Origin of the sequence: Planococcus sp. ANT_H30, from assembly GCF_008369335.1 — a bacterium.
In the GTDB taxonomy this organism is placed as follows: domain Bacteria; phylum Bacillota; class Bacilli; order Bacillales_A; family Planococcaceae; genus Planococcus; species Planococcus kocurii.
Genome location: NZ_VOBJ01000001.1, coordinates 115005 through 576377, shown reverse-complemented (window position 1 = coordinate 576377; position 461373 = coordinate 115005). Strand labels below are relative to the sequence as shown.

General features: G+C 40.7%; 445 protein-coding genes, 1 tRNA gene, 1 riboswitch and 2 other annotated features (2 of these 449 running past the window's edge). Of the genes, 350 read left to right on the top strand and 96 right to left on the bottom strand.

Annotation, left to right across the window (positions count from 1 at the left end):
- The 6 genes from manA to FQ085_RS02785 form a co-directional block, all read left to right on the top strand.
- Window positions 1-360, top strand: the 3' portion of a protein-coding gene (manA, locus tag FQ085_RS02810) for a mannose-6-phosphate isomerase, class I (RefSeq protein WP_149455852.1). Its footprint begins 594 nt before the window's first position; the window shows 360 of its 954 coding nt (coding positions 595-954); the start codon falls outside the window, past its left edge; its stop codon occupies window positions 358-360.
- A gap of 233 nt (window positions 361-593) precedes the next feature.
- Entirely contained in the window at window positions 594-1484 is an 891-nt protein-coding gene (gene galU, locus FQ085_RS02805; protein WP_149455851.1) for a UTP--glucose-1-phosphate uridylyltransferase GalU, read from the top strand.
- Between the two features lie 15 nt (window positions 1485-1499).
- Window positions 1500-2825, top strand: coding sequence for a UDP-glucose dehydrogenase family protein (locus tag FQ085_RS02800; RefSeq protein ID WP_149455850.1), 1326 nt, complete (start codon window positions 1500-1502; stop codon window positions 2823-2825).
- Between the two features lie 19 nt (window positions 2826-2844).
- A complete protein-coding gene (locus FQ085_RS02795) occupies window positions 2845-3558 on the top strand; it encodes a sugar transferase (RefSeq protein WP_149455849.1) in 714 nt (237 codons plus the stop codon).
- 233 nt (window positions 3559-3791) lie between these two features.
- Window positions 3792-4517 carry a YveK family protein gene (locus FQ085_RS02790; protein ID WP_149455848.1) on the top strand — a complete coding sequence of 242 codons (726 nt, stop codon included), beginning with the start codon at window positions 3792-3794 and terminating at the stop codon, window positions 4515-4517.
- A gap of 2 nt (window positions 4518-4519) precedes the next feature.
- On the top strand, window positions 4520-5224 hold the full coding sequence (locus FQ085_RS02785; RefSeq protein ID WP_149455847.1) for a CpsD/CapB family tyrosine-protein kinase: 705 nt from the start codon (window positions 4520-4522) through the stop codon (window positions 5222-5224).
- A gap of 131 nt (window positions 5225-5355) precedes the next feature.
- On the opposite strand, the gene FQ085_RS02780 is transcribed toward FQ085_RS02785, so the two are convergent.
- The 3 genes from FQ085_RS02780 to FQ085_RS02770 all read right to left on the bottom strand — a co-directional run bounded on the left by FQ085_RS02780 (window position 5356) and on the right by FQ085_RS02770 (window position 7932).
- A complete protein-coding gene (locus tag FQ085_RS02780) occupies window positions 5356-5802 on the bottom strand; it encodes a GDYXXLXY domain-containing protein (RefSeq protein WP_058384617.1) in 447 nt (148 codons plus the stop codon).
- Window positions 5799-6974 (bottom strand): DUF2157 domain-containing protein, encoded by a 1176-nt coding sequence (locus FQ085_RS02775; RefSeq protein WP_149455846.1) that lies wholly within the window; start codon window positions 6972-6974, stop codon window positions 5799-5801. Before FQ085_RS02775 ends, FQ085_RS02780 begins: the two co-directional genes overlap by 4 nt.
- 280 nt (window positions 6975-7254) lie before the next feature.
- Window positions 7255-7932, bottom strand: coding sequence for an MBL fold metallo-hydrolase (locus tag FQ085_RS02770; RefSeq protein ID WP_262499740.1), 678 nt, complete (start codon window positions 7930-7932; stop codon window positions 7255-7257).
- Window positions 7933-8231: 299 nt separating this feature from the next.
- Between FQ085_RS02770 and FQ085_RS02765 the strand changes: the two genes are divergently transcribed.
- The 8 genes from FQ085_RS02765 to FQ085_RS02730 all read left to right on the top strand — a co-directional run bounded on the left by FQ085_RS02765 (window position 8232) and on the right by FQ085_RS02730 (window position 16331).
- Window positions 8232-8507, top strand: coding sequence for a YciI family protein (locus FQ085_RS02765; RefSeq protein ID WP_058384620.1), 276 nt, complete (start codon window positions 8232-8234; stop codon window positions 8505-8507).
- Between the two features lie 31 nt (window positions 8508-8538).
- Window positions 8539-9084, top strand: a complete 546-nt coding sequence (locus FQ085_RS02760) for a glycerol-3-phosphate responsive antiterminator (protein ID WP_058384621.1) — start codon at window positions 8539-8541, stop codon at window positions 9082-9084.
- Between the two features lie 177 nt (window positions 9085-9261).
- The gene (locus tag FQ085_RS02755) at window positions 9262-10092 is read left to right on the top strand and encodes an MIP/aquaporin family protein (RefSeq protein WP_078080625.1); all 831 of its coding nucleotides are present in this window, start codon (window positions 9262-9264) and stop codon (window positions 10090-10092) included.
- Window positions 10093-10114: 22 nt separating this feature from the next.
- The gene (gene glpK / locus FQ085_RS02750; protein ID WP_149455845.1) at window positions 10115-11617 is read left to right on the top strand and encodes a glycerol kinase GlpK; all 1503 of its coding nucleotides are present in this window, start codon (window positions 10115-10117) and stop codon (window positions 11615-11617) included.
- 232 nt (window positions 11618-11849) lie between these two features.
- The gene (locus FQ085_RS02745) at window positions 11850-13526 is read left to right on the top strand and encodes a glycerol-3-phosphate dehydrogenase/oxidase (protein WP_078080624.1); all 1677 of its coding nucleotides are present in this window, start codon (window positions 11850-11852) and stop codon (window positions 13524-13526) included.
- 131 nt (window positions 13527-13657) lie between these two features.
- Entirely contained in the window at window positions 13658-14758 is a 1101-nt protein-coding gene (locus FQ085_RS02740; RefSeq protein WP_149455844.1) for a threonine aldolase family protein, read from the top strand.
- 106 nt (window positions 14759-14864) lie between these two features.
- The gene (locus tag FQ085_RS02735; RefSeq protein WP_149455843.1) at window positions 14865-15560 is read left to right on the top strand and encodes a DUF998 domain-containing protein; all 696 of its coding nucleotides are present in this window, start codon (window positions 14865-14867) and stop codon (window positions 15558-15560) included.
- Between the two features lie 222 nt (window positions 15561-15782).
- Window positions 15783-16331: a divergent PAP2 family protein gene (locus FQ085_RS02730; protein WP_058384627.1), complete on the top strand. Its 549-nt coding sequence runs from the start codon at window positions 15783-15785 to the stop codon at window positions 16329-16331.
- A gap of 248 nt (window positions 16332-16579) precedes the next feature.
- Here the strand turns inward: FQ085_RS02730 and FQ085_RS02720 are convergent, their stop codons facing one another.
- Window positions 16580-17476, bottom strand: coding sequence for an accessory Sec system S-layer assembly protein (locus tag FQ085_RS02720; RefSeq protein WP_149455842.1), 897 nt, complete (start codon window positions 17474-17476; stop codon window positions 16580-16582).
- Window positions 17477-17481: 5 nt separating this feature from the next.
- A complete protein-coding gene (gene secA2, locus FQ085_RS02715) occupies window positions 17482-19839 on the bottom strand; it encodes an accessory Sec system translocase SecA2 (protein WP_149455841.1) in 2358 nt (785 codons plus the stop codon).
- A 369-nt stretch (window positions 19840-20208) separates the two neighbouring features.
- On the opposite strand from secA2, the gene FQ085_RS02710 reads away from it, so the two are divergent.
- Window positions 20209-20607: a hypothetical protein gene (locus FQ085_RS02710; RefSeq protein ID WP_149455840.1), complete on the top strand. Its 399-nt coding sequence runs from the start codon at window positions 20209-20211 to the stop codon at window positions 20605-20607.
- A 628-nt stretch (window positions 20608-21235) separates the two neighbouring features.
- Window positions 21236-22669: a trypsin-like peptidase domain-containing protein gene (locus tag FQ085_RS02705; RefSeq protein ID WP_149455839.1), complete on the top strand. Its 1434-nt coding sequence runs from the start codon at window positions 21236-21238 to the stop codon at window positions 22667-22669.
- Between the two features lie 54 nt (window positions 22670-22723).
- Here FQ085_RS02705 and FQ085_RS02700 read toward each other — a convergent pair whose 3' ends face one another.
- The 5 genes from FQ085_RS02700 to FQ085_RS02680 all read right to left on the bottom strand — a co-directional run bounded on the left by FQ085_RS02700 (window position 22724) and on the right by FQ085_RS02680 (window position 30120).
- The gene (locus FQ085_RS02700) at window positions 22724-23374 is read right to left on the bottom strand and encodes a class D sortase (protein ID WP_410477394.1); all 651 of its coding nucleotides are present in this window, start codon (window positions 23372-23374) and stop codon (window positions 22724-22726) included.
- A complete protein-coding gene (locus FQ085_RS02695) occupies window positions 23374-24558 on the bottom strand; it encodes a processed acidic surface protein (RefSeq protein WP_149455837.1) in 1185 nt (394 codons plus the stop codon). Before FQ085_RS02695 ends, FQ085_RS02700 begins: the two co-directional genes overlap by 1 nt.
- 169 nt (window positions 24559-24727) lie before the next feature.
- Entirely contained in the window at window positions 24728-25753 is a 1026-nt protein-coding gene (locus FQ085_RS02690) for a LysM peptidoglycan-binding domain-containing protein (protein ID WP_149455836.1), read from the bottom strand.
- Between the two features lie 367 nt (window positions 25754-26120).
- Complete coding sequence (locus FQ085_RS02685; RefSeq protein ID WP_149455835.1) at window positions 26121-29285, bottom strand: efflux RND transporter permease subunit; 3165 nt, start codon at window positions 29283-29285, stop codon at window positions 26121-26123.
- Window positions 29286-29301: 16 nt separating this feature from the next.
- The gene (locus FQ085_RS02680) at window positions 29302-30120 is read right to left on the bottom strand and encodes a TetR/AcrR family transcriptional regulator (protein ID WP_149455834.1); all 819 of its coding nucleotides are present in this window, start codon (window positions 30118-30120) and stop codon (window positions 29302-29304) included.
- A gap of 226 nt (window positions 30121-30346) precedes the next feature.
- Here FQ085_RS02680 and FQ085_RS02675 point away from each other — a divergent pair, with 226 nt between their 5' ends.
- From FQ085_RS02675 to FQ085_RS02660, 3 genes are all read left to right on the top strand, one after another.
- Window positions 30347-30868, top strand: a complete 522-nt coding sequence (locus tag FQ085_RS02675) for a GyrI-like domain-containing protein (RefSeq protein ID WP_071153870.1) — start codon at window positions 30347-30349, stop codon at window positions 30866-30868.
- Between the two features lie 706 nt (window positions 30869-31574).
- Window positions 31575-32057, top strand: a complete 483-nt coding sequence (locus tag FQ085_RS02665; protein ID WP_071153869.1) for a sigma-70 family RNA polymerase sigma factor — start codon at window positions 31575-31577, stop codon at window positions 32055-32057.
- Window positions 32058-32180: 123 nt separating this feature from the next.
- Window positions 32181-33449, top strand: coding sequence for an ATP-binding protein (locus FQ085_RS02660; RefSeq protein WP_262499760.1), 1269 nt, complete (start codon window positions 32181-32183; stop codon window positions 33447-33449).
- A 457-nt stretch (window positions 33450-33906) separates the two neighbouring features.
- Here FQ085_RS02660 and uvsE read toward each other — a convergent pair whose 3' ends face one another.
- Entirely contained in the window at window positions 33907-34779 is an 873-nt protein-coding gene (uvsE, locus tag FQ085_RS02650) for a UV DNA damage repair endonuclease UvsE (protein ID WP_149455832.1), read from the bottom strand.
- Between the two features lie 173 nt (window positions 34780-34952).
- Between uvsE and FQ085_RS02645 the strand changes: the two genes are divergently transcribed.
- A complete protein-coding gene (locus FQ085_RS02645; RefSeq protein WP_058384642.1) occupies window positions 34953-35372 on the top strand; it encodes a GNAT family N-acetyltransferase in 420 nt (139 codons plus the stop codon).
- A gap of 99 nt (window positions 35373-35471) precedes the next feature.
- Here FQ085_RS02645 and FQ085_RS02640 read toward each other — a convergent pair whose 3' ends face one another.
- Window positions 35472-36230 (bottom strand): NRDE family protein, encoded by a 759-nt coding sequence (locus FQ085_RS02640; protein ID WP_149455831.1) that lies wholly within the window; start codon window positions 36228-36230, stop codon window positions 35472-35474.
- A 307-nt stretch (window positions 36231-36537) separates the two neighbouring features.
- On the opposite strand from FQ085_RS02640, the gene FQ085_RS02635 reads away from it, so the two are divergent.
- The 15 genes from FQ085_RS02635 to ystJ all read left to right on the top strand — a co-directional run bounded on the left by FQ085_RS02635 (window position 36538) and on the right by ystJ (window position 55428).
- On the top strand, window positions 36538-38211 hold the full coding sequence (locus FQ085_RS02635; RefSeq protein ID WP_149455830.1) for a sensor domain-containing protein: 1674 nt from the start codon (window positions 36538-36540) through the stop codon (window positions 38209-38211).
- Window positions 38212-38583: 372 nt separating this feature from the next.
- The gene (locus tag FQ085_RS02630; protein WP_262499739.1) at window positions 38584-41805 is read left to right on the top strand and encodes an ATP-binding protein; all 3222 of its coding nucleotides are present in this window, start codon (window positions 38584-38586) and stop codon (window positions 41803-41805) included.
- 17 nt (window positions 41806-41822) lie between these two features.
- The gene (locus tag FQ085_RS02625; RefSeq protein WP_149455828.1) at window positions 41823-42518 is read left to right on the top strand and encodes a response regulator transcription factor; all 696 of its coding nucleotides are present in this window, start codon (window positions 41823-41825) and stop codon (window positions 42516-42518) included.
- A gap of 369 nt (window positions 42519-42887) precedes the next feature.
- A complete protein-coding gene (locus FQ085_RS02620; protein ID WP_149455827.1) occupies window positions 42888-43676 on the top strand; it encodes a YveK family protein in 789 nt (262 codons plus the stop codon).
- Window positions 43618-44313 carry a CpsD/CapB family tyrosine-protein kinase gene (locus FQ085_RS02615; protein ID WP_058384648.1) on the top strand — a complete coding sequence of 232 codons (696 nt, stop codon included), beginning with the start codon at window positions 43618-43620 and terminating at the stop codon, window positions 44311-44313. The genes FQ085_RS02620 and FQ085_RS02615 overlap by 59 nt, the downstream gene beginning before the upstream one ends.
- A gap of 32 nt (window positions 44314-44345) precedes the next feature.
- A complete protein-coding gene (locus FQ085_RS02610; RefSeq protein WP_149455826.1) occupies window positions 44346-45293 on the top strand; it encodes a polysaccharide biosynthesis protein in 948 nt (315 codons plus the stop codon).
- A 97-nt stretch (window positions 45294-45390) separates the two neighbouring features.
- Window positions 45391-45894, top strand: a complete 504-nt coding sequence (locus FQ085_RS02605) for a sugar-transfer associated ATP-grasp domain-containing protein (RefSeq protein ID WP_149455825.1) — start codon at window positions 45391-45393, stop codon at window positions 45892-45894.
- A 135-nt stretch (window positions 45895-46029) separates the two neighbouring features.
- Complete coding sequence (locus FQ085_RS02600) at window positions 46030-47316, top strand: nucleotide sugar dehydrogenase (RefSeq protein WP_149455824.1); 1287 nt, start codon at window positions 46030-46032, stop codon at window positions 47314-47316.
- Between the two features lie 169 nt (window positions 47317-47485).
- Window positions 47486-47815 carry a hypothetical protein gene (locus FQ085_RS02595; protein ID WP_058384652.1) on the top strand — a complete coding sequence of 110 codons (330 nt, stop codon included), beginning with the start codon at window positions 47486-47488 and terminating at the stop codon, window positions 47813-47815.
- A 215-nt stretch (window positions 47816-48030) separates the two neighbouring features.
- A complete protein-coding gene (locus tag FQ085_RS02590; protein ID WP_149455823.1) occupies window positions 48031-49017 on the top strand; it encodes a LacI family DNA-binding transcriptional regulator in 987 nt (328 codons plus the stop codon).
- 91 nt (window positions 49018-49108) lie between these two features.
- Window positions 49109-50386, top strand: a complete 1278-nt coding sequence (gene hisD / locus FQ085_RS02585; RefSeq protein WP_149455822.1) for a histidinol dehydrogenase — start codon at window positions 49109-49111, stop codon at window positions 50384-50386.
- 30 nt (window positions 50387-50416) lie between these two features.
- Window positions 50417-51733, top strand: coding sequence for a GntP family permease (locus FQ085_RS02580; protein ID WP_149455821.1), 1317 nt, complete (start codon window positions 50417-50419; stop codon window positions 51731-51733).
- 83 nt (window positions 51734-51816) lie between these two features.
- Window positions 51817-52761 carry a 3-hydroxyacyl-CoA dehydrogenase family protein gene (locus FQ085_RS02575; RefSeq protein WP_149455820.1) on the top strand — a complete coding sequence of 315 codons (945 nt, stop codon included), beginning with the start codon at window positions 51817-51819 and terminating at the stop codon, window positions 52759-52761.
- Window positions 52758-53522: an SDR family NAD(P)-dependent oxidoreductase gene (locus tag FQ085_RS02570; protein ID WP_149455819.1), complete on the top strand. Its 765-nt coding sequence runs from the start codon at window positions 52758-52760 to the stop codon at window positions 53520-53522. Before FQ085_RS02575 ends, FQ085_RS02570 begins: the two co-directional genes overlap by 4 nt.
- Window positions 53523-54180: 658 nt before the next feature.
- Window positions 54181-55428, top strand: coding sequence for an NADP-dependent malic enzyme (gene ystJ, locus FQ085_RS02565; RefSeq protein WP_058384658.1), 1248 nt, complete (start codon window positions 54181-54183; stop codon window positions 55426-55428).
- A 76-nt stretch (window positions 55429-55504) separates the two neighbouring features.
- Here ystJ and FQ085_RS02560 read toward each other — a convergent pair whose 3' ends face one another.
- The 5 genes from FQ085_RS02560 to FQ085_RS02540 form a co-directional block, all read right to left on the bottom strand.
- A complete protein-coding gene (locus FQ085_RS02560) occupies window positions 55505-56248 on the bottom strand; it encodes an ABC transporter ATP-binding protein (protein ID WP_058384659.1) in 744 nt (247 codons plus the stop codon).
- Window position 56249: 1 nt separating this feature from the next.
- On the bottom strand, window positions 56250-57881 hold the full coding sequence (locus tag FQ085_RS02555; protein WP_149455818.1) for an ABC transporter permease: 1632 nt from the start codon (window positions 57879-57881) through the stop codon (window positions 56250-56252).
- Between the two features lie 70 nt (window positions 57882-57951).
- Window positions 57952-59016, bottom strand: coding sequence for a Fe(3+) ABC transporter substrate-binding protein (locus FQ085_RS02550; protein ID WP_058384660.1), 1065 nt, complete (start codon window positions 59014-59016; stop codon window positions 57952-57954).
- Between the two features lie 342 nt (window positions 59017-59358).
- A complete protein-coding gene (gene metC / locus FQ085_RS02545; RefSeq protein WP_058384661.1) occupies window positions 59359-60531 on the bottom strand; it encodes a cystathionine beta-lyase in 1173 nt (390 codons plus the stop codon).
- The gene (locus tag FQ085_RS02540) at window positions 60515-61648 is read right to left on the bottom strand and encodes a methionine biosynthesis PLP-dependent protein (protein ID WP_149455817.1); all 1134 of its coding nucleotides are present in this window, start codon (window positions 61646-61648) and stop codon (window positions 60515-60517) included. The genes metC and FQ085_RS02540 overlap by 17 nt, the downstream gene beginning before the upstream one ends.
- A 75-nt stretch (window positions 61649-61723) precedes the next feature.
- A riboswitch (SAM riboswitch) is annotated at window positions 61724-61829 on the bottom strand.
- 1123 nt (window positions 61830-62952) lie between these two features.
- Between FQ085_RS02540 and FQ085_RS02535 the strand changes: the two genes are divergently transcribed.
- Window positions 62953-63960, top strand: coding sequence for an LLM class flavin-dependent oxidoreductase (locus tag FQ085_RS02535; protein WP_058384663.1), 1008 nt, complete (start codon window positions 62953-62955; stop codon window positions 63958-63960).
- 124 nt (window positions 63961-64084) lie between these two features.
- Here the strand turns inward: FQ085_RS02535 and FQ085_RS17975 are convergent, their stop codons facing one another.
- The 5 genes from FQ085_RS17975 to FQ085_RS02515 all read right to left on the bottom strand — a co-directional run bounded on the left by FQ085_RS17975 (window position 64085) and on the right by FQ085_RS02515 (window position 67634).
- Window positions 64085-64249, bottom strand: coding sequence for a hypothetical protein (locus tag FQ085_RS17975; RefSeq protein ID WP_188074697.1), 165 nt, complete (start codon window positions 64247-64249; stop codon window positions 64085-64087).
- A gap of 178 nt (window positions 64250-64427) precedes the next feature.
- Complete coding sequence (locus FQ085_RS02530; RefSeq protein ID WP_058384664.1) at window positions 64428-65309, bottom strand: hypothetical protein; 882 nt, start codon at window positions 65307-65309, stop codon at window positions 64428-64430.
- Window positions 65310-65445: 136 nt separating this feature from the next.
- On the bottom strand, window positions 65446-66168 hold the full coding sequence (locus FQ085_RS02525; protein ID WP_058384665.1) for an amino acid ABC transporter ATP-binding protein: 723 nt from the start codon (window positions 66166-66168) through the stop codon (window positions 65446-65448).
- Window positions 66161-66820: an amino acid ABC transporter permease gene (locus FQ085_RS02520; protein ID WP_058384666.1), complete on the bottom strand. Its 660-nt coding sequence runs from the start codon at window positions 66818-66820 to the stop codon at window positions 66161-66163. Before FQ085_RS02520 ends, FQ085_RS02525 begins: the two co-directional genes overlap by 8 nt.
- A 28-nt stretch (window positions 66821-66848) precedes the next feature.
- Window positions 66849-67634, bottom strand: coding sequence for an ABC transporter substrate-binding protein (locus FQ085_RS02515; RefSeq protein WP_058384667.1), 786 nt, complete (start codon window positions 67632-67634; stop codon window positions 66849-66851).
- Window positions 67635-67955: 321 nt separating this feature from the next.
- Between FQ085_RS02515 and pcp the strand changes: the two genes are divergently transcribed.
- Window positions 67956-68564, top strand: coding sequence for a pyroglutamyl-peptidase I (gene pcp / locus FQ085_RS02510; RefSeq protein ID WP_149455816.1), 609 nt, complete (start codon window positions 67956-67958; stop codon window positions 68562-68564).
- A 36-nt stretch (window positions 68565-68600) separates the two neighbouring features.
- Here pcp and FQ085_RS02505 read toward each other — a convergent pair whose 3' ends face one another.
- Entirely contained in the window at window positions 68601-69305 is a 705-nt protein-coding gene (locus FQ085_RS02505) for an HAD-IB family hydrolase (protein ID WP_082707548.1), read from the bottom strand.
- 108 nt (window positions 69306-69413) lie between these two features.
- Between FQ085_RS02505 and FQ085_RS02500 the strand changes: the two genes are divergently transcribed.
- Window positions 69414-69707, top strand: coding sequence for a hypothetical protein (locus FQ085_RS02500; RefSeq protein ID WP_149455815.1), 294 nt, complete (start codon window positions 69414-69416; stop codon window positions 69705-69707).
- 226 nt (window positions 69708-69933) lie between these two features.
- Window positions 69934-70539 (top strand): hypothetical protein, encoded by a 606-nt coding sequence (locus tag FQ085_RS02495; protein WP_149455814.1) that lies wholly within the window; start codon window positions 69934-69936, stop codon window positions 70537-70539.
- Window positions 70540-70585: 46 nt separating this feature from the next.
- Here the strand turns inward: FQ085_RS02495 and FQ085_RS18195 are convergent, their stop codons facing one another.
- Both FQ085_RS18195 and aceB read right to left on the bottom strand, forming a co-directional pair.
- Window positions 70586-70714, bottom strand: a complete 129-nt coding sequence (locus tag FQ085_RS18195; protein WP_211272186.1) for a YhfH family protein — start codon at window positions 70712-70714, stop codon at window positions 70586-70588.
- A gap of 19 nt (window positions 70715-70733) precedes the next feature.
- Window positions 70734-72326, bottom strand: coding sequence for a malate synthase A (aceB, locus tag FQ085_RS02490; protein WP_058384671.1), 1593 nt, complete (start codon window positions 72324-72326; stop codon window positions 70734-70736).
- 173 nt (window positions 72327-72499) lie between these two features.
- Between aceB and FQ085_RS02485 the strand changes: the two genes are divergently transcribed.
- Entirely contained in the window at window positions 72500-73150 is a 651-nt protein-coding gene (locus tag FQ085_RS02485; protein WP_058384672.1) for a LytTR family DNA-binding domain-containing protein, read from the top strand.
- 96 nt (window positions 73151-73246) lie between these two features.
- A complete protein-coding gene (locus FQ085_RS02480; protein ID WP_149455813.1) occupies window positions 73247-74404 on the top strand; it encodes an aminotransferase class I/II-fold pyridoxal phosphate-dependent enzyme in 1158 nt (385 codons plus the stop codon).
- Window positions 74405-74558: 154 nt separating this feature from the next.
- Here the strand turns inward: FQ085_RS02480 and ahlS are convergent, their stop codons facing one another.
- Both ahlS and FQ085_RS02470 read right to left on the bottom strand, forming a co-directional pair.
- Window positions 74559-75407, bottom strand: coding sequence for an AhlS family quorum-quenching N-acyl homoserine lactonase (ahlS, locus tag FQ085_RS02475; protein ID WP_071153843.1), 849 nt, complete (start codon window positions 75405-75407; stop codon window positions 74559-74561).
- Window positions 75408-75523: 116 nt separating this feature from the next.
- Window positions 75524-76888, bottom strand: a complete 1365-nt coding sequence (locus tag FQ085_RS02470; protein WP_149455812.1) for an aspartate kinase — start codon at window positions 76886-76888, stop codon at window positions 75524-75526.
- 127 nt (window positions 76889-77015) lie between these two features.
- On the opposite strand from FQ085_RS02470, the gene FQ085_RS02465 reads away from it, so the two are divergent.
- From FQ085_RS02465 to thrB, 3 genes are read left to right on the top strand one after another with little or no spacing between them, the layout of a single operon-like run.
- Entirely contained in the window at window positions 77016-78308 is a 1293-nt protein-coding gene (locus FQ085_RS02465) for a homoserine dehydrogenase (RefSeq protein WP_058384676.1), read from the top strand.
- Window positions 78305-79366 (top strand): threonine synthase, encoded by a 1062-nt coding sequence (thrC, locus tag FQ085_RS02460; RefSeq protein ID WP_149455811.1) that lies wholly within the window; start codon window positions 78305-78307, stop codon window positions 79364-79366. Before FQ085_RS02465 ends, thrC begins: the two co-directional genes overlap by 4 nt.
- Window positions 79363-80268: a homoserine kinase gene (gene thrB, locus FQ085_RS02455; protein WP_058384678.1), complete on the top strand. Its 906-nt coding sequence runs from the start codon at window positions 79363-79365 to the stop codon at window positions 80266-80268. Before thrC ends, thrB begins: the two co-directional genes overlap by 4 nt.
- Before the next feature lie 55 nt (window positions 80269-80323).
- Here the strand turns inward: thrB and FQ085_RS02450 are convergent, their stop codons facing one another.
- Window positions 80324-81748, bottom strand: coding sequence for an NAD-dependent succinate-semialdehyde dehydrogenase (locus tag FQ085_RS02450; protein WP_149455810.1), 1425 nt, complete (start codon window positions 81746-81748; stop codon window positions 80324-80326).
- A gap of 327 nt (window positions 81749-82075) precedes the next feature.
- On the opposite strand from FQ085_RS02450, the gene FQ085_RS02445 reads away from it, so the two are divergent.
- The 9 genes from FQ085_RS02445 (at window position 82076) to FQ085_RS02405 (ending at window position 90732) form a co-directional block, all read left to right on the top strand.
- Window positions 82076-83272 carry a hypothetical protein gene (locus tag FQ085_RS02445; RefSeq protein ID WP_149455809.1) on the top strand — a complete coding sequence of 399 codons (1197 nt, stop codon included), beginning with the start codon at window positions 82076-82078 and terminating at the stop codon, window positions 83270-83272.
- Between the two features lie 67 nt (window positions 83273-83339).
- Window positions 83340-84515, top strand: a complete 1176-nt coding sequence (locus FQ085_RS02440) for an amidohydrolase (protein WP_149455808.1) — start codon at window positions 83340-83342, stop codon at window positions 84513-84515.
- A 36-nt stretch (window positions 84516-84551) separates the two neighbouring features.
- Window positions 84552-85853: a Zn-dependent hydrolase gene (locus FQ085_RS02435; RefSeq protein WP_058384682.1), complete on the top strand. Its 1302-nt coding sequence runs from the start codon at window positions 84552-84554 to the stop codon at window positions 85851-85853.
- Between the two features lie 229 nt (window positions 85854-86082).
- Window positions 86083-86382, top strand: coding sequence for a replication/maintenance protein RepL (locus FQ085_RS02430; RefSeq protein WP_058384683.1), 300 nt, complete (start codon window positions 86083-86085; stop codon window positions 86380-86382).
- An 843-nt stretch (window positions 86383-87225) separates the two neighbouring features.
- Window positions 87226-87894, top strand: a complete 669-nt coding sequence (locus FQ085_RS02425) for a YveK family protein (RefSeq protein WP_149455807.1) — start codon at window positions 87226-87228, stop codon at window positions 87892-87894.
- Window positions 87895-87922: 28 nt separating this feature from the next.
- Window positions 87923-88936 carry a GNAT family N-acetyltransferase gene (locus FQ085_RS02420; RefSeq protein WP_058384686.1) on the top strand — a complete coding sequence of 338 codons (1014 nt, stop codon included), beginning with the start codon at window positions 87923-87925 and terminating at the stop codon, window positions 88934-88936.
- 52 nt (window positions 88937-88988) lie between these two features.
- Window positions 88989-89471 carry a hypothetical protein gene (locus FQ085_RS02415; RefSeq protein ID WP_262499738.1) on the top strand — a complete coding sequence of 161 codons (483 nt, stop codon included), beginning with the start codon at window positions 88989-88991 and terminating at the stop codon, window positions 89469-89471.
- Window positions 89472-89497: 26 nt separating this feature from the next.
- Window positions 89498-89845, top strand: coding sequence for an MGMT family protein (locus FQ085_RS02410; RefSeq protein ID WP_058386862.1), 348 nt, complete (start codon window positions 89498-89500; stop codon window positions 89843-89845).
- A gap of 149 nt (window positions 89846-89994) precedes the next feature.
- On the top strand, window positions 89995-90732 hold the full coding sequence (locus tag FQ085_RS02405) for a gamma-glutamyl-gamma-aminobutyrate hydrolase family protein (RefSeq protein ID WP_237150126.1): 738 nt from the start codon (window positions 89995-89997) through the stop codon (window positions 90730-90732).
- 173 nt (window positions 90733-90905) lie between these two features.
- On the opposite strand, the gene FQ085_RS02400 is transcribed toward FQ085_RS02405, so the two are convergent.
- Together FQ085_RS02400 and FQ085_RS02395 are read right to left on the bottom strand one after the other, a co-directional pair.
- The gene (locus FQ085_RS02400; RefSeq protein ID WP_149455806.1) at window positions 90906-91481 is read right to left on the bottom strand and encodes a hypothetical protein; all 576 of its coding nucleotides are present in this window, start codon (window positions 91479-91481) and stop codon (window positions 90906-90908) included.
- Between the two features lie 5 nt (window positions 91482-91486).
- Window positions 91487-92782 (bottom strand): helix-turn-helix domain-containing protein, encoded by a 1296-nt coding sequence (locus FQ085_RS02395; RefSeq protein ID WP_058384689.1) that lies wholly within the window; start codon window positions 92780-92782, stop codon window positions 91487-91489.
- A 506-nt stretch (window positions 92783-93288) separates the two neighbouring features.
- On the opposite strand from FQ085_RS02395, the gene FQ085_RS02390 reads away from it, so the two are divergent.
- Window positions 93289-93882: a general stress protein gene (locus FQ085_RS02390; RefSeq protein WP_058384690.1), complete on the top strand. Its 594-nt coding sequence runs from the start codon at window positions 93289-93291 to the stop codon at window positions 93880-93882.
- Between the two features lie 112 nt (window positions 93883-93994).
- Window positions 93995-94864, top strand: a complete 870-nt coding sequence (locus FQ085_RS02385; protein ID WP_058384691.1) for a general stress protein — start codon at window positions 93995-93997, stop codon at window positions 94862-94864.
- 40 nt (window positions 94865-94904) lie between these two features.
- On the opposite strand, the gene brnQ is transcribed toward FQ085_RS02385, so the two are convergent.
- From brnQ to FQ085_RS02370, 3 genes are all read right to left on the bottom strand, one after another.
- Window positions 94905-96230: a branched-chain amino acid transport system II carrier protein gene (brnQ, locus tag FQ085_RS02380; RefSeq protein ID WP_149455805.1), complete on the bottom strand. Its 1326-nt coding sequence runs from the start codon at window positions 96228-96230 to the stop codon at window positions 94905-94907.
- A gap of 117 nt (window positions 96231-96347) precedes the next feature.
- Window positions 96348-96533, bottom strand: a complete 186-nt coding sequence (locus FQ085_RS02375) for a CsbD family protein (RefSeq protein ID WP_058384693.1) — start codon at window positions 96531-96533, stop codon at window positions 96348-96350.
- Window positions 96534-96598: 65 nt separating this feature from the next.
- The gene (locus tag FQ085_RS02370; protein ID WP_058384694.1) at window positions 96599-96901 is read right to left on the bottom strand and encodes a hypothetical protein; all 303 of its coding nucleotides are present in this window, start codon (window positions 96899-96901) and stop codon (window positions 96599-96601) included.
- Between the two features lie 106 nt (window positions 96902-97007).
- On the opposite strand from FQ085_RS02370, the gene FQ085_RS18245 reads away from it, so the two are divergent.
- Both FQ085_RS18245 and FQ085_RS02365 read left to right on the top strand, forming a co-directional pair.
- Window positions 97008-97136 carry an NAD-dependent epimerase/dehydratase family protein gene (locus tag FQ085_RS18245; protein ID WP_262499737.1) on the top strand — a complete coding sequence of 43 codons (129 nt, stop codon included), beginning with the start codon at window positions 97008-97010 and terminating at the stop codon, window positions 97134-97136.
- A gap of 375 nt (window positions 97137-97511) precedes the next feature.
- Window positions 97512-98588 carry a glycosyltransferase family 4 protein gene (locus tag FQ085_RS02365; RefSeq protein ID WP_149455804.1) on the top strand — a complete coding sequence of 359 codons (1077 nt, stop codon included), beginning with the start codon at window positions 97512-97514 and terminating at the stop codon, window positions 98586-98588.
- A 104-nt stretch (window positions 98589-98692) separates the two neighbouring features.
- Here the strand turns inward: FQ085_RS02365 and FQ085_RS02360 are convergent, their stop codons facing one another.
- Together FQ085_RS02360 and FQ085_RS02355 are read right to left on the bottom strand one after the other, a co-directional pair.
- Window positions 98693-99730 carry an LCP family protein gene (locus FQ085_RS02360; RefSeq protein WP_058384696.1) on the bottom strand — a complete coding sequence of 346 codons (1038 nt, stop codon included), beginning with the start codon at window positions 99728-99730 and terminating at the stop codon, window positions 98693-98695.
- 158 nt (window positions 99731-99888) lie between these two features.
- Window positions 99889-100524 (bottom strand): YigZ family protein, encoded by a 636-nt coding sequence (locus FQ085_RS02355; protein ID WP_149455803.1) that lies wholly within the window; start codon window positions 100522-100524, stop codon window positions 99889-99891.
- A gap of 155 nt (window positions 100525-100679) precedes the next feature.
- Here FQ085_RS02355 and FQ085_RS02350 point away from each other — a divergent pair, with 155 nt between their 5' ends.
- Both FQ085_RS02350 and FQ085_RS02345 read left to right on the top strand, forming a co-directional pair.
- Window positions 100680-101825, top strand: coding sequence for a sensor histidine kinase (locus tag FQ085_RS02350; protein ID WP_149455802.1), 1146 nt, complete (start codon window positions 100680-100682; stop codon window positions 101823-101825).
- Between the two features lie 27 nt (window positions 101826-101852).
- Entirely contained in the window at window positions 101853-102527 is a 675-nt protein-coding gene (locus FQ085_RS02345) for a response regulator transcription factor (protein WP_058384699.1), read from the top strand.
- 94 nt (window positions 102528-102621) lie between these two features.
- Here FQ085_RS02345 and FQ085_RS02340 read toward each other — a convergent pair whose 3' ends face one another.
- Window positions 102622-103230 (bottom strand): 3'-5' exonuclease, encoded by a 609-nt coding sequence (locus FQ085_RS02340; RefSeq protein WP_058384700.1) that lies wholly within the window; start codon window positions 103228-103230, stop codon window positions 102622-102624.
- A 133-nt stretch (window positions 103231-103363) separates the two neighbouring features.
- On the opposite strand from FQ085_RS02340, the gene FQ085_RS02335 reads away from it, so the two are divergent.
- From FQ085_RS02335 to FQ085_RS02315, 5 genes are all read left to right on the top strand, one after another.
- A complete protein-coding gene (locus tag FQ085_RS02335) occupies window positions 103364-103933 on the top strand; it encodes a DUF4440 domain-containing protein (protein ID WP_058384701.1) in 570 nt (189 codons plus the stop codon).
- Between the two features lie 90 nt (window positions 103934-104023).
- A complete protein-coding gene (locus tag FQ085_RS02330) occupies window positions 104024-104857 on the top strand; it encodes a DegV family protein (RefSeq protein WP_058384702.1) in 834 nt (277 codons plus the stop codon).
- Window positions 104858-104896: 39 nt separating this feature from the next.
- Entirely contained in the window at window positions 104897-106219 is a 1323-nt protein-coding gene (locus tag FQ085_RS02325; RefSeq protein WP_058384703.1) for an ATP-dependent helicase ComFA, read from the top strand.
- On the top strand, window positions 106219-106875 hold the full coding sequence (locus FQ085_RS18240; protein WP_262499736.1) for a ComF family protein: 657 nt from the start codon (window positions 106219-106221) through the stop codon (window positions 106873-106875). Before FQ085_RS02325 ends, FQ085_RS18240 begins: the two co-directional genes overlap by 1 nt.
- Window positions 106876-106911: 36 nt before the next feature.
- Entirely contained in the window at window positions 106912-107271 is a 360-nt protein-coding gene (locus tag FQ085_RS02315; protein WP_149455801.1) for a PilZ domain-containing protein, read from the top strand.
- Window positions 107272-107853: 582 nt separating this feature from the next.
- Here the strand turns inward: FQ085_RS02315 and FQ085_RS02310 are convergent.
- A complete protein-coding gene (locus FQ085_RS02310; RefSeq protein WP_058384705.1) occupies window positions 107854-108561 on the bottom strand; it encodes an SDR family NAD(P)-dependent oxidoreductase in 708 nt (235 codons plus the stop codon).
- Between the two features lie 126 nt (window positions 108562-108687).
- On the opposite strand from FQ085_RS02310, the gene hpf reads away from it, so the two are divergent.
- The 11 genes from hpf (at window position 108688) to FQ085_RS02255 (ending at window position 119867) form a co-directional block, all read left to right on the top strand.
- Entirely contained in the window at window positions 108688-109257 is a 570-nt protein-coding gene (hpf, locus tag FQ085_RS02305; protein ID WP_058384706.1) for a ribosome hibernation-promoting factor, HPF/YfiA family, read from the top strand.
- A 306-nt stretch (window positions 109258-109563) separates the two neighbouring features.
- On the top strand, window positions 109564-112080 hold the full coding sequence (secA, locus tag FQ085_RS02300) for a preprotein translocase subunit SecA (protein ID WP_149455800.1): 2517 nt from the start codon (window positions 109564-109566) through the stop codon (window positions 112078-112080).
- A 62-nt stretch (window positions 112081-112142) separates the two neighbouring features.
- A protein-coding gene (prfB, locus tag FQ085_RS02295; RefSeq protein WP_143039566.1) for a peptide chain release factor 2 occupies window positions 112143-113244 on the top strand; the annotation gives its coding sequence in 2 pieces (ribosomal slippage) (window positions 112143-112214 and window positions 112216-113244; 1101 coding nt in all).
- A 220-nt stretch (window positions 113245-113464) separates the two neighbouring features.
- Window positions 113465-114295 (top strand): YitT family protein, encoded by an 831-nt coding sequence (locus FQ085_RS02290; protein ID WP_410477393.1) that lies wholly within the window; start codon window positions 113465-113467, stop codon window positions 114293-114295.
- A 51-nt stretch (window positions 114296-114346) separates the two neighbouring features.
- Window positions 114347-114685, top strand: a complete 339-nt coding sequence (gene cccB / locus FQ085_RS02285) for a cytochrome c551 (RefSeq protein ID WP_058384709.1) — start codon at window positions 114347-114349, stop codon at window positions 114683-114685.
- 267 nt (window positions 114686-114952) lie between these two features.
- On the top strand, window positions 114953-115639 hold the full coding sequence (ftsE, locus tag FQ085_RS02280) for a cell division ATP-binding protein FtsE (RefSeq protein ID WP_058384710.1): 687 nt from the start codon (window positions 114953-114955) through the stop codon (window positions 115637-115639).
- The gene (gene ftsX, locus FQ085_RS02275; RefSeq protein WP_058384711.1) at window positions 115629-116513 is read left to right on the top strand and encodes a permease-like cell division protein FtsX; all 885 of its coding nucleotides are present in this window, start codon (window positions 115629-115631) and stop codon (window positions 116511-116513) included. Before ftsE ends, ftsX begins: the two co-directional genes overlap by 11 nt.
- 144 nt (window positions 116514-116657) lie before the next feature.
- Window positions 116658-117236: a TlpA family protein disulfide reductase gene (locus FQ085_RS02270; protein ID WP_058384712.1), complete on the top strand. Its 579-nt coding sequence runs from the start codon at window positions 116658-116660 to the stop codon at window positions 117234-117236.
- A gap of 11 nt (window positions 117237-117247) precedes the next feature.
- Window positions 117248-118354, top strand: a complete 1107-nt coding sequence (locus FQ085_RS02265) for a trans-sulfuration enzyme family protein (protein ID WP_071154710.1) — start codon at window positions 117248-117250, stop codon at window positions 118352-118354.
- 91 nt (window positions 118355-118445) lie between these two features.
- Window positions 118446-119597: a PDZ domain-containing protein gene (locus tag FQ085_RS02260; protein ID WP_058384714.1), complete on the top strand. Its 1152-nt coding sequence runs from the start codon at window positions 118446-118448 to the stop codon at window positions 119595-119597.
- 12 nt (window positions 119598-119609) lie between these two features.
- A complete protein-coding gene (locus FQ085_RS02255) occupies window positions 119610-119867 on the top strand; it encodes a CsbA family protein (RefSeq protein WP_058384715.1) in 258 nt (85 codons plus the stop codon).
- 58 nt (window positions 119868-119925) lie between these two features.
- Here FQ085_RS02255 and FQ085_RS02250 read toward each other — a convergent pair whose 3' ends face one another.
- Together FQ085_RS02250 and FQ085_RS02245 are read right to left on the bottom strand one after the other, a co-directional pair.
- Window positions 119926-120231, bottom strand: coding sequence for an AzlD domain-containing protein (locus tag FQ085_RS02250; RefSeq protein ID WP_058384716.1), 306 nt, complete (start codon window positions 120229-120231; stop codon window positions 119926-119928).
- Window positions 120228-120923, bottom strand: a complete 696-nt coding sequence (locus tag FQ085_RS02245; protein ID WP_078080606.1) for an AzlC family ABC transporter permease — start codon at window positions 120921-120923, stop codon at window positions 120228-120230. Before FQ085_RS02245 ends, FQ085_RS02250 begins: the two co-directional genes overlap by 4 nt.
- A 139-nt stretch (window positions 120924-121062) precedes the next feature.
- Here FQ085_RS02245 and FQ085_RS02240 point away from each other — a divergent pair, with 139 nt between their 5' ends.
- The 7 genes from FQ085_RS02240 to FQ085_RS02210 all read left to right on the top strand — a co-directional run bounded on the left by FQ085_RS02240 (window position 121063) and on the right by FQ085_RS02210 (window position 133043).
- Complete coding sequence (locus FQ085_RS02240; RefSeq protein WP_058384718.1) at window positions 121063-121692, top strand: TVP38/TMEM64 family protein; 630 nt, start codon at window positions 121063-121065, stop codon at window positions 121690-121692.
- Between the two features lie 73 nt (window positions 121693-121765).
- On the top strand, window positions 121766-125242 hold the full coding sequence (addB, locus tag FQ085_RS02235; protein ID WP_149455799.1) for a helicase-exonuclease AddAB subunit AddB: 3477 nt from the start codon (window positions 121766-121768) through the stop codon (window positions 125240-125242).
- Window positions 125220-128828, top strand: coding sequence for a helicase-exonuclease AddAB subunit AddA (gene addA / locus FQ085_RS02230; RefSeq protein ID WP_149455798.1), 3609 nt, complete (start codon window positions 125220-125222; stop codon window positions 128826-128828). The genes addB and addA overlap by 23 nt, the downstream gene beginning before the upstream one ends.
- Before the next feature lie 10 nt (window positions 128829-128838).
- Window positions 128839-129981 (top strand): DUF418 domain-containing protein, encoded by a 1143-nt coding sequence (locus FQ085_RS02225; protein ID WP_149455797.1) that lies wholly within the window; start codon window positions 128839-128841, stop codon window positions 129979-129981.
- A 79-nt stretch (window positions 129982-130060) separates the two neighbouring features.
- Window positions 130061-130960: a fumarylacetoacetate hydrolase family protein gene (locus tag FQ085_RS02220; RefSeq protein WP_149455796.1), complete on the top strand. Its 900-nt coding sequence runs from the start codon at window positions 130061-130063 to the stop codon at window positions 130958-130960.
- Between the two features lie 68 nt (window positions 130961-131028).
- Window positions 131029-131400, top strand: a complete 372-nt coding sequence (locus tag FQ085_RS02215) for a YisL family protein (protein ID WP_058384723.1) — start codon at window positions 131029-131031, stop codon at window positions 131398-131400.
- 176 nt (window positions 131401-131576) lie between these two features.
- The gene (locus FQ085_RS02210; protein WP_149455795.1) at window positions 131577-133043 is read left to right on the top strand and encodes an alpha-amylase family glycosyl hydrolase; all 1467 of its coding nucleotides are present in this window, start codon (window positions 131577-131579) and stop codon (window positions 133041-133043) included.
- A 63-nt stretch (window positions 133044-133106) separates the two neighbouring features.
- Here the strand turns inward: FQ085_RS02210 and FQ085_RS02205 are convergent, their stop codons facing one another.
- The 3 genes from FQ085_RS02205 to FQ085_RS02195 are packed head-to-tail and all read right to left on the bottom strand — an operon-like array spanning window position 133107 to window position 136133.
- Complete coding sequence (locus FQ085_RS02205) at window positions 133107-134441, bottom strand: CoA-disulfide reductase (RefSeq protein WP_149455794.1); 1335 nt, start codon at window positions 134439-134441, stop codon at window positions 133107-133109.
- A 13-nt stretch (window positions 134442-134454) separates the two neighbouring features.
- A complete protein-coding gene (locus FQ085_RS02200; RefSeq protein ID WP_058384726.1) occupies window positions 134455-135306 on the bottom strand; it encodes a DegV family protein in 852 nt (283 codons plus the stop codon).
- Window positions 135307-135326: 20 nt separating this feature from the next.
- Window positions 135327-136133, bottom strand: a complete 807-nt coding sequence (locus FQ085_RS02195) for a Cof-type HAD-IIB family hydrolase (RefSeq protein WP_058384727.1) — start codon at window positions 136131-136133, stop codon at window positions 135327-135329.
- 159 nt (window positions 136134-136292) lie between these two features.
- Here FQ085_RS02195 and FQ085_RS02190 point away from each other — a divergent pair, with 159 nt between their 5' ends.
- From FQ085_RS02190 to FQ085_RS02180, 3 genes are all read left to right on the top strand, one after another.
- Window positions 136293-137060, top strand: coding sequence for a prolyl oligopeptidase family serine peptidase (locus FQ085_RS02190; RefSeq protein ID WP_058384728.1), 768 nt, complete (start codon window positions 136293-136295; stop codon window positions 137058-137060).
- 65 nt (window positions 137061-137125) lie between these two features.
- The gene (locus tag FQ085_RS02185) at window positions 137126-137434 is read left to right on the top strand and encodes a metal-sulfur cluster assembly factor (RefSeq protein WP_058384729.1); all 309 of its coding nucleotides are present in this window, start codon (window positions 137126-137128) and stop codon (window positions 137432-137434) included.
- Between the two features lie 154 nt (window positions 137435-137588).
- Window positions 137589-139730: an ATP-dependent Clp protease ATP-binding subunit gene (locus tag FQ085_RS02180; RefSeq protein WP_078080599.1), complete on the top strand. Its 2142-nt coding sequence runs from the start codon at window positions 137589-137591 to the stop codon at window positions 139728-139730.
- A gap of 31 nt (window positions 139731-139761) precedes the next feature.
- On the opposite strand, the gene FQ085_RS02175 is transcribed toward FQ085_RS02180, so the two are convergent.
- A complete protein-coding gene (locus tag FQ085_RS02175) occupies window positions 139762-139947 on the bottom strand; it encodes a YjzD family protein (protein WP_058384730.1) in 186 nt (61 codons plus the stop codon).
- Between the two features lie 187 nt (window positions 139948-140134).
- On the opposite strand from FQ085_RS02175, the gene FQ085_RS02170 reads away from it, so the two are divergent.
- From FQ085_RS02170 to opp4A, 7 genes are all read left to right on the top strand, one after another.
- Complete coding sequence (locus FQ085_RS02170; protein ID WP_058384731.1) at window positions 140135-141067, top strand: beta-ketoacyl-ACP synthase III; 933 nt, start codon at window positions 140135-140137, stop codon at window positions 141065-141067.
- A gap of 27 nt (window positions 141068-141094) precedes the next feature.
- Window positions 141095-142330: a beta-ketoacyl-ACP synthase II gene (fabF, locus tag FQ085_RS02165; RefSeq protein ID WP_058384732.1), complete on the top strand. Its 1236-nt coding sequence runs from the start codon at window positions 141095-141097 to the stop codon at window positions 142328-142330.
- Between the two features lie 304 nt (window positions 142331-142634).
- Window positions 142635-143651 (top strand): ABC transporter ATP-binding protein, encoded by a 1017-nt coding sequence (locus FQ085_RS02160; protein ID WP_058384733.1) that lies wholly within the window; start codon window positions 142635-142637, stop codon window positions 143649-143651.
- Window positions 143638-144573, top strand: a complete 936-nt coding sequence (locus FQ085_RS02155; protein ID WP_058384734.1) for an ABC transporter ATP-binding protein — start codon at window positions 143638-143640, stop codon at window positions 144571-144573. The genes FQ085_RS02160 and FQ085_RS02155 overlap by 14 nt, the downstream gene beginning before the upstream one ends.
- Window positions 144574-144578: 5 nt before the next feature.
- On the top strand, window positions 144579-145541 hold the full coding sequence (gene opp4B, locus FQ085_RS02150; RefSeq protein ID WP_058384735.1) for an oligopeptide ABC transporter permease: 963 nt from the start codon (window positions 144579-144581) through the stop codon (window positions 145539-145541).
- A gap of 25 nt (window positions 145542-145566) precedes the next feature.
- Complete coding sequence (locus FQ085_RS02145) at window positions 145567-146478, top strand: ABC transporter permease (protein ID WP_058384736.1); 912 nt, start codon at window positions 145567-145569, stop codon at window positions 146476-146478.
- A gap of 95 nt (window positions 146479-146573) precedes the next feature.
- Window positions 146574-148388 (top strand): oligopeptide ABC transporter substrate-binding protein, encoded by a 1815-nt coding sequence (opp4A, locus tag FQ085_RS02140; protein ID WP_058384737.1) that lies wholly within the window; start codon window positions 146574-146576, stop codon window positions 148386-148388.
- 40 nt (window positions 148389-148428) lie between these two features.
- Here the strand turns inward: opp4A and trpS are convergent, their stop codons facing one another.
- Both trpS and FQ085_RS02130 read right to left on the bottom strand, forming a co-directional pair.
- Window positions 148429-149424 (bottom strand): tryptophan--tRNA ligase, encoded by a 996-nt coding sequence (trpS, locus tag FQ085_RS02135; RefSeq protein WP_058384738.1) that lies wholly within the window; start codon window positions 149422-149424, stop codon window positions 148429-148431.
- A 44-nt stretch (window positions 149425-149468) separates the two neighbouring features.
- Window positions 149469-149679: a binding site (T-box leader), on the bottom strand.
- Between the two features lie 43 nt (window positions 149680-149722).
- Window positions 149723-150073 carry a DUF3899 domain-containing protein gene (locus tag FQ085_RS02130; RefSeq protein ID WP_245830173.1) on the bottom strand — a complete coding sequence of 117 codons (351 nt, stop codon included), beginning with the start codon at window positions 150071-150073 and terminating at the stop codon, window positions 149723-149725.
- A 233-nt stretch (window positions 150074-150306) separates the two neighbouring features.
- On the opposite strand from FQ085_RS02130, the gene FQ085_RS02125 reads away from it, so the two are divergent.
- From FQ085_RS02125 to pepF, 10 genes are all read left to right on the top strand, one after another.
- Window positions 150307-151998, top strand: a complete 1692-nt coding sequence (locus FQ085_RS02125) for a peptide ABC transporter substrate-binding protein (RefSeq protein ID WP_058384740.1) — start codon at window positions 150307-150309, stop codon at window positions 151996-151998.
- A 186-nt stretch (window positions 151999-152184) separates the two neighbouring features.
- Window positions 152185-153120, top strand: coding sequence for an oligopeptide ABC transporter permease (gene opp3b, locus FQ085_RS02120; protein WP_058384741.1), 936 nt, complete (start codon window positions 152185-152187; stop codon window positions 153118-153120).
- Window positions 153120-154148, top strand: coding sequence for an oligopeptide ABC transporter permease (opp3C, locus tag FQ085_RS02115; RefSeq protein WP_058384742.1), 1029 nt, complete (start codon window positions 153120-153122; stop codon window positions 154146-154148). The genes opp3b and opp3C overlap by 1 nt, the downstream gene beginning before the upstream one ends.
- A gap of 15 nt (window positions 154149-154163) precedes the next feature.
- Window positions 154164-155219 carry an ABC transporter ATP-binding protein gene (locus FQ085_RS02110; protein WP_058384743.1) on the top strand — a complete coding sequence of 352 codons (1056 nt, stop codon included), beginning with the start codon at window positions 154164-154166 and terminating at the stop codon, window positions 155217-155219.
- Window positions 155219-156154 carry an ABC transporter ATP-binding protein gene (locus FQ085_RS02105; protein WP_149455793.1) on the top strand — a complete coding sequence of 312 codons (936 nt, stop codon included), beginning with the start codon at window positions 155219-155221 and terminating at the stop codon, window positions 156152-156154. Before FQ085_RS02110 ends, FQ085_RS02105 begins: the two co-directional genes overlap by 1 nt.
- 219 nt (window positions 156155-156373) lie before the next feature.
- Window positions 156374-157582: a putative glycoside hydrolase gene (locus tag FQ085_RS02100; protein ID WP_149455792.1), complete on the top strand. Its 1209-nt coding sequence runs from the start codon at window positions 156374-156376 to the stop codon at window positions 157580-157582.
- A 369-nt stretch (window positions 157583-157951) separates the two neighbouring features.
- Window positions 157952-158347, top strand: coding sequence for a transcriptional regulator SpxA (spxA, locus tag FQ085_RS02095; RefSeq protein WP_008429739.1), 396 nt, complete (start codon window positions 157952-157954; stop codon window positions 158345-158347).
- 244 nt (window positions 158348-158591) lie between these two features.
- Window positions 158592-159248 (top strand): adaptor protein MecA, encoded by a 657-nt coding sequence (gene mecA, locus FQ085_RS02090; protein WP_058384745.1) that lies wholly within the window; start codon window positions 158592-158594, stop codon window positions 159246-159248.
- Between the two features lie 72 nt (window positions 159249-159320).
- Complete coding sequence (locus FQ085_RS02085; RefSeq protein WP_262499734.1) at window positions 159321-160427, top strand: competence protein CoiA; 1107 nt, start codon at window positions 159321-159323, stop codon at window positions 160425-160427.
- Between the two features lie 45 nt (window positions 160428-160472).
- Window positions 160473-162281, top strand: coding sequence for an oligoendopeptidase F (gene pepF / locus FQ085_RS02080; RefSeq protein WP_149455791.1), 1809 nt, complete (start codon window positions 160473-160475; stop codon window positions 162279-162281).
- A 453-nt stretch (window positions 162282-162734) separates the two neighbouring features.
- Here pepF and FQ085_RS02075 read toward each other — a convergent pair whose 3' ends face one another.
- From FQ085_RS02075 to FQ085_RS02065, 3 genes are all read right to left on the bottom strand, one after another.
- Window positions 162735-163532: a ClpXP adapter SpxH family protein gene (locus FQ085_RS02075; RefSeq protein ID WP_058384749.1), complete on the bottom strand. Its 798-nt coding sequence runs from the start codon at window positions 163530-163532 to the stop codon at window positions 162735-162737.
- Window positions 163529-163927 carry a globin domain-containing protein gene (locus FQ085_RS02070; RefSeq protein WP_149455790.1) on the bottom strand — a complete coding sequence of 133 codons (399 nt, stop codon included), beginning with the start codon at window positions 163925-163927 and terminating at the stop codon, window positions 163529-163531. The genes FQ085_RS02075 and FQ085_RS02070 overlap by 4 nt, the downstream gene beginning before the upstream one ends.
- A 101-nt stretch (window positions 163928-164028) precedes the next feature.
- Window positions 164029-164619: a CYTH domain-containing protein gene (locus FQ085_RS02065; RefSeq protein ID WP_149455789.1), complete on the bottom strand. Its 591-nt coding sequence runs from the start codon at window positions 164617-164619 to the stop codon at window positions 164029-164031.
- A gap of 111 nt (window positions 164620-164730) precedes the next feature.
- Here FQ085_RS02065 and FQ085_RS02060 point away from each other — a divergent pair, with 111 nt between their 5' ends.
- From FQ085_RS02060 to FQ085_RS02045, 4 genes are read left to right on the top strand one after another with little or no spacing between them, the layout of a single operon-like run.
- Window positions 164731-165120, top strand: a complete 390-nt coding sequence (locus tag FQ085_RS02060) for a UPF0738 family protein (protein ID WP_149455788.1) — start codon at window positions 164731-164733, stop codon at window positions 165118-165120.
- A gap of 21 nt (window positions 165121-165141) precedes the next feature.
- Entirely contained in the window at window positions 165142-165819 is a 678-nt protein-coding gene (gene yjbM / locus FQ085_RS02055) for a GTP diphosphokinase (RefSeq protein ID WP_058384753.1), read from the top strand.
- The gene (locus FQ085_RS02050; RefSeq protein ID WP_058384754.1) at window positions 165816-166622 is read left to right on the top strand and encodes an NAD kinase; all 807 of its coding nucleotides are present in this window, start codon (window positions 165816-165818) and stop codon (window positions 166620-166622) included. The genes yjbM and FQ085_RS02050 overlap by 4 nt, the downstream gene beginning before the upstream one ends.
- A gap of 5 nt (window positions 166623-166627) precedes the next feature.
- Window positions 166628-167503: an RluA family pseudouridine synthase gene (locus FQ085_RS02045; RefSeq protein ID WP_149456132.1), complete on the top strand. Its 876-nt coding sequence runs from the start codon at window positions 166628-166630 to the stop codon at window positions 167501-167503.
- Here FQ085_RS02045 and prpE read toward each other — a convergent pair.
- Window positions 167500-168237, bottom strand: a complete 738-nt coding sequence (prpE, locus tag FQ085_RS02040) for a bis(5'-nucleosyl)-tetraphosphatase PrpE (RefSeq protein WP_058384755.1) — start codon at window positions 168235-168237, stop codon at window positions 167500-167502. The genes FQ085_RS02045 and prpE overlap by 4 nt on opposite strands.
- A gap of 99 nt (window positions 168238-168336) precedes the next feature.
- On the opposite strand from prpE, the gene mgtE reads away from it, so the two are divergent.
- The gene (mgtE, locus tag FQ085_RS02035; protein WP_149455787.1) at window positions 168337-169707 is read left to right on the top strand and encodes a magnesium transporter; all 1371 of its coding nucleotides are present in this window, start codon (window positions 168337-168339) and stop codon (window positions 169705-169707) included.
- Between the two features lie 79 nt (window positions 169708-169786).
- Window positions 169787-170557, top strand: coding sequence for an enoyl-ACP reductase FabI (gene fabI / locus FQ085_RS02030; protein WP_058384757.1), 771 nt, complete (start codon window positions 169787-169789; stop codon window positions 170555-170557).
- Window positions 170558-170609: 52 nt separating this feature from the next.
- On the opposite strand, the gene FQ085_RS02025 is transcribed toward fabI, so the two are convergent.
- The 3 genes from FQ085_RS02025 to FQ085_RS02015 all read right to left on the bottom strand — a co-directional run bounded on the left by FQ085_RS02025 (window position 170610) and on the right by FQ085_RS02015 (window position 172357).
- Window positions 170610-171041, bottom strand: coding sequence for a GNAT family N-acetyltransferase (locus FQ085_RS02025; protein WP_058384758.1), 432 nt, complete (start codon window positions 171039-171041; stop codon window positions 170610-170612).
- Complete coding sequence (locus FQ085_RS02020; protein ID WP_058384759.1) at window positions 171042-171560, bottom strand: YjcG family protein; 519 nt, start codon at window positions 171558-171560, stop codon at window positions 171042-171044.
- A gap of 74 nt (window positions 171561-171634) precedes the next feature.
- A complete protein-coding gene (locus tag FQ085_RS02015; protein WP_058384760.1) occupies window positions 171635-172357 on the bottom strand; it encodes an alpha/beta hydrolase in 723 nt (240 codons plus the stop codon).
- 104 nt (window positions 172358-172461) lie between these two features.
- Between FQ085_RS02015 and FQ085_RS02010 the strand changes: the two genes are divergently transcribed.
- The 7 genes from FQ085_RS02010 (at window position 172462) to FQ085_RS01980 (ending at window position 180072) form a co-directional block, all read left to right on the top strand.
- A complete protein-coding gene (locus FQ085_RS02010) occupies window positions 172462-173046 on the top strand; it encodes a phosphatidylglycerophosphatase A family protein (protein WP_058384761.1) in 585 nt (194 codons plus the stop codon).
- Between the two features lie 125 nt (window positions 173047-173171).
- Entirely contained in the window at window positions 173172-174152 is a 981-nt protein-coding gene (locus FQ085_RS02005) for a TAXI family TRAP transporter solute-binding subunit (RefSeq protein WP_071153555.1), read from the top strand.
- Window positions 174153-174226: 74 nt separating this feature from the next.
- Window positions 174227-174751 carry a DUF1850 domain-containing protein gene (locus FQ085_RS02000; protein ID WP_058384763.1) on the top strand — a complete coding sequence of 175 codons (525 nt, stop codon included), beginning with the start codon at window positions 174227-174229 and terminating at the stop codon, window positions 174749-174751.
- On the top strand, window positions 174741-176774 hold the full coding sequence (locus FQ085_RS01995) for a TRAP transporter permease (protein ID WP_058384764.1): 2034 nt from the start codon (window positions 174741-174743) through the stop codon (window positions 176772-176774). The genes FQ085_RS02000 and FQ085_RS01995 overlap by 11 nt, the downstream gene beginning before the upstream one ends.
- Window positions 176775-177230: 456 nt before the next feature.
- Window positions 177231-178490 (top strand): Y-family DNA polymerase, encoded by a 1260-nt coding sequence (locus FQ085_RS01990; RefSeq protein WP_082707550.1) that lies wholly within the window; start codon window positions 177231-177233, stop codon window positions 178488-178490.
- Between the two features lie 13 nt (window positions 178491-178503).
- On the top strand, window positions 178504-178866 hold the full coding sequence (locus FQ085_RS01985; RefSeq protein WP_149455786.1) for a YolD-like family protein: 363 nt from the start codon (window positions 178504-178506) through the stop codon (window positions 178864-178866).
- A gap of 150 nt (window positions 178867-179016) precedes the next feature.
- On the top strand, window positions 179017-180072 hold the full coding sequence (locus FQ085_RS01980) for an S-layer homology domain-containing protein (protein WP_149455785.1): 1056 nt from the start codon (window positions 179017-179019) through the stop codon (window positions 180070-180072).
- A 460-nt stretch (window positions 180073-180532) separates the two neighbouring features.
- Here FQ085_RS01980 and FQ085_RS01975 read toward each other — a convergent pair.
- The 3 genes from FQ085_RS01975 to FQ085_RS17970 form a co-directional block, all read right to left on the bottom strand.
- Window positions 180533-180605: transfer RNA gene (locus FQ085_RS01975), tRNA-Val, on the bottom strand.
- A 132-nt stretch (window positions 180606-180737) separates the two neighbouring features.
- Window positions 180738-181466, bottom strand: a complete 729-nt coding sequence (locus tag FQ085_RS01970; RefSeq protein ID WP_149455784.1) for a thermonuclease family protein — start codon at window positions 181464-181466, stop codon at window positions 180738-180740.
- A 188-nt stretch (window positions 181467-181654) separates the two neighbouring features.
- Window positions 181655-181798 carry a hypothetical protein gene (locus FQ085_RS17970; RefSeq protein WP_169793183.1) on the bottom strand — a complete coding sequence of 48 codons (144 nt, stop codon included), beginning with the start codon at window positions 181796-181798 and terminating at the stop codon, window positions 181655-181657.
- Between the two features lie 115 nt (window positions 181799-181913).
- On the opposite strand from FQ085_RS17970, the gene FQ085_RS01965 reads away from it, so the two are divergent.
- The 6 genes from FQ085_RS01965 (at window position 181914) to FQ085_RS01940 (ending at window position 188476) form a co-directional block, all read left to right on the top strand.
- Window positions 181914-182837, top strand: coding sequence for a Gfo/Idh/MocA family protein (locus FQ085_RS01965; RefSeq protein ID WP_149455783.1), 924 nt, complete (start codon window positions 181914-181916; stop codon window positions 182835-182837).
- Between the two features lie 107 nt (window positions 182838-182944).
- Window positions 182945-184333, top strand: a complete 1389-nt coding sequence (locus FQ085_RS01960; RefSeq protein ID WP_058384768.1) for an aldehyde dehydrogenase — start codon at window positions 182945-182947, stop codon at window positions 184331-184333.
- Between the two features lie 716 nt (window positions 184334-185049).
- Window positions 185050-185748 (top strand): response regulator transcription factor, encoded by a 699-nt coding sequence (locus FQ085_RS01955; RefSeq protein WP_058384769.1) that lies wholly within the window; start codon window positions 185050-185052, stop codon window positions 185746-185748.
- Window positions 185732-187099 carry a HAMP domain-containing sensor histidine kinase gene (locus FQ085_RS01950; RefSeq protein ID WP_149455782.1) on the top strand — a complete coding sequence of 456 codons (1368 nt, stop codon included), beginning with the start codon at window positions 185732-185734 and terminating at the stop codon, window positions 187097-187099. Before FQ085_RS01955 ends, FQ085_RS01950 begins: the two co-directional genes overlap by 17 nt.
- Before the next feature lie 2 nt (window positions 187100-187101).
- Window positions 187102-187794 carry a PepSY domain-containing protein gene (locus FQ085_RS01945; RefSeq protein WP_188074696.1) on the top strand — a complete coding sequence of 231 codons (693 nt, stop codon included), beginning with the start codon at window positions 187102-187104 and terminating at the stop codon, window positions 187792-187794.
- Between the two features lie 109 nt (window positions 187795-187903).
- The gene (locus tag FQ085_RS01940; protein WP_188074695.1) at window positions 187904-188476 is read left to right on the top strand and encodes a PepSY domain-containing protein; all 573 of its coding nucleotides are present in this window, start codon (window positions 187904-187906) and stop codon (window positions 188474-188476) included.
- Between the two features lie 139 nt (window positions 188477-188615).
- On the opposite strand, the gene FQ085_RS01935 is transcribed toward FQ085_RS01940, so the two are convergent.
- Window positions 188616-190181, bottom strand: a complete 1566-nt coding sequence (locus FQ085_RS01935) for an ATP-binding protein (protein WP_149455779.1) — start codon at window positions 190179-190181, stop codon at window positions 188616-188618.
- A 205-nt stretch (window positions 190182-190386) separates the two neighbouring features.
- Here FQ085_RS01935 and FQ085_RS01930 point away from each other — a divergent pair, with 205 nt between their 5' ends.
- The 10 genes from FQ085_RS01930 to FQ085_RS01885 all read left to right on the top strand — a co-directional run bounded on the left by FQ085_RS01930 (window position 190387) and on the right by FQ085_RS01885 (window position 204483).
- On the top strand, window positions 190387-191439 hold the full coding sequence (locus FQ085_RS01930; RefSeq protein WP_149455778.1) for a M42 family metallopeptidase: 1053 nt from the start codon (window positions 190387-190389) through the stop codon (window positions 191437-191439).
- A gap of 19 nt (window positions 191440-191458) precedes the next feature.
- A complete protein-coding gene (locus FQ085_RS01925; RefSeq protein ID WP_149455777.1) occupies window positions 191459-192916 on the top strand; it encodes a UDP-N-acetylmuramoyl-L-alanyl-D-glutamate--2,6-diaminopimelate ligase in 1458 nt (485 codons plus the stop codon).
- 109 nt (window positions 192917-193025) lie between these two features.
- Window positions 193026-194594, top strand: a complete 1569-nt coding sequence (locus tag FQ085_RS01920) for a peptide chain release factor 3 (RefSeq protein WP_058384776.1) — start codon at window positions 193026-193028, stop codon at window positions 194592-194594.
- 154 nt (window positions 194595-194748) lie between these two features.
- On the top strand, window positions 194749-197808 hold the full coding sequence (locus tag FQ085_RS01915) for an efflux RND transporter permease subunit (protein WP_149455776.1): 3060 nt from the start codon (window positions 194749-194751) through the stop codon (window positions 197806-197808).
- 142 nt (window positions 197809-197950) lie between these two features.
- Window positions 197951-199030: an SDR family oxidoreductase gene (locus tag FQ085_RS01910; protein ID WP_058384778.1), complete on the top strand. Its 1080-nt coding sequence runs from the start codon at window positions 197951-197953 to the stop codon at window positions 199028-199030.
- A gap of 221 nt (window positions 199031-199251) precedes the next feature.
- Complete coding sequence (locus FQ085_RS01905) at window positions 199252-200049, top strand: TerC family protein (protein WP_058384779.1); 798 nt, start codon at window positions 199252-199254, stop codon at window positions 200047-200049.
- 448 nt (window positions 200050-200497) lie between these two features.
- Window positions 200498-201244, top strand: coding sequence for an RNA polymerase sigma-I factor (gene sigI, locus FQ085_RS01900; protein WP_071153563.1), 747 nt, complete (start codon window positions 200498-200500; stop codon window positions 201242-201244).
- Complete coding sequence (locus FQ085_RS17965; protein WP_188074694.1) at window positions 201244-202440, top strand: anti-sigma-I factor RsgI family protein; 1197 nt, start codon at window positions 201244-201246, stop codon at window positions 202438-202440. Before sigI ends, FQ085_RS17965 begins: the two co-directional genes overlap by 1 nt.
- 171 nt (window positions 202441-202611) lie before the next feature.
- Entirely contained in the window at window positions 202612-203961 is a 1350-nt protein-coding gene (locus tag FQ085_RS01890; RefSeq protein WP_149455774.1) for a TrkH family potassium uptake protein, read from the top strand.
- Between the two features lie 78 nt (window positions 203962-204039).
- A complete protein-coding gene (locus FQ085_RS01885; RefSeq protein WP_058384783.1) occupies window positions 204040-204483 on the top strand; it encodes a MarR family winged helix-turn-helix transcriptional regulator in 444 nt (147 codons plus the stop codon).
- Between the two features lie 70 nt (window positions 204484-204553).
- Here the strand turns inward: FQ085_RS01885 and FQ085_RS01880 are convergent, their stop codons facing one another.
- Both FQ085_RS01880 and FQ085_RS01875 read right to left on the bottom strand, forming a co-directional pair.
- A complete protein-coding gene (locus FQ085_RS01880) occupies window positions 204554-205174 on the bottom strand; it encodes a hypothetical protein (protein ID WP_149455773.1) in 621 nt (206 codons plus the stop codon).
- A gap of 60 nt (window positions 205175-205234) precedes the next feature.
- On the bottom strand, window positions 205235-205849 hold the full coding sequence (locus FQ085_RS01875) for a CPBP family intramembrane glutamic endopeptidase (RefSeq protein WP_058384785.1): 615 nt from the start codon (window positions 205847-205849) through the stop codon (window positions 205235-205237).
- A gap of 218 nt (window positions 205850-206067) precedes the next feature.
- Between FQ085_RS01875 and FQ085_RS01870 the strand changes: the two genes are divergently transcribed.
- From FQ085_RS01870 to FQ085_RS01850, 5 genes are all read left to right on the top strand, one after another.
- Complete coding sequence (locus FQ085_RS01870; RefSeq protein WP_149455772.1) at window positions 206068-206256, top strand: hypothetical protein; 189 nt, start codon at window positions 206068-206070, stop codon at window positions 206254-206256.
- Between the two features lie 30 nt (window positions 206257-206286).
- Window positions 206287-207222 carry an AAA family ATPase gene (locus tag FQ085_RS01865; RefSeq protein WP_058384787.1) on the top strand — a complete coding sequence of 312 codons (936 nt, stop codon included), beginning with the start codon at window positions 206287-206289 and terminating at the stop codon, window positions 207220-207222.
- Window positions 207223-208377 carry a DUF58 domain-containing protein gene (locus FQ085_RS01860; RefSeq protein WP_058384788.1) on the top strand — a complete coding sequence of 385 codons (1155 nt, stop codon included), beginning with the start codon at window positions 207223-207225 and terminating at the stop codon, window positions 208375-208377.
- A complete protein-coding gene (locus tag FQ085_RS01855) occupies window positions 208374-209594 on the top strand; it encodes a hypothetical protein (RefSeq protein WP_149455771.1) in 1221 nt (406 codons plus the stop codon). The genes FQ085_RS01860 and FQ085_RS01855 overlap by 4 nt, the downstream gene beginning before the upstream one ends.
- A 193-nt stretch (window positions 209595-209787) precedes the next feature.
- Window positions 209788-210648, top strand: coding sequence for an NAD(P)-dependent oxidoreductase (locus FQ085_RS01850; RefSeq protein ID WP_149455770.1), 861 nt, complete (start codon window positions 209788-209790; stop codon window positions 210646-210648).
- 39 nt (window positions 210649-210687) lie between these two features.
- Here the strand turns inward: FQ085_RS01850 and FQ085_RS01845 are convergent, their stop codons facing one another.
- Window positions 210688-211149 carry a YkyB family protein gene (locus tag FQ085_RS01845; protein WP_149455769.1) on the bottom strand — a complete coding sequence of 154 codons (462 nt, stop codon included), beginning with the start codon at window positions 211147-211149 and terminating at the stop codon, window positions 210688-210690.
- A gap of 225 nt (window positions 211150-211374) precedes the next feature.
- Here FQ085_RS01845 and fadH point away from each other — a divergent pair, with 225 nt between their 5' ends.
- The 14 genes from fadH to FQ085_RS01775 all read left to right on the top strand — a co-directional run bounded on the left by fadH (window position 211375) and on the right by FQ085_RS01775 (window position 229209).
- Entirely contained in the window at window positions 211375-212142 is a 768-nt protein-coding gene (gene fadH / locus FQ085_RS01840; protein ID WP_058384792.1) for a 2,4-dienoyl-CoA reductase, read from the top strand.
- Between the two features lie 102 nt (window positions 212143-212244).
- Entirely contained in the window at window positions 212245-212688 is a 444-nt protein-coding gene (cbpB, locus tag FQ085_RS01835; protein ID WP_058384793.1) for a cyclic-di-AMP-binding protein CbpB, read from the top strand.
- 153 nt (window positions 212689-212841) lie between these two features.
- Window positions 212842-214320, top strand: a complete 1479-nt coding sequence (locus tag FQ085_RS01830) for an MFS transporter (protein WP_149455768.1) — start codon at window positions 212842-212844, stop codon at window positions 214318-214320.
- Window positions 214310-215185, top strand: coding sequence for a transcriptional regulator CcpC (gene ccpC / locus FQ085_RS01825; RefSeq protein WP_058384795.1), 876 nt, complete (start codon window positions 214310-214312; stop codon window positions 215183-215185). Before FQ085_RS01830 ends, ccpC begins: the two co-directional genes overlap by 11 nt.
- Window positions 215186-215252: 67 nt before the next feature.
- On the top strand, window positions 215253-215966 hold the full coding sequence (dapD, locus tag FQ085_RS01820; RefSeq protein WP_058384796.1) for a 2,3,4,5-tetrahydropyridine-2,6-dicarboxylate N-acetyltransferase: 714 nt from the start codon (window positions 215253-215255) through the stop codon (window positions 215964-215966).
- Window positions 215967-215978: 12 nt separating this feature from the next.
- Window positions 215979-217094 (top strand): N-acetyldiaminopimelate deacetylase, encoded by a 1116-nt coding sequence (locus FQ085_RS01815; protein WP_058384797.1) that lies wholly within the window; start codon window positions 215979-215981, stop codon window positions 217092-217094.
- 385 nt (window positions 217095-217479) lie between these two features.
- The gene (locus FQ085_RS01810) at window positions 217480-219837 is read left to right on the top strand and encodes a hypothetical protein (RefSeq protein ID WP_149455767.1); all 2358 of its coding nucleotides are present in this window, start codon (window positions 217480-217482) and stop codon (window positions 219835-219837) included.
- Complete coding sequence (locus FQ085_RS01805; RefSeq protein ID WP_149455766.1) at window positions 219834-220769, top strand: ABC transporter ATP-binding protein; 936 nt, start codon at window positions 219834-219836, stop codon at window positions 220767-220769. Before FQ085_RS01810 ends, FQ085_RS01805 begins: the two co-directional genes overlap by 4 nt.
- Window positions 220766-221608: an ABC transporter permease gene (locus FQ085_RS01800; RefSeq protein WP_058384800.1), complete on the top strand. Its 843-nt coding sequence runs from the start codon at window positions 220766-220768 to the stop codon at window positions 221606-221608. Before FQ085_RS01805 ends, FQ085_RS01800 begins: the two co-directional genes overlap by 4 nt.
- 12 nt (window positions 221609-221620) lie before the next feature.
- Complete coding sequence (locus FQ085_RS01795; RefSeq protein WP_058384801.1) at window positions 221621-223045, top strand: hypothetical protein; 1425 nt, start codon at window positions 221621-221623, stop codon at window positions 223043-223045.
- Window positions 223046-223060: 15 nt separating this feature from the next.
- Window positions 223061-224053 (top strand): AAA family ATPase, encoded by a 993-nt coding sequence (locus FQ085_RS01790; protein ID WP_058384802.1) that lies wholly within the window; start codon window positions 223061-223063, stop codon window positions 224051-224053.
- On the top strand, window positions 224050-224910 hold the full coding sequence (locus tag FQ085_RS01785) for a DUF58 domain-containing protein (RefSeq protein WP_058384803.1): 861 nt from the start codon (window positions 224050-224052) through the stop codon (window positions 224908-224910). Before FQ085_RS01790 ends, FQ085_RS01785 begins: the two co-directional genes overlap by 4 nt.
- 11 nt (window positions 224911-224921) lie before the next feature.
- On the top strand, window positions 224922-226655 hold the full coding sequence (locus tag FQ085_RS01780; RefSeq protein WP_058384804.1) for a vWA domain-containing protein: 1734 nt from the start codon (window positions 224922-224924) through the stop codon (window positions 226653-226655).
- Window positions 226636-229209: a VWA domain-containing protein gene (locus FQ085_RS01775; RefSeq protein WP_058384805.1), complete on the top strand. Its 2574-nt coding sequence runs from the start codon at window positions 226636-226638 to the stop codon at window positions 229207-229209. Before FQ085_RS01780 ends, FQ085_RS01775 begins: the two co-directional genes overlap by 20 nt.
- Window positions 229210-229272: 63 nt before the next feature.
- On the opposite strand, the gene FQ085_RS01770 is transcribed toward FQ085_RS01775, so the two are convergent.
- From FQ085_RS01770 to FQ085_RS01745, 6 genes are all read right to left on the bottom strand, one after another.
- Entirely contained in the window at window positions 229273-230463 is a 1191-nt protein-coding gene (locus FQ085_RS01770; RefSeq protein ID WP_058384806.1) for an MFS transporter, read from the bottom strand.
- Window positions 230464-230569: 106 nt separating this feature from the next.
- Complete coding sequence (locus tag FQ085_RS01765; RefSeq protein ID WP_058384807.1) at window positions 230570-231646, bottom strand: ABC transporter substrate-binding protein; 1077 nt, start codon at window positions 231644-231646, stop codon at window positions 230570-230572.
- Window positions 231643-232449, bottom strand: coding sequence for an ABC transporter permease (locus FQ085_RS01760; protein ID WP_058384808.1), 807 nt, complete (start codon window positions 232447-232449; stop codon window positions 231643-231645). Before FQ085_RS01760 ends, FQ085_RS01765 begins: the two co-directional genes overlap by 4 nt.
- On the bottom strand, window positions 232433-233257 hold the full coding sequence (locus FQ085_RS01755; RefSeq protein ID WP_058384809.1) for an ABC transporter permease: 825 nt from the start codon (window positions 233255-233257) through the stop codon (window positions 232433-232435). Before FQ085_RS01755 ends, FQ085_RS01760 begins: the two co-directional genes overlap by 17 nt.
- The gene (locus tag FQ085_RS01750) at window positions 233247-234353 is read right to left on the bottom strand and encodes an ABC transporter ATP-binding protein (RefSeq protein ID WP_058384810.1); all 1107 of its coding nucleotides are present in this window, start codon (window positions 234351-234353) and stop codon (window positions 233247-233249) included. The genes FQ085_RS01755 and FQ085_RS01750 overlap by 11 nt, the downstream gene beginning before the upstream one ends.
- A gap of 15 nt (window positions 234354-234368) precedes the next feature.
- Window positions 234369-234908, bottom strand: a complete 540-nt coding sequence (locus FQ085_RS01745; RefSeq protein ID WP_058384811.1) for a helix-turn-helix domain-containing protein — start codon at window positions 234906-234908, stop codon at window positions 234369-234371.
- 402 nt (window positions 234909-235310) lie between these two features.
- Here FQ085_RS01745 and FQ085_RS01740 point away from each other — a divergent pair, with 402 nt between their 5' ends.
- Window positions 235311-235607, top strand: a complete 297-nt coding sequence (locus FQ085_RS01740) for a hypothetical protein (RefSeq protein WP_058384812.1) — start codon at window positions 235311-235313, stop codon at window positions 235605-235607.
- 160 nt (window positions 235608-235767) lie between these two features.
- Window positions 235768-236427: a potassium channel family protein gene (locus FQ085_RS01735; RefSeq protein ID WP_058384813.1), complete on the top strand. Its 660-nt coding sequence runs from the start codon at window positions 235768-235770 to the stop codon at window positions 236425-236427.
- A gap of 110 nt (window positions 236428-236537) precedes the next feature.
- Here the strand turns inward: FQ085_RS01735 and rnjA are convergent, their stop codons facing one another.
- A complete protein-coding gene (gene rnjA / locus FQ085_RS01730; protein WP_058384814.1) occupies window positions 236538-238205 on the bottom strand; it encodes a ribonuclease J1 in 1668 nt (555 codons plus the stop codon).
- Between the two features lie 2 nt (window positions 238206-238207).
- Entirely contained in the window at window positions 238208-238420 is a 213-nt protein-coding gene (locus FQ085_RS01725) for a DNA-dependent RNA polymerase subunit epsilon (RefSeq protein ID WP_058386868.1), read from the bottom strand.
- A 286-nt stretch (window positions 238421-238706) separates the two neighbouring features.
- Here FQ085_RS01725 and FQ085_RS01720 point away from each other — a divergent pair, with 286 nt between their 5' ends.
- Window positions 238707-239477, top strand: a complete 771-nt coding sequence (locus FQ085_RS01720; protein ID WP_149455765.1) for a Cof-type HAD-IIB family hydrolase — start codon at window positions 238707-238709, stop codon at window positions 239475-239477.
- A gap of 67 nt (window positions 239478-239544) precedes the next feature.
- On the opposite strand, the gene def (FQ085_RS01715) is transcribed toward FQ085_RS01720, so the two are convergent.
- Window positions 239545-240111 carry a peptide deformylase gene (gene def, locus FQ085_RS01715; protein WP_149455764.1) on the bottom strand — a complete coding sequence of 189 codons (567 nt, stop codon included), beginning with the start codon at window positions 240109-240111 and terminating at the stop codon, window positions 239545-239547.
- Window positions 240112-240257: 146 nt separating this feature from the next.
- Between def (FQ085_RS01715) and FQ085_RS01710 the strand changes: the two genes are divergently transcribed.
- The 6 genes from FQ085_RS01710 to FQ085_RS01685 all read left to right on the top strand — a co-directional run bounded on the left by FQ085_RS01710 (window position 240258) and on the right by FQ085_RS01685 (window position 247011).
- On the top strand, window positions 240258-240902 hold the full coding sequence (locus FQ085_RS01710) for a YkyA family protein (RefSeq protein ID WP_058384817.1): 645 nt from the start codon (window positions 240258-240260) through the stop codon (window positions 240900-240902).
- A gap of 252 nt (window positions 240903-241154) precedes the next feature.
- The gene (gene pdhA, locus FQ085_RS01705; RefSeq protein ID WP_058384818.1) at window positions 241155-242267 is read left to right on the top strand and encodes a pyruvate dehydrogenase (acetyl-transferring) E1 component subunit alpha; all 1113 of its coding nucleotides are present in this window, start codon (window positions 241155-241157) and stop codon (window positions 242265-242267) included.
- A 3-nt stretch (window positions 242268-242270) separates the two neighbouring features.
- The gene (locus tag FQ085_RS01700) at window positions 242271-243248 is read left to right on the top strand and encodes an alpha-ketoacid dehydrogenase subunit beta (RefSeq protein WP_058384819.1); all 978 of its coding nucleotides are present in this window, start codon (window positions 242271-242273) and stop codon (window positions 243246-243248) included.
- 28 nt (window positions 243249-243276) lie between these two features.
- Entirely contained in the window at window positions 243277-244668 is a 1392-nt protein-coding gene (locus FQ085_RS01695) for a dihydrolipoamide acetyltransferase family protein (protein WP_149455763.1), read from the top strand.
- Window positions 244669-244673: 5 nt separating this feature from the next.
- Window positions 244674-246083, top strand: coding sequence for a dihydrolipoyl dehydrogenase (gene lpdA / locus FQ085_RS01690; RefSeq protein ID WP_058384821.1), 1410 nt, complete (start codon window positions 244674-244676; stop codon window positions 246081-246083).
- 88 nt (window positions 246084-246171) lie between these two features.
- On the top strand, window positions 246172-247011 hold the full coding sequence (locus FQ085_RS01685; RefSeq protein WP_149455762.1) for a polysaccharide deacetylase family protein: 840 nt from the start codon (window positions 246172-246174) through the stop codon (window positions 247009-247011).
- 343 nt (window positions 247012-247354) lie between these two features.
- Here the strand turns inward: FQ085_RS01685 and FQ085_RS01680 are convergent, their stop codons facing one another.
- Window positions 247355-248824, bottom strand: a complete 1470-nt coding sequence (locus FQ085_RS01680; RefSeq protein WP_058384823.1) for an aminotransferase class I/II-fold pyridoxal phosphate-dependent enzyme — start codon at window positions 248822-248824, stop codon at window positions 247355-247357.
- Window positions 248825-248960: 136 nt separating this feature from the next.
- On the opposite strand from FQ085_RS01680, the gene FQ085_RS01675 reads away from it, so the two are divergent.
- Window positions 248961-249926: an NAD(P)H-dependent flavin oxidoreductase gene (locus FQ085_RS01675; protein WP_058384824.1), complete on the top strand. Its 966-nt coding sequence runs from the start codon at window positions 248961-248963 to the stop codon at window positions 249924-249926.
- A 15-nt stretch (window positions 249927-249941) separates the two neighbouring features.
- Window positions 249942-250220: a UPF0223 family protein gene (locus FQ085_RS01670; protein ID WP_058384825.1), complete on the top strand. Its 279-nt coding sequence runs from the start codon at window positions 249942-249944 to the stop codon at window positions 250218-250220.
- A 19-nt stretch (window positions 250221-250239) separates the two neighbouring features.
- Here the strand turns inward: FQ085_RS01670 and FQ085_RS01665 are convergent, their stop codons facing one another.
- A complete protein-coding gene (locus FQ085_RS01665) occupies window positions 250240-250881 on the bottom strand; it encodes a YktB family protein (protein ID WP_149455761.1) in 642 nt (213 codons plus the stop codon).
- A 170-nt stretch (window positions 250882-251051) separates the two neighbouring features.
- On the opposite strand from FQ085_RS01665, the gene FQ085_RS01660 reads away from it, so the two are divergent.
- A complete protein-coding gene (locus FQ085_RS01660) occupies window positions 251052-251246 on the top strand; it encodes a hypothetical protein (RefSeq protein WP_038704363.1) in 195 nt (64 codons plus the stop codon).
- Window positions 251247-251332: 86 nt separating this feature from the next.
- On the top strand, window positions 251333-252124 hold the full coding sequence (locus FQ085_RS01655; RefSeq protein WP_149455760.1) for an inositol monophosphatase family protein: 792 nt from the start codon (window positions 251333-251335) through the stop codon (window positions 252122-252124).
- 34 nt (window positions 252125-252158) lie between these two features.
- Here FQ085_RS01655 and FQ085_RS01650 read toward each other — a convergent pair whose 3' ends face one another.
- Window positions 252159-252344: a YlaF family protein gene (locus FQ085_RS01650; protein ID WP_058386869.1), complete on the bottom strand. Its 186-nt coding sequence runs from the start codon at window positions 252342-252344 to the stop codon at window positions 252159-252161.
- Between the two features lie 123 nt (window positions 252345-252467).
- Here FQ085_RS01650 and typA point away from each other — a divergent pair, with 123 nt between their 5' ends.
- Window positions 252468-254315, top strand: coding sequence for a translational GTPase TypA (gene typA / locus FQ085_RS01645; RefSeq protein ID WP_058384828.1), 1848 nt, complete (start codon window positions 252468-252470; stop codon window positions 254313-254315).
- 23 nt (window positions 254316-254338) lie between these two features.
- Window positions 254339-254668, top strand: a complete 330-nt coding sequence (locus FQ085_RS01640; protein WP_058384829.1) for a YlaH-like family protein — start codon at window positions 254339-254341, stop codon at window positions 254666-254668.
- On the opposite strand, the gene FQ085_RS01635 is transcribed toward FQ085_RS01640, so the two are convergent.
- From FQ085_RS01635 to FQ085_RS01625, 3 genes are read right to left on the bottom strand one after another with little or no spacing between them, the layout of a single operon-like run.
- Window positions 254662-255111, bottom strand: coding sequence for a hypothetical protein (locus FQ085_RS01635; RefSeq protein WP_058384830.1), 450 nt, complete (start codon window positions 255109-255111; stop codon window positions 254662-254664). The genes FQ085_RS01640 and FQ085_RS01635 overlap by 7 nt on opposite strands.
- On the bottom strand, window positions 255111-255314 hold the full coding sequence (locus FQ085_RS01630; protein ID WP_058384831.1) for a YlaI family protein: 204 nt from the start codon (window positions 255312-255314) through the stop codon (window positions 255111-255113). Before FQ085_RS01630 ends, FQ085_RS01635 begins: the two co-directional genes overlap by 1 nt.
- 12 nt (window positions 255315-255326) lie before the next feature.
- Window positions 255327-255833, bottom strand: coding sequence for a hypothetical protein (locus tag FQ085_RS01625; protein WP_058384832.1), 507 nt, complete (start codon window positions 255831-255833; stop codon window positions 255327-255329).
- Window positions 255834-256003: 170 nt separating this feature from the next.
- On the opposite strand from FQ085_RS01625, the gene FQ085_RS01620 reads away from it, so the two are divergent.
- The 3 genes from FQ085_RS01620 (at window position 256004) to pyc (ending at window position 261149) form a co-directional block, all read left to right on the top strand.
- Window positions 256004-256285 (top strand): Fpa/YlaN family protein, encoded by a 282-nt coding sequence (locus tag FQ085_RS01620; protein ID WP_058384833.1) that lies wholly within the window; start codon window positions 256004-256006, stop codon window positions 256283-256285.
- 241 nt (window positions 256286-256526) lie between these two features.
- Window positions 256527-257693 carry an FtsW/RodA/SpoVE family cell cycle protein gene (locus tag FQ085_RS01615; RefSeq protein ID WP_058384834.1) on the top strand — a complete coding sequence of 389 codons (1167 nt, stop codon included), beginning with the start codon at window positions 256527-256529 and terminating at the stop codon, window positions 257691-257693.
- A 15-nt stretch (window positions 257694-257708) separates the two neighbouring features.
- Window positions 257709-261149, top strand: coding sequence for a pyruvate carboxylase (gene pyc / locus FQ085_RS01610; protein WP_149455759.1), 3441 nt, complete (start codon window positions 257709-257711; stop codon window positions 261147-261149).
- 36 nt (window positions 261150-261185) lie between these two features.
- Here pyc and FQ085_RS01605 read toward each other — a convergent pair whose 3' ends face one another.
- Complete coding sequence (locus FQ085_RS01605; protein WP_058384836.1) at window positions 261186-262103, bottom strand: COX15/CtaA family protein; 918 nt, start codon at window positions 262101-262103, stop codon at window positions 261186-261188.
- Between the two features lie 347 nt (window positions 262104-262450).
- Between FQ085_RS01605 and cyoE the strand changes: the two genes are divergently transcribed.
- From cyoE to FQ085_RS01570, 7 genes are all read left to right on the top strand, one after another.
- The gene (gene cyoE, locus FQ085_RS01600; protein ID WP_058384837.1) at window positions 262451-263368 is read left to right on the top strand and encodes a heme o synthase; all 918 of its coding nucleotides are present in this window, start codon (window positions 262451-262453) and stop codon (window positions 263366-263368) included.
- Window positions 263369-263420: 52 nt separating this feature from the next.
- The gene (coxB, locus tag FQ085_RS01595; protein WP_058384838.1) at window positions 263421-264515 is read left to right on the top strand and encodes a cytochrome c oxidase subunit II; all 1095 of its coding nucleotides are present in this window, start codon (window positions 263421-263423) and stop codon (window positions 264513-264515) included.
- A gap of 30 nt (window positions 264516-264545) precedes the next feature.
- On the top strand, window positions 264546-266429 hold the full coding sequence (gene ctaD / locus FQ085_RS01590; protein WP_058384839.1) for a cytochrome c oxidase subunit I: 1884 nt from the start codon (window positions 264546-264548) through the stop codon (window positions 266427-266429).
- Complete coding sequence (locus tag FQ085_RS01585) at window positions 266419-267045, top strand: cytochrome (ubi)quinol oxidase subunit III (protein ID WP_058384840.1); 627 nt, start codon at window positions 266419-266421, stop codon at window positions 267043-267045. Before ctaD ends, FQ085_RS01585 begins: the two co-directional genes overlap by 11 nt.
- Window positions 267045-267377 carry a cytochrome c oxidase subunit IVB gene (gene ctaF, locus FQ085_RS01580; RefSeq protein WP_058384841.1) on the top strand — a complete coding sequence of 111 codons (333 nt, stop codon included), beginning with the start codon at window positions 267045-267047 and terminating at the stop codon, window positions 267375-267377. Before FQ085_RS01585 ends, ctaF begins: the two co-directional genes overlap by 1 nt.
- Before the next feature lie 616 nt (window positions 267378-267993).
- Entirely contained in the window at window positions 267994-268917 is a 924-nt protein-coding gene (ctaG, locus tag FQ085_RS01575) for a cytochrome c oxidase assembly factor CtaG (protein ID WP_149455758.1), read from the top strand.
- Between the two features lie 22 nt (window positions 268918-268939).
- Window positions 268940-269401 carry a DUF420 domain-containing protein gene (locus tag FQ085_RS01570; RefSeq protein ID WP_058384844.1) on the top strand — a complete coding sequence of 154 codons (462 nt, stop codon included), beginning with the start codon at window positions 268940-268942 and terminating at the stop codon, window positions 269399-269401.
- Between the two features lie 526 nt (window positions 269402-269927).
- Here FQ085_RS01570 and ytvI read toward each other — a convergent pair.
- Both ytvI and FQ085_RS01560 read right to left on the bottom strand, forming a co-directional pair.
- Entirely contained in the window at window positions 269928-270983 is a 1056-nt protein-coding gene (gene ytvI / locus FQ085_RS01565; RefSeq protein ID WP_058384845.1) for a sporulation integral membrane protein YtvI, read from the bottom strand.
- Window positions 270984-271064: 81 nt separating this feature from the next.
- Entirely contained in the window at window positions 271065-271430 is a 366-nt protein-coding gene (locus FQ085_RS01560) for a YugN family protein (RefSeq protein WP_058384846.1), read from the bottom strand.
- Between the two features lie 144 nt (window positions 271431-271574).
- Here FQ085_RS01560 and FQ085_RS01555 point away from each other — a divergent pair, with 144 nt between their 5' ends.
- Window positions 271575-272639: a CAP domain-containing protein gene (locus FQ085_RS01555; protein WP_058384847.1), complete on the top strand. Its 1065-nt coding sequence runs from the start codon at window positions 271575-271577 to the stop codon at window positions 272637-272639.
- Here FQ085_RS01555 and FQ085_RS01550 read toward each other — a convergent pair.
- A complete protein-coding gene (locus tag FQ085_RS01550; protein ID WP_058384848.1) occupies window positions 272620-273129 on the bottom strand; it encodes a PaaI family thioesterase in 510 nt (169 codons plus the stop codon). The genes FQ085_RS01555 and FQ085_RS01550 overlap by 20 nt on opposite strands.
- A gap of 75 nt (window positions 273130-273204) precedes the next feature.
- On the opposite strand from FQ085_RS01550, the gene FQ085_RS01545 reads away from it, so the two are divergent.
- On the top strand, window positions 273205-273651 hold the full coding sequence (locus FQ085_RS01545; protein ID WP_058384849.1) for a YlbF/YmcA family competence regulator: 447 nt from the start codon (window positions 273205-273207) through the stop codon (window positions 273649-273651).
- Between the two features lie 65 nt (window positions 273652-273716).
- On the opposite strand, the gene FQ085_RS01540 is transcribed toward FQ085_RS01545, so the two are convergent.
- A complete protein-coding gene (locus FQ085_RS01540; protein ID WP_058384850.1) occupies window positions 273717-274625 on the bottom strand; it encodes a glycerophosphodiester phosphodiesterase family protein in 909 nt (302 codons plus the stop codon).
- Between the two features lie 131 nt (window positions 274626-274756).
- Here FQ085_RS01540 and FQ085_RS01535 point away from each other — a divergent pair, with 131 nt between their 5' ends.
- On the top strand, window positions 274757-275029 hold the full coding sequence (locus FQ085_RS01535; RefSeq protein WP_058384851.1) for a YlbG family protein: 273 nt from the start codon (window positions 274757-274759) through the stop codon (window positions 275027-275029).
- On the opposite strand, the gene FQ085_RS01530 is transcribed toward FQ085_RS01535, so the two are convergent.
- On the bottom strand, window positions 275030-275410 hold the full coding sequence (locus tag FQ085_RS01530) for a DUF7147 family protein (protein ID WP_058384852.1): 381 nt from the start codon (window positions 275408-275410) through the stop codon (window positions 275030-275032). It lies immediately after the preceding gene.
- Between the two features lie 84 nt (window positions 275411-275494).
- On the opposite strand from FQ085_RS01530, the gene rsmD reads away from it, so the two are divergent.
- The 3 genes from rsmD to FQ085_RS01515 all read left to right on the top strand — a co-directional run bounded on the left by rsmD (window position 275495) and on the right by FQ085_RS01515 (window position 277640).
- Entirely contained in the window at window positions 275495-276070 is a 576-nt protein-coding gene (gene rsmD / locus FQ085_RS01525) for a 16S rRNA (guanine(966)-N(2))-methyltransferase RsmD (RefSeq protein WP_058384853.1), read from the top strand.
- A complete protein-coding gene (coaD, locus tag FQ085_RS01520) occupies window positions 276063-276542 on the top strand; it encodes a pantetheine-phosphate adenylyltransferase (protein WP_058384854.1) in 480 nt (159 codons plus the stop codon). The genes rsmD and coaD overlap by 8 nt, the downstream gene beginning before the upstream one ends.
- Window positions 276543-276614: 72 nt before the next feature.
- Window positions 276615-277640: a SepM family pheromone-processing serine protease gene (locus tag FQ085_RS01515; RefSeq protein WP_149455757.1), complete on the top strand. Its 1026-nt coding sequence runs from the start codon at window positions 276615-276617 to the stop codon at window positions 277638-277640.
- Here FQ085_RS01515 and FQ085_RS01510 read toward each other — a convergent pair.
- Window positions 277628-278827, bottom strand: coding sequence for a nucleotidyltransferase (locus tag FQ085_RS01510; RefSeq protein ID WP_149455756.1), 1200 nt, complete (start codon window positions 278825-278827; stop codon window positions 277628-277630). The two genes, FQ085_RS01515 and FQ085_RS01510, sit on opposite strands and share 13 nt — an antisense overlap.
- A 126-nt stretch (window positions 278828-278953) precedes the next feature.
- On the opposite strand from FQ085_RS01510, the gene FQ085_RS01505 reads away from it, so the two are divergent.
- From FQ085_RS01505 to FQ085_RS01290, 44 genes are all read left to right on the top strand, one after another.
- Window positions 278954-279487: a YceD family protein gene (locus FQ085_RS01505; RefSeq protein WP_058384857.1), complete on the top strand. Its 534-nt coding sequence runs from the start codon at window positions 278954-278956 to the stop codon at window positions 279485-279487.
- A gap of 24 nt (window positions 279488-279511) precedes the next feature.
- Entirely contained in the window at window positions 279512-279688 is a 177-nt protein-coding gene (gene rpmF, locus FQ085_RS01500; protein WP_006828847.1) for a 50S ribosomal protein L32, read from the top strand.
- Between the two features lie 116 nt (window positions 279689-279804).
- A complete protein-coding gene (locus tag FQ085_RS01495; protein ID WP_082707554.1) occupies window positions 279805-280557 on the top strand; it encodes an enoyl-CoA hydratase/isomerase family protein in 753 nt (250 codons plus the stop codon).
- Between the two features lie 154 nt (window positions 280558-280711).
- Window positions 280712-282061: an acetyl-CoA carboxylase biotin carboxylase subunit gene (locus FQ085_RS01490; protein WP_058384859.1), complete on the top strand. Its 1350-nt coding sequence runs from the start codon at window positions 280712-280714 to the stop codon at window positions 282059-282061.
- Window positions 282058-282273, top strand: coding sequence for a biotin/lipoyl-containing protein (locus FQ085_RS01485; protein ID WP_058384860.1), 216 nt, complete (start codon window positions 282058-282060; stop codon window positions 282271-282273). The genes FQ085_RS01490 and FQ085_RS01485 overlap by 4 nt, the downstream gene beginning before the upstream one ends.
- A 25-nt stretch (window positions 282274-282298) precedes the next feature.
- A complete protein-coding gene (locus FQ085_RS01480; protein WP_078080573.1) occupies window positions 282299-283849 on the top strand; it encodes an acyl-CoA carboxylase subunit beta in 1551 nt (516 codons plus the stop codon).
- A gap of 81 nt (window positions 283850-283930) precedes the next feature.
- On the top strand, window positions 283931-284794 hold the full coding sequence (locus tag FQ085_RS01475; RefSeq protein ID WP_149455755.1) for a ketopantoate reductase family protein: 864 nt from the start codon (window positions 283931-283933) through the stop codon (window positions 284792-284794).
- Window positions 284791-285168: a DUF3397 family protein gene (locus FQ085_RS01470; RefSeq protein ID WP_058384863.1), complete on the top strand. Its 378-nt coding sequence runs from the start codon at window positions 284791-284793 to the stop codon at window positions 285166-285168. Before FQ085_RS01475 ends, FQ085_RS01470 begins: the two co-directional genes overlap by 4 nt.
- A gap of 77 nt (window positions 285169-285245) precedes the next feature.
- Window positions 285246-286865, top strand: coding sequence for a bacillithiol biosynthesis cysteine-adding enzyme BshC (gene bshC, locus FQ085_RS01465; RefSeq protein ID WP_149455754.1), 1620 nt, complete (start codon window positions 285246-285248; stop codon window positions 286863-286865).
- Window positions 286866-287011: 146 nt separating this feature from the next.
- Entirely contained in the window at window positions 287012-287443 is a 432-nt protein-coding gene (mraZ, locus tag FQ085_RS01460) for a division/cell wall cluster transcriptional repressor MraZ (protein ID WP_058384865.1), read from the top strand.
- Window positions 287444-287464: 21 nt separating this feature from the next.
- On the top strand, window positions 287465-288403 hold the full coding sequence (rsmH, locus tag FQ085_RS01455) for a 16S rRNA (cytosine(1402)-N(4))-methyltransferase RsmH (protein ID WP_058384866.1): 939 nt from the start codon (window positions 287465-287467) through the stop codon (window positions 288401-288403).
- Window positions 288404-288415: 12 nt separating this feature from the next.
- Window positions 288416-288775: a cell division protein FtsL gene (gene ftsL / locus FQ085_RS01450; RefSeq protein WP_058384867.1), complete on the top strand. Its 360-nt coding sequence runs from the start codon at window positions 288416-288418 to the stop codon at window positions 288773-288775.
- Window positions 288772-291045 (top strand): penicillin-binding transpeptidase domain-containing protein, encoded by a 2274-nt coding sequence (locus FQ085_RS01445; protein WP_058384868.1) that lies wholly within the window; start codon window positions 288772-288774, stop codon window positions 291043-291045. Before ftsL ends, FQ085_RS01445 begins: the two co-directional genes overlap by 4 nt.
- A 24-nt stretch (window positions 291046-291069) precedes the next feature.
- Window positions 291070-292038 carry a phospho-N-acetylmuramoyl-pentapeptide-transferase gene (gene mraY, locus FQ085_RS01440; RefSeq protein ID WP_149455753.1) on the top strand — a complete coding sequence of 323 codons (969 nt, stop codon included), beginning with the start codon at window positions 291070-291072 and terminating at the stop codon, window positions 292036-292038.
- Window positions 292039-293403, top strand: coding sequence for a UDP-N-acetylmuramoyl-L-alanine--D-glutamate ligase (gene murD / locus FQ085_RS01435; RefSeq protein ID WP_149455752.1), 1365 nt, complete (start codon window positions 292039-292041; stop codon window positions 293401-293403).
- 19 nt (window positions 293404-293422) lie between these two features.
- A complete protein-coding gene (locus tag FQ085_RS01430; protein ID WP_058384871.1) occupies window positions 293423-294214 on the top strand; it encodes a cell division protein FtsQ/DivIB in 792 nt (263 codons plus the stop codon).
- Window positions 294186-294911: a DUF881 domain-containing protein gene (locus FQ085_RS01425; protein WP_058384872.1), complete on the top strand. Its 726-nt coding sequence runs from the start codon at window positions 294186-294188 to the stop codon at window positions 294909-294911. The genes FQ085_RS01430 and FQ085_RS01425 overlap by 29 nt, the downstream gene beginning before the upstream one ends.
- A gap of 16 nt (window positions 294912-294927) precedes the next feature.
- Window positions 294928-295644: a DUF881 domain-containing protein gene (locus FQ085_RS01420; RefSeq protein ID WP_149455751.1), complete on the top strand. Its 717-nt coding sequence runs from the start codon at window positions 294928-294930 to the stop codon at window positions 295642-295644.
- Between the two features lie 2 nt (window positions 295645-295646).
- Window positions 295647-296009, top strand: a complete 363-nt coding sequence (locus FQ085_RS01415; RefSeq protein WP_149455750.1) for a small basic family protein — start codon at window positions 295647-295649, stop codon at window positions 296007-296009.
- Between the two features lie 102 nt (window positions 296010-296111).
- Window positions 296112-297395: a cell division protein FtsA gene (gene ftsA / locus FQ085_RS01410; RefSeq protein WP_058384875.1), complete on the top strand. Its 1284-nt coding sequence runs from the start codon at window positions 296112-296114 to the stop codon at window positions 297393-297395.
- A 59-nt stretch (window positions 297396-297454) separates the two neighbouring features.
- Window positions 297455-298648 (top strand): cell division protein FtsZ, encoded by a 1194-nt coding sequence (gene ftsZ / locus FQ085_RS01405; RefSeq protein WP_071153620.1) that lies wholly within the window; start codon window positions 297455-297457, stop codon window positions 298646-298648.
- 109 nt (window positions 298649-298757) lie between these two features.
- Window positions 298758-299429: a YggS family pyridoxal phosphate-dependent enzyme gene (locus tag FQ085_RS01400; protein ID WP_058384877.1), complete on the top strand. Its 672-nt coding sequence runs from the start codon at window positions 298758-298760 to the stop codon at window positions 299427-299429.
- Entirely contained in the window at window positions 299426-299905 is a 480-nt protein-coding gene (locus FQ085_RS01395; RefSeq protein WP_058384878.1) for a cell division protein SepF, read from the top strand. The genes FQ085_RS01400 and FQ085_RS01395 overlap by 4 nt, the downstream gene beginning before the upstream one ends.
- Before the next feature lie 20 nt (window positions 299906-299925).
- Window positions 299926-300189 (top strand): YggT family protein, encoded by a 264-nt coding sequence (locus FQ085_RS01390; RefSeq protein WP_058384879.1) that lies wholly within the window; start codon window positions 299926-299928, stop codon window positions 300187-300189.
- Window positions 300190-300254: 65 nt separating this feature from the next.
- Window positions 300255-301040 carry a YlmH family RNA-binding protein gene (locus FQ085_RS01385; protein WP_149455749.1) on the top strand — a complete coding sequence of 262 codons (786 nt, stop codon included), beginning with the start codon at window positions 300255-300257 and terminating at the stop codon, window positions 301038-301040.
- A gap of 94 nt (window positions 301041-301134) precedes the next feature.
- Window positions 301135-301656 (top strand): DivIVA domain-containing protein, encoded by a 522-nt coding sequence (locus FQ085_RS01380; RefSeq protein WP_058384881.1) that lies wholly within the window; start codon window positions 301135-301137, stop codon window positions 301654-301656.
- Between the two features lie 37 nt (window positions 301657-301693).
- Window positions 301694-301908: a binding site (T-box leader), on the top strand.
- 44 nt (window positions 301909-301952) lie between these two features.
- Window positions 301953-304715, top strand: coding sequence for an isoleucine--tRNA ligase (gene ileS / locus FQ085_RS01375; protein ID WP_149455748.1), 2763 nt, complete (start codon window positions 301953-301955; stop codon window positions 304713-304715).
- Window positions 304716-304837: 122 nt separating this feature from the next.
- Window positions 304838-305314 (top strand): signal peptidase II, encoded by a 477-nt coding sequence (gene lspA / locus FQ085_RS01370; protein WP_078080572.1) that lies wholly within the window; start codon window positions 304838-304840, stop codon window positions 305312-305314.
- A complete protein-coding gene (locus tag FQ085_RS01365) occupies window positions 305314-306225 on the top strand; it encodes an RluA family pseudouridine synthase (protein ID WP_058384884.1) in 912 nt (303 codons plus the stop codon). Before lspA ends, FQ085_RS01365 begins: the two co-directional genes overlap by 1 nt.
- Before the next feature lie 194 nt (window positions 306226-306419).
- A complete protein-coding gene (pyrR, locus tag FQ085_RS01360) occupies window positions 306420-306956 on the top strand; it encodes a bifunctional pyr operon transcriptional regulator/uracil phosphoribosyltransferase PyrR (protein ID WP_269465415.1) in 537 nt (178 codons plus the stop codon).
- Between the two features lie 27 nt (window positions 306957-306983).
- The gene (locus FQ085_RS01355; RefSeq protein WP_058384886.1) at window positions 306984-308270 is read left to right on the top strand and encodes a solute carrier family 23 protein; all 1287 of its coding nucleotides are present in this window, start codon (window positions 306984-306986) and stop codon (window positions 308268-308270) included.
- A 132-nt stretch (window positions 308271-308402) separates the two neighbouring features.
- A complete protein-coding gene (locus FQ085_RS01350; RefSeq protein ID WP_149455747.1) occupies window positions 308403-309272 on the top strand; it encodes an aspartate carbamoyltransferase catalytic subunit in 870 nt (289 codons plus the stop codon).
- Window position 309273: 1 nt separating this feature from the next.
- Complete coding sequence (locus FQ085_RS01345; protein ID WP_149455746.1) at window positions 309274-310551, top strand: dihydroorotase; 1278 nt, start codon at window positions 309274-309276, stop codon at window positions 310549-310551.
- A complete protein-coding gene (locus FQ085_RS01340; RefSeq protein ID WP_316833286.1) occupies window positions 310551-311645 on the top strand; it encodes a carbamoyl phosphate synthase small subunit in 1095 nt (364 codons plus the stop codon). Before FQ085_RS01345 ends, FQ085_RS01340 begins: the two co-directional genes overlap by 1 nt.
- On the top strand, window positions 311638-314826 hold the full coding sequence (gene carB / locus FQ085_RS01335; protein WP_149455745.1) for a carbamoyl-phosphate synthase large subunit: 3189 nt from the start codon (window positions 311638-311640) through the stop codon (window positions 314824-314826). The genes FQ085_RS01340 and carB overlap by 8 nt, the downstream gene beginning before the upstream one ends.
- Window positions 314823-315590 carry a dihydroorotate dehydrogenase electron transfer subunit gene (locus tag FQ085_RS01330; RefSeq protein WP_058384890.1) on the top strand — a complete coding sequence of 256 codons (768 nt, stop codon included), beginning with the start codon at window positions 314823-314825 and terminating at the stop codon, window positions 315588-315590. Before carB ends, FQ085_RS01330 begins: the two co-directional genes overlap by 4 nt.
- Window positions 315587-316501: a dihydroorotate dehydrogenase gene (locus FQ085_RS01325; protein ID WP_058384891.1), complete on the top strand. Its 915-nt coding sequence runs from the start codon at window positions 315587-315589 to the stop codon at window positions 316499-316501. Before FQ085_RS01330 ends, FQ085_RS01325 begins: the two co-directional genes overlap by 4 nt.
- A complete protein-coding gene (pyrF, locus tag FQ085_RS01320) occupies window positions 316498-317187 on the top strand; it encodes an orotidine-5'-phosphate decarboxylase (RefSeq protein ID WP_149455744.1) in 690 nt (229 codons plus the stop codon). Before FQ085_RS01325 ends, pyrF begins: the two co-directional genes overlap by 4 nt.
- A complete protein-coding gene (gene pyrE / locus FQ085_RS01315) occupies window positions 317184-317807 on the top strand; it encodes an orotate phosphoribosyltransferase (RefSeq protein WP_058384893.1) in 624 nt (207 codons plus the stop codon). Before pyrF ends, pyrE begins: the two co-directional genes overlap by 4 nt.
- Window positions 317808-317958: 151 nt before the next feature.
- Window positions 317959-318303 carry a PadR family transcriptional regulator gene (locus FQ085_RS01310; RefSeq protein ID WP_058384894.1) on the top strand — a complete coding sequence of 115 codons (345 nt, stop codon included), beginning with the start codon at window positions 317959-317961 and terminating at the stop codon, window positions 318301-318303.
- Window positions 318287-318964, top strand: coding sequence for a DUF1129 family protein (locus tag FQ085_RS01305; protein WP_058384895.1), 678 nt, complete (start codon window positions 318287-318289; stop codon window positions 318962-318964). The genes FQ085_RS01310 and FQ085_RS01305 overlap by 17 nt, the downstream gene beginning before the upstream one ends.
- 86 nt (window positions 318965-319050) lie before the next feature.
- Entirely contained in the window at window positions 319051-320379 is a 1329-nt protein-coding gene (gene dsdA, locus FQ085_RS01300; protein WP_082707556.1) for a D-serine ammonia-lyase, read from the top strand.
- Between the two features lie 2 nt (window positions 320380-320381).
- Window positions 320382-320678 carry a hypothetical protein gene (locus FQ085_RS01295; protein ID WP_058384897.1) on the top strand — a complete coding sequence of 99 codons (297 nt, stop codon included), beginning with the start codon at window positions 320382-320384 and terminating at the stop codon, window positions 320676-320678.
- Window positions 320679-321051: 373 nt separating this feature from the next.
- On the top strand, window positions 321052-321453 hold the full coding sequence (locus tag FQ085_RS01290) for a VOC family protein (protein WP_058384898.1): 402 nt from the start codon (window positions 321052-321054) through the stop codon (window positions 321451-321453).
- Between the two features lie 49 nt (window positions 321454-321502).
- Here FQ085_RS01290 and FQ085_RS01285 read toward each other — a convergent pair whose 3' ends face one another.
- From FQ085_RS01285 to FQ085_RS01275, 3 genes are all read right to left on the bottom strand, one after another.
- Window positions 321503-322183 carry an amino acid ABC transporter permease gene (locus FQ085_RS01285; RefSeq protein WP_058384899.1) on the bottom strand — a complete coding sequence of 227 codons (681 nt, stop codon included), beginning with the start codon at window positions 322181-322183 and terminating at the stop codon, window positions 321503-321505.
- Between the two features lie 12 nt (window positions 322184-322195).
- Window positions 322196-323044, bottom strand: coding sequence for a transporter substrate-binding domain-containing protein (locus FQ085_RS01280; RefSeq protein ID WP_058384900.1), 849 nt, complete (start codon window positions 323042-323044; stop codon window positions 322196-322198).
- Window positions 323045-323315: 271 nt separating this feature from the next.
- Window positions 323316-324980 carry an Rqc2 family fibronectin-binding protein gene (locus FQ085_RS01275; RefSeq protein ID WP_058384901.1) on the bottom strand — a complete coding sequence of 555 codons (1665 nt, stop codon included), beginning with the start codon at window positions 324978-324980 and terminating at the stop codon, window positions 323316-323318.
- A 335-nt stretch (window positions 324981-325315) separates the two neighbouring features.
- On the opposite strand from FQ085_RS01275, the gene gmk reads away from it, so the two are divergent.
- From gmk to FQ085_RS01215, 12 genes are all read left to right on the top strand, one after another.
- Window positions 325316-325936: a guanylate kinase gene (gene gmk, locus FQ085_RS01270; protein WP_058384902.1), complete on the top strand. Its 621-nt coding sequence runs from the start codon at window positions 325316-325318 to the stop codon at window positions 325934-325936.
- A complete protein-coding gene (gene rpoZ / locus FQ085_RS01265) occupies window positions 325936-326160 on the top strand; it encodes a DNA-directed RNA polymerase subunit omega (protein WP_058384903.1) in 225 nt (74 codons plus the stop codon). The genes gmk and rpoZ overlap by 1 nt, the downstream gene beginning before the upstream one ends.
- Window positions 326161-326234: 74 nt before the next feature.
- Window positions 326235-327440 carry a bifunctional phosphopantothenoylcysteine decarboxylase/phosphopantothenate--cysteine ligase CoaBC gene (gene coaBC / locus FQ085_RS01260; RefSeq protein ID WP_058384904.1) on the top strand — a complete coding sequence of 402 codons (1206 nt, stop codon included), beginning with the start codon at window positions 326235-326237 and terminating at the stop codon, window positions 327438-327440.
- Window positions 327430-329826: a primosomal protein N' gene (gene priA, locus FQ085_RS01255; protein WP_058384905.1), complete on the top strand. Its 2397-nt coding sequence runs from the start codon at window positions 327430-327432 to the stop codon at window positions 329824-329826. The genes coaBC and priA overlap by 11 nt, the downstream gene beginning before the upstream one ends.
- A 19-nt stretch (window positions 329827-329845) precedes the next feature.
- The gene (gene def / locus FQ085_RS01250; protein ID WP_058384906.1) at window positions 329846-330355 is read left to right on the top strand and encodes a peptide deformylase; all 510 of its coding nucleotides are present in this window, start codon (window positions 329846-329848) and stop codon (window positions 330353-330355) included.
- Entirely contained in the window at window positions 330352-331284 is a 933-nt protein-coding gene (gene fmt / locus FQ085_RS01245; protein ID WP_058384907.1) for a methionyl-tRNA formyltransferase, read from the top strand. Before def (FQ085_RS01250) ends, fmt begins: the two co-directional genes overlap by 4 nt.
- Complete coding sequence (gene rsmB / locus FQ085_RS01240; RefSeq protein WP_149455743.1) at window positions 331281-332633, top strand: 16S rRNA (cytosine(967)-C(5))-methyltransferase RsmB; 1353 nt, start codon at window positions 331281-331283, stop codon at window positions 332631-332633. Before fmt ends, rsmB begins: the two co-directional genes overlap by 4 nt.
- Window positions 332634-332654: 21 nt before the next feature.
- On the top strand, window positions 332655-333404 hold the full coding sequence (locus FQ085_RS01235) for a Stp1/IreP family PP2C-type Ser/Thr phosphatase (protein WP_058384909.1): 750 nt from the start codon (window positions 332655-332657) through the stop codon (window positions 333402-333404).
- Between the two features lie 2 nt (window positions 333405-333406).
- Complete coding sequence (gene pknB, locus FQ085_RS01230; protein WP_149455742.1) at window positions 333407-335380, top strand: Stk1 family PASTA domain-containing Ser/Thr kinase; 1974 nt, start codon at window positions 333407-333409, stop codon at window positions 335378-335380.
- 20 nt (window positions 335381-335400) lie between these two features.
- On the top strand, window positions 335401-336297 hold the full coding sequence (rsgA, locus tag FQ085_RS01225) for a ribosome small subunit-dependent GTPase A (RefSeq protein ID WP_058384911.1): 897 nt from the start codon (window positions 335401-335403) through the stop codon (window positions 336295-336297).
- Entirely contained in the window at window positions 336290-336955 is a 666-nt protein-coding gene (gene rpe / locus FQ085_RS01220; RefSeq protein WP_071153638.1) for a ribulose-phosphate 3-epimerase, read from the top strand. The genes rsgA and rpe overlap by 8 nt, the downstream gene beginning before the upstream one ends.
- On the top strand, window positions 336952-337593 hold the full coding sequence (locus FQ085_RS01215; RefSeq protein WP_071153639.1) for a thiamine diphosphokinase: 642 nt from the start codon (window positions 336952-336954) through the stop codon (window positions 337591-337593). Before rpe ends, FQ085_RS01215 begins: the two co-directional genes overlap by 4 nt.
- A gap of 175 nt (window positions 337594-337768) precedes the next feature.
- Here FQ085_RS01215 and rpmB read toward each other — a convergent pair whose 3' ends face one another.
- A complete protein-coding gene (rpmB, locus tag FQ085_RS01210) occupies window positions 337769-337957 on the bottom strand; it encodes a 50S ribosomal protein L28 (RefSeq protein ID WP_058384914.1) in 189 nt (62 codons plus the stop codon).
- A gap of 219 nt (window positions 337958-338176) precedes the next feature.
- Here rpmB and FQ085_RS01205 point away from each other — a divergent pair, with 219 nt between their 5' ends.
- The 80 genes from FQ085_RS01205 (at window position 338177) to FQ085_RS00810 (ending at window position 428209) form a co-directional block, all read left to right on the top strand.
- Window positions 338177-338539 carry an Asp23/Gls24 family envelope stress response protein gene (locus FQ085_RS01205; protein WP_058384915.1) on the top strand — a complete coding sequence of 121 codons (363 nt, stop codon included), beginning with the start codon at window positions 338177-338179 and terminating at the stop codon, window positions 338537-338539.
- A gap of 18 nt (window positions 338540-338557) precedes the next feature.
- Window positions 338558-340210, top strand: coding sequence for a DAK2 domain-containing protein (locus FQ085_RS01200; RefSeq protein ID WP_149455741.1), 1653 nt, complete (start codon window positions 338558-338560; stop codon window positions 340208-340210).
- Window positions 340211-340344: 134 nt separating this feature from the next.
- On the top strand, window positions 340345-341007 hold the full coding sequence (sdaAB, locus tag FQ085_RS01195) for an L-serine ammonia-lyase, iron-sulfur-dependent subunit beta (protein ID WP_058384917.1): 663 nt from the start codon (window positions 340345-340347) through the stop codon (window positions 341005-341007).
- A 16-nt stretch (window positions 341008-341023) separates the two neighbouring features.
- Window positions 341024-341923, top strand: coding sequence for an L-serine ammonia-lyase, iron-sulfur-dependent, subunit alpha (gene sdaAA / locus FQ085_RS01190; RefSeq protein ID WP_058384918.1), 900 nt, complete (start codon window positions 341024-341026; stop codon window positions 341921-341923).
- On the top strand, window positions 341913-343955 hold the full coding sequence (recG, locus tag FQ085_RS01185) for an ATP-dependent DNA helicase RecG (RefSeq protein ID WP_149455740.1): 2043 nt from the start codon (window positions 341913-341915) through the stop codon (window positions 343953-343955). Before sdaAA ends, recG begins: the two co-directional genes overlap by 11 nt.
- A gap of 90 nt (window positions 343956-344045) precedes the next feature.
- On the top strand, window positions 344046-344630 hold the full coding sequence (gene fapR, locus FQ085_RS01180) for a transcription factor FapR (protein WP_058384919.1): 585 nt from the start codon (window positions 344046-344048) through the stop codon (window positions 344628-344630).
- Window positions 344627-345625, top strand: a complete 999-nt coding sequence (gene plsX, locus FQ085_RS01175) for a phosphate acyltransferase PlsX (protein WP_149455739.1) — start codon at window positions 344627-344629, stop codon at window positions 345623-345625. Before fapR ends, plsX begins: the two co-directional genes overlap by 4 nt.
- Complete coding sequence (fabD, locus tag FQ085_RS01170) at window positions 345615-346553, top strand: ACP S-malonyltransferase (RefSeq protein WP_058384921.1); 939 nt, start codon at window positions 345615-345617, stop codon at window positions 346551-346553. The genes plsX and fabD overlap by 11 nt, the downstream gene beginning before the upstream one ends.
- Window positions 346550-347296 carry a 3-oxoacyl-[acyl-carrier-protein] reductase gene (fabG, locus tag FQ085_RS01165; protein ID WP_058384922.1) on the top strand — a complete coding sequence of 249 codons (747 nt, stop codon included), beginning with the start codon at window positions 346550-346552 and terminating at the stop codon, window positions 347294-347296. Before fabD ends, fabG begins: the two co-directional genes overlap by 4 nt.
- 40 nt (window positions 347297-347336) lie before the next feature.
- Window positions 347337-347573, top strand: coding sequence for an acyl carrier protein (locus FQ085_RS01160; RefSeq protein WP_058384923.1), 237 nt, complete (start codon window positions 347337-347339; stop codon window positions 347571-347573).
- 253 nt (window positions 347574-347826) lie between these two features.
- On the top strand, window positions 347827-348582 hold the full coding sequence (rnc, locus tag FQ085_RS01155; RefSeq protein ID WP_058384924.1) for a ribonuclease III: 756 nt from the start codon (window positions 347827-347829) through the stop codon (window positions 348580-348582).
- A 5-nt stretch (window positions 348583-348587) separates the two neighbouring features.
- Window positions 348588-352136 carry a chromosome segregation protein SMC gene (smc, locus tag FQ085_RS01150; RefSeq protein WP_149455738.1) on the top strand — a complete coding sequence of 1183 codons (3549 nt, stop codon included), beginning with the start codon at window positions 348588-348590 and terminating at the stop codon, window positions 352134-352136.
- A 17-nt stretch (window positions 352137-352153) separates the two neighbouring features.
- On the top strand, window positions 352154-353170 hold the full coding sequence (gene ftsY, locus FQ085_RS01145; protein ID WP_058384926.1) for a signal recognition particle-docking protein FtsY: 1017 nt from the start codon (window positions 352154-352156) through the stop codon (window positions 353168-353170).
- Between the two features lie 67 nt (window positions 353171-353237).
- On the top strand, window positions 353238-353561 hold the full coding sequence (locus FQ085_RS01140) for a putative DNA-binding protein (RefSeq protein WP_058386872.1): 324 nt from the start codon (window positions 353238-353240) through the stop codon (window positions 353559-353561).
- Window positions 353562-353573: 12 nt separating this feature from the next.
- Window positions 353574-354932 carry a signal recognition particle protein gene (gene ffh / locus FQ085_RS01135; RefSeq protein ID WP_058384927.1) on the top strand — a complete coding sequence of 453 codons (1359 nt, stop codon included), beginning with the start codon at window positions 353574-353576 and terminating at the stop codon, window positions 354930-354932.
- Window positions 354933-355026: 94 nt separating this feature from the next.
- Entirely contained in the window at window positions 355027-355299 is a 273-nt protein-coding gene (gene rpsP, locus FQ085_RS01130) for a 30S ribosomal protein S16 (RefSeq protein WP_008497962.1), read from the top strand.
- A gap of 13 nt (window positions 355300-355312) precedes the next feature.
- Window positions 355313-355546 (top strand): KH domain-containing protein, encoded by a 234-nt coding sequence (locus tag FQ085_RS01125; protein ID WP_058384928.1) that lies wholly within the window; start codon window positions 355313-355315, stop codon window positions 355544-355546.
- A gap of 63 nt (window positions 355547-355609) precedes the next feature.
- A complete protein-coding gene (rimM, locus tag FQ085_RS01120; RefSeq protein ID WP_058384929.1) occupies window positions 355610-356125 on the top strand; it encodes a ribosome maturation factor RimM in 516 nt (171 codons plus the stop codon).
- The gene (gene trmD / locus FQ085_RS01115) at window positions 356125-356844 is read left to right on the top strand and encodes a tRNA (guanosine(37)-N1)-methyltransferase TrmD (protein ID WP_149456131.1); all 720 of its coding nucleotides are present in this window, start codon (window positions 356125-356127) and stop codon (window positions 356842-356844) included. Before rimM ends, trmD begins: the two co-directional genes overlap by 1 nt.
- 142 nt (window positions 356845-356986) lie before the next feature.
- Entirely contained in the window at window positions 356987-357331 is a 345-nt protein-coding gene (rplS, locus tag FQ085_RS01110) for a 50S ribosomal protein L19 (RefSeq protein ID WP_058384930.1), read from the top strand.
- Between the two features lie 99 nt (window positions 357332-357430).
- Window positions 357431-357991: a signal peptidase I gene (lepB, locus tag FQ085_RS01105; protein ID WP_058384931.1), complete on the top strand. Its 561-nt coding sequence runs from the start codon at window positions 357431-357433 to the stop codon at window positions 357989-357991.
- A gap of 11 nt (window positions 357992-358002) precedes the next feature.
- Complete coding sequence (gene ylqF / locus FQ085_RS01100) at window positions 358003-358866, top strand: ribosome biogenesis GTPase YlqF (RefSeq protein ID WP_058384932.1); 864 nt, start codon at window positions 358003-358005, stop codon at window positions 358864-358866.
- 171 nt (window positions 358867-359037) lie between these two features.
- Window positions 359038-359817: a ribonuclease HII gene (locus FQ085_RS01095; RefSeq protein WP_149455737.1), complete on the top strand. Its 780-nt coding sequence runs from the start codon at window positions 359038-359040 to the stop codon at window positions 359815-359817.
- Window positions 359818-359929: 112 nt separating this feature from the next.
- Window positions 359930-361090, top strand: a complete 1161-nt coding sequence (gene sucC / locus FQ085_RS01090; protein ID WP_149455736.1) for an ADP-forming succinate--CoA ligase subunit beta — start codon at window positions 359930-359932, stop codon at window positions 361088-361090.
- Window positions 361091-361108: 18 nt separating this feature from the next.
- On the top strand, window positions 361109-362011 hold the full coding sequence (sucD, locus tag FQ085_RS01085; protein ID WP_008430844.1) for a succinate--CoA ligase subunit alpha: 903 nt from the start codon (window positions 361109-361111) through the stop codon (window positions 362009-362011).
- 320 nt (window positions 362012-362331) lie between these two features.
- The gene (gene dprA, locus FQ085_RS01080; RefSeq protein WP_149455735.1) at window positions 362332-363228 is read left to right on the top strand and encodes a DNA-processing protein DprA; all 897 of its coding nucleotides are present in this window, start codon (window positions 362332-362334) and stop codon (window positions 363226-363228) included.
- Window positions 363229-363329: 101 nt separating this feature from the next.
- The gene (topA, locus tag FQ085_RS01075) at window positions 363330-365399 is read left to right on the top strand and encodes a type I DNA topoisomerase (protein ID WP_071153648.1); all 2070 of its coding nucleotides are present in this window, start codon (window positions 363330-363332) and stop codon (window positions 365397-365399) included.
- A gap of 20 nt (window positions 365400-365419) precedes the next feature.
- The gene (trmFO, locus tag FQ085_RS01070; RefSeq protein ID WP_149455734.1) at window positions 365420-366730 is read left to right on the top strand and encodes an FADH(2)-oxidizing methylenetetrahydrofolate--tRNA-(uracil(54)-C(5))-methyltransferase TrmFO; all 1311 of its coding nucleotides are present in this window, start codon (window positions 365420-365422) and stop codon (window positions 366728-366730) included.
- Window positions 366731-366797: 67 nt separating this feature from the next.
- Window positions 366798-367691, top strand: a complete 894-nt coding sequence (gene xerC / locus FQ085_RS01065) for a tyrosine recombinase XerC (RefSeq protein ID WP_149455733.1) — start codon at window positions 366798-366800, stop codon at window positions 367689-367691.
- A gap of 16 nt (window positions 367692-367707) precedes the next feature.
- Window positions 367708-368256, top strand: coding sequence for an ATP-dependent protease subunit HslV (gene hslV, locus FQ085_RS01060; RefSeq protein ID WP_058384939.1), 549 nt, complete (start codon window positions 367708-367710; stop codon window positions 368254-368256).
- Window positions 368253-369653, top strand: coding sequence for an ATP-dependent protease ATPase subunit HslU (gene hslU, locus FQ085_RS01055; protein WP_058384940.1), 1401 nt, complete (start codon window positions 368253-368255; stop codon window positions 369651-369653). The genes hslV and hslU overlap by 4 nt, the downstream gene beginning before the upstream one ends.
- Window positions 369654-369740: 87 nt before the next feature.
- Window positions 369741-370520, top strand: a complete 780-nt coding sequence (gene codY / locus FQ085_RS01050; protein WP_058384941.1) for a GTP-sensing pleiotropic transcriptional regulator CodY — start codon at window positions 369741-369743, stop codon at window positions 370518-370520.
- 223 nt (window positions 370521-370743) lie between these two features.
- Window positions 370744-371460: a 30S ribosomal protein S2 gene (gene rpsB / locus FQ085_RS01045; protein ID WP_038704256.1), complete on the top strand. Its 717-nt coding sequence runs from the start codon at window positions 370744-370746 to the stop codon at window positions 371458-371460.
- An 89-nt stretch (window positions 371461-371549) separates the two neighbouring features.
- The gene (gene tsf / locus FQ085_RS01040; RefSeq protein WP_058384942.1) at window positions 371550-372434 is read left to right on the top strand and encodes a translation elongation factor Ts; all 885 of its coding nucleotides are present in this window, start codon (window positions 371550-371552) and stop codon (window positions 372432-372434) included.
- Between the two features lie 81 nt (window positions 372435-372515).
- Window positions 372516-373241, top strand: coding sequence for a UMP kinase (gene pyrH, locus FQ085_RS01035; RefSeq protein WP_058384943.1), 726 nt, complete (start codon window positions 372516-372518; stop codon window positions 373239-373241).
- Window positions 373241-373798 carry a ribosome recycling factor gene (gene frr / locus FQ085_RS01030; RefSeq protein WP_058384944.1) on the top strand — a complete coding sequence of 186 codons (558 nt, stop codon included), beginning with the start codon at window positions 373241-373243 and terminating at the stop codon, window positions 373796-373798. Before pyrH ends, frr begins: the two co-directional genes overlap by 1 nt.
- Window positions 373799-373950: 152 nt before the next feature.
- Window positions 373951-374742: an undecaprenyl pyrophosphate synthase gene (gene uppS, locus FQ085_RS01025; RefSeq protein WP_149455732.1), complete on the top strand. Its 792-nt coding sequence runs from the start codon at window positions 373951-373953 to the stop codon at window positions 374740-374742.
- Window positions 374739-375530 (top strand): phosphatidate cytidylyltransferase, encoded by a 792-nt coding sequence (locus FQ085_RS01020; RefSeq protein ID WP_058384946.1) that lies wholly within the window; start codon window positions 374739-374741, stop codon window positions 375528-375530. The genes uppS and FQ085_RS01020 overlap by 4 nt, the downstream gene beginning before the upstream one ends.
- 16 nt (window positions 375531-375546) lie before the next feature.
- A complete protein-coding gene (gene dxr, locus FQ085_RS01015) occupies window positions 375547-376692 on the top strand; it encodes a 1-deoxy-D-xylulose-5-phosphate reductoisomerase (RefSeq protein WP_058384947.1) in 1146 nt (381 codons plus the stop codon).
- Window positions 376693-376734: 42 nt separating this feature from the next.
- Window positions 376735-377994 (top strand): RIP metalloprotease RseP, encoded by a 1260-nt coding sequence (gene rseP / locus FQ085_RS01010; protein WP_149455731.1) that lies wholly within the window; start codon window positions 376735-376737, stop codon window positions 377992-377994.
- 95 nt (window positions 377995-378089) lie between these two features.
- Window positions 378090-379793 carry a proline--tRNA ligase gene (locus FQ085_RS01005; protein WP_058384949.1) on the top strand — a complete coding sequence of 568 codons (1704 nt, stop codon included), beginning with the start codon at window positions 378090-378092 and terminating at the stop codon, window positions 379791-379793.
- 294 nt (window positions 379794-380087) lie between these two features.
- Window positions 380088-384395 (top strand): PolC-type DNA polymerase III, encoded by a 4308-nt coding sequence (locus FQ085_RS01000; RefSeq protein ID WP_058384950.1) that lies wholly within the window; start codon window positions 380088-380090, stop codon window positions 384393-384395.
- A 124-nt stretch (window positions 384396-384519) separates the two neighbouring features.
- The gene (rimP, locus tag FQ085_RS00995) at window positions 384520-385005 is read left to right on the top strand and encodes a ribosome maturation factor RimP (RefSeq protein WP_058384951.1); all 486 of its coding nucleotides are present in this window, start codon (window positions 384520-384522) and stop codon (window positions 385003-385005) included.
- A 20-nt stretch (window positions 385006-385025) separates the two neighbouring features.
- Window positions 385026-386153 carry a transcription termination factor NusA gene (nusA, locus tag FQ085_RS00990; RefSeq protein ID WP_058384952.1) on the top strand — a complete coding sequence of 376 codons (1128 nt, stop codon included), beginning with the start codon at window positions 385026-385028 and terminating at the stop codon, window positions 386151-386153.
- 20 nt (window positions 386154-386173) lie between these two features.
- Window positions 386174-386452 carry an RNase P modulator RnpM gene (gene rnpM / locus FQ085_RS00985; RefSeq protein WP_008430874.1) on the top strand — a complete coding sequence of 93 codons (279 nt, stop codon included), beginning with the start codon at window positions 386174-386176 and terminating at the stop codon, window positions 386450-386452.
- Entirely contained in the window at window positions 386452-386796 is a 345-nt protein-coding gene (locus tag FQ085_RS00980) for a YlxQ family RNA-binding protein (RefSeq protein ID WP_058384953.1), read from the top strand. Before rnpM ends, FQ085_RS00980 begins: the two co-directional genes overlap by 1 nt.
- Window positions 386774-389143, top strand: coding sequence for a translation initiation factor IF-2 (gene infB, locus FQ085_RS00975; protein ID WP_149455730.1), 2370 nt, complete (start codon window positions 386774-386776; stop codon window positions 389141-389143). Before FQ085_RS00980 ends, infB begins: the two co-directional genes overlap by 23 nt.
- Complete coding sequence (locus FQ085_RS00970) at window positions 389140-389418, top strand: DUF503 domain-containing protein (protein WP_058384955.1); 279 nt, start codon at window positions 389140-389142, stop codon at window positions 389416-389418. The genes infB and FQ085_RS00970 overlap by 4 nt, the downstream gene beginning before the upstream one ends.
- 18 nt (window positions 389419-389436) lie before the next feature.
- Window positions 389437-389787: a 30S ribosome-binding factor RbfA gene (gene rbfA, locus FQ085_RS00965; protein ID WP_006828239.1), complete on the top strand. Its 351-nt coding sequence runs from the start codon at window positions 389437-389439 to the stop codon at window positions 389785-389787.
- Window positions 389788-389854: 67 nt separating this feature from the next.
- Window positions 389855-390784 carry a tRNA pseudouridine(55) synthase TruB gene (truB, locus tag FQ085_RS00960; protein WP_058384956.1) on the top strand — a complete coding sequence of 310 codons (930 nt, stop codon included), beginning with the start codon at window positions 389855-389857 and terminating at the stop codon, window positions 390782-390784.
- 1 nt (window position 390785) lies between these two features.
- A complete protein-coding gene (ribF, locus tag FQ085_RS00955; RefSeq protein ID WP_058384957.1) occupies window positions 390786-391736 on the top strand; it encodes a riboflavin biosynthesis protein RibF in 951 nt (316 codons plus the stop codon).
- A 135-nt stretch (window positions 391737-391871) separates the two neighbouring features.
- Window positions 391872-392141: a 30S ribosomal protein S15 gene (gene rpsO / locus FQ085_RS00950; protein WP_038704238.1), complete on the top strand. Its 270-nt coding sequence runs from the start codon at window positions 391872-391874 to the stop codon at window positions 392139-392141.
- A 149-nt stretch (window positions 392142-392290) separates the two neighbouring features.
- A complete protein-coding gene (gene pnp, locus FQ085_RS00945) occupies window positions 392291-394408 on the top strand; it encodes a polyribonucleotide nucleotidyltransferase (protein ID WP_058384958.1) in 2118 nt (705 codons plus the stop codon).
- 63 nt (window positions 394409-394471) lie between these two features.
- The gene (locus FQ085_RS00940) at window positions 394472-395698 is read left to right on the top strand and encodes a M16 family metallopeptidase (RefSeq protein WP_149455729.1); all 1227 of its coding nucleotides are present in this window, start codon (window positions 394472-394474) and stop codon (window positions 395696-395698) included.
- 606 nt (window positions 395699-396304) lie between these two features.
- Window positions 396305-397342, top strand: coding sequence for an aspartate-semialdehyde dehydrogenase (locus FQ085_RS00935; protein WP_082707557.1), 1038 nt, complete (start codon window positions 396305-396307; stop codon window positions 397340-397342).
- A 126-nt stretch (window positions 397343-397468) separates the two neighbouring features.
- Window positions 397469-399136: a ribonuclease J gene (locus FQ085_RS00930; protein WP_058384960.1), complete on the top strand. Its 1668-nt coding sequence runs from the start codon at window positions 397469-397471 to the stop codon at window positions 399134-399136.
- A gap of 78 nt (window positions 399137-399214) precedes the next feature.
- A complete protein-coding gene (locus tag FQ085_RS00925) occupies window positions 399215-401551 on the top strand; it encodes an FtsK/SpoIIIE family DNA translocase (RefSeq protein WP_058384961.1) in 2337 nt (778 codons plus the stop codon).
- A 175-nt stretch (window positions 401552-401726) separates the two neighbouring features.
- Window positions 401727-402455, top strand: a complete 729-nt coding sequence (locus FQ085_RS00920; RefSeq protein WP_058384962.1) for a GntR family transcriptional regulator — start codon at window positions 401727-401729, stop codon at window positions 402453-402455.
- Window positions 402456-402502: 47 nt separating this feature from the next.
- On the top strand, window positions 402503-403576 hold the full coding sequence (locus FQ085_RS00915) for a BMP family lipoprotein (protein ID WP_058384963.1): 1074 nt from the start codon (window positions 402503-402505) through the stop codon (window positions 403574-403576).
- Between the two features lie 172 nt (window positions 403577-403748).
- The gene (locus tag FQ085_RS00910) at window positions 403749-405308 is read left to right on the top strand and encodes an ABC transporter ATP-binding protein (protein WP_058386875.1); all 1560 of its coding nucleotides are present in this window, start codon (window positions 403749-403751) and stop codon (window positions 405306-405308) included.
- Window positions 405298-406347 (top strand): ABC transporter permease, encoded by a 1050-nt coding sequence (locus tag FQ085_RS00905; protein ID WP_058384964.1) that lies wholly within the window; start codon window positions 405298-405300, stop codon window positions 406345-406347. The genes FQ085_RS00910 and FQ085_RS00905 overlap by 11 nt, the downstream gene beginning before the upstream one ends.
- Before the next feature lies 1 nt (window position 406348).
- Window positions 406349-407308, top strand: coding sequence for an ABC transporter permease (locus FQ085_RS00900; protein WP_071154156.1), 960 nt, complete (start codon window positions 406349-406351; stop codon window positions 407306-407308).
- A gap of 146 nt (window positions 407309-407454) precedes the next feature.
- Window positions 407455-408729 (top strand): EF-P 5-aminopentanol modification-associated protein YfmF, encoded by a 1275-nt coding sequence (gene yfmF / locus FQ085_RS00895; RefSeq protein ID WP_058384966.1) that lies wholly within the window; start codon window positions 407455-407457, stop codon window positions 408727-408729.
- Entirely contained in the window at window positions 408722-410023 is a 1302-nt protein-coding gene (gene yfmH, locus FQ085_RS00890) for an EF-P 5-aminopentanol modification-associated protein YfmH (protein ID WP_149455728.1), read from the top strand. The genes yfmF and yfmH overlap by 8 nt, the downstream gene beginning before the upstream one ends.
- Window positions 410020-410739: an elongation factor P 5-aminopentanone reductase gene (gene ymfI / locus FQ085_RS00885; RefSeq protein ID WP_058384968.1), complete on the top strand. Its 720-nt coding sequence runs from the start codon at window positions 410020-410022 to the stop codon at window positions 410737-410739. Before yfmH ends, ymfI begins: the two co-directional genes overlap by 4 nt.
- Window positions 410740-411228: 489 nt before the next feature.
- On the top strand, window positions 411229-412029 hold the full coding sequence (locus FQ085_RS00880; RefSeq protein WP_058384969.1) for a YmfK family protein: 801 nt from the start codon (window positions 411229-411231) through the stop codon (window positions 412027-412029).
- 17 nt (window positions 412030-412046) lie between these two features.
- On the top strand, window positions 412047-412904 hold the full coding sequence (locus tag FQ085_RS00875) for a helix-turn-helix domain-containing protein (protein WP_058384970.1): 858 nt from the start codon (window positions 412047-412049) through the stop codon (window positions 412902-412904).
- Between the two features lie 50 nt (window positions 412905-412954).
- Window positions 412955-413533, top strand: a complete 579-nt coding sequence (gene pgsA / locus FQ085_RS00870; protein WP_058384971.1) for a CDP-diacylglycerol--glycerol-3-phosphate 3-phosphatidyltransferase — start codon at window positions 412955-412957, stop codon at window positions 413531-413533.
- A gap of 24 nt (window positions 413534-413557) precedes the next feature.
- Window positions 413558-414811, top strand: coding sequence for a competence/damage-inducible protein A (locus tag FQ085_RS00865; RefSeq protein WP_149455727.1), 1254 nt, complete (start codon window positions 413558-413560; stop codon window positions 414809-414811).
- Window positions 414812-414985: 174 nt separating this feature from the next.
- The gene (recA, locus tag FQ085_RS00860; protein ID WP_058384973.1) at window positions 414986-416056 is read left to right on the top strand and encodes a recombinase RecA; all 1071 of its coding nucleotides are present in this window, start codon (window positions 414986-414988) and stop codon (window positions 416054-416056) included.
- 360 nt (window positions 416057-416416) lie between these two features.
- Window positions 416417-417973: a ribonuclease Y gene (gene rny, locus FQ085_RS00855; RefSeq protein WP_058384974.1), complete on the top strand. Its 1557-nt coding sequence runs from the start codon at window positions 416417-416419 to the stop codon at window positions 417971-417973.
- 65 nt (window positions 417974-418038) lie between these two features.
- Window positions 418039-418836, top strand: a complete 798-nt coding sequence (locus FQ085_RS00850) for a TIGR00282 family metallophosphoesterase (RefSeq protein ID WP_058386876.1) — start codon at window positions 418039-418041, stop codon at window positions 418834-418836.
- A gap of 289 nt (window positions 418837-419125) precedes the next feature.
- Window positions 419126-419554, top strand: a complete 429-nt coding sequence (locus FQ085_RS00845) for a YlbF/YmcA family competence regulator (RefSeq protein WP_058384975.1) — start codon at window positions 419126-419128, stop codon at window positions 419552-419554.
- 435 nt (window positions 419555-419989) lie between these two features.
- Entirely contained in the window at window positions 419990-422515 is a 2526-nt protein-coding gene (gene mutS, locus FQ085_RS00840; protein WP_058384976.1) for a DNA mismatch repair protein MutS, read from the top strand.
- A gap of 4 nt (window positions 422516-422519) precedes the next feature.
- Entirely contained in the window at window positions 422520-424334 is a 1815-nt protein-coding gene (gene mutL / locus FQ085_RS00835) for a DNA mismatch repair endonuclease MutL (RefSeq protein ID WP_058384977.1), read from the top strand.
- Between the two features lie 71 nt (window positions 424335-424405).
- Window positions 424406-425326 (top strand): alpha/beta hydrolase, encoded by a 921-nt coding sequence (locus FQ085_RS00830; RefSeq protein ID WP_058384978.1) that lies wholly within the window; start codon window positions 424406-424408, stop codon window positions 425324-425326.
- Window positions 425319-426275, top strand: coding sequence for a tRNA (adenosine(37)-N6)-dimethylallyltransferase MiaA (miaA, locus tag FQ085_RS00825; RefSeq protein WP_058384979.1), 957 nt, complete (start codon window positions 425319-425321; stop codon window positions 426273-426275). Before FQ085_RS00830 ends, miaA begins: the two co-directional genes overlap by 8 nt.
- 10 nt (window positions 426276-426285) lie before the next feature.
- Window positions 426286-426510 carry an RNA chaperone Hfq gene (hfq, locus tag FQ085_RS00820; RefSeq protein ID WP_058384980.1) on the top strand — a complete coding sequence of 75 codons (225 nt, stop codon included), beginning with the start codon at window positions 426286-426288 and terminating at the stop codon, window positions 426508-426510.
- A gap of 388 nt (window positions 426511-426898) precedes the next feature.
- Window positions 426899-427198, top strand: coding sequence for a rhodanese-like domain-containing protein (locus FQ085_RS00815; protein ID WP_058384981.1), 300 nt, complete (start codon window positions 426899-426901; stop codon window positions 427196-427198).
- A 309-nt stretch (window positions 427199-427507) separates the two neighbouring features.
- Window positions 427508-428209, top strand: coding sequence for a potassium channel family protein (locus FQ085_RS00810; protein ID WP_058384982.1), 702 nt, complete (start codon window positions 427508-427510; stop codon window positions 428207-428209).
- A 350-nt stretch (window positions 428210-428559) separates the two neighbouring features.
- Here FQ085_RS00810 and FQ085_RS00805 read toward each other — a convergent pair whose 3' ends face one another.
- Window positions 428560-429165 carry a trimeric intracellular cation channel family protein gene (locus FQ085_RS00805; RefSeq protein WP_058384983.1) on the bottom strand — a complete coding sequence of 202 codons (606 nt, stop codon included), beginning with the start codon at window positions 429163-429165 and terminating at the stop codon, window positions 428560-428562.
- 109 nt (window positions 429166-429274) lie between these two features.
- Here FQ085_RS00805 and FQ085_RS00800 point away from each other — a divergent pair, with 109 nt between their 5' ends.
- The 3 genes from FQ085_RS00800 (at window position 429275) to glnA (ending at window position 432394) form a co-directional block, all read left to right on the top strand.
- Window positions 429275-430507 carry a methionine gamma-lyase family protein gene (locus FQ085_RS00800; RefSeq protein WP_149455726.1) on the top strand — a complete coding sequence of 411 codons (1233 nt, stop codon included), beginning with the start codon at window positions 429275-429277 and terminating at the stop codon, window positions 430505-430507.
- A gap of 121 nt (window positions 430508-430628) precedes the next feature.
- Window positions 430629-431015, top strand: coding sequence for a MerR family transcriptional regulator (locus FQ085_RS00795; RefSeq protein WP_058384985.1), 387 nt, complete (start codon window positions 430629-430631; stop codon window positions 431013-431015).
- 44 nt (window positions 431016-431059) lie between these two features.
- Window positions 431060-432394 (top strand): type I glutamate--ammonia ligase, encoded by a 1335-nt coding sequence (glnA, locus tag FQ085_RS00790; protein ID WP_058384986.1) that lies wholly within the window; start codon window positions 431060-431062, stop codon window positions 432392-432394.
- A gap of 105 nt (window positions 432395-432499) precedes the next feature.
- Here the strand turns inward: glnA and FQ085_RS00785 are convergent, their stop codons facing one another.
- The 4 genes from FQ085_RS00785 to FQ085_RS00775 form a co-directional block, all read right to left on the bottom strand.
- Window positions 432500-432985, bottom strand: coding sequence for a tyrosine-type recombinase/integrase (locus tag FQ085_RS00785; RefSeq protein ID WP_188074693.1), 486 nt, complete (start codon window positions 432983-432985; stop codon window positions 432500-432502).
- On the bottom strand, window positions 432982-433437 hold the full coding sequence (locus tag FQ085_RS00780; RefSeq protein WP_149455724.1) for a tyrosine-type recombinase/integrase: 456 nt from the start codon (window positions 433435-433437) through the stop codon (window positions 432982-432984). Before FQ085_RS00780 ends, FQ085_RS00785 begins: the two co-directional genes overlap by 4 nt.
- Window positions 433438-433467: 30 nt before the next feature.
- Entirely contained in the window at window positions 433468-433629 is a 162-nt protein-coding gene (locus FQ085_RS18415; RefSeq protein ID WP_410477392.1) for an Arm DNA-binding domain-containing protein, read from the bottom strand.
- Window positions 433630-433690: 61 nt separating this feature from the next.
- On the bottom strand, window positions 433691-433987 hold the full coding sequence (locus tag FQ085_RS00775; protein ID WP_262499732.1) for an ImmA/IrrE family metallo-endopeptidase: 297 nt from the start codon (window positions 433985-433987) through the stop codon (window positions 433691-433693).
- A gap of 102 nt (window positions 433988-434089) precedes the next feature.
- Here FQ085_RS00775 and FQ085_RS00770 point away from each other — a divergent pair, with 102 nt between their 5' ends.
- Genes FQ085_RS00770 through FQ085_RS00755 form a run of 6 tightly spaced genes read left to right on the top strand, consistent with a single transcriptional unit; the run spans window position 434090 to window position 436719 of the window.
- Window positions 434090-434548: a peptidase G2 autoproteolytic cleavage domain-containing protein gene (locus tag FQ085_RS00770; protein WP_149455723.1), complete on the top strand. Its 459-nt coding sequence runs from the start codon at window positions 434090-434092 to the stop codon at window positions 434546-434548.
- Window positions 434549-434562: 14 nt separating this feature from the next.
- Complete coding sequence (locus FQ085_RS17960; protein ID WP_188074692.1) at window positions 434563-434718, top strand: hypothetical protein; 156 nt, start codon at window positions 434563-434565, stop codon at window positions 434716-434718.
- A 25-nt stretch (window positions 434719-434743) separates the two neighbouring features.
- Window positions 434744-435469 (top strand): hypothetical protein, encoded by a 726-nt coding sequence (locus FQ085_RS00765; protein ID WP_149455722.1) that lies wholly within the window; start codon window positions 434744-434746, stop codon window positions 435467-435469.
- A gap of 10 nt (window positions 435470-435479) precedes the next feature.
- The gene (locus FQ085_RS00760) at window positions 435480-435782 is read left to right on the top strand and encodes a hypothetical protein (RefSeq protein WP_149455721.1); all 303 of its coding nucleotides are present in this window, start codon (window positions 435480-435482) and stop codon (window positions 435780-435782) included.
- Window positions 435783-435820: 38 nt separating this feature from the next.
- A complete protein-coding gene (locus tag FQ085_RS18235; protein ID WP_262499731.1) occupies window positions 435821-435949 on the top strand; it encodes a hypothetical protein in 129 nt (42 codons plus the stop codon).
- Window positions 435950-436002: 53 nt separating this feature from the next.
- Window positions 436003-436719 (top strand): DUF4145 domain-containing protein, encoded by a 717-nt coding sequence (locus tag FQ085_RS00755; RefSeq protein WP_149455720.1) that lies wholly within the window; start codon window positions 436003-436005, stop codon window positions 436717-436719.
- 251 nt (window positions 436720-436970) lie between these two features.
- Here FQ085_RS00755 and FQ085_RS00750 read toward each other — a convergent pair whose 3' ends face one another.
- Window positions 436971-437762, bottom strand: a complete 792-nt coding sequence (locus FQ085_RS00750) for a DUF4393 domain-containing protein (RefSeq protein WP_149455719.1) — start codon at window positions 437760-437762, stop codon at window positions 436971-436973.
- A 536-nt stretch (window positions 437763-438298) separates the two neighbouring features.
- On the opposite strand from FQ085_RS00750, the gene FQ085_RS00745 reads away from it, so the two are divergent.
- From FQ085_RS00745 to FQ085_RS00695, 11 genes are all read left to right on the top strand, one after another.
- Window positions 438299-438577 carry a hypothetical protein gene (locus FQ085_RS00745; protein WP_149455718.1) on the top strand — a complete coding sequence of 93 codons (279 nt, stop codon included), beginning with the start codon at window positions 438299-438301 and terminating at the stop codon, window positions 438575-438577.
- Between the two features lie 117 nt (window positions 438578-438694).
- Window positions 438695-438964, top strand: a complete 270-nt coding sequence (locus FQ085_RS00740) for a holin (protein WP_149455717.1) — start codon at window positions 438695-438697, stop codon at window positions 438962-438964.
- Between the two features lies 1 nt (window position 438965).
- A complete protein-coding gene (locus FQ085_RS00735; protein WP_149455716.1) occupies window positions 438966-439976 on the top strand; it encodes a M15 family metallopeptidase in 1011 nt (336 codons plus the stop codon).
- A 170-nt stretch (window positions 439977-440146) separates the two neighbouring features.
- A complete protein-coding gene (locus FQ085_RS00730; RefSeq protein ID WP_149455715.1) occupies window positions 440147-440509 on the top strand; it encodes a YolD-like family protein in 363 nt (120 codons plus the stop codon).
- Between the two features lie 242 nt (window positions 440510-440751).
- Complete coding sequence (locus FQ085_RS00725) at window positions 440752-441294, top strand: hypothetical protein (protein WP_149455714.1); 543 nt, start codon at window positions 440752-440754, stop codon at window positions 441292-441294.
- 14 nt (window positions 441295-441308) lie between these two features.
- Window positions 441309-441758 carry a hypothetical protein gene (locus FQ085_RS00720; RefSeq protein WP_149455713.1) on the top strand — a complete coding sequence of 150 codons (450 nt, stop codon included), beginning with the start codon at window positions 441309-441311 and terminating at the stop codon, window positions 441756-441758.
- On the top strand, window positions 441742-442560 hold the full coding sequence (locus tag FQ085_RS00715; RefSeq protein ID WP_149455712.1) for a hypothetical protein: 819 nt from the start codon (window positions 441742-441744) through the stop codon (window positions 442558-442560). The genes FQ085_RS00720 and FQ085_RS00715 overlap by 17 nt, the downstream gene beginning before the upstream one ends.
- Window positions 442561-443107: 547 nt before the next feature.
- Window positions 443108-443296 carry a hypothetical protein gene (locus FQ085_RS00710; protein WP_058384987.1) on the top strand — a complete coding sequence of 63 codons (189 nt, stop codon included), beginning with the start codon at window positions 443108-443110 and terminating at the stop codon, window positions 443294-443296.
- A 145-nt stretch (window positions 443297-443441) separates the two neighbouring features.
- Complete coding sequence (locus FQ085_RS00705; RefSeq protein WP_078080523.1) at window positions 443442-443873, top strand: hypothetical protein; 432 nt, start codon at window positions 443442-443444, stop codon at window positions 443871-443873.
- Window positions 443874-443933: 60 nt separating this feature from the next.
- Entirely contained in the window at window positions 443934-444128 is a 195-nt protein-coding gene (locus tag FQ085_RS00700) for a hypothetical protein (RefSeq protein WP_058384989.1), read from the top strand.
- A gap of 88 nt (window positions 444129-444216) precedes the next feature.
- Window positions 444217-444951, top strand: a complete 735-nt coding sequence (locus FQ085_RS00695) for a class I SAM-dependent methyltransferase (RefSeq protein WP_058384990.1) — start codon at window positions 444217-444219, stop codon at window positions 444949-444951.
- 60 nt (window positions 444952-445011) lie between these two features.
- Here the strand turns inward: FQ085_RS00695 and lexA are convergent, their stop codons facing one another.
- Window positions 445012-445632, bottom strand: a complete 621-nt coding sequence (gene lexA / locus FQ085_RS00690; RefSeq protein ID WP_058384991.1) for a transcriptional repressor LexA — start codon at window positions 445630-445632, stop codon at window positions 445012-445014.
- 165 nt (window positions 445633-445797) lie between these two features.
- Between lexA and yneA the strand changes: the two genes are divergently transcribed.
- The 6 genes from yneA (at window position 445798) to FQ085_RS00660 (ending at window position 449933) form a co-directional block, all read left to right on the top strand.
- Entirely contained in the window at window positions 445798-446115 is a 318-nt protein-coding gene (gene yneA / locus FQ085_RS00685) for a cell division suppressor protein YneA (protein ID WP_058384992.1), read from the top strand.
- Window positions 446112-446765, top strand: coding sequence for a YneB family resolvase-like protein (locus tag FQ085_RS00680; protein WP_058384993.1), 654 nt, complete (start codon window positions 446112-446114; stop codon window positions 446763-446765). Before yneA ends, FQ085_RS00680 begins: the two co-directional genes overlap by 4 nt.
- 58 nt (window positions 446766-446823) lie before the next feature.
- The gene (locus FQ085_RS00675) at window positions 446824-447057 is read left to right on the top strand and encodes a DUF896 domain-containing protein (protein ID WP_058384994.1); all 234 of its coding nucleotides are present in this window, start codon (window positions 446824-446826) and stop codon (window positions 447055-447057) included.
- An 87-nt stretch (window positions 447058-447144) separates the two neighbouring features.
- Window positions 447145-449148, top strand: coding sequence for a transketolase (gene tkt / locus FQ085_RS00670; RefSeq protein WP_058384995.1), 2004 nt, complete (start codon window positions 447145-447147; stop codon window positions 449146-449148).
- A 130-nt stretch (window positions 449149-449278) separates the two neighbouring features.
- Window positions 449279-449521 (top strand): YneF family protein, encoded by a 243-nt coding sequence (locus FQ085_RS00665; RefSeq protein ID WP_058384996.1) that lies wholly within the window; start codon window positions 449279-449281, stop codon window positions 449519-449521.
- A gap of 130 nt (window positions 449522-449651) precedes the next feature.
- The gene (locus tag FQ085_RS00660) at window positions 449652-449933 is read left to right on the top strand and encodes a hypothetical protein (protein ID WP_058384997.1); all 282 of its coding nucleotides are present in this window, start codon (window positions 449652-449654) and stop codon (window positions 449931-449933) included.
- A gap of 67 nt (window positions 449934-450000) precedes the next feature.
- Here the strand turns inward: FQ085_RS00660 and FQ085_RS00655 are convergent, their stop codons facing one another.
- Together FQ085_RS00655 and FQ085_RS00650 are read right to left on the bottom strand one after the other, a co-directional pair.
- Complete coding sequence (locus FQ085_RS00655; protein ID WP_149455711.1) at window positions 450001-450942, bottom strand: alpha/beta hydrolase; 942 nt, start codon at window positions 450940-450942, stop codon at window positions 450001-450003.
- A 12-nt stretch (window positions 450943-450954) separates the two neighbouring features.
- Entirely contained in the window at window positions 450955-451854 is a 900-nt protein-coding gene (locus FQ085_RS00650; RefSeq protein ID WP_149455710.1) for a hydroxymethylglutaryl-CoA lyase, read from the bottom strand.
- A gap of 81 nt (window positions 451855-451935) precedes the next feature.
- Here FQ085_RS00650 and FQ085_RS00645 point away from each other — a divergent pair, with 81 nt between their 5' ends.
- Entirely contained in the window at window positions 451936-453120 is a 1185-nt protein-coding gene (locus tag FQ085_RS00645) for an acetyl-CoA C-acetyltransferase (RefSeq protein ID WP_149455709.1), read from the top strand.
- A 13-nt stretch (window positions 453121-453133) separates the two neighbouring features.
- Window positions 453134-453343, top strand: a complete 210-nt coding sequence (locus FQ085_RS00640) for a DUF3886 domain-containing protein (RefSeq protein WP_058385001.1) — start codon at window positions 453134-453136, stop codon at window positions 453341-453343.
- A 215-nt stretch (window positions 453344-453558) separates the two neighbouring features.
- On the opposite strand, the gene FQ085_RS00635 is transcribed toward FQ085_RS00640, so the two are convergent.
- The gene (locus tag FQ085_RS00635; protein ID WP_149455708.1) at window positions 453559-455964 is read right to left on the bottom strand and encodes an S-layer homology domain-containing protein; all 2406 of its coding nucleotides are present in this window, start codon (window positions 455962-455964) and stop codon (window positions 453559-453561) included.
- 493 nt (window positions 455965-456457) lie between these two features.
- On the bottom strand, window positions 456458-457360 hold the full coding sequence (locus FQ085_RS00630; RefSeq protein ID WP_149455707.1) for an aldo/keto reductase: 903 nt from the start codon (window positions 457358-457360) through the stop codon (window positions 456458-456460).
- Between the two features lie 79 nt (window positions 457361-457439).
- Here FQ085_RS00630 and FQ085_RS00625 point away from each other — a divergent pair, with 79 nt between their 5' ends.
- From FQ085_RS00625 to FQ085_RS00605, 5 genes are all read left to right on the top strand, one after another.
- Window positions 457440-457991, top strand: coding sequence for an NUDIX hydrolase (locus tag FQ085_RS00625; protein ID WP_058385004.1), 552 nt, complete (start codon window positions 457440-457442; stop codon window positions 457989-457991).
- Window positions 457992-458095: 104 nt separating this feature from the next.
- Entirely contained in the window at window positions 458096-458557 is a 462-nt protein-coding gene (fur, locus tag FQ085_RS00620) for a ferric iron uptake transcriptional regulator (protein ID WP_008430965.1), read from the top strand.
- Between the two features lie 94 nt (window positions 458558-458651).
- Complete coding sequence (gene xerD / locus FQ085_RS00615) at window positions 458652-459554, top strand: site-specific tyrosine recombinase XerD (protein WP_149455706.1); 903 nt, start codon at window positions 458652-458654, stop codon at window positions 459552-459554.
- Window positions 459555-459621: 67 nt separating this feature from the next.
- Entirely contained in the window at window positions 459622-460809 is a 1188-nt protein-coding gene (gene deoB / locus FQ085_RS00610; RefSeq protein WP_058385006.1) for a phosphopentomutase, read from the top strand.
- Between the two features lie 48 nt (window positions 460810-460857).
- Window positions 460858-461373, top strand: the 5' end (the start) of a protein-coding gene (locus FQ085_RS00605; protein ID WP_149455705.1) for a pyrimidine-nucleoside phosphorylase. It continues 789 nt past the right edge of the window; the window shows 516 of its 1305 coding nt (coding positions 1-516); it begins with the start codon at window positions 460858-460860; the stop codon falls past the right edge of the window.

Here is a 461373-nt window from a genome sequence, read left to right as displayed (position 1 = left end):
GACCGTATCGATCAACAAGGAAAAAAACGGGAATTACATTTGGAACAAGCATTGGCTGTGATGACTTGTCCACATATGCAAGTCATACAGGACAATTTAAAAGAACAACTAACGGATCTAGAGTCTACTCGCTTAATTGAAGGAGAATTCTTCACGGTTTATCATTGGAAGCTTGGTGGAAAGGTCGAAGTCCCGTTAACGACTCGTTTTTTACTAGTCAGTGTTATCAATGGTACAGGTCAAATTGTAACTGAAGAAAGTGTTTCCACAGTAAAAAAAGGTGATAACTTTATTGTGCCATCGACTATCGGTAATTATTTTATTGATGGAAATCTAGAGATGATCGTATCTCATACTTAAACATAGTTGAAATTACCTTAATATTTAAAATTAACTGAAAATAATTTGCGCTTTACAAGAACTTTTGCTGAGTATCGTAAATTATTCAAACTACAATTCAGGAATTATCGATGCTGAACGAGACACTGGTTAGCGCTACACGCAAAAGAACCTGTTTTTTGATAACAGTAAGGTTCGCGTCGAGTAGAAAAAAGAAATCGATGTCCTGAAAAATCGAAAGGCGGGTGAATACTATGGCAAAAAAAGTGACAAAGGCAATTATTCCAGCAGCAGGTCTTGGTACTCGATTTCTTCCAGTAACGAAAGCGATGCCAAAAGAAATGCTGCCAATCGTAGACAAGCCAACTATTCAATATATTGTCGAAGAAGCGATTGCATCAGGAATTGAAGACATCATTATTGTTACGGGTAAAGGAAAGCGTGCCATTGAAGATCATTTTGATAAAAATTTTGAACTCGAAGATAATTTGTTTAAAAAAGGTAAATTTGAACTTCTTGAAAAAGTTCAACATACCTCAAATGTAGAAATTCATTACATTCGTCAAAAAGAACCAAAAGGTCTTGGACATGCGGTTTGGAGTGCGCGTAAGTTTATTGGAAATGAACCTTTTGCGGTGCTGCTGGGGGACGACATTGTAAAAGCTGAAAAACCATGCTTAAAGCAGCTAATTGATCAGTACGATAAAATGCAATCATCTATTATTGGGGTCCAGCAAGTTCCAGAACATGAAACGCATCGATATGGAATCATTGATCCAAGCGGAATCGATGGACGCTGCTACGAGGTTAGCAATTTTGTGGAAAAGCCAACTTTGGGAACTGCCCCTTCAAACTTGGCGATTATGGGACGCTACATTCTTGAACCTGAAATTTTTGATTTTCTTGGTAAACAAAGTGCTGGAGCCGGTGGAGAAATTCAATTAACCGATGCTATCCAAAAACTTAACGAAGTGCAGAATGTCTACGCTTACGACTTTGAAGGCAAGCGTTATGATGTGGGTGAAATGCTCGGCTTTTTGCGGACAACCATTGAATTCGCTTTAGATAGCCCCGAATTTGGAGAAGACGTAGAAAACATTATCAAAGAATTAATGGCGGGAAAATCAGCTGCACCACTACTTTAGTTCGGGGGGAACGGTATGAAAATAGCTGTCATAGGAACTGGATACGTCGGGTTGGTAACCGGCGTAAGTTTAGCTGAAATTGGGCATCGAGTTAGTTGTATAGATGTCAACGAAGAGAAGGTTGCAAAAATGCAACAAGGGATATCACCTATCTATGAACCGGGACTTAGTGAATTAATGACAAAAAATATCAATGAACGGCGGTTGAGTTTTACTAGCAACCATCGCGAAGGGATCGAGCAAGCGGATGTGATTTACATCGCTGTTGGAACTCCTGAAAAAAGTGATGGCTCTGCTGACTTATCCTTTGTGGTTCAGGCGGCGCACAATATTGTTGACTGTATCAATCACAATGTCATCGTCGTCATTAAAAGCACCGTGCCAGTCGGGACAAATGACATGATTAAAGACATTATGCACTGTCATTTAACCGATGAAATAAAGGTTGAGGTCGTCTCGAATCCTGAGTTTTTAAAAGAAGGATCGGCCATCTATGACTCATTTCATGGAGACCGCATTGTTATTGGCGCAAACAGTGAATACGCAGCTAGCCTAATTGAGCAGATTAATCAGCCGTTCCAGGTACCTGTTTTTAAAACCGATATAAAAAGTGCTGAAATGATCAAGTATGCGTCCAATGCATTTTTAGCAACTAAAATCAGTTTTATCAATGAAATCTCTAATATTTGCGAATTGTTAGGGGCAGATATCGAAAATGTATCAAACGGCATGGGGATGGACCAACGAATTGGGAGTCAGTTTCTAAAAGCTGGAATTGGTTACGGAGGATCCTGTTTCCCGAAAGATACAAAAGCATTGATTCAAATCGCGGGAAATGTCGAGTATGAATTCGAGTTGCTAAAAGGCGTAGTTAATGTCAACAAAAAACAGCAGGGAATCTTGATTGGAAAGTTAAACGATTGTCTTCCAACTATTTTGGGTAAAAAAATTGCTGTATTGGGACTTTCCTTTAAACCAAATACAGACGATTTGCGAGAATCAGCTTCGATTTTTGTGACGACAGAATTAATCAAGCAAGGTGCAGAAGTTGTGGCCTACGATCCTATCGCAATGACTAATGCGAAATCCATTTTAAATCCGCTCGTTCAATATGCGGTATCAATTGAAGAAGCTATTGAAAATAGTGATGCTGCATTAATATTGACTGATTGGGATGAATTTAAAAATGTAGATTTAGCAGTATTCAAAAAGATGAAAAAGCCACTCGTTATTGATGGAAGAAATTGTTTCTCTGTAAAGGAAATGAAGAGAAGCGGAATTGACTATCATTCAATTGGTAGACCTGTTCCAGCAAAAATAGCTGAAGTGGTGCCCATCTGAATAATAACGAGAATTCATAATGAAAGTGGTGATTCAAATGTCAGTGTCCGCACCTGAAAAAGAAAAAATAAATCTAAATATAAGGTATAGCGAAGCGGTATTTGAAAGCGTAAAAACAAATACGAGCAATGGTTATTTGTACACGAAGCGCTTTCTTGATATTGCCGGTTCGCTAGTGGGGCTGATTATGTTGATGCCTTTGTTTCTCCTTATCGGTCTGCTGATTAAAATGGAAGATCCTCGAGGTCCTGTATTTTTCAAGCAGAAAAGAGTAGGAAAGCATGGAGAAACCTTTGATATGTATAAATTCCGATCAATGGTCTGCAATGCAGAAGACTTGAAAGCTTCTTTGCAGCAGCAAAATGAAGCTTCAGGGCCTGTATTTAAAATCAAGAGCGACCCACGAATTACTAAAATCGGGAAATTCATTAGAAAAACGAGTATTGATGAATTGCCTCAACTAGTTAACGTACTCAATGGAGATATGACGGTTGTCGGTCCAAGACCCGCGTTACCAGATGAAGTGGCACAATACACAAATTATGAAAAGCAACGCATAAGCGTAACTCCAGGATTGACTTGTTTTTGGCAAGTTAACGGGAGGAGTAATATTAGTTTTCAGGAGTGGGTTGAAATGGATTTGGAATATATTCGCACTCGAAATACAACGATGGATATCAAACTGATTTTTAAAACTATTTTAGTACTATTCGGCTCGAAAGATGCGTATTGATACATGAACTCACGTTTCAAGCGAATTCCTTAGTTGAATTAGAGACAACCGACGCATGGAATCTACATAAGGTCCTTGCAGAAGAAGATAAGCGATACATCTTAACTCGGGGACATCAATAATTGAGTTGATGTCCCATAGCTGGGTCTACACGAAAAGGGTTGAGGAAGTGAATATTGGAGCGGTAACATCTTTGCGCTTCCCTATTTCTAAATGAAAGGAGGTTTGGCGAAATGATAGAAACGATCAGCTTGCGTGAAATTTATGGGATATTAAAAAATAGAATTCGCTTGATTTTGACTGTCACAATCGTAGCTATGATTATCACGGCATTGGTATCGTATTATTTAGTTACACCCATCTATCAAACATCTACTCAGTTGCTTATTAGTCAACAGCGCGGTGAAGTAGTAGTAGATAGTCAAAGCATCGAAGCCGATCTGCAATTGGTCGCTACATACAGTGAAATTATTAAGAGTCCGGTGATACTCGAGCAAGTGATTAGTCAATTGGGATTAGAAATGTCATACGAAGAGTTACAAGGAAAAGTGAATGTAGAAATCGCGGAAAGTTCGCAGCTGCTCAATATAACGGTGATGGATGCAGATCCTGCTGTAGCTGTCGGTATCGCAAATAAAACTGCTGAAATTTTTGAAGCTGAAATTATCGAACTAATGAATGTCGATAATGTTTCGATTTTATCACCGGCCGTAGTCACAGAAAGTCAGGCACCCGTATCGCCAAATCCTCCATTAAACATATTGCTTAGCGCAATTGTCGGACTTCTAATTGGTATGGCCATGGCCATGATCTTACGCTATTTGGATACGACACTCAGAAGTGAAGAAGATGTTCAGAACGTTTTAGGAATACCGGTCCTCGGCGCAATTTCACCGATGAATGAAGAAGAGGACATCCCGGCTAATGAGCCGATTGCCTTTAAGCGTAGGGAGGCATAAAAATGGTCGGACAACAGAAGAAACCAGAAGTGAAAAACAGAAAATTGATTACCTTCACTAATCCTAAATCACGCGTGTCAGAGCAGTTCAGAACATTGCGAACGAATATTCATTTTACTTCTCCTGATGGAGATATCCGTTCGTTGGTCGTCACATCGGCTTCTCATTCAGAAGGAAAGTCGACTACGGCTTCGAATTTAGCGATTGTTTTTGCTCAAGAAGGCAAGCGTGTTTTATTCATCGATGCTGATATGAGAAAACCGACTATGCACCATACATTTAATATTGCCAATACAAGAGGGCTTTCAACGGTATTGAGTCGTCAAATTGCATTGAAAATGGCAATTCAGCCTGCTGAAATCAAAAACCTAGACCTTTTGCCATCTGGTCCAATTCCACCGAATCCTGCAGAATTGCTGAGTTCGAATCATATGGATTTTCTTCTTGAACACGCCTTAGACACCTACGATTTACTAATCTTTGATACACCGCCCGTATTATCTGTCACAGATAGTGTGATTTTAGCGAATAAATGCGAAGGTACAATTTTAGTGGTGAACTCAGGAAAGACCGAAAAGGCCTATGCGCTTAAAGCAAAAGAAGCCATTACTACTGCGACAAAAGCTCGCTTGCTCGGTGCCGTGCTGAATAATGTCAAAGTTCAACAGGAAAGTGATTATGGGCAGTATTACGGAGTTGAAGGATAGTAAATTCCGAGTAGTTGAACGGTGAAATTCTATTCTGTTGACTCTGTACCAAGGCACTAAGCTTTAAAAGTAACTTTTCTATATATACAGTAAAAAAGTTCAATCAGTTATTGATTGAACTTTTTTGTATTTTATTTTGTCCGTTGTTGTAAACTGATTGGACGAAGCGTCCCCCAACGAGAAACGTCTATAGTCACTTGCAAGTCACGCGCTGCTTCAAGTTGAGGGCCCATCCCTTGTTCGACGTAAAATTGTTCTAATTGTGGTGCAGTGACGTTACCATTGTAAACAGAACCTTTAATGGCTCCGAAGAAAGCTTCATTTTCAATACGATCGATAACCGCATAGCCATCATCTGCCGATTTTAAAGTAAAATAAACAGAATCGTCATTGTTGATAGAAGCTGACTGCAAATCGGGGTATTGCAGCGCAACATATTCACCGTAAAATGGATCAACTGGATCAAAAGGTTCAGCTCTTAACACATACTGCTCGCCGAACCATGACGCTGCGTAATAACTAACCAGTAGAATTAAGACGACGGCTGTTTGGACGATTGGGAAGAGCCAGGTTTTCATGACGTGATACCTTCTTTCCGGCGATTGATCCACCAGGCTACAGCTGATAACAGGAACAACAGCAAAGCGCCAAGCAAGAAGAACAGCGACATGTCGAGGCGTTCCCATGCATAGATGATATAAATAACAAACTGTACAACGATGAAATAGACAAATCCTAGTCCAAGAGGTTGATTTTGACGCTGGGCCATAATTAAGTAGGCAAGGCCCCCTAATTCCGCAACAACTGCAAGGCCAATCGCTGTTTCGTCATAGAGCAATAACCCAATGGTGCCAGGAAGTGCGATCCACATGAGAGAACGGAATTTGAAAAAACTGAAAAGCAGAACGGCGATACCAGCAAAAGCTAGAGCGACGGCTTCTGCGAAATGACTTTTATCAATCAAACCAATGAACGTTTGTCCGCGAATCGCTAAGTATACGACGATTAGCATACCTGCTGTAATTAGATAAAGCGGTCGCACCATTCGCTGCTTGTTTTCAGGAATAATGGCGAACAACAAGACGAGCGCAAACAAAGTCCAAATTGGCCATAGTGTACTGTTGTAATCTACTAGAATCCATAGCATAAAACCAGAAGCGAATAGCAACATCCAACTGAATGCCAAAGGGGCAAAGGTTCGACTAAAGTAAAACCAAGCTGCTGCAATAACAATGAAGACGCTCCATTCTAGCCAACCGATTTCAGGCACGAATGAGATTAAAACAGCTGCTCCAAAGAAAAATCCGAGAACAGAATAAATAACATGTCGCCAGTAAAAGTAGTGAGCGATTGTGGCCAAAAACAGCGCCCAAGGCAAAAAGGAATTTGCCAGTGGAAAATGGAAAGTTTGTGCCACTGTCAGCAAAGTAGCACCAAACATGGCGAGACCAATGACCCTAAACAGCAGAGGATAACCAAAAGCTTTTTTCTCTGAAAAATAAGCAACACTATAAAATAGCCACATTAATGACAGCATCAGCCCGACTTTAGCTCCATCAGGTATCAACTGCCAGTTTGCTGCGATAAAGCTAAAGACGGCAAGAGAGAAGAAAATGAACCCAATCATCAAAAGCAACGGTAATTTTTTAGGCGCAGGTTGACGTTTTTCAAATGCTAAAAGTCTGTCTACCGTGTCTTGATCTATTAACGAAGCTTGTTGCCATTGCTTTATTTTTTTCTCCATATCCATAGCTAATCCCTCCCATACTCTTACTATGATTATAGTCCTGAAATAGTAGGAATGACAGTTGTGAGAGAGGAATAAGATACATTTACCCCAAAAAATAATGGGATGTTCAGCAAAATTAAGTTTAAGAAATTGCCTCAAATAGATTTCGAGAAAAGGACATTTTTTTAGAGTTGGCTAAGTTGAAAAGAGGGCTTGGTAACCAAATTAAGAGTCAGTGCCTTTTCAAAAAATGACAAAGTGGTTATGCGAAAAAGTGTTCAGCCGAATACTTAACGTGACACTAAGTCTCTTTATAGTAAAGATTTTTCTCGCTTTCTAAAATTGCTAAGTTAATAGCTTCAAGGGGTTTTTCGATCATTTGCCCATGTCCAACTGCTAGCAACTGAGGGGTTAGCTGGCGAATTTTATGAGCACTTTCAAGAGCTACTTGTTTGTCCCAAGTCGCAAAAGCAGGAAATGGAAATAATATTTTGACTGTACCGGAAACGGCGATACCGCCGCGTGTTTGGAAAGCGTCACCGGCAACGAGAAATCGGTTGCGCGTATCAATTAATGAAATGGAACCAGGTGTGTGACCGGGTGTACTTACGACTTCGAGTGAACCAATTCTGTCACCTTCTTCGAGAAGGCGATCAGGCGGCGTTTTGATCGTTTTCGGAATGCCACCTTTTATCGGTGAATTGGGCTCACTAGAGAGCAGGCTAGTGTCACCAGCAAGCAGGCGAGCGTCGCGCGAAGACATACTAACGACAACGTCAGGCCATTCTTGCTTGATAGCATCAAGTGCACCCAAGTGATCGATATGTGCACGGGTAATGACAATCTGGGTTAACGGTTTTTTCATGACCTTGATTGATAATAAAATCTGTTTGGCAGTAAATCCTAAGGCAGCATCAATTAAAGTTAACTCTTTTCCTTCATCTACGACATAGCAATTTATAGGGAAAAATCGGGGCATAAACGTTAATTGCTAAATAGGTCTTTTTTTGGTCATCTGCATTTTCGATTCGCTCCTCCTGAATCAAGTGTAGGTCACTCTATTTTATCCTATTGATAGGGTTTGGACAGTAAATGACAGGAGTTGGACAGTATTCTATCTGAACTGGACAGTATTTCGCCAGTTTGGACAGTATTTTAAGAGAATCGGATAGTATATCCATAAAATGGTAATAATAGCGCGCCGCACAATGTGATTCGTGAAGAAAAACTGACTTTTCTTATTTTTCTCATTATAATGAAGGGAAAGGAGATGTTCTTATGAGATATTTCGCGGTATTATTGCCCATGAAAGACGCTGACAAAAGTCAGGAGTTTCGAGCACAGCACTTGGCATTTCTAGCAGCCCAGCGCAACAGTGGACAAGTAGTAGTCAATGGGAAATTTGTAGATGGCTCTGGCGGACTTGTTATTTACCGAGCTGAGTCATTTGCAAACTGTGAAGCATTGGTGAAGGCAGATCCGTACATCGTAGAAGGTGCTAGAAAATACGAAATCTTTGAATGGGAAGCGGTTTGGGCGGATAATGGTACGTAAAGGGATGGCAACAATTTGAGGAGGAAACCTGGTGCATGAGTTAAAAGGCGTTTTGCCTGTTTTGCGCAATATGAAAGAATTTGAACGCTTACTAAATAGCGATCATGAGTACATCATTTTTTTGGAAATACGGTTGGCGCAGTTAAAGCAATTGGTACAAGTCGCCAAAGCAGCGAATAAAAAAGTGATTTTGCATGTGGATTTGATTCAAGGACTGAAAACAGATGCTTATGGATTCGAGTATCTGGTTAGAGAAGTGAAACCAGATGGTGTCGTTTCAACACGAAGCAATGTTATCTCCTTGGCGAAGAAGAATAAGCTGCTGACGATTCAACGTTTGTTTTTGCTAGACAGTCAGGCGCTTGAGCACAACATCAAGTTAATCAATCAAGTGAAACCCGATTACATCGAAATTTTGCCGGGAATCATTCCTTCTGTTATCAAGGAAGTTTTCGATAAAACGGGGATCCCGGTTATTGCGGGTGGACTGATTCGGACAAAAGAGGACATTCAACTTGCTTACGATGGCGGAGCAAAAGCCATTTCCACATCACAACCAGAATTATGGAAAATATAACGGTTGACAGCGTTTTCATTAACTGATAACTTTATACTTACAAGTTAAGAACTGTGTTGGAGAAATGGAGACCCGCACTGAAGCAAGCACCTTTAAAAAAAGAGTGTCTGGTTCAGTGTGGGTCTTTTTGTTTTCTTCTAATCTGTTCTGAAGCTAAAAACAAAGGGGTGTAAAACGATGACGGAATTTTTAGCAGAAGTAATTGGTACGATGATTTTGATTATCTTTGGTGGTGGCGTTGTGGCAGGTGCAGTTTTAAAAGATTCGAAAGCGGAAAATGGTGGTTGGGTTTTGATCACGCTTGCTTGGGGTCTAGCGGTTACAATGGGTGTCTATGCAGTAGGGAATTTTTCAGGAGCGCATTTAAATCCGGCAGTAACACTTGGTCTTGCGTCTGTTGGTGACTTTCCTTGGGCAAAAGTACCCGTTTACATTGCAGCACAAATGCTCGGTGCCATTTTCGGTGCAGTTATTGTTTTCTTAAATTATTTACCGCACTGGAGACGGACTGAAGACAAAGCTGCGAAACTAGCGGTTTTTGCTACAGGTCCAGCGATTCGTCGACCATTCTCTAACTTAGTTAGTGAAATTATTGGTACAGCTGTATTAGTAATGGGCTTATTGTTCATTGGTGCTAATGACTTTACTGAAGGCTTAAATCCGTTAATCGTTGGTGCATTGATCGTTGCAATCGGGATGTCGCTAGGGGGCACAACAGGATATGCGATTAACCCGGCGCGTGACTTAGGTCCACGTATTGCACACGCTTTGCTGCCAATTCCAGGCAAAGGAAGCTCTGACTGGTCATATGCGTGGGTACCAGTTGTCGGTCCTGTTTTTGGTGGTATTTACGGAGCATTGTTTTATAAAGCTATGTTTACCGGTGCATACGATTTACCATTTTGGGTTATGAGCGCCGTCTTATTGCTAGTATTATTTGGAGCAGCAAGTGTAGAATTAAAAAAAGAGCATACAACTGCAGATACAATCGAAGAAAAACTTTCATAACTTATAATAGGAGGAGATCATTTTGAGCAAAGATTATATTTTATCCATAGACCAAGGAACGACGAGTTCGCGTGCAGTATTATTCAATCATAAAGGTGAAATCGTTGAATCAAGCCAGCAAGAATTTCAGCAATTCTTTCCGAAACCAGGCTGGGTAGAGCATGATGCCAATGAAATTTGGACTTCCGTACTGGCATGTATGGCGGAAGTACTACGCAAATCAGACATTAGCCCAAGCCAAATTGCCGGCATTGGGATTACCAACCAACGTGAAACGACAGTCGTCTGGGATCGTCATACAGGCAAACCAATTTATAAGGCGATCGTTTGGCAGTCACGTCAAACAGATGGTATTTGCACCGAATTAAAAGAACAAGGGTTAAACGAAGTGTTCCGTAAGAAAACCGGTCTGTTGATTGATGCTTACTTCTCAGGAACGAAAGTAAAATGGATTCTTGATAATGTTGAGGGCGCACGTGAAAAAGCGGATAATGGCCACTTAATGTTTGGAACCATTGATACGTGGCTGGTCTATAAACTGTCAGGCGGTAAAGCGCACGTCACGGATTACAGTAACGCGTCGCGTACATTGATGTACAATATTTATGACTTGGAATGGGATCAGGAATTATTGGATATTTTGACAGTGCCAAAGAGCATGCTACCAGAAGTGCGTCAATCATCTGAAGTTTATGCCAATACGATCGATTACCATTTCTTCGGTCATGAAGTACCGATTGCCGGTATGGCTGGAGATCAGCAAGCTGCGCTATTCGGTCAAGCTTGCTTTGAAAAAGGCATGGCGAAAAACACATACGGCACAGGCTGTTTCATGTTGATGAACACCGGTGAAAAAGGTGTCGATTCGGAACACGGACTATTGACAACATTGGCATGGGGTGTTGACGGGAAAGTTGAATATGCGCTTGAAGGCAGTATTTTTGTAGCAGGTTCAGCAATTCAATGGTTGCGTGATGGTTTGCAAATCATTGAAAATGCACCAGAAAGTGAAAACTACGCGATGCAAGTTGATTCGACAGACGGCGTTTATATGGTACCAGCATTTGTCGGACTTGGAACGCCTTACTGGGATACCGATGCACGCGGTGCAGTTTTCGGTTTAACACGCGGAACAACAAAGGCTCATTTCATTCGTGCAACACTTGAGGCGCTCGCATACCAGACAAAAGACGTTGTAGATGTTATGATAGAAGATGCAGGGATTGAGTTAAAGACTTTGCGTGTGGATGGTGGCGCAGTTGCTAACGATTTGCTTATGCAGTTCCAAAGTGATATTCTAGATGTTCCTGTAGAACGTCCAGTCGTTCAGGAAACGACAGCTCTAGGCGCAGCTTATTTAGCGGGTCTTGCAGTAGGATTCTGGAAAGACAAAGAAGAAATCGCACAGCAATGGAAGATCGACAAGAGCTTTACATGTGATATGCCAGTTGAAACAAGCGAAAAGCTTTACGAAGGCTGGAAAAACGCAGTAGCGGCAACACGATCATTTAAACCAGCAAAATAACTTACAAGTTAATTATGAGAGATATATGGCCGGAGACTTTGAGAGACCAAGCCAGTTTAGCAGAAAAATTCTGCAACTGTGCCTGGATCTCTCTTTTTATATGGAAAAACGGGTATACAAGTTTGACAGGGAATAGATTGAACACACTACGTCGATTGGTAGGCCCGCAAGAACACAATTTTGGGGAATCGTAGCAGTAAAAACTCATCTAAAAAAAGGAGCAGATTAACTTATGAAATTTTCAAGCTTAAACAGAAATGAACGTTATAACCAGATGAAACAGTCACAATTAGATGTACTAGTCATTGGTGGAGGAATCACAGGTGCTGGGATCGCACTGGATGCGTCCGTACGTGGCATGAATGTAGCAGTTGTAGAGATGCAGGATTTTGCAGCAGGTACAAGTAGTCGTTCTACCAAATTGGTTCACGGAGGGTTGCGCTACCTAAAGCAATTTGAAGTGAAAATGGTTGCGGAAGTCGGCAAGGAACGCGAAATCGTTTATGAAAATGGACCACATGTGACTACCCCCGAATGGATGCTTTTGCCATTTTACAAAGGCGGAACGTTTGGACCGCTCAGCACAAATGTCGGCTTGCGTGTGTATGATTTTTTGGCAGGTGTTAAAAAAGATGAACGTCGTAAAATGTTAAGCAAAGAAGAAACATTGCGCCGCGAGCCTTTATTAAAGAAAAAAGACCTTAAAGGCGGAGGGTATTACGTCGAATACAAAACCGATGACGCACGCCTAACGATGGAAGTTATGAAAAAAGCGATTGAAAAAGGCGCAATGGCAATGAATTACGCAAAAGTCAAAAGCTTTATCTACGATAACGGCAAAGTAGTCGGTATTGAAGTAGAAGATCAAATCAACGGCACAATTCATGAATTATTTGCGAAAAAAATCGTCAATGCGGCTGGTCCATGGGTTGATACATTGCGCGACGAAGATCACTCGAAATTTGGCAAAACTCTTCAGCTAACAAAAGGCATTCACTTAGTTTTTGATGGTCGTAGATTCCCGTTAAAACAAGCCATTTATTTTGATATGCCAGATGGCCGGATGGCATTTGCGATTCCGCGTCAAGGCAAAGTTTATGTAGGAACAACGGATACGGTTTACAAGCAAGATATTGCACATCCAACGATGACGTTAGAAGACCGGAATTATGTCTTGAAAGCGGTCGACTTTATGTTCCCAGAAGTCGCGATTACGGAACAAGACGTTGAATCTAGCTGGGCTGGTTTACGTCCATTGGTTCATGAAGAAGGCAAGGACCCCTCTGAAATTTCACGAAAAGATGAAATTTTCGTTTCGGATTCTGGTTTGATTTCGATTGCGGGTGGTAAATTGACCGGCTACCGTAAAATGGGCGAAAGCATCGTCAATCTAGTAGCAGAGCAATTGCAAAAAGAAGATGGAGTCAAATATCCAAAAAGTTCAACTAAACGATTGCCGATTGCAGGCGGAGAAGTGGGCGGTTCAAAAGGTTTTGAAACCTTTATGGCTGACCGCGTCCAACAAGCAGGCAGCATGGGCTTAACAGCTGATGCAATGCGTATGCTCGTAAGTCGCTACGGTGCGAATGTCGATAAAGTGTTGCATTTCTATACAGCTGGCCTCGACGAAGCGACAGACGCGGGTCTTGATCCATTAGTGTACGCGATGTTGCGTTATTCAGTAGAATACGAATCCGCCTATAAGCCAATTGACTTCTTTATCCGTCGTACTGGAGCGTTGTTCTTCGATATCCACTGGGTTCATGCACATAAAGAATCAGTCACTGCTTATATGAGCAAAACCTTTAATTGGACCGAAGAACAAACTACGGATTACCGTGATGAATTGGAAGGCTTGCTTTATGAAGCAACGCATCCAGTTGAAGTATCTTCTCAAAGCTTAAGCTAAAAAACAATCCCGCCTGAAATCCGTAAATGGATTGCAGGCGGGATTTTTATGTAGAAAAACACCTTTTTTCTAACTCATGTTATAGTAAAATTAAAAGAAGGACTATTCTGAATTCTGGAGGAGCGATGAATATGAGCAACGCTGAATTAATGGAAACCTACGAAACGTCTTTACATCAATTAGCGGGACACGGACCGAGAAACGTAGCAGTTTTAAAGGATGTCTTTGAGTCAATCGATGGCCATTTAAAGAGTGATAATTATGGAAGTGGTCCAGTTATTGAAGGTTTCCAAGAACAAATGGCGGAATTTTTAGGAAAACAATCAGCGGTGTTTTTTCCAAGTGGCACAATGGCACAGCAAATCGCTTTGCGAATTTGGTGTGATCAACAAGGCATCAAAAAAGTTGCTTATCATCCACTGAGTCATTTGGAAATTCATGAAGAAGACGGATTAAAGGAATTGCATGGCATTGAAACGATTCTTTTGGCTGATAAAGGCCGTGTGATTGAATTATCAGATGTGTTGTCTATGGATGAAAAAATTGCTTGTTTGTTACTGGAATTGCCGCAACGCGAAATTGGTGGTCAGCTGCCCAGTTTTGAAACACTTGAGGCAATTTCAGCATACTGTCGCGAACAAGGCATTAAGCTGCATTTAGACGGTGCACGTATTTTGGAGTGCTTGCCTTATTATCAGAAAACTATTAAAGAAGTATGTGATTTATTTGGTTCTGTATATTTATCTATGTATAAGGGCATTGGTGGAATCGCTGGAGCCATTTTGGCGGGGGATCAAGACTTTATGGCCCTATCAAAGATCTGGAAAAAGCGTCACGGTGGCGATTTAATTTCATTGTACCCGTATATTTTGAGTGCAGAAACGTATTTTGCGCAACGCAAAGATCGCATGGCTGTATATTATGAGAACGCTGTTGAATTGGCTTCGTTTTTTAATCGGTGTACTGGGATTTCCACGATTCCAACCGTGCCAGTTACGAATATGTTTCATGTGCATTTTCAAGACACGGCAGAGCAAATCGCGCCTCTATTGAGTCAAGTTCAGCAGATGATGAATATTGGACTGACAAGGTATTTAAGGGCTGAAAATACAGGTTGTTCATTTGAACTAAGTATCGGAGATCAATACGAAAAAATTCCAAAAGGTAAAGTCATTGTCACATTCGAGTGGTTAGCCGAGAAAATGCGGAATGAATTTAACCAAAAGCTTTAAAGAAAGCTCTTCAAAGCTTTTTCTACTAATTAAACAGTAGGTGAAGTAGGACGTTTAGAAACCCTCTACAGATTAAAAATTTAGAAAAAATGGCGGTGATCGGGTAATGTGGATTCAGCAGAAAAGTGGATGGCAAATAGCGACGTTAAGCGGAGCTTTAAGTGTCCTCATTTACATGGCTCACGTCATTATGGGCAGTGTGTTATGGGACGGTTACAGTCACGTCAGACAGACGATTAGTGAACTGACCGGCAACGGAGCACCAGACGCCGAAATGCTGAGGGTCTTTACCATTGGCTACGGACTGCTTGCGCTGCTTTTTTCAGTTACTGTCTATGTGTTATTCCGCAAATACCAAGTTCAAAAAACTGCGCAGTTGGGAGCTATACTTTTGATTGTGATGTACATAGCTTCGTTGATTGGCTTTGGGTTATTTCTATTAGAGCAAGGAGGCGATGTCCTGACTTTTGGCAACTTTATGCATTTGGCAATAACTGCGATCGTTTTGATTGCAACAGTGGGTGCTTTGTTTATGATGGGTCATGGTCTGTTGCTGACCAAAAACTTTCGCGGCATCGGACAGTTTACGCTAGCTTGTGCCATTGTAATTGTCTTAGCAGGCATCGCAACTCCATTCGTTTTAAACAGCGATTTTCCCTATCCAGGGCTGCTCGAACGTCTATTAATCTTCACTTTTCAACTATGGATGTTCGTCTTATCTATCTATCTCTTCAGATTGCCTAAAATTATGGATATGGAATTAAAGCGTGTCGGCCTTGTGGAAATTTACAAAGAGCGATGAAAGACTTTAGTGCAGCAGTAAAAGCAATTGCGTCCGAACGTTACAACTAGCGTTCACAACGATTTTGTAATCCATATCATTGCTACTATTTCATGCACTCGGTCCTATTCGGAAAATTTACAAAAAGTTAAACAAATTTCACATAATGTCCTGCGATAATGGGTAAAGAAGTATATTGAATGGCAACGACAGTTTGCCAAGTTGAAACTAGGGGATGAGCAGATGAGAAAGATGAACCGAGGAATGATTACTTCATTAAGTGCGATTGCTGCGGCACAAGCATTAAAAATCGTCACTCACAAAACCGTGACAGGTCAATGGGATTGGAGACAGGCCTTTACAACAGGTGGCATGCCAAGCTCCCACTCAGCTGGTGTTTCAGCACTCGCCTCGTACGTAGCTGCCAATAAAGGAGCGCGTCATACAGAGACAGCCCTTGCAATCGTATTTGGTGTCATCGTGATGTACGATGCACAAGGAATACGTCGCCATACTGGAGAAATTGCTCGACTAGTGAATGAATTAGAAGACAGCTTTGTGAAATTCTCAGGCGAATTTCCAAGCTTTGAATTTGTGGAGCGTGAAAAAGACTTGAAAGAGTTACTTGGTCACCAGCCGGTTGAGGTAGTAGCTGGAGCTGCTTTTGGAACAATTCTTGGCTTGGTGTCAGCCGCAATCGAGAACCGTGTACGTGAAATCGAAGAAAAAGAAAAACGTTCAAAATCTCAACTGGCATACGATGGTCGTGGCCGCAGATCGACAAGAGCATAGAAAAAAATACAGCCATTCCAGTGGAATGGCTGTATTTTTCTGTCTAAATTGTGTGACCGCACCTCGGAAGGAGAGAAGCGCACCTCGGAAGGAGAGAAGCGCACCTCGGAGGGAGAGAACCGCACCTCGGAAGGAGAGAACCGCACCTCGGAAAGAGAGAACCGCACCTCGGAAGGAGAGAACCGCACCTCGGAGGGAGAGAAGCGCACCTCGCCAAAAAACAAGAATAGGCGCGTAGCCTATTCTTGTTAGTTTGGAATCCGCGCTGTCCACCGTGACAAATCAGGATTGCTGACTTGAAGTGTATTTTTCGGGAAAATGAAAGTCCAAGGTTTTGTTGTATTAGCTTTGACAGTGAGCGGTGCTAGTTTAAAGGAGCCTTTTACTACGGAGGAGCCCGTTGCATCTATGATTTCCAAAGGCAAATTTTCTAATTCGATCTGTTTTGAATAACCGTTACGAATAAAAACGGAAACCGCTAAATTTCCATCTTCCGAAAAGCTTGTCTGAAATCCTGTAAGATTCAATTCCTGAGAATTTAACTTAGGGAGTTTTTGGACTAAATCTCTCAATACGGATTTTTTTTCAGCTGATAATGCCTCTTCCCAGGAAATGTCTAAATCCAACACATGTGGCACAAGAGATTGAACATTAAAAGCTAATGACCAATCGGCAGTTGGAACTTGTGCCGTTTGAATCGAATCTTTTTTGAATTTGAAAATCCAAGGGCGATTGGACAGAGCGGGAATTGATCCCAATTCCGATAAATCGAATTCTTGTGACGCAATGGTTTCTTTGTTGCCATCTTGCAATACCAACTCGGCTTTTTCCATCGTAAATGGACGTTCGAGCGATGAGCGAAAAAAGGCTTGGACGTTCCAATCGCCTGTGTATGGATCTGCTTCGATATCAATTCCTGCCAACGACAATTGGTTTGCTTGCAAAGGTGGGAGGTCATTTGATAGGAATTTTAGGACGTATTCTTGTTCTTTGCTAATCTCCCACTCTTGAGAAATGGATAAAGTAGGTGTCACTTCTTGTGTTTCTAAAGATGCTGTTTCGGAACCGGCTCCTAGTTCTGTAGAAGACACAATGGAATCTTTTCCAGTTTTCCCGGTTTTGTTGAAGAAAGAAAAAATACTCAATTTTTTTACCCCTTTTCGTGGCGATTCAAGTTGCGCAGAAATCCAAGTATCTCTGAAGCAACAGAATAACGCAGATTCTGGAAATTCAAAGCGAATAGCTCAAGGCCTTCTTTTTGATAAATTCGCATAGGATCTTCTTGTTGATAAGAACGAAGTCCGATGCCTTCTTTCAGGTGAGCCATCGACTCCAAGTGTTTGATCCACATGGCATCAATTTGTGATTGCATAACGAGTTGAACAGTTCTAGCGACTTTAAGATCGTCTTGATTGGAGCCAATAAACTCGGAAATGCGGTGCAAATAAGGTTCGATTTCCGCGTCGATGGCTTTTCGTTTGCTTAAATTTTCGGAAAGTGTGATGGATTCTCCTAATAGTTGTTGCAAGTCCTGTTTGATAGCAGCAAGATGAATCAATTGAATGTCGTCGTTTTCAGGAAGTGTTTCAGAGATGACATAATCAGCGGCGTCTCGAACCATGCCTTGCACGATTGAGAAATTTTCTTGTCCGCTGAGCACGCGATTTCTAAGGTCATAAACGATTTTACGTTGCTCGTTAATGACATCATCAAGTTTCAGGTTATACTCGCGCATGGAAAAGTGAGAACCTTCTACAATTCGTTGCGTACGATCAGTTAGTTCATGGATGTCTTTATTGGTGATTTCTCCAATTTTCGACGTTTTCATTTTTTTCTCGAATTTTTCAACGTCTTCTTTTGCAAAACGTTTGAACATATCGTCTTCAAGAGAAATGATGAATTGAGATGAACCTGGATCGCCTTGACGACCAGATCGCCCACGCAATTGATTATCAATTCTCCGATTTTCATGCTTTTCGGTACCAATCACATGTAAGCCGCCAAGTTCTGCCACTCCATCGCCTAGAACGATATCGGTGCCGCGACCCGCCATATTGGTGGCAACTGTAATTTGGTTTAACTGACCTGCTTGCGAAATCAACTCAACTTCTTGTTCCATGCTTTTCGCGTTAAGTAATTGAAAAGTCAAATCGTGCTTTTTCAAATAAGCAGCAACGGCTTCTGATTGCAGGATGGATGTAGTACCAATAAGAACAGGCTGACCAGTTTGATGAAGCTTGCCAACTTCCTCAGCAACGATTTTGTATTTATGGTCCGCAGTTTGAAACACGCGATCAAGCAAATCGACCCGAATTTTCGGATGATTAGTTGGTACTGTTATGACATCCATGCCGTAAACTTCACGGAATTCTTTTTGCTGAGTTTTTGCTGTGCCCGTCATGCCGGAAAGATGCGGATACATCCGGAAAAAATTCTGTATCGTAATTTGAGCCTGTGCTTTGTTTTCTTCGGTGATTTCTACTTTTTCTTTTGCTTCGATTGCTTGATGCAGACCATCAGAAAGAGTTCTACCGTCTAAAGTACGACCCGTGAACATATCTACCAGAAGAATTTTGTCGTCTTTGACAATATAGTCGACATCTCGTATAAACATGACGCGCGCACGAAGTGCCATAATCACATAATGATAAAGCGTCTGGTGTTCGAGCTCATATAGATTGTCGACTCCAAATGCTTTCTCCACTTTTTCGATGCCTTTATCCGTCAAGGAAGTGGCTTTTGTTTCATCATCGTATTCGTAATCTTCATCTTCAATAAAACGCAGAGCCAGCAAGGACGCAATTTGATGAAGCTCAGCGCTGACTTTCATCTTTCCAGCGACGATAAGAGGTGTTTTTGCTTCATCAATCAAGACACTATCGACTTCATCGATAATTGCATAATGATAAGGACGCTGTACTTTTTCTTGCAAGCTGGGTGCCATATTGTCTCGTAAATAATCAAAGCCAAATTCGGTGCCGACACCATACGTTATATCTGCTTGATAAGCTTGTTGTTTTTCATCGCTAAGCATCATTGGAAGGTTTAACCCAACCGTCAATCCTAAAAAGCGATGGATTTGGCCTATTTGGTCATAGTCTCGTTTTGCTAAATAGTCATTGACTGTTATAATATGTACGCCTTTTCCTTCTAGCGCTCTAACATATGCAGAAAGGGAAGATACTAGTGTTTTTCCTTCGCCGGTTGGCATTTCAGCGATATTTCCTTCAGCTAGTACTAATCCACCTAGTAACTGAACATCGAAATGGCGCATATTTAGTACACGCTTTGAAGCTTCGCGAACGACAGCAAAAGCGTCTGGAATAATTTTTTCTATAGTCGTTCCTTTTAGTAGTTGTTCTTTAAAGATGGCCGTCATTTGCTGAAGTTCCTCATCGGACATGCCCTGGTATTTTGCTTCTAGTGCATTAATGGCTGCTACAATCCGATTGTACTTTTTCAACGGTCTTGTAATCGATTTAGTTGATCGCTTGAATAACGTTACCATGAATACTAATCTCCTTCTTCTCTCCAATTGCTACCTGCTTATTTTATCAAACTTTCCCAGTAAACTCCACATTACTTTGTATCGATAACCGTCTCTGCAACAAGATTGCCGCTTAAATTCAGCTTTTTTTAAAATGAATAAAACAAACTGTATCAGTGATAATATTTTGATTATATAAGAATTTTTCAGCTGAGGATAGTATAGCAATAAAACAGCTAGGAGGCTCTGTAAACTTGTACTCAAGTCTATCCTAAATTGATGTAAAGCGTATATTAAGAAATTCTAAAGTCTTAGGAAAAGGTGTTGCCTCTATGAAAAGATAGGATAAGCTGACTGTAATATCTAATTAGTTTAAAGGAGGAAACACATTTGAGAACCTTGTTTTTGAAAATGTTCATTCCCATTCTTTTTATTGGATTGTTCTTGACCATGAATGTTGATAGCCATTACATGGCAGCAGAAGCTCCGGCAATAGACAAACAACAAACACTCAATGAACTAGAGGCTGAAATTACAGAAAAATTAGTTCCTTACGAGAAACAATTAGCTGATGTAGAAGAAGCACTACACCGTTTGATTGCAAAGCTAGAAAGACAAGAAACGATTAGTTTTGAACAATACCAGCAATATCAGTCGACTTTAGATGAGTTAATACGAAGACTAAATACTATATCTCAAGAAATAGCGGCCGAATCGACTCTTTTAAGCAATAAGTTTGAAGATTTATTGCGAGTACAAAAGAAAATAGACGAGATGGATGTGAAATAAAAATGGTAACTAAAGGGAACTATCTCAAAAGGAGTCGCCATCTGCATTGCCATCAGCCCTTGAGGATAGATCGATGAGGAATATCTATGGCAGACGCCAAATTATGGAAGATAGTTTGTTCTGTCCTACAAAAGGCAATCGATCGTTCCGGTGAATTTACCTCGGAGATTTCGAAAAAGTGCACAACGACTTCAATAATGTGGACATCAACTCAAAAAACAGACAAAGAAAAGATTTCCTTTTTCTTAGTCCGTTTTAGGTTAGAGAGGTAGAAACAGTCTCTTAGGTGTTCCTAACATGTTTAGGCTTTTAACTAAGTCTCTAAATTTTCCATATTTATCAGCACACGAAATTTTGTCACGCAAAAGATGTTTGGAAAAGTAGTTTGCGAAGCTGAGCTTATTTTTTCATGTGAATTAATTTACATATTCTAAAAAAATGAAATTTTATTTCATTATTTAAATATAAATATGATTTTCATGGTAACATTATGTTCTGAATAGATAGAATTATTACAAATACGAAGAGTTCATTACATCTTGCAACCCTGAGTAGTTGTTTGACGTTATAAGGTTTATAATGGAAGAAAATAAAGAAATTTATGCTAGTTCATCAAGGGGGTTCAGCTATGACGTGCAATAAATGTGGAAAAGAAAATGAAGAAGGCTCAAAATTCTGTAAGCATTGTGGGCATTCACTTATACAGAAAAGAAGTAAAAAGCAAAAAAAACGTAATTTTATTTATGCAATCGTACTAGTTTTGACATTACTCGGAGTTGGGGTTGGATCGGCCCAATTAATGGCAGATAAATCAGCTCAAGAAGATCAAACAGAACCACCAAAACAAGAAAAACCGGCTGAAAAAGAGCCAGAAGCAACAGAAGAACCAAAAACAGAAGAACCGGGTGTAGTAGAGAAAATTGAAGAACCTGAAGAAACAGTTCCAGCGGAAGAACAAGTCGCAGGTACTGTAACGAAAGTGGAAAATGTTGTGCCACCTTCTGAGCAAACAGAAAAAGTGGAACCGAAGAAAAAAGAGAAAACGGCAATCATTAAAGAATCACAGCAAAAAGTTTACACCATAATGACTGAAGGGGGACAAGGGTCGGGATTCTTGTTTTCTGACACAGGGATGGTTGTGACAAATGCCCATGCAGTAGCAGGTTTTACAGATGTCGTAGTTCGCAACATTAACGGACAAGATCATCCAGGCACAGTCGTTGGCATTTCCGCTGAATCTGATATTGCGTTGATCCATGTAGAAGCGTTTGAAGGCATCACACCATTGCCAGTTGAAATGGAAGCAACTGATGTAGGCACTGAAGTCATTGCACTCGGGAGTCCTGCGGGTATGGAAAATACCGCTTCAATTGGTTACTTAACAGGCATTGATCGCGACTTTTATCAAGAATTTACGTACGAGGATATTTACCAAATGGATGCGAAAATTGCGCCTGGTAGCAGCGGGGGACCATTAGTAGACGCAACGACCGGGAAAGTGATTGGCATTAACTCATTAGTAATCGAAGAAGGCGATTCAATTGGCTTTTCGATTCCTATGTATTCGATGCATGATCAATTGAGTCAGTGGGTTACTACGCCGATGTCCGCAGAAGAAGTAGCCGCTTTATTCAAAGTGTACGACGATTTTAGCGGGTACGAAGATGAAGATTATGAATACGATGTTGATTTAGAAATGAAATTCGATGAAACTAATTTAAGCGAGTTTATCGGTGATTTCCGTTATTATTATGAAACAGCTTTAAAAGAAGAAGACTTCTTTTATGTTCAAAATCTATTGGTTTATCAAAGTGATATTTACAATGGTATTTCTGAATACATTGCAGACATTGCTGGGCAAGGAATGGAATTTAACTTTACGAAGCTGGAAATTTCAAGTATCGAAATTTTAGACGATCATGCTGTTGTTCAAACGGAAGAGGCCTTTGACTTTAAAGATGCAAGCGGCAAATGGTCTGTTCAAGAACGCAGCAAAACCTATACGATTGTCATGGATGAATATGGCTTTTACTATATTTCGGATATTGTCAATAAGGAGTAATTGTTAAAGCAAAAGACAAAAAAAGAAATTCCCTAAATTTGGGAATTTCTTTTTTTAATTGCTGGAAACGAGATCTGCTACTAGGATATATCGATCTGGAGCATACCCCACGTAATCGAATGGATAGCAGGTGGAAACAATTAAAGTGGCTCTTGGTTTTGGAACAATGACGGTTCTGTCGTCTTCATCCACAATTCGAACTTGACGTACTTTGTAGGTAAAGGTGCCTGAATAGGTTTCAACAATCAGCAAGTCTCCTTTGCCAACATCGCCAAGTTCTCGAAAGACCGTATCGCGATGTCCAGACAATACGGAATTATCATTTTCACCTGGCATCACGCTTTGCGCAAAATGCCCAACGCCCTGTTCAAGTTCGTCTTCATCGGTGCCATGTATAATCGGTAGCGTGGCTTCGAGCTTCGGAATAATCAATTCTCCCATTAAGTCTCCGATTTTGGGCGTTTCTGGATATTCAGAATGGGTTGTTTCTTTTGATGTGTGTTTGTCGCTATGTGCAACAAAAAGAGACTCAGGTTTACTGCTAAAGTCCGTTGCTTCAACGTTACCTGTTTTATAAAGCAGGTAGCCTTTTACGAAAGTGGCAGTGCTTGTCGTACTAAACCATAGACCCGAAACGATAAGGACGACAGAGAAAGTAAGAAAGAACCGTTGTATGTTCTTCTTTTTTTTCGGTTGGTTGATCATCATTCATTTTTCCCTACTTTAAAGCGACGGAATAATGCTAAACCGCTTAAAAGTAGTACGAATCCAAAAATTGCTTGGGCTGCAAAATCAGAAGCTGTTGCGGGTAATTTTGCACCTTTTAAAGTTTGAGTAGCAGGAACTTCTACTGGCTTTTGTACGACAGATGGTGTTGCGATGATTGTTTCAACAGCACCCAAGTCTTTCCCTGTATCTACGATTAAATCAGATCCGAACATGTCGGCAGTCAAAAGAACGTCAGCCAAAAATACATCTTTTAAATTATAAATTTCAATTAATAAATCAGCGCCTTCAGTTGATTCAAGCGTCATTAAAGTCGCTAATGAAACAGCTGTTTTTTGACCATCTTTTACAAAGAAATAAGCGGTTCTTAACTCAAATAAGTCAATCATGTCGCTGTAAATATCCAGAACTTCAGCAATTTGTTCAGCAGTTAACTCATCTGCCGATTCAAATTCTTCCATTGCCATCATGCGATCACTTAATTGTGTTAGTTTTTGCTCGAAAGCAGGATCTTCGAAATCCAATGTTTCAAGGTGAGCAACCAGCCGTTCTACTTCTTCGTCTGTCAAACCTAGTTCAGTAAAAAGTCCATCAAGTTCTAGTTCGTAATCATCCATTTCTGTATAAAAAACAATAGAAGACTCCAAGTCTTCGATAAAATCATAGTTTGAAAGAGAATCCGAATAGTTTTGCAAAAATTCTTCAAGTTCTTTTTCAGAGGTGAATCCGAATCTATCCATTAACTCTTGAAGATTGATCGCATCAATCGGAGTTCCTGCACCGTCATTTAGATAAAATTCAATGGAGTATTCAACATCCTCTATAAAAATTAAGTAAACGCCATCAAGAACATCTTGTCCATACTCGAGGTCACCGTATTCATAAAGAATTTCATTCAATTCTGCGCGAGTTAAGTCTAGTGTTGCAGTCAACAATTGAACGCCTTCTTCAGTTAAAGGGGTGCCTAATTCGTCAACTGTATCAAATTCGTCTAAAGACCAATTTTTGCTTTTTAAATACGCTAAATAATCTTGCTTCTCCCAATTGATGCCAGCTAAAAATTGTTCAAATTCAGCATCGTTTGATTTGATAGCAGATGCAGAAAGTGGCATTGTACTAAATGCAAATACTAACAGTAATAAAAATACAGCTAAACGTTTCACTTTTTTTCCTCCTGTATTAAAAAATGGAATATCCATATTATTATAGAGTCGCACTCATTCTATTAGAATAGGTATATATAACTTGTTATTTTAGACAAAAAAAGAAGCCGGAAAACAAATTCCAGCTTCTTTCTATCGTTGTGCCGTAACATTCTAAGTTTTGACTCTGCTAGTTTGGTATCATTAGCACTTGTCCTACACGAATGGAGTTGACGTTCGTTATGTTATTGGCTGTTGCGATTTTTGCGACAGTCGTTTTATAGCTACGAGCAATACTGTAAAGCGTATCCCCAGCTTTGACTGTGTATTTAATAGAAGTAGCAGGTGGAGGCGTAGATTTTCCAGGAATCATTAATACTTGACCAACTTTGATCAAATTATAGTTGGTGATGTTATTAGCTTTAGCCAATGCGGAGACCGTTACTTTGTATGTTCTTGCAATACTGTAAAGCGTATCCCCAGCTTTGACTGTGTATTTAGTTCCACTGACAGGTGCTGTAGGCAACTTCAGTAATTCAGAAATAGTAACAAATTTATAGCCTTTCGCTTTCAATTTGCTGATCATGCCGGGTAAAGCACTCGGAGTTCCAGATGCTCCTGCGCCCGTATGCATCAAAACGATGGATCCTGGTACGATGTTATTCATAACTTTATTGGTAATTTGTGTTGAAGAAACACCTTTCCAATCGACAGTATCAATGTTCCACTGGAGTGTATGGGTGTATCCTGCATTACCGACTGTTTTCAGGACGGAGGCATTGGATGCACCAAAGGGAGCTCTGAAAATGGGTTTGGTCGATTTTCCGGTAATGTCCTTAATGGTTTTTTCTGTTGTGCTAAGCTCGCTTGTTATTTTTGAGGCCGACAGTTTGGTAAAATCAGCGTGAGAATAAGAGTGATTGCCAAGCTGATGATTTTTTGCTGAAATATTTTTAATCCAAGACGGGTGATTTTTTGCTCCGGAACCTGTTAAAAAGAACGTCGCTGTGACCTTATTGGCAGACAGAATGTCTAGGATTTTATTGATGTTCGTGCCATCTGAACCGTCATCAAAAGTCAAAGCGACCACTTTTTCGGTCGTGTTGCCTTTAGTGATGTAGGTGGAACTCGCTGCTTGTGACTGACTAGAGAAAGACAAGACAGTAAACAGGATTAATACGAAGGCTGCTGAGACTTTAAGCCATTTAGAAAGCACCTTTCTCACCCCTTTAGTTGGTGCGCTGACTAGAGTCAACGTATGTATAGGGATCCGGGTGATAGAAGATTTTTCCGACAATACTATACACCTAATATACCATGAATAGAAATAATTTTCCTTGATTATAACTGAATATTAAGAAATTTTTATTGGGGAGCTGAAATAGAATTTAGTGGGAGTGAGGTGCGGTCTTTGCTGTTTGAGGTGCGGTTAGGAGCCTGCGAGGTGCGGTGTTGCCCGTTCGAGGTGCGGTTATCGGTAAATGAGGTGCGCTTTTCACCGAATAAGGTGCGGTCAGCCAAAACTCCGTAAAAAAACAGGCAGCTCATAACACGAGCTGCCTGTTTTGCTATTAATGTACCACTTAGTCGACGCGTTTTTTACGGAATTTCGATACCACTTCATAAACGATCGGCACGATAACCAATGTCAGTAAAGTCGAGCTGATCAATCCGCCGATAACTGTGATTCCAAGGCCTTGGGAGATCAATCCGCCACCGCCGCCTTCTACACCAAGAGCAAGTGGAATAAGCGCACCAATTGTAGCTAAGGCTGTCATCAGAATCGGACGCAAACGTGTAACGCCGCCTTCTAGTAGAGCCTCACGTGTAGTCAATCCGGCTTTTTCCATATGGATAACGCGATCAATCAAGACGATAGCATTCGTAACCACGATACCGATCAACATCAATACACCGATCAATGCGTTGACACTCAATGCTTCTCCAGTGATCCATAATGCCACTAAAACGCCAATCACTGTGAATGGCAGTGAGAACAGAATAGCGAATGGAGCAAGCGCGCCGCCGAATGTGACGACTAGAACAAAGTAAACAATCGCGATAGCTGCAAGCATAGCCAAGCCAAGCTGAGTGAACGATTCGTTGATTTGTTCAGTGATACCACCATGATCGGTTGTGACACCCGCTGGCAAGTCAAGCTCTGCTACTTGCTCATCAATTTTTGTCGTGATTTCAGCGGCATTATTACCGCGTACATCTGCAGTTAGAGAAGCAAACATTTGACCGTCTCTACGGTTAATTGTATCGGGTGATTTGCCTTCTTCTACTTCCATGACTTCGCCAACTGTGACAGTCGTGCCAAGTGCTGTTGGAATTTCTACAGCTGTTACATCTTCAATGCCAGCGTATTGTGTTTCTTCTGTTTCGATGTAAACATTTATGTCTTTTTCTTCATGAGTCACTGTCGTTAATACAGGTGCTTCAGCAACACTGCTTAGTGCCATGCCGACTTGTGCTGCAGTCAATCCATTTTTGCTTAAGCTTTGTTGACTTGCGACTAATGTGAATTGATCATAAGCTTCGGTTAAACTCGATTCTGTATTTTCCAGCCCTTGGTTGTCTTCCATAAATGGCTGAATTTGATCAATCGCCGATTGGATATCTTCTAGGTTGTCACCGTAGATGAACATTTCTAGACCACTTGCTCCTGTAGCAGCAAAGTCGAGACTCGCCCATTCACCGGATTCAGTAGAGCCGTTTAATTCGTCAATTAAATTAGTGCTTTCCTCACCGAAAGCTTCGAATTCATCCTCATACTCAATATAAAACAGTGCGGAATTATCTCCTCCGCCAGCCATTGCTGTCAGTGGGTTGCCACCGCCGAGTGAATATTGGTAAGATGTAACACCTTCACGTCCATCAATGGCACTTTCTGCATCTAATGCGATAGCTTCTACATCTTCACGAGTTTGACCTGGTTCAGGACTATAAGTTGCCATCACCATTTTTTGTTCTTCTTCAGGCAAGAAGCTGACACCAATAACAGGAATCAAGAACAAACTCGCCACAAGAACCGCTGAAGCACCACCAAATGTAATGATTTTATGGTTTAATGACCATTGTAAAATACGTTTATAGCTTGCTGCCATGTTACTTGGCTTATGTGCTTTTTTCGTGGATTTATTGGCATCCAAGTTTTGCAATTGTTTGCGGTACATCAAATGCGCCATCATTGGTACGATGGTAACAGCAACAAGCAGCGACGCAGATAACGCAAAGACAACGGCTAAAGCGAACGGCAAGAACAATTCGCCAATCTGTCCGCTAACAAGTGCAAGTGGTAGGAATACCGCGATGGTAACGACAGTAGATGAGAAAATGGGTACGAACATTTCGCGTGTTGCTTCACGAATCAATTCTTTGCCACGTAATTTCTCACCAGGCAAAGCCATCCGGCGGTAAATGTTTTCAATTACTACAATCGAGTCATCAATAACGCGTCCTATCGCAACAGTCAGAGCACCGAGCGTCATAATATTCAAAGTGATATCCAATTGGTTCAGTAGGAAAATCGCCATTAATAACGACAAAGGAATAGAGATAATTGAGATTAGCGTTGTTTTGAAACTACGAAGAAATAGCAAAATGATGACGACAGCAAACAAAATACCGAATAACGCTTTGCTGAGCATCGTTTCAACTGATTTCTCGATGGGTTCACCTTGGTCAAATGTAGAAGCCACGGTCAAACCGTATTCATCTTCAACCTCAGCAACGATGTCTTTTACGCCATTAACGACTTCAACGGTATTGGCATCTGGTGATTTGACAATTGAAATCCCAATCGATTCTTCTCCGTTCGTGCGCGAAATCGACTCTGCCTCACTAACAATTTCAATGTCAGCTAGTTCGCTTAAGGCTACAGTTGGAATCGCAGACGGGGTAGCTGGCGTTTCAACAACAGGTGTTTCGGCACCTGGTGCTTCAGTTCCAGGCGTACCAGGTGTTGCCGGTGTTTCACTTGGTGCAACCGGTGCAATTTGAGGGACAGCTGGGATTTGCAGGTTTTTCAAATCATCAACGGACGTAACGTCGCCGTCAATCACTAGATTTTTCAACTCGCCATCAAACTCAGTCAAGCCTAACGGGAACGTCAGATTGGATCCTTGAATTAGTTGTTGAATGGTTTCTTCAGTCAAGCCGTATGTTGCTAAAGCTTGCTGATCAAAGGACATGGTCACTTTTTGTACACGCTGACCAGAAACTTGAGCATCGGATAAGCCGGCTACTCCTTCAAGTTCAGGTAGCACGTTTTCTTCAACAGTTGCTGTTAGTTCTTCTAGTGAACTGCCAGAATCGCTGATGCTCAGTGACAAGACCGGGAAGGCATCTAAACTAAGACGCGAAACTTGAGGGTCATTCGCCGATTCCGGAATGGCTACTTGCGATAGCGCATCTTCTAACTCACGTGTTGCTTCATCCATGTCGACTTCAAAATCGTATTGAACTTGAATGGTTGACGCATTTGCTAGTGATGAAGAAGTCATTAGCTCAACGCCGTTCATGTTTTGGATGCGCTGTTCCATCGGAATCGTAATCTCTTCCATAACTTCATCGGGTGCAGCTCCCGGATAAGTTGTTACGACAGTAACTGCAGGTAAGGTAATACTTGGAATTGACTCTTGTTTCATCGTTAAGCCTGCGTATAAGCCTGCCACGACGACCATAATAGTCAAAATCCAAATCGCAAATTTGTTATTTAATGAAAAGTCGATAATTTTCTTCAAGTTGTAGACTCCTTTTTTATATAAAGTTTTCTAAATACGATACTTCGTTCTTAATAGAAGAATGTTGCTTCAAATAAACGAGTAGGGCTTCAATTAAAAATTCTTTTGACTCTTTATTGGCAACTTGTTCTTTCAACATATCCAGTGAGGCTAATAATTTATCAGGATATTCTTCGGACGCTCTAATTTTATAAGCGACTTGCTGAAAAGCTTCTTCAAGCGTTGCAGCGGGAGAACGTGCCTCAGTTAAAACTGGCTCCATGGTTTCTAAATTGTCCACTATGGCATCGATCGCACTCGTGATAAAAGTAACGAGCTTTGGAATTGGCACTTGTTTCTTTTCGAATACGAGTACGAAAATGTATTGCTGCATCAATCCTTCAAGCAGTGCTACTAAGTCAGGCAAAAAGGGTTCGATTTCTACACCATACGTGTCTATTAAAATGGTTTTGTGTAAAATCATCGTCGACTGCCTTAACTCCATGAACACCGATTTTAATTGTCCGCTTTCTGTCAGTGTGAAATCTTTGAAAATCATCATGAAAAATTCCTGATTAGAAAGTGTACGTTCAATTTCAATGGCTAATTTCTTCTTGAAAACGTCTTTGTTATTAGACCCTGGAGCATGCTGTGATTCGGAAATTTCTGTCGTGATTTCTTCGTGGTATTGCTTTAAAATTTCAATAAACATATTTTCTTTCGAATCAAAATGCTTATAAAAGGCTCCTTTAGAAATACCAACAGCTTCTGCTACTTCCTGTACAGAGGTCTGATGAAAGCCTTTCAATGAAAATAAATGCACAGCTTGATTCATTATTTCTGTTCTTTTATTCATTTGGACCCTCCCGAACTACCTAGTCACTTTTAGTGACCGCTCAGTCACTCTTTTTAGATTATCTTTTAGTTTACCTAAAGTCAATTTGGAGAGATGTTGATTTTGTGACAATCAAGTGGCTTCTTTAATTTACCTAACACCTTTTCAAACAGATTTTAAAAGAGCTTGCGGGGGTATAGAACATATAGGAGTAGTTGTGTAAATTGTTCATAAAGGAGATGGTTGGATGGTGCAGAAGTATATCAGTGAACCATTTGTAGAAGAACGTACAGAACAGCCGTATGTGGGAATTTCTGTTCTTGCTGGTTCATCGGAATGGGAAGCAATTAACAGGCTTGTGGGGGAGTTGTTTGACTGGCTAAAGGTGAATAATAGTAAACCGGCAGGAGCTCCATTTTTTCGCTATTGGTGCATGGCTGATTCGAATGGCAACTACAAGATGGAAGTAGGTGTGCCAGTCAAACGAATGGTAACGGGAGATCATCATGTAGTTGTGGGATATATTCCGGGAGGGTCCTATGCGACGGCTTTGCATAAGGGACATCCCGATCATTTGGAAAAGTCGCTGATCGCACTAGAAGAATGGGCTGTGAAAGAAGGGTTGGATATCGACAAACGTTGGGAAGGTAGAGATGAAATTTGGAACGGTCGTTTTGAATTTTACGTAACAGATGCGGATAGACAAACTGATCTAAACAATTGGGCAATCGAAATCGCCTTTTTACTCGTTCGCGATGATGCAGCTTAAGGTTATAATTCCAAGGAATTGTAAAGATGAAAAAAGACATCTCTCTCTGCACTAGCATTCTAGCTAGTGCAGAGAGAGGTGTCTTTTTATAATTAGGACTTGTTTCTTTCGCGAACGTAAGTATAAAAAATGCAGGTGACTTCGTTGCTTTTGGAGGATACGAGTAGAGACATCAATTTCTACCAAGATCTTTTATTCATCAAACAGCATACGCAATCTGGATTACTAGATGATTTTGGGGGATATGCGGCCAATCGGTCTTTAGAGATGAGAAGTGTTATTTTTTGTATGAAGTCTTGTTGCTTTTACACGACCCTCATGCATAACTATCAATCAAGATCTGAACCGAATGATTGGAATAGAATAGACCATTTTTAGGCACAATTCCAGCCTTTTTTCCTTCCTTATTAAAATAATTTGATTCAAACAATACTGCTCAACCAATCAAATGATTATCATACGTCTCCATTATTTCAAGCTCTCCTTTCACAATACATGAAAATTCTACCACTTATAACTTTTAAAATAAATATTTTTTGAAAATATATACTATTTTTACAATTAGATAAAATGAATAATTTATTTGTGATGTGTAAAGAGGGAATTTAAGTGAAGGAAACCGTTTGGTGGCCAACTGGCTACAATTATTTTTTTATTTTATTCTGAACAGACCCGGGAATTAACGAACGTTCAGAAGGACAAAACAATGAAAAACTTTGAAGAAGTTGCTGTACAGTATGCCCCTATGATTTCTGCGATGATTCGCAAACTTCATATTCATCGTGACTACGATACCTTTAAACAACTTGGCAATATCGCATTGTGGCAAGCATGGCAACGCTTTGAAGAGGGAAAAGGACATTTCACTCCTTTTGCTTATCGTAGTATTAGAGGAGCAATGCTTGATGAATTAAAAAGAGAAACGAAGAGAACAAATCAACTCTCTCTACTAGAAAGTATTTTAATAGAAGAAGGCATAGAAGAAGAGATGGAAACTTTGCCGGAATGGTTAATACTAAACAAATTAGACGCAAAAGAAAAATGGTTGCTAGAGGCACTTTTTGTGAGAGGATACAGTCTTTCTTATTTAGCTGATCAACAAGGTATTTCACTTGCTGGGATGAAAAAGAGACGCGAACGACTATTGAAAAAGGTGAGAGATGCAATAGACCATCCATTTAAGACATAAAAAGTGGTAACATTAATGGAAATGACCCTATGAAAGAAGTGACAGAAAAGGATTAAACCTTACAAAAATGAGTGGCGCGGTGAATAGCGCAGGACTAAAAAAGGGGTGACTTTCTTGGAAGCAATGATGACGGGTATGATTAATAATATCTTTTTTATTGTGTTTCCACTCATCGTTTATCAAATGTTGGCGACAGCAGGCCAACGAAATTTCTTTGTTAGTCATCGCTTTATAATGACTGTCCTTTTTTCAGTATCGCTTGTACTGTGTATGCTGTTTCCTTATCAGTTTATAACCGATGGCTATATTTTTGACTTGCGCCAAGTTCCAATGATCGTTGGAGCCCTATACGGAGGTCCATTGGTTTCAGCCATTTTGTTCCTTGTGGCTTCGATCAGTCGGATTATTATTGGTGGAGACGGAATGTACATCGCTCTTTTGAATCAATTTGTCATTGCGGTAGGAGTACCATTTTTGCGACCGCTCTATATGCGCATCAATCGTTCTCGAAAAATTATGTTGATATTTAGCATTTCAATTACTTCACTCCTTTTCAATTTGTTCGCAGGTGCTTTTTTCTTTGGAAATCCGATTCACGATATTGTGGGTATTTGGATTATGTTAATGATCAATCAAAGTACCATTATTGCGTTAACGGCTTTAATGATTGAACATATGCAGCGACAAGAATACATGTATGAAGCTTTTCTGAAACACGAAAAAATGGAAACAGTTAGCCATTTTGCAGCAGCCGTCTCGCACGAATTGAGAAATCCTTTGCAAAGTATTAAAGGGTTTGTTCAGTTAATGAAGGAATATGAGTACAGTCGCGAAAGACAGATAGAATTTCATCAAACGATTTTGAGAGAAATCGATGCAGCGGAAGAGTTAATCGAGGATTATTTAGTATACGCTAAGCCTACGTATGGTCAGCTTGAACCAATCATTGTCGCTTCAGAAGTCAGTCATGTGCTGAAAATTATGGTGCCTTATGCAAATGGAAAAGATGTAGAAATGCATACAGATGAACTGGACGAAAGTGCTGAAATTCTAATCGATCGTTATAAATTCCAACAAGCACTAGTCAACATTATCCGAAACGGTATTGAAGCGATGCCAGAAGGCGGCAAGCTAGTCCTTACCGTCAAATCGTCTCCAACAAAAGTATGGATTCGGGTAACCGATACAGGAGTGGGTATGACAAAAGAACAAGTCAGACGTTTAGGGGAACCTTACTTCTCTAGTAAACTTAAAGGAACCGGACTCGGAATGATGGTGACTTATAGCATCATCAGTCAAATGGAGGGTCAAATTTTAGTAGACTCTGAAAAAGGAAAAGGTACCGAATTTACTTTGGAATTTGCAAATCTTGCTACAACGAAAAGTAAATAAAACAGCAGCCTGTATATAGGCTGCTGTTCAGATTGTAGACAAAGTCTTATTAAACTGAATAGTGATGTACAATCTCCAACTGGGCTGGCCACTTCGCTTTCCATGGGCTCAGCTTCAGTTTCCTCGTTACTAACGGGACTTGCAGCCTTCGTCGCTTTGCTGCTTCCACAGGAGTCTGCGTGGCCATACGGGTTGTCAGCAGGTGGCTCAAATCAGCAAAAGTACCCAACAAATCTACTTTTCATCAGTACTCTCTCAAGGATTCGGAGCGCAATGCGGCGACTCCTGCGGAAGAACGAAGTGATGAGACCCCGCAGGAGTTTGCGACGAGGAGGCTCAGCGCTTCGCGGAAAGCGTCCGCATGGAGTGCAGAATCCTGTATACCTAAGATGAAACGACTACTTATTCTTTAAGTTTGTCTACAGTGTAAACAGCAGCCTGTAAATAAGCTGCTGTTTTAGTTGTTCATTAATTGACGCACGAATGGCAGAACAGACTGCTCTTTCAGTTTAGCTTCGAACATGATATCAGCATCGATGCCGTTTAATTGCCTTATTAATTGTTGGAAATCGGATTCAGAAACCAATTCGTGATGGCGTAAATCTGTAAATCCTTCTTTGCCTGTACTAATATGAACTTTCGGTGTGCCAAAACCTTGCCACGTTTTTAGAATTTCAGAAAAATCAACGGGCTCACCGTCGTTATTGCAATTATGATGATGGATATCAAAGCATACAGGAACGCCACACATGCTGTGGACGTCTAAAACGTCTCTAACGGTAAAGGTTTTATCATCATTTTCCAAGCGTAACCACTTCCGAATGCTAGGAGACAGCGACAAATAGACAGCAGCGAAACGCTGTTTAGCTACGTCTTTATCTCCATAAGCACCACCGGTATGAAGGATGATATCAGATCCACCGAGCAATTGAATCAATTGGTCATGATACTCAAGATCTTCTATCGATTTGCGAACAACTTCAGGTTTAGGTGAATTGATGACGGTATATTGACCAGGGTGTACAGAGACTCTCATGTTATGTGTGTTAACAAACAAGCGGATTTCATCTGTAATGGCCAGCACTTCTGGATCTTCCCACCAGTTCCAATCATTTATAGGGTGAGTGGACAGCGGAACGATCGAACTAGAAGCTCGGTAAAAGTAAATATCGTTTTTTAAATTCCAGCGAAGAATTTCCAGTGTTGTCTCGAAATTTTTTATCGTCAATTCCTTTATTTTGCCCGTGCCTTCTGCCTCTGCAGTCGCGACACGTAAAGTTCTAAATACGGTTTTCAATTCAGTGTTCATACAGGCATAACCTAATCTCATGTTGTTCAGCTCCTTGCTATACGTATACCCTTCCAGCATAGCGCACATGCCTCGAAATTGAAAAAGCTGTGTGCGAATTTTGAGGGAGTAACTCGACTTCGTAACGGCGTTGTAAAACCAGAATTTTCTATAGTATAATAATACCAAGGAAATCTAAAGAAGAGGTGACTCAAATGACTCATTTAACGCTACATACAGGCTATCAAGAAGAAGATACGTATTTTATGAAATACAAATTAATTACGCACAATAAGAATTTAATTGATTACACGGAAGAAGAGAAAGTCAATTTTATGTTAAAAGATGAAGAAGAAAACATTCTGGGTGGACTCGTTGGACATATAGATTGGGAATGCTTTTTCGTTGATATATTGTGGGTCGACGAGTCACTGCGTGGTTTAGGAAAAGGGCAACAACTAATTCAAGAAGCTGAGGATTATGCACGCAAAAAAGATTGTCGTCTTATTCGGTTAGAAACATTCAGTTTCCAAGCACCAGCATTCTACAAAAGATTAGGATTTAAAGAGATGGGGAAACTCGAAGATTTCCCTAAAGGGTATACTCACTATTATCTATACAAAGAATTGACGTAAAATGCCGCAAGTTTCAACAGAATGTAAATTGATTTTGAATAGATGCTACAAAAAAGAGAGGGAGCACCCAAATGGATTCAGAGGGCGCTTTTTCTCTTTTTACTTTATCTTGAAATTGAAAAGACGATCCTCTTTAAACTGGCCATTTTCATAATTTCGTTCAGCAAATGTAAGGGTGTTGTCATGCGTTATTAAGACGATTGTTGAAGAACGAGTGCCGTATTCAGGAGTTTTAATAAATATCGGAGACAGCATTCGTTCTAAGTCCAAGCTAACACCGGTAGTGGGAAGATGAGCGTCGTGTGCTTGTTCAGCATCTGAAAGTATCGCAAAAATTTCTTCCAAGTCAACTGTAGAAGTACGCGCCATATAAGAAGTGAGACTTTCTTTTCCTTTCGACACTTTTGGCCAAGGCGTGTTCAAAAAGTGATTGCTGAGTCCATGAGTACCCAGGGGAACTTCGTAAGATTTATTTTGAATATTGTTATAGTACATCAATTGTTCAACATCTCCTACAATCAGATTAAAACCCGCATAGTCTTTCGGATTGATTGATCGTAAATAGTCTTTAGGGGAAGTTGAAGCTGCTAAAAAATTTTTGACGACGGCTCCTCTAGAAAAAGTAGCTGCTTCTATATTAGTGGGATCGCGAAAATTTGTTAATGCAGCAATGCGTCCTTGCTTTGTGACACCTAACCACGTACCCATTTGTGTCAAGTCACGACCGGCTAGTATATGGGGCTCATCTTCCCAAAAATGAGCAGCTGCAGTAGGACGACTATAAAATTCATCTCGATTAGCAGCAATAATTAATTTGTAAGTTGGATGATTTCGAAATTGGAGGTTGATCAGGCACATAGTATTCTCCTTTTAGATTTAGTATATACAATAGTTGAAGTCAATGGTAAAAATAGTTGCGACACGATGCTTTTGCTATTTTTTAGCCAATAATAGACGGGCTTGTAAGCAAAAAAGTACGTAAGAATAGCAAGAAATTCGAAGCTTTGTTTGTAAAAAAGGATTATTTGTATCAATTAAATAAAACTTTTGTAGGAAAAGTATTTTTTTATTTAGGTATAAAGCTTCAATCTAATTTCATCTCTGATACACTATAAAAAGAGTTTTGAAAAGAACATATGTATTCTCAAGGAGTGGGGGAGCAGAGATGGAAAGCAAAGTAGCTTCATTGTCTTTTGCGCGCGTATTAATGGAGGGAATTAAAGAAATGGTGTTTGTTGTAAGAGTTGATGGAGCGAATTCTTTTACGTATGATTTCCTTAATAATGCAGTAATAGAGAGGACTTCACTAGTTTCTGCTTCAGTTGGCAAGAAGTTAAACGAAGTCCATTCCACATCAATGACAACATTTTTAACTGAAAGATACAATGAAGTCGTTCAAACAACTCAAAGTATAAGCTATGAAGATTCATTTTATTGTAACCGAAATAAGTTGCTGTATTCAAAAACTGTTATGACACCTTTTTTAGATGAAAAAGGTATATGTACCCATATTGTTAGCTTAGTCAAAGATATAACGAATGAGAAAATAGCCAAACTAGAAAGTGAAGGAATTCGTGAACGCCTAGAAGAAAGCAACGCACGATATCGGTCCCTCTTTGATAATAACGCAGATGCTATTTTCACCGTTGATTTTAACGGACATATTACAGGAGGCAATTCCTCAGGCAGCATACTCAGTGGATGCGCTATGAAAGAATTAGCAGGTAAAAGCTTTTTTGACTTTGTTATTACGGAGGATGTAGAACGGGCAAAAAACTATTTTCACTTGTCCATTTTAGGTGACAATAAAGATTGGCGTTTTAGCATCTCCAATAAGTCAGGTAAATCGATTGCTTGCTTAGTGAAGTTTATTCCAATAAGTGTGAAAAACAACATCCCGGGATTTTATATGATTGTCAAAGATATGACAGAGTTGGACAAAATTTCAGGTCTCTATGAAGCTGGAGAAGAGAATTTCCGAATCATTGCGGAAAATGTCCACGATGTCATTATATTAATGGACCAAGACAAACAATACCTCTATATGTCGCCGTCATGTGAAAATATTTTTGGCTTTAGAGCAGAAGGTATTATTGGAAAAAAACCATTTTATAATGTTCATCCTGAAGATACGTCAGTTGCTGAACAAGCCTTTAATCAAGCAGCAAAAGAAGGTTCTACGTTTCAATTACAAATTCGTCTTTTGCATAAAAGTAGAGGCTGGATTTGGACAGAAGTCAGTGGAATGCCGGTTTTTGGAGAAGATCAAAAATTTAACCGGATGGTTATGGTTGCAAGAGATATTTCGATTCAAAAAGAATATGAAAGTCAACTTCATCATTTTGCTTATTTTGATTCGTTAACCGAGTTACCAAACCGACGTTATTTTCAAGCGTATGCAACTGAAAAGTTGGAACAGAATGACACAAGCCAAAGAAACTTAGCTATTCTACTTATTGATATTGATGATTTTAAGGACATTAATGATCAGTGGGGACATGAAATTGGTGATGCGGTTATTCAAGAGTTCGGTTATCGCTTGAACCGTTGTATGGTTGGAGAAAATATGGCTGCCCGTTTAGGGGGAGACGAATTTATCGTCTTACTGACGGATGCAGCCGATAAGGAAAAAGTATCAGAAGTTACAGATGCTATTTACCGTATCACGAAAGAACCAATCAATGTGCAAGAGTTATCATTGTACATCACGATTAGTATGGGTGTTGCATTAGCACCAACTGAGAAAACTTCCATTTCTACTATTATGAAGCGTGCAGATATGGCGATGTACAAAGCCAAGCAACTGGAAAAAAATTCGTTTTTCGTAAGTCCAACATGAGCAAATGCAGCTCGTGTTTTTTTGTGTTCAGAAACAAACCGACGATTTATCGTAATAAATCGTATATGTGGTATTTGAATTTTCAGAAATAAAATAAGTATGCTTTCAATTTAAAAAATGGTATGCTTTTGTCAAACCATAAATCCTGATTAAAATACAAAAAATGGTTCTCTAAGTAATTATATAGACCTTTAATGGTTATATTTTTTGGAAGTATTTAATAATAATATGTACTCTAGACTATCGCTATATTTTAATATTCTCTTATAATTCCCTACTTATTTGATCAGTTGAGGTGAGAAAATGAACAATTTCTACCAAAAAACTTCTATTAGTGTGAAAGTGTGTTGCATTTTCTTGGCGTTCTTTTTTTTGAGCAATACTGAAAAAATTGCTAGTACGAATGACAGCGAAAAAGTAGTGTTGTTAAGTGAAGAGGATAAGAAAAAGACGCTTTCAAAAAATCTTCAGATTCTTGAAGATGTAGAAGGTACGCTTAAAATTAGTGACCTGCAGTCTCCACCATACAGTTGGAAATTTAGTTTAAATGAAAATGGAATTCCGAATATGGGATTTTCATCTGATGTTTATTGGGTAAAGTTTACGATTGAAAATCATGCAGAAACTGAAGAATGGCTTCTTGAACTTGCAAATCCTTTTCTCGATCATGTCATTCTTTATTCACCAGAACCTTCTGGGGGATTTTCGATTACGGAATTTGGAGAAACAATGTCAGATTCGAAAAAACTTTATTCAAGCCGCTCTCCGGTTTTCAAGTTGCCTCTTCTAAATAAAGGTGAGAATACATTCTTTATGAAAATTGAGTCACAAGGAGTCCTATACTTTCCTGTGACTGTTTGGGAACACGCAGCATATGATGCTAAATCCCAGCAAATGACGGCGATGATTGGACTAGTAAGTGGAATAAGCCTGTTGTTTTTTGGCTGGTGCATCTACTCATTTTTTAAGTATCGTCAGAAAAATTTTCTTTATTTATTAATTTTGGCGGTTTCGTTACTGTTTACCGCTGCTGAATGGACAGGTTTAAATTTCACTTATATTTGGCCGGATTTTAAATGGGGAAGTAATCAAACGATACTAGTAGCTTGTGGTGCAGCGAGTTTAATGACGTTCTTTATCCTTAAAGAATTGTTGTCAGGTGTTCTCAACATACACTGGCTTTCTATGGTTATTAAGTGGATGGTAGCGTGTGTCTTGTTTTCAGTGATGGTTTCTTTCTTTTCTTATTCACTAACAAGCCTGTTCAGCTTTGCATCTTCTGCTCTAACAATCGTCTTAACGTGTGTTCTTGCTTTTTCCGCTTGGCAAAAAGGAATTTCTTATGCTGCTCCATACACTGCCGCCTTGTTCGTATCGATAGCCATCCTCACCATTTCCTTTTTAACGGCTACGGGGGTTTTACCCTATATCGAAACTGTTCAATACGCCGTGTACGTTATCAGTTGGAGCATACTCTTACTTGCTGCTAAAGCGTTGCTGAAAAAAGAAAAAATGAAGCTTGAAAAAACACAACAGTTGGAACGTCAAGCGAATGACCGTCAACTGCTGAAAGTCACAACGCTAAAAAATGACAACAAAAGAAAAGATGAGTTACTGGCGTTTGCATCAAATGGCTTGCGAACACCACTTTATGGTGTGATTGGCATTGCAGAATCACTTCAACAATCTGCTAGTGGTAAAATGTCTCCTCAGATGATAACCCAATTGGATGAACTGGTGACCAGTAGCAAAAATATGGCACATTTGATCAATGATGTTGTCGATTTTTCAAAACAGAAGCCGTCTTCTTTACAGCGCCATACGACAGCGATTGCGCTTGATGAACTTTGCACGAATGTGATCGCAATTTATAAGCCACTTTTAAAAAATGAAGCCGTCAAGCTTTATCACACAGTACCAGCCTCGTTGCCAAAACCATGTGCAGATCCTGATCGACTGCGACAAATTTTGAGTAACCTTGTCAACAATTCTATTGAGCATACCCGTGTAGGTGAAATCGTGCTATCGGCGAGGATTTTTGAAGGAGATTTAGAAATTTCAGTAAAAGATACAGGAAATAGTATAGAGGAAAAGAAAATCCCAATTTTTTTTGAATGGAATATTCCGCAAGAAAAACCGTTGAGAAATCATGGGATGGATTTGAAAATCACTAAAAATCTAATTGAACTTCAAGGGGGGACGTTGAAACTTGAGTCTTTAAAAGAAAGTGGCTCTCTTTTCATTGTTACTTTACCCATTTGCACGGATGCATCTAATGCTCCGTTGCTAGGAGACTCTAGAAATCAGACGAAAGAATTGACCGCTTCGCAGTTAGCAGATTCCTTGTTAAAGCAGCGTCCTACTAAAAAAAATCTGCACGTTCTGGTGATTGAAACAGACGAAATCAATCGGCTTGTTTTATTGCGGCAACTGATATCAGCAAACTATCAAGCAGTCGGTGTAGAGGATGGCAAAGCAGCGCTGCATTTGTTGTCGCATCAATCAATAGATTTGATTGTGATGGATGGTAGTTTAACGGACATGACAAGCGATGAATTATGCAAACTTATACGCTTGGAGTATACATTAACAGAAATGCCGATTTTGATGTTATCGGATGCAGACAGTCTTCAAGAGAAAAAAGATGCTTTTACAGCAGGGGTCAATGACTATTTGCTAAAGCCTTGTGATAAAGAAGAGTTTTTATTGCGTGTTAAGACCTTGGCAAATATGCGCAGCTTGACTCAAGAAATTACGAATCTGAACTACTTTCTTGAACGCAATGTGAATGAACGAACAATGGCACTTGAAATTACCAATATGAATCTACTGACAGTGAACGATGAAATTCAAGAAATTGAAAAGTCTCGAAATGAAATGTTGTCAGCAATTTCACATGAGTTAGGTACACCAATCACGCTAATCCATAGTTATATACAAGCAGTGAAAGAAAGTTTAATCGAAGAAAACAACCCACGCTATCTGGATATGATTCATAAAAAACTACTACTGCTGGAACGACTCACAGAAGATCTTGTAGAGTTGACTAAATACAAGTCTGGACATATGACTCTGCGTTTCTTGGAAAAAGATTCGCTCGTGTGGATCGCAAGGCTTGCAGAATCAATGGCTTCTGATGTTACTCAAAGTGGCCGTGTTTTCGAATTTTTCGGTACAAAAAATCCCGATAATATTAGTCACTCGCTGTTAGTAATTGATTTAGATCGTCTTGATCAAGTAATTTCCAATATTTTATGGAATTCTGTTAAGCATACTTCTCCAGAAGAAGGCAAAATTACGTTATCTATGGAAATCGTCGCCAATAACAACGACAATGCATTATTAGACGAGGAGTCTGATGGAGAACTGGTGGTTCGCATTGCTGATAATGGAAGTGGGATCAAGAAAGAGGCCTTGCCCTATATTTTCGACCGTTTTTACAAAATCAATCGTTCTGCTAGCTACAAAGGAAGTGGACTTGGATTGGCAATCGCCAAAGAAATTGTATTAGCGCATAAAGGACAAATATGGGCGGATAGTATAGAAGGACAAGGAAGCGTTTTCGTCATTGTATTGCCGCTAACTTTTCAGTAAGGATGGGAGGAAAACAGATGAATGTTGCGACTGTGTTAATTGTTGAGGATGATGAAGGCATCCGCGAACTGATGCGGTTGTTTCTGCTAAAAAAAGGATATGGTGTTATCCAAGCTGAAGATGGCTATCAAGCTTTAACATTATTAGAAAAAGAAAAGCCAAATCTCATTTTGTTGGACGTAGAAATGCCTGGTATGAATGGACTGGAAGTATGCAAAAAAATCCGATTAAAAACCACTTTGCCAATTTTGTTCGTTAGTTACCGAAAAGAGTTGGTTTATAAAATTCAAGGACTTGAAGTAGGGGGCGATGATTACATTACCAAACCCTTTGATTTTAATGAGTTAGAAGCTCGGATTCGTGCAATTCTTCGACGAAACGGTTGGAGGAGCGGTGAACAAGAACAGTTAACGATTTTGAAGTATAACGACCTGCATATTCATGTGGATGCCCGAGAACTGTACGTTGCAGGAACGCAGGTCAAACTGTATCATAAAGAATTTCAATTATTGTTGTTGCTCGCGCAGACTCCCAACCGAGTTTGGACCGCTGAACAACTATACGATCAAGTGTGGGGCTATTATTCTGAAGGAGATGTCCAAACAGTCAAAGTACACATTAGTAAATTACGGAAAAAAATTGAGCAAGACCCAGCCAATCCAATTTATATCCAAACCGTACGAGGTTTTGGCTATAAATTTATACTAGCGTAAGCGGGTCTGTCCCATAAGCCTCTAACAGAAAACAGACGGAGAAAAAGAAACTCTTTTTCTCCGTCTGTTTTCTTAAAATCGCGGGCGAGAATACAGAACTTGTCAAGACTCTGGAGGTAAAGTTTTGGAATGACCAGTTGCTTTTGATAGAAATAGAACATCTTTGTATTTTTCAAATTCAACAAGGTTGTAGCCGAAAAGTCATTGTTTATGATTTTTTGACTGCATCCTTTTTTTATTGAAAAAATAAAATAAGTAGTAAGAACTACGAATAATTTGTTTTCTAAATTTTTAGATTATTTAACGTCTATTTAACCTAGTCACTTCAAAATAAGAAGCACAAAGGATAGACCATAGGAGGATTTAATTATGGAGAGTACATTCAATCTGAATAAATTCCTGAAAGCGATGCAAAAGAGAAAGGCGTTAATCATTTTTGTTACGCTTGCGTTCGTTGTCTTTAGTGCAGTAGCAAGTTATACCCTTATAAAGCCGGTTTATAAGGCGACAACTCAAATTTTGATCAATCAAAATACCGCCATTAATCAGGACTTTACTAGTTTGGATATTGATACGAACTTGCAATTAATCGGGACGTATAACGTCATTATTAAAAGTCCTGCGATTTTAACAACTGTAATTGAAAAATTACAGTTGGACGAAACGGTTCAATCATTGACCAATCGGATAACTGTCAACAATATTGAAAGCTCACAAGTAGTAACTTTATCGGTTGAAGATTCTTCTATGAAAGGAGCGGTACTGGTTGCTAATACGACTGCACAGGTTTTCCAAGAGGAAATTCAGCGAATGATGAAAGTGGATAATGTCAGCATCTTAGCTGCAGCTGAAACTACTGCAAATCCTAATCCAATTCGTCCCGATCCGATTTTCAATATGGTGATTGGTGCAATTGTTGGTTTGGCTTTTGGCGTCGGCATCACACTAATTTTGGAGCAGTTAAACACGACAGTGCGCTCGGAAGAAGACATCGAAGAAATGGCTGGACTTCAGATTTTGGGGGTCGTTAGTCAAGTAGACAGTAATTTAAAGATGGAAAAGCCGTTAAATCTAACAACTAGATTGGAGAAGGATCATTATGCGGACAGCGAACAAGACAAAAAGGTTAATGCCGCGAAAATTGGTGGCTCGTACTAATCCACATTCCATCGCAGCGGAACAATACCGAACAATAAGAACAAATATTAACTTCTCGACGCCTGATTTGCATTCGAGAGTCATTTTATTTACGTCTGCTGCAAAAGAAGAAGGAAAGTCGACAACGGCTGCAAATATGGCCATCGTTTTTGCCGAAACTGGAAAAAAAGTACTATTGATCGACGCAGACATGCGGCGTCCAACTTTATATCGAACATTTCAACTCGGCAATAATACAGGCTTATCCAATTTATTGTTGAGAAAAGGAAGCCTGAAGCAATCAGTCAAAGTGAGTGGCATAGCAAATTTAGACCTACTTATGAGTGGACAAATCCCACCAAATCCGGCCGAGTTACTCGAAGCGGATGCTTTGGATGAATTGATCGCAGAGATGCGTGAAACCTACGATTATATTCTTTTCGATTCACCGCCAATCCTTTCTGTAACCGATTCTAAAATTTTAGCCAATCGATGCGACGGCACGGTACTGGTCGTTAATACCGGCAAATCAGAAAAAATAAGCGTTGAAAAAGCACGTGATTCTTTAGCAACCGCAAAAGCCTTAATTTTGGGAGTGGTGTTGAATAATTACCCGATGAACAAGGAAAATTACTATTACCATAATTATAATGAATGACCAAATGGAACTGTAGGAAAGGAAGAAAGTGAATGAAGATTAGCAAACAGCAACTACTTGGAAATCTTCATCGTTGTCTCGTTCCTGTTCTTGTCCTCTTTCGCCATTTCCATACATTTGTGCTCGTAGGATTTGAAAACCTGGAAGAAAAAATGGAACACGTAGTCTTACCCCAAGCACCTCATCTTACTGACAAAATAGTGATGGTAATCGGAGCGGGAGGAATGATTGGTTCAGAAATTAGCCGTCAGCTCATTCACTATCAACCCGCTCGAATTTTACTGCTCGGACATGGACCGCAATCGATTTATTCGGTTGAGTACGAAGTAAGAAAACTGATGAAAAGACAGACAGAAATTATCCCCATTATCTTAAATATTCAAGACAAAAAACGTCTTTTTGAAGCAGTCGAACGATACAAGCCCGATATAATCTACCATACAGACGGTCAACAGCAAATTGATGTCACTGAAGAAAGGCCATTAAAAGCAGTATACATCTCAGCGTTTGGAACAAAAAATAGTGCAGAAGCAGCCACTCGCTATCACGTTGATGCGTTTGTGTTAGTATCTTCTGAGCACGCAGCAAAGCCGTTAAACCTCAAAGAAGCGAATAAAAGATTGGCTGAAATAATCATAAATACTATTTCAACAACTAGTTTGACACGGTACGTCATCATTCGATTACCAGCACATGTTTTTAAAGAACAACTACCGGGAAACTTCTTTCCGCTGTTCGAGCAAAAAACAAAAACTGGTTACGCAGTTCAGCACATTCTTCATGGTGGAGGACTAAAAACAGCTATAGGTAAAAGTAGCTTGTTTCAACTACAAGGGAAGTCTATCTACAAGGTACTCCAAAAATCACAAGGGCTTAGTCAACTAGACATGGCCCGTTTGTTGAAACAGTTGAAAACAGCATCTGAAGATGAGGCGCGTAAACTGGTTATTTCAATTATCGAACAACAAAAGAATTTCTAACCGGTACCTGAATGATTGCGTTTGAAGATTTTGCTTTTTAAGCAGCGAATTTTTTGTTGCTCAGTAGAATAATAAAACAGGAAAAGGGTGAATTCGGATGGGTGTAGAAAAATATCGAGATGAATTTAGTTTTGAAGAACTAGTGAGAAGCAACATACCTTTTCAAGATAGAGACATGATAGAACAGCATCCTTTCTTAAATAAAATCTATCCGTATGCTTTAAATACGATTCATCTTGTAACGTATTGCGAAAACAATACGGTATCGTTATTATCTGGCAGTTTGGAAATTGGGGCGGTTGAAAGCGATAATGGATTTGTGGAAAAGCTCGGTGAGATTTCATGTGGTTTGGATCAACAAGGAAATTTAAAATCGCATGCATATAAGTTGAATACGCTTGAGAAAATTGATAAACATCCACAGACACGTTTTGTTTTTGGCGGAAGCCAAATTCCACATTTTGATCGGCTTAAAGCTTTTGTCATCAGTTTGCATATTCAAAACAAAGTTGAAGATGTTGTGTCATGGAAACTAGCGTTAACTTCAAAAGGACAAGTCATCTTACTTACCTCACTAACGGAAAAAGAGAATTTACTTTAACAAATTTCAAGTGTCTTATACTAGCTGTTTTATTTTTTCGACATTCTACTATAAGAACTGTGCAAGATTTGACAAATTGGCACGGGCAATCCGAGAGCACATGGTAGAGGCAGGAGAAAGGGGATATCCGTCATCATGTTACAAAATTTAAAAATAGCAGTTGTTGGATTGGGGTATGTCGGATTGCCCGTAGCAATTGCGTTTAATCATAAATACCCAGTTACCGGCTACGATACGAATACCGCTAGAATTCAGGCTTTGATGCTTGGACTAGATAAGACAAACGAAGTAAGCCGTGAGGAATTTGAAAAAGCAACGATTGTTTTTACGGCGACCCCTTCAGATTTAAAAGATGCAGGGTTTATTATCATAGCCGTACCATCAGCGATGGATAAAGACCATCTGCCAGATTTATCCGCTTTAAAAAAGGCTAGTAAATGTGTCGGGGAACATATGAAAAAAGGCGCGGTTATCGTCTACGAATCCATTGTGGCACCCGGTGTGACTGAAGACTTGTGTATTCCATTACTCGAGAAGTATTCTGGGTACGAAAGCGGCAAAGAATTTTTTGTCGGGTATTCCCCTGCAAGAATTTTTCCAGGAGATAAAAAAAACAACTTTAAAAAAATGAAAAAAGTAGTTGCAGGACAAAATGAAGAAGTCACAGAATATCTGGCGATGGTTTATGGCAGTATCGTTACTGGGGGTATACATAAAGCCTCTTCCATTCGTGTTGCTGAAACAGCAAAGTTGATTGAAAATATTCAACAAGATGTTAATATAGCATTGATCAACGAATTGGCGAAGATCTGCGAGCAGTTGGGCATCGATACACAGGAAGTGCTAGAAACGGCAGGAAGTAAACGCGGTTTTTTAAAAACAATGCCAAATTTAGTTGGTGGACAGGGAATCGGACTAGCTTCACATTATTTAGCGGACAAAGCAAGAAGTTTGGGGCAGCGTTCGGAAGTGATTGTGTCAGGACGTAAAATTAATGACGGAATGGGTCGTTTTATTGCGCAGTCGTTAATCAAAAAAATGAATCAGGAGAATACTAATGTCGCAACCAGTCGTGTGACGATCTTGGGACTTTCTTTTCAAGAAGAAGTTCCCGATTTACGCAATTCTAAAGTAGTCGATATCGTCAAGGAACTAAAAGAACACGGCATCGATGTACAATTAGCAGATCCTTATGCTTCCGCTGAAGACACCACTCTCTACTACGAGTCTCATCTTTCACCTCACCACCAACTAAAACCAGCGCATGCAGTTATTTTGGCTGTTCCGCACAAGCCTTATAGAGAAAGTGGTTGGCAGCAGTTTGACAGTTTATTGATTGAGCAACAAGGAATAGTCTTTGATCTAAAAGGGGCGCTTGATGTAAAGAAAAAACCTGAAAAGATTCAGTTATGGCGGCTATAGTTATAAAAAAAGGATGAATGTCAGTTCACCGAATTGCACTAGTTGACCTATTTGCTTCTTGCAAATGGGTCTTTTTTTGTCAATGAAAAACAAGGGATTTACGCACTTACAGTTTTTTCGAGTGACTTGACGGGTATGGAACAGTATAGAACTGGAGGAGGGCGAAGTTATGGAAATTATTCCGAAAAGAGATTTGTTGAAAGATCGTTACGGAAATTTTTATAGGGTGTCTTATGCTTCTAAAAAATCGTTAACAATCGTCAATGCAGCTATGTATCATGCTTTCAACCAAACACTCGATGAAGAGCTGGTAGCTAAAGTAAAGGCAAAATATCCGAATGATGTCGCCTGCGGAAAATATTTCGCCGATTTGGTTCATGAACAAGTAGAACAGATGAGTACGGCTGAACATGCTGGCACTATTTACGACATTGAAGACGTAAAAAAAGAATACGATTTGCACATGAAACCGCTATACGATGATTCGTTTCACTTGTAACAGTTTATAAGTTTGTACCAATGAAAATTGCCAAGTTAGCACAAAAGGATTCATGCTAGTTTCAGTTTTAGAAAATCGTAAAACGGAGCAAATGAAAGAGTAAAATTCCTGCTGTTGCCTGCAGGAATTTTTACTGCGACTAAACACAAGGGATGCTAGAAAAGCAGTTATAGTGTAAGCTAGAGTTCGATATTAGTGGAAAAGGGTTGAAAAGAATGAAGTCTACAATCAATGCAAAAGATGTTGCAAAGCTTGCAGGTGTCTCGCAATCGTCTGTTTCTAGAGTCTATTTTGAAGGTGCAAAAGTTTCTAAAAAAACACGTCAAAAAGTATTGGCTGCAGCAGAAGAACTGGGCTATCGGCCAAATGAGTTTGCCAGAAGTTTAATCACCAACCGAACAAAAATTATAGGCTTAGTGATGAAAGGCGTACAAAATCCTTTTTATCCTCAAGTCTTAACACAGTTTACAGCTTCATTTAAAAAATTCGGCTATAGCATTCTATTCGTCCATACGAATAGCGATGAAATTCAAACTGAAGATATTGAGACCTTATTGAATTACAATGTTGCTGGAGTGGTCATCACAGATGCAACGATGTCGCTAAATGTTGCAGAAAGCTTCAGGGTAAATCAGATTCCGTTGGTGTTTTTTAACCGGAAATTGAGCCGTTCTAATTTCTATTCGGTCTGCTGCAATAACTTGAGTGCAGGTCGTGCAATAGCAGAATATCTGATCGCTAAAGGCTCGAAAGATATGGCTTACATTTCGGGCAATGAAAATACATCGACTAGTCAAGAACGTGAAGAAGGATTTAGCGAAGTAGTGACTCAACACAATTTGAATTTCAAAAAGTATTCATCAGATTATACATATGAAGGTGGCTATAAAACAACCCTTGCAATCATGGAAGAAGAGGCACTGCCATCCGCTTTTTTTGTAGCGAATGATATTATGGCGCTAGGTGTTATGGATGCTTTACGGAAAAAAGAAATTCAAGTTCCAGAACAAGTTAAAGTGATTGGCTTTGATAACATTGGCATGTCTTCTTGGCCTGCTTATGAACTGACAACTTGGGAACAACCGATTGAAAAAATGGTAGAAGAAACGGTGACTTATTTATTAGCTGAAATGATTGACTATACAGGCACAGCAGAGGCTGTAGAAGTGGATGGGGTATTTATTGAACGGAAAACGACATAATAAGTGTTGACATTTATCGAAAATGCGCATATTCTCTAAATAGTTTCATTTTTGCATACGTATTCAAAAATAAAGGTTTGGAGGAATTATGATGATGAAAGTATTGAAAGCAGGAAAATCCCAAGAAGAAGTAAGCGCTAACGATTCGAAAGTTTCACAAATAGTGGCGGAGGCATTATTAGCCATTGAAGAAAATGGCGATCAAGCAGTGCGTGAACTATCAGGTAAATTTGATAATTGGCAGCCAGAATCTTTTCGCTTGTCTCAAGCTGAAATAAATGAAATCGTTTCCACTGTTCCTGATCATGTTATCGAGGATATTAAGTTTGCCCAAAAAAATATTCGCGACTTTGCAGAAGCACAACTGGCTTCTATGAATGACGTTGAAGTAGAAAATATACCAGGAGTTATTCTTGGACATAAAAACATTCCAGTGAACAGTGTAGGCTGCTATATTCCAGGTGGACGCTATCCAATGGTTGCTTCCGCTCATATGAGTGTGCTAACAGCAAAAGTTGCTGGTGTTAAACGTGTAATCGCTTGCACACCGCCAATCAATGGAGAAATTCCAAACGCGACAATTGCCGCAATGTCACTTGCTGGAGCAGATGAAATCTATTTACTTGGTGGAATTCAAGCGATGGCAGCGATGGCGATCGGAACGGAAACAATTAAATCAGTTGATATGATCGTCGGGCCGGGAAATGCCTTTGTAGCGGAAGCGAAGCGTCAATTGTACGGACGCGTTGGAATCGACTTATTTGCTGGACCGACTGAAACGCTAGTGGTAGCAGATCATACAGCGGATGCCGAAATGGTGGCGACAGATCTTCTAGGTCAAGGAGAGCACGGCCCCACTTCACCAGGAGCATTGATTACAACTTCAGAAGAACTAGCAAATGAAACAATTAAAGAAATCGAACGCCAATTAGAAACATTAGTAACGGCCGATGTTGCACGCGTTTCATGGGAAGATTACGGCCAAATCTTACTAGTCGATTCAATAGAAGAAGCACGTATTGAAGCAGACCGTTTGGCATTTGAGCATGTTGAAATCCTAACAGAAAATCCTGATTATTTCCTTGAAAATATGACGAATTATGGCTGTTTATTTTTAGGACCCGAAACGAATGTGGCATATGGCGACAAAGTAATTGGGACTAACCATACATTGCCGACAAAAGGCGCTGCTCATTACACAGGTGGATTGTGGGTAGGTAAGTTCATCAAAACCGTTACGTATCAGAAAGTAACACCAGAAGCGAGTGCTTATATCGGTGAATATGCAGCACGTTTATGCCAGCTTGAAAACTTCGCAGGACATGCAGAACAGGCGCTTCTCAGAGTCAGAAGATACGGCAGTAAATAAGTTAATCTAAGGGGTATGGGAGGTTGTTTTATGCTTGGCATGTTGGGAATGTTTGGTGGCTTAATTTTATTGATCATTTTGACGATGCGCGGGATGAACTTGTTGATCGCAGCACCGTTAACTGCTTTGTTTGTTGCGTTATTAAATGGATTGCCGTTGTTTCCTCAGCTTGCTGAGGAAGGGGCAGCTAACTTTTTAACAAATTACATGACCGGTTTTACAGGCTTTATCGCTTCTTGGTATTTGATGTTCTTGACCGGTGCCATTTTTGGTAAAGTGATGGAAGACAGTGGTGCAGCTGACAGCGTATCAAAATGGATCGTTAGCAAAATTGGGATGAAACGTGCGGCTCTAGCTGTTGTTCTTGCTTGTGCGGTTTTAACTTATGGCGGCGTCAGTTTGTTCGTTGTCGCTTTCTCTGTGTATCCGATGGCACTCAGCCTATTTAGACAAGCTGATTTGCCGAGACGTTTTATCCCAGCGGCGCTTGCTTTTGGATCGACCACTTTTACAATGACTTCTGCTGGTTCGCCTGAAATCCAAAACTGGATTCCCATTGAATTTTTAGGAACGACACCGTATGCAGGGTGGGAGGTCAGTATCATCGTAGCCTTATTCATGATGATTTTTGGGTACTGGTGGTTGAAGAAAATGATTTCCAAAGCGTTAGTAAAAGGGGAACGATTTACCGCTCGGAAAACCGATCCGTCTGCAGAAGAACGCACAGAATTACCAAATCCTTTACTCAGTATGATTCCGCTTGTTGTCGTTCTAGGCATTTCATTTCTTTTCCACAATTCGCTTGGAACTTCGGCATTGATTATTGCGTTAAGCGGCGGTATTGCAACAACTTATTTTCTTAACAGAAAATATTTCCGCAATATTGGGCATGCCTTCAGTGAAGGTGCAGTAGGAGCTGTTATCGCAATTGCTAATACGGCAGCAGTGGTTGGTTTTGGTGGAGTTGTCAAAGCGACACCTTCTTTTGAAACAGCGGTTGATGTCATGACGGGTATTCCAGGAAGCCCGTTAATTGGGGGTGCACTGGCGGTGGCGGTCATTGCCGGATTGACAGGTTCGTCTTCGGGTGGACAAGCGATTGCTTTACCCCTGCTTGCACCTCATTATTTAGATATGGGAGTCGATCCAGAAGCCTTACACAGAACGGTTTCCATTTCTTCAGGTTCACTCGATTCAATGCCGCAGGGTGGTTATGTCGTAACGACTATTCGCTCAATTGCAGGTGAAACACATAAAGATGCGTATCCTGCATTTGGTGCATTAACCGTTGTCGTGCCACTCATTGGTGCTGCACTGGCAGTTGTATTATTCTCACTTGGATTATAAGATGAAACTGCCCAACAAACTTTCGGTTCCTTGTTTGTTGGGCAGTTTGCGTGAGACAGTCAAACGACAGAGGGGTGTAAGGGATGGAAAAAATTTCAATTCTCGGAGCAGGAACGATGGGACACTCAATTGCCTTATCGGCAGCATGGGCAGGCGAAACTGTAACGGTTTATGGCATCGATGAACAAGATCTTAGCAATGCGAATAGAGGATTACATAACAAACTCAAAGTCATGACAGACAATAAACTGGTTACTGTCGACCAAGCAGAAGAAATTAGACAACGAATTCAATTGACCACTTTTTTTGAAAAAGCTATTTTGAACTCGACGTTCATTATCGAAGTTGTACCCGAAGTATTGGAGCTGAAAAAAGAACTTTATAGTCGATTGGAAACGTTGATCAGCGATGACGTGATCATTGCCAGCAACACCTCAGGATTTAAACCGAGTTTATTGGCTGAAGAGATGCGGCTACCCGCTCGCTTTGTCGTAACGCATTTTTGGAATCCAGGACATCTTATTCCTTTAGTAGAAGTAGTTAAGGGGGAGCAGACAGATGAAAAGACTGTTGAGCGAGCAATGGCTGTTTTAAAAGAAATGAACAAAAAAGCAATTTTACTCCATAAGGAAATTCCAGGATTTATCGGCAATCGTCTGCAATATGCCTTGTTCCGTGAAGCACAAGCTTTACTGGATGCTGGAGTTGCTTCAAAAGAAGATATTGATGCAGCTGTCACGTATAGCATTGGGCGAAGATTACCCGTAACCGGACCACTTATGACTGCGGATATGGGAGGGCTTGACGTCTTCTCGGCAATCTCTAACTATTTGTTTGAAGAGCTAGCGACAGATCAGCGATCAGGCGAAACGCTGTCCACACTTGTAGTTGAAAACAAGCTTGGGGATAAAACAGGAGAAGGGTTTTATTCGTGGGAGCCTGATGTTTCGGCAAAATTAAATAAAGAACGAGAACAGACCTTAATTCACTTTTTGAAAAAGGATTTAAAGGCAGGTGCCTCAGAATGACTGCCTATTTTTCTGAACTTGAAAACAAAACAGTAATCGTCACAGGGGGCAGCAAAGGAATCGGTAAAGACATTGCGTTGACTTTCGCAAAACTAAAAGCCAATGTGGTGATTTCTGGACGAGACGCAAAAGTTCTCAAAGCGTCTTTGAAGGAACTACAAGAATACAATCCGAAATGCCTCGCAGTTTCCGGGGATTTGAGTGATATCGGGGAAGTTCAGAAACTGATTGATAAAGCTGCGTCAGAATTTGGAACTGTTGATGTATTGGTTAATAACGCGGGTATTAACATTGCGAAACCGGCAATGGAAGTAACAGAAGCGGACTGGGATGCGGTACTCGACTTGAATTTAAAGACGGCATTTTTTGCTAGTCAAGCAGCAGCTAGATACATGCTCGAACAAAACAGTGGACGAATCATTAATATCGCGTCGCAAATGGCCTTTGTCGGTTATGTGAAGCGAGCGGCGTATTGTTCAAGTAAAGGAGGTCTCGTGCAACTGACAAAAGCTCTCGCAGTAGAGTGGGCAAAGCAAGGAATTCGTGTCAATGCGGTAGCGCCGACCTTTGTCGAAACCGAGTTGACTGTCAATATGTTCAAAGACGAGACGTTCAAACAAGAGATTGACAGTAGAATTTTACTGGATGGCTTGTCTCAACCAGCAGATATCTCGGGAGCCGTGTTATATTTGGCTTCTAACTTAGCTAATTTTGTAACCGGTGAAACCATTAAAGTCGATGGTGGCTGGACAGCTATCTAACTAAAAAGAAGAACTGAAGAAAGTTCAGCAGCTTGTAGACAAAGTCTTATTAAACTGAATAGTGATGTATAATCTTCAACTGAGCTGGCCACTTCGCTTTCCGGTGGGCTCAGCTTCAGTCTCCTCGTCACTGAAAATCCATGCTCCTGCATCGCTGCGCTAGCTTCGTCGCAAAAGCTTGCCCTCGCAGGCTTCGGCCAATGCTATTCCTGCGGGGTCTTCAGCTTTCGTCGCTTCGCTGCTCCCACAGGAGTCTTCGTGGACCAGCCCAGTTGAAGAGTTCCAGCTCTAATCAAAGTGAGATTATTTAGTCCATTTCACAATAAAAATACATGATCAAGCCTTTTCATCCACTCACTTAAGGATTCGGAGCACCAAGTGGCGAAGGGCAAAGATATGCTCCTGCATCGCTGCGCTAGCTTTCCTGCGGAAAATCCTAGATGCATACAAAAAAATGAATAAGTATTCTTTTGTCTACAAGCTGAACTGAAGAAATTTCAGTTCTCTTTTTGTTAGCGTTTTTTAAACAGTAGATACAGAAAAACTTTATTACTGTATCCGCCTAAAGTCTGAATATTGAACAAATTAATTGAAAACTCTTTCAATTATCAAAATACTCTTTATAATAAACAATTATGAACAAAGGGAGATGAGGCACATGTCTAAGCTAAAAAACGATTCGTTGCAACTGCACAGGACGCATCAGGGGAAATTGGAGATTCGGTCAAAAGTAGCAGTGGAAAATGAAAGGGACTTGAGCCTCGCCTATTCTCCAGGAGTAGCAGAACCTTGTAGAGAAATCGCGGCAGACCCGTCAAAGGTTCACGACTACACAATGAAAAGCAATATGGTCGCGGTAGTGACAGATGGGACAGCAGTTCTTGGCCTCGGCAACATTGGTCCGCTTGCCGCATTGCCGGTTATGGAAGGAAAGGCTATATTATTTAAAGAATTTGCTGGAGTTGACGCGTTCCCGATTTGTTTGGATACAACCGATGCGGAAACCATTATCCAAACGGTTAAATTGCTTGAACCAGGATTTGGCGGCGTCAATCTTGAGGATATTTCGGCCCCGACTTGTTTTATTGTGGAAGAGCGTTTGAAAAAGGAAATGGGAATTCCCGTGTTTCACGACGATCAGCACGGTACAGCAATTGTTACTTTGGCAGGCTTGATCAATGCATTAAAACTGGTCGGCAAAGACGTACAGGAAACCAAAATTGTCGTTAACGGTGCGGGAGCTGCAGGAATTGCCATCGTTAAATTACTGAGTAAATTTGGCTTTGGTCACGTGATCATGTGTGATACAAAAGGAGCTATTTTCAAAGGACGCAAAAATGGCATGAATCCGTTTAAAGAAGAAGTGGCTGAAATGAGCAATTACGAACGCAAAGAAGGTCTACTGGCAGATGTCATCCAAGGAGCAGACGTCTTTATCGGCGTATCAGCAGAAGGTGCATTGACTGGAGACATGGTCCGGACGATGAATGATGATGCCATCATTTTCGCTATGGCCAATCCAAACCCTGAAATTCTTCCGCACTTGGCGAAACAAGCCGGTGCCAGAGTAGTTGGCACAGGACGTTCTGATTTCCCAAACCAAGTCAATAACGTATTAGCCTTCCCTGGACTCTTTAGAGGTGCTTTAGACGTATTGGCTACTGACATCAACGATGCGATGAAAATCGCTGCAGTCGAAGCGATTGCGGGATTACTAGAGGCAAATGAGCTGAATGAGGACTATGTTATACCCAAACCGTTTGATTTGCGTGTGGCCTCAGCTGTTGCGGCGGCAGTAGCAAAGGCTGCTATGGATACGGGCGTTGCTCGGAAAGCAATTGAAATAGAAGATGTGAAGCAAAAGACAGAAAGCTTGTCAGTCGTCGGCGAACACAACACCTTATAATAGAAGAAACCCATTCGATTTTTTTCGAATGGGTTTTTGTATGGGTTTAGTAAACCACTCTATTGGAGGGCTGTTTTTAAATACGAACTAATTCTTTTTCTTCTACAATAGTAGGTGCGTTGCGAGCTTCTTGACGATAAACATCGAGTAAATCACAAGGACGACCAATAAAATCAGTACTGCCGTCTTTGATCTTAACAATTCGATCAGCTAGAATATGAGCATCTTTCTCATCGTGTGTTACGAAGATAGAGGTGATATTGGCTTTCTTTAAAATATCACGCAACTCTTTCCGAATTTTCTCTTGAAGCTCGGCATCTAAATTACTAAAGGGTTCATCGAGTAATAATAGATGTGGATTTGGCGCGAGCGCTCTAGCAATCGCAACACGCTGCTGCTGTCCACCACTTAATTGGTGCGGATAACGTTTTTCATAACCCTGTAATTCCACGAGTTCCAAGACTTCTTGGAGCCGCTTTTGCTTGGCCGCTTTTTTCATGCGGAACAGTCCAAATAAAATGTTATCGGCAACCGTCATATGAGGGAAAAGTGCATAATCTTGGAATACCATGCCGATGCCACGTTTTTCAGGTTGAACGAAAGTATGTTGATCACAAAGAACTTGATCTTGAATCGTCACTTTTCCAACTGAAGGATTTTCAAGCCCTGCAAGTAAGCGAAGGACAGTGCTTTTTCCACTACCGCTTCGCCCAAGGATGGAAATGACCTCTCCTTTTTCAATCTCTAAAGAGAAATTATCAAGTGCTACAGCTTTTGTATTTGGGTAAGAAAAGCAAAGATTTTCAATGGTTACGAACATATTAATCCAACTCCTTTTCCAAAAACTTATAAAAGACCACAATTGCTAAGGCACTAATACCAACAATCAGCAAAGAAGCTTGAGATGCTTCCATGATTTTTTCGTCGCTGGCATATTGGAAAGCTTTTGTAGAAAGTGTATCGAAATTAAAGGGTCTCAAAATTAAAGTCAATGGAATTTCTTTTAATACGTCAATGAATACGAGAATAAATCCACTAATGATGGCACCTTTCATCATTGGCATGTCTACCTTAAAAAAGGTTCTTGTCAGTCCGGCTCCAAGAAGGCGAGAAGCATCTTGGAAGTCGGTGCCGATTTTGTCGTAACCCGTTTCAATGGAACTGTAGCCAATGGCGAAAAATCGGATGATGTAAGCTGTGACGAGCAAGATGATGCTCACGCTAAGTACAAGTGTCGTGTTCATGCCAACTAGTTTATATAGTGGTGCTAAAAATTCATCTAATGAAACAAAAGCAGTTACTACGGCAACTGCAATAACAGCTCCTGGAATAGAATAACCTAAAACTGTTAGTTTGGGCAATAATTTAGCAAGTCTGCCATGAACGAGGCGGGCAAAATTGCCGACAATCAATGCGAAAACGATAATGACTGCAGCGCTGAATCCGGCTACGAAAACAGAATTTCTTATATAGGACATAAATTCATCTAATGGAATGGTTCCAAAAGTTAAAATGGTCCAGTCGATCAATTGCGCAACCGGGATGAAAAAACCTAAAGCCAAAATAGCGAAGCCATAACTAGCAGCAGCAAAAGCTTTCCAACCGGTTAATTTAACAAGTGGCAGCGGTCTGACTTTTGTAGAAGCGTAGCTATATTGACGTCTGCCGCGCAGAATTTTTTCAATCAGCAGAATAACAATGACAAATCCCATTAAAGAAGCGGCTAGTTTAATAGATGTTTCGATGTCGCCTAAGCCAAACCAAGTTTGAAAAATCGCTGTTGTGAAGGTTTGGATACCATAGTATTTCACTACACCATAATCATTCAACACTTCTAAGACGACCAAACTAGCACCTGCGATAATCGAAATCCGCGATATTGGGACGACTACTTGAAAAAACGTTCGCCATGGGCCTTTCCCAAGTAATCGTGTACTTTCAATGAGTGAAGCCGACTGCTGTGCCAAAAAAACTTGTGTGATGGTGTAAACATAGGGATACAAGAAAACCGTGTAAATGAAAATAGCACCTGGCAAGTTCATGATGTCAAAATATGCTGGATTTAGTTCCATATCAAAGCGCTCACGGAGTGTTGTCTGAATCACACCCGTATAATTAAAAATCCCGTGGTACGTGTAGGCCCCAATAAAAGGTGGGATTGAGAGGGGGAGAATCAGTGCCCATTTTAAAAATCGTCGGAAAGGGAACTGATACTGGGCAATCAGCCAAGCTAAGCTTAGACCGATAAAAATTGTTGAAGCAGCGGTGGCTACAACGAGTATTAAGGAGTTTTTTACAAACGACCAAAGGACAAATTCTTTCATATGTGCCCAGTTCTCGTTAGAGGGGGTGAAAAGACCTGTCACAATTGTTAAATTCGGTAAAAACAATGCAGCGATAATGACGATGGCTGCAACCGTCCAAATATTTATATTAGCTAATCTTCTTTGCATGGTTAAGCCACCTTCTCCAATCGCCAGAAATCCCTTGCTGTAAACATACAGCAAGGGCACAGCATATTCATTATTTCCAGCCGACTTCATTAAAGATCAGAATTGATTTCGCATTATTGTCTCCTAAAGCAGAAAGCGGAATGTCCTGTTCTTTAAATTCACCCCATGATGTTAGTAACTCAGAAGGTTCGACTTTTTCATTTACTGGGTATTCGTAATTTGTTTCTGCAAACGTTCCTTGTGCTTCAGGTGCAGAAAGGAATTCAAGAAGTTTTATAGCATTTTCTTTGTTTTTAGCTGTTTTCACAACACCCGCACCACTAACGTTCACGTGAGTACCAGTCGTATCTTGGTTCGGGAAGAACAATCCAAGTCCTTCTGCTACTTCTACTTCAGCAGGATCTTCAGAGTTCAACATTTGTCCAAAATAATAGCTGTTCATAATAGCAACGTCGCCAACTCCAGCAGCGATTGCTTTAGCTTGGTCCCGATCTCCGCCTTCAGGATCACGTGCGAAATTATTTACTAGGCCTGCAGCCCATTCTTTCGCTTTTTCTTCACCCTCTATTTCAATAAACGAAGCAAGTAGCGATTGATTGTAAATATTTTCAGAGCCACGAATCAATACACGGCCATTCCACTCGTCTTCTGTCAAAGCTTCATAAGTAGATAATTCTTCAGGTTTTACAGTTTCTTTGTTGTAGACAAGTACACGTGCACGTTTTGTTAAGCCATACCACATTTGGTCTGTGTCTTGGAATTTTTCAGGAATTTGTTCGTCTAGTATGTCACTTGATACGGACTGTAGCAAGCCATCTTCTTTAGCACGGTATAAACGTCCAGCATCTGCAGTCAAGAATAAATCAGCTTCAGTGCCATCTCCTTCACGCTTAATGCGCTCAAGCAACTCATCTGCGTCACCTTTAATTAGATTTACTTTAATACCCGTTTCTTCTTCAAACTTTTTGTATAATTCATCATCTACATCGTAATGTCTTGCCGTATATAAATTAACTTCTTTGCTTTCAGCTGTTTCTTCAGGTGCATCTGTTGCCGGTTCGGATGCATCATTGCTTCCGCATGCAGCTAAAACAAGAACTAATAAAGCGATAACCAGATAAAAAAGTTTGTTCATGGATGTCTCTCCCCTTAATGTGTAATTGAGATTTCAAATGAAAATCATTCTCATCATCAATTATAAAGTTCCAATTGAGAATGTCAATCATTATCAATAGAATCTCTTGTTTTTTTAATAATTGTGTCTAAAAAATGAGTGAGTAATTACCAATCATTATTCATTTGCGATTCCCTGTTGTTGCAGAAATGGAAATGAGCGAAAAACAAGAGATAGCTTAAAGCCAAGAAGAATTTGATAGAGGATTGCAAGATAAATCGAGTTCTCTATTCATAAGAAACCCTCTTGCCAGATGAGGCAAGAGGGTTTCTTAGAACAAAAGTTCTTTCTATAGAAGGAACTTTAATTTGCGATGCTTAATCCTTTTCGACGGGCTACTTGTAATAGTGCTTGGTTTAGATCTTGCACCAAATCATCACAATGTTCTAAGCCGACAGAAAAACGTAGCAAGCCGTCGGTGATTCCACGTTTTTCGCGTTCTTCTGGAGGCATTGAGCCATGAGACATCGTTGCAGGATAGGACAAAATCGATTCGACTGCGCCTAAACTAACTGCAAACACCGGAATTCTCAGATGTTCGACAAATATACGAACGGATTTTTTATCAGCTAAACGAAATGATAGAACCGCTCCTGCATTTGTAGCTTGGCGTTCGTGAATTGGGTTTCCAGGATGGAACGAAAATCCGGGGTAGTATACTTCTTCAATTAACGGATGGTTCTGCAAGTATTCAGCAATAACGCGAGCCGATTGAGATGACTGGCCTAACCGAGCGCCTAAAGTTTTTATGCCTTGGATTAACAGGTAAGAATCTTGAGCTCCTAGAACAGAGCCAAACGTGTTTTGGATAAAGCCCAAACGGTTTCCAAGTTCTTCATCTTTGGTCACAGCAAGACCTGCGATGACGTCGCTATGACCTGACAGAAATTTCGTTGCACTGTGAAGAACGATATCTGCACCAAGCTCCAGTGGATTCTGGTAAAGCGGTGTCATAAAGGTGTTGTCAACAAACGTTAAACAGTTATTGGCTTTCGCTAGTTTTGCAGCGATTTCAATATCCGTAATATTCATAACAGGATTTGATGGCGTTTCCAAGTAAATCACTTTTGTATTTGGCTGGATGGCATTAGCCATTTCGTTTAAGTCCGTCATATTCACAAAGGTATATTCGATATTGAATTTGTCCAAAATTTCCGTGATAAAACGATAAGTTCCGCCGTAAACGTCTTCTGACACTAAGACATGGTCACCTGAAGACAACAGCATAAAAGCAGAGGAAATAGCAGCCATCCCTGAAGAAAAGGCGAACCCACGCTTGCCTCCTTCTAGCTTAGCGATGGTTTCTTCTAACGCTAGGCGAGTGGGGTTTCCAGAACGGCTATAATCAAACGGTCCAAACGAATCCAGGCTTTGTTGGTGGAAAGTGGAAGATAAATAGATAGGTACATTGACAGCTCCAGTTTGTGGGTCGACTCCAGTAGAGTGAATAAACTTCGTTTCAATGCGATCGGTCATATTCAACTACCTCCTTATTTAGTTCTGAAAACGCTTGTGCTAAATCAGCAATTAAATCTTCAGCAAGTTCCACCCCGACTGAAAATCGCAATAACCGATTGCAAACGCCACGTTTCGTCCGTTCTTCAAAAGGCATGTCTGCATGAGTTTGGGTGGCGGGGTAAGTAATAAAACTTTCAACACCGCCAAGACTTTCCGCAAAGGTGATGAGTTTAATGTGTTCAAGAAAAGGAGCTATCCATTCTTCTTTTTGCAAACGGAAGGACAACATGCCGCCTTTTCCAGGATACAACACATCAGACACAGACGACTGCTGAGACAAGAACTCAGCAATGGTTTTCGCGTTTGCGTCATGCTGTCGCATCCGTAAAGGCAATGTCTTTAATCCGCGAACCAGTAACCAAGAGTCAAAAGGGGACAAAACGGCACCAACCGAGTTATGGAATGTTGCCAGTTTTTCGCAAATGCGATCGCCTTTAGCGGCAACAAGTCCAGCTAAAACATCATTATGACCACCAATATATTTCGTTGCACTATGGATAACAATGTCTGCACCCAGTAATAGGGGCTGTTGGAAGAATGGCGTTAAAAATGTATTATCGACGATTAATAGAAGCTTATGCTTTTTAGCCAATGCGGCATAAGCAACGAGATCAATTTCTTGCATCAGTGGATTGGTGGGCGTTTCAATAAAAAGTGCACGTGTATGAATGGTTATTTTTTGTTCTGTGTCTTGGACATCTTTGAACTCGGCGTAGTTGGGGTGAATATTATAAGCTGATGCAAAGTGATCTAATAGGCGGTATGTTCCACCATAAATATCTTCCGGTACTAACAATTCATCACCTGGACGAAAAAGAGACAAAACGAGTTGAATAGCTGCCATTCCAGAACTGCAAGCAAATGCAGCATCTGCGCCTTCAAGTTCTGCAAATCCTTCTTCCAGAACAGAGCGAGTCGGGTTTTTCGTGCGCGTATAATCATAGCCAGTTGATTGGCCAAGTCCTTGATGTTCGTAGGCTGTCGACAAGTAAATGGGCGGATTAACGGCTCCTGTTGTGGGATCGCTGTGATTGCCTAATTGAACTAATAAAGTTTCCAAGCTGTGTTTTGTCATGTTACTCATCCTCTCAATAAGAAAACAGGGGCTTTTCTTCATAAAGAAGAAAAGCCCCTGTCCGGAAATGCATTCTTCTCATCTGTTAGGCAGAAGCCTATTGGAATTAGCACCGTAGTCTTCGTCAGACTGGTTGCTGAGACTTCACAGGGCCAAATCCCTCCGTCTCTCTAGATAAGAAATATCTTATTAAGTTTAGTGTTTCTGTTTAGATGTTCCTAATCATAAATCAATTAATGAAAGAAAGCAAGTGTTGAATTTTAAATAATGCAAATATAAGAAGTGGGTAGGCAACTAGCTTGATTAGTAAAGGGAGGATAGGAAAAGAAAAATTTCTTTATGCCCGTCGAATCTACATGGCAGCTTGCGCTTTTCGGTGTCCAGTTGCAAGTGCCTAGCTCTTCGGGACATAAGTCAACCCAGCTGCGTGGCAAAGAACGCCACACTGCTGATCTGTCTTATGCCTGTCAGAGCTGACGAGGCACTTTCACTTTTCATGTTGTCCAGCTCCAGCTGCCAGATTCTCGGGTCATAAGCCACTCCGGCTGTGTGGCTGAAAACACGCCACTTCGCCAGAGCGTCTTATGCCCGTCGAATCTACATGGCAGCTTGCGCTTTTCGGTGTCCAGTTGCAAGTGCCTAGCTCTTCGGGACATAAGTCAACCCAGCTGCGTGGCAAAGAACACCACACTGCTGGTCTGTCTTATGCCTGTCAGAGCTGACGAGGCACTTTCACTTTTCATGTTGTCCAGCTCCAGCTGCCAGATTCTCGGGTCATAAGCCACTCCGGCTGTGTGGCTGAAAACATGCCACTTCACCAGAGCGTCTTATGCCCGTCGAATCTACATGGTAGCTTGCGCTTTTCGGTGTCCAGTTGCAAGTGCCTAGCTCTTCGGGACATAAGTCAACCCAGCTGCGTGGCAAAGAACGCCACACTGCTGGTCTGTCTTATGCCTGTCAGAGCTGACGAGGCACTTTCACTTTTCATGTTGTCCAGCTCCAGCTGCCAGATTCTCGGGTCATAAGCCACTCCGGCTGTGTGGCTGAAAACATGCCACTTCGCCAGAGCGTCTTATGCCCGTCGAATCTACATGGCAGCTTGCGCTTTTCGGTGTCCAGTTGCAAGTGCCTAGCTCTTCGGGACATAAGTCAACCCAGCTGCGTGGCAAAGAACGCCACACTGCTGGTCTGTCTTATGCCTGTCAGAGCTGACGAGGCACTTTCACTTTTCATAGCTTGAGCAAAAAAAGGGACGGTTCAGATAAACATCGCTACAATGGAAGAGAATAGGAGTGAACGTAATTATGCACATTAAGAAATTTGAAAATATCCCATTGGCGGTGCTTGATTTAGCACCGATAAACGAAGGTGCAGAAACAGCGCAGACCTTTAAAAATAGTGTGGAGTTGGCACAGCATGTGGAGCGATTGGGGTTTAATCGCTATTGGCTAGCTGAACATCATAATATGCCGGGTATCGGCAGTTCTGCGACATCTGTCCTTATTGGACATATTGCAGGCGCAACAGAGTCGATTCGTGTAGGTTCAGGTGGAGTTATGCTACCGAATCATGCACCGCTTGTTATAGCAGAGCAATTTGGTACATTGGAAACTATTTATCCTGGACGCATTGATTTAGGTCTAGGGCGTGCACCTGGTAGTGATCAAGCTACTGCGCATGCGTTACGTCGGAATTTGAATAGCAGCGGAGATGATTTTCCCCAGCAAGTTGCGGAGTTAGAAAATTACTTTTCAGCTAACCCTGTCGGACGTGTTCGGGCGTACCCTGGTACTAATATAAAGATTCCGCTTTGGCTACTCGGATCGAGTGGATTTAGTGCACAGCTGGCTGCGTTAAAAGGTTTGCCATTTTCATTTGCTAGTCATTTCGCACCGGATTACATGATGCAGGCTTTGCAACTTTATCATCAAAACTTTAAACCGTCACAGGTGTTGGCCGCTCCTTACGCGATGCTTGGCGTTACGATTATTGTTGCAAAAACACAAGAACGTGCAGAATGGTTGGCGACTTCTTCGCAGCAGCAGATGTTCTCCTTGATGCGAGGCGAGCCAACTACATTTAGAGCACCCATCGATCACTTGGAGGAAGTTTGGACAGACCGCGAAATTGCGATTTTCCGGGACAAATTAGATTCTGAATCGACGATGGTTGGAACACCGGATCTTGTTAGACAAAAGTTGAAAAACTTTATTCAAAAAACAAGAGCCAATGAGATTATCGTCAATTCGCCGGTTTTTTATCAGGAAGATCGTTTGCGCTCATATGATTTTGTAGCAAAAATGATGAATTAAGTAAAGGGGCTGCCCCAAAAGGTCATAAATTAGGACCTTTTGAGTGTAGCTCCTTTTGCATGCCACTCCCTTTTTGTTATAAAAAAAATCGCCTCTCCGGTAACGGAAAAGCGATGATTCAACATTAATGAAGATCTTTTTCTTCTTCACGCTGCCGTTCTTTTTCTATCTTGAATTCTTTGTAAGTTGTGTAAACGGGTGCACCTTCGCCAATCATATTCAGAATCGCATTAAAATCATCATCTAACCGAAGTTCTATTTCTTGTGAATCGAGTACTCGGCGTTCCATTATGACCAACCTCCTCATATAGTAATCAGCCGCCGCGTAGCAACAGAAATAAGGTTTTAACTCACTTTAATTATACGGAATTTTTAGTTAATTTGAAAGCTAACTGCCTGGGTATTAAGAAAAGAAGATAAGAATATAAAAAAGCGTTAAAGCAGGGGCTTTAACGCTTTTTAGATGATTATTGATTGATTTCAGCATTTAGTATCATGGACTCAAAGAACAAAGAGGGCGAAGTTTCATTCCATTCAAGGGAAGAGAGGTCGGCCGTTCGCTTATCGATATACCCATAGGCAAGTTGTGTTCGTGGGTCGTCCGTCAATTGAAGCTTAACGTAAGGACCTTGAGGCGTCAGCCAGTTTAACTGCGACAAACGATTTTCGAGTGAAAATGCAATCCATTGGTCTTCATCTTCTTCTGTTTCGAATAACGGTTGTTGAGCTGCCATTAGCCATGTCTGACTTGAGTGCTTAGGTGGCAACCAAAGGTTTTTCGACAAGGTGCCTTCTTCTGTAGTAAAATCCGTAATTTCATGACGCAATTCCTGCACGGAGTCGCCATTTCCTAGTTGTAGATTCCGCGATACGTAAACATTGCCGATTAGAATTTCACCATTTTTGGTTGTGAAAATGCCATGCGGATTGGTCGTTGAGTCTAACCCATACAACGCTTCGTCAAGTTTGGCTACCGGCTGTGGATTCCACGATTTAAAATCGGTATCTTCTAACTTGTTAACATTCATCGACAATGTGTAAGGAATCCAACCGGTGTTTTTGATTTCTTCGAAAATAATGGAAGTGCCGTTTTGAAGCGATCGATCGACTAATGTATATGTGCCGACCTCTATTCCAAGGAAAGTCATCGTGTAAACTTGCGTAAGATCTGAACCGTTGTTACTGACTTCCGGTTCGCTGAATGTAATGAAAGTCGGCTTTTCAATGGTTAACGACACATCGGTTTCCGAATAAAGTTCTACTTCATTTTTTAAGAACATGACAGCTGTAAAGATAATCAGCGACATGAAAAATAGGACGCCTATTAAAATAACGATTTTTCTAAACACATTTTCCACCTCTGTTTTCTGCGTGTTTGCCAGCTTCGATTATAACATGCAGAAATGAGAAGTAACGCCAACACATTTGAGCATCAAATGAACAAATAGTGATAAATAGAAAAGCAGGTACCCAGAAGGATACCTGTTACAATACTTTATCCAAAAAATCCTTAGCGCGAGCAGTTTTCGGATGACTAAAGAATTCCATCGGCTGGCCTTCCTCGACTAATACACCATGATCCAAAAATAAAACACGGTCTGCAACTTCTCGAGCAAAGCCCATTTCGTGAGTCACGACAACCATCGTCATTCCGGATTTTGCTAAGTCTTTCATGACATCGAGCACTTCTTTGACCATTTCTGGATCCAGTGCCGAAGTAGGCTCATCAAACAGCATTAGTTCGGGTTCCATAGCCAAAGCACGTGCAATCGCAACACGCTGCTTTTGACCGCCAGACAAGCTGTTTGGGTAGGCCTTTTCTTTTTCAGATAAGCCAACGCGTTCAAGTAGCAATCGTGCTTTCAATTCTGCTTCCTCTTTTTTGATGCCTTTTGCTTTCATCGGTGCATAAGTTAAATTCTCAAGCACCGTCAAATGAGGAAATAAATGAAAATGCTGAAACACCATACCGATTTGCTGCCGAATTTTGTGGATATTTTTTTTAGAAGCCGTTAAGTTTTTACCGTTGATTTCAATAATGCCTGAAGTCGGTAGTTCCAGTAAGTTTAAGCACCGTAGAAAAGTGGATTTGCCTGAACCAGAAGGACCGATAATCGATACGACTTCACCTTTCGTGACAACAGTAGAAATGTCACTGAGGACTTCATTCGTACCAAACTTTTTATAAAGCTGTTGAACTTTAATCACTTTGTTTTAACCTCCGTTCGAAAACTTTACCAATCATCGTCAAGCCCATCACGAGACACCAATAGATGACGCCGACAAATAACAACGGTTCAAAGTTACGGAACAAGTCGGCACCCACTACTTGTGCGCGTCTCATGAGATCGAGGTAGCCGATGGTCGAGACGATAGCGGATTCTTTTGTTAAGGTGATAAATTCATTCATTAATGCGGGTAAGATGTTTTTCAAGGCTTGAGGCAAAATAATATCTTTCATCATCGAGCGGTACGGAATACCGAGCGCTTGAGCCGCTTCTGTTTGTCCTTTATCGACTGCTTGAATTCCAGCACGAATAATTTCCGATATATAAGCGGATGAATTCAGTCCAAAAGCCAAAATGGCCGAAAGAAATGCTGAAATGTCATAGCCTGTTAGCTGTGGAATCGAGTAATAAATAATCATCAATTGCAAAATTAGCGGTGTTCCCCGGAATATCGATGTATAGGCATCGGCAAACCATCTAAGAGGTGCAACGCTACTTATTTTGAGTAGAGCGAGCAAGGTTCCAAGAATCGAACCTAAAATAATCGCAAAAAATACGAATTTCAAAGTGGTCCAAATTCCTTCTAGCATGAACGGAATATAAGGAACTATTTGTGAAAAATCCAGGTTCATCGATTACAACTCTTTTCTACAAGGTAATTTATTCTTCTTCAGTCAGCCATTGTTCTTTTAATTTATCTAACTCGCCGCTTTCTTCCATTTCAGCAAGTATGCCATTCACTTCTTCTACTAGCTCACTGCCTTTCGGGAAAGCAACGGCCATACCGGGTGAAGCAGTTGTTGGGTCATCAAATGCACCCAGATCCTGTGCTTCGATATAGCCAAGAGCCACTTGTTTATCCATGTAGGCGGCGTCGATACGACCAGATAAAATTTCTTGTATTAACGCACCAGAATCATCTAACGCTTTTAACTCGAAATTGATGCCTTCATCAGCGATAATGCTTTTTGCTCCTTCTTCTTGAATCGTTCCAAGTTGGACCCCAACACTTTTCCCCTCTAATGACTCAAGGCTAGTCAGTTCTGAATCTTTGACAGTGACAAACATTTCGCCAGAATGATTGTACTCTGTTGAAAAATCAACGTTTTCTTTACGTGATTCGGTAGCGGACATACCCGCAATGACCATATCAACCCGGTCGTTTTGCAACGCTCCGATCAAGCCATCAAATTTCATATCAGTAATTTCAAGTTCGTAGCCAAGTTCATCTGCTATATGGTTGGCAAGGTCAATGTCGAATCCGACAATATCACCTTCAGGATTGCGTGATTCAAATGGAGCGAATTCAGCGGATGTTGCCATTTCCAAAACCTTTTTTTCTCCTGAAGTTCCTGAATCACTTTCACTTGTGCTGTCATTTCCACAAGCCCCTAATAATAATGCAGACGATGCCAACAAAGCGATAAATGGTTTTTTCTTAATCATGTATATTCCTCCTGTTTAATGTATAATTATTCGGTATAATGAATTTTAACACAAGAGTTGGTAATTGAGAAGAGTTTTTTAATAGAGAATAGAAAAAAATGTGTTGATCTAACCCGGCTGTCCTTAGTAGGAAAGAATGACAAAATTGCGTATAATAACGACTAGGTAAATCGAATAAATAATCGTTCCTAGTAGTGGAAAGCCAGTTTAGTAGAATTTTGTCTGCGCTACAGATCGTGCACTTTACTCTTAAGAATTGTGACAAGAAAAGTCTGTAATATAGGTAAGTGGAATATCAAGTTGAAACAGGAGGAGATAGCAATGAAAAAGTTATTATTGACCGGCTTTGAGCCATTTTTGGCTTACACAGTCAATCCAACGATGAAAATTGTTGAAGCACTAGATGGGACGATCATTGGTAACTACCAGGTTGTCGGTAAAATAATGCCAGTGGATTTTAATTCTTCAGGAAAGGCTTTGCTCAAATTTATCGACGAGGAAGTTCCAGATGCAGTCGTTTCTCTCGGACTTGCAGCAGGACGCTATAAAATTACACCAGAGCGAATTGCTATTAACATCAAAGACGGAGATGCTGACAACGAAGGCAACAAACCTGTCGATGAGCTGATTAGAGAACAAGGAGAAGACGCGTATATGTCTACGCTGCCGATTCGAAAAATGGTGGACAGTCTGCTTGCGAAGGGGCTTCCCGCAACCATTTCGAATACAGCAGGTGCATATCTATGCAACAACGTCATGTATGAAGGATTGCATTACGCCAAGGTCCATAACCCCAAACTTCTTACTGGCTTTATTCACATTCCGGCGTCGCATGAATTAGCGATCGAACACGGTGGGATTCCAAGCTGGTCTCACGAGGATCTACTAAAAGGCATTCGAATTTGCATTGAAACATTAAATGAGACATAAAAAACGGACTGCAATTGCAGTCCGCTTTTTTTATGATTAAATGATTTCCCAATGCCGTTGCTCAGCCACTGTACGCAGCTTAGACTTGGGTTGAACCGCTACTGGATGTCCAACGAGTTCAAGTACAGGTAAATCTGAGTGACTATCCCCATATGCGTAGCTATTAGCCCAATCAATATCTTGTCCTGCAAGTGCTTCTTTGATTTTTATTGTTTTTAACGGTCCTTGAACATGTGACAAGGGAGTACGATGATCGACGACGTTATTTTTATAGAGAATTTCTGTACCAATAATGGTCCTAATCGGCAATTGTTTAGTCACTGCGTGAAGAAGTGGCGTAAAAGCGCCAGATACGAGCATGACGTAATCGTTATTCGCCACATGGTTTTTCAGTCGCTCCACGACAGTCAGATTCAGATCGCCGTGCATTTGTTCAGCAATCTCCCCAAAATACTGCTCAAGTTCAGTTTGTGTAAAAGTGTCCAATGCGGCTAAATATGCCTGGACAGAACGTTCACGCATTTTCTGCTCAGGATAAATTTTCAGCTTATGACCGATATAAGGAGGCATAATGGTACGATAAAATTGACGATAGCGGCTGCTATGTTCAGGATGGTTCTTTAAATGGTTCATCATCAACTGAAACGTTTCCTTCGAATACAAAGTTCCATCAAAATCAAATATAGCTACGCGCAAAGCGATCAACTCCGGTTTCTCAATTTTTTCTGCTCTTTCCATCATAGCGGAAATCGAGAGCATCTTCCAGTGAATGGCAAATGAAGGTTTATGCATTTTCAATTGACGGGTATAGAAGAAGAAACGATAGATTAAGCTACAGGAGGTTTTAACATGGAAAAGCAACACATTACCGTCGGATACGTCGAATTATCACCAGATGAAGCTGAACGATTATTTGAAGAAGTTAAAAAAGATAAAGGCATTAAAACTTACAAAGAGCTCCAAGGCTTGATGGATGATTATGATTCAGCCATCATCGAACCAGAAGCACGTCCACTTGCTGAAATTTTAGATGGAGACGAAGCGCCCAACGGACGAGAACAAGGCGGCATTCGTTATATCGAAGTTTTTAACAAGCTTGAAGAAGATCGACGATACCGTTTCAAATCATCCAACCAACAATAAGACAACTGTCTAACAAGTGCTTGATTAAAAAACATCGTACGATCCAACAACAAAAATTTCATGAAAATATCAACATCCCAATTCTCGACGTTCGAGTCACTTGAACGATGATTGTTGAGGGTGTTTTTTTGTTGTAAGAAAATTGGAACTTTTAAGAGGCTGATTCGTATAATAGTAAATGATTTTTTTGAAATAGGTTGTAGTCCATTCAAAGGGGGAATTAAAGATGAACATTTTCACAAGGAATAGATGGCTTTTAGGATTCCTACTCGTAGTTGTTTCTTGTTTACTCATCGTGGGTTGTTCTAGTAACGAAAAAGCAAAAACAGCAGAAGCTGAAAAACCAACCGAGTCGCTTGAAAAAGACAAAGCGGCAATTCAAGCCGTCATTGAAAAACAATTTAATGGACCAGACAACAGGTACCGACAATTATGGGACGCAGCAACGGCAATTCAAACAGCCAATATGAACGAGGAACAGTATGACGCTTGGCTCAAGACGCCAGAATACAACGCATTAATCGATTATATGAACAGTACGTACGCTTCTTATTTTACTGAAAATGCCTATGAAACCTTTAGGAACACAGATGCATTTCTCTATAGTTACTCAGATCGAGAATACAAACTCACAACTTCTGCGATTGAAATCACTCAAAGCGAAAAGGAGAGGACCCTTTATCCTTTCACATTCCAAGTCATGTATGAAAACGAATCAGGAGAAACTGAGATAGTTGATTTTGAAGGACAAGCCATCGTGCCAGTAGCAGGAAAAATCGGTAAAATTCAATTTAACAATCAAGAGAAATTGCTACAAAAAATCGAAGAATAACAATGAAAAGAGGAAAACCAGTAAAGTGGTTTTCCTCTTTTCATTGTTATTCTTCTTGCTTCCCGATGCAGCGTTCGCATTCATAAATGATCGATTCACGTTGTTCGTTTATCTCACAACCACATTCCCGGCATTCTTTTTTCGTCCGGATTTCGTATGTTTGAGTGTTTGTCATGTCGATCTCCTCCAATCGTTTAGTTTAGGATTTCATAACCTGGCAGTGTCAAAAATTCAGCGAATTCATTTTGTACGGTAAGGTTTATAAACAATGCACGAGCTTCTACGTAATTTCCAGATGAATAGTTGTCTTCGCCAACTGCTTGTTGAATTTTACTAACTTCTTCTTCCAACACTTCATGAAATAAAGGAAGATCAATTTTTCGGCCGTCGTCGAATCGTCCTTTTGGATGGCGAATCCATTGCCATACTTGCGAACGAGAAATTTCAGCTGTTGCAGCATCTTCCATCAAGTTATTAATTGGCGCTGCGCCGTTTCCAGATAACCAAGAAGCGATGTATTGAATGCCGACTGAAATATTTGAGCGTAGTCCGTCTTCAGTAATGGTACCTGTTGGCACTTCAACTAATTGTTCAGCTGTTACTTGGACGTCTTCGCGCTTATTATCAATTTGGTTCGGTGTTGGCATATGCTCATTAAACTGTTCCATCGCGATTGCAACCATTCCAGGATGTGCAACCCACGTACCATCGTGTCCGTCCATCGCTTCGCGTCGTTTGTCTTCTGCGACTTTCTGGAAGGCAACTGTGTTGGCATCATCATTTCCTTTGACTGGAATTTGGGCAGCCATGCCGCCAAGAGCCGGTGCATTACGCTTGTGGCAAGTTTGAATACAAAGTTGCGTATACGCGCGCATAAACGGTACAGTCATTGTCACTTGAGAGCGATCTGGGAAAATATATTCGGGTAAATTACGCAGTCGTTTAATCACGCTAAAGATATAATCCCAACGTCCACAGTTCAGACCAGCAGAGTGGTCACGCAATTCGTATAAAATTTCATCCATTTCAAAAGCAGCCAGAATCGTTTCAATCAACACAGTTGCGCGAATCATGCCTTGTGGAATCTCTAGCTCATTTTGTGCGAAGACGAATACATCATTCCATAAACGAGCTTCCAAATGACTTTCTAATTTGGGGAGGTAAAAATAAGGGCCAGTTCCCCGATCAATCAGTTGTTGTGCATTATGGAAAAAGTATAATCCGAAATCGACAAGACTGCCGGAAATTGGCTGGCCATTAATATGAATATTCTTCTCCATCAAATGCCAACCACGAGGTCGAACCATTAACACCGCAGTTTCTTTATTTAATGCGTATTTTTTTCCGGTTTCAGGAATTTCAAAATCAATTTGTCTTCGAACCGCATCACGTAAGTTGATTTGACCGTCAATAACGTTAAACCAATTTGGTGCAGTAGCATCTTCTAAATCAGCCATAAACATCTTGGCACCAGAGTTTAATGCATTAATGAGCATTTTGCGGTTTGTGGGTCCCGTGATTTCAACGCGGCGATCCTTCATATCTTCCGGCAGGGGAGCAATCGTCCATTTGTTATGTCGAATGTGCTTTGTTTCTGGAAGAAAGTCAATTTTCTTACCAGCATCAATTTCTTGTTGGCGTGTTTGACGTTTTTTTAACAGTTTGACACGACGTTGATCAAAGTTATGATGTAGCTTTTCAATAAAATCTAGCGCTTCGGGTGTTAAAATCGTCTCTATTCCTGGTACATCTTGACCTGTTATCGTAACATTCGATTTTGTTAACAACTAAATCATTCCTCTCTAAAAATAATTTTTAGTAACTGTATTAATACAGTTTATTTTGATGTATATTAATATATAACAGAAAATTCTAACTGTCTTGTAAACAGGATGGAAAGGAACATTCGGCGACAAAAGCGATTATTAGGCGATAAGCACATTTGGAAGGGGAGCTGGGGATGACTACTAGTATGTTGGAACAAATCGGATTTATCATTGGAGATTGGATTCCGAAAGAAGCATCGATTGCGATTGCAGATGAAGAGAGCTATATCTACTATAAAGCGGGAGTTCATGATTTGCAGATTCGAGAAGGGCAACTGGTTTTACCCGGCAGTATCGCTGCGCGTGCTAAAAAAGAAAAACAACGAATCGAAATGTTTGTGGAAGAGTCTATTCTCGGAACAGCGTATTACGGTATTGGTTATCCGATCAAGTTAGTGGAAAAAGAAGGCGTTCTTGTTATTATTCTGCCTCCCGATTACTTGGTTCGTAAAAACAAACCAATTCAATTCCTAACAGGGAAATTTCAAGACACGTGGCGTCCCATTCCAGTAAACAAGGTATCCCATATTGAAAGCAGCCAAAAGAAAACATGGTTTTATACAGATGATGAAACCTATTGTGCAATTCATACGTTGAAAAACTTAAAGCATCAATTGCCGGATAGCTTCTTGCCAGTTCATCGGTCATATATTGTGAATATTGACTATATAGAAGAGATATCTCGAGACATCGCCTCAAACTATCAATTGACACTGAAAGACGGCTCAATTTTACCGGTTAGCCAAAATTATACAGCAAGTGTTAGAGCGCGACTCGGGTTCTGAAGCTCCAATACGACAGCAGGAGGAACAGTATTGTGTGCTATAGTTATCTGTGAACTTAATTATAATAGAACTTAGTTAAAAGAAAGGTTGTCACTCATGCCTATTTCAATCAACAGCCAGATCGAAGCTATTCAAATTTCGGGTATACGTCAATTTTCAAACCAATTGGTCGATTTTCCAGATGCGATTAACCTGACAATCGGTCAGCCAGATTTTCCAACGCCTGAACCAATTAAGCAAGCTGGAATCGAGGCGATCCGGCACAATCATACGAACTATACACATAATGCAGGAATGCTCGAATTGCGGACAGAAATCGCTTCTTTTTTTCAGGATACTTATGAGTTGAACTTTGAGCCGAAAACAGAAATTATCGTTACCAATGGTGCAAGCGAAGGCTTGGATTCTCTATTTCGAGCGATTTTAGAAAAAGGGGACGAAGTTATTTTACCTGCCCCGGCCTACCCTGGATACGAGCCAATTATTAAGTTGTGTGGAGGCAAAGTAGTTTATTTGGACATGTCAGATACGGGATTCCAACCAGATTCAACGCGTTTAGCAAGCTTAATCACAGACCGCACGAAAGCGGTATTGATGAATTTTCCATCTAATCCAACAGGCGTCACAATGGATTCTACGCAGCTTGAAAAAGTTGCAGCTGTATTAGAAAAACACGAGGTCTTTGTCGTAACCGACGAAATTTACAGCGAAAACGTATACGGTGATAAGCATGTTACGGTTGCGCATTTTGAAAAGATGCGCAACCGTACATTCTTAGTTCACGGTCTGTCAAAATCGCATTCCATGACAGGTTGGAGAATTGGTTTTGTACTGGGCCCAGAAATGTATATGAAACACGTGTTAAAGGTTCATCAATACAACGCCATTTGTGCATCCGTACCAAGCCAGTATGCAGCGCTTGAAGCGGTGAAAAATCAGCGTCATGTTCCTGCTGAAATGAATAAAGAATATGTCAAACGAAGAGATTTTGTTTACAGTCGCCTGACAGTGATGGGCATTGATGTGATTTTGCCAAAAGGTGCCTTTTACATTTTTCCGTCAATTGAAAAATTCGGCATGACTTCTTTCGAGTTTGCAACACGGTTATTAAGAGAAGCAGGAGTCGCAGCAGTTCCTGGTTCTGCATTTACACGTTACGGAGAAGGATTTATCCGGATTTCTTATGCTTGCAGCATGAAGGACCTTGAAGAAGGCATGAATCGATTAGAAAAATTCATTCAAAGCTTAACGTGATTGGTGAAACCGTTATTTCTTACGGACATTGGCGTAAACGATGATAGAGGTTTAGTTATTGAAATATGGATGTAACCAGATAAAAGCCCTTTGCCAGTACTTGGCGAAGGGCTTTTGAGTTTTAGTGAATTAACTTTGGCTTATCCTAAATTCGTTACTCATAATAGCCTTCAGTCGATTTACGGAAAGTCTTAAACTGTGCAGCGTCATGACCAAACCACACATCAGAATTGGTTTCTTGCGACAGTCTGCGGATTTTTTCAACAGCTGACGTATAGCCGACAGAATCATATAAAATGCCAGGTGGCTTAACGGGAGGACCAAAGCTTTCAGCCGTATAAATAGCATCAGATGCAAGAATAATGCCACCCGTTTCGGGAAGTTGAATTTGCAGACCGAGCATTCCCCAAGCATGCCCACTGCCAAAATTCAGCAATTTGATTCCTTCGGCTAGTTGAAGTCCATCCTCAGTTCGTTTGACAGTTTTCCATTGTAGATTGTTTTTAATCCAAGCATCAATATCGCCCCAAATATAAGCACCTTCTTTCGTGTTCCTCGCATAGGTTTGAAGGGCTCCATTTAGTTCATCTTCGTGAACGATGATGGTCGCATTGGTGAATAATTCAAGACAGCCTGCATGATCCAAATGGAGATGAGAAGCCACAACGTATTTAATATCTTCTGGACGAACGCCAAGCTCATCTAACCGGTTATGCAAATAGCATTCTTCCGGCATGTCAATCGGAAAAAGAGATTGTGTTACTTTGCCCCAGCGTCCTTCAGCACCCATGGAATTTGGGTTACATGCTGTATCAAATAAAATTTTGCCTTCCGGGTGATCAATCAATACTGTATAAACGGGAAATGTAGCCATTTCACTTGGCGGATTCGGGTTTTCCAAACTCGCCGGATTGTGCATGGAAATTAAAAAATTCTTGTCCATGCTCAAGGTACCGTTGTCCATTACGTATAGCTTTGGGTGAGGCTTAATAATACCAGTCATCAATGTTCCCCCTCTCAGAATAATTCCATACTATCACAATTTTCAGTTAATGTACCGAGACAAATAAAAAACTCTTGAGTAGCGAGCTCAAGAGTTAAAAGATGGGGGAGTGTTGATTAATGAACCAAAGCAGGTTCAAAGAATTCTTTGTACAATTCGTTCAATATTTTTTGTTCATCTTCTTTCAAGATGCCAAACACCAAACTCACTTCAGAAGAGCCTTGGTTGATCATTTCAATATTGACACCAGTTCTAGCAAAAGCGTTCGCGGCACGAGCTGTCAGTCCTTTTTGATTGTTCATGCCTTCTCCAACAAGAACAATCATAGAAAAATCACTTCGGATGTGAACGTCATCAGCTTGCAGTTCTGATTTAACGCGTTCTACAATGCGCTGCTCTTTATCAACAGTCAATTGGTGACTGCGCAAAATAACGGAAAGGTTATCAATGCCAGACGGGATGTGTTCATATGAGATATCTTCGTCTTCTAATATTTGCAGCAGTCTCCGGCCAAAACCAACTTCGCGGTTCATCAAGTATTTACTGACGTATAAAGTTGAGAAGCCACTATCAGCTGATATGCCTGTAACAGGACGTAAGGAATGATCTCGCTCTGCAACAATCATCGTTCCGGGTGCTGATGGATTGTTGGTATTACGGATACATAAAGGAACAGACGCTTTAAAGACAGGCATAAGGGCTTCGTCGTGAAGAACCGCAAATCCAGCATAGGAAAGCTCACGCATTTCACGGTAAGTCATTTGTTCGATTTCAACAGGGTTTTCAACAACACGGGGATTAGCTGCAAAGACGCAGTCCACGTCGGTAAAGTTTTCATATAACTCTGCCTGAACTGCAGCTGCTAAAATAGAGCCGGTAATATCTGAGCCACCGCGTTCGAAAGTTCGTAATTGGCCTTCTTTTGTATACCCGAAAAAGCCTGGGAAAACAGTTATCGTTTTTTTGTTGCGCAAGTCAGACAAATTGTCGTAAGCTTCTGGAAGAGCTTGTGCACGCTCGGGTAAGTCGTTTACAAACAACCCTGCATCAAATGGGTTGACGTATTCTGCAGCTAACCCGATAGATGTTAAGTAAGCAGCTACTAGTTTCGCAGAGTTATCTTCACCGCTCGCTTTAATTGAGTCTGCAAAAAGAGGAGGTGAACTTTTGTCTGCTTGAAGACGGTTCAACAAATCGGTTTCAATGATTTTCTTGATGTCTTCGTCTAGTCCTAATCCATCAGCGATTTCAGCATACCTTTCCATAACGTTGGCAAGAGGAGTTGCTGTTGGTTCGTCACGTAATGCCGCTGCTGATAGATGAATGAGCAAATCTGTCATTTTTACGTCTCCATCAAATCTCTTGCCTGGAGCAGAGACAACGACGATTTTGCGAGAAGGCTCTGCTTTAACAATTGCAGCCACTTTTTTTATCTGTTGTGCACTAGCTACTGATGTCCCGCCAAATTTGCTTACTTTCATCTAATCAAGTCCCATCTTTTTTAATAGTCTGTAAAAAGGTTGTTTTAACTAAGATATAATACTATAATGTCCCTATGACAAAAACAATTGTTTTTTCACAGTGTACACACCATGGGAGGAATCGTCAATGAAAAACGAAATTTCAATCGGATTATTAGGCCTTGGAACAGTGGGCAGCGGGGTTGCTAAAATCATCCAGCAGCATCAGCAGGATTTGCATCATAAATTAGGTGCCCAAGTTCTAATCGGAAAAGTACTGGTCAGAGATACAAATAAGGACCGACTTTCTAGTTTAGATCCGAGTGTATTCACGACGGACATAGAAGAGATATTGAATGATTCTTCTCTCGACATCATTGTAGAAGTGATGGGTGGCATAGATGGTGCAAAACTAGCGATTGAAAAAGCGCTTAGAGCAGGTAAGCAAGTTGTGACAGCGAATAAAGACGTCATGGCAGAATACGGCCACGATTTATTGAAATTAGCAGACGCTGAAAAATGCGATCTTTTCTATGAAGCCAGTGTTGCCGGGGGTGTACCGATTATCCGCACTTTAGAAGATGGTCTTGCTTCTGATCGAATCTCTAGTTTGATGGGAATTGTCAATGGCACAACAAACTTTATCTTAACAAAAATGAAAAAAGAAAACATGAGCTACGATGATGCATTAGCCGAAGCAACTGAATTAGGATATGCCGAAGCTGACCCATCAGCGGATGTTGATGGGATCGACGCAGCACGGAAGATGGTTATCCTATCTTCACTGGCATTCTCTACAGAAGTGCATTTAGATGACGTACTCGTCAGAGGCATGAAAGAAATCCGTGATGGCGATTTGGAGCTGGCGACTAAATTTGGTTACACGATGAAAATGGTTGGTTCTTCAACAAAAGACGAAGACGGCATCGAAGTTTCAGTGGAACCTATTTTTCTCGCAAACTCGCATCCATTGGCGTCCGTTAACAATGAATTCAATGCCGTATACATATATGGAGATGCTGTAGGTGAAACGATGCTTTATGGTCCCGGAGCAGGATCTTTGCCGACTGCAACTTCAGTTGTTTCTGATATCATCGCAGCTTGTCGCAACTTACAGCTTGGTGTCAACGGAAAACGTGCGCATTCAGCGCAACACGAACGTGTTATTAAACCAGAAGCAAAACGTTTTGCGAAATATTGCCATCGCTTGCTAGTAAATGATGAAGTTGGCGTTTTATCCAAAATGACTTCAATTTACAGTAAGCACGAGGCGAGCATTCAATCAGTTATGCAGTCGCCCGCTGAAGAAGTTGGCAAAGCAGAATTAGTCTTGCTGACTCACCAGATTTCCCGACAACAACATTTAGATGTATTGAGTGACTTAGAAGGAACGGCGAGCGTTATCAGCCATTACCGCATAGAAGGGGAGGAAACAGCATGAAATGGCAAGGGTTAATCGAGGAACATAAAGAGTGGCTTCCAGTTACAGAAAATACTCCTTCACTGACTTTGCAAGAAGGCAATACACCACTGGTTCGTTTGGGAAAACTATCACAAGAGTGGGGAATTGAGCTTTACGCAAAACTAGAAGGTGCCAATCCGACAGGTTCTTTTAAAGATCGCGGCATGGTGATGGCTGTCGCCAAAGCAAAAGAAGAAGGCAAAACTGTATTGATCTGTGCGTCAACAGGCAACACGTCGGCCTCGGCTGCAGCATATGGTGCAAGAGCCGGTATGCGGACCATTGTTGTCATTCCAGAAGGCCGCATTGCGCTCGGGAAACTGGCACAGGCAAAAATGTATGGAGCGGAGATTCTTGAAATCAAAGGGAATTTTGATGAAGCACTGCAAATGGTTCGTGAAGTTGGCCAAGAAGCAGGCATTGCTTTGGTCAATTCGGTCAATCCTTACCGCTTAGAAGGACAGAAAACAATCGCATTTGAAGTGATTGATCAATTAGGGCAAGTGCCAGATATCTTCGCATTGCCAGTTGGTAACGCAGGCAACATTTCAGCTTCTTGGAAAGGCTTTACAGAATATGCGGAGCGCACTGGTGAAAAACGTCCGGTGCTTCTCGGCATCCAAGCAGCAGGTGCAGCACCCATCGTCCATAATAAAGTTGTGGAAAATCCAGAGACGGTAGCAACTGCTATTCGCATTGGGAATCCAGCAAGTTGGCAATTAGCGCTGGATGCTTTAAATCAATCAAATGGAACGATTTTAGCAGCTACTGATGAAGAAATCCTTGAAGCTTATCAGCTCTTGGCTCGAACTGAAGGGATATTTGCTGAACCGGCTTCGTGTGCTTCTATTGCAGGGATCAAAAAGCAAGTAGAAAATGGCATGTTAAAAAAAGGGGTAAAAGTGGTTGCTGTTTTGACAGGAAATGGACTGAAAGATCCTGAAACAGCAATTTCAGTTAATCAGCACAAAGCACTTCTCGTTCCAGAAGATATGGAACGTTTCTGGGAGGATTTGAAAAAAGGAGTGAGCGTATGAACTGGAAAGAATTCTCAGTGACTGTGCCTGCATCGACCGCAAACCTAGGTCCCGGATTTGATTCGATTGGTCTAGCATTAGATCTTCATATGGTCGTTCATGTGTCTCCCGCGATCACGTGGCTTGTCGAATACAACAATCAAGGCTATCAGCAGATTGAGACCGGTACTGACAATCTGATTGTCGCAACGGCACAGTTTGTTGCGGAAAAGTATGATCAATCACTGCCGGCTGCGAAATTGGCAGTGGATACAGAAATTCCTTTAAGCAGAGGTCTTGGCAGCAGTGCAACAGCGATCGCTGCTGGCATAGAAATTGCCGATCGTTTGATGGGTTTAAAACTGTCAATGAAAGAGAAATTGAAAATCGGAACAGAATTAGAAGGACATCCGGACAATATCTCAGCTTCACTTCTTGGAGGGCTAACGATTTCTTATTTTGATGAACAAGAGTTAGAAATTGTTCACGTCCCAGAAGTAGAAATTGGGGTTGTTATATTAATTCCTCCTACGGAATTTCTGACTTCAGAATCGCGTGAACTCCTGCCAAAAACCTTATCTCATAAAACGGCTGTGCAAGGGAGTGCTGCAGGCAATGTTGTGTCTGCAGCTTTAGCAAAGGGAGACTGGCAGACAGCGGGACGCATAATGCAAAAAGATGTTTTTCATGAACCTTATCGTAAAGACAAATTCCCTAAATTTGATGCGATACAGCAAAGTTGCCTTGAACTTGAGGTGTTTGGTTCAGCTATTAGTGGAGCAGGACCTTCTTTGTTTATCGCAGTGGAAAAAGGAAGAGAAACGGCAGTAGCGGAACACTTGGCAAAAGAATTTCCGCTATACGAATGTTTAGTTACAAAACCATCTTCTACAGGAATCAACATATGTGAAACAGTTGTATAAAAGGATAAAGAAGCTACCCGGGAATTTCCGGATAGCTTCTTTTTATCGGCAGAATTTAAATTTTGATTGAAACGTACTTTGTTTCCAAAAATGCATCTAAACCTTCTTGGCCACCTTCTCGACCGACACCACTTTCTTTCATTCCGCCAAATGGAGCCTGAGCAGTAGAAGGAGCTCCATCGTTCCAGCCGACAATGCCGTAATCTAGATTTTCAGATAGATAAGTACCACGAGACATGCTTTCGGTAAAGAAGTAAGCAGCCAAGCCAAAGCGTGTATCATTTGCTAATTTGACGGCTTCTTCATCTGTTTCAAAAGACATAATGGGAGCAACAGGACCAAAAGTTTCCTCATTCATGACTAACATATCTGAAGTTGCATCAACCAATACTGTTGGGTTATAGAAATAAGCATTGTTCTCTGAACGCCCATTTCCGCCAACAAGCACTTTAGCGCCTTTTTCAATAGCGTCGTCAACGTGTTTTTGAACTTTATCATAACCATCTTTGTCGACTAAAGGACCTATCTGCACGCCTTCTTCTAGTCCGTTGCCTACTTTTAAGTTGCCAGCAGCTTGTTTAAGTTTCTGTGAAAACTCTTCGACAATGCTTTGCTGCACATAAATGCGGTTGCCACATACACAAGTTTGTCCGGCATTTCGGAACTTCGATGCCATAACCCCTTCAATTGCTAAGTCCATGTCCGCATCTTCTAAAACGATAATGGGTGCGTGACCTCCTAGTTCTAAAGACAAGTTCAACATCGTTTCTGATGCTTGTTTCATTAATTCTTTACCAATTTCAGTCGAACCGGTAAACGTTAACTTACGGACGTCTGGATGACTGGTGAACACTTTACCGATTTTGCTGGCACTGCCAGTCACCAGGTTGATGACGCCTTTAGGAAATCCAGCTTCAATAGCAAGTTCGTACATTTTGACTGCCGTCAATGGTGTCATTTTCGCCGGTTTGGCTACAAATGTACACCCTGCAGCAAGTGCAGGAGCCATTTTTCTTGCCATCATTGCTGCTGGAAAATTCCAAGGTGTAATAGATACTACCACGCCAACTGGTTGTTTGTTGATTTGAATTCGTTTGCCTTCTTTACTCGCCGGTATTGTGCGACCATACATGCGCTTGCCTTCTTCAGCAAACCAAGAGACGAATGAAGCGGAATATTCTACCTCTCCGATGGCTTCGGAAAGAGGTTTGCCCATCTCTTTCGTCAGAATTTCACCAATTTCTTTTTTGTGTTCGAGCAATAAATCATGCCATTTCATTAAAAGTTCAGCACGATGGTAGGCAGTTGTTTTCGACCATTCTGGAAAAGCTAAAGCCGCAGCCTCGATTGCAGCGGTGGCTTCTTGTTCGCCTCCGTTAGGCACTGATCCGACAACTTCACCAGTTGCGGGATTTATCACTTCAATCTTGCCATCTCCTGTATCAGTCCAGTCACCATTAATATAATGTCTACCTTTCATTCTTCTGAATCCTCCTTTTGATTTACACTTATCCTCAATAAATACCTCTTATTGTTATTGCGTAAACGTTCAAGCAAAAGCTTAATATACAATGTTCACGAAATGTACACATTTTAAAGGAAGTGCATGAACTAATTCAATATGCAATATATAGCAATTGGGAGCGCTTTCTAAAAAAGACAGTTAAACTAAAAAGAATATTATTTTGGAATAGTCTTTTTATTCCATTCATTATTGAGTTATATTGTGCTACTATTTTGATATTAAGAAAAATTCAGCGGAACACTAAAGGGTTGTTCGCTGAAAAAGAAAAAGGAGGAAACAAGTATGTCTCAGATGCTGGCATTAGCAATTTTGATTTTAGTATTATTTATAGGCGAAGCAGTTTCAATTCGCACAAAAGCATGGATTCCTTCGATTTTTGTCAGTGGGGTTTTGTTCTTACTCGGATTTTGGACATTCTTTCCTCCTGAAATTGTTACACTTGCAGGAGTTCCACCGGCTGTTGCCGTCATGCTTATTTATTTACTAATCACAAATATGGGCACTTTATTGTCTTTGCAAGAATTAAAAAGTCAGTGGAAAACAATCTTAATTGCGATATCAGGTATTTTAGGAATCATTGCCGCGTTATTTGGCATCGGTACTTTGTTATTCGATTTTGAAACAGTGGTAGTTGCTATTCCACCTCTAGTCGGAGGATTGGTATCTGCTTTAATCATGTCAGAAGGAGCTGCTGCTGCAGGACTTCCAACGTTAGCCGTCTTTGCAATCGTCATTTATGTCGTACAAGGATTTGCAGGATATCCATTGACCTCGATTATGTTGAAAAGAGAAGGCAAAAACCTTTTGAAGAAGTACAGAAATAACGAACTGACAGCTAAGCAAATGCCTGGCGAACAACAAGAAACTACAGGGAAACCAGTTAAAGAACCACGGATGTTTGCGAAGATGCCGGATAAATACAATACCGACTTCTTTAAGTTTTTCCGCTTAGCTTTTGTTGGTTATCTTGCTTATTTAACTTCTGTTCTAATAGCTCCGGTAGTAGAAATCAGTCCTTTCGTTTTATGTCTATTGTTTGGTGTTATCGCGCGTAGCATTGGTTTCTTAGAACGCCATCCACTACAAAAAGCGAATGGTTTTGGATTTGCGATTATGGGCTTATTGCTATTTATTTTTGATGGCTTAAAAAATGCTACCCCAAGCATGATGGTAGAAATAATGTATCCGCTTATTGGCTGTATTGTTATTGGTGTTGCAGGAATGTACATTTTTTCATTAATCGTCGGTAAGCTTCTGAAAGTTAGTAAAGAAATGGCGTTTGCAGTTTCTTTGACTGCTCTTTACGGATTCCCAGCAGATTATATTATTACGGTAGAAGTCATCAATTCCTTGACTAAAGACGAAAAAGAACGCGAAGTTCTAACAAGTCATATGTTGCCGCCAATGCTAGTGGCAGGCTTTATTACGGTCACAATTGTTTCTGTTATATTAGCTGGAATATTTGTCGGGTTTCTATAAACGGCAACACCGTGTTGATTCTTCAACCTATTAAGTACGGTAAAATAGAAAGTGGAGTGAATTGAAGATGATCAATCAAACAATAAAAAACGCCATTATAGAAAATAATGCCGAAATGATTCAAATACGTCAAAAGCTTCATAGTGAGCCCGAATTATCATGGCAGGAATTTGAAACTTCTCAATTTGTTTATGATTACTTAACTGAACTTGGCATCGATGCACGCAAGACAGAGCCAACTGGTGTTATTGGAGAGCTAAAAGGTGGGAAACAAGGACAGACTGTCGCGTTACGTGCGGATATGGACGCTTTGTCTGTTGAAGAACTAAATACAGACTTGCCGTACAAATCCAAAAATCTTGGCAAAATGCATGCATGTGGACACGATGCTCATACGGCCATGCTCTTATCAGCAGCTAAAGCACTGGTCAGTGTTAAAGAAGAAATTTCAGGCAATGTTCGTTTTATCTTTCAGCCTGCTGAAGAAGTGGCGACCGGTGCTAAAGCAATGGTTGAACAAGGAGCAGTTGAAGGAGTCGATGACGTTTTTGGTATTCATATTTGGTCTCAAGGAGCTACCAGCAAAGTGGCCTGTAATCCAGGACCTGCATTTGCCTCAGCAGACATTTTTAACGTGCGGTTTAAAGGACAGGGTGGACATGGAGCGATGCCGCAAGCTTGCATTGACGCGGCAATTATTGCTTCTTCATTCGTAATGAATGTACAATCAGTGGTCTCTCGTACAGTTGATCCTATGCAGTCAGCAGTAGTAACAATTGGAAAAATGGTCGTAGGAACTCGTTTTAACATTATTGCTGAAAATGCTGAAATTGAAGGAACGGTCAGGTGTTTCGATCCCTCAATCCGTGACCATATCGAAAAGCAGCTACAAGTTTATGCGGATCATACAGCTGCAATTTACGGAGGTACTGCAGAAGTTGACTATATTAGAGGTACACAAGCTGTTATAAATGGAACTGAAAGTGCCCAATTGGTCCAAAGAGTAGCAATCGAAGCATTTGGAAAAGATGCGATTTATAACGAAGAACCTACAATGGGTGGAGAAGATTTTTCATTTTACTTAGATGAAGTTCCCGGAAGCTTTGCGTTAGTCGGAAGCGGCAACGTAGAAAAAGATACGCAGTGGGCGCATCATCACGGGAAGTTTAATGTGGATGAAGATGCATTGACAACAGGTGCAGAACTTTATGCACAATATGCGTGGTCTTTTTTAACTAAATAATACACAGGCTACTAGTTAAAAACTAAGGAGGAAGTTATGAGTACTACTAATGATAATCCTTTATATGAAGAGTTATTAAAAGATTACGATACAAAACTTGATCATTCAGGCATTAACGGCAAACGTATTGCGAAACGATTAGTTGAATTGTCTAAAATAGGATTTGTTCAAGTTGGCGGAGTCAAACGACCTGGTTTCTCAAATGAAGAAAAAGACGCAAAAGTTCTCGTTAAAAAGTGGATGGCTGAAGCGGGATTAACGGTTTCCGAAGACGGGGCAGGAAATGTCACGGCTCGATTGGAAGGAAAGAACAATCATCCAGCCATTGCGTCGGGTTCCCATGTCGACAGTGTGCCAAATGGAGGTAATTTTGATGGTCCGTTGGGCGTTTTATCGGCATTAGAAGTTGCAGAATCATGGAAAGAAGAGGGATACATTCCTCAAAAACCGTATGAAGTCATTATTTTTTCTGACGAGGAAGGATCACGATTTAACAGTGGATTAACAGGAAGTCAAGCGATGACGGGTGCTATTTCTGAAGAAGAAATGGCACAACTAAGAGATTATAACGGGGACACGCTAGAACAAGTGTTAACGCATTACGGCAGTACACTGGGAGCATTTAAAGCTGCAGGTAGAGATTTGGCTGAATTGGAATTGTTTGTAGAAGTACATATCGAACAAGGAAAAAAACTAGAAATAGTAAATCAACCAGTCGGAATTGTCAGTGGCATTGCCGGACCTGCTTGGCTTGCTGTGGAATTTGCTGGGGAAGCCGGACATGCTGGAAATACGCCAATGATTGGCAGAAAAGACTGCCTAATAGCGGCAGCGGAATTTATTCAATCGATTCCTCAGTTTCCCAAAACAGTTAGTGACACCGCAGTAGCGACCGTTGGAAAAATGGATGTTTTTCCAAACGGTGCAAATGTAATTCCTGAAAAAGTAAAATTACTTGTCGATATTCGAGATATAAACGAAGCACCAAGAGATCAACTCATTGATCAACTCATAGAACAAGCTGAAAAAGTTGCTGCCAAAAATGACATTCACGTAACAGTTAAATTGAATACGCGAATTCAGCCAGTGCCGATTGCTAAAGATTTGCAGAAACGCTTGGCCATTTCTTTAAATAAGTTTGGAATTTCGCCAACTTATATTCCGAGTGGAGCTGGTCACGATGCCATGAATCTGGGGCGCTTTATTCCAGTAGCTATGCTTTTTGTCAGAAGCAAAGATGGTATTAGCCACAATCCAAAAGAGTGGTCTAGTCTAAATGATTGTGTGATGGGAATACATGTATTAAAAGATTTTATTCAAGACGCAATGAAAAAATGAAAATACTAAGTCGTTTAACTTAAAAAAATGAAATTTACGAAATTGCAAAACAAACAACAGAATATATTTCTGTTTTTTGTTTTTTTTGTTTAGAAAACCTTTTAATGGGTATTTTTATATGATTTTGGAATTATCAGTATTATATGAAATAGTATGTATATCTTTAGAGTGGAAGGGTATAGAGATAGTAAGCACGCTTCGATGGGCTGCAATTTTTGGAGGTGGTTAGATGAAAATAGTGGAAAATCTTATGCACAGTAGAACAGAAAATTTTTCGGAAGAGAAAATCTTAAGTGAATGCCGGGAGTATTTTTCATCAGAAACTGAAAAGACGGCAGAAACGGGAGAGAAGTTCATAAACTATTTTCTGAGGAATAGTTCGTCAGAAGGTGTACTTTTCAAAACGATCAAGGAAATTACAGCAGATATTAACATTTCACATCAAACTTTGACAAAAGTGTTAAAGACTTTGGAGTCAAAAGAAATTATTTATCGTAGAAATGGCATCATTGGCTTGTGGAAAGAGTAAAGGATGAATTTTTAACTTTTTCGAAAATAAACCTTACTGTGAACAGAACAACAAATCCATTTTCGCAATAAAAAATTCAAAGGTTTAAGTTAATTAAATTTGTTTATAGACGAAAGGGACTGCCTAAAAGGTCATAAAATGACTGTTAGGGTGCAGTCCCTTTTGCATGCTAAAAGACAGTTTAATGCCCGTCGCCAAAGGTACTTTCAGTGAGCACAGCCATAGCCATTTTAACTCTAAAAAAGTTCTTTCTACAAAAAGAAAAAAGTTTAAAGAAGCGACGTTACTTTCAGGAAATCCAAAAAATACACGCCCAGTTCAGGATTCTGAGCCAGCTATTCAATAAAACAGACGCAGAAAAAAGTTCTTTTTCTGCGTCTGTTTTATTTTTGAGGCTTCCGGGACCCCTGCTTTTTTGGTACGTCTGGACTTATATAGCTGAAGAAAAATTCTTAACGGTGAAGAGACAAACCATAGTTCTATCTGTGTTGATCGGTTAATCACGAACAAGTTGACGCTAGCTAGGTAAACATCTATAGGAATCAAGACAATTGCCACAAGTTAATAAGAATGAGACACGAACTTGGTGGGGTTAAACTTAACAGATAAGTCTTCAGTAGCGGTTAATTTATTTAATTCTAATTACCTAATTTAGAATAAAAATATAAAATAAAATTCGTGTCTTTGGACTAAATACTTATTTTTATTAATAATAATTTTAAAAATATCCTTAAAAGTGTAGATTGAACCACCTAAATATGATATAAATGAACTATAATAATCTGAATTTTTAGAAATAAAAATAAAATTCATGCTGTTATTGAGCACAAGGAGGTAAATCTAGTGAAAAGCAGAAAGATCATTGCGCATTTATTGGCAAGTTATAAAAAACAAATCTACTTTTCGCTCAGCTTTACTTTTTTTCTAATGCTGACAGCCTCCTTGATTTTTGTTTTTATCATTGATTCAGAGTATCAGGCGTCTAGCCAATTGCTCGTGGAAAAATCACAATCGGTATTATCAAACCAGCTAAAGGAAAATAAGCAGATAGATTCCCGAATGATAGAAGCATATGCAGCTTTTATTGAAAGCTCGGAAGTACTGGATCAAGTTAGTAAAGATCTGCCGTTAAAAACGTCTGTTTCTGCTCTTCGCGAACAAATTCTTGTAAGCTATGCCAGTAACTCTCCAGTGTTAACGGTTACTGTTTCTTCTGCTAGTAGTCAGGAGTCAGTTAGCATTGCTAATGCAGTAGCAGCTGTTTTTCAAACTAAAGTAAGTGATTCTTTTCAAACAAATCCAGTCACTATCATTTCACAAGCAGTTCCTGAAAATGGGAGTAAAGAGCCTAGTCAGAAAGAGTTACTAATGAAGATAGCGATAGCTGGTACTTTTGGTTTTATTAGTAGCATCCTTTTAATAGCTAGTACCCATTCAGTGAAAAAAACGACAAATGCTAGAGATAGAAACATGCGGAAAAAAAATCGCCAATTACAGACAGTATTTAAGTAATTTTCTAGGTAGAGCAGGGGTGGAATGAATGTATGAACTGATCACGATACAAGATCGTAGTCGCTGGCAAAAAATTCTTGATAAATTACAAATAACAGACATTTATTATACAAGTCAATATTTTTTGGGAGCTCTAAAATTAGATCCTGGAGAAGCTTTGCTTTTTTACTATAAAGATGATGATGGGGAGGTCGCTTACCCTTTTATCAAAAGGGTAGTAAATGACGGAGATATCACTTATTTTGATGTTACAACGCCATTTGGTTATGGAGGACCTATATTGAACGTGGAGAAAAATGGTGCTAACTTGACGGCTAATTTCAGAAAATCTTTTATGACGTATTGCCAGAATGAGAAAATCATTGCCGAATATGTACGTTTTCATCCACTGAAAGAAAATGCTCAATTTTTCGGGACTCATTTGAAAATTTCTTCATTATTTGAAACGTACACAATCAACTTAAAAGCTCATTTTACCCCTTCTCAAAAATTACTTCTGCCAAATAAAGAAGATGTTGATAATGCTTCAGAATTAATAGTAAAAAAGCTTGGAACTGTGCGTCATCTGTTTGAATTTCTAGTGTTGTATTACGCGGCGGCTAGAAGAAGAGAAGAAGCGGATAGCTATTATTTTTTTACCAATGATTATTTTGAAACATTGATTGGTTCAATGGGATCTAACCTACACTTATTTGGTGCCTTTCACGAAAACAAGCTAGTGTCAGCATGCTATGTTCTGACAATGGGCGATACGATTTATTATCATCTTGGGGGCAGTTTATCTGAAGTGGACAATGAAATGACTATGCGGACCTTATTGTTAAAAATAGCTGAATGGGGAGAAGAAAACTACTATGTCTTCTTTCATTTAGGTGGAGACTTTCAAGTAGAAGAAAATGAGAAACAAGAGATAAAAAAAGAAATTGCTAATTGCGGACCTGCCGTGTTTTATATTGGGCAACAAATACATGATCAACAAACCTATGATAATTTGGTGTCATTAGAAGAAGAAGACGTTATTCGGAGATATGGAAACATTTGATGATCATGTTAATTCGGCAGACATAAGAGCTAAATTATTTGGGGGAGGTATAATGATGAAGTATATGCAATATAAAGGTGTAGTGGAAAGAGAATATAAAAAATCTCTAAGAAAGATTATGTATGAAATTTGTGTAATAGAGGGACTTAATGCGTCTCTTGGAGCGAAGAAGTTGGGAGTGGCAAAAGAGATTTTTGTTTTTTGGAGAAATTTTTATCGCTTGGATAAGAACCAGCAACTATTTGATCACACAGTTGCTAATATGGATCAGATGAAGTTTCTCTATCTCAACGAAGCGACCGGAATCGATTTAACGCGTCCATTAGAGCATGAAGATGAACAATCACTTGAAGGTTTTGAGGAATTGCTCGATAGAATGATAGAGTATTATAAGTATGTACACGCTGAAAGTAATGGACTTGCAGTAGAAACAGGGAATCTGCCATTATATGAATGTGCGCAGCAACTTCTGGAGGAATATAAAACGGGAAGTTTATTGGCAAAAGTCGAAAAACAAAAGAAAAAAGCCTTATAAAGATTTTGGTGGGACGGATGAAACGGATGCAGACTTTTACTGAAAGAGCTTTAAGAATTATCAAACAAATTCCGCCTGGTAAAATTATGACTTATGGCCAAGTCGCAGCGGCTGCTGGAAGCCCGCGTGGAGCCAGACAAGTAACGAGAATATTGCACAGTATGAGTGCCAAGCATAGTTTGCCATGGCATCGAATTGTTAACGCTAAAGGTCAAATTGTTCTACGGAATGAAGAGGCTCGATTTTTTCAAAGAAAAACGCTGCAAGAAGAAGGCGTGGAAATAGACAAGGACGACCGAATTGACTTACTCAAGTTTCGATTCCATCCTATTGCAGAGGAAGAAAAGATAGACTGTTTTAAAAACCCATTATGAGAAGGGTTTTTCGTTTAAAGAGTTTTCCTGAAAAACCAATAAAAATAAACATTTAAAGGATTCAGCATTGCGCTGAATCCTTTAAATGTTTATTGATTTTACTGGATAGGGTATATAGGAGGATATGAACAAATAGAGAAGAGGAAAAAATGATGGTAGCAAAAGATAAACCGGTAATTGGTATAACGGCACGTGTAGAAGAAGATCAGACTTATTCGCTAGACCCAGTGTATGGTAGAGCCATTCTTCGAGCAGGAGGGTTGCCGTTGATTGTTCCTATCGTAGACAGGGAAGATATTCCGTTGCTATGTGAGCGATTAGATGGACTGATTGTTACTGGCGGAGGGGATATTAATCCGACGCTATATGGAGAAGAGCCTCATTTACGTCTCGGCGCTGTTTATCCCGGCAGTGACGAATATGAAAAAGAATTAATTTTAAAATTTCTAGAGTTAGATAAGCCTTTTATCGGCATGTGTCGTGGACTGCAAATGTTTAACATCTCACTAGGTGGGACTAATTATCAAGATTTAGAATCTCAATTCGAAGGAAATTTACATCAGCATAAGCAGAATGCCATGCGAACTCATCGTACACATTCCGTAACTTTAGAAGATGAAAGTCTATTATACGACATCATGAAGGAGAAAAAATTCAACGTGAATTCTTTCCATCATCAAGGAGTGAAAGATGTTTCAGATCAATTGACAGTAGCAGCTCATGCTGCTGATGGTCTTGTAGAAGCGCTGGAAAGCAAAAATCATCAGTTTGCTATGGGTATTCAATGGCATCCAGAAGAATTTGCTCTTCAAGGAGACGAAGCTTCCATGAATATTTTCAAGCGTTTTGTTGATGAATGTCTAATAGACAAAAAACAAAATCAATAAAAAAAGAACGGCAAACAAGAAAACATCCAAGGATTAACTCATCCTTGGATGTTTTCTTGTTCTAACGACGCTAAGTTTTGAGTAGAATAAAAAAGCTGCCGCAATAAAAAAGCTGCCGCAATAAAAAAGCTGCCGCAATAAAAAAGCGGCAGCTTGATAAGATAGCAAAAAAATTATACTTGCTGAGTTTTAATAGACCAAGGCTCAGGAACGCGAGCTTGAACGGCAACTTCAGTACCGGTAGACCAAGGCTCAGGAACACGAGCTTGAACGGCAACTTCAGTACCGGTAGACCAAGGCTCAGGGACGCGAGCTTGAACGGCAACTTCAGTACCGGTAGACCAAGGCTCAGGAACGCGAGCTTGAACGGCAACTTCGGTACCGGTAGACCAAGGCTCAGGAACGCGAGCTTGAACGGCAACTTCGGTACCGGTAGACCAAGGCTCAGGAACACGAGCTTGAACGGCAACTTCAGTACCGGTAGACCAAGGCTCAGGAACACGAGCTTGAACAGCAACTTCAGTACCGGTAGACCAAGGCTCAGGAACACGAGCTTGGACAGCAACTTCGGTACCAGTAGACCAAGGCTCAGGAACACGAGCTTGGACAGCAACTTCAGTACCGGTAGACCAAGGCTCAGGAACACGAGCTTGAACAGCAACTTCATCATTTAAATTGAAATTACTACCAACTGATAAACTACTAATTGCAAGAATAGAGAAGAACAAAATCGTCATGCCTTTTTTCATCACTTTCACTCCCTAGATAAAGTATTAATATTCTTATATGATTCTCTTGCTTTGTTCATAATTTCAGCTGATTCTTTGTAACGTCCTTGCTCATAGTGGATTCTGCCCAAGTGACCGAAATAATAGCCACTTTCGAAGTAATTGTTTGTTGCTTCAAGACTGGGGATCAACTGGCTTAGGACAAATTCTCCAAATTTTTCGTAGTCCTCGTTTAAAAGATGTACCAAACATATAAATTCAATATAGGCTTCTTTAAAAATATGATTAGTAGGTGAATCGATATTTAATTTTTTGTTTTCGACAAGTTCTGAGCCTTTGCGGATCCATTCCTTTGCAGCACCAAAGTTCTCTACCTCATATTGGCATTTAATTAAAATGCAATAACTTAATAAAAGGTCAGCACTATATTCTGGATGAATGTATTTCAATGAATTTTCCATATGAATAATTGAAAGCTCATAGTTTTGAAACAAGAAATATGAATATCCTAAATTAAATTCTGTCGTAAAGCGTAAAATATCAATTTCCAACTTATTGCCGATAGTTAATGCGTTTTTATAATGCTCCATCGACATTCGGAAATTGCCGAAATGCTGATGAGTAATTGCGATATTCAAATGGCATTCCACAATGCGTTTAGGAATGAATTCTTGCTGATAAATTTTCAGAGCCATTTCGGAATACTTAAAAGCCATTTCTGTTTCTCTACACTTCGTACTGGAGATGCCGATTGAATAATAAAGATCACCAAGTTCTGAAGCAGAAATCGTATTCGGTGCAATTTTTTCTGCAACGAAATAGGTTTTTAAGGCCTTTTCAAAATCGTTGAGAATATAATTGTAGTTTCCGATGTATTTATGAAATAAATAAAACTGTTCCTGACTCATAAATTCTCTGAAACGGTCCATTTCTTTAATTTTTTCTTCGGCACTATCTAGGTCGCCGGTAATAATAAAATACCGAATTTGTTGAATGCAGTACTCAAGTTCCACATCTTCATCAGCGCTCAGTAAAGGATGGCCTTGGATGTCGTTGTACTGTTCCATAATTTCGGCTTTGTTATGCGGATGTAATAAAGAGTTTTTAAAGTTTTTTACAAGAACTTTTCCAATTGGGTTATCTTTTGGTGCCAGCGGAATAGTCAATTTTTTGCACAAAGCTTCCAGTTCTTTTAACGCTGGGTCTTTAACGCCACTTTCAATTTTTTTCAGCTCTCTGGGAGATAGTATGCCAGAGGAGAATTCTTCTAAGCTAATTTTCTGTTTTAAACGATGGTATTTTAAGCGCATTCCCGTGTCCATTACTGCTCTCCTTTCTTGTTGCAAGGGCAGTACTTCCGTTAGCCATGTAGGAGAGATGTTTTCGACCTTCCTCGGTCCATCTGAAAAGTAAGAAGAAAATAGATCACCAAGTACAATGATTGCCGCCTCCACATCCTGTTTTTCACTTTGATTTATGTCTTTAAGCTATGATATCATCAATTTTCGAAATAAACTGCTTTTTTATATTAGAATTATGAGAAAATGAAAAAAAGGTAAAATATGCCTACTTCGGTAAATGTTGAATGCAGAAAAATGAAAATATCTTTTTAAATAGATCTATTGAACTATTACCTAGAAGGAAATTAATGTTTCTGTCTAATCTTCTTTTCCACGATTACTAGTAATAAGAACAAATACACGATTTGACAAATCGTAACTAGTGAAGAAGAGATTTTTCTTACTCTAATGACAAAATAGTTTATTGGATGCCCAATAAGGGGTAAACATTACGTATAATAGTCTATTAAATTGACGGAGGTTTTCAAATGAGTTCACACACTAAAGTGCTGGCAGTAGTTTTCTCAGAAAGTGATTTGCAGAAAAAAATTGGGGAATTAAAAAGCCAAGGCTACAAGGAGCAGAATCTTCATATCATGGCTAAAGACACATCGCATTTTGAAGAGTATTCATTTGATAAACAAGAAGTTGATACGTTTACTGATAAATTTAAAGGATTCATTTCTGGAGACAGTGGTGTTCGTGAGGGAGTAAAATCGTTAAAGCTCTCAGAAACGGAAACCGCACGGTATACTGCAGATCTTGCAAAAGGCGGAATTCTTCTCTACCAAGATGAAGATGAAGAAACGATACTCGATACGATTTCTGTTAACGAAGTAAGTGCAGAAAAAGAAAAAACAAATGATTCGCAAAGACAGCAATTCATTAATTCTGTCGATAATAATTTTGATGAACAAGAAGACCGCTTTGAACGAGGAGAAACATTCCAACAAGACCCTACATTAATTCAAGACGAAAGACACAATTCATTTACTACTCAGGAAAATCCTGAAGTTGAAAAAGCTAGAGGCGGTTCTAGTGAAGCTGAAAAACATAGCCAGAGCGATAAGAAATATAAATAGAACTTTACTGTATCTTGAGCTCTCGGGTAAGAATTAAGCAGTTTTGCAGGTTTCGAAGATTGCGATGACGAGGTAAGTAAAGACAATAACAGTACACAGGAGGTTTAATAAAATGAAATCAGGAAATCGTGAATTTGAGATCGTTTACAGCAAGTCAGAAATGGAAACAGTAATTGAGTCATTAAAAACAAAGGGTTATCGTGAAGAAGATATTCATGTGATGGCCAATGATAGAGAAGTAATTGACTCTGCAGGTAGCAAAGGGGTTCATGCGAATCAGGCAAACTCTTTTTCCAATCGCTTTAAAACGCTGCTAAGTGGAAAAGACGTTGTAAGAAAAGAATTAGACCGTTTTAATATGAGTAAAGATAGAACAGATGATTATGAACGTAAAATTGAAAAAGGTGCCGTTCTTCTTTATACGGACGGAGAAGGAAGATCAGGTGAAGAGGAAAATTTTTCGTCTTTCGATGATTCAAATAGCTCAATAAATCTAGAAGAAGGAACTGCTGGTACGCCTAGTTCCGGAACAGTCACTCGCCACCAAGCAAGCAATCCTGGATCTGATGAAATTTACGCACGAGAAGTTTCTAGAGAAGACCAACATGTACGTTCTAGTGACAATGATCGTCTGCAGGATTCTCGCTTAAAGGGTGATGAAATTCACCCGACCAGTGGGTTGAAAAAGGATGAAGGTTCTACTCTCGAGAAAGAATTAGATCATGAACCAGCTCTTCAAACAAAAGAAGGTGCGGAAAATCTATTACACGAAGAGGGTATAAATAATCGGCAAGATGAACCTTCACCAGGCGCAGATCCAAATTTAGGCCCAGCTCCGTTTGGGAGAAACTCTGAAGAAGAGGAACTGATGAACAACCGACAAGGTGATTTTAAAGAAGGCGCAAATCCCCACGAACATCGCGATATTGAGAGTCAAAAAAATAAAGACGATAAAAACCCACCAACACAAAGACTATTTTAAATTCAAAAGAGCTTTCCCGATAGTAATCGGGAAAGCTCTTTTAGTTTTTACTATGTGTAGAATGCGCAATTATAATTCCTATCGAAGTTCCGATGACAGCTGGGAGAATCCAGCCAATCCCTTGTTCAAAAAACAGTAAATACTGGAAAATTGAATCTATTTGTTCGAAAGCAATCCCAGTTGAACGTAAGGCATCGAAAATACTGACAACTGCAGTTACAGAAAGAGCAATTACATAAACGAAAGGTTTTCTGTAAAATAGATGGTCAAAAAATGACAATACTACAAGAACGATGGCTACAGGGTAAATAGCCAGTAGCACCGGTAGAGAAATAGCAATCAGCTGTGTTAAGCCGACATTTGCAATGGTAGCGGAAAACGATGCGAACAAAAATACATAAGTGATATAAGAAAACTTAGGTAAAATCTTAAAGAAAAATTGAGCGGTAGCAGATACTAAACCGATGGAAGTCGTCAGACAAGCAAAGGTGATTGCTGCAGACAGGATAATTCCTCCGATTTCTCCATATAAGACACGTGACGCCATGGCGATAATCATGCCGCCGTTATCTTGAAGGCCGATAGCTTCCACGCTGGTTGCACCAATATAACTTAACGACAAGTAGACAGCAGATAAACCAATAGCAGCAATAAACCCTGCATAAGCAGTAGTCCTTAAGATGATTCTAGTATCGGTAATTCCCTTACTCCGAATAGATTGAATAATAACAATTCCAAAAACCAGTGCGGCAATAGCATCCATCGTAAGGTACCCTTGTAAGAAGCTTTCAAAAAAAGCTTCCGTATCGTAATTTCCGATAGGTGACTTTATGGGGCCCATGGGTGTTAGAAAGCTTTTTATAGCTAACAGCCCAATAACTACTATTAATAAAGGTGTTAAAATTTTACCAATTCTATCAACTAATTTTGTCGGGTTCATCGCGAACAAAACAGTAATAGCGAAAAAGACAAAGGTGAAAATTAGTAAAGACCAAAAAGAATCAGCGAAACTGGCTGGTAGAAAAGGAGAAGCACCAATTTCAAAAGCAACAGTAGCTGTACGCGGGATTCCGAAAAAGGGACCGATAGCTAAATAAACAATTAACGTGAATACGATACCGAATAATGGATGGACGCGTCCGGCAATGGATTGAAGATCTCCGCCCGCTTTTGCAATAGCGAGAATACCTAATAATGGAAGACCGACCCCTGTTAATAAAAAACCGGTAATAGCAACAAATAATTGATCACCGGCGAGTTGACCCAAATAAGGGGGAAAGATGATATTCCCTGCTCCCAGAAACAAAGCAAAAAGCATAAGTCCAAGGGTCAGAATATCCATTTTTGTAAGCGCCTTCTTTATCATTATAAGCTCCTTAATAAATAACATTTATACACGGTTATTTATTATAACAGAATGCTTTAATTTTTGAAAACTTTTAAAAACCAAAAAGAAAAACCCGGTTATAAAACCGGGTTTTTCTTATTTCTTATCATTATTTTTGAAATCGCCAATCTTATCTTGAATATTGCCTTTAGCTTTATCCATTTTGCCTTCAGCCTGCGTACTCGAATCATTAGTAGCATTACCGATTTGGTCTTTAATTTCGCCTTTGCCTTTGTTTACTGCACCTTTTAATTTGTCGGAAAATCCTTTGTTATCACTCATCAATGATTCCTCCTTTAAATTTTAACTTACTACTACTAATAACCTTCTATTGAATAAGTTAAACATCAAAGCGGACAATCTGTTGGAAGTTTAAGGTTTAACAAAGTTTGTTTAGCGGTATCTTTAACAGTAATGCATAAATCTTCTTTACTCAGCCTTTTCAACGTTTGAAGAGGGGTATTGGCGTTTATAGCAACACTGAATCTCACTTCTGGGTGTTGATCCATAGACAAGTCAACAAGTAGTCCTTCACAGTTGATAACTTTTGCGAGATCTGCGCGGCGCTGGTAATCCATTTTCAATACAGCAGCTTCATCTGAATGTGTCCACACCTTTTTCAGTGAGTAGATTTGAAGCGTGTCATCCATCTGGTTTACACCCCTAATAAAATAATAGAAAATTCTTTATATTCCATTCAATATATCATACTATTAAGAAAAAAGTAAGTAAAATTACTTATAAAGGAGTGAGGAAATGATGGTATTAGTCCTTGAAGGCACTTCTTTTGTAGGGAGACATATGGTAGAGAAACTATTGGGCAAAGAGCATGAAGTAGTTTTGTTTAATCGAGAAAAAAGTAATCCTCGATTTTTCCGAAATTAAGATGGTTCGAGTGAATTTTCAGAGGGTTTCATACGTGTGGATAATGACAAGGCGAAAAGAGCAGGACTTGTATTTCATACTCTCCAACCGACCTACTTGAATGGAGTGGCAAAAAAGAAGTTTCAATTTTGAAAGTAGGCATAAGCAAAGAAAAAGAGAGAGAGTTATTACTAGGTGACGAAATAAGAACGCCTGATTAACGAAATTATCAGTTGAACAAGAGTGTGGAAACTTTCTGAGGAAAAATACGTCCCACTTGTAAGGAAGAAAGAAGCTTGAAAAGCTTAAAGACAAGTATGTTTTTATTCATTTATTGCTGGGGCATGTTATAATACCAATTGGATATGTATAGAAGATACTTTAAGGAGGAAAGATATGCTATACCTCATGATGGCCTTGGCATTTATCGCTTCGATTGTGCTAACTCCAGTTGTCAAACGCATTGCCTTTCGTGTAGGGGCAGTTGACAAACCGAATTATCGAAAAGTTCATGCGAGAATTATGCCGCGATTAGGCGGATTAGCCATTTTTGGTTCGTTTTTAATTGCGTATTTTATATTTAAGCCTCAAGATCCAATTTCAAATGCTATTGAAGCTTCATTTATTCCCATTGAAACAGCGATTATTATAGGTGCTTTATTGATTATCATTACAGGGGTACTGGATGATATGTACGAAATCAGTGCCAAAGCAAAATTAGTTGGGCAATTGGTTGCCGCTGGAATCGTCGTAATTGGTGGGGGGCTCGAAATTTCTTTTATTAACCTGCCATTTGGTGGAGTATTGGATTTTGGCTACTTTAGTATTCCACTGACTGTTCTATGGATTGTTGGAATTACCAATGCAATCAATTTAATTGATGGGCTTGATGGATTGGCTGCTGGGGTATCAACGGTTGCCTTATTAACTTTAGCAGCTATGGCGTTTATTATGGGCGACGTTTATGTGATGTCAATGGCTGCTTTGCTAGCCGCCAGCACTTCAGGATTTTTGGTTTATAATTTTCATCCTGCCAAAATATTTATGGGGGACACGGGTGCATTATTTCTAGGATTTATGATTTCAGTGCTAGCATTGATGGGCTTTAAAAACGTCACAGTTGTCGCATTGATCATTCCTATTATTATGTTGGGTGTTCCAATTTCAGATACGTTTTTCGCTATCGTTCGTCGAGTTCGTGAGAAAAAATCAATATCAGAAGCGGATAAATCTCACCTTCACCATTGCCTGTTAAATATCGGATTTTCGCATAGTCAAACTGTTTTAATTATCTATGGAATTGCCGCTTTGTTTGGTCTTGCAGCACTCTTGTTTTCGCAAGCTACATTGTGGGGAGGCATTTTGCTAATTAGTATTATGCTGCTCGCTATAGAGCTTTTTGTAGAGGTAGTTGGTTTGGCAGGGAAAAATTACCGTCCATTATTAAATTTAGTGCGTCTGATTGGGAAATAAAGAGATTGAACTCGAAGCTTATCGCTTTTGGTTCAATTTTTTTTGTGGAAAAAGGTTTTCTCAGTTATTAACTAGTTCGATTCAATAAAAAAACACCGCAGTTTTCACTGTGGTGTTTCGTTTTCTTCAGTTGGGTAATCAGCAATTTCTCGATGAGTGCCCATATCAGTTAAATTAGACGTATCCGGTTTCAATCCCAAATGGCTTTGCAATACGTCTTGAATTTCTAGTAAGGACTCTTGTTCTAACTGCCAATAATAAATGCCGGTTGACATGTCATCATAGCCATCAAGTGTCATCGTTTCGACATCCGGTTTGCCATCTTTGGCATATTCGAACAATGCACGCATGTTTTGGAAACTTAAATCTGTTTTCATATTATCTCCAACTGCCTCAAAGACATCTCCATATTTAGTAATAGATCCGGCTGATAAAGCGCGGTCCATAATGGATTCTAAAATCATTTGTTGGCGTTTTCCACGCTCAATATCATTGTCGTAATGACGAGTTCTAGCAAGAGCAAGTGCTTCGCTGCCGTCGAGAAATTGAATTCCCTCTTTTAGTTCAATCGCATTCTTTGAATCATTTTCATCTTGTTCCGTAATATCATAGGGAACTTCCACTTTGATGCCGCCGAGTGCATCAACTACTTCGATAAAAGCATCAAAATTCATACGGAGATAATAATCGACTGGTACATCTAATAATTCTTCTACGCTTTCAATAGTAGAACTTGGTCCGTTTAAAGCATAGGCATGTGTGATTTTATCTTCTTTTCCAGCATCCGGTATAAATGTGTAAGTGTCTCGAGGAATACTAACCAACTTAATGGATTTGTCTGCATTGTTTAACGTAGCCAGTACGAGTGCATCTGAGCGGATATTGCCATCACTTTGATTGCGCTGTTCACTGTCGTCGACTCCGATAAATAAGATGGAAATGTTATCTGTAAGCGGTTCAACATCTTCATTTATATTACCGACAGGTTCATAAGCGGTATCCACTGCAGATTCAGCTTCCTTAATTAAGTAAATGCCGTAAGCAGAGACACAGATAAGTAGCGAGACAGCTAAAGTAACGATTATTTTGATAATCGTTCTTTTTTTGTCTACTTTCGTTTTCCGATAAATTTTTCGGTTCATCTCTATTGCTCCTCTATGAATTATGGGCTAACCGAGTAGTTGATACGGATCAATCCAATCTTTTAATGAAAACGTATTAATTTTTTTAAAAGTCTGTTTCATTTTTCTATGCTTTTGACAGTATACAGTGATTTTTGAGATGCGTAAATGAAAAGAATTTAAGGTGCTGGGAATTCAAGAAATTGGCTGTCTGTAATACTGATATGAGCTTGTCCATTTGTCAGTTCATTTATCCAGTCCATAAACTCTTTTTCTTTTTCAATGGGGACATGAATATAAAGATCAACAGATTCCATATATTCTATATGATTTAGCGGAAATGGAGATTGGCGAATTTCGTTTTCTAGTTTGCCAAGCCATGTATAATCAATGGAAGTTTTCATTAAGAAATGAAGCTTCCTTTCTACGATACCAGCAGCTGAGAGTGCAGCCGATGTGGATTTTCCGTAAGCACGTATCAATCCGCCACTACCTAGCTTAATGCCACCATAATAACGGGTGACAACAACCACAGTGTCTTGTAAACCTTGTTTTTTTAACACTTCGAGCATCGGAAATCCAGCAGTACCGCTTGGTTCGCCGTCATCGTTTGCTTTTTGGATAGAGCCATGTTCTCCAATAAGATAGGCAGAACAGTTATGAGTGGCAGTTCGGTGAAGCGATTTAATCGATTCGATAAATGTAATGGCTTGCTGTTCATTTTCTGCGCGTGCAGCATGCCCAATAAACCTAGATTTTTGGATAAGTATTTCTGCGTTGGCAGTATCGCCTACAGTTGTGTAATTTTCTCGCAATTTGATTCCTCCTGTTGTAAAATGAAATCAGATAATTTGTAACGTATATTTAACATAGTCTTACGTATATAGTGATATACTTATTACAACCGACAAGGTATAAAGAAGCAAGAACAATACCTAGATACAGTCAGTATAGCTAAGGCGGTTTTAAAATGGCAAAGAAAATCGGTGGAAAAGCACCTGATTCTATTTTTAATACAATGTTAGATGGAATGGAACAGGCGAAGCAGGATATTTTCGCCATTAGTGAAGAAAGTCGCCAAAGTTATGAAGTGATGAAAGACGAGCTGGAAGAGGTCCGGATGGATATTACAACGGTCATTGAAACCGGAGATCTTTTAGAAGAAAAAACACGTACTGCCAGGAGGCGTTTAGCGGAAGTATCTCAGTTTTTTGATTCTTTCACTGAAAGTCAGGTTCGTCAAGTGTATGAACAAGCAAACGAGCTTCAAGTACAATTATCCTCTAATCGCAGCGAAGAGAAAAAGTGTCGGCAAAAGCGAGATAAGTTACAGCGACGGCTTCAAACTTTGCTTCAAACAATTGAGCGAACTGAAAGCCTAGTCAATCAAATAAATATTGCTAGCAGTTATTTAGTGTCAGACTTTAAAGATGTCGATGAAGCCATCGATAAGAGTAAGTCAAGTCAAGATTATAGCTTTCGAATCATTGAAGCACAAGAGGAAGAACGAAAGCGTTTATCAAGAGAAATTCATGACGGGCCTGCTCAAATGATGGCGAATGTGCTGCTTCGCTCAGACTTAATTGAAAGAACCTATCGTGAAAAAGGTCCTGAACCGGCTTTTCAGGAAATTACTTCATTGAAGGAAATGGTCAGACAGGCACTTACTGAAGTAAGAAGGATCATTTATGATTTGCGTCCGATGACGCTTGATGATCTCGGTCTAGTACCGACTTTAAAAAAGTACATTGATACTATTGAAGAGTATAATAAGGGCATTAAATTGAAGTTTTTGTCTAAGGGCAAAGAAGAACGATTGCCTAACAACTACGAAACTGCTATTTTCCGTCTTGTTCAAGAAGGTATTTCAAACGCAATCCGTCATGGGAAATCGAATGTAATCACCGTAGAGATGGAATGGTTAAGTGAGCAAGTAAAAATTATGGTAACAGATAACGGCACTGGTTTTGATCAAGGAATTGTAAAGAACCAGTCATTTGGGTTAGCAGGCATGAGAGAAAGGATAGAATTAGTCGAAGGAGACTTCTTTATCAATTCCTCACCTGGGAACGGTACGGTCTTAATGTTTCATATCCCTTTTAAAAAGGGTAAGTAAGATAGGGTATTCGAGGAGGACGACGTAATGACAAAAATTATTATTATTGATGATCATCAATTATTCCGTGAAGGTGTAAAAAGAATTCTGGATTTTGAAAGTTCGTTCGAAGTTGTTGCTGAAGGCGGGGACGGCACCGAAGTTGTCAAATTGTATGAAGAAAATAGACCGGACGTTGTATTGATGGATATCAATATGCCGCAAAAAAATGGTGTAGAAGCTACAGGTGAATTGATTGAGCAATTTCCTGATGCAAAAGTTATTATGCTGTCTATCCACGATGATGAATCCTATGTGACGCACGCATTAAAAACCGGTGCTTTGGGATACATGCTTAAAGAAATGGATGCAGATGCAATTATTCAAGCGATCAAAGTGGTAGCAAAAGGCGGGTCTTATTTACACCCTAAAGTTACACGCAATTTAGTAATGGAATTCCGTCGCTTAAGCGAACGTGAAAACAAAGGCTCTTTCCATCAAACGGAAATTCGCCGTCCATATCATCTTTTGACAAAACGCGAAAGTGAAGTTCTTCAATTGTTGACTGATGGTCAAAGCAATCGTGTCATCGGAGAAACTTTGTTTATCTCTGAAAAAACAGTTAAAAATCACGTATCAAGTATTTTACAAAAAATGCAGGTAAATGACCGGACACAAGCAGTTGTGACCGCCATTAAAAATGGTTGGGTTGAAGTAAGATAATAGAAAAGACGGTGCATCTGCTTAAATGCAGATGCACCGTCTTTTACTTTGTGGATGAATTAAAGGACTTTTTGTTGTCTACTGGTGTTTTTCTTCAGATTCGGTCATAGCAGTACTGGTAGATGGCTGCGGTCGCTAAGCAGTCGCCTAGGGCATCGTGGGCATCGTGTTCGAGTTTTAAAAAAGCTGTTAATGTCGTTAGTTTATGGTTAGGTGTCTGAGTAATGGCTCTTCTGGCTAATTTGACTGTATCGATTACCGTATATTCTGGAATCGGCGTGATTTCTTCCAAGGCGTAAAGAAAGCCCATATCAAAAGGAGCATTATGAGCTATAATGGGCAGCCCGTCGATAAATGCTATGAGTTCATGAGCGACTTCTTCAATTACGGGTGCATCTTGTACATCTTTGTTTGTAATGCCCGTAATTCGAGTAATTGTGCTTGAGATGGAGCATTGGGGATTGATCATCAGGTACATCGTGTCTTTGCGCTCATGATTGAGGTATCTGACCGCACCGATTTGAATGATTTTATCACTTCCTGCACGCAAGCCTGTCGTTTCAAAATCTAAGACGATATAATTTTCGACTTTTTGCATACTTGATTTATATCTTTTAGGACGAGCAGGTTGTTTACGGCTCCATTGAGGGCGCGTTTCTTTCATTTTTTGTTCTAGAATTTGTCTGGCATCTCTTTTTTCCAAATGGTTTCCTCCTTTATTTGTACATACTAGTGTATCGTAAAACTAAAAAAAATTCTGTTTTGACAGATGACACAGTTTCTTCATTGTATTCGCCATCTGCCTATGGCAAAATGAAGCGCAGGAGGAATGCATGATGAAAAAAATGATTATTGCAGTTGGTCTCATTTTGACACTCGCTGCCTGTTCAGATTCTGAAGAACCCTCTGTCAATGAAAATACAGTTGAAGATGGTAATGCAGCAAGTGAGAACAATGCAGTCGAGCATGGTATTGATGAGGAAAAAGAAGAACAAGTGGGCTTTACGGTGGATGATGAAGGAAATATCCTAGCGGCTGAAGTGCCAGAAGAACCGGCACGCGAACTTTTAGCAGCTTATGATGAGTATATCGCGGCTTTTAATGCGGAAGATATCGATCGTTATATGGAAACTATTGCAGAGAAACCGGACGGATTTAATCGCGAGGAAGACAAAGCTGCATTGGTTCAAGCTTTTAAAGCTTACGATAGTCAATATGAAACAAGTGATGAAACAATCGTAAAATATGAAGAGAATCGAGCCGAAGTTTTTGCATCACTTAATGTTCACATGAAGGATGCTAACTCGGACGATGCGGTTGAACAATCGGCACGTCAAGTTGTCATATTTAAAAAAGAAGACGGCGAGTGGAAAGTAAACGGCGTTCACCTTGTCGGCAATCAATAAAAAGTTTCCGCTTTTTGCGGGAATTTTTTTATTTTGTCTAATCTATTAATGTCTTTTTTGATAAACTAACAGAGGGGGGCTGATTCATTAATGAAAACGGCAGTTGTTACAGATAGTACGTCTTATTTACCTAAAGAAAAACTTGAAAAGCTCAACATTCACATGGTTTCGCTAGAAGTAACATTTGGAAACGAATCATTTAAAGAAGCAGAAATGACGGAGGAAGAATTTTATCGGAAAGCCAGAGACGAATTTCCAAAAACGTCGCAGCCACCTTTAGGGGAATTTGTTGAACTATATAGCAAACTATCATCCCATCATGAAGAAATTATTTCCATTCACTTATCAAGTGGCATTAGTGGAACTTACGCAGGTTCGCAACAAGCGGCAGAAATGGTTGATGGCGTAAAAGTTTATTCTTTTGATTCGGAACTTACATGTGCTCTTCAAGGATTTTATGCTGTGAAAGCGGCAGAGATGGCTAGAGACGGCGCAGATGCTCAAACGATATTGGTGGAATTACATGAAATGAAGAAAACGTTGAGAGCTTACTTCATGGCAGAAGACCTGAAGCACCTTCAGCGTGGTGGAAGATTGTCCAGTGCACAAGCTTTAGTTGGTGGTATGTTACAAATCAAGCCTATTTTGCATTTCCAGAACAAAGTGATTGTTCCTTTCGAAAAAATTCGGACACGTAAAAAGGCGATGAATCGAATGGTCGACTTGTTAAAAGAAGCAAGTAAAGATGGGCAAAAACTACAAGCAACTGTTATTCACGCAAATCGTTTAGAAGATGCACAACGGTGGCAAGAATACCTAGAAACTGAATGTCCACAAGTGGACTTTGAAATTTCCTGTTTTGGACCGGTTATTGGCACACATTTAGGAGAAGGAGCAATGGGTCTTGGTTGGGTAGAAAAATAATCCTACTGAGACTTTTTCTCTATCGAAAGGTGGTTGAAAATGGATCAATTAGAAGAATTTTTGACTGGTAGAATATGGCTTAGGGATTTTGGTCCTTTCTCTAAAGAGCAAGTGGATAAAGCGATAGTAAGTGGTTTTGTCAATGTCCGTTTGGGTATTACTGCAGAAAAACAATGCATCAGATGCCTTGAAAAATCTATACACAAAATTATTCCATATTGTTGTGAGGCGTGTCAGAAAATCTGCTATTACTGCCGAAACTGTCTAAAGATGGGGCGTATCAGTTCTTGTACCGAGTTGATTACGTGGGCACTCCCTTCCCAAAAACTTCCTCAGCACCATTCATTAAATTGGACGGGCAAACTTACTCCTCTACAAGAAATAGCCTCACAAGAAGTACAACAAAGTCTCTTACAAAAAAATGATCATCTTATTTATGCTGTCTGTGGAGCTGGGAAAACCGAACTGCTTTTTGCACCAATCTTCGATGCTTTAAAGAAGGGACTGCGAGTTTGTATTGCGGCTCCAAGAACAGACGTAGTATTAGAGCTAACCCCACGCTTGCGCGCTGCATTCTCGACAACCACTATTCATAGTTTATATGGAGGTTCTCCAGTTGAACCGGGATTTGCGCAGCTTGTCATTGCAACAACGCATCAGCTGTATCGATTCGAAAATGCTTTTGACGTCTTGATTGTCGATGAAGCGGATGCGTTTCCCTATTCTTATGATCCTGCGTTGAAACGAGCTGTTTTAAAAGCGAAGAAAAAAGAAGCACCCATTGTCTATGTATCAGCAACTCCTTCGGATCAGTTAGTTAAGCACGTTAATAATAAATCGCAACTATTTCGGCGTTTTCATGGTTATCCGCTACCGGTTCCGGAATTCCGGTCTTTGTGGGGATACGAGAAAGATTTTGCGAAAGGAAAAATCCCTAAAAAGTTAAATGCATGGGTAGATGAAAAGATAGAAAAGAAACAACCTTTTCTCTTGTTTTTCCCAACAATTGACTTGATTGAACAAGCGGTTGTTTTGTTTCAAAAAATACATCCAACAATCGAGGCTGTTCATTCAAAAGATGTAGATAGAAAAGAAAAAGTTTTGAAACTGCGTCAAAGACAAATCCCTGGTGTCTTGACTTCAACGATTCTAGAACGCGGAATAACAATTCCAAATGTCCAAGTTGCAGTGGTAGGTGCAGATCAATCAGTTTTCGATGCCGCTGCATTGATCCAAATTGCAGGAAGAGTTGGAAGAGCTAGTGATTATCCAAATGGAGAAATCGTATTTTTCCATAACGGCATTGTGCGACAAATGGATCAAGCTAAAAAAACCATTATTTCTTACAATGGAGGACGATAATGAATTGTTATTTATGTGACAGCCATATGCCACTCCAAGTAACTTGGCGAAGTATCTTTTTCAATGAACTAGAAGAGGTTATTTGCAAGCGCTGCCGAAACAGTTTTGAGCGAACAGTAGCAGGTTGTCCGCTATGCAGCGCCCGCGTGGAAGGAAAATGTTTGGATTGCTGTGAATGGGAAACGACCGAATATAAGGGGATCATCGACTCAGGAAAAAGCTTATACCATTATAATTCAGCTATGAAAGAATATTTGCACCAATATAAATTTTTGCAAGACGTGGCATTATCCGAAGTTTTTGCGACGCTCTTGAAAGAACAACTGCGTGATCATTCGTCGGTCATCGTTCCGATACCGATGAATGAAGCAAAACTGAAAGTCCGAACTTTTTCTCAAGTTGATCGATTGCTGGATGCGGCGTCTATTCCATATACACATCTTCTAGGGAAAAGTGAAGTAGGTATAGGGGATAAACCAAAGCTTGAGAGAATGGCTTTACAAGATGTCTTTTGGTGGAATGGAAAACCTGTCCCTGAAAAAATATTGCTATTTGACGATGTGTATACAACAGGAAGTACGATGCGTTTAGCAGCTAAAGTTTTAAAAGATAAAGGTGCTAAGGAAATTAAGATGATGACGCTAATTCGAGCATAACCATCGTTCAAAACAAAAAACTTGGGAGTGACCACGATGTTTTATAAACGCTTAGAAAGCTTTCGCTACACATTTGGGGCACCGCCAGAAATCTATTTACAATTGCTGGATTCAAACAACAAGGACGCCTTATCTCAGAAGGTTTATTGTCTACTGCTTGATATTTCTCCTAAAGGAGCAAAACTATTTACTGAGGAAGAATTGGCGACGAGACAAAAAAAGGCGCGTATGAAATTTATCTTAAATCACGAAACAATAACAGTAGATGCAACGATTGTCTGGAAACAAAAATATGAAGAAGGCTGGTTATATGGTGCGGATTTTGAGCGCAACACAGTAAAGGAAATGCTTATTTTAAACGAAATTAGAGAGTTGAAAGAAATAGAGATGAATTAAAAAAACCGGCAGCTGCCGGTTTTTTAATTCAGAAAAATTTTCAATATAATTGATGCCCGTCGAAACTAGATGGCTGCTTCCGCTTTTCTTAGTGTCCAGACTCCAGCGCCTAGCTCCTCGGGACATAAGTCAACCCAGCTGCGTGGCAAAGAGCGCCACACTGCTGGTCTGTCTTATGCCTGTCAGAGCTGACCAGGCGCTTCCGCTTTTCTTAGTGTCCAGACTCCAGCGCCTAGCTCCTCGGGACATAAGTCAACCCAGCTGCGTGACAAAGAGCGCCACACTGCTGGTCTGTCTTATGCCTGTCGGAGCTGACCAGGCGCTTCCGCTTTTCTTAGTGTCCAGACTCCAGCGCCTAGCTCCTCGGGACATAAGTCAACCCAGCTGCGTGGCAAAGAGCGCCACACTGCTGGTCTGCCTTATGCCTGTCAGAGCTGACCAGGCGCTTCCGCTTTTCTTTAGTGTCCAGACTCCAGCGCCTAGCTCCTCGGGACATAAGTCAACCCAGCTGCGTGGCAAAGAGCGCCACACTGCTGGTCTGCCTTATGCCTGTCAGAGCTGACCAGGCGCTTCCGCTTTTCTTTAGTGCTCGTAGATCATTTTTCTTGTCATGCCGCCGTCGATATTTAGGCATTCACCCGTAATGAATGAATTTTGTGGGTTACTTAGAAACAGACAGGCGCGAGCAATGTCTGCAGGTTCTCCAACTCTTCCGCTCCAATGTTGCTGATGATCGCTATCTCTTAGGTCAGTATGGTCTCCAGTGTGAATCCAGCCTGGAGCTATCGAGTTGACGCGAATTCCTTTTTCACTGAACGTAGCGGCCAGCGAATGGGTCAACGCGAAAATGCCACCTTTTGATGCCGAATAAGTTTCGGTATGAGGTTCGGACATAAAAGCGCGTGTTGAAGTCATATTGATAATTGAACGAATGTCTTCTGTCATGTAACGAGCCGCTTCTCGACTGCAAATGAAAACACTCTTTAAGTTGGTATCGATCACTCGATCCCACTCCTGTTCGTCTACTTCCCAAATCGATTTAAAGGTCGACAGCCCAGCATTGTTAATTAGTGCGTGGATGGCGCCGTAGTCTGCATGGAGTTCTTTAAATACAGATATAACTTCACCAAAATTTCCGACGTCGCATTTTCGGTATTCGACGTCCTTTAATTCGACTGGATTGATATCCAATCCAATGACGCGTGCGCCTTCAGCGGCAAAATGCGCTGCAATATGATTGCCTATTCCTTCAGCTGCGCCTGTGACTATGACAGTCTTCTCCTTAAACATGAGCTTCATCTCCTTGTATTGTAGTTTACCTGAAATAAAATTTTTAAAACTTTTTTTGGTTTTAAGAAGGGAAGACAAGGGAATGTGTAGAATTGTATAGATAGCACAATAGAAGGAGGAGTTAATATGTTGCAATTCAACATTAGAGGCGAAAATATCGAGGTAACTCCCGCAATACGCGATCATATTGAAAAGAAAGTAGAAAAAATTGAACGTTATTTCACAGACGGTGCAAATGCTACCGCAATGGTCAACTTGAAATCGTATAATCATAACCAAACAAAAGTGGAAGTTACAATACCTATGAAAAATTTAACATTACGTGCTGAAGAGCGGCATGACGATATGTATGCAGCAATAGATTTGATTGTTAGCAAATTAGAGCGTCAAATCCGTAAATACAAAACGAAAGTAAACCGCAAGTTCCGTGATCGAGATGGTATGGGCGTGTCATTTGCAGTTGCTGAAAATGATACACGCCACCAAAACGAAACGGAAGAAGAGGACGAGGATTTCACAATCGTTCGCACGAAGCAATTTGAGTTGAAACCGATGGATGAAGAAGAAGCGGTTTTACAGATGAATATGCTAGGACATAACTTCTTCGTCTTCACGGACGCAGAATCTAATGACACGAATATTGTTTACAAGCGAAAAGATGGAAGTTACGGCTTGATCGAAACTTCTGCACAATAAAAAACGGTGCTTTATCCATTTGATAACCTCACAAAAGCCTCTCAAACCGAGAGGCTTTTGTTTTACGTTTATTTGGAGCAACTCCTTGGTAATCTGCCACATTGCGACAAATTGGTTCTTTAGAACACAACGCCATTATTTGCACGCTTTTCTGCGCAGTGTTAAAATAAATAGTGAGATTTTTTTTGAATAGACTGATGATGATTTTGATAAGTGTATTATTGCTTACTAGGGCACGATAAAAGCTAAAGCAGTCATCCGGTATGTTGAGTATCGGCGGACACTTACGCAAGGAGCGGTATAGATATGTTGGGAGTATTAAATAAGGTATTTGATCCGAATAAACGGGATTTAAAACGATTAGAAAAAGTAGCAGATCGCGTAGAAGCACTAGCTTCAGACTTTGCAGCTTTGACTGACGAAGCATTAAAAGCAAAAACAGAAGAATTTATAGCGCGTCATGCTAAAGGTGAGTCATTAAATGACCTATTGCCAGAAGCATTTTCGACAATTCGTGAAGCATCCAAGCGTGTCCTCGGATTGTATCCATTCCGTGTACAGATTATGGGTGCGGTTTCGTTACATGAAGGTAATATATCAGAAATGAAAACCGGTGAAGGTAAAACCTTAACTTCAACCTTATCTGTTTACTTGAATGCTATTAGTAAAAAAGGCGTCCACGTCGTAACGGTCAACGAATATTTGGCTAGCCGTGATGCTTTGGAGATGGGCGAATTATATGAATGGCTTGGATTGTCTGTTGGATTAAACTTAAATAGTTTGACGAAAGACGAAAAACGAGCAGCGTATCAGGCCGATGTAACATATAGTACAAACAATGAATTGGGCTTTGATTATTTGCGCGATAATATGGTTCTTTACAAAGAAGATATGGTGCAACGTCCACTAAATTATGCAGTCATCGATGAAGTCGATTCTATTTTAATCGATGAAGCACGTACACCGCTGATTATTTCAGGACAGGCAGCCAAAGCGGCTCAATTGTATTTGCAGTCAAACGCTTTTGCTCGTTTGTTAACGAAAGACACAGACTATACCTACGATGAAACAACAAAAGGCGTTGTGTTAACAGAAGAAGGTATCGAAAAAGTTGAAAAAGCATTCGGCATCGATAATCTTTTTGACATTAGCCACGTTCGTTTAAATCACACGATTAACCAATCTTTAAAGGCGTACGTAACCATGCACAAAGACGTAGATTATATTGTTCAAGAAGAAGAAGTTGTTATTGTTGATCAATTTACGGGTCGTTTAATGAAAGGTCGTCGTTATTCTGACGGCTTACACCAAGCGATAGAAGCCAAAGAAGGTTTAGAGATTCAAAATGAATCGATGACGATGGCCACAATTACCTTCCAGAACTATTTCCGTATGTATGATAAATTGTCTGGGATGACAGGTACAGCGAAGACTGAGGAAGAGGAATTCCGCAATATCTACAATATGTACGTTATTGTCATTCCGACCAACAAGCCAATTATTCGTGAAGATCACGTAGATTTGATTTATTCTACGACTGCCGGTAAATACAAAGCAGTAGGGGATGATATTGCTGAACGTAATGCCAAAGGTCAGCCAGTTCTAGTCGGAACAGTGGCCATTGAAACCTCAGAAATCATCTCGGAATATTTGACAAAAAAAGGCATCAAGCACTCTGTGTTGAATGCAAAAAATCATGCACATGAAGCAGAAATAATTTTAAATGCTGGTCAAAAAGGTTCTGTAACAATTGCCACTAACATGGCAGGTCGAGGAACAGATATTAAGCTCGGAGAAGGTGTTATTGAAGCAGGTGGACTTGCAGTTATCGGTACAGAACGCCACGAATCACGACGCATTGATAATCAGTTGCGTGGACGTTCAGGACGTCAAGGTGACCCGGGTGTTACTCAATTTTATCTGTCGCTTGAAGATGATTTGATGCGCCGTTTCGGTTCAGACGCAATGCGTGCGATGATGGGCAAATTAGGAATGGACGATTCCCAACCATTGCAATCGAAAATGGTAACACGTTCTGTTGAATCCGCGCAAAAACGAGTGGAAGGTAATAACTTTGACGCTCGAAAACGTTTGCTTCAATACGATGATGTTCTTCGTCAACAACGAGAAATTATCTACAAAGAGCGTATGGAAGTGCTAGAAACTGAAAATATGCGCGCCCTAGTTGAAAACATGATCAATAGTTCAATTGAGCGTATGGTCTACACGCATACAGCAGAAGAGAAACAAGAAGACTGGCACTTGAAATCATTGACTGAACTGATTGCAGCAAACCTTCTTCCGGAAAACACGGTGACAGAAGCTGTTCTTCAAGGCAAGTCTCAAGAAGAGCTCATTGCATTCATTAAAGAAGCGGTAGCTGTTCGTTACGATGAAAAAGAAGTGGAAATGACGCCTGAGCGGATGCGTGAATTTGAGAAAGTCGTTTTGCTTCGTTCAATCGATACAAAATGGATTGACCACATTGATGCAATGGATCAATTGCGTCAAGGAATTCACTTGCGTGCGTATGGACAAAATGATCCACTTCGTGAATACCAAAGCGAAGGATTTGCAATGTTTGAGGCAATGGTTGAAGCCATTGAAGAAGACGTTGCGAAGTATTCGATGAAAGCTGAAATTCGCAATAACCTCCAGCGTGAGGAAGTTGCAAAAGGTCAAGCCGTTAACCCGAAAGAAGATGGACCAGCTCCGACAAAGAAAAAGGCGCCTGTCCGTAAACAAATGGAAGTTGGCCGCAATGACCTTTGTCCATGTGGCAGCGGCAAAAAGTACAAAAATTGCCACGGTACAGCTTTATAAGAAATGTGTGAAAGGACCGAAGAGCATTTGCTCTTCGGTGTTATTTTGAGGAGGAACAGATGATGGAATTAGCAGACATCCGCAACGAGCTCGACAAATCAGCCAGTAAATTGGCCGACTTTAGGGGGTCACTTTGACTTAGAGAACAAAGAATCCCGCATACAGGAATTAGATGAAATGATGCTTGATCCTGATTTTTGGAACAACCAAGAATCAGCACAAACCGTTATTTCAGAATTGAATGGATTAAAGGAAATCGTTCATACGTATTACGGTTTCATGGAAACGCAAGAAAATATGGAAATGTCTTTAGAGTTATTAAGAGAAGAAGACGATGAAGACTTGCACGAAGATGTCGACAAAGAAATGAAAGAATTCATTTCTAAGTTAGCTGACTATGAATTGACGATGTTGCTTAGCGAGCCATACGATAAAAATAATGCCATTTTGGAATTGCATCCGGGCGCAGGGGGCACGGAGTCTCAGGACTGGTGTTCGATGCTACTACGCATGTATACGCGATGGGCAGAAAAACGTGGCTTCAAAGTTGAAACATTGGATTACCTGGCAGGCGACGAAGCGGGGGTCAAATCCGTTACTCTTGGTATTCGAGGACACAATGCGTACGGATACCTAAAAGCTGAAAAAGGTGTTCACCGTCTAGTTCGTATTTCGCCTTTTGATTCGTCTGGTCGTCGTCATACCTCGTTTGTGTCTTGTGAAGTCATGCCAGAATTCACTGGTGAAATCGAAATTGATATCCGCACTGAGGATCTGAAGATTGATACGTACCGGGCAAGTGGAGCTGGTGGACAGCACATTAATACAACAGACTCCGCTGTTCGAATCACACACCTTCCTACGGGAGCTGTCGTGACGTGCCAGCAGGAACGTTCGCAAATTAAAAACCGTGAAAAAGCAATGCAAATGTTAAAAGCAAAATTATATGCTTTGAAGATTGAAGAAGAAGAAGCTCGTCTTCTTGAGATTCGCGGGGAACAAAAAGAAATCGGTTGGGGAAGTCAAATCCGTTCTTACGTATTTCATCCATATTCGATGGTTAAAGATCATCGTACCAACTACGAAACAGGCAATTTAGGAGCAGTTATGGACGGCGATATTGATGGATTTATCAATTCCTTATTGCGTTCTAAAATGGAATAAGAATAGCAAAGCAACTGAAAGCTATTCTTTTTTAGTTTTGCAAAAAGGCCTGAAAGCCTGCCAGCTTTCAGGCCTTTTTTGGTGATCCTGCTTTACTCAAATGAAGTTCACAAAGCGAGAAGCTTTTGGTATACTCTGACAGGGTTTAATCGAAGAGTAGAAAAGAGGAAGAAACTAAATGACTAAAAAAAATCGTCGTATCCGCAAAGATCCACATCCAATGCTGACGTTTTTCATAGACTATACGAGCGTAATTATAGGGTCAGCGATTGTGGCCATTGCCTTTAATGTATTGTTGTTGCCAAATGAAGTAGCCTCTGGAGGCGTGAGCGGCATTAGTACAATATTGAAAAGTGTACTTGACTGGAGACCAGCATTTGTACAATGGGCTTTTAACATCCCATTGTTTATTGCAGGATTGATTTTGTTAGGAAAAAATTTCGGGATTAAAACGGCTGTAGGCACTGTATTTTTACCACTCGTTGTCTTCTTGACAGAGTCGTGGGAACCGTGGACACTCGACCCCTTGCTCGGTGCTTTGTTTGGCGGGATAATGGTGGGTCTTGGGCTCGGCATTGTCTTCAGAGGCAAAGCTTCTACAGGAGGAACTGATTTAGCTGCACAGATTATTACAAAGTTCACAGGGGTCAGTTTAGGGACAAGTGTTGCAATGATTGACGGCTTTATCGTGCTGGCCGCGGCATTAGTATTTGATATTGAAAAAGGGCTTTACGCATTGATTGGTTTGTATGTAACAACGAAAACAATTGATCTTGTTCAAGTTGGCTTCGGTCAATCAAAATTGGTTTATATCATTACGACGAAACAGAAAGAAATTCGGGACGCGATCTACGATGAAGTTGATCGAGGTGTAACGGAACTCGCTGCTACAGGAGGATATTCGGGAACTGAAAAACCCTTATTAATGGTAGTTATTCCTCAAACAGAATTTACTAGACTAAAACAATTAGTTAAATATATCGATCCATCCGCCTTTGTTATCGTGTCCGATGCTTCTGAAGTTTTGGGAGAAGGTTTCAAACGACCATAACTTTGGTATACTGTAAGAAGAACTAGATAAACTATATGAGGAGGTCACTAAATGAAAAAGCAATTAATGGTCATGCTATTTGGCGCAGCGCTTGTTCTTGGAGCTTGTGGTGGAGAAGATACATCAGAACCTGATGCACCAGCTGACAGCGGCGGAGAAGAAACTGCAGCCGTCGATGCGGAGCAAGTGGTTCAACAAAACTGTATTTCTTGTCATGGTGAGAACTTGGAAGGCGCGGGTAATTTTCCAGCTTTAAATGATGTTGGATCTCGTTTATCAGAAGAAGAGATTCGTTCTGTCATCGAAAATGGACAAGGTGCAATGCCAGCTGGGCTTATTGAAGGCGAAGAAGCTGATGCAGTTGCGAAGTATTTAGCTGAAATGAAATAAACCTGCTGACTAGCAGGTTTATTTTTTTTGTTCAATTTTAGTTGTTTTTAACACTTTTATCTTCTTTTAGTGGATGAATATGTAATATTTTTAATCTAAAATATCTTTTTTCATTCAATTTCCATATCGTTCTGTTTATTCAGATTGAATTTTAAATGATACAAAAATGTAATAAAAAAGTAGGTTTAAGGTGTTATAATGGGTTTGCTGTGAAATTCTAAGGAAAAAATTTTGGCGCAAGCCAATTACTAGTAGGTGGTAATAAAAATGATTCAAATGAAGAATGTTTACAAGAAATACCCGAACGGAATTGTTGCCTTGAACGGTCTCAATGTTGAAATTGAACAAGGTGAATTTGTATATATAGTAGGACCAAGTGGTGCAGGGAAATCGACGTTCATCAAAATGATGTATCGCGAAGAACGACCATCTTCTGGTCAGATGTTTGTGGATGACATTGATATCGCCACATTGAAGAATCGGAAAGTTCCCATGTTGCGTCGTCAAATTGGCGTTGTGTTTCAAGACTTCAAATTGCTCACAAAATTAAATGTCTATGAAAATGTAGCATTTGCATTGGAAGTAATTGAAGAAAAACCGGCAGATATTAAAAGACGTGTCATGGAAGTATTGGATTTAGTTGGGTTAAAACATAAAGCCAAAATGTTCCCGACTGAATTATCCGGTGGCGAACAGCAGCGTGTATCAATTGCGCGTTCAATTGTGAACATGCCGAAAGTGATGATAGCTGACGAACCAACAGGAAACTTGGATCCTGAAACAGCCTGGGATATCATGGATTTGTTTGAACGAATCAACAAAGCGGGCACAACCGTTATTATGGCAACGCATAATCAACATATCGTGAATACATTAAGACATCGCGTTATTGCAATTGAAGGCGGATTAATTGTCCGTGATGTAGCTGGAGGTGACTACGGCTATGAAGGCTAGAACAATGGTGCGTCATTTCAAAGAAAGTTTTAAAAGCATTGGTCGAAATAGCTGGATGACGTTTGCTTCAGTAAGTGCCGTTACAGTCACACTATTATTGGTAGGCGTATTTGTTCTCATCATGATGAACTTAAACAAAGTGGCTGATGATCTTGAAAAAGATGTCGAAATCAAAGTTTTCGTCTCTTTAGAAGCTGAAGACAAAACAATCGAAAAATTAGAGTCTCAAATTAGTGAAATTCCAGGAGTAGACTCGACCAATTTTTCAACGAAAGAAGAAGAGTTAACAGACTTGGTTCTTGATTTTGGAGATGAGTTGAGTTTATTTGAACAAAGTAATCCACTTTTTGATGTGTTTTATGTAAAAGCGACCGATCCGCAACAAACCGAAACCGTTGCGAAAAGTATTGCAAAGCTTGAGAACATTGAAGATGTGAAATACGGAGAAGGCAAAATAGAAAAACTTTTTGATTTCCTAAATGCCGGAAGAAACGTGGGCTTGATTTTAATCTTGGCTTTGTTATTTACCGCAATGTTCCTAATTTCTAATACAATTCGTATTACGATTGTCGCGAGACGTCGTGAAATTGAAATCATGAAATTAGTGGGTGCTACAAACTGGTTCGTTCGCATTCCTTTTATTTTGGAAGGCATGTGGCTTGGGATATTAGGTTCTCTTATTCCGATTGGTCTCGTAGCGCTACTTTATAAAAAAATTACCGAATTTGCACAACCTCGTTTGAGTGGAGAATTATTCCAGCTATTGGACTTCTCTCCCTTCATCTACCAAGTAAGTGCCTTGATTTTATTGATGGGCGTATTTATTGGGGTATGGGGAAGCTTTATGTCAATCAGAAAATTTTTGCGCGTGTAAGAGTAGCTTAGCATGTGGAACAGCCGGCATATGGATGTCGGCTGTTTTTTAGATTCCAGTTATTCTGTCACATTTTTAAAGAAACTTAGTGGAATAGTCGGTCTCATTTATCGTATGATGAAAGTTGAATGGAGTGAATAACAGATGCCTAAAAAAATAATCGGCTTATTGGTACTGGCCACTATGGTAGTACTCGTTATAATCGGGGCTGTTAAGAACAACATGGCGGAGTCCGAAGCGCTTGATAACATGGCAATCGGCAGTAACGTGGATTTTTTGCCAACAGATGAGGGCTTGGCTAAAGGAGAAAAAGCTCCAGATTTTCAATTGACTACATTAGATGGTCAAGAGGTGACGTTATCGGATTATCAAGGACAGAAAGTGTTATTGAATTTTTGGGCTACTTGGTGCCCTCCGTGCAGAGCTGAAATGCCGCATATGCAAAGTTATTTTGAAGAGCATGCTGAAGAGGAAAATGTAGTCATTTTGTCTGTCAATTTAACGACAGAAGACAAAGGCTTGGAGGAAATCGAAGAGTTTGTCGAAGAATTTGGGCTAGAGTTCGCCATTCCGATGGACGAAAAAGGCGATGTTGGTGCCACTTATCAAGCGGTGTCTATCCCGACATCGTATATGATTGATACTAAAGGACGTATTCAGAACAAAGTTGTAGGTCCAATGGATTTACCAATGATGGAGAAATTAGTGGAAGCAATGGAATAGGAGATGGAAAAATGACATCAATCGAAACAAAATCAGTGCATACCGCTACAATGAAGGAACGTACGATTCAATCGAAAGTTATGCCACTTTATCAAACTTCAGCGTTTTCTTTTTCATCTTTGGAAGAGCTTGAAGGTTATTACGAGGGCAATGGTACGTATTTGTATTCAAGAACAGCCAATCCCAACACTGATGCACTTGGTCAGACTGTAGCTGATTTAGAACAAGCACCTAAAGGAGTTTCGGCATCTTCTGGAACTTCAGCGATTCTAGCTGGAATCCTATCTGTAGTAAAATCGGGCGATCATGTTTTAGCTGCTCAGGATGTTTACGGCGGAACGTTTCATTTGTTAAAGGAAGAGTTAGTGCTGATGGGAATCCAAGTTCATTTTGCGGACTTTTCGGATCGTAGTGAAATCGAAGGGATTTTAATTGATTTCCCTGAAGTCAAATTGCTATTTAGTGAATCGATTACTAATCCATTTTTGCGCTTAGAAAACATGGAGAATTTATGCCAATTAAAAGATCATTATGGAGTACGTATTATGATAGATAATACGTTTGCTACACCTTACACAATGACTCCGTATTTGCTTGGGGCAGATCTAGTAGCACATAGTGCGACAAAGTATCTAGGGGGTCATAGCGACGTTACATCTGGCGTTTTAGTTGGAGATGCAGACTTGATTGGCATTGCTGAAAAGCGTGTAGTCAATTTAGGATTGAATTTAAGTCCATTTGAAGCATGGCTGACGATTCGCGGGATTAAAACCTTGGCGCTCCGAATGAAAACACAAACAGCAAACGCTGGGGCAATTGCTAATTTTTTAACAGATAAAGCACGCGTCTGGTATCCAGGAGTTGGAGCAATCGTTTCTTTTGAATTGCCGGAAACAATTGATGTGTCGAAGTTTTTTTCATCACTTGGCTGGATCAAAATAGTACCTACGTTAGCTGGCGTGGAAACGACTGTATCGTATCCTTATGGAACGTCGCATAGAGCACTTTCAGCTGAAGAAAAAGAGAAAGTTGGCGTGACACGCCAAGTAATTCGATTGTCTGCTGGAATTGAAGGCATTAAAGATATTTTGGAACAATTAGATGCCGCATTTGGTTAACTGAAAAAGAAGTGTAGAAAGCCGGCAATTTTTGGTACAATGAGAGATAGCGTTTATTGTCGGTGATAGGGATGGTGTAAGTATAGTGATAATGGATTTAATGTTAGCGATTGGTGGATTTTTTATAAATCCGGTTTTATACATAGCATTGCTCGCTGCAGTGTTGTTGGGATATTATCGTGTAAAGAAAGAAAGAAGGATTTTTCGAATTCGAATTGTCTACGGATTAACTGAATTTAAACGATTATTGAAAGACGGTTGGTTATATGCAGTCATTTTTTCAGTCCTATTTGCAGGAATTGGACTCGTCGTGCCACTGGATTGGCTAATTGCTTTAGCGATCATTTCTATTTTGTTAATGGCAACAAGCTTTTATCAAGCAGGCTCATTTGTTTATCTAGCTACAGCTGCTGTAGCACTCAGCTGGTTGTTTCAGGCTAATAGCTGGACGTTGAATTTTGGCTTATTTACATTCGAAGGAATTGCTTTTGACTACCAGTGGTTAATTCCTGTCGCACTCATCACGGGGGCACTGGTATTTGCTGAAGGGAAAATGATTGATAAAGCTGCTGCTGAAGCAGCATCGCCGAGGTTGCATAAATCTGGTCGCGGACTTAAAGCGGCAGCTTATGTTTCAAAAAGGTTGTGGTTATTGCCAATTCTATTAGTCGTGCCGGGTACGGTAATTGATACGTATGCACCATATTGGCCGCAATTGCCAATTGGTGAAACAAGTTTTTCATTCATTCTATTCCCGTTTGTTTTTGGATTTTTTGGCCGCTCACAACGGACATTGCCAGTTTACCTATACCCACTGGTCGGCAAAGCGGTTTCTACTTTAGGAATTAGCATTGTGGTGATTGGTTTGGTCGCATTATTGTGGCAGCCTCTAGCCGTAGTCGCATTAGTTGTAGGAGTGATTGGACGTATCGCGATCTCCATTCACTTTGTGTTAAGAGAGCGCGGCGGCAATTTTGCCGTGACACCGCAATCTCAAGGAGTCATGATTGTTGATGTGTTGCCGGGGTCTCCAGCTGACAAAATGGGCCTATTGCGCGGAGAAGTTATTCGTAAAGTAAATGGTATTGCTATTGCAAACGAATCGGAGCTGTATGAAGCGATTCAAGTTAATGCTGCTCATTGCCGTCTGGAAGTACTGGATCATAACTTGGAAGTGCGTTTACGCCAGCATGTTATTTTCCGTCACGATCACCACCGACTGGGATTATTAGTGGTCAATTAAGGAGATAACTAAATGGAATCAATGGTAACGAAATTCTTTCTGTCTCTACTCGTGCCAGGATTACTCGTCATCCTGTTTACAAGAGTGACATTTAATCACATTGTGGCATTAATTTTAACAGTGGCGCTTATGGCAGCAGCTGTTTATGCAGGATACACTCATACGTGGTTATTGTTTATCGCCAATGCGGCTTCTCTTACTGCCGGATTCTGGTATGCCACAAATATGTTTAAACGTAGAAAAAAAGCCGAAGCTCATGAAAATGAGTAACGGCTTTTTTTGTTTGAAAAGATTGTTTACGCATCAGTACGATTTGCGATGCATTATTTCAGATAAACAGACTGTAAACTGCTAGCACAGCAATAGAACCAAGAACGACAAGCATAACGTTAGCACCTGCAATGGCAAAGCCAAATGCTGCAATAGCACCAATAATGCCAAACCAAACGTTTTCTTGAATGAAAAATATTGCCGGAAAAATCAGTGCGCCTAAAACAGCATATGGAATATTGCGCAGCACATTTTGTACGGCTGCAGGCAACTCGCGGCCTTCTAGAAAAGTTAGCGGAATGGCACGAGGAATATACGTTACGACAGCCATGCCAAGGATCATCCACCAATACCAAGAATTCATGTTGCCTTCACACCTTTCCGAGAAATCCATTCAATGAAGATTGCGGATACTAAAGTTGAAACCATAATGGCCCACCCCGTTGAAAGCCATTCCGTAAAGTAAAACAGGGAATTGGTCAGACCTGCCAAAATAGCTAGACTGACGACTTTTCGATTGCCGCGCATTGAAGGTACTAACAATCCAACGAACATTGCATAAAGTGCTATGGTCATAGAAGCTTGTAGGAATTGCGGCAAGTTGGCACCGATTAAATGACCGATTGCTGTAAATATGACCCAACTTCCATAAGCGATGACGATAACACCAACAGCAAACGCAGTAGATAATTTAGTGCCCTTTTGTGTAGCTAATACAGAAAAAGTTTCGTCCGTAATTCCAAACGCGTAAAGCGCTTTTTTCCAGCGATCGTCAGGCTGCATCTTTTCGTTGAGTGCCGCCGTCATAAGGAAATGACGGATGTTAACGATAAAGGTATTTAACACAATCAAGACTGGAGCGACTCCAGCTGTAATGAGAGAAAGTGAAATATACTGTGCCGCACCAGCAAAAACAAAAATACTCATCGCCGTGGCTTGTAGTAAAGAAAGCCCAGTAGTCTTTGCTAATAAACCAAAGGTCAATGCAATTGGAAAATAACCAATCGCAATGCTAGTTCCAGCCTTTAATCCAGCAGAAAACTCACGTCCGTTCATTTTTTTCGCTCCCTATGTATAAGTATTTCCTTTTCCAAACTCTTTGAAAGAGTGTAAAGTAATTATAATAGCATAGCACAAAAGCTTTTTAGTTTGGGCTAGTATTTTGAAAAATTAAACAGATTAAAGGACTGAGCTTATGACAGAGTTTTTTTCTATGGAGAATATTGTTGAATTGACCCAGTCCTACCGAGCATTTGGTCCATTAATCGGCTTCTTGTTGCCGTTTATCGAAGCCTTCTTGCCGTTTTTACCATTATTTGTTTTTGTTTTTGCTAATGCCACGGCTTATGGATTATGGTTTGGGTTCTTGCTATCTTGGGGTGGCTCAGTAATTGGCGCTTATGCTGTGTTTTTACTGGTCCGCAAATACGGGCGAGCCCGCTTCATGAATTTTATGACGCGTCATGACAAAGTACAAAAATTGATTCACTGGGTAGAACGCAATGGTTTTGGTCCGTTATTTCTATTGCTTTGCTTACCTTTTACACCATCTGCGCTTGTTAATCTTGTGGCTGGCTTATCCAATATCCGCAAGCATTATTATTTATTGACGGTGATGGCGGGAAAACTTGTTATGGTCTTTACAATTTCTTATGTGGGTTACGATCTGCGTGCGCTTTTTACACAACCAATTAGAACGGCAATTGTGATCGCAGTCATTATTTTATTGTATGTAATCGGTAAAATTCTTGAAAAGCGATTACATAAAAAAGTGGAAGCGGATTTTCGCTTAGCAAAAGAAGAACGCAAAAAACAACAACAGTAAGTCATTCCAAAGGTGGCAATCAAATTTTAATAAACGTATAATGAGAACAAATGTTCTTTTGGGGAGTGGTTATATGTCTTTGCGCATTGTATACGGCAGAGCGGGAGCGGGAAAAACTCGTTTTGTTCAAGAAGAAATAGTAGATGAATTGAAACGACAAGCAGACGGAGAACCGATTTTCCTCATCGTTCCGGATCAGATGTCGTTTTCCACCGAATATCAGCTTGCGGCAGATTACGGCATGAACGGGATGATTCGAGCACAGGCCGTTACTTTTAAACGACTGGCTTGGCGTGTGCTACAAGAAGTTGGAGGCATAAGCAGGAAAGAAGTGGATACGTTCGGATACCGCATGCTCATCCGCAGCTTATTGGAAGATCACCGAGATGATTTTCAATTATTTCGTCGGGCAGCCGGCAAAAGAGGTTTTACCGACCAAATTGAACAACTAGTGAAAGAGTTCGCTCGCTACTGTGTGGATTGTTTAGAATTGGGATCAATCCGTTCTTCATTAACTGAAGCTGGGGCGCCGAGAACGCTGCTCGATAAAGCACAAGACCTCGAACTAATCCTTACCGAGATTGAAAATCGTTTAGGAAAAGTTTTTGTTGATTCTGAAGGTCACTTGGCTTTACTGAGTGAAAAAATTCCATATTCGGATTTAGTGAAATCAGCGACGATCTACATTGATGGATTTGTAACATTTACAGCGAGAGAATACGAAATTCTTTTTGAATTAATGAAACATGCTAAATCGGTGACGATTGCCTTACCGATGGATGAACAAACAGATCCAAACGACGAACAGGCTTTATTTTATCAGTCTGCTAATACGGCCAGACGATTAACTGAACAAGCTGCGAAAGAAGGCATCGAGATTGACCATTCGGTGCATTTGGATTTGTCACGTCGATTTACTAATTCAGAACTTCAACATATTGAACAGCATTTTGACGTGTTTCCAACTCCAACAATTCAAGGATCAGGTCATGTTACGCTAGTCGAGGCCTCAAACAGAAGAGCTGAGATGCATGCGGTGGCACGCGCGATAAGAGACCAAGTAAGAAGTGGGTTTCGTTATAATGAAATTGCCATCCTCTACAGACAGCCTGAAATTTATGATGAACTGATTAATACTATTTTTCCGCAATACGAAATTCCTTATTTTATTAGTCAAAAAAAATCGATGCTCCATCATCCATTGATCGAATTCAGCCGCTCTATTCTTGAAGCAGTTGTCAATAATTATTCCTATGAATCAATTTTTCGGGCAGTTAAGACGGATTTGTTTTTTCCTCAAGGACCTGTCTCCAAATGGAGAGAACGCAGTGATGTGCTGGAGAACTTTGTCATAGCAAATGGGATATACGGAGAGCGTTGGTTTGAGGAAAAGCGCTGGTTTTACAAAAAATACCGCGGACTGGAATTTCATACGTCGATTCAAACAGATGAAGAATTGGCAGCTCAACTAGAGCTTCACGCAGTTCGTGATGTAATCAGAGAACCGATGGCACAGTTAAAGGAACAATTAAAACTTAGTAAAACAGGAAGAGATATAGCGGAATCACTGTTTCTTTTCATAGAAAAAATGAACGTATACGCCAAAATTCAAGATTTGAGAGAACGTGAAGAACAGGAACATCGTCTATTAGCGGCTACCGAACACGAACAGGCCTGGAACCAGTGGATCGGTGTACTGGATCAGTTTGTGTTGATGTTTGGAGAAAAAGAAATCGATTTACCAACAGCGGTGAAAATCTTAGACGAGGGTTTTGAGACGCTAGAATTTTCACGAATTCCGCCTTCATTAGATCAAGTCATGGTATCCAAAATTGATTTAGCGCGTTTGATGGATATCAAATCGGTATTCGTCGTCGGAGCTAATGATGGAGTATTGCCGAAGCGAATCGAGCAAGATGGGATTTTGACGGATACAGACCGAGAGTGGTTTGCGCAGATCGGGTTTGAACTAGCGCCAACTTCGAAAATGCGTTTAATGGATGAGACTTATATGGTTTACCGTGCATTTACCTCTGCATCGGATTTGTTGACGGTGTCGTTTCCGATTGCAGATGAGGAAGGCAAAGCACTGTTGCCTTCTCTTTATATTCAAAAGCTGAAAGATATGTTAGCGATTGAAACGATTCCTGCTGTTATCGATCCGGAAGAGCTACTAAACGCTTCTCCATTGGCATATATTTCGCATCCACGAGCGAGTTTAGCTTATTTAACGTCGCAAATTCGCGGTGGGGATTTGTCAGCAGAATGGCATGCCGTTTTACATTACTATCAAGAAGATCCATTTTGGTCTTCTGTCATTCACCGCATTTTAGCGCCACTTAAGCCCAATACAGCGGATTCACTGCGCAAAAACATTGCAGATCCTTTATATGGTACGCCAATTTCCTCTAGCGTTTCACGAGTTGAAACGTATTATGGCTGTCCGTTTGCGCATTATGTGGCATATGGTTTACGCCTTGAAGAAAGAAGTCAATATAAATTAGCAGCTCCTGCTATGGGTGATCTTTTTCATGCAGCGATTAAATGGATATCAGATGAAGTGTTGCGACTTGGCGTATCCTGGTCATCACTGACAAAAACACAGTGTCAAAACTTAGCGAAACAGGCAATTGAACAATTATCGCCTTATTTCGTCAATCATATCTTAATTAGTTCACACCGCTATCGTTATATTCAACATAAACTAGAAGGGATTATTCGTCAGACAGCCTTCATGTTAAGCAAGCACGCCAAAGTTTCTGGCTTTGTCCCAGTTGCACTTGAGGTAGGGTTTGGACCGAAAGAAACCATTCCACCACTTGAAATCTCTTTAAAAGATGGTCGCAAAATGAATGTCCGCGGACGCATTGATCGAATTGATTCGACTGAAATCCACGGCAAACCGTATTTACGTGTCGTCGATTACAAATCATCTAAACAAGGTCTTGACCTTAGTAATGTCTATCACGGTCTGTCGCTACAGACTTTTACGTATTTAGATGTAGCATTGACACATGCTGATCGCTGGCTTGGAAAAGAAGCCGAACCTGCTGGCGTACTGTACTTCCATATGCATAATCCTATGCTAAAGCTCACAAAGTTGATGACGGCTGAAGAGTTAGAAGAAGAACTGGCAAAATCCTTTAAAATGAATGGCTTGGTCGTGGAAGATCCAGAAGTAATTCAAGCGATGGATGACGGCATAGATGGCTATTCCAACGTTATACCTGTGAGACTCAACAAAAGTGGTGCAGTATCAGCTAGCCAATCAAAAACAGTCATGAAAGAAGACATGCAAGCCATTCGGCGGTTTGTCCGTGGCAAGCACCAAAATGCCGGGAATGGCATACTAGAAGGCAATACGAGCATTACTCCTTATAAAGTAAAAGAAGATACACCTTGTCAATTTTGTTCTTATCGCTCGGTTTGCCAATTTGATCCGGCAGATCCACAGCAAAACTACCGAAAACTTTCAGCTTTATCACCCCAACAGGCAGTTGAATTGATTAGAAAGGAGACCGCTGCAGATGATACCGAAAAAACCGATTGATGCCACATGGACCGATGAACAATGGCAAGCAATTTGGGCAAAAGGACAAGATATGCTCGTGTCAGCCGCAGCTGGTTCAGGAAAAACAGCTGTTTTGATTAATCGTATGATTGAAAAAGTATTGGCCGAAGAAGATCCTATATCCGTAGACGAACTTTTAGTCGTTACGTTTACCAATGCGTCAGCTGCTGAAATGCGTCACCGAATGGCAAATGCTTTGGAACGAGCAGTTGCAGAAAATCCTGAATCGACTCATTTAAGAAAACAATTGCGCCTAATTAATAAAGCACAAATTTCCACGTTGCATTCTTTTTGTTTGCAAGTCGTAAAACAATACGCGTATTTACTGGAAATTGATCCAGGTTTCCGGATTGCTGGAGAAACTGAAGCTGCATTGTTGCGGGATGATGTACTTGAAGCCGTTCTTGAAACAGCTTACGAAGGACAAGGCGCAGAGGCGGTGTACCGCTTAGCAGACAGTTTTACTTCTGATCGCAGCGACCAAGCAATGGAAGTTCTCCTCAGCAAGCTTTACGATTACTCACGTGTGCATCCTGATCCTGAAGCTTGGCTAGTACAAGTGCCCGCGTTATACAATGTACCGGCATCTTCCACAGTTGATGAACTGCCGTTTATTGACGATTTAAAATTGACGATACGTCATGCTTTGGAAGAAGCGTTGCAGTTAACTCGAGAAGGACTTGAGTTGGCGATACAGCCTGATGGTCCAAGCGTACTAGAAGTAACCTTTAAAACAGACGCGGAGGTCATCCAGGCAGCCATTGTTTCTTTGGAGGATTCTTGGGACAGCCTTTCCGATTTTTCGAAAACGTTTAAATGGGAAAAGGCAGCAAGTATTCGCAAAGATTCGTGTGACCCAGACATTGCAGAAGAAGCAAAAGCTAGACGCAATGAAGTAAAGAAAATTGTCAGTGGATTGTTTGACGCCTATTTTACTCGCTCGCCCAAACGCTTACTTGAAGAAATGCGCGAAATGGCACCTATGATGAAAACCTTAGTTGAGCTCACACAACAGTTTGCAGAGCAATACAAGGCGCTGAAAATTGATAAAGCGTTAGTAGATTTTTCTGATCTTGAGCATTATGCATTAGAAATTTTAATGGATGAGGGCAAGCCTTCTGTAATTGCGGAAGAATACCAAAGTCGCTTTAAAGAAGTGTTAGTGGATGAATATCAAGATACGAATTTGCTTCAAGAAACAATTTTGAACCTCGTAAAATCCGGCGGAGAACAAGACGGCAATCTCTTTATGGTAGGAGACGTTAAACAATCCATCTACCGTTTCCGTCTCGCCGAACCAATGCTCTTTTTAGGGAAATATGCTCGTTTTCGCTACGATGCAAAAGATACCGGATTGCGAATTGATTTAAATGCGAACTTCAGAAGCCGTAAAGAAATACTAGACGGTACCAATTATATTTTTTCTCAAATTATGGGACGACGAGTGGGAGAAATTGACTATGATGAAGCAGCGGTGCTAAAAGCAAAAGCTCCTTATCCGGAACAGCCAATTCCGATTAAATTGGCTTTGATTCACGAACCTGAAACGGAAGAGGAATTAGTAGACGAAGACTTGGTGAAATCGCAATGGGAAGCCCGTTTTATCGCCAAAAAAATCAAGAAACTGATGGACGGCCAAACAATGGTTAACGATCCATGGACCCGGCAACAACGAAAACTGGAATATCGCGATATTGTAGTTCTGATGCGTTCTATGACTTGGTCAGGAGACTTTGTAGACGAATTTAAGATGGCTGGAATTCCGCTGTATGCAGAATTAAGAGGAGGCTATTTTGAGGCGCTTGAAGTGATGATTATGCTCAACACATTGCGTGTCATTGATAATCCTTACCAAGACATTCCACTGGCTTCTGTTTTACGTGCACCATTTGTTGGATTAAAGGAAAATGAATTAGCTGAAATCCGCTTAGCGGCACCTCAAGCTTCATTTTATGAAGCAGTAAAAACCTTTATGCGTGCGGGTACTGGAATTGATCCCGCTGCCGCTGAGAAGTTGCAACGTTTCGTTCTTCAACTAGATCAGTGGCGAAACCTTGCGCGTCGGGGTTCTCTGGCAGAGTTAATATGGCAGGTGTATTTAGACACCAATTATTATGAGATGGCCGGTGCGATGACAAATGGCAAACAACGGACAGCTAATTTACGTGCTTTACATGATCGGGCATTAGAATATGAAAAAACATCGTTTCGTGGACTGTTCCGGTTCCTACGCTTTATTGACCGGATGCGTGAGCGTGGAGATGATCTAGGAACTGCAAAATCACTTAGTGAAAAAGAAAATGTCGTTCGGCTTATGACGGTTCATAAGTCAAAAGGACTTGAGTTTCCCGTCGTCTTTTTTGCGGGTACCGGTCGTTCATTTAATGAAATGGATTTCAGAAAATCGTATTTGTTTGATCAAGATTATGGACTAGCAGTAAAAGCAGTCAATCCGGATACAAGAATCGAATATACGTCGTTGCCGTTTCTGGCGGTCAGAGAAATGAAACAGCTACAGATGAAAGCGGAAGAAATGCGGGTTTTGTATGTAGCGATGACACGAGCAAAAGAGCAATTATTTTTGACCGCTTCTGTTAAAGAGATTGATAAGCTAGTTGAAAAGTGGAAAGTCAGCACAAATGATGTGCTGCTGCCAGATTTTATGCGTTCACGTGCAAAAGGGTATTTAGACTGGATTGGTCCAGCTGTAGCTAGACATCCTGATGCCAAAGAGTCATTAAACAGTAACGGCAATTTGCTTAACCATTGTTCTCATTTTGATGTTGAAATTATCGAATCTCAAACCTTGCTTCCAGCTATAGTGGGTTTGGATGAATTGCTAGAAGACAAGAGTACAGCTGAAGATTATCAGCAACTCGTCAATGAGCGTTTCAATTATCAGTATCCACACCAGCGGGCAGTCGACAAACGCTCTAAACAGTCGGTGACGGAAATGAAAAGACTGCAGATGTTGCAGCGTCTGGATGAACCCGAATCCTTCGTTCAAACAGCAAAACCTAAAACGGCAAAACTGCTGCACCGGCCAGATTTCATGATGGACAAAAAGTTGTCAGCAGCTGATGTTGGAACGGCTGTCCACGCGGTCATGCAACATATCCCATTGGATCGTACGATGACTGCTAGTGAAATAAAAGAATTCATCGACAGTTTAGTTGGGATGGAAATTTTGTCGCCTGCTGAAGGGAAAGTAGTGAGTGTTAAAGAAATTGAACGCTTTTATAAAAGCGAAACAGCTGGACGTCTACGCTTAGCGAAAAATATTAAACGAGAAGTACCTTTCACCTATGCCAAAAAAGACGCTGATGGAGACCATCAAATTATCCAAGGAATCGTCGATTGTCTATTTGAAGAACAAGATGGCTGGGTTTTGCTGGATTATAAAACCGATCGCGTTGCGAATATGGGCAATGTGACAGATGAAATGACCGAACGCTATAGCGTCCAGCTGACTGTCTACCAAGAAGCAGTCGAGTCAATCCTGAGAATTCCAATAAAAGAACGGTGGCTCTATTTGTTTGCAGCGAGTCAAGAAGTGATTATTTAGGAGGATTATTTTGAACTTACAGCCAGTTTCTATTCAAGAACGAGTAACAGCGATTGATTTAATGAGGGGATTCTCACTGTTTGGCATTTTGATCGTAAACATGCTAGCTTTCCATTCGCCTTTTTTCTATATCGATCCATATAAGTGGTTTAATGGAGCGATGAATGAAGGAATTTATTTTGTTATCGATATATTCATCCAAGGCAGTTTTTACCCGCTCTTTGCAATGTTGTTTGGCTATGGACTAGCCATGCAATACATGCGTGCAGAAGCGAATGGACGTCCCTTTATGCCTTTGGCTAGTAAACGACTTGTGGTTTTACTGTTATTCGGCATGATTCATGCCTTTTTGATTTGGTATGGGGATATTTTAATCACTTACGCCATTATGGGCTTTTTACTTATTGGCATGATTCGTTTGCCATCCAGTTGGTTAGTAGGATTTGGTGCGATCATTTATACAGTACCGCATGTATTGTTACTGGGTATTTTATTTTTAGCAGTAGCCGCTGATCCTAATATTTATGTTGGGTATATGGAAATCGAAAGTTCGATACAAGCGTATCAATCAGGGAGTTTTGTGGAAATTTTTAGCCAGCGATTGGCTGACTGGTCCTATAGCAATAATTTAGTTGGCTTTGTTATCTTAATAGCTACCATTCTGCCATTTCTAATGGTTGGAGCGGCTGCTGCAAAATGGCGATTAATTGAACGAACACAGGAAAAGCGGAAATTGTGGCTGTTTTTAGCGATTGTCCCGCTGTTAATCGGTTTGGCGCTAAAATCTTTGCCGTTTCTATTAGAACCGAATTATGCTTTTGTTTATTTGCAAGATATTTTCGGAGGACCGCTTGTAGCAATTGGCTACGCGGCGATTATTGCTTTACTAGCTCAGAACAACGCGATGCAGAAACTACTTTCTCCAGTTGCTAAAGTAGGACGTATGTCGTTAACGACTTATATTACGCAATCTATTTTTGCAACACTGATTTTCTATTCATATGGATTGGGATTATATGGCCAAGTGGATTTGTTGACGGGGACATTGATTGCCATAGGTATTTTCGTGATTCAGCTTATTTTTGCGGAACTGTGGTTTGAGAAGTTTTCGCGTGGACCGCTTGAAAGTGTCTGGAGAAAATGGACTTATTGAAATAATTTCGAAAAAACTAACAATTCAAAACCGTGAATGTGTATAATGAATTCAACCACAGAAAAGGAGTGTTTGACGAATGAAGCTGTTATCATTTCGCTATGAAGGAAAAGAAGGATTTGGACCAAAAGTTAAAAAGGAAGAAGCTGTATGGGATTTAGTTGCGATTCAACAGCAATTAGAAGTTCTACCTGCGTTTCCTACACAATTGATTGAAGGAATCCCGCAAGGAATGGAATTTGTTGAACAAATCCGTAAATTGACGGAAGCCGCTGTCCAATCTGACCGCTCTGAAGAATTCAAACACTCTTTTTCAGAAATTGAATGGTTAGCTCCAATTTCGAGAACGCCGAAAAATATCATCTGCGTTGGAAAGAATTACGCGGATCATGCAAAAGAGATGGGTGGAGAAGCTCCTGTAGACTTAGTAGTTTTCACAAAGTCGGCTACTTGTATTTCAGCTGACGGCGAAACCGTCTCGGTTCACAGTGATGTAACGGATTCCTATGATTACGAAGGCGAATTGGCTGTTATTATTGGTAAAGCCGGACACAAAATACCAAAGCAAATGGCTTATGACTATGTTTTTGGCTATACCATTGCAAATGATTTGACTGCACGGGACTTGCAACAAAAACACCAACAGTATTTTCTTGGGAAAAGCTTGTCGGGCTCATGTCCATTAGGTCCGTACATCGTCACAAAAGATGAAATCCCACGAGCACAAAATCTATCAATCGTCACAAAAGTTAACGATGAGGTACGCCAAAACGGCAACACGGAAAACATGATCCGTCGTGTTGATGACCTTGTAGCGGAAGTATCGAAATATATTGCGCTGGAACCAGGGGATGTTCTTCTTACTGGGACACCGGCTGGAGTGGGCAAAGGTTTCAATCCGCCAAAATTCCTAAAAGCGGGAGACACGATTAAAGTGTCGATTGAATCCATTGGGACTCTCGTCACACATTTGTCATAAGATATAGGCTCTTCCCATCGTCCAACTTGTGATAAACTGGAAAGGACTTTATTAGAAGAGGTGAGCTTTTGAGCATTTTTACAGACACTACACATTTACACATCACGACATGGGTTGTTGCAGTCATTTTGTTTCTGATCGCCGCATTTATGCAGCGCGACAGTAAAGGCCGTAAAATTTTGCACATGGTCTTGAGATTGTTCTATGTTTTGATCATCATTACAGGATTAACATTGTTTATCGCCCATTCTTCCTATGATGCAATGTTATACGGCATTAAGTTCTTATTGGGTGTTTTGACAATTGGAATGATGGAGATGGTGTTGGTCCGTTCGAAAAAACAAAAACCAGTTACGATGTTCTGGGCATTGTTTGTCTTGTTCTTACTTGCAACAATGTTCATCGGTTTCATGTTGCCAATCGGATTGGATTTCTTTTAAGGAAAGTAGGCAGGTGCATCTAGCACCTGTCTTTTTCTATGCAACTTTTCACAGTTTAGACGAAACTCCAGCAAGTCAATGCTGAAACACTAACTTTACATGGCGGCGATAGCTGGAGTTTGATAAAATGAATCGGGTGGAATGTACCAACAACCTCATTGAAGGAGGACTTAGAATTGAAGACAAAATGGATTTTGAGCATAATAACAACTGTACTGCTACTGGCACTAGTTAATCCAGTGTTTGCTGCAGAAGAGCGGGAACTTAAAGACGAACTTATCTATGATGTGTTAGTTGACCGTTATTTCAATAAAAAGATTAATAACGATTATGAAGTAAATGCATTAGATCCTGCGGCTTTTAATGGTGGCGATTTTGATGGAATGGCCAGTGAACTATTATTTGCGAAAGAAATGGGTTTTACAGCTCTTTCAATAGGACCTGTATTTTCAACAGCTACATATGATGGCAAAACAGTAAGAGACTATACTAAATTCGAGCGTCATTTTGGTACAGAAGAAGAATTTCAAACCTTGGTAGATGAAATCCATAATCAAGAAATGAAAGTGATTGTGGATATTCCGACGCAACAAGTAAGTGCAGATCATGTGTGGGCAGTTGAAAACCCAGAATGGTTTACAGAAAACGAAGACGGCAGCTTGGCACTAGATACAGCAAACACAGAGGTCCAAGAAGCGCTAATTGCTACATTTGTAGAATTTAGTGAAGCCTATCAAGTTGACGGGTTCCGACTACAAGACGCAGACAAATTAGATGCAGCTTTTGTTAGCGATTTTTCTAAAGCGATAAAAGAGGTGCGAGATAGTTACATTTTAAGTGATCAAGAAATGGCAGACAGTGGTGCATTCGATGCGGTAGTGATGCCTGGTGTGGAAAAGACATTACGTGCGGCTTATAAGAATTTTGATCAGGATATGACCGACGTAACGACGATCATGGAGCAAAGCAAAAACAATTTGATTCAAGTAGATTCATTGACTGGATCTCGATTTACAGCAGACATTGTAGCGGAAAATGGATTTCCGCCGACACGCTGGACGCTATTGTTGACTCAGTTGTTGACGATGCCTGGAATTCCAGTCGTTCAATACGGTTCAGAATCTGCTATGAATGGGACAGAGTTGGATGAATCTCATCAAATTTTAGATATGGCCGTAGATAAGGAACTTGTTGATCACATCACTAACTTGACGTCATTGCGTAATTCGTCTGAAGCATTACGAACAGGGGAATTGGAAGTGCTACACGATGAAGATGGATGGCTCGTTTATAAACGTTCGAATGACGAAGAATCATGGATTGTTGCTATTAACAACGCGTCTTCAACAAAGAGCATTAACCTATCAGCTGATGTCATTGGACAAGGACAGGAATTACGTGGATTATTTGAAAGTGATATTATTCGCCAAGGAGATAATGGGGATTACCGAATAACACAAGATCGAGAAATCGCGGAAGTGTTCCACGTAACAGAAGAAAGTAAACTCAACTCTGCGTACATTGCAACGCTAGTTGTTATGTATGTTGTGTTCATGATGTTCTTGTGGTTTGTTTGGCGTAAAGGCAAACAACGTAAAGCAGATGCAGCGAAACAGTCGACAGTTGAGAAAAATCCGAAATAATCCGAAAAAATAAAACAGGCAGAAAAAGCAATCCGCTTTTTCTGCCTGTTTTTGATGTTGGCATTATTTACTTAATGCTTTATAACCTACCATATTAATTGGGTCTTTCGGCGATGAATAGGGAGGTGCATAGCAAAGTTCGAGTGCCTGCAAATCGTCAATCGTCAACCCCCCGTAGATTGCTGTCACAATGACATCGATTCGCTTGTCAACGCCTTTGCCACCAATACATTGTGCCCCTAAAATCTTACGGGTTTGTGGATCGTAATGGACTTTTAACGTGATTTCGGAATGATCAGGATAATAACCCGCATTCGAATTGCCGGTATGCGTCACTGTAGCAAAAGCTAAATTTTTATCTTGAATCGCTTTTTCGTTTAACCCTGTCATTGCAGCAGTTAATGAGAAAATTTTCAAGACGGAAGTTCCGAGCAAACCTTTTTTCGCTACCTTGTTGCCCGTAAGGTGACTCGCTGCGATAAATGCTTGACGATGCGCAGGAGAAGCAAGTGGAACTCTTTTGGGATCTCCCGTTACCATATCAAAATTCTCTGAAGCATCTCCAATGGCGTAAATCGATGGATCATTTGTTTGCATAAATTCATTTGTTTGAATACCGTCAGTTTCACCAATTGTTAAGCCCGCTTTCATAGCCAGTCTAGTATTCGGTCTCAAACCAACACTCATAATAATGAAATCTGCTTGTATGTCAATGCCATTGGACAGGTGGATGGTTTTGCCTTCCGTTTTTTTGATCTCTGTTCCAGTAATTAATTTAACATCTTGAAGTGCCAGTTCTTTCTCAATCATTAATGAAATATCGGTATCCAAAATAGACATAATGGTTGGGGATCTATGCACTAAAGAAACGTCCAAGCCGATGTTTTTAAGGTTTTCTGCCATTTCTAGCCCGATAAAGCCACCACCTGAAACGACGCAATTTTTGGGTTGTGCAGTTTTGATGAACTGGTCAATTTTTTGCATGTCTTCAAAATTGCGTAAGGTAAAGACTTTCGATGTATTTAGACCTTCGATTTTAGGAACAATTGCAGAACCACCTGGAGCTAAGATTAAGGCATCGTACGACTCTTCAAATTGTTCGCCACTTTCCAGGTTGTGCACAAGCACTTTTTTGGCTGCTCGATCGATTGCGATTACTTCGTGTCTCATGTGAACATCGATATCTCGTTTTTTCTTAAATCGTTTGGGATCGGTCATAATGATTGACTCTTCATCTTCGATGACACCGCCTATAACATACGGCGTTCCACATGCTGCATAAGACATCGTCGAATCACGATCAAAAACAATAATCTGCACGTCTGGATCATAGAAGCGCAGTTGACCTGCGGCAGTAGCGCCTCCGCCAACTGCGCCTACAATAACTATTTTGTTCATCGTCAATCAGCTCCTAGTCAATTGTATTGAAGAAAAATACTGCCAGTGTACCAGGACCCGTATGTGCAGCAATGACCGAACCAATCATATGGACTTCAACGGATTGCGGGTGGAAGTTGCTTTCAATCTCCTGTTTTAGTAAAGCCGCAAACTCTGCGTCGTCACCGTGGCTAATGGCAATTGTCTGTTGATCTAATTGAGTTCCGCGTTCTCTCATTAGGTCAATCATCCGTTTGATCACTTTTTTACGTCCTCGAAGTTTTTCAATCGGTACAAGTTTGCCATCTTCTACGTGAAGCAATGGCTTAATATTTAATAACCCGCCAACAAAAGCGCTACCTTTGGAAATGCGGCCGCCTTTAGCCATATAATCTAAGTCTTCTACAGTAAACAGACTTTCTAAATGATCAATCATCAAACGAGTTTTCTTAATAATAGTTTCGAGAGGCTGTCCAGCGGAGCGCAATTTTGCGGCTTCTTTTACTAACAGTCCGTAGCCGAGCGAAGCGGCTTTTGAATCTAGTATTGTTAGCTTCAAATCCGGGTATTCTTCACGTACCTGATCCGCCACCATTACGGCTGTATTATAAGTACCTGATAGCTCAGAAGAAAAGGCAATATAATAGCCCTCGTCTTTGTCTTTTGCCAGCTGTTCAAAAGCTGACCACATTTCTTCAGGTGAAACTTGGGATGTTTTAGGTTGATCACCACCACGAATTGCATCAAACACTTTAATGGATTGAATGCCTCGAATGTCTTCGAAATCCTGATCTCCAATATGAACACGAAGCGGCAATAAAACAACATTTTCATTTTCGAAAAAGTCTTTTGGCAGATCAGATGCGCTGTCAGCAAATAGTCTCATAGTCAATCCCCCTTTTGTAGTTACAGCTTCAACCGCTCTAGTAACAACTCAGCAATGCCATCATCGTTATTAGTTAACGTGATTTCATTGGCAATCGTTTTTAACGGTTCAATGGCATTGCCCATGGCAACACCGACTCCTGCAAAATCGATCATTTCAAGATCATTGTCTTCGTCACCAAAAGCAATAATGTTTTCTCGTGCAATGCCCATTGATTTGGAAACACGATCTAGTCCAACGGCTTTACTCATCCCACTTTTCACAATTTCAATCACGTGCCACGGAGCTCCCCACCGGCGATGATCGATTACTTCTGCATGTACAGAAGATAAATGGTCATGGATTTCCTGTACGCGTTCATATGGAGCATGAATCAAAATAGACGTCGGATCTGTTTTTAAGTAATTGCGTAAATCTCCAGTTGTGATTGTAGGATCACCGAAGCGGAAAATATCCATAAGTTTTTCGTCATGATGGTGGACATACACATCGTCCAAGACCTCTGCCACGATATTATGGAAATCAAAGTTATGCATAGACTCTACCACTTCATGGACAACGTTCAATCCGATTGGTGTATGGTGTGTTCCCCAATGATTGTTTGTAGGATGGTGGACAAATGCACCGTTAAAATTGACGATGGGGGTTGTTAGTCCTAGCTCTTTATAGAAAGTTTCGCTTGAACGATAAGGTCGACCCGTAGCAATCATTACCTCATGTCCTGCTTCCATTGCTTTATTTAACGTTCGTTTTGTTTTCGGGGAAATAACTTTCTGGTCGGTCAATAATGTGCCGTCTAAATCAAGAACAATTAAATGTTGTTTCATAAAAATAGCCGTCTCCTTTCTATCTATTCCTAGTGTAGCGATAGTACAAGCGATTCGTCAAAAATTTCAGAGGAGGAAAAGACTTTTCTCTAGAGAGAATTGGCGTTTGCTGGGAATCGAGAAGATTGGTACGATTAGAGGTGAAGGAAGTGATTTTAGTTGAGAGTTCAACGACAAATTTGGGGGCACATACCGTTGCTTCATATAACACCAGATCAATGCGAAAAAGTCGCATTGCCAACAGTTGTCTTTTTTCATGGCCATACGAGTGCAAAAGAACATAACTTGCATTACGCTTACCAATTGGCTGAAAAAGGACTTCGTGTAATTTTGCCGGATGCGCATCTTCACGGTGAACGAAGTGAAGGATTGGATAATGTTCAGATCAGCCTGCGATTTTGGGAAATTGTTCTGACGTCTATAGAAGAATTAGCATTTTTACAAAAAGAACTGCACAAGCAAGATTTAGTAGTTGGAGAACCAGGAGTAGGTGGCACTTCTATGGGTGGGATTACCACTCTAGGAGCAATGACAGTTTATCCGTGGATTTCAGTAGCTGCAGTAATGATGGGTGCAGGGAATTATGTAGAATTAGCGCAAGCACAAATGGCCCAATATGAATCAAGAGGATTCAAGCTGCCAGTTAGTGAAGAAGAACGTGAACGGATGCTTTCGACTTTAGCGATTTTTGACAGCGTTCAACATCAAGCGAAATTTAATGGCCGTCCCATTTATTTTTGGCACGGCGAACAAGATATGACGGTACCTTTTGAACCAACTTATCGCTTGTATAAAGAACTTAAGAAGCATTACGAAGCGGTACCAGAAAAAATAACCTTTACTCGGGAAAGAGAAGCGGGACATGCAGTAAGTCGAAAAGGGATGCTTGAAGCGACAGAATGGCTCGCGAAGTATTTATCTAACTAAGCATGTCGATTCCATTTTCATATGAAGTTTGTTAAGATAGTTTTAATAGTAAGGGAGGGATTTAGATGGATCAAGATATGAAAGATAGTATGATGGGTGCGTTAGAAACAGTAATCGATCCTGAACTAGGAGTCGATATTGTTAATCTTGGGCTTATCTATGATGTGATGTTGACAGAAGATGGTTTTGCCGTAGTGACGATGACGTTAACGTCTATGGGTTGTCCAATGGGACCACAGATCGTGCAAATGGTTAAAACTGCTTTGTATGAACTACCTGAAGTAGAAGAAGTCGATGTAAAAATCGTCTGGCAGCCGGTATGGGGCAAAGAACATATGTCACGCTATGCAAAAATGGCACTTGGCGTTCGATAAATAGTACGTAAAAAACCCTCATTGGATTTATTCCAGTGAGGTTTTTTTGTTTGATACGAGTACTAAAAAAAGGTCGAAATAATTGCTTAACAGTGAATAATTAGCTATAATTTAATTAGTCAAAGATAGTCAAACTTTTAAAGGAGTGGATAAAATGGTTCAATCCCAAAATAACGAAGAACAAAAATCTCCATTGGAGCAGTTTGGCCGGAATATGGTTGAACAAGCGCAATCAGGAAAAATGGATCCTGTTATCGGTAGAGATCAGGAAATCCGTAATGTGATTCGAATTTTATCGCGTAAAACAAAAAATAACCCCGTGTTGATTGGTGAACCAGGTGTTGGTAAAACAGCAATTGTTGAGGGATTAGCTCAACGCATTGTTCGTAACGACGTACCAGAAGGATTAAAAAACCGAACCATTTACGAACTCGACATGAGTGCGTTAATTGCTGGTGCTAAATACCGTGGAGAATTTGAAGAACGATTAAAAGCTGTTTTAAAGCAAGTAAAAGATAGCGAAGGTCAGATTATTTTGTTTATCGACGAAATTCATACGATTGTTGGAGCAGGGAAAACCGAAGGAGCAATGGATGCAGGGAATATGCTGAAGCCCATGCTTGCAAGAGGAGAACTGTATTGCATTGGTGCGACTACGCTAGATGAGTATCGCATGCATATCGAAAAAGATCCGGCTTTAGAACGACGTTTTCAACAAGTACTGGTGCGCGAACCATCTGTTGAAGATACGGTATCGATTTTGCGTGGCTTAAAAGAACGTTTTGAACTACATCATGCTGTTCGAATTCATGACCGTGCGATTGTCGCAGCGGCTGCTATGTCGGACCGCTACATTACAGAACGTTTTTTGCCTGATAAAGCCATTGATTTGATTGATGAAGCTTGTGCGATGATTCGTACAGAAATCGATTCAATGCCTCAAGAACTTGATGAAGTGACGCGTCGTCTGATGCAGCTAGAAATTGAAGAACAAGCCTTAATGAAAGAAAAAGACGTAGCAAGCAAAGCGCGACTCGACACCTTGCGTAAAGAAATTATTGAACTGCGCGACTCTTCATCTGGCATGAGAAGTCAATGGACGGAAGAAAAAGAATCATTGAAAAAAATTCAACAAAAACGTGAGCAATTAGACCAATTCCGCAGACAATTAGAAGATGCTGAAAATCGTTATGATTTGAATGCGGCGGCTGTCTTACAGCATGGCAAAATTCCCGAACTCGAAAAAGAATTAGTCGCACTAGAAGCCGCTTTAGAACAAGAGGGTACTGAGCGTTTACTGCGCGAAGAAGTAACGGAAGAAGAAATTGCAGGAATTGTCGCAAGGTGGACTGGAATTCCAGTAACAAAATTAGTAGAAGGCGAACGTGAAAAGTTATTGCGTTTAGGCGAGACGTTAAAAGAGCGCGTAATTGGTCAAGACAAAGCAGTCGAACTGGTTACAGAAGCTGTATGGAGAGCGCGTGCGGGTATTAAAGACGAAAGAAAACCGATTGGCTCTTTTATTTTCCTTGGTCCTACAGGCGTAGGAAAAACAGAGTTAGCAAAATCGCTGGCCGCAAATCTATTTGATTCGGAAGATCATTTTATTCGAATCGATATGTCAGAGTATATGGAAAAACACAGTGTGTCACGTTTGGTCGGGGCACCTCCTGGATACATCGGTTACGAAGAAGGTGGCCAACTAACAGAAGCCGTTCGCCGGAATCCGTACTCCGTTGTATTGCTCGATGAAATTGAAAAAGCACACCCGGATGTTGCCAATATTTTACTGCAGATATTAGACGACGGCCGTATCACTGACAGCCAAGGACGATTAGTTAACTTCTCCAACACGGTAGTCATTATGACTTCTAATATTGGTTCTGCCTATATTAACGATGCGAGCAATGAACACGATATTGAAGACATTGTGATGGGAGAATTGCGCAGACATTTTAAACCTGAGCTATTGAACCGTATCGATGATATTGTTATTTTCCACGCACTTAACAACGCTCATTTTTATGGCATAGCGAAGAAAATGATTGCTGAACTAGCCGTTCGTATGAGTAAACAACAAATCAAACTAACCGTAGATGATTCAGTTATTGACTATATCGTTGAAGCAGGAACCGATCCGGTGTTTGGTGCGCGACCATTAAAACGCTTTATCCAGCGTACGATTGAAACAAATATTGCCCGGGAATTAATTGGAGGCGGAATTGTTGCCCATACCGAATTGGAATTAACCATGGACGATAATAAGCAAATTGTTATCAACAAAAAAGAAGCGTAATCCGGAATTCCGGATTACGCTTCTTTTCTTATTAGTGTTTTTCAGGAGCTGGTTCGCTAGGAATAACAGCTACCATAACGAAGATTAAAATTGAAAATACGATCGAAATGTAAACGCCGACCATAAAGTCGAAAGGTACGTTTTGTACTGCACTTACCACGTAGTTGACTAATGAAATCAATAAGAATGACCAAAAAAATGTTCCAATATATTGCATCTAGTTTCACCTCTACATAGAATATCTAGTTTAATCATAGCATAAGCTCTTCAAGACAGAAAGAAAGATTGTAGAGAATGAATATTTTTTGTCGGAAATATGTCAGTTAGTTGAAATTGAGTATAGTATGGCGTATTATTAACACCAGGTACTAATATATGATGATAATCGAAATGAGGGACATAAAATGAATGCTGGAATAGTCGGTATGGGCAGATGCCTGCCAGAAGAAAGATTGACGAATTTTCAATTAGAGCAGCGCATGGATACGAACGACGAGTGGATCCGCACTATGACAGGCATAGAAGAACGCCGGATTGCAAAAGACGATCAGGATACTTCTGACATGGCGCGTGAAGCGGCAAAAAAAGCGATTGAAGATGCTGGTATTGATCCAGCTGAAATCGGTTTAATCTTAGTGGCGACGGTTACACCTGATCAACCTTTCCCATCGATGGCCTGTGTGATTCAGCAAGAAATAGGAGCTGTTAATGCTGCGGCTATGGATATTTCAGCTGCATGCGCAGGATTTATGTATGGAGTTATTACTGCGAAACAATTCATCGATTCGGATGTTTATAAATATGTGTTGGTTGTAGGTGTTGAAAAACTATCGAAAATTACTAACTGGGAAGATCGCAACACGGCTGTTCTTTTCGGAGATGGAGCCGGAGCTGCAGTTATTGGGAAAGTTTCTGAAGGGCGAGGTATTTTATCTTTTGAACTCGGTGCTGATGGTTCTGGAGGCAAACACCTCTATCAGGACGAGTATTTAGTAATGAATGGTCGCGAAGTCTTTAAATTTGCTGTGCGCCAAATGGGCGAATCTGCAATAAATGTCATCAAAAAAGCGGGTTTGGAAAAAGAAGATGTCGATTTTTTGATTCCCCATCAGGCGAACATTCGTATTATGGAAGCGTCTAGAGAACGATTAGGCTTGCCAGTTGAAAAAATGTCAAAAACAATTCAAAAATATGGTAACACTTCAGCAGCTTCAATCCCAATTTCTCTTGTCGAAGACTTAGAAGAAGGCCGTGTTAAAGACGATGATGTTATCGTGATGGTTGGATTCGGTGGCGGCTTGACTTGGGGCGCTATTGCTATGAAGTGGGGCAAATAATTAGGTATGCGAAAGGAAGAAGATAGAATGGAAAATCGCCGTGTAGTTATTACGGGAATTGGTGCTGTAACACCGTTAGGTAACAATATTGAAACTACTTGGGAAGCTGTTAAAAGTGGTAAATCTGGAGTCGGTCCCTTAACACGATTAGATGCAGATTTGTATTCAGCGAAAGTGGCTGCAGAAGTAAATGACTTTTCGATAGAAGATTATATTGAAAAGAAAGATGCTCGGAAAATGGACCGTTTTACGCATTACGCGCTAGCTGCTTCGATTATGGCAATGAAAGATGCCAAGCTTGAATTAGATGACAAAACAGCTTTGCGGACAGGTGTGTGGATTGGTTCGGGTATTGGCGGTATGGAGACAATCGAAAGTCAAATGAATGTACTAAATACGCGAGGCGTTCGTCGCATTAGTCCGTTCTTAATTCCGATGATTATTCCGGATATGGCTTCTGGCCAAGTATCAATTTACTTTGGTGCTAAAGCAATCAACTCTTGTTCAGTAACAGCTTGTGCTTCAGGCACTAATTCGATTGGTGATGCGTTTAAAGTTATTCAACGTAACGATGCAGATGTGATGATTTCAGGTGGAGCAGAAGCGCCTATCACGCAATTATCTGTAGCTGGATTTACAGCAAATACAGCTTTGACAACAAACACAGATGCCGCTACAGCATCTCGTCCATTTGATAAAAACCGCGATGGATTTGTCATTGGAGAAGGCGCAGGTATCGTTATTCTTGAAGAATACGAACATGCGATAGCACGAGGTGCTACAATTTATGCGGAAGTCGTTGGCTATGGTTCTACAGGAGATGCTTATCACATCACTGCTCCTGCTGAAGGTGGCGAAGGTGCAGCTCGTGCAATGGCACAAGCTTTGGCAGATGCAGGCGTTGAAACTACGGATATTGGATACATTAATGCACATGGTACCAGTACGGCTTATAACGATCTGTATGAAACAATGGCTGTCAAAACAGTCTTTGGCGAACATGCTTATAAATTAGGAATGAGCTCAACTAAATCCATGACAGGTCATTTGCTTGGAGCTGCCGGTGGAGTCGAAGCGATTTTCACAGCACTGGCATTACAAGAAGGCATTATGCCTCCAACGACAAATTACGAAACACCTGACGAACAATGCGATTTAGACTATGTTCCAAACACTGCACGTAAAGCAGAGTTTGAATACGCGATGAGCAATTCACTTGGATTTGGTGGACATAACGCTTCGTTAGTATTCAAGAAAGTATAACAAGACGAAAATGGCAATCTACAGGAGATCCTGCAGATTGCCATTTTTATGCTTAATAAAAGTAAAAGAAAAGAAAAAAACCCATAATTTTATAAAAAATGAAAAAACCTCTCGACACCTTAAGTTATTGTGCTATTCTAAATATAATGAAAAAAAGATGTAAACTCAATTATTAACAGAAAGACAAACGTCGATTTGAAGGCATTTTTTATCTGTTTAAGTCTGAATATTTAAACTACTAAGGTATGAAGAATGTGAGACGTTAAAAGAAATGGTAGAACGCTTTATTTTGAGGAGGATAAATGTGAATGAAGTTTTGCTTGAAATCAAAAATCTAAAAACGTCCTTTAGAATTAAAGATAATTATTATGCTGCAGTTGATGATGTTTCCTTGAATGTTAAAAAAAATGAAGTGCTGGCAATTGTGGGGGAATCTGGCTCCGGAAAAAGTGCATTTGCGTTCTCCATTATGGGTCTTCATACAAGAGCCCAAATAGAAGGCCAAATCAATTATAAAGGAAATAACTTAGTAACGGCAAATCCGGCTCAAATGAAAAAGTTGCGAGGCAGCGAAATGGGGATGATTTTTCAAGATGCTCTGTCGGCGCTAAATCCACTTATGGTAGTGGGCGCTCAGATTGATGAAGCGATATTCCTTCACAATCCGAAAAGCTCAAAGAGTTTGAGGAAAAAACAAGTGATCAATCTATTAAACCAAGTCGGCATTCCGCGACCAGAAAAAACATATCATCAGTATCCACACGAATTGTCAGGTGGTATGCGTCAACGCATTGTGATCGCCATGGCCATCTCCAATCAGCCTGAGTTGCTGATTGCTGATGAACCGACAACTGCGCTAGACGTAACCATTCAATCTCAAATTTTGGATTTGATTAAAGAACTAAAAGAGACCATTCATGCTGGCATTATTCTGATCACGCATGATTTAGGTGTAGTCGCTGAAATGGCCGACAGAGTCGCTGTTATGTATGCCGGACAAATCGTAGAAATCGCTGATATCTATACCTTAATGGAAAACCCGAAGCATCCGTACACACGGTCATTATTAAATTCGATTCCAACATTATCAGAAGTGAAATCAGATCTTCATGTTATTCAAGGTGTGGTTCCTTCCTTACAAAAGTTACCGAGAACTGGCTGTCGCTTTGCTTCTCGTATCCCATGGATTGATGATTCTTCTCATGAGGCTTCACCTGAACTCCATGAGATAAGCACAGGCCACTTTGTGCGCTGTACGTGCTACAAGGATTTCTACTTTCCAGAAAAAGTCGAGGAGGAACACAATTATGTCGCTAATTGAAGTTGAAAATTTAAAAGTTCACTTTCCTGTTCGTGGCGGTGTCTTTCAAACGGTACAAGATCATGTCCGTGCAGTAGATGGCGTATCGTTCTCGATTGAACAAGGTCAAACTTATGGACTTGTTGGAGAATCGGGGTCTGGAAAGACAACGACCGGTCGTGCCATTATCGGATTAAATGACATTACTTCAGGAAAAGTTCTGTTTGAAGGTAGAGACTTGGCGACAGTTAGCAAAAAAGAGTACATTGATGTGCGAAAAGATATTCAAATGATTTTTCAGGATCCTTTCTCATCGCTCAATCCAAAAAAAAGAGTCGCAGATATAGTAGCTGAACCACTCCGCAACTATGAAAAATTATCTGCAAAAGAAGAACGGATGCGTGTGCAAGAACTGATGGAATTAGTAGGACTTAGTCCAGAGGCTATTTACAAGTATCCTCACGAATTTTCTGGAGGGCAGCGTCAACGAATCGGTATTGCCCGGGCAATTGCCTTAAATCCCAAATTGATTATTGCTGATGAACCTGTTTCTGCATTAGATGTATCGGTCCAAGCTCAAGTATTAAACTTTATGCGTGAAATCCAAAAAGAACTAAATTTAACGTATTTATTTATTAGTCATGATTTAGGAATCATTCGCCATATGTGTGACCATATTGGCATTATGTATAAAGGGAGATATGTTGAGAATGGCACAGCAGAAGAAATTTTTACCAATCCACAGCATATTTATACGAAGCGTTTAATAGCAGCTATTCCAGATAGTAATCCACGCAATCGAGATATGCACTATGAAAATCGTAAGTTGGTAAAAGCTGAATATGACCGGCTGGAAAAAGACTTTTTTGATGAAGAAGGTTTGCCTTACTCGTTAAAATCAATTTCAGCTACCCACCAAGTAGCGTTAGCTGAGAGAGGTTGAATGGTATGTGGAAATTAATTGTTCGCAGAACACTGATCACTATCCCGCAAATAATTGTATTAAGTTTATTGGTCTTTATTTTAGCTCAAGCCATGCCAGGAGATGCATTAACAGGATTGATCGACCCAAGTATTGATCCCGCTACTATCGAGGCAATGCGTGAACGTCTCGGGTTAAACAATCCTTGGTATGTGCAGTACATCGACTGGATTAAAGGAGTCTTACAAGGTGATTTTGGTCAATCATTCCGCTTTAAAATGCCAGTATCTGAATTAATTGGCGGGCGAATGATTAATACGTTGTGGTTGTCTTTAGCAACATTGATTTTAACGTATTTGATCGCTATTCCTCTTGGAATCATTAGTGGCCGTTTTAATGACACGTGGTTGGACCGTGCGATTACAGGTTATACGTACATTGGCTTTGCAGCACCCTTATTCATTTTCGCATTAGTGATGTTGTTCATTTTTGGTTTCCAACTTGGTTGGTTCCCGACAAGCGGCAGTGTCGCACCTGGTACAGAACCAGGAACCTTTGCCTATTTCATCAGTAAAGTAAATCATTTATTATTACCGGCATTATCGATGGCTTTAATTACTACCGTATCTACCGTTCAGTACTTACGAAGTGAGATTATTGATACGAAACAAAAAGATTTTATCGTAACAGCTCGCGCTAAAGGGGCATCTGAATCACGGGTTTATAACCGCCATGTACTTCGTAACTCGTTGCTTCCAATTGCAGCATTCTTTGGATACGAAATCACAGGATTGATTGGGGGAACCATATTCATCGAAAACATTTTTGGCTATCCAGGAATGGGTGAGTTATTCCTATCTTCTATTAGTTTGCGTGATTATAGCGTCATGACAGCCCTTGTTCTGTTATTCGGACTTGCCGCAATTATTGGTGCGTTATTATCAGATATCATCTTAAGTTTAGTAGATCCACGTATCCGGATTAAATAATAAATGATAATTTTGAGGTGTAACTATGAGACTTGATAAAGACGTTGGAACACAAATTCCAGATTTGGATCTCGGTAAAAGCCCATCTGGATTTAGTATATTGCTAAGAGAATTAATACGAGATAAAGTAGCTTTTGTTTCTTTATTGTTTTTATTTCTAATTGTTGCTGGCGTATTCGGGACATCCATTATTTTGGATCAAGCTGAAATCATTAAAGTGGACTTGTTTGCTCTTTATGAAGCGCCATCTGAGATGTATTGGCTCGGCACCGATTACGGCGGACGAGATATTTTTGGTCAATTGATTATTGGGACGCGTAACTCTCTGGCTATTGGAATCATCGTTACGTTATTGACAGGAATTATCGGCATATTGGTCGGACTGATCTCCGGGTACTACGGAGGCACTGTTGATAATGTTTTCATGCGTTTTGTCGACTTTTTCATGGTCTTGCCAACGCTCATGATTGTCATCGCTTTTGTTACGGCTGTCCCTGGTTATAGCATTGTATCGTTTTCATTAATCATGACGGCTTTCTTATGGATGGGAATCGCCCGTCTAATTCGGTCTAAAGCATTACAGGAAAAAGAGTTGGATTACGTAAAAGCCTCTAAAACATTAGGGACGTCCGATTTTAAAATTATGTTTTTCCAAGTGTTACCAAACCTAAGTTCGATCATCATCGTGACGATGACGTTAAACTTAGCGGCAAATATCGGAATTGAATCTGGATTGTCCTTTTTAGGATTCGGTTTTCCAGAGTCAACTCCAAGTCTGGGGACGTTGATTAGTTACGCACGAAATCCTCAAACGCTGGAGCTGAGATGGTGGATTTGGTTACCTGCATCAATTCTAATTTTAGTATTGATGCTTAGTATAAATAATGTTGGGCAAGCGTTAAAACGCGCTACCGATGCCCGGCAGCGAAGAGGGTAACAAAATAGGGGGAGAAGGGGGAGAAATTGAACTGCGGCTAGAACAATTCAGTATACAGCAATTATTTCATTTAAAACTAGAGGGGGAAATAAAGAATGGGGAAGAATAACAGGTCTAAGTTTTTACTCTTTTTAATCATATCTTTTGTCCTAATTTTGGCAGCTTGTAACGGTGACGATAAAGCGAAAGACGGCGACGACAAAGGCGCTGAAGACGGAGATAAAAAGAAAGACGGCATGTATTCAATAGAAGATTTTAGCAATGTTAAAACCAATGAAGGCGAAGCCATTGATGGTGGAACGATTACATTTGGTTTAGTATCCGATACGGTATTTGAAGGAACGTTAAACTGGAACTTCTACTCTGGTGCACCAGATGCAGAAATTTTAAACTGGTTTGATGAAGGCTTGTTAACGTGGGATGAAAACTACGTGTATACAAATGATGGAGCTGCGACATATGAAATTTCAGAAGATGAACGCACATTTACATTCAAAATCGGCGATAATGTCAACTGGCACGACGGCGAGCCTGTAACTGCTGAAGACTGGCAGTTTGCGCACGAAGTAATCGGTAACAAAGATTACGACGGTCCTCGCTACAACTCTGATTTCACGAACATTGAAGGAATGGAAGAGTATAACAGCGGAAAAGCTGATACGATTTCAGGCATTGAAGTAGTTGATGAGAAAACATTGAAAATTACGTACATCGAATCAACACCTTCTCTATTAACAGGAAGCATTTGGTCATATCCACTAGCGAAGCACATTTTTGGCGACATGGCAGTAGCAGATATTTCATCTTCACCAGAAGTTCGTCAAAACCCAATTGGTTTTGGACCGTTTAAAGTAGACAGCATCGTACCTGGTGAGTCTGTAACGCTTACTAAAAACGAAGACTACTGGCGCGGAGCACCAAAACTTGATGGCGTGACAATCAAAGTAATTAGCAGTTCAACAGTTGTTCAAGAATTGGAAACGGGTGGCGTTGACTTGATCAGTGATTTCCCAGTAGATCAATTCCCGGACAATGCTGAAATGTCTAACGTTGAATACTTAGGTACGATTGATCGTGCTTATACGTATATTGGCTTTAAACTTGGAACATGGGATGCAGAGAAAAACGTAGTAGCGCCTAACCCAGATGCGAAAATGGGCGATGTCGAACTTCGTCAAGCAATGTGGCATGCTGTAGACAACACGGCAGTTGGCGAGCGTTTCTATAATGGATTACGTTGGAATGCAACAACATTGATTCCACCGTCGCATCCTGAATTCCATGACGATAAAAACGAAGGCAGAGCGTATGATCCTGAAGCCGCAATGAAGCTTTTGGATGATGCAGGATATGTTGATACGGATGATGATGGATTCCGTGAAGATCCGGAAGGCAAACCACTTGAAATCAACTTTATTTCGATGACGGGTGGAGACACTGCTGAGCCATTAGCTCAATACTATGTACAATCATGGGAAAAAGTTGGATTAAAGGTAAACTTGGAAATGCTTGAGTTTAATACATTCTACGACCGTGTTGGTAACGGCGGAGAAGACGATCCAGAAGTAGATGTCTACCAAGCAGCTTGGGGAGTTGGAATTGACGTAGATCCTTCAGGTCTTTACGGAGCTGAAGCTCTATACAATTTTGCTCGCTGGGAAAACGAAGACAACGAGCGTCTTTTAAAAGAAGGCCGTTCACCAGAAGCATTCGATTTAACATACCGTCAAGACGTATACAAAGAGTGGCAGCAGTTGATGGTTGATGAAGTGCCGGTATTCCCGACTCTATATCGCGCATTACTTAGCCCGGTTAACAATCGCGTATTGAATTATGCAATCGGTGATGGAACTGGCATTTACTTGTCTGATCTTGCTGTGAGTGAAGAAAAAGCAATTACAGCAGAATAATAACCAAATAAAAAAGAGCTGCGATTTTGCAGCTCTTTTTTTATTTTCTTTTACGTCCAAGACCCATAGCATTTTCCATCTTCGTTAAGGTTTTAGTGGCTAGGAAATTAGCTTTTTGGGCACCTGCGTCAAGAATGGTATCTAATTCGTCAGAATCAAGAAGTAAGGCATAACGTTCCTGAATAGGAGCTAAATGTTTGATAACAGCTTGTGCAACGGAAGATTTAAAATCTCCATACCCCGCCCCTTCGTACTTTGTCACCAAATCATCGATACTTTCGCCAGTTAACGCAGCTTCGATTGTTAAAAGGTTGGCAACACCAGGCTTATTGATTGGGTCGTAGCGAACAATTCCTTCTGAATCAGTGACAGCACTCTTAATTTTCTTTTCAATTGTTTTCAAGTCATCAAGCAAAGTGATCATTGCTTTTTTGTTGGGATCAGATTTACTCATTTTCTTTGTAGGGTCTTGCAAGGACATAATACGTGCGCCATTTTTAGGAGTACGTATATCAGGCATAGTAAAGACATCGTTGTACTTCCGGTTAAATCTCTCTGCTAAATCACGCGTCAATTCAATATGCTGTTTTTGATCATCGCCAACAGGTACAATATCAGTTTGATACAAAAGAATATCGGCTGCCATCAATGGCGGATACGTTAACAATCCTGCCAAAACAGAAGCATTTTTCGCCGATTTGTCTTTATATTGTGTCATGCGTTCTAGTTCTCCGATGGTTGAAACACATTGTAACATCCATCCGGCTTGTGCATGCGCTGGAACTTCCGATTGAATAAACAAAGTTACTTTTTCGGGATCAATTCCAACGGCTAGATAAAGTGCCGCCAACGCCTTAATATTTTTACGTAACGCTAGTCGATCTTGAGGCATTGTAATGGCGTGTTGATCAACAATACAAAAAATACAATCATATTCATCTTGCAGCTCAGTAAACTGTTTAAACGCACCTATGTAATTTCCGAGTGTTACCGTACCAGTAGGCTGAACGCCTGAAAAAATTTTCTTCTTGGTCATTATTATTCCTCCTCAAAGTAAAAAACACAGCACACATCCCCTAAAAAAGGGACGAATGATGTGTTTTCCGCGGTACCACCCTAGTTGCCGTCACCGGCCACTCTTCTTCATAACGTGAAGAACACGGAATCAGCTACTACCTATTCACCGATTCAGCTCAAAAGTCCATTCGATGCAGCACTCCATCTGTTTTCACCAACCACAGACTCTCTTATAGAAGGAACTGCATTTACTCTTCTTTTTCATGGCTCATTTTATATCCTATTATTATAATACATAACCAATTTAGGAAGCAATACTAAAGGCTATAAATTACTAGGCAAACCATCATGATCAGCAAGGTGATCGTGCCAGTAAGGAGCAGATACGAACTGGAAAAAGCAATCACTTCAGAAGGCGGCCGCATCTCATCATCTTCAAGAGTCGATTTTAGCTTGAAAGCCTTTCTCATACTTATAGTGAATATATCAAACACACCTGTTCGAACGACAAAAACCCAAGAACCCAAAAACAATAAAATGCCGCCGTAAACAAATGAATTATTAATATACGACAACAACGTGACATGATCAGTCCTAAAAAAAGCAGTAATTAAAATCAATACTTGAATAATTACGATAGAAAAAAACAATTTTTTCAAAATTGGCACCTCGATTCTTACCAATTGTAGAAGAAATTCTAAAAAAAATCAAAATATTTTTTGTTTATCGTAGACTGCGTAAACGCTTACAAATCCAACATTCTCAAGGTTTCTTGTAATATCAATGTAACGCAATTGTTACAAGAGTGTAAAAATTAGCAAAAAAGTTCTGTACAAGAAAAAATATGTATGTATAATTAAGAGTGTACCAAGTTTTCAGAAAATTCGAGGGGGTCAATTTAGTGAAAAACAGTAAGATTTTTTGGCTACTAAGCCTAGTTTTAGTTCTAAGTGCTTTTCTAGCAGCGTGTGGTGGCGGCGATGAAAAAGAAACTGGAACTGACAAACCAGATGACAAAGAGACAGCTGGGGAATTAGACTCAGAGCAAGTATTGAACTTAATGGAAAGCGCAGAAATTCCAACAATGGATCTTTCATTAGCTGAAGATGCAGTTGCGTTTAACATTTTCAACAATGTTAACGAAGGTCTATTCCGTTTAAATCAAGAAAGCGTAGCTGAACCAGCACTTGCGGATGGCGAGCCTGAAGTCAGCGAAGATGGACTAACTTATACATTTAAATTGCGTGACTCAAACTGGTCAGATGGAACACCTGTTACTGCTAAAGATTTTGTCTACTCTTGGCAACGTTCAATTGACCCTGCTACAGGATCTCCATACGGAGCATACATGATGGGCGGATCAATTTTAAATGCTACTGATATTGCTGAAGGAAAAATGGAACCAACTGAACTTGGAGTTACGGCTGTAGACGACAACACGCTTGAAGTAAAGCTTGAACGTCCAGTACCTTACTTTATGTCATTAATGTCTTTCCCAACTTTCTATCCACAGAACGAAGCTTTCGTAACTGAAAAAGGTGACGCTTACGCTTCTAACTCTGATAACTTGATCTTCAACGGACCATTCACATTGACTGATTGGGACGGAACTGGTTTAACTTGGAAAATGCAGAAAAACCCTGAATATTGGGATGCTGAAACAGTTAAACTTGAAACAATCAACTGGGACGTAGTAAAAGAACCTGCTACTTCAGTTAACCTTTACAACTCTGGTGAAAAAGATCGTGCTGCGTTGAGCGGTGAATTTGCAATGCAATACGCAAATGACGAAAACTTAGTAACTGATTTGGAACCAACTGTTTTCTACTTCAAACTGAACCAAGAACGTAAGGGCGAGAAAAATGCTCTTGCAAACGTAAATATCCGTAAAGCAATCGCGTCAGGCTTTAACAAGCAAGATCTAGTTGACGTAGTATTGGCTAACGGTTCACTACCAGCAACATTCTTAGTGCCAACTGAGTTTGCTTTTGATGAAAACAAAGCGGACTTCCGTGAAGTTAATGGCGACCTAATTGAATTCGATGCTGAAGAAGCTGCAAAACTTTGGGCTACTGGTCTTGAAGAATTAGGAGTGGAAGAAGTGACACTTGAAATCTTGGGTGGCGACACTGAAACTGCTAAAAACATGGACGCTTATTTGAAAAACCAACTTGAAACAAATCTTGAAGGGTTGACAATCAACCTTAAAGCAGTACCTTTTGGAGTTCGTTTAGAACTTGATGAAGCTCAGGACTATGACATTCAAACAGCTGGATGGGGACCAGATTATCAGGATCCTATGACATTCATCGACTTGTTCGTTACTGGATCTCCTCAAAACAAAATGGCTTACTCGAACCCTGAGTATGATGCTTTAGTTGAATCAGCTAAAGGCGAACTAGCAACAGACCCAGCTGCACGTTGGGAAGCAATGGCTAAAGCTGAAAAAATTCTTCTAGAAGATGATGCAGCTATCGCGCCACTTTACCAACGCGGAGCAATGGCTCTACAACAACCGTACGTAAATGACATTATTAAACACCCATTCGGTGGAGATTTCTCTTACAAATGGGCATACATTTCGGGCAAATAATAACTTAATCCCGCTACTGTGAAAACAAAATAGAAAGAGAGTATATCGTATTTTGGATCGGTATACTCTCTTTTCTAATGCTAAGTAATTGACGGAAAATTACCACTTTTCTGCTAAATCATGAATGCTGCAAATTCATTGTTTTTTGATGAATTTGTCAAATAGAATTATTTTTGGAGGTGCACCATGGCGAAGTATATTGGCAAGCGTTTAATTTATATGTTTCTCACATTAGCATTAATTGCTACATTCACTTTTTTCTTAATTAAGATTTTACCAGGTTCCCCTGTTGCTTCCGCAGATAAATTATCTCCAGAACAAAGGGCAGTTGTAGAGGCTAGATATGGTTTGGATAAACCACTCCCGGTTCAGTATTTTGACTATATGTTTGGTCTCGTACAAGGAGATCTAGGAATTTCTATCAACCAGTTTAAAGGAGCAGAAGTGACAGATGTCATTTTAAGTCGAATGGGTCCATCCGCTCAAATTGGTTTCCAAGGCATGCTGCTTGGCACCGTTTTAGGAATACTTTTGGGAATGGTTGCCGCTTTAAGACAAAACACTTGGGTTGATTACACCAGCACATTCATAGCGATTGTCGGAATATCAATTCCTTCTTTTGTTTTTGCTTCACTCTTGCAATATTGGTTCGGATTAAAATGGGGACTGTTCCCAGTGGCTTTGTGGAAAGATGGCTTTATGTCCAGCGTACTGCCTTCTGTCGCGTTAGCGATGTTCCCACTTGCTACAGCAGCACGTTTTATCCGGACAGAAATGATTGAAGTTCTTGGGTCGGATTATATTACATTAGCAAAAGCTAAAGGCGCAAGCGGATCAGAAATTGCATTTAAACATGCGTTTCGTAATGCGTTGATTCCATTGATTACGGTTTTAGGACCGATGGCTGTAGCTATTCTAACGGGGTCACTTGTTGTTGAACAAATTTTCGCAATTCCAGGTATCGGGGAGCAATTTGTTAAATCGATTATTGTCAGCGATTTCTCCATCATTATGGGAACTACTATTTTCTTCTCAGTATTCCTGATTGTGGTGATCCTATTGGTAGACATTTTGTATGGTGTCATTGACCCTCGTATCCGTCTTTCAGGAGGTAAAAATTAATGACTCAGAAAATTGATAAAATCCCAGAACTGCCGCAAGGTTCGTTTGAGCGGATTACATTAGATTCGAAGCAAGCTGAACGCATTACAAAACCAAGCGTTAGTTTTTGGCAAGATGCTTGGTACCGTATTCGGAAAAACAAAGGTGCTTTGTTCAGTCTAATTCTCTTTGGTTTGATTGCAATCATGGCCTTTTTAGGACCAGTGATTAGTCCTTATGAGCCTAATGCGCAAACGATTACTCATGCAAACTTACCGCCGAAAATTCCGGGTATAGAAAAATTAGGGATTTTAAATGGTGTTGGAACTTTGGGTGGCCAAAAAGTCGATCTGTATGAAATGAAAAATGTCGAAGTCAATTATTGGTTTGGTACAGATGGACTTGGCCGCGATATGTTTTCTCGTGTGTGGAAAGGGACTCAAGTGTCCTTGTTCATTGCTTTTGTAGCAGCAGCAATTGATATGTTAATTGGTGTAATCTACGGGGGTGTTTCAGGATACTTCGGCGGGCGTGTGGATGACTTCATGCAGCGGATTGTCGAAATCCTGACAGGTATTCCGAACTTAGTTGTTGTTATCTTGTTTATCTTAATTATGGACCCCGGAATACTGGCCATTATTATTGCCTTAACCATAACCGGATGGACCGGAATGTCCCGGGTCGTCCGTGGGCAAGTTCTTAAATATAAGAGTCAGGAATTTGTTTTGGCTGCCCGTACTTTAGGTGCCAGCGATAGTCGCATTATATGGAAGCATTTAATGCCAAACGTTTTGGGCGTAATTATTATCAATACAATGTTCACCATTCCAAGTGCTATTTTCTTTGAAGCTTTCTTAAGCTTTATCGGTCTAGGTCTTCAAGCACCAGATGCTTCGCTTGGTACATTAATCAATGATGGTTACGCGTTAATCCAATTTGCGCCGCATATTTTAGCATTCCCGGCCATCTTGCTGAGTTTGATTATGATTGCGTTTAACTTGATCGGTGATGGACTTCGTGATGCCCTCGATCCGAAGATGAAAGATTAAGGAGGAAAGTTTATAATGGAGAAAATTTTACAAGTAAAAGACCTTGAACTTTCCTTTAATACCCAAGGTGGGGAAGTTAAAGCGATACGTGGGGTCAACTTTGATTTATATAAAGGTGAAACTTTAGCAATCGTTGGAGAGTCGGGTTCAGGAAAATCTGTTACGACAAAATCCATTATGCGTTTGCTACCAGAACAATCAGCAGAATTTAAAAATGGTGAAATTTTGTTCGGAGGTCAAGATTTAACGAAATTGAGTGATCGCGAGATGCAGAAAATCCGTGGAAAAGAAATATCGATGATTTTCCAGGATCCAATGACTTCTTTAAATCCGACAATGCCAATTGGCCGTCAGTTAACAGAGCCTTTGTTAAAACATCAGAAAATTAGTAAGACAGAAGCAAAAAAAGTTGCGATCGACTTGTTGCGTTTGGTCGGCATGCCAAAACCTGAACTGCGGATGAAACAATATCCTCACCAATTCTCAGGTGGACAGCGCCAGCGGATCGTGATCGCCATTTCATTAGCTTGTAACCCGAAAATTTTGATCGCGGATGAGCCCACAACTGCACTGGATGTGACAATTCAAGCGCAAATATTAGAGTTAATGAAAGACTTACAAAAGAAAATTGATACTTCGATTATTTTCATTACACACGATCTTGGTGTCGTAGCCAACGTAGCCGATCGCGTAGCCGTTATGTACGGAGGGAAAATTGTTGAAATCGGCACAGTGGATGAAATTTTCTATAACCCGCAGCATCCATATACATGGGGCTTGTTGAGTTCAATGCCTTCACTCGATACAGAAGATGCAAAGCTGTATGCGATTCCAGGAACGCCTCCTGATTTGTTGGATCCACCAAAAGGAGATGCTTTTGCTCTTCGGAGCGAATATGCACTAAAAATCGATATGGAGCAAAATCCGCCATTCTTCAAAGTCAGTGATACGCACTCTGCTGCAACTTGGTTGTTGCATCCAGATGCGCCTCAGGTAGAACCGCCTTTGACCGTTATTGAACGCATGAAGAAATTCCCGGGAAGCAGATATTATGAAGGGGGCGCGGTATAATGGCTGAAAAGTTACTCGAAATTAAAAACCTAAAACAGTATTTCAATATCGGTAAAGCAAACGAAGTCCGCGCAGTAGATGACATTAGCTTTGATATTTACAAAGGCGAAACTTTAGGACTTGTTGGAGAGTCAGGCTGTGGAAAATCCACAACTGGACGTTCGATCATCCGTTTATATGATGCAACAGACGGTGATGTTTTCTACGAAGGTGAAAATGTTCATGGGAAAAAATCAAAACAAGATTTAAAGAAATTTAACCGTAAAATGCAAATGATTTTCCAAGACCCTTATGCTTCGTTAAACCAGCGTATGAAAGTTATGGATATTATTGCTGAAGGCATCGATATTCATGGCTTAGCAAAAAATGCAACAGAACGTAAAAAAATGGTTTATGACTTGTTGGAAACAGTAGGTTTGAACAAAGAGCACGCGAACCGATATCCGCATGAATTCTCAGGTGGACAGCGTCAGCGTCTTGGAATTGCCCGTGCTTTAGCGGTAGATCCTGATTTTATCATTGCCGATGAGCCTATTTCTGCACTAGACGTTTCAATTCAAGCGCAGGTTGTAAACTTACTGAAAGAACTTCAAGTTGAAAAAGGATTAACATTCTTATTCATCGCGCATGATTTATCAATGGTTAAATACATTTCAGATCGTATCGGTGTTATGTATTTTGGTAAATTAGTAGAGCTAGCTCCTGCTGAAGAGTTATACAAGAATCCATTGCATCCATACACGCAATCCTTGTTATCAGCGATTCCGTTGCCAGATCCAAACTATGAACGCAACCGGGTACGTAAATCATATGATCCTGCTGTACACGAATACACAAAAGCTGATGATGTTCGGATGAGAGAAATCAGTCCTGGCCACTTTGTTCAGTGTTCAGAGCGCGAACTTGAGTCTATAAAAGCAGCTGCAGTGAAGTAAAGAAAAACGATGTCCTTATGGGCATCGTTTTTTTAATTACTCTTTTCTTCATATATAACAACTCTATTCACCATTCTCGTAATTTCCTTATTTTATAAGTCAAATAAATGATAGAATGGAAGAACGATGGATAAAGAAAAACTTTAACGAGCAGACCGTTCTTTATCAGTACTCATCGTTAGTCGCCTTAATGCAATAATGGAAAAAGGAGTGCAGCAAATGATGAAAACGTGGAAATGGATGACCGTTTGTGCAGTGAGCATTAGTTTAGTAAGTATAGGAAATGTATATGCAGATGAAGAAGATAAAACGCCTAATTTTACACAGCGTGCCTATGAAACAGCTGAACTTGACTCTCAGGTATTGGCATCATCCAAACTATTCAAATTTGATTCTGGACTGGAGTTTACTTACCCAGATGCTGTACGAGGAATTTTTGTAACGGCCCATTCGGCTGGAGGAGAACGCTTTGATTCGCTAATTAATCTTGTGGATAAAACAGAATTAAACGCTATGGTTATTGATATAAAAGAAGACTTAGGCCACTTAACGTACATACCTGAAGAAGGTTCAGATTTGGCGAAACTGGATATGGGACAAGCCCTAATAAAAGATCCGCGAGCAATGCTAGAAAAATTAGAGAAAAAAGAGATCTATCCGATCGCCCGCGTCGTTGTATTTAAAGATACCGTCTTAGCTGAAAAAAGACCGGAACTAACATTTATGGACGGAGATCAAGTATGGAAAAATAACCGCGGAGAATCGTTTGTGAATCCATTTCTAAAAGAAGTATGGGATCATAATGTTCAAATTGCCATCGAAGCAGCAAAGCTTGGATTCAAAGAAATCCAATTCGACTATGTCCGCTTCCCAGAAGGTTTTGAGAACCGGGCGAATGACTTAACTTATTCACTCGGTGATTACGAAGATTCTGCTGCTGACCCTATACAAAGAAGAGTCGAGGCCGTGACAGACTTTGTGGCTTACGCTAAAGAACAATTACAACCTTATGGAGTAGAAGTATCAGTCGACATTTTCGGCTATGCGGCTACTTTGCCAGAAGCGCCAGGTATCGGTCAGAATTTTTCGAAGATCTCTGAAAATGTCGACGTGATTTCATCCATGATTTACCCGAGTCACTGGACCTCTTATTTTGGAATCGCAAAACCGGACTTAGAACCTTATCAACTAGTGACAGAATACGCGAAAGTAGAAAACCAAGTGCTAGCAAGCTTAGACAATGCACCTGTTTCAAGACCTTGGCTTCAAGACTTTACAGCGAGTTACTTAGGCGCTGGTAATTATAAGCGATACGGAAAAGTAGAAGTAGAGGCTCAGATCAAAGCACTCAATGATCAAGGAATAGAAGAGTTTCTGTTGTGGAACGCTGGAAATTCCTATTCCGAGGGGGTAGATTATACGCCTTAAAAATGTATTCAAGAAATAACTCATTAAATTAACTAGCTTAAAATGAAACCTTTTTCAGACTGAAACGTAATATATAAGTATGAAAGACATTTTCAAAAAGAAATGGTAAATGAGAATAAAATATTTTGATTTGGGAGTTTACGACAAAATGAAACAGGGTAAATTTAAGATATAACTTACAAAGTATAAAGAAAATATAGTCAAAATGTGACGAAATGCTTCTTTTTTAATTTATTTATTGAGATAGACTATTAAAATAGCTCCAATCGTTGTATAATGAATGTAGAGCCTCTAAACTATAATGATTCTAAATTGAAAAAAGAAATACACTAAAATTTTCATGAATCCGAAAGGAAGTGCTCCACTATGATGGTTACACTATTTACTTCTCCGAGCTGCACATCTTGCAGAAAAGCAAAAGCATGGCTTGAGGAACATGACATTCCATATACAGAACGCAATATTTTCTCTGAGCCACTAACTATTAGTGAAATTAAAGAAATCTTACGTATGACTGAAGACGGTACGGATGAAATCATCTCTACTCGTTCTAAAATATTCCAAAAATTAAATGTAGATGTTGAGAGTTTACCGCTTCAGCGTTTGTATGAGTTAATTCAGGAGCATCCTGGTTTGTTGCGTCGTCCGATTATTATGGATGAAAAACGCCTTCAAGTAGGATACAATGAAGATGAAATTCGTCGATTCCTACCACGTAAAGTCAGAGCTTATCAGTTGCTTGAAGCTCAGCGTATGGTGAACTAACAATAAATGCATTAGCTGCCCGGTCTTTATGGTATTTCATAAGAGATCTTCGGGCAGCTTTTCTTTATCCTAAATTAGTTGCATAAATCAGTTAAGTAGATTAAACTCTATGTACTTGCAACTGCCAGTAGAGATAGGCATAAACTTTTTCTTTATCTGCAATAGAAGTTATACTTATTAAAAGTAATACAGCACGGCTCTGAGGAATGTTCTCTTAGTCCAAACCGTAAAGGAGAGGTGTAAAATGGAAATAGAACGCATAAACGACAACACAGTTAAATTTTACATTTCCTATCTCGACGTTGAAGAGCGAGGGTTTAGCCGTGACGAAATCTGGTTTAACAGAGATAAAAGTGAAGAGCTTTTTTGGGAAATGATGGATGAAGTCAACGAAGAGGCCGATTTCGTAATGGAAGGTCCACTGTGGATCCAAGTCCAGGCTATGGACAAAGGTCTTGAAGTGACTGTGACACGCGCTCAATTAACTAAAGATGGGCAAAAACTCGACTTGCCTGATGATATAGAGGAACGTCGAAAAATGTTTGCAAGCGAAGATGCAGCTGCTCCAGAATTTGATGAATTCGAGCCAGTTTTTGAAGAACCTGATGTTAAGAAACTTGAATATACATTTGTCTTCTCAGAAGTGGAAGAATTGCTACCGATTGCAAGGCGCTTAATGTACGTGCCGATTGCATCAGCTATCTACCATTTCGACAACAAGTACTATCTTTATACAAATTTCGATGAAATTCTTCATTCACAAGAAGACATCAAAAATAATGTCAGTATCATTGCAGAGTATTTGCGTACTTCACCTGTCACAATTCACCGTCTTGAAGAATACGGTAAACCTATTTTTACAGAGGATGCACTTTCAAATGTGCTTCACTATTTCGGCTAAGATTTCCTGAGAAGGAGATCTTTTTTTTTGTTGCCAAACTCCTGTTAATTTCATAAACTGAATAAAAGGAGAGTGATTACTATATTAGTGGCCAAAACCAAGCGCCAGGAATTATTTTATTTAACCGGCAAGCATACACGACAAGAATTGCAGGAAATTCGTTTGCAAGAACAGTTTTATTGCCCCTCCTGTCAAGCCTCGCTGCTGTTGAAAATTGGACAAATTAATATTCCTCATTTTGCACACAAAACTCTTTCAGACTGCGACCATTCCGGCGAACCTGAATCCTCTTTACATCTTCATGGTAAACTTCTGCTTTATCACTTCTTCCAACAGTTAAAATTCAACGTTGAACTAGAACAATACTTACCCCCGATTCGCCAGCGTGCGGATCTTTTAGTCGATAGCCATTATGCTATTGAATTCCAATGTAGTTCAATACCTGTCTCGCAGCTTGTGCAACGCTCTAAAGGTTACCTAACAATCGGTATTCAGCCTATCTGGATTAAAGGCTTAAAAGAGCCTTGCCAAGAAGAAATTGGACTGCTTCGGATAAAATCAGACGAACTTGCAATGCGACAAAGTGCAGGTCAGGTTTCTTTTATTCTTTTGTTTTATCCGCCGAATAACCAATTTTATTATCAGTCTAATTTGTTTTATGTGGGTCCGAACCGGTGGGTAGGGAAAACTAAGTCACTTCAAGCGACTAAACAGATTTTTCCTTTCGCATTGCCGAAGTCGTTATCAAAAGAGGAATTCAAAGTGGTCATGGAAGTTTTTTACCAGGTGAAAAAGAAATATATCCGCAATCAGTTATATGCCGAAAATCGGATTAAAAATGTATTTTGTCGGCTGTGCTATGAATTGCGAGTAGATGTGATGAATGTTCCGAAATTAGTTGGAATTCCTTTATTGGGTGCAGACTGCATAAAGCAACCTGCTATACTGTGGCAATTACAAGTTGTAGTGGCTTACGATAAAGGCATTTCAATAGCGGCGTTGGTAGCTTCAGGGAAATTGACTTTAACCAATCCTGCACTAACACAACAAGCCGTGCTAATCATGGAAGATTATTTGTCTCTATATGTAGCTTTTAAAGACAAAAAACTGGAGAATGCCAATCTTTTGGATATCGTCTATGATATCTATTGCAAAAACTTGAGAAAATTGAGAAAATAAGGTGTAGTTCGATTCCCGAAAGAATGGAATAGAGGAGGAAATAGAATGGTTGAAAAAGTTCTGACAAGAGAAGAAGTTCCAACAGAATTGACATGGCGATTGGAAGATATATTTGCGAGTGATGAGCTTTGGGAAAAAGAGTTTGAAGAGGTTACTGCTCTTAGCGATAAAGCAGAATCGTATCAAGGAAAGCTACAACAAAGTGCAGAATCTCTTTATGAGGTGTTGGTTTATAAAGATGAGTTGACGGAGCGCTTGAGACGTCTTTATACTTACTCGCACATGCGTTACGATCAAGATACGACCAATTCAAAATACCAAGCACTAGACAGTCGAATCAAATCATTATTTGCAAAAGTATCAGCAGGTTTGTCATTTTTAACACCTGAAATTTTAGCTCTAGACGAATCGACTTTAAATGAATATGTCGCAAACCATGAAGGATTGAGTTTATACAAGCAAGCACTTAAAGAATTAAATTCGATGCGTCCTCATGTGTTACCGGCTGAACAAGAATCTTTAATGGCTCAAATGTCAGAAGTCGCCCAAGCGTCTTCCGAAACATTTGGCAGCTTAAACAATGCAGACCTTGAATTCCCAGTTATAGAAGATGAATCTGGCCAACAAGTTCAAATTACACACGGCAATTATATTCGGTTCTTAGAAAGTAGCGACCGCCGCGTACGTGAAGATGCTTTTAAAGCGGTTTACGCGACGTACGGCAAGTTCCGGAACACCTTTGCATCTACCTTATCAGGTAACATCAAACGCGATAATGTAAATGCGCGAATCCGTAAATTCGATTCAGCTCGCCAAGCGGCTTTAGCTGACGACCATATTCCAGAAGCGGTTTACGATAACTTGGTTGAAACGGTCAATGACAATCTTCACTTATTGCATCGCTATTCTGCTTTGCGTAAAGAAGTACTAGGACTCGACAAAGTTCATATGTGGGATCTGCATACACCACTCGTTCCAGAAGTGAAGATGGAAATGCCTTACGATAAAGCAACAGGCGTTATGCTAAAAGGGCTGGAAGCTCTAGGAGATGAGTATGTAGGAATTGTCAAAGAAGGCATCGATAACCGCTGGGTAGACGTGAAAGAAAACAAAGGCAAGCGCAGCGGAGCTTATTCATCAGGAGCATATGGAACCAATCCGTATATTTTGATGAACTGGCAAGATAATGTGAATAATTTGTTTACGCTGGCGCATGAATTTGGCCACAGTGTCCATAGTTATTATTCACGCAAAAATCAGCCTTATGTTTACGGGGATTATTCGATTTTTGTCGCAGAAGTGGCTTCTACAACAAACGAGGCTTTATTGAATGAATACATGGTCGATGCAACGGATGATGACCAGGAACGTATTTACTTATTGAATAATTGGCTTGATGGCTTCCGTGGCACTGTATTCCGTCAAACGATGTTTGCCGAGTTTGAACATATGATCCACAAAATGGACCAAGACCGTGAAGCATTGACTGCAGATCGCTTAACAGAAGTTTATTACGAGCTAAATCAAAAATATTATGGGCCTGACGTCGCGGCTGATGAAGAAATTGGGTTGGAGTGGGCACGCATTCCACACTTTTACTATAATTATTATGTTTTTCAATACGCCACTGGATTTAGTGCAGCTACAGCATTGAGCAAAGGCATTCTAGAAGAAGGGCAACCTGCAGTGGACCGCTATATCAATGAATTCCTCAAGGCAGGAAGCTCAGATTACCCAATAGAAGTGCTGAAAAAAGCCGGTGTTGACATGACCCAATCGAAAGCTGTTAAAGAAGCTTGCATGGTATTTGAAGAAAAATTAAACGAACTCGAAAAATTATTGCTGAATAAATAAAGCTTTAAAAAGAGGCAGCCCTCATGAGGTTGCTTCTTTTTAATATTATTTAAGAATAACAAGCGGGTGGATTGAAGATTTCATTGTGACTACAAATATGACAAGTTTGTGAAATCGCTTGTGAAATATTGATTTAACTATTATTCCATGATAAGATAATCTTGTGAAATAAATCACATACAAACATACACCCCTTTGTTTGAGCGTGAACATTTCTCCCATCCCCTTTGTGTAATATAGAAAGACGCCTTCCGGACGTGGAAGGCGTCTTTTACGTTTAATAGAAGGATGAATTTTTTATTTTATCCTAAAATTTGGTGATACTGTCCGATTTGAATGAAATACTGTCCAATTCAGCTCGAATACTGTCCAACTTACATAAATACTGTCGAATGTCGAAACGCATAATAAACGCTTAAAAAAATAACCTGTCTCCCAAAGTTGGGAGGCAGGTTATTTAACTTTCCATAACGTTTCTTTCGGCATGCAAATGCGTTCTAGTTTTTGTTGAAGTACTTGTTTTTTTAACTCACATTCTGCTGTTTGTTCAGAAATGTTGTATATAGAAGCAATTTCTCTAGTTGCCATTGTCGAATATTTAGTGAAAAGATCATCTAAAGAAGGTGGAGTTTGTCGATTTAAACTTTCTTCTCCCATCATCTCTTGTAAAATGGTTTGATAAACGTCATATGAATAAAGTCCAGATACTTTTACACCTTCATCTTCAATGCATTCATTGAAAAACACGATGCTTGGCACTTCGTTAATTTCCATTTCACGAGTAATCTTTAAATCGCATTGAAACGCTTTTGCGGTATGCACCGAATGAAAATCCAATTTAAATTCTTCTTGGTCTAGCTCGGCTTCTTCTGCAATCTCTAACAAAACGCTGTAAGAAGAAACGTCTTTTGACTGAAGAAAGAGGTGTTCTTGCAATTTGTGGAGAAATCGATTTCCTGAACGTTTTCCTTGAAGCTCTGCCGCTTTGATCGCAACGGAAGGTAACACGGGATGAGTCAAGTTGTCGGTCTCGATATTTGCTGAAAGTATTGTTTTGTTTAAGTTGAGTAATTGTGTACTTAGCACAATACGCATGGAAAAATAATGGCCATATTCAATTTGTAATTTTCGAATGACTCCTTGCATCTCCCAGCATTCTGGGTTGAGCGGATCCACAAAAACATACAGCTCCATTGGTTTAAAAGAACTCACAGGTTCATGAATTTCTTCGACCAAATCTAAGTTACTCACTCCAACTCCTCCTCACTATCAGACTCATTGACCATATGATGTGCCGTTAAAACAAGTCTGTTGTATAAGGTTTCACGGAACATTCCATTTAGCCCCACTTCATCCATCGCTTCGCTCATGCACTCTAACCAAGCTTGAGCTCGAGTAGGGGTGATGGCAAATGGGTTATGTCTTGCTCTTAGTCTCGGATGTCCATGTTCTTCTGAATAAAGATTCGGTCCACCTAAATATTGGGTTAAAAATTGTTTTTGTTTACGGGCGGTTTCTGAAAGGTCATTTGGGAAAATAGGCTGCAGCTTTGGATGTGCCGCTACGCGAGCATAAAATGCGTCGACTAGCTGTGATAATGTTTCCGCACCAATCTCTTCATACGGAATAATCGGTTTTCCAGTCATCATCGTGTCTCCTTTGCTTTAGCTGTCATTTCATTCTAACAACGGATCCCGAATATCTCAAACAAATCGACTGCAGAGCTGCCAGGATTTGGGGATTGAAACTAGTAATCAGTAGAACGTGCTGCAGCAGATTTCATGAAACGCGCAATTTTCTTATCTGCTGGACGTTGTTGAATGCCTTGTTGCTGCAAGAAATTCAAAAAGTTTTCCTGACCAGTTGCAGCATCGGAAACTTCGTATTCCAATTCGAAATCTTCTTGTCCATTGTATTCGGAATGGTCAAGTACCAATAAGCCTTGCAAGTATTCAAATTCCACACGATGGGTCGTTAAGGTGCCGATTGATGTTAACTTTTCTGTTAGCACCTCAAGTTTTAACAGTGCTTCGGCTACTTCTGTAGCTTCGAAAGACTGTGATTCAAGCATGCGACGTGCTTGTTCATTAGTCAATTGATCGGTAATTTCGTAATGTCCAACTGGGGCTGGAATTTTTAAGGTACATTCAAAGTGCTTGTTTTTATCGCGTATGCGCAATGCGCTAAGTTGCTGTTTTAATTGGAAATCAGCGGTATCAAAATAATGATTGTGTTGGGTGATGGGGCCACTATGAAAATCGGAATAATCTTTCAGTAAACGGGTATATTCTTCTTTTGTTAGCATGTTTTTAAATTCGATTTCAAGTTCTTTTGTCATGAAAAACACCTCTCTAGTAACTTCATTATCGGATAGTTGGATGCAAACTGCAACGAATGGCAGAGCTGTGTTAAAATATCATTATCAACAAGCTAGAAAGGAAGGTTCGATTTGCATAAATTAGTGGCAGTAAACAGGACCGAAATAACTGAAAAAAACATTGAGTTTATTATCGAAGAAATGGAACCGGCCGAAGCGCTTGAAGCATCCGGTCAAATGTTGACAGATTCTGATCATCAAGCGTTTGTCTATTTGTTGGACACAGGTACTGATTATATATATGTCCAATTTAAACTACATACATGGTCAGCGTTAACGCAAGCGTTACAACTGAAAAAAGTTCCGCTTCTGACGTGGGGTAAGCAAATTATGCCATTAGCAAATTTTCACGAAGAACTGTGGATGCTGGTGGAAAACATAGAAGGCAACGACAATTACGGGGAAGATTTCCGTACCGCTGTCGAGCAAGCATTTCATGAGGCACTTGCTTCACGAGCTTAAAAGAAGTAAGGGGGTCCGGTGATGGGGCAATGGAATCGATTTTTAGCACCATATAAACAAGCAGTAGACGAATTAAAAATTAAATTTAAAGGAATGCGGAGCCAATTTGAAAATGACAACACCAATTCGCCAATCGAATTTGTAACGGGACGTGTCAAACCGTTAGCAAGTATTTACGATAAGACTTTAGAAAAAGGGATTGCGTTTGAACCCTCTGAAAAGCTTGCGCATCAATTGCAGGATATCGCGGGTATTCGAATGATGTGTCAGTTTGTAGGGGATATTGAAACCGTAGTAGCTTTACTAAAACAACGTAAAGACTTGCGAATTGTAGAGGAAAAAGACTATATCTCAAACGAAAAGCAGAGCGGCTATCGATCGTACCACGTAATTGTAGAATATCCTGTTCAAACGATTAACGGCGAGGAACTGATTTTAGCAGAGATCCAAATCCGTACGCTGGCTATGAATTTTTGGGCTTCAATCGAGCATTCCTTGAATTATAAGTACAAAGGCGTTTTTCCAGAAGAAATAAAAAATCGGCTTCAACGAGCAGCAGAAGCCGCGTTCCAACTAGATGAGGAGATGTCCCAGATTCGGGATGAAATTCAAGAAGCCCAAGCTTATTTCACCGAGTTTAAGGAATCTCCCGGTACACATTTCCTGAGTGATAGAGAAGGAGGTCGAGCAGAACGATGAAATTTCATATCATATCGAGAACAGACAAATTATCCAATGACTTGATGAGGACCGCAAAAGACTATTTAGAGGATTTTGGCATGGAATGGAACGAGGAATCGCCAGACGTTGTTTTGTCTATCGGCGGAGATGGGACGTTGCTTCACGCTTTTCACAAATACAGCGAAAAGTTGTCAGAAGTCGCTTTTGTCGGAATACACACCGGTCATCTTGGCTTTTATGCCGATTGGAAACCGATTGAAATTGAAAAGCTTGTTTTGTCTATCGCGAAAAAAGAATATGAAGTAATCGAATATCCTTTACTTGAAGTCAGCATTCATTATCAGAACTTAGACGACCCCGCTGTTTATTTGGCTTTGAACGAGTCAACGGTAAAATCTCCTGATGTGACATTGGTAATGGATGTCTTTTTGAATGAAAGTCATTTCGAACGTTTTAGAGGAGATGGGTTGTGCATGTCGACCCCTTCAGGCAGTACAGCTTACAACAAAGCATTAGGCGGTGCCATCATCCATCCATCGCTGCAAGCAATGCAATTGACGGAGATGGCATCGATCAATAACCGTGTCTTCCGAACAGTCGGTTCCCCACTGGTGCTGCCTGGGCATCATAAATGTGCATTGCGCCCTGTTAAGGCCCCTGATTTTATGGTTACCGTCGATCACTTACAACTGCTCCACAAAGACGTTAAATCAATCGAGTATAAAGTGGCCAAGGAAAAAGTACGCTTTGCGAGATTCCGTGCATTTCCATTTTGGCAACGTGTCCACGACTCGTTTATCGACAGTGAGCTTTCAGATTGAATGCCATGAAACCTTTTCAATTGACGTATACCGCTGAAAATCCGGGATTGCTCCGAGACGCGCTAGGAGGATGGGGCATCTCCAAACGGACACTAGCTTCTGTTAAATACGGAGGTGGTCAAATTCTGGTGAATGGTGCAGAAGTAACGGTCAGGCATGCCTTAGAAAAAGGGGATGCTGTGACCGTTATTTTTCCGAATGAAGAACATGGCAAAGGCTTAAGCGCAGAAGACGGACCACTGGAAATTGTCTACGAAGATGAAGCGCTGCTAATTGTGGAAAAGCCGCCTATGCAAAATACGATTCCGTCCCGTGAGCATCCTATTGGCAGTTTAGCCAATATTGTTGCAAAGCATTTTAATGACCATGGCATTCCGTCTACTTTGCATATCGCAACTCGACTCGACCGTGACACTTCCGGACTTGTTTGCATCGCAAAAAATCGCCATATTCATCATATGATTTCATTGCAACAACAGGAAAAAAAGATGAAGCGGCGATATGAGGCGCTAGTTCATGGACTTTTAGAAAAAGAAAAATTTACGATAACAGCTCCGATTGGTCGAAAAAACGCCAGCATTATCGAGCGAGAAGTTCGGGAAGACGGTCAATTTGCGGAAACTGAAGTTTGTTTGCTTCAAAAGTTAGCAGGCTATTCGCATGTTTCTTTGCAATTAAATACGGGAAGAACCCATCAAATACGCGTTCATTTAGCGCATATTGGTCATCCCTTAGTTGGAGATGATTTGTATGGTGGCAAGAGAAATCTCATAAAGCGCCAAGCACTGCATTGTACAGAGTTGGAATTGATCCATCCAGTTACAGACGAAAGGCTGTTCTTCCATTCGTCATTAAATGGGGACATGCAGTCGTTGATTTAAGTGTAACGATAAAAGCGGTCTGGTTGATAAGGCTGTTCGGAAGAGACGGATACGATTTCTTTTTCAGGAAAACGGAAGGCTGTTAACGAACCCCCAAAAACACAGCCGGTATCAATATTGACGGTGTTGTTGATAAAATAAGGTTCTCTCGTCGGCGTATGACCATAAACGACCCATTTAGGACCTTTATAGGATTTGGCCCAGTCGCGGCGAACAGGGCGACCATCAGCGTGAAACTTTCCCGTAATATCGCCGTATAGTACAAAGACCGCGATGCCTCTACTCAGCGGCTTTCCAACCATTTCAGCCTTTAGTCCGGCGTGAGCAACGATTAAATCATGATCAAGTTGTTGGTAATGAGGCAACTGTTCATAAAACTCAAGATAGCGTTTGCGAAATTGCTGTTGTTCTTGTGGAGGCAGCATTTTCCATTCCGCCACGGTCATTTCTAAGCCGTGAGCAAGCTGGACATCATGTCCTTTGAAAAAGCGGAAAAGTTTATTGCAATGATTGCCAGGGGAATAGTAAAGAATACCCTCATCCTGTAAGGCGAATAATAAACGTAGAACTTCAAGTGATTCAGGACCGCGGTCCGTGGCATCTCCAACAAAAGCGAGTTGCCTGTTTTCAGGATGAATAAAGACATCTCGCTGTTTTTCGTACCCTAATCGATCAATGAGCTTTAGTAGCTCCTGGTAGCAGCCATGAATGTCACCAATTACATCAAATTTCATCGAACACACCTCTTTTTAAAAATTTACTATACATATGAGTGGTACAGCGTATAGACTACTATAGCAAGCATAGAAGATCTTCGAAAGGAGGGAGTATACATGATGGAAGAAAAAGTAGTACGCGATGAAGAATTAAACGAAGCATTGTTCACTGAATTACTTATACGCGGAGATGTTAAAGAATTCCGTGATGAGTTTTTATCCCACCATCCATACGACCAAGCAAGTTTTTACGAGAAGGCGGATTCGGGGACAAGGCAATTGCTGTATCAGTATCTCTCTCCTAAAGAGATGGCGGATTTGTTTGAAGCGATTGAATTAGATGATGATGATTACGAAGATCTATTTCTCGAGATGGATGCTCGTTATGCTTCTGATTTGTTGTCCTATATGTACACAGATGACGCGGTAGATATCTTAAACGAATTAAATAAAGAGCAGGTCGCCACTTATTTAACAATCATGGATAAAGAATCGGCGCAGCAAATTAAAGATCTACTGCATTACGAAGAGTATACGGCAGGTTCCATTATGACGACAGAATTTGTGGCTGTACCGAAAAATTCGACAGTACGTTCTGCGATGAATATTCTTCGTAATGCAGCACCTAATGCTGAAACCATCTATTATGTATTTGTCGTTGATGATGAGAAGAAGCTGTCAGGCATTGTCACGTTAAGGGATTTGATTCTTGCAGAAGAAGATACCCTGATTAGTGCTATTATGAACGAACGAGTGGTCAGTGTTTCGGTTAGCGAAGACCAAGAAGAAGTAGCGCGAATGATTAAGGATTATGACTTCCTGGCATTGCCGGTAGTCGATTTTCAACAGCATTTGCTAGGCATTATTACCGTTGACGATATTATTGATGTATTAGAAGAGGAAGCTTCAGACGATTATTCGAAACTCGCAGCTGTATCAGATATGGACACGTTTGACAAAAGTTCGTTGACTGCCGCTAAAAAACGGTTGCCTTGGCTGATTTTGTTAACATTTTTAGGTATGCTGACGGCCAATTTGATGGGCATGTTTGAAGCAACGCTGGACCAAGTGGCGTTATTAGCTGTTTTTATCCCACTTATTGCGGGTATGGCTGGTAACAGTGGCACACAAGCACTAGCTGTAGCAGTTCGAGGAATTGCGACAGGAGACATTGAAGAAGAAAGTAAAATGAAACTGTTATTTCGCGAAGCAGGTACGGGACTCATTACGGGCATTGTGTGCGGAGTCGTCGTTGTTGGCTTGGTTTACTTCTGGAAAGGTGAATTGTTAATCGGCATGCTCGTCGGAACTGCTGTTATGAGTTCTATTTTTGTCGCCACGTTAGCCGGTTCCTTTATCCCGTTATTAATTCATCGGATGAAGATTGATCCAGCTGTAGCATCAGGTCCTTTTATCACAACGTTAAACGATATTATTTCGATTTTAATTTATTTAGGCTTAGCTACCACTTTTTTGAGCCGCCTCTAGAAAAGTGCAAATTGCACTTTTCTTTTTTGTGATGTATTATTAGTACCAGGTAATAATAATCGACGCAGGAGGAATGGACATGTCAATATCATTACAAGGAAAGACTTTTGTCATTATGGGAGTAGCCAACAAGCGGAGCATTGCTTGGGGGATTGCACGTTCGTTAGATCAATCTGGAGCCAATCTAATTTTTACTTATGCAGGTGAACGTTTTGAAAAATCAGTACGGGATTTAGTCGCAACGTTGGATGGGAACCATGAATTGATTTTGCCATGCGATGTGACCAATGATGAAGCTGTTGCGACTTGTTTCACGACAATTAAAGAACAAGTTGGCACAATTCACGGATTAGCGCATTGTATCGCTTTTGCAAAAGGCGAAGAATTAGCAGGCGATTTTTCAGATACGTCGCGAGATGGCTTCTTGTTAGCACATAATATTAGCGCGTACTCGTTAACAAATATCGCGAAAAATGCAAAACCATTGATGGCTGAAGGCGGTAGTATCGTTGCACTAACTTATATCGGTGGCGAACGTGTAATGCCTAACTATAACGTCATGGGTGTTGCGAAAGCTTCTCTTGAAATGTCCGTGCGTTATTTAGCAGCAGACCTTGGCAAACACAATATTCGTGTGAATGCGATTTCTTCAGGTCCAATTCGTACGCTTTCTTCAAAAGGAGTCAGTGATTTCAACTCGATTTTGCACGAAATTGAAGAAAAAGCGCCATTACGTCGTAATACGACACCTGAAGAAGTGGGCGATACAGCGGCATTCCTTTTCAGTGATATGTCACGCGGAATTACAGGAGAAACTATTCATGTAGACAGCGGGTTCCATATTTTATAAGCAGCAAAAAAACAGATCAGCCGATTTACCGGTTGATCTGTTTTTATTATTCTTAGTTTAATGATTTTTCCATCGTTTTATGGGGAATATCTGCGTCCATAAATTCGTCTGATGTAATTTCATAGCCAAGCTTTTCATAAAAGGCAAGCGCATGAGTTTGTGCATTCAATTTAAGTCTGAAAATGCCATTTGTCTGAGCATAATCTTCCATTTCGTTCATCATCATGACGCCAATGTGCTGACCGCGATACTCGGAAAGTACGCATACGCGTTCAACTTTGCCAAGACCGGTTTCAACTTCACGGATACGCCCAGCAGCAATTGGCTGTTCAAGTTGATACGCGATAAAGTGAATGGCGCCATCGTCATGTTCATCCATTTCGATATGAAGGGGCACCTTTTGTTCTTCTACAAAAACTTTTCTGCGAATATCAAAAGCTTGTTCTTTTTCCATTTGGTTTTCAGCCATTTTAACTTTCAACACTTATTGATCATCTCCAGTTAAACGGAATGTCTCATAAACCGTCCACGATCCATCTTCTAATTGATAAAGCAGATGCACCCGGTCAATGATTTCTTCGTGATCAATGCCGGCCATTTTTAACTGACCGTAGACATCGGCATGTTCTGTATCAGACAATTTTTGCCCGATTGTGATATGCGGTATGAAAGAGTGTTTGGACGTGCCACCAAAGAAATCAGAATTTAAATCCTCATGTAGCCCTTTGATTTCAGCAGTCGGTTCTACTTTGAAATACAAAGTAGTGTTAACCGGAGAAAATGTGCTAACACGCGTAGCATGCAATTTAAATGGTTTATGGCGACTTGCAATATTCCGCATTTCTGCTGCCATTTCCTTAATCTGTGATGCATCCACCTCAAATGGATCTTTTAATGTCATGTGAGGAGTGATTAACTCATAATGCGGATCATATCTTTTCCGGTACGAATTGGCAATATCCTGTAATTTTTTTGAAGGAAAAGCTGCGACTCCATATTTCATCCTAATGACCTCCTTGTCTGTAATAACCATCTTATAAGTATGTTGCTCATGCTACTTTGGAGCATCATCAGCCTCTACATGCCGAAGTTCTGAATAAGTGCACGTCTTAAATCGGGCTGCCAATGCTTCCAAGTGTGGTCTCCTTCAAATTCTTCATAAAAGACCGAAAACCCTTTATTTTTCATTAAATTATTTAATTTTCGATTTGGTTCGAGAAAATCAGCAGTTTCTCCTGATCCCAATTTTACGGCTGTTTCTTCTTTTCCAATTACATGATAAACGGTAAACGAGTTTGCTGATTTAAAAGCTTCCACGGCCGTTAAGAGGTTTTCGCCAACTTTCGGTGACTGAAGAATTACGCGCCCAAAAATATTTGGGTATTTCAAAGCTGCCATTAGGGACACAGTCGCGGCTAACGAGTCACCAATCAAAGCGCGTCCCATACCCACTTGGTAAGTTGGGTACTTAGCATCTAAAAACGGTACCAGTTCGTGTGCTAAAAAGCGCAGGTAAGCGCCATGTTGCTCGCCAGTCGGCTCGTATTTTTTATTGCGATCAGCTACGCTTTTATACGGAACACCGACCACAATAATATTTTCTATTTCTCGATTTTCCAATAATTCATCCACAACTCGCGGAATTCTCCCCAGCTGAAAATAATCTTTGCCGTCAGAAGCAATAACGAGTGTGTATTTATACAAAGGTGAAAAATTGGAAGGGAGATAGACAAGCAGTTGCATATCTTCTTGAAGCTCTTTGCTGTAGATCGATAAATCTTCTACCTTTCCAGTAGTCATGTCTATGCCTCCTTTAGGGTTTTGTAAGAAAATTGTACCACATTGCATAGACAAGGTATAATGGAAAGGAACATGAATAAGTTAAGATGAGAGGGGTTTTGGATATGGATGGCAGAAGATTCCGGGTTCACTCAGATGATGTGACAAAAGCTACTCATGAAGCATTAGAACGTAGAGGCGTTACAAATGAAGACATAGCCAAAATAGTTCTGGATATGCAATTGCCTTTTAACGAAGGACTTAAAATCGAACATTGTATGGAGTCCGTTGAAAGTGTTTTACGTAAACGTGAAATGCAGCATGCCTTACTTGTGGGAATTGAGTTAGATGAACTTGCTGAACAAGGCAAACTATCCCGCCCACTTCAACAAATTGTAGGTTCGGATGAAGGTCTTTTTGGCGTTGATGAAATGATTGGACTCGGTGCAGTGTTAACGTATGGCAGTATCGCAGTAACGACATTCGGTCATTTGGACAAAAATAAAACAGGCATTATCCACGAGTTGGATACTAAATACGGTGGACAGGTTCATACTTTTTTGGATGATTTAGTCGCTAGTGTTGCTGCATGCGCATCAGCGCGTATCGCTCACCGCACGCGTGATTTGGAAGAACAAGGTAAGACTTTTGAAGATTTGGCTCCGGAAGACACAGCCCCTGAAACGTATGTAGAAGGTGCAGAGACGTAAACGAGTATTCTAAATGTTCTTTATGTAAGCGGTTGTATTTTTCGAAATGCATTGAATCTAGTAAGAAAGACATGCTATTATGAATAAGAACGTCAAAAATTAGTTTAGAAAAGGGAGGTCACTTTATGTTGAGAAAGAAATTTGGTTTATTCGCTGTAGTTACTCTTGCAGGATCTGTGTTTTTAGCAGGTTGTGGAGATGACAAGGCTACTGAAGGTGGAGGCGGAGAAGAAGCTTCTAAAGATCCAGAATTCCTTAGTATTCTGACAGGTGGAACAACAGGTACGTATTATCCACTTGGTGGCGCAATGGCATCCATTATTGAAACAGAGACAGGCTTAGATACAACTGCCGAAGTTTCACAGGCATCTGCTGCGAACATGACGGCACTGGCTGATGGAGATGCACAAATCGCATTTGTTCAAACAGATACGGCATTTTACGCTGCTGAAGGATCGAATATGTTCGAAGGCGAAGTGATTGATACGGTTTCTGCTATTGGGGCACTTTACCCAGAAACAATTCAATTAGTTACAACTTCAAGTTCAGGTATCGCTTCATTTGACGATTTAGCTGGGAAGAAAATTTCAGTTGGTGCACCTGGCTCTGGGACTTATATTAACGCTGAACAATTATTAGAAATCCATGGCATGACAATGGACGATATTGATGCACAGAATCTTGACTTTGGCGAATCACAAGAAAGCTTGCAGTCAGGTCAAATTGACGCAGCATTCATCACTGCTGGGACACCAACAGGCGCAGTTGAAAGCTTAGGCGCAACTTCTGACGTAGTAATCATTCCTGTAGAAAAGGATAAAGCCGATGAATTGATCGAGAAATATCCTTACTATGCGCACGACGTTGTACCATCTGGTATTTACGGATTGACTGAAGAGGTTCCAACGGTTTCTGTTTTAGCGATGTTAGTCGTGCAGAATGACCTTTCAGAAGATCTTGTTTACAATATCACAAAAGCAATTTACGAAAACACAGATAAAATCCAGCATGCAAAAGCTGAATTGATCAAAGCTGAAACAGGCCTTGACGGAATTGGAATCGATATCCATCCAGGTGCACAAAAATATTTCGACGAAGTAAATTAATTGAATGAGCGATTAACTGACGGTAAAGCGCAAGCTTGCCGTCAGTTATTTGTTTACATAGGGGAGAACAGATTATGCGGTGTAACCGGATACAAAAAATCCTTCTTTTCGTAACCATCCTCCTCATCATCAGCTCCTTAATCGCATTTATCCCTTCCCAGAAGTATTATGTGTTTATCGACAATGAGACTGAAGAAGTAGCGGCTTATGTACCAGTTGTCAGCCCGTACTTCCAACTAATCTACACGCATTCAATTCACTTATCAGAAGTTATTGAAAGCTACAAAGTAGTAAGCGATAATAGAATAATGATGACAGAACTTGAATACGAAGACTTTAACATTGGCATGCCTTCAAATGCAGGAGAAGGAGAGACCTTTGTCGAAAAAGACGGTAAATACTTTATCAAGAATATGACAAAGGAAATTCCGGAGTTTCGGTTATTTGTGGGAGATGTGGATGCCAACTTGTCATTCAAAACCAAAGGACATCAGATGGATTTAAAAAGAACACTTGAAAGAGGACAGTCCTATACGTTTCGTGTAGAGCACTTATCCCTGTTTCAACTAAGAAAAGGAGTGAGAATTGATGAGCGATAAGTTATCTCCAGAAGAACTTCAACAGAAAAAGCTTCCACCAGAAGATGAATCATACGTCTCGGAGGAAAAACAAAAGGAAATTCTACAAAAATACGATCCTGAATCCAATACGAGAGATTTAAGTGGAATAATTAAACATGTGGTCTTTTTCGGTTTACTAGCCTTTTCTTTATTCCAATTGTATACCGCTATCTTTGGGCAGTATACTGCTTACATTCAGCGATCGGTTCACTTAGGGTTTGCACTGTCCTTAATCTTTCTATTATTTCCTGCTAGAAAACGCAAAGGGGCTCGTCACAAAGTTGCCTGGTATGATTACATACTGGCGCTATTATCAGTAGGCGTAGCTGCCTATTGGCCAATTATGTATGATGATTTAGTCTTCCGTCTTGGACGGGTTACCGAATTGGATTTAATTGTCGGGATATTAGCAATCTTGCTGACACTTGAAGCAACACGGCGAGCAGTCGGTATGCCAATTACGGTCATTGCCAGTTTGTTCTTGGCATATTCCTTTTTCGGACCTTATTTCCCAGGATTTTTACGCCACAGGGGACAGGATTTAGATTCGGTTATCCAACTGATGTTCTATACTACCGATGGAATCTTAGGAACACCCATCAGTGTCTCAGCTACCTTCATTTTTACCTTCTTGTTATTTGGTTCGTTCCTAGTGAAAACGGGGGTCGGGCAGTATTTTAATGACTTGGCTGTATCACTCGCAGGTAATTTAGTTGGTGGCCCCGCGAAGGTAGCAATCTTCTCAAGTGCTTTGCAAGGAACCATTTCTGGAAGTTCAGTGGCCAACGTTGTCACATCAGGTTCTTATACGATTCCGATGATGAAAAAATTGGGTTACAAGAAAGAGTTTGCTGGTGGAGTAGAAGCAGCGGCTTCAACAGGCGGTCAATTAATGCCGCCAATTATGGGTGCTGCAGCTTTTCTAATGGTTGAATTTATCGGAGGAGTAACCTACTGGGAAATAGCGAAAGCCGCTGCTATACCGGCTCTTTTGTATTTCACAGGTGTTTGGATCATGACTCATTTCGAAGCCAAACGAATTGGCCTGAAAGGTCTTTCTCCAGAAGAAATGCCAAATCGTAAAGAAGTATTAAAAAAGATTTACTTACTTACGCCAATTGTTGCCATTATCGTATTTTTATTGATTGGTGTGCCAACAATGCAAGCAGCACTTTACGGAATCTTGTTAACGATTTTTGTTAGTGCTTTCAACAAAGAAACACGACTTAGCTTTAAAGATATGATTTTAGCTTTAGTCGATGGTGCAAGAACAGCGTTAGCAGTTGCAGCAGCTACAGCAGCAGCAGGTATTATCGTTGGAGTAGTTGTAAAGACGGGGCTCGGATTGAGCTTGGCAAATGGACTGGTTTCAGCTTCAGGAGGAAACATCCTGTTAACGCTGTTCTTCACAATGCTAGCAGCAATTGTTTTGGGCATGGGCTCTCCAACAACTGCCAACTATGTTATTACGTCTACAATTGCAGCACCTGCTATTATTACGCTATTAATGTTAGATGAGCCAGTTGGAGCAGCAGTTCCACTAGTGGTCGCTTTATCTGCTCATTTATTCGTTTTCTACTTTGGTATCATTGCTGATATTACACCACCGGTTGCACTTGCTGCATTTGCAGCGTCAGGTATCTCAGGTGGAGAGCCGATTAAAACCGGCTTTATTGCTGCTAAATTAGCAGCAGCAGCGTTCATCATTCCATATATGTTCGTGTTATCTCCAGCGCTGTTAATGATTGATACAAGCTGGCCAGAATTGATTTGGGTATTAATTACAGCTCTTTCAGGTATGGTTGCCATCGGAGCAGGACTCATTGGTTTCTGGTACCGAAAACTAAACTGGTTCGAGCGCATTATTACATTTGCGACTGGACTGGCGTTGATTTATCCAGAAGGCTTGTCTGATACAATTGGCGCAATACTATTCGTAATTTTGTTCGGAATTCAATGGATGGCACGTGAAAAGAAACCTGCTAAAACAGTAGCAGCGTAAAAAAGACAAAACCGTTTGGGCCAATGCCCGAACGGTTTTTTTTCATTGTTTTGGTTTATGAAAATACGAAAAAAGCCACCACCCGAAGGTGATGACTTTTTCAAAGCAAACTTTGTTCCTAAAGCTTGCAGTGGGTTTGGCACCCAATGATTTTTACTGATTTCAAAAACAATAAAAATGTTGGATGTCGAACTGCTTACTTTATTCATCATATACGGTTAAAAGAGAAATGTAAAGTTGTTAGAAAGTTTGGTGTTTCAAAAAATCACTAACTCATATAGAGTACAAATTGATTGCCTACGTACAAAACTATGAACAGTTACTAAAAAACAGGTACTAGTCTGATGTTCATTTGCTAAATTACCAAACGGCTGTTTTTATTTTCCTTAAAAGGATTGCCGTTAGTATGGCTGTGGTATAGAATAAGAACAAACGTTCTATTCGGAGGTGGTAATTATGAAGATGCCTGAATTACCGGAACCTTATATTTTTTGTATCGACATGTGCGGCTTTTACGCCAGTGTTTCAGCGGTCGAGCTTGGATTTGACCCTTTAGAAGTTTGTCTTGCAGTTGTCGGGAATCAACAGCGAAAAGGCAGTGTTGTATTGGCTGCATCACCCATGATGAAAAAACGTTTTGGTGTGAGAACAGGTACAAGGCTGTTTGAAATTCCAAATCACCGAGATATTTTGTTGATCGAGCCAAAAATGAAATTGTATTTACAGAAATCCATGGCCATTTCAGAGTTATTAGCAAGCTACGTGCCGAAAGAATCGATTCACATCTACAGCGTGGACGAAAGTTTTGTTGAACTTACAGGAACTGAAAAGTTATGGGGAGCACCCACAATGACGATGCGCCGCATTCAACAAGAAATACTAGAGCACTTTAAACTGCCTTCTTCAGTCGGCGGAGGACCGAACATGCTACTAGCAAAACTAGCACTGGATTTAGAAGCGAAAGAGACTGGATTTGCCTTTTGGACTTACGCCGATGTGGCCATGAAGTTGTGGCCCGTTAAACCGTTGAGCCGCATGTGGGGCATTGGGTCTCGAACCGAGAAGACCTTAAACAATATGGGGATTTTCTCAGTTGGTGATTTGGCTTGTGCTGATGTTTCAGTTTTAGAAAAACAGTTTGGTATTTTAGGAAATCAGTTGCATCAGCACGCCAACGGCATCGATCTGTCAGATATGGGCACACCTTTAGTCGAAGGACAAATTAGTTACGGCAAAGGACAAATTTTATACCGGGATTACATAGAAGAACAAGACATCATGACCATCATCCTGGAAATGTGCGAAGACGTCGCGATGAGAACACGCCAAGCGAGACGTGCAGGACGGACCATTCACTTAAGCATCGTTTACAGCAAGACAGCTTTCGGTGGTGGATTTTCCCGCTCACGGTCCATTGACGAAGCGACAAATGATACATTAAAAATTTATAAGGTTTGCCAAGGCATTTTCAGAGAGTATTTTCAACACAAGCCAGTTCGGCAAATATCATTAGCTATCAGCAATTTAGAAGAAGAGTCATCGATGCAGTTAAGTCTCTTTGACGAAAAAAAGTTTGAAAACAGACAGCTTGGAGAAGCGATGGATCGGATTCGTAAAAGATATGGCTATTCAGCTATATACCGCGGTGTATCAGCTACACAAGCGGGTACTGCGATCGCACGAACGAAATTAATCGGTGGGCACAATAAAGAATAAGGGGGCGAACCGAATGAAACGCAATAAGTATTTAAAAGTTGTCGGAGACATCAAAGACCGCGGACGCATCAAGTGGACTGCGTTAATGTTACCCGAGCATATTGAAATGATTCGGGAATGGTATGCCAAAGATGAACAAGTACCGAAGCCACAGTTAACGGAAGCCGATTTGCAGCTGCTTCAAGAAGAAATGGACATTGCGTTAAAGCGACAATGTGAAGTGGTAATTCAAAGTTGGAAAGAAGGTGTCATCCATGAGTACCGTGGAACAATTGAAGGCATTGATGTAAGAAGTAGAGTGCTAATTTGTGTGGAGTCAGAGAAAAAGTATAGGTTACCGATCGATGAAGTGGTTGCGATTGTCATGGTGGATTGACGTTCAATCGAGTGCCACGAAAGGTACTGAATTACAACAAACCCTTTGAGGCATTCATGAATTTTTTGCCGCGTTCGACTTGAATTGACAATTTACATATTTATAGGCTATTGGATATGATAAAGTAAAAGAAAAAAGGAGGTAATATGAGTGAAGAAAATTATAGTGTTCGTTGTACTATTACTTATGCTTAGTGGTATTTTTACTAATCAATCCTTAGCAGCTACTAATTTAAAGGATGTAGAGAAAAGTAATCGCTTTTATAATGAGATTCAATACCTTATAAACGAAGAGGTAATTTCAGGTTTTCCAGACGGTACTTTTCGTCCGAAAAGTAATGTCACAAGAGCACAAGCGGCAATCATGATAGGGAGAGCTATGGGTTATGATGGAAAACAAAGAAATACAAGCTTTTCAGATGTAAGCTCTTCAAAAGTTGCAAGTGGCTATATTGCTGAAGCTACTGAAAACTCTTTAATATCGGGGTATCCTGATGGAACGTTCAAGCCCGACAAAGTAGTAACAAGAGCAGAAATGGCAATAATATTAAATCGAGCTTTTTTCAATAAGACGATTACGCCTACCGTCTCTTTTAGCGATGTGGGCAAGAAGATGAGCTCATATTATTCTATTATGAATTTAGCTGCGATGGGAATCGTAAGCGGCTATGAAGATGGAACGTTCAAGCCCAATAATAGTTTGAACAGAGAACAGTTTTCTGCTTTTCTGGCAAGAGCATTTAATGCTGATTTTATCAAGTCACCTGACAAGACCGAAACGGTGTCACAACAACAAGCGATAAAAAAGGCTAAAAGTTATCTAGAATACACATCATTTTCTAGAAGCGGTTTGATCGCTCAATTAGAATATGAAGGGTTCAGTAATGCAGATGCGACGTATGCTGTGGACAAAATTAATGTGAATTGGAGAGGGCAAGCCGTAAAAATGGCCGAAAATTACCTCGAATACACATCCTTTTCAAGAAGCGGTTTGATCGCTCAATTAGAATATGAAGGGTTCAGTAATGCAGATGCGACGTATGCTGTGGACAAAATTAATGTGAATTGGAGAGAGCAAGCCGTAAAAATGGCTAAAAATTATCTCGAATACACATCCTTTTCAAGGAGCGGTTTGATCGCTCAATTAGAGTTTGAAGGGTTCAGTAATGCAGATGCGACGTATGCTGTGAATGCCGTAGGACTCTAGTAGAAGTATGTAGATAATCGAAAGAATCAACGGTGAATATGAGTAAAGATTTTGGTTACACATATTTTTAATTAATGATGAAAATGTAAGCTATAATATATTCATTTTACGACTTCTAAGTAGAAGTCGTTTTTGATTTCATCAAATTTATTTGTTGGAAGATTGACAATAAGTAATGCTTAATATATCCGATAGGATTTTAGAAAATACTAAACTACACAGAACATATGAAGCTCTTTTAACGTTAGTATATAGATTTCTAGGAATTTAAGAGAAAGGTTTAGAAGCTTCTTGTCATCTCTATAGTCTTGCATAGTAAACTTGAATAAAAAAAACCACTTCCTCTCTGATTTCAATCAGATAAGGAAGCGGTCTTTGGTAGTGGATTCTTATTCGGTATCCAACCACTACACCATTGAAGTTTGAAAAGTGCCTCAAACCATTGATAGATTAACATGTATGATTCCTACTGGGCTCGAACCAGCGACCTCTACCCTGTCAAGGTAGCGCTCTCCCAGCTGAGCTAAGGAATCTCAATTTCCAGGACAAATATAAGTATAGCTCGTCAGCAGAAAAAGTCAATAGTTTACAAAGAAGAAAAGAAGCCTGTTTAGGTCATTCGGTTAGTAGCATGTGGCGATTTGTATTGCTACAAGTCGATTAACCTACTGTCCAACACCTTTAAAGCCGGCATTTTTTGCTTCTTGTTCGGAACAGAACCATTCTTCTGGATTGGTTTGCTCGTAAGAAGAGTCGCTTGGCAGGTGGTAGATTTTATTGCCACTGCGGTTTATGTTGCCTTTAATATCGCAGTCGGTAGTTGCTTCTTTAGGGGGCGTGCTCGGAGTACTAGTTGGTTCTTGTCCGTAAGCTTCCGAGTCAAAGCCGCGGTCTGTTGAATAATTTTCATATTGCCAAATGCCTGTTTGGCTGTCTTTGGCGACTTGCTCTACTTGTTCAAAATCGTCAAGGTAACGTGTGTTTGGGGGAAAGACGTAAGCAACTCTGGCCAGTCCAGATGCTAGCATTTGTTCTTGAACGCTCTCACCATCGACATAAATGTAAGCAAGTAAACGGTCATAATCATCAAAGCGGTCACCGACATCAAATTCAATCGATACATCACCGGATTCGATCAAACGTTTGTTTTCTTCAGTGGCCTCACTACCAAGCGGTTGTTTGCCGAGGCGTGGATGATTGGTTTCGGGTGTGTCTATTAATAGGTAGCGAACCGTCACTTCTTCGCCTTCGTATATAATTTTTATAGTATCGCCATCAATAACTTGTGTTACTTCCACATCAATTTGGTCCGTGGTGCCAGAAGTGTCGGTCGATTCTAACATTCCGCAGCCCGATAGGAATAATACAGCAACTAGCATCAATTTTAGTTTCATCACAATCCCCACTTTCAGTTCTTCATAAGTATATAAATAATTATGTTACCTGGCAATTGGATAACGGCTCTAAGTCGATCGTTCCCGTCGTTAACGCTAAAAAACGGCATAATAAAACGCCTCTTTCAATCAAAATTGAAAAGGCGCCTTTATGTACGGGAGTGATAGAGTCTAATCCGTTTCCGCAATTAAAGTGTTGTCTCCGCGGGTGATGCTGTTTCAGCGTAATACAAAAGCGATTCTTCCGTGAGACCTTCTAATTTTTCCTTATTAACCCCAACTTCTAATTCACCCGTAAAAATAGTTTCCCACCAATAGGTCTGTTCATTCATTTTATTTCCCCCTCTGGTTTTAATTGTATTGTTTGACTATTCTATACCCTTAAAGGTTACACTAATAAACAAATAAGGTAAAAAAGCTGAAAAGCATTAAAAGGAGAGATTTGGCATGATTTCAATTGGCATCATTGGAACAGGAATTGTTGGCGAACGAATTATTAAGCAACTGGAACAAGAACATCATGTGGACATAAAAATAGTTTTTGATCCACAAACAGAGCGTCTTACGCAAATCAGTGAAACTTACGGAATCCCTATGGCGAAATCAGTGGAGGAAGTGCTGCATTCAGACATCAATTGGGTTTATATTGCGACGCCTCCCGCTTTTCACGAAGAAATCGCTGAACGTGCAGCTAGTGCAGGGATTAATATCCTGTGCGAAAAACCATTGGCCCACAATGTTGAAGGTGGCAAAGCGATGGTAAAAACTGTACAAAATAACCGAGTGCAAACTGCCATGCATTTCCCCTTAATGTATAAACCTGCAATTCGTGAAATGGCCAAGCGCATTAAGGAAGGCGATATCGGAAAAATTGTCCGAATCGAACTTCAAACTTTTTTCCCAGACTGGCCGAGGTTATGGCAACAAAATCCGTGGATTGGTTCAAGGAACCAAGGTGGATTTGTTCGTGAAGTGTTCCCTCATTATTTTCAATTAATGCATCGTCTCTTTGGAGCATTGTCGTTTACATCTCATCATATTACCTATCCAGAACAAGCGGATAAATGCGAAACTGGACTCATTGCACACGGACTTACCGAAGCAAAAATTCCTTTTTTACTGACAGGTATTAGCAATATTGGTCAAAAAGAATTATTGCAGTTTAAAGTGTATGGAGAACAGGGCGTGCTGACTCTAGAAAATTGGACAACCCTTTATAAATCAAGGTACGGAGAAGACCGTCAATTGATTGAAGAATTTGAAGAAGTCCCGTCGCTGTTTGAAGAAATGAATAACCAGTCTACTTTATTGGTTAATTTCGAAGAAGGATTAATTGTTCAACGCTATATCGACCATTTACTGATGGAATAACTCTTTGTTTTTTCTATAATCCTTTTGGGTAAAGAACTTAAGGTCATTAACTTCGCTTATGCAATGCCAAAATTGCTATACTGAAGAAACTTAGAGGAGGTTGGACAATGAATTTTACAGCAACTGATGTGGAACGCATGATAGAAGAACAACGTGCTTACTTTTATACAGGTGACACGAAACCAGCGGATTTTCGAATCGAACAATTGTACCGCTTAAAAAGTGTGATCCAATCTCATGAAAAAGAAATTATCGATGCTTTGAAAAAAGATTTAGGAAAAAGTGAATTTGAAGCTTATGCAACAGAAGTCGGTTTTGTACTCGATAGCATCGGCAGCATGGCAAAAAATGTAGAAGACTGGATGAAGCCTGAACACGTCAAGACACCAATTCATCTTCAGCCGGCTAAAAGCTTTGTTATCCGTGAACCATACGGCTCTGTGTTAATCATTGGGCCTTTCAATTATCCATTCCAATTGGTTATGGAGCCATTAATTGGAGCGATTGTCGGTGGGAATTGTGCGATAGTCAAGCCTTCAGAAGCAACACCTCACGTGGCAAAAGTAATTGGTACTATTATTGAAGAAGCATTTCCTTCTTACTATGTTCGCGCAGTCGAAGGCGAACGTGAAGAAGTAACCGCATTAATTCATGCCTCATTTGATTATATTTTCTTTACCGGCAGTGTGAATGTCGGAAAAGTCATCATGAAAGCTGCATCGGAGCGCTTAACGCCGATTACCTTAGAACTTGGAGGCAAAAGCCCGGCGATTGTCGACCAAACAGCGAACCTGGAACTTGCTGCAAAACGAATTGCTTGGGGGAAACTGATGAATACCGGTCAGACATGTGTGGCACCTGATTATATTTGTGTACACGAATCGGTTAAAGAAGAATTCCTGAAAATTTTAACGAAAACAATAAAAGGCTTTTACGGCAAAGATGCACAACAGAGTCCTGATTTTGGGCGGATCGTCAACACTCAACATTTTGATCGATTGACTGAAATTATTCGCAAAGAAGCGGGACAAATTATTTATGGCGGCAATACGGATCGCAATGACTTGTATATCGAACCGGTCCTTCTAAATAATGTTAGCTGGGACAGTCCCTCTATGGAAGACGAGATTTTTGGTCCGATTTTACCAATTATTAGCTATACGGACTTGCCGTTATTATTGCGTCAAATCCGTAACTTGCCGAAACCATTGTCGGCGTATTTGTTTTCAGAAAATGAACGTGCGACACGATTTTTCTTAGATCAATTACCATTTGGCGGCGGCTGTATTAACGATACGGTTTCTCATGTGGGGAGCTCTTATTTACCGTTTGGTGGCATCGGAACGTCTGGTATCAATTCCTATCATGGTAAATCCAGCTTTGAAACCTTTACACACGCTAAATCCATCTTGAAGAAATCAACTAAACTATCGACAAATTTACTGTTTCCTCCTTATAAAAATAAAGCAAAATGGATCAAGACAGTACTGAAATAAGCGGCCTTCGGGTCGTTTTTTTCGTCTCTGTCTGTCTTATGCCCGTCGAATCTACATGGGCACCTGCGCTTTTCAGTGTCCAGACTCCGGCGCCCAGATTCTAGGGTCATAAGCCAACCCAGCTGCGTGGCAAAGAGCGCCACACTGCTGGTCTGTCTTATGCCGGTCGAATCTACATGGGCGCCTGCGCTTTTCAGTGTCCAGACTCCGGCGCCCAGATTCTAGGGTCATAAGCCAACCCAGCTGCGTGGCAAAGAGCGCCACACTGCTGGTCTGTCTTATGCCCGTCGAATCTACATGGGCACCTGCGCTTTTCAGTGTCCAGACTCCGGCGCCCAGATTCTAGGGTCATAAGCCAACCCAGCTGCGTGGCAAAGAAAGCCACACTGCTGGTCTGTCTTATGCCGGTCGAATCTACATGGGCGCCTGCGCTTTTCAGTGTCCAGACTCTGGCGCCCAGATTCTAGGGTCATAAGGCAGACCAGCTGCGTGGCAAAGAACGCCACACTGCTGGTCTGTCTTATGCCGGTCGAATCTACATGGGCGCCTGCGCTTTTCAGTGTCCAGACTCCGGCGCCCAGATTCTAGGGTCATAAGCCAACCCAGCTGCGTGGCAAAGAGCGCCACACTGCTGGTCTGTCTTATGCCCGTCGAATCTACATGGGCACCTGCGCTTTTCATGAATCTGATATGATACTTAGTAAGAGGTGATGGCAATGGCAGAACGCATTTTAATTGTTGAAGATGAAAAAAGCATTGCGCGTGTATTGGAATTGGAATTGAAGTTTGAAGGATATGAAACAGGCGTTGCTCATACAGGCTCTGAAGGGTTGATTCAGTTCCGGGAGCAGAACTGGGATTTGGTGTTGCTCGATTTGATGTTGCCAGAAATCCATGGCTTGGATGTGTTAAAGCGTATCCGCATATCGGATGCGGCGATTCCGGTTATTTTGCTAACAGCTAAAGACGATGTAAAAGATAAAGTGGCTGGTTTGGATTTAGGTGCCAACGATTATATTACGAAACCGTTTGAGATTGAAGAAGTGCTGGCACGAATTCGTGCGTGTCTGCGCCTATCAAATGGTAATGGGAATTCAGCGCTTCACCGTTTTCATGAGCTGGAAATGAACGAAAGTACGCGGGACGTCAAACGTAACGGGCGGATGATTGAATTGACGCCACGGGAATTTGATTTATTGCTGTATTTGATTAAAAACTCACAACAAGTGCTTAGCCGTGAACAAGTCTTGAATGCGGTGTGGGGCTATGATTATTACGGAGACACCAATGTAATCGACGTTTATATCCGCTATTTGCGGAAGAAAGTAGATTTGGGTGAACGTTCTACGTATATCCAAACTGTTCGTGGAGTGGGCTATGTGTTGAAGGAGCAAAGCCATGAAACTAAAAAATAAAATTCATATTTCCTCCACGTTGTTGATGCTGGTGATTTTGTTAATCTTGGCTTTCGTTATTTATTTTTCATTTAGCCGATTGACGTATTCGACAGAAGTTGAACAGCTTCAGACGGAAACGAACGCACTGGTGGCGAAGTTTAATAATACGGAAACGGAAGATCCAAGTACGGTGCTGCGTGCCTATGTCCCTGTTAATGGGCTTGTGAAAGTTACGACAGCTGATGGTCAACAACTAGCACCTATCCAATCTCCAACGGTAACTGTCAAGCTCCCCGATAAACTAGAAGAGCTGTCGGGCACAATCAACGTGGAAGGCGAGCGCTTTGCTTATGTTAAAGCACCGATTATTTGGACGGATGGTCAAGTGGCAGAAGTTACAGTTGCACAGTCGATGCAGGAAACGACAAAAAACTTGGAGACGCTGCGGCTGGTTTTAGTTGCTGTCACTTTGCTAGCTATGATTCCCGTGATTATTTCGAGTGTCGTTCTAGGAAGAATTGTTACACGACCGATTACCAATTTGACGACTACCATGACACGCATACAGCGTAACGGCAATTTTGAAAAACTACCGGTAGCAAGCAATTCACACGATGAATTGACTGAAATGGGCAATACCTTCAATGAAATGATGGACTTGTTAGAAGAAAACTATTCCAAGCAAGAAGAATTTGTTTCGAATGCTTCCCACGAACTAAAGACACCGCTAACGGTAATCGGTAGCTATGCCAAATTGCTCCAGCGACAAGGCATGCACGATGAAAAAATTGCGGAGGAAAGTTTGATAGCCATACGTGCAGAGACCGACCGGATGAAGGGGTTAATCGAGCAATTGCTGCATATTGCCCGCCGAAGCGAATCACAAATGGAATGGATCACTGTAAACGTTGTCGATATACTGGCGCAAACCGTTACGGCCATGAACACATCTTATGATCGTGAGTTCGAGTTGATTACAGCTGAACAGTCACTACCGGTCGTTACCGATGTCTCGAAGTTCAAGCAGCTTCTCTATATTTTGCTGGACAATGCCAGAAAGTATAGCGCTAATAAAATTGAGGTAATCGCTCAAAAAAATGGAGACACCGTTATTCAGATTCGTGATACAGGAATCGGCATTCCAAAAGATGCAGTGCCTTTTGTCTTTGAACGATTTTATCGTGTAGATAAAGCAAGGAACCGAGAAACTGGGGGATTTGGGTTAGGTCTATCATTGGCAAAACAACTGGCTGATTCATTGAAGGTTGAAATTAGTCTGGAGAGCATCGAGCAGTTGGGTACGACAGTAACCATTACTTTCTCAGAGAATTCTAATGTTGCTGATGTACACTTGAAACAGGAGGGATGATGATGCGAAAGTGGATTTTGATGACCTTAGCGACGATTTTACTTGGTGGGTCAGTAATAGCCTTTCTGCTGTTTCCACGCACTTCTCCTGAAATTTCAGAAGAGCAGGCCGAGGAAACGGTAATTAGCTTGTACGGAGGAAGTATTGAACAAACTACAGCCTCTGGAGAAGATTACCAAGTCGAATTCCAACGGACAGATGGACGCTATCTCGCTCTAGTAAACCGACAAAACGGCCAAGTAGAAAGCATGAAACTACTAAAAAAAACGGAAAAAGCTAAAAAATTAACCGAACAACAGGCAGAAAAGATTGCTTTAGAGAAAGTTGAAGGAATAATTGGGAGCAACACCTACAACAAAGATCGAAACGAGTACACCGTTAAAGTCGAGGAAGAAACGCAAGTCTCGACTTTGGTGCTATCTGCTGCAACAGGGGGAGTATTAACAATCAGTGAAGAGCCGGTTCAAGTAGTTCCGTCAGAAGAACCAGATCTCGAGCGGATTATTACACGCAACGAAGCGATTAGACTGGCTAAAAAAACATTGTCAGGAGAAGTTCAAGACGATGAATTCGTGGAGACCGAAGATGGTGGCTATTACTTGATTGAAATTGAGAATGACGAAACGGATCAAGAAGCGACAATTCAAATTCATGCAGTTCGTGGCGATACAATGACAGTCGAATGGGATAATTGACTTGAACGAATCTGCATTCATTTCTCATCAGTTTCTCATCTTGCCTTAATCTTCTACTCAGAAGAATAGGTTATTGTAAGAGTAACAACAAATGAGGAGGAGAAATTACATGAAGAAATTAGTGTATATTCCAGTAGCAGTCGGGGTTTTAGCTTTTGGAGGCGTTGTATTAGCCAATTCGGAAACAGCAGCTGTTAATGGCAAAGTGACTGATGACGTACAAGAAGTCGCAACTGAAAAAATGATGAGCACAGAAGAAATTTCAGCGAAAGCGCTTGAACTGGCAAATGGTCGCATTACGGATATTGAATTGGATACAGACGACAAAAGAGCCAATTACGAAGTAGAAATTGATTTTGATGGCTACGAATACGACATTGAATTTGATGCTTATACGGGTGAAGTACTTGAGCAGAAGCGTGAAAAAGACAACGCTGAAAAATCTCAGACAGCTACAGCGGGAGAATTTATCAGTTCTGACGAAGCGATTAAAGCGGCGTTAGCTACAGTGAATGGAACTTTCGAAGGGTTTGAGCTAAAAGCCGAAGAAAATCCTGCTTACTACGAGGTTGAAGTTCAAGATGGACGCATAGAACATGAAGTTGATGTTAATGCTAAAGACGGCTCTATTCTGAACGTTGCTTCAGATGAAGAGGATGATGATGACGACGACCGCGATTAATCAAAACTAAATAAAAACACAAAAGACCAGAGGAGAAATCAGTTGATTTCTCCTCTGGTCTTTTAACTAATGTCTTTAAACAAACTAACATCATCGGACATTCAATAAGACTAAAGGGATTTCAGCAGTGAAGCTTTCTTTAATAAGCGGGCAGGATGATTTTGGCGACTGTCCCTAGTCCGGCCGTACTCGATATGGTGAGAGTGCCGTTATGTTCTCGTATAATCTTTTGAGAAACCAATAACCCTAGTCCCGTACCGCTAGCTTTGGTCGTATAAAAAGGTTCGAAAATACCGTCTAAATCTTTTTCGGAAATTCCGATACCTGAATCTTCGAAGCTGATGGAAAACTTATTATGTTTTTCAGAAGTGATTGTTATTCGTATTTTTCCTGGCTGTTCCATTGACTCGACTGCGTTTTTCAATAAATTAATAAAAACTTGTTTTAAATGATGTTCTTCACCGTTGACTTGGAAGTCTTCTTGCCATTCTTTTTTTAATTCAATGCCGTTCAGATTAAGTTCAGAACCGAACAAGGTAAGAATATCTTCCAATGCTTGCTGGATACTAAACTTTTTTTGTGTGACGGCTTGTGGTTTGGCAAGCACTAAAAACTCACTAATGATCAAGTTGATCCGGTCTAATTCGGATTGAATCAGTTCGGTATATTCCGGAAAAAGATGCTTCGGATCGCAATGCATCATTTGGATAAAGCCAGAGATGACGGTCATGGGATTTCTGATTTCATGAGCGACACCAGCTGCAATTTCGCCTGCAAGCTTGAGTTTTTCAGATTGTAAAATCAGTTTATCGGATTCTTTTTGGTAGCTGATGTCGCGAGAAATGATGGATGTCGCTACTACTTTTTGGGAATGGTCAAAAATAGGTGACAAGGTGATTAACGCGTGAAAGCGGCTGCCATCTTTTCGAAGATCTATTGTTTCTAAGAGAGAGTAACTTTTTCCTTGCTGAACATCCAATGTGCGTCTCTCGACGTCTTCTTTCATGTCCTGTGGATAAAGTGGCAAGGTGTTTCCTATGCATTCTTCAGAGGTCCAACCGTACAATTCTTCAAAAGCAGGGTTGACTGCGATGATTTTATTGTTTGGATCGAAAACAGCGATAGCATCTTTGGCTGTTTCAAAAAATAACTGTAAGTAACCTTCTTTGGATAACAAAGCTTTTTCCATCGATGCATTAGTTAGTTCTAGCTGCTTCCAATAGCGACTAAAGTAAATACTATGAAGCAAGGTAATCGATAATATCGATAGTATAAAAATAACGATGGATAATTGTGTGTAAGAAAAAGGATTTCCAGTATCAAAGCGGTCAAACAGTGTTGATAGGAGTGTGAATTCAATGGCAGTTGCTAAGCCGAGGATAAGAATAAGTTTGGTATCATTGTACAAAGCAGAAATAATAATTGGTACGACAAAATAAATAAGTGTAATAGGAGACAAAGATTCAACGTTCAAAATGAAGATGTACAGATTCATAGCAAAAAGAATGGCATACTGCAAGGTGCGTTCTTTCATTTTAGCCATAGCCAAAAGAAACAAAAAATAACTGGAAATTCCGAAAAGCGGAGAAACCACTGCTGTATTTGTTTCTATTAATTGATTGAGCAAAAAATGGAAAATACTTAAAAATCCGAGTACATGAATGAACAATTGGCTTCTTTTGCGATTAATAATCTTGCTTTCCATAAGTCACCTCAGCGTTTTGCTTTAAAATGATATCAGTCCTACTTAGAAAGTTATGAATAGTGAGTACAGTCCTAATTGGGTATATTGTGACTAAAATGACGCGTCTAGCTAATTTTTGCAGCTAACTAATACTATAATACTATAAGACGGGACTGTGCGAACATCATTGATTTTGATATGATTAAAGAACCGAGGAGTGGTAGAGATGACTTATCAATGGAACCAAAACGAAACAATCGATTTGTTAAAAGAATTAGTGGAAATTCCAAGTCCATCTGGATACACCATGGATGTTATGTCAAAAATTCGTACTGCATTGACACAGTGGAATGTGGAGTATAAGACGACTCATAAGGGAGCAGTCATTGCGACGATCCCAGGAAAGAATCAACAGCAGCACCGTTTGCTGACAGCGCATGTCGATACGCTTGGAGCTATGGTGAAAGAAATCAAGTCGAGCGGTCGTTTAAAGCTATCGTTAGTTGGCGGTTTTAAATTCAATGCAATTGAAGGTGAAAATTGCCTCGTACATAAAGCGGACGGTTCAACAGTTTCTGGAACAATCCTTTTACATCAAACGACTGTGCATGTTTATAAAGATGCCGGTACAGCAGAACGTAGTGCAGACAATATGGAAGTTCGTCTAGATGAAAAAGCCTTTTCGAAAGAACAAGTGAAGAACTTAGGAATTGAAGTAGGAGATTTTGTTTCTTTTCAACCAAGATTTGAAGCGACAGCGTCAGGTTATATTAAATCTCGTCATTTAGATGACAAGGCAAGTACCGCGCTACTGCTTCAATTGGTAAAACATTTTAGTGAAACGGGAGAGCAGCTGCCCTATACAACGCATTTTTATATTTCAAACAATGAAGAAATCGGTTACGGTGGAAACTCCAGCATTCCGAAAGAAACACAGGAATATATCGCTGTTGATATGGGAGCTATTGGAGACGGCCAAGAGTCGGATGAGTACACGGTTTCCATTTGTGCAAAAGACTCAAGTGGTCCTTACCATTATGGACTGACACGCCATTTAATTTCTTTGGCGCAAACCAATGCAATCGATTATAAAGTGGATATTTATCCTTATTATGGATCAGACGCGTCAGCTGCCATTAGTGCAGGACATGATGTGAAGCATGCTTTGTTTGGTCCTGGAATTGAAGCTTCCCATTCATATGAACGTACGCATACAGATTCATTACAAGCGGCAGCAGCATTGCTTTATGCATATGTGCTGTCTTCAATGGTTTCTTAAGAGTTAGGAGAGTGTTTTCATGAACAGCAAAGAGTTACTTACAGCCATTCCGTATAAGCAGATTAAAGGTGCCTTGCCTGATCGCATTGAGCATTTAACTATAGATTCACGTGATATTAAAAAAGATTCAATTTTTGTTTGCATCACTGGCTACACAGTAGATGGCCATGATTTTGCCCAACAAGCGGCAGACCAAGGAGCAGCAGTCATTGTAGCAGAAAAACCTTTAACAATTGATAATGCAACAGTGATCCTTGTCGAAAGTACGTCACGAACATTGGGACTTCTAGCTGCTAAATTTTACGATTATCCTTCTAAGCTTCTTCACATGATTGGAGTTACCGGAACTAATGGCAAAACGAGTGTGGCTGGTATTCTGCATTCGATGCTAATGGAGTTAGGCGAGAAATCGGCATTAACAGGAACGATTGGCTTTAATCTAAACGGGCAACTACACCCATCAGCTAATACGACAAATGATGTACTGACGACGCAACAAATGATTGCGCGTGCGCGTGACGAAGATTGTTCGCACATGACGATGGAAGTTTCGTCGCACGGTTTAATTTTGGGTCGTTTGGCTGGTGTAGAGTTTGATACGGCTATCTTTACTAATTTGACACACGATCATTTAGATTTTCACGGAACGATGGAAGAATACGGTCATGCCAAAGCGTTATTATTTTCACAGCTTGGCCAGGATGTAGCCAATCAAAAGCAAGCCATCTTAAATGCGGACGATCCGTGGTCTAGTGAAATAGCAAAAATGACGCCTCATCCGGTGTACACATATGGCATTCAAAATGATGCACAATTCCGAGCAAAAGATATTCAATTGGCGCATACAGGGACTACGTTCACCTTGCATTGTCCTGCAGGCCAGTTTCCGGTAGCGATGAAACTGCTCGGTGAATTTAATGTTTCTAATGCGTTAGCTGCGATTGCCGCTTTATACGCAGAAGGCTATAAGTTAGATGAAATCTTACAAGCAATTGCGGCAATTGCGCCGGTAGAAGGTCGCATGCAAAAAGTGGAAGTTGAAGCACCTGTATCGATTTTTATTGATTATGCGCATACACCTGATGCGATTGAAAAAGCAATTGAAGCTGTTCAAGATTTTAAAAAGAATCGCATTATTTTTCTTGTTGGAACGGGTGGGAATCGTGACAAGACTAAACGTCCGATTATGGCTGAAAAAGCATCGGTTGCTGATTATGTGGTCTTGACAACAGATGACCCACGCGATGAAACGTATGACAGTATTTTAGAAGACCTGAAAAGTGGCATGACACATGAGCAGTTTGCTTGTATCGGTGACCGTGCAGAAGCAGTTAAGCATGCTGTTCAGCAAGCAGAGAGTGGCGACATTATCATTCTTGCTGGAAAAGGGCATGAAGATTATCAAATTATCGGCAACACCAAATACCCACACAGTGATAAAGAAATCGCGATACAAGAAGCATTGAAGAAGTTTTAGTGGAAAAGGAGCCTCTAACGGCTTCTTTTTTCTGTAGACGTTAAAATTCCTTGTTTTTTTCAGGTTCGTTCTCTAAGATGAAGAGAGTAGATTAAAGGAGCGTATAAACATGTCAGACCAATTAACGAATGAAATTCAAAATAGAAGAACTTTCGCTATCATTTCCCACCCGGATGCCGGTAAAACGACCTTAACCGAAAAACTGTTATTATTCGGTGGAGCTATTCGTGATGCGGGAACAGTTAAAGGAAAGAAAAGCGGCAAGTTCGCAACATCCGATTGGATGGAAATTGAAAAGCAACGTGGCATTTCTGTAACTTCTTCCGTTATGCAATTTGATTATGCCGGACATCGTGTCAATATTCTTGACACACCAGGACACCAAGATTTCAGTGAAGATACGTACCGTACATTGATGGCTGTTGATAGTGCAGTCATGATTATTGATGTTGCCAAAGGAATTGAAGCGCAAACTGTTAAGCTTTTTAAAGTCTGCAAAATGCGTGGCATTCCAATTTTCACCTTTATCAACAAAATGGATCGTCAAGGGAAAGAGCCATTAGAATTAATGGAAGAACTTGAAGAAGTACTTGGCATTCAATCTTATGCCATGAATTGGCCAATCGGTATGGGGAAAGAATTTCTTGGAATTTATGACCGTTTTAACAAACGCATTGAACCGTTTCGTTCAGCAGGAGATCGTTTTCTTGAACTTGATGAAAACGGCAAAATGATCGAAGAACATGAAATGAAAAAAACTTCTTATTATACACAGGCAATGGACGATATTGAGTTATTGGATGAAGCCGGTAATGACTTTTCGATTGATCGTGTAAAAAAAGGTGAATTGACGCCAGTATTCTTCGGTAGTGCATTGGCTAACTTTGGTGTGCAAACGTTTTTGGAAACCTATTTGCAATTTGCTCCTTCTCCGCAGCCGCGTATTACGCAACAAGAGGAAATAGTTGATCCAGTGGACATGCCGTTTTCAGGATTTATCTTTAAAATCCAAGCCAATATGAATCCTGCTCACCGCGACCGAATTGCTTTTGTACGGATCGTGTCTGGTAAATTTGAACGAGGAATGACTGTTACTTTAGCGCGTACCGGAAAAACGATTAAACTATCACAAACTACACAGTTTTTAGCAGATGACCGCGAAATGGTTAATGAAGCCGTAGCTGGCGATATTATCGGGTTACACGATGTAGGAAATTACCAAATTGGTGATACAATTACAAGTGGCAAGAAATTCGAGTTTGAAAGTTTGCCGCAGTTTACCCCAGAGCTTTTTGTGAAAGTAACGGCTAAAAACGTTATGAAACAAAAACATTTCCATAAAGGGATTCTTCAATTAGTTCAAGAAGGCGCGATTCAGTACTACAAAACGCTTCATCTAGAAGAAGTTATTTTAGGGGCTGTCGGACAACTTCAGTTTGAAGTATTCGAACACCGTATGAAAAATGAGTATAACGTAGATGTGCGTATGGAACCGGTTGGTAACAAAATTGCACGTTGGATTGAAAATGAGGAAGATGTGAAAGAATCGATGTCAAGTGGGCGTTCAATGCTTGTGCGTGACCGTTTCGATCGATACGTCTTTTTATTCGAGAATGAGTTTGCGACACGTTGGTTCCAAGATAAAAATCCTAATATTCGACTATATAGTTTGTTATAAAAAACCTGCTGCTAGCAGGTTTTTTTTTTTTTTTTTTTTTTTTTTTTTTTTTGAGTAAAAAAGTGGCAGATAAGTGAACAAGCTCTGTTAAATTTGCGGTTATAAAGGATTTTTCTTATGATAGAAGAACACAGTAAAGAGAGGGTTTGAAAAGATGAAAATAAGTGATTTTTCGATAAAAAGGCCCGTCTTTACATTGGTCATTATGTTTTTGATCATTATTCTTGGGGCGGTATCATTTACACGAATTCCGATTACGTTGATCCCTGAACTTAACCCGCCGATTGGCGTTGTGGTAACTAATTATCCAGGTGCTAGTCCGACAGAAGTAAGTGAAAAAGTAACAAAGCCTTTAGAAGCAAATTTGGCGACATTGCCGGGTATTAAATCGATTCAATCGAATAGCCAAGAAGGCTCGAATTTTATCTTGCTGGAATTTGATTGGTCAACAGATATAGATGATGTCCAATCAGATATCGCACAAAGAATTGACCAAACGCCGATTCCTGACGATTCGAATGATCCGCGCTTTTTAAAGTTCGATCCTTCTCAATTCCCCATCTTGCAGTTGTCTTTGCGTTCAAGTGATCCGGATGCAGACGTGCGAGTGATTGCCGAAGAATTAGAGACAGAACTTCGTCAAACAGACGGGGTAGCAAGTGTCAATGTTTCAGGTTCTTTAATAGAGGAAATTCAAATTGAATTAGATCAGGCAGCACTTGAAGAAAAAGGCTTGCAGCAATCGGACGTTGTTCAGCTGATTCAAGCAAACAATATTTCTTTGCCTGGGGAACCGATTGAGACCGAAAATGGTCGAAACCTAACAACCCGCATTATTAGTACCCTGACTAATGTGGAAGAAATACAGGATCTGGTTTTGACTATCGATCCGATAGATGGCAATAATGTCACAATCGGAGATGTAGCAAAGGTTGGCATTAGTGAACGTGAAAGTAGCAGTGAAACGAGAACAAATGAAGAGCCAGCTGTCCTACTGTCTGCTCTTCAGGAATCTCAAGCAAATACAGCTGAAGTTTCAGACGCATTCCAAGAAAGGCTAGATGAACTGCTCAGTGAAGAGCGCTTTGAAGGCGTGGAGGCAGATATTCTATTTGACCAAGGAGACTATGTCAAACTGGCTATCGGTAATATCGGACAGACATTGATTCTAGGCGGAATTTTTGCCATGTTAGTTCTTTTCTTTTTCCTACGTGGCATTAAAAGTCCAATCATTATCGGTGTAGCGATTCCTTATTCTGTTATCGTTACTTTTGTTCTTATGTTTTTTGCCGATTTTGCTTTGAATATTTTAACTCTAGGGGCACTAGCGTTGGGAATTGGAATGCTAGTGGATAACGCCATTGTCGTTATCGAAAATATTGAACGTCATTTGGCGATGGGCAAAAACGCCAAAAAGGCTGCTTCTGAAGGTTCAAAAGAAGTAGCAGGTGCAATTATTGCTTCAACACTTACGACTGTAGCGGTTTTCATACCGGTTATTTTCATCTCAGGATTGATTGGAGAAATTTTCTTTGAATTTGCTTTGACAATATCCTTTAGCCTTTTTGCATCGTTGGCAGTCGCTTTGACCGTTATACCGATGATGGCATCAAGGATGTTGGGTAAGCCTGGTACAAAACCGAAAGTCCAGAGAGATACTTCTAGAAGTGTCAAAGCATTCGAAGGATCGGTCATTTGGGCTTTGCGCCATAGAATGATCGTGTTGTTTACAGCACTGGTATTACTAGTGGTAGGTGCTTTTGGCATCATGCAAGTCGGCACAGAATTTATTCCGGCAACAGACGAAGGGTTTGTCAGTGTTTCTGTAGAACTGGAAAATGGTTCTTCAAGAGCAGCGACAGATGAAGTAGTCAATCTGATAGAAGAAGAATTGAAACTTGAAGAAGATGTCGATGTGTACGTTAGCCTAATTGGCTCGACTCAACAGGGACAAGCGCAAGGATCTGCGGAAACAAATGTTGCTGAAATTTACGTGAAATTGGTAGATTTAGCAGATCGGGATCGTTCGGTTTTTGATTTTGTAGATGACGTACAGCCTCGAGTTCTGGAAACGGTAGGAGAGCGTGCGTTAGTCAGCTTTAACTTGCAGACAGCAGCTGGTTCTTCGCCAAATACGTTATCCTTTACTGTAACGGATACAGACCGTTCAAGACTGGACAAAGCGGTCGTCGATATTGAAGCGGCATTAACCGAACTTCCTGAAGTAACAGAGTTGACGAATGATCGTCAAGAAACTATTGATGAAATCCAGATGACTATTGACCGTGAGGCGGCTACTGAATATGGCCTGCCACCGGTCCAAATAGCTCAATCTGTCAATAACATTACACGAGGTGTTTTAGCTACTCAGGTATTGGCTGAAAATGATGAAGTTCTCAGTGTCTATGTGGCCTATGAAGAAGGGGAAAGAAACAGTCTTGAAAAACTACGCACTTTATCTCTTCGGACACCTGCAGGCGAATTTGTGGAACTCCAGGAGTTAGCTGAAATTGAAGTTGCTCAAGGTCCTGTGAGTATTCAACGTGTAGATCAGGCAGATAGCGTTTCTTTCACGTTGCAACATCAATCGAGTATTACACTAGGTGACATGTCTGATAAAGTCGACGTCGCAATTGAAGAGTTAGAGTTGGATGATAACACACTGATTTCGTTTGGCGGGGACCGGGAATTACTGGATAACTCGATCAATGATATGTTACTTGCCGTCATGCTTGCAGTGGTGCTTGTCTATATTGTAATGGCTGCACAATTTGAATCGTTCAAGTATCCACTAGTTATTATGTTCACGGTGCCATTGATGGCAATCGGCGTAGCAATCGCACTGTTCGTTACGCAGACGCCGGTTAGCATTACTGCTGTCATTGGATTGCTTGTTCTGGTGGGTATTGTCGTCAATAATGGGATTGTGCTGGTTGATTATATCAATCAACGAAAAGAGGATGGCATGGACTCTTATGATGCCATTATTACCTCGGTTCATGATCGCCGCCGTCCGATTCTGATGACAGCATTAACAACTATTTTGGGCTTATTGCCTCTAGCAATTGGTATCGGCGAAGGTACTGAAATTAATCAGCCGATGGGTATTACCGTTATTGGTGGGCTTATCAGTTCAACTTTACTGTCACTTTATATCGTGCCAATTGTCTACAGTCTATTTGATCGACAAACAAGAAGAATGAATAAAAAGTAAGCCTTCGGGTTTACTTTTTTTTACTTTATAAGGTGAATGTCAAAGAAACTTTTCGTAATAGAGGGAGCTCAGTGAATTATTTTCTTACTTATCAAACATATTGATGGAAAATTTAGTATGATTTAAAAAAGGGGTTGAAGTTATGAAAGAAGTTGTGTTTACTGGTTTTCCTGGATTTATTGCGAGTCAATTGATGTACAAACATGCACAGCAAAATAAAGCGATTTCTGCCATTATCCTATCGTCGGAACGAACAAAGGCAGAAAAAGAAGCCAAGCGAATCGAAAAAGAAACAAATTGTCGAACGATCCAGCTGATTGAAGGAGATATCACTATTAGTGGATTAAATCTTAAAAAGGCTGATAAAGAGTATTTACAGGAGAAAGAGGTGACATTCTGGCATCTTGCGGCTATTTATGACTTGGCAGTTCCAAGAGATTTGGCATGGAAAGTCAATGTGGAAGGAACTCGTCATGTGAATGAATTCGTTTCAGAATTGCCAAATGTAGAACGCTATGTTTACTTCAGTACAGCCTATGTAGCTGGAAATCGACAAGGAACTATTTATGAAGTCCAATTGCAACGACCAGAAGCGTTTAAAAACTTTTACGAAGAAACGAAGTTCGAAGCAGAACTACTAGTAAATGAGATGAAGAAACAAGTACCTGTCACAATTATTCGACCAGGCATTGTCCGTGGACATTCGATTACAGGGGAAACCATTAAATTTGATGGTCCATACTTTTTCTTGAATTTAATTGATCGAGTAAAATTTCTGCCAATTATTCCATTCGTTGGACGTTCCAAATCGTATCTAAATGTCGTGCCGATCGATTATATTTTGGAAGCATCGATGTATCTTAGTGAATTGGCAGCCGCTGCCGGACAAACTGTTCATTTAACGGATCCCAATCCCCATCCTGTGGAAGAAATATATCGTGGTATGGTCCATTTGATGACAGGGAAAAATCCCAAAGGACGAGTGCCTCATAGCTTAGCGAAGATGTCTTTGTCTATTGGTTTCGTAAGAAGAGGATTGGGTGTCGAAATTGAAACCCTAGATTATTTAACGTGGTCAGCTGATTTTGATACACAAAAAGCGGAAAATTTATTGGCAGGAAGCGGTATTTACTGTGCAGATTTTATAGCGACTATGCCTGCAATGGTTGAATTTTACAACGTACATAAAAATGACAAAAAATTTCAAATTGCTATCCGTTAAACTTTCTTTGGATTTGAAATGATGCTATACTAACATTACAACTCAATACACTTTGACTTTCAGTCAAGGGGGAGTAGCTATAGGGAAACCTATTTCACAGTCGTCAATACATGGTTAGTAGCCATCGGTTGTGATAGCAAACGAAATTTGCTTAGCGAGACCTTTGCCTTTATTTAGGCAAGGGTCTTTTTTGTTGGCAAAAAACAGGAGGAGAAAGCAGAATGGAAGCAGTTTTATTAGAATATGCTTGGGTACTACTCGTTTTAGTAGGACTTGAAGGATTATTAGCTGCAGATAATGCAGTAGTTATGGCGGTAATGGTTAAGCATTTACCGAAAGCACAACAGAAAAAAGCGTTGTTTTATGGATTGGTAGGAGCATTCGTGTTCCGTTTTGCAGCCTTATTCATGATCACGTTGCTCGTAAATATCTGGCAGATCCAAGCACTTGGAGCAGCTTACTTATTGTTCATTTCAATTAAGAGTCTCTACGATCAACGCAAGGGAGATACAGATGAAATCCTTGAAGGCGTTGATGGTAAACCTGAGAAAAAAGGTTCAGGTTTCTGGATGACGGTATTGAAAGTGGAATTAGCCGATATTGCTTTTGCTATCGACTCAATGTTAGCAGCAGTAGCTTTAGCAGTTACATTGCCACATTTAAATGTTTTTGGCGTTAATGACATTGGTGGCATTAACTCAGGTCAGTTTATGGTTATGCTTGCCGGTGGATTGATCGGTGTAATCATTATGCGATTTGCGGCACATAAATTCGTACAATTGCTTGAAAAATACCCGCAACTTGAAACAGCAGCGTTTGTTATTGTTGGATGGGTTGGAGTAAAGTTGCTAGTGATGACTTTATCTCACGAAAACGTCGGTATCTTGCCTACTGACTTCCCACACTCTACAGGCTGGACATTGGTCTTCTGGTCAGTATTACTCGGCATTGTCGTGGTAGGCGGAATCCTTGGAGTCAAGCAGAACAGAGAGCAAGCTAAAGAACAAGAAGTAAAATAAAGACGGTTTTAAAGAATAAAAGCTGGGGCTGTCACATCAGCCTCTACCATAAAACAGACGGAGAAAAAGGAACTCTTTTTCTCTGTCTGTTTTTTTGTAGTGCCGCAGAGAATGAAAAAAATAGCATCGTTGATGATAATGAAGACGGTGCAACCTGGCTGTGTCCGCTAAAGTGTCCGTCAAAGTAGACCTCAGTCCGTTCTGTCGGCATTTTACTGACAAATTGCAGCAAGACAATAAATAAGGTAAATAAAAAGGGAAGTAGTTATATGGATACCCCGCGATTGTTTCACAAAAAATCATCATTCATACAACATATGTAGAGACCGACAAAAAAATAACTATAAAAGCGAATAATGGTAAGAACAGTAAAGTCCACCTCTTTTCAAACACGCATTCCAAAGTTACAATTAACTATAGGCAGTGACTTAGAGAAGAGGTGAATAGTGTGCTTTTAGCTTTATTAGGTGGAAGGTTCGGACGCAACAAAAAGTCTGATGCTGAAATAATGGTTTTGCAAGCACAAGGTGGCGATGAACAAGTATTGCATGAGTTGCTTTTTTCCTATTCACCTTTTATGAAAAAGACAGCTTCTCAAGTATGCAAGCGATTTATCGATGACCATGATGATGAATACAGCATTGCACTTTCTGCATTCAACGAAGCAATTGAAAAATTCGATCAAACCAATAATGCTTCGTTTCTAACATTTGCTCACCTCGTCATTCGCAGACGGCTAATTGATTTTATACGTAAAGAAAGCCGAAGAGATGAATTTAGCCACGACTTCATGACAGCGGAAGAGCCAGAAGCACATAATGGCCTTGCTGATCATGCTGCAGCTATGGCTTATTCGATCGAACAGCAAAATCAGAAAAGAAGTGAAGAAATATTTCTGTATGAAAAAATGCTTCAACAATTCGGCTTATCTTTTCAAATACTGGTAAAAGTGTCTCCAGTTCATCAAGATACACGTCTTACTTCTATTCAAATTGCCCAGTTAGTAGCCGAAACTGATGAGTATAAACAATACTTGATGGACAAGAAAAAGTTGCCAATCAAAGACATTGAAGCGCTCGTAAAGGTGTCGCGCAAAACGATAGAGCGCCATCGAAAATACATAATAGCAATGGCTTTACTGCAGATGAGCGATTTGCATTTTTTAAAAGAATATTTGAAGGGGCGATTAAACTAATGCGGAGACAATTGGGAATATGCATTGAATTGAATGACAATCGCTCTGTTTTTCTATTGAAAGATGGTCGAATCGTTAAAGGACTGCCTGTGGGTAAACCTGTACTAGGAGAAGAAGTTTTGTTTGATCTAACTGATAAGAAAAGAGCAATCTATCGGCAGCCCGTTATGGCTCCTCTAACAGCCGCTCTAGCTGCTGTTGCGTTGTTCGTTTCTGTTTTGGTGTTTCCCGCTGAAGAAGCATTTGGCTATGTCCAAGTTCAGATCAATCCAGGCATAGAACTAGGGATAAATGATGACTATGAGGTTGTATCTATCCGTGAACTAAATAGCGATGGGCAACAGCTGATTGAACAACTCGGCGGTTGGGAAAATGATTCTCTTCATGTTGTATTGGATCGAGTCTTTGAGCTGGCAGTCACAGAACGAACAAAGCAAATCACCATTACTGCAGTCGAAGAAAATGACAACAAAACCGACGAGTCTATAAAGAAAGTTGTTATGGCGGTTTCTTCAGATGTGAAAAATGAACAACTGGCAATTCAACTAAAGAGAGCCACAAAAGAACAATGGCGTCATTCAAAAGAAAACCAAATGCCTGTCGGACAATTGATTCATAAAGTTGAAACTTTGGAAATTCAGCAATCGCCTAAAGTAAACGATTCAAATCAGGAAAAAGAAGAAATGCCTACAAAAGAAAATAAAGCAGAGAATGAACACAAAAAACAGAATAACACCAAAGACATAAACAAAAAAGAGAAGGAAAATAAGCCAGTAGTAGGTCCGAAACCGAATTCGCCCGCAGTTCAAAAGAAAAATGAAAATCAGTCTATCCGAGCAAATCAACAACAAAAAACAGCAACACAAAACATCCATCCATCAAAGTCTCTCAATAAAGTTGAAACTCGCGCTCCTATAGAAAAACAGCAAAAAATAGATCCGGTAAAGCCAGTTCAAAAAGAAAAATCTACGGGAAAAAACCAACAGAAAGAGACACAGAAACAGCAGCAAAACAATAGAGCTGTAGAACAGAAAAAGAATTCATCAACTACTATTAAAAATAAGTCTCAGTCAATACCAAACGACCAAAAGAACAATGAAAAAAATCCTGAACAAAGCAATAAAGACCAGCTTTATAAACAAAAGAATAAAGATGTATCTCCGAATACAGAACATAAACCAAAAGACAAAGAGTAAATTTTTTTCTTTGCACTGACAGCTGTTCTAGAGGACGTAAGGTATTGTTTTTGAATTGCTAAAAGCTTGTTCATTGGACCAACTAAAATAGATTATCGATTTCTCTTTCTTTTTGTCTCATCTTTTCATAGAATGAGAAGAGAGTAAAACGCCGAAGGGAATCAATGTCTTATGAATAATTCATTTCAAAAAGTACGAAATCTAACACCTGCACAGGTTATTGTTTCGTATTATTTTGTGGCAATTGCTGTTTCCTTCTTATTATTGAGGTTACCAAATGTCCATAAACCAGGGATGACCATCCCCTTAATTGATAGCTTGTTTACTGCAGTAAGTGCTATAAGTGTAACGGGCTTATCCGTAATTAATGTTGTGGAAACATATACAGTATTTGGTATCGTTGTTTTAATGTTTATCTTGCAACTTGGGGGCATTGGAATTATGTCCATCGGAACATTTTTCTGGCTTCTTGTGGGTAAACGTATTGGGTTACGTGAACGCCAATTAATCATGGTTGATCACAATCAATCGAGTATGGCGGGCGTTGTTAAACTGATTCGCGAAATTGTGAAAATTATGTTGCTAATAGAAGCGGTCGGTGCAATTATCCTGACAATTTATTTTACGCAGTATTTTCCAACATTCCAAGAAGCGTTATTACATGGTATATTTGGTTCAATTACAGCCACCACTAATGGAGGATTCGATATTACAGGCGAATCGTTAATGCCGTATTTTAATGATTATTTTGTCCAAATTATTAACATGATTCTCATTATTTTAGGTGCTATTGGTTTTCCGGTATTAATTGAACTAAAGGAATTTATTTCGAATAAGCAAAAATATTTTCGTTTTTCTCTTTTCACAAAAATCACAACGAGTATATTTGCAGTGTTACTAGCAGTTGGAGCTATCGGTATTTTCTTATTAGAATCAGTAAAAGCGTTTAAATCGATGAGCTGGCATGAATCGATATTTGCGTCGATTTTTCATTCGGTTTCCTCTCGATCAGGCGGTTTGGTTACAGTCGACATCACGCAATTCAGTGACGCCACAAATGTTTTTATGAGTGCCTTAATGTTTATAGGTGCATCTCCAAGTTCAGCTGGTGGCGGTATTCGCACAACTACTTTTGCAATCGCGATTTTGTTTTTGATTAATTTTGCACGAGGAAAAAACACCATTCAAATTTTCAAGCGCGAAATTGAGCTAATTGATGTCTTTCGGGCGTTCGCAGTTATTTTCTTGGCATTTTTTATCGTCTTTGCGGCGACCCTTGCACTTCTTATTACGGAGCCCACTGCTACGGTTGTGGAAATCATATTTGAAATCACCTCTGCTTTTGGAACATGTGGAATGTCTTTAGGCATTACAAGTGATTTGTCAGAAATCGGGAAGTTTATCATCATGGCTTTAATGTTTGTTGGGCGTGTTGGACTGATTTCTTTCCTCTTCACAATTGGCGGTAAAACAGATCCAACTAAATTCCACTATCCGAAAGAACGCGTAATTATCGGGTAGACCCAGGAAGGTGTCATTTGAGAAGAAAAAGACTATAATTAGTGCAATGCAGCTTAAACAGCGGAAAGAGTGAATAGGATGAACGAAGAAATCAAACAATCTCTGAAATTATTTATTGTGCTGTCGCGTGCACATAAAGCAATTACTGAACAGACCAATCAATTTTTCCAGGCGAGTGGCGTAAATCCAACTGAATTTGCAGTTTTAGAGCTTTTGTACCATAAAGGGAAACAACCACTTCAAAAAATAGGTGGCAAAATATTGCTAGCAAGTGGTTCTATTACTTATGTTATTGATAAACTCGAAAAAAGAGGCTATATTACGCGTGTTAATTGTCCGAGTGATCGCCGTATCACTTATGCAGAAATATCAGCGCAAGGTAAAGAATTCATGGCACAGATTTTTCCGGAACATGAAAAAAAATTGCATGAATTGACGGAAGCGTTATCGAATGAAGAAAAAGAGCAAGCCATTGAATTGATGAAAAAACTAGGTTTGTCGATCAAAGATTTATCATACTAATTCAAAAAAAGGCCATCCAAATTTTGGATGGCCTTTTTTGAATTGATGGATGTCTCTATTGGAGTACTCATTATTCAACTGATTGAATCGTTTTCCCCATAGAAATAAAATCTTCTGTTGCGTTAACCGTGTTGTCATCAAAAATAGTTAGACGCACGATCAGTTTATCGTTTTCGTAAACAATCCCGGTTACACTGCCTTCAGTACTTGGCACTTCGAAGGCCGCGGATTGTTTAAAGTTAGCACCATCGAAATTACTGGCTTCAACTGCTTCTGTATCTGGATTAACAGCTTTTAAGGTTTGTTTCATGCTTTCTGTTGCAGAAGCAAAATCGATGTCCTCAGAAGAAAACGTCTCAATTCTCATAAAAACGGCTGAATTATCCGAAACATACAGTGAATCTTTGTTTGGCTCTTCTGCTGTTAGTTCGTAACCATCTAAGACATGCAGTTTGTAGTTTTGTTCATCGCTTTGAATTAAGGTACCTGCAGCTTCTTCAACTGATTCGTCATCGCTTGTAGTGGTGTCTTCAGTACTTTCTTCAACTGATTCGTCATCGCTTGCATTGGTGTCTTCAGCTGGTGCTTCTACTGGCTCAGTGTCTTCTTCGACAGTAGCTGCAGTTCCACAAGCTGCCAATAGCATAGCGATCATTAGAGCGGATGAGAATAAAAATAAGTTCTTCTTCATAAAAAAAATTCCTCCTATCGGTTTGTCTAGTAGACGTCCCAGAAAGAGGAATGTTTCACTTTAAATCGCTAGTGGGAAAATCAAAAATAACAAGACGATCATAACCAAATGAGAAACGATGATAACAGGTAAACTTCTTTTCCATTCATAAAGCAAACCAAGAATCAATCCTGTGATGATTCCAGTCCAAGCTCCTGGCCAAAATCCACCTAATGCCAGCGCCAGACCAAACAAAACAGAGCTCGCTAAAACTGCCAGTGGCGTCGAGCAATAGTGTTTAAACTTCTGCTGAACAAGTCCTCTCCAAAAAATTTCCTCACCCGGTACGATGATAAACATTAATAGTAGGTAGTGCCAAATCGTAACAGGTGCAAAATTTGCTAGAAAACTTTTGACAGATCCAGCTATATTGAAAGGTGTTAATAGTAATAGCTGAAATCCGGCAGCAACGAGCCCGTAAAGAAGTGTTCCAAAGACTAATCCGTAAACCAAAGATTTCCACGTAACAAGCTCATCAAAAATTTTAACGAATATAATAGCGAGAGACATTAATATCAGCATCGCAAATGTGTACATATACCAAAAAATAGCAGTATTTTCAAAAGCTAAATTGTATAAAAAGAAAGCTAGCGGCAGCATCAAAATCAACGGATGCTGTTTTAAAAAGTTAATCATGTAAATCCTCCTAAAAATTAAAGCCGTATTCCATTTTAATGACTCAGTAAAGACAAAGGTGTTCGACTTGTTTTCTTGCTGTATACTAATTCTAGTACAGGTGTTTTTTGACATGTCTTAAGACAGACCCGTACAGTATATGCTAAATAGAATAGTAGCGTCCGTTTAGTATTATACCAGAAGGAATTAGTAAAACTAAGACAAAAGGAGAACAATTCATGACTGACTATAAAGAGCAACTCGAAGCGTTAAAAAATGGTGAAATCGAATCTATTACAATTGAAAAAGAAGATTTTCTAGAATTCCGCAAGGTTTTGATTGAACGTGAGGATTTTAAGCATTTTAAAGGCACAGCCTATCATCACGGAACGACCAGTTATATCTACACCGAAGAACCGTCGAAATAAGAAAGCGTAATTAGAAGCGGAGGGGACAATGTGGAGAAATTAACACAGGCTAGAACACAATTAAATCAATTAGTAGTAGGTAGAGAAAAAGAGATTGATTTTATGTTAATCGCGTTGATTCAAGGGGGACATGTACTGCTTGAAAGTGTACCCGGTTCAGGTAAGACGTGGATGGCTAAAGCATTTGCGGGGTCATTTGCTGGTCAATTTCAGCGAATTCAATTTACACCAGACGTTTTGCCGTCAGACGTGACAGGCATTCGTTTTTTCAATCCGAAGACGCAGGAATTTGAATTACGGGCTGGCCCAGTTCAAACTAATTTACTACTAGCGGATGAAATTAACCGGGCGACACCTAGAACGCAGTCAAGCCTGTTGGAATCGATGGAAGAAAAACAGGCGACCATTGATGGAGAGACTATACAATTGCCAGATCCGTTTATCGTCATTGCTACACAAAATCCCGTGGAATCGCAACAAGGAACATTTCCACTTCCTGCGGCACAACTGGATCGCTTTTTGTTTCGCCTAGAAATTGGGTATCCAAATCAACAAGAAGAGTTGTCTATCATTCGGAATTTTCGAGATAACGTTTCCCATAAAAAAGAAATTCTACCAGTGGCATCAGTTGAAGATGTTCGGAAATGGCGCATTGAAGCGAGTAAAGTAGCAGTTCACGAAGACATTGAGATGTATATTGTTTCACTTGTCCGCGCAACACGTGAACATCCATCAATTGAACTTGGCTTGAGTTCTAGGGCGGCTCTGGCACTTGTTCATGCAGCTCAAGGAAGAGCATTTATCGAAGGTCGAAATTTCGTAACGCCAGATGATGTAAAGTATATACTCGAACCCGTCGCGGTCCATCGGTTAATGCTGACAGCTGAAGGTATGCTCATTCAGGAGCCCACAGCTATTTTACGTGAAATTTCCACTTCTGTTGCTTCACCGGTAGAGGCGTTTTAGATGGTGTGGATGCGTCATGCTGACGATACGAAAAATATGAAATGGGTATTGGGCTTATTAATTGCCTTATTCTTTATGGCAATGATATTTTTACAGTTTTTAGCTGCAGCTGTCATCGGTTTTGCAGCAACAGTAGTGGGGTTGCAAATTCTCTATTTAGACCGAGCCGGCAAGAAATTGGTTTTTCAAAACAACCGCATACGTAAGCGTCTTCTTTATGGAGGAGATTCTTCTTGGGAACTTGTTTTTAAAAATGAAGGCTTGCCTATTTGGAACGGTCAATTGAAAATTTGGTTTCATGATGCTGTAGAGCCGAAAGGTGACAGTGCAGTGAGCTATGGAGATTTAGTAGAAGTTGATCTTCCTTTTACCATTGGCAGTAAGCAGACAATTGAAATTGATGTGCCAATTACAGGTAAAAGAAGAGGACTGTCGCGTATTCAGAAAATGGAGCTACTCATTGCTCATCCTTTTGGAGAAGGCAGCATAACTCTGGAGTATCAGCCGGCGATTTTACATGAGCAGCTGGTCTTTCCAAAACTCCAAAAATACCCTTTTCGGTATACGCCGTCCCGTCAAAAACCGGGTCAATTCAATTTGCAACATACTTTGTTTGATGATGCCTTTCAGCCAATTGGTACGAGGGATTACGTATCAACAGACCAATTCAATCAAATCCATTGGAAAGCCAGTGTTAGAATGCAGCAATACCAGACAAAAATTTTTTCGACAGTAGCTAATGAATCAATGCTCTTTGCGCTTAACGTGTCAGCCTTTTATGGCACCATCCATGATTTAGAAGATAGAATTGAAGAATTGGCTAGTTATATTGAGAATTGCTTTAGCGCCGGTGTGCCTTATGCAGTAGCAGTTAATATTCGTTCAGCCGGTAAAATGCCTTATTTATATTTGTCTACAGGACTCGGACAAAAGCAACGACAACAGGCGTTAGAACTGCTATCGATTATTTCCAAAAATAATGCTACACTGCCTTATCGCACAATGCTGGGACATTTGGATATGCATATAGAACTGCCTTATACGACTTATCTATTAACTGATACACCAAGTGACGCTTTACGCTTTATTACGAAATGGAGTGGTCAAACAGAATTGACCGTACTGCCAAGCAGAAAGGAACGTGATTTGGCATGACATCACGCTTGCCATCTGCCATTCACTTTATGCTAGATGCTTTTATCATTGCGTTGGTTCTGGTTTTTGCTGATACACAAGGAGCCTTGTCTGTAGCTTGGATTTGGCTGTTGCTCGCATGGCTAGTCTCCGTTAGTTCGTACCTCCTTTTTTCAAGGTATTCGTATCAATTAGTAGGAGGGATCGGTCTTTCCACTGTTGCGACAGTAAGTATGTGGGCAATGGGTATGTCGTTATGGTTGGCGACTATTTTAGGGATGCTGTCTGTTTACTTGCTTCATGCACGGTATTCAGTACGTTACAAAGAATTCAATTACGGTCACTATTTTTTAATGAAATTCACCGTAGTTTTTAGCATCTGCTGGACATTGGTACTGCTAAATCCAAACCAGCAAACAAGTCGCCTCCTGTTTTCCATCGTACCTGTTGCCATCTTATTTTATGTGGGTGCGCAATTGCTCTATAGCTATCTTCATACGAGACAAACCGGTGCAAAATTTAGCCAAGTAGCGAGTGTGTTTGGACTTCTCGTCAGCATTCCTTCCGTGGTAGCAATCAGCATCTTTTATATAGCTGATGATGTTCGGAGATTAGCCGGATGGGCAGTGGGAGGAATGATACGGGTTGTATTTTGGCCACTTGCGTTATTGCTTGAGCAGGTAAATGAATTTTTAGCAGGCTTATCAACAGAAGAAGAAATGCAAGAAACCTTAGAGGTACTTGGTCCCGATGAGGAAACAGGGCAACGTGAAACTATGGTAAGTGAAACAATGCCGTCAGATTTTCCAATTGAAATTCTTTTAGGAATCGTGATGGTCATAAGTGCAGTAGTACTGATAATATGGCTAAGAAAAATCAAGCCGGATTCAGAAACGCCTGTACCCAAAAGCACAATCCGTATGAAAAGGCATGATCATTTATCTACAGAACTGTTCGTATCGACTGCTAAGGAATCGCCAGCTAGCAGGGACTTGCATCAAATTAGAGAAGTTTTTCGCAGTCTTGAACTAATGGCCAAAGAGCAAAAACTAGAACGGCAAAGTCACGAGACAGTCCGAGAGTGGATAGCACGAATGGATTGGGACGTATCAGCTTCTTTTTACAAAACCTACGACCGCGTCCGATATGGCGATAAACAGTTGCCGGAATCACAAGCTTCAAACTTTATCGCTGAAATCGAAAAAATAAAAAATCACTATTTGAATAAAAATGTTTAATTTGTTTTCAAGTCGGGCATAGTATACTTGAACAACAGCAACATTCTCATTTCCCCCTTTTGTGGTCGGTCCGTTTACGGATCGGCTTCTTTTTTGCGCTTAATAAGCGAGAGCGTAGTTCTTGTATCTACATAAGTGAATATCCTAAAGATGTTTGCTAAACTGAAGCTATATACAAAAGGAGGAACTACATATGAAGATTGGATTTATCGGAACTGGCGTGATGGGCAGTAGTTTGGTTAAGCATTTGCTCGACCATGAGCACGAGGTTTCAATCTTTACACGAACTGCTAAAAAAGCGGAAAGCTTAGTAAAAGCCGGTGCATTCCTTGTTGATTCACCTCAGCAAGTAGCGAATAACTGTGAACTCATTTTCACTATGGTGGGCTATCCAGCTGATGTTGAAGAAGTTTATTTTGGTGAGCGAGGCCTGTTGGGGAATGCTAAAAAAGGAACGATACTTGTGGACCTAACCACTTCTCAGCCACAGTTGGCCCAAAGAATTTTTGAAGCAGCTACGCTAAAAGGTCTCCATGCGCTGGATGCACCCGTTTCTGGTGGCGATATCGGTGCTAAAAATGGCGTATTATCGATTATGGTAGGTGGAGAAAAAGAAATTTTCAAGCAGATTTCTCCAGTTTTCAACTTATTCGGTGAAAATATCGTATTTCAAGGTCCTGCTGGTTCAGGGCAACATACCAAAATGTGCAACCAAATTAACATTGCCAGCACAATGATTGGGGTGTGTGAATCGCTTATTTATGCAGAGAAGGCGGGATTAGATCCTGAACGTGTACTGCGTTCTATTTCTTCAGGCGCAGCCGGTTCCTGGTCACTGTCAAACTTAGCACCTAAAATGATTAATGAAGATTTCCGCCCCGGTTTTTACATCAAGCATTTTATAAAAGATATGAAAATTGCAGCAGAAGAAGCAGAAAACTGGGGATTGGATTTACCGGGTCTTCGCTTATCTCTAAGCATGTATGAAAAAGTAGCAGCACAAGGTCACGAAGAACAAGGTACGCAAGCTTTAGTAGAATATTATCGATCATAAAAAAACTGGAAACCTCTACAGGTTTCCAGTTTTTAAAAATCAATCAAAATAGGATTTTTTAGGTGAATAAAATCGGTCAACTTGTCTTGGCTGATAGGATTTAGTAAAGTTAGAACGTACCACTTCTTTTTTTTGCGGTTCTAATCCAGTCAGCATCCGTAAAATTTCTTTCGCTACTTTCAAGTTCATTCGGCTAGGAGGATTGCGGTACGTATCGTCCAAGTGGCCTAAATGTTCGAGCGACGAGAAGTCTTCTTTTTTCGGAAGCATGTGAAAATAATAATTGCCGCATTTTACGAGGACTGAAGATTGCTGTTGACTTTTCTGAGGGTTTTTACTGAAGTGTAAACCAATTTTTAATGCACGTTGTTGTACAATCATTAAATTTAACGCTTCTTTCTTCAGTGCATACAAATAATGATTATCAGGAGCAGTTTTTGCATGGCGGTTAACAGTGAAAATGGCTTGCGCGATATCTGAATCTGATTTAGTAACTGGCATGAACTCATTCCTTTCTTACAAAATAGTGAGTAGTTCGACTTTATCATATCAAAATTATTAAGCACTGTATACAAAAGCTCCATGTGCAATAAAAGGGGAAATCAATGACTTTGTAGAATGCTTTAGTTAAGGTGATCGAAACTGTCTGCAGTTTAGCTAACGAAATGTGGGCAAACAAAGAGCACTGATTTATGCGTTGTAATTTAATCAAAAGGGGATGTTTACATGTTTACGGATCAAACGATTATTGTTACAGGTGGCTCAAGTGGTATGGGACTGCACATGGCTAAGAAATTTGCCTCAGAAGGAGCTAATGTCGTCATCACAGGACGCGATATGGAAAAACTCAACGAGGCTGTGAAAGCGATTGCAGGAGACCGCGGTTCTGTCGAAGTTTTTCAAATGGATGTACGGGAACCTGAACATGCTAAAGCAATGGTAAAATTCGCTCATGAAAAATTTGGCAGAGTGGACGGATTGGTGAATAATGCTGCTGGAAACTTTATTGTTCATGCAGAAAAGTTATCGCCAAATGGCTGGAAATCAGTAATTGATATTGTCTTGAACGGAACTTTTTTCTGTTCGCATGCAGTCGGAAACTATTGGATTGAGAACGGTACAAAAGGCAACATTGTAAATATGCTGGCAACGTATGCTTGGAATGCTGGAGCAGGAGTTGCCCATTCAGCTGCAGCTAAAGCAGGCGTGATGTCGTTGACACGGACGCTTGCTGTTGAATGGGGTACACAGTTCGGTATTCGCGTAAACGGTATTGCGCCTGGACCGATTGAACGAACGGGTGGAGCTGACAAGCTTTGGGAATCTGAGAAAGCCGCTAAACGGACATTAGAGTCAATTCCTCTTGGCAGACTTGGAAAACCCGAGGAAGTGGCTGAACTGGCCGCCTTTATCATGTCAGATAAGGCTTCTTATATGAATGGGGAAATCGTCACCTTAGATGGTGGGCAGTGGCTGAATAAGTTTCCTTTTTAAGTAAGTTCACGCAACAATTAATTAGTTTCCGAAATCTTGATGTGTTATGATGAGTCTAACTAGACAGCGTCTAATACAGGAGATTTAAAAGGAGTAGAGTACATGATTTCATTGCCAAGCAAAGATTTTCTTGATACACCAATCGAAGACTATATCATCTCTTCCGAGAAAGTAGCGCATGTTCAAATGGGGAACAGTGCCGAACATGCACTGCTCGTCTTAACGAAGACAGGCTATTCAGCCATTCCGGTATTGGATTCGAAATACCGCTTTTGCGGTTTAATCAATGCACAACGGATAACTGACGCAATTCTTGGAATGGATCATATAGAATACGAGCGGCTTTCTGATATCCGCGTGGAAGATATCATGGAAAAAGATTTGCCTTTGATCCACGTCAATGAACGTTTTCAAAAAGCGCTTGATATGGTCATTAACCAGAACTTTCTATGTGTAGTAGACGACGAAGAAATGTTTATGGGGATTTTGACGCGGCGTGTTGTATTAAAGCAGTTAAAAAAACAAATTTATCAATTGAAAAGATGAGCACAGTAACTGGAAAAGGTCTCGTCATAGAGGCCTTTTTTACGATGGAAGCTAAATTTTAGCGTTTCATATTAGCTGTAAAACTTTAGCGCCCGTGTAGACGTAACGGGCGCTTTCGCTTTTTTAATAGCTAATCGAAAAGAGGTTTGTTGAATGGAAGGAACAAAAAAACCACTCGTTTTAGCGTCTGTCATGCTCGCGATGTTCGTCAGTGCTGTCGAAGCGACGATCGTCTCGACAGCCATGCCAAGCATCGCAGCTGAACTAGGTGGGTTTTCAAAATATAGTTGGGTGTTCTCAGCCTATTTGTTGATGAGTACTGTAACCGTGTTACTCTACGGTAAACTATCCGACATATTCGGACGTAAGCGCATATTTGCTGTCGGCATGCTTTTGTTTTTACTCGGTTCTTTATTATGTGGGTTGGCCAATTCAATAGATGAACTTATTTTTTACCGATTTATCCAGGGAATGGGTGCAGGTGCCGTTATGCCAATCGCCACGACGATTGTCGGAGACATCTACTCTAGAGAAGAACGGGCTAAAATCCAAGGTTACCTATCAAGTGTCTGGGGAATTTCGGCAGTTACGGGTCCTGCAATTGGAGGTATTCTCGTCGTCACGATTGGTTGGGAATACGTCTTCTGGATCAATTTGCCTCTTGGGATTATTTCGCTGCTCGGTGTTCTGTTGTTTTTAAAAGAGCCAGTCAATACGAAGAAACCGGTAATTGATTATAAAGGGGCTGCTTTATTGACAGCTGCTTTATCGACTATGTTGTATCTGATAGTTGAAGGCGGCGTATCATTTGATTGGTTTTCTACGAAATCACTGATTTTACTAACTGCCAGTATCTTGTTTTTTGTGTTATTCATATGGGCAGAGCGAAAAGCCGTCGATCCGATGATGCCTTTTGAGATTTGGCGCAATAAAACTATTTTTTATGCCAACTTGGTTTCTTTGACAAATGGTGTTATTTTAATAGCAATTTCTAGTTACTTGCCAACATATGTAACGGGTGTCATGGAACAACCTGCCGCGATTGCAGGCTTCACGTTAACAGCTATGTCAGTCGGGTGGCCATTAGCTGCTTTTTTCTCGGGAAGACTCTTGCTGAAAATCGGGTATTTTAAAACATCTATTGCTGGTGGTGCTTTTTTACTAATAGGATCTTTGTTGTTTGTTTTGATGCAACCCGGATTCGGTCCTTTATGGGCGGCTATGTCGAGTTTTTCCATTGGTCTTGGCATGGGCTTAACTAGTACCGTGTTTATCGTTGCAATTCAGGCTGCCGTATCTTATGAACAGCGTGGTTCTGCCACTGCTTCAAACATGTTCATGCGGAACTTGGGTAGTACAATTGGTGTCGCATTGCTAGGTAGTATTCTCAACAGTTCATTACTGCGTTATTTCGCTGACAGTGGTCAAAACTATTCTTTAAGCGCTATCAATGATTTGCTTAGTGCAGATGCTCGCGCAGGAATTCAAGTAGAGTCATTGAGGTTTTTACAACAAGCATTAGCTGAATCGCTTCAACATGTCTATTTAGTCACTGCATTTTTCGCATTGCTTAGTTTTATTTTGATCTTTGGGCTTCGTGGGAAAAAAGGAGTGAAAAGTCGTGTCAAATGAAGAGTTAATCATTAAGATATTGGCAGAAGAAGGCAATATGAGAAAAGCTGCAGAGCGTCTGTTTTTATCACAGCCAGCCTTATCGCAGCGGTTGCAGTCTATTGAAAAAGACTGGGGCCAACAATTATTTATTCGTTCGCAAAAAGGATTATCGCCTACACCTGCCGGAGAACTGGTCATTCAATATGCCAATGAAACCATACAGCGAAAAGAAGAAGTGTTCGAAGTCCTGCATACGTTAACTTCCAAAGTACACGGCACGTTAAAAATTGCCTGTGCTACGATTATTGGACAAAATTGGTTGCCAAAAGTATTAAAGGACTTTGTGACACTTTATCCAGAAGCGAAAATTCAGTTGATTACAGGATGGAGTTCAGAAATAGTTCGTGCGTTATACGACGGCGAAGCTCATATTGGGATTGTTCGCGGCCATACAGATTGGAAAGGACCGAAGTTGCATTTGTTCAAAGATACTTTGTATCTGGTAGACAAAGAAATTCGCTCACTTGAGGAACTTCTTCAAACCGATCGGCCGTTTATCCAGTTTAAAAGTGATTCTACTTACTATGAAGAAATTCAACAATGGTGGCAAAAACATTTTGCTTCAAATCCGAAACGACAAATTACGGTTGATCAGATTGAAACATGTAAGCAAATGGCCGTTAACGGAATTGGCTATGCGATCTTGCCATCAATTACGCTGACAGGAACTGAGGAAGTTCATATGATGCCATTGACTAACAATGAAGAAGAGTTAGAGTTAACACGAGATACATGGCTTATTGGATACGAATCTGCTTTTCAGTTGCGCCAAGTAGAAGCATTTGTTGATATCGTTGAAAAACATGCCGCTTTATTAAGATGAAGTGGATGAATTTTTATGCTAAATCAGATATAATAACAACATCACTTAATAGAAAGAGGTTTTATTGATGAAACAGATGGATGCAACTGAAATAATCTCGTACATACAAAATGCAAAAAAAGCGACACCCGTAAAAGCGTACATAAAAGGTCAAGGCGTTGCTGATTTGGATTATGGCACAGAGTCCAAAGTTTTCGGACAAGGCAATTCAGTAACTGTATTCGGCGAATGGGCAGATATTCAAACGGCACTAGAAGCAAATGCTGCGCTTATCGAAGATTCTGTAGTGGAAAACGATCGTAGAAATTCAGCGATACCACTATTAGATATGAAAAACATCAATAGCCGCATTGAACCCGGTGCATTTATCCGTGAAAATGTAGAAATCGGAAACAATTGTATCATTATGATGGGTGCTGTAATTAATATTGGTGCTGTTATTGGCGATGGTACAATGATCGATATGGGCGTAATCATGGGCGGTCGGGCGACAGTTGGCAAAAACTGCCACATCGGTGCTGGAGCAGTACTAGCCGGCGTTATCGAACCGGCATCAGCAACTCCTGTTATCGTCGAAGACGATGTTATGATCGGCGCCAACGCAGTGGTTCTCGAAGGCGTTCGGATTGGTAAAGGTGCAGTTGTCGCAGCGGGCGCAATCGTCATCGAAGATGTGCCTGAAAACTCCGTAGTGGGCGGCACACCAGCGCGCGTATTGAAATTAATGGACGAAAAGACTCGTTCAAAAACAGAAATCAAACACGAACTAAGACAGCTATAATCGGTGAACCCAATGGAATTAGTGAGAATTAGGAGAGCATTGCATCAGATTCCGGAAATTGGTTTTCAAGAAGTAAAAACACAAGCTTATTTAATGGACATCATTTCTCAGTTTCCTCAAGAACGTATTGAACTTGTAAAATGGCGGACAGGTCTTGCAGTTAAAGTACGTGGTGATAACCCGACAAAACTGATTGGTTGGCGAACAGACATGGATGCTTTGGCGATTATGGAAGAAACCGAATTGGAATTCCAATCCCAGCATCCAGGATTTATGCATGCATGTGGTCATGATATTCATATGACCATTGCAATCGGGTTGTTGCACAAGCTAATTGATGAACCCATTCAAGACGATGTTGTCATTTTGTTTCAACCAGCTGAAGAAGGACCTGGAGGCGCCTTGCCTTTTCGGGAATGGCTGAAAACCGACAAGCCGGATTTTCTACCTGATTGTATTTATGCTTTGCACATTGCACCAGAGCTGCCGGTTGGTACTGTTGGTACACGATCTGGATTATTGTTTGCCAATACATCAGAACTGTTTATCGATCTTCATGGTAAAGGCGGACATGCGGCTTTTCCTCATTTGACAGAAGACATGGCGATTGCAGCCGCTTCTATGCTGATGCAGCTCCAAACCGTGGTCAGTCGCAATGTGAACCCGATGGATTCGGCCGTGCTCACCATTGGCAAGTTAAGCGCTGGAACGGTACAGAACATTATTGCGGAACATGCACGGCTAGAAGGTACAATTCGCACACTTACTAGTGAATCGATGAGCCAAGTTAAACAGCGTATTGAAGCAATTTGCCGAGCGGTTGAACAAGCAAATAATTGCCAAGTCCACATTGATTACGGTTCGAGTTACCTTGAAGTTAAAAATGATGAGACTTTAGCAGAAAATTTCTTGCGCTACGCCAGCCAGGTTAAAGGCATCCAAGCAATGCAGAGCGATGCCGCGATGACTGGTGAAGATTTTGGTTACTTTACCGAACAAATTCCAGGGGTTATGTTTTGGGCAGGTGTTTCGTCAGCGTATGGACTGCATCACTCAAAATTGAATCCTGATGAACAAGTTCTTGAGTTGATGCCAGATTTTCTACATGGCTTCTTTTTAAAAAGTTAAAAGCAGACAGCTCAGGCTGTCTGCTTTTTTGTATCAGGAAAATTAAATAAATAGAACGATATAGATTGAACTAATGATTGCCACTTGACGATATTCCGCAAAACAGCTGTGCTTTTGGGTTCATAGGGTGTGAGTCATACAACTGGGGCTACAGGACGTCGCACCAGTTGAAAAGAGCTAGCAGGAGTCTCCATTGCTTTGCTCAATATCTTCTAGTTAACAATAGAGATATAGACAACACTTTCTTATTCAACGAGAAGCTTGTTTACTAGGATATCATCAGCAAGAATTTTTGATTCAAATTATTTAGAATTAATTGTGAGAAGATGGAACTAATTTAATTTACTAGCGTACTAATAAGGAGACGAGTAAAAGGGGGATTATCATGCATAAACGCTTGCTGGCATTTTTTGTTTTCGCATTATTCATGAGTTTGTTTACTATGCCACAACCTTCTTTAGCAGCGCCACAAATCACTATTGATTCGAGTGCTGGTTTTCAAAATAAAGTAAAGTATGAAAAAGGGTTGCCTCTTCAGTTCACAGTAACCAATGAAGGATCAGCATTTTCTGGAGATTTGGTACTCAGTTTTTCAGAGACGTATAACCTCGGAGCTGGTATGGCCTTGCCAATAGATCTTGCAGAAGGCGAAAGCAAAACGCTGCAAATCGCTTCATCCGGATTATCTGATATGTATTACTCCGGGGCACCGAGCGACCAAAGTATCTTCTTGTTTGAAGGTGGTTGGGAAAAAGGAAAGTCCATTAAGTTTAAAGGCAAGAAAACGATACAGCCATCTTACTATACACCAATGTCATTATTTGTAGCGATGTTAACAGATAATCCAGATCGTTTATCCCCTTTAAAGCAATTGAACGTTCCAACAAGTGAAGGAATCGAAGTGTTTCACCTCAATCAACTAAAAGAATTTACATTACCGACTGAAGTGCAGGCATGGGACATGATCGATTATTTGGTCATTGATGAGTTTGCTTATAGTGATTTACCGGCATCTACCCAAAAAGCAGTTTTACAATGGATTCAACAAGGTGGACACGTTGTTACAGGATCCACAACTAACCTACAAGCAGAACTTGGCAATTTGAGCGAATACCTGCCTTTGGAATTAGCCGATGTGACCGATGTGAAAGTTCCAGGATTAGAAACAGCAGTTCCTGTTTTTCAAGCAACAGTCAAAGAAGGGGCGACAGCTAAGCTGCAAAAAGACGGTCAAGTTTTTGCTGCCACACAATCAGTTGGCTCGGGTAGTTTGACACAAATGAGTTTTTCGCTTGGAGACGAAACGGTTTCCACACAAAAAGGCTACAGCCAAATGATGTCGAGTTTTTTTCCAGCAGTTGCTACAAACTCTAACTCAATGGGTGGACAATCCATACTCGATTATATGACCTATGAAGTAGGAAGTGTTAACGAGTTGTTTGAAAGCTTTGAAGTGTCAAAACCATTTATATTGGCGATTGTATTGCTCTATATTTTATTGATTGTCCCAGTACTCTATATTGTACTGAAGAAAAAAGACAAACGAGAATATGCCTGGGTTATCATTCCAGCAGTTGCTGTATTAACTTCTATTGGATTATTCGCTTTTGGTGCAAAAGACCGAATTGGTAATCCACAAATTCAACAAACTGGCTTTTTTGAAGTAGACGCGGATAGTGGATTAAAAGGTTATTACGTTAATTCATTATTGTCAAACCGCGGTGGCAACTACCAGTTTACAGCGCCTGCTTCTACTACAATGACTAGTCGCATAGCTAATGAATTTTCTTCAACAGAGCCTTATCTTTCGGCAATGTTGGAAAGAGGTGCAACCAATAGTCAAATGACTTTGCGAGATATGCGTTACTGGTCTGTACAATCGATTATGGGACAATCTTATATAGAAGATAGTGGTGACTTCGCTATCGATTTAACTGTAGCTGACGAAAAAATTACGGGAACTATTCAGAATAACTTTCCGTTTGCGGTTGAAGAGATTTCAATTTGGACAGGTACACGTCTTATGGATGTCGGTAAGCTCAATCCTGGTGAAACCTTGAAAGTTAATGAAACCGTTCAATCAGCGATCTTGTCACCGGCTGCGCCTGTCGGACAATCCTATGCCTATCAGCCAGTAGCAAATGTAAAAGAGTTGGAAAAAGCGCGTCGTCAAACTTTACTATCCACATCTTTCGAACAATTATCTAAAAACGGTAAATCGCCTTACGTAATCGCTTATACGAAAGATGCGATTGTGCCAATCACACTTGAAAATCAACGAGCATCTGTAGAATCTGTCCACCTGATTGCACAAAGTTTTAAACCGCAATTAACATTGGAAGGCGATATCACATTAAATGTAGATGCCTTGACGTTAGATCTTGTGGCAGCCAATAATACAGGTTTTTTTGAAAATGTCTCAAATGATCCGTATCTCTATTATTTTGAACCTGGTGAATTTGACCTGACCTATACTTTACCAGAAGAAATTGAGTTAAAAAAATCAACATGGACTGAATTAGCACTTACTAAAACAGGACAAAACGTTACTGTCAGCCTATTCAATGTGGACAGCGGAAGTTACGAAGAAATTACAGAGACTAACCCAAAGTTTGCTGAAAAAGCAAAACAATATATCGGTCCAGAAGGCGCCATCAAACTAAAGTTGAAAGTTACCGAAAGTTCGAGCAACCCTGAAGTGGTTGTGCCGAAAGTCAAATTGAAAGGAGTGATTGCTCCGTGATTGAAACAATTGGATTAACAAAAAAATATGGGTCTTTTTATGCCTTACAAGATTTAAATTTAGTAGTAGAAGACAGTACAGTTTTCGGCTTTGTAGGTGCAAACGGGGCGGGTAAATCAACCACCTTTTCAATTTTGGCTACGCTTCTTCAACCAACAGCTGGTGATGCCTTTATTAATGGAATAAGTGTGACGAAAAACCCTCAAGAAGTGCGCAATCAAATTGGTTATATGCCCGATTTCTTTGGTGTTTATGACCAACTAAAAACAGATGAATATTTAGATTTTTACGGTGCTAGTTATGGGATCAAGCCAAAAGAACGCGCTGTGTTAATCCCGAAGCTTTTGGAACTGGTTAATTTAGAACATAAGCGTTATGACTACGTCGACTTATTGTCTCGCGGCATGAAACAGCGGCTTTGTTTAGCGCGGGCGCTGATTCATGATCCGAACATCTTAATATTAGACGAACCTGCTTCAGGACTAGATCCACGTGCACGTGTAGAAATGAGAGATATCTTACGAGAGTTAAAAGCTATGGGCAAAACGATCTTAATTTCTTCTCATATTCTTCCAGAACTTGCTGAAATGTGCGATAGCATTGGCGTCATTGATAACGGAAAATTGATTGTACAAGGTTCTGTAGCTGACATTCAAGCGCAACTTCAAAGTGAAAAAGTACTTCGTGTCAAACTAGTGGGCGATATGCAATCAGTCATTGCATTTTTTGAAATGGATCCGTTTGTTTCTCAAATAGAAGTACAACAAGACAAAAATAGCATTCAATTTTTCTACAGAGGAACAGATGAAGATCAACTGCAGTTGTTGCAACGAGCTATCCACCAAAAACTGCCGATTTTATCGTTCTCAGAAGAAGAGACGGATTTGGAAGATGTCTTTATGGCGATTACAAAAGGAGTGGAAATCGGATGAAAACCCTTTTTGGCAATCCCGTACTAGTGAAAGAACTTAAATTGCGCTTTCGTAACTTAAAAAGCTTTACCGGGATTTTGTTTTATTTAATTGCGATGAGCGTCTTTGTTTTCGGTTTCATCTTTCTAGCTACATCCTTAACAGGTAATGGTTTTTTTCGTCCGGATGAAAGTTTTATGTTATTTAGCATCATGACGTATATTCAATTAGGATTGATTTTATTCATTACGCCAGCATTAACAGCTGGGACCATTAGTACAGAACGTGAAAAACAGACCTTGAATATTTTACTGACAACTTCGCAAACTTCTTTCCAAATTATTTTTGGGAAAATGACATCATCCATCGCCTTTTTGTTGTTGATGATTGTGTCGGGGTTACCAATATACAGTTTAGTGTTTTTATACGGGGGCGTTTCGCCCAGTCAGTTATTTTATATTTTCTTGTTTTATATGCTGACCTTACTGGCAATTGCTAGTATAGGTGTCATGCTATCGACCTTGATTCGAAAAACCATTGTTGCCATTATCGCAACATACGGAGCCATGATTTTCATCGCTGGTGTTACCGCCTTTTTCTTACTGATTTCGGTTCAAGTTTCTCAAATGGGTTCGGCGGTGTCTTCAATCTCACCAATGGCTCATTTTTGGGCTACCATTAACCCGCCGGCAGTGTTGCTAACTTTGCTGCAGCCCTCAATGGAAGAGCAATTGCAAAGCTTAACGATGGTCCCCATTCCTCTGTGGATTGGTTATGCCATTTTCTATGTTTTGGTATCAGCCGGCTGTCTTTTATTGGCTGTCAAAAAGCTGCGCGTCAATATGAATAAATACAAATAAGGAGGGACTTTCATGAACAATCGTGATATACGCAGCTATGTTAAAAAAGTTGAGCGGCTGTTAAAAATGCTTCATATCAGCCGTGTTTTTCAGTTTGCATTATTTGTAGGTCTGACTTTAGCTACAGTATTGCTGTTAGTATCACGGTTGTTCGTGCTTCCTTATTATGAATTTTATGCATATGTAGCAGGAGTTGCTATCGTGATAAGTTTGATTGTGTTGTCTAGTAAAGGCTTACCTAACGTGCAACAAGCGGTGCAAGAATTGGACCGTTTTACACCTCATAATCAGTTGCTAACCGTGTGGAAGCTAACAGAACAAAACACATTAACTAAAGAATTATCTCGTGAAACAGCCAAAATCATTCCGTATAGCTACCGACTATTCCGCAAAGAACGCAAAGTATGGCTACGTCCTAAGTGGTTAATCGGAGCGGTCGTTAGTGCGACGTGTATGGTCTTGCTTTTAGTGTTTCCTAGTAATTTGCAAAATCAGGCAAATGATGTGGAAAAAGAACTTGAATTGGTAGAAGATATTAAGAAAGAAATTAATGAGATAAAAAAGCAAGCAGAAACAAAAGTGGTTAAAAAAGAATTGGATGCATTACAAGCAACAATCAAAGATAAAGAAAATCCAGAAGCTATATTAAAAGAAATCGTCAAAAAACAAAAAGAATTAGATTTGAAAAAACGCCAGCTGGCAAAAGGCAAAAACCCGGATGCTAAAGAAATTAGCGAAGATATTGAAAAAGCTGCTGGGCAATTAGCTGAGAAGGCCGGAAACACACAAACAGCTTTGAGTAATATGGGAAAACCTGTAGCATTTCCATTACAACAAACTATAGCCAAGCGAGAACAATCAACTAGTAGCAAAGAAAATGATTCTTCTGAAGGCAAATCTTCTGACGCAGAAGGGAAATCTAGTGAATCTAGTTCTAGTGGGCAAGCATCAGAAAACGAAGAAAGTGAAACTACTAAAACAGCTGGAGAGTCAGAAAGTAGCCAATCACAAAACCAAGAACAAGAACAAGGGCAAGGACAAGGACAAGGGCAAGGACAAGGACAAGGACAAGGACAAGGACAAGGACAAGGACAAGGACAAGGACAAGGGCAAGGACAAGGACAAGGACAAGGGCAAGGACAAGGGCAAGGCAGCGGAGCTGGTAAAGGTCAAGGAAGCCGAGATTTGTTAACTGTACCTTCTCGAATTGGAGGTCAAAGTGACACATCAGTCGATAGCGGAAAAGTGGGAGAAGGACAAGCGGCCGGCGAACAATATGGTGCTGTTCCTGCAACTAAAGGAACGGTCCAGCCTTATGCGGACGTAGTGGGAGATTATTCAACTTCATATTTCTCAAGTGCAGATCGTCTCCAACTGCCAGCTGATTTACAAACCATTGTAGAACAATACTTTACAGATATTGAATCCGACAAATAGAAAAGAGGGCTTTTTATGACATACACGACCGATCAATTTACAGAAATGAGCCAATTGCTTCAACAAGTCAAATCCGAAATTGGACGGTTTATCGTCGGACAAGAAAGCGCGGTTGAGTTTTCTTTGTACGCTATTCTAGCGGATGGTCATGCCTTACTAGAAGGCTTGCCCGGTCTTGGTAAAACAATGTTGATTCGGACCATTTCAGATGTGCTCGATTTGTCGTTTTCCAGAATTCAGTTTACACCCGATTTGATGCCTTCGGATATTACTGGGACGAGTCTTATTGAACGAGATGCAGAAGGACGCCAACAATTTACTTTTCGAGAAGGTCCGATTTTTCACCAAATGGTACTTGCAGATGAAATTAACCGTGCTACACCGAAAACACAAAGTGCGCTGCTAGAGGCAATGGGTGAAAAGACAGTGACCATACTTGGTGATACGAAAAAAATGGCGCGACCGTTTTTCGTTTTGGCAACACAAAATCCTATTGAAATGGAAGGGACGTATCCGTTACCTGAAGCACAAATGGACCGTTTTCTTTGTAAAATTCTGGTTGCTTACCCAAGTCGCGAGGAGCTTGCGGAAATTAGCCGCAGAACAACGGGATCTCAACTAATTCTTCTTAGTAAAAAAATGAATACAGCCAGCTTAATTGATGCACAAGATATGGTGAAAGAAGTGTTGATAGCAGAAGACATTTTAATGGTGGCTGTCGATATCATTCAAAATACGCATCCAGAGCATTCAGAACATCAAGAAATCCAGCAATTTGTTCAATACGGTAGCGGTCCTCGTGGTCTGCAAAGTTTGATCCGTTTAGCAAAAGCACGTGCTTTAATGGAAGGACGGTATCATGTATCAATTGGCGATTTAAAACATGTGGCAAAACCAGTACTGAGGCACCGCTTGTTATTAAATTATGAAGCAGAAGCAATGGGTAAAAATGTAGATGAACTGATTGATAGTGTGCTAAGTACAGCAGGAAAAGGCGTATTGAAATGACGTTATTAAATTTACCAGCTGATTGGGGCTCACGTCTTAGTCGCTATGCTATTGGAGCAAAAGCAAAAATCAAGGGACACCATAAAGGTTCTCACCGGTCAATGCGTTTTGGTAGTTCATTGGATTTTTCCGATTTTCGCGAATACCATCCAGGAGATGATGTACGCCATATTGACTGGAACGTTTACGCAAGAACTGAACGTATCTATATTAAACGTTTTCTAGATGAACAAGAAATGCGTATCCATATCTTACTTGATAGTTCAAAATCAATGGACAATAAATGGCTGTTTGCGAAGCAATTAGCGTTTTCACTCGGTTTAATGGTGTTAGGAAGAGATGACCGCTTGACGGTGTCTGCTGGACAAAAACAACTGATTCCTTTTCGTAAAAAAGGGAAATCGGCAAAAAAGCTGTTTGAACATTTCGTATCTACTATGCCCAATCCTGAAAACGTGTCATTTGCGAGTCAGGCAAGTTTTCACGCTGCTAAAGATTCTACGGTATTATTCATTGTATCCGATGGACTAGAACCACTTACGGATTGGCAGGTGTTTTTCAGACAGGCTCCGGCTTTTGCGCACGATATTCGATTTATTCATTTGACTACACAAGATGAACGGCTGCCGTCTTACAAAGGTGATTTGCGTTTTATCGACGATGAGACGCAGCAGGTAACGAGTGTGACGGTGACAGAAGAAGCACTTCGTGCCTACCAAAAGCAAAGTGACTTGCACAGTCAAGGCTTGGAATCTCTTTGTCGCACATATGGTATTGCTTATTTGCCGGTACACGTAGAAGACGGAATCGAGCAAGTGTTATTTCATCAAATGATACGAAAAAATTGGATTGGGTGAGGTGAAGCGGTATGGGAGTAGCAAATTGGGGAATGATTTGGACGGCAATTATGCCGCTAGCCGTCATTCTCTATTATTTCTTTAGAAAAAAGTACAAAGACCAGCGCGTTTCTTCAACGTTATTTTGGCAAGAACGAATGAAAGAGCTGCAAGCATCGCCTTATTTAAAAAAATTGCAGCATCATTTATTGTTTTATCTTCAATTAGTAGCTCTTATTTTTTGTGTAGTGGCGTTAATCGAGCCTTTCAGCGAATCGGAAACATTAGCTGGTAATGATTTTATATTTATTGTCGATACGTCAGCAACGATGCTAGCTGGTTCTCCAACGCATTTTGAAAAGCAGCAGGTCCAAATGAAGAAATTGGCGTCACAAGCAGGAGGTAAGCCTGTGACAATTGTTACGACGGGTGTTAGCCCGGAAGTGGTCATTCGCAATGAGCAAAATGTTGAGCGAGTCGAAAAAGCAATTGACGAATTAGCGGTAAGTTACGAAAATGCCGAAATGGAGCAAACGATTTTATTTGCGGATACGCTCGCGACTAATGACTCAACGATTATTCATATTTTTACCGATTACTTGGACCGTGCCATCCTTGCCAATAAAACCGGACAAAGTTATCAAGTTCATGGATTTTCAGAAAAACTGACTAATGTAGCCATTCGCCAATTGGGTCTTTCAGAAACGGACAATGGGATAAGAGGTATAGTTCAAGTAGTTAATAATAGCGAAAAAACGATGAATGCTACTGTCCGTTTATCGTCTGGCAGTTTCGAGAAAGCAGTAGAAGTAAAACTCGAAGCGGCGGAAGAATTGCTCGTTCCGTTTGAAGCGTTGCCAAATCATAAGCTATGGCAAGCAGAACTAGAGGTATCGGATGATTATGCGGCGGATAACACAATGGCAACATATCTAGCCCCACCAGTTAACGCAATTGTCATTGACTCGGCTTTGCATGAATTAATCGCAAGTGGTTTTCGTTCACTCGCTTTAGATGTTAGTTTAGCCGAAGCCACTCAATTGCAGCCTGACGCTGGATTACCCATAGTTACGAATCAACGTGACTTACTAGAAGCAACAACACCCATTTTAATGTTTGGGCGAAATGATGAAAATCCGTTTGAAGTGACCGGACAAATTGAGACAAAGCCGCATCCGCTTTTCACATATGCCTCATTGGATGAAGTTTATGTTTCACAACTGTACCCATCTTTTGAAAACTATGAAACCATCGCCACCATAGATGACCATCCGTTTATTCAAATTTCTCCAAAAGGAGATATTGTCGTGCTGACAGATATTCAATTGACCGACTGGCCTCTTTCTCCTTCTTTCCCTTTGTTTTTATGGAGCGCCATGGAAAGTTTATCAGGCGATGCGGAATTTCTTGGTTTTTTCCAACCGAACGAACACCGATCTGTATCGTTAGCTTCACCAACCGGAGAATGGGGAATTTTTCGAGACGGTGCTTATCGCCATTCCTATATTGAAGGGAACGGTCCTTTTGCGGCACCTAATGAACCGGGTGTTTACCAAGTGGTGGGTGACGAAAAAGACATGACTATGATTGTACAGTTAACTTCTCAAGAAAAAGAGCTTTCTGCTGGGGCGTCTTATGCAATGGGGCAGGCGAAAGCAGCACAAGATACCGTCCGCTTTTCGTTTGTGCCATTTATTATAGGAATTGTCTTACTGTTAGTGCTTCTGGAATGGGAGGTGTATCGTCGTGGAATTACAACTCGATAAACCCATCTGGCTGTTGTTACTCATTCCGGTACTGTTTTATTTTGGCTGGTTTGCACTCAAGCATTTTTCAGCTAGCTCTAAAGTGATAAAGGCTGTGTTTGTTTTAAGAACCGTGGCTGTCACCTTGTTGATAGTTGCTTTGGCAACTCCTTCGTTATTCAGTCCTGTAAAAGAAGAACAAGTTATTTTTCTTATGGACCGTTCTGCGTCTCTTGAAGGAATGCAAACAGCAATGACCGTGGCAATTGAAGAAGCAGTAGAGGCCAAAAAAGATTATCAATCTATCGCGGTCTATACATTTGCAGAGGATTTCCAAAGCTTGTTGCCAATGACTAACGATCCGCAACCTTTACCGGCAGAACTAACCGTTGGAAACAGTAGCCACACCAATATCGCGCGAGCGTTAGAACTTGCTTCAAATAGTGGAGATACCAACTTAGCGACGCGACTTGTTATTTTAACGGATGGCAATGAAACACAATCGTCTGCTATTGAAAGTTTAAATCGACTTCAGTCTGAGCGCCTTCAAGTGGATATCTGGCCGGTCGAACAAATCGCTAAAAATGATCTGGCGATTAGTCGCTTTGAAACACCTCCACGTGCATTTTTAGGTGAATCGCAAACGTTTACTGTAGCCATTGACTCAAGTACCGAATCAACAGCTAAACTTATTTTTTCTGCTAATGATAAAGAGTTGGATAAGAAAGAAATCAAAGTTGTTGAAGGTCAAAATGTCTATAGCTATTCGTATCCTGCCAATTCGGAAGGGCTTCAAAAGTATGAAGTCCGTTTAGAAACGGCGAAAGATGCGTACCTTGAAAACAATTCATTGTTTAGCATGACAGAAGTTTCTGGAAACCCAGAAGTGTTAGTCGTCAATGGCGGTGTTCCAAGCCCAATTCCACGTTTATTGGATACAAATAATTTAAGCGTAACGGAACTAACTGCGGATCAATTGCCGAGTAGTTTGTCTGCCATCCTTCGTTACGATTCGATTATTTTTGATAATGTCTCTGGAACGTCTGTAGGAGAACAACAAATGACGATTATTGAACAAGCGGTTCGTCAATTTGGTGTTGGATTTATGATGGTTGGTGGCGATCAAAGCTTTGGCTTAGGTGGCTATTTTAAAACGCCAATTGAACAGTTATTGCCAGTCGAAATGGAAGTCAAAGGCAAGCATGAATTGCCTTCACTGGGATTGATGATTGTTATGGACCGTTCGGGAAGTATGATGGGCATGAAAATGGAACTAGCGAAAGAAGCAGCTGCTCGTTCGGTTGAATTGTTGCGTCCTGATGATACATTAGGAGTTATCGCATTTGATGACAAACCGTGGGAAATCTTACCGACAGCTAAAGTAGCAGATCCGGAAAATGCAGTAGATAAAATTTTAAGTATTACACCTGGTGGCGGAACTGAAATTTATCGTTCGTTGCAGCAAGCCTATATGGAACTAGAAGATTTAAAACTGCAGCGTAAACACATTATCCTGTTAACAGATGGACAATCGGCAACATCCAATGATTATGACGCGTTAATCGAAAATGGAAAAGACAATAATATTACCTTATCGACCGTCTCCATTGGACAAGATGCAGATCGAAACTTACTAGAGCAACTAGCTAATACAGGTAGCGGGCGATTTTACGACGTTACGGATGCCACGACAATTCCCGCTATTTTATCCCGTGAGACGATCATGATGTCACGAACATACATTGTGGATAAGCCATTTTATCCCGTGGTATACGACAGCAAATGGAATAATTTGTTTGCAGAAGGTGTCCCGCAATTGAATACCTATATTGCAACGACAGCGAAAAATACAGCAACGGTGGCACTCGAAAGTGAAGAACAAGATCCGGTACTCGCGAGTTGGAATTATGGCCTTGGAAAAACAGTTGCTTTTACATCCGGAAGCGGGGCCTGGAGCGGTGATTTTCAGAGCTGGTCGAAGTGGCCAGAGTTTTGGAATAAAACTGTAGCTGAATTACAGCCTAGTTTTGAAGAAATTCCTTTTTCAGTGGTACGAAAAGAACAAGGCGTTTACACAGTCGAGGATCCTACTCATAGCTCGGCAATTTTAACGATTGCGGCAGTAGATGAGCAAGGCAACGAGATTCCGCTGCAGACGGAACCGGTAGCACCTGGAAAAGTAGACGTGAAAATCGATGCTGAACCCGGATTAGTATTTTTGAGCGTGAGTAACGAAACAGGAGCTGCCTATAAAACAGGCCTGACGATCCCTTATGGAGATGAATACCACCCGGCAGAGGCAAACATGTCTTTACTAACAACATTGGCCAAACGGACAGGTGGACAGGTTTTAGAGACATTAGATGTAGCTTTTCGAGATATGTCGTACAAGAGTGGTAGTATTCGGTCGATTCAGCTGATTGTCCTGTTTATCGCAATGGTCTTGTTTTTTGCGGATATCACGCTTCGTCGTTTCGGACTACCGGCACCTCTAGTTAAGAAAAAAGCTACAAAAGAAAAAGATTCCTCGCCTATGGCAATTGATCAATTAATAAAAGCGAAAAGTAAAAAATAACACTTTTGTATTTTCCCATTAAACAACAGTAGCTCAGACCTAAAAGGTCTGAGCTACTGTTGTTTAACTCCGGCTTGTAGCCAAAAGTTGTTGTTTTCGCATCGACCAGGTGTTGGCGATAAAGAAACAGGTGATTAAAATGGCAGTTCCTAAAATATAAGGATAGCTCATATCGATATCAAAAAGAATACCTGCAAGTGCCGGACCAATCATATTGCCAAGACTCATGTAGGCATTGTTCATACCGGCGGCAAAGCCTTGTTCATCACCCGCTAATTTTGAAATCAACGTATTGATCGCAGGTCGAAGTAGAGATGCTGCAGTGAAAAATACCGCTGATACTAAAAGAATAGCCCAGAAAGAACTAACGAACAGAATACCAATCATCCCAGCTGCAGATATGAGAAGGTTAACCAAAATAACTTTCATCTCACCGAAACGCTTAAAGAGTTTGTCGATTACAAATGTCTGAACAATAACGCCGACAAACCCACCAACTGTGATTAACACAGCAATTTCTTTCGGTGTGAAACCAAATTTTTTATCGGCATATAATGCAATGGTCGATTGAAAGTTAGATAAACCAAAAGCGAAGATGAACATCACCAATAACATGACGAAGTAAGGCGTATAAGTAGAACGCTTCATCTGTTGCAGCAAGTTTTCGGATTTTTTATCCGTTGCTTGAATCGTAGGAACCACATTGGGTAGCACAGCGAAGGAGATCAACGCCGCAATTAAGGCAACTGCAGTAGCGATATAAAACGGAAATTGAATACTAACTTCGGCCAAAAAACCACCAATACCGGGACCAATCATAAAGCCGAGTGACATAGAAGCACCAAGCAGACCCATGCCTTTACCTCGTTCTTCGTATGTCGTGATATCTGCAACAAATGCCATCATCGGAGGAATCAGGAATGCCGCTCCCAGTCCACTAAAGAAACGGGCAACATAAAGCATCCATAATTCGGTAGACATACCGAATGCTAGTTGAGACAACCCGAAAACAATCAATCCAAAGATAATTAGTTTTTTGCGACCATATTTATCAGAAAGTTGACCGGAAAGAGGAGAAAATAAGAATTGCGCTAAAGCAAAAGTGGCGATTAATGTACCGAGTGCTTGACCAGCGACGCCAAACGTATCTAAATAGGCAGGCATAATCGGAATGATTAATCCAATACCGCTCATCGCAATGAACATATTGAACATCAGCACATAAAGCGCTGATTTATTTGATTGTACGGCCATAGAGAGACCTTCTTTCGTTATTATTTCGTATTACTAAATTTCAGTCTGTAGAATCTACATACTATACCCCAAAACGTCAAAAAAAAACAGGCAAACGTTCTGCCTGTTAGTTTTCCATATCCATTTTAAATTCCAAAAACAACTCGTTATAAGTTCCCAGCATTTCAAGACCCAAATTCTCATAAACTTCTAGTCGTTCTCGCAGTTCTTCAGGAGGATAAAACCGTTTATCCTCTGTAACCTCGGGATCCATCAAAGCAATTGCTTGCTCGTTCGGTGTAGAGTACCCGACATAATCTGCGTTTTGAGCAGCTACTTCAGGATCTAACATAAAGTTGATAAAAGCATGAGCACCTTCTACGTTATCCGCAGTTTTAGGAATAATCATATTATCAAACCATAAATTCGAGCCTTCTTCTGGAACAACGTAATCAATGTCTTCGTTAACCCACATGACGTCTGCAGCTTGGCCAGACCAAATAACAGCTACCGCTGCTTCCTCGCGTCGCATCATTTCAACAATTTCATCGCCAATAATGGCTTTAACGTTGGGACCCATTGTTTTCAACTTGTCTGTCGCTGCTCGCAATTCATCCATATCGGTTGAATTTAACGAATAGCCGAGGCTGTTTAACCCCAAACCAATCACTTCACGGGCGCTATCAACTAGGATGACTTCTTGTTCAAGTGACGGATCCCACAAGTCGTTCCAGCTTTCAAACGTCTGTCCGTCTAGTAAGGTAGGATTAAAGGCTATACCGACAGTCCCCCAAAAATAAGGAATAGAATATTCATTGCCTGGATCAAAAGGCAAATCAAGAAAATAAGGATCAATATTTTTCAAGTTTGGAATCAGCGCATGGTCAATCGGTTGTAGTAATTTGTTTTCCTTCATTTTTTCAATCGCATATTCAGAAGGCATCGCGACATCATAAGTGGTTCCGCCTTGCTCAATTTTTGTCATCATTGATTCGTTTGAATCGAATGTTTCATAAACTACAGAGATATTGGTTTCTTCTTCGAATTGCCTGATTAGTTCAGGATCAATATATTCGCCCCAGTTGTAGACAGAAATGGTACCACCGCCTGAAGTTGCTGAACTTTTTTCCAATACATTGACGGTATACAACAGTATGGTCGAAATGACAACAATCGCGATTGCAACTCTCACAAGTTCTTTCATAGTTTGGCGCCTCCAGTCCCAGGAGATTGTCCCGCACGTTGATTAAAGAAGTAATAGCCGAGAACCAAGCCAAGTGTTACAACAAATATTAATGCGGAAAGCGCATTGATGGTTAACGTGATTCCCGCTCGTGCCATTGAATAAATTTCGATGGATAAAGTCGAGAAACCGTTTCCTGTGACGAAAAAAGTTACCGCAAAATCGTCTAACGAATAAGTTAATGCTAGGAAAAATCCAGCGAAAATACCCGGCTTAATATAAGGGATAATTACGCGCGTCAAAATATCACGTTTCGATGCGCCAAGATCTGTTGCAGCATCGATCAATGACCGGCTCATTTCCTGAAGTTTTGGCAAAACCATAATCACCACAATTGGAATACTAAAAGCAATGTGTGAAATTAAGACAGATGCAAAACCGAGTTTGACACCAACCAACGTGAACAAGATTAGAAACGATGCGCCAATAATGACGTCTGGACTAACAATCAAAATGGTGTTTAAGGACAAAACAGCTTTGCGCGTTTTGCGATTTCGTAAAAATACGATACCAATAGCACCTAAAACACCGATTGCTGTTGAAATAAGTGAAGACAATAAGGCAATAATTACCGTATTCATCAAAATAATGAGTAATCTTGTGTCATTAAAGACCGCACCATAATGCTCCCAAGTAAACCCTTCAAAACTCGACATTGTGCCACCACTATTAAAAGAATAAAAGATCAAGTAGAAAATAGGCGCATAGAGAATGGCAAAGACCAGCACCAAATAGACTTTTGCTGTTTTACTTAGTTTTGCCATTATACGAGCCTCCTTTTTCTTTCTGACCTGTCAGCATCATAATGATGATCATAAACAAGATTAAAAACACTGCAATAGTTGAACCCATTCCCCAGTTTTGAGTAACGAGGAATTGCTGTTCAATTGCTGTTCCGAGCGTAATGACCTTGTTTCCTGCAATAAGACGAGTAATAACAAAAAGCGACAGAGCGGGGATAAATACGGCTTGTATGCCTGACTTTACACCGTTGATGGCTAATGGAAAAATAACACGTCTAAATGTTGTGAAAGCTGAAGCACCTAAGTCTCGGGAAGCATCAATCAATGCAGGGTTTATTTTATCTAGCGAGTTGAAAATTGGCAGCACCATAAACGGAATAAAAATATAAACGGAAACAAAGATAAAACTGAAATCAGTAAATAAGATTTGCCAAGGACCTGCCCCGAGCGTTTGAAGAAGCTTGTTAGCAGGTCCATACAATCCGAAAATACCGATAAAAGCATAAGCTTTTAGCAATAAATTAATCCACGAAGGAATAATGATGAGTAGTAGCCAGAGTTGTTTGTGCTTTGTTTTTGTTAGCCAGTAAGCCGTTGGATAAGCAATCACAATAGTGATTAACGTAATCAAAAACGCATACCAGAAAGAACTCAGCGTCATCCGCAGATAAACAGAAGAAAAGAAATTCTGATAATTTTCCAAAGTAAAAGCGCCAGTCAAATCCAAAAACGAAAAATAGAAGATTAACGCAATTGGCGCTATGACGAATAAGGCAATCCATAAATAATAAGGGATAAGGTAAAGCGGACGTGAGGGGTTATCTTTCATTGACTGACGCTCCGTAGGACTCCAGACGTGCATCAAACGCTTCTTCCGATTCGTTTAGACGCATCACGTGAATAGCTTCTGGTGAAAAATCTAAGCCGATTTGAGAACCGACTTCTACTTTTTTCGTAGAATGCACAAGCCATTCATTGCCAACTTCATCGATGGTTGAAATTTCAAAATGAACCCCTCTAAATAGTTGCGTATCAACCGTAACCATCATTTTGCCTTTTCCACTTGGCGTGATTTCCAAATCTTCTGGACGGATGACGATTTCCACTTGCTCATTCGGATTGAGTCCAGCATCGACACATTCAAAATTTTTATTGGCAAATCGAACTTGGTAATCCGCAATCATTTCTCCACTGACGATATTCGATTCTCCAATAAAGTCCGCAACAAAACGATTGATAGGTTCATCGTATATGTCCATAGGGGTGCCACTTTGCTGAATTTTCCCTGCATTCATAACGAAAATTTCATCCGACATGGCGAGCGCTTCTTCTTGGTCATGTGTGACAAAGACAAAGGTTTTGCCTAAACGCTGCTGCAGTTCCCGCAATTCATACTGCATCTCAGTGCGTAATTTCAAATCCAAAGCAGACAGTGGCTCATCTAGCAAAATAACTTCGGGGTCATTGACGATAGCTCGTGCAATTGCCACACGTTGACGCTGACCACCAGACATCTCTGAAATTTCTCTTTTTTCATAGCCTTGTAAGTTAACAAAAGCGAGTGCTTCTCGTACACGTCTTTCAACTTCAGGACCTTTTACTTTCTTAATCCGCAAGCCAAACGCAATATTTTCAAAAACATTCAAGTGAGGAAACAGTGCGTAGTCTTGAAATACCGTATTCACTTGACGCTGATTAGCAGGTACCGTGTTCATTTTTTTGTCTTCAATATAAATATTGCCGCTAGTAGGTGTTGCAAATCCTGCAATTAAACGTAAGATGGTTGTTTTTCCACAACCAGAAGGTCCAAGCAATGTATAAAATTTTCCTTTTTCGAGTTCGAAGCTAACATTATTTAAAACATTGCCGGCTCCTTCGTAAGTTTGCGTCACATTTTCAAAGCGAATGATGGGTATTTCCGCCATAAGATCCCTCCTGAATTATAAATAAGATTGTGTTGTGACAATGATCATTTCTGAAACACCATCGCAATCATTGATAAGCTGATGATGATTAGAAGCTTCATAGTAAATTGAATCTCCAGCAGCTGCAGCGTACTGATGATCGCCAATCTGAAGCAGCACCTGTCCTTCAAGAACATAGATAAAGGTTTCTGCTGAAGATGGCTCAAACTCTTTAAAATGACCGTTTGCCTGAAGCGTTAAAAAGACAGGTTCTATTTCTTTTTCGTTGGATGTAGGAATGAGCCATTCCACTTCATAGCCCGCATCTTCATCAACATGTGCGATATGATCTGCGGTCGAATAGACGATTTTAACTTCGTGATCCTCCGTAAAAAATTCTTTTGGCGTGGTTCCTAACACTTCGAGTAAACTAAAAAACGTTTCGATAGAAGGGGAATTCATGTCCCGTTCTAATTGGGAGATAAAACCTTTACTCAAATCAGTCCTTTTTCCAAGCTCTTCTTGAGTTAATCCGTTTTTTAATCGAAGGCGTTTGATTTTTGTGCCGATATCCACCAGAGTTCTCCTCGATTCTTTGTATATGAATATTTGCAGAAAGTTTAGTTAAAATATACTTTTAGTTTACTAATAGCATATATTCATTATACGGAATGACACTATTTTTTCAAGCCGAAAATTATTTTCAATAAAGGATTGTTATCTATTGCAATTTACTAGCAACTTTTACTATCATAGAGAAAGTGTGAAATAATAAATAAACGAGATAATAATGATATGATAGATAGTAGGGAGATAGCTGATTTTATTGGCAACCAATTTTAACATACATGGTGCTCCTGCATGGTTACGAAATCGCTAAGCCAATTAACTTAAAGCAAACATTTATAAGTGGAATTTTCAAGTGAATGCATATAAAAATATACAAACAGTTCGACCCAAACTCTAGGAGTGATCAATGTGAACGGAAAAATGAATTTCTTTCTTGACCCTAAAAACCGGGTCATTCAAAAATCTTCAATTATGAACTACAAACAAGACCAGCAAGGATTGTATCTTGTAGCCGACAAGCGATTTATCAACTGGATGGATGTCCATACGTATTGTCATACGTGTTTGGCAGCTTTGACTTTTGATGACGAATTTGATGCAAGTTATTGCGCGAGTTGCAACGAATGGCGAGAAGAACCATGTACAGATATTAGTTGCGAGTATTGTGAAAACCGTCCAAAACGTCCATTAGATCCCCGCCGATAAGCGGGTTTTTTTATTTATTGAAATAAGTTTATCAACTCACGTACACGGTACTAGCGAATGCGATAACTTTTTCGATTAGTTTGCAAAAATTTAACAAGCATTGATGTAGCTAGGATGATCTATGTTAAAATAAAGCCACTTGAACAGTTGGAGGATGGATATGAAAAAAGAATTTGTAGTCATTGGACTTGGCCGTTTTGGCGGTAGTATTGTAAGAGAATTGATTGAACAAGACGCAGATGTAATGGCAATTGATAAAGACTCAGAGCGAGTCGATGAATACGCTTCGATCGCAACGCAAGCTGTTGTGGCCGACACAACAGACGAGGCAGTGTTAAAATCGCTAGGTATCCGGAATTTTGAACATGTTATTGTGGCCATCGGTGAAAACATCCAGGCGAGTATTTTAACAACATTGATGTTAAAAGAAATTGGTGTAAAGAAAATTACGGTAAAGGCGCAAAATGACTATCACGCGAAAGTATTGAATAAAATCGGTGCGGATAAAGTGGTTCATCCCGAACGTGACATGGGCATTCGGATTGCGCATAATATTCTTTCTAACAACGTATTGGATTACTTGGAGCTATCGGATGAACATTCTATTATGGAGATCAAAGCAAATCATAAACTTGCAGGCTACACCTTGATCGGTCTCGATATTCGGGCGCGTTATGGCATTAATATTGTGGCCATTAAAAGAGGAGACGATATTATCGTTTCTCCGCAAGCAGACATGGAAATTGAACAAGAAGATATCTTAATCATCATCGGTTCTGATGCAGATATTAATCGGTTCGAGAAAAAAATGATGAATTAGTAGAAAGACCCGTAAAAGAAAGTGATTCTTTTACGGGTCTTCATGCGTTTAGGAAGAATAAAAAAGGTGTGTGGGAAGTTACTCCCACACACCTTTTAAATGCCATCTTATTAAACTTCCATAATTACTGGCAAAATCATTGGACGACGTTTTGTTTTTTCATACAAATACGGTCCAAGAACATCAGAAATATCATTTTTCAATTCTGCCCAGTCCGTATTTTTGCTATGAATTTTTTTGTTTAAGTGACGATTAAGCATTTGCTGAGCTTCGTAAATCATTGTACCTGACTCACGCATGTAAACAAATCCACGTGAAATAATATCAGGACCCGAAACCATTTTGTTCTTTTGCATATCCACACTTACAACAACGATAACTAAACCTTCTTCAGAAAGAACACGACGATCACGTAACACAATGTTGCCAATGTCGCCGATTCCACTACCGTCGATATAAACATCACCGGAAGGAACGCGCCCCGCAATAGAAGCTTCATCTTGACCTAAAGCAAGAACTTCACCATTTTCCATAATGAATGTGTTTTCTAATGGAACATCACATTCAACAGCTAAACCGGCATGTGTTTTTAACATACGGTATTCACCATGAATTGGCATAAAGTATTTTGGTTTAATCAAACGAAGCATTAATTTGTTTTCAGGCTCTGAACCGTGACCAGACGTATGGATGTTGTTAAGCGATCCGTGAATAACGTCTGCGCCGGCACGGAACAATAAATTGATTGTTCGGTTGACGCTACTCGTATTGCCCGGAATTGGCGAAGATGAGAAGACAACCGTATCATTTGGTTGAATTTGGATTTGACGGTGAGTCCCGTTGGCAATTCTTGAAAGAGCAGCCATTGGTTCGCCTTGTGAACCGGTACATAAAATAAGTACTTCGTTAGCAGGTAGACGGTTCAAGGTTTGTGTATCCACAAACGCATCTTCAGGCGCGTTAATATAACCAAGCTCGCGACCAATCGTCATAGCGTTATCCATACTACGGCCGAAAACAGCTATTTTGCGTCCTTGTGCCACGGCTTCATCTGTCACTTGTTGCAGACGATAAATGTTTGAAGCGAAAGTAGCAAAAATCAAACGACCATCGACTTTTCTCATAATGTCTTTAATCGTTTCGCCGACTTTTCGTTCAGACATCGTGAAGTCAGGAACTTCAGCGTTGGTACTATCGGATAGAAGACAAAGAACACCTTCGCTACCGATTTGAGCCATTTTCAATAAATTGGCAGGCTCTCCTACAGGCGTGAAATCAAATTTAAAATCACCTGTATGGACAATATTGCCGGGCGGTGTTTTTACAACTACACCAAATGCATCAGGAATACTGTGAGTTGTACGGAAAAAGCTAACGGCCGTCTTCCGGAACTTGATGACATCTTCTTCTTCGATTTCAGTCATTTTTGTTTGACGCAATAAACCGTGTTCTTCTAGCTTTTTACGTAATAAGCCTAATGCTAGTTTTCCGCCATATACAGGAATATTTATCTTTTTAAGTAAGTAAGGAATACCGCCGATATGATCTTCATGGCCGTGTGTAATGAAAAGACCTTTGATCTTATCGACGTTTTTTACTAAGTACGTGTAATCCGGAATAACGTAATCGATTCCGAGCAAATCGTCTTCCGGAAATTTAATGCCGGCATCAATTAGGATAATTTCATCCTGAAATTGAACACCATACGTATTTTTGCCGATTTCACCCAGTCCGCCGAGTGCAAAAACAGCTGTTTGATCATTTTTAACGAATTTCATCGTTATTCGATGCTCTCAACTTCGTAATTTTGACTAGCTTGTTCATACTCAAGGTGATTGCCTTCAAGTAGTTGAACAAGTTCAATATTGTAGTCACGATCTTTTAAATGGTGTCGGACTTCGCGCTCGGATGCTGCTTCCACATAAAGGCTTTGTGTATTTTCACGAACAGGTACTTCAAAACGGTTTTCTTGGTAGTATACTTTAAAAATCATTGTTTGCTCTCCTTTTTCCACGCTCAAATAGATGCACTTCCTTTATATTATCATGACATTAGACTAAAATAAAGAATAGCCCTCCTTATTTATAAAGAAGGGCTAAAACGTTTATGCGATTTTCTTTTTATTCATGATGCCATTGAGCTGTCTGAGAAGTTTTCTTTTCAACCGTTTCAGCATGGCTAACCACTCCTTAACGCGATTATACTGCGTTTTCTGACAATTGTAAAGAAGCTGAACCTGTGTATTCAACCCTAATTATATTAAGAATGGAGATTCTAAAATGCCGAAATTATTATTGCTAGATATCGATGGAACTTTGTTGGATTCACACAAAAAACTACCGGCTTCTGCAAAAGAAGCACTGCAACAAGCACGATTGAATGGACATGACTTAGCCATTGCCACTGGACGCGGACCATTTATGATTACTTCTATTCTAGAAGAACTAAAAATCGATACGTACATTACGTTCAACGGACAGTACATCTCACATAACAACAAAGTGGTTCATAAGCAAGCAATCGAAGCTAACATGCTAAATGAAATTCTTGCGTATGCAGAGCAACGCAATCATCCCATTGTCTTTATGAACGAAGAGAAAATGGTATCTTCTATCGATTTCCATCCGGATATTGAAGAAAGTATACAGACGCTGAAAATACCGCATCCTGAAACAGAGAAAGATTTTCATTTGAATCACGAAGTCTACCAAGCACTGGTGTTCTGTGAAAAAGAAGAAGAACAGCAATACCACGATGCATTTAAAGAAGTAGACTTTGTCCGCTGGCACCGCGTCTCTTGTGATATTTCACCAAAAGGTGGTACTAAGGCAAGCGGAATTAAAAAGTTGATCCGCGCAACAGGTCACTCTATTGAAGACACAATCGCATTTGGTGATGGTTTGAACGATTTAGACATGATGGATGTCGCCGGATATAGTGTCGCAATGGCAAATGGTCACGAAGAAACCAAAAAACGCGCATCCTATGTAACGGAACACGTAGACAACGACGGTCTAGCAAAAGCGTTCAAGCATTTAAAATTAATTTGACAAAGAAAAGCGAAAGCGCCTGTTCGAGCTAGGTGCTTGAGCATATAGAATAAAAAAGAGACGCGGCTTATTCAGCCGCGTCTCTTCCGATTGCAATCGCATTTTCAATTTCAGCGAAAGGATTTGTTGGATTGATGTGATCGAAGAACATGACTCCATTCAAATGATCAAGTTCATGCTGGAATGCAATAGCAGGTAACCCTGTCAAACGCATTTTGAATTCTTCACCATCTGGATTAAAAGCTTTAACGGTAATTCGCGCATATCTTGGAACATATCCAGGAACTGCACGATCAACGGACAAACAACCTTCTCCAGCAGCTAAATAAGCTTTTTCTATAGAGTGACTGACTATTTTAGGATTAATGGCAACGAGACTAAGATCTTCTCCTGTACTCTCGTCAAAATGCAAAGCGAACATTCGTTTTGCTTCATTTATTTGAGGGGCTGCAATACCAACACCGGGACGCAAATCATATTTTTCAGCCAGTTCATCGTCTTGGCTGTCAACTACATATTCCATAAGGTCTTTACTCAATTGACGATCTTCCTGAGACAGTGGAAATTTCACTTCTTCAGAACGTTTTCTGAGTGTAGGATGACCTTCGCGTATTATATCTTTCATTCGTATCAACTGATTTCATCCTTTCAAATGTCTTGCTATGTATTTTATTATAACGCAATTTTTCTATTTTGAAAAAAGAAAAAGCTGCAAAGCGTAGTTGTATTTTCCGTATGTGCATACTATAGTTAATTCATGGGAATTAAGGAGTGAACTAGATGAAAAAAACAGCCGTAGCGTTAAGTTTTTTCGTAATTTTTTTGTTAACTGCTTGTTCAGGTTCAGGAATTCGCGGAGATTTAGATCAAGTACTTAACGATACTTTCGATGCGGAAGAGGAGTACCGTGCAGTGCAAGACGATTTGGAAAAGCGGGAGAAAACAGAACAACAATTGTTTGAAGAAATTATGGCATTGACACAAGAAGAGCAAGACCAAGTAGCTAAACAAGCACAAACTGCGCTTGATTCGGCAGACGAACGTCTAGAGTTCTTAAAAACTGAAAAAGAATCAATGCAGTCTGCAGAAGAAAATTTCACTGACATTGATAAAGTGATCAAAGCTGCCGAAGAAGTAGCTGTAAAAGCAGACGTGGAAGCGCTGAAGGCAAAAATGAAAGAACGCTTCACAGCTCATTCGGAGTTTACGAAAGCTTATGAAAAGTTGATAGAAAGACAAAAAGAATTGTATGAGATGTTGAAGAAGGAAGAAACTACGTTGCAACTGCTTCAAGAAAAAGCTGCGGAAGTAAATGAACAAAACGAACAAGTTCAACTGGCTGTTACAGCATTTAACGAAGTAACCAAACAGGTCAATGAATTAAAAGATGCCACAATGAAAAAAATAGATGAAAGTGAGGAATAAGCGGCCTTTATGGTCGCTTTTTCTGTCCTATAAAAGATGTGTAAAAACGACTCTGTATTATAATACAGGACATTAAACGAACTGATACAGTTCAAGAAAACAAAATTGTCATGCAATTATTATTGCTTAAAAATGTCAGGTTCTCTATGATTGACCCACGTTTTGTCGTAACGTATACTAAGTAGGAATGCGAAATTGTATCATAACTTGTATCTAATTATTTTAATACAGATAAAAAGGAGAGTTGCTTTTATGGCTGCGAAAAAATCACAGCAGTTCGATCCAGTAGAGACGCTGAATGCAATCGAAGAAAAGTTTGAAATGGTTCAGATTTTAAATGAAGAAGGCGAAATCGTTAACAAAGAGGCTGACCCGAAACTTTCGGACGAAGACCTACAGGAATTGATGAGCCGGATGGTATATACACGAATTCTTGATCAGCGTTCAATTTCTTTGAACCGTCAAGGACGTCTTGGATTTTATGCTCCGACAGCAGGACAAGAAGCTTCACAACTAGCTTCTCATTTTGCCTTGTCAAAAGAAGATTTCATTTTGCCAGGTTACCGTGACGTTCCACAATTGATTTGGCATGGATGGCCACTTCATCAGGCATTCTTGTTTTCACGTGGACATTTCATGGGGAACCAAATGGCTGAAGGTTTGAATATCTTGCCTCCGCAAATCATCATTGGTGCTCAATTTATTCAAGCTACTGGTGTTGCTCTAGGTATGCAAAAACGTAAAAAAGAAGCTGTTGCAGTTACTTACACAGGTGATGGCGGTTCTTCTCAGGGAGATTTCTACGAAGGAATCAACTTTGCAGGCGCGTTCCGCGCACCGGCTATTTTCATTGTGCAAAATAACCAGTATGCGATTTCGACTCCTCGCGAACTTCAAACTTCAGCGAAAACGATTGCTCAAAAAGCAGTTGCAGCTGGAATTCCTGGTGTTCTTGTAGATGGTATGGATCCACTTGCAGTATATGCTGTAACGCGTGATGCTCGTGAACGCGCAGTTAAAGGCGATGGACCAACATTAATCGAAACACTTTGCTACCGTTATGGACCACATACGATGGCGGGCGATGACCCTACACGTTACCGTACATCAGACATTGATAGCGAATGGGAAAAGAAAGACCCTCTTATTCGTTTCCGTAAATATTTGGAAGCAAAAGGCATTTGGGATGAAGCAAAAGAAAATGAAGTAATCGATAAAGCTAAAGAAGAAATTAAAGCAGCAATCAAAAAAGCTGACGGTGCTCCAAAACAGAAAGTATCAGATCTTTTAGAGCTTATGTATGAAGACGTGCCGTTTAATGTTCAGGAACAGTTGGATATTTATAAAGCAAAGGAGTCGAAGTAAGCCATGGCACAATTAACAATGATCCAAGCAATTACCGACGCTCTGAAAACAGAGATGAAGAATGATGAAAACGTTCTTGTTTTCGGTGAAGATGTAGGAAATAACGGCGGTGTATTCCGCGCGACTGAAGGTCTACAAAAAGAATTCGGCGAAGACCGTGTTTTTGATACTCCTTTAGCTGAATCAGGTATTGGCGGTTTGGCTATTGGTTTAGCTTTGCAAGGATATCGTCCAGTTCCAGAAATTCAGTTTTTTGGATTTGTTTTTGAAGTAATGGATTCAATTAGCGGGCAAATGGCACGTATGCGTTTCCGCAGTGGTGGAAGCTTAACTTCTCCTGTAACAATCCGCTCACCATTTGGTGGCGGTGTCCACACACCTGAAATGCATGCTGATTCATTAGAAGGATTGATGGCAGCTCAACCAGGTCTGAAAGTGGTTATTCCGTCTACACCTTATGATGCTAAAGGATTGTTGATTTCAGCAATTCGTGATAACGATCCTGTTATTTTCTTAGAGCACATGAAACTATACCGTTCATTCCGTCAAGAAGTACCTGAAGAAGAATACACAATTCCTTTAGGTAAAGCTGATGTGAAACGTGAAGGGAAAGACTTAACGATTATCGCTTATGGTGCAATGGTACAAGAAAGTATCAAAGCTGCAGAAGAACTGGAAAAAGAAAATTATTCGGTTGAAGTGGTCGATCTTCGTACGATCCAACCGCTTGATATTGAAACAATCATCGCATCAGTTGAAAAAACAGGTCGTGCTATGGTCGTTCAAGAAGCTCAAAAACAAGCTGGAATTGCAGCGAGTGTTGTAGCTGAAATTACAGACCGTGCCATTCTTACTTTAGAAGCACCTGTTCTTCGTGTAACAGCACCAGATTCAATATTCCCATTCTCACAAGCGGAAGAAGTTTGGTTGCCAAATGCGAAGGATATTATCGAAACAGCGAAGAAAGTTTTAACTTTTTAAATTAGACAGAACCGAAAGGGTGATATACATGGCTTTTGAATTTCGTTTGCCGGATATCGGAGAAGGTATCCATGAAGGTGAAATCGTAAAATGGTTCGTAAAAGCGGGGGACACAATCGAAGAAGACGATATTCTTGTCGAAGTACAAAATGACAAGGCCGTTGTCGAAATTCCTTCACCCGTTTCAGGAACAGTTGAAGAAGTATTGGTGGCAGAAGGAACGGTTGCAGTAGTAGGCGATATTTTAGTTCGCATCGATGCACCGGACGCTGAAGAAATGAGTTTTAAAGGGAGTCACGGTGACAAAAAAGAAGTCGCTCCTGAAGTAAAAGAAGAAACAGAAGAACAAGTCCAAGCCGGTACAGCTGAATCTGGTGGAGATGTGGATAAAGCATCTGCTAAAGAAGAAGAACCGAAAAAACAAACAGGTGCTGGATCTCAACCACAGGCTGACTCAACAGAGGAGTCTGATCCGACTGCACGCGTAATTTCAATGCCGTCTGTTCGTAAATTTGCACGCGACAACGATGTCGATATTAAGCAAGTAACAGGATCTGGTAATAATGGACGAGTGTTAAAAGAAGACGTGGAAGCGTTTAAGAACGGCGATCAAAAAGCAGCAACACCTGCAGCTTCTGAAGAAGTATCACAAGAAGTAACAGAAGAAAGCACTGATAAAGCAGCAGCTCCGAAAGCGGCAGTAGCTCCTGAAGGTGAATTCCCTGAAACGCGTGAGAAAATGTCAGGAATTCGTAAAGCAATCGCTAAAGCAATGGTTCATTCAAAACACACTGCTCCGCACGTAACCTTAATGGACGAAGTAGATGTGACAGAACTTGTAGCACATCGCAAAAAGTTCAAAGACATTGCAGCAGAAAAAGAAATCAAGTTAACGTATTTACCATATGTAGTAAAAGCGTTAGTCAGCACATTGCGTGAATTCCCAGCTTTAAACACATCGTTTGATGATGAAACAAGCGAAGTGATTCAGAAGCATTATTTCAATATCGGAATTGCTGCAGATACAGAAAAAGGGTTAATGGTTCCGGTTATTAAAAATGCAGACCGTAAATCAGTATTCGCTATTTCTGATGAAATCAATGGCTTAGCGACAAAAGCGCGTGATGGTAAATTATCAGCTGCTGAAATGAAAGGTGCATCATGCTCAATCACGAATATCGGTTCTGCTGGTGGACAATGGTTTACACCTGTTATTAATCATCCGGAAGTAGCGATTCTTGGAATTGGCCGAATCGCAGAGAAACCTGTAATTAAAAATGGTGAAATTGTAGCGGCACCTGTGTTAGCATTGTCATTGAGCTTTGATCATAGAATGATCGATGGTGCAACAGCACAGCACGCATTAAATCATATTAAACGTTTATTAAGTGAACCTGAATTACTATTAATGGAGGCGTAAAAATTATGGTAGTAGGAGATTTCCCAATCGAAACAGACACGCTCGTAATTGGCTCAGGCCCTGGCGGTTATGTTGCAGCAATCCGGGCAGCGCAAACTGGCCAAAAAGTAACAATCGTAGAGAAAGAATATATTGGTGGCGTTTGCTTGAACGTCGGCTGTATCCCTTCAAAAGCAATGATTTCTGTTGGGCACCGTTTTGAGGAAGCTCAGCATTCAGAAGACATGGGAATTATCGCAAAGGAAGTTTCACTTAACTTTGAAAAAGCGCAAGCGTTCAAAGATGGCGTCGTTAAGAAATTGACTGGCGGCGTTGAGTCTCTTCTGAAAGGCAATAAAGTTGAAATTTTACGCGGTGAAGCTTATTTTGTTGATGAAAACACTGTCCGCATTATGGATGACAATTCAGCACAAACGTATAAATTTAAAAATGCTATTATCGCAACTGGATCTCGTCCAGTCGAAATCCCGACTTTCAAATTTACAAAACGCGTAATTAATTCAACTGGCGCTTTGGCACTGACTGAGCTTCCGAAAAAACTTATCGTTATTGGCGGCGGATATATCGGTACAGAGCTTGGTACTGCATTTGCAAACATGGGTTCTGAAGTAACGATCCTTGAAGGCACACCGGATATCCTTGCTGGGTTTGAAAAACAAATGACAGCAATCGTCAAAAAAGGATTGAAGAAAAAAGGCGTTGAAGTTATCACTAAAGCATCTGCTAAAGGTGTAAAAGAAACTGATTCTGGCGTTACGGTATCGTATGAAGCGGGCGGAGAAGAAAAAACGCTTGAAGCAGATTATGTTCTTGTAACTGTTGGCCGTCGTCCAAATACAGACGAAATGGGTCTTGAAGAATTGAACTTGAATATGTCTGACCGTGGCTTGATCGAAGTCGACAAACAATGTCGTACAAACATCTCCAACATTTATGCAATCGGTGATGTAGTAGCTGGCCTTCAGTTAGCGCACAAAGCTTCATACGAAGGTAAAGTAGCCGCAGAAGCAATTGCAGGAGAAAAGTCTGAAGTTGATTACATGGCTATTCCAGCGGTCTGCTTTACAGATCCGGAACTTGCAAGCGTTGGTTTGTCTGAAGAACAGGCAAAAGAAGAAGGATTCGAAGCTGCGGCTGCGAAATTCCCATTCGCTGCAAACGGCCGTGCTCTTTCATTAAACGCAACTGAAGGATTCGTGAAGCTGGTTTCGCGTAAATCTGACGGTTTGCTGTTAGGTGCACAAATTGTTGGAGCTGGCGCATCAGACATGATCGCTGAGCTTGGTCTTGCTATCGAAGCTGGAATGACAGTAGAAGATATCGCGATGACGATTCATGCTCATCCAACACTTGCTGAAATCACTATGGAAGCTGCTGAAGTAGCTCTTGGAACACCAATTCACATTATTAAATAAATAGTAGAGAAGTCGCTTTTGCGGCTTCTTTTTTTTGAAGAAAAGCTATTTTTCATGGTAAGATTTGTTTGACAAAGGAGTGTTTGGATTGATAAATAGAAAAGCAATGGTTTTGGTAACCGCCCTGTTATTACTAGCGGCATGTGGAAATGACGATGAAGCAGTTACAAATAAGGAAGAAAAGACAGTTAAAGAACAAGTTGCAACTGAAGGAAAAAAAGCCGAAAAAGATGAAGAAGTAATTGAAACAAAAGAAGAAGCAGTTGAAGAAGAACCAAAAGAAGAAGTAACGTCGGAACCACAATATCGCATCAATCCTGCTAATTGGTCAGTACAACCTATAGCAGATGCTGCTGAAAAAGTAGTATTAGTAACTATTGATGATGCGCCGGATAAACATTCAATAGAAATGGCAGAAACATTGAAAAGTAAAGAAATTCCAGCAATTTTCTTCGTCAATGGTCATTTTTTAGATACAGATGAGGAAAAGCAACAGTTAAAAGAAATCTACGATATGGGCTTTGTAATTGGGAATCATACATATAGCCACGAAAATTTAAAAAATCTTTCTGAGCAGCAGCAGCAACAAGAAATTTTGGAGATTAATAAAGTTGTTGAAGAAATTACTGGAGAAAAACCAAAGTTTTTCCGTGCTCCTTTTGGCTCTAATACTGACTTTAGCAAACAACTTGTCGAAGACCAACAGATGGTTCTCATGAACTGGACCTACGGCTACGACTGGGAAAAAGACTATCAAGACGCTGCGGCATTAACAGAAATTATGGTTAATACGGAGTATTTAAATAATGGTGCTAATTTATTGATGCACGATCGAGATTGGACTGCAGAGGCATTACCCGGAATTATCCGAGGACTACAAGATAAAGGATATAGCTTTGTGGACCCGAAAACAATCGAAGGTATGTAAAAAAACGATCCACAGGTATTTTTCTGTGGATCGTTTTTTTAGGGTTCATTACGTAAACTTATGCCTGTCGAATCTACATGGCTGCTTGCGCTTTTCGGTGTCTAGACTCCAGCAGCCAGATTCTCTGGACATAAGCCACTCTGGCTGTGTGGCTGAAAACACGCCACTTCGCCAGTGCATCTTATGCCTGTCGAATCTACATGGCTGCTTGCGCTTTTCGGTGTCCAGTTGCAAGTGCCTAGCTCCTCGGGACATAAGTCAACCCAGCTGCGTGGCAAAGAACGCCACACTGCTGGGCCGTCTTATGCCTGTCGGAGCTGACCAGGCACTTTCACTTTTCGTGTTACCTAATCGCTTGTTGTTCTTTTATAACCCGTAGCATTTGCAGTGTGTCGTCTTCTGGTCCTTGTACGGGTAACCCGGCAGCTACGTTCATATGGATATAGTTGATATTTTCTTGGGTGATGATTTCACCAGGAATGAAAATAGGGATACCGGGTGGGTAGACCATGATAAATTCAGCAGAAATGCGTCCGACTGCTTCATTGATTGAGATAACTTCTGTTGTTGCATAGAAAGCGTCACGTGGTGTCATTGCGAGTCTTGGAATGTCTGGCATCAATACGACAGGTTCGATGACTACGGCATCACTTTCTAAGGTCTCAGTCATACGTTGAAGTGCATTGATCAATAGATTTACTTCTTTGCGGCTATCGCCAATTGTGATGAGGCATAAAATATTATACAAATCGGAAAGTTCGATTTCAATATTAGCATTTTCTCTCAGCCATTCCTCGGCCTGATGTCCAGTAATACCTAAATTCTTTACACTGATTAATAGTTTCGTCGGGTCCATATCAAAAGTGGCGGACGAATTTAGTAATTCTTTACCCACACAGTGTAAATGAGGGATTTTGTTGATGCGTTTGCGCGCATCTTGAGCTAACCGAATCGTCCGATCAATCAAATCATAGCCATTGATTGCCAATTGACGGCGCGCAGTATCAAGAGACGCTAAGATTGGATAGGACGTCGACGTCGTCGTTAGCATAGAAAGCGTCGATTGTACGCGCTTTGGCGATACTAAACCTTCTCGTACATTTAGCACTGAACTTTGTGTCATAGATCCACCTAATTTATGGACGGAAGTTGCTGCCATATCCGCTCCTGCCGACATTGCGGAAATCGGCAATGACTTATGGAAATGAATATGAACCCCATGTGCCTCATCGACCAGAACAGGGACATTTCGCGAATGTGCAATATCGACAATCCGTTTTAAGTCAGCGGCTACACCGAAATAAGTCGGATTAATGACTAGTACGGCTTTAGTATCTGGGTATTCAACTAATGCTTTTTCTACTGCTTCCGCCGAAATTCCATGAGAGATACCAAGCTCAGGATCTACTTCAGGATGAATGAAAATCGGGATAGCACCAGCGAAAACAATAGCCGACATGATAGATTTATGGACATTTCTTGGCACTAGAATTTTATCATTGGGACCAACGACACTAAGAATCATTGTCATAATTGCGCCACTTGTACCTTGTACAGAAAAGAATGTATAATCTGCTCCAAAAGCTTCAGCAGCTAGCTCTTGCGCTTTTTTGATGGCACCTTTTGGAGAATGTAAATCATCCAAAGGAGCGATGTTAATTAAATCGATAGAAAGAATGTTGTCGCCGACAAATTCTCTAAAAGCTGGATCTACACCTTGCCCTTTTTTGTGGCCAGGAATGTGAAACTGGATTGGGTGCCGGTTTCGATGCTTGAGAAGCGCATCAAATAACGGAGTTTCTAATTGAGACAATGATAAGCCCACCTCGCTAAATAAAATGAAAACAAAATGAATTATAGCATGATGTACTCACCTATAGTACAAATTAAAAGGATTTTACATCGTGAAAGCGAATACATGAACAGATAGAGAGAAAAGGAGTGATTCGATGGAGTTCAAAACAAAAGTGACGGAACTATTAGGAATTCGTTATCCGATTATTCAAGGGGGGTTGGCTTACTTAGCCTATGCGGAACTAGCTGCGGCAGTGTCAAATGCAGGAGGACTTGGTCAAATTACAGCAATGAGTTTGTCAACGCCTGAAGAATTGAGAACAGAGATTCAAAAAGTAAGACAATTGACGGACAAGCCTTTTGGTGTTAATTTTGCAATTGGCGATCACGGTCGTTCGTTTTCTCATATGTTGAATGTAGCGATTGAAGAAGGAGTGCCGGTTGTTTCGATGACTGGTGGCAATCCGACGCCAATATTCGAGCAACTAAAAGAGACCAACATTAAAAAGTTGGTATTGGTTGCTGCAAAAAGGCAAGCTCAAAAAGCAGAAAGTCTCGGTGCTGATGCTGTTATGGTCGTGGGTCAAGAAGGTGGTGGGCACTTGGGGCGTGACGATATTGGGACAATGGTGCTAATTCCACAAGTGGTAGATGCTGTAAAGATTCCGGTTATCGCTTCAGGAGGAATTGGTGACGGACGGGGCTGGATGGCCGCTCTTGCATTAGGTGCTGAAGGAATTGAAATGGGCACACGCTTTATTGCCACAAAAGAATGCGTCCATGCCTCAGCAGCATATAAACAGCAGCTAATCAATAGTTCAGAGAACGATACAGTTATTATCAAACGCAGCATTGGTGCGCCTGCGCGAACGTTACGGAATAGTTGGACCGACAAAATTTTAGAGATTGAAAGTCACGCGCCCACTTATGAGGCTTTAAAAGAATACATTAGTGGTGAAGCCAACAAGCGTTTCATCTATAATGGAGAAACAGACCAAGGCTTTGGTTGGGCGGGACAAGTGACTGGATTGATCAAAGATGAGCCGACAGTTCAGGAACTGATTGACTCAATGGTCAAACAGGCTGAAGAAATCCGAGGTAAATGGTCAGTTACTAGATGAAATGAGGGATGAACAATGGATTATTCTTATCCATTTTCAATTGAATGGTCAACAGAAGAAATTATTGATGTTGTCGGTTTTTTTGAAGCAATTGAAATGGCTTATGAAAAAGGCATTACCCGACAAGACTTATTGACGCGCTATCGTAAGTTCAAGCAAGTAGTTCCTTCGATATCAGAAGAAAAAACCTATTTTCGTGAATTTGAAGAAGAAAGTGGGTATGTAGCCTTTCCGGTTATTAAAGAAATGAAAGCTGGAACAGGCGATGAAACCATCAAACTAAAAAACAAGTAATAAAAAAGAACCTGTAGCCTTAGCGGCTGACAGGTTCTTTTGCTGGTTGGAGCAAAGCTGTATAAACAGGCAGTAAAGCTTGGAAAGTTTCTTCTGTGAATTGAAAAAATTGTTCCTTATTTAAAGAAGCGGCCTGTTCTCTAGTTAAATGGCGGCCAATTACAAATTCGCCTTTTTTTACATCACGCAACCGAATTAGCAGTTTTTCAATACCTGCGTCACCTAATTCATATAACGTATCGGACTGCGGTTTCATATGATCTCCTGAAGCGGTGAAATCGGTTGGCAACTGTTGCAATACATCAGAATGCAATAAGTTTTGCGCCATTGCAGTTTTATTGGGAGCCTCATAAATAACCGCTAAAATAATGAATACGTGACTTTCCCACATGCCAATTTGAAAATGAGGAACGGCTTTATAGCCTCTTTTAAAAGGTGCAAAGGCTACCCAACTATCATTTGGCGGATTTACAGTTCTTCGCATATGTTTAGCTACGTGAGGGAAAAATTCATTTCCGGTTTTTCCAGAGAAAAATGATGAAAATTCAATGCCAAGTTCTTCGAATTTTGGCCGGACAATATCAGTCAGTGCAGACATTCTAGCATCTAAGCCAGGAGTGTTAAAAACTTCAAAATCTTGTTCGTTCCAGTAAGGTTTCAAATAAATATCCTCCTCTAATTTAAGCAATCAGGTTTCATTTTAACGAAGTTTGGGAAAAAAGAATATAAATACGTTTCTGCCAATGGATTTCGTTAGAAAAAAATGTTATTATAAAGTTGTAACAAGATTAGTCGGAATCTTCCGACTTTGATGAGAAAGGGGTGCTCATTATGAAACAGATGGTTCAGATAATCCGCAAAGCGGATGTAGAGAAGGAATATGTACATGTATTAAAGTTAGAACTCGATTATGAACTTGCTTCACTGTTTGATGCAATGCAGCAAAAGGACGACCATGAAGTGTCTAAAAGTAAACAGCGACTTCAGGAAATTCACCTAGAACTGGAGGCCCTCCATGCGCTCTAATTCATCTATACATTAAAGGCATCTGCTAGAGTAAGACAGCAGATGCCTTTTTCGTTATACTGAAACAAACAAGGAGGGATGCACAGATGGACTTGCATGCTATGGATAGATACATAAAATCACTCATTAAAGAAGCAGGGCATCGAATTCGTAATTCTTTTTTAACGGATATTACGATTGAATCAAAATCGAATGCCAATGATTTGGTAACCAATATGGATAAAGAAATTGAACAATTTTTTATCGAGCGGATTCGCAGAGATTTCTCAGGGCATCGAATTTTTGGAGAAGAAGGCTTTGGAGATGATATCCAAAACACGAACGGAATTATTTGGTTGCTCGATCCAATTGATGGCACGATGAATTTTGTTCATCAGAAACGCAACTTTGCTATATCTCTAGGAATATACGAAGATGGGATCGGTAAACTGGGCTATATATATGATGTTGTCAACGATGATTTATACCACGGAGTTAAAGACGGTGGAGCATATTACAACAATGAAAAGCTAAGACCGCTTATGGAAACAGACATATCCGAATCCATCGTGGCAATGAATGCGACATGGTCAATCCCAAATCGTTATTTAGATCACGAAGCTATCATTCAATTGATTCGCGATGTACGTGGTACACGCTCTTATGGTTCGGCAGCACTTGAACTTGCTTATGTGGCATCTGGGCGTTTTGATGCTTACATTTCAATGAGGTTATCTCCGTGGGATATTGCTGGGGGTATGGTTATTGCTCAAGAAGTAGGTGCAATAACGACGAATTTTAAAGGAGACCCAGCAAATCTTTTAAAACAAGACACTTTTATAGCAGCTAATCCCGCAATTCATCAAGAACTGTTAGAAAAATATATAAAATTCAAGTAAAAAAAGATGCGGAATTCCGCATCTTTTTTTATAATTATAGTAATCCGGCTTCCCGCATTTCTTTTTTCTTCTTGAATCCCATGCCCATGATTAAACACAGGACTAAGATTGCTGCGAATATGCCCAGTACACTGCGCAAGCCAACAGCCAAGCCGATTCCTGCCATCGCTAGTAACGCTGCCAAAGAGTACAATACGAAGATCCATTTAATGTTTTTTATTGATTTTTTCACTTGATTTGCCTCCTGTAGCTTACAAACTGAAATAAAATCTTAGGGTTTTACACCTATATGTGCTATACTAGCACAGTTATAGGCATGAAAAAAGAATATTGGAGTGAAATTATGACTAAATTACGTAACGACTTAAGAAACATTGCAATTATTGCCCACGTTGACCATGGTAAAACAACGCTAGTGGATCAGCTTCTACAACAATCCGGAACTTTCCGTTCGAACGAACACGTTGACGAACGCGCAATGGATTCTGGCGACATCGAAAGAGAACGCGGAATTACAATTCTTGCGAAAAATACTGCAATTCAATACAAAGACGCTAAAATCAACATCCTAGATACGCCTGGACACGCGGATTTTGGTGGAGAAGTTGAACGTATCATGAAAATGGTTGATGGTGTTCTATTGGTAGTAGACGCTTATGAAGGCTGTATGCCACAAACGCGCTTCGTACTGAAAAAAGCATTAGAACAAAACCTGAAGCCAATCGTAGTTGTAAACAAAATTGACCGTGACTTTGCACGTCCTGAAGAAGTGGTTGACGAAGTCATCGAATTGTTCATTGAACTTGAAGCGAATGACGATCAATTGGAATTCCCGGTTATTTTTGCATCAGGTATGAACGGTACAGCAAGTCTTTCTTCAGATCCTGCTGATCAAGAAGAAAACATGCAGGTTGTTTATGATGCGATCCTGGAACACGTCCCAGCGCCAATCGATAACAGAGATGAGCCACTTCAGTTCCAGGTAGCTCTTCTTGATTATAGTGATTATGTTGGACGTATCGGAATCGGCCGCGTATTCCGCGGGACGATCGAAGTTGGACAATCGGTTTCATTGATGAAACTAGACGGTTCATTCAAAAACTTCCGTGTGACGAAAATGCACGGTTTCATGGGCCTAAAACGGGTGGAAATCGAAAAAGCAGAAGCTGGCGACTTGATTGCCGTTTCAGGTATGGAAGACATCAACGTAGGGGAAACGGTTTGTCCTGCAGAACATCGCGAAGCATTGCCAGTCTTACGCATTGATGAGCCAACTCTACAAATGACTTTCTTAGTTAACAATAGCCCATTTGCAGGTAAAGAAGGTAAATGGATCACTTCAAGAAAAATCCAAGAACGTTTGGATGCTCAATTGCAAACAGACGTATCTCTACGTGTAGACAATACAGATTCACCTGACGCTTGGGTAGTTTCTGGTCGCGGAGAATTGCATTTGTCGATTTTGATCGAAAACATGCGCCGTGAAGGATTCGAAATTCAAGTTTCTAAACCTGAAGTTATCGTTCGTATGGTTGACGGAGTTCGCTGCGAACCAGTAGAACGTGTTCAAGTAGACGTTCCTGAAGAATATACAGGTAACATCATTGAGTCATTAGGTGAACGTAAAGGCGAAATGTTGGATATGGTAAACAACGGTAGCGGACAAGTTCGTATGGTGTTTAATGTACCAGCACGTGGTTTGATCGGTTATACAACTGAATTCTTAACGCAAACTCGTGGCTACGGAATTATTAACCACACATTCGACAGCTACCAGCCAGTTGCTTCTGGTCGTGTTGGCGGACGTCGTGAAGGCGTATTGGTATCTATGGAGCGCGGTAAAGTTTCGACTTACGGCTTGATGGGTATCGAAGACCGCGGAACTTCATTCGTTGAAGTTGGCGCTGAAATTTACGAAGGTATGATTGTTGGACAACATAACCGCGATAGCGACCTTACAGTAAATATTGTAAAAATTAAAGCTGCAACTAACATTCGTTCAGCTAACAAAGACCAAACAACAACAATGAAAAAAGCACGTCTAATGAGCCTTGAAGAAGCACTTGAATACTTGAACGACGATGAGTATTGCGAAATTACACCGCAAACGATTCGTCTGCGTAAAAAGATTCTTGACAAAAACGAACGTGAACGTATGGCTAAGAAAAAGAAAGTTGCCATCGAAGAATAAGTGAATAGGAAGGATGTATAACCGTGGACGAACAAGCTTTTGTCTATGACAATATGTATCCGGTGGCTCGAATTTTGTATCAAAATTTGCCGAGTTTTGAAATGGCAGGATACGCATTGTTTGCGATAATTTTCCTGCTCTCGGCGTTTGTTTATAAATTGGGGTTTGCTAAAAAGTTATCACTTGGAAAAAATGTAGCGATTGGCTTGTTTTTGGCAATTGGCGGTTTAGGGCTTACGTTTCTTGCTTTTTTCCTACCGATTGTTGAAGGGTTAGTCATTGCAGCGCTCATACTGATTCTTTATAAAATCCGCTTATGGCGCGAAAAACGCGAAAACGCTGTATCTCATTGAGATACAGCGTTTTTGCGTTCAAAAGTTTTATAGAGAATAGGCAGCAACAAGGAGTATGTGAGGTGAGAAAAGACCCAATACAGAAACGCTCCCCAATCAGTAACAGCTGGAACATTAGCTTCAATTGCAAGATAAGACAATAAAAAGTAAAGGAACGGAAAAGGAACTGACATCAGTAAACTGATAAGCACCAATTGACCAAATGAATAATTGCGTCGTTTGGCTAAATAAACGAAGACAACTCCGATAATCAATGAAATCGTCATATGAAAAATAAATTCCGTAACTTCTGACCATTGTATTGTCCCAATCACGGGAACAAAATCAACATTCAATAATAATGTATATATTTGAACGCCAGTGACTGATTGAATCCATTTCATCAAAAGCCCTAAAATTAACCCACTCCAAAAACCAATCCAGAGACCTTTTAAGAGCTTCATCAGAAATCATCCTCAATGCTACGAGAACTGCGATAGAATCGAAAAGAACCCGTGGCAATGCGCTCTTTTGTTCTATCTGTGATCCGGTCGTGGCATTCGTTGCACATATGTGTATGGATTGGTCTATTGCGCAGGCGCTTTGCCTGGAGTGTATCATCGACTAACTCTTCAATCTTATCGCAGATTACACATTTTACACGCATGATGAATCACTCCTATTCGACTCGGATGGCTTGGATATCGGTAATTGGATTTTCCTGATTAGAACCGTCTGGAAGAAGTACGTGGACAGGACCATCTTCTTTTAAAGGTTTACCGTGATCACTGAATTTGAAAATTAGTTGTGCAGCATGCTCAATTGGGAATTCGAATTCACCGTTTAAGGTTTCAAAAACCACACGTTTTGCATGTTCAAAAGGTTCTGCATTCAAAAGGAATGGCTTAAAAAGAATGCCGAAAGTTCCTGTTAGCATTTCTTTTTTTTCTTTACTCTTATAGGTTTTTTCTGAATTCAAAGTCGGCGGCACGGTACTGCCTTCCATGATTTCACGAGACCAATGTTCACCCATTCCGCGCTTATAGTCTTCAAGTTCGTCTTTTTCGATTCGCTCTTCTTGAAAATACGTTTCCAAATTCAACTTACGGTCGTCAAAAATCCATACAGTAGGATCCAATATGAGTTTAAATTTCACTTCACCTTTAAAAGGTACAATAAATTCCATGGGTAAACCCTCCATCTTAAATAGTTGCTCTCTTAATAGTATACCTTTTTGTGTCAAGTTCCTAAAGGGATTCATCTCTTTCATTATAGAGGCTTGCATTTTCTCTTTTTAAAAGATACACTTTAAACAGGAAAACAGAGAAGAAAACTCATAATATGGGGGGATTCCTCATGGAACATACAGAAGAACAAACATACCATCTGAAGGCCTTGGAACTCCTCAAAGCTGATGCAGAAAAAATTGAGCAATTGATTAAGGTGCAAATGGATCATTTGACATTGCCATCTTGTCCTTTATATGAAGAGGTGCTTGACACCCAAATGTTCGGCCTATCGCGTGAAATCGATTTTGCGGTTAAGCTGGGGCTAATCGAACGTGAGGCTGGAAAAAATTTAATGGATACGCTGGAAAAGAAACTTTCCATTCTTCACGAAGCGTATACAAATAAATGATCTAAAACTCAAACGAAATTTGTTTGAGTTTTTTTAAAATTTAAGGACGTATTCTAGTTAGACTCTTCACCAATTAGAGGTTCGTTGGTGCTAGGCACCAGTGAAAAGTCAGCCTTTAAGGTAGCCTTTTTTTCATATAGCAGGCAGACTGGCATTTCATTTAAAATTGTTGTTACCTATCAAATTTATACAGCGATCTGCATTTTCTTCCTAATCCATCAAATTTAAAAGAGGTATTAAAATGAAATCTTACATCAAGAAATACGCAAAGTTCTTTGATTATCCTTTGTTTTTTACTTATCTGGCTTTAATAATATTTGGCTTGATTATGATCTACAGTTCAAGTATGGCCTGGTCAGTCAATTATTATGGCTCTGAGCCGGACCGATTTTACATACAACAATTAATAAATTTAGCAATTGCGTTTCCAGTTTTCGCGATTGCAGCAGTTTTCCCATACAAACATTTTAAAAAGAGATGGATGATGATGATCATTCTAGCAGTGGTTTTTACTGGTTTGGTTGCTGTGCATTTTGTCGGTTTTGCAGCGGGTGGTGCTAAAAGTTGGATCAGCCTTGGATTTGCTAATATACAGCCTTCAGAAGTAGCAAAAGTCGGCATCATTCTCTATTTATCAGGAGTGTTTTCAAACAAATACCACAATGGCACCATCAACAAATTGAATGATGCGATTATACCACCTGTTATTATTTTGACGCTTGTCCTGTTTTCTGTATTTCTTGAGCCCGATCTTGGTTCTATGCTAATTATTGGAGCGGTCGGTTTATCAGTTATGTCAGCGAGTGGTGTTCGCTTAAAACCATTTATCCGTCTTGCAGGTATTTTTATTGCGGCAGCATCTATTATTATTGTGCCTTTCATGATTTTTGCAGGAGATATGATTTTTACTGAAAAACGTCTTGGACGTCTGGATGCTTTTTTTAATCCGTTTTCGGATGAATTAGGATTTGGTTTTCAGATTGTTAACGGCTATCTAGCTATTGGCTCTGGGGGATTGAGTGGTTTAGGACTCGGTCAATCTATTCAGAAATTGGGCTATCTACCGGAACCCCATACCGATTTCATTATGTCAGTCATTGCTGAAGAACTGGGTGTGTTGGGTGTAGTGTTTGTTTTAGGTGGTTTAGGTTTTATTGTACTTCGTGGACTTTGGATTGCGATGACAACGCATGATCCGTTAGCGAGAATGCTTGCAGCAGGTATTGCCAGCATGATTGGAATCCAGTCATTTGTGAATTTAGGGGGGTTAACGGGCATCATTCCGTTGACGGGTGTTACACTTCCTTTTATCAGCTATGGCGGAACGTCCGTAATTTTGTTATCTTTAGCTATGGGAGTATTAATGAATGTTTCCATGTTCAATAAATACGAAAAAACCAAAAAGTAAAGGGTGTGCTGCGGTGTGAAGGAGATTGACAAAATCTTGGTGGCCAACCGCGGAGAAATCGCTATTCGGGTTTTCCGCGCTTGTACAGAACTGAAAATTCAAACAGTTGCGATTTATTCTCAAGAAGACAGTGGTTCGTTTCATCGGTACAAAGCGGATGAATCCTATTTGGTTGGTAAAGGAAAAAAACCAATTGACGCTTATTTGGATATCGAAGACATCATTCGTATCGCTAAAGATTCCAATGTGGATGCAATCCATCCAGGCTATGGCTTCTTATCTGAAAATGTTCATTTTGCTAGACGTTGTGAAGAAGAAGGAATTGTTTTTATTGGTCCAACTTCGCGGCATTTAGACATGTTTGGAGACAAAGTAAAAGCGCGCACACAAGCAATTGCGGCTGGTATTCCTGTGATTCCAGGGACAGATGGTCCTGTTGAGTCACTTGAGGAAGTTGAAGAGTTCAGCAAAACAGCCGGATTCCCGTTAATGATCAAAGCGTCTCTTGGCGGTGGTGGCCGTGGAATGCGAATTGTTAGATCTCACGAAGAATTAGCATCTTCTTATGAACGTGCGAAGTCTGAAGCGAAAGCTGCATTTGGATCCGATGAAATGTATGTGGAAAAATTTGTTGATAAACCAAAACACATTGAAGTTCAAATTTTGGGGGACTCTGAGGGCAATGTTATCCATTTGTACGAAAGAGATTGTTCGATCCAGCGTCGTCACCAAAAGGTTGTGGAAATTGCACCTTCCAATTCAATCAGCAATGAATTACGCAATGAAATTTGTGATGCTGCAGTCAAGTTAATGAAAAATATCGACTACATAAACGCCGGTACTGTCGAATTTCTCGTAGCAAATGATGAATTTTACTTTATTGAAGTAAATCCGCGTATTCAAGTTGAACATACGATTACAGAAATGATTACAGGAATCGACATTGTTCATGCGCAAATTCATATTGCAAGAGGACATATGATTCACAGCGAAGAAGTAGGAATTCCGCAACAAAGTGACATTCCATTATTCGGTTTTGCCATTCAATCACGTGTTACGACAGAAGATCCATTGAATGATTTCATGCCAGATGCCGGAAAATTGATGGTTTACCGCTCGGGTGGTGGATTTGGCGTAAGACTTGATGCAGGGAATGGTTTCCAAGGGGCTGTTATTTCACCTTATTACGATTCTCTTTTAGTGAAAGTATCGACTTGGGCATTAACATTCAAAGAAGCAGCTGCTAAAATGGATCGCAATCTTCAGGAATTCCGTATCCGTGGAATCAAAACAAATATTCCTTTCTTAGAAAATGTTGTAAAACATAAAAACTTTATTACAGGCGATTTTGATACGAGCTTTATTGATACGACTCCAGAGTTGTTTATTTTCCCAGTCCGACAAGACCGCGGTACTAAATTATTAAGTTATATCGGTAATGTGACAGTTAACGGCTTTCCTGGAATTGAGAAGAAAAAGAAACCTATTCATACGGCTCCAAGAAAACCGGAAATCGATCTCTTGTCTCCAACGCCAAATGGCACAAAGCAAATTTTTGATTTGCAAGGAGCGGAAGGATTAACCAAATGGATTCATGAACAAAAAGATGTTTTGATCACGGACACGACATTCCGTGATGCGCACCAATCGTTGCTTGCGACACGCGTTCGATCACATGATTTGTTTGAAATTGCGAAAGAAACTGCTCGTTTGCAGAGTGATCTATTTTCTTTGGAAATGTGGGGAGGCGCCACGTTCGATGTCTCTTACAGATTTTTAAAAGAAGACCCTTGGGAACGTTTGATCAAACTTCGTAAAGATATTCCGAATGTCTTGTTCCAAATGTTGTTCCGAGGAGCAAATGCGGTCGGCTATAAGAATTACCCGGACAATGTGATTCGTGAATTTGTTCGTAAATCTGGAGATGCAGGAATCGATGTATTCCGTATTTTCGATAGCTTAAACTGGATCAAAGGTATGGAAGTGGCGATTGATGAAGTCCGCCAATCGGGCAAAGTCGCTGAAGCGGCAATTTGTTACACTGGAGATATTTTGGATCCGAGTCGAGACAAATATACGGTTCAATATTATAAAGATATGGCTAAAGAATTAGAAGCAGCAGGCGCACATATTTTAGCGATTAAAGATATGGCGGGACTGTTAAAGCCAGAAGCGGCATATCGTTTAGTATCTGAACTTAAAGATACTGTGTCATTGCCAATTCACCTTCATACGCATGATACGAGTGGTAACGGAATTTATATGTACTCGAAAGCGATTGAAGCAGGTGTTGATATCGTTGATACAGCTCTAGGGTCGATGGCAGGTCTTACATCACAACCAAGTGCAAGTTCTCTACATTATGCTATGAGCGGTGGCAAACGTGAAATTCGATCAGATGTGAAAAATCTCGAAAAAATGTCCCATTATTGGGAAGACGTTCGCAAATACTATGTAGATTTTGAAAGTGGCATGAATAGCCCGCATTCAGAAATCTACGTCCACGAAATGCCAGGTGGTCAGTACAGCAATCTTCAGCAACAAGCTAAAGCTGTAGGGCTTGGGTTGCGCTGGGAAGAAGTAAAAGCAATGTATTCACGCGTCAACTTATTATTTGGAGATGTCGTAAAAGTAACTCCTTCTTCTAAAGTAGTAGGGGATATGGCATTGTTTATGGTTCAAAATGAGTTAGATGAAAAAACAGTAATCACACGCGGGAAGACAATCGACTTCCCCGAATCAGTTATTGAATTTTTTGAAGGGTATATTGGACAACCACATGGCGGATTCCCAGAAGAACTTCAGAAAGTCATTTTAAAAGAGCGTGAACCAATTACGGTTCGTCCAGGTGAACTGCTAGAACCGGCAGATTTTGATGCCATTAAGAGAACTTTGTATGATAAATTGGAACGTCCAGTAACAAGTCATGAAGTTTTGGCTTATGCACTTTATCCAAAAGTATTTGATGAATACACAACGACGAATACCCAATTCGGCAACGTATCTGTTCTTGATACATTAACATTCTTATACGGAATGAGACTGGGCGAAGAAATTGAAGTAGAAATTGAAAAAGGCAAGACACTTATGGTGAAAATGGTATCAATTGGTGAACCACAAAAAGACGGGACACGCATTATCTATTTTGAATTGAACGGCCAACCGCGTGAAGTGAGTATTCAGGATATGATGGTGGAAACCGATAATACGGCTAAACCAAAAGCAGATCCAACAAATGAAAACCATATTGCTGCGACAATGCCTGGAACAGTATTAAAAGTACTTGCAGAAACAGGCGCTAAAGTAAAACGCGGTGACCATTTACTCGTGACAGAAGCGATGAAAATGGAAACAACTGTTCAAGCTCCTTTTGCTGGAACGATTCAAGCAATCCATGTAGTTGCTAATGACGGTATTTCTACAGGAGATTTGCTAATTGAAATGGAAAGAAAATAAAAAATAGGGCTGGCGCAAAAGCGCAAGCCCTATTTTTTATGAAGATTTTTTGATTCGGCTGCGTGACACAAGCAGCACCATGTAGCACAGTAAACCAAACAGCATAGAAATTAGTAAAGAGTGAAGCAATGCAACAACTAAGTTTAGTTTTGTTAGCACAACAAGCATACCGGTCGTTGCTTGAAGTAAAACGATGATGAAAGCGATGCTCCATCCCCAGTAAATGACGCGCTGATCTTTATACTGCTTGATTGCATGCCAAGCGATATAGCCTAACCAAATGACAATCAAGCCGGCAGCGGCACGATGCCCCATCTGTACCCATTCATACATATTGCTCGGCAATGCGAAACTGTCATTTCGACACAACGGCCAATCTGCACAAACGAGACTGGAATCTGTGTGACGAACCAAAGCGCCAGTATAAACGACGAGATAAGAATACAAAGTAACGCCGATTGTGTGAAGACGTAATTTCTTACCAATTTGTAAGCGATCTGCATCAAACTTCCGATCTACTTCAAAAATTAATAAAGTCAGAAGCAATATAGAAGCAAACGATAGCAAAGAGATTCCAAAGTGAAGAGCTAGAATGAAATCACCTTGTCCCCAGAGAACTTGCGCTGCGCCGATCAATGCTTGCAAGACTAAAAAGAAAACGGCCATGACTGCTAAGAATTTAGTTTCACGAATGTGTCCGAACTTTCTCCATGCCCATACTGCCAAAATGACAATTAGTATACCAACTACTCCTGTGACGAGACGATGTGAAAACTCGATTAATACTTCAGCTGTAATATTATCTGGAATCAACTTGCCATTACAATCTGGCCAATTTCGTCCACAGCCTAAGCCGCTGTCGGTCTTTGTGACAAGAGCGCCGCCTAAAAGAATCAATAACATGCCTATAGTAGCCGCTACGGCAAACCATTTAATGTATTTATTTTGCTGCAAGTTACCACCTACTTTTTCTATAGAAAAAATTTAAAACTTCTATTTACCTGCATACTCGATAATAGCGAATGTTACTTCAAAATACAACGAGAAATCAGCAATAGTGGAAACTTTCAAGATTTGGACATAATAAAGGGGGCTTCACAAACTGTTCAAAAACTATTATTTTTCTATCTTAAAATAGTGTAGCCGTTAGGGTATGATAAGAGATGTATATTTGTGAGACCAATTACGTGAAAATCATCTCTTTTATCAGGAAATTTCAGTTATATGTAGAAAAACAACTGGAATTTAGATATAGTTATGATTAGCGGAGTATGCTTACAACTTTGAAAGGAGGGACTTATATGTCAAACGGCCGGGCAATGTCTGCAGAGACAAACGAAACACCGGAAGCAACTACATTTCTGAAAGACTTTTTGGCACTTATAAAGATTGGAATCGTAAATTCTAATTTGATTACAGTCTTTACAGGATTGTGGCTTGCATTTCAGTTTTCCGACCGACATTTTCTGAATGAGCTGGATATCCTTGTGTATACGATTGTCGGTTCAGCATTAATCATTGCGGGTTCAGCAGCTATGAACAACTATATTGATACAGATATAGACCCTTTGATGGAAAGTAAAAAATCACGTCCGACAGTAACAGGAAGATTCAAGCCATCAGCTGTATTGGCACTTGCGATTTCTTTCATCGTTATAGGCGAATTATTTTTGTTTTCCGCTTCTGTATCAGCTGGTCTATTTGGGATTGCCGGAATTTTAGCTTATGTCGTTTTGTATTCTATGTGGTCAAAAAGACGTTATGTCAGCAACACGATAGTGGGAAGCATCTCTGGTGCCATTCCTCCACTAATCGGATGGGCTGCTGTCGAACCAACACTCGGGACGGGTGCTTGGGCATTGTTTTTGATCATGTTCATTTGGCAGCCACCGCATTTTTATGCGTTAGCTATGAAACGAACAGAAGAATATCGGGCAGCGAATATTCCTATGCTACCGGTAGTTAAAGGTTTTCACAGAACCAAGAAATCTATGCTTGCATGGGTTGTAATGCTTTTCCCGTTGCCATTCCTATTAATGGAACTTGGGACAGGCTTCATCATCTTAGCGACACTTTTAAACATCGGTTGGCTTGTATTAGCTATTCGTGGCTTTAAGGTGACTGATGACTTGAAATGGGCGAAGACGATGTTTATTTATTCATTGAACTATATGACCATTCTTTTTGTTTCAATGATTATTTTTGCTGTCTTCATCTAAAACACCATTTCTACAGAGAAACTACTTATACAAGAGAGGGGTATGAAAAGCTATGATGAAAGGGATTAAAAAATGGCGGCTTTTCGCATTGATGACCACATTATTGGTTTTTCTTGCGGGATGTGGGCGCGAAGAGATTTCGACCTTGATACCAGCGGGCAAAGTTGCTCAAGATCAATTTAATCTGTTGATTTTATCATCAGTTGTTATGCTATTTGTCATCATCGTTGTAACAATTATTTTCGTTTTAGCAATCGTTAAATTCCGCCGTTCGAAAATGGGGGAAGACATGATTCCGGAACAAGTTGAAGGAAGCGCGAAATTAGAATTTTTATGGACAGCGGTTCCGATTGTCTTACTTTTAATTCTTGCTGTTCCAACAGTTTATTCAACATTTGATTTGGCTGACGTTTCTACGATGGACGTTGAAGCAAAAGATGGTAAGTCATCTAACTTAACGGTCAACGTAACTGGAAAACTTTACTGGTGGGAATTTGAATATCCGGAACAAGGAATTGTAACTGCTCAAGAATTGGTCGTACCGACTGATGAACGCGTTTACTTTAACTTGATTTCAGCAGACATTAAACACTCGTTTTGGATTCCATCTATTGGCGGTAAATTGGATGTAAACCCTGAAAACGTCAACACGTTCTATTTAGAGTTTGACCAGGAGTCAGCAGAACTTGAAGACGGTGTATTCTATGGTAAATGTGCTGAACTTTGTGGACCTTCTCACGCATTGATGGATTTCAAAGTGAAATCTGTGGATCGCGAAGAGTTTGACCAATGGGTAACTGCTATGCAAGCCGAAGAACCAGCTGCAGTTGAAGGAGATCTTGCTCAACAAGGCGAAGAATTGTTTGGAGCTGATGGTTTAGCATGTATTTCTTGCCACGCAACTTCTGGTGCTGGCGGAACTGGTGGCGTTGGTCCTAACTTAGCAACATTTGGCGATCGTAACCGTGTTGCTGGGTACTTGGAACACGACGAAGAAAATCTTAAAAATTGGATTCAAGATCCACAAGAATACAAACCTGGTAACTTAATGCCAGAAGCGGCTTCATTAAATAATGGAAAAGCACTGTCAGATCAAGAACTTGATGCTCTTGCGGCTTATCTAATGGGCCTATCAGTTGAAGAGTAGAAAAAAGCTTAAAAAAGGGAGGTATTCACTGTGAGTTCTATTGCTCAAAAAAAGGGCTTCGGCGCTACAATATGGGACTTCATGACAACTGTCGATCATAAAAAGATCGCGATCCTTTATCTCATCTCAGGTGGTTTCTTCTTCCTTGTTGGTGGCGTTGAAGCGATGTTGATCCGTATCCAGTTAGCTAAAGCAGGAAATGATTTCCTAAGTGCTGGAACATATAACGAAGTTATTACCATGCACGGTACGACCATGATTTTCTTGGCAGCCATGCCAATTTTACTGGCTTTCATGAACGCCATTATGCCTTTGCAAATTGGTGCGCGTGATGTGGCTTTCCCATTCTTAAATTCACTTGGTTTCTGGTTATTCTTCTTTGGTGGTATTTTCTTAAACCTTTCTTGGTTTATGGGAGGCGCACCAGACGCAGGTTGGACGAACTATGCTTCGCTCGCACTTGCATCTGAAGGTCACGGAATCGACTTTTATTCACTGGGATTAACGATATCTGGTTTTGGTACATTGATAGCAGGGATTAACTTCCTAGTAACGATTATCAATATGCGCGCACCAGGTATGACGTACATGAGAATGCCATTGTTTACGTGGACAACTTTTGTTGCTTCTGCTCTAATCTTATTGGCCTTCCCACCACTTACAGTCGGACTATTCTTTATGATCTTTGATCGTATGTTCGATGCTAGCTTCTTTGCAGTTGAAATGGGCGGAAACACGATTATTTGGGAGCATTTATTCTGGATCTTCGGTCACCCTGAAGTTTACATTTTGATTTTGCCGGCTTTCGGTATTTTCTCCGAAATCTTTGCAATCTTCTCACGTAAGCGTCTTTTCGGATACACGGCACTTGTTTTTGCTACAATCCTAATTGGTTTTTACGGATTCATGGTTTGGGCTCACCATATGTTCACAGTTGGTTTAGGACCAACAGCTAATGCTGTTTTCGCTTTAGCGACAATGATCATTGCTGTTCCAACCGGAATTAAAATCTTTAACTGGTTACTGACAATTTGGGGAGGCAATATTTCCTTCACTGTTCCAATGATTTACGCTGTAGCGTTCATCCCTACGTTCGTAGCTGGTGGAGTTACAGGAGTCATGCAAGCAATCGCACCTTTGGATTACCAATTGCATGATTCGTACTTTATCGTAGCTCACTTCCACTATGTTATTGTCGGTGGTGTTGTACTAGGTATTCTTGCAGGTACACATCTATACTGGCCAAAAATGTTTGGAACGATGCTTAGCGAAAAATTAGGGAAATGGACATTCTGGTTCTTCTTTATTGGATTCCATTTAACATTCTTCATTCAGCATTTCCTAGGGTTAATGGGTATGCCACGTCGTGTTTACACGTTCAGCGCAGATCAAGGCTGGGATTTGTTTAACGCAATTAGTTCAGTTGGAGCTGTTTTGATGGCGATTGGTGTCATCATTCTTCTTGTCAACGTCGTGATTACAACGGTTAAAAATGAGCGTGTCGGCAATGACCCATGGGGCGACGGTCGTACATTGGAATGGGCTATTCCATCTCCACCGCCATTTTATAACTTTGCACAAACACCATTAGTTCGTGGTCTTGATACGTACTGGATCGAAAAAATGGAAGGCAATAAAAAAGGCATGATTTTCGCAGAACCTCTTGGTGATATCCATATGCCGAATGGCTCAATCATTCCTTTCGTAATTTCACTAGGAATGTTCGTCGCATCATTTGGTGCATTGTACTTCCTTGATGGCGACAAGCCTTGGGCATTAGCGGTCTTGATTCTTGGACTAGTCATTACTTTCGGTTCAATGTTGCTTCGCTCGTTGAAAGATGATTTAGGCTTCCACATTACAAAAGCAGAATTACTGAAAGATGCGAAAGGAGGCAACACTGATGGACATTAATCAACGATATACTCCTCAATCATGGCCCGAACACCCTGAGACGGCTACGATGGAAGGAAAAAATAAGTTTATTGGCTTCTGGTTGCTTCTTGCAGCTGAGACAGTAACATTTGCGACTCTTTTCGCAACATATCTTGCATTAAAAGACAAAGGGCCAAGCGGCATGGAATTTTCTGCCGCTGAACTTTTTGAACTGCCGTTAGTTTTTGCTATGACGATGATTCTTTTAACATCTTCATTAACAAGTGTTTACGCTATGTATCACATGAAAAACTACAATTTTAAAGCCATGCAGGCTTGGCTTGGGATTACCGTTTTGCTTGGTCTAACTTTCCTTGGATTGGAGATTTATGAGTTTAATCATTACGTCCATTTAGGATTTGGCTATACCAATAGTGCGTTCAGTTCGGCGTTCTTTACACTCGTTGGAACGCATGGTGCGCACGTACTATTCGGTCTTAGCTGGTTTATCGCCTTAATGCTTCGTAACGCAAAACGTGGCTTGAACATGTACAATGCACCAAAATTCTATTTAGCTTCGTTATACTGGCATTTTATTGACGTCGTATGGGTATTCATCTTTACTGTCGTCTATTTGATGGGAGTGATCGGATAATGGCACACGATACACATATTCATGTTAGATCGCAGGCAGAATTCGAGTACGTTAAGAAAAAAAGAGCAGATGAAATGAGAGGCCATCTAGCCACTTTCGCAATTATGATTTTCTTAACATTAATTGCTTTTACCATGGTTGCGGCTGGATTTTCGGTTTACTTGATTGTTCCTATTATTTTATTGTTAGCAGGCATTCAAGTAATTCTTCAACTGTATTACTTCATGCACATGAGCGGTAAAGGACACGGCATGGTTGCGTTCTTTATGTTCTGTGGAATGTTTGTAGCTTTCATCACGGTTCTCACATTTGTAACAATTATTTGGTGGTAGAATCTCTTAGAAAGGGGCTGTGCCAAAAGGTCATGATCAATGACTTTTTGAGTGCAGCTCCTTTTTGCGTGCGACAGAATGAACGGATGTCTATTGAGAGGGACTGTTTCCTCAGCGTCTTGGCTGCCATTAGCCTGTTTGGATCTTTTAAAAGACCATTTCTTTAAAATGAAAGCAAAGGTCAAATCAGCTTTTGCTAATAAATCGATGACAGAAATCTACAGTAGATGCAAATTGGCGTGGCAAGTGTTTTCGTTCCTACCAAGGACAATCGGTCGTTTTGTAAAAGTCATCTCGGAGAACTCGAAAAAGTGCACACCGATTTCGGGATTCTGGACTGCAATTCAAAAAACAGACGGAGAAAAAAGAATTCTTTTTCTCCGTCTGTTTTATGTTAAAGACTTACATGACAGTTTCTTTTCTGCAATTGATTTGTTGTGTACACAAAGCGACAAAGAGTCATGAGGCATCGAGCTATGGAAATAATGCGTTCGCTTGATTCATGTCAGATTCGACATGAATCTGTATGTGTTTTGTATTGTTCATAGTTCGTTCATTGATATAGTTCATAGACCACTATATAATTAGGGTACTTGAGGAAAAGGAGGTCCGTTCCATGCCAATCAGTATCTTCGGATTCCAAGCTTTATGGAGTCCCGTTTACTTAGCCGTCCTCGTTTTAGTGACGATTCTCTATTTTTTAATCACTGTAGAATGGCGCGGAAAGTTTAAAGGCCATCAGCCGCTTAACATAAAAGAAGCTGGACTTTTTGTAACTGGTATAATTCTGCTCTATATTATTAAAGGTTCGCCTGTAGATTTATATGGACATATTCTTTTTACTATGCATATGATCCAGATGGCGTTATTGCTCCTGTTGATTCCGCCATTGTTGATTATGGGGATACCAACTTATCTTTGGAGAGCGTTTATCAATCTGCCAGTCGTCAAGCCATTGTTTAATTTTTTCACTAATCCAATGCTTGCTCTGATTTTGTTCGGAATGGTCTTTTCTCTCTACCACATTCCAATGGTTTTTGATTTTGTTAAACAAGATATGCTCATTCACGGAGTGACTAACGTTATATTGTTTACCTCTGCTATATTTTACTGGTGGCCGGTAGTGAATAAAATGGAAGGCATGCATAAATTTCATGGTTTAAAGAAATTGGGGTATTTATTTGGACTTAGCGTGTTAATGACCCCTGCATGTGCATTGATCATCTTTAGTGGAACTCCTTTTTACGCAACCTATACGGATGGGGAAGCTTGGCTGCAAGCAATGGCGTTATGTGTGCCTGCTGGAACGCTATCGCAGCTTAATTTATCAGGCCCTGAGCTGTTCTCTACGATGTCAGCGATTGAAGATCAACGAACTGGTGGAATTACAATGAAAGTGCTTCAGGAGCTTGTTTTTACAGGTTTCTTATGGCTAGTATTCTACGAGTGGTTGCGTAATGAAACAGAAAATGCGGATGCAATTACAGCAAAATCTTTGCAAGACCGTAAAGATATGGCTTACCACAGACACAACGCTTGAATCATAAAGGAGAATAACTTAAATGAATTTGCCGCTATTGCCGACTATCAGTACATTTTTTATCGTATTAAGCGCAATTTTAGTAGCGATTGGCTGGAATCTAGTCCTTCGCCGCAAAATTGAAGCTCACAAGAAAGTGATGGTGGGAGCAGGGGCTTCGGCACTCACTTTCTTCATCATCTACATGTCTCGCACTATTTTTATCGGCAATACCGCTTTTGGCGGGCCAGATGATTTGAAAATCTTTTATACCGTATTTTTGATTTTTCATATTACCTTGGCTACAACCGGTGGAATTATGGGCCTTTTCACTATTTACTGGGGCTGGAAAAATCAATTGACGAAACATCGCAAAATTGGTCCGATTACTAGTATTGTCTGGTTTTCTACAGCAATCACTGGTGTCATGGTTTACTTACTCCTTTATGTATTTTATGAAGGCGGCCATACAACCTCAGTATTCAAAGCTATTTTAGGTGGATAAAAAAGAGGTTGTCCAATCAATCTCTAACATAAAACAGACGAAGAAAAAGAATTCCTTTTTCTTCGTCTGTTTTTTTGGAATTATCGCCTAAAATGTAGAAGTGGCAATGCCACAATCCCGAGCGCCGTGTGCACTTTATCGAGACCCTAGAGGAGAAATCACCGGAATGACGGATTGCCCTTGATAGACCGAACACACTCTCTCCGTCAATTTTGCGTTATCTGTTTAAAGAGGACGTCCATCATCACTTTTCCGTGCTATCCTTCGGAGAAGTCAACTTCAGATTTCACATAAAAATCTTTTTTTCTACTGGTGGTGTGATGACTCCCATTTTACAGAAATGGACGATTTTTTGTCTCATTTTTCGTTCCAGAACGACTGATGGGAATGGAGAGGGTGTAGCCGGCTGAGGCCGTGCCTGCGGAAAGCGAGCGCTGGAAAGGAAAGTAGCCTGTTTTGACACATGCAAAAGGAGCTGTACCCCAAAAAAGTCATTGTTTATGACCTCTTGGGACAGCCCCTTTTTTTATACTCTAAAATCCATTTTAATCATTCCAGCTTCGCGTGCTGATGTAAAGAGAATAACAATCAATGGTCCAATAAAAAATCCGAGAAAACCAATCAGCTGCAATCCGATAAACATCGCGATTAGCGTAGCTAATGGAGACAGGCCAATTTGTGTACCCATAACCTTTGGCTCTACCGTTCTTCTAATAATCAATAAAACTAATGCTAGAACTGCTAATTGAGTTCCTTGGACAACGTCACCCGTTATAAATTCATAAGCGAACCAAGGAGTTAAAACGATAATAGATCCCAAAATTGGAATGAAATCAATTAGCCAAATGATTAAAGACATAACGATAGCATATTCCGGGGTAATGAAAGCTAAAGAAATGAGTGACACGATGAAGATGATACAACTTACGAGAAATTGAGCCTTTAGAAATCCAAAAATCACTTTATTTAAACGTGCAAACATGAAACGAACTTTTTCAGCTGTCGATTCTTTTAGCCGTTTGAAAAGCAAGATTTTCAAATCGGGTAAATCCAACATAAACAAAAACAAGGCAATTAAAAACACAATAAAGCTAACAAGAAAAGAAGGAATACCAGTCAATAAATTTGTTACTGTATCGTAATTGACAATGGTCAGTACCCAATTGCGAATTCCTTCCATAAAGCCCGCCAGTTCAGTTTCAAATGAAGAAACGACTTCAACTGGCATATCTCGTGTTGAGCGGAAGAAAAAACTTTGAAACTCATCCCACATGACGGACAGGGAATTCGTGTACTCTGGAACCATCTTAGAAAATTGGATAATTTGTCCGATTAATTGAGTAACAATCCAATAAAGCAGCAGAGAAACTACTAATAGAAATAAGATAAATACAGAGATGACGGCAGACTTTCTATGCCATTTGAATTTTTTATGTATAAAGTTTACGAGCGGTTCTAAAAAAATAGCAGTGATCAAAGCGATGATCAGAGGGATAGAAACAGGTAATATGTAAACTGAAATTAAAATCAAAGCCGCTATTACAATAGCGATTGTTACTGTTCTTTTCGTCAACCACTTCACGTATTAAATCCTCCTTATGAAGTTAAAATGTTCATGGATTGGTTAAAAAAACCGCAGTTCAATTGATGAACTGCGGGATTTTTATACGCTGATTTCGAAAGCTTCGACGTCTTTTTTAATAGCGTCTAATATTCCGATACAAGTTTTAACCAAGTGTTCTGGGAAATTTTCATCTTCACCGTATTCAACGCCGTGTGGATAATAATGCTTACCAAGTACGGGTTTTAAGACGCGCATTGTGGCATCGTTTGAATCGACGTCTCCAGAAGTAGCATAAGCAAATACGCGTAAATAATAAGTGCCTTCACGCACGATGAATTTACGGTCATAAGTGACACGCTCATAATCCCACTGACCTTCTTTGGTCAAGCTCTGTTTGTTCATAATGCTTTCAAGTAATGCGCCATCAACGTGAATGTTTTCAAGTCCTGTATTTTCAAAATACATAGGATCTCTCCTCCTCTTTAACAAAAAAGACTACATGCTCCTTTAATAATAGATCATAATTTAAGTTGTTGCAATGGCTAGATTGTGTCAGTGTAGAGGCGACTGTTATAATGAGGAAGATACAATAGCAAAGGGGCTGTTCGGTTGAAAGACTTGTTGCGTATTATGATTTTTCTATCGATAGTTCTGATCGGGTTATTTTACTTGGATCCTTCAATAAACGAGAATGATGTTCTTGAAGCTCCGCGCACGGCAGATCCATTGCCGAGCGAACATATTACAGATGAGTCTTTGGATATTGATCGTCCTCTAAAAGGAATTTCAAGTTATATAGGTAAATCTAGCGATCATTGGATTGAGCAGTACGGAGAACCTGAACGGAAAGAACCTTCTGCTTACGGCTACGAATGGTGGATCTACAATGCCAGCTATGTTCACTTTACAATGGTAGGGATAAAAGACGACAAAGTAGTTCAAGTTTATGCAGCAGGTGCTGCAACAGACGCCACTCCTTATCAGATTGGGCAAAGTCTAGATGAAATATATCGGTTTACCATATTAGAAAATGAAGTGACGGTTAAATATGGCGCTAATGTTTATACATTCAATGTCACTGCTGAAGATATGGATAAGCGCATCCTGGTTAAATTCGATGGCGTTTACGCACAGCTCTATATTGACTCTACTGATCGTGTATTAGAAGCTGTTCGCTTTATGGACGCTGAGACTTTAATTCGTCATCATCCATACGACATGATGTTCTCTGGTGAATTGCTGCCAATCCAAGCTCCTTCTTCCACTATGCAACAATCGATTGATCAGGCAAATGCTAAGCAAATCGCCGACTTAGTCAATATTTATCGTCTGCGTCATCAATCAAAAACACTAAGTATTGATCCGCAAGCAAGCATTGTTGCTGAAGCCAATAGTGAAGATATGGCCAGACAGAATTTTTCTTCTGAAGAAATAGAATTTAAAGATTTACATGCGCGTTTGCAAGAGGGCAATATCTTATTTAAAGAGGCAGCTGTCAATACAGCTGCACGTTATTATGATGCAGCAGAAACTGCACACGGATGGATCAATTCAGACATTCACCGTAAAACCTTACTGAATGACCAATACACTGAAACCGGAGTCGGAGCGTTCGGAAAATATTATACACAGATTTTTCTTGAAAAAGAGTCGGTTACTGCTGTAAAGCAGTAATCGACTCTTTTTTTTCAGGAATAATGAAAAAAGAACCGGTTGCAGTCGCAATGTGTTTTCCATCTGCTTGAAAGATATTTCCTTCAAGTACCATCGTATGTCTCCCGCTACGAATAATATGGGCACGTGCACTTATGGTTTCTTCGGTAGCGACCGTCAAATAATGAATGGTCAGATTTGTTGTGACAGCTGTAGTGCCGTTTGGACATTTACTGTTTGCCAAAGTACCCATTGCCGTGTCGAGCAAAACTGCAAGAATACCGCCGTGTGGAATGGCTACATTGTTATGAATAAATGGCGTATTCGGTATAGCGACGACAGAAGATTGCTCGTCTGTAATGCGTGTCATGTTTAGACTAGCACTCAAATAAGTAGAAAATTCGCCTTGTTGTTTTTTCTCGAAATTACTTAAGTAATCAGTTAAAATAGCTAAATCTTCCTTGTTACTATTTTCTATAATGCGAGCAAATTGCTCAGTTATTGTACACATAAGGACATTCCTTTCAAGTCTATAGTGAAATGCAAAAATATCTGCTATGATTAAAGCGTAAAGGAGGAAAATGCTATGATTATGACCTATGAATGGGCTGAAATAACTGACTTTGCAGATGAGTTGAGCCAAATGATTCTACAATCAGAGCAAGCCGATCTTTACCGAGAAGCTTATGACTCTGTCTATAACGATAAAAATCTGGCAAATGAAATCCATGCCTTTGCTAGGTTAAAAGAACAATATGAAGAAGTTCAACGCTTTGGCAAATATCATCCAGAATACTCGCGTGTGATGAAGCAAATCCGGGTGGATAAGCGTCGCTTAGATTTAAATGAAAAAGTAGCCAATCTGCGTTTAATGGAGAACGAGCTTCAGGATCTAATGGATCAAGTAAGCTTTATCATCGGCCGATCAGTATCAGAGGCAGTGAAAATCCCGTCCTCTAATCCGTTTTTCTCTTCAGACTCTTCCTGTGGAAGCAGCTGTGGCACTGGTGGCGGTTGTTCGTGTTCGGCATAACGACTCGACGTCGAAAATTTTCATAAAAAAAGTGCAACGATTGCGTTGCACTTTTTTTATGCCTATTATTCTGCAGTTTCTGAAATAGCAGCGACAGCAAGATCAGGGCGATCCGTTATGATGCCTTTTGCACCTGCATGAATTAATGCACGCATCGTGTCTGGTTCATCGATAACCCAATAATGTACCGGAATATTCAAATTCTCTAGAAATGCGATAAAGCGAGAAGAATCTAACCGGAACAGAGAAGACTTTAGAGGAATCTGAAAAACATCTGCTCGTGGCTGATACAAATGCCCGAATTGACTATTAAAAGACGTAAACGCTTTCCGGACTTCATTTTCTCCGGCACCTATTGCTACACGATTTTGAGCATACAAATTAAAACGATCGATTTGTTCATCGTAGAAAGAAGTAACAGCCACGCGATCTTGGGCTCCAAGCGAATCAATCAGTCGCCACAGTTTTGAAGGCACTAAACTGCCCTCATAAGTTTCTGGTGCATCCTTAATATCGATATTGATATATAGCTGCGGAAATTGTTCAATCAATTCGCGCAACAAGACCACTTTTTCATTTTTGCCACGGTAGGAATGTTGTCCGTCTAAATCGATAAAATGATACCCAAGATCAAAAGCTTTTAATTGCTCGAGTGACATATCGGCAACTCTACCGGCTCCGTCTGTTGTCCGGTCAATAAATTCATCATGAAAAACGAGGATTTCTTCATCATTTGTCATGCGAATATCAATTTCAAAGCCGTGGACGCCAAGTTCGGCTGAGCGATTAAAGGCAGCCATCGTGTTTTCAGGTGCCAGTTTGGCACCGCCACGATGTGCCAGCACAATCGGCTGTTCGTAATTTAGTACTTCTTTAGCAGGACGTTGATTTGGATTAGCTAAAGCCTTTGAGCCTGCCCAAGCTGCGGCTCCAACGGCTACAGCTGCTAAACCGATAGTAGTCTTTTTTCCCATACTGTAAATTACCTCCCTGGATTTCTCTAATAAAAACAGTATAGCGAATAGATTGCCGTACTGTCAGTTTATTCGGTTGCGGCTTTTTTCTTTCCTATGGTATTCTAGACTCTAAGAAAAGAGGGATAGTTATGCATGATCGCCAAGGCCTCATTGTCTATGTGCATCATTTGAAACAAGCCAAATCGCTACGGAAATTCGGGCACGTTCATTATATTTCACGTAAATTGAAATATGTAGTCCTTTATATGGACCAAGAAGTCATCGAAGCAACCAAAACAAAGCTGAACAAATTACCTTATGTGAAACAAGTACTTGAATCCCAACGGCCATTTCTTAAAACAGAATATGAAAACGCCAAGCCGGATAAAGCAAAGGAATATGATTACAAAATCGGTCTTTGATTATTGCATAGGCGGAATATAGTGATTTAATCTTAAAACTGAAATTAGATGGCTATGATAGATTTTTTTATCTGCATATACGGATGAGTGCTTGACTTCCATCTTGATGGGACTGTGTCCGAGTTCTGAAACGACTTGCTCAAAAACGGCTAAACGCTTAGAGTCGACTGGAATTCCTTCACGGCAAAGATAGATTGGCATAAAGTTTCCTTCCGAAGCCGGTTTAAATACTGCTGCAATTGACAATACATTGTGTCCCTGCGGATTTGTTGAAACAAATACAAATCCGTGCATAAAGCGTTGTTTGTTGCTTGTGATTAGTTCACGGAGCTCATAGATATCTCCGTACCCTTCTCCGAGTTCAATAAAACGTTGTATCATCATTTCACGTCCTTTCCAGTCTTCATTTTACCATTAGGCAGTTAAAATGCATCAAGAAAATCATTTAAGTTAGAGGCGATAAGTATGCGTGTTGTAGCAGGTTCTGTTAAAGGAATTCCATTGAGAGCGGTTCCGGGCAATTCGACCAGACCGACGACAGATAAAGTAAAAGAATCTATTTTCAATATGATTGGTCCATTTTTTGACGGGGGATACGCGTTGGATTTATTTGCAGGAAGTGGTGGATTGGGAATTGAAGCCCTAAGCCGTGGTATTGATCACGTCATCTTTACGGATAAAGACAAGCGGGCTGTTGAAACAATTCACGCAAACTTGGAAAAAGTCCGTTTAGCCGACCGTGCTGAAGTTCACCGGGCAGATGCAGAACGTGCATTAAAAGCGATTAAGAAAAATGGTGTGCAGGCCAGGCTGTTGTTTCTCGATCCACCTTATCACATGAAAAAATCTTATGATTTGATGGACCAAGCGGGAGAATTAGGAATTGTGACAGAAGATGCGATTGTAGTTTGTGAACATGATCGTGGAGTAGAACTTCCAGATCGAACGACGTATTTTGAACGCTATAAAAAAGAACTTTATGGCAGTACGATGATTTCAATTTACCGCTATCAGGGGGAAGAAGGAGAGCAAGTTGACTAAAATTGCTGTAGTTCCAGGGAGTTTTGATCCGATTACCATGGGTCACTTGGACATCATTAAACGAGCATCTACTATTTTTGATGAAGTAAAAGTAGTAGTGATGAATAATTCTTCCAAAAATCCATTGTTTAATGTTGAAGAGCGAATGGAAATGATTGCGAAAGTTACAGAGTCTATGCCTAACGTCAAAGTGGATTCATTTTCAGGTCTTCTAATCGATTATTCAGTTGAAGTGCAGGCCAATGCCATTATCCGTGGTTTACGTGCTGTCAGTGATTTTGAATACGAAATGCAAATCACTTCGATGAACCGGTTTTTAAACGAAAATATTGAAACCCTATTCATGATATCGAATAACCAATACTCATTCCTTAGTTCAAGCATTGTAAAAGAAGTGGCGAAATATCAAGGCAATATTAACGGCCTAGTTCCTGACGTAGTTGAAAAAGCACTTCAGTTGAAATTCCAATAAGTCACGAATCTCGTGACTTTTTTTGTAGATTTGACAAAGCGCAAGATGCTGGTTAAAGAAGGGAAGAATTTGATGAAAAATAAACGATTATTCATTTTTGTTATCGTCATAGCACTGGTGATTTTTCTTTCTTCCTATCAACTAGATGCTTATGTAACGAGACCAGGCGGGGCCTACGAGTTGTCACCGCTAGTCGAAGTTGCTGGAGGAGATGAAGACGATGAGGGCAGCCTCAGCTTAATGACGGTCTCAATGCTGACGGCTACACCGGCGCTTTACGTATGGGCGAAAGTTCGAGATGGTTATAAAGTTTTACAGCCTGAACAAGTAAGAAGCCCTCATGAGAGCGACGAAGAATACAATGTACGCCAGTTAAAACTAATGTCCGATTCACAAGTGAATGCGCTGCAAATTGCATTTGAGCAAGCAAAACTTCCTTACGAAATTAGCAATAATGGTGTCTTTGTCTTAAGTGTCTTGATGGGAGGGGCTGCAGACGGCGTCTTATCACCAGGTGATCGTGTACTTGAGGTGGATGGCAATAAATTTACCGAAATGCAGCAATTTATCGATTACTTAAGCGACAAGAGGGTTGGGGACAGCGTGGAAGTTCTCTACAAACGCAAAGACCGCGAAATTAGTACAGACATCCAGTTAGCTCCATTGCCTTCAGACACGAAACGAGTGGGTTTAGGCATTTCTTTTGTTGAAGATAAAAGCATTGAAACGACGCCTGAAGTAGAAATTGATTCCGATACAATAGGCGGACCGTCAGCGGGACTAATGTTTACGCTTGAAATCCTCAACCAATTGGTGGATGAAGACATTACGAAAGGCTTTAACATTGCTGGTACCGGTACAATGGAAAGTGATGGTTCAGTCGGTAGAATCGGTGGCATCGACCAAAAAATTATGGCAGCCGACTCTGCAGACATTGACATTTTCTTTGCACCGAGTGAACCAGTTGAGGGTGGTGGTGACAGCAATTACCAAACGGCTGTTGAAACCGCTGAGAAAATTGGAACACCAATGAAGATTGTTCCAGTCGAAACAGTTGAAGATGCGTTAGCTTATTTAGAGGAGCTTCAGCCCCGGTAAATTGGGGGAGTCGTAAACTCTTTTTTTAGATGAACTGAGCCCATGCCTTGTAAATACATGGTGGTGGCGTGAATATCAAGTTTTCCCATTGGGTCGCCCAGATCAGCTGCGCGACTTATGAGGGGAAGCGTGATGTTCTTTTTTTTGTGGTTTAAATAGTGTTTTCCGCTGTTAGACATACCGAGAAGCCTAACATAAGTGGGAGAGTTAAAAGACCTTAGCATAGACCACGTGAAGCCTGTATAGATGTGCGTTAACATACGTTGAATCCGAGTTCGCGTAAAACGTTTTGATTTGACTAGTGAAATAAAGGATTCAAAGTTGTCGGCTGTTTTTGCCGACTGGTAAATTAGATTTTCAATACCTTCTGTTACTTCAGCGTAGTGTTTTATTTGTTCAGGGCCTGCACGCAAAATAGTAAACCGCAGCAAAGGGTAGAATTGCTCCCAGCTGCCAAAGCAGCTATATTCGTCTTGCGCTTTTTTTAATAAGGCAATTGAAGATTCTGGCATGTAAGTGGATAGTTCATCAACCGAATCTCCCTTAAAAAAAGCTTCGCGAATTCCAGTAGCACTGGCAATCGGCAGACCTGTTTCTATTGAGTCGTGATAATTTGCACCAATCCGTTGAATGGTCAACGGTTTCATAGAGGAACCCAAATTTTGAGCAGCTTCTAAGTAATGAAACCCTAAAATATTATTCGGTTGCGTTAAATCCGCAAAATTCGGTTGCTTGCCTGTCAAAGTTAAGTAGGAATTGTTCAAGGCTTTTGGATAGCTAATGCCAGTTTGAATAGCGTCATGGATAAGTTGTTGATAGTTGTCAGACTGCTCAGTCAACAACTGCAAAGAATTCAAAAAAGGGTCAATCGTTCCTTGTTCGCTGCCAAAACAAAAAGAGTCACAGCCGATTGCATCAAGTAATGCAATTCCGCCTTTCGCGAAATCGGCAGCTTGTGCCGTAGCATAAACGTAAGGAAGTTCAATTACCAAATCGATACCCGCATCTAACGCCATTTGTGTCCGTTTCCATTTATCCGTAAATGCGGGTTCGCCGCGTTGCAAAAACTGGCCACTCATGACCGCAATGACGAGGTCGGCACCAGACGATATGCGTGCTTGTTCAGCATGGTGGCGATGTCCGTTGTGGAAAGGGTTGTATTCAACAATAATTCCTACAGCTTTCAATTTGTTCACCTCTTTGGTAGAATTAACTCCAGTATACCGATGTTTGAAATAGAGTGACAAGATTTTTTCTTGACATCTTTTTCTGTGCATTATATAATCAACTTTGTTGTCTTGAGGTGATTACTTATGAAAATAGCGATTCAACAGCTTCAAAAGCATCGCAAAGACGGACTGCCAATTGACCAAATGGTTCATTTGGATGCAGTGAAATTACGGAATAGCGATATTCGGGAAATTTCACCTGTACATGTTACAGGACATTGCACAATTGGTTCGCAACAATTAACGTGCCAACTCCATCTCGAAGGTATGCTTACGCTACCTTGTGCTAGAACTTGGGAGGATGTTGAGTTTCCGATAAACGTTGATACGGTTGAAGTCTTTGATTGGTCTGGAAAAGGTCAAGAAGACAAGCTTAGTGATGTTCACTTTGTAGAAACTGAAGTTATAAACCTTCAGCCACTACTAGAGGAACTTGTTTTGCTGGAGATTCCGATTCAAGTGTTTAAGGAAGACGCTGATCAGTCTGTTATAAAAGGCGGAAATGATTGGTCGTATTCAACAGACGAAGAGTACGAAGCAGAGAAAGAAGCGGCACCACCAAAACCGGATCCAAGACTTGCTGATTTAGCAAAGTATTTTGATCAGTCAGATGAATAGAATTAGTGTAAGGAGGTGTCACCAATGGCTGTACCAGCTAGAAGAACGTCCAAAACCGCTAAAAGAAAGCGCCGTACACATTTTAAATTGTCAGTGCCGGGCATGGTAATTTGCCCAAGCTGTGGCGAAAGTAAATTGGCTCACCACGTCTGCAAAGCATGTGGATCATACAAAGGGAAAGAAGTAGTAGCAAGCAAATAAAACAGTATTTGTTGCTGAAAGGTTATTGAGAGGCCATGGCTCTCGATAGCCTTTTTCTCTATACATAAATAAGTGCGAAACGCCTACATGAAAACGGGATGAAGAGAGGGATTTTTGTGTCTTATACGATCGACCTGACAGATGGCATCATGACGTTTACCATTGATCGGCCCCATATACGCAATGCAGTGAACAATGAAGTGACAGCAGGACTTGAAGAATTAGTCGTTAAAGCGCAACAAGCAAGTGTCCAGATGGTCGTTATTACAGCTTCTGGTAAACAGGCTTTTTGTTCAGGTGGTGATTTGTCGGTGTTTCATACTTTGCGAACTGAAGAGCAATCCTATCGCATGTTAAAGCGGATGAGTGATGTGCTGTATTCAATCAAAACGTTGCCTGTGCCGGTAGTTGCGGTCGTTAATGGCACTGCTGTTGGGGGTGGCTGTGAAATTGCCACAGCATGCGATTATAGGCTTGTGTGGAGTCATGCGAAATGTGGCTTCATACAAGGCACGCTCGCTATTACGAGTGGTTGGGGTGGCGGAACTTATCTATTGGAAACCTTGCAGCACGATCAAGCATTAAAAATGCTCAGTGAAGCAAACGTATACACGGCTAGTGAACTGAAAGAATGTGGCTGGGCATCGGTGATTGTTGATGACGAGCAAGATGTTGAGGTATTTTTTAGTCAGATGAAAAAAATTCATCCGGACGTGCACCGGGCTTATAAAGAAATAGCCATTCGCAAATGGCAAAAAACAGATTTAGCTGAACGGGTCGAACAAGAGGTTAGAAGATGTGCTGTGTTGTGGGAACGAGATGCACATCACGAAGCAGTCGACCGCTTTCTCAATAAAACAAAAAAATGAAATCCTTTTTGAGAGGGTTTCTTTTTTTATTCAACTACCAAATGAGTAAAGCGGTTTTAAACAAAATAAAAGAAATATTTCAACGAATAGTTGAAATCGCTTACAAAATTCGTATATGCTATAGAAGGGAGAAAACATAGGGGGTATTTCAAATATGAAGAAAATCCTAATCGCGAACCGGGCAGAAATCGCACGTCGAATTATTCGGACATGCAATCGCCTTGGAATCGAGACAGTCGCTATTCACTCTGAAGCAGATGGGGATCTGCCTTACGTCAGTGAAGCGACTGAAGCTGTACTGATCGGTCCAAATCCGGTCGTACAGTCTTATTTACAAATCGACAAAATTATTGAAGAAGCTAAAAAACGTGGAGTTGATGCTATCCATCCGGGATATGGTCTGCTGTCGGAAAATGCCGATTTTGCACGCAAAGTGGCGCGAGCCGGAATGATTTTTATCGGCCCTTCAAGCGACATCATCGAAAAAATGGGTGATAAGATCGAATCTCGTAGAACGATGATTCAAGCAGGAGTACCGGTTGTTCCAGGAACTGAAGAAGGCGTGACGACGCTTGAAGAAGCTTTGCAACAAGCGGTGGAGATTGGTTATCCATTAATGTTAAAAGCAAGTGCAGGTGGTGGTGGTATTGGTATGGTTCGCTGTGAAAATGAGCAAGCGCTCACTCAACAATTCGACTCGGTAAAAAATCGCGCCAAAGCTTATTTTGGAGATGACGTTGTGTATCTGGAGAAGTTTATCGCGGATGCGCGTCACATCGAAGTACAAATTTTTGGGGATCATCACGGCAATCTCGTTCATTTATATGAACGAAATTGTTCAGTTCAGCGCCGCAACCAGAAAGTGATTGAAGAATCGCCTTCGCCCAATTTGCCGCAGGATGTTCGTGAACGGCTTTGCGCCGCTGCATTACAAGCAGGAAAAGCCGTGAATTATACGAATGCTGGAACCGTCGAATTTATCGTCGATTCTAATAATGAATTTTATTTTCTTGAAATGAACACGCGTCTTCAAGTAGAACATCCGGTTACTGAAGAAGTTACGGGGCTAGATTTAGTTGAGTGGCAACTGACTGTAGCTGACGGGGGCAAACTACCTTCTCAAGACAAGATCCAAACGAAGGGACACGCTATTGAGTACCGGGTTTACGCAGAAGATCCTAAAACTTTTTTCCCGTCTCCTGGAAAGCTTGAAAAACTCCAGTGGGGGGAAGGCGCACGAATTGAGACTGGCTATGAAGAAGGCAATCAAGTAACTCCTTTTTACGACCCGATGATTTCGAAAATCATCATTCACGGTAGTGATCGTGCAGATGCATTATCAAAATCACAAACTTTTTTTAATCGTGTTACAATTAATGGCGTAAAAACCAATATTCCTTTATTTAAGGAATTTATTGGATCAGAACAATTTGTCTCAGGCAATTATGCAACGGCAGTATTACCGGAATGGATGGAAAAAACAAAGGAGGAACACACATTATGAAAGAACTAAAAGCGTCAATGGCAGGAACGGTATTAAACATATTAGCAGCTGAAGGACAGGCAGTAACAGCAGGGCAGGCGGTTTTAACAATCGAATCGATGAAAATGGAAATTCCAGTAGAAGCTGAAGTTGGCGGCAAAGTGGAGAAAATTCATGTGGAAGTCGGCAGCTTTGTTAATGAGGGCGACGTACTGATGACTGTCGGAGAATAATCGGTTAAGCAAAGGGGACAACGAAATGACAAAAACGACTGAAACAACAGGATATAACGAACGTCTAGAACAAAAACTTTCAAAGATTTTTGCTGGGGGGCAGCAAAAATATCACGACAAAATGAAAGAAAGCAATAAACTCTTTGTCCGTGATCGGTTGAAATTATTATTTGATGATGAAAACTACGCGGAAGATGGGCGTTTTGCTAATGTAGAGGCGGCTGACTTGCCAGCTGATGGCGTTGTCACAGCTATCGGTAAAGTAAACGGCGAAACAGTTTGTGTGATGGCGAATGATTCTACTGTTAAGGCAGGTTCTTGGGGTTCACGTACTGTTGAAAAAATTATTCGCATTCAAGAAACAGCAGAAAAAATGCAAGTACCGATGCTGTACTTAGTGGATTCTGCGGGTGCGCGTATTACAGATCAACTGGACATGTTCCCAAATCGCCGCGGTGCAGGTAAAATATTCCATAACCAAGTAAGAATGTCCGGCATGGTTCCACAAGTATGTCTACTATTTGGTCCATCTGCTGCGGGTGGTGCCTATATTCCAGCTTTCTGTGACATCGTCATTATGGTTGAAGGCAACGCCTCTATGTACTTAGGATCACCGCGCATGGCGGAAAAAGTTATCGGTGAAAAAGTGTCGCTTGAAGAAATGGGTGGCGCCCGTATGCACTGTACGGTTAGTGGTGTGGGCGATGTTTTAGTGACAACTGAAGAAGAAGCCATTTCAGAAGCACGCCGCTACTTGACGAACTTCCCATCAAACTTTGCCATCAAGCCTGAAAAAATTGCGGCTAAAGCAGCGAAAGCAGGGCGATCGCTAGAAGCAATCATCCCAGAAAACCAAAATGCGCCGTTTGATATGTATGAACTGATTGATCAAGTAGTCGATGAAGGTAGCTTTTTTGATATTAAAAAATTATTTGCCGGTGAATTGATTACTGGTATCGCGCGTATTGACGGACAAGTTGTCGGTATTCTGGCCAACCAGCCAAAAGTAAAAGGTGGCGTATTATTCGGTGATTCTGCTGATAAAGGCGCTAAATTTATCAATCTTTGCGACGCGTTCTCGATTCCATTACTGTTCCTCGCTGATGTTCCTGGCTTTATGATTGGAACGAAAGTAGAACGTGCCGGTATTATTCGCCACGGCGCGAAGTTTATCGCTGCGATGAGTTCTGCAACTGTACCGAAAATTTCAGTTATTGTGCGAAAAGCATACGGAGCTGGTCTTTACGCGATGGCAGGTCCTGCATTCGAGCCGGACGTTTGTATCGCATTGCCAACAGCGCAAATTGCAGTAATGGGTCCGGAAGCGGCTGTAAACGCTGTTTATTCAAATAAAATTGAAGCCATTGAAGATCCAAAAGAACGACTTAAGTACGTTCAAGAAAAACACCAAGAATACAAAGAAGAAATCGATATTTATCGCTTGGCATCTGAAATGATTATCGACGAAATTGTGGCACCTTATCAATTGCGTTCAGTCCTTTCACAGCGTCTATCTTTTTACGAAACAAAAGATTTGCCGTTGCCATATCGAAAACATCCGATTTATCCTGTATAATAAAAACTATTATTGGAAGTCTGCCTAATATGGGCAGGCTTCTTTTTTAAGAAAATTTTTGGCACTGTAAGGAGTGATTTTATGAAATTTGCAATTATTGGAGCTGGAGTCACCGGATTGTTGACGGCTTATCTATTAAAAAAAGCCGGTCATGAAGTGCAAGTGATTTCGCAACAGCAAGAACAAGTGGCGTTGATTAATGAGAACGGAATTATACATGGTGAAAATCGTCAGCAACTGACCGCTTATACGGATCTCGAGCACATTGATTCGGATGCTTTTGTTGTGTTGACAAGCACTTACGAAGAGCTGTCACCGATAGTAAGATTGTTGAAAATTCGGTGTGCAAGCAATAAAATTATTTTTCTGCAACAAGGAATGCTGTTTTTAGAAAAAGCGAAAACTTTATCACATCGCCATATTGCAGCAGCAATTCTGGAAACGGATTGTGTCAAATTGAGTGACACTGAAATTCACTTCGACAAAACTCCACAAGTGATATTCGGATTAGTCAAAGGTCACGTGGAGGAATTCCAAAGTCTTCTAAAGGCGGCGAGTTGGAAAGCTATTTGGGTAGAAAGTGTGGAAGCGCAGCTATTTGAAAATGTGTTGCTTGCCAGTTTAATCGATCCACTAACAGCTATGATGAAAATTCAAAACGGTGAGCTGGTTACTAATCCCCATGCTTATGAGTTGTTTAGAAATCTATATAACGAACTTTATCTCGCATTTCCAGAAATTGAATCGTTACAACCTATTGAACTTGTAGCAGCGTCGTGTGCGGCAGAGCCTAATGCTATATCACGAATGCTGGCAGACCGTCTAGCGGGTGATCCAATGGAGGTTGAGGGATTGATGTTGTATGTGTTAAATCGGACGAAGTTGGAATTGCCACTCTTTAAATCTTTATATCATCTTTTGAAAACAGTTGAGGTAGCAAAATGACGATAATATCTACAATTGGAACTGTTTTTCTTTATATTCCTTTTCTCCTTTTCGCTGTTATTTATTTTCTTTCACTGAAAAGAAGAAAAAGAAAAGCGTTAGGCTTAGCATCGGATATAACAACATTTGTCTTGTTTTTTTCCGTGCCGGCTTGTGTAGAAATTTTATGGGGATATTCTATCTCTGCGTATATTTATTTTGTGGCGCTAGTATTGGCCATTATTCTTTTAATCATTGAATGGAGAACTGCTAAGGAAATTGAAATCATTCCGTTTTTTCGAAAGCTATGGAGAACGTACTTTTTGCTGCTAGCTTCTCTTTACGCGGTCGTATGGCTAATTGGCCTAGTGACAGTTATTGTTAAATCAATTTAGCAAGCGTATTTTTTTTCTTTAAGTGATGCGTTTGCTATAGTAGATTTGAATGTAAAGGGAAAAGGGGACTTTTTTTTATGAAGGTAGAGGAACAATACGTAGAGCCAACGAGTAAACTAATGAGTGATTATATAAATAGGCAATCGTCAATCCGCCATTATTTTTCATACGATCCGCAAATGGCATCATTTCCTGAAAGATTGAAAAAACTGCAAAACCATTCTGTTGATCGCCAGAAACTAGCAGGCATTATGCGAGCTTATATGGGACGCAGTGAAATGTCTAAAGCAGCAGAACACAACGTAGAGTATTTTGAAGCCGGTGCACCAGTAGTGGTCACAGGACAACAAGCAGGTATTTTAACAGGACCTTTATATACGATACATAAAGCGATATCGGTCATCATGTTAGCAAAGCAAGCTTCACACCAATTAGAGACACCTGTAGTGCCGTTATTTTGGATTGCTGGTGAAGATCATGATTTGGCTGAAATTAGTCATCTGTACCGGGAAGTCAGTGGGCGAGTGGACAAATTGAATATCCCACACGCTGAATATGGCAAAAGCTCAGCGTCTGCTGCAAAGCTTAATAAATCTAAAACTGCTTCTTTTTTAGAAGAATATTTTCGCAGCATGCCCGAAACTGAGCATTCTAAAGAAATTCATGATTTGGCTTTTGGGTTATTGGAGCAGTCTATTTCCTTTACCGACTTTTTTGCGTCGCTTCTTCGCTATTTCTTCCAAGAAGAAGGCTTGCTTTATATTGATGCTGCAAATGAAGAACTACGCAAATACGAATCTCCTTACTTTATAAAAATGATTGAACAGGCAGCTGAAATTACGGAATCGGTTACAGCAGCAGAACAATCATTGGTACAAGACGGTTACAGTGCAGTAATTGGAACAGAAAAAACGGCAGCCAATCTGTTTATTACGGTAAAAGGAGAGCGTCTATTACTAGAACGTCAAAATCAAGAGTTTGTCGCAAATAATGGCGCCATCCGCTATACTCAACAGCAGCTTTTGGAAATTGCTCAACACAATCCAGAACTTTTAAGCAATAACGTCGTAACGCGCCCGTTGATGCAGGAAATGGTCTTTCCGGTTTTGGCTTTTGTCGGAGGACCTGGGGAAATCGCTTATTGGGCGGCCTTAAAAGACGCTTTTGCATTGTTTAGTATGGAACTACCAGTCATTATGCCGCGCTTGAGTTTAACCTTGATAAATCGTCAAACACAGCGTTTGCTGGAGAAATACGAATTGGACTTTGATGCTGTCGTCAGCGATCGTCAAATTACTGTGATGAGAAATAATTTGATGGGATCGATTCGTGAGCAAAAAGCAGAAGCGTTAATTGACGAACTTCAACAACAGATTGACGAAATGTACAATAAAATCAATCAACAGTTTTCTTCAATCAGTAAAGGATTGACCCCAATCGTTGAAAAGAATTTACAGTTGCACAGTAAACAAATAAATTTCTTGAAGCATAAACTGCAGGATGAAGTGATACTTCAAAACAGTATTGAATTTGGTCATTACACCGCTATTGAAAACGAACTATTACCTAACGATGGATTTCAAGAACGCGTGTACAGTCCATTTGTTTACATGAATCAGTATGGAACTGGGCTTGTGAAAGATCTTTTAGCACTTCCGCTCTGTTATGACAAAAATCATAAGATTATTTATATTTGACTGAAAAAGCCTGCATATGTAGGCTTTTTTTATGTCAAAATAACTTGTTGAGATATTTTCCTGTAACAAACTTGAAATATTTCAAAAACAAGTGGTGACAAGTGGGGGATTGTGGTACATTTATTACAATAAGTGGGGTGAAGGGTATGTTCATGGGCGAATATCAACATAGCGTTGATGCAAAGGGACGGCTAATTGTGCCAGCCAAGTTTCGTGAACAGTTAGGTGACAGTTTTGTCATCACCCGCGGCCTGGATCAATGCTTATTTGGCTACACGATGGACGAATGGCAGAAAATTGAAGAAAAGCTTAAAGAGTTGCCAGTCACTAAAAAAGACGCTCGTGCTTTTACACGGTTCTTTTTCTCAGGCGCTACAGAAGTGGAACTTGATAAGCAAGGACGCGTCAATATACCGACAACCTTAATTTCTCATGCTAAACTTGAAAAAGAATGCATTATCTTAGGTGTCTCCAATCGTTTTGAAATATGGGCAAAAGATTCATGGGAAAGCTATTTTGCAGAATCCGAAGATTCCTTTAATGAAATCGCGGAAAATTTAACTGATTTTGACTTTTAAAAAGTGAACGGGGGGAATGGATTGTTCAATCACACCACGGTTTTACTGCATGAAACTGTCGATGGTCTGAACGTTCGTCCTGATGGCATATATGTGGATTGTACGCTGGGCGGAGCAGGACACAGCGAATATTTGGTTCAGCAATTATCTGACCAAGGTCATTTATATTGTTTCGATCAAGACGCAACGGCAATAGCTCATGCAAAAGAAAAACTACAAGATTATTTACATAGAATCACCTTTATCCATGCCAACTTTAAGTTTTTAAAAGAAGAATTGGAAATGCGTGGAGTGGAAAAAGTCGATGGCATACTTTATGACTTAGGCGTCTCTTCTCCACAATTGGATACACCAGAGCGAGGCTTTAGTTACCATAATGATGCGCCTCTGGATATGCGAATGGATCAAAGTGCTGAACTTAGCGCTTATCATGTAGTAAATGAATGGTCTTTCGAAGATTTAGTAAGAATTTTCCATCGCTATGGTGAAGAAAAATTTTCTAAACAAATCGTACGCAAAATCGAAGCTGCAAGAGAAAAGCAACCCATTGAAACAACTGGCCAATTGGTCGAATGCATCAAAGAAGGCATTCCTGCTTTTGCTCGTCGCAAGGGCGGTCATCCTGCAAAACGTGTATTTCAAGCCATTCGTATCGCAGTGAACGATGAACTTGGCGCTGCTGAAACTTCTCTGCAGGACGCAGTCAATGTTCTTTCAATCGGTGGAAGAATTAGTGTAATCACTTTTCATTCGCTTGAAGATCGACTGTGTAAAGCCATATTTAAAGAAGCATCTTCACTTCCTGAATTGCCGCCGAATTTACCGGTAATTCCAGAGGGAATGGAGCCAATCCTAAAACTTATTACTAGAAAACCTATACTGCCTTCAGAAGAAGAGCTAGCACATAATAATCGATCAAGGTCCGCTAAATTACGAATTGCAGAAAAAATAAACGAGTAAGGGCGTGTTCAGATGGCACTGAATGCAAGAACTGAAATTTATATCCAACAGCCGGCCACTCCTCAAAATCCGAGTCAGCAACCGGCAAGAAAAAAAAGTTTAATTACTAAAGGTGAAAAAATTTTATATTCGACTTTTATAACAGTTTGTATTATGTGTGCATTGCTGGTTTTGCAGAATCAGTCAACGATTCAAGCGTCAACTCAAGAAATTCAAACAATTGAACAATCAGTCAATGAAAAAACGAAGCAAAACACAGATTTGTCGGTACAGGTGAGCGAATTATCTTCCTATGAGCGCATTTGGTCAAAAGCAAAAGAACTTGGCCTTAAGTTAAATGAGCAAAATGTAAAGGTAGTGCCTGGACAATGAAAAAAAAGTTTCGATTTCAAGGAGGAGCCTTTCTGCTGTTTTTGTTATTTGCAGGGCTCTTTTTCCTTTTACTGGCAAGAATTGTCACAATACAAGCCACGGGTAAAGTGGAAGGGCAAGAACTCGCTGCTAAAGCTGCAGCGAAATACAGCCAAGAAGAAGTGTTAACTGCTGAACGTGGACGTATCATCGACCGTAATGGAGAAATTATTGCTGAAGACACATTGACATATAAACTGGTTGCAGTACTCGACGAATCGGTTACTCAAAAAGCGAGCGACCCGCAGCATGTAGTGGATGCCGAAGAAACTGCTGAGAAATTGGCGGGGTATTTGGATGCTTCGGAAGAAAGTATTTTAGAAACTTTGAAAACAGGGATTGAAAAAGACCGTTATCAAGTGGAATTCGGTTCTGCTGGTCGTGAAATCAGTCATACACAGATGCTAGAAATGAAAGAAGCAGACATTCCAGGTCTTTTATTTGTTCGAGATTTAAAACGACTATATCCTAACGGTGTCTTTGCTTCGCATTTAATCGGCTATGCCATGAAAGAAGAGTTAGAAGATGGTGAAACAAAAACAACCGGTAGAATCGGACTAGAATCGATACACAACGAAGTATTAACCGGTAAAAACGGGAAAATGGAATTCGATACCGATAAATGGGGATTCCTCTTGCCGAATAATGAATCTGTTATTACTCCAGCAGTTAATGGCGCAGATGTCCAACTGACATTAGATAAAACCTTGCAGAATTTTTTAGAAGACGCAATGACCAGTGTGCAAGAGGAATACGATCCGACACGTATGATCGCTGTAATCGCTGATCCAAAAACAGGTGAAATTTTAGCAATGTCTCAGCGTCCGACATTTAATCCCAATACGCGAGAAGGTTTATCTGATAACTGGCTGAACGAAAGCATCGAATTGACCATTGAACCTGGCTCTCCAATGAAGATGTTTACACTTGCTGCTGCAATCGAAGAAGGCAAATGGGACCCTGACGCAACTTACAAATCAGGGACTTACACCTTACTGGACAGTACGATTGGTGACCATAACAGTGGAGAAGGATGGGGAACTATCTCGTTTCTAGAAGGTTTCCAACGCTCCTCTAACGTATCAATGGCATATTTACTGGAACGACTCGGAGCAGACACCTTTATGACTTACGTGGATGCTTTTGGTTTTGGTGAAAAAACAGGCATTGACTTACCGAAAGAGGCAACTGGAAAAATATTGGATCAATATCCGATCAATAAATTGACGACCGCATACGGACAAGGGTCTACAGTGACTCCGATTCAGATGATTCAAGCAGCATCGGCAATTGCAAATGACGGCGTTATGATGAAACCATATGTTATTGATCAGATTAAAAATGCCGACACAGGAAAAGTCACTGTTAAAAGTGAACCGCAAGAAGCCGGACAACCCATTTCAGCTGAAACAGCTGATCAAGTTAGAGAAGTTTTAGCTTCAACTGTCACTTCTGAAGTAGGATCAGCACGAGGATTTGCATTGCAAGATTACACAATAGCAGGCAAAACAGGGACTGCCCAAGTTCCAAAAGAAGGCGGTGGCTATTTAAAAGGGCGAAACAATTATTTGTTTTCTTTCCTTGGTATGGCACCTGCTGAAGATCCGGAATTGCTGATCTATATTGGTGTTCAACAACCGAACGTACCGGCCGATGAATATGGTTCTGTACCGGTCGCCAAGATTTTTACATCTGTCATGGAAAATAGCTTAAAGTATTTAAATATTGAGCCAGAAAATATGGCGAAAGCGACCACGATGCCTGTTGAAGAATATACAGGCAAGTCCGTAACCGAAGCCACAGAAGAATTAAAAGAATTAGGACTAGAAGTTATTGTTACCGGAAATACTGGAGAAGTTATCTCTCAGTACCCAAAAGTTGGGAGTACAGTGTTAAAAGGTGGACGGGTGATTTTAAAAACTTCTGGGGAAACGGCTTTGCCTAATTTCAGTGGATGGTCTAAACGCGAGCTACTCGCATATCAATCCTTAAGCGGATTGTCGCTAGAAATTGCTGGGCAAGGATATGGTTTAACGCAAAGTGTTGAAGAAGGCCAACTGGTGAAGGAAAATGAGCCAGTAGTCATCGAACTTCATCCACCTGAAATATACTATCCTGCTCGCGCAGAAGCCGAAGCAAAAGAAGAACTACAAGAAACGGTTAACCCTGAAGTTGAAGAACTAGAAGTAGATTCAACTTCAGAAACACAAACAGACGAAACAACCGAGTAATCTCGTGTTAAAGGAGCTCTATAAATGAATAGTTATGTAGTAATGGGTTTAGGAATTGCTTTATTGTTAACGGTTATACTAATGCCAGTATTTATACCGTTATTGAAACGAATGAAATTCGGACAAAGCATACGTGAAGAAGGACCTGAATCACATATGAAGAAAACGGGTACGCCGACTATGGGCGGTCTGGTATTCCTAATCTCAATCATTGTCACGGTGTTGCTAGTTGCTTGGTTAGCTGACTTGGTAACTGCTAAAATACTAATTTTATTGTTGGTACTTTTTGGATATGGCTTAATTGGCTTTTTGGATGACTTTATCAAAGTAGTACTAAAGCGCAATCTAGGGTTAACATCGCTACAAAAATTAATTGCTCAAATCGTTATAGCGGTCATTTCATTCTTTGTTTTGAGTGGGACTGACTTTGAGACAGGTGTCACTATTCCTTTTACTGACATCTCACTTGAGTTATCATGGCTATACGTGTTCTTTATCGTCTTTTGGTTGGTTGGATTTTCCAATGCAGTTAATTTGACAGATGGTCTAGATGGATTGGTAGCTGGAACAGCGTCTATTGCATTTGCTGCATTTGGTGTATTAGCTATTTATCAAGACGAAGTAGACATCGCGATTTTCACTTTTTCTGTAACAGGCGGACTGTTTGGATTCTTGATCTTCAATAAATATCCTGCAAAAGTCTTTATGGGCGATACAGGTTCGCTAGCATTAGGTGGGGCACTTGCAATGGTCTCGATTTTACTAAAACAAGAATTATTGTTGTTGTTAATCGGATTAGTTTTTGTTATCGAAACAGCTTCAGTTATTTTACAAGTAGGTAGCTTTAAATTGCGTCAAAAACGAATTTTTAAAATGAGCCCTATTCACCATCATTTCGAGTTGAGCGGTTGGTCAGAATGGAAAGTGGTCCTTGTTTTCTGGTCAGTCGGTCTTATCAGTGCGGCAATCGCCGTCTTTTTGGAGGTAATGTAAATGAAGGAAGCTCCACATTTATATCAAAAGAAAGTCCTGGTTTTAGGGTTAGCGAAAAGCGGATTTACTGCTGCTCGTATTCTTCACAAGCTAGGTGCATTTGTTACCGTTAACGATTCTAAGCCTTTTGAAGAAAATCCTGAAGCACAGGAATTATTGAATATGGGCGTTACCGTTATTTGTGGCAGACATCCTGAAGATTTGTTAGAAGAGGGCTTTGAATTAGTTGTCAAAAATCCAGGAATTCCTTATTCCAATGTATTGATTGAGTCAGCAATAGAAAAGCAAATTCCAGTGTGGACTGAAATTGAATTGGCTTATTTAATTAGCGAAGCTCCCTTTATCGGAATTACGGGCTCTAATGGTAAAACAACAACAACTACTTTATTGTTTCATATGCTCAACCAAGACAATAAAAATCCATTAATTGCAGGAAATATTGGAACAGTAGCAAGTGGCGTCGCAGAAAAAGCAAAAGCAAAAAATATAATTGTTACGGAATTGTCTTCTTTTCAGTTGAAGGGAACTGTAGATTTCCGTCCAGATATCGCAATTATTACAAATCTGTATGAAGCGCATTTGGATTATCATGGATCAATAGAGGATTATCGAACTTCTAAAATGAAGCTGACTGAAAACCAAACAGCGGAAGATTACTTTATCTATAATGCAGATCAACCAATTCTAGTCGAGCATGCAAAGAACTGCAAAGCGCAGCTCATTCCTTTTACGTTGCAAGGACGCACCGCTACAAGTATCAGTGCAGACGATCAATTTGTTTATTGGCAAGGCGAAAAATTGATTGAACGTTCGAAGATTATGTTGGGTGGCCAGCACAATCTGGAAAACATTTTGGCTGCTACAGCAGCAACTTTGATTCAAGGCGGAACAAAAGAAACCATTACACGTGTCTTAACGTCATTTACGGGTGTAAAGCACCGTTCTCAATTTATTGTTGAGTGGCAGGGGCGCAAATTCTATAACGATTCAAAAGCTACCAATGCTTTAGCGACTAAGAGCGCATTGGAAGCTTTCCCGAAAAACATCATCTTATTAGCGGGTGGATTAGAGCGAAACCATTCACTTGAAGAAATTCGTCCATTTATGAATCGTGTCAAAGTATTAGTGACCTTAGGTGAAACAGCAACGCGGTTCACGGCGTTTGCAAAAGATTGTGGTGTGCCAACGATAGTTCAAGCAGGAAAAATGGACGATGCAGTTGACAAAGCAATTAAAGAATCTGCTAGTGGCGATACAATTCTTCTATCACCTGCTTGTGCAAGCTGGGACCAATACGATAGTTTTGAAATTCGGGGCGATGCTTTTATTACAGCAGTTCAACAAATGACAGAAGCAAACGAATAATAGATAAGGGGCAGCAATTATGGACAAAGTGATTGATATCGAAGAACGCATCCCGTCGCTTCGCGAGCGGCGAAAAAAAAGAACCAATCGCAAGTTCGTGGCGCTGCTGCTCATTTTTCTCACTTTGCTTGCCGTACTATTATACAGCCAGTCGAAGTACAGTGAAATCCAGACCATCACTATTAAAGGTGCCGTTCTCTTTGACCAAAAAAGCTACCAAGCTGCAAGTGGACTAGCTATCGGAGATTCGATGTGGTCTTTTGATGCAGGGACTGTTGCGCAACAACTGGAAAAGTTGGAGTGGGTAGAAGAATCGACGGTTAAGAAAAACTGGTTGACCGGTGTGGAAATTGATTTAAAGGAATATGTTCAAATGGGATATCTAGATCGCGGTAACAGCTATCAGATTGTCTTGTCGAATAACTTGGCTTTAGATCAGCCAGTGACAAATGTTGATGGTCCGATTTACTCAAACTTTGAAAATGAGAAAATACGAGAAAAGTTAATTGATCAGCTAACAGATATTGATCCTGAAGTACTTCAGCTGATTTCCCAAATCATTCTGGATCCTGAGCAAAAAGACGCGGATTATGTGACCTTATATATGAATGATGGAAATGAAGTTCGTGGTATTTTAAGCACATTAGCAGAAAAGATGAATTACTATCCATCTGTCATCGCGCAATTAGAAGATGATCAACAAGGCATAATTGATATGGAAGTGGGAATATTCTTCCGTTCTTATGCGGATGTTTATGGTTTTGCAAAGGAGGGTCCTGAAGATGAAGAAACCGAAGAAGAGCAACCGTAAAAGTTTTAGCAAATCGGTTGTTTTTTCCCTGGTTTTCTTGGTGCTCGGATTTATCATGGCTTATTCCTATAGTTTATCAAATGCTAATAGAGAGACGGCAGAGTTTACAGGTGGTGCATTTTTCGAACAGGAAGAACGCTACCGAAAAGAGTTGATTGATCAGCAAGAGCGCAATAAAGAGTTGAAAAATGAATTGCAAGAAAAGCAAAGCGAAGTTCAAGAATATGAAAAATCCTTTGCCGATGGCGAAAATCGCTATACAGAGTATGCAGAAGAAGCCAAAGAGCTTCGAAGATATCTCGGTTTAGTGCCCGTACAGGGAAGTGGATTAAAAGTGACATTGCAAGACGGGGATTATGATTCAAATTCAGTTAATCCAAACGATTACATTGTGCACGAAAGCCACGTTTTCCAAGTAATCAATGAATTGTATATCTCAGGAGCACAGGCTATTTCAATCAATGGTCAGCGTATTCATGGAAATTCATACATTGTTTGCACGGGACCAGTCATTACTGTAGATGGTGCACAATATCCTGCTCCTTTCGTAATTGAAGCTATCGGTGAACCTGAAGTACTAACAGCATCGATGGAGTTGACTGGCGGAATTATGGACCAACTGCTCAGTGACAACATTATCGTCACATTGGATGAAGGGCAGGTTATTAAAATGGCCGCCTTGCTGACAGAATCGTGAATAAGGGGAGAGTTAGATGAAAAAAAGAATTCTTACCCGATTTACAGTGATTATGTTTGTAATCGGCTTAATGACTGCTATGCAATACAACACGATCAATGAACCTGATGCCCGAGATACGCGAGATGTATGGGAAGTAAGACAAGAACTGTCGAGAGAAAAGCAACTTCACTCACAACTGCTATCAGAAATCAGCACGTTAGATGAGACGTTGAACAAATATGATGTGGACACAAACGCCAGCCCCGAACAAGCTTTGCGGGAAACTGCAGGGGAATTGAGAAATGCAGCTGGTTTAACGGAGACTACAGGACCGGGAATAGAAATTCTCGTTGAACCTTCAATGGAAGCGGTTGCGTTGGGCTTCGAAATAGAAGGGATCTCTCCGGATTTGCTTATCCGGCTGGTCAATGAAATTAATCGTTACAACGGTTTGTATGTTTCAATCGACGATAAGCGAATTATTAATACGACAGCAATACGAGATATAAATGGTCAAACGACGGTTAACGCAAAACCGGTAGAAATGCCTCCGTTTTCCATAAAAATAATTTCTGAGTCTATGGAAGACTCAGAAAAGCTGTATAATCATTTATTGTCTTCACGTATTTTAGATGATTTTTATATCGATAATCTAACATTGACCGTTTCGGCTCCTAAAAAAGATCTAATCATCGAAGCGTATGATGAAGTGATAGACACCAAATATTTACAGTCAACAGAGGAGGAATAGCGATGTGGCTGTCCATTTTAGGTTTAATACTTGGTATATCGCTCGGGCTTTTGACAGATATCCATATTCCACTTGAATATGCTAACTATTTGTCGATTGCCGTACTGGCATCACTCGACACATTATTTGGTGGAATTCGTGCCCACTTGCAACAAGTGTACGATGACAAAGTATTTGTTTCAGGATTCTTTTTCAATATCGCCCTTGCAGCAGGTCTTGCTTTTCTTGGTGTTCATTTAGGTGTAGATTTGTACTTGGCTGCTATTTTTGCATTCGGTGTTCGACTATTTCAAAACATTGCGGTCATCCGCCGCATTATTTTAGCAAAATGGGCTGAAAAAAAGGCAGTTAGAGAAACAATTTAAGCAATTGAAGGAAATTTTTTTAAGTTTCGCGATTTTCTTAGACAAGGTGCACGATTTGCAATAGAATATAAGTACAGCAGTTTAATAAGGAGGTGCCACGAATTGAGTCAATCAGAATTATACGTTAGTCTAGATATCGGTTCGTCATCCATTAAAGTTTTAATTGGAGAAATGGCCAACAATTCACTGAATGTTATTGGCGTTGGAAATGTGAAATCTAATGGAATTAAAAAAGGTGCGATTGTTGACATAGATGCAACGGTGCAATCCATTAAAAAAGCGGTCGATCAAGCAGAACGCATGATCGGCAAGTCAATCCATGAAGTGGTATTAGGAATTCCGGCTAACAAAGCGGTGCTACAGCCTGTTAAAGGAATTGTGGCAGTAAACAGTGAGAATCGGGAAATTACCGATGACGACCTAGATCGTGTATTGGAAGCGGCTCAAGTTATGTCGATTCCACCAGAGCGGGAACTAGTAAACATCATTCCTGAACAATACATCGTTGATCATTTGGGTGAAATCAAAGATCCTCGAGGCATGATTGGTATCCGCCTTGAAATGGATGGTACAATGGTGACAACTTCAAAAACAATTTTACACAATGTACTTCGTTGTGTAGAAAGAGCGGGACTTGAAATCCGCGATATTTATGTACAACCACTTGCAGCAGGAAATTATGCATTGACTGAAGACGAGAAAAATCATGGCACAGCATGTATTGACATCGGTGGAGGATCTACTTCTATTTCCATCTTCCAAGACGGCCACTTGACCGCTTCTTCTGTTATTCCAGTTGGAGGCGACCACGTAACAAAAGATTTGTCCATTATTTTGAAGACACCGACAGATCAAGCTGAAAAAATTAAACTTGAGTATGGCCATGCATTTTTTGAAGATGCTTCAGAAGACGAAGTATTTGAGGTTCCTGTTATTGGATCGGATTCAACAGAACAATATAACCAAAAATACATATCTGAAATAATCGGAGTTCGCCTGGAAGAGCTTTTCGAACTGATTTTAGATGAATTTTATCGTTTGGGCGTTCAAGACCTGCCAGGAGGAGTTGTTTTAACTGGTGGTATGGCTAAATTGGATGGACTTCCAGAACTCGCTCGAAATATTTTGCAAACTCGAGTTCGTCTATTCACACCAGAATTTATCGGCGTACGTGAACCACAGTACACGACAGCAGTTGGTCTAATTCAATATGCATACATGGAAGATGTCTTTTATGGCCGTATTGGAAATGGTGGAGCTGTTGCGGGAACTGCGAAAGTTGAGCACCAAGAAGTGCAGCAACCTAAAAAACAAAAGCAGCCAAAGCAAAATTCTGAAGGTGTCGTAACCAAAGCTAAAAAGATGTTTGATCGATTCTTTGAATAAAATCAATGTTGCATCTAGCTTGCAACTATAAAAGCTAAGCAATTTTAGGAGGAAAAAGAATGTTGGAATTTGATACAAATATTGATGCACTGGCCGTAATTAAAGTTATTGGTGTTGGTGGCGGAGGAAACAACGCTGTAAACCGCATGATCGAACATGGAGTACAAGGTGTAGAATTTATTGCAGTAAATACAGATGCTCAAGCTTTGAACCTTTCAAAAGCAGAAGTACGTCTTCAAATCGGGGGGAAATTGACACGCGGACTTGGTGCCGGTGCTAACCCTGATGTGGGGAAAAAAGCTGCAGAAGAAAGCAAAGAGCAAATCGAAGAAGCTTTGCGCGGAGCGGATATGGTATTCGTAACAGCAGGAATGGGCGGCGGAACAGGTACTGGAGCAGCACCAGTTATTGCTGGAATTGCTAAAGAACTTGGCGCTTTAACAGTTGGTGTTGTTACTCGTCCATTTACTTTTGAAGGCCGCAAGCGTTCTACTCAAGCAATCGGCGGTATTTCTTCTATGAAAGAATCTGTTGATACCTTAATCGTTATCCCGAATGACCGCTTACTTGAAATCGTTGACAAAAACACACCAATGCTGGAAGCATTCCGTGAAGCGGATAATGTTCTTCGTCAAGGTGTATCGGGTATTTCTGATTTGATCGCCGTTCCTGGATTGATCAACTTAGATTTCGCCGATGTTAAAACAATTATGTCGAATAAAGGTTCTGCATTAATGGGAATCGGTGTATCTTCAGGGGAAAACCGTGCTTCTGAAGCAGCTAAAAAAGCTGTCTCAAGTCCGTTACTTGAAGTTTCAGTTGACGGTGCTAAAGGTGTCTTGATGAATATTACAGGTGGATCTAATCTTAGCCTTTATGAAGTTCAAGAAGCAGCTGATATTGTTGCATCAGCTTCTGATGAAGAAGTAAACATGATTTTCGGTTCTGTTATTAACGATAACTTAAAAGATGAAATCATCGTGACAGTTATTGCGACTGGATTTAACGAAGAGCAACTTCAACCAAGAACACCAAGAGGATCTGGATTGAATTCAAGCCGTGTGCAGTCGATTCAACAACAAACTCCAGCGCCTTCAATTCGTGATGCGCGTCGCGAAGATCAACGCCGTGACGAGCAACGTCGTGAAGAACAACCACCTTACTACAACCAAGAGCCTCAAAGACAAGAAAAACAAAGCGACGATGCACTAGACATCCCGACTTTCTTACGCAATCGTCAAAAGAGACGTTAATCCAAACAGCTGCCGTTGAGCAGCTGTTTTTTTTAGGAAAGAGCTTAATTGATAAATCAGCTGAAACTTGGTACAATGTAGGGGACTTCTATAGAAAAGTTGTGAATATATGAAACCTATTGAACCCGTCTTTAAAGAAATTACCGGACAGTTAAATGCTATTAAAGATAATATACAAATTATTGCTGTGACTAAACAAGTGGATGTGAAACGTACGAAAGAAGCAGTTCACGCTGGAATCCGCCATTTGGGTGAAAATCGCCCAGAAGGATTGGCATCGAAACTTGAAGCAATTGAAGAAGATGTATCTTGGCATTATATCGGCAATTTGCAAACACGAAAAGTAAAAGATGTTATTAACGAAATTGATTATTTGCATTCTTTGGACCGCTCTAGTTTAGCGAAAGAAATCCAAAAACGTGCAAGTCGCCAAGTGAAATGTTTTGTCCAAATTAACGTATCTGGTGAAGAGTCAAAAAGTGGAATTGATCCTGCAAACGCAATTGATTTTATTGAATCTCTAAAAGATTTCGATAAAATTCAAGTAGTTGGATTGATGACAATGGCGCCAAACACTACAGACGAACAAATTATTCGCGAAGCATTTAAAGGACTAAAATTACTCCAACTCCAAGTATCAGAGAAACACTGGGCCCATGCACCGTGTACAGAATGTTCCATGGGAATGTCCAATGATTACTTAATCGCTGCTCAAGAAGGAGCAACTTTTGTCCGAATTGGAACAGCGTTAGTCGGGTCGGAAAGTGAGGCAAAGCGATGAGTATGAAAAACAAATTTAAAAATTTCTTTTACTTAGATGAGTATGAAGAAGAGCAAGTGCACGAACAACCTATGACACAGCAAAAGTCAGCTCCACGTTATGAAAAACCAGCTGCGATGCAAGAACCGAAAAAAGCACCGAAAGAGCGGCGCCAGAAAGTAGAGGAGACCATTGTGCCTAATTTAGTTAGTTTACAAAGTGCTTCAAAATCTTCAAAAGTTAGCTTGGCAGAACCTAGAGTTTATGCAGAAGCACAAGATATAGCGGAAAGTCTAAAAAACAAACAGGCTGTCGTTGTTAATCTTCAACGCATTGAAAAAGATCAAGGCCTACGAATCATCGACTTTTTGAGTGGGACAGTTTACGCTCTTGGTGGAGATATTCAACGTATTGGAACGGATATTTTCTTATGCGTACCAGACACTGTAGAAGTGGATGGCGCTATTTCAGATTATTACTACGACGAGCAACAATAAGAAAGGTGCCTTAAAATAATATGATAATTTTTGTTAATTTATTACTTTCGGCGATTAATATCTACTTCTATATTCTAATTGTTAGTGTATTCATGAGTTGGGTACCGAGCATAAAAGAATCTAGTTTTGGACAAATGATTTCTAAAATTACGGATCCTTATTTGGACATATTCAGACGCTTTATCCCACCAATCGGTATGATCGACATCTCACCAATTGTTGCGATATTCACTTTGAGTTTAGCTAGTCAAGGCATTATCGTATTATTTAATTATTTAGCCTAACCCAAAACCTCACGTGATGTGAGGTTTTTTTCTTAAAAACCAATCACATGTGAAGGAGCATTCGTATGGAAGAGATATTTCAACATTTTAGAAAAGAAGAACAGCAGTTTATCGAACAAGCTTCAGGCTGGCTACGGGAAGTTGAAGACCGCTATTCACCAAGATTGACTGATTTTCTCGATCCGCGACAGCGCTTTATTGTTGAAGCAGTCATCGGATCGAGCGACGTGAAAATGATGACGTCTGGCGTTTTTAAAAATGCAGAAAGACAACGAGTGTTGCTGTATCCTTCTTATTTTGAACCACAACAGGAAGATTTTAATATTACTGTTTTTGAATTGAAGTATCCATCGAAATTTGTCAGCTTGCGTCATCCTGATATATTAGGATCATTAATGTCATTGGGGCTTGACCGCAGTAAATTCGGAGACATTCGCATAGACAACGAACGTGTTCAACTTGCAGTTATGAATGAAATCAGTCCTTATATGCAAAGTAATTTTGTTAGTGCAGCAAAAGTGAAAGTTCAGTTAAACGAAATAACAAACGAAAAAGAATTAATCGAGACGAGTGAAGAATGGATTGAAGAATCGTATACGGTCAGTTCCATGAGGTTGGATACGGTAATGAGTTCGGTTTATCACATTTCTCGCCAGAAAGCATCGGCGTTAATCCACGGTGGAAAAGTGAAAGTCAACTGGACTTTGCAAGAGCAGCCGTCATTTGAACTGCACGAATCGGACATGATCTCTTCAAGAGGCTTTGGTCGCGTTCGGTTGATTATGATCGAAGGCCGCACCAAGAAGGATAAAGTTCGACTACAGATTGGCCGCTTAGAAGCAAAAAACTAGACGGTTCGGAAAAAATACGAAATAATACTGAAATTTAGCGCCATGAACTGTATAATAGGAAGATAACATGACAAGTTAAGGAGAGGTTTACTCAATGCCATTATCCCCGTTAGATATACATAACAAAGAATTCAGCCGGGCGTTCCGTGGATATCAAGAAGACGAAGTAAATGAATTCTTGGAACAAATTATGAGAGATTATGAAATTTTGTTAAAAGATAAGGCAACTTTAGAAGAACGGTTACGCACAACCGACGAACGAGTTGGCCATTTCAATACAATCGAGTCAACCTTACAAAAATCAATTTTCGTCGCTCAAGAAGCTTCGGAAGAAGTTCGACGCAACTCGCAGAAAGAAGCAGAGTTGATTGTCAAGGAAGCTGAGAAAAATGCTGATCGTATTGTTAACGAGTCGTTGACAAAAGCACGTCGCATTGCTACTGAAATTGAAGAATTGAAAAAACAATCTCGTATTTTCAAAAATCGTTTCAAAATGCTCGTTGAAGCTCAATTAGATTTAATTGAAACAGATGATTGGGAAACCTTATTAGAATACGATATCGACACACAGAATTTAGAGAAGATTGAGAAGGATAAAGAAGAGTCGAACTCTTGACTCTGAGACTTTCTACTTCTATAATTACGACATACAAAAAAACGCGCTGATAGAGACAGTAGGCTATGTAGGATGATTTAGCGAGTCAGGGACAGTGAGAGCCTGATACGACCTCATAGATGAAAATCACTCTTGAGCAGAATTGGTGAAAAACAGTACCCAATTCCGTCTACGCCACGTTACGGTGATCGAGTGGCAGCTATCTAGCTGCAACAAGGGTGGTACCGCGAGTTTAAGCTTCTCGTCCCTTTACCAGGGATGGGGGGCTTTTTATTATGCCTATAGGAGGAATGGAAATGGAATACAAAGATACGTTATTAATGCCGAAAACAGATTTTCCGATGCGTGGTAATTTGCCAAACCGGGAACCGGAGATGCAACAAAAATGGGAAGAGATGGACATTTACAAGAAAGTGCTAGACCGCACAAAAGGTCGTCCATTCTTCATTCTTCATGACGGACCTCCGTACGCGAACGGCGATTTGCATATGGGTCACGCATTAAACAAAGTACTAAAAGATATGGTCGTTCGTTCTCGTTCAATGATGGGCTTTCATGCACCATACGTTCCGGGCTGGGATACGCACGGATTACCGATCGAACAAGCTTTAACAAACAAAGGCGTTAATCGGAAAGAAATGTCGTTAGCGGAATTCCGCAAGCTATGTGAAGAATATGCTTACCAACAAATCGATAACCAGCGCTCTCAATTCAAACGCATCGGTGTTCGTGGCGATTGGGAAAATCCATATGTCACATTAAAACCAGCATACGAAGCACGTCAAATTGAAGTGTTTGGTAAAATGGCCAATAAAGGGTATATCTATAAAGGATTGAAACCGGTTTATTGGTCTCCATCAAGTGAATCGTCACTTGCTGAAGCAGAAATCGAGTATCATGATAAAAAATCTCCTTCAATCTATGTATCTTTCCCAGTCACTGACGGTAAAGGTGTATTGGCTGAGGGCACAAACTTCGTAATCTGGACGACAACTCCTTGGACAATCCCAGCTAACCTTGGTATTTCTGTACACGCTAAGTTGGATTACGCGGAAGTTTCCGTAAATGGTTCTCTTTATATTGTGGCACAAGAGTTATTAAAAGAAGTGGCTGAGGAATTGGAATGGGTAGACTACGAAGTTGTTCGCTTAGTGCAGGGAGCTGAACTAGAGCATATCCTAACAAAACACCCATTATATGACCGTACTTCTTTGGTTATGCTCGGAGAACACGTTACGACAGATTCAGGTACTGGTTGCGTTCACACAGCTCCTGGTCACGGTGAAGATGACTTCTTAATCGGCAAGAAATACGGATTGGATGTTCTTTGTCCAGTTGATGAACGCGGAGTCATGACAGACGAAGCGCCTGGGTTTGAAGGCGAGTTTTATGAAAAAGCGAATAAGTCGATCACAGAAGCACTTGATCATGCAGGCGCTCTTGAAAAAATTTCGTTTATTACACACTCGTATCCGCATGACTGGCGGACGAAAAAGCCAGTAATTTACCGGGCGACAGCTCAGTGGTTCGTATCGATCGATGCATTCCGTGACCAAATCTTAAAAGCGATCAAAGAAACTTCGTTCACTCCAGCATGGGGCGAAACGCGTCTTTACAATATGCTACGTGACCGTGGAGATTGGAATATCTCACGTCAACGCGTATGGGGCGTTCCAATTCCTGTGTTTTACGCTGAAAATGGAGATCCCATCATTACAGAAGAAACAATTGCCCACGTGGCTAAGTTGTTCCGCGAAAACGGATCGAACATTTGGTTTGAGCGTTCAGCAGCAGAGTTATTGCCGTCAGGATTCACGCATCCAAGTAGCCCGAATGGCTTGTTTACTAGAGAAACGGATATTATGGATGTTTGGTTTGATTCTGGATCTTCTCACCAAGGTGTTCTTGTTGAGCGAGAAGACTTGCATTACCCGGCTGATCTTTACCTAGAAGGATCTGACCAATACCGCGGTTGGTTCAACTCTTCACTAACAACGAGTGTTGCGATCAATGGTATCGCACCATACAAAGGTATCTTGAGCCACGGCTTTACGCTTGATGGCAACGGCCGCAAAATGAGTAAGTCGCTCGGGAATGTTATTGTCCCTGCAAAAGTTATGAACCAAATGGGAGCGGATATTCTGCGCCTTTGGGTGGCTTCTGTAGATTATACGGCGGACGTTCGTGTTTCCGATGAAAACTTTAAGCAAGTATCGGAAGTATACCGGAAAATCCGTAATACACTGAAATTCCTTCATGGAAATTTAGTTGATTTTAATGAAAAAGAGCATCGTGTCGCATTTGAAGATATGCGTGAAATGGATCAATACATGGTAATGAAATTGCAGAAAATGGTAGAAACGGTACGGAAGTCATATGAAACGTATGAATTCTCAACAATCTATCATGCATTGAACAATTACTGTGCGAACGATTTAAGCTCGTTTTACTTAGATGTAGCGAAAGATGTTGTTTATATCGAACGTGCAGATCATCCTCATCGTCGTGCGATGCAGACAGTTATGTTTGATTCGCTGATGGCGATTTTGAAACTGTCTTCACCAATCATTCCACATACGGCAGATGAATTATGGTCTTACCTAAGCTTTGTAGAAGAAGAAAGTGTTCAATTAACTGACTTCCCAGAAGCTGTTTCCAATCCAGCATTTGAAGGATTGGATGAGAAATGGAGCCGTTTCATGGATGTTCGCGATGATGTCTTAAAAGCATTAGAAGAAGCGCGTGCAGCTAAAACAATCGGTAAATCATTAGAAGCAAAAGTGACAGTTTATGGTGATGAAGAACTTGCGAACTTATTAGCTTCTACTGATGAAAATCTTGCTCAATTATTTATTGTATCGAAATATGAATACGGTGGAACGCAAGAACAAGCACCAGAACATGCAGTGAAATTGAACGAAGTTTCTGTTACAGTTCAAAAAGCTGAAGGTGAAAAATGTGAACGTTGCTGGACAATTTCTGAGGAAATTGGTCAAAGTGAAGCACATCCAACCTTGTGTCTTCGCTGTGCAAGTGTTGTAGAAACGCAGTTTGCTTAATCGAAACTACCGCTAAAAAAGAAAGGGTTTAGAGAGCTGGGATTCGGCTTCTCTAGACCCTTTACTTTTTCCCCTTACATTGTGTTAAAATAGATTGACTGATGAATTGACGGAGGATATGGATGTTTATTTATTATGGAATCGCATTAGTAATCATTGCATTAGATCAATGGACAAAATGGTTGGTCCTTAAAAATATGGAATTGGGTGAAAGGATTTCAGTAATTGATCCTTATCTCGGCTGGTTGTCGCACCGTAATCGCGGCGCTGCTTGGGGCATGCTCGAGGGACAGATGTGGCTGTTTGCCGTCATTACCGTGGCAGTTGTTATCGGAATTCTTTACTATTTTCATAAACATGCAAAAGGGCAACCGTTGTTCCAGCTTAGTTTAATGGTTCTTTTGGGTGGAGCGATCGGTAATTTTATCGACCGCATGCTACGCGGGGAAGTTGTCGATTTTGTAGATGTGCTAATTCCCGTGGTCAATTATGATTTCCCGATATTTAATGTTGCAGATGCTGCTTTAACGATTGGTGTCGTATTGATGATTATTTTTATTATTTATGACGAAAAACAACAAAAGAAAAAGGTGTCTTAATGGAAGAATTAACGATTGAAATTACCGAAGAAATGACAGGCGAACGGGTAGACAAAGCTGTGTCATCAATAGATGAAGACTGGTCACGTTCACAGATTAGCAATTGGGTCAAAGAAGGAGCCGTAAAAGTTAACGGCATTAAAGTAAAACCGAATTACAAAGTTCGTTTGCAGGATGTTATCGTTGTCACACCGCCTGAACTTGAAGAATTAGATGTAGTTCCCGAAGATCTTAATTTGGAAATTGTCTATGAAGATGAAGACGTCCTCGTAGTTAACAAACCAAAAGGAATGGTTGTACATCCGGCTCCAGGACACGCTAAAGGCACATTGGTTAATGGCTTAATGCATCACTGTACAGATTTGTCAGGAATCAATGGTGTAGTGCGTCCGGGGATTGTCCATAGAATTGATAAAGATACATCTGGCTTATTGATGGTAGCCAAAAATGACGCTTCCCATACGTCATTAGTTGATCAATTAGTGAAAAAGACGGTTACGCGTAAATATGTAGCGCTCGTACATGGTCACATTCCTCACGATAAAGGAACGATTCAAGCACCAATTGCGCGTGATCCAAAAGAACGCCAAAACATGGCAATCGTTGATAAAGGAAAACATGCCGTAACACATTTCCGAGTTTTGGAACGTTTTGGTGATTTTACATTAGTAGAATGCCGCCTAGAAACAGGCAGAACGCACCAAATTCGTGTGCACATGAAATACATTGGCTACCCGCTTGTTGGAGATCCAAAGTACGGACCGAAGAAAACAATGGATGTTGGCGGTCAAGCACTTCACGCAGAAGTTATCGGTTTTGATCATCCAAAAACGAACGAATACATGGAGTTCTCTGTAGAGCCACCAGCTGAATTTGCAGAACTTCTAGAATCTCTTCGCGACAAGGATTGACAAAAGGGACCTTCTTTCTTTATACTTAAAAAAACGAATCGAATAATGAACACCTTTAAAAACAGTCCAGAGAGGCTGAAAAGGTATTTACGCAAGCCGGAAGTCTGTCTTCCGTGCTGAATTTTTCTGCGCATCTATCCTCTTGCCTCTCTGGCAAGAGGTTTTTTATTTGCAAAAAAGGAGCGGATCTTATGGTGGAAAAAGCAGATATTTTAGATGAACAGGCAATTAGCCGAGCAATTACACGCATTGCACATGAAATTATCGAACGCAATAAAGGCATCGATGATTGTATATTAGTTGGTATCAAAACGCGCGGTGCATTTATCGCAAAGCGACTGGCCGAAAAAATCGAAAAAATCGAAGGGCGTCCCATTATGAAAGGCGAACTTGATATTACGCTTTATCGAGATGACTTGAGCATCAAAACAAAAAACCAAGAACCATTAGTGCAACAAGTTGATATTAAACACAGCATACTCGATAAAAAAGTCATCTTAGTAGATGATGTGCTCTATACAGGACGCACTGTACGCGCAGCTATGGATGCCGTTATGGACCTAGGACGACCGGCACAAATTCAACTAGCAGTATTGATTGACCGAGGACATCGCGAATTGCCAATACGTGCTGACTTTGTCGGAAAAAACATTCCAACTTCAAGTGATGAACGAATCATTGTTCAAATGGTTGAAAGCGATCAAGTGGACCGCGTTGCCATTCACGAATAAAGAGTCGGAAACAAAGGAGAATGGAAATTGAGTGAAGCAATTTTAGACGTACAAGATAAACCAAAAACAGGACAATGGATCTCGCTAAGCTTGCAGCACATGTTCGCAATGTTTGGCGCAACAATATTGGTACCGCAATTGGTTGGTTTAAGTCCAGCTATCGCATTGTTAACAAGTGGAATTGCAACAATCATCTTTATCCTCATCACACAATTTAAAGTACCGGCATATCTCGGATCTTCATTCGCTTTTATCTTGCCGATTACCATTGCTACGAAAACTGGCGGGATTGGCTCAGCAATGATTGGCGCCATGTTTGTTTCATTGGTCTACGCAATCGTCGCGTTGATCATTTGGAAAACAGGCTATCACTGGTTGATGAAATTACTTCCACCGATTGTCGTAGGGCCGGTTATCATTGTCATCGGACTGGCTTTATCAGGAACAGCAGTAAATATGGCCATGACCATTCCAGTAGGGAATGCTTCAGAATATAGCTTGCTGCATTTTTCGGCAGCTATTGTTACGCTGCTAACCGCTATCATTTGTAACATTTATTTTAAGAATATCATTTCATTGATGCCAATTTTGATCGGTATTATCGTAGGGTATGGCTACTCAGCTGCCATTGGCATTATTGACTACGGCGTCATTGCTGACGCGAAATGGTTTGCAGTACCAGAATTCTTAATTCCTGGGGTGGATTACTCCTTTCAAGTAACACCAACCTTGTTGTTCGTCATGGTCCCAATTGCCATCGTCACGATTTCTGAACATATCGGTCATCAACTGGTACTAGGCAAGATTGTCAATCGAAATTACATAAAAGACCCAGGCTTACATCGGTCGATACTAGGTGATGGGATTGGAACCTTTATCTCTTCACTAGTTGGCGGCCCGCCAAAGACGACATACGGTGAGAATATTGGGGTACTCGCAATTACGAAAGTGTTTTCAGTCTATGTCATCTTTGGAGCGGCAGTGTTTGCCATCGTCTTTTCGTTCTTTGGCAAATTGATGGCCGTCATCGAGACAATTCCAACGGCTGTTCTAGGCGGAATTTCGATCTTATTGTTCGGTATTATCGCATCTTCTGGTTTGCGTATGCTAGTAGATAACAACATCGACTTTGGCAACAACCGAAATTTAGTGATTTCTTCAGTTATCTTGGTTATCGGGATTGGCGGAGCTAAAATTGAATTTAGTGAAACATTCTCAATCGAAGGAATGGCGCTCGCTGCCATTGTTGGTGTCATTTTGAACTTAGTGCTACCGGGAATGAACAAAGAAGAAGTAGACGACGGAACTAAATAATTACCTTTTAATGAATGTCCAGAGAGGCATGGAAAGGGTTGAAGAATGGGTAAACACTACCCTTTTTTCCTCACACCTTCCTGCCTCTGGGAAGGTGTTTTTTTGTCTGACGAATGAGAGGATGAGTCAATTTTGCCAAACTTACTATCTATGAACAACTTAGAAAATGACACGATTATGAGTTTGCTTAAGCGTGCTGGAGAATTTCAGCAAGGCAAGAGAGCGCCAATTGATGGCACGGTCGTCAACTTGTTTTTCGAACCAAGCACAAGAACAAAAATGAGTTTTGAAATGGCAGAGCATCATATGGGACTCGCTGTACTACCTTTTGAAACAGCTTTTTCTAGCATCTTAAAAGGTGAAACACTTTACGATACAGTAAAAACGATGGAAGCAATTGGCGTAGGTGCAGTCATTATACGTCATGAAGAAGAAGAGTATTATCAACAACTAGAAGGATGCGACGTTGCTGTCATCAATGGTGGAGATGGCTCAGGTCAACATCCAACACAATCTCTTTTAGACTTAATGACCATATATCAAGAGTTCGGACGGATCGAAGGCATTCAGGTCACCATCGTTGGAGACATTGCTCATAGCCGTGTCGCAAAATCAAATGCAGCGGCACTCAAACAATTAGGAGCAAAAGTGAGTTTTGTGTGCCCGGCGGACTGGAGCGGAGAGTACAAATCTTCCGAGCATTTGGATGACTTTATTGAAACCACAGATGTTGTCATGATGCTTCGCGTGCAGCATGAACGGCATGCAGTATCAGCTCTTTTCTCGAAAGAAAATTACCATGAGCAATACGGCTTAACGATCGAACGCGAAAAGAAAATGAAGGATGGTGCCATTATTATGCATCCTGCGCCAATCAACCGCGGCGTCGAAATTGCAGATTGCTTAGTCGAATGTGAACGTTCACGAATTTTTAAACAAATGGCAAACGGAGTTTTTATCCGGATGGCAGTACTTGAGTACGCATTGAAAGGGAGAGATTAACTTGAATTTATTCATTAAAAACGTAAACATGCTGCAAAATGGAGAATTAACCCCTACAACTATCCGGATTAAAGAAGGCAAAATTAAAGAAATCGGTAAAGAGTTACAAGTGGATAACGAGACCCAAATTGACGGCAAAGGCCGGATGATTGCACCAGGATTTGTTGATGTCCATGTTCATTTGCGTGAACCGGGTGGTGAGCAGAAAGAAACCATCGAAACTGGAACACATTCGGCAGCAAAAGGTGGCTACACCACAATTTGTGCGATGCCAAACACGCGTCCTGTTCCGGATACGAAAGAAAATCTGCAGCTGGTCAACGGATTGATTGAAAAAAATGCGCTTATCCGAGTTTTGCCGTACGCGTCAATCACCATCAGAGAAGCAGGAAAAGAACGTACAAACTTACAAGAACTAAAAGAAAACGGTGCTTTTGCTTTTACGGATGACGGTGTTGGCATTCAAGAAGCAGGCATGATGTACGAAACAATGCAAGACGCAGCAAAAATTGATATGGCAGTCGTTGCGCATTGTGAAGACAATAGCTTGATATATGACGGTGTCATGCACGAAGGCAAACGCAGTAGAGAACTTGGGCTTAAAGGGATTCCAGCAATTGCGGAATCGGTGCATATTGCACGCGACATTTTACTAGCAGAAGCAGCAGGCGCACATTATCACGTTTGCCACGTCAGCACAAAAGAATCAGTTCGCGTCATTCGCGACGCAAAGCGTGCAGGAGTGCGCGTAACAGCTGAAGTTACACCTCATCATTTGCTCTTAACAGAAGATGATATTCCAGCGGACGATGCCAATTACAAAATGAATCCACCGCTTCGTGCAAAAGAAGATTGGGAAGCGTTACACGAAGGCTTGCTTGATGGCACGCTAGACTTTATCGCGACAGACCATGCACCGCACACGGAAGCAGAAAAAACAAATGGCATGAATGGTTCGATGTTTGGAATCGTCGGTTTTGAAACAGCATTTCCACTGCTCTATAGCAACTTTGTCAAAACCGGCACATGGTCGTTACAACAATTAATCGACTGGTTAACCATCAAACCAAGCCAAACATTCAACTTGCCATATGGCACTTTAGAAATTGGACGAACAGCGGATCTCGTATTATTAGATCTTGAAAAAGAACAACCAATTCAAGTAGAAGAATTTTTATCAAAAGGTAAAAACACACCATTTAATGGTTGGAATTGTACAGGGTGGCCAGTAACAACCATCTTTGGTGGCGAAATCGTATGGCAGGAGGAGAAAAATTAATGAAACGTTATTTAATTTTAGAAGACGGTACGGTATTTGAAGGAACAGCATTCGGAAGCGATAGTGCTTCTGTTGGGGAAATCGTTTTTAATACGAGTATGACGGGTTATCAGGAAATTTTATCGGATCCTTCTTACTGCGGACAAATTGTCACGATGACTTACCCACTAATCGGCAACTATGGCATTAATAGCGACGATTTCGAATCGATTGAACCCGCAGTAAAAGGCATGGTCGTTCGTGAACTTGCTGAGTTCCCTTCCAATTTCAGAAACAATTCAACCTTGGACGAGTTATTTAAAACGAAAGATATTCCTGGAATTTCAGGTATTGATACACGAAAACTGACGCGTTTGATTCGCTCAAAAGGTGCCATCAAAGGTGTCTTAACAGCAGCAGGTGAAGAGGTTCAATTAGCAGCAGTCGTGAAGACGCTTCAAGAAACGATTTTGCCAAGCGACCAAGTGGCGCAAGTTTCAACAGCACGTCCTTATCCAAGCCCTGGCCGTGGCAAACGCGTTGTATTAATTGACTACGGCATGAAGCATGGCATTTTGCGTGAGCTTAATAACCGCGATTGCGACGTCATTGTCGTTCCTTATAACACGGCATCAAAAGAAATTCTTGCTTGGGGACCTGACGGCGTTATGTTATCAAACGGCCCTGGAGATCCAAAAGATGTAGAGGAATGTGTAGAAGTGGTACGTGAACTACTTGGTCAAGTTCCAATCTTCGGCATCTGCCTAGGACACCAATTATTCGCAAGAGCTTGCGGTGCGGACACCTTTAAATTGAAATTCGGTCATCGCGGAGGAAATCATCCAGTACGCGACTTAGTTACAGGGAAAATCGAAATCACATCACAAAACCACGGTTACGCTGTGGATGAAGATACCTTGCAAGGAACTCGCCTAAAAGTAACGCATAGCGCATTAAACGATGGTACGAACGAAGGCTTGGCACACTTAGATTACCCAGCATTCACAGTTCAATACCACCCAGAATCATCACCCGGACCAGAAGACTCCAACTACTTATTTGATCGCTTTATTGATGTTATGAACGCAACTCGAAAGGAGCAACAACATGCCTAAAAGACAAGATATTCAAAGTATACTCGTAATCGGATCAGGACCCATCGTAATCGGACAAGCAGCAGAGTTTGACTATGCAGGAACACAAGCGTGTCTTGCGTTAAAAGAAGAAGGATACCGCGTAATTCTAATTAACTCAAACCCAGCAACTATCATGACAGACACAGAAATTGCAGATAAAGTGTATATCGAACCGATCACACTGGAATTCGTTAGCCGCATCTTGCGTAAAGAGCGTCCGGATGCACTGCTTCCGACACTTGGAGGCCAAACAGGACTGAACATGGCGATTGAACTGGATGAGTCAGGTATTTTAGATGAGTTGAATATTGAAATTTTAGGTACCAAGCTTGAAGCCATCCATAAAGCAGAAGACCGTGACTTGTTCCGAACGTTGATGAACGAACTTGGCGAACCGGTTCCAGATTCAGATATTATTCACAACATGACAGAAGCTGAAAATTTCGTTGACCGTGTGGGTTATCCAGTGATCGTTCGTCCAGCCTTTACACTAGGTGGAACGGGCGGAGGCATTTGCGAGAATTATGATCAACTGAAAGAAATTGTAGCAAGTGGTTTGAAATATAGCCCGGTTACACAATGTTTACTAGAAAAATCAATTGCAGGTTTTAAAGAAATTGAATACGAAGTGATGCGCGATAAAAACGATACGGCGATAGTCGTTTGTAACATGGAAAACATTGATCCAGTTGGCATCCATACTGGAGACTCGATTGTGGTCGCACCTAGCCAAACTTTGTCAGACCGTGAATACCAAATGCTACGAAATGTGTCGCTGAAAATTATTCGCGCCTTGAAAATTGAAGGAGGCTGTAACGTACAGCTGGCATTAGATCCATTTAGCTTTAACTACTACATCATTGAAGTAAATCCGCGGGTTAGTCGCTCTTCTGCACTAGCATCAAAAGCAACAGGTTATCCAATAGCGAAACTAGCTGCAAAAATTGCTGTCGGTTTAACTTTGGATGAAATGATGAACCCCGTTACTGGACGCACATATGCTGCATTTGAGCCGGCACTTGATTATGTGGTAACGAAAATTCCACGCTGGCCGTTTGATAAATTCGAATCTGCTAAACGTAATTTAGGAACGCAAATGAAAGCAACCGGCGAAGTGATGGCGATGGGTCGTACATTTGAAGAGTCTATTTTAAAAGCTGTCCGTTCATTAGAAACAGGGCAATTCCACTTAGAGCTAAAAAATGCGGATAGCATGAGTGATGAATGGATTCAAAAACGCATTTGTCGAGCGGGAGATGAGCGTTTGTTCTTTATCGGCGAAGCACTTCGCCGCGGTGTAACAATCGAAACCATTAACGAATGGAGCCAAATCGATTTATTCTTCCTGAAGAAATTCGAAAACATCGTAAAATACGAAGAAGATTTGAAAAATGCCGCGTTTGACTACGACGTAGCAAAACGTGCCAAACGTTTAGGCTTTGCAGACCGGACAATTGCGAAACTTTGGAATACCACTGAACAGCAAGTATACAACTGGCGCAAAGAACAAAAATTAATGCCGGTTTACAAAATGGTCGATACATGTGCGGCAGAGTTTGAATCGGAAACGCCTTATTTTTACGGCACGTATGAAGATGAAAATGAATCAGTAAAAACAGACAAAGAGTCGGTCATCGTTCTCGGTTCAGGCCCAATCCGTATCGGTCAAGGCGTTGAATTCGACTATGCGACGGTACACTCTGTATGGGCGATTAAAGAAGCGGGTTACGAAGCGATAATCGTCAACAATAATCCGGAAACCGTTTCAACCGATTTCTCGATTTCCGATAAATTGTATTTTGAACCGCTGACAATCGAAGATGTTATGCACATTGTCGATCTGGAGCAGCCAAAAGGAGTTGTCGTTCAATTCGGCGGACAGACGGCCATTAACTTAGCTGAAAAACTTGAGCAAAACGGTGTTAAAATTTTAGGAACTTCACTAGAAGATACAGACAGAGCAGAAAATCGCAATAAATTCGAAGCAGCTTTGCACGAAATCGGCATTCCACAACCTTTAGGAAAAACGGCTGTCAATGCAGACGAAGCCATCATTATCGCTGCGGACATCGGTTATCCGGTACTCGTTCGTCCTTCGTATGTACTTGGAGGACGCGCAATGGAAATCGTCTACAACGAAGAAGACCTGAAATATTACATGGAACACGCAGTAGAAGCAAGTCCAGAACATCCGGTACTCGTTGATCGTTACTTAACAGGAATCGAAATTGAAGTCGATGCCATTTCAGACGGTGAACATGTCTTAATTCCAGGGATTATGGAACATATTGAACGTGCAGGCGTTCACTCGGGTGACTCGATCGCAGTTTACCCAACACAAAACATTTCAACAGAATTACTTGATACACTCGTTGATTACACCACACGATTAGCAAAAGGATTGAACATCATCGGCTTATTGAACATCCAGTATGTTATCTCGAAAGGCGAAGTCTTTGTGATTGAAGTCAATCCAAGATCAAGTCGTACAGTGCCATTCATGAGTAAAATTACATCAATTCCAATGGCTAATATTGCGACAAAAGCAATTTTAGGGCAAAGCATCGTTGACCAAGGCTTTACACCAGGACTTGCACCAATTTCAAAAGGAGTATTCGTCAAAGTACCGGTCTTCTCTTTTGCCAAGCTACGCCGTGTTGACATTACACTCGGGCCAGAAATGAAATCTACCGGAGAAGTCATGGGCAAAGACACAACACTTGAAAAAGCCTTGTATAAAGGACTAGCAGCAGCAGGTATGGAAGTGAAAGATCACGGCACAGTGCTACTAACCGTCGCAGATAAAGACAAAGAAGAAGCGATTGGGTTAGCCAAACGCTTTAAAGCAATCGGTTATCAAATTATGGCGACTGGCGGAACGGCAAAAGCTTTTGAAGAAGCAGGAATTATGGTAGTACCTGTTGGGAAGATCGGTTCAGAAGGGAAAACCTTACTCGATGCGATTCAAAACGGCGATACGCAAATTGTCATCAATACATTGACGAGAGGCAAACAGCCAGAACGTGACGGCTTCCGCATTCGTCGTGAATCGGTTGAAAACGGCATTCCTTGCTTAACTTCACTAGACACAGCAGAAGCGATGCTACGTGTCATCGAATCAATGACCTTCTCAGCGGAGGAAATGGGGGCAGGTATATGATCAAACAAGAACGTATGCAAATTATCAAGCAGCAGCAAATCGCCCATCATATTTTTGAACTAACTGTAAAAGGGGTTCTTGCCAATGAAATGGCAGAGCCCGGACAATTTGTCCATATTCGTGTGGCCGATAGTTTTGAACCCTTGTTGCGGCGCCCAATTTCAGTGGCTTCGATCGATCTAGAAGCTTCGCAATTTACAATGATTTACCGAGCAGAAGGACGCGGTACACAGTTATTGGCTGAAAAAAGAGCCGGTGATACCTTAGACGTGCTCGGACCACTCGGACATGGCTTTCCAGTAGAAGAAGCTGTGAAAAAAGCGTATTTGATTGGCGGAGGAATCGGTGTTCCACCGCTATATGAACTCGCCAAACAGTTAAACGCACGCGGTATCGAAACTGTCCATATCCTCGGATTTGAAAGCAAACAAGCCGTTTTCTACGAAGAAAAATTTCGTGGACTTGGAGATACGCATATTGCAACGGTTGATGGATCACATGGTACACAAGGATTCGTGACGCATATCCTTAATGAGTTGCCAGCAGATTTTGATACTTATTACAGCTGTGGTCCAACTGCGATGCTTGAAGCGGTGCAATGGGCTTATCCACAGAAAAAAGGGTTTTTGTCTTATGAACAGCGCATGGGTTGTGGCATTGGAGCTTGCTTCGCTTGCGTTTGCCGAACAACGAAAAGTGAAACGGATTACATCAAAGTATGTTCAGATGGGCCGGTTTTTCCAGCAGGAGTGGTGATTTCATGATTGATTTAACAGTTAAACTTCCAGGACTCAACTTAAAAAACCCAATCATGCCAGCTTCTGGCTGTTTCGGTTTTGGTAAAGAGTATGCGCAATTATATGATTTGTCGCAGCTTGGCGCTATCATGATTAAAGCAACGACCGTTGAAATGCGTCTTGGTAATCCGACTCCGCGAGTTGCAGAAACAGCATCGGGTATGCTAAACGCTATCGGTTTACAAAATCCTGGCCTTGAAAAAGTAGCCGGTCAAGAATTACCATGGTTAGAAAAGTACGACGTGCCGATCATTGCCAATGTAGCGGGAACGACGACAGAAGACTATGTCGAAGTCGCGAAAGCTATTTCACAAGCACCAAATGTTCATGCACTGGAAATCAATATTTCGTGTCCAAACGTTAAGCAAGGCGGCATCACGTTCGGTACCGATCCAGACGTAGCCCGTGAGTTAACACGTGCTGTAAAAGAAGTGTCTGCTGTGCCGGTTTATATTAAATTGTCGCCGAACGTGACGAATATCGTGTCAATCGCCAAAGCAGTCGAAGAAGGTGGTGCGGATGGCATTACGATGATTAATACATTACTCGGCATGCGCATGGATACGAAAACTGGACGTCCGATTATCGCCAATATTACAGGTGGCTTGTCAGGCCCAGCTATTAAACCGGTCGCTTTACGGATGATTTATGAAGTTAGTCAGCATACTAAGCTGCCAATTATCGGTATGGGTGGGGTAACAAATGTGGACGATGTCATCGACTTTTTATCAGCCGGCGCGAGCGCTGTAGCGGTCGGAACAGCTAATTTCGTCAATCCGTTTGTGTGCCCAGAAATCATCGCTCAACTACCCGAACGCTTGCATGAACTTGGATTTGATTCAGTAGAACAACTTGTCGGAAGGAGCCACCGTCTGTGAGTAAACCCATTATTGCTTTAGATTTTGCATCAAAACAACAAGTAGAAGAATTTTTAATGCAGTTTTCTAAGCCGCTTTTTGTCAAAGTAGGCATGGAGCTTTATTACCAAGAAGGGCCTGAGCTAATTCGTTACATCAAATCGCTCGGTCATGAAATTTTCTTAGACTTGAAACTACACGATATTCCAAATACCGTTGAATCTGCTATGCGTGGCTTGTCTAAACTTGGGGTGGACATGGTCAATGTTCATGCTGCAGGAGGATTTGAAATGATGAAAGCAGCTAAACGTGGACTAGCGGGTAGTGATACAAAACTGATTGCTGTGACACAATTGACTTCAACTAGTGAAGAACAGATGCACGAAGATCAATTGATTTATGTCAGCCTGGAAGAATCCGTATTGCATTACGCAAAACGTGCGATGCAAGCAGGATTAGACGGTGTGGTTTGTTCCGTACTAGAAGCACAAGCTATAGGAGATGCATGCGGACAAGAATTTTTGCGTGTCACACCAGGCATTCGACCGGCAGGCGTTTTAGCAGACGATCAAAAACGCATCGCGACTCCAGCGCAAGCGCGTGAAAAAGGTTCTAGTCATATTGTGGTCGGTCGAGCCATTACAAAAGCTGACAACCCATCAGAAAGTTACAGCCAGATTGCAACAGAATGGAGTGGACACCAATGAAGTTAAAAGTAGCAAATCATTTACTATCTATTGGCGCAGTCGAATTGCGTCCGCAAGATCCCTTTACTTGGGCGTCAGGCGTTAAGTCACCGATTTACTGTGATAACCGATTGACAATGTCTTACCCAAAAGTACGCAAAGACATTGCTGCCAGTCTAGCAGAAACCATTAACGAATATTATCCTGACTGTGAAGTGGTCGCAGGAACTGCCACTGCAGGTATTCCGCATGCGGCTTGGGTTAGTGATTTACTTGAACTGCCAATGGTTTACGTCCGTTCGAAAGCGAAAGAACACGGTCAAACAAATATGATTGAAGGCAAAATCGAAAAAGGTCAAAAAGTAGTGGTCGTAGAAGATTTGATTTCTAAAGGTGGTTCTGTTTTGCAAGCAGCACAAGCGTTAGAAGCAGCAGGCTTTGACGTACTTGGAATCGTGGCGATTTTCACTTACGATTTACCGCAATCCATCGAGGCCATCACAGGTGCAGGTTACACGTTCCACACGTTAACGGATTTCCCAGCGCTTGTTGAACAGGCGTTGAGTACGGGTGCTATTAGTGAAGACGAACTGCCGATGCTTGCAGATTGGCATGAAAAGTTAAAAGCAGGAACCTTGTAAAGCCGGCCAATTGGTCGGTTTTTTTCTATGTTGAAATTGTTGACATAAATGAGTAAACTGATTACACTATAAACAACTAATTGGTAATGCAAGGTAGTTATTTTTTTGGAACACTATCTTGTATTGCCGAGTACCGAAGGGAGAGACTGATATGGCTCTTAGAAGCCAATTGCTAAAAGGGGTTTTAGAAGCTTGTGTAATGGCTGTAGTGGAAGAGCAACCGATCTATGGCTATGAACTTTCGCAAAAGCTACAAAGAATTGGGTTGCCGGACATTAGTGATGGCACTATTTATCCCGTGTTACTTCGGCTACAGAAAAATGGCTTTATCCGCGGTGAAATGAGACCTTCTGCAACCGGGCCGAATCGCAAGTATTATTTTTTGACCGAGGAAGGAAAAGTGGAGCTAGAGCAAATGGCTTTTGAGTGGCTGCAAATTGCCGAGCCGGTCAGTCAATTACTGAAAAGGGGTGGACACGATGAGAGGAACGATTAAACTGATTAAGGAGAATAACGATAAAAGAGAGCTTTTAACTTCTGAAAACGAGAAAGTCTATGAAGATTTATTGCTGTATATACGAACAGATCTTCGAGTTGATGAGCGTGCAGCAGAAGAGCTGTTGATGGATTTATTAGATCATATAATTGAAGGTCAGGAGAATGGCAAAAATGCTGCGGATTTGTTTGGTGATTCTCCAGAAGCTTATGCAGATGAACTCATTGCCAATATACCGAAAGAGGATAAACGAAATATTATGTTGCTTGCGACATCATTCATGCTTGGGTTGGCAGGTTGGTTTGCACTTTCATATGGAATCCTAAATGGTGTGATTTCGATTTTTATTCCTGTAGATAATGATTTTGCATTAGGAAGTGTGTTGCTAATTTTACTGGCATTGTTTCTGGTTGGTATTCTAGGTGTATTTATTGTTTTTCGAATTATTCGTTCTTCTGTTTTTAAAAAGGAAATTCAAAACTGGAAAATTTATGTTCAATCCGGATTGTTTGGTATGGCCGGAGTTGCTTTTATAATGGGAGTTGGCTATGTCTTTGAAGGAATTGGTCCAGTCATTCAAATTCAGTGGTGGGTATTTCTATTGATTGGACTGGCTTTATTAGGAGTAACGAAAGGGATGAGTCACCTTTCAACAAGTTGATGAAAAATTAGCAAGGATGAAATTCTTTAGTGGCTCCTTTATAATGTAATTACTAGACTATTCGAATGAAAGGAGATTTCAAGTCCATGCAACAACAACAAATCAACAGCTGGATCGAACAATATCCAATGCTGAAAAATATGATTAATTTAGAGACAGTTTTTTGGTTAAATTCAAAACGTAAAAAAATGGCGGACATATCTGGGCTTGCCGTGAATTTAGCAGATATGCAACGAGCAGAGCAGCTTTGGCAACGATTTGCGCCGTATTTAGCAACAGAGTTTCCAGATACTGCGGCAGCTAACGGCATTGTAGAATCACCGCTACGTGAAATTCCTATGATGAAACAGCAACTCGATAATCATTACGACGGGGAAATTGAAGGAAAGTTATTTTTGAAATGCGATAATGAATTACCAATTGCTGGATCCATTAAAGCACGTGGCGGTGTTTATGAAGTGCTGCATCATGCAGAGAAATTAGCCATAGCTGCAGGACTACTGGCAACGGAACAAAGTTATGAGCAGTTCTCATCTCAACAGTTCAAGCAGTTTTTTAGCCACTATTCGATTGGCGTAGGTTCTACCGGGAATCTCGGTCTTAGTATTGGTATTATCAGCGCCAAACTCGGATTCCAAGTTTCCGTCTATATGTCTTCAGACGCGAAACAATGGAAAAAAGACTTACTGCGTGAAAAAGGAGCAACTGTCGTAGAATTTGAAGGAGATTTTAGTGAAGCCATAGCTGCAGGACGACAGAGAACGCTCGCCAAGTCCGATGCTTATTTTGTTGATGATGAAAAATCTGAACATTTATTTTTAGGGTACAGTGTTGCCGCTTTTCGTCTTAAGCAACAATTAGATGCTGCAGCTATTCAAGTGGATGCTGACCATCCACTTTTTGTCTATTTACCATGTGGAGTAGGCGGGGCACCTGGTGGCATTGCATTTGGAATGCGCCAAATTTTCGGAGATGCGGTTCATTGCTTTTTCGTGGAACCAACGCATTCTCCTGCCGTGTTGGTCGGATTAATGACAGGTGAAAAAGAAAAGCTCTGCGTCCAAGATTTTGGCATCGATAACGTCACAGAAGGAGACGGACTGGCAGTTGGAAGGCCGTCGAGCTTTGCTTCTGGTATTAGTGAAAAAACCATTAGTGGCATCTATACGATTGAAGATCAGGAGCTATTTAAATTATTGACTCTTCTAGCAGATAGTGAAGAAATCTTCATTGAACCATCTGCTACAGCCGGATTGTTGGGTCCACTGAAAATCAGGGCTTCGGGTTACGCAAAAACCAACCAAGTTTCGATGACTGCAGCTACTCACATTGTTTGGTCAACTGGCGGCGCGTTAGTGCCACAAGAAGAAATGAACGGATTTTATCAACGCGGAAAAGCTTATTTAGGAGGCTGAAAATGGATTTAACGTGGATCAGTATTGTAGTCGGAACAATTCTTATAGCCGGTTATATTGTATATAGCGCGGTAGAGAAACACATTGAAACACTTGAAAACAGAGTCAGTAAAGTTGAGAAACTGCTTAAACAAACAATGCCAGAGATGGCATCGGTAGAACAAAAGGTCAATGAAGAACTTCGCGAACTTTTACAACAAGGTAAAACAATTGAAGCGGTAAAACGCACGCGACAGGAATTCGGCTGGTCGCTGTTAGAAGCAAAACAATATGTAGATGAGCTTAAGGCGGATACCTAATGCAGAAATGCGAAATCTGCCGTACTTCATTTACTTGGAAACAAGTTAGTAAATCTTTGTGGCTTGCTTATAAGCCGGTTGCTTGCCAAAATTGTGTAAAGCTTTATAAAGTCCAATTTCTGTCACGCATTTTAGCTTCCTTACTAGTGATAGGACTAATTTTTGCTTTCAATCTTTTATCTTATCCAACTAGCACATAAACATTTATACTGGCTGTGTTAATTATCATTCCTGTAAATAGTCTCATGCTGCCTTATTTGGTGCGATATCGGCTAGCTTAAAAGATCCTTTCTGAGGATCTTTTTTTCTTTGCAGGAAGAACAGAAGGCTACAGCGAATAACTAATGTTAAAAAGAAAAAGGGAGGCAACAGCATGAGTATCCAATCGAGTCACATCTTCGTCAATTTGCCGGTGAAAAACTTAGAGAAGTCGGTCTCTTTTTTCAAGCAACTCGGATTTGAATTTGAAAACAACATGACCAATGATGATGGTGCAGCTTTGATTATTGGGCCCACTAGTTATGTGATGCTCTTGACTGAGGCATATTTTAAAGGGTTCACAAAAAAAGAAATTGCAGATACCTCTAGCCAAAGAGAAGTTATTCTTACTATTTCAGCTCCTAGCAAAGAAAAAGTAGACGAGTTAATCAGTCTGGCATTAACAGCAGGAGCTCAACTGGCAAATGAAAACGTAGACGACGAATTTATGTATTATGGCAGCTTTATAGACTTGGATGGCCATATGTGGGAAGTTCTCTATATGCAAGAAATGTAAATGCGATCAATCGAAAGAAGCATCCGGAAGAACACTCTCCGGATGCTTCTTAAATGTAATCGGCGTAACGTTTTTCAAGGTAGTTTTGCAAAATCGTCATAACCGAACAAATTGCCCAGTAAATGAGCGCCACTAAAATCAACATCGTCAGTAAATCGTATTCGCGTGCACCGACAATTCGTGCTTTCTGAAAAATTTCTGGAACGGTAATCATCGCAGCTAATGAAGAAGCTTTGATCAAGTCTAGATAAACATTCGATAAAGGAGGTATCGCAATACGAATAGATTGCGGAAGAATAATACGTCGCATCGATTGCCAGTAGGTCAACCCCAGTGCGGTCGAGGATTCCCATTGCCCTTTATCAACCGATGCCAATGAAGAACGGAAAACTTCCGCAATATAAGCGGCACTGTTAATCGTGAAGCCAATTAAAGCGGCTTGTACAGCTGTAAATTCGATGCCGACGACCGGCAAAGCGAAATACAGCAGAAACAAGATGACGAGTATCGGTACGCCTCTCATAAAGGAAATATAAAGGCGTGCCGGAAATTGCAAGACGAATAATCTAGACGTTCTAGCAAGTGATAAGAAAAAGCCAATGATCATACCGACAATCATACTAACAACGGAAATCAGCAATGTATAACCGATGCCTTCAAGCACATAGGGCAAAGATTCAATCGCTAAAGCGGGATCGAATAGCAATCCCCATTCAATGTCATTCATCAAATGACCTCCTGTTTAATTTTCTTCAATATCAGGTTTAATAGAGACATCTGCACCACCGAAAAATTCTTTAGAAATTTCCGTAATTGTACCATCTTTCAACATTTCTTCTAGAGCAGTGTCGACATGGTCAGCAAGTTCTGTATTGTCTTTGTTCATGACAAGACCCACTTCTGATGGTGCGTATTTAATATCCGGATGAATGGTGATATTTAGTTCAGGAAAAGCCGCTACTCCAAATGTCGACAAATAATAATCGTTTAAAATAACATCTGTCCGACCGATGGACACGTCTCTTAAGTACACCTCGTTTGAAGCGTTATCATAAGTAACTTCTTCGGCCCCATAATCACGTGCAATTTCCATGTAAATTGAAGTAGAAGCTCCAGCTGCTTTTTTACCCGGTAAATCTTCTAAACTTGAAATGTCCGATAAATCATCTTTTCGAACAACAGCTGTGCCGTATGAATGTTTAATCGGCGTCGAAAAAATAAATTCTTCGGCACGGCCTTCTGTAATTTCGATATCATTTGCGGCAAGATCTATTTGGCCTGTATTTACGCTCGTCAACATCTCATCAAATCCAAGTTCTTTAAATTCGATATCAAGTTCTAAACGATTACCGAGTTCACGTACAACTTCCACTTCAAAACCGGTTAATTCATCAGATTCAGAATCACGAAAAGATGTTGCTAACAATGTGCCAGAAGTAGCGACTGTTAAAGAACCTTTGTCTTGAATTTCATCCCAAGCTGATGTTTCTTTCGTGGTTGAACTTTCCTCATCACTACATCCAACCAATAACAATGCAGCAAGTACACCGGTTGTTAAAAACGTCTTTTTTTTCAAGAAATATGTATTCATGTAATAAAGCCCCCTTAAATTTTAATCCTTTAAGAACATAGCATTTACTCTAAACTAGGGCAATGTTTTAACTCCAAATTGAATTTATTTTTGTGTTAACGATATTTTAATTATGTAAACTAAATAGCTGATTGCTCTTAAAGAGAGAGTACGTACTTTCAAATTATTAAACTCCGGCTAATTGCGAGAGCGATGCGCAAAGCTAGTGTTTAGACAAACCTCTTAATTTTTACAAAAAAACCAGAAAGCAAAGAGCTTTCCGGCACATAAACTATTTTTTTAACTTAATAACCAGTTCTTCATCAGGCGTTACAAACACGGTTTTTTGTTCAAAATAAATAACAAAACCTGGTTTTGAGCCATTCGGTTTTTTTACTTGTCGTGCCTCGGTGTAATCGACAGGAACAGAAGACGACTCTCTTGCTTTACTGAAATATGCGGCGATTGTGGCTGCTTCAAGTATCGTCGTTTCATCCGGATTGTTATCATGGATAATGACGTGAGACCCTGGAATGTCTTTCGTATGCAGCCATACATCAGACTTGGCTGCTACTTTAAATGTCACGTAATCGTTTTGCTTATTGTTTTTACCGACAGAAATGGGTATTCCCGCAGAAGACACATAAGACTCCACAGAAGGCTTAGTAGGTTTTTTCTTTTTCTTTGATTTCTGTGCTTTCATAAAGCCTTGTTCAGCTAGTTCTTCGCGAATTTCTTCAATATCTGAAATGCCAGCTTGTTGAACTTGAGACATTAAGGTTTCGAAATACTCGACATCTTCTTCTGTCTTACTTATTTGTTCTTGCGTTTTGACAACGGCTGTTTTAGCTTTTTGGTAGCGCGAATAGTAACGCTGTGAATTATCAATTGGTGTTTTACGCGGATCTAACGTAATGGTCACTTTTTCATCATTGTAATAATTATCAACTTCGATTTCCTTCATGCCTTTAGTCATACGGTGAAGATTGGCCATAATTAATTCGCCATTTAACTGAAGAACATCGCGTTTTTCAGCTTGATCTTGCTCTTTTTTTAGTTTTTTCAGCTTGAGTTTTAGTTTGGAAATCTCATTTTGTAGCCATCTTTCCAAATCACCGGCTTGTTGTTTTACACGATCACGTTCGGCTTTGGCATAATACATTCGGTCGAGTAGTTCACCGAGTGTGCTAAATTCAAGACCGTTTTCTGTGATATGGGTTAACGGGCTGGCAGAAAAGAAGCTTTTGCCTTGGTGTTCGATATAATAGCCGGTCGGATTAGCTTTTGAGAAGTCAGCAAGAAACGCTTTAGTCGTTTCAGTCTTATCCGCAGAACTTTCTAGACGAAACGCAAGTTCACGTGCATTGAGTGGCGAAAAGCCAGAAAACTGACCGACAATTTCAGAGGGTTCAGCTTTGTTCAATTCATCAATGGCTTCAAATGGATCCTTTTTCTCCTGAGCAGGTGGAAAGATATACGGCTGTCCGGGAAGAATGGTCCGAAACGAATTGACGCTCGGCGGCAAGTGCTTCAAGCTGTCGAGAATCATGGTTCGCTCAGCGTCGATTAAAATAACGTTGGAATGTCGCCCCATCATTTCAACGTGTAGCTCACGTTCAATGTCATCGCCGATTTCATTTTTTGCTTTGATTTTCAGCATGATGAGACGGTCCATTCCGTATTGAGAAATTTCTGTAATGACGCCGCCTTCGATATGCTTGCGTAGCAACATGCAAAACATCGGTGGTTCAGAAGGGTTGACGTTCGCTGCTGCTGTCAAGTGAATCCGTGAATACGATGGGTGAATCGAAATGAGCAATTTATGATTTTTTCCTTGAGCCCGTATATGTAAAAGTAGTTCAAGCTGGTTGGGCTGATGAACTTTTGAAATCCTGCCGGTGACCAGTTGTTGAAGTTCGCCAGTCATCGATTTTGTGAATAATCCATCAAATGCCATTAAATATCCCTCTTTCAAATCGTTTTGTTCCATCTTATCATTTTCACGGTGTATTATGATATAATAAGACAGTTAGTAAGAAAACGAAGAACAACGATTGGTCGTAAATGGCGGCGAAGAGTTTGGTGAGAAACGCAACATTTCTTTTTGTTGATAATTGAAAGCATCTCCGGTCAGCCGAATGGTTTCCATTATCACACTAGACTCACACGTCGGCAAACTAACTGATCTGGGAATCGCGTAGCAAATAGCTATGGATGGGTTTCTATGGTGTTTGCCAAGACCGCGTTCCTGCGTTTAAGTAGAAAATGATGACGAGGTAAATGAGGGATAAAATGAGAAACCAACGTGGACTGCTGATCGTCCTATCAGGGCCTTCGGGTGTTGGCAAAGGCACGGTACGAAAAGAGCTGTTCTCACAGCCGGATACAAATTATGAATACTCTATCTCGATGACGACTAGGTCGCCTCGTGAAGGAGAAGTTGACGAAGAAGATTATTTCTTCAAGACAAAACGTGAATTTGAAAGATTGATTGAGCAAGATGAGTTGCTAGAGTACGCAGAATTTGTTGGGAACTATTACGGTACACCGCTTGCGTATGTTAACAAAATGCGCGATGCTGGCCGCGATGTGTTCCTAGAAATTGAAGTTCAAGGTGCAGCACAAGTACGCTCGAAAGTTCCAGATGGCTTGTTTATTTTCTTAGCACCACCAAGTTTATCAGAATTAGAAGAGCGACTTGTCGGACGTGGTACTGAATCGGATGAAGTGATTGCTTCTCGGTTGCAAGCCGCTCGTCAAGAGTTGGAAATGATGAACTTGTACGATTATGTTGTAGAAAACGATGAAGTTGAAAATGCCTGTGATCGAATCAATGCCATCATTATTGCAGAACATTGCAAGCGTGAGCGTGTTGAAAGAAGATACTTTGATATGCTAAAGGAGAATGTCTGATGTTATACCCATCCGTTGATAAACTAAAAAGCCGCATTGATTCAAAATACTCATTGGTGGCACTTGCTTCAAAACGTGCACGTCAATTGCACGAAAACGGTGATGAAAAACTAGATTCATACGTTTCAGTTAAATCGGTTGGAAAAGCGCTTGAAGAAGTAGCAGCTGGCGTTTTAACACAAGAAAAACAAGATGAATTCGCAATATATGAAGATGAAATTTAACCATTAATCGCAACAGACGACTCCCAGAGCAAATTTGTTCTTTGGGAGTTTGTTGTTTAGAAAGGGTGTTTCAGTTGGTGGAGAATCGTAAAATTCTATTATGTGTCAGCGGAGGAATCGCCGTTTATAAAGCGGTGGCACTTGTTAGTAAACTGTCTCAAGCCGGCGCTTCTGTAAAAGTGATGATGACAGAGTCAGCGCAGCAATTTGTGCAACCGCTAACTTTTCAGGTCATGTCGAGAAACGATGTCTACACGGATACGTTTGATGAAAAGGATTCTTCTGTCATTGCGCATATCGATCTTGCGGATTGGGCAGACCTGATTATTGTAGCGCCTGGCACTGCCAATGTTATCGGGAAATTGGCAAATGGCATCGGTGATGATATGGTGACAACGACTTTACTTGCTGCAACTGCACCTATTTGGATTGCACCAGCAATGAATGTCCATATGTATGACCATCCGGCAGTCAAACGCAATATCCAGCAGCTTCATGAAGACGGCATCCGTTTTATCGAGCCATCTGAAGGGTTTCTTGCCTGTGGATATGTTGGGAAAGGTCGTTTAGAAGAACCAGAAAAAATTACAGCATTGATCAACGATTATTTTTCAAGTGAATATATACTGGCTGGTAAAAAAGTAGTTGTAACAGCGGGACCAACTCGTGAACGAATTGATCCGGTTCGTTTTTTGACTAATTTCTCCAGCGGAAAAATGGGCTATGCTATGGCTGCAGCAGCAGCTGAGATGGGTGCTGAAACAATCTTGATTAGTGGTCCGGTTTCATTACCAGTACCGAGTGGCGTAACAAGAATTCTAGTGGAAAGCGCTGAAGACATGTTGCAGGCAGTAGCAGCTCAATACGAGACGGCAAATTATGTCGTTAAAACAGCAGCAGTTGCCGATTATAGACCACAAGCAATTGCCAATCAAAAAATAAAAAAACAACAAGGCAATTCAACCCTTGTTCTAGAACGAACAGTTGATATTCTTCAACATCTTGGTCAGCATAAAACCAATCAAATATTGATTGGTTTTGCAGCTGAAACCAATAATGTAAGTCAATATGCTAAAGACAAGCTAGCGCGTAAAAATGCAGATTACATGATCGCCAATGATGTAACAGAAGTCCAAGCAGGGTTTGAATCGGATACGAATCGAGTTACGATTTATGGGAAAAATGACTTTGAGCAAATTTTTGATATGATGCCCAAGCAGCAATTGGCACGCCAATTGTTTAAGCTGATTACGGATAGAGAAGAATCGCATGATAGCTGAAGTTATCGTAGACGTTGCTGCACATCCAATCGACCGGCCTTTTGACTATGCCATCCCAACCGAAGTGGAAGTTTTGGCAGAGCCAGGGATGCGTGTGAAAGTACCGTTCGGCAACCGTAAAGTGCTAGGATTCATTACGAAAATTAAGTCGTCCTCAGAATTTGATCCGAAACGTCTAAAACCCATCCATGAGCTAATGGACGTAGTACCTGTATTAAATGAAGAATTATTAAAAATGGCACAGTGGATGAAGCAACAAACGGTATGTTTTGAAATTGATGCGCTGCAAGTTATGGTACCGGCAGCCTTGCGTGCAAAATACGAAAAACGCTTTGTGCTGAATGCAGCGCTTGAAGAAATTGCGCCTCCTTTACGCCCTTATTTTGAAAGCCGACCATTCATTCGATTGCAAGATGCAGTCGATGTCTACGGACTGTTAAAAAAAGAAATGGAAAAAGGGACCATTATAGCCGATACGGACATTCAGCAGCAAACTGCTGTAAAAAAGGTGCGAATGGTTCATATCTCAAGTAGTTTAGAAGCATTAGAAGCTTTAAACATTCGCGCAAATGCAAAACAACAAGTAAAGCTAATGGAGTATTTCCTGAAAAATGCAGGACGGGCCATCGAATCTTCTCAACTGCAAAAAGAAGCCGGGGTTACCTTGCCAACTATTTATAGTTTGGTTGAAAAAGGCGCAGCTCAGATTTCCAATATGGAATCTTACCGCGATCCAATGCTGTTAACGGCAATTGAACAGAAATCTTTCTTGAAATTGACTCGAGCGCAGCAAGCTGCTTTTGATCTGATTGATAGCGCATTGAATACACCCAAAACCTTCCTATTGCACGGTATTACGGGAAGTGGGAAAACAGAGATTTACTTACAGACAATTGACAAAGTGCTTAAGCAAGGCAAAGAAGCAATTATGCTCGTACCAGAAATTTCACTGACGCCTCAAATGACCATTCGTTTTAAAGAACGATTTGGCGATCAAGTTGCAGTTCTTCATAGTGGCTTGTCGGCTGGTGAAAAATACGACGAATGGCGTAAAATCCAACGAGCTGAAGTGAAAGTAGTTGTCGGGGCGCGTTCGGCTATTTTTGCGCCGTTTCAGAACTTGGGTCTAATTATCCTCGATGAAGAGCACGAATCAAGCTATAAGCAAGACGATTCCCCGCGCTATCATGCAAGAGACATGGCAATTTGGCGCAGTGAGTATCATAATTGTCCGGTTATTTTGGGCAGTGCGACACCTTCACTCGAATCATACGCGCGCGCACAAAAAGGCGTCTATGAATTATTAGTGCTGGAAAAACGTGCAAAAAATCAACCTTTGCCTGAAGTTCATATTGTCGACATGCGTGAAGAATTGCGGAATGGCAATCGTTCCATGTTCTCTGTACAATTGGCGGACGCTATTCGTGATCGTTTAGAGAAAAAACAGCAAACTGTGCTGTTTCTTAACAAACGCGGCTATTCATCGTTCGTACTATGCCGTGATTGTGGTACGGTCATGCAATGTCCAAATTGCGATATTTCACTAACGTATCATCGGTCAAGCGAAACGATGAGGTGCCATTATTGCGGCTATGACGAACGTGTACCGAAAACCTGTCCGGAATGTGAAAGTGAGCATATCCGGTTTTTTGGAACCGGTACACAGAAAGTCGAAGAAGAGTTAGCAAAAGTAGTGCCGCAAGCTCGAGTTTTACGAATGGACGTTGATACGACACGTACGAAAGGCGCACATGAAAAAATTCTTTCAGCATTTGGCGAAGGCAAAGCAGATATTTTGCTTGGCACTCAAATGATTGCCAAAGGACTGGACTTTCCCAACATCACATTAGTCGGTGTACTGTCAGCGGATACGACACTTCATTTGCCTGACTTTCGTGCGGCAGAAAAGACCTATCAATTATTAACGCAAGTTAGTGGTCGAGCAGGTCGTGACGTTCTTCCAGGTACTGTTTTTGTTCAGTCGTACACGCCAGAACATTACGCAATTACGTTAGCAAAAGATCAATTGTACGAACCTTTTTACGAGCAAGAAATGGCGATGCGCAGAACAAGCGGTTACCCGCCGTATTATTATGTTGTCAATATCCAGTTTACGCATGAGGATTTAATGACAGTCGCCGAATATGCAGAACAAGCAGTCCGTTATTTGAAGAGTCAGTTGTCCCCTGGAACCTTGATCATCGGACCTTCAGCTTCGCTAATTGCTCGTGTCAACAATAGATATCGCTATCAATGTTTGATAAAATACAAAAAAGAACCGAAACTGACCGATACGATGCAGCAGTTGATCAAAATGCACCGCGCGGAGTGGCTAAAAAAAGGTGCTACTTTGTCGATTGATATGAACCCGACATCGGTCATGTAAGAGAAAAGAGGAAATGAATATGTCAATCAGACCTGTTATAAAACACCCTAACGAAGTATTAGAGAAAAAATGTATAGCTGTAACTACTTTTGATAAGAACTTAGCGATTCTTTTAGATGACATGCACGACACAATGGTTGAATCAGATGGCGTCGGAATCGCTGCTCCTCAAGTAGGCATCGCAGTCCGAGCGGCCATTGTCGATTTTCGTGAAGGTCAAGAACCGATTGAAATGATTAACCCAGAATTGGTGCTGTTTGAAGGCGCTGAAACGGATATCGAAGGATGCTTAAGTTTTCCAGGGATTTTCGGAGAAGTGGAACGCTACGACCACATAAAAATTAAAGCACAAGAACGTGACGGCTCTTGGTACGAATTAGAGGCAGAAGGCTACGAAGCTCGTGCAATTCAACACGAAATGGATCATTTAGATGGTATCTTGTTTACTAACAAAATCACCAAATATGTTACACAAGAAGAATTAGATGAAATGATTCGTCAGCAAGAAGCAGAGGAGGAACAGGTTTGACCAAAATTGTCTTTATGGGAACTCCGGCTTTTTCAGCACCAATATTACGTATGCTGGTCGAAGAAGGCTACGATGTAATTTCAGTAGTCACGCAACCTGATCGACCAGTGGGACGTAAAAAAATAATGACACCAACACCTGTAAAAGAAGAGGCGTTGCGTCTTGGCTTACCCGTATATCAACCAGAAAAACTGAAAAACAAAGATGAACTGCAACAGGTGTTAGATTTACAAGCAGACTTAATCGTCACCGCAGCATTTGGACAAATTTTACCAAGTGAACTATTAGAAGCCCCAAAGTATGGCGCAATCAATGTGCATGCTTCTTTACTGCCAGCATACCGTGGTGGTGCTCCGATTCATCAAGCCATTATAGATGGTCAGTCTGAAACGGGTGTGACAATCATGTATATGGTTGACCGACTAGATGCAGGCGACATCATCTCGCAAGTAACTGTGTCAATCGAAGAACAAGATCATACCGGTAGTATGTTCGATAAATTGAGTGTTGCAGGGCGTGACTTGTTACAACAAACGTTACCATCGATAATTGCTGGGACCAATAATCGTATTCCACAAGATGATCAGGCCGTTACTTATGCACGCAATATTTCGCGCGAACAAGAACAAATCGATTGGTCGAAATCGGCTACAGCGATTTACAACCAAGTACGCGGTTTACACCCGTGGCCGGTCGCGTATACAAGTGTTAATGGAGCTACTATGAAAATCTGGTGGACAGAAAAAACTTCGTCAAACGCAAAAGGCCGTACGGGTCAAGTAGTCGGCTTAACCGAAGATTCGATTTTGGTGCAGACGGGTGAAGGTGTTTTGGCAATTACTGAGTTGCAACCAGCTGGAAAAAAACGCATGACAGCAAAAGATTATTTAAAAGGACTTAACATCCAGGTAGGAGATTTATTCCAATGAAAAATAAAAAACTTCAAGGCAATGTCCGAGATGCTGCGTTTTCGATTCTTTGGGCTGTTGAAAACAAGCAAGCTTACAGTAACCTATTGCTTCATCAAACTATCGAAAGCTACGGCATCGCAGCTAAAAATAGGGGCTTACTGACAGAAATTACGTACGGTACGTTGCAACACCAAATGACATTGGACTATTATTTAGAGCCTTACTTAAAAGGAAAAATTGAGCCATGGGTCAAAACTTTGTTGAGACTGTCTTTGTATCAAATTGTTTATTTAGATCGAATTCCTGCACACGCCGTCGTTCACGAAGCAGTTGAAATTGCTAAACGTCGCGGGCACGGGGGAGTTGCGTCTGTCATCAACGGCGTATTGCGCTCAGTGCAGCGAAACGGAGTTCGCTCATTCAATACAATCAGCGACCCATTCGAAAAAATCTCCATCGAAACAAGTCATCCCGAATGGATGATTAGACGCTGGGCAGAGCAATTCGGTTTAGAAAAAACACGTGAAATGGCGTTAGAGAATAACAAAACACCAGCACAAACAGTGCGTGTTAACACAGCTCGTGCTTCGGTTGACGAAGTGATTGAAATGCTTCAGTCAGAAGAATTAGAAGCTGTACCGAGCAAACTGATTCCGGAATGTTTAATCGTTACAAATGGCCAACCTGCGAGAACGGCAACATTTGAAAAAGGTTTTATTACGATTCAAGATGAAAGTTCTATGCTTCCAGCTTACGCCTTGCAAGTTGAACCAGGTATGACAGTTCTAGATATGTGTGCAGCACCGGGTGGGAAAACGACTCATATCGCTGAAAAAATGAACAATAGCGGGACTTTGTACGCGCTTGATTTGCATCAGCACAAAGTAAAGCTAATTGATGAAAATGCTACAAGACTGGGTCACACTGTTATTGAAACAATAGTAGGTGATGGCAAGCAAAGTGTCGAACGTTTTGGCGAAGAGCAATTTGACCGTGTTCTCGTGGATGCACCTTGTAGTGGATTAGGTGTTATTAAGCGCAAACCTGATATTAAGTACACAAAAAAAGAAGCGGACTTTGCGCGGTTACAAGAAATTCAACTCGAATTGCTGGACCAAGCAGCTCGTTTATTAAAAGAGAATGGCATTTTGGTTTATAGCACCTGCACAGTAGATGCTGTTGAAAACAGAGGGACAGCTGAACGGTTTTTGAAAGAACATCCTGAAATGGAGAAGGTTCAGGCAGCTTTGCCAGCAACAATGGGCATTAAACATACAGGTTTTGTTCAAGTGTTTCCGCAGGATTATGGAAGCGATGGTTTTTTCATTGCAGCTTTCAAAAAGACACAAAAGACAGCAATAGCTTAAAGAGAATCGGGGTGTCGTAATTTGTTTCAGTATGTGGTTGAGAGCGATACAGGTAAAATTCGCGTCGTGAACGAAGACAGTGTTGCAGTACTTAAGCGACCAAGTGGACTAATGTTGGCGATCGTAGCAGACGGTATGGGCGGTCACAAGGCTGGTGACGTTGCTAGTCAAATGACTGTCGATCAGTTGAGTCACTACTTTTTAGAAGATGACGACACAGCGTTTTTGACACTAGATAGCAAAAAGGAATGGCTTTCAGGAAGAATCGATACGATTAATCGTGTGGTGTTTGACCACTCGGTAGCGAATCAAGAATGTAAAGGCATGGGCACGACATTAATCGCCGCGCTAATTGAAGGCGATGAAGGTGTTTTATGTCATATTGGTGACAGCCGTGCGTATCTAATTAACGAGACGATACAGCAAATTACAAGAGATCACTCTTACGTTAACGTACTTGTAGACAGCGGTGAAATTACTCAAGAAGAAGCGGAAGCGCATCCAAAGAAAAATTGGATCGTTCGGGCACTTGGTACTGAATCGGGGATTGAAAGAGAGTTAATCGATTTTTCATTTGCAGATGCTTCGTACCTATTAATTTGTTCAGACGGCTTGAGCAATAAAATTCCGAAAGAAGAACTTGCCTCCATCGTTCGTGCTACGGCTCCTTTATCCCAAAAGGGCCAGGAGCTAGTAAATTTGGCCAACGATCTAGGAGGAGAAGATAATATTTCGTTAATTCTTCTGTCCTCTGTGGATGAGGAGGTGTAACTATGTTGATTGGAAAAAGTATCAACGGCCGCTATAAGATCAAGGAATTGATCGGTGGCGGTGGGATGTCCAATGTATATTTAGCACATGACATGATTTTGGATCGGGATATCGCCATCAAGATTTTGCGTTATGATTTCTCTAATGAAGAAGAATTACGTCGGCGCTTTCAAAGAGAAGCCTTGTCTACGACTAGTTTGGCACATCCCAATATCGTGAACATTTTTGATGTGGGCGAAGATGAGTCAATTCATTACTTAGTCATGGAATACGTTCCAGGAAAAACCTTGAAAGAATACATAATCGAACATTCACCAGTAGCTCCTGAGCGTGCTGTTGAGATTATGAGGCAATTGGCGTCGGCTTTGGCGCATGCCCACCACAACCAAATCGTCCATCGGGACATTAAGCCGCAAAATATTTTGATGGACGCAGAAGGCAATGTAAAAATATCCGATTTCGGAATTGCAATGGCGTTAAGTGCAACATCCTATACGCAAACAAATTCGGTACTAGGAACCGTCCATTATTTGTCGCCAGAACAGGCACGAGGTGGTACAGCCAATAAGAAATCCGATATCTATTCACTCGGAATTGTGATGTACGAATTAATTACTGGTAAGTTACCATTTTCAGGCGAGTCAGCTGTTTCTATTGCATTAAAGCATCTACAAACAGAAACACCTTCACTGCGTGACACGGTTCCTTCTTTGCCACAAAGCTTGGAAAATGTCGTCTTAAAAGCAACTGCTAAAAATGTGCAACATCGTTATCAATCTGCTGACGAAATGGAAGCAGATCTCGCGACTGTATTGTTGCCAGAGCGACTAAACGAACCAACATTCGTCGTGCCAGTGGACCAAGATGAAACACGTGCCATGCCAGCAATTAAAGACCCGGCAGCTTATGGTAGCGAGGCAAACACAAAAACAATGCCGCTACCTATTAAAGAAGTAGAAGAACAACAAAAAGCTCCTATCAAAAAGAAGAAAAAGAAATGGCCGTGGATTATTGGGGTGTTGTCTTTCTTATTACTAGCTGGTCTGGTGCAAGCAATCGCATTTCCTGGACTGTTTGAGCCGCGACAAGTAGCAGTACCTGATGTTTCAGAAATGGAACGCACCGAAGCGGTAGAAGAGCTACAAGCAGCTGGCTTTGTTATAGGCGATGAAACCGAAGGGTATTCAGAAGAAATAGCAGAAAATCATGTGATTCGAACAATTCCAGAAGCTGGGAAAATGAGGGACCGTGAAACCAAAGTTCAGTTATTTGTTAGTATTGGGAAAGAAAAAGTTGAAATGGCCGATTTTATCGGCAACACGCTAGAAGAAGCCACAAAAGCTCTAAACGACAAAGAGTTTGCTTCAGTAAAACCTACTGAAGAATTTTCTGAAGAACCGGTTGGGACCATTTTGAGTCAACAACCAGCAGCTGGTGAAGAAGTGATTGTCAGTGAAACGGATGTTGAGTTTATAGTGAGTAAAGGTGAAGACCTTCGAAATGTAGAAGATTTAGCTGGATTTACAGAAGCAAATTTGAACGACTATGCTCGGTCTTCAGGGTTTAATATCCGTATTGTTTCAGAACAAGCATCAGATGCAGTAGAAGCTGGGAAAGTCATGTCTCAAAGCCCAGCAGCTGGAGGACAACTCGTAGCGGGTGGGACGATTGAAGTGACATTATCAGCAGGCGAAGCAGAACAGCCACTGAAGACTTACATTCACACGGCAGAAATTCCGTATGAACCGGCCCAGCCTGCTGCTGAAGGTGAAGACCCGGTCAAACAGACCATTCAAGTTTATATTCAAGACAATACACATACAATGGTAGAGCCATTTGAGGAGTTTACCATTACTGAAGATCAATCTCATCGCATTGAGTTGCAAATTGCAGAAGGTCAAAGTGCCTCTTACCGAATTGTTCGTGATTCCACAATTATTTTAGAAGAAACCTTTGATTATTCAACTGTAGAATAGCCAATGAAAGGAGTGAAACAATGCCGAAAGGTCAAATCAGAAAAGCATTAAGCGGATTTTATTATGTATTAGACGAGGATGGTGAACGTTACACTCAATGCCGTGGACGAGGAGTTTTTCGCAATCGCCAAATAACACCTTTAGTTGGAGATTACGTCGACTATAAAGCAGATAATGAGTTGGAAGGCACAATTTTACATGTCCATGAACGGAAAAATGAATTGGTACGTCCACCAATTACCAATGTTGACCAAGCAATCTTGGTATTTTCAGCAAAACAACCTGATTTTCATCCATTACTGTTAGATCGCTTTTTAACCGCTATTGAATCACATTCGATTCAACCCATTATTTGTTTAACGAAAATGGATTTGTTAAAGCCAGAAGAACACGCAAAAATCCAATCTTATATTGAAGATTACGAAAAAATCGGTTATGAAGTGATTCCGACGTTCATAGACGATCCGCATTTAAAAGACCGGTTGATGCCGGTTCTTGAAGGCAAAATTAGTGTGTTAGCAGGACAATCTGGAGTTGGAAAATCAACGATGCTCAATACGATTTTGCCGTCGCTAGAATTAAAGACGGACGATATTTCCAAAGCGTTAAACCGAGGCAAACATACAACGCGCCACGTGGAGTTGATCGCCGTTAATAATGGTTTACTAGCTGATACGCCTGGTTTTAGTTCGTTTGACTTTGAAACGATGGAGCGGGAAGAATTGTCTGCGTGCTTCCCTGAATTTGCGGTACGTTCTAACGCATGCAAGTTCCGAGAATGCTTACACATGAATGAACCGAAGTGTGCGATTAAAGCGGCAGTTGAAGCGAAAGAAATTCCAGCATATCGCTACAAGCATTACTTGAAGTTTTTAGAAGAAATTATGAGTCGAAAGCCGAGGTATTCAAATGATTAAAATTGCACCGTCTATTTTAGCAGCAGATTTCGCAAAACTTGGAGAAGAAGTGTTAGAAGTAGAAAAAGCAGGAGCAGATTGGATTCATGTGGATGTTATGGATGGTCATTTTGTGCCGAACATTTCATTTGGAGCAGTCGTCTTAAATGCTATTAAGCCGTTGACTAAATTACCAATGGATGTTCATTTGATGATTGAAAATCCAGATCTTTATATTGAAGAATTTGCAAAAGCGGGAGCTGACTATATTACGGTACATGTAGAAGCATGCCCTCACTTGCACCGGACAATTCAGTTGATTCGCTCGTTTGGTGTTAAACCGGGAGTCGTGTTAAATCCACATACGCCGGTTGAAACCATTCAACACATTCTTGAAGACATCGATCTCGTGTTGTTTATGACAGTCAATCCTGGATTTGGTGGTCAAAAATTCATTCATTCGGTAGTGCCAAAAGTTAAACAATTGGCTGATATAATCAAAGAAAAAGGCTTATCCATCGACATTGAAATTGATGGAGGCATCAATGAAGAAACAATCGTGCCTTGTGCACAAGCAGGTGCAACTGTCTTTGTGGCAGGTTCCGCTATTTATAGCAAAAATGACCGCACACAAGCTCTTCAAGCAATCAAGAAAGCAGGAGAAGAGGCGATTTCTTGAACATCGTTTTAATCGCAGGAGGTCCGGCAGATGAACTGCCGGATTTTTCTTTATTTCCAGAAGCTTTGTATATAGGCGTCGATTCAGGAACACTTACATTGCTCGCCAAAAAAATTCAACCCATTTCGGCTGTCGGTGATTTCGACTCGGTAAGCGTTAAAGAGTACGAACAAATACGGATCGCTTTGCCTGAGTTGTCACGTTCTCCGTCTGAAAAAGATCAGTCTGATACAGAACTCGGACTTGAGGCGGCAATGGGCTATCATCCAAATCTTGTCATAATTTCGGGAGTAACAGGAGGCCGACTCGATCATTACATGAGCGTTTTGCACGTTTTGTTCAAGTATCAACAGCAATTTCCGAAAACTCGCTTTGTGTTGTTGAACAATCAAAACCGGCTCCGTTTTTTAAGTCCTGGGACTCATCGCATTGAAAAAGATCAGCGTTTCCGTTACGTGTCGTTTTATCCGTTTGCAGAGGAAGTTAAAGGCTTGACGTTAACGGGTTTTAAATATCCTGTAACGGATGAAGACATTTCTTTTGGAACGACACGCTTCGTCAGCAATGAACTTTTTAATGTTGGAAGTGTAACAATCAACAGCGGTTATTGTCTGATGATAGAAAGTTCAGATGCTTAGGGATGGAGTAAACTTTCGACAGAACTACTTATACAGTTTCTCAAATAAAATAGACGGAGAAAAGAATATACCTTTTCTCCGTCTATTTTACTGCTAGTGTAAAGGTGTTTTACCTATGGTAGAAAACGAAAAAATGCCAGGCTGATTAGATCAGCCTGGCATTATCCATGAGCGATTATACGCGCTCAACTTTACCTGATTTCATTGCTCTCGCAGAAACCCATACACGTTTCGGTTTACCGTTTACAAGGATACGAACTTTTTGAAGGTTTGCTCCCCATGTACGTTTTGTCGAATTCATTGCGTGCGAACGGGCATTTCCCGCGCGAGCTTTACGTCCACTAACTGCACATACTTTAGGCATGTAAGTCCCTCCTCACAAGTGAAGCTGAAAATTATGATAGAATTTCAGTTCGTTTTTCGTTTCACATACTTTAATAATTTAACACAGAAATATGGGGTTTGCAACTATATTTGAAGGTCTTTAAAGAAAAAAACCTTTACACCTTAAACGGCGGCTTTTCATCTATAAAGGTTTGAGGTAGAATGGGAAGAGTGAAATAGGACTCAAGGAGGAATTTCAATGTCGATTGAATTAAAGAATGAATATGGTCAAATCGATATTTCCAATGATGTAATTGCTCAAATAGCAGGCGGCGCAGCAATCGAATGCTATGGCATTGTAGGCATGGCAACGAAACACCAAATACGCGATGGCTTGACAGATATACTCCGCAAAGAAAATTTTGCCAAAGGAGTTCTTGTGCGCCAAGAAGATGAAAATTTGGTTATTGATATGTATGTCATCATTAGCTATGGAACGAAAATTTCTGAAGTAGCTTATCAAGTTCAGTCCAAAGTGAAGTACACCATTACTAAAACATTAGGTATGTCTGTAAAAGCAGTCAATATTTTTGTCCAGGGAGTTCGTGTAACGAACCCGTAGGAGGAGGAAGAATCAGTTATGAAGTCATTAAATGGAGTAAAGTTCGCAGAAATGGTACAGATGGGATCTCACCATCTTTTTCAAAATGCGGATTATGTTGATGCATTAAATGTTTTCCCTGTTCCTGATGGAGACACGGGGACCAATATGAATTTGTCAATGACTTCTGGAGCAAAAGAAACAACAGCTCAAGCAGAAGCGCATATTGGCAAGACAGCAGGTGCCTTATCTAAAGGTTTATTGATGGGAGCACGTGGAAATTCGGGTGTTATTCTTTCGCAACTTTTCAGAGGTTTTGGTAAATACATTGCTTCAGAATCAGAATTGACAGCGCTTAAGTTTGCAGAAGCTCTTCAACACGGTGTTGAAACAGCGTATAAAGCGGTTATGAAACCAGTTGAAGGAACGATCTTGACAGTCGCAAAAGATGCGGCTGCTAAAGGCATGGAAGCAGCAAAAACAGAAGAAGACCTCATTGTTTGGTTCGAGGCTGTAGTGATCGAAGCAAAAGCTTCTTTGGAACGGACACCTGACTTACTTCCCGTATTAAAAGAAGTCGGCGTTGTTGATAGCGGCGGACAAGGTCTTGTATATGTTTACGAAGGCTTTCTTGCTTCGCTAAAAGGGGAAGAATTACCTGAAAAACACGCACATCATTCAATGAACGATTTGGTCAGTGCAGAGCACCATAAAAACATTGCTGGCTTTATGGATACCGCCGATATTGAGTTTGGCTACTGCACAGAATTTATGGTGAAGTTCGAAACAGGCAAAAAAGAATTTAATGAGGCTTTATTTCGTTCTGACTTGAGTAGTTACGGGGATTCGCTATTGGTCATCGCAGATGAGGAAGTGGCGAAAATTCATATTCATTCGGAAGAACCTGGAAAAGTTCTTACATATGGTCAGGATTACGGCAGCTTGATCAGTATGAAAATCGAGAATATGCGTCAACAGCATATCGATATTGTTGGCGAAGGCTTCCAAAAAAATGCACCTAAACAACAAGCGACACATCCTTATGCGGTTGTAACAGTTGCCATGGGTGAAGGAATTTCAGAACTGTTGCGTAGTATTGGAGCTTCGTATGTCATTGAAGGCGGGCAGACCATGAATCCATCGACAGAGGATATCGTTAATGCTGTCAAATCGATTGGTGCAGAGCGTGTTTTGATTTTGCCGAATAACAAAAACATTATTATGGCAGCCGAACAAGCGGCTGAACTTTTAGCTATTGAAGCGGCTGTAGTGCCTACTAAAGATGTACCTCAAGGAATGGCAGCATTACTCGCTTTCAACCCGGAAGCAACCGTAGAAACCAACCAACTAGCAATGGCAAGTGCTTCAAAACATGTGAAATCAGGTTCTGTCACATTTGCTGTTCGGGATACATCGATTGATGGCATTGCCATTAAGAAAGATGATTTCATGGGTATTTCCGAAGGGAAAATCATTGTTTCTGATAGCAATCTAGAACGTGTCACTGAAGAGTTGGCTAAAAAGCTAGTAGACAACGAAGCGGAAATTGTCACAATTCTTTATGGAGAAGATGCGACAGCGGCAGATGCTCAGAAATTGGGCGAATTTATTGAGTCTTTAAATAGCGCGGTTGAAGTTGAAATTCATAATGGTAAACAGCCATTGTATCCTTTCATACTTGCTGTAGAATAATTTTTCTTTTTGTTTTTTCAATATAGTCAAATGGCTAAGGCGCATACGAATGTATGCGCTTTTTATTTTTGTTAAATAAGTCGAAATCATGTACACTAACAGTATACGTAAATTGAAAGTGAGGGGTTTGAGCCATGAAGTTCAAATCTGTTTTTGATATAATCGGTCCAGTCATGATTGGGCCTTCTTCTTCGCATACTGCGGGAGCAGCCCGCATCGGAAGAGTAGCGAGGGATTTGTTCGGGAGACAACCGGATTGGGCAAAAGTGCACCTTTACGGTTCGTTTGCAGAAACTTATAAAGGGCACAGTACAGACGTTGCCATCATCGGTGGATTATTAGACTATGATACTTTTGATGAACGCATTAAAACGTCGTTTGAAGAAGCGCAAAAAGCAGGGATGACCTATGAGTTTATTCCTGAAACGGGTCATGTTGATCATCCGAATACAGCACGCATCGTCATTGGAGATGAAAAATCTGAAATGTCGATGATGGGCATTTCAATTGGTGGCGGAAAAATCGAAATCACTGAGTTAAATGGCTTCCCGCTTCGTTTATCAGGGAACCATCCGGCAATTTTAGTTGTCCATGAAGATCGTTCAGGGTGTATCGCCAATGTTGCGAATTGCCTCTACAAATACGATATTAACATCGGTCACATGGAAGTTTCTCGGAAAGAAAAAGGACATATGGCATTGATGGTCATCGAAGTAGATCAAAATGTTGATAAAGAAGTGATGGATGAATTGAAAAAACTTCCGAATATCACGCAGGTGACACGAATCGCCGATTAAATTGGAGGCTATGATAATGGAAGCTTTATTCCGTAATGTAAGAGAGTTAGTTGAACGGGCTGAAAAAGAACAGAAATTAATTTCTGAAATTATGATTGAACAAGAAATACTGATGACCAATCGATCGCGTGAAGACATCATGATTCAAATGGATCGTAACTTGACGGTCATGGAAGAAGCTGTAGAAAAAGGGTTAAAAGGAGTTCACTCGGTTTCAGGATTGACGGGTGGAGATGCTGTATTGTTGCAAGCTTATCGCGAAAAAGGCAATACGCTTTCTGGAGATTTGCTGCTTGACGCAGTTAGTAAAGCGGTTGCGACTAACGAAGTCAATGCAGCGATGGGCACTATTTGTGCGACACCAACAGCGGGATCTGCTGGCGTGGTACCAGGTACGTTATTTGCTGTGCAAAATAAATTAAATCCAACACGCGAGCAAATGATCCGTTATTTATTTACAGCAGGCGCTTTTGGCTTTGTTGTGGCCAATAATGCATCGATTTCAGGTGCAGCAGGTGGCTGTCAAGCAGAAGTCGGATCAGCCGCTGGTATGGCATCAGCTGCTATTATTGAAATGGCTGGTGGTACGCCTCAGCAAAGCTCAGAAGCATTTGCCATTACGATGAAGAATATGCTCGGTCTAGTCTGCGATCCAGTGGCGGGATTGGTAGAAGTGCCTTGTGTAAAACGTAATGCAATGGGAGCTGCCAATGCAGTAGTAGCGGCAGACATGGCGTTAGCTGGTGTGACTAGCCGTATTCCGTGTGACGAAGTTATTGGTGCGATGTTCGAAATCGGCCAATCGATGCCGAGTGCGCTAAGAGAAACCGCAAAAGGCGGACTTGCCGCAACGCCTACTGGAAAATGGCTTGAATCCAAAATTTTTGGAGGAGCAGTTGTCGGAAGTGGGCAGTAAAGAGTCAGTCGCCACATTAAAAGGAGTAGGGAAGCAAGCAACCGAAACCTTACAGGAAATGAAAATTGAGACATTGCATGACTTGATCATGACATTTCCGTATCGCCATGAGGATTTTCAATTAAAAGATCTGGCCGATACACCTCATAATGAACGCGTAACAGTGGAGGGAAGGGTCGAAAGCGAACCTTCCGTCCTTTTTTTAGGTAAAAATAAATCGCGAACGCAAGTCCGGGTGTTAGTAGGGCGCCATCTGATAAAGGCTATATTTTTCAATCAGCCTTATGTTAAAGCGAAATTGCAGTTGGGAGAAATTATTACACTAACGGGTAAATGGGATCGTGGGCGTCAAGTCATTACGGTATCAAGTCACACGATTGGGCCGAGGACAAATGGAGCGGATTTCGAACCGGTCTACAGCTTAAAAGGCAGCATTCACCAAAAAACATTTCGCAAGCTGATGCGCCAAGCATTGGATTTAGTAAAAGAAGACATGGAAGATTGTTTGCCAAAAAGGTTTGTTGATGCCTATCAATTAGCGCCGGTACAAGATGCTTTAGAATGGGTTCATTTTCCTCCAGATGGTGAAAAAGTCAAACAAGCGCGTCGGCGTTTTGTTTACGAAGAATTATTAGTATTTCAATTAAAGATGCAAGCGCTTCGTAAAAAAAATCGTGAGGAAGAAGGCGGCTCTTTTATCGATTACGATCTCGAACGGTTGAAGGGATTTATTGACTCATTGCCTTTCAATTTGACTGCTGCACAAAAACGAGTGGTCAATGAAATTTGCAAAGATATGAAAGAGCCGTTCCGTATGAATCGACTCCTGCAGGGGGATGTGGGGTCAGGTAAAACAGTAGTAGCGGCAATTGCGTTATATGCAGCTCATACAGCAGGGCTACAAGGTGCGTTAATGGCGCCTACTGAAATTTTGGCGGAACAACATGCTAACACATTGGTGCAGTGGTTCAGTCCGTTTTCAGTGAACATTGCTCTTTTAACAGGCTCAGTAAAAGGAAAGAAACGACAATTGATTTTGGAACAGTTAGCAAATGGGGAAATCGATCTGTTAATTGGAACGCATGCGTTGATTCAGCCAGAAGTACGATTCCACAAGCTCGGTCTTGTTATTACCGATGAGCAGCACCGGTTTGGCGTGGATCAGCGACGTGTGTTAAAGGATAAAGGCTATAATCCTGATGTTCTATTTATGACGGCTACACCAATTCCACGAACGTTGGCGATTTCTGCTTTTGGAGAAATGGATGTATCCGTTATCGATGAAATGCCAGCTGGTCGTAAAGAAATTGAAACCTATTGGATGAAAAAGGAGATGTTCGGCAAAATTGTCGGGCGGATGGAAAAAGAGTTGGCTGCAGGACGGCAAGCCTATGTCATCTGTCCACTGATCGAGGAATCCGATAAACTGGATTATCAAAATGCCGTTGATTTGTTTCAGCAGTTATCGATGTATTTCAATGAGCGTTTTACAGTTGGATTGATGCACGGGCGCTTGCACTCAGATGAAAAAGAACAGACAATGCGCGAATTTTCAGAAGGACAAATTGCTGTATTAGTGTCGACAACGGTTGTAGAGGTTGGCGTTAATGTACCAAACGCGTCGTTTATGCTTATTTACGACGCCGAACGTTTCGGTTTGTCTCAGTTACACCAATTACGAGGCCGTGTTGGACGTGGCAGTGAACAGTCTTATTGCATCTTGTTGGCAGACCCGAAGACAGAAATTGGTAAAGAGCGTATGACGACAATGACTGAAACCAACGATGGTTTTGTGCTAGCAGAAAAAGATTTGCAGTTAAGAGGTCCGGGTGACTTTTTCGGCCGTAAACAAAGCGGGATTCCAGAATTTAAAATGGCCGATTTGATTCATGATTACCGAGCGCTTGAAGCAGCTAGAAAAGATGCTGAAAAACTAATCAGCAGCGACGAATTTTGGCAAGCGGATGATATGCGTTGTTTACGTCAACAGATAGAACAGTCAGGAATATTAACAGGTGGCGGGTTAGATTGAGAATGCAGGAATCATTATTTTCCTTGCATTCTTTTTTTGTTATTTATATACTCATATTAGTACCAAGTGCTAATAGCGGGCGGTGACACAGTGAAAAGACCAAAAAAACAACGGCAACAAGCGTTAAAAGACTCAATCAAAGAAAATCCTTTCGTCACCGATGAAGAATTGTCGGTAGCATTTGACGTTAGTGTGCAAACCATTCGATTAGATCGAATGGAGCTTGCTATTCCAGAGCTGCGCGAACGCATTAAACACGTAGCCGTGAAAACCTTCGAAGATGAAGTGAAATCTTTGCCAATCGACGAAGTGATTGGTGAGATTATTGACATTGAACTAGACAAAAGAGCGATTTCGATTTTTGATGTAAAGCCAGAACATGTTTTTCAACGTAATCAGATTGCCAGAGGTCATCATTTATTTGCACAAGCCAATTCGTTGGCCGTGGCAGTAATGAACGAAGAACTGGCATTAACGGTAAAGTCGGAACTGCAATTTTTGCGACCGGTAACTGCCGGGCAACGGATTGTTGCAAAAGCAGAAGTAATCGACAGCCACCCTGAAAAAAACAGGGCGTTTGTTAAAGTAGTTTCATCGGTAGAACAGCAGACGGTTTTTATTGGCACTTTTGAAATGTACCGTATGACAGAACAAAGTGAAGGTGACATAGAATGAAAATAGCAGTAGATGCAATGGGTGGAGATCATGCGCCAAAAGAAATTATTGCAGGTGTCTATAAAGCATTAGCAGAATTTACAGATGTTGAAATTCAATTATTTGGTCATCAGGAAAAGATGCAAGAATTTTTGACGGAACATGACCGGTTAACAATCGTCCATTGTGAAGAAGTAATCACTTCAGAAGATGATCCTGTGCGATCGGTTAAACGAAAAAAAGATGCCTCGATGGTTCGGATGGCACAAGCTGTAAAAGATGGCGAAGCCGACGCTTGCGTATCTGCAGGAAATACAGGGGCTCTTATGTCGGCAGGTTTATTTGTTGTTGGCCGCATTGATGGGGTGGATCGTCCAGCATTAGCCCCAACTTTGCCAACTATTGATGGCAAAGGGTTTGTCATGCTTGATATGGGTGCCAATGCAGAAGCTAAACCGGAACATCTTGTGCAATATGCGATTATGGGCAGCATTTATGCTGAAAAAGTTCGCGGCATTAACAATCCAACAGTGGGTCTTTTGAATATCGGAACCGAAGAGAAAAAAGGCAATGACTTAACAAAAGCCGCTTTTCCATTATTAAAAGAAGCGCCAGTCCATTTTATTGGCAACGTTGAGTCACGTGATTTATTAAATGGTGTGGCTGATGTTGTGGTGACCGACGGCTTTACTGGCAATATGGTGTTGAAGACCATCGAAGGAACGGCAATGAATGTTTTTGCGATGATGAAAGATGTCTTTATGAGCTCAGTTAAAACAAAAGTTGCGGCTTTTCTTGTGAAAGATGATTTAAAAGGGTTGAAAGGCATGTTGGATTATAGCGAATATGGCGGCGCCGGATTATTCGGTTTAAAAGCACCCGTTATAAAAGCGCATGGTTCGTCAAATGCTAATGCCTTATTCAATGCGATACGCCAAACACGTACGATGGTTGAATTTGATGTAACGGGAACAATTTACAGTACGCTGAAAAAGGAGACTTTACATGAAGACTAAGATTGCATTTATCTATCCAGGCCAAGGGTCGCAAATGGTTGGAATGGGCGAAAGCTTTTTAACAGACGATACGAGCCGTAATTTCTTTGAAAGTGCCAACCAAACACTTGATTTAGATTTATCTAAGTTGATGCTAGAAGGCCCACAAGAAGAATTGACGTTAACCTATCATGCGCAACCAGCTCTTTTAACAGTTAGTTCAATGATTACAGAACGATTGATTCGAGCAGGGATTAGACCGGATTATACAGCGGGTCATAGCCTTGGCGAATATAGCGCGCTCGTAACTTCGAATGTGTTAGAATTTCCAACAGCGGTTAACATTGTACATAAGCGTGGATTGTTTATGAATACAGCTTTCCCAGCAGGAGAAGGGACAATGGCTGCTATTCTTGGTATGGAAAGTGAAGAACTTGAAAAAGTAACAAATGAAGTGACGGACACGACAGGTGTTGTGCAACTTGCTAACTTGAATTGCCCAGGACAAATCGTTATTTCGGGTACAAAAGCTGGAGTTGAGCAAGCGTGTATCGTCGCTAAAGAGCGTGGAGCTAAGCGTGCCATTCCACTTGATGTCAGCGGACCGTTCCACTCGGAATTGATGCGTTCGGCATCCCAAGATTTAGCGAAAGAACTGAGCGTTTCTTTCTTGTTAGATGCGAAAGTACCAGTCGTTTCAAACGTCACAGCAAAAGCGGAAACAAATGCGACACAAATTCAAGATCTTCTTGTTCGTCAATTGTATTCACCAGTTCTTTGGGAACAATCGGTGCGCGAAATGATTGATCTTGGTGTAACCGTATTTATCGAAATTGGCCCTGGGAAAGTATTGAGTGGATTAGTGAAAAAAATTGATCGCTCAGTTAAAACTTTGCCAGTTTATGACTTAGCGTCATTTGAAAAAGCGGTAGAGGAGTTGGCAAAATGAGTAAACTTGCAGGGAAAACAGCCATTATTACTGGTGGATCTCGTGGAATTGGAGCAGAAATAGCGCGTAAATTTGCAGCAGACGGTGCAAAAGTAGTTGTCAATTATAGCGGTAGCCAAGAAAAAGCAGAAGCAGTAGTTGCGGATATTGAGGCTAATGGTGGTACTGCAATTGCAGTGAAAGCCAATGTTTCAGATGCCGAATCAGTTAAAGCGATGGTCGATGAAACGATGAAAACGTTTGGATCTGTTGATATTTTAGTGAATAACGCGGGTATCACACGTGATAATTTGATGATGCGTATGAAAGATGACGAATGGGACGATGTCATCAATATTAACTTAAAAGGCGTATTTATTTGCACAAAAGCAGTAACACGCCAAATGATGAAACAGCGCTCTGGCCGAATCGTCAATATTGCCTCAATCGTAGGCGTGATGGGCAACGCTGGACAAGCAAATTATGTTGCAGCAAAAGCGGGTGTCATTGGCTTGACGAAAACGACAGCGCGTGAACTAGCAAGTCGTGGAATTACAGCCAATGCTGTCGCTCCTGGCTTTATCACGACCGATATGACCGAAAAATTGAGTGAAGACGTTCAAAAAGCGATGATGGGACAAATTCCATTAGGCCGTTTTGGTGCACCAGAAGACGTTGCAAAAGCTGCGCTATTCTTAGCTTCGGATGATGCATCCTATATGACGGGCCAAACGCTTCATCTTGACGGCGGCATGGTCATGTAGGTAATTTTTTTGTATACTGATTTGAGGGGAGGTGACGACATTGTCAACAGTATTAGATAGAGTAACGAAAGTAATCGTGGATCGTCTAGGTGTAGAAGAGAACGAAGTGAAACTTGAAGCTTCATTCACAGGTGACCTAGGTGCAGATTCATTGGACGTAGTAGAACTTGTTATGGAACTTGAAGATGAGTTCGATATGGAGATTTCTGACGAAGACGCTGAAAACATGAACACAGTAGGCGACGCAGTAACGTATATCGAGAAAAAACAAGCGTAACCAAGAAAAGCGAAAGCGCCCGTGTAGACTCGACGGGCATAAGACGCTCCGGCGAAGCGGCGCACTTTGCCGCATAGCTGGAGAGACTTATGACCCTAGAGTCTGGGTGCTAAACGTTCTACCAGAAAATTATACTTAAAACCATTGACGCACAATTGCTGTTACACTAAGCGATTGTGCGTCAATTCTCTTTTGCACAATCGCTGAAAAAAAGGTAAAATTGAAAGAAGTACACAAAGGAAGGCAGATAAAAATGGCCATGAATAAAAAAGTAAATCACCAAAAGACCAGTACCATAAAAGAAAGTGTCAAAGCGTCATTTGAACAACTGCAAAAAGAACTCAATGTTTCATTTAATAAACCTGCCTTATTGCATCAAGCTTTTACCCATTCATCCTATGTGAATGAGCATCGAAGAAAACAATTTACCGACAACGAACGTTTGGAATTTCTAGGGGATGCGGTATTGGAATTATCCGTTTCGCATTACCTGTATACGAAATACCCACAAATGAGCGAAGGCGAGTTGACAAAGTTGCGTGCAGCAATCGTTTGTGAACCTTCTCTGGTTTTATTTGCCAATGAACTAAATTTCGGTAAATATATCCTTTTAGGTAAAGGAGAAGAGTTAACAGGTGGAAGAACACGTCCAGCTTTATTGGCAGATGTTTTCGAATCGTATATTGGCGCTCTTTACCTAGACCAAGGATTAGATCCTGTTGTCGCATTTTTGGAAACGGTATTATTTCCAAAAGTGGAAATCGGTGCTTTTTCGCATGTGATGGATTATAAGAGCCAATTACAAGAATTGGTTCAACAAAAAAATACCGGAGCATTGAATTACGAAATTATTGATGAAATCGGACCAGCGCATAGCCGTGTATTTGTGACTCGTGTATCTCTTGCGGATAAGGAACTTGGCGTCGGTAATGGTCGATCGAAAAAAGAAGCGGAACAGCAGGCAGCTCAGCTGGCAATCCGTAAATTGCAAGAATTGGCGGAGGAGTAGTCGTAATGTTTTTGAAGAGATTGGAAATCATGGGGTTCAAATCATTTGCTGATCGTATCGGCATCGACTTTGTACCTGGAGTAACCGCCGTTGTCGGACCAAATGGTAGCGGCAAAAGCAATGTTACCGATGCTATCCGTTGGGTGCTCGGAGAACAATCAGCAAAATCACTACGCGGTGCAAAAATGGAGGACGTTATTTTTGCTGGCAGTGATTCAAGAAAACCGTTAAATTTTGCAGAAGTTACGTTGATTTTAGATAATACGGACGGGCGTGTCCCTCTCGATTACAGCGAAGTCAGCGTAACGAGAAGGGTTTTTCGCAGTGGTGAAAGTGCCTATTTGCTGAATAAGCAAAATTGTCGATTGAAAGATATTACAGACTTGTTTATGGATTCTGGATTGGGTAAAGAAGCCTTTTCCATTATTTCGCAGGGACGAGTAGATGAAATTCTGAATTCAAAAGCAGAAGAACGTCGATCTATATTTGAAGAAGCTGCAGGTGTGTTGAAATACAAGCAGCGGAAGAAAAAAGCTGAAATGAAACTAAATGAAACCGATGAAAACCTTAATCGTGTATTGGATATTTTACATGAATTGGATGGTCGTATGGAGCCGCTTCAAATTCAAGCCTCCACTGCACGCGATTTTTTGGATATGAACGAACAATTAAAAGATGCCGATATCGCCTTGTTGGCTCATGATGCCAGCAACTTGGAGCAGGAACTCAATCAACTAGCGCAAGAAGCAGCAGTTCATTCAGAAAAAGAGCAGCAAATAGCTGCAGAAATTACGACGAAAGAGCGTGCAGTCGCTGAAATTCGTCAAGCGCTCGCAGAGTTGGATCGCAAAATAGATCAAGCGCAAAATGCTTTAGTTGAAGCGAGTGCCGAAACGGAGAAATGGCAAGGACGCAAACTGTTGATGTCCGAGAAAAAAAGCAATGCTCATCGCCAAGCGCAGCAATTACAAAGTAATTTAGATGCGGAAAAACTAGAAAATGTTTTGCTTCAGAAAAAACACAATGAGCAGTTGGTGTTATTAGAAGAACGCAAAATACAGCGTCAAAAAATACGGACGACGATTAAACAACTTGAAGAGCAGTTGAACCGAACTCCGGCCGATATCGACAACGAAATTGAAAATTGCAAGTCGGTCTATATCGATTTGATGAACGAGCAGGCAACAGTCAAAAACGAGCTTAAAAATATTGGTTTGCAAGAACAACAACTGTCAGAATCAACCGGACGAATTACTTCGCAACGGGCTGACTTTGAGTTGGAACTATCGAAATTGAAAAGCCAAAAAACGTATGCAGAAAAAAATGTTGCAGACATTCGTACCTTGTTAGAAGACAAGCGTCAGCAATATAAAAACGCGGAAGCTTCTTATCAACTGCAAAAGCAATCATTTGATCAAAAGCAAGCGATGCTGTTTCAAGCCTATCAGTCTGAAAAACAGCTTGCGGCTCGCGTTGGTACCTTACAGGAACTTGAAGCCGATTTCTCAGGGTTTTTTCAAGGTGTCCGTGAAGTATTAATGGCACGTGAAAAAGGCCAGCTAGCAGGCATTAGAGGAGCAGTTGCTGAAATTGCGCAAGTAGAGAAAACTTATGCTAAGGCCATTGAAACGGCATTAGGTGCTTCAAGTCAGCACATTGTTACAGAAAACGAGCAGCATGCTAGAGAAGCCATTGATTTTCTTCGTAAAAAGAGGGCGGGACGTTCTACTTTCTTACCAATGACTGTCATGAAATCGCGGAAGATCCCAGAACATACATTGGCTACTGTGCGGGAGCACCCAGCCTATGTGAATATGGCATGCGAATTAATCGATTACGATGCACAGTATGCGATGATTATTGAAAATTTAGTAGGCAATGTCATTATCGCTGAAGACTTGAAAGGCGCGACAGCGATTGCTAAAGCAACCGGCAATCGCTTCCGTGTCGTAACCTTAGATGGCGATATCGTGAACGCCGGTGGATCGATGACAGGCGGTTCTAACAAAACCCAAGCTTCATTCTTCACGCGAAAAGCTGAACTTGAGCAATTGCTTGTGCAATCAGCAGAGTTAAAAGAGACCATCATAAACGCTGAAAAAACAGTAATCAAAGAACAGGCAGAAGTGAAGGTGGCAGAGGAATCCATTCAAGCCTTGAAAAATGAAGGGGAGAAATACCGGGATTCAGAAGCGGAAAGTTCGACCATTCTTCGTGAAATTGAAGCTGTTTTAAAGACAACGTTAGAGCGTTTCCATCTTTTTGAAGCAGAACAAAAAAACAAAGAATATGATTTGACAGCCATTACTGGACGAAAAGAAGTAGCATCTATACGCCGTGAGAGCATCGTAAAAGAATTGGCTGCTATTACCGTGGAAATTGACGAACTCACGCTGTTTAAGCAGCAAAACCAATCAGCACGTGATCAAGTTTTGGAGAAATTAGCAGAACAAAAGTCGTTAGATGCTGTAACAAAAGAACGCCTCAATCAATTAACAGTGAGTGAAGCGGAGCTTTTTGAGCGACTCGAGAAAAGCAATTACAAACTGCAAGAAAATCAAAAAGAGTTGCAATGGATTCAGTCAGAAGAAGCAGTAAAAGTGTATTCAGACAAGGAAATTCTGCAAGAAATTGAGACCTGGTCAACGAAAAAAATGCACATGTTGCAAACGGTTGAGCAGACAAAAAAACAACGCTTAGGACAGCAAGATACCTTAACTGGTTTGGAAGAAGATTTAAAAGAACACCAACGTATTTATAAAGGCTATGTGGAAGCGATTCGAATTTATGAAGTCAAATCAACACGGTTAGAAGTTCAAATTCAAAGTTTTATTACCCAGCTTGACACCAATTATCAGCTGACACTAGAGCAAGCAAAACAGTTTGAAATGATTGATGAAGAAGCCGTTGTTCGTAGAAAAGTTAAATTGCTGAAACAATCTATTGAAGAATTAGGGCCTGTCCATATTGGTGCAATCGAAGAATTTGAACATGTCTCTGACCGCCATGCCTTTTTAACAGAGCAACGTAACGATTTAAACGAAGCGAAAGAAACATTGCGAACATTAATTCGGGAAATGGACGGAGAAATGACTAGTCGTTTTGACGATACTTTTCATGCCATTCGCAAGCAGTTCCAACGGGTCTTTAAAGAGTTGTTTGGTGGGGGCTCTGCTGACTTAGTATTGACAGATCCGCAAGATATGTTGAGAACAGGTGTAGAGATTATTGCTCAGCCACCTGGTAAAAAGTTGCAAAATTTGAGTTTGCTATCTGGTGGAGAACGTGCACTTACAGCGATCGCTTTATTATTTGCGATTTTGAATGTGCGTCCTGTACCCTTCTGTGTGCTTGATGAAGTCGAGGCGGCGCTTGATGAATCGAATGTCGTGCGTTACAGTCAATACCTGAAGAAATTCAGCGAAGATACGCAGTTTATCGTCATTACACATCGTAAAGGGACAATGGAAGGTGCCGACGTTTTATATGGCATCACCATGCAAGAATCTGGGATATCGAAACTGGTTTCGGTCAGGCTCGAAGAAAAAACCTGAAAAAGGAGTGGATACACATGAGTTTCTTCAAAAAACTAAAAGATAAATTTGCTGGCAATACTGAAGCTGAAGAATCAACTGAAAAATACAAAGAAGGATTAGCCAAAACCCGTATTGGTTTTACATCAAAAATCAATGATTTGGTAGCGAAATACCGAAAAGTCGATGAAGACTTTTTTGAGGAACTAGAAGAAATTTTGTTGCAAGCGGATGTCGGTTTCGAAACGGTTATTGAGTTAATGGACGACTTGCGTTTTGAAGTGCAACGGAAAAACGTAAAAGATACGTCAAATGTCCAATCCGTTATTTCGGAAAAACTGGTGGAAATCTATGAAGCTGGTGAAGCAGAAATCAATGAAATCAATTTTGTTGAAGGATTGACGGTCATTTTGATGGTTGGAGTTAACGGTGTTGGCAAAACTACCACTATCGGAAAACTCGCTCATCGTTTCAAAAATGAAGGCAAGACCGTTATGCTTGCGGCAGGTGATACATTCCGTGCCGGTGCAATCGAGCAATTGGATGTCTGGGGCAAGCGAGTTGGCGTAGATGTGATTAAACAAAGTGAAGGGTCAGACCCGGCAGCGGTTATGTATGACGCTGTACGTTCCGCTAAATCCCGCGGAGTGGACGTGCTTATTTGCGATACGGCAGGACGTCTGCAAAACAAAGTCAATTTGATGAACGAACTGCAAAAAGTTCATCGTGTTATTTCGCGTGAAATTCCCGGTGCGCCTCATGAAGTATTACTGGCACTTGATGCTACGACTGGTCAAAATGCTATGCTCCAGGCGCAGACATTCAAAGAAGTTACCGATGTTACAGGCATTGTGCTAACAAAACTAGATGGGACAGCAAAAGGCGGAATTGTCTTGGCGATTCGCAATAAATTAAAAATTCCTGTGAAATTTGTAGGCCTTGGTGAAAAACTAGATGACCTGCAACCTTTCGATGCGCAAAAATACGTTTACGGCTTGTTTGCTGAAGGATTGGATAAAGAGCAAGAATTGGAAGATGCTAAAGCAGACAAGTAAAATTACTTGACAGCTTTGTCGATTTTCAGTATTCTAAGCATTAGAATGAATGGGGTGAGCGTCAATGATGGGACTAGAAAAAACAACACGTATGAACTATTTGTTTGATTTCTATCAGGAGTTACTGACGCCAAAACAGCGTAGCTATATGATGCTGTACTATTTAGACGACCATTCACTGGGCGAAATTGCCGAAGAATACCATATCACCCGTCAGGCAGTTTACGATAACATTCGCCGGACAGAAGCAATGCTAGAAGAATATGAACGCAAGTTGCAGCTATTTGAAAAGTTTCAGAAACGTCAGCAACTGGTTTCGTCATTTGAAAAACAGCCATTCACAGAAGAGCGCGTCCAGCAATTTTTGGGCGAACTAAAGGAATGGGATTAGGAGGCGGAAAGAATGGCATTTGAAGGTTTATCCGAACGCCTGCAAGGGACGATGACTAAGATAAAAGGTAAAGGTAAAGTCAACGAAGCAGACGTTAAGGAAATGATGCGTGAAGTTCGTTTCGCCTTGATCGAAGCGGATGTCAACTTAAAAGTAGTGAAAGAATTCGTCAAGAAAATCAGTGAACGAGCGATTGGACAAGATGTCATGGACAGCCTAACACCAGGACAACAAGTCGTTAAAATCGTTAAAGATGAACTGACAGAATTGATGGGTGGCGAAGAGCGGAAAATCGAGTTTTCTACAAAACAACCGACCGTCATTATGATGGTTGGTTTGCAAGGTGCCGGTAAAACGACAACCACGGGAAAACTCGCTAATTTGTTGCGCAGAAAACACAATCGTAAACCGCTACTCGTAGCGGCCGATGTTTATCGTCCGGCCGCGATTCAGCAGTTAGAGACGATTGGTAAGCAGTTATCGCTTCCGGTTTTTTCTAAAGGGACAGACATGTCTCCTGTGGAAATTGCGCGTCAGGCAATTGAACATGCGAAGGCAGAGCATTTGGATACGGTCATTATTGATACAGCAGGGCGTTTGCATGTCGATGAGGCGTTGATGCAGGAATTGAAAGATATTCGTGCGCTTAAAGAGCCAGATGAAATTTTCTTGGTCGTCGATTCTATGACAGGGCAAGATGCTGTCAACGTGGCTCAAAATTTTGATGCAGCCATTGGCATCACTGGCGTCGTTTTAACGAAGCTTGATGGTGATACACGAGGCGGTGCGGCATTATCCATTCGTTCTGTCACTCAAAAACCGATTAAATTTGTCGGGATGGGTGAAAAAATGGATGCGCTTGAAGCTTTCCACCCCGAACGTATGGCGTCACGAATACTTGGCATGGGCGATATGCTGTCGCTCATTGAAAAGGCGCAGTCAAATGTTGATGAAGTAAAAGCAAAAGAGTTAGAAGAAAAGTTCAGAACTTCTACTTTTACTTTTGATGATTTTCTTGAACAAATGACACAAGTCAAACAAATGGGACCATTGGACGAGATACTGAAAATGTTGCCAGGTGCCAATAAAATCAAAGGGTTAGAAAACGCAAAAGTCGATGAAGGCCAAATGGATCGCGTAGAAGCGATTATCTATTCGATGACAAAAAAAGAGAAAACCACTCCCGAAATCATTAATGCCAATCGAAAAAAACGAATTGCTAAAGGGTCGGGGACCAATATTCAAGATGTCAACAGACTGCTAAAACAGTTTGAAGACATGAAGAAAATGATGAAGCAAATGTCTGGTATGAACACGAAAAAAGGAAGAAAAAAAATGGGAATGCCGGGCCTAGACTCACTTTTCAAGTAAAAATTTCAAGGTGTTAAGAAAAAATACTTTACAAACTATTTAAAGCTTGCTAATATAATATCTTGTGTGAAACTATTCGGAGGTGCTTTAAGAAATGGCAGTAAAAATTCGCTTGAAACGTATGGGAGCTAAAAAATCTCCTTTTTACCGTATTGTAGTAGCTGACTCACGTGCTCCACGTGACGGCCGTCAAATCCAGACAGTAGGTACTTACAACCCACTGACAGTTCCAGCTGAAGTTAAGATCGACGAAGAGCAAGTATTGAAATGGCTTCATGATGGTGCAAAACCATCTGATACTGTACGTAACTTGTTTTCTCAAAAAGGCATTATGGAGAAATTCCATAACGAAAAACTAAACAAATAAGGGAGAGTTTTTTATGAGGCAGCTGATTGAGAGCATTGTCAAACCGTTAGTTGATTATCCGGAAGAAGTTCGCGTCGTTACTGACGAAAACGCAAGCCGAATTGTCTACAAGCTTTCTGTGCATCCAGAGGATACAGGGAAAGTGATCGGGAAGCAGGGGCGTGTAGCGAAAGCTGTTCGTTCAATTGTGTACTCAGCAGCAGGTGGTTATCATAAGAAAAAAACGTATCTCGATATTGTTGATTAAGAAGAAGGAGCCCAGGTTCCTTCTTTTTTTTTCAGAAAAATAAAAGTGAAAGGATGTTTGCTTATGCAATGGTTTAATGTAGGAAAGATTGTCAATACACACGGAATTCGTGGCGAAGTACGTGTTTTATCGCGTACGGATTTTCCAGAAGAACGCTTTGCAGTTGGGACGAAGCTCGGGCTTTTCATGCCGGATGCAAAAAAACCAATCATGGTAAAAATCGCCAGTCAGCGCCGACATAAAAACTTTGAGTTACTAACTTTTGAGGGTTATCCATATATCAATGACGTAGAGCCGTTTAAAGAATCTTATTTGCGAATTTCTGAACATGATTTGACTGAACTAGAAGATAATGCGTATTACCATCATGAAATTTTGGGGTGCACAGTGTTTTCAACCGAAGGGCAAGAACTCGGAAAGATCAGTGAAATTTTGGAAACTGGTGCCAACGACGTTTGGGAAGTTACACCTGAGTCGGGGAAGAAGCATTATATTCCTTACACTGAAGAAATCGTCCAAGAAATTGATATTGACCAAAAGAAAGTCGTGATCGAAGTAATAGAAGGGTTATTGTCTTGATGAACATAAATGTTCTATCGTTATTTCCGCCGATGTTTGAAGGGGTCTTTCAACATTCAATTATGAAAAAAGCGCAGGATAAAAATGCAGTTAGTTTAAACGTTGTGGACATTCGTGAATTTGCCGATAACAAACGCCAAGTTGATGATTACCCATTTGGTGGCGGAGCAGGAATGGTTCTAAAACCAGAACCGATTTTCAATGCGGTTGAAAGTCTCGCGCCAAACAGCAAACCACGCGTTATTTTAATGTGTCCACAAGGTGAGCGCTTTACGCAGCAAAAAGCTGAAGAGTTAGCAAACGAACAGGAACTAGTATTTATTTGCGGACATTACGAGGGCTATGATGAACGAATTCGAGAACATTTGGTCACAGATGAAATTTCAATTGGAGACTTTGTGCTAACCGGAGGAGAACTTGCAGCCATGACGGTCATTGATAGTGTCGTTAGACTGCTTCCTGGGGTGCTAGGTAACGCCGATTCGCCAATTCGCGACTCATTCTCTACAGGACTTCTAGAGCACCCGCAATACACCCGTCCTGCCGATTTCAGAGGCTGGAAAGTACCAGATGTCTTAACTTCCGGTAATCACGGTAAAGTTGATCAATGGCGCGAAGAACAAACCTTAAAACGGACGCTTGAAAGACGGCCAGATCTGCTCGAACACATCGAGTTGGATGACAAACAGAAAAAAATAATCGCCCAATTAAAGAAATGAAAATAGAGTGCAGCTTGCTCTTGCGCTGTCAGGTTATCAGTGGTATTATGGACACTGTACTTTTATGTGAAGTACAGGATCACGATGTTCCGCTGCAACAGCTGATTTGGTGTAAGAACATCTGTAGAAGGAGAGAAAAATAATGCAAAACATTATTACAGAAATCACTAAAGAACAAATTCGTACGGATCTTCCAACGTTCCGTCCTGGAGACACTGTTCGCGTCCACGTTAAAGTTGTTGAGGGTACACGCGAACGTATTCAGGTATACGAAGGAGTCGTAATTGGCCGTCGCGGAGGCGGAATCAGTGAGTCATTCACTGTTCGCAAAATCTCTTACGGTGTTGGTGTTGAGCGTACATTCCCTGTACACACACCAAAAATTGCACAACTTGAAGTTACCCGTCGTGGTAAAGTTCGTCGTGCTAAATTGTATTACTTGCGTGACCTACGCGGTAAAGCAGCTCGTATCAAAGAAATTCGATAAGCTTGTATTAATGAAAGAGGGCGCTTGCGCCCTCTTTCTTTTTGCTAAAAAGTTTAATTCCTTGTACAATTAAAACAGTAAGTTTGGGGAGGAACGCGCATGGAGACTGAAGTGAAGAAGAAAAATGAAATGTGGGAATGGTCCAAAGCTCTGTTGATCGCCTTCGGTTTGGCAGCAATTATCCGTTTCTTTTTATTCACACCGATTGTAGTAGATGGAGAGTCAATGATGCCGACTTTAGAGCACGGAGATCGCATGATTGTCAACAAGATTGGTTATTCAGTTGGGGAACCTGACCGTTTCGATATTATCGTTTTTCATGCCCCTGAACAAAAAGATTATATTAAGCGTATAATCGGTTTGCCAGGTGATCACATTGCCTATGAAGATGACCAATTATATATAAATGGAGAAGCAGTAGAAGAACCTTATCTAGACATTTATAAGCAAGGAATTACCGGTACACTGACAGAAGATTTTGTCTTAGAAGATGTTACCGAAGGACAAAGTACCATACCTGAAGGATCTATCTTTGTGATGGGGGATAATCGCCGTGCAAGCAAAGATAGCCGCCATATTGGATTGGTCTCGACCGATGAAGTGATCGGGGACACGAATTTTGTTTTCTGGCCATTGGCTGAAGCGGGAATTGTAAAATAAGGAGTGGTTTTATGACGATACAATGGTTTCCTGGACACATGGCGAAAGCGCGAAGACAAGTTACTGAAAAACTAAAGTTAGTGGATATTATTTTCGAACTTGTGGATGCCAGATTGCCTTTATCTTCACGAAATCCAATGATCGATCAAGTGATTCAGCAAAAACCACGTCTTATTATCTTGAACAAAATGGACATGGCCGATGAAGTTGAAACGAAAAAATGGATTCGTTATTTCGAAGATCAAGGTACTCGTGCAGTTGCCATCAACTCGCTTGAAGGCAGAGGGTTGCAATTAGTTACGAAAGCATCAAAAGAAATACTTGAAGAAAAATGGGATCGGATGATTTCAAAAGGTATTAAGCCTCGTGCCATTCGAGCGATGATTGTTGGAATTCCAAATGTCGGTAAATCGACACTCATCAACCGTTTATCGAAAAAAAGCTTAGCGAAAACTGGAAATATGCCAGGTGTTACGAAAGCTCAGCAGTGGATTAAAGTCGGGAAAGAAATTGAACTATTGGATACACCGGGTATTTTATGGCCGAAGTTTGAAGATCCTGAGACTGGATTGAAACTGGCCGTTACGGGAGCAATCAAAGATTCAGTTATTCAAATGCAGGAACTGGCTATTTATTCTCTGAAATTTCTAGCAGAACGCTATCCAGAACGCATGATGGAGCGTTACGGAATTGACCATGTGGATGAAGAAATCGTCAATACCTTTGATCATATCGGAAAAAAGCGTCGTTGTTTAGATCAGCATGGCGAAATCGACTATGAAACAACCGCTGAAATAATTGTTCGCGATATTCGGAACCAGCATTTGGGCAAAGTAACGTTCGATTATAGAGATGAAATGATTGAAGAAGAGTGAGGGTTTCCTCTATTCGATTACCGGCTGTTCCTCGATTTTGAGGAACAGCTTTTTTGATAAGTGACACAAGCGTTGTGGCTTTAACCGTAGCATTGGAATTGAAAAAGCGACGGTGTAGTGAAACAGCATGAATAATTTAGAAAAAATTAAATGGCGAGAGAAGTTGAATCGATGCAAACAACTACGGAAATAAAAGAAAAATTGAATGGCATAACGGAATGGCAACCGTGGATGGAGGAGCTTGAAAAGGACACGCGTAAAAGTGTTCAAACTTTATTAGCATCTTGGCTACGCAAGCAAATGCATCGAAAAAAATTGTTGGAAAATCATAATTCTAAATTAGTATTCGACGATGTATTCAGAAAATCCAAAGCTGATTTAGTGGCAGGAATTGATGAAGCCGGAAGAGGTCCGCTAGCTGGTCCTGTGGTAACAGCTGCCGTCATTTTGCCTGAGGACTGCTCGAGCCTTGTGGGTTTAGATGATTCTAAGCAGTTGAGTAAAGTTAAGCGCGATCAGTTTGCAGAAATTATTAAAACGATTGCCATTAGCTATTCGGTTCATGTCCAGTCCCCTGAAGAAATTGATCGGCTTAATATTTATCAGGCAACGAAAAGCTCGATGACCCAAGCAGCACTGGCGCTTTCCCCTTCTCCTCATATCGTACTGGCGGATGCGATGATGCTCAAACTGCCAATGCCTTGTGAATCCATCATCAAAGGTGATGCTAAGAGCTTAAGCATTGCAGCAGCTTCTATTTTAGCGAAAACAGGAAGAGATGCCCTTATGGCGGAATACGCTCTTCAATATCCACAGTACGGATTTGAAAAACATTCCGGTTATGGCACGAAAGATCATATCGCAGCGCTTGAAAAATATGGTCCATGTAAAATTCACCGATCAACATTCGAACCGATAAAATCTCTTTTGACAAAAAATTCACTGTTTTAAATAGATGAAGTTTTGTCGGAATAACGAACAACGGTGGACTTTTTGTGACAACTTTAATACAATGGTAAAGGCAATAAAATTACGATAAAGATGTTTGATTGGAGGATGACAGATGAATATCCATGAATATCAAGGAAAAGAACTCCTCAGACAATACGGCGTAGCAGTTTCTTACGGCACTGTTGCTTTTTCTCCGGAAGAAGCAGTAAAAGCGGCGAAAGAACTGAGTACGGATGTTGTCGTGGTTAAAGCGCAAATCCACGCAGGTGGACGAGGCAAAGCTGGCGGTGTTAAAATCGCTAAAAATCTGGATGAAGTCCGTACATATGCAAAAGAACTTTTAGGTAAAGTTCTTGTGACTCACCAGACAGGTCCAGAAGGCAAAGAAATTAAACGCCTGTTGATCGAAGAAGGATCTGACATTAAGAAGGAGTATTACATCGGATTGGTGCTTGACCGCCAAACTGCTCGTGTTACTCTTATGGGCTCTGAAGAGGGCGGAGTTGATATCGAAGAAGTTTCTGAAAACACTCCTGAAAAAATCTTTAAAGAAGTTATCGATCCAGTAATCGGTTTGACTGGTTTCCAGGCACGCCGCATGGCTTTCAACATGAATATTCCGCCAAAGCTTGTAAACAAAGCAGCGAAATTCATGCTTGGCCTATACACTGTATTTATCGAAAAAGATGCATCTATCGTTGAAATTAACCCGTTAGTTGAAACTGGCGACGGCAATATTTTAGCGCTTGATGCGAAATTTGATTTCGATGAAAACGCTCTTTACCGCCACAAAGACATTGTAGAACTTCGCGATTTCGACGAAGAAGATGCAAAAGAAATCGAAGCCTCTAAGTATGACTTAAGCTACATTTCTTTAGATGGGAACATCGGCTGTATGGTTAACGGCGCCGGACTTGCTATGGCAACAATGGACACGATCAACTATTACGGCGGAACACCCGCTAACTTCCTTGACGTTGGGGGCGGTGCGACCGCTGAAAAAGTAACGGAAGCTTTCAAAATCATTCTTTCAGATAAGAATGTAAAAGGAATTTTCGTTAACATTTTTGGCGGTATCATGAAGTGTGACATCATTGCAGAAGGCGTTATTCAAGCTGCCAAAGAAGTAAGCCTTGAAGTGCCATTAGTAGTCCGTCTTGAAGGAACAAACGTAGAAATCGGTAAAAAACTGCTTAATGAATCAGGTCTTAATATCGTAGCTGCTGGAACAATGGCAGACGGCGCTAAACAGATCGTAGAACTTGTAGGCTAAAGAAGGGCAGGGACAAAAATGAGTGTATACATTAACAAAGACACAAAAGTGCTTGTACAAGGAATTACAGGGTCAACTGCCCTTTTCCATACAAAGCAAATGCTTGAATACGGAACGAAAATCGTTGCGGGTGTAACACCAGGTAAAGGCGGAACTGAAGCTGAAGGCGTACCTGTCTTCAATACTGTTGAAGAAGCAGTAAAAGCTACAGGCGCTAACGTATCTGTAATTTACGTACCGGCACCTTTCGCAGCAGACGCAATTCTTGAGGCTGTTGAAGCTGAACTTGACATGGCAATTTGTATCACTGAGCACATTCCTGTATTGGATATGGTGAAAGTGAACCGTTACATGGAAGGCAAGAAAACACGTCTTGTTGGACCAAACTGCCCGGGCGTTATTACTCCGGACGAATGTAAAATCGGCATCATGCCTGGATACATTCACAAAAAAGGACATGTTGGCGTTGTTTCACGTTCAGGTACATTGACGTATGAAGCGACTCACCAATTGTCTGAAGAGGGAATTGGCCAATCGACAGCTGTCGGTATCGGTGGAGACCCTGTAAACGGTACAAACTTTATCGATGTGTTGAAAGAATTCAACGAAGATGAAGATACGTACGCAGTTGTTATGATCGGTGAAATCGGCGGAACAGCTGAAGAAGAAGCTGCTGAGTGGGTTAAAGCGAATATGACAAAACCTGTTGTCGGATTTATCGGCGGGCAAACTGCACCTGAAGGAAAACGTATGGGCCATGCCGGTGCGATTATTTCTGGCGGTAAAGGAACAGCTGCTGATAAAATCAAAGCAATGAACGAAGCTGGAATCGAAGTTGCAGACACTCCATCCGTAATTGGAGAAACGTTGATCAAAGTGATTAAAGAAAAAGGTTTATACGACAAGTGTAAAACTCATTGATCTATAAGGAAGGCTCAAAATGCTGTGTTATCAGTATTTTGAGCCTTTTTTTGCATTGTGAAAATCCGGTGAAAGCAAACTGGCAACAACTGAATTAATTATAGAATTCCTGATTTTATCAAAACCGATACAGTACTGACTGTTTTATCTTAGCTTTTGATAATCCATTAAAAGGATTCTGTCCGAACGGTCATATGGTTAGTACAAAACTTTACTATTCATTTTCCTTTATTTACAGCAAGTGTAAAACCTATTAATATGGACTATAAGTGCATGCGAAGATATGCATTTTTACCTTAAAAAAGAACAGGAGGAATAACATGAACAAAGAATTTACAGAACGGTTACTAGCGCTGCATTACGTATATCCAAAAAGCTTGAACAAATTACTGCCACTACTGGCGGATGATCCAGATTTATCAGCACTTGAACAAAAATCACCAAATGAATTAATGTCACTACTGAACATTAAATTAGAACAAGCAATCAAACTAAAAGCCTCTTACAGACAATCCCTGACATATCCCTTACGTGAAGCCTACGACAAATATAAGATCCTCCCCATGTCTTATCAACATCCTTTCTATCCCGAAAGTTTATTTGAATTAATCGATCCACCGGCTGTACTTTATGCGAAAGGAGACATTGCTTTACTCGCAAATTCTCAAAAAATAGCCATCATCGGTTCCCGAAAAGCCTCTTCATACACACAAAAAGCTCTTGAAAAAATCGTACCTCCGCTTGTTGAAAGCGGTTTTGTTATTGTCAGTGGGCTAGCAAGAGGCGCAGATGCGATGGCCCATCAAAAAACGATTGACTTAGGTGGTCGAACGATTGCTGTTACAGGTAGTGGTTTTTTGCATCCTTACCCAAAAGAAAACAACGCATTAAATGATATAATAGAAGAAAAACAGTTGGTTTTGACTGAGTATCCCCCTTATATGAAACCCTTAAAATGGAATTTTCCGATGAGAAATCGCATCATTAGTGGATTGTCTAAAGGAATTGTTGTAACGGAAGCTCTAGTGAAAAGTGGTACTTTGAGTACAATTGAACATGCGCTAGATCACGGAAAAGATATTTTTGCAGTTCCTGGAGATATTGGTTCGCTATTATCTGAAGGACCGCACAAATTAATTTTAGAAGGCGCAAAACCCGTGTGGAATGGCTGGCAAGTACTCGAAGAATACCAACAAATGACAGCTGAAAAACAATGAAAAAAATGAAAAGCCTTGCATTAAGCTAAAATCTGTTATACATTTTGCAACAGGTAATTCTTTTAAGCATTTTGAGAAACCTCTATGAGGAGGAAATAGTTATGGCGGATTTTTTAGTGATTGTTGAGTCGCCTGCAAAGGCTAAGACGATCGAACGGTATTTGGGTAAGAAATATAAAGTCCGTGCTTCACTTGGACATTTACGCGATTTGCCCCGGAGTCAAATGGGTGTAGACGTGGAAAACAATTATGAACCTCGATATATTACGATAAGAGGTAAAGGACCAATCTTACAAGATCTTAAAAAAGAAGCGAAAAAAGCGAAAAAAGTCTTTCTCGCGGCTGACCCCGACAGAGAAGGAGAAGCAATTGCATGGCATTTGGCGACGGCACTCGGTATTGATCAAACTTCAGATTGCCGTGTCGTTTTTAATGAAATTACCAAAGATGCGATCAAGGAATCATTTAAGCATCCGCGTAAAATTGATATGGACTTAGTCGATGCGCAACAAGCACGACGGATATTAGATCGACTTGTCGGCTACAGCATCAGCCCATTACTTTGGAAAAAAGTAAAAAAAGGCTTATCAGCTGGACGCGTACAATCTGTCGCGTTGCGTTTAGTTATCGATCGAGAAAATGAAATCAAGAGCTTCGAACCAGAGGAATACTGGTCAATCACTGGACAGTTCGAAAAAGCGAAGAAAAACTTCGAAGCGCAATTTTATGGCAACACAAAAGAAAAAATGAAATTGCATAATGAGGCTGACGTTAAAGCGGTCATGTCTTCCATGTCAGGAAAAAACTTTACCGTAAATCGCGTAGTGAAAAAAGAAAGAAAAAGAAACCCTTCGCCTTCTTTTACAACTTCTTCACTTCAGCAAGAAGCTGCTCGTAAATTAAACTTCCGAGCTAAAAAGACCATGATGCTTGCACAACAGCTGTATGAAGGTATTTCAGTAGGGAAAGAAGGCATCACGGGTTTGATTACGTATATGAGAACGGACTCTACCCGAATCTCGGATACGGCAAAAAAAGACACAATGGACTTTATCGTCGAGAACTACGGCGAGGAATACGTAACACAAAAAGCGCCAGCTAAGCAGTCAGCAAAATCACAAGACGCCCATGAAGCGGTTCGACCGACAAGCGTGATGAGAACGCCAGAATCGATGAAGAGCATTTTATCACGTGATCTTTACCGTCTATATAAATTGATTTGGGATCGATTTGTAGCGAGCCAAATGTCATCGGCTGTTCTAGATACAGTTATGGCAGAGTTGCAAAACGGTGAAGCAGTGTTCCGTGCAAATGGTTCACAGGTTAAGTTTCCCGGTTTTATGAAGCTTTATATTGAAGGCACCGATGACCAAAAAGAAGAAAAAGATAATATACTGCCGGAAATGGCTGAAGGCGATATCGTGAAAGCGGTCGACGTTACACCAAATCAGCATTTTACGCAGCCACCTCCGCGTTTTACAGAGGCTCGCTTAGTACGAGCACTTGAAGAACTAGGAATTGGACGTCCATCAACTTATGCACCAACTTTGGATACCATTCAAAAACGCGGCTATGTTACATTAGACGCTAAACGCTTTATTCCAACGGAGTTAGGTGAAATTGTTCATCAGCTAGTGCTCGAGTTTTTCCCGGACATTTTAAATATCGAATTTACGGCTAAAATGGAGCATGATTTGGATACAGTGGAAGATGGCGAAATTGAATGGCGCACCATTATCGATGCTTTTTACCAGAAATTCGAAAAAAATGTCGAAGTGGCAGAAAATGAAATGGAAAAAGTACAGATTAAAGATGAACCAGCTGGTGAAGATTGCGAACTGTGTGGTTCGGCAATGGTTTATAAATTGGGACGTTATGGTAAGTTCATGGCTTGTAGCAATTTCCCTGAATGCCGAAATACAAAAGCCATCGTCAAGCATATTGGCGTGAAATGCCCAACATGTAAAGAAGGCGAAATTGTTGAAAGAAAAAGTAAGAAGCGCCGGATATTCTACGGCTGCGAACGTTACCCAGAATGTGAATTCGTATCATGGGATAAACCAATTGAACGCCCATGTCCGAAATGTAACGAGTTGCTGGTAGAGAAAAAAGTGAAAAAAGGCGTTCAAATCAATTGCACAAGCTGTGATTATAAAGAAGAAGTTCAATAATACTATAGAGGTGTTTAAAAATGACGAAATATGTAAACGTAATTGGGGCAGGATTAGCTGGTAGTGAAGCAGCGTGGCAAATCGCAAAACGCGGGATTAATGTCCGTTTATACGAAATGCGCCCTGTTAAACAGACAGCAGCCCATCATACAGACAAATTTGCCGAGTTGGTGTGCAGCAATTCACTACGTGCTAACTCTTTAACTAATGCAGTTGGAGTTATTAAAGAAGAAATGCGTAAACTGGATTCAGTGATTATCGAATCAGCAGACGGTGCGTCTGTACCGGCTGGAGGGGCACTTGCGGTGGATCGCCATGAATTTGCGGCGGCCGTTACTGACAAAGTAAAAAACCATCCGTTAGTAGAAGTAATCAACGAAGAAGTAACAGAGATTCCAGAAGGCATTACGATTATCGCGACAGGCCCATTAACATCTCCTGCGCTTGCTGAAAAAATACGTGGCTTGACTGGCGAAGAATATTTATACTTCTATGATGCAGCAGCGCCAATCGTTGAAAAAGACAGTATTGATATGGATAAGGTTTATTTGAAGTCCCGTTACGATAAAGGCGAAGCGGCTTACCTGAACTGTCCGATGACAGAAGAAGAATTTAAACGTTTCCACACCGCGCTTGTCGAAGCAGAAGTTGTGCCTCTGAAAGAATTTGAAAAAGAGATTTATTTTGAAGGCTGTATGCCTGTCGAAGTGATGGCGGCTAGAGGTGAAAAAACCTTAACGTTTGGTCCGATGAAACCAGTAGGACTAGAAGATCCGAAAACAGGCGAGCGTCCGTATGCGGTCGTTCAACTTCGTCAAGACGACGCTGCTGGAACACTTTACAATATTGTTGGATTCCAGACGCATTTAAAATGGGGACCTCAAAAAGAGGTATTGAAATTAATTCCTGGTTTAGAGAATGTGGAAATTGTGCGTTATGGTGTGATGCACCGTAACACGTTCATCAATTCACCACGCGTACTGAAACCGACGTATCAGCTGAAAGCAGATGCCAATATCTTCTTCGCAGGTCAAATGACTGGAGTCGAAGGGTATGTAGAATCTGCAGGAAGTGGGTTACTAGCAGGAATCAATGCAGCGAAATTAGCGTTGGGCGAAGAATTGCTAGTGTTCCCAGCGGACACAGCGTTAGGTAGCATGGCACGTTACATTACTGAAGCAGACAGCAAGAATTTTCAGCCGATGAATGTTAACTTTGGGTTATTCCCGGAGCTAGGTGAACGGATTCGTTCGAAACAAGAACGTGCTGAAAGACACGCAAACCGTGCACTCGAATCAATTCAACATTATATGAATACAGTAACGGTTTAATTGATAAAAGCCTCTAAATGTTGTTATAATTTAGAGGCTTTTCTATTTGGTGAAAGGTGGAGCACATATGGAGAAAGAAAAGATGCTTGAATCCTTTATGACCTATATTCAATTAGAGAAAAATTATTCAGAACACACTGTCCACCATTATGAACATGATTTGGCGGATTTTTTTCTGTTTTTGAATGCTGAAGGCGTACCTAACATTAGAGAAGTTGAGTATATACATGCCCGAAACTATATGACAAAGCTATATGATGCCAAGTTGTCTAGAACGACGGTTTCTAGGAAAATTTCTGCGATTCGATCATTTTTCCGTTACGGCAATCGTGAGTTTGGACTAGATGAAGCTGCATTTAGATCTCTCTACCATCCAAAAAAAGAAGAACGTCTCCCACAATTTTTTTATGAAGAAGAGCTTGCGCAGCTTTTTAAGTCCGTTCTAGGTGAAGACAAATTATCAGTACGCAATACCGCGCTCTTAGAATTGTTGTACGCGACAGGAATGCGAGTCAGCGAGTGCGTCTCTATTCGCTTAGGTGATTTAGACCAAGCCATACAGATTGTCAAGGTGATGGGCAAAGGCAGAAAAGAACGTTACATCCCTTATGGGCAATTCGCACAAGACGCGTTGGAACATTATATGGAAGATGTGCGTCCTAAACTGATGAAGAATCAAAAACACGATTACTTATTTGTAAATAGCCGGGGAGAGGCAGTAACCGATCGTGGAGTTCGCCACATTTTGAGCGAGTGCATGAAAAAGGCTTCTGTCAATTCTTCAATCTATCCGCACATGATTCGCCACAGTTTTGCAACTCACTTAATAAACAACGGAGCCGACATTCGGACCGTCCAAGAACTGCTTGGGCATTCCCACTTGAGTTCTACACAAGTTTATACGCATGTGACGAAAGAACATTTGCGCAATACGTATTTAAATTCACACCCGCGAGCTTAGAGAGGAGAATTTCACAATGCAAGAATTCCATGCAACTACGATATTCGCTGTTCGCCACAATGGCCAATGCGCCATGTCAGGCGACGGTCAAGTAACATTTGGTAATGCTGTTGTCATGAAGCACACAGCCAGAAAGGTACGGAAACTTTATAACGGACAAGTTCTGACTGGATTTGCAGGGTCAGTCGCAGACGCTTTTACTCTCTTCGAAATGTTCGAAGGAAAACTGACTGAGTACAACGGCAACTTGCAACGAGCAGCTGTCGAATTAGCAAAACAATGGCGCGGAGACAAAATGCTTCGTCAATTAGAAGCAATGCTCATCATTATGAACAAAGATGAATTGTTGCTCGTTTCAGGTACTGGAGAAGTAATTGAACCTGACGATGGAATTTTAGCAATCGGTTCGGGCGGCAACTACGCACTAGCAGCAGGGCGGGCGTTAAAGAAATATGCAGGTGATCATTTTACAGCTGCAGAAATTGCGAAATCGGCTTTAGAAACAGCCGCAGATATTTGTGTTTATACAAATCATCAAATTGTTGTGGAGGAATTGTCCGAATGAAAAATCAATCAGATTTAACGCCAAGACAAATTACTGACCACTTAGATCGTTATATCGTTGGTCAAAAAGACGCAAAGCGTTCCATAGCAATCGCTTTGCGTAATCGCTACAGAAGAAGCCGTTTGGACGAAGAAATGCGTGGAGAAGTTATTCCGAAAAACATTTTAATGATCGGACCTACAGGCGTCGGAAAAACAGAAATTGCTCGCAGAATTGCTAAATTGACCGGGGCACCATTTATCAAAGTCGAAGCAACCAAGTTTACAGAAGTTGGCTATGTGGGTCGGGATGTCGAGTCGATGGTTCGTGACTTGGTCGAGGCAGCTGTTCGTATTGTCAAAGAGGAAAAGTTTGAAGCAGTTCAATTTCAAGCAGAGTCGGCGGCTAATGAACGAATTGTAAAATTGTTAGCTCCCTCGATGCGTAAAAAACAAGCAAACCAAAATCCGTTAGAAATGCTATTTGGTCAGAAGCTTGAACAAGAAGAAGAAGAAGAACCGACTGCAGAAGTTGAAGTTCGTGTGAAAAGAAGAGAAATCGCTGCGGACTTAAAAGCAGGTAAGTTAGAAGATGAGTGGATAACCGTAGAAGTAGTTGAAAATTCAAATTCTATGTTTGATGCATTGCAAGGTTCGGGCATGGAGCAAATGGGTGCGAGTATGCAAGATGCATTTTCTTCCCTTATGCCAAAGAAAAAGAAAAAACGTCGTTTGCAGGTAAAAGAAGCTCGTCGTATTTTAACAACTGAAGAGGCGGCAAAATTGGTAGATGATGAAGAAGTGGCATCAGAAGCAATTGAGCGTGCAGAACAGCATGGCATCATCTTCATTGATGAAATGGACAAGATTGCTAGCAAGAATGGTTCTTCATCTGTAGATGTGTCACGAGAAGGTGTGCAGCGTGATATTTTGCCAATCGTTGAAGGCTCTACTGTGTCCACAAAATATGGTGCGGTTAAAACGGATTATATGTTATTCGTTGCTGCTGGAGCTTTCCATATGTCTAAACCGTCTGATTTGATTCCTGAATTACAGGGGCGTTTTCCGATTCGTGTTGAATTACAGAAGCTAGAAGTGGGAGATTTTGTTAAAATTTTAACGGAACCAAAACATTCTTTAATAAATCAGTATAAAGCTCTTCTCGAAACAGAGGGAGTTGTGGTACAATTTAATGATGCCTCAATAGTCAGACTTGCAGAAATTGCATATGAAGTAAATCAGGACACAGATAACATCGGCGCACGCAGACTGCATACCATACTCGAGCGTCTGTTGGAAGATTTGTCTTTCGAAGCTTCCGAGATTTCACCGGCACAAATTGACATTACCCCTCAATATGTGAACGAAAAACTCGAGAATGTGGCGAAAAACAAAGACTTGTCACAATTTATTCTGTAAAACAAGGCGAAATAGTTTCAATAAAGAGTAAAAACCTTTAGAATATTGAATAAACAGAGCAAGAATTTATGTAGGAGGTTCATTTAAATGAATTTATTAGGGAAAACAAGACGAATTAACTCAATGCTGGAAGCAGCAGGCGGGAAAAAAGTAAACTTTAAAGATATGGCTGAGACTTTAAGCGAAGTAATCGAATGCAACGCATTCGTAGTTAGCCGTAAAGGTAAAGTATTAGGCTATGCAATTAACCAACAGATCGAGAATGATCGTATGAAAGGTATGCTTGAGGATCGTCAATTCCCAGTTGAGTATACACAAAAGCTTTCAAACATCACTGAAACGACTGAAAACTTGGATGTTAACAGTGAGCACACAATCTTCCCTGTAGAAGAACGCGAATTGTTTAAAAATGGTTTAACAACGATCGTGCCAATTAATGGTGGCGGCGAACGTCTTGGAACTTTGCTTCTTGGACGTGTGGATGCAGAATTCCATGACGACGATTTAATTCTTGGTGAATATGGCGCTACTGTAGTAGGGATGGAAATCCTTCGCGAAAAAGGTGACCGTATCGAAGAAGAAGCACGCAGCAAAGCAGTTGTACAAATGGCGATTTCTTCACTTTCTTACAGTGAACTTGAAGCTATCGAGCATATCTTTGAAGAACTTGATGGCAACGAAGGATTGTTAGTTGCTTCTAAAATCGCTGACCGCGTAGGAATTACACGTTCAGTAATCGTTAACGCACTTCGCAAACTTGAAAGTGCTGGTGTTATCGAATCACGTTCTCTAGGAATGAAAGGGACATACATCAAAGTATTGAACGCAAAATTCCTTGCAGAACTAGAACAATTAAAAATGAACTAAACGAATTTTAAGATGTCAGGAATTTATCCTGACATCTTTTCTTCTGTCTATTTAACCTTATTTAAGATAAAAGTGTTGCGCTTTAAAGCGTTAGCGTGATATAATTTCAAATGGTGTTAAATACACACGCATTTCGATTTGAGTCGTAGGTGCCCAACTTGGGTAACGGTTCAGAGAAGAAAAATGCGGAGGGAAAAAATAACCTATCAGGAGGAAACAAATCATGGCAGTAATCTCAATGAAACAATTGTTAGAAGCTGGTGTTCACTTCGGTCACCAGACTCGTCGTTGGAACCCGAAAATGAAAAAATATATTTTCGTGGAGCGTAACGGTATCTACATCATCGATCTACAAAAAACAGTTCGCAAACTGGAAGAAGCTTATAGCTTCATGAAACAAGTTGGCGAAGAAGGCGGGAAAGTGCTTTTCGTTGGTACGAAAAAACAAGCACAAGACGCAATTAAAGAAGAAGCAGAACGCTCTGGTAACTACTACATCAACCAACGCTGGTTGGGTGGAACACTTACTAACTTCGGTACAATCCAAAAACGTGTGAACCGTTTGAAACAAATCGAGCGCATGGAAGAAGATGGAACTTTTGAAGTTCTACCGAAAAAAGAAGTTGTTCAGTTGAAAAAACAACACGAACGTCTTGTTAAATTCTTAGGCGGTATCCGTGATATGAAAGCTCTACCGGACGTAATGTTCGTAGTTGATCCACGTAAAGAACGTATCGCTGTTGCAGAAGCAATGAAATTGAACATTCCAATCGTTGGTATCGTAGATACTAACTGTGACCCGGATGAAATCGATTATGTTATTCCTGCAAACGACGATGCAATTCGCGCAGTTAAATTACTAACTGGTAAAATGGCGGATGCTTTGCTTGAATCAAAACCGGAAGAAGATGAAGAAACTCAAGCTGAATCTGCTGAGTAATTCACGATTACACAGGTGATAAGCGGCCAACCCCTCTTATCACCTTTTTTTGAGAAAATAGCAACATATCATAAAGGAGGAAATTAATCATGGCAGTTACAGCACAAATGGTAAAAGAATTGCGCGAAAAAACAGGCGCAGGTATGATGGATTGCAAAAAAGCATTAGTCGAAACAAACGGAGATATGGAAGCAGCTTTAGATTTCTTGCGTGAAAAAGGTCTTTCAAGCGCATCTAAAAAAGCAGACCGTATTGCAGCAGAAGGAATCACTTCAATTCTTGTTCAAGAAAACGAAGCAATTATCTTCGAAGTAAACGCTGAAACTGACTTTGTTGCGAAAAACGACGGTTTCCAAACCTTAGTAAAAGAATTGGGCGAGCACCTGATTACAACCAAACCAGCTACTGTTGAAGAAGCAAATTCATCAACTATGTCTAATGGTTTATCAGTTGCAGACCACATTTCAAACGCAATCGCTAAAATTGGTGAAAAAATCACATTGCGTCGTTTTGAAATTCGTACAAAAACAGATGCAGATGCTTTCGGACCATACCTTCACATGGGTGGACGAATTTCAGTACTTGTAGTTCTTGAAAACTCTACAGATTCAGATGCTGCACGCGACATCGCTATGCACATTGCTGCATTAAACCCTAAATACATCTCACGTGACGAAGTTTCTGCTGACGAAGTAGAACACGAACGTAAAGTGTTGACTGAGCAAGCGTTAAACGAAGGCAAACCAGAAAAAATCGTTGCGAAAATGGTTGAAGGCCGCCTTGGTAAATATTTCGAAGACATTTGCTTGCTTGACCAAGCATTTGTTAAAAACTCTGATCAAAAAGTTCGTGATTTCGCTACTTCTACTGGTGGATCGATTAAAGAATTCATCCGTTACGAAGTTGGAGAAGGCATCGAAAAACGTGAAGACAACTTTGCTGATGAAGTTATGAGCCAAGTTAACAAAAAATAAGATTTTTTATCATATGTTTTATCTTGGGGAACACAAGAATGTGTTCCCTATTTTTCAATAAAAGTGTAACGGAGGGTACCGATGAGTGTTCAGCAATATAAACGCATTGTATTAAAACTAAGTGGTGAAGCAATGGCAGGTGGACAGGGGTTCGGATTGTCCCCTGAAATCATCAAATCAGTCGCAAGCCAAGTAAAAGAAGTGGTGGAACTCGGAGTGGAAGTCGCAGTAGTAGTAGGCGGCGGCAATATTTGGAGAGGCAAAGTTGGTTCTGAAATGGGAATGGACCGTGCCACAGCCGATTATATGGGCATGCTGGCAACCGTAATGAACTCATTGGCGTTACAGGATTCATTAGAAAAGCAAGATGTAGAAACGCGTGTCCTGTCATCTATTGAAATGCGCCAAGTAGCTGAACCTTATATCCGCAGAAGAGCCATCCGTCATTTAGAGAAAAAACGAGTTGTCATTTTTGCGGCAGGTACAGGAAATCCATACTTCTCAACTGATACAACAGCAGCATTACGTGCGGCAGAAATTGAAGCCGATGTCATTTTAATGGCGAAAAACAATGTTGATGGCGTGTATTCAGCTGATCCGAAGACGGATTCTACAGCAGTAAAATATGAAGAACTTTCTTATTTCGATGTGATTCAACAAGGCTTGCAAGTGATGGATTCAACAGCTTCAACACTATGTATGGACAATGATATTCCACTCGTAGTATTCTCAATTATGGAAAATGGAAATATAAAAAGAGCTGTACTCGGAGAGAAAATCGGGACAGTAGTGAGGAGAACAATCTAATGCCGAAATCAGTAATGAATGAAACTACATCTAAAATGACTAATGCAATTCAAGCTTTTTCGCGTGATTTGGCCTCTATCCGTGCGGGGCGTGCAACTCCATCAATTCTTGATAAGTTAACAATTGACTACTATGGTTCTCCGACTCCAGTCAACCAAGTGGCAGGAATTTCGATTCCTGAAGCACGGTTGATCATGATTCAGCCGTATGACAAATCAGTTCTTGGTGATATCGAAAAAGCAATCCTTAAGTCTGACTTAGGGCTGAGCCCATCAAACGATGGTTCGGTAATTCGTTTAGCCGTACCTGCACTGACAGAAGAACGCCGCAAAGATCTTGTGAAACAAGTGAAAAAAGAAGCGGAAGAAGCAAAAGTTGGAATTCGTAATATTCGTCGAGATGCGAATGACGAGTTCAAAAAACTGGAAAAGAAAAGTGAAATCACAGTTGATGACTTGCGTGGTTATTCTGACGACGTCCAAAAGCTAACGGACGATAACATTACGAAAATTGATGAAATGGTTAAAGGTAAAGAAAAAGAGATTATGGAAGTTTAAATCGAACTTCATTTCATGTCGAGCGTCCTGTTAAACAGGACGCTTTTTCATGCAAAAAATAGGTGCTGTCTCTTTAAAGAAGCGCACAATGCTGTTTTTTTTGATATGATAAGCAATAGACATGCCGATTTGTACTAGGTGGAGGATTAAATATGTTCAATAAACTATTAAAACGAAATACTGATCAGTCTTTGGGAACCGGAGATCGCTCAGTTTTGATTTCAACTGAAAAGGTTCCGGCTCATATTGCAATTATCATGGATGGTAATGGACGCTGGGCAAAAAAACGTGCACTGCCCAGAGTTGCAGGTCATCACGAAGGGATGAAGACTGTTCGCAAAGTGACTAAGCTTGCCAACGAACTGGGTGTGGATGTGTTAACTTTATACGCATTTTCTACTGAGAATTGGAAGCGACCAAAAATTGAAGTGGATTTCTTGATGCGGTTACCTGAAGAGTTTTTAACAACTTTTCTACCGGAACTGATTGAAGAAAATGTGCGAGTAGAAATGATGGGTTATCGTCATAATTTGCCAGGGCACACATTACGGGCAATTGAGAAAGCGAAAGAAGCTACAAAAGATAATACCGGACTGGTCTTAAACTTCGCTTTAAACTATGGCAGCCGTGCAGAGATTGTGGATGCTGTAAAAGATATCGCAGCGCAAGTAGCTGCTGGGACTTTAGATATCAATGATATAAGCGAAGATCTTATTTCTGGGGGGTTGATGACAAAAGGGTTGCCAGAACCGGATTTATTAATCCGCACAAGTGGCGAAGTCCGTTTAAGTAATTTTATGCTTTGGCAATTGGCCTATACTGAGTTTTGGTTCACGGAAACCTTGTGGCCCGATTTTAATGAAGATTCCTTGTTGGAAGCAATTGGGAATTACCAAAAACGCAATCGGCGTTACGGAGGGTTGAAAGGAGACGAAGTGAAATGAAACAACGGATTATAACAGGTGTCATTGCGGCAGCTCTTTTCATTCCTTTTGTTATTTATGGAGGCGTTCCGTTTGTCCTGCTGGTTTATTTGCTAGGGACAGTAGCGTTGCAGGAACTTTTGAAAATGAAAGGCCGGAGTCTACGGAGTATTCCCGGTCTTATTTCTTTGCTAGCACTTTATGCGTTTATGCTCCCTGATCGTTGGGCAGACCAAGTATTTGAATGGACAGGTTATGAAAAAGTCGAATTTGCCTTTTTAGCCGTTATTCTTCTATTAATACATACAGTTGTCGTGAAAAATAGTTTTACTTTCGATGATGCCGCTTTTGCTGTTTTAGGAACTTTATATGTAGGAATCGGCTTCTTCTATTTTATCGAAACACGCGAAGCAAGCTTGAGTTACTTAATTTTTGCATTATTGGTAGTCTGGTTTACCGATTCAGGTGCATATTTTACAGGGCGCAAAATTGGAAAGCGGAAACTCTGGCCAGAAATTTCACCGAACAAAACGATTGAAGGATTTGTAGGGGGTATTGTTTGGGCAATTGGGATTGCATTGATATTTAACTACTTTATTCCGTTAAATCACTCAATCATCCTGATTGTCATCGTCACAATTATCGCTTCGATTTTCGGACAAATGGGTGATTTGGTAGAATCTGCGCTAAAACGCCATTTCAATGTAAAAGATTCAGGTTCGATTTTGCCAGGGCACGGCGGAATATTGGATCGTTTTGATAGTATTTTATTTGTTATGCCTTTGCTTCATTTTTTACATTTTATCTAAGAGAGGAACTTGCTGAATGGTTAAGAAAATTGTTTTATTGGGAGCTACCGGTTCAATCGGTGTACAAACAGCTGATATCATCCGAGAACATCCGCATGAATTTTCGTTGATTGGATTTTCTGCCGGAAAAAACATGGATGTTACGCGTAAATTGATCGTTGAATTCAATCCGGAAATTGTCTGTATTCAGCAAGCGGAAGATGCTAAAACACTGACAGCAGAATTCCCAGCGACGGCATTCGTTTCAGGTGCGAAAGGATTAATCGAAATTGCTGTTTGGGATGCTGACATCTTAGTTAATGCAGTTCTTGGCAGTGTGGGCCTTGAGCCGACGTTAGAAGCGATTAAGCTGGGGCGTACCATTGCAATCGCTAACAAAGAAACGCTCGTTACAGCAGGCCATTTAGTTATGAATAGTGCCAAACAGTTTGGGGCAGTGATCCTTCCGGTCGACAGTGAACATTCCGCATTGTTCCAAGCGCTCAATGGAGAGAAAAAAGATCAAGCTAGTCGGTTGATTTTGACCGCTTCTGGCGGTAGCTTTCGCGATTTGACTCGTGACCAGCTAAAAAATGTTACGGTACAGGATGCCTTGAATCATCCGAATTGGTCAATGGGATCAAAAATCACCATTGATTCGGCGACTATGGTTAATAAAGGTTTGGAAGTCATTGAAGCTCATGTGCTATTTGGTTTTGCATATGCCGATATAGATGTGGTGCTTCACCGAGAAAGTATTATTCATTCGATGGTCGAATTTCAAGATACGAGCGTAATCGCACAACTTGGAACTCCTGATATGAGAGTGCCAATTCAGTATGCATTGTCCTATCCTAATCGACTTCCACGACCGACAGCAAAACGATTGGATTTAGCTGAAATTAGTCAATTGAATTTTAAAAAGATGGACTATAAACGTTTTCATGCTTTGCAGTTAGCCTTTGATGCTGGAAATGCAGGCGGTACGATGACTACTGTTTTAAATGCAGCAAATGAACAGGCTGTCGCTCTGTTTCTTGACGAAAAAATCAAGTTCTTGCAAATTGAAGAAATGATTGAACGTGCAATGGATCACCATGAAGTTTTAAGCAATCCAGATCTTGAAACCATTCTGCACGTAGATGCTGAAACAAGAAAATCTGTAAAAAACATGCTAAAATGACTAAAGATCAAAACCGAATAAATTTATAAGGATGGGTTTAAAATGGAGACAGTTATCTCGTTTATAATAATTTTCGGTGCTTTAGTATTTTTTCATGAATTTGGTCATTTCCTTTTTGCAAAGCGAGCCGGTATTTTAGTCCGTGAATTTGCGATTGGTATGGGCCCGAAAATTTTGGGTATTACTAAAGGAGAAACGCTTTATACGTTGCGTTTGTTACCAATTGGTGGCTATGTACGTATGGCAGGCGAAGATATGGACACAATCCATCTTCAAGCAGGTCATCGTATTGGTGTTCTTTTAAACAAAGAAGGCCAAGCTAAAAAAATCATCATGAATCAGAAGCATGTTTACCCTGAAATTTTATTTCTTGAAGTAGAAGAAGCAGACCTTGAAAAAGAACTGTGGATCAAAGGCTATGATGAAGATGAAAAGCTAATACGCATTGAAGTTGCGCGTGACGCGGTTGTTGAGGAAAATGGCAGAGAAACCATTTTGGCCCCTTACGACCGACAATTTGATTCGAAATCAGTGGGCAAACGATTCATGACAATTTTTGCAGGACCGCTTTTCAATTTCATTTTGGCATTTCTTATTTTTACAGCAATTGGCATGATGCAGGGTGTCCCAACTTTTGAACCTGTTATTACCGAAGTAACGGAAGCAAGTCCAGCGGCAGAAGCTGGAATGCAAAATGGTGACTTGGTAACTGAAATTGAAGGAAAACAAATTGGCACTTGGGATGAACTAGTTGAATCGGTTCAGACGAATGCGGGGAATCCGCTTGCTTTTAGTGTTGAACGAGACGGTGAGCTGTTAGACTTTACCATTACACCTGAAATTTCAGGTCAATCCGCTGAAGAAATCGGTGTAATCGGTGTACTTTACGAAAGTCCGGTAGAAAAAGATTTCTTTGGATCTTTTGCCTACGGCGCAGAACAAACCATCTTTTGGTTTAAAGAAATTTTCCGTTTGCTTGGTATGCTCGTAACGGGCCAGTTTACAATTGATGCACTTTCTGGTCCAGTGGGCATTTACAAAACGACTGAAGAAGTAGCTAAATACGGATTCTTTACTTTGATGAGTTGGGCAGGTATGCTCAGCATTAATCTCGGCATCATGAATCTACTGCCATTACCAGCACTTGACGGTGGACGTTTAATGTTCTTTATTCTTGAAGCGGTGCGGGGCAAACCGGTGGATCGGCAAAAAGAAGGAATGGTCCATTTTGTTGGAATTATGCTTCTCATGCTGTTAATGATTGTCGTCACTTGGAATGACATTCAAAAGTATTTCTTTTAAATAATAGCAAGTGGGCAGTACTGGACAGGCATATAGTTGCCTGTCCAAAGCTTTTCGTTTTAAAAATTTTATAGTCAGTTGAGGTGTATTTTGGAATGAAACAAACAGCAACTTTTATCCCGACATTACGTGAAACGCCAGCAGATGCAGAAGTGAAATCGCATCAATTATTATTGCGTGCCGGATTTATTCGACAAAATACGAGTGGTATTTATTCGTTCTTGCCACTCGGTAAACGTGTACTTCAAAAAGTTGAAACGGTAATTCGCGAAGAAATGGAAGCAGCGAACAGCGTCGAGATTTTCATGCCTGCACTTCAGCAAGCCGAATTATGGCAAGAATCAGGCCGGTGGTATACCTACGGGGACGAATTGATGCGTTTGAAAGATCGTAACGACCGCGAATTTGCCCTAGGCGCAACGCATGAAGAAGTGATCACAAGCTTATTGCGTGATGAAATTAAATCTTACAAGAAATTGCCATTGAACTTATTCCAAATTCAATCAAAATTTAGAGATGAGAAACGTCCTCGCTTTGGCTTGTTACGTGGTCGTGAATTTTTAATGAAAGATGCTTATTCGTTTCATGCGACGACTGAAAGTTTAGATGAAACGTATGACGTAATGATGCAAGCATATACGAATATCTTTACACGTCTTGGACTAAATTTCCGCGCAGTTATTGCGGATTCAGGTGCGATTGGTGGAAAAGACAACCATGAGTTTATGGTGTTGTCGGAAATTGGTGAAGATACAATTGCTTATTCGGACACTTCTTCATATGCAGCGAATATCGAAATGGCTGCAGTTAACGTAAATTATCCAGTTTCAGACGAAACTCCTGAAACGTTGGAAAAAGTTGCAACGCCAGGTAAGAATACAATTACAGACGTTGCAGAATTTTTTGGAACTACTGCTGATAAATGCATTAAAACAATGGTCTTTAAAGCGGATGAGGAATTGGTTATCGTTTTAGCAAGAGGCGATCATGAAGTGAACGATGTTAAAGTTAAACATGCTACCGGTGCTACTGTTATCGAAATGGCTACACCAGAAGAGGTACAGCAATTATTAGGCTGTGATATCGGTTCGTTAGGGCCTATCAATTTGCCTGAAGATATTCGTTTGTTTGCTGATCACGCAGTGGAAAACATCGTTAATGGAATTGCTGGAGCTAACGAAAGCGGCTATCATTATAAAAATGTAACACCAGGAAAAGACTTTACAGTTCCTGCTTTCCACGACCTGCGCTTTATCCAAGAAGGAGATGCCTCTCCAGACGGACAAGGAACAATTCAATTTGCTAAAGGCATTGAAGTAGGTCACATTTTCAAATTGGGCACAACATACAGTATTCCGTTAAAAGGTACGTTCTTAAACGATCAAGGCAAAGCGATGCCTTACATTATGGGATGTTACGGAATTGGTGTATCTCGTGTATTGGCTGCAGTTGCAGAACAATTCCAAGACGAAAATGGTTTTACCTGGCCAGATGTTGTTGCTCCTTATGAAGTTCATTTAGTACCGGTTAATGTTAAAGACGATACGCAGCGTGAACTTGGCGAAGAACTGTATTCGTTATTAAAAGAAAACCGTTACGAAGTATTACTTGATGACCGCAAAGAACGAGCAGGTGTGAAATTTGCAGATGCAGACTTGATCGGCTTACCAATCCGTATCACCATTGGTAAAAAAGCAGCAGAAGGCATTTTAGAAGTTAAAATACGTCGTACAGGTGAAACATTTGAATGGACGCGTGACGAAGTACTTGAGAAAATACAGCAGTTTTTTAAAAAATAATAACGAAATCTGATATGATGAAAGGAAAGTACACATTGTACTTTCCTTTCTTTTTCTGCCCGCTTCAGAATCTACAGGGATGTCTCAAATGAGCTATCAAAACTTAATGAACGGGTATAGCTACTTTCCTGATTAGGAAAAGAATCACTTACCTTCCTGTTTATTAATTTCTATATTTTTAGGGTTTTAGTTACTTCTATACACATAGCATTTAAAGGAAGAGTGGAAAGCGTCCGCCTAAAGCAATTTTTTACAATTCGCTTTTCTCAAATCACTACCATGAAGGGGATCATTATGACAAACGAGCAAGACTCCAAAATGCGATTCAACTTGCTGCTTCAGCATCTCGACTTAACGGACGATGTGCACATGCCTTTTTTTGAAGAGGCTGAATTGACACGGATGACGGTCCATAAAAAAGAGCGGTCGTGGAAATTTCTTGTGAAATTGAAGAATATCCTGCCGATTGATTTGTACTTATTAGTTAAAGAGCGACTTTATAGTACCTTTTCTCCGATTGCTTCCGTTCAATTAACTATTGAAACAACGCAAGAAACAGCACAAGAGAATCTTGTGTTGTCTTACTGGAAATACGCGGTTGAAGAATTAGCAGACATGGCACCTCCACTGCGTGATCGCTTATTGTCGCAAGTACCTGTATGGAATGGCAATAAACTATTATTACAATGCAATCATCAACATGAAATGATGGCGTTAAAATCAAAATACAGCGAAAAACTAGCAGCAGTATACCGTCAGTTTGGATTTCCACATGTCGCGATCGATTTCCAACTGTCTGACGAAAATCAGGAAGCTGCCCACGAAGCATTTATGGCAGAGCGTCTACGTGAAGAAGAAGAAATGGCTAGAAAAGCACTATCAGATATGAAAAAACGAGAAACCAACCAGAGAGAAAATGGAGCTCCTTCAGGACCATTCCAGATGGGTACTGCTATCAAGCCAGATGAAAATATTGTAGAGATTAAATCCATCACTGATGAAGAGCGCCGAGTGACAGTTGAAGGTTACGTCTTTGATGCAGAAGTGAGAGAACTTCGAAGTGGACGTTCGCTGTTAACAGTTAAAATAACGGATTATACTGATTCAATTCTTATCAAGATGTTCTCGCGTGATAAAGAAGATGCTGAACTCATGGCTAATGCGAAAAAAGGCATGTGGTTAAAAGCGCGCGGCTCGATCCAAACGGACACTTTTGTTCGTGATTTAGTCATGATGGCGCAAGATATGGTTGAGATCAAACCGGAACTTCGCCGGGATACAGCAGAAGAAAAGCGTGTCGAATTGCATTTGCATACACCGATGAGTCAAATGGATGCTGTGTCTTCTGTCGATTCACTCGTCAGTCAAGCGGCTAAATGGGGACATCCAGCAATCGCAATTACCGATCATGCTGGAGTGCAATCATTTCCGGATGCCTATGCTGCCAGTAAAAAACATGGCATTAAAGCAATATTTGGTTTAGAAGCAAATTTAGTAGACGACGGGGTACCGATTGCTTATGAAGAGCGTCATGCGTTATTAGAAGAAGAAACGTTTGTGGTATTTGACTTAGAGACAACAGGGTTGTCTGCTGTATACGACACCATTATTGAACTAGCTGCTGTAAAAATTAAGGGCGGCCAAATTATTGATAAGTTCGAAAGCTTTGCCAACCCTCATCATGAGCTGTCATCGACGACAATTGAGTTGACGGGCATTACAGACGACATGGTCAAGAACGCACCAGAAGTGGAAGAAGTGATTCGCAAATACCATGAATGGGCAGGCGATCATATTATGGTTGCCCATAATGCTTCATTCGATATGGGCTTTTTATACGTATGCTATAAAAAATACGGTATCGATAAAAAGCATGCCACCATTGATACGTTAGAACTGGCCCGCATGCTCCATCCAGAGTTGAAAAGTCACCGGTTAAACACCTTGGCTAAGAAATTTGGCATTGAGCTGACACAACATCACCGAGCCATCTATGATACAGAAGCGACTTCGTATTTATTGACGCATCTGTTAAAAGAAGCAGATCAAAAAGGGATTCTTTATCACGATCAAATCAATGACTATGTCGGTAGTGGGGATGCGTACAAACGTGCACGTCCAACTCACTGTACGTTACTTGCGCAAAACCAAGAAGGATTAAAAAACCTATTCAAGCTGGTGTCTGCTTCACATATCGATTATTTCTACCGAGTGCCGCGTATTCCGCGTTCACTATTGCAAAAACATCGAAATGGGCTGTTAGTCGGTTCAGGTTGTGATAAAGGTGAAGTATTTGAAGCGGTCATGCAAAAATCAATGGAAGAAGTTGAAAAAGCAGCGCAATTTTATGATTATTTGGAAGTTCATCCAAAAGAGGTTTACTCGCATTTAATCGAACGAGAAATGATCCGTGATGAATGGAACTTGGAAGACATTATCCGGAAATTAGTGAAAATCAGCCGTAAATTAGAGATTCCTCTGGTTGCTACTGGCAATGTCCATTATTTAGACGAGACAGATGCTATTTTCCGACAAGTGTTGATTGGGTCTCAAGGTGGAGCCAATCCACTGAATCGAACCAAATTACCAAAAGTACATTTTAGAACGACAAATGAAATGCTAGATGCTTTTGAATTTCTTGGAAGTGAAACAGCGCACGAACTAGTTGTAGCAAATTCCTTGAAAATTTCAGACATGATTGATGTTGTGAAACCCATTAAGGATGAATTGTATACACCGAAGATTGAAGGAGCCGATGAAGAGATCCGTGAGTTGAGCTACAACATGGCAAAACAGATTTATGGATTGCCTTTACCAGAAATCGTAGAGGCGCGTATTGAAAAAGAACTAAAGTCCATTATCGGTCACGGATTTGCGGTTATTTACTTGATTTCACATAAGCTTGTTAAAAAGTCATTGGACGATGGCTATCTAGTAGGTTCTCGTGGGTCGGTTGGTTCTTCGCTCGTCGCAACATTAACAGAGATTACGGAAGTAAATCCGTTGCCGCCACATTACATTTGTAGAAAATGCAAAAAATCAGAGTTCTTTGATGACGGTTCGGTAAGCTCTGGGTTTGACTTAAAAGACAAAAATTGTCCGGATTGCGACGTGCCATATCAAAAAGAAGGTCAAGATATTCCGTTTGAAACCTTCTTAGGATTTAAAGGGGATAAAGTTCCCGATATTGATCTGAACTTTAGCGGTGAATATCAATCAAAAGCCCACAACTATACAAAGGAATTATTCGGTGAAGACAATGTATTCCGTGCAGGAACGATCGGTACGGTTGCGGAAAAAACAGCCTATGGGTACGTGCGGGGATATGCAAATGATCGTGATATGACGTTGCGCGGAGCAGAAATCGATCGTCTGGTGCAAGGATGTTCGGGCGTTAAACGAAGTACCGGACAGCATCCAGGAGGAATTATTGTCGTACCTGATTATATGGACATCTATGATTTTTCGCCGATACAGTTTCCGGCAGATGCGCAAGACTCTGAATGGAAAACAACGCATTTTGATTTCCATTCGATTCACGATAATTTATTGAAGCTTGATATACTTGGTCACGATGACCCGACAGTTATTCGCATGCTACAAGATTTATCAGGAATCGATCCGAAAACCATCCCGACCGATGATCCTGAAGTGATGAAAATATTCGCTGGACCAGAATCGCTCGGTGTAACGAAAGAACAAATTGGTTGCAAAACGGGGACACTTGGCATTCCTGAATTTGGTACGCGATTTGTGCGCCAGATGTTAGAAGAAACAAAGCCAAATACATTCTCGGAACTGGTTCAGATTTCAGGACTTTCTCACGGGACAGACGTTTGGTTAAGTAACGCGCAAGAATTGATTCAAAATGGTACTTGTCAGCTGTCAGATGTAATTGGTTGTCGAGATGACATTATGGTTTACTTGATTTATCAAGGACTCGAGTCTTCACTAGCATTTAAAATTATGGAATCCGTTCGAAAAGGGAAAGGGTTAACGCCTGAATTTGAGGAAGCGATGAAAAAAGAGGGTGTGCCGAACTGGTACATCGAGTCATGCAAAAAGATTAAGTATATGTTCCCGAAAGCCCATGCGGCTGCTTATGTATTGATGGCGGTAAGAATTGCTTATTTCAAAGTACATTTCCCGGTTCTTTATTACGCGGCTTACTTTACGGTTCGTGCGGAAGATTTCGATGTCAATGCTATGGCCAAAGGATCACAAGCGATTCGGACTGTAGTTAGCGAAATTAATGCCAAAGGATTGGAGGCTTCGACAAAAGAGAAAAACTTATTAACGGTTATGGAACTGACACTCGAAATGGTGGAGCGTGGCTATACTTTCCAAAAAGTCGATTTGTATAAATCCTCTGCAGATGAATTTATTATTGAAGGAAATAGCCTGATTCCTCCTTTTAATGCCATTCCAGGACTCGGGACCAATGCGGCAAAATCAATCGTTGCTGCACGCGAGCATGGAGAGTTTTTATCAAAAGAAGATTTGCAGCAACGTGGTCGTGTTTCAAAAACAATCATCGAATACATGGATGATCACGGTTGCCTTGAAGGCATGCCTGAGGCGAATCAGCTATCCTTGTTCTAGCCGGTTGCACCGCGGTGCCGGTTGTGGTATTATTGTAGTAACATTTATTGATAGCTCTGTCGCAGAAGAGTGGGTTCTCCCGCTCTTTTCTGTTTGTTTGGCATAAAATTGGCGGGAGGCTTATATGAGCAAAATTACAGAACAAATCGAGAAAATAGTACAACCCATTACCAGTGAATTAGCATTGGAACTTGTAGACGTGGAATTTTTAAAAGAAGGTCGCGACTGGTTTTTACGAGTATATGTGGATAATCCAGAAGCACCTATCGATATTGACCAATGCGCTTTAGTAAGCGAAAAGTTGAGCGAAATTTTGGATCAATTAGATCCGATTGAACAAAACTATTTCTTGGAAGTTTCATCTCCAGGTGCTGAACGTCCATTGAAGAAAGAAAAAGACTTTGAAAAAGCCCTTACTAAATTTATCTACATCAAAACCTATGAACCGGTTGAAGATGCTAAAGAGTTTGAAGGTTATTTAAAGTCCTACGATGATGAACAAGTAGAAATTGAAATTAAAATCAAAACACGCAGAAAAATAATTAATATCGCAAAAGACAAGATCGCAGTGATCCGTTTAGCCATTGATTTTTCTGTAAAACCTGATTGAAGAACCTGGGAGTGAATAAAATGAGCAGTGAGTTATTGGATGCTTTTGAAGTACTAGAGAAACAAAAAGGGATTTCACGTGAAGTCTTGATTGAAGCGATTGAAGCGGCATTAGTAACAGCATACAAACGGAATTTTAACCAAGCGCAGAATGTTCGTGTAGACTTGAACTTGAACACAGGAACAATGCTGGTTTATTCACGTAAAGATGTTGTAGAAGAAGTAGAAGATGAACGTCTTCACATCTCATTAGAAGATGCTAAAGTTATTAATCCAGCTTATGAACTAGGAGATATCGTGGAACAAGAAGTAACACCACGAAACTTCGGTCGTATTGCTGCACAGACAGCCAAACAAGTTGTTACTCAGCGCGTTCGTGAGGCTGAGCGTGGCTTAATCTTTGAAGAGTTTGTTGATCGTGCAGATGATATCGTAAACGGTATCGTTGAGCGTATGGACGCTCGTAATTTATACGTTGGACTTGGCAAGGTTGAAGCTGTGTTACCGCAGACAGAACAAATGCCAAATGAACATTACAAACCGCATGACCGCATTAAAGTGTACATCACGAAAGTAGAACGCACGACACGCGGACCACAAGTGTTTGTATCACGTACACATCCAGGACTACTGCGCCGTTTATTCGAAAACGAAGTGCCTGAAATTTATGATGGCATTGTTGAAATCAAATCAATTGCACGCGAAGCAGGAGATCGCTCGAAAATTTCCGTTTTTGCCCACCGTGATGATATTGATCCAGTAGGTTCGTGCGTTGGATCTAAAGGTGGTCGTGTTCAGACAATCGTTAACGAATTAAGTGGAGAAAAAATCGATATTGTAGAATGGTCAGAAGAACCGGTCGTTTTTGTAGCAAATGCGCTTAGCCCATCTAAAGTATTAGATGTACAAGTAAACGAAGAAGCAAAATCCACAACCGTTGTTGTGCCTGACTATCAACTATCTCTTGCTATCGGTAAACGTGGACAAAATGCCCGTTTAGCAGCGAAGTTAACAGGTTGGAAAATCGATATTAAAAGTGAAACAGATGCACGCGAACTAGGAATTTATCCAAACGAAAATTCTAGCATTGAACTAGTTGAATCTGGCGAAGAACTAGACGATTTTGATTTTTACGAAGAAAAAGAATAACGTAGAAAAGGTGATGTCCGTTGGCTCTGCAAAAGAAAATTCCATTACGGAAGTGTGTAGCTACAGGCGAGATGCATCCTAAAAAAGAAATGACCCGCGTTGTCCGTTCGAAAGAAGGCGAAGTATCCGTCGATTTGACAGGCAAAAAATCAGGACGCGGCGCATATCTTTCGAAATCGGAAGATGCCATCGCGACTGCCCGCAAAAAGAAAGTACTGGACAAGCAACTAGAAGTTAAAGTTCCAGACGAAATTTATGATGAGTTAATTCGCGTCGTTCTTAGAGAGCAGTTGAAATAATGAACAAACAAAAAATCCTTCAATTACTTGGATTAGCCACACGTGCAAGAATGACTATTTCAGGTGAAGAGATGTCCGTGAGTGAAGTTCGAAAAGGGAAAGCGAAATTAGTAATTATTTCTGAAGACGCTTCTGATAATACACACAAGAAGTTGCACGATAAATGTAAATCCAATGGAGTAGAACTCCGTGTTTTTGGATCCCGGTATGAATTGGGACATGCGATAGGTAAGGAAGAGCGAGTAGTAATTGCAATCACAGATTCTGGATTTGCAAAAAAACTAATCAGCTTAATTGAAGAAATTAATCGGGGGCGAGCAGATGACCAAAATTCGAGTACATGAATACGCGAAAAAAGTAGATAAGCCAAGTAAAGAAATTATCAATGAATTGTCAAAGCTTAATGTTAAAGTGCCAAACCATATGGCGACATTAGAAGATACAGATGTGACAAAGTTGGACGGCATTTACAAAAACGCTTCAGCTGGACAGCGCACACAAGCACCATCAAGCCCGTCACGTCCATCATCACAAGCACCATCAAGCCCGTCACGTCCATCATCACAAGGCCCGTCACGTCCATCGGGAAGTCAATCCCGTCCGTCACAAGGCCAATCACGCCCATCACAAGGTGGACAATCCCGTCCGTCACAAGGCGGACAGTCACGCCCATCAGGACAAAGTCAATCCCGTCCGGCAGCAGCTCCTAGTCAAGGACAATCCCGTTCACAAGGGAATGGCCAACGACCAACAGCACCAGCCAAAACAGGATCAAACTTTACGCCAAAGGCAGCTAAACCAACAGCAGGTCCGGGTCAACGTTCTTCAGGTCGTCCTGGTGGTGGAAACCGTAACGGCTTCCAAAACCGTAACCGTAAAGGCAAACAGCAACAACCGGTAAATCCGTTGCCACCAATGCCTAAAAAAGAAAAAGAGTTACCAGCTAAAATTACTTTCAGTGAGTCATTGACAGTAGCTGAGCTGGCAAAAAAATTAGGACGCGAGCCGTCTGAAATTATTAAAAAATTATTCATGCTTGGTGCAATGGCTACCATTAACCAAGAATTGGATAAAGATACAATTGAATTAATTTGTGCTGAATATGAGGTTGAAGTAGAAGAAGAGATCTTGGTGGATAAAACCGATCTTGAAGTTTATTTTGAACCAGAAGATGAAAATCTTAATGAAGAGCGTCCACCAGTTGTCACAATTATGGGGCACGTTGACCATGGTAAAACAACTTTGCTGGATTCAATCCGCAACACGAAAGTGACTGCTGGAGAAGCAGGTGGAATTACGCAACATATTGGTGCTTACCAAGTAGTTGACAACGGCAAAAAAATCACGTTCCTGGACACTCCTGGACACGCAGCGTTTACAACAATGCGTGCGCGCGGAGCAAAAGTGACTGACATTGCGATTATCGTTGTAGCGGCTGATGATGGCGTTATGCCACAAACGGTAGAGGCGATTAACCATGCCAAAGCTGCAGAAGTTCCAATTATTATCGCAGTCAACAAAATGGATAAGCCAAGTGCAAATCCTGATCGTGTCATGCAAGAATTGACTGAACATGGACTAGTGGCAGAGGCTTGGGGTGGCGAAACAATCTTCGTTCCAATTTCTGCTTTAACTGGAGACGGCATCGATTCATTACTTGAAATGATCTTACTAGTTTCAGAAGTTGGCGAACTAAAAGCAAATCCCGCACGTCGTGCAATTGGTACAGTGATTGAAGCAGAGCTTGATAAAGGTCGCGGTTCTGTTGCAACTCTTCTAGTACAAGATGGAACATTAAAAGTTGGAGATCCGATTGTTGTCGGAAATACATTTGGTCGCGTTCGGGCAATGGTGTCTGATATTGGCCGCCGCGTAAAAGAAGCGGGACCATCAACACCAGTTGAAATTACCGGTTTGAATGATGTACCTCAAGCGGGTGACCGTTTTGTTGTCTTCGAAGATGAGAAAACTGCTCGTCAAGTGGGAGAAACACGTGCAACTTCAGCGCTTCAAGTTCAGCGTTCTGAGAAAACACGCGTTACACTTGATAACTTGTTTGATCAATTGAAACAAGGCGAAATGAAGGAGTTAAACTTGATCGTCAAAGCTGACGTTCAAGGAGCCGTTGAAGCAATGGCTGCATCTCTTCTTAAACTTGATGTAGAAGGCGTCAATGTGAAAATTATCCACACGGGTGCTGGTGCGATTACAGAATCTGATGTTTCATTGGCAGCTGCTTCAAACGCTATCGTTATTGGTTTTAACGTTCGTCCAGATGCAAACGCAAAACGTGCTGCTGATGCTGAAGGCGTGGACATCCGTTTACACCGCATTATCTATAAAGTAATTGAAGAAATCGAATTTGCTATGAAAGGATTGCTTGATCCTGAATTTGAAGAAAAAATTATCGGACAAGCAGAAATCCGTAGTACATTCAAAGTTTCTAAAGTCGGAACAATTGCCGGAAGCTATGTAACTGAAGGCAAGATCACGCGTGATAGCGGCGTCCGTGTCATTCGTGAAGGAATCGTTGTATTTGAAGGCGAAATCGATACGTTGAAACGTTTTAAAGACGACGCGAAAGAAGTAGCAAAAGGATACGAATGTGGGATCACAATTAAAAACTTCAATGATGTTAAAGAGTTAGACATTATCGAAGCGTATATTATGGAAGAAATCGTACGCAAATGATCCTCTATATGGAATGTGAATTTTTCATTCCAACTGCACATTCGTTAAAAGATAAACGGGCAGTAGTGAAGAGTATGCTGACCCGTAGCAAGCAAAAATTCAATGTTTCTACAGCAGAGATTGATCACCAAAATGTATGGCAGCGAACCCGCCTTGCTTTTGTTATTGTTTCTTCATCAAAAGAAGTGGCAGATAATGAAATGGCACAAGTTCTTTACTATTTGGAAAGCAATCCTGCATGGGAATGCTTGGAGTTTGAAAAAGAATATTTGTAAGAACGAGGTGGACCATCAATGACAATGCGCGCGAATCGTGTAGCTGAGCAGATGAAAAAAGAGCTTAGTGATATCATCAGTCGAAAACTGAAAGATCCACGTATCGGATTTGTCACTGTAACAGATGTTGAAGTTACAGGAGATCTCCAGCAGGCAACTGTATACATCAGCGTATTAGGCGAAGACCATGCAAAAGAACAGACATTGCTTGGGTTGACGAAGTCAAAAGGATTTATTCGCTCCGAAATTGGACAGCGGATCCGTCTCCGTAAAACTCCTGAATTGTCTTTTGAAATCGATTCATCGGTTGCGTACGGCAATCGAATTGATACGTTATTGCGTGGTATTCAAGAACCAAAAGAAGATTGAAATCAAAGCCTGCTGTCTATTGTAGATAGCAGGCTTTTTTTGGCATCAAGCAAAGGAGATCAACAAAATGGCGCTAAATGGAATTTTACCATTATGGAAAGAAAAAGGAATGACTTCCCATGATTGTGTTTTTAAACTCAGAAAAATTCTTCAAACAAAAAAAGTAGGACATACCGGCACACTAGACCCTGAAGTGGATGGGGTATTGCCGATTTGTATCGGAAACACGACCAAAGTGGCTGAATATATTACGGACCAAGGCAAGACCTATGAAGCTGAAGTGACAATTGGCTACTCAACAGATACAGAAGATGCTACAGGTGAAACAGTTGAGACAGATGCTTCTGAAAAAGTGATTACGCGAGCGCAAGTGGCAGAAGTTTTGCTGCAGCTGACCGGTAACATTAAACAAATTCCACCGATGTATTCAGCAGTCAAAGTAAATGGCAAAAAATTATACGAATATGCCCGTCAAGGAATTCCGGTTGAGCGACCTGAACGAATTGTGAGCATTGATTCGATTGAATTGCTTGATGACGATCAGCGATGGATCGGTGAAAAAATTAGCTTTAATATTCGCATCCGTTGTGGCAAAGGAACTTATATTCGGACATTGGCCGTGCAAATTGGGGAAGCGCTAGGTTATCCTGCGCATATGTCGAGACTAACACGCACAGAATCAGGGAAATTTAGTGAAAAAGATTGTGTAACACTTGCTGAAGTGGCTGAACTTGCTCAAAATGGGCATATGGATGATATTTTAAAACCGTTGAGTTATGGCCTAAGTGCGTTTCCGTTTTTGGAAATTGAACAGCAACAAGTTTTTGCTGTGAAAAATGGTCAAGTGTTAGCGCGCCACGCCATACTAGATGAAATGGGTTTTGTAGCTTTAACCTACAAGGGGCAGCCAGTGGCACTCTATAAAAATCACCCTGAAAAAGCGGATAAAATGAAACCTGAAAAAATGTTCGGTTTTCCGACAGCAGACGAGGTGTAATATGGAAATTATTCATTTGAATTACCCGAACCATGTAAAACCAGATAGTGAAACTGGACCAATCTCCCTGGCGTTAGGTTTTTTTGATGGTGTACATAAAGGACATCAACGCGTCATAGGAGAAGCCATCAAACAAGCTCACCAAAAAAATATAAAGTCAGCAGTCATGACTTTTGATCCTCATCCATCGCTTGTATTGGGCGGAAGAAAAGAAGAAGTCTTTTATATTACACCTATGCAGCAAAAAATGGATATCTTAGAGGAGATGGACGTGGATTATTGTTTTATCGTCCGCTTTACTTCTGAATTTGCTAAATTGACGCCACAGGAATTTATCGAAATTTTCGTTAAAAACCTTCAAGTAAAACACGTGACAGCTGGATTCGATTTTTCTTTTGGTAGCAAAGGAAAAGGCGATATGGCATTGATGAAACTAATGAGCAAGGGTCATTATGACGTAACCGTTGCGGAGAAGTTAGAAGAAAGTGACGAGAAAATCAGTTCGACCCGTATTCGTGAATTATTAAAGCAAGGCGAAACCGGAAAAGTATGCCAGTTGCTTGGTCGACCGTTCAGAGTTCTGGGTACTGTAGTTAATGGCGACAAGCGAGGCCGTACGATTGGATTTCCGACAGCTAACGTGGAGCCAGAGCTTGGTGCAATCGTACCGAGCCGCGGGGTCTATGCGGTGAAAATTCAGGTGCAAGGACAGCTATATAATGGTGTCTGCAATATTGGTTACAAGCCTACCTTCAATGATCCAGATGTAAAAAAACAAGTAATCGAGGTCCATATTCTTCATTTCGATAAATCCATTTACGGGGAAATGGTAGAAGTCGAGTGGTATGAACGGATCCGGGATGAGCAAAAATTTTCAGGGATTGACGAATTGAAAGCACAGATTCAATCGGATAAATTAACAGCTGAACAGTTTTTTGCAGGGACAAATTAACTCGTACGGTTGATTTTGAAAAAGTCTTATGCTATTATTTATGAGTACTGAAAGTACAAACCGTTGCTTGGCAATTCGAATCACCAACGTTTGCTCGGTAATAGGGGATATCAGAAATTAGGAGGTGGAAACAGTATGGCAATCACTCAAGAACGCAAAAATGAATTGATTAGCGAATACAAAGTGCACGACACAGATACTGGGTCTGCAGATATTCAAATCGCTATTCTTACAGAAGACATCAACAACTTGAATGAGCACTTACGTACTCACAAAAAAGATCATCACTCACGTCGTGGTCTATTCAAAATGGTTGGACGCCGTCGTAACTTGCTAAAATACTTACGTGAAAACGAAGTAGCTCGCTACCGCGAGTTAATCGCAAGACTTGGCCTACGCCGTTAATAGTAAACAGTAAAAGCGGGATTCGTCCCGCTTTTTCTTTATGGATTAAACTTTAATTTATCGCATCGCACATTGGATGCCTTTTTGATACACTACTAGTAGATACATACAGTATATAGATATACGGTAAGAGAGAGGAGCTCGATAATATGGAGCAAACAAAAAAAGTTTACACACTTGATTGGGCTGGCCGCGAGTTGCAAGTTGAGGTCGGTCAATTAGCAAAACAAGCAAACGGAGCAGCATTAATCCGTTATGGCGATACAGCAGTTTTATCTACGGCAACTGCATCAAAAACGCCGAAACCTTTAGATTTTTTCCCGTTGACTGTTAACTACGAAGAACGTCTTTACGCTGTCGGTAAAATTCCTGGTGGTTTCATTAAACGTGAAGGCCGTCCATCTGAAAAAGCGACGTTAACAAGTCGTTTAATCGATCGTCCGATCCGTCCACTATTCCCGGATGGTTTCCGTAACGAAGTCCAAGTGATTTCAATGGTTATGTCTGTCGATCAGGATTGCCCGTCAGAAATGGCTGCAATGTTCGGTTCTTCACTTGCATTAATGATCTCAGATATTCCTTTTGGTGGACCGATTGCTGGAGTCATTGTTGGGTTAATCGACGGACAATACATCATCAACCCAACAAATGAACAACTTGAGCAAAGCTCGATTAACTTGATCGTAGCTGGTACAAAAGATGCGATCAACATGGTTGAAGCAGGAGCAAAAGAAGTTTCTGAAGAAATCATTTTAGAAGCTATTATGTTCGGTCACGAAGAAATCAAGAAATTGATCGCTTTCCAAGAACAGATTGCTGCAGAAGTTGGTAAAGCAAAAACAGATATCAAATTGTATGAATTAGATGCAGAATTGACATCTTCTATTAAAGAAGCTGTGGAAACTGACTTAAACGCTGCTGTTCAAATTAACGAAAAACAAGCGCGCAACGAAGCAATAGATGAAGTTAAAGCACGTGCAATGGCTGCATATGAAGAGTCAGAAGATGCAGTTAAGAAGCAAGCTGGCCAAATTCTTGATAAAATGGTCAAAGAAGAAGTTCGCCGCCTAATTACAGACGAAAAAATTCGTCCGGATGGCCGTGGACCTTCTGAAATTCGTCCATTGTCTTCTGAAGTCGGTGTTCTTAACCGCACACACGGCTCAGGATTATTTACTCGTGGACAAACGCAAGCGATGAGTATTTGTACACTAGGTGCATTAGGCGATGTTCAAATTATTGATGGCCTTGGCATTGAAGATACAAAACGCTTTATGCATCATTACAACTTCCCGTTGTTCTCGGTTGGTGAAACTGGATTCCTTCGTGGACCAGGACGCCGCGAAATCGGTCACGGGGCACTTGGTGAACGTGCATTAGAAGCGGTTATTCCAAACGAAAAAGATTTCCCTTACACAATTCGTCTTGTTGCAGAAGTACTTGAATCGAATGGTTCAACTTCACAAGCAAGTATTTGTGCGTCAACACTTGCGATGATGGATGCAGGTGTACCTTTAACTGCTCCAGTTGCAGGTATTGCAATGGGTCTAGTGAAAAAAGGCGAAAACTATACCGTTCTTTCTGACATTCAAGGAATGGAAGATTATCTTGGCGATATGGACTTTAAAGTAGCGGGTACTGCAAAAGGCATTACTGCTCTTCAAATGGACATTAAAATCGATGGTCTTTCTCGTGAAATTCTGGAAGAGGCATTGGCACAAGCTCAAATCGGTCGTATTCATATTCTGGAATCCATGCTTGCGACGATTGCTGAACCAAGAACAACTCTTTCTAAATATGCACCGAAAATTATCATGGTGAAGATCAACCCAGACAAGATCCGCGATGTTATTGGACCTGGTGGTAAAGTGATCAACAAAATCATTGATGAAACGGGCGTTAAGATTGATACCGAACAAAACGGTACAATCTTCATTTCATCTGTTGATGAAGAAATGAACGCGAAAGCGAAAGCAATGATTGAAAACATCGTTCGCGAGGCGAAAGTCGGCGAATATTACGAAGGCAAAGTGAAGCGAATTGAGAAGTTCGGTGCATTTGTTGAATTGTTCCCTGGCAAAGACGGTCTTCTTCATATTTCTGAAATCCAAGAAGAACGGACCAAAGAAGTAGAAGACGTTTTGAAAATGGATCAAATCATTCAAGTCAAAGTAATTGAAATTGACCGTCAAGGCCGTGTAAACTTGTCACGTAAGATTGTTTTAAAAGAACAAAAAGAAGCTGCTGAAAAACAAGACCAAGAATAAAGTTAACCATACGGAAATTGCCGACTTTGTCGGCAATTTTTTACTATGAGGAGGAACATGCACATGGTGACTACACAGACTTGCAAAAATGGATTGCGCATTGTTTCCGAACATATCCCGCATTTTCATTCTGTCGCAATGGGTGTCTTTGTGAACAACGGATCCCGAGACGAATTGCCAGAAGAAAATGGCATTACCCATTTTATCGAACATATGCTGTTTAAAGGTACGGAGTCACGAACAGCTAAAGAAATTGCTCGTGAATTTGATCGTATTGGCGGCGACATCAACGCTTATACCTCAAAAGAATATACATGCTACTATGCCAAAGTATTAGATCATCATGCAGAACACGCAGTAACCGTGCTAGCAGATATGTTTTTCCACTCACAAATGGACCCTGAAGAGTTTGATAAAGAACGTCAAGTTATTCTTGAAGAAATCAGCATGACAGAAGATATGCCTGACGATGATGTTCATGAGCAACTTTGGCGTGTGATGTATCCCGAAAATTCCATTGGTGCACCCATACTTGGAACTGCTGAAACATTAGCAAAATTTACACCAGAGAAAATTCGCGATTATATGGACCGCCACTACACACCAGCGAATACTGTAGTGTCAGTAGCAGGTAATATTACTCCGGCCTTAATTGAGAAGATTGAAACGTTATTTGGGCTTTTTGAAAAAGAAGAAAGCCCTAAAAAGTATGAACTTCCTAATTTCACGTCTGGCTATTCCTTAAAAAATAAAGAAACGGAACAAGGTCATTTATGCCTTGGTTATCCGGGCTTATCTTTAAACGATCCAGATATTTATAACATTACAGTGTTAAACAATATTATCGGGGGATCTATGTCTTCGAGACTGTTCCAAGAAATTAGAGAACAACGGGGTTTAGCTTACTCTATTTTCTCTTATCATTCGGCATATTCCGACCACGGAACTTTGGCGATTTACGGAGGAACTTCAGATGAGCAAATGGCTGAAATGCAACAAGTCATTTTAAGCTTACTTAAAGAATTAAAAAATGGTGGTATTACAGAACAAGAGGTCACAGACTCTAAAGAACAGTTAAAAGGCAGTTTGATGCTTGGGCTTGAAAGTACGAGCGCACGCATGAGCCGCAATGGCAGACATGAATTGCTGCTAGGAAAACATCAAACTTACGAAGAAGTGTTAACACAAATTGACCAAGTATCACTCGAAAAAGTAGTGGACCTGTTAGAAATTCTGATAGAAGCACCCGCTGTTTCTATTATTCGTCCGAAAGAAGCTTCCTTAGTTTAAGTAAGCTTCAGCTTGTAGACAAAAGAATAGTTACTCATTTTTTGTATGCATGTGGGATTCTCCGCACCTAGTGGACGCTTTCCGCGGACTCCGCGCTGAGCCTCCTCGTCGCAAGCTCCTGCGGGGTCTCATCCCTTCGTTTTTCCGCAGGAAAGTCAGTGACCGAAGGGACTTCGGGCAGTGGCTTTGCGACGAAGCTAGCGCAGCGATGCAGGAGCATATCTTTGCCCTTCGTCACTAGGTGCTCCGAATCCTAGAGTGAGTAGGCAAAAAGCTTTTAACACGTTATTTATACGGTGAAGCGCACTAAAGAATCTCACCTTGTTCGTAGTAAGAAGCCTTCAACTGGGCTGGTCCACGAAGACTCCTGTGGGACAGCGAAAGCTGAAGACCCCGCAGGAACGTCAGTGACGAGGAGGCTGAAGCTGAGCCCACGGAAAGCGAAGTGGCCAGCCCAGTTGGAAATTATGCATTACTATTCAGTTTAATAAGACTTTGTCTACAGTCTGAAGCTTCTTTAGTTTAAGGAAGCTTTTTTGTGTTTTCTATTCCTTTAGCAGACTAAATTATGTTACAATAATTCAAATCATCATTGAAGGAGCGAATATTGTGAAAACGTATAACGTAGCAATTATGGGAGCAACTGGAGCAGTTGGCCAGCAAATGAAAGAGCAATTGGAAAAACGGGATTTCCCGATAAAAGATATTGTCTTTTTGTCTTCGAGCCGTTCTGCCGGAAAAGAAATTGAGTTTAAAGGGAAAACTTTTACAGTTCAAGAAGCGAAACCTGAATCGTTTAAAGGGATAGACATTGCATTGTTCAGCGCAGGTGGCAGTATTTCAGAGAAATTTGCACCTGAAGCCGTTAAACGAGGAGCGATTGTTATTGATAACACCAGCGCATTCCGAATGGACAAAGACGTGCCATTAGTTGTGCCAGAGGTAAACAAAAGCGATCTGGGTCTTCACAAAGGAATCATTGCCAATCCAAACTGTTCAACGATCCAAATGGTTTGTGCGTTGCAACCGTTAAAAGAACAGTTTGGAATGACCAAAGTTGTAGTTTCGACTTATCAAGCTGTTTCTGGAGCAGGCATCGGTGCAATTAACGAATTAAAAGCACAGGCAGCTGATTTTGACCACGCAAAAGATGCACAAGCCGAAATGCTACCAGTTAAATCGGCAAAAAATCATTACCCGATTGCCTTTAATGTGATTCCCCAGATTGATCAATTTGCTGATAATGGTTATACATTAGAAGAAATGAAAATGATCAATGAAACTAAAAAAATTATGCATGACGATTCTTTAGCCGTAGCAGCCACATGCGTACGTCTGCCAGTAGTCACAGGCCACTCCGAATCAGTGTATGTAGAACTATCGCGTGCAGCGACTATCGCACAGGTTAAACAAGCGATTAAAGACGCACCAGGTGTTGAATTGATGGATGACCCATCAAATCAAATTTATCCCATGCCATTAATGGCTGCGGGCCTAGACGAAGTGTTTGTCGGACGTATTCGTCAGGATTTAGACAATCCAAATGGCTTTCATTTGTGGATAGTTGCAGACAATCTAGTTAAAGGGGCAGCCTTGAATTCTGTTCAGATTGCTGAAGCGCTAATCGAAGAAAATGTTATTTGATAGAAGTTACAGACCCCTAAAACAAGCCGATCATCCTCGGTTTGTTTTTTTCTTTGGACTGTTTCCGGTCATTCCCGTATAATGAAGTCTATGGATGCGTACGGGTGAATTTTAGGAGGAAATAAATTGAGTAAAATTAAAAATGAAGTAATAAGAGTTATCCCTTTAGGCGGCGTCGGCGAAATCGGCAAAGCAATGTATGTAATAGAAATTGATGAAGATTTATTTGTTGTAGATAGCGGATTGATGTTCCCAGAAGATGAGATGCTGGGTGTTGACATCGTCATTCCGGATATGACATTCCTAGAAGAGAACAAAGACCGTGTAAAGGGAGTTTTTCTGACTCACGGTCATGAAGATGCGATTGGATCAATCGCTTATCTAATGAAAAAGATTCAAGCACCAGTTTATGGATCGAAATTAACAATTGCGTTAGCTAAAGAACATATTAAAGAACAAGGCTCTTTAAAACATGTGAAGTTTTTTGAAGTGACCAATAAAAGCCGGATGAACTTTGATAAAACACATGTAACGTTTTTCCATACGACACATAGTATTCCTGATGCACTTGGAATCGTCTTCCACACATCAGAAGGTGCCATTGTGCATACGGGTGAATTTAAATTTGATCAGTCGGCTAAAGGAAGTTACAAGCCAGATATCGCAAAAATGGCGAAACTTGGAGAAGACGGCGTTTTAATGCTGTTGTCTGATTCAACTGAAGCTGAGCGTCCAGGGTACACAACTTCTGAAATCGTGGTTGCTGATCATATTTTATCAGCATTCCTAGCTGCAGAAGGGCGTGTACTGGTATCTCTGTATTCATCAAACTTTATTCGTATTCAGCAAGTATTTGATAGCGCAGCAACTACAGGTAAAAAAGTAGCGGTAGCTGGTAGAAGTCTTGAAAATAGTTATGAAGTTGGATTGCGTCTTGGCTATTTGACCGTTCATGAAGATGTTGTAATCTCCTTAAAAGATTTGGAAAACTACCGTGATGACGAAGTTGTGATTATCGTTACAGGTAACCAAGGCGAACCACTGGAAGCCTTGGACAAAATGGTTCGTAAACAACACAAAGACGTTAAAATTAAAGAAACCGACACAGTATTAATTACATTCACACCATCACCCGGTATGGAAGTTCCTATGTTCCAAACAATGAACAAACTGGCAAAAGCCGGTGCAAACGTATTAACTGCAAGTAAGAAAGTCCACGTCTCAGGACATGGTAGTCAAGAAGACTTGAAAATGATGCTCAATATGATGAAGCCTAAGTATTTCATTCCGATTCAAGGTGAATACAAAATGCTAATCGCGCACTCTAAATTAGCTCAACAAGTTGGGTTGCATAAGTCTGAGATCTTTATTGCTGACAAAGGGGACATCGTCGAATACAAAGGCGGCAAAGTTCGGATGAGTGGACGTGTTACTGCTGGAAACGTCTTAATCGATGGAATCGGCATTGGCGACGTAGGAAACATCGTTCTACGTGATCGTAAATTATTGTCGCAAGATGGTATTTTTATCGTCGTGGTTACGTTAAACCGCAAAGAAAAGAAAATTGCATCGGGTCCGGAAATGATTTCACGCGGCTTTGTCTATGTTCGTGAATCAGAGGAATTGATGGAAGAATCGACAAGACTTGTTCGAAAAGTCGTTGAAAAATACGTTACGAGAGACGCATTCGAGTGGAACAATATTAAACAAGAAATTCGTGATACATTGAATTCTTACTTGTTCCAACAAACAAAACGTCGTCCAATGATTATCCCAATTATTATGGAATACTAAGAAAAAAGTAGAAGGATTTCCATACCGATTTAATCGGCGGAAATCCTTTTTCGATTATGAAAGAAATGAGGGATTGCAATGAACAGGGCTCGTGCAACGACGAAAGCGAAATCCAAAGCGAGAGCAAAAGTAAAACCTAAAACAAAGTCTAAAAATAGAAAGAGACAGCCCATGCCAATGATTGCTTATGAAGTGATTGGCTTAGTATTAGTAGGGGTTGCGATATTGATGACATTCCAGCTCGGGGTTATTGGCAAAATGTTTTACAATATGGCCGAGTTTTTAGTGGGCTATATGGCCTTTCTACTACCGTTAGTGCTTATCTATCTGGCGATTTATGTGATGGTCAAGCGGAAATGGCCAAAGCCAAGAATGAAAGTGGCATTTGGTTCTGCATTTGTCTTAATTGGTATTTTGCTAATCTGTCATTTAATCTGGGCAGCTGGCACTATTTTGCCGATTACTTCATCAAATGTCATCGATGAAACAATTCGTACAACAAAAATGACGGGCACTATTTGGAATAGTTATTTGGCAACTGGAGGTGGCCTCATTGGTGCGCTGTTGTACGCACTCTTGCATGTGTTAGTTGATACAGCTGGCACATGGATTGTCGCAATTATTTTACTGTCGATCGGGGCGATTATTTTAACGGGAAAAGCAGCCGCACCGTTTATTGCAGAAAAAATACCGAGTGCGCGTCCGGCTATCGATGCGTTAATGAATCGTTTCCAACAGGCCAAACCCAAAAAAGTACGCACTCCGCGTAAAAAGTCGGAGCCTGAACAAGTAGTAGAAATCAATGAATCATTGGCTTATGAAGAAGAGGATGAACAAGAAGATCTTCTATACCGACCAAAACAACAAGAGCCGATTATTTCAGCCTTTACCGAAAATGTGAAACCGAGACAGACCGAGGCACCACAACAGCCTGCTAAGGAAATGAAAACAGAAGACGTTCAGTTACTATCGACGGCAGAAGAACTAGAAAATGAAGAATATCAGCTGCCGCCTCTTAGCTTGTTGACCCTGCCGCCGCATCACGACCAAAGCGGAGAATATTCAGGCATACAAAAAAATGCTAAAAAACTCGAAAAAACGTTCCAAAGTTTTGGTGTGCGGGCAAAAGTGACACAAGTGCATTTAGGACCAGCAGTGACAAAATATGAGGTGTTGCCGGATACCGGTGTGAAAGTAAGTAAAATAGTTAGTTTGCATGATGATTTGGCGTTAGCTTTAGCTGCACGTGATATTCGAATTGAAGCACCCATTCCAGGTAAATCAGCAATCGGTATCGAAGTGCCAAACTCGGAAGTTTCAATAGTTAGCTTGCGTGAAGTATTAGAATCAGAAGAGAACAACAAGCCGGATGCCAAACTATTATTCGCTTTAGGCAGAGATGTGACAGGACAAGCGGTGATGACCGAATTAAATAAAATGCCACATCTACTAGTTGCTGGTTCGACGGGTAGCGGGAAATCGGTGTGCATTAACGGCATTATCACAAGTATTATTATGCGCGCTAAGCCCCATGAAGTGAAAATGATGATGATCGATCCGAAAATGGTCGAATTGAACGTTTATAATGGGATTCCGCATCTGTTAGCGCCTGTGGTAACGGATCCACGAAAAGCAGCACAAGCGTTAAAGAAAATCGTCTCGGAAATGGAAAGAAGATATGAACTCTTTTCACATACAGGGACACGTAATATTGAAGGCTATAACGAATATGTTCGTGTTTTCAATGAGGAAAATGAAGACAAGCATCCGAAATTACCCTTTATTGTAGTCATCGTCGACGAATTAGCGGATTTGATGATGGTTGCTTCAAATGAAGTAGAAGATGCGATTACACGTCTAGCACAGATGGCGCGCGCTGCTGGGATTCACTTAATCATAGCGACACAGCGTCCAAGTGTTAACGTCATTACAGGCGTTATTAAGGCGAATATTCCGTCGCGTATTGCTTTTGCGGTGTCCTCATCTATTGATTCGCGAACAATTCTCGATATGGGTGGAGCTGAGAAATTACTTGGACGTGGAGATATGCTCTTTCTTGGAGCGGGTCAATCAAAACCTGTGCGCGTTCAAGGGGCATTTTTATCGGATTCAGAAGTTGAAAAAATTGTTGACTTTGTTATTGAACAGCAAAAGGCCCAATACCAAGAAGATATGATTCCGAGTGAAATCGATGAAACGAAAATAGATGAAGAAACAGATGAAATTTATGATGATGCCGTGCAACTCGTTACAGAAATGCAGACAGCATCCGTGTCAATGTTGCAGCGCCGCTTCCGTGTCGGCTATTCTCGAGCCGCTAGAATTATAGACCAAATGGAGCAGCGTGGTGTGGTTGGACCTTATGAAGGTAGTAAGCCACGGACTGTATTAGTTCCAAAGCAGGAAGAATATTGAAGTATTCGAAGGTTTTTGTGATAAAATGATCACTATTTAAGATGGCTGTGATGCGAAAATTCGCTGAATTCGACAAATTGCTATTTATTTCGTATCTAATAAGTGGTATAGTAATTTTGATTAGTAGGAATGTTTTACATCAGATGTCTGATCTCTATCATAGGTGGTGAATCGGATGACCATTAAATCAGATCATCGTGCATTGTATCTTCAAGTGATTGATCGAATGAAGCAGGATATTGCTGCAGGCGTCTACAAAGAAAAAGAGAAGTTGCCGTCGGAATTTGAATTGTCAAAAACACTTGGAGTCAGCCGTGCGACTTTGCGAGAAGCGCTACGGTTGTTGGAAGAAGATAATATTATCATCAGACGCCACGGAGTTGGAACATTTGTCAATTCAAAACCCCTATTTTCTTCAGGGATTGAACAATTGACAAGTGTTTCCGATATGATCCGTCAGGCAGGAATGGAACCCGGCGCAATCTACTTGAGCACGTCGGAGAACCTTTCTTCTGAAGAAGATATGAAGCGCTTTCACTGCACCGCCGACGATACTGTTATTACGATTGAACGCGTTCGTACGGCAAATGGAGATCCAGTCGTCTATTGCATAGACAAGGTTCCTGCTGCGTATTTGCCTACAGATTTTTTAGGACGTACTGAAAGTTCCATTTTTAAGGCGATTGAAGAAACAGGGGACATTCATATTTCCTATGCGGTAACGTTTATCGATCCGACTGGTTATCATGAAGAGGCTTCGCCAATTTTAGAATGTGAACCGGAAACAGCATTACTTGTTTTAAAACAGCTCCACTACGATGAGGACGATCGATTGGTGCTTTATTCAAAGAATTACTTTAGAGCTGATAAATTCAGTTTCCATGTAGTTCGAAAACGTGTGTAAAACAGCAAATTCCTGCTAATATCAAAAAAACCTTGGGGGTTATTACATTGACGAAACGTAAATTTGGTTTAGGTTTATCATTAATGCTAGCTGCTGGTACAATGCTAGCTGCTTGCGGAAGCGACGAAGACACAACAGCTGACAAGACTGATGAAGGAAAAGGCGGAGAAGAAACAGCTGATTTCTCAGTAGCGATGGTTACAGATGTTGGTGGAGTAGATGATAAATCCTTTAACCAATCTGCTTGGGAAGGGCTACAACAATTTGGCGAAGAAAATGGTCTTAAAAAAGGCGATGGCGGTTTTGACTATCTTCAATCTGCATCTGATGCAGATTACAACACCAACTTGAACAACTTAATCCGTCGTGATTTTGACGTCGTGTACGGTATTGGTTTCCTAATGGAAGGTGCTGTAAAAGAAATTGCTGAACAGCAGCCAGAAGCTCAAATTGCAATCGTTGATGCAGTAGTAGACGCTCCAAACGTTGCAAGTGTCTTGTTTAAAGAACAAGAAGGCGCATTCCTTGCGGGTGTAGCAGCAGCTCTAATGTCAGAAACGAAAAAAATCGGTTTTGTCGGTGGAATGGAAATTCCAGTAATCGAGCGTTTTGAGGCAGGATTCCTTGAAGGCGTTGCAGCAGTAGACGATTCAATTAAAGTCGATGTTCAATACACAGGAGCTTTTGATAAAGCGGAATTAGGTAAAACAACTGCTAACCGTATGTACTCTGCTGGTGCAGATATCATTTTCCACGCAGCTGGCGGTACAGGAAATGGCGTATTCACTGAAGCAAAAGAACGTAAAGAAGCAAATCCTGATGACAATATTTGGGTTATTGGCGTAGATGCTGACCAATACGATGAAGGTCAAACTGGTGACGCTAACGTTACTTTAACTTCAGTATTAAAACGTGTGGATACAGCCGTTATCAACATTTCTGAACAAGCGATGGCAGGCGAATTCCCAGGTGGCGAAACAGTTACTTATGGTTTAGCTGATGAAGGTGTAGGTCTTGCTGATTCACGTGGAGCAATCCCTGAAGATGTAATGAAGAAAATTGAAGAATTCCAAAAACAAGTAATCGATGGTGACATTGAAGTTCCAGAAACAGTAAAGTAATAGCTATTTTGTAGCACGGTCATCATAAAGACCGGTTTGACCGGTCTTTATGATTTTTTTTGTCTACAAGCTAGAAATTAATAGATGAAAGGCTTTTTGCAACAGAAGCCTTTCATGTATTAATTAATTAATGAATTTAAAAGAAGTCAGCGATTTTGAGGGAGTGACAACAGTGGAATATGTAATCGAAATGCTGAATATCCGTAAAGAGTTCGGTACATTTGTCGCCAATGACAACATTACGCTGCAACTGGAAAAGGGAGAAATTCATGCATTATTAGGAGAAAATGGTGCGGGTAAATCGACTTTGATGAACGTCTTATTCGGTCTGTATCAGCCAGAAGGTGGAGAAATTCGGGTTCATGGTAAAAAAGTCGATATTTCTAATCCGAATATAGCTAACGATCTCGGAATTGGCATGGTCCACCAGCATTTTATGCTAGTCGAAAATTTTTCTGTTACCGAAAACATTATTTTGGGAAGCGAACCAACTAAATACGGAATTACCAATAAAAAAGACGCCGCTAAAAAAGTTCAAGCCTTATCAGAGCAATACAGTTTGAATGTAGATCCAAACGCTATCATTGAAGACATATCGGTGGGAATGCAGCAACGTGTAGAAATACTGAAAACGCTTTATCGTGGAGCCGAGATTTTGATTTTTGATGAGCCAACAGCTTCATTAACACCTCAGGAAATTCTTGAATTGATTCAAATTATGAAACGATTAGTAGCTGAGGGCAAGTCGATTATTTTGATTACGCATAAACTAAAAGAAATTATGGATGTTTCTGATCGTGTAACGGTTATTCGAAAAGGTAAGGGAATTGGCACAGTTACTACATCAGAAACCAATCCGAACGACCTTGCCTCATTAATGGTCGGTCGCGCAGTGGAATTTACCACGGTAAAAGGAGAAGCTTTCCCGGGTGAAGAAATTTTGGATATTAAAAATTTAGTTGTTCAAGATTACCGCGGAATTGATAAAGTTAAAAGTTTGAATCTGAACGTTCGCAAAGGTGAAATTATGGGGATTGCCGGAATTGATGGCAACGGACAATCTGAACTGATCGAGGCAATTACGGGTCTTCGTAAAGTGAAAAGCGGGACGATTTCTCTCAATGGCAAAGATGTTACCAATATGAAACCGCGAAAAGTAACAGAATCGGGCGTTGGACATATTCCTCAAGATCGCCATAAGCACGGACTAATATTGGATTTTCCGATAGGGCATAATATTTCACTTCAAACCTATTATAAAAAACCTATTTCCAAGTCGGGCATTATTGACTACGACAAGATTAATGAAAAAGCCTTGCAAATTATAAAAGATTTTGATGTCCGCACTCAAGGGCCGTCGGAATTGGCAAGATCCTTATCCGGAGGAAATCAACAAAAAGCTATTATTGGCCGAGAAGTTGATCGTGACCCTGATTTACTGATTGCGGCATTACCGACCAGGGGATTGGACGTAGGTGCAATTGAATTTATTCATAGTCGGTTGATTGAACAACGTGATAACGGTAAGGCAGTTTTGTTGATTTCGTTCGAGTTGGATGAAGTGATGAACGTTTCAGATCGTATTGCGGTTATTCACGACGGTGAAATCGTGGATATTGTAATACCAGAAAGTACTACTGAGCAAGAACTAGGCTTGTTAATGGCGGGTCATACAGTCGATAAAAAGCAACAGGATTTGACGAAGAAAGGTGAGAATCAGCATGTCGAATAGAGCGACGAATATTCTGGTCCCCGTCATTTCCGTTATTTTAGGCCTCTTGGTCGGAGCGGTGATTATGCTAGTAAGTGGTTACGATCCACTTGAAGGCTATGCTGCTCTGTGGAACGGGATTTTTGGAGACTTGTATACAATAGGTGAAACGGTTCGACAAATCACTCCTTATCTACTAGCAGGTCTTGCGGTAGCATTTGCGTTTCGTTCAGGGCTTTTTAATATTGGTGTTGAAGGACAATTGATTGTTGGCTGGTTTGCAGCAGCATATGTAGGCGTAGCAGTAGAATTGCCAAAAATTATTCATTTGCCTCTAGCCATTTTAGCTGCAGCGGTAGCTGGCGCATTATGGGGATTTGTACCGGGACTGTTAAAAGCAAAATTCCATGTTCATGAAGTAATCGTCACAATTATGATGAACTATATTGCTTTACACGTATCCAATGCATTAATTCGTACAGTTTCTGATGGTGGTGACCGTACGGAAAATATTTTTGCAAGTGCTTCTTTACGTTCTGATTTTTTAGAAGAACTGACGGATTTCTCTCGTTTACATTACGGAATCATTATTGCCTTGGCGATGGTGGGTGTCATGTGGTTTATTTTAGAAAAAACTACACTGGGCTTTGAACTAAAAGCAGTTGGTTTTAACCAAAACGCTTCTCAATATGCAGGGATGAATGTCAATAAAAACATCATTTTGGCTATGGTTATTTCCGGTGCGTTTGCTGGACTTGCAGGTGCAATGGAAGCCCTTGGAACATTTGAGTATGTGTCATCAAAAGGTGGCTTTACCGGCATTGGATTTGACGGGATTGCCGTAGCATTACTTGGTTTGAATACGCCACTGGGTGTGGTATTTGGTGCTACGTTGTTTGGCTCGCTAAAATACGGAGCGTTAAACATGCCAAATGCGGCCGGTATTCCAATTGAAATTGTTGAAATTGTCATTGCAGTGATTATCTTCTTTGTAGCATCTGGTTACATTATTCGTTTGCTGTTGCTCCGTGCAGCAGCTAAGAAGAAGGAGGCGAAGTAATATGAGTTTCCTTGACGTTCTATATTTCATCGTTCCTTCAGCGATTTTCTATGCTGCGCCACTTATTTTAGTGGCGATTGGCGGCGTCTTTTCGGAAAAATCAGGGGTTGTGAACATCGGTCTCGAAGGATTGATGGTCATCGGCGCTTTTGTCGGAATCTTATTTAACTTATTGTTCGCGGATACATTTGGCGGAGCGACACCGTGGCTTGCGTTGGTCGCGGCAATGCTAGCGGCATTACTCTTGTCACTCTTGCACGCGGTTGCATCAATTTCGTTCCGCGCGGACCAAGTAGTCTCTGGGGTTGCTATTAACTTGTTAGCAGCAGCATTGTCAATTTACTTAGTGAAAAGTATTTTTGGAAAAGGACAAACCGATTTCATCACAGAACGTTTTTCACGATATAACGTACCGTTTTTATCAGATATTCCAGTTATTGGACCTTTATTCTTTAAATCGGTATACAATACCTCATTCTTTGCGATTGCGGTAGCGTTTGTGGCATGGTTTGTCATTTACAAAACACCTTTTGGCTTGCGCCTTCGCGCAGTTGGGGAACATCCGATGGCCGCAGATACCATGGGGATCAACGTTACAAGAATGCGTTATGTGGCCGTTATGATTTCTGGAGCTTTAGCAGGTATCGGTGGTGCCATTTATTCGCAAACCATTACAAATGATTTTGGACATGCAACGATTAACGGACAAGGATTTATGGCGTTAGCTGCGATGATTTTTGGGAAATGGCATCCACTTGGGGCTATGGGAGCTGCTTTGTTCTTTGGGTTTGCTCAATCATTAAGTATTGTCGGTTCGCGCATTCCGTATATTTCAGAAATTCCAAACGTCTTCTTGTTAATCTTGCCGTATGTCTTAACAATTATCGCGTTAGCTGGCTTTATTGGCCGTGCCAATGCACCGTTAGCCAATGGTAAACCTTACATTAAAGGACAACGATAAGACTTTCAAAAGAGCCGTCAGTTGCGACGGCTCTTTTTTTATGCACATAAATACGGTTAGTATTTAGTACCTGCGCTTTTCTTTATTTGCAATTAACGGAAAAAGTTCGGTATAGTTAAGATATGAACGACGAGAGGGGATTCTACATGTTTGAAACCATTAATATCGCTAAAGGCGTGAATGTACACGTTAATGAAACGACACAGTTTAAAACAATTAATTTTTCAATCAAATTTAAAGATAAACTGACGGAGGAAAAAGCGTCTGCCCGCTCGATTTTGGCAAATGTTTTGCAGCATAGTAACGAGGTTTATCCTTCGCACACTGCACTTCGTATGGTATTGGATGATCTTTACGGAACTTCTCTTTACATAGATTCCTCAAAACGAGGCAACGAACATGTAGTAACCTTGAATGTTGAAACGGTTAATGATCAATACCTTTCTGAAAAAGGTGTACTTGAGAAAGTACTGAACTTGATGTACATCGTTCTATTCAAACCTAATGTTGAAAATGATTTATTTAAAGAGTCTATTTTTATACGGGAAAAACATTCGATTGTTCAACGCATTGAATCGGTGTTTGATGACAAGACACGCTATGCACAGCAGCGCATGATGGAGCTCGCTTTGCCGAACCACCCTGCTTCGATTACATCAAACGGCACGATTCAAGCAGTAGAAGCTGTTACGAACGAACAATTAGTTGCTGAATACCAAGAAATGCTCACTCAAAATGAAATTGAAATTTATGCGGTAGGCGATGTAAAGCCGGCAATGATCGCGTCATACATCCGTGAATTTTTCCATTTTAAAGATCGCGAAAAAGCAATTGCTGTGGCTCCAATGGAATTGGTTAAGCCTGAGCAGTCACGTGTCCTTGAACACGAAGACATGAAGCAAGGCAAACTGCATATGGCATTCTTTACACCCATTACATTCCGTCACGAAAAATTCCCGGTTATGCAATTGATGAATGGTGTTTTTGGCGGCTATGCGCACTCAAAACTATTTGTAAATATTCGTGAAAAAGAAAGTATGGCGTATTACGTATCCAGTTCTTTTGCTTCACAATTTGGGTTGATGTTCGTTTTAGCAGGCATTGATTCCAAATTAGAAGAAAAAGCTGTGAACTTGGTTTTGGAACAATTAGAAGAAGTCAAAAAAGGCAATATTTCAGATGTTGAACTTGATCAGACAAAAGCGCTGCTCATCAATCAATTAAAAGAAGCACTAGATTCTGCACGTGGACAAATTGAAATATACGATCAGTACATGGAATTGACAGAGTCTTTCGAACCTGAATACATGATTAATAAATGGAAAAACGTAACGAAAGAAGATATTGCAGAAGTCGCTGAGGAATTGTCTTTAGAAATGACTTACTTCCTATCTGGTAAGGAGGATGACACAAATGCATAAAGTTGAATTTGATCAACTAGGTGAAACACTTTTTCATGAAACGCTCGATAACGGTTTAACCGTTTATATTTTGCCGAAAAAAGGATTTTCGAAAACGTTTGCTACATTCACTACAAAATACGGTTCAATTGATAATCATTTTGTACCTCAAGGTGAGACGGAAGCTATTAAAGTACCAGATGGCATCGCGCACTTTTTAGAACATAAAATGTTCGAAAAAGAAGCAGGCGACGTGTTCCAAGAGTTTAGCAAACAAGGCGCTTCAGCAAACGCCTTTACGTCGTTTACGCGCACGGCTTATTTATTCTCCGCAACAGGTGAAATTGACAAAAACGTAAAAACGTTATTGGATTTTGTGCAAAGCCCGTACTTTACAGAAAAAACGGTAGAAAAAGAAAAAGGCATTATTGCACAAGAAATCACAATGTACGACGATCAGCCAGATTGGCGTCTTTATTTTGGGATTATCGAAAACTTGTACAAAAATCACCCAGTTAAAATTGACATTGCAGGAACAGTGGAATCGATTCAAGACATCACAGCAGAACATTTGTATACATGCTACAACACGTTTTACCATCCATCAAATATGATTTTATTTATCGTTGGAAATGTGGATGCAGAACAAATGATGACTTTAGTAAAAGAAGACCAAGCACAAAAAACGTTTGCAGAACCAACTGAAATCGAACGTATGTATCCACAAGAGCCAAAAGAAGTAGCGATTAAAGAACGTGTGTTAGAAATGAGCGTTCAGAAGCCAAAAGTTTTCTATGGTTTGAAGCCAGAGAAACTCGATATGATTGGACCTGAGATGTTGAAGCACGAACTAGCTGCTCAACTTGCGTATGAATTGTTGTTTGGACGCACATCGGATTTTTATCACGAAGCGTATGAAAATGATTGGATTGATGAATCCTATTCGTTTGATTATTCGTTAGAAAGCGGCTTTGGTTATGCCTTGATTGGTTCCGATACTCATAAACCCGAAACGTTCATTAAAGAAGTTAAACACACGCTTCAAAATGCTGTTGAAAAATGGCCTTTTGGACAAGATGATCTGGATCGTGTTCGCCGCAAAAAAATCGGCTTTTTCTTAAGAGCATTAAACTCACCAGAATACATTGCGAATCAATTCACGAATTACGCATTTAATGAAATGAACTTGTTTGATGTAGTTCCTGTACTTGAAGAGTTAGAAGTTGCTGATCTTCAACAGGCATTTGCTTTGGTTAGCCACGAGTCTCAGCATTCTGTTTTCACGATTATGCCTTCGAAAAAGGATACAGAGTGAAAAAGTTTGCTGTGCTGTTAGGGGCATCTGGTGAAATTGGTGAAAGCATTGCGCAGCAGTTGGCAGAGAGTGGTTGGTCTTTATACTTGCACTGGAATACCAATTCGACGGCTCCACTCGCCCAGCACTTGGCAACACGTTACCCTGCGCAGGAATTTATAACAGTGCAGGCTGACTTCGCTAGTGAAGAAGGTGCGCAGCAGCTTACTGACAACGTCTTTGATGCGTCGTGTGTTATTGTTGCGAGCGGTCAATCGCTGATGAAGATGTTGATTGATACATCGGACCAAGACATGAATTCACTATGGCAAGTCCATGTGAAAAATCCAATCGCAGCGATTCGTTCAATTTCTTCATTTTTTCATCGCTACGATCGATCTTACGTTGTCTTTATTTCTTCCATTTGGGGGGAGATAGGTGCTTCCATGGAAACCATGTATTCATCTGTAAAAGGTGCGCAACTCTCCTTTGTGAAAGCGTACGCCAAAGAAATGGCACCATCAGGAACACGTGTTAATGCCGTGTCACCTGGATTTATCCAGACGAAAATGAATGCTGTATTTTCTGTAGAAGAGTTGCGAGAAATTGAGGAAGAAATTCCACTTGGTCTCGGTGCTCCGCAGGACATAGCGAATGCGGTAGATTTTTTAGTTAATGGGAAAGCGGATTATATGACAGGTCAAACGTTGCGAGTGAATGGTGGCTGGTTAATATAATGGCCTTTTCAGGCTTTTTCGTAACTATATGCTCTTTTTTGTTAAAGACAATTCAGCTAGTATAATAACTGAGGATGTCAAGCGTAAGAAAGTGGTTTTCAACTATAGGTGTTGAATGAAAAAAGCCGACTTTTTTACACCGCTTCGGCCACTTTGGGCATAGCTTCTTACTTAGCACTGGCACGTGGACGTGCCAGTGCTAAGTAACTCGTTAAGTAAGAAGGTAGTAATTTTTTTCGTTGTTGCCTAGAAGATATGGCGCGAGCCCTTGGCAACTGGCACCGCGATGTTCTGTCATGCCAGTTGCATGTCCCATATCCTCTGATCCCGAAAGTACAGCTGTTTTGCGGAACATCAACAAGTGAAAATCATTCGTTCAACCTACGTAGCCAAACACTCTATCTATTGCAGCATACTTTTCGCTAGAGAGCAGCAATTTAACGCGTATAGCTTTTAGGAAGTTCTATATGGAGAAAGGACGGATAGTGCATGAAAGAATGGTATTTTGAATATGAAATCCAAGTTAACCGTCCCGGTCTGCTTGGCGACATCGCTTCTCTACTGGGAATGTTGCGAGTAAATATCGTGACGATAAATGGTGTAGATCAGGGTCGTCGCGGCATGCTGTTACGTGCAGAACATGACGTACAGTTAGAGCGCTTTGAACAAATTTTATCAACTATCGATACGATTGCTGTAACAAAGTTCCGTGAACCGAAGCTACGCGATATATTGGCGGTGCGACACGGCAGATATATTCAGCGAGATGCTGACGATCGCAAAACGTTTCGCTTTGTGCGTGACGAATTAGGGTTGCTGGTGGATTTTATGGCAGAAATTTTTAAGCAAGAAGGTCACAAATTAGTTGGACTCAGAGGCATGCCTCGTGTGGGGAAAACGGAGTCAATCGTGGCTGCGAGCGTTAGCGCCAATAAAAAATGGATTTTCTTATCTTCTACCATGATCAAGCAAACGGTTCGAAATCAGTTGATGGGTGATGAGCATAACGACAACAATATCTTCATCTTAGACGGTATTGTTACACGCCGCTCAGCTGATGAACGTCACATGCAATTGGTTCGGGAAATGATGCGTATGCCAACGATTAAAGTAGTAGAGCACCCGGATAAGTTTGTCGAGCAATCAGAATATAGCATTGATGATTTTGATTATATTATTGAACTACGTCACCATCCGGAAGAAAAAATTACGTATGAAGTATTGGAAAAAAATACGTTCATGGATGAGAAATCACAAGGAAATATGTTTGGCGATGGATTCAACTTTTAAGTAGGTAGGTGATTGTTTTGAGTGACTTGGGTACTCGGCTGAAACAAGCCAGAATCGCCAAAGGGTTTAGTTTAGAAGATTTACAGGACTTGACCAAGATACAAAAGCGTTACTTGGCGGGCATAGAAGATGGGAATCACAGCATGATGCCGGGTACGTTTTATGTGCGTGCTTTTATCAAGCAGTACGCGGCAGCAGTCGGGCTAAGTGGAGAAGAACTGCTTGAACAGCATAAAGAGGAACTGTCTGCAAATGAACCTGTTGCTCCAAAAGAAATGCCTGATACCTTTACTTCTAGAAGGCGCGCAATTACGCGGACAGCTCCGAGTGAAGCGTATGCTGAAATTATTCCTAAAGTTCTTGTTGCGCTGTTTATTGTTTTGATTCTTGCCGTCGTCTGGTATTTTTATAGTGCTTCGACAAATAGCGATTCAACAAATATGCCGACAGAGAGCGATGGCGGTGTTCCCTATGAAGAATCTGTGGCTCCTGTACCGGAAGAAACAGAAAAGGCGACTGCAGAAAAAGAAGAAAAAGAGCCTGAAGTGTCGAAAGCGGTTCTTTCTAGTGGAGAAATTGAAGGAGATACAACCACATACTCATGGCAGGGCCCGTCAAATCCTCAGTTAGAAATAGTGGCTGATGGACCATCTTGGGTTACGGCCACTGATCAAAACCAGAAAGAATTAAGTTCGAGAGCACGAGTGATGCAATCTGGTGAAACAGAAGCAATCGATTTGTCGGAAGTGGATGTTGTTCGGTTACGCTTAGGTGACTATTCGAATATTACATTGACGTTGAACGGCGAAGAGATTGAGTACAAGCAGCAACTACAAACCCAAAATATCGTTATTCAATTTACAGGCGCCGAATAGCCATCTTTAGAGTGGCTATTTTTTACGAAAGTTCGAGAGGAGAAACACTAATGAACATACCAAATCAAATTACCATCTCGAGGATTTTATTGATTCCCGTCTTCATGGTGGTTATGTTGGCCGGTTTTGATTGGGGCACAATGACACTTTTTGGAGCTGAAATGCCCGTTACTCATTTTGTCGGAGGACTTATTTTTATCTTTGCATCGTTAACCGATTGGGTGGATGGCTTTTATGCACGTAAATATAACCTAGTCACAACTTTCGGGAAATTTTTAGATCCTTTAGCTGATAAACTGTTAGTTTCAGCTGCTTTGATTATTTTAGTTGAACTTGGATTTGCAGCTTCATGGATTGTGATTGTTATCATTAGCCGTGAATTTGCCGTTACAGGATTACGTTTAGTATTGGCAGGCGAAGGTGAAGTTGTCGCAGCTGGCGGTTTAGGAAAAATCAAAACCACAGCTCAAATTTTAGCAATTTCTGCTTTGTTGCTACATGATACGATTTTTGTTTTAGTCGGCTTGCCATTCGGTCAAATCATGCTTTATATCGCGTTGATTTTCACAGTTTGGTCTGGATGGGATTATTTTTACGCCAACCGCCGCGCCTTAATGACTTCAAAATAAATGAATCCAAAGGGGATTGAATAGATGAACGCAGAAATTATTGCTGTCGGTTCAGAATTGTTATTAGGTCAAATCACCAATACAAATGCTCGTTTTCTATCCAATCATTTAGCAGAACTCGGTATTAATGTGTATTACCACACGGTAGTCGGCGACAATGCCGCTCGTTTGGAAGATGCCATTACTATAGCGGAAAACCGCGCCGACCTTATTTTATTCACAGGTGGGCTTGGTCCAACTAAAGACGATTTGACAAAAGAGTCTATCGCTAAACACCTAGACACAACGCTCGAAATGAATGGAGAAGCTCTCGACTCAATCGTTGCTTTTTTTGAACGTGCAGGGCGTCCAATGACCGAAAACAATAAAAAACAAGCATTGGTTTTAAAAGATAGTGAAGTTCTCGTCAATTATAATGGAATGGCACCAGGTATGATGTACAAAAAAGAAGACCGTGTTTATATCTTATTGCCTGGTCCACCAAAAGAGATGGAGCCCATGTTCCAATTCGAAGCAAAGCCAAAGCTCGCGCATTTATTGAACAAAGCAGATGTCATTTTATCGCATGTATTGCGTTTTTACGGCATCGGTGAAGCTGAACTAGAAGATCGATTGCATTCTATTCTTGATAAGCAAACAAACCCAACGATCGCACCATTGGCAGCAGATGGAGAAGTAACGCTGCGCATTACAGTTAAGACCAATACGACAGAAGAAGCTTGGCAATTGATCAATGGCGCTAGAGATGAAATTTTAGATGTAGTGGGCGATTACCTTTATGGCTACGATAACGATTCGCTAGCTTCCAAAGCAATCGAGCTACTAACTGAACAAGGGAAGACAATTTCAGCAGCAGAAAGTTTAACTGCTGGGCTCTTCCAGTCTGAATTGGCTTCAGTACCAGGTGCGAGTGCAGTGCTATCCGGCGGCGTTATTACCTATAATGAAGAAATGAAAGTTCACCAGCTTGGACTGTCAGCTGAATTGCTTGCTGAATATGGAGTCGTTAGTGAACAAACGGCATTGGCTATGGCAGAAGCTGTACGAGAAAAATTCAAAACGGATATTAGCGTTTCACTGACTGGTGCAGCAGGACCAGATGCACACGGGGATCAGCCAGCAGGTACTGTATGGATAGGCATTGCCACTAAACAAGGTTCTCAGTCATACCGTCTTCAGTTGTCCGGTATGCGCAATACCAATCGTTTGCGGGCTGTTAAATTGGCACTCCATTATGTAATTCGTATATTAACTGAAGAAGACGCACGCAAAATTTAATTTTGCGTGTTTTTTTCTAGTCAAAAATGGGAAATGCTCTATATAAGACATTTAAAAATAAAATTCTGAAAAACAAACACGAATAAACGTTCGCTTTTTTCTTGTGTATTTCTCAATAAGCTAGTATAATAGAGACAGATAGAAAATAGGTTTTCATTTAGAGGAGGATTTCTTTTGAGCGATCGTAAAGCAGCATTAGATATGGCGTTAAAACAAATAGAAAAGCAATTCGGTAAAGGTTCTGTCATGAAATTAGGAGAAAAAACCGACCGTAATATATCATCCGTTTCAAGTGGTTCTTTGGCATTGGATACAGCGTTAGGAATAGGCGGATATCCACGTGGGCGTGTCATTGAAATATACGGCCCGGAAAGTTCAGGTAAAACAACAGTTTCTCTTCATGCTATTGCCGAAGTTCAAGCGACAGGCGGAACAGCAGCGTTTATTGATGCAGAGCATGCATTAGATCCTGTTTACGCAAAAAATTTAGGTGTTAACATTGATGAATTATTGCTTTCTCAACCGGATACTGGCGAGCAAGCACTTGAAATTGCCGAAGCACTTGTTCGAAGTGGAGCAGTTGATATCGTCGTTGTCGATTCAGTAGCAGCATTAGTACCAAAAGCTGAAATTGAAGGCGAAATGGGCGATTCTCATATGGGGTTACAGGCACGTTTAATGTCTCAAGCTCTTCGTAAATTGTCTGGTGTCATCAACAAATCAAATACAATCGTTATTTTCATTAACCAAATTCGCGAAAAAATTGGTGTGATGTTCGGTAACCCAGAAACCACTCCTGGTGGTCGTGCGTTGAAATTCTATTCATCTGTCCGTCTAGAAGTCCGTCGTGCAGAAGCATTGAAATCGGGAACTGAAATTATCGGTAACAGAACAAAAATAAAAGTAGTAAAAAACAAAGTAGCTCCACCGTTCCGTACAGCTGAGGTTGATATTATGTACGGAAAAGGAATTTCACGAGAAGGTGAAATTGTCGATATCGGTTCTGACATGGAAATTATTCAAAAGAGCGGTTCATGGTATTCTTATAATGAAGAAAGAATCGGTCAAGGTCGTGAAAATGTTAAGCAATTCTTGCTTAAAAATCCAGAAATTCGCAATGAAATTTCTAATAAAATTCGTGAATCTTCTGGAATGGAAGCAGCAACTTATACAATTGCTGGAAACAAAGATACAGCAGAAGATTTTAACTTGTTGATGGATGAAGACGACTCATCAGGCAAGTAGAATAAGAAAGAAAAAGCCGCAAGCTATGCTTGGCGGCTTTTCTATTGTGTAGCTCCATCGACCAACTCTTCGGTTCGTAAGCTGCTTAAGGTCATACAAAAGTTGGGCAGCTTAAACCTAAACTGCTCCTGCAGCCTCTTGTGCTTTGTCGCAAAGTGATGGCCCAAACTACCTTTGAGCCATCACTTGCCTGTCAGAGCTGAACGACCGCTTCCGCTTTTCCTGGGTTGACACGACATAAGTCCAGCTATACAATTAAAATTGTATAATTTACTAATTTTTAAATTGTTGCAGTGATAAGAAAAGTTTCATTATTATTCTTTAAAACGAAAAAAATTAATAGCAAGAGGAGGTGTCCGAATGGATAACGCGATCATCTTCGCTTTGCTTGGTATCATCGTCGGTGTAGTTGTTGGTTATTTTGTAATGAAAAAATCAAATGAGTCCAAAATGGCAGGTGCGAGAAACTCTGCAGAGCAGATCATCGAAGATGCAAAGAGAGAAGCCGAAGCGCAGAAAAAAGAAGCCCTTTTGGAAGCAAAAGACGAAAATCACAAATTGCGTACTGAAACAGAATCTGATATTCGGGAACGCCGATCTGAACTTCAAAAACAAGAAAATCGGTTGTTGCAGAGAGAAGAAAATTTAGATCGCAAAGATGATGCATTAAACAAAAGAGAAGCGAGTCTAGAGCGTAAAGATGAAGCACTCGTAGAAAAACAACAGCATATTGAACAGATGGAGAGCAAAGCTGAAGAGTTAGTTCATCAGCAGCAAGTTGAAATGGAACGTATTTCCTCTTTGACACGCGAAGAAGCCAAGTCGATCATCTTACAGGATGTTGAAAAAGAACTTTCAACAGATATTGCGGTAATGATGAAAGAAGCCGAAGCTCGCGCCAAAGAAGAATCAGACAAAAAAGCAAAAAATATTTTGTCCTTGGCGATGCAGCGTTTTGCAGCAGACCATGTAGCAGAAACGACTGTCTCAGTAGTGAACTTGCCAAACGACGAGATGAAAGGGCGTATCATTGGGCGTGAAGGACGTAACATCCGTACGCTTGAAACTCTTACGGGAATCGATTTAATCATCGATGATACACCAGAAGCGGTTATTCTATCAGGATTTGATCCAATTCGCCGTGAAACGGCGCGATTGGCTCTAGAAAAACTGGTATCAGATGGCCGTATCCATCCGGCGCGTATCGAAGAAATGGTTGAGAAGTCAAGACGTGAAGTGGATGAGCAAATTCGTGAAATTGGTGAACAAACGACATTTGACGTAGGCGTGCACAACTTGCATCCTGACTTGATCAAAATTCTTGGACGCCTTCGCTACCGTACAAGTTATGGACAAAATGTGCTGAAGCACTCTGTGGAAGTAGCATTCTTGTCAGGCTTAATGGCAGCTGAACTTGGAGAAGATGTTACCCTCGCTCGTCGTGCTGGACTTCTACATGACATTGGTAAAGCCATCGATCATGAAGTAGAAGGTAGCCACGTTGAAATCGGTGTAGAACTTGGAACGAAGTACAAAGAGCATCCTGTAGTGATTAACAGTATTGCTTCCCATCACGGTGACACAGAAGCGACTTCCATCATTTCGGTCATCGTCGCAGCAGCAGATGCATTGTCTGCCGCTCGTCCAGGTGCAAGAAGTGAAACATTGGAAAACTACATTCGTCGCCTAGAAAAACTTGAAGAAATTTCCGAGTCGTATGAAGGCGTGGAGAAATCATTCGCGATTCAAGCAGGACGTGAAATTCGCATCATGGTTCGTCCGGAACAAATTGATGACATGACGGCACATCGTCTTGCTCGTGACATTCGGAAACGGATTGAAGAAGAGTTAGACTATCCAGGTCACATCAAAGTAACGGTTATTAGAGAAACAAGAGCAGTTGAATACGCAAAATAATAAGGGTGAGGCTTCGATGAATGTCTATTCAAAGAAGCCTTTTTCTTATGGAAAAAGGTGAGTTTGTGAAAATTTTATTTATTGGAGATATTGTTGGATCCATTGGAAGAGATGCACTTGAATCGTATTTACCGAGACTGAAAAGAAAGTATTCACCAGACGTTATCATTGCGAATGGCGAGAACGCAGCAGCTGGACGCGGCATTACCAAGGCTATTTACCAGGATCTTTTGTTTATGGGAGTAGATATGGTAACCATGGGCAATCATACATGGGATCAAAAAGAAATTTTTGATTTTATTGATGAAGTCGATTACTTGATCCGTCCAGCTAACTTCTCAGACGAAGCACCGGGACGTGGCATGGCGACTGTTACAAAAAATGGCCAAACTTTATCGGTCATCAATTTGCATGGTCGTGTGTTCTTGCCGCCGCATGAAGATCCATTTCAAAAAGTGGATGAGCTAATGGCTGAAGCTAAAGCCATTTCACCGCTCGTATTTGTAGATTTTCACGCTGAAGCAACAAGTGAAAAAATCGCGATGGGTTGGCATTTAGATGGCCGCGCTTCAGTTGTTGTTGGGACGCATACCCATGTTCAAACTGCCGATGCACGCATTTTGCCAAACGGTACTGCCTATATCTCAGATGTGGGGATGACAGGACCGTATGATGAAATTTTGGGAATGAATAAAGAAGCTGTACTTTATCGTTTCAAGACCAATATGCCAACACGTTTCGAAGTACCAAAGCGTGGACGTTCAGTAGTCAGTGGCTTTTTCACTGAAGTTGACGACCAAACAGGGAAAGCGATTAGTTTTGAACGCATATATATCAATGAAGATTATCCATTCCAAGGCTAAACCTTCAACTTCTTGACGAAACTCCGACAATTCAAGCAGACACCTTGAAGTGCGTGCCTGGTTTTCAGTATAATGAGGTAGCGTTTAAAACAAGTTTCGTTATGAAATCTGTTGCAAATTCTTTAAATCGATTAAACTGCTCGCAAAAGGGAAAAATCCGGTTCGATGTATTTAGACGTCGAGGTAGGTTTTGTGCCTAAAAAATAAAGTGACTGACTGAAACTAAAACATGGTCGTTGAGCGATGACAGTATAGAAGTCGTGTCAGACCAGGAAATGGGTGTCTTAAAATGACGTATACAAAACAAGAAATCGTCGCAAAAGCGCGCGAAGTAGCAGATATGATTGCGGCAACAGAAGAAGTGGATTTCTTTAAACGTGCAGAAGCACAAATTAATGAAAACCAGCAAATTCGTGAAAAAATTGCCAGCCTGAAAAGTTTGCAGAAACAAGCAGTCAATTTCCAGGCGTATGGTAAAGAGCGCGCGTTGACATTGATCGAAGGAAAAATCACGAAAATTGAAGAAGAAATCGACGCTGTGCCGATTGTTCAAGAATTCAAACAATCACAGAGCGACGTCAATTCTTTATTGCAGATGGTTTCAACCGCCATTGCCAACCAAGTAACAAATAACATCATTACTGAAACAGGCGGCGACTTGCTGCGCGGCGAAACCGGATCAAAAGTCCGCAACGACAAACCAGGAAGCTGCGGGTAACAAGAAAAGCATAAACGACCGTTTAGTCCCGACGGCATAAGACGCTCTGAAGAAGTGGCGTACTTTGCCACGTAGTCAGAGTGGCTTATGACCCGAGGGACTGGTCGCTTGAGCTGGACAAAGAAAAGCATAAGTGCCCGTTTAGTCCCGACAGGCTTAAGACAGACAGGGCATGTGGCGTGTTTGTGCCACTTGACCGGGCTGTCTTAAGACCCCGAGGGACTGGGCACTGGAGCTGGACAAAGAAAAGCATAAACGACCGTTTAGTCCCGACGGCATAAAACATTCCGACCGATAGAGCTAAATGCAAGCCCGAATTAAAACGTAGGTAAACAGAAGTAAACTGAAAGAGCCAAAGCTCTTTCAGTTTTTTCTTTTCCAGCTGTATTTTTGGTATAATAGAAAAACGACAATCGATTTGAAAGAGGTTTTAATATGGCACCGACACCGATGATGCAACAATATTTTCAAGTGAAATCTGAATACTTGGATGCTTTTTTATTTTTCCGTTTGGGCGATTTTTATGAGTTGTTCTACGATGACGCGATTAAAGCGTCGCAAATACTAGAAATTACCTTAACTAGCCGTGGTGGAACTGGGGATGACCGAATTCCGATGTGCGGGGTTCCTCATCATGCAGCAAAAAACTATATCGACCAATTGATTTTAAAAGGTCATAAAGTGGCCATCTGTGAACAAGTAGAAGATCCAAAACTAACAAAAGGTGTTGTGAAGCGTGAAGTTGTCCGGTTAATTACACCGGGTACTCATACAGAAGGAAAAAGCGTTGACTCTAAATCGAACGTCTTTTTAGCTGCAGCTGACGAACTTGCTGATGGATTTGGTTTGTCCTATGTCGATATCAGCACAGGTGAAGCAACAGCTACGTACATAATGGGGACGGAAAAAGCTTTGTTGCAGGAATTGCAATCTTTGAATATTCGCGAGCTGGTCGTTTCAGAGCAATTATTCGTTTTGCTGACTGAAGAAGAACAAGGACTGGTATTATCCATTGAGACGATGGAAAATGCCTATCCGCTATCACCAGAACAAGTCGCTGACTGTCCGGAAGATTTGCGGATGAGCAGTCATCGGTTACTGACATATATTTCTCGCACGCAAAAACAATCACTTGATCACATCCAAGCGTTTTCCTATAAAGAAAATAATCAATTACTAAGTATCGATTTTCATTCAAAGCGGAATTTGGAATTATTGCAATCGATTCGGGGCAGCGAAACAAAAGGGACCTTGCTTTGGCTCCTAGATGAAACCATGACGGCGATGGGGAGCCGAAAGCTAAAGCAGTGGTTGCATCAGCCACTAGCAAACAAAAGAATGATTGAAGAGCGTCAGCAAATGGTAGCGGCATTGATTGACCAGTATTTCGTGCGTGTAGAGCTTCAGGGGCTATTAAAAGAAGTTTATGACCTGGAACGCCTATCCGGTCGAATTGCCTTTGGTAGCGCCAGTGGACGTGATTTAGCACAGCTTAGAAGTTCCCTTGAGAAAGTTCCTGTGCTCATTGAAGAATTAGCGAATTCCGGCAATTTAGCGTTGCAGGACTTTAGTGGCAAACTAGACCGCTGCATAGAAGTTTGTGAACTATTGCAAGCGATTAGCGAAAGTCCCCCATTGTCTTCAAAAGAAGGCGGCGTTATACGCGACGGCTTTCATCAACAGCTTGATGAATACCGAGATGCTTCGCGTAACGGCAAAGATTGGATTGCCGCGCTTGAACAAAGAGAACGCAAATTAACGGGCATTAAATCGTTAAAAATTGGCTATAACCGCATTTTCGGCTATTATATTGAAATTTCTAAAGCCAATATGCATTTAGCTGATTTAGAACGCTACGATCGCAAACAAACGCTCGCTAACGCAGAACGTTATACGACTCCTGAACTGAAAGAAAAAGAAGCGTTAATCTTAACGGCTGAAGAAGAAAGTTTGTCACTTGAATATGAGTTGTTTGTGGCGATTCGAGAGGAAGTCAAACAATACATTTCACGTATTCAACGACTTGCTTCTTCTCTCAGTGGACTGGATGTCTTTTTGAGTTTTGCTAATGTGGCAGAAAAATACCGTTTCGTCAAACCTGAATTTAATGAATCGACAGAAATATCGATTATAGAAGGGCGTCACCCGGTTGTGGAAAAAATGCTCAATAAGCAACATTATGTACCGAATGATTGTGTCCTTGCGGAAGATAAAAATATGTTGTTGATTACAGGGCCCAACATGTCGGGGAAAAGTACGTATATGCGACAAGTAGCGCTAACGATTGTGCTTGCGCAAATTGGCAGTTACGTTCCTGCTGAATCTGCAAATTTGCCAATTGTTGATCAAATTTTTACGCGTATTGGAGCAGCCGATGACTTAGTGTCAGGCCAAAGTACTTTTATGGTCGAAATGCTCGAGTCGCAATATGCGATTACACATGCGACAAAAAACAGCTTATTGCTGTTTGATGAAATCGGTCGCGGTACATCAACATACGATGGCATGGCATTAGCGCAGTCGATGATTGAATACATTCATAGAGAAATTGGTGCCAATACACTTTTCTCTACGCATTACCACGAGTTGACGGCATTGGAAAATTCGCTGGACAAGCTTCATAATGTCCATGTCGCGGCAATGGAGCAATCGGGTAAAGTCGTGTTTCTTCATAAAGTGAAAAAAGGGCCAGCAGACAAGAGTTACGGGATTCATGTTGCTGAACTGGCGAATCTACCAGAACCCATTCTTGCCCGTGCACGTGAATTGCTCAAAACCTTTGAAGAAGATAAAAAGAAGCAGCCTACAACAATCGAGCAATTATCATTTTTTGATGATGCAGATACAGAAAAAGACGAAATTTTACAGACCATTAAGGACGTTCAAGTATCCGCAATGACACCTCTTCAAGCTTTGCAGATGCTTAACGATTTGCAACAAAAGTTAACGGCTAAGGAGTGAGAAAATGGGCATCATTCGATTGATGGACGAACCTCTATCCAATAAAATATCCGCGGGTGAAGTCGTCGAACGGCCGACTTCGGTCGTTAAGGAATTAGTGGAAAATGCCATCGATGCTGGAAGCACAGCCATCGAAGTGTTACTCATCGAAGCAGGGCTAACCTCTATTCAAATTATTGATAACGGTGCAGGTATGGATGCTGATGATGCATTGTTGTCATTTTCCAGACACGCCACAAGTAAAATTGCCAATGAGCATGATTTATTCCGGATTCGGACACTTGGGTTTCGAGGTGAGGCACTAGCGAGTATCGCTTCAGTTTCGAAAGTAACTTTGCATACATCAAATGGTGCGAGTGGAACTTTTGTGCAAATGGAAGGCGGACGTTTAACCGAGCAACGCGCGGGGTCTCTTAGAAAAGGAACGGATATGAAAATCGATCAATTGTTTTTTAATACACCTGCACGGCTAAAATACATGAAAACATTGCAGACAGAATTGGGTCATACCATCGATTTGTTGAACCGTTTTGCGCTGAGCTATCCAGGTGTTGCTTTTAAGCTGATGCATGACGGCAGAGTGATTCTGCAAACCTCAGGCAGTGGAGAAATCAAGCGCGTATTAGCCGACATTTACGGTGTTGCGATTGCTAAGAAAATGATTCCGTTCGAGGGACAGTCACATGACTATAAAGTATCGGGCTATGCGTCACTTCCTGAAATCACCCGTGCCAATAAAAACTATATTTCATTGTTTGTAAACGGACGCTGGGTCAAGCATTATGCGATTGCCAACACGGTTCATAAGGCGTATCATACGTTCTTGCCGCTTGAGCGGCAGCCAATTGTCGTATTAAATATTGAAGGGGATCCTTATTTGACAGATGTCAATGTCCACCCATCAAAACAACAAATTCGTTTGAGTAAAGAAAAAGAATTGATGGAATTGATCCATGAAACGATTCGACGCACGATTAGTTCAGTTGTGCGTGCACCGATTATCGATCAACCAAAACCCGTCAAACAAGCGCCGACTAAACAATTAGATCTCTGGAAAAGTTCGTTTACAGTTCAAGAAACAAAACAGTTACCCGCACAAGAATGGTCAGAGCTACCCGTTGAACACGAAACGGAAGTTGTTCAACGACAAGAAGAGCCACTTCAAGGTGGAACGCCATTTATTGAAGAATTGCCACCATTAGCAGAACACGAGGAACAACAAGAAAGCCCTCAATTTCCCGAATTGGAAGTAGTGGGCCAAATTCATGGCACTTATATTGTGGCGCAAAGCCATGATGGTTTTTATTTGATTGATCAGCATGCAGCACAAGAACGCATCAAATACGAATACTTTCGTGAAAAAGTAGGGGATATTGACAGCAATGAACGACAAACTTTACTGTTGCCGTTAACATTCCATTACAGTCGAGATGAAGCGTTGAGGTTAAAAGACCATTTAGCTGTTTTGGCTGATAGTGGCGTATTTTTAGAAGTGTTTGGCGATACATCGTTTATTGTTCGGGAATACCCCACTTGGTTTCCGAAAGGATTTGAACAGGAAGTTATTGAAGATTTGATCGAACAGATTTTGAACGAGCGAAAAGTAGATATTAAGAAATTGCGGGAAGATGCAGCCATTATGATGAGTTGCAAACGCTCGATTAAAGCAAATCATTTTTTGCAGAAACACGATATGGAACGGTTACTGGTAGATTTGAAACAAGCAGAACAACCCTTTACTTGTCCGCACGGTCGTCCTGTCATTATCCATTTCAGGACATACGATGTGGAGAAAATGTTCAAACGTGTAATGAATTAAAAGTTGGCGTCTAATTTGCCAGCGTTTCGGGTATGAATAGAGAATACGTGTAGTGAGGAAGGGTGTAAACGATGCAGGTAACCAAAAATTACATGAATGCTTCTGATGGACATGAACTTTTTTATGCGCGTTACGAACCACCAAATCCGATTGGCCATATCCATATTATCCACGGGATGGCTGAACATATCGGTCGCTACGAAGAGTTCGCGGAATACTTAATGTCTCGCGGCTTTGTGGTATCTGCACATGATCAACGTGGACACGGGAAAACGGCAGAACAGAACGGGATTCAAGGTTACTTTGCAGATGATAGCGGCTTTGAACGAGTAGTGGAAGATGCGCATACCGTCATTGCTGAAATCCAGCAGGCAACGGGAAATCTGCCATTGCTGCTATTCGGTCATAGTATGGGGTCCTTTGTGGCTCGTCGTTACATGCAATTGCACAGTGAAGAAATCAGTCGTATCGTATTATCCGGTACTGGTGGAAATCCTGGCATTTCCGGTAAAGTCGGAATGGCTGTAGCGGTCGCATCGGCAAAATTACAAGGAAAGCAAGAACCTAGCAAAGCGCTTGGGAAATTGACTTTTGGCAATTTTAATAAACCTTTCGCAGAAGAAGGTTCGTCTTACGCTTGGTTGAGTCGAGATAAAGAGGCTGTTGCGAAATACGAAGCAGATCCTTGGTGTGGTTTTGAATCAACTAATCAGTTTTACATTGATTTATTTTCCGGGCTTGCAACATTGAATAAGTCTGAAGAAATCGCCAAAATTCGAAAAGACTTGCCGGTTTTGTTTATTAGCGGTGCGATGGACCCTGTCGGAAATAACGGTGAGGGTGTTTTCAGTTCAGCCAAACAATTCAACAAAGCAGGGATGACTAACGTTAAAGTTTACCTAGCAGAACAAGGTCGGCATGAATTGCTCAACGAACTTAATCGAAAAGATTATTTTGAGTTAATTGGAGATTGGATGTGCGGAAATGATTGATGTGGTGGCCATTGTTGGACCTACGGCATCTGGGAAAACTGCGCTGAGCCTTGAATTAGCTAAGCGGTTACACGGAGAAATTATCAACGGGGACTCGATGCAGATTTACCGAGATATGACGATTGGGACAGCGAAAATTTTACCTGAAGAAATGGCAGGAATTCCTCATCACTTGCTGGATATTAAAGAGCCGGACGAGAGTTTTTCAGTTGCAGAATACCAATTCTTAGTGCGGGAGAAAATTGCTGAAATTCGCTCGCGTGGAAAGCTGCCGATTATTGTCGGGGGAACAGGGATGTATGTGCAGGCCGTACTCTTTGATTACCGATTTTCAGAACAGCCTGTCGACCAACAACTACGAGATGAGTTAAACAAGGAACTAGAACAAACGGGTCCTGAACAACTGTATGCCAAATTGTTAAAGTTGGATCCGCAGTCAGACATTCACCCGAACAACACGCGGCGTGTCATACGGGCGGTTGAAATTTTGATGAGTGGTCAGCAAAAAGGAGACCGGAATTTGGCGTTGTCGCCGATGTACAATGAAGTCATCATTGGATTAGACATGCCAAGAGACATCCTGTATGAACGTATTAATCAACGAGTGGAGACGATGTTGCAACGCGGCTTGATCGAAGAAGTGCAAGCCTTACGGCAACGCGGCATACGCGACGTTCAGTCTATTCAAGCCATTGGCTATAGAGAAATTTACGCTTATTTGGATGAACAAGAAAGTTTTGAACGAGCAATCGAAAAACTCAAGCAAAACTCACGCAAATACGCAAAAAGGCAATTTACTTATTTTAAAAACAAACTACCGATTTTCTGGATCGATGCACTGGCTGATCTCGAAAAAAATCTCCATGAAATAACAGTGGTTATGCAGGAAACTGACAGAAACTGTCGAATTGATAAACTGATGGCCAATCAAACACAAACAGAGAAATAGGGGGATTTACATGAAACCAGTTAATATTCAGGATGTCTATTTAAATCAACTGCGTAAAAATAATATTTATGTAACGGTCTTCTTACTTAATGGCTTCCAATTAAAAGGGACCATTAAATCTTATGATAATTTTACGGTGCTGGTCGAAACAGATGGCAAACAACAGTTAATTTACAAACATGCAATTTCGACGTTTTCTCCGTCAAAAGCTGTAGCGATTGAACACGAAGAGTAAAAAAGTCAGACTGTAGGTGCGGGCCGGTTTTTTGATTTATGTCTGACAGAGCTAAACGAGCACCTACGCTTTTCGGGTTGTCTAGCTCCAGCAGCCAGATTCTAGGGTCTTAATCCACTCTGGCTGTGCGGCAAAAGACGCCGCTTCACCAGTGTGTCTTAAGCCCGTCGAATCTACAAGGCTGCCTACGCTTTTCGGGTTGTCTAGCTCCGGTGCCCAGCTCTTCGGGTCATAAGCCAGCCCAACTGTGTGGCAAAAGACGCACACTGCTGTTCTGTCTTATGCCTGTCAGAGCTAAACGGGCACCTACGCTTTTCGGGTTGACAGTTATGTTGTTGAGGTATAGCATTTTGAAGTGAATTCGATTTAAATTTCGGGAGGTGTCTTTATGAAGACTATTACAGCAGATGAATTGCAAAAACGAGTTGAAGCTGGAGAAGAGTTACACATCATCGACGTTCGTGAAGCAGACGAGGTGGCTTTTGGAATGATTCCAGGGGCTAAACACATTCCGCTCGGTGAAGTGGAAGAGCGTAGCGGAGAGCTAGATGCAACCAAAGACTATCATCTGGTTTGTCGTGCGGGTCGTCGGAGTGAAATGGCTTGTGACATTTTGGAATCAAAAAATATGAAGACCATCAACGTTGAAGGTGGCATGACTGCCTGGAACGGCGAGACAATCGCATAACAAATACAAACAAACCACACAGCGTTTTTGCTAATCTGTTCAGTTTTAAATCGCAAAAATCGAATTAACCATCTTAACAGACTACCTCTTAGCACCTATTTAGATGGGTTTTAAAACAATGAGTAACACCTAAATTCGACAGGTTATTGAACCTACGAAATTAGGTGTTTTTTAATAGGTGAAACCTCTATAAAAACCCAAACTTATAAGTTGTACCGAATTTACTAAAACGACCCAAGGAGTGATACTTTGTTTTCTAAAGTTGTTCTTTACCAAAATAATTGATTTTTGAATGTGAGGAGTAAATTAATGAAGAAAAGTGTAATCATATTTGAAATTTTTATGTTTGTATTGGTATTGATATCTTTGTTCTTCGCTTTTTCGGAAAATGAAAATTTTATGAAATTAGATTGGGGTATTTGGTTCGTTTTTGTACTCGACTATACTATTCGATTAATAAGATCAGAAAACAAATGGACTTATATTAAACAACATCCCTTTGAACTGGTTGCAATTGTTCCTTTCGATTCTATTTTTAGAGCAGCGCGTATTGTACGTTTGTTCCGTGTGATTCGTTTAATCGGAATAGGTTCACGATATCTAACTCCTGTTTATAAATTGTTGAGGACGAATGGCTTGGACAAAGTATTGATTATTTCGATGGTTCTTTTATTCTTAATCCCTATTCCAATTGTGTTACTTGAACCTTCAATAAATACTTTTGGTGATGCACTCTGGTGGGCTGTTGTAACTACTACGACTGTCGGATATGGAGATATCTCTCCGGAGACACCAATTGGACGAGTATTAGCCGTTGTATTGATGTTAGTTGGTATCGGAATTATTGGTACATTAACTTCTGCAATTACAAGCTTTTTCAGTAATAAAAATGAAGTGAACCACGATAAACAAATCCTAGGTATAATTCAGTCTATCGAAGAAATTGAAAATCTGACTAAAGAAGATATAGAATTTGTTCGAATGTACTTAAAGAGAAAAGAACTTAAATAGCATCAATTGGAAGCATCTTAAGCCAATGCTTCTTTTTTCGTCCTTTTTCTAGCTTTCTCCGCCTTTTTAATTATGATTAATCAAAGTTGCTCAGCTTTTAATTATTGATGTTGGGAGATGGACAAAAAATATTATTGAAGGTTTGGAATCAAAAAATATGAAGACCATCAACGTTGAAGGCGGCATGACTGCCTGGAACGGCGAGACAATCGCATAACAAATACAAACAAACCACACAGCGTTTTTGCTGTGTGGTTTGTTTGTATTTGAAAAGTATGGAGTTTCAGCTCTTCATTTTACAGTCAAGCTCCACTATCTTGATTTTAATGATCCAGCATTTGTACATCCCTCTACGAGATTTGAATTTTACGAGCGGGTAATCTCCATTTAAAAGTATAGGACAAAATTCGCAGGATTGTGATCAGCACAAATAACGAATAAAGCATAAGGTCAGAAGATGCTGAATTAAAGCTGATGAACAATCCGCACAATGCAGCCCAAACCGCATAGATTTCAGATTTTAACACAAGTGGTTTTCTTCCTGCTAGTAAATCACGAATGATTCCTCCGCCAGAACCTGTAAGTACGGCTGCTACAACAACTGCAAATAGTGGCAATTCTAGTTCAACAGCATAAATGGCTCCTTGAACAGCAAACGCTGACAATCCGATAGCATCAAAAAAATTGCCCCAGCGATTCCAGTGGCCAAGCAGTTTATGCGGAAACAAAAAGACAATCGTGATCGATGCAAAGGCCAGTTGGAACATGAATTCTTGTTCCCATAGCGCCGAAACAGGCACGCCGATCAATAAATTTCGAATGGCACCGCCACCAAAGGCTGTGACAACGCCGAGAAGATAGACACCAAAAATATCGTATTCTTCTTCCATGGCAATAATTGCGCCGGATATTGCAAAAGCAATCGTACCGAAGGCGCTCAGTACTTCCCAAGCCATAGAGCTATTCCTCCTCAACATGCAACTCTATGAATTGTAGCAGAATTTGACGCTATTTCAAGTCATGCCGCATAATAGAAAAGAGAAATTCAAGAGAATGGAGAATTACATGTTTACTACAATTACTAAAATAGAAAAAATTATCAAGAGACAGCTCGAACTGGCTGACGAAACAGCTTACATAAACCAAAAGAAAGTATTGACGGCTTTTCATAACCAGCGCGTTAGTGACCATCATTTTAATCCATCTACCGGTTACGGGTACGACGATGAAGGACGAGATACACTTGAGCGAGTCTATGCGGATGTTTTTGGAGCGGAAGCGGCTCTCGTTCGGCCGCAAATTATTTCTGGAACCCATGCCATTACCATTTCGTTATTCGGTATATTGCGACCAGGAGACGAACTGCTTTATCTAACAGGTAAGCCTTACGATACATTAGATTCTATTGTCTCAGGCGGTGACAAGGATACGGGATCGCTAAAAGACTTCGGTATTAGTTACCAGCATACTGATCTGGACGCTAACAATAAAATTGATTGGCTAGCAGCTGAAAAAGCAATAAATGACAAGACCAAAGTCATCGCCATTCAACGTTCGCGAGGCTATGACACACGACCTTCCTTTACGATAGAAGAAATCGAAGACATGATTGCGGGTATTCGTCGCATAAAGCCACAAGCCATTGTTTTTGTTGATAATTGCTATGGCGAGTTTGTGGAAACGCGTGAGCCGATTGAAGTAGGCGCGGATTTGATTGCGGGCTCTCTGATTAAAAATCCTGGAGGTGGACTCGCTAAAATTGGTGGCTACATCGCCGGTAGAGCCGATCTGGTTGAAAAATGTGGTTACCGCATGACATCGCCGGGTATAGGGGGAGAGGCAGGCGCGTCACTCAATGCACTACCCGATATGTATCAAGGGTTTTTCATGGCGCCACATATTGTTTCTCAAGCATTAAAAGGGGCAATTTTCACTTCAGCACTTTTAGAAGACGCAGGAATGATTACCGCGCCTCATTGGAGTGACAAGCGGACAGACTTGATTCAATCGGTATCGTTTCAAACGGCTGAGCAGATGATTGCTTTTTGCCAAACGATTCAAGCGAGTTCGCCAGTCAATGCGCAATTCAAACCGGAACCGGCTTATATGCCAGGTTATGAAGACGATGTCATTATGGCAGCAGGAACGTTTGTGCAAGGTTCCAGCATTGAACTGACAGCTGATGGTCCCATTCGGCCACCGTACACGGCGTTTGTACAAGGTGGACTTACCTATGAACACGTTAAAATTGCCGTTTTAAACTCGGTTGACGTATTGAAAAAAGCTAACTTAATCTAATCGATTCCTCGCATATTGCATGCGGGGAATTTTAATGTAAGGAAACTTAACGTATGTTTGACAAATAATCTAACATGATATATGCTGTAAAAGTAATAACTACTTGAAATGAGTGAAACTTATGACGAACCGGGTTCGACGGACGATGCCGCTTCTTCCAATCAGTATAGTTATGCAGCTGACGGAACTTACTGCGAGACAAATCCGTTATTACGAAGAGCACAAGTTAATTAGCCCTGCCCGTACCGATGGGAATAAGCGTATGTTTTCGTTAAACGACGTCGATGCTTTACTTGAAATCAAGGACTACTTGGATCAAGGACTTAATATCGCCGGCATTAAGAAATTATACGAGTTAAAAAACTCGCCTGAAAACAATCAGGTAGAGTCAAAAAATCTAAGTGACGCGGAGTTGCGAAATTTGCTGCGTGAACAATTGAAACATCAAGCTCGACCCTTCGAACTTGGTGGCTTTAGACAAGGTGATTTATCCCGTTTCTTCCATTAAAGAAATGGGCTTACATAAAACATTCATAGGAGAGTGAAGAGAACATGGGCAAGTATTCAAAAGAAGACATTCACCGATTAGTAAAAGAAGAGAACGTTAATTTTATTCGTCTGCAATTTACAGATATTCTTGGAGTCATCAAAAACGTTGAAATACCGACATCCCAATTGGACAAAGCACTCGATAACAAAATGATGTTTGATGGATCTTCTATCGATGGATTTGTACGCATCGAAGAATCGGATATGTATTTATTCCCAGACCTTGATACTTGGGCAGTGTTCCCATGGATTACAGGCAAAGGGAAAGTAGCGCGCTTAATCTGTGACATTTATAGCCCAGACGGTACGCCATTTGCTGGAGATCCGCGCACCAATTTAAAACGCGTATTAAAAGAAATGGAAGAGCTAGGATTTACGCATTTTAACCTAGGACCAGAGCCGGAATTTTTCTTGTTCAAACTTGATGAACGAGGCGAACCGTCACTAGAACTAAATGACCACGGCGGCTATTTTGACTTAGCACCGATGGACCTTGGCGAAAACTGCCGACGCGATATCGTTCTAGAACTTGAAGAGATGGGCTTTGAAATTGAAGCTTCTCACCACGAAGTAGCACCAGGACAACATGAAATTGACTTTAAATACGCAGATGCAATAAAAGCCTGTGACGACATTCAAACCTTTAAGTTAGTTGTTAAAACAATTGCGCGTAAACACGGATTGCATGCAACCTTTATGCCGAAGCCATTGTACGGTGTAAGTGGTTCAGGAATGCACATGAACGTTTCATTATTTGACGGAGACCGCAACACATTCCTTGATGAAGCGGGCGACTTGAAACTAAGTGAAACAGCTTACCAGTTTATCGCAGGTATTATTGAGCACGCTAAAGGCTATACAGCTATAACAAATCCACTTGTAAACTCGTACAAACGTCTAGTTCCAGGTTACGAAGCACCTTGTTATATCGCTTGGTCTGGCCAAAACCGTAGCCCGTTAGTACGTATCCCATCATCACGCGGTTTGTCTACACGTGTTGAAGTACGTTCAGTTGATCCAGCAGCAAACCCGTACCTAGCAATGGCGGTACTATTAGGTGCAGGTCTTGATGGCATCAGAAGAAAACTAACGCCACCAAAAGCAGTAGACCGCAACATTTACATGATGAACCAAAAAGAGCGTGAAGCAGTCGGTATTGAAGATCTGCCAAGCACTTTGTATAACGCACTACAAGAGCTACAAAAAAATGAAATTATGACAAAAGCATTAGGCGAACACATTTTAAATAATTTCGTTGAAGCGAAAGAAATTGAATGGGACATGTTCCGCACAAGTGTACATCCTTGGGAACGTGAGCAATACTTGAAAATGTATTAAGTTGAAAACCGTTGGGGCTCTATGGCTCCAACGGTTTTTTCTTTTCTTCTAAAAGTCGCCAGTTGGGCAACTTTTTTTATTTGCCCAATTTTTGCCCAACTTTATTTAAAAAGTACTCATATAGTCGTCGAATTTCTCGATTGAGCGTTCTTCCATCTTCTTCGAAACATGGCTATAAACATCTGCCGTGATTTGATAATTTTGGTGGCCTAGTCGTTCCTGGACATATTTCATGTCGGCGCCAGCTTCCAGCAACATGACCGCATGTGTATGCCGAGTCGAGTGAATCGGAAGGGGTGGGGCATCAATTTTAGCTAAGCAGGATTTAAAGACATTATACAAAGTTGACTTCGGAAGAGGAGAACCATCTTCCCGACAAAAGATCAAATTCAAATCATGACGATAAGCTTCCCCTAAATGAAATTTTCGTTGGTTCTGGTACTTCAGATGCTCCTGCAGCTCTTTCATAAAAACTTTTCGCATCTTCAGTGCGCGGACAGATCCTTCTTTTTTAGTTGGTCCGAATAACTCGTCTGGATGATCAGGCTGAAAGTCGAGGGTTTCTTCTATATAGATAATATCGTTTTTCAATCTACTCTTGGCCACTTCAATGCGGCAGCTTCTCCTTTGCGTGCGCCACTTTCAAACAGGAACTTAAAGAAAACACCATAGACTTGACCACGCTTGTAAATCTCCGGATATAAAGCGTTTAAATAGGTAGGCTCGAGGTATTTCAACTTTTGAACCTGTTTCTTCCAAATCTGCACATTCTCGGCTGGATTCTTTTCGATGTAGTTATTGATCATCGCTCTTTTTAACGCTTGGTAACAAACATTATGGATGCGCCTGGCTGATTCTGTCGATAGGTTTTTCTCGCTCAAGCTATCAATGAACTTCTGATACATCATCGGCTTGATTTCATGAATGCCTATTCTCCAAAAATAGGGAATCGCATGATTTTCTAAAGCGGTCCGGTATGTTTTGTATGTGTTGGGCCGAAGCTTCTCTTTTACATATTGCTCTAACCACTCGCGGACATAAATGGCAAAAGCAAAATCGCCTTTCCCTTAACCTTACAGCACGCTTTTTTCTTTTTTTGCAGCCGCCAATTGCGCTTCTTTTTTGGTAGTAAATCCACTCTCGGTATATTCCCTTTTCTTTTCAGAGTATGGATTTATCACAATAACTCGATACTGCCACGTTTTACCTCGTTTACGATAGGATGCTACTGCAATCCCTCCCTCTAAATAGCTTTAATGAATTCTTTGTATATTTCAAGGCATTACGGAATACAAATTATCCGTAGATTAAGTTCTGCATGTATTGTCGCAGCCGTTTCTCGGCAAACCAGTGTTCTACGCCAAACGTCTCCATGATTAGCCAGATGGCTTCTTTTTCGTTATTTGGCAGTGTCATGTTATGGAGCATGAAAGATGGGATGCAGGCGTACTGAGCGAAGTTATTTGACTTGTTTTCTTGATAGACCTGATACGGTATAGGCATGGTGATTTGATTGCCAGAGTGCCAGGGCGCATGACAAAGTTCATGTCCAAACTCTTGCCATTGCTCAGTAGTCGTAACTCTTTCATCCATCACAATTGCATTTTTTCATTCATAGATTCTGTAGGTAAATAAAGAACTGATAGTCCATTTCTATAAGCAAACTCTTCTAGGTTTAATTGATGTGGGTAATGAATTCCAATTCTCGATGGCGATAAAGTCCGTAAGGCGACTTCCACAGATGATTATATTCTAGGCATCGTTTCTGTTAACCCTTCTGTCGTTGGCGATAGATACCAAGATCAATGGGCGAATATGTATGTGACGAATGAGTGGGGTGAGGTGAAAAAAGAAACAGTTCACATTCCTGCGTTATTAAATGCAGAAAGAAAAGAGATAACTCCCGAACGAGACGAAACACGCCCTGTACTAAATCCAAATTACGATAGTAATGAAGAGTATACGTCACGAGAAAAGCGCCCAGAATGGTCACCAATTGGCATGATGGGGAAATTGCTAGTGCGTGATTATGGCACATCATCGGTGAATGGGTATTGCAAGCCCAATGATAACGGTGTCGCGACATCGTTAGTGGAGGGTTATCGCGTGATGGAACGCATATCAGAAACCATCATTCGCGTACTAATTAAATAAAAGGAGGCAGCACAATGGCAGAAATCAAAAATACTCAATTAATACGCGATGCACTAGGATCTCCTGTTCTACAGTATTGGGACGAGACAAGTCAAACGTATATTGTAATCACACTGGATGGCAGTATTGCGGACGTAGATTTCAAGAAGACGAAAGAAACTGTTACGTGATAAGTTAGGAAGTCCAATACCGCAAGTGTGGGATGTTGAAACAGCAAGATTTGTTCCTGGAAAACCGTCTACAGGTGATGACGTAAGTCAGTCGGATTTGGATGCGCTTAGTAAACAGTTGGCAGATATGCCTGCAGACATCGTGAAGGATGAAACAAATTTAATTTACTTGGTAAAAGAAGACGGTAGCAAGCTTGGTGATGGAGTAATTTTACCTGGTGGCGCGGATGGCTGGTCTGCTTACCAAATTGCTGTAGGAAATGGTTTCGCCGGAAGCGAAGTTGATTGGATTGCTAGTTTAAAAGGTGAACAGGGGATTCAAGGATCATCGGGTACTGCAGCATTAGCAATCAACGACAGTGTCAAGAACACCTCACAAACGTGGTCAAGTTCGAAAATAGATAGCACAAAGGCTAATAAGGTGCAAGATGCATGGATTACACCAACAGCGTTAAGTGGATGGACTAGTTCATTAGGATTCTTAGGGTTCTATAAAGATTCATTGGGGATTGTTCGTGTGCAAGGATCTATAGCAACGACTTCGCTGGTTCTAAATTCCATTATCTTTATTTTGCCCGAAGGTTATAGACCAAGTAGTACTTTGATATTTACTTCAGCGCGAACGGATATCCAGGATGTAATTATATATGTGGAAACTGGTGGAAGTGTTCGCTACGTCAAAGGGGGGGCTAGTGGAATACCGATAACTTGGGCAAGCCTAAGTTCCGTATCATTTAGAGCGATTAATTAGGAGGTATTATATGATATTTCGAAAAATAAATACTAAAACAGGGTTATTTATTGAAGATGTACTTCGCAATACCATACCAACGAATGAAGATGGTAAAACAGATCCGCAATACGTCGATATGCCGGTCCCACAAGGCTTCTACTGGCCGAAATGGACGGGGACCGAATGGGTGGAAGGCGGAAAATCTCCAGAATCTCAACCGACAGAGCCAACAGAAACCGAGGTTCTTCAAGCGCAACTGAAAGCTTCCAACGACTACATGGACTTCTTGGAAGAAGTAATCGTCGAAATGGCGCAGAAGATCTGCGAATGATATTCAGGCTACTAGTATATTTGATGGGAGGTGAAATCATGATGGCAATGTTAATGGCGCAACGTGTAATTCTCGAGAAAATGACATTTACAGAAGTACCTTCATCCCTTCAACCGCAAGTAAAAGAAATTTTGATTGATAGCGGTATGGGATTTTTGGCAGAATAAAGGAATATTTCTCCCATCTGTAGAATGTTAGGTATAAAAGGGAGGGATTTACATTGGAAGGTAATATTGAAAAAAAGATATATTGTGCTTCTTGCAATAAAAGAACAAATCATGGGTACATTTTAAAACACGTGGATTCTAGCGAGCATCCTTTTGATATTCAATGGATTGAAAGTTTTTTTATCACCCAATGTTTAGGTTGTGATACTAAGGGGTTTCTAAGGGAATATGGTGATGAGCAAATGTTCGATTATGATGAATACGGAGATATGGTTCGGGTTACTGATTATTATGTTTATCCAGAAGAGCCCAAAAATGAAAAAGGAGAAAAAGTACCAATACGCGATGTAAAGACTTTTACTCATGTTCCTGAGTTAATAGAAATTCTTTATGTTCAGGTAGTTTCTTCATTTAATTCAAGTCATTATCTTCTGTGTGCAGTCGGGCTAAGGATGATAGTTGAAGGTGTGTGTAAGGAATTAAATGTATCAAATGGATTTCTATTGAATGAAGATGGTACAAAAAAAGTAAATAAGTCGGGAAAAGAAATTGAATCAGGTAGTCTAGAAGGTAAGATAAATGGTCTGAAAGATAAAGAAATTATTGTACAGAATCAAGCAAAAATTCTTCAACAAATTCGACTATTGGGTAATGTTTCAGCGCACGAACTAAAAATACCTAGAAAGAAAACAATTGGCTCAGGTATTGATATTATCGAAAATATACTTCACAACATATTCGACTTAGATAAATACGACCTAAAGAAATAGGCGTTCCCACTTAATTGCTGAGAAATTAGAAAATTTTTTCTGTATAGAGGCAGATTATTGTTGATTTATAAAGAAGTATTATTGATAGAATAATACGGAGGGGTAGGAGTGATCGGTAAAATTTATACAATTCATCATCAGCTGCTTATTTTGAAGCATACAAGGCCAAACGGAAATGTAGGAACTTATTGGTACAAATTGTTGACTAAATAAAATAACAACTACTCTTAATTAAGTAGTTGTTATTGGTATTATGAAGTTGTGCAAGCATTAACAAATTTTTCTCCAAACTCTGTCCTTGAAAAAGAGTATTTTTGAATATCTGCTTTTCTTGAAGGATCTTGAACCGTAGAAACTAAATTTACTGCTACTGGATGGTTTATTGAATCTGAATAAAAGAATTCTTCTTGGATATGAGTACCAGTATCGATTGATATTAATCCTAAACGATCTAAATTTTCAATGTAAGACGATGTCATTTCGGGATACAAACAACCTAAATTATAAGGTAGACTTGTGAAGTTCTTTTTTAAATCATTAAATCCATTTGAACCATCTTGTAGCAGAGATCTTATACTTATTAAAGGAAAGAGCCCGTTATGTTTGATATTAGAAATAATTTTCGCTTCATCTGTAGATAGTTGTTTTATTATTTCTACAAATGAAGGATGAGCTTGTACAGCTGTTTCTCTATTCATTGCAGTGGCTAGTAGTTCTGAAAACATTTCTCGAATATTTTCATTCTCTCCTGAAAATCGCAAGGCTTCAATGGCTGGTCCTGCTACAGAAGGGTCGGGGGAAATAATATTTTCTTCTGGGACACCTTCCAATTTTTTTGCTATGCTTGAATCTAGGTAGTTGGAAATTTTGTCGTAACCCCAAACAAGTGCAGATAGCGGTGCTAAAGCCATATTTACTGTTTTTGCAACTACAACAAAACCTTTACTCAATTCTTGAGTAGCGGGTTGGAGCATATCTTCATAGACTGGTACGGCTTCAGCAATACCTTTTATAGCTTCTGCTGTGTCTTTAATATTACTCATTATTTCACCTCCTTTAAAAGGAGTTTACTAGATTTCTCAATAAAAAACGATAAAAAACTTTTAGGAGGGTTATAATTGAAAATTTTTAAACTCTTATGGCGCTACTGTCTGGTCAGTCTGTACATCAGTAAAGCGCAAAAATATAATGAGCAACCAAGCGTAAGTAGTTTTTATTATGGAAAAGCTCGATATTATGGAAGTAAAGGTTAGTGGCAATTTATTAAAGGATTACTTGCTTTCCCTGTCGAATAATATTGACGAAAGGTAGTGAATAGTTAATGAGTGAGAATGTTTTGGAGTATAAAGGGACTTGTACCTTTTGCGGTAAGAGAATAAGTGTAGACGATTATTGGGAAGCTTTCGACGGTTATGGTATGCATGAAATATTCTGTTCTCGCAAATGTAGCAATAATGAGAGAGAAAAAAATCCGATTAATCATCAGGCTTGGAAATAAAATCATAAGTATTTATATGAGAGTGTCCAATCGGGCGCTCTTTTTTATATGTCAAAATTCAGATGGAAAAGGGGGAAGACGATGCCAAGTGGAAGAGACGAGTTGGGTGTGTTCCGAACAGTCGAACTGAACACAAAAGACATAGTAGTCATCAAACAAACACTGGAAGATCACGCAGAACAAATGGAAGAAATGAAGAATAACGCCATCAAGCTTGAAACGACAGTAACACTTGAAAACAGGGAAACGCGCGCCATAGCTACACAACAAGTGGAAAAGCTGTATGTTCTGGTGGAGAAAGCTATGGGATTTAGAACAGAAAGTGCCTCACAAGAACATGAACTGAAGATGTTGCGGTGAAATACGATGTCTACTGTCTTTTTAAAGATAGCAGGTTCCTTAGCAGCGTTAGCCAGTTCAGGTGGCGTGATTTACTACTTAATCGTAGAAGCACCTAAATAAGAGGGGGAATTTAAAATGGCAGCAGTATTAATATTTGCAGCAATTCTCGCACCCATCATCACAGCACTGGTAGAAATGATTAAAAAGGCAGTGAATATCCCCCTTAACTTTATTCCGGTCATTGCGTTACTAGTGGGACTACTAATTGGTTTTGCAGCTGCACCGTTCACGGACTTAGATTATGTCAATCGTTTCTGGGCTGGTGGACTTGCAGGGCTTGCCAGTGTAGGGCTATTCGAAGTAGTTAAACAGCGCGATGGACAGTCGAAGGAAGGGGAGTTTTAAGATGACGAGAGTATCTGTATTTACATTAATCGAACGCTCCATTAAAAATATGGGCGCAATCAATCCGAAAATTAAAGACTTAGCGATTGAGTTAGTTATTCGCTCGTATCATATCGGCATTAACATTCAAATCACGTCTGGTTTACGTACATTCGCTGAACAAACGAAACTATATAATCAAGGACGTACAACACCTGGCAACATCGTGACCAATGCGAAAGAAGGCGAATCGATTCACAACTTTGGTTACGCGCTGGATTACGTTCTAGTTTCAGAGGATGGAGATAAAGCTTTTTGGGATATCAGCCGAAACATGAACGGTAACCAAGTACGTGACTGGTTTGAAGTTGCTGCCATCGGTAAACAACTAGGATTTTCCTGGGGCGGCGATTGGAAGTGGAAAGACTATCCTCATCTCGATATAACAAAAGGTATTTCTCTCGCTTCATTTAGAGCTGGTAAACGTCCAAGTGTTCCTAACATTCCGAGTCGCGGCTACTACGGACCGGGAGACATAGGCAAAGGTGTAGGTGATATTCAATCAGATCTAATCAAAGCAGGGTATAAACTTACGAAAGATAATATCTATGGGAAAGCAATGGAGGACGCTGTACAAGCGTTCCAACGCGGAAGCAACCTATCAGCCGATGGTATTTGGGGAACCGCGTCACAGGCTGTCATGGATGCATTACTCGTTAATATGAATAAACCCAAACCAGAAGCTGGCACATCTGAAAAACCAAAGGAGGAAATTTACATGGCAGACTTATTGAAAATGACGACCGGTGAAGGCAAGAACGCGTTGCTTCGGGTATTAAAAAGATTCGAAAAGAAAGAGGCAGCTTTGTCGGATTCGTGGCGCAAAAAGGTTAAAGAGGGCACACTAACTAAGGATGAAGGTCTTGAAATTATTTACGTTGCAATTGATCGTGGATATATTACAGGGTTAGTGGACACCAACGCCTTGCAAGATCGAGTAGCAGCATTAGAAGAAGCAGTAAAAGTAAAGTAAGAATAAAATAAGAGCTGAGTACTAAATAGAATTACTTCGATAAAAGCCTAACGATTGACGGGAGTCGGTCGTTAGGCTTTTTTTATTTGTCCGAAACCGGATTGAACAACTATTTTTCGTGGTATTATAAGAACGTATGTTCTCTATTGATTATGAAAGGGGTGATCGCTATGAAGGTAAATAAACACTTTAAACAAGTCGGAGATATTAAGGACCGGGGAATTATCAAGTGGCAGGGAATGATGCTGACGGAACATGTTGAAATGATTCGTGCCTGGTATGAAGAGGACAAGCACGATGCAAAGCCGGATTTGGATGAATACGACCTGCAGCTGCTGCAGGAAGAACTAGTTTTGGCCGCACAGCGAAAATGCCAGGTGAAAATGAAGTCATGGAAGGATAAGAAATTTCACTATCATCTCGGTATCATTCAACAATTAGATGCGTACAGTCGCTCTATTGTCTACGAAGATCTAGAAGGAATGCATAGGCTACCAATGGATGAACTGGTTGGGGTTTTGATTATTGATTGAGTTAGAATTCTAAAAAAAGATTAGAATCGCTAATATGAACTTTTGGTTTGAAAGCGATTTAACTGTACAGTAGAGACACTTGTAAGATAGAATGATGACACACATATATTTTGCTACGTTAATTAATTAATAAACTGTAATGAAAAAAGCCATTATTTTTGTCTGAAATAGACTGAGATAATGGCTTAAATTCAACTACATTAAAATATACATAATAGAATTAGAAAATAGGGGGTGTAATAATGTCTGTTATTACTTACCAAACCGAGCAAAGATATAATCAACTATTAATGGTTGATTACAAAGAGCTTGTGAAGTCTTTTGAAGTCTTAAAATCCAGTGCGAAAAAAATGTATGATGTTGGTATTGAAGAAAAGTGGAATCATATTGATGAGTTAGATGATATTTCAATAACTATTAATAGTAAAGAAAATCATATATTCATTAAATACAATACTAGCAAAAGAAAACAGATAGACATTAAACTTCAACAAAATCAGTCTTTAAAGGAAGAGAAGATAAAAAAACTCTTCGAAATTAAATCTAAAAGAATAAAGCGCCATTTAGACTGCTTAGGTGAAAATAGTTTGGGGACAACATTAAACTTATTAGAAGAATTTTATAATAACGTTTATAAAGATATTGAAAGAAATTCTATAAAAGCTAGCGAGTTTGAGCTTAGTTTCAATAGAATTTCAACTTACAAATTAAATACAGAGATATTAAAATTTGATGATAACACAGAGAAAAAAATAAATATAAAAGATCCGTACATGATTCGATAGGAGCCTATGTAAAAATGGTATTTAATATTATGGATGTTAAAAATTCTAGATTAAATTATTTATGTGAATTAGCAGAAGAATTACAAGATAGTATAACAGTAAATATGCATTTCAATGTTAATATAAGTGAGCATATTGAGGATAAAGAACTTAAAACAGCATTAATTAGTTTTAAATTATTCCTTTTCAAAGGGAAACCTGAAGAAACAAAGTTCGAAGACGAAGACAAAGAGGATGAGTTTAGTAGCGAAGTTGAAGATAGAGAAAAAAATGATGGCTACTATATCGCAGATTATAAGATTTGGTTTAGAACAGATTTAGAAGATCGGGATAAATTAGAAACTGAATTACTCCGTCATCTTGAACCATACATTAAAAAGGGGATTTTAGATTTTTCAGTACAAGTGGGATTACCTACTTTTAGTTTGCCTTATGAGTTCTGGAAAAATGTCAAAAAGCTTTAGTAAAAAATTTTCCAACTTGCGATTTAAAAATAAAAATCCCCTCAGTTACAAAGTTTTAAAACGCAAACCTCCTTTTAATTACATAAAAAAACATGAACCATACTTTCCAACTTTGATGGAAGGAATTGTTGCTTTCTTGCAAGAACTTAATTTAGCCACTGCTATATCAGAGAACTTCTTTAAGGAAGAACTAGACTCTTTTATAGAAGAAGCTGAAATTAATTCAAGTGTAGTAGTAGAGTTAAGAATTAAAAATCTTATTATAAAAGAAACCTATAATATTTATAATCTTGGACTAGACAATTTTTTTGAATTTCGAGGAGAGATTCTTGAATTTCTTGTAGTAAATCTGGAAAAAGAAAAGACTAATAAAATTTATCACGAGCCGATTTTTAATCACAAGAGAACAAAGTTGATTCAACATCAATTTTCAGGAGAGGGTTGCCTGGTCGACGTAGTCAACGTTCACACGAAAGGGTTAGAAATAACTTTAATTGAGTGTAAAGCAACATTAGACAATAATATATTAGCTCTCAAAAACGGTAATCCTAAAAGTAAAAAAGGTATTAGTTTCTTAAACAAGATTACATATATGGATACGGTATACAATATAATTAAAGATTATGAATATGAGGAAAATGAAAAGATTAAAGTAACGAAAGTTTTCGCATCCTTAAAAGATCCAAAACGAGATTTACCCTTACAATACCAAAATTTTAAAATAGTAAATGTGTTAACTTTACTACAGGATAAAATCGATAAAGGTAATTTTAAATTTCATGAAGATTTAATAAACGCATAGTACGAAACTCTCTTTTATATTAGAAGAGGGTTTTTTCTTTACAATGATTTAATCTCATAAAGAATAGAATGGCGAATTTAAGAAAATCCTATTATCATGCAATATTTTATAGCCAAACTCTTCATAAGTTATTCTGCCCACCGAGAACTTTAGAAATTGCCCAACTGCCCAACTTCAGATATACGCAAATAAACAAAACAGATTTATAAGAACGCTATTCTAGCAAGGATTCAGAATGAGTGAAATCGGATAAAAACACCAGGTATATAATCCGCACAAGTGTACACCCGTGGGAACGTGAGCAATACTTGAAAATGTATTAAGTTGAAAACCGTTGGGGCTCTATGACTCCAACGGTTTTTTTGCAGAAAACAACTTCTTCTCCAAATATGTTTGCCAGTGAATCAAAAAAATGCGAAGTGTAAAATCCTAAAGGTTTAAAGCACCTGCAAAAAGGTTATACTAAAATGCAGCCTAAATATTTAGTAACTCGTACTGAATTTTCCTTTGGGTAACCGAAAGGAGGATTTTGTGGGAGGGGATTAAATTGAGGAAAGTACAAGGGCTTTCAAATTTGGTTAATTATTTGGAGTCGGTAAATTATCCGTTGGCTGCAGAGCAGATTACAGACTTAATGTCGAAAAGAAAGATTCCGCATCGCAAAGCCTACAAAGATGTCATTATATTTAATTTAGAACATATTGATTGGTGGATTGCTGAGCAGCGGAAACGATGATTAATTAATGAATATGCGAATAAGAGAGGTAGCCTTAATTTTGGTTCTGTAGAGAATCACTATTAAGGTTTTTCTTTTTTGGTAACTTTATACACTTCTATCCGTCTACTGTTATAATAAACTAAAACGGAGGAGAGGGACGGCTATGCGTTTTTTAATGACAATTATCATTTTTTTAATATTTTTTTCAGTTGCAGGCATCGGTGCTTATGTCATAGGACCAGACTTTTCGGCAGATCGTATGGTTGCAGAAGTAACCAAAGAAATGCGGAATAATGGTCAGATGGAAAAAGTAATCGAGTATGTGGAAAGTGATCCGAAAATGCTCGAATACATAGAACAAGTGGAAGTTGCAGAACAACAGGACCAGCCCTTACCATTTCAAACAGCTGGAGATGCTGCGGGTACAGTCATTAAAAAAGTTGGGATAACAGATTTGGCTAAGATGAAGTCTGGAATTGAAGACGGCACGATGTCTGTTGATGAAGTGATTCAAACCTTAGAACAAGATCTAAACGAAGAAGAACTACTAGCTCTCAAAGTGATCGCTTATAAAGAATTATACAAGCAGCAATAACTTTAGATGTGGTAGACTGGTTCACGAAGACAAAGTAACTAGATTAGAGGAGGCCATCATATGAAGACGTTTCGTGTAGAGTTCAACTTTGACCAAGGAAACACCATCGTTCATAAGGTTCAGGCTGTGGATAAAGAGTCGGCATTAAGCAAAATTCCATCCAATGGCACTTACGAAATTTCTAATATGGAAACAGGTAATATTCATCGCATTACAATTAATTTAGTTAAACATATAACAGTCAGCGAAGCTTAAAAGATGTCTTTTTAAACTAGCTGCAGAGAAGGTGCTGCTCCGGTAGCCTCTTTTTTTTGAACAAAACGTTAACTTGAGGAGGAGTAAGATGAACTTTAAAGGACCAAGTGCTTACGAAGAAAAGGACTTTTTAGCAAATTTTCTACTAAGAAGAAATCGTGTAGGTAGTCCAAATAATAGCATTGAAAAGCCAGTCATCTATGAGCTGCTTGGAACGGTGCAGAACAAACGGATATTGGATTTGGGATGTGGAGATGCTTTGTTTGGGCAAGAGCTGCTGCAAGCAGGTGCGCAATTTTATCACGGAGTAGAAGGTTCTGAAGAGATGTATAAACTCGCACAACAAAATATTGAGGGCTTACATGCTGAAATGACATTCGCAACGATGGAGTCGTTCGATTTTCCAAAAGAACATTATGATCATGTGACCTCACGCTTGGCAATTCATTACTTGCCAGAGATAGATGAATTGTTTCGTAATGTTCATGCCTCTTTAAAAGAGGATGGAAAGTTTGTCTTTAGCGTACAACATCCGCTAACCACATCCTCGTTTGCGAGTAAAAAAATAGGAGAAAAAAGAGGGAACTGGATCGTTGACGATTACTTCGTAGAAGGTGAGCGGCAAGAACCTTGGATTGATAAAATAGTAGTCAAGTATCACCGCACTACTGAAAGTTATTTTAAAGCGCTGAGAAAAGCGGGATTTAGCATCACGGATCTTCAAGAAGGAATGCCCAATCGACAATACTTTGAAGACCAAGAAGAGTACGAGAGAAGAAAGCGGATTCCGGTTATTTTAGCTTTCAGTTGCAGCAAACAATAAAGTTGTTTACATAATAATAATATAAAAAACACCGAGAACATATTCTCGGTGTTTTTTATATTATTGAATTTGACGATAAACGCCGACAACTTTGCCGAGAATAGAAACTTGATCAACGATAATTGGATCCATCGAAGAGTTTTCAGGTTGCAGTCGGAAAAAATTCTCTTCACGGAAAAAACGTTTAACGGTTGCTTCGTCTTCAGCTGTCATGGCAACAACAATGTCCCCATTGTTAGCTGTTTGTTGTTGTTTAACAATGACGTAATCCCCATTTAAAATTCCTGCTTCAATCATACTTTCACCCATAATTTCGAGCATAAAGATATGATCATCTTCTGTGCCATAGCTTTGGGGAAGAGGGAAATACTCTTCAACATTTTCAATAGCCGTAATTGGAATACCGGCAGTTACTTTACCTATCAACGGTACGTGTAACACTGGACTTTTATCAATAAGTGCTTCATCGGTACTGATTACTTCAATTGCTCTCGGTTTTGTTGGATCTCGTCTAATCAAACCTTTACTTTCAAGGCGTGCCAAATGGCCATGTACAGTCGAACTAGATGCCAGACCAACTGCCTCACCAATTTCACGAACGGACGGTGGATAGCCTTTCAAGCGAACTTCATCTTTTATGAACGTCAGAATATCTTCTTGGCGTTTAGATACTTTTTTCAACAGTTTCACCTCATTTGAGTAATTCTACTTGATTTCTACCAATAGTATACCAACTCGGGCTATGAAATGCAAACATAGGTTCGAATTTTATTGTTGACAAAAACACTTGTTCGCATTAATATGAGAACATATATTCCGAACACACATTCCTAGGAGGCGTTTCAATTGACAACCATCCGACAAAATTCTTTTCTAGTTGCATTTTTTGTTTTAATCATTGTATTTACTTTTTACGCGATTGTGTCTCATAATACAAACAGTGCACAAATGAGCCAAGTTGAAATAGAAGAAGGCGACACACTTTGGACATTAGCTGAATCCTTCAGCGGCAAGACCCCTCATCATGAGTGGATAGAAGATATTATGAAAGAAAATAATCTTTCAACTTCTAAAATTATTGCAGGGCAATCTCTTAAAATTCCCAGTGATCAATTGAAGTTTGCTCCTGATGAAACCATTAAATTTGCAGGTGATGCTGAATGAAAAAAAACGCGTTAATTTACTGTCGTGTTAGCACAACTAAAGACACGCAGGAGTCTTCACTAGAAAGACAAGAAGAAGAACTGACGAAATTCGCATATGAACAATCCTATAAAGTTGAAGCTGTATTTTCGGATCAACATAGTGGGTATGAAATGGATCGTGATGGACTGCTAGAAATGTTAAATAGCATCAAGACACAACCAGTTGATGCTGTCTTCATTCAGGACGAAACACGTTTAGGCAGGGGACACGCGCGAATTGCGCTTTTACATGTTATGAAAAAGTACGAAGTTGAGGTTTATACCTTATCAGATCAAGGACCGATTGCATTAAATGATATGGATGACATGGTGCTTGAAATCCTAGCAATCGTAGAAGAATATCAGCGCAAGATACATAATGCCAAAATTAAACGGGGCATGAAACGCGCTGTGGATAATGGCTATAAGCCGGAAAAGAATCTAAAGGGAAAAGGAAATCCTGAAGGCCGCGAACGTCTTGATTTGCCTATTGACCAAATTGTAAGTTTGAAGTCTAACGGCCTGACGTTCAGTGAAATTGCTGTTACGCTACAGGGGTTTGGTTATCAAGCCAGCAAGGCAACGGTTCATCGTCGCTTTAAAGAATACGAGCGACTAATGGAAGACTAAAACATTGCAGAAATCTTACTTTTTTTGTACGATATGAAAAGAAGAAAGGTGGATGTCTATGTTATCACCAGAAAAATTAGCACGTATTAACCAATTGTCTCGCAAGTCTAAAACAGAAGGTTTGTCTAAAGAAGAAGCAAAAGAACAATCTTCTTTGCGCCAAGAGTATTTGCAAACATTTCGCAAAACCATGCGCGGTACAATTGAAAACGTAAAAGTAATTGATCCTGAAGGAAATGATGTAACTCCTGAAAAGGTCAAAAATATTCGAGAGAATAAGTATTTGAATTAAATACTTATTCTCTTTTTCATTGTATTCTTTCCTATTGTTGACTAAACTAGAATAGGATTAAATTTTTGTTTGAGAGAGGATGTTACTATGTCAACCCACGCAGATCAACTTGCAGTAACAACAATTCGTACACTTTCTATTGATGCTATTGAAAAAGCTAATTCTGGTCATCCAGGATTGCCAATGGGCGCAGCTCCAATGGCGTATACATTGTGGACTAAACACATGAACCATAACCCGAAAAATCCGGATTGGTTTAACCGTGACCGTTTTGTGTTATCGGCAGGACATGGTTCTATGCTTTTATATAGCTTGCTTCATCTAAGCGGCTATGGTTTAGAAATGGATGAAATCAAAAACTTCCGTCAGTGGGATTCGAAAACTCCTGGACACCCGGAATTTGGTCACACTGTAGGCGTTGAAGCGACAACCGGACCACTAGGCCAAGGAATTGGTATGGCAGTTGGTATGGCAATGGCTGAGCGTCATTTGGCGGCTACATACAATAAAGAAAACTTAGAAATCATTGATCACAACACATTCGCTCTATGCGGAGACGGTGATTTAATGGAAGGCGTTGCCGGAGAAGCAATTTCTCTTGCAGGTCACTTGAAACTGAATAAATTGGTCGTACTTTATGATAGTAATGATATTTCGTTAGACGGACCCCTTGGAAAAAGTTTCTCTGAAAACGTTCAAAAGCGCTTTGAATCTTACGGCTGGAATTATTTGCGCGTAGATGACGGCAACGAACTGGACGATCTATCTGAAAAAATTGCCCTAGCCAAAGGTTCTTCAGACAAACCAACTTTAATCGAAGTTAAAACGGTTATCGGTTACGGTTCTCCAAACAAATCGGGTAAAGCAGATTCACACGGAGCGCCACTTGGTGAAGATGAAATGAAATTGACGAAAGAGCATTACGAGTGGACATTTGAAGAGGATTTCCATGTGCCAACAGAAGTATACGAAACGTTTGAGCAAGCAACGAAAGAGTTGGGCGCTAAAGCTGAAGCTAACTGGAACGACATGTACAGCCAGTATGAATCAGCACATCCAGAACTAGCAGAACAATTACAAATGGCGATTCGCGGCGAACTTCCGGAGAACTTTGATGCGGAATTCCCGACATATGACTTCGGTAAGAAACAAGCAACTCGTGCTTCTTCTGGAGACATGATTAACGCAATCGCTAAAACAGTGCCTTCATTCTTTGGTGGGAGTGCTGACCTTGCTGGGTCTAACAAAACAAACATCAAAGGCGGCGGTGACTTTGACGCTGACCATCCTGAAGGTCGTAATATCTGGTTTGGTGTTCGCGAATTCGCAATGGGTGCTGCTTTAAACGGCATGGCTCTTCACGGCGGACTTCATGTCTTTGGTGGAACGTTCTTCGTCTTTAGCGACTATGTTCGTCCAGCGATTCGCCTAGCTGCTTTAATGGGACTTCCTGTAACATACGTCTTCACACATGACAGTGTGGCAGTGGGAGAAGATGGCCCAACTCACGAACCCGTTGAACATTTAGCTTCTCTTCGTGCAATGCCGAACTTGAGCGTTGTTCGTCCAGCAGATGCGAATGAAACAAAAGCAGCGTGGCGTTTAGCATTAACGGCTAAAACGACACCGACTTTACTGGTGCTGTCTCGTCAAGACTTGCCGATTCTAGAAAACAGCGGCGAACTTGCTGAAGCTGGAGTTGAAAAAGGTGCTTATGTTGTGTCACCTGTTGAAAATCCGCAAGCATTGCTATTAGCAACTGGCTCTGAAGTTAGTTTAGCTGTAGCTGCACAAAAGCAATTGGCTGAAGAGGGTATCAACGTATCTGTTGTTTCAATGCCTTCTTGGGATCGTTTTGAAAAACAGGGCAAGGAATACAAGCAATCTGTTATTCCAAAAACGGTTAAAAAGCGTCTTGCAATAGAAGTGGGAACTTCATTTGGTTGGGACCGTTACACAGGCGATGAAGGCGAAATTCTAGCAATCGACCGTTTTGGTGCAAGTGCACCAGGCGAGCGCATTATGGAAGAGTTCGGATTCACTGTTGAAAACGTAGCAAGCAAAGTGAAAAACCTAATTAACGAACAGTAAGATAAAAAATGGAAGCATTTGTTGCTTCCATTTTTTAATTATTTAGCTACTTATAGTCACGATTCTTTTTTTATAGTATAATCCAATGTGGTGTACTACTTATTTACGCAACACGAAGGAGGTAACAAGAATGGATACATGGATCTGGATCGTAATCGTTATCGTGGCTTTGCTCGCAGGTGTTGCACTTGGATTCTTTATCGCACGTCGCTATATGATGAAGTATTTGCAAGATAATCCACCAATCAACGAAGAAATGCTACGAATCATGATGATGCAAATGGGACAAAAACCGTCTCAGAAAAAAATCAATCAAATGATGTCTCAAATGAATAAAGCGTCAACGAAACCTGGCAAACCAGCTAAAAAATAAAAAGTACTCTCCGGAGTGCTTTTTTTATTTGTCTTCATTTGTTCATTAACTTGAAGAGAAACGGGTATTGTAGGTAGAAGACACCATGTCTACTGCAGCCTAGAGATTAAAAATAGAGGAGGCGTTGCAAGTGGATGAACGTGAAGAGTTGATGTTTTACTTGCCGGTTATTGAAGAAGATGATAAGGAGGCTGGGAAGTTTCATCTGGAAAGCGCCAATATAAAAAAAGCGTTTCCGCTGTCATTGGATAAGATACAGGAGTTAGTGAAGGATATGACGGATTATGAACTGGCTACGATTGAGCTGCATGTTACCGGTATTGTGAAAAGTGGCCCCATTACCGAATTGTTCATCGGCGTAGAAGGGGAAGCTGGCATGAAGCTCATCCTGAACAAAAAGAAAGAAATCTAATAAAAAGCACTCCGCGGAGTGCTTTTTATTAGATTTCGAAAGAGGGGGCAGTATCCTCTGGTATTGGCTACGCTTCATTATATGTGGGTGTTAGCAAGTCGTATTTCATTAGAAATTTGGCGACTGTTTCTTCGTATTCCTCAGGATTTTTATTGAAAGACTGTGCATGCGCCCCTTCTGAAAACAGTTTTAATTGTTTTGGTCCCTGCTTTAATGCAAAAAGTTCTTCACTCATTTTCGGCAAAACAAAATCATCGTGAATGCTATGGATAAAAAGAATAGGTTTTTTTATGTTCTTAATGGTTTCCCGCGGTGACACACTAGCGATGGAATAGCCATCACGTATTTTTAAAAAAAGACTTGCAAGCCGCAAAGCTAATGTCGTACGAAGCGGTGTTGTTGTTCTCATAACATGGAGCACCTGTTCATAAATATCGGAATACGCACAATCTGAAATATAAAAATCTGCAGTATCTTCCAAACCTCCGTAAAGAAGTGTTGTTGCGGCTCCCATGGATTCACCGTGTATCCCGAAAAACAAATCTTCACCTACATGCAGCTTTAATGCATCTACGACAGCCTTTAAATCGATTTTTTCAAAATGCCCGAAACTAGTCGTTTTTCCTCCAGAGTCACCATGGCGCCGATGATCATAGACAACCGAGTTAAACCCTAATCGCTCGAACATCCGTGCAAATCTGAAAGAATTGACTTTTGATTCAGTGACACCATGACAGATGATAACAAAGCGGTTGGTATCATGTGGTTCCAAGAAAATAGCTTTGATGGGATAGCCATTTTTGGATTCGATCCATCGCTCACTTTTTGGTACATTAGCGTACCAAACTTCGTCGTAACGTTTTGCGGTCGTTTCTCTTTCTAAAATTTGCTGATCATCTTTTTTCTTTACATACATTAAGCGGTTGCTGGCAATTAATCCGGCAGTGGTAGCCGAAGCAGTCAAAATACTGGAAATGATAGCAGAAGTCCAAAGCAATCTTTTTTTCATCGCAGAAACCCCTTATCCCTTATTTTTATACAATGTATACATACCAGTCGTTACGGGATTCGATACGTGTGGCTCAATTTTTTCAATAGCTTTGCACAGAAGATCCAAATCAATTCCAGTGTGAATAGCCATTTGATGAAGCATATTCACAACATCTTCTGTTGCGACATTGCCAGTAGCTCCTGGTGCGAAAGGGCAACCGCCTAAACCACCTGCAGAAGAGTCAAAGCGGGTTACCCCTGCTTGAATAGCCGCTGTGATATTAGCTAATGCCATTCTACGAGTATCGTGAAAATGCGCAGTCATTAAAACATTCGGAAAAGCTTCCACTAATTGAGTGAACAAAGCATAGCTTTCCTTTGGCGTTGCCATGCCGATAGTATCGGCAACACTTAGTTCGTCGACTCCCCATTCCACGAACTGACGGCAAAGCGATAAAGTAGCTTCTGGAGCAACAGCCCCTTCAAATGGACAATAGAAGGCAGTTGAAATACAAGCGCGTACAAAAATCCCTTGTTTTTTTAAGTCGTAAATTAATGGCTGTAACGCTGCCATACTTTCTGCTGTTGTCTTATTAATATTTTTCTTATTAAATGTATTGGAAACACCTACAAAAACAGCAAGAGACGTTGCGCCTGATTCAAGTGCAGCAGTGACGCCTCGCTCATTGGGTGTTAGTACAAACTGACGACCGACTTTTTTTGTCTGAGCGACTATTTCTTTGGCGTCTGCCATTTGAGGTACCCATTTTGGTGACACAAATGAAGTGAGCTCCATTTCTTGAATTCCAGCATTTTGCAGAGCGGTTATAAACTCGAGCTTATTTTCAGTCGAAACAAGTTTCCCTTCGTTTTGGAGACCGTCTCGCGGCCCAACCTCGATAATCGTTGCGTTATTTGGTAAACTGAACATAGTATCCCCCCTACTTTCCATTGTATAGAGGAGAGGGATAAAAGAGCAACTAGCAAACAATCAAACAAGGGGGAAAAGTAAATGTCACAGGAAATTGTTATTGTAAGCGCTGTCCGAACAGCGGTAGGTTCGTTTCAAGGGGCGCTCAAAGACATTCCAGCTACACAATTAGGGGCAATTGTGATTAAAGAAGCGATTGAACGCGCAGGAATTCAATCAGATCAGGTTTCTGAAGTCATTATGGGGAATGTACTACAGGCAGGACTAGGTCAAAATCCAGCAAGACAAGCATCCATTCATGCAGGGCTACCGGAAAATGTACCAGCTATGACCATTAATAAAGTGTGCGGATCTGGATTAAAGTCGATTCAATTGGCTTTTCAAGCAATTTATGCTGGAGACGCAGAAATCGTTGTAGCAGGTGGCATGGAGAACATGAGTCGTGCACCCTATTTGATGGAAAACGCTCGCAGTGGTTTCCGTATGGGCGATCAGAAGTTAGTTGATAGTATGCTCGTAGATGGGTTGACTTGTGCATTCAATAATTATCATATGGGTGTTACGGCAGAAAATTTGTGCGATCGCTATGAAATTACACGTGAAGAACAGGATAAATTTGCAGCTCGTTCACAAGCGCGTGCTACTGCAGCGATCGAATCAGGACGATTCGACGATGAAATCGTGCCAGTAGAAATTCCGCAACGTAAAGGAGAGCCAGTCATCTTTAAAACAGATGAATACGTCAAGAGCTCTTCTGATGAAGAAAAACTAGCGAAGTTACGTCCGGCATTTAAAAAAGAGGGCAGTGTAACAGCTGGTAACTCATCAGGTATCAATGACGGAGCAGCAGCAGTTGTAGTTATGTCAAAAGCAAAAGCAGAAGAATTAGGATTAACACCACTTGCAACAATCGTAGCAAGTGGCACTGCGGGAGTTGATCCATCTGTTATGGGGATTGGTCCTGTTCAAGCTGTGAAAAATGCTTTAAGTAAAGCGGACATGTCTCTAGGGGATATCGAGTTAATTGAAGCAAATGAAGCATTTGCGGCCCAGTCGATTTCAGTCGATCGCGAATTGGCATTTAACCATGATATTCTAAATGTTAACGGGGGAGCAATTGCGATTGGTCATCCGATTGGTGCAAGTGGTACACGTATTTTCGTCACACTGTTACATGAAATGATCAAGCGCGATGCCAAGACGGGTCTTGCGACGCTTTGCATCGGTGGCGGTCAGGGAATCGCGACGATTATTAAACGCGCATAAGGAGAGAAGATCGATGGCGAAACGAAAAGAAGAATCTAACAGTATGTTTTCAGAAGACATGTTGTCAAGGCTAAAAGAAACAAAAAAAGAACTGCTTAAAGAAGAGCAGGCGCTAGAAGAAGAAAAAGAAGCACGGCGCTTATTTGAGCGGAAGGAACGCGAGAAAAACCTGTCGTTTGCCGAATTGTTAGAACGTCACGGAGACAAAGGAAACAAGTTTTAATTTAACTAGCTAACCCACTTGTTATAGGATTGGCTAGTTAGATTTACAGGGTATTTTGTGAAGATACCAATAAGCGCTGCTTAAATAAAGTTACTAAAAATGCAAGTTTTTAAAAGAAAAATAGCACACTCGCATAGTTGCTCTTAATGACAAGAGCAACTAGCGGGTGTGCTATTTCAGTTTTGAGCAATAAACTAGCGTCTTATATACGCGACCTAATCCTCTAGATGATTAACGTTGTAAAGGAAAATCGCAAATTCTCCACGCTTCAGCGAACTTTCTGTCCCAAACTTAGTTGCTGTTAGGCCTTTAGTAATTTCATATTCTACTAGAGCAGCAACGGATTTCTCATACCTGTCAGATACATCAGTAAAATGTGTCCCGTTTTTACTGGCTTCTAACTCATAGGCGTTTTTCAATATTATGGCTGTTTCGCCTCGCGTGATGTCTAAATCTGAACCGAACGTAGTTTCCGATTTACCATTAATAATCGAAGCTGCTTTCAAAGCATCTATATATTTTGCAGCTCGTTCAGGAACATCTGTAAATTTAGATTTTTTTATGTCCGTTGTCTTAAGATTTAATGCTTTAGCTAACATGACGGCTGCATCAACGCGTTTAATCGTCATGTCTGTGCCGAATTTGGTCGGTGTTAATCCTTTTGTGATGCCTTTTGATAGAAGGTAGTTTACTGATAGTGAATATCGATCTGGTACATCTGTAAATCCAGTTGGATCTGGATTAGGTGTTGGGTCTGGATTAGGTGTTGGGTCTGGATTAGGTGTTGGGTCTGGATTAGGTGTTGGGTCTGGATTAGGTGTTGGGTCTGGATTAGGCGTTGGATCCGGATTAGGACTAGGATCTTTAGCGCCTGTTGTAAATTGATAAATCGTTGAATTTTCGCTTTCTCCATTGCTGTTAGTCATGTTCATATACCATTGATAGTTTGTGTTCTTGCTAAGGTTTTTCCATTCGACAGAAGCTTTCTCGCCTGATTTCAACTCTTTGTCTTGCCCAATTGATTGATTGGTGAAGATATTAACAGCCAAGTAATCTGTTTCAATTTGTCTTGGATTTTCTTTAGCTTTTACATCGGCCAAATCAAAATTCGCCGTAAAGCTTTCTTTAGCAGAATCAAATTGATCGAAATTAGTATCGTCAAGATAAGGAGAATACGAAACGAAGTCAAGTGATTCATCAGTCGGATCAAATGTCAGTAAACGTAAATAACCATCTCCACGATCTGGAGCGAGATTCCCTTGGTAGTTACCTAATACTTCCAATAGTTCGCGACTCGTACCATCTTCATTCGGTACTTTTTTCACACGGTAATTTGACCCGTGGTGGTGGCCGCTAAGAACCATTTTAACGTTTTTGTTGGGATTAACTACTTCTCGGTTAATAATCCTTGCAGACTCGGTTGCATACTGTGCCACGGAGTTGATATTTTCGTGCATACCAAGAATGGCGTTTCGATTAGCGTATTGCTTAAGTACTTTGTTAGCCCAATTGACAGTTTCAGTTGTTCCATCTTTTCCGTACCCGAGATAGAGCATGATGAAGTCATGATCTCCGAATGAAAATAAATCATAATGATTTTGATTTTGTTCGTTCATTGCTTCACCAAACCAAGCATTGTCTTTAAAGCGATTTACACCAGCATATTCACCAAAGCGCGTATAATCATAAATTTTTTGTGTTCGATCAGGCATAACATCTCGGTTTCCAGCGAGTACGCCATAGGGAATGTTGGCAGCATCCATTCGGTTTAAGTTGGTTTTCGCTACTTCCCATTGTTCGATTTTATCGTATTGGTTAACAAGATCTCCAGTATGCATTGCATATTCAAACGTTCCTTTATTAAATTCTTTAATCATCCAATCAGTCATGGAAGTCCAGACTTTAGGATAATCTTCTGCATAGTACTGAGTATCTGTAAACCACAACATCGTAAAGTCTTCTTCTTTAGAATTTGTCACAGTCCCAGAGTCGTGGACCATAGCTTGAACTTTGCCATCTTTTACGAATCGTTCTTTATCAATTTCAGCTGATAGGATAATTTCTTGTCCTTTGGAATTTCCTTGTGCTTGATTTAAAGCAATCCAGGTGCCGGCTTTATAGTCCCATGCAGATAAGTTGGCCAAACCACTTGATAATGTTTTACCTTCCCAGTAGAGCTCTATTGCATTGCCTGTTGCTAAATCTTTGGATACATCAACGACAAAGCGTTGTGAAGGAAAGCCTTTGCTACTTTTTGTAACGGTTGTTTTGCCATCATTAGCTGCGATGGCATCAATTTGTCCTTTCGTTAAAGGTATTGCACCGGTTTGAATGCCAACAGAAATTGGATTGTCAGCGGTATCGTTTGTGAAGCCCGACATCGTCTTACTGTTGGCAAAGTCATATTTATATCCTTTTTTAAAATCAACCGTTTTAATGCCAGCACCGGTAGAATCTTTAACGATTGCTTCCAAAGTGGGATTTAAGCTGACATCTGTTGCGTAGTCAGACGGTTTAACATTCGTTGGTTCTTCCAAGCTAGTTGCTGCTAATGTTGCTAATGGAGCATTTGTTAAAATTAAAGCTAAAACGGCTGTAGTAGTGAAAATCTTTTTTATCATATTTCATCCTCCTTAATTGGTGTTGTCCTTGCTATATAAACTTTTCAAGTTTCCTTGAAAAATGAGTATAAAGTACTTTGATTATAGGAATAACTATTCTTTTTAACTATGATTAGTGAACCTATTTATTCATAATAACAAAAAAAAAAATAAAAACAACTTAATTTTCCGTATATTTAGAAAATTTAATAAACAAGTCAAAGCTATTCATTAAAAAGAGGATTAGGATTTTTAAAAAATGTTTTTATAAAATTGGGGATTGCTATATAAAGTCGTACTAAAACCTAGTGTTTTTACAGGAGTATAGCTTTACGCGATAAAGAACAAAAAGTGTTATGGAGTTTTTCCCGCTTAAAAAATTGAAATAACGCAAAAAGGCATAGATTGCTCTTTTGCAAGGGCAATTTACGCCTAATTTTTTTGAATTTTTTTCTAAGTATTTGTATAGTGGCAATATCATAAAATTTTGAAGTCTTCAATTGTAAAAAACTAACTATTTTCTATGTTCTTGGTAAATATCTTGCCGTGTCAATGTTTTTGCTTGTGAAATTTGCTCGGGGGAAACCAAAGTTTCGTATGCGTTGATGGTTGCTTTAATCTGGTCTGCTGAACTAGCGCCTACCACTACTGAACTGATCGTGTCGTGCTGCAATATGCTATGCAGCGCTAAAGCGTGGAGATTGTCATGAACTGCCAGCAGATTTTCTAAAGTGTCTTTCAATTCGGTTGCATTATAGCTCAAATAGCCGTCCATTTTACCCGCCCGTTGGAGTCCTTCGCCAGTCAACAAGCCTTTTGCTAAAGTGCCGCGAGTAACGACTGATGTTCCAACTTGACCAATGCTGTCCAGCAATTCTTCAGGGCGACGATCTAGTAAACTATATTGCATCATGATGGAGGCAATGTCGCTTTTCTCAAGAAATTGGTTGATTACATTTGGACGTATCGAAGAAATACCATAAGCGCGAATCAACCCTTCTTTTTTTAATTCTTCAAAAGCTTCAATGGTTTCTTCAACGTCATCGGTGATCATGCCACCGTGTAATTGATACACATCAATATAATCTGTCTGCAAGCGCTTCAGACTCGTGTGAATTTGTTTTTTAAGATAAGACTTGGTGGGGTTCCATTTAACCTCACCTGTATGGTTGTTCCACTCGTTCCCGACCTTAGTAGCTAAGACGATTTCTTTTCGGTGATGCGTTAATACGCTGCCCACAATTTCTTCGTTGACTCCTTTGTCATATAAATCCGCAGTATCAAAATAATTAATACCTTGAGCAATCGCTTCATCAACGATCAGGCTTGCTTTTTTCACGTCTGTTGGCAAGGACATACAGCCGAATCCAATTTCACTTGTTCTAATCCCGCTCGTACCTAATAAATTTTTCTTCATCTCTCCACCTCGTTTAGTCTGTCGTATCTAATATGGTATACTTTCTTTCAGAGAAACCACAAATGAAAAGAGGATTCCCATGAAAAAATTTGAAGAAAAAACGATCCATTCTAATCGGTTATACGAAGGGAAAATTATTAATTTAAAAGTTGATGATGTGTCACTTCCGAATGGTCACACCTCAAAAAGAGAACTGATTGAACATCCTGGTGCTGTCGCTATTATCGCAATTACAACGGACAAAAAAATCATTATGGTTGAACAATACCGAAAAGCGTTGGAACGGTCTCTTGTGGAAATTCCAGCAGGTAAGTTAGAACCAGGAGAAGCTCCTGAAACTACCGCAATGCGCGAATTGGAAGAAGAAACAGGCTACACGGCTGAAAAGTTGGTGAAAATACAAACTTTCGCCACTTCTCCAGGATTTGCCGACGAAGTTATTCATTTGTTTGCAGCCGAAGGATTGAGTAAAGCAACAAATGGAGCGGTTTTGGATGACGATGAATTTGTGGAACTAATGGCAATAACGATCGAAGAAGCAGAACAAATGGTTGCGGACGAACGAATTTATGATGCTAAAACAGCATTCGCGGTCTTATGGGCAAAGCAACATTTGTTAATTGAGAATTGAAACCATTATCTCTTTATAACGATTATAATTAAAGGGTGAATAGTATTGTTGTAATTGAGAACTCCCTTTTGATATAATAGAGGCAGTTTGAGGGAGGGCGTCGCATGGAAACCAGAATTGATCGGATAAAAAAACAACTACACGCTGCGAGTTACAAATTGACGCCACAGCGGGAAGCGACAGTTCGAGTTTTGTTGGATCATGAAGAAGACCACTTAAGTGCAGAAGACGTCTATCTTTTAGTGAAAGACATTGCACCGGAAATCGGATTGGCAACTGTATACCGGACATTAGAACTTTTAACAGAACTGAAAATTGTCGACAAAATAAACTTTGGCGATGGCGTGTCGCGTTATGACCTGCGTCAAGAAGGCGCAGCGCATTTCCATCATCACCTTGTCTGTCTAGAATGTGGAGCAGTAGATGAGATACAGGAAGATCTCCTAGAAGATGTGGAGAACATAGTAGAGAAACGTTGGAATTTCCAAATTAAAGACCACCGTCTTACTTTCCATGGCATCTGCTGGCGCTGCAATGACAGCAACTCTCAAAATCCATCAGAATAACAGATGCCTAGAGGACGGCCCATGTAGGCCGTCCTTTTTGTATGGAAAAACGGGACTGATTGCCTTAAATACAAAACATAAAGGAGGCAGACGGATGAATTTTGGTAAAGATGCACTCGACGATTACGTGCATTTTCTGCGAGTTGAAAGACAACTAGCAGATAATACATTAACATCTTATAGGAGAGATCTTAACGTCTATCTTCAGTATTTGAAAGAAGTAGAGCAGTTACAATCCTTAAGCAACATTGAACGAGTACATATAGTGAATCATTTACGTCATTTGAAAGAAACAACCAAAATGCCGCGAACAGTAGCGCGCCATATTTCGTCTATTCGTTCTTTCCACCAATTCTTAATTCGTGAACGAATTGTCGAAACCGATCCAACTGTTCACCTAGAGATGCCCCAAATGGATAAGAAACTGCCGAATATCCTGTCTGTTGAAGAAGTGGATGCCCTCATACAGGCACCTGCAACAAATAAAGCAAATGGATTACGGGACCAAGCGATGTTGGAATTATTATACGCCAGTGGAATGCGTATTAGTGAATGCATCAATTTAGATGTAGAAGATATTCACCTGACGATGGGATTTGTTCGCTGTACTGGAAAAGGCGGCAAAGAACGGATTATTCCTTTAGGGAAATCTGCTTTAACATCTTGTCAGACGTATTTGGAAACAGGTCGCCTCGACTTACTGAAAAGTGGAGAAAAGACCGATGCTATGTTTATTAACCAACGAGGTAAACGCTTAACTCGTCAAGGGTTTTGGAAACTATTAAAGCAGCATGCACAAAAAGCGGGTATACAAAAAGAGTTAACGCCGCATACGTTGCGCCACTCTTTTGCTACGCATTTATTGGAAAATGGAGCAGATATTCGTGCAGTTCAAGAAATGCTTGGACACGCAGATATTTCTACCACTCAAATTTATACACACGTTAGTAAGACGCGATTGAAAGACGTTTATTCTCAATTCCATCCACGCGCATAAAATAGGTCTGACTTCCGACGAGGAGGTAGAGTGTGGTAAACTAAAAGCAAAATAAGGAGGAATACTTATGACGACCCAACCATTTAAACGCGTTCACTTAGTAGTATTAGATTCGGTAGGCATTGGAGAAGCGCATGACGCTGAAGCATACGGTGATAAAGGATCAGACACACTCGGCCACATTGCGGAAACTGTAGGCGGATTAACAATGCCGAACATGGAAAAGTTAGGTCTCGGCAACATCGTGCCCGTGAAAGGGCTTGCACACGTAGATTCGCCAGCTGCTTATTATGGCAAATTACAAGAAGCTTCTGTTGGAAAAGATACAATGACAGGACATTGGGAAATCATGGGATTGAACATTGATACCCCGTTTAAAGTATATCCGAACGGTTTCCCAGAAGAGTTAATTCAGCAACTTGAAGAAAAGACAGGTCGTAAAGTAATCGGCAACAAACCAGCAAGTGGCACTGAAATTTTAGACGAGCTGGGTCAACAGCATATGGAAACAGGCGCAATTATTGTTTACACATCTGCAGATCCTGTATTGCAAATCGCAGCTCACGAAGAAATTGTTCCTTTAGAAGAACTGTATCAGATTTGTGAAATTGCACGTGAATTGACATTAGCACCCGAATATTTAGTAGGTCGTATTATTGCGCGCCCATTTCTTGGAGAGCCTGGAGCATTTAAACGAACATCAAATCGCCATGACTATGCTCTAGCACCATTTGACCGTACGGTGATGAACGAATTAAAAGATGGTGGCAAAGATGTTATTGCTATCGGCAAAATCGATGATATTTACAACGGTGCAGGTGTCACAAAAGCAATTCGCACAAAAGACAATATGGACGGCATGGATAAACTAGTGAAAGTCGTTAAAGAAGATTTTCATGGATTAAGCTTTTTAAATCTTGTGGATTTTGACGCACTTTATGGACATAGAAGAAATCCTCAAGGTTACGGGGAGGCGTTAGAAGCTTTTGATGTGCGTCTTCCAGAAGTGTTGGAAAACATGCAGCAAGATGATTTGTTAATCCTTACGGCAGATCACGGCAACGACCCAACATTCCCTGGTACAGATCATACGCGTGAGTATGTGCCGCTTTTAGCTTATTCACCACGTTTTAGCGGTGGTCAAGAGCTTGAAACAGGAAAGACATTTGCAGACATTGGCGCAACCATTGCGGAGAACTTTTCGGTGGATATGCCTAAATTCGGAAAAAGTTTTTTGTCTCGTTTAAATGGTTAAGTATGTTTTATTTGAAATGAAAACTAAATGGAGAAGGCGGTAATATTCATGAGAATGGTAGACCTGATTGAAAAAAAACGAGACGGCAGCGAATTATCGACTGAAGAAATTACGTTCATCATCACTGGCTATACAAATGGAGACATCGCTGATTACCAAATGAGCGCTTTTCTAATGGCAGTTTATTTTCAAAACATGACAGAGCGTGAACGCGCAGATTTAACAATGGCGATGGCAGAGTCAGGCGACCAAATCGATTTATCAGCAATCGAAGGCATTAAAGTGGATAAGCACTCTACCGGCGGAGTGGGAGACACGACAACATTGGTTCTTGGACCTTTAGTTGCGGCATGTGGCGTTCCAGTTGCAAAAATGAGTGGTCGTGGTCTAGGTCATACGGGTGGAACGATAGATAAGCTAGAAGCAATCGATGGTTTTCATGTTGAACTTTCAACAGAAGATTTTATCAAACAAGTAAATGACCATAAACTAGCGGTAATTGGACAAAGTGGTAACTTGACTCCAGCAGATAAAAAAATGTACGCACTGCGTGATGTAACGGGA

What these genes read in the sequence shown, in the direction of transcription:
- galU (WP_149455851.1), top strand. Translation starts at nt 594, where the DNA reads ATGGCAAAAAAAGTGACAAAGGCAATTATTCCAGCAGCAGGTCTTGGT.
- FQ085_RS02800 (WP_149455850.1), top strand. Translation starts at nt 1,500, where the DNA reads ATGAAAATAGCTGTCATAGGAACTGGATACGTCGGGTTGGTAACCGGC.
- FQ085_RS02795 (WP_149455849.1), top strand. Translation starts at nt 2,845, where the DNA reads ATGAAAGTGGTGATTCAAATGTCAGTGTCCGCACCTGAAAAAGAAAAA.
- FQ085_RS02790 (WP_149455848.1), top strand. Translation starts at nt 3,792, where the DNA reads ATGATAGAAACGATCAGCTTGCGTGAAATTTATGGGATATTAAAAAAT.
- FQ085_RS02785 (WP_149455847.1), top strand. Translation starts at nt 4,520, where the DNA reads ATGGTCGGACAACAGAAGAAACCAGAAGTGAAAAACAGAAAATTGATT.
- FQ085_RS02780 (WP_058384617.1), bottom strand. Translation starts at nt 5,802, where the DNA reads ATGAAAACCTGGCTCTTCCCAATCGTCCAAACAGCCGTCGTCTTAATT.
- FQ085_RS02775 (WP_149455846.1), bottom strand. Translation starts at nt 6,974, where the DNA reads ATGGATATGGAGAAAAAAATAAAGCAATGGCAACAAGCTTCGTTAATA.
- FQ085_RS02770 (WP_262499740.1), bottom strand. Translation starts at nt 7,932, where the DNA reads ATGCCCCGATTTTTCCCTATAAATTGCTATGTCGTAGATGAAGGAAAA.
- FQ085_RS02765 (WP_058384620.1), top strand. Translation starts at nt 8,232, where the DNA reads ATGAGATATTTCGCGGTATTATTGCCCATGAAAGACGCTGACAAAAGT.
- FQ085_RS02755 (WP_078080625.1), top strand. Translation starts at nt 9,262, where the DNA reads ATGACGGAATTTTTAGCAGAAGTAATTGGTACGATGATTTTGATTATC.
- FQ085_RS02745 (WP_078080624.1), top strand. Translation starts at nt 11,850, where the DNA reads ATGAAATTTTCAAGCTTAAACAGAAATGAACGTTATAACCAGATGAAA.
- FQ085_RS02740 (WP_149455844.1), top strand. Translation starts at nt 13,658, where the DNA reads ATGAGCAACGCTGAATTAATGGAAACCTACGAAACGTCTTTACATCAA.
- FQ085_RS02735 (WP_149455843.1), top strand. Translation starts at nt 14,865, where the DNA reads ATGTGGATTCAGCAGAAAAGTGGATGGCAAATAGCGACGTTAAGCGGA.
- FQ085_RS02730 (WP_058384627.1), top strand. Translation starts at nt 15,783, where the DNA reads ATGAGAAAGATGAACCGAGGAATGATTACTTCATTAAGTGCGATTGCT.
- secA2 (WP_149455841.1), bottom strand. Translation starts at nt 19,839, where the DNA reads ATGGTAACGTTATTCAAGCGATCAACTAAATCGATTACAAGACCGTTG.
- FQ085_RS02705 (WP_149455839.1), top strand. Translation starts at nt 21,236, where the DNA reads ATGACGTGCAATAAATGTGGAAAAGAAAATGAAGAAGGCTCAAAATTC.
- FQ085_RS02700 (WP_410477394.1), bottom strand. Translation starts at nt 23,374, where the DNA reads ATGATCAACCAACCGAAAAAAAAGAAGAACATACAACGGTTCTTTCTT.
- FQ085_RS02680 (WP_149455834.1), bottom strand. Translation starts at nt 30,120, where the DNA reads ATGAATAAAAGAACAGAAATAATGAATCAAGCTGTGCATTTATTTTCA.
- FQ085_RS02675 (WP_071153870.1), top strand. Translation starts at nt 30,347, where the DNA reads ATGGTGCAGAAGTATATCAGTGAACCATTTGTAGAAGAACGTACAGAA.
- FQ085_RS02665 (WP_071153869.1), top strand. Translation starts at nt 31,575, where the DNA reads ATGAAAAACTTTGAAGAAGTTGCTGTACAGTATGCCCCTATGATTTCT.
- FQ085_RS02660 (WP_262499760.1), top strand. Translation starts at nt 32,181, where the DNA reads ATGATGACGGGTATGATTAATAATATCTTTTTTATTGTGTTTCCACTC.
- uvsE (WP_149455832.1), bottom strand. Translation starts at nt 34,779, where the DNA reads ATGAGATTAGGTTATGCCTGTATGAACACTGAATTGAAAACCGTATTT.
- FQ085_RS02645 (WP_058384642.1), top strand. Translation starts at nt 34,953, where the DNA reads ATGACTCATTTAACGCTACATACAGGCTATCAAGAAGAAGATACGTAT.
- FQ085_RS02640 (WP_149455831.1), bottom strand. Translation starts at nt 36,230, where the DNA reads ATGTGCCTGATCAACCTCCAATTTCGAAATCATCCAACTTACAAATTA.
- FQ085_RS02635 (WP_149455830.1), top strand. Translation starts at nt 36,538, where the DNA reads ATGGAAAGCAAAGTAGCTTCATTGTCTTTTGCGCGCGTATTAATGGAG.
- FQ085_RS02625 (WP_149455828.1), top strand. Translation starts at nt 41,823, where the DNA reads ATGAATGTTGCGACTGTGTTAATTGTTGAGGATGATGAAGGCATCCGC.
- FQ085_RS02620 (WP_149455827.1), top strand. Translation starts at nt 42,888, where the DNA reads ATGGAGAGTACATTCAATCTGAATAAATTCCTGAAAGCGATGCAAAAG.
- FQ085_RS02615 (WP_058384648.1), top strand. Translation starts at nt 43,618, where the DNA reads ATGCGGACAGCGAACAAGACAAAAAGGTTAATGCCGCGAAAATTGGTG.
- FQ085_RS02610 (WP_149455826.1), top strand. Translation starts at nt 44,346, where the DNA reads ATGAAGATTAGCAAACAGCAACTACTTGGAAATCTTCATCGTTGTCTC.
- FQ085_RS02605 (WP_149455825.1), top strand. Translation starts at nt 45,391, where the DNA reads ATGGGTGTAGAAAAATATCGAGATGAATTTAGTTTTGAAGAACTAGTG.
- FQ085_RS02600 (WP_149455824.1), top strand. Translation starts at nt 46,030, where the DNA reads ATGTTACAAAATTTAAAAATAGCAGTTGTTGGATTGGGGTATGTCGGA.
- FQ085_RS02595 (WP_058384652.1), top strand. Translation starts at nt 47,486, where the DNA reads ATGGAAATTATTCCGAAAAGAGATTTGTTGAAAGATCGTTACGGAAAT.
- FQ085_RS02590 (WP_149455823.1), top strand. Translation starts at nt 48,031, where the DNA reads ATGAAGTCTACAATCAATGCAAAAGATGTTGCAAAGCTTGCAGGTGTC.
- hisD (WP_149455822.1), top strand. Translation starts at nt 49,109, where the DNA reads ATGATGAAAGTATTGAAAGCAGGAAAATCCCAAGAAGAAGTAAGCGCT.
- FQ085_RS02580 (WP_149455821.1), top strand. Translation starts at nt 50,417, where the DNA reads ATGCTTGGCATGTTGGGAATGTTTGGTGGCTTAATTTTATTGATCATT.
- FQ085_RS02575 (WP_149455820.1), top strand. Translation starts at nt 51,817, where the DNA reads ATGGAAAAAATTTCAATTCTCGGAGCAGGAACGATGGGACACTCAATT.
- FQ085_RS02570 (WP_149455819.1), top strand. Translation starts at nt 52,758, where the DNA reads ATGACTGCCTATTTTTCTGAACTTGAAAACAAAACAGTAATCGTCACA.
- ystJ (WP_058384658.1), top strand. Translation starts at nt 54,181, where the DNA reads ATGTCTAAGCTAAAAAACGATTCGTTGCAACTGCACAGGACGCATCAG.
- FQ085_RS02560 (WP_058384659.1), bottom strand. Translation starts at nt 56,248, where the DNA reads ATGTTCGTAACCATTGAAAATCTTTGCTTTTCTTACCCAAATACAAAA.
- FQ085_RS02555 (WP_149455818.1), bottom strand. Translation starts at nt 57,881, where the DNA reads ATGCAAAGAAGATTAGCTAATATAAATATTTGGACGGTTGCAGCCATC.
- FQ085_RS02550 (WP_058384660.1), bottom strand. Translation starts at nt 59,016, where the DNA reads ATGAACAAACTTTTTTATCTGGTTATCGCTTTATTAGTTCTTGTTTTA.
- metC (WP_058384661.1), bottom strand. Translation starts at nt 60,531, where the DNA reads ATGACCGATCGCATTGAAACGAAGTTTATTCACTCTACTGGAGTCGAC.
- FQ085_RS02540 (WP_149455817.1), bottom strand. Translation starts at nt 61,648, where the DNA reads ATGACAAAACACAGCTTGGAAACTTTATTAGTTCAATTAGGCAATCAC.
- FQ085_RS02535 (WP_058384663.1), top strand. Translation starts at nt 62,953, where the DNA reads ATGCACATTAAGAAATTTGAAAATATCCCATTGGCGGTGCTTGATTTA.
- FQ085_RS17975 (WP_188074697.1), bottom strand. Translation starts at nt 64,249, where the DNA reads ATGGAACGCCGAGTACTCGATTCACAAGAAATAGAACTTCGGTTAGAT.
- FQ085_RS02520 (WP_058384666.1), bottom strand. Translation starts at nt 66,820, where the DNA reads ATGAACCTGGATTTTTCACAAATAGTTCCTTATATTCCGTTCATGCTA.
- FQ085_RS02515 (WP_058384667.1), bottom strand. Translation starts at nt 67,634, where the DNA reads ATGATTAAGAAAAAACCATTTATCGCTTTGTTGGCATCGTCTGCATTA.
- pcp (WP_149455816.1), top strand. Translation starts at nt 67,956, where the DNA reads ATGAAAAAGTTATTATTGACCGGCTTTGAGCCATTTTTGGCTTACACA.
- FQ085_RS02505 (WP_082707548.1), bottom strand. Translation starts at nt 69,305, where the DNA reads ATGATGGAAAGAGCAGAAAAAATTGAGAAACCGGAGTTGATCGCTTTG.
- FQ085_RS02500 (WP_149455815.1), top strand. Translation starts at nt 69,414, where the DNA reads ATGGAAAAGCAACACATTACCGTCGGATACGTCGAATTATCACCAGAT.
- FQ085_RS02495 (WP_149455814.1), top strand. Translation starts at nt 69,934, where the DNA reads ATGAACATTTTCACAAGGAATAGATGGCTTTTAGGATTCCTACTCGTA.
- FQ085_RS18195 (WP_211272186.1), bottom strand. Translation starts at nt 70,714, where the DNA reads ATGACAAACACTCAAACATACGAAATCCGGACGAAAAAAGAATGCCGG.
- FQ085_RS02485 (WP_058384672.1), top strand. Translation starts at nt 72,500, where the DNA reads ATGACTACTAGTATGTTGGAACAAATCGGATTTATCATTGGAGATTGG.
- FQ085_RS02480 (WP_149455813.1), top strand. Translation starts at nt 73,247, where the DNA reads ATGCCTATTTCAATCAACAGCCAGATCGAAGCTATTCAAATTTCGGGT.
- ahlS (WP_071153843.1), bottom strand. Translation starts at nt 75,407, where the DNA reads ATGACTGGTATTATTAAGCCTCACCCAAAGCTATACGTAATGGACAAC.
- FQ085_RS02470 (WP_149455812.1), bottom strand. Translation starts at nt 76,888, where the DNA reads ATGAAAGTAAGCAAATTTGGCGGGACATCAGTAGCTAGTGCACAACAG.
- FQ085_RS02465 (WP_058384676.1), top strand. Translation starts at nt 77,016, where the DNA reads ATGAAAAACGAAATTTCAATCGGATTATTAGGCCTTGGAACAGTGGGC.
- thrC (WP_149455811.1), top strand. Translation starts at nt 78,305, where the DNA reads ATGAAATGGCAAGGGTTAATCGAGGAACATAAAGAGTGGCTTCCAGTT.
- thrB (WP_058384678.1), top strand. Translation starts at nt 79,363, where the DNA reads ATGAACTGGAAAGAATTCTCAGTGACTGTGCCTGCATCGACCGCAAAC.
- FQ085_RS02450 (WP_149455810.1), bottom strand. Translation starts at nt 81,748, where the DNA reads ATGAAAGGTAGACATTATATTAATGGTGACTGGACTGATACAGGAGAT.
- FQ085_RS02445 (WP_149455809.1), top strand. Translation starts at nt 82,076, where the DNA reads ATGTCTCAGATGCTGGCATTAGCAATTTTGATTTTAGTATTATTTATA.
- FQ085_RS02440 (WP_149455808.1), top strand. Translation starts at nt 83,340, where the DNA reads ATGATCAATCAAACAATAAAAAACGCCATTATAGAAAATAATGCCGAA.
- FQ085_RS02435 (WP_058384682.1), top strand. Translation starts at nt 84,552, where the DNA reads ATGAGTACTACTAATGATAATCCTTTATATGAAGAGTTATTAAAAGAT.
- FQ085_RS02430 (WP_058384683.1), top strand. Translation starts at nt 86,083, where the DNA reads ATGAAAATAGTGGAAAATCTTATGCACAGTAGAACAGAAAATTTTTCG.
- FQ085_RS02420 (WP_058384686.1), top strand. Translation starts at nt 87,923, where the DNA reads ATGTATGAACTGATCACGATACAAGATCGTAGTCGCTGGCAAAAAATT.
- FQ085_RS02415 (WP_262499738.1), top strand. Translation starts at nt 88,989, where the DNA reads ATGATGAAGTATATGCAATATAAAGGTGTAGTGGAAAGAGAATATAAA.
- FQ085_RS02410 (WP_058386862.1), top strand. Translation starts at nt 89,498, where the DNA reads ATGCAGACTTTTACTGAAAGAGCTTTAAGAATTATCAAACAAATTCCG.
- FQ085_RS02405 (WP_237150126.1), top strand. Translation starts at nt 89,995, where the DNA reads ATGATGGTAGCAAAAGATAAACCGGTAATTGGTATAACGGCACGTGTA.
- FQ085_RS02400 (WP_149455806.1), bottom strand. Translation starts at nt 91,481, where the DNA reads ATGAAAAAAGGCATGACGATTTTGTTCTTCTCTATTCTTGCAATTAGT.
- FQ085_RS02395 (WP_058384689.1), bottom strand. Translation starts at nt 92,782, where the DNA reads ATGGACACGGGAATGCGCTTAAAATACCATCGTTTAAAACAGAAAATT.
- FQ085_RS02390 (WP_058384690.1), top strand. Translation starts at nt 93,289, where the DNA reads ATGAGTTCACACACTAAAGTGCTGGCAGTAGTTTTCTCAGAAAGTGAT.
- FQ085_RS02385 (WP_058384691.1), top strand. Translation starts at nt 93,995, where the DNA reads ATGAAATCAGGAAATCGTGAATTTGAGATCGTTTACAGCAAGTCAGAA.
- brnQ (WP_149455805.1), bottom strand. Translation starts at nt 96,230, where the DNA reads ATGATAAAGAAGGCGCTTACAAAAATGGATATTCTGACCCTTGGACTT.
- FQ085_RS02375 (WP_058384693.1), bottom strand. Translation starts at nt 96,533, where the DNA reads ATGAGTGATAACAAAGGATTTTCCGACAAATTAAAAGGTGCAGTAAAC.
- FQ085_RS02370 (WP_058384694.1), bottom strand. Translation starts at nt 96,901, where the DNA reads ATGGATGACACGCTTCAAATCTACTCACTGAAAAAGGTGTGGACACAT.
- FQ085_RS18245 (WP_262499737.1), top strand. Translation starts at nt 97,008, where the DNA reads ATGATGGTATTAGTCCTTGAAGGCACTTCTTTTGTAGGGAGACATATG.
- FQ085_RS02365 (WP_149455804.1), top strand. Translation starts at nt 97,512, where the DNA reads ATGCTATACCTCATGATGGCCTTGGCATTTATCGCTTCGATTGTGCTA.
- FQ085_RS02360 (WP_058384696.1), bottom strand. Translation starts at nt 99,730, where the DNA reads ATGAACCGAAAAATTTATCGGAAAACGAAAGTAGACAAAAAAAGAACG.
- FQ085_RS02350 (WP_149455802.1), top strand. Translation starts at nt 100,680, where the DNA reads ATGGCAAAGAAAATCGGTGGAAAAGCACCTGATTCTATTTTTAATACA.
- FQ085_RS02345 (WP_058384699.1), top strand. Translation starts at nt 101,853, where the DNA reads ATGACAAAAATTATTATTATTGATGATCATCAATTATTCCGTGAAGGT.
- FQ085_RS02335 (WP_058384701.1), top strand. Translation starts at nt 103,364, where the DNA reads ATGAAAAAAATGATTATTGCAGTTGGTCTCATTTTGACACTCGCTGCC.
- FQ085_RS02330 (WP_058384702.1), top strand. Translation starts at nt 104,024, where the DNA reads ATGAAAACGGCAGTTGTTACAGATAGTACGTCTTATTTACCTAAAGAA.
- FQ085_RS02325 (WP_058384703.1), top strand. Translation starts at nt 104,897, where the DNA reads ATGGATCAATTAGAAGAATTTTTGACTGGTAGAATATGGCTTAGGGAT.
- FQ085_RS18240 (WP_262499736.1), top strand. Translation starts at nt 106,219, where the DNA reads ATGAATTGTTATTTATGTGACAGCCATATGCCACTCCAAGTAACTTGG.
- FQ085_RS02315 (WP_149455801.1), top strand. Translation starts at nt 106,912, where the DNA reads ATGTTTTATAAACGCTTAGAAAGCTTTCGCTACACATTTGGGGCACCG.
- FQ085_RS02310 (WP_058384705.1), bottom strand. Translation starts at nt 108,561, where the DNA reads ATGTTTAAGGAGAAGACTGTCATAGTCACAGGCGCAGCTGAAGGAATA.
- hpf (WP_058384706.1), top strand. Translation starts at nt 108,688, where the DNA reads ATGTTGCAATTCAACATTAGAGGCGAAAATATCGAGGTAACTCCCGCA.
- secA (WP_149455800.1), top strand. Translation starts at nt 109,564, where the DNA reads ATGTTGGGAGTATTAAATAAGGTATTTGATCCGAATAAACGGGATTTA.
- FQ085_RS02290 (WP_410477393.1), top strand. Translation starts at nt 113,465, where the DNA reads ATGCTGACGTTTTTCATAGACTATACGAGCGTAATTATAGGGTCAGCG.
- cccB (WP_058384709.1), top strand. Translation starts at nt 114,347, where the DNA reads ATGAAAAAGCAATTAATGGTCATGCTATTTGGCGCAGCGCTTGTTCTT.
- ftsE (WP_058384710.1), top strand. Translation starts at nt 114,953, where the DNA reads ATGATTCAAATGAAGAATGTTTACAAGAAATACCCGAACGGAATTGTT.
- ftsX (WP_058384711.1), top strand. Translation starts at nt 115,629, where the DNA reads ATGAAGGCTAGAACAATGGTGCGTCATTTCAAAGAAAGTTTTAAAAGC.
- FQ085_RS02270 (WP_058384712.1), top strand. Translation starts at nt 116,658, where the DNA reads ATGCCTAAAAAAATAATCGGCTTATTGGTACTGGCCACTATGGTAGTA.
- FQ085_RS02265 (WP_071154710.1), top strand. Translation starts at nt 117,248, where the DNA reads ATGACATCAATCGAAACAAAATCAGTGCATACCGCTACAATGAAGGAA.
- FQ085_RS02260 (WP_058384714.1), top strand. Translation starts at nt 118,446, where the DNA reads ATGGATTTAATGTTAGCGATTGGTGGATTTTTTATAAATCCGGTTTTA.
- FQ085_RS02255 (WP_058384715.1), top strand. Translation starts at nt 119,610, where the DNA reads ATGGAATCAATGGTAACGAAATTCTTTCTGTCTCTACTCGTGCCAGGA.
- FQ085_RS02250 (WP_058384716.1), bottom strand. Translation starts at nt 120,231, where the DNA reads ATGAATTCTTGGTATTGGTGGATGATCCTTGGCATGGCTGTCGTAACG.
- FQ085_RS02245 (WP_078080606.1), bottom strand. Translation starts at nt 120,923, where the DNA reads ATGAACGGACGTGAGTTTTCTGCTGGATTAAAGGCTGGAACTAGCATT.
- FQ085_RS02240 (WP_058384718.1), top strand. Translation starts at nt 121,063, where the DNA reads ATGACAGAGTTTTTTTCTATGGAGAATATTGTTGAATTGACCCAGTCC.
- addB (WP_149455799.1), top strand. Translation starts at nt 121,766, where the DNA reads ATGTCTTTGCGCATTGTATACGGCAGAGCGGGAGCGGGAAAAACTCGT.
- addA (WP_149455798.1), top strand. Translation starts at nt 125,220, where the DNA reads ATGATACCGAAAAAACCGATTGATGCCACATGGACCGATGAACAATGG.
- FQ085_RS02220 (WP_149455796.1), top strand. Translation starts at nt 130,061, where the DNA reads ATGAAGCTGTTATCATTTCGCTATGAAGGAAAAGAAGGATTTGGACCA.
- FQ085_RS02205 (WP_149455794.1), bottom strand. Translation starts at nt 134,441, where the DNA reads ATGAACAAAATAGTTATTGTAGGCGCAGTTGGCGGAGGCGCTACTGCC.
- FQ085_RS02200 (WP_058384726.1), bottom strand. Translation starts at nt 135,306, where the DNA reads ATGAGACTATTTGCTGACAGCGCATCTGATCTGCCAAAAGACTTTTTC.
- FQ085_RS02195 (WP_058384727.1), bottom strand. Translation starts at nt 136,133, where the DNA reads ATGAAACAACATTTAATTGTTCTTGATTTAGACGGCACATTATTGACC.
- FQ085_RS02185 (WP_058384729.1), top strand. Translation starts at nt 137,126, where the DNA reads ATGGATCAAGATATGAAAGATAGTATGATGGGTGCGTTAGAAACAGTA.
- FQ085_RS02180 (WP_078080599.1), top strand. Translation starts at nt 137,589, where the DNA reads ATGGTTCAATCCCAAAATAACGAAGAACAAAAATCTCCATTGGAGCAG.
- FQ085_RS02175 (WP_058384730.1), bottom strand. Translation starts at nt 139,947, where the DNA reads ATGCAATATATTGGAACATTTTTTTGGTCATTCTTATTGATTTCATTA.
- FQ085_RS02170 (WP_058384731.1), top strand. Translation starts at nt 140,135, where the DNA reads ATGAATGCTGGAATAGTCGGTATGGGCAGATGCCTGCCAGAAGAAAGA.
- fabF (WP_058384732.1), top strand. Translation starts at nt 141,095, where the DNA reads ATGGAAAATCGCCGTGTAGTTATTACGGGAATTGGTGCTGTAACACCG.
- FQ085_RS02155 (WP_058384734.1), top strand. Translation starts at nt 143,638, where the DNA reads ATGTCGCTAATTGAAGTTGAAAATTTAAAAGTTCACTTTCCTGTTCGT.
- opp4B (WP_058384735.1), top strand. Translation starts at nt 144,579, where the DNA reads ATGTGGAAATTAATTGTTCGCAGAACACTGATCACTATCCCGCAAATA.
- FQ085_RS02145 (WP_058384736.1), top strand. Translation starts at nt 145,567, where the DNA reads ATGAGACTTGATAAAGACGTTGGAACACAAATTCCAGATTTGGATCTC.
- opp4A (WP_058384737.1), top strand. Translation starts at nt 146,574, where the DNA reads ATGGGGAAGAATAACAGGTCTAAGTTTTTACTCTTTTTAATCATATCT.
- trpS (WP_058384738.1), bottom strand. Translation starts at nt 149,424, where the DNA reads ATGACCAAGAAGAAAATTTTTTCAGGCGTTCAGCCTACTGGTACGGTA.
- opp3b (WP_058384741.1), top strand. Translation starts at nt 152,185, where the DNA reads ATGGCGAAGTATATTGGCAAGCGTTTAATTTATATGTTTCTCACATTA.
- opp3C (WP_058384742.1), top strand. Translation starts at nt 153,120, where the DNA reads ATGACTCAGAAAATTGATAAAATCCCAGAACTGCCGCAAGGTTCGTTT.
- FQ085_RS02110 (WP_058384743.1), top strand. Translation starts at nt 154,164, where the DNA reads ATGGAGAAAATTTTACAAGTAAAAGACCTTGAACTTTCCTTTAATACC.
- FQ085_RS02105 (WP_149455793.1), top strand. Translation starts at nt 155,219, where the DNA reads ATGGCTGAAAAGTTACTCGAAATTAAAAACCTAAAACAGTATTTCAAT.
- FQ085_RS02100 (WP_149455792.1), top strand. Translation starts at nt 156,374, where the DNA reads ATGATGAAAACGTGGAAATGGATGACCGTTTGTGCAGTGAGCATTAGT.
- spxA (WP_008429739.1), top strand. Translation starts at nt 157,952, where the DNA reads ATGGTTACACTATTTACTTCTCCGAGCTGCACATCTTGCAGAAAAGCA.
- mecA (WP_058384745.1), top strand. Translation starts at nt 158,592, where the DNA reads ATGGAAATAGAACGCATAAACGACAACACAGTTAAATTTTACATTTCC.
- pepF (WP_149455791.1), top strand. Translation starts at nt 160,473, where the DNA reads ATGGTTGAAAAAGTTCTGACAAGAGAAGAAGTTCCAACAGAATTGACA.
- FQ085_RS02070 (WP_149455790.1), bottom strand. Translation starts at nt 163,927, where the DNA reads ATGACTGGAAAACCGATTATTCCGTATGAAGAGATTGGTGCGGAAACA.
- FQ085_RS02065 (WP_149455789.1), bottom strand. Translation starts at nt 164,619, where the DNA reads ATGACAAAAGAACTTGAAATCGAATTTAAAAACATGCTAACAAAAGAA.
- yjbM (WP_058384753.1), top strand. Translation starts at nt 165,142, where the DNA reads ATGGGGCAATGGAATCGATTTTTAGCACCATATAAACAAGCAGTAGAC.
- FQ085_RS02050 (WP_058384754.1), top strand. Translation starts at nt 165,816, where the DNA reads ATGAAATTTCATATCATATCGAGAACAGACAAATTATCCAATGACTTG.
- FQ085_RS02045 (WP_149456132.1), top strand. Translation starts at nt 166,628, where the DNA reads ATGAAACCTTTTCAATTGACGTATACCGCTGAAAATCCGGGATTGCTC.
- prpE (WP_058384755.1), bottom strand. Translation starts at nt 168,237, where the DNA reads ATGAAATTTGATGTAATTGGTGACATTCATGGCTGCTACCAGGAGCTA.
- mgtE (WP_149455787.1), top strand. Translation starts at nt 168,337, where the DNA reads ATGATGGAAGAAAAAGTAGTACGCGATGAAGAATTAAACGAAGCATTG.
- fabI (WP_058384757.1), top strand. Translation starts at nt 169,787, where the DNA reads ATGTCAATATCATTACAAGGAAAGACTTTTGTCATTATGGGAGTAGCC.
- FQ085_RS02020 (WP_058384759.1), bottom strand. Translation starts at nt 171,560, where the DNA reads ATGAAATATGGAGTCGCAGCTTTTCCTTCAAAAAAATTACAGGATATT.
- FQ085_RS02015 (WP_058384760.1), bottom strand. Translation starts at nt 172,357, where the DNA reads ATGACTACTGGAAAGGTAGAAGATTTATCGATCTACAGCAAAGAGCTT.
- FQ085_RS02010 (WP_058384761.1), top strand. Translation starts at nt 172,462, where the DNA reads ATGGATGGCAGAAGATTCCGGGTTCACTCAGATGATGTGACAAAAGCT.
- FQ085_RS02005 (WP_071153555.1), top strand. Translation starts at nt 173,172, where the DNA reads ATGTTGAGAAAGAAATTTGGTTTATTCGCTGTAGTTACTCTTGCAGGA.
- FQ085_RS02000 (WP_058384763.1), top strand. Translation starts at nt 174,227, where the DNA reads ATGCGGTGTAACCGGATACAAAAAATCCTTCTTTTCGTAACCATCCTC.
- FQ085_RS01995 (WP_058384764.1), top strand. Translation starts at nt 174,741, where the DNA reads ATGAGCGATAAGTTATCTCCAGAAGAACTTCAACAGAAAAAGCTTCCA.
- FQ085_RS01990 (WP_082707550.1), top strand. Translation starts at nt 177,231, where the DNA reads ATGAAGATGCCTGAATTACCGGAACCTTATATTTTTTGTATCGACATG.
- FQ085_RS01985 (WP_149455786.1), top strand. Translation starts at nt 178,504, where the DNA reads ATGAAACGCAATAAGTATTTAAAAGTTGTCGGAGACATCAAAGACCGC.
- FQ085_RS01970 (WP_149455784.1), bottom strand. Translation starts at nt 181,466, where the DNA reads ATGAAACTAAAATTGATGCTAGTTGCTGTATTATTCCTATCGGGCTGC.
- FQ085_RS17970 (WP_169793183.1), bottom strand. Translation starts at nt 181,798, where the DNA reads ATGAATGAACAGACCTATTGGTGGGAAACTATTTTTACGGGTGAATTA.
- FQ085_RS01965 (WP_149455783.1), top strand. Translation starts at nt 181,914, where the DNA reads ATGATTTCAATTGGCATCATTGGAACAGGAATTGTTGGCGAACGAATT.
- FQ085_RS01960 (WP_058384768.1), top strand. Translation starts at nt 182,945, where the DNA reads ATGAATTTTACAGCAACTGATGTGGAACGCATGATAGAAGAACAACGT.
- FQ085_RS01955 (WP_058384769.1), top strand. Translation starts at nt 185,050, where the DNA reads ATGGCAGAACGCATTTTAATTGTTGAAGATGAAAAAAGCATTGCGCGT.
- FQ085_RS01950 (WP_149455782.1), top strand. Translation starts at nt 185,732, where the DNA reads ATGAAACTAAAAAATAAAATTCATATTTCCTCCACGTTGTTGATGCTG.
- FQ085_RS01945 (WP_188074696.1), top strand. Translation starts at nt 187,102, where the DNA reads ATGCGAAAGTGGATTTTGATGACCTTAGCGACGATTTTACTTGGTGGG.
- FQ085_RS01940 (WP_188074695.1), top strand. Translation starts at nt 187,904, where the DNA reads ATGAAGAAATTAGTGTATATTCCAGTAGCAGTCGGGGTTTTAGCTTTT.
- FQ085_RS01935 (WP_149455779.1), bottom strand. Translation starts at nt 190,181, where the DNA reads ATGGAAAGCAAGATTATTAATCGCAAAAGAAGCCAATTGTTCATTCAT.
- FQ085_RS01930 (WP_149455778.1), top strand. Translation starts at nt 190,387, where the DNA reads ATGACTTATCAATGGAACCAAAACGAAACAATCGATTTGTTAAAAGAA.
- FQ085_RS01925 (WP_149455777.1), top strand. Translation starts at nt 191,459, where the DNA reads ATGAACAGCAAAGAGTTACTTACAGCCATTCCGTATAAGCAGATTAAA.
- FQ085_RS01920 (WP_058384776.1), top strand. Translation starts at nt 193,026, where the DNA reads ATGTCAGACCAATTAACGAATGAAATTCAAAATAGAAGAACTTTCGCT.
- FQ085_RS01915 (WP_149455776.1), top strand. Translation starts at nt 194,749, where the DNA reads ATGAAAATAAGTGATTTTTCGATAAAAAGGCCCGTCTTTACATTGGTC.
- FQ085_RS01910 (WP_058384778.1), top strand. Translation starts at nt 197,951, where the DNA reads ATGAAAGAAGTTGTGTTTACTGGTTTTCCTGGATTTATTGCGAGTCAA.
- FQ085_RS01905 (WP_058384779.1), top strand. Translation starts at nt 199,252, where the DNA reads ATGGAAGCAGTTTTATTAGAATATGCTTGGGTACTACTCGTTTTAGTA.
- FQ085_RS17965 (WP_188074694.1), top strand. Translation starts at nt 201,244, where the DNA reads ATGCGGAGACAATTGGGAATATGCATTGAATTGAATGACAATCGCTCT.
- FQ085_RS01890 (WP_149455774.1), top strand. Translation starts at nt 202,612, where the DNA reads ATGAATAATTCATTTCAAAAAGTACGAAATCTAACACCTGCACAGGTT.
- FQ085_RS01885 (WP_058384783.1), top strand. Translation starts at nt 204,040, where the DNA reads ATGAACGAAGAAATCAAACAATCTCTGAAATTATTTATTGTGCTGTCG.
- FQ085_RS01880 (WP_149455773.1), bottom strand. Translation starts at nt 205,174, where the DNA reads ATGAAGAAGAACTTATTTTTATTCTCATCCGCTCTAATGATCGCTATG.
- FQ085_RS01875 (WP_058384785.1), bottom strand. Translation starts at nt 205,849, where the DNA reads ATGATTAACTTTTTAAAACAGCATCCGTTGATTTTGATGCTGCCGCTA.
- FQ085_RS01870 (WP_149455772.1), top strand. Translation starts at nt 206,068, where the DNA reads ATGACTGACTATAAAGAGCAACTCGAAGCGTTAAAAAATGGTGAAATC.
- FQ085_RS01860 (WP_058384788.1), top strand. Translation starts at nt 207,223, where the DNA reads ATGGTGTGGATGCGTCATGCTGACGATACGAAAAATATGAAATGGGTA.
- FQ085_RS01855 (WP_149455771.1), top strand. Translation starts at nt 208,374, where the DNA reads ATGACATCACGCTTGCCATCTGCCATTCACTTTATGCTAGATGCTTTT.
- FQ085_RS01850 (WP_149455770.1), top strand. Translation starts at nt 209,788, where the DNA reads ATGAAGATTGGATTTATCGGAACTGGCGTGATGGGCAGTAGTTTGGTT.
- FQ085_RS01845 (WP_149455769.1), bottom strand. Translation starts at nt 211,149, where the DNA reads ATGCCAGTTACTAAATCAGATTCAGATATCGCGCAAGCCATTTTCACT.
- fadH (WP_058384792.1), top strand. Translation starts at nt 211,375, where the DNA reads ATGTTTACGGATCAAACGATTATTGTTACAGGTGGCTCAAGTGGTATG.
- cbpB (WP_058384793.1), top strand. Translation starts at nt 212,245, where the DNA reads ATGATTTCATTGCCAAGCAAAGATTTTCTTGATACACCAATCGAAGAC.
- FQ085_RS01830 (WP_149455768.1), top strand. Translation starts at nt 212,842, where the DNA reads ATGGAAGGAACAAAAAAACCACTCGTTTTAGCGTCTGTCATGCTCGCG.
- dapD (WP_058384796.1), top strand. Translation starts at nt 215,253, where the DNA reads ATGAAACAGATGGATGCAACTGAAATAATCTCGTACATACAAAATGCA.
- FQ085_RS01815 (WP_058384797.1), top strand. Translation starts at nt 215,979, where the DNA reads ATGGAATTAGTGAGAATTAGGAGAGCATTGCATCAGATTCCGGAAATT.
- FQ085_RS01810 (WP_149455767.1), top strand. Translation starts at nt 217,480, where the DNA reads ATGCATAAACGCTTGCTGGCATTTTTTGTTTTCGCATTATTCATGAGT.
- FQ085_RS01800 (WP_058384800.1), top strand. Translation starts at nt 220,766, where the DNA reads ATGAAAACCCTTTTTGGCAATCCCGTACTAGTGAAAGAACTTAAATTG.
- FQ085_RS01795 (WP_058384801.1), top strand. Translation starts at nt 221,621, where the DNA reads ATGAACAATCGTGATATACGCAGCTATGTTAAAAAAGTTGAGCGGCTG.
- FQ085_RS01790 (WP_058384802.1), top strand. Translation starts at nt 223,061, where the DNA reads ATGACATACACGACCGATCAATTTACAGAAATGAGCCAATTGCTTCAA.
- FQ085_RS01785 (WP_058384803.1), top strand. Translation starts at nt 224,050, where the DNA reads ATGACGTTATTAAATTTACCAGCTGATTGGGGCTCACGTCTTAGTCGC.
- FQ085_RS01780 (WP_058384804.1), top strand. Translation starts at nt 224,922, where the DNA reads ATGGGAGTAGCAAATTGGGGAATGATTTGGACGGCAATTATGCCGCTA.
- FQ085_RS01770 (WP_058384806.1), bottom strand. Translation starts at nt 230,463, where the DNA reads ATGGCCGTACAATCAAATAAATCAGCGCTTTATGTGCTGATGTTCAAT.
- FQ085_RS01765 (WP_058384807.1), bottom strand. Translation starts at nt 231,646, where the DNA reads ATGAAAGAACTTGTGAGAGTTGCAATCGCGATTGTTGTCATTTCGACC.
- FQ085_RS01760 (WP_058384808.1), bottom strand. Translation starts at nt 232,449, where the DNA reads ATGGCAAAACTAAGTAAAACAGCAAAAGTCTATTTGGTGCTGGTCTTT.
- FQ085_RS01755 (WP_058384809.1), bottom strand. Translation starts at nt 233,257, where the DNA reads ATGAAAGATAACCCCTCACGTCCGCTTTACCTTATCCCTTATTATTTA.
- FQ085_RS01750 (WP_058384810.1), bottom strand. Translation starts at nt 234,353, where the DNA reads ATGGCGGAAATACCCATCATTCGCTTTGAAAATGTGACGCAAACTTAC.
- FQ085_RS01735 (WP_058384813.1), top strand. Translation starts at nt 235,768, where the DNA reads ATGAAAAAAGAATTTGTAGTCATTGGACTTGGCCGTTTTGGCGGTAGT.
- rnjA (WP_058384814.1), bottom strand. Translation starts at nt 238,205, where the DNA reads ATGAAATTCGTTAAAAATGATCAAACAGCTGTTTTTGCACTCGGCGGA.
- FQ085_RS01725 (WP_058386868.1), bottom strand. Translation starts at nt 238,420, where the DNA reads ATGATTTTTAAAGTATACTACCAAGAAAACCGTTTTGAAGTACCTGTT.
- FQ085_RS01720 (WP_149455765.1), top strand. Translation starts at nt 238,707, where the DNA reads ATGCCGAAATTATTATTGCTAGATATCGATGGAACTTTGTTGGATTCA.
- FQ085_RS01710 (WP_058384817.1), top strand. Translation starts at nt 240,258, where the DNA reads ATGAAAAAAACAGCCGTAGCGTTAAGTTTTTTCGTAATTTTTTTGTTA.
- pdhA (WP_058384818.1), top strand. Translation starts at nt 241,155, where the DNA reads ATGGCTGCGAAAAAATCACAGCAGTTCGATCCAGTAGAGACGCTGAAT.
- FQ085_RS01700 (WP_058384819.1), top strand. Translation starts at nt 242,271, where the DNA reads ATGGCACAATTAACAATGATCCAAGCAATTACCGACGCTCTGAAAACA.
- FQ085_RS01695 (WP_149455763.1), top strand. Translation starts at nt 243,277, where the DNA reads ATGGCTTTTGAATTTCGTTTGCCGGATATCGGAGAAGGTATCCATGAA.
- lpdA (WP_058384821.1), top strand. Translation starts at nt 244,674, where the DNA reads ATGGTAGTAGGAGATTTCCCAATCGAAACAGACACGCTCGTAATTGGC.
- FQ085_RS01675 (WP_058384824.1), top strand. Translation starts at nt 248,961, where the DNA reads ATGGAGTTCAAAACAAAAGTGACGGAACTATTAGGAATTCGTTATCCG.
- FQ085_RS01670 (WP_058384825.1), top strand. Translation starts at nt 249,942, where the DNA reads ATGGATTATTCTTATCCATTTTCAATTGAATGGTCAACAGAAGAAATT.
- FQ085_RS01660 (WP_038704363.1), top strand. Translation starts at nt 251,052, where the DNA reads ATGAAACAGATGGTTCAGATAATCCGCAAAGCGGATGTAGAGAAGGAA.
- FQ085_RS01655 (WP_149455760.1), top strand. Translation starts at nt 251,333, where the DNA reads ATGGACTTGCATGCTATGGATAGATACATAAAATCACTCATTAAAGAA.
- typA (WP_058384828.1), top strand. Translation starts at nt 252,468, where the DNA reads ATGACTAAATTACGTAACGACTTAAGAAACATTGCAATTATTGCCCAC.
- FQ085_RS01635 (WP_058384830.1), bottom strand. Translation starts at nt 255,111, where the DNA reads ATGAAGCTCTTAAAAGGTCTCTGGATTGGTTTTTGGAGTGGGTTAATT.
- FQ085_RS01630 (WP_058384831.1), bottom strand. Translation starts at nt 255,314, where the DNA reads ATGCGTGTAAAATGTGTAATCTGCGATAAGATTGAAGAGTTAGTCGAT.
- FQ085_RS01625 (WP_058384832.1), bottom strand. Translation starts at nt 255,833, where the DNA reads ATGGAATTTATTGTACCTTTTAAAGGTGAAGTGAAATTTAAACTCATA.
- FQ085_RS01620 (WP_058384833.1), top strand. Translation starts at nt 256,004, where the DNA reads ATGGAACATACAGAAGAACAAACATACCATCTGAAGGCCTTGGAACTC.
- FQ085_RS01615 (WP_058384834.1), top strand. Translation starts at nt 256,527, where the DNA reads ATGAAATCTTACATCAAGAAATACGCAAAGTTCTTTGATTATCCTTTG.
- cyoE (WP_058384837.1), top strand. Translation starts at nt 262,451, where the DNA reads ATGTCAAACGGCCGGGCAATGTCTGCAGAGACAAACGAAACACCGGAA.
- coxB (WP_058384838.1), top strand. Translation starts at nt 263,421, where the DNA reads ATGATGAAAGGGATTAAAAAATGGCGGCTTTTCGCATTGATGACCACA.
- FQ085_RS01585 (WP_058384840.1), top strand. Translation starts at nt 266,419, where the DNA reads ATGGACATTAATCAACGATATACTCCTCAATCATGGCCCGAACACCCT.
- ctaF (WP_058384841.1), top strand. Translation starts at nt 267,045, where the DNA reads ATGGCACACGATACACATATTCATGTTAGATCGCAGGCAGAATTCGAG.
- ctaG (WP_149455758.1), top strand. Translation starts at nt 267,994, where the DNA reads ATGCCAATCAGTATCTTCGGATTCCAAGCTTTATGGAGTCCCGTTTAC.
- FQ085_RS01570 (WP_058384844.1), top strand. Translation starts at nt 268,940, where the DNA reads ATGAATTTGCCGCTATTGCCGACTATCAGTACATTTTTTATCGTATTA.
- FQ085_RS01560 (WP_058384846.1), bottom strand. Translation starts at nt 271,430, where the DNA reads ATGTATTTTGAAAATACAGGACTTGAAAACATTCACGTTGATGGCGCA.
- FQ085_RS01550 (WP_058384848.1), bottom strand. Translation starts at nt 273,129, where the DNA reads ATGTGTACAATAACTGAGCAATTTGCTCGCATTATAGAAAATAGTAAC.
- FQ085_RS01545 (WP_058384849.1), top strand. Translation starts at nt 273,205, where the DNA reads ATGATTATGACCTATGAATGGGCTGAAATAACTGACTTTGCAGATGAG.
- FQ085_RS01540 (WP_058384850.1), bottom strand. Translation starts at nt 274,625, where the DNA reads ATGGGAAAAAAGACTACTATCGGTTTAGCAGCTGTAGCCGTTGGAGCC.
- FQ085_RS01535 (WP_058384851.1), top strand. Translation starts at nt 274,757, where the DNA reads ATGCATGATCGCCAAGGCCTCATTGTCTATGTGCATCATTTGAAACAA.
- FQ085_RS01530 (WP_058384852.1), bottom strand. Translation starts at nt 275,410, where the DNA reads ATGATACAACGTTTTATTGAACTCGGAGAAGGGTACGGAGATATCTAT.
- rsmD (WP_058384853.1), top strand. Translation starts at nt 275,495, where the DNA reads ATGCGTGTTGTAGCAGGTTCTGTTAAAGGAATTCCATTGAGAGCGGTT.
- FQ085_RS01515 (WP_149455757.1), top strand. Translation starts at nt 276,615, where the DNA reads ATGAAAAATAAACGATTATTCATTTTTGTTATCGTCATAGCACTGGTG.
- FQ085_RS01505 (WP_058384857.1), top strand. Translation starts at nt 278,954, where the DNA reads ATGAAAATAGCGATTCAACAGCTTCAAAAGCATCGCAAAGACGGACTG.
- rpmF (WP_006828847.1), top strand. Translation starts at nt 279,512, where the DNA reads ATGGCTGTACCAGCTAGAAGAACGTCCAAAACCGCTAAAAGAAAGCGC.
- FQ085_RS01490 (WP_058384859.1), top strand. Translation starts at nt 280,712, where the DNA reads ATGAAGAAAATCCTAATCGCGAACCGGGCAGAAATCGCACGTCGAATT.
- FQ085_RS01485 (WP_058384860.1), top strand. Translation starts at nt 282,058, where the DNA reads ATGAAAGAACTAAAAGCGTCAATGGCAGGAACGGTATTAAACATATTA.
- FQ085_RS01480 (WP_078080573.1), top strand. Translation starts at nt 282,299, where the DNA reads ATGACAAAAACGACTGAAACAACAGGATATAACGAACGTCTAGAACAA.
- FQ085_RS01475 (WP_149455755.1), top strand. Translation starts at nt 283,931, where the DNA reads ATGAAATTTGCAATTATTGGAGCTGGAGTCACCGGATTGTTGACGGCT.
- FQ085_RS01470 (WP_058384863.1), top strand. Translation starts at nt 284,791, where the DNA reads ATGACGATAATATCTACAATTGGAACTGTTTTTCTTTATATTCCTTTT.
- bshC (WP_149455754.1), top strand. Translation starts at nt 285,246, where the DNA reads ATGAAGGTAGAGGAACAATACGTAGAGCCAACGAGTAAACTAATGAGT.
- mraZ (WP_058384865.1), top strand. Translation starts at nt 287,012, where the DNA reads ATGTTCATGGGCGAATATCAACATAGCGTTGATGCAAAGGGACGGCTA.
- ftsL (WP_058384867.1), top strand. Translation starts at nt 288,416, where the DNA reads ATGGCACTGAATGCAAGAACTGAAATTTATATCCAACAGCCGGCCACT.
- FQ085_RS01445 (WP_058384868.1), top strand. Translation starts at nt 288,772, where the DNA reads ATGAAAAAAAAGTTTCGATTTCAAGGAGGAGCCTTTCTGCTGTTTTTG.
- mraY (WP_149455753.1), top strand. Translation starts at nt 291,070, where the DNA reads ATGAATAGTTATGTAGTAATGGGTTTAGGAATTGCTTTATTGTTAACG.
- murD (WP_149455752.1), top strand. Translation starts at nt 292,039, where the DNA reads ATGAAGGAAGCTCCACATTTATATCAAAAGAAAGTCCTGGTTTTAGGG.
- FQ085_RS01430 (WP_058384871.1), top strand. Translation starts at nt 293,423, where the DNA reads ATGGACAAAGTGATTGATATCGAAGAACGCATCCCGTCGCTTCGCGAG.
- FQ085_RS01425 (WP_058384872.1), top strand. Translation starts at nt 294,186, where the DNA reads ATGAAGAAACCGAAGAAGAGCAACCGTAAAAGTTTTAGCAAATCGGTT.
- FQ085_RS01420 (WP_149455751.1), top strand. Translation starts at nt 294,928, where the DNA reads ATGAAAAAAAGAATTCTTACCCGATTTACAGTGATTATGTTTGTAATC.
- FQ085_RS01415 (WP_149455750.1), top strand. Translation starts at nt 295,647, where the DNA reads ATGTGGCTGTCCATTTTAGGTTTAATACTTGGTATATCGCTCGGGCTT.
- ftsZ (WP_071153620.1), top strand. Translation starts at nt 297,455, where the DNA reads ATGTTGGAATTTGATACAAATATTGATGCACTGGCCGTAATTAAAGTT.
- FQ085_RS01400 (WP_058384877.1), top strand. Translation starts at nt 298,758, where the DNA reads ATGAAACCTATTGAACCCGTCTTTAAAGAAATTACCGGACAGTTAAAT.
- FQ085_RS01395 (WP_058384878.1), top strand. Translation starts at nt 299,426, where the DNA reads ATGAGTATGAAAAACAAATTTAAAAATTTCTTTTACTTAGATGAGTAT.
- FQ085_RS01390 (WP_058384879.1), top strand. Translation starts at nt 299,926, where the DNA reads ATGATAATTTTTGTTAATTTATTACTTTCGGCGATTAATATCTACTTC.
- FQ085_RS01385 (WP_149455749.1), top strand. Translation starts at nt 300,255, where the DNA reads ATGGAAGAGATATTTCAACATTTTAGAAAAGAAGAACAGCAGTTTATC.
- FQ085_RS01380 (WP_058384881.1), top strand. Translation starts at nt 301,135, where the DNA reads ATGCCATTATCCCCGTTAGATATACATAACAAAGAATTCAGCCGGGCG.
- ileS (WP_149455748.1), top strand. Translation starts at nt 301,953, where the DNA reads ATGGAATACAAAGATACGTTATTAATGCCGAAAACAGATTTTCCGATG.
- lspA (WP_078080572.1), top strand. Translation starts at nt 304,838, where the DNA reads ATGTTTATTTATTATGGAATCGCATTAGTAATCATTGCATTAGATCAA.
- FQ085_RS01365 (WP_058384884.1), top strand. Translation starts at nt 305,314, where the DNA reads ATGGAAGAATTAACGATTGAAATTACCGAAGAAATGACAGGCGAACGG.
- FQ085_RS01340 (WP_316833286.1), top strand. Translation starts at nt 310,551, where the DNA reads ATGAAACGTTATTTAATTTTAGAAGACGGTACGGTATTTGAAGGAACA.
- carB (WP_149455745.1), top strand. Translation starts at nt 311,638, where the DNA reads ATGCCTAAAAGACAAGATATTCAAAGTATACTCGTAATCGGATCAGGA.
- FQ085_RS01330 (WP_058384890.1), top strand. Translation starts at nt 314,823, where the DNA reads ATGATCAAACAAGAACGTATGCAAATTATCAAGCAGCAGCAAATCGCC.
- FQ085_RS01325 (WP_058384891.1), top strand. Translation starts at nt 315,587, where the DNA reads ATGATTGATTTAACAGTTAAACTTCCAGGACTCAACTTAAAAAACCCA.
- pyrE (WP_058384893.1), top strand. Translation starts at nt 317,184, where the DNA reads ATGAAGTTAAAAGTAGCAAATCATTTACTATCTATTGGCGCAGTCGAA.
- FQ085_RS01310 (WP_058384894.1), top strand. Translation starts at nt 317,959, where the DNA reads ATGGCTCTTAGAAGCCAATTGCTAAAAGGGGTTTTAGAAGCTTGTGTA.
- FQ085_RS01305 (WP_058384895.1), top strand. Translation starts at nt 318,287, where the DNA reads ATGAGAGGAACGATTAAACTGATTAAGGAGAATAACGATAAAAGAGAG.
- dsdA (WP_082707556.1), top strand. Translation starts at nt 319,051, where the DNA reads ATGCAACAACAACAAATCAACAGCTGGATCGAACAATATCCAATGCTG.
- FQ085_RS01295 (WP_058384897.1), top strand. Translation starts at nt 320,382, where the DNA reads ATGGATTTAACGTGGATCAGTATTGTAGTCGGAACAATTCTTATAGCC.
- FQ085_RS01290 (WP_058384898.1), top strand. Translation starts at nt 321,052, where the DNA reads ATGAGTATCCAATCGAGTCACATCTTCGTCAATTTGCCGGTGAAAAAC.
- FQ085_RS01280 (WP_058384900.1), bottom strand. Translation starts at nt 323,044, where the DNA reads ATGAATACATATTTCTTGAAAAAAAAGACGTTTTTAACAACCGGTGTA.
- FQ085_RS01275 (WP_058384901.1), bottom strand. Translation starts at nt 324,980, where the DNA reads ATGGCATTTGATGGATTATTCACAAAATCGATGACTGGCGAACTTCAA.
- gmk (WP_058384902.1), top strand. Translation starts at nt 325,316, where the DNA reads ATGAGAAACCAACGTGGACTGCTGATCGTCCTATCAGGGCCTTCGGGT.
- rpoZ (WP_058384903.1), top strand. Translation starts at nt 325,936, where the DNA reads ATGTTATACCCATCCGTTGATAAACTAAAAAGCCGCATTGATTCAAAA.
- priA (WP_058384905.1), top strand. Translation starts at nt 327,430, where the DNA reads ATGATAGCTGAAGTTATCGTAGACGTTGCTGCACATCCAATCGACCGG.
- def (WP_058384906.1), top strand. Translation starts at nt 329,846, where the DNA reads ATGTCAATCAGACCTGTTATAAAACACCCTAACGAAGTATTAGAGAAA.
- rsmB (WP_149455743.1), top strand. Translation starts at nt 331,281, where the DNA reads ATGAAAAATAAAAAACTTCAAGGCAATGTCCGAGATGCTGCGTTTTCG.
- pknB (WP_149455742.1), top strand. Translation starts at nt 333,407, where the DNA reads ATGTTGATTGGAAAAAGTATCAACGGCCGCTATAAGATCAAGGAATTG.
- rsgA (WP_058384911.1), top strand. Translation starts at nt 335,401, where the DNA reads ATGCCGAAAGGTCAAATCAGAAAAGCATTAAGCGGATTTTATTATGTA.
- rpe (WP_071153638.1), top strand. Translation starts at nt 336,290, where the DNA reads ATGATTAAAATTGCACCGTCTATTTTAGCAGCAGATTTCGCAAAACTT.
- rpmB (WP_058384914.1), bottom strand. Translation starts at nt 337,957, where the DNA reads ATGCCTAAAGTATGTGCAGTTAGTGGACGTAAAGCTCGCGCGGGAAAT.
- FQ085_RS01205 (WP_058384915.1), top strand. Translation starts at nt 338,177, where the DNA reads ATGTCGATTGAATTAAAGAATGAATATGGTCAAATCGATATTTCCAAT.
- FQ085_RS01200 (WP_149455741.1), top strand. Translation starts at nt 338,558, where the DNA reads ATGAAGTCATTAAATGGAGTAAAGTTCGCAGAAATGGTACAGATGGGA.
- sdaAB (WP_058384917.1), top strand. Translation starts at nt 340,345, where the DNA reads ATGAAGTTCAAATCTGTTTTTGATATAATCGGTCCAGTCATGATTGGG.
- sdaAA (WP_058384918.1), top strand. Translation starts at nt 341,024, where the DNA reads ATGGAAGCTTTATTCCGTAATGTAAGAGAGTTAGTTGAACGGGCTGAA.
- plsX (WP_149455739.1), top strand. Translation starts at nt 344,627, where the DNA reads ATGAAAATAGCAGTAGATGCAATGGGTGGAGATCATGCGCCAAAAGAA.
- fabD (WP_058384921.1), top strand. Translation starts at nt 345,615, where the DNA reads ATGAAGACTAAGATTGCATTTATCTATCCAGGCCAAGGGTCGCAAATG.
- fabG (WP_058384922.1), top strand. Translation starts at nt 346,550, where the DNA reads ATGAGTAAACTTGCAGGGAAAACAGCCATTATTACTGGTGGATCTCGT.
- rnc (WP_058384924.1), top strand. Translation starts at nt 347,827, where the DNA reads ATGGCCATGAATAAAAAAGTAAATCACCAAAAGACCAGTACCATAAAA.
- smc (WP_149455738.1), top strand. Translation starts at nt 348,588, where the DNA reads ATGTTTTTGAAGAGATTGGAAATCATGGGGTTCAAATCATTTGCTGAT.
- ftsY (WP_058384926.1), top strand. Translation starts at nt 352,154, where the DNA reads ATGAGTTTCTTCAAAAAACTAAAAGATAAATTTGCTGGCAATACTGAA.
- FQ085_RS01140 (WP_058386872.1), top strand. Translation starts at nt 353,238, where the DNA reads ATGGGACTAGAAAAAACAACACGTATGAACTATTTGTTTGATTTCTAT.
- ffh (WP_058384927.1), top strand. Translation starts at nt 353,574, where the DNA reads ATGGCATTTGAAGGTTTATCCGAACGCCTGCAAGGGACGATGACTAAG.
- rpsP (WP_008497962.1), top strand. Translation starts at nt 355,027, where the DNA reads ATGGCAGTAAAAATTCGCTTGAAACGTATGGGAGCTAAAAAATCTCCT.
- FQ085_RS01125 (WP_058384928.1), top strand. Translation starts at nt 355,313, where the DNA reads ATGAGGCAGCTGATTGAGAGCATTGTCAAACCGTTAGTTGATTATCCG.
- rimM (WP_058384929.1), top strand. Translation starts at nt 355,610, where the DNA reads ATGCAATGGTTTAATGTAGGAAAGATTGTCAATACACACGGAATTCGT.
- trmD (WP_149456131.1), top strand. Translation starts at nt 356,125, where the DNA reads ATGAACATAAATGTTCTATCGTTATTTCCGCCGATGTTTGAAGGGGTC.
- rplS (WP_058384930.1), top strand. Translation starts at nt 356,987, where the DNA reads ATGCAAAACATTATTACAGAAATCACTAAAGAACAAATTCGTACGGAT.
- lepB (WP_058384931.1), top strand. Translation starts at nt 357,431, where the DNA reads ATGGAGACTGAAGTGAAGAAGAAAAATGAAATGTGGGAATGGTCCAAA.
- ylqF (WP_058384932.1), top strand. Translation starts at nt 358,003, where the DNA reads ATGACGATACAATGGTTTCCTGGACACATGGCGAAAGCGCGAAGACAA.
- FQ085_RS01095 (WP_149455737.1), top strand. Translation starts at nt 359,038, where the DNA reads ATGCAAACAACTACGGAAATAAAAGAAAAATTGAATGGCATAACGGAA.
- sucC (WP_149455736.1), top strand. Translation starts at nt 359,930, where the DNA reads ATGAATATCCATGAATATCAAGGAAAAGAACTCCTCAGACAATACGGC.
- sucD (WP_008430844.1), top strand. Translation starts at nt 361,109, where the DNA reads ATGAGTGTATACATTAACAAAGACACAAAAGTGCTTGTACAAGGAATT.
- dprA (WP_149455735.1), top strand. Translation starts at nt 362,332, where the DNA reads ATGAACAAAGAATTTACAGAACGGTTACTAGCGCTGCATTACGTATAT.
- topA (WP_071153648.1), top strand. Translation starts at nt 363,330, where the DNA reads ATGGCGGATTTTTTAGTGATTGTTGAGTCGCCTGCAAAGGCTAAGACG.
- trmFO (WP_149455734.1), top strand. Translation starts at nt 365,420, where the DNA reads ATGACGAAATATGTAAACGTAATTGGGGCAGGATTAGCTGGTAGTGAA.
- xerC (WP_149455733.1), top strand. Translation starts at nt 366,798, where the DNA reads ATGGAGAAAGAAAAGATGCTTGAATCCTTTATGACCTATATTCAATTA.
- hslV (WP_058384939.1), top strand. Translation starts at nt 367,708, where the DNA reads ATGCAAGAATTCCATGCAACTACGATATTCGCTGTTCGCCACAATGGC.
- hslU (WP_058384940.1), top strand. Translation starts at nt 368,253, where the DNA reads ATGAAAAATCAATCAGATTTAACGCCAAGACAAATTACTGACCACTTA.
- codY (WP_058384941.1), top strand. Translation starts at nt 369,741, where the DNA reads ATGAATTTATTAGGGAAAACAAGACGAATTAACTCAATGCTGGAAGCA.
- rpsB (WP_038704256.1), top strand. Translation starts at nt 370,744, where the DNA reads ATGGCAGTAATCTCAATGAAACAATTGTTAGAAGCTGGTGTTCACTTC.
- tsf (WP_058384942.1), top strand. Translation starts at nt 371,550, where the DNA reads ATGGCAGTTACAGCACAAATGGTAAAAGAATTGCGCGAAAAAACAGGC.
- pyrH (WP_058384943.1), top strand. Translation starts at nt 372,516, where the DNA reads ATGAGTGTTCAGCAATATAAACGCATTGTATTAAAACTAAGTGGTGAA.
- frr (WP_058384944.1), top strand. Translation starts at nt 373,241, where the DNA reads ATGCCGAAATCAGTAATGAATGAAACTACATCTAAAATGACTAATGCA.
- uppS (WP_149455732.1), top strand. Translation starts at nt 373,951, where the DNA reads ATGTTCAATAAACTATTAAAACGAAATACTGATCAGTCTTTGGGAACC.
- FQ085_RS01020 (WP_058384946.1), top strand. Translation starts at nt 374,739, where the DNA reads ATGAAACAACGGATTATAACAGGTGTCATTGCGGCAGCTCTTTTCATT.
- dxr (WP_058384947.1), top strand. Translation starts at nt 375,547, where the DNA reads ATGGTTAAGAAAATTGTTTTATTGGGAGCTACCGGTTCAATCGGTGTA.
- rseP (WP_149455731.1), top strand. Translation starts at nt 376,735, where the DNA reads ATGGAGACAGTTATCTCGTTTATAATAATTTTCGGTGCTTTAGTATTT.
- FQ085_RS01005 (WP_058384949.1), top strand. Translation starts at nt 378,090, where the DNA reads ATGAAACAAACAGCAACTTTTATCCCGACATTACGTGAAACGCCAGCA.
- FQ085_RS01000 (WP_058384950.1), top strand. Translation starts at nt 380,088, where the DNA reads ATGACAAACGAGCAAGACTCCAAAATGCGATTCAACTTGCTGCTTCAG.
- rimP (WP_058384951.1), top strand. Translation starts at nt 384,520, where the DNA reads ATGAGCAAAATTACAGAACAAATCGAGAAAATAGTACAACCCATTACC.
- nusA (WP_058384952.1), top strand. Translation starts at nt 385,026, where the DNA reads ATGAGCAGTGAGTTATTGGATGCTTTTGAAGTACTAGAGAAACAAAAA.
- FQ085_RS00980 (WP_058384953.1), top strand. Translation starts at nt 386,452, where the DNA reads ATGAACAAACAAAAAATCCTTCAATTACTTGGATTAGCCACACGTGCA.
- infB (WP_149455730.1), top strand. Translation starts at nt 386,774, where the DNA reads ATGACCAAAATTCGAGTACATGAATACGCGAAAAAAGTAGATAAGCCA.
- FQ085_RS00970 (WP_058384955.1), top strand. Translation starts at nt 389,140, where the DNA reads ATGATCCTCTATATGGAATGTGAATTTTTCATTCCAACTGCACATTCG.
- rbfA (WP_006828239.1), top strand. Translation starts at nt 389,437, where the DNA reads ATGACAATGCGCGCGAATCGTGTAGCTGAGCAGATGAAAAAAGAGCTT.
- truB (WP_058384956.1), top strand. Translation starts at nt 389,855, where the DNA reads ATGGCGCTAAATGGAATTTTACCATTATGGAAAGAAAAAGGAATGACT.
- ribF (WP_058384957.1), top strand. Translation starts at nt 390,786, where the DNA reads ATGGAAATTATTCATTTGAATTACCCGAACCATGTAAAACCAGATAGT.
- rpsO (WP_038704238.1), top strand. Translation starts at nt 391,872, where the DNA reads ATGGCAATCACTCAAGAACGCAAAAATGAATTGATTAGCGAATACAAA.
- pnp (WP_058384958.1), top strand. Translation starts at nt 392,291, where the DNA reads ATGGAGCAAACAAAAAAAGTTTACACACTTGATTGGGCTGGCCGCGAG.
- FQ085_RS00940 (WP_149455729.1), top strand. Translation starts at nt 394,472, where the DNA reads ATGGTGACTACACAGACTTGCAAAAATGGATTGCGCATTGTTTCCGAA.
- FQ085_RS00925 (WP_058384961.1), top strand. Translation starts at nt 399,215, where the DNA reads ATGAACAGGGCTCGTGCAACGACGAAAGCGAAATCCAAAGCGAGAGCA.
- FQ085_RS00920 (WP_058384962.1), top strand. Translation starts at nt 401,727, where the DNA reads ATGACCATTAAATCAGATCATCGTGCATTGTATCTTCAAGTGATTGAT.
- FQ085_RS00905 (WP_058384964.1), top strand. Translation starts at nt 405,298, where the DNA reads ATGTCGAATAGAGCGACGAATATTCTGGTCCCCGTCATTTCCGTTATT.
- FQ085_RS00900 (WP_071154156.1), top strand. Translation starts at nt 406,349, where the DNA reads ATGAGTTTCCTTGACGTTCTATATTTCATCGTTCCTTCAGCGATTTTC.
- yfmF (WP_058384966.1), top strand. Translation starts at nt 407,455, where the DNA reads ATGTTTGAAACCATTAATATCGCTAAAGGCGTGAATGTACACGTTAAT.
- yfmH (WP_149455728.1), top strand. Translation starts at nt 408,722, where the DNA reads ATGCATAAAGTTGAATTTGATCAACTAGGTGAAACACTTTTTCATGAA.
- FQ085_RS00880 (WP_058384969.1), top strand. Translation starts at nt 411,229, where the DNA reads ATGAAAGAATGGTATTTTGAATATGAAATCCAAGTTAACCGTCCCGGT.
- pgsA (WP_058384971.1), top strand. Translation starts at nt 412,955, where the DNA reads ATGAACATACCAAATCAAATTACCATCTCGAGGATTTTATTGATTCCC.
- FQ085_RS00865 (WP_149455727.1), top strand. Translation starts at nt 413,558, where the DNA reads ATGAACGCAGAAATTATTGCTGTCGGTTCAGAATTGTTATTAGGTCAA.
- rny (WP_058384974.1), top strand. Translation starts at nt 416,417, where the DNA reads ATGGATAACGCGATCATCTTCGCTTTGCTTGGTATCATCGTCGGTGTA.
- FQ085_RS00845 (WP_058384975.1), top strand. Translation starts at nt 419,126, where the DNA reads ATGACGTATACAAAACAAGAAATCGTCGCAAAAGCGCGCGAAGTAGCA.
- mutS (WP_058384976.1), top strand. Translation starts at nt 419,990, where the DNA reads ATGGCACCGACACCGATGATGCAACAATATTTTCAAGTGAAATCTGAA.
- mutL (WP_058384977.1), top strand. Translation starts at nt 422,520, where the DNA reads ATGGGCATCATTCGATTGATGGACGAACCTCTATCCAATAAAATATCC.
- FQ085_RS00830 (WP_058384978.1), top strand. Translation starts at nt 424,406, where the DNA reads ATGCAGGTAACCAAAAATTACATGAATGCTTCTGATGGACATGAACTT.
- miaA (WP_058384979.1), top strand. Translation starts at nt 425,319, where the DNA reads ATGATTGATGTGGTGGCCATTGTTGGACCTACGGCATCTGGGAAAACT.
- hfq (WP_058384980.1), top strand. Translation starts at nt 426,286, where the DNA reads ATGAAACCAGTTAATATTCAGGATGTCTATTTAAATCAACTGCGTAAA.
- FQ085_RS00815 (WP_058384981.1), top strand. Translation starts at nt 426,899, where the DNA reads ATGAAGACTATTACAGCAGATGAATTGCAAAAACGAGTTGAAGCTGGA.
- FQ085_RS00810 (WP_058384982.1), top strand. Translation starts at nt 427,508, where the DNA reads ATGAAGAAAAGTGTAATCATATTTGAAATTTTTATGTTTGTATTGGTA.
- FQ085_RS00805 (WP_058384983.1), bottom strand. Translation starts at nt 429,165, where the DNA reads ATGGCTTGGGAAGTACTGAGCGCCTTCGGTACGATTGCTTTTGCAATA.
- FQ085_RS00800 (WP_149455726.1), top strand. Translation starts at nt 429,275, where the DNA reads ATGTTTACTACAATTACTAAAATAGAAAAAATTATCAAGAGACAGCTC.
- FQ085_RS00795 (WP_058384985.1), top strand. Translation starts at nt 430,629, where the DNA reads ATGACGAACCGGGTTCGACGGACGATGCCGCTTCTTCCAATCAGTATA.
- glnA (WP_058384986.1), top strand. Translation starts at nt 431,060, where the DNA reads ATGGGCAAGTATTCAAAAGAAGACATTCACCGATTAGTAAAAGAAGAG.
- FQ085_RS00775 (WP_262499732.1), bottom strand. Translation starts at nt 433,987, where the DNA reads ATGGATGAAAGAGTTACGACTACTGAGCAATGGCAAGAGTTTGGACAT.
- FQ085_RS17960 (WP_188074692.1), top strand. Translation starts at nt 434,563, where the DNA reads ATGGCAGAAATCAAAAATACTCAATTAATACGCGATGCACTAGGATCT.
- FQ085_RS00760 (WP_149455721.1), top strand. Translation starts at nt 435,480, where the DNA reads ATGATATTTCGAAAAATAAATACTAAAACAGGGTTATTTATTGAAGAT.
- FQ085_RS18235 (WP_262499731.1), top strand. Translation starts at nt 435,821, where the DNA reads ATGATGGCAATGTTAATGGCGCAACGTGTAATTCTCGAGAAAATGACA.
- FQ085_RS00750 (WP_149455719.1), bottom strand. Translation starts at nt 437,762, where the DNA reads ATGAGTAATATTAAAGACACAGCAGAAGCTATAAAAGGTATTGCTGAA.
- FQ085_RS00745 (WP_149455718.1), top strand. Translation starts at nt 438,299, where the DNA reads ATGCCAAGTGGAAGAGACGAGTTGGGTGTGTTCCGAACAGTCGAACTG.
- FQ085_RS00740 (WP_149455717.1), top strand. Translation starts at nt 438,695, where the DNA reads ATGGCAGCAGTATTAATATTTGCAGCAATTCTCGCACCCATCATCACA.
- FQ085_RS00735 (WP_149455716.1), top strand. Translation starts at nt 438,966, where the DNA reads ATGACGAGAGTATCTGTATTTACATTAATCGAACGCTCCATTAAAAAT.
- FQ085_RS00730 (WP_149455715.1), top strand. Translation starts at nt 440,147, where the DNA reads ATGAAGGTAAATAAACACTTTAAACAAGTCGGAGATATTAAGGACCGG.
- FQ085_RS00725 (WP_149455714.1), top strand. Translation starts at nt 440,752, where the DNA reads ATGTCTGTTATTACTTACCAAACCGAGCAAAGATATAATCAACTATTA.
- FQ085_RS00720 (WP_149455713.1), top strand. Translation starts at nt 441,309, where the DNA reads ATGGTATTTAATATTATGGATGTTAAAAATTCTAGATTAAATTATTTA.
- FQ085_RS00715 (WP_149455712.1), top strand. Translation starts at nt 441,742, where the DNA reads ATGTCAAAAAGCTTTAGTAAAAAATTTTCCAACTTGCGATTTAAAAAT.
- FQ085_RS00705 (WP_078080523.1), top strand. Translation starts at nt 443,442, where the DNA reads ATGCGTTTTTTAATGACAATTATCATTTTTTTAATATTTTTTTCAGTT.
- FQ085_RS00700 (WP_058384989.1), top strand. Translation starts at nt 443,934, where the DNA reads ATGAAGACGTTTCGTGTAGAGTTCAACTTTGACCAAGGAAACACCATC.
- FQ085_RS00695 (WP_058384990.1), top strand. Translation starts at nt 444,217, where the DNA reads ATGAACTTTAAAGGACCAAGTGCTTACGAAGAAAAGGACTTTTTAGCA.
- FQ085_RS00680 (WP_058384993.1), top strand. Translation starts at nt 446,112, where the DNA reads ATGAAAAAAAACGCGTTAATTTACTGTCGTGTTAGCACAACTAAAGAC.
- FQ085_RS00675 (WP_058384994.1), top strand. Translation starts at nt 446,824, where the DNA reads ATGTTATCACCAGAAAAATTAGCACGTATTAACCAATTGTCTCGCAAG.
- tkt (WP_058384995.1), top strand. Translation starts at nt 447,145, where the DNA reads ATGTCAACCCACGCAGATCAACTTGCAGTAACAACAATTCGTACACTT.
- FQ085_RS00665 (WP_058384996.1), top strand. Translation starts at nt 449,279, where the DNA reads ATGGATACATGGATCTGGATCGTAATCGTTATCGTGGCTTTGCTCGCA.
- FQ085_RS00655 (WP_149455711.1), bottom strand. Translation starts at nt 450,942, where the DNA reads ATGAAAAAAAGATTGCTTTGGACTTCTGCTATCATTTCCAGTATTTTG.
- FQ085_RS00650 (WP_149455710.1), bottom strand. Translation starts at nt 451,854, where the DNA reads ATGTTCAGTTTACCAAATAACGCAACGATTATCGAGGTTGGGCCGCGA.
- FQ085_RS00645 (WP_149455709.1), top strand. Translation starts at nt 451,936, where the DNA reads ATGTCACAGGAAATTGTTATTGTAAGCGCTGTCCGAACAGCGGTAGGT.
- FQ085_RS00640 (WP_058385001.1), top strand. Translation starts at nt 453,134, where the DNA reads ATGGCGAAACGAAAAGAAGAATCTAACAGTATGTTTTCAGAAGACATG.
- FQ085_RS00635 (WP_149455708.1), bottom strand. Translation starts at nt 455,964, where the DNA reads ATGATAAAAAAGATTTTCACTACTACAGCCGTTTTAGCTTTAATTTTA.
- FQ085_RS00630 (WP_149455707.1), bottom strand. Translation starts at nt 457,360, where the DNA reads ATGAAGAAAAATTTATTAGGTACGAGCGGGATTAGAACAAGTGAAATT.
- FQ085_RS00625 (WP_058385004.1), top strand. Translation starts at nt 457,440, where the DNA reads ATGAAAAAATTTGAAGAAAAAACGATCCATTCTAATCGGTTATACGAA.
- fur (WP_008430965.1), top strand. Translation starts at nt 458,096, where the DNA reads ATGGAAACCAGAATTGATCGGATAAAAAAACAACTACACGCTGCGAGT.
- xerD (WP_149455706.1), top strand. Translation starts at nt 458,652, where the DNA reads ATGAATTTTGGTAAAGATGCACTCGACGATTACGTGCATTTTCTGCGA.
- deoB (WP_058385006.1), top strand. Translation starts at nt 459,622, where the DNA reads ATGACGACCCAACCATTTAAACGCGTTCACTTAGTAGTATTAGATTCG.